The 442226-nt window shown below is 68.4% G+C and carries 472 protein-coding genes, 5 tRNA genes and 2 pseudogenes (2 of these 479 running past the window's edge); 240 read left to right on the top strand and 239 right to left on the bottom strand.

Going from position 1 to position 442226, the window contains the following annotated elements:
* Window positions 1-317 carry the start of a S9 family peptidase gene (locus BN1959_RS06225; protein WP_053947832.1) on the bottom strand. 1510 nt of this gene lie to the left of the window's left edge, so the window shows 317 of its 1827 coding nt (coding positions 1-317); it begins with the start codon at window positions 315-317; the stop codon falls past the left edge of the window.
* Window positions 314-1234, bottom strand: coding sequence for an alpha/beta fold hydrolase (locus BN1959_RS06220; RefSeq protein ID WP_053947831.1), 921 nt, complete (start codon window positions 1232-1234; stop codon window positions 314-316). The genes BN1959_RS06225 and BN1959_RS06220 overlap by 4 nt, the downstream gene beginning before the upstream one ends.
* Before the next feature lie 110 nt (window positions 1235-1344).
* Here BN1959_RS06220 and BN1959_RS06215 point away from each other — a divergent pair, with 110 nt between their 5' ends.
* A complete protein-coding gene (locus BN1959_RS06215; RefSeq protein WP_053947830.1) occupies window positions 1345-2817 on the top strand; it encodes an amidase in 1473 nt (490 codons plus the stop codon).
* A 93-nt stretch (window positions 2818-2910) separates the two neighbouring features.
* Window positions 2911-4083: a dipeptidase gene (locus tag BN1959_RS06210; RefSeq protein ID WP_053947829.1), complete on the top strand. Its 1173-nt coding sequence runs from the start codon at window positions 2911-2913 to the stop codon at window positions 4081-4083.
* A 198-nt stretch (window positions 4084-4281) separates the two neighbouring features.
* Here BN1959_RS06210 and rdfA (BN1959_RS06205) read toward each other — a convergent pair whose 3' ends face one another.
* The 4 genes from rdfA (BN1959_RS06205) to rdfA (BN1959_RS06190) all read right to left on the bottom strand — a co-directional run bounded on the left by rdfA (BN1959_RS06205) (window position 4282) and on the right by rdfA (BN1959_RS06190) (window position 8126).
* A complete protein-coding gene (gene rdfA / locus BN1959_RS06205) occupies window positions 4282-4884 on the bottom strand; it encodes a rod-determining factor RdfA (protein WP_053947828.1) in 603 nt (200 codons plus the stop codon).
* A gap of 40 nt (window positions 4885-4924) precedes the next feature.
* Window positions 4925-5422: an Lrp/AsnC family transcriptional regulator gene (locus BN1959_RS06200; RefSeq protein ID WP_053947827.1), complete on the bottom strand. Its 498-nt coding sequence runs from the start codon at window positions 5420-5422 to the stop codon at window positions 4925-4927.
* Between the two features lie 79 nt (window positions 5423-5501).
* Entirely contained in the window at window positions 5502-7442 is a 1941-nt protein-coding gene (locus tag BN1959_RS06195; RefSeq protein WP_053947826.1) for an archaea-specific SMC-related protein, read from the bottom strand.
* A 60-nt stretch (window positions 7443-7502) separates the two neighbouring features.
* Window positions 7503-8126, bottom strand: coding sequence for a rod-determining factor RdfA (rdfA, locus tag BN1959_RS06190; RefSeq protein WP_053947825.1), 624 nt, complete (start codon window positions 8124-8126; stop codon window positions 7503-7505).
* Window positions 8127-8496: 370 nt separating this feature from the next.
* Between rdfA (BN1959_RS06190) and BN1959_RS06185 the strand changes: the two genes are divergently transcribed.
* The 5 genes from BN1959_RS06185 (at window position 8497) to BN1959_RS06170 (ending at window position 13822) form a co-directional block, all read left to right on the top strand.
* Window positions 8497-10761, top strand: a complete 2265-nt coding sequence (locus tag BN1959_RS06185) for an AAA family ATPase (protein WP_053947824.1) — start codon at window positions 8497-8499, stop codon at window positions 10759-10761.
* Window positions 10762-10867: 106 nt separating this feature from the next.
* Complete coding sequence (locus tag BN1959_RS06180; protein WP_053947823.1) at window positions 10868-11077, top strand: hypothetical protein; 210 nt, start codon at window positions 10868-10870, stop codon at window positions 11075-11077.
* Between the two features lie 48 nt (window positions 11078-11125).
* Window positions 11126-11278, top strand: coding sequence for a DUF7550 family protein (locus BN1959_RS15020; RefSeq protein ID WP_202594650.1), 153 nt, complete (start codon window positions 11126-11128; stop codon window positions 11276-11278).
* Window positions 11279-11477: 199 nt separating this feature from the next.
* The gene (locus tag BN1959_RS06175; RefSeq protein WP_053947822.1) at window positions 11478-12644 is read left to right on the top strand and encodes a hypothetical protein; all 1167 of its coding nucleotides are present in this window, start codon (window positions 11478-11480) and stop codon (window positions 12642-12644) included.
* 95 nt (window positions 12645-12739) lie between these two features.
* Window positions 12740-13822, top strand: a complete 1083-nt coding sequence (locus tag BN1959_RS06170; protein ID WP_053947821.1) for an enolase — start codon at window positions 12740-12742, stop codon at window positions 13820-13822.
* 15 nt (window positions 13823-13837) lie between these two features.
* Here the strand turns inward: BN1959_RS06170 and BN1959_RS06165 are convergent, their stop codons facing one another.
* The 3 genes from BN1959_RS06165 to BN1959_RS06155 all read right to left on the bottom strand — a co-directional run bounded on the left by BN1959_RS06165 (window position 13838) and on the right by BN1959_RS06155 (window position 18381).
* On the bottom strand, window positions 13838-15079 hold the full coding sequence (locus BN1959_RS06165) for a hypothetical protein (RefSeq protein WP_053947820.1): 1242 nt from the start codon (window positions 15077-15079) through the stop codon (window positions 13838-13840).
* Window positions 15080-15225: 146 nt separating this feature from the next.
* Entirely contained in the window at window positions 15226-17445 is a 2220-nt protein-coding gene (purL, locus tag BN1959_RS06160) for a phosphoribosylformylglycinamidine synthase subunit PurL (RefSeq protein WP_053947819.1), read from the bottom strand.
* Window positions 17446-17511: 66 nt separating this feature from the next.
* Complete coding sequence (locus tag BN1959_RS06155) at window positions 17512-18381, bottom strand: ZIP family metal transporter (RefSeq protein WP_053947818.1); 870 nt, start codon at window positions 18379-18381, stop codon at window positions 17512-17514.
* Window positions 18382-18506: 125 nt separating this feature from the next.
* Between BN1959_RS06155 and BN1959_RS06150 the strand changes: the two genes are divergently transcribed.
* Window positions 18507-19193: a PHP domain-containing protein gene (locus BN1959_RS06150; protein ID WP_053947817.1), complete on the top strand. Its 687-nt coding sequence runs from the start codon at window positions 18507-18509 to the stop codon at window positions 19191-19193.
* Window positions 19190-20299, top strand: coding sequence for an asparagine synthase-related protein (locus BN1959_RS06145; RefSeq protein WP_053947816.1), 1110 nt, complete (start codon window positions 19190-19192; stop codon window positions 20297-20299). The genes BN1959_RS06150 and BN1959_RS06145 overlap by 4 nt, the downstream gene beginning before the upstream one ends.
* Here BN1959_RS06145 and BN1959_RS06140 read toward each other — a convergent pair whose 3' ends face one another.
* Entirely contained in the window at window positions 20300-20767 is a 468-nt protein-coding gene (locus BN1959_RS06140; RefSeq protein ID WP_053947815.1) for an NUDIX hydrolase, read from the bottom strand.
* Between the two features lie 502 nt (window positions 20768-21269).
* Here BN1959_RS06140 and BN1959_RS06135 point away from each other — a divergent pair.
* From BN1959_RS06135 to BN1959_RS06115, 5 genes are all read left to right on the top strand, one after another.
* Window positions 21270-21476: a DUF7525 family protein gene (locus tag BN1959_RS06135; protein WP_053947814.1), complete on the top strand. Its 207-nt coding sequence runs from the start codon at window positions 21270-21272 to the stop codon at window positions 21474-21476.
* Between the two features lie 42 nt (window positions 21477-21518).
* Entirely contained in the window at window positions 21519-21746 is a 228-nt protein-coding gene (locus BN1959_RS06130; RefSeq protein WP_053947813.1) for a DUF7123 family protein, read from the top strand.
* A gap of 83 nt (window positions 21747-21829) precedes the next feature.
* A complete protein-coding gene (locus BN1959_RS06125; RefSeq protein WP_053947812.1) occupies window positions 21830-22264 on the top strand; it encodes a CoxG family protein in 435 nt (144 codons plus the stop codon).
* Window positions 22265-22290: 26 nt separating this feature from the next.
* Complete coding sequence (locus tag BN1959_RS06120; RefSeq protein ID WP_053949329.1) at window positions 22291-23100, top strand: carbon-nitrogen family hydrolase; 810 nt, start codon at window positions 22291-22293, stop codon at window positions 23098-23100.
* A gap of 59 nt (window positions 23101-23159) precedes the next feature.
* On the top strand, window positions 23160-24476 hold the full coding sequence (locus tag BN1959_RS06115) for a phosphoribosylglycinamide synthetase C domain-containing protein (protein WP_053947811.1): 1317 nt from the start codon (window positions 23160-23162) through the stop codon (window positions 24474-24476).
* A 40-nt stretch (window positions 24477-24516) separates the two neighbouring features.
* On the opposite strand, the gene BN1959_RS06110 is transcribed toward BN1959_RS06115, so the two are convergent.
* Window positions 24517-24816, bottom strand: a complete 300-nt coding sequence (locus BN1959_RS06110) for a DUF7562 family protein (protein ID WP_237560306.1) — start codon at window positions 24814-24816, stop codon at window positions 24517-24519.
* A gap of 365 nt (window positions 24817-25181) precedes the next feature.
* Between BN1959_RS06110 and dctP the strand changes: the two genes are divergently transcribed.
* From dctP to BN1959_RS06095, 3 genes are read left to right on the top strand one after another with little or no spacing between them, the layout of a single operon-like run.
* Complete coding sequence (dctP, locus tag BN1959_RS06105; protein WP_053947810.1) at window positions 25182-26246, top strand: TRAP transporter substrate-binding protein DctP; 1065 nt, start codon at window positions 25182-25184, stop codon at window positions 26244-26246.
* Window positions 26247-26723, top strand: a complete 477-nt coding sequence (locus BN1959_RS06100; protein WP_053947809.1) for a TRAP transporter small permease — start codon at window positions 26247-26249, stop codon at window positions 26721-26723. It abuts the gene before it with no gap.
* Window positions 26723-28003 (top strand): TRAP transporter large permease, encoded by a 1281-nt coding sequence (locus tag BN1959_RS06095; RefSeq protein WP_053947808.1) that lies wholly within the window; start codon window positions 26723-26725, stop codon window positions 28001-28003. The genes BN1959_RS06100 and BN1959_RS06095 overlap by 1 nt, the downstream gene beginning before the upstream one ends.
* On the opposite strand, the gene BN1959_RS06090 is transcribed toward BN1959_RS06095, so the two are convergent.
* On the bottom strand, window positions 27975-28427 hold the full coding sequence (locus BN1959_RS06090) for a VOC family protein (protein WP_053947807.1): 453 nt from the start codon (window positions 28425-28427) through the stop codon (window positions 27975-27977). The genes BN1959_RS06095 and BN1959_RS06090 overlap by 29 nt on opposite strands.
* A 25-nt stretch (window positions 28428-28452) precedes the next feature.
* The gene (locus tag BN1959_RS15015) at window positions 28453-29256 is read right to left on the bottom strand and encodes a hypothetical protein (protein ID WP_053947806.1); all 804 of its coding nucleotides are present in this window, start codon (window positions 29254-29256) and stop codon (window positions 28453-28455) included.
* Window positions 29257-29352: 96 nt separating this feature from the next.
* On the opposite strand from BN1959_RS15015, the gene BN1959_RS06080 reads away from it, so the two are divergent.
* The 4 genes from BN1959_RS06080 to BN1959_RS06065 all read left to right on the top strand — a co-directional run bounded on the left by BN1959_RS06080 (window position 29353) and on the right by BN1959_RS06065 (window position 33514).
* Window positions 29353-30567, top strand: a complete 1215-nt coding sequence (locus BN1959_RS06080; RefSeq protein ID WP_053947805.1) for a dihydrolipoamide acetyltransferase family protein — start codon at window positions 29353-29355, stop codon at window positions 30565-30567.
* 69 nt (window positions 30568-30636) lie between these two features.
* Entirely contained in the window at window positions 30637-31425 is a 789-nt protein-coding gene (locus tag BN1959_RS06075; protein WP_053947804.1) for an SDR family oxidoreductase, read from the top strand.
* Between the two features lie 80 nt (window positions 31426-31505).
* Complete coding sequence (locus BN1959_RS06070) at window positions 31506-32540, top strand: thiamine pyrophosphate-dependent dehydrogenase E1 component subunit alpha (RefSeq protein WP_053947803.1); 1035 nt, start codon at window positions 31506-31508, stop codon at window positions 32538-32540.
* Window positions 32537-33514 (top strand): alpha-ketoacid dehydrogenase subunit beta, encoded by a 978-nt coding sequence (locus tag BN1959_RS06065; RefSeq protein WP_053947802.1) that lies wholly within the window; start codon window positions 32537-32539, stop codon window positions 33512-33514. The genes BN1959_RS06070 and BN1959_RS06065 overlap by 4 nt, the downstream gene beginning before the upstream one ends.
* A 6-nt stretch (window positions 33515-33520) precedes the next feature.
* Here BN1959_RS06065 and lpdA read toward each other — a convergent pair whose 3' ends face one another.
* The 6 genes from lpdA to BN1959_RS06035 form a co-directional block, all read right to left on the bottom strand.
* Window positions 33521-34924: a dihydrolipoyl dehydrogenase gene (gene lpdA, locus BN1959_RS06060; protein WP_053947801.1), complete on the bottom strand. Its 1404-nt coding sequence runs from the start codon at window positions 34922-34924 to the stop codon at window positions 33521-33523.
* Window positions 34925-35025: 101 nt separating this feature from the next.
* Window positions 35026-35406: a PaaI family thioesterase gene (locus tag BN1959_RS06055; RefSeq protein ID WP_053947800.1), complete on the bottom strand. Its 381-nt coding sequence runs from the start codon at window positions 35404-35406 to the stop codon at window positions 35026-35028.
* Between the two features lie 45 nt (window positions 35407-35451).
* Window positions 35452-36258: an enoyl-CoA hydratase/isomerase family protein gene (locus BN1959_RS06050; protein ID WP_053947799.1), complete on the bottom strand. Its 807-nt coding sequence runs from the start codon at window positions 36256-36258 to the stop codon at window positions 35452-35454.
* Window positions 36255-37142 carry a 3-hydroxyacyl-CoA dehydrogenase family protein gene (locus BN1959_RS06045; protein WP_053947798.1) on the bottom strand — a complete coding sequence of 296 codons (888 nt, stop codon included), beginning with the start codon at window positions 37140-37142 and terminating at the stop codon, window positions 36255-36257. The genes BN1959_RS06050 and BN1959_RS06045 overlap by 4 nt, the downstream gene beginning before the upstream one ends.
* 76 nt (window positions 37143-37218) lie before the next feature.
* On the bottom strand, window positions 37219-38685 hold the full coding sequence (locus BN1959_RS06040; RefSeq protein WP_053947797.1) for an OB-fold domain-containing protein: 1467 nt from the start codon (window positions 38683-38685) through the stop codon (window positions 37219-37221).
* Window positions 38682-39854: a thiolase domain-containing protein gene (locus BN1959_RS06035; RefSeq protein ID WP_053947796.1), complete on the bottom strand. Its 1173-nt coding sequence runs from the start codon at window positions 39852-39854 to the stop codon at window positions 38682-38684. The genes BN1959_RS06040 and BN1959_RS06035 overlap by 4 nt, the downstream gene beginning before the upstream one ends.
* Window positions 39855-39990: 136 nt before the next feature.
* Here BN1959_RS06035 and paaK point away from each other — a divergent pair, with 136 nt between their 5' ends.
* Together paaK and BN1959_RS06025 are read left to right on the top strand one after the other, a co-directional pair.
* Window positions 39991-41277 (top strand): phenylacetate--CoA ligase PaaK, encoded by a 1287-nt coding sequence (paaK, locus tag BN1959_RS06030; RefSeq protein WP_053947795.1) that lies wholly within the window; start codon window positions 39991-39993, stop codon window positions 41275-41277.
* 55 nt (window positions 41278-41332) lie between these two features.
* The gene (locus BN1959_RS06025; RefSeq protein ID WP_053947794.1) at window positions 41333-41812 is read left to right on the top strand and encodes a MaoC family dehydratase; all 480 of its coding nucleotides are present in this window, start codon (window positions 41333-41335) and stop codon (window positions 41810-41812) included.
* Window positions 41813-41821: 9 nt separating this feature from the next.
* Here the strand turns inward: BN1959_RS06025 and paaE are convergent, their stop codons facing one another.
* Genes paaE through BN1959_RS06000 form a run of 5 tightly spaced genes read right to left on the bottom strand, consistent with a single transcriptional unit; the run spans window position 41822 to window position 44789 of the window.
* Window positions 41822-42025, bottom strand: coding sequence for a 1,2-phenylacetyl-CoA epoxidase subunit PaaE (paaE, locus tag BN1959_RS06020; RefSeq protein ID WP_053947793.1), 204 nt, complete (start codon window positions 42023-42025; stop codon window positions 41822-41824).
* Window positions 42022-42474, bottom strand: a complete 453-nt coding sequence (gene paaD, locus BN1959_RS06015; RefSeq protein WP_053947792.1) for a 1,2-phenylacetyl-CoA epoxidase subunit PaaD — start codon at window positions 42472-42474, stop codon at window positions 42022-42024. The genes paaE and paaD overlap by 4 nt, the downstream gene beginning before the upstream one ends.
* Window positions 42467-43327, bottom strand: a complete 861-nt coding sequence (gene paaC / locus BN1959_RS06010; RefSeq protein ID WP_053947791.1) for a 1,2-phenylacetyl-CoA epoxidase subunit PaaC — start codon at window positions 43325-43327, stop codon at window positions 42467-42469. Before paaC ends, paaD begins: the two co-directional genes overlap by 8 nt.
* Complete coding sequence (locus tag BN1959_RS15475) at window positions 43327-43845, bottom strand: PacF protein (RefSeq protein ID WP_053947790.1); 519 nt, start codon at window positions 43843-43845, stop codon at window positions 43327-43329. The genes paaC and BN1959_RS15475 overlap by 1 nt, the downstream gene beginning before the upstream one ends.
* A 2-nt stretch (window positions 43846-43847) precedes the next feature.
* Window positions 43848-44789, bottom strand: a complete 942-nt coding sequence (locus BN1959_RS06000) for a Phenylacetic acid catabolic protein (protein ID WP_053947789.1) — start codon at window positions 44787-44789, stop codon at window positions 43848-43850.
* 83 nt (window positions 44790-44872) lie between these two features.
* Here BN1959_RS06000 and BN1959_RS05995 point away from each other — a divergent pair, with 83 nt between their 5' ends.
* Window positions 44873-45544, top strand: a complete 672-nt coding sequence (locus BN1959_RS05995; protein WP_053947788.1) for a helix-turn-helix domain-containing protein — start codon at window positions 44873-44875, stop codon at window positions 45542-45544.
* A 25-nt stretch (window positions 45545-45569) separates the two neighbouring features.
* Window positions 45570-46334: an enoyl-CoA hydratase/isomerase family protein gene (locus BN1959_RS05990; RefSeq protein WP_053947787.1), complete on the top strand. Its 765-nt coding sequence runs from the start codon at window positions 45570-45572 to the stop codon at window positions 46332-46334.
* Between the two features lie 18 nt (window positions 46335-46352).
* Here BN1959_RS05990 and BN1959_RS05985 read toward each other — a convergent pair whose 3' ends face one another.
* A complete protein-coding gene (locus tag BN1959_RS05985; RefSeq protein ID WP_053947786.1) occupies window positions 46353-46862 on the bottom strand; it encodes a TspO/MBR family protein in 510 nt (169 codons plus the stop codon).
* Window positions 46863-46980: 118 nt separating this feature from the next.
* On the opposite strand from BN1959_RS05985, the gene BN1959_RS05980 reads away from it, so the two are divergent.
* Complete coding sequence (locus tag BN1959_RS05980; protein ID WP_053947785.1) at window positions 46981-47961, top strand: AAA family ATPase; 981 nt, start codon at window positions 46981-46983, stop codon at window positions 47959-47961.
* Here BN1959_RS05980 and BN1959_RS05975 read toward each other — a convergent pair.
* Window positions 47958-48215, bottom strand: a complete 258-nt coding sequence (locus BN1959_RS05975) for a hypothetical protein (protein ID WP_053947784.1) — start codon at window positions 48213-48215, stop codon at window positions 47958-47960. The two genes, BN1959_RS05980 and BN1959_RS05975, sit on opposite strands and share 4 nt — an antisense overlap.
* A 43-nt stretch (window positions 48216-48258) precedes the next feature.
* Window positions 48259-49251, bottom strand: a complete 993-nt coding sequence (locus BN1959_RS05970) for an asparaginase (protein ID WP_053947783.1) — start codon at window positions 49249-49251, stop codon at window positions 48259-48261.
* Between the two features lie 119 nt (window positions 49252-49370).
* Between BN1959_RS05970 and BN1959_RS05965 the strand changes: the two genes are divergently transcribed.
* Together BN1959_RS05965 and BN1959_RS05960 are read left to right on the top strand one after the other, a co-directional pair.
* Complete coding sequence (locus BN1959_RS05965) at window positions 49371-51407, top strand: hypothetical protein (protein WP_053947782.1); 2037 nt, start codon at window positions 49371-49373, stop codon at window positions 51405-51407.
* Window positions 51404-54916, top strand: coding sequence for a UvrD-helicase domain-containing protein (locus BN1959_RS05960; RefSeq protein WP_053947781.1), 3513 nt, complete (start codon window positions 51404-51406; stop codon window positions 54914-54916). Before BN1959_RS05965 ends, BN1959_RS05960 begins: the two co-directional genes overlap by 4 nt.
* Window positions 54917-55030: 114 nt before the next feature.
* On the opposite strand, the gene BN1959_RS05955 is transcribed toward BN1959_RS05960, so the two are convergent.
* Complete coding sequence (locus tag BN1959_RS05955) at window positions 55031-55210, bottom strand: hypothetical protein (RefSeq protein WP_053947780.1); 180 nt, start codon at window positions 55208-55210, stop codon at window positions 55031-55033.
* Between the two features lie 96 nt (window positions 55211-55306).
* Here BN1959_RS05955 and BN1959_RS05950 point away from each other — a divergent pair, with 96 nt between their 5' ends.
* The gene (locus tag BN1959_RS05950) at window positions 55307-55705 is read left to right on the top strand and encodes a hypothetical protein (protein ID WP_053947779.1); all 399 of its coding nucleotides are present in this window, start codon (window positions 55307-55309) and stop codon (window positions 55703-55705) included.
* An 80-nt stretch (window positions 55706-55785) separates the two neighbouring features.
* On the opposite strand, the gene BN1959_RS05945 is transcribed toward BN1959_RS05950, so the two are convergent.
* From BN1959_RS05945 to BN1959_RS05930, 4 genes are read right to left on the bottom strand one after another with little or no spacing between them, the layout of a single operon-like run.
* A complete protein-coding gene (locus BN1959_RS05945; RefSeq protein WP_053947778.1) occupies window positions 55786-56775 on the bottom strand; it encodes a cytochrome b/b6 domain-containing protein in 990 nt (329 codons plus the stop codon).
* Window positions 56772-57176 carry a hypothetical protein gene (locus BN1959_RS05940; RefSeq protein WP_053947777.1) on the bottom strand — a complete coding sequence of 135 codons (405 nt, stop codon included), beginning with the start codon at window positions 57174-57176 and terminating at the stop codon, window positions 56772-56774. Before BN1959_RS05940 ends, BN1959_RS05945 begins: the two co-directional genes overlap by 4 nt.
* Entirely contained in the window at window positions 57173-57877 is a 705-nt protein-coding gene (locus BN1959_RS05935) for a 4Fe-4S dicluster domain-containing protein (RefSeq protein ID WP_053947776.1), read from the bottom strand. The genes BN1959_RS05940 and BN1959_RS05935 overlap by 4 nt, the downstream gene beginning before the upstream one ends.
* A 1-nt stretch (window position 57878) precedes the next feature.
* The gene (locus BN1959_RS05930) at window positions 57879-61091 is read right to left on the bottom strand and encodes a formate dehydrogenase subunit alpha (protein ID WP_053947775.1); all 3213 of its coding nucleotides are present in this window, start codon (window positions 61089-61091) and stop codon (window positions 57879-57881) included.
* A 272-nt stretch (window positions 61092-61363) separates the two neighbouring features.
* Between BN1959_RS05930 and BN1959_RS05925 the strand changes: the two genes are divergently transcribed.
* Entirely contained in the window at window positions 61364-63481 is a 2118-nt protein-coding gene (locus BN1959_RS05925) for a 4Fe-4S dicluster domain-containing protein (RefSeq protein ID WP_053947774.1), read from the top strand.
* A gap of 3 nt (window positions 63482-63484) precedes the next feature.
* Window positions 63485-64111 carry a TorD/DmsD family molecular chaperone gene (locus BN1959_RS05920; protein ID WP_053947773.1) on the top strand — a complete coding sequence of 209 codons (627 nt, stop codon included), beginning with the start codon at window positions 63485-63487 and terminating at the stop codon, window positions 64109-64111.
* A 569-nt stretch (window positions 64112-64680) separates the two neighbouring features.
* Here the strand turns inward: BN1959_RS05920 and BN1959_RS05915 are convergent.
* The 6 genes from BN1959_RS05915 to BN1959_RS05895 are packed head-to-tail and all read right to left on the bottom strand — an operon-like array spanning window position 64681 to window position 68526.
* Window positions 64681-64872, bottom strand: coding sequence for a hypothetical protein (locus BN1959_RS05915; protein WP_053947772.1), 192 nt, complete (start codon window positions 64870-64872; stop codon window positions 64681-64683).
* 39 nt (window positions 64873-64911) lie between these two features.
* Window positions 64912-65271, bottom strand: coding sequence for a hypothetical protein (locus BN1959_RS05910; protein ID WP_053947771.1), 360 nt, complete (start codon window positions 65269-65271; stop codon window positions 64912-64914).
* On the bottom strand, window positions 65271-65414 hold the full coding sequence (locus tag BN1959_RS14675; RefSeq protein WP_154018225.1) for a hypothetical protein: 144 nt from the start codon (window positions 65412-65414) through the stop codon (window positions 65271-65273). The genes BN1959_RS05910 and BN1959_RS14675 overlap by 1 nt, the downstream gene beginning before the upstream one ends.
* Entirely contained in the window at window positions 65414-65674 is a 261-nt protein-coding gene (locus tag BN1959_RS05905; RefSeq protein ID WP_053947770.1) for a hypothetical protein, read from the bottom strand. The genes BN1959_RS14675 and BN1959_RS05905 overlap by 1 nt, the downstream gene beginning before the upstream one ends.
* A 48-nt stretch (window positions 65675-65722) precedes the next feature.
* On the bottom strand, window positions 65723-66679 hold the full coding sequence (locus BN1959_RS05900) for a DUF7124 domain-containing protein (RefSeq protein WP_053947769.1): 957 nt from the start codon (window positions 66677-66679) through the stop codon (window positions 65723-65725).
* Complete coding sequence (locus BN1959_RS05895; protein ID WP_053947768.1) at window positions 66676-68526, bottom strand: aldehyde ferredoxin oxidoreductase family protein; 1851 nt, start codon at window positions 68524-68526, stop codon at window positions 66676-66678. Before BN1959_RS05895 ends, BN1959_RS05900 begins: the two co-directional genes overlap by 4 nt.
* Window positions 68527-68637: 111 nt before the next feature.
* Here BN1959_RS05895 and BN1959_RS05890 point away from each other — a divergent pair, with 111 nt between their 5' ends.
* The gene (locus BN1959_RS05890) at window positions 68638-69144 is read left to right on the top strand and encodes a DUF3592 domain-containing protein (RefSeq protein ID WP_053947767.1); all 507 of its coding nucleotides are present in this window, start codon (window positions 68638-68640) and stop codon (window positions 69142-69144) included.
* Window positions 69145-69239: 95 nt separating this feature from the next.
* Here the strand turns inward: BN1959_RS05890 and BN1959_RS05885 are convergent, their stop codons facing one another.
* Complete coding sequence (locus BN1959_RS05885) at window positions 69240-70730, bottom strand: aldehyde dehydrogenase family protein (protein WP_053947766.1); 1491 nt, start codon at window positions 70728-70730, stop codon at window positions 69240-69242.
* 128 nt (window positions 70731-70858) lie between these two features.
* Between BN1959_RS05885 and BN1959_RS05880 the strand changes: the two genes are divergently transcribed.
* Window positions 70859-71275, top strand: coding sequence for a Rieske (2Fe-2S) protein (locus tag BN1959_RS05880; RefSeq protein WP_053947765.1), 417 nt, complete (start codon window positions 70859-70861; stop codon window positions 71273-71275).
* Window positions 71276-71415: 140 nt separating this feature from the next.
* Here the strand turns inward: BN1959_RS05880 and sod (BN1959_RS05875) are convergent, their stop codons facing one another.
* Entirely contained in the window at window positions 71416-72018 is a 603-nt protein-coding gene (sod, locus tag BN1959_RS05875) for a superoxide dismutase (protein WP_053947764.1), read from the bottom strand.
* Between the two features lie 198 nt (window positions 72019-72216).
* On the opposite strand from sod (BN1959_RS05875), the gene BN1959_RS05870 reads away from it, so the two are divergent.
* Complete coding sequence (locus BN1959_RS05870) at window positions 72217-72951, top strand: pirin family protein (RefSeq protein WP_053947763.1); 735 nt, start codon at window positions 72217-72219, stop codon at window positions 72949-72951.
* A 232-nt stretch (window positions 72952-73183) separates the two neighbouring features.
* Window positions 73184-73501, top strand: coding sequence for a hypothetical protein (locus BN1959_RS05865; RefSeq protein ID WP_053947762.1), 318 nt, complete (start codon window positions 73184-73186; stop codon window positions 73499-73501).
* A 45-nt stretch (window positions 73502-73546) separates the two neighbouring features.
* Here the strand turns inward: BN1959_RS05865 and ilvA are convergent, their stop codons facing one another.
* The gene (ilvA, locus tag BN1959_RS05860; RefSeq protein WP_053947761.1) at window positions 73547-74767 is read right to left on the bottom strand and encodes a threonine ammonia-lyase; all 1221 of its coding nucleotides are present in this window, start codon (window positions 74765-74767) and stop codon (window positions 73547-73549) included.
* Between the two features lie 188 nt (window positions 74768-74955).
* On the opposite strand from ilvA, the gene BN1959_RS05855 reads away from it, so the two are divergent.
* The 5 genes from BN1959_RS05855 to BN1959_RS05835 all read left to right on the top strand — a co-directional run bounded on the left by BN1959_RS05855 (window position 74956) and on the right by BN1959_RS05835 (window position 79073).
* Window positions 74956-75909, top strand: coding sequence for a carbohydrate kinase family protein (locus BN1959_RS05855; protein WP_053947760.1), 954 nt, complete (start codon window positions 74956-74958; stop codon window positions 75907-75909).
* Between the two features lie 58 nt (window positions 75910-75967).
* Complete coding sequence (locus BN1959_RS05850) at window positions 75968-76567, top strand: DUF5789 family protein (RefSeq protein ID WP_053947759.1); 600 nt, start codon at window positions 75968-75970, stop codon at window positions 76565-76567.
* Between the two features lie 100 nt (window positions 76568-76667).
* Entirely contained in the window at window positions 76668-77306 is a 639-nt protein-coding gene (locus tag BN1959_RS05845; RefSeq protein WP_053947758.1) for a VOC family protein, read from the top strand.
* The gene (locus BN1959_RS05840; protein ID WP_321164387.1) at window positions 77303-78412 is read left to right on the top strand and encodes a VOC family protein; all 1110 of its coding nucleotides are present in this window, start codon (window positions 77303-77305) and stop codon (window positions 78410-78412) included. The genes BN1959_RS05845 and BN1959_RS05840 overlap by 4 nt, the downstream gene beginning before the upstream one ends.
* Window positions 78405-79073, top strand: a complete 669-nt coding sequence (locus BN1959_RS05835; RefSeq protein ID WP_079978731.1) for an alpha/beta hydrolase — start codon at window positions 78405-78407, stop codon at window positions 79071-79073. The genes BN1959_RS05840 and BN1959_RS05835 overlap by 8 nt, the downstream gene beginning before the upstream one ends.
* A gap of 139 nt (window positions 79074-79212) precedes the next feature.
* Here the strand turns inward: BN1959_RS05835 and BN1959_RS05830 are convergent, their stop codons facing one another.
* Entirely contained in the window at window positions 79213-80031 is an 819-nt protein-coding gene (locus BN1959_RS05830) for a BtpA/SgcQ family protein (RefSeq protein ID WP_053947756.1), read from the bottom strand.
* A gap of 49 nt (window positions 80032-80080) precedes the next feature.
* Window positions 80081-80989, bottom strand: coding sequence for a hypothetical protein (locus BN1959_RS05825; protein ID WP_053947755.1), 909 nt, complete (start codon window positions 80987-80989; stop codon window positions 80081-80083).
* A gap of 96 nt (window positions 80990-81085) precedes the next feature.
* Between BN1959_RS05825 and BN1959_RS14670 the strand changes: the two genes are divergently transcribed.
* On the top strand, window positions 81086-81259 hold the full coding sequence (locus BN1959_RS14670) for a hypothetical protein (RefSeq protein WP_154018224.1): 174 nt from the start codon (window positions 81086-81088) through the stop codon (window positions 81257-81259).
* A 31-nt stretch (window positions 81260-81290) separates the two neighbouring features.
* On the opposite strand, the gene BN1959_RS05820 is transcribed toward BN1959_RS14670, so the two are convergent.
* Both BN1959_RS05820 and BN1959_RS05815 read right to left on the bottom strand, forming a co-directional pair.
* Window positions 81291-82052: a GTP cyclohydrolase III gene (locus BN1959_RS05820; RefSeq protein ID WP_053947754.1), complete on the bottom strand. Its 762-nt coding sequence runs from the start codon at window positions 82050-82052 to the stop codon at window positions 81291-81293.
* A 58-nt stretch (window positions 82053-82110) separates the two neighbouring features.
* A complete protein-coding gene (locus tag BN1959_RS05815; protein WP_053947753.1) occupies window positions 82111-82770 on the bottom strand; it encodes a hypothetical protein in 660 nt (219 codons plus the stop codon).
* Between the two features lie 86 nt (window positions 82771-82856).
* On the opposite strand from BN1959_RS05815, the gene BN1959_RS05810 reads away from it, so the two are divergent.
* Genes BN1959_RS05810 through surE form a run of 3 tightly spaced genes read left to right on the top strand, consistent with a single transcriptional unit; the run spans window position 82857 to window position 85008 of the window.
* Window positions 82857-83306, top strand: coding sequence for a DUF4112 domain-containing protein (locus BN1959_RS05810; RefSeq protein ID WP_053947752.1), 450 nt, complete (start codon window positions 82857-82859; stop codon window positions 83304-83306).
* A gap of 43 nt (window positions 83307-83349) precedes the next feature.
* Window positions 83350-84171, top strand: coding sequence for an HAD-IIA family hydrolase (locus BN1959_RS05805; RefSeq protein ID WP_053947751.1), 822 nt, complete (start codon window positions 83350-83352; stop codon window positions 84169-84171).
* Window positions 84172-84216: 45 nt separating this feature from the next.
* The gene (surE, locus tag BN1959_RS05800) at window positions 84217-85008 is read left to right on the top strand and encodes a 5'/3'-nucleotidase SurE (RefSeq protein ID WP_053947750.1); all 792 of its coding nucleotides are present in this window, start codon (window positions 84217-84219) and stop codon (window positions 85006-85008) included.
* A 7-nt stretch (window positions 85009-85015) separates the two neighbouring features.
* Here the strand turns inward: surE and BN1959_RS05795 are convergent, their stop codons facing one another.
* Both BN1959_RS05795 and BN1959_RS05790 read right to left on the bottom strand, forming a co-directional pair.
* A complete protein-coding gene (locus tag BN1959_RS05795; RefSeq protein ID WP_053947749.1) occupies window positions 85016-86734 on the bottom strand; it encodes a rhomboid family intramembrane serine protease in 1719 nt (572 codons plus the stop codon).
* Window positions 86735-86787: 53 nt separating this feature from the next.
* On the bottom strand, window positions 86788-87945 hold the full coding sequence (locus tag BN1959_RS05790; protein ID WP_053947748.1) for a M24 family metallopeptidase: 1158 nt from the start codon (window positions 87943-87945) through the stop codon (window positions 86788-86790).
* Between the two features lie 116 nt (window positions 87946-88061).
* Here BN1959_RS05790 and BN1959_RS05785 point away from each other — a divergent pair, with 116 nt between their 5' ends.
* Window positions 88062-88607 (top strand): GNAT family N-acetyltransferase, encoded by a 546-nt coding sequence (locus BN1959_RS05785; protein ID WP_154018223.1) that lies wholly within the window; start codon window positions 88062-88064, stop codon window positions 88605-88607.
* Window positions 88608-88627: 20 nt separating this feature from the next.
* On the opposite strand, the gene BN1959_RS05780 is transcribed toward BN1959_RS05785, so the two are convergent.
* The 4 genes from BN1959_RS05780 to BN1959_RS05765 form a co-directional block, all read right to left on the bottom strand.
* Complete coding sequence (locus tag BN1959_RS05780; protein ID WP_053947746.1) at window positions 88628-89038, bottom strand: hypothetical protein; 411 nt, start codon at window positions 89036-89038, stop codon at window positions 88628-88630.
* 62 nt (window positions 89039-89100) lie between these two features.
* A complete protein-coding gene (locus BN1959_RS05775; RefSeq protein ID WP_053947745.1) occupies window positions 89101-89436 on the bottom strand; it encodes a DUF4112 domain-containing protein in 336 nt (111 codons plus the stop codon).
* Window positions 89437-89715 carry a UPF0058 family protein gene (locus BN1959_RS05770; RefSeq protein WP_053947744.1) on the bottom strand — a complete coding sequence of 93 codons (279 nt, stop codon included), beginning with the start codon at window positions 89713-89715 and terminating at the stop codon, window positions 89437-89439.
* Window positions 89716-89822: 107 nt separating this feature from the next.
* Window positions 89823-90035: a DUF7120 family protein gene (locus BN1959_RS05765; protein WP_053947743.1), complete on the bottom strand. Its 213-nt coding sequence runs from the start codon at window positions 90033-90035 to the stop codon at window positions 89823-89825.
* A gap of 166 nt (window positions 90036-90201) precedes the next feature.
* On the opposite strand from BN1959_RS05765, the gene BN1959_RS05760 reads away from it, so the two are divergent.
* Both BN1959_RS05760 and BN1959_RS05755 read left to right on the top strand, forming a co-directional pair.
* Window positions 90202-90792, top strand: a complete 591-nt coding sequence (locus BN1959_RS05760; protein ID WP_053947742.1) for a sulfite oxidase-like oxidoreductase — start codon at window positions 90202-90204, stop codon at window positions 90790-90792.
* A gap of 26 nt (window positions 90793-90818) precedes the next feature.
* Window positions 90819-92144, top strand: coding sequence for an isochorismate synthase (locus BN1959_RS05755; protein ID WP_053947741.1), 1326 nt, complete (start codon window positions 90819-90821; stop codon window positions 92142-92144).
* 22 nt (window positions 92145-92166) lie between these two features.
* On the opposite strand, the gene BN1959_RS05750 is transcribed toward BN1959_RS05755, so the two are convergent.
* Window positions 92167-92478: a hypothetical protein gene (locus BN1959_RS05750; RefSeq protein WP_053947740.1), complete on the bottom strand. Its 312-nt coding sequence runs from the start codon at window positions 92476-92478 to the stop codon at window positions 92167-92169.
* Between the two features lie 98 nt (window positions 92479-92576).
* On the opposite strand from BN1959_RS05750, the gene BN1959_RS05745 reads away from it, so the two are divergent.
* The 18 genes from BN1959_RS05745 to BN1959_RS05660 all read left to right on the top strand — a co-directional run bounded on the left by BN1959_RS05745 (window position 92577) and on the right by BN1959_RS05660 (window position 110282).
* Window positions 92577-93356, top strand: coding sequence for a DICT sensory domain-containing protein (locus tag BN1959_RS05745; protein WP_053947739.1), 780 nt, complete (start codon window positions 92577-92579; stop codon window positions 93354-93356).
* A gap of 270 nt (window positions 93357-93626) precedes the next feature.
* Complete coding sequence (locus tag BN1959_RS05740) at window positions 93627-94475, top strand: hypothetical protein (RefSeq protein WP_053947738.1); 849 nt, start codon at window positions 93627-93629, stop codon at window positions 94473-94475.
* Window positions 94476-94595: 120 nt separating this feature from the next.
* Window positions 94596-95042 (top strand): hypothetical protein, encoded by a 447-nt coding sequence (locus tag BN1959_RS05735; RefSeq protein ID WP_053947737.1) that lies wholly within the window; start codon window positions 94596-94598, stop codon window positions 95040-95042.
* Window positions 95043-95153: 111 nt separating this feature from the next.
* Window positions 95154-96011: a universal stress protein gene (locus BN1959_RS05730; protein ID WP_053947736.1), complete on the top strand. Its 858-nt coding sequence runs from the start codon at window positions 95154-95156 to the stop codon at window positions 96009-96011.
* Window positions 96012-96129: 118 nt separating this feature from the next.
* Entirely contained in the window at window positions 96130-97938 is a 1809-nt protein-coding gene (locus BN1959_RS05725) for a flippase activity-associated protein Agl23 (RefSeq protein ID WP_053947735.1), read from the top strand.
* Between the two features lie 67 nt (window positions 97939-98005).
* Window positions 98006-99157 (top strand): 5-(carboxyamino)imidazole ribonucleotide synthase, encoded by a 1152-nt coding sequence (locus BN1959_RS05720; protein ID WP_053947734.1) that lies wholly within the window; start codon window positions 98006-98008, stop codon window positions 99155-99157.
* 2 nt (window positions 99158-99159) lie between these two features.
* Window positions 99160-99774 (top strand): 5-(carboxyamino)imidazole ribonucleotide mutase, encoded by a 615-nt coding sequence (purE, locus tag BN1959_RS05715; protein ID WP_053947733.1) that lies wholly within the window; start codon window positions 99160-99162, stop codon window positions 99772-99774.
* Between the two features lie 164 nt (window positions 99775-99938).
* Window positions 99939-100352 carry an NADH-quinone oxidoreductase subunit A gene (locus tag BN1959_RS05710; RefSeq protein ID WP_053947732.1) on the top strand — a complete coding sequence of 138 codons (414 nt, stop codon included), beginning with the start codon at window positions 99939-99941 and terminating at the stop codon, window positions 100350-100352.
* On the top strand, window positions 100349-101050 hold the full coding sequence (locus BN1959_RS05705) for an NADH-quinone oxidoreductase subunit B (RefSeq protein WP_053947731.1): 702 nt from the start codon (window positions 100349-100351) through the stop codon (window positions 101048-101050). Before BN1959_RS05710 ends, BN1959_RS05705 begins: the two co-directional genes overlap by 4 nt.
* Window positions 101047-102708 (top strand): NADH-quinone oxidoreductase subunit D, encoded by a 1662-nt coding sequence (locus tag BN1959_RS05700; RefSeq protein ID WP_053947730.1) that lies wholly within the window; start codon window positions 101047-101049, stop codon window positions 102706-102708. The genes BN1959_RS05705 and BN1959_RS05700 overlap by 4 nt, the downstream gene beginning before the upstream one ends.
* Window positions 102708-103772: a complex I subunit 1/NuoH family protein gene (locus tag BN1959_RS05695; RefSeq protein WP_053947729.1), complete on the top strand. Its 1065-nt coding sequence runs from the start codon at window positions 102708-102710 to the stop codon at window positions 103770-103772. The genes BN1959_RS05700 and BN1959_RS05695 overlap by 1 nt, the downstream gene beginning before the upstream one ends.
* Window positions 103769-104230: a NuoI/complex I 23 kDa subunit family protein gene (locus BN1959_RS05690; protein ID WP_053947728.1), complete on the top strand. Its 462-nt coding sequence runs from the start codon at window positions 103769-103771 to the stop codon at window positions 104228-104230. Before BN1959_RS05695 ends, BN1959_RS05690 begins: the two co-directional genes overlap by 4 nt.
* Window positions 104231-104235: 5 nt before the next feature.
* The gene (locus BN1959_RS05685; RefSeq protein ID WP_053947727.1) at window positions 104236-104502 is read left to right on the top strand and encodes an NADH-quinone oxidoreductase subunit J; all 267 of its coding nucleotides are present in this window, start codon (window positions 104236-104238) and stop codon (window positions 104500-104502) included.
* Window positions 104503-104883 (top strand): hypothetical protein, encoded by a 381-nt coding sequence (locus BN1959_RS05680; protein WP_053947726.1) that lies wholly within the window; start codon window positions 104503-104505, stop codon window positions 104881-104883.
* Window positions 104883-105185: an NADH-quinone oxidoreductase subunit NuoK gene (nuoK, locus tag BN1959_RS05675; protein ID WP_053947725.1), complete on the top strand. Its 303-nt coding sequence runs from the start codon at window positions 104883-104885 to the stop codon at window positions 105183-105185. Before BN1959_RS05680 ends, nuoK begins: the two co-directional genes overlap by 1 nt.
* Before the next feature lies 1 nt (window position 105186).
* Window positions 105187-107271 carry an NADH-quinone oxidoreductase subunit L gene (gene nuoL, locus BN1959_RS05670; protein WP_053947724.1) on the top strand — a complete coding sequence of 695 codons (2085 nt, stop codon included), beginning with the start codon at window positions 105187-105189 and terminating at the stop codon, window positions 107269-107271.
* Entirely contained in the window at window positions 107272-108801 is a 1530-nt protein-coding gene (locus BN1959_RS05665) for a complex I subunit 4 family protein (RefSeq protein WP_053947723.1), read from the top strand.
* Window positions 108801-110282, top strand: a complete 1482-nt coding sequence (locus BN1959_RS05660) for an NADH-quinone oxidoreductase subunit N (RefSeq protein WP_053947722.1) — start codon at window positions 108801-108803, stop codon at window positions 110280-110282. Before BN1959_RS05665 ends, BN1959_RS05660 begins: the two co-directional genes overlap by 1 nt.
* 16 nt (window positions 110283-110298) lie before the next feature.
* Here BN1959_RS05660 and BN1959_RS05655 read toward each other — a convergent pair whose 3' ends face one another.
* Complete coding sequence (locus BN1959_RS05655; RefSeq protein ID WP_053947721.1) at window positions 110299-110691, bottom strand: DUF7522 family protein; 393 nt, start codon at window positions 110689-110691, stop codon at window positions 110299-110301.
* Window positions 110692-110779: 88 nt separating this feature from the next.
* On the opposite strand from BN1959_RS05655, the gene BN1959_RS05650 reads away from it, so the two are divergent.
* From BN1959_RS05650 to BN1959_RS05635, 4 genes are all read left to right on the top strand, one after another.
* Window positions 110780-111259, top strand: coding sequence for a YbaK/EbsC family protein (locus BN1959_RS05650; RefSeq protein WP_053947720.1), 480 nt, complete (start codon window positions 110780-110782; stop codon window positions 111257-111259).
* Window positions 111260-111339: 80 nt separating this feature from the next.
* Window positions 111340-112485, top strand: coding sequence for a FecCD family ABC transporter permease (locus tag BN1959_RS05645; RefSeq protein WP_053947719.1), 1146 nt, complete (start codon window positions 111340-111342; stop codon window positions 112483-112485).
* Window positions 112482-113354 carry an ABC transporter ATP-binding protein gene (locus BN1959_RS05640; protein ID WP_053947718.1) on the top strand — a complete coding sequence of 291 codons (873 nt, stop codon included), beginning with the start codon at window positions 112482-112484 and terminating at the stop codon, window positions 113352-113354. The genes BN1959_RS05645 and BN1959_RS05640 overlap by 4 nt, the downstream gene beginning before the upstream one ends.
* 78 nt (window positions 113355-113432) lie before the next feature.
* Entirely contained in the window at window positions 113433-113717 is a 285-nt protein-coding gene (locus tag BN1959_RS05635; protein WP_053947717.1) for a hypothetical protein, read from the top strand.
* Here BN1959_RS05635 and BN1959_RS05630 read toward each other — a convergent pair whose 3' ends face one another.
* The 4 genes from BN1959_RS05630 to BN1959_RS05615 are packed head-to-tail and all read right to left on the bottom strand — an operon-like array spanning window position 113718 to window position 117563.
* On the bottom strand, window positions 113718-114830 hold the full coding sequence (locus BN1959_RS05630) for a M24 family metallopeptidase (protein WP_053947716.1): 1113 nt from the start codon (window positions 114828-114830) through the stop codon (window positions 113718-113720).
* Between the two features lie 37 nt (window positions 114831-114867).
* On the bottom strand, window positions 114868-115665 hold the full coding sequence (locus BN1959_RS05625) for a CBS pair associated ParBc domain-containing protein (protein ID WP_053947715.1): 798 nt from the start codon (window positions 115663-115665) through the stop codon (window positions 114868-114870).
* A gap of 39 nt (window positions 115666-115704) precedes the next feature.
* Window positions 115705-117219, bottom strand: coding sequence for a DHH family phosphoesterase (locus BN1959_RS05620; RefSeq protein ID WP_053947714.1), 1515 nt, complete (start codon window positions 117217-117219; stop codon window positions 115705-115707).
* A gap of 53 nt (window positions 117220-117272) precedes the next feature.
* Window positions 117273-117563, bottom strand: a complete 291-nt coding sequence (locus BN1959_RS05615) for a transcriptional regulator (protein ID WP_053947713.1) — start codon at window positions 117561-117563, stop codon at window positions 117273-117275.
* A gap of 92 nt (window positions 117564-117655) precedes the next feature.
* On the opposite strand from BN1959_RS05615, the gene BN1959_RS05610 reads away from it, so the two are divergent.
* From BN1959_RS05610 to BN1959_RS05590, 6 genes are all read left to right on the top strand, one after another.
* Window positions 117656-118624 (top strand): nucleotidyltransferase family protein, encoded by a 969-nt coding sequence (locus BN1959_RS05610; RefSeq protein WP_053947712.1) that lies wholly within the window; start codon window positions 117656-117658, stop codon window positions 118622-118624.
* Between the two features lie 120 nt (window positions 118625-118744).
* Complete coding sequence (locus BN1959_RS15010) at window positions 118745-118888, top strand: hypothetical protein (RefSeq protein ID WP_202594648.1); 144 nt, start codon at window positions 118745-118747, stop codon at window positions 118886-118888.
* Window positions 118889-118894: 6 nt separating this feature from the next.
* Window positions 118895-119875, top strand: a complete 981-nt coding sequence (locus BN1959_RS15225) for a halocyanin domain-containing protein (protein ID WP_237560304.1) — start codon at window positions 118895-118897, stop codon at window positions 119873-119875.
* A complete protein-coding gene (locus tag BN1959_RS05600; protein ID WP_053947711.1) occupies window positions 119876-121603 on the top strand; it encodes a cytochrome c oxidase subunit I in 1728 nt (575 codons plus the stop codon).
* Window positions 121604-121606: 3 nt separating this feature from the next.
* On the top strand, window positions 121607-122662 hold the full coding sequence (locus tag BN1959_RS05595; protein WP_053947710.1) for a protoheme IX farnesyltransferase: 1056 nt from the start codon (window positions 121607-121609) through the stop codon (window positions 122660-122662).
* Window positions 122663-122664: 2 nt separating this feature from the next.
* Window positions 122665-123396: a hypothetical protein gene (locus BN1959_RS05590; protein ID WP_053947709.1), complete on the top strand. Its 732-nt coding sequence runs from the start codon at window positions 122665-122667 to the stop codon at window positions 123394-123396.
* On the opposite strand, the gene BN1959_RS05585 is transcribed toward BN1959_RS05590, so the two are convergent.
* Window positions 123397-123765, bottom strand: a complete 369-nt coding sequence (locus BN1959_RS05585) for a cupin domain-containing protein (RefSeq protein ID WP_053947708.1) — start codon at window positions 123763-123765, stop codon at window positions 123397-123399.
* A gap of 113 nt (window positions 123766-123878) precedes the next feature.
* Here BN1959_RS05585 and BN1959_RS05580 point away from each other — a divergent pair, with 113 nt between their 5' ends.
* Window positions 123879-124112 (top strand): DUF7542 family protein, encoded by a 234-nt coding sequence (locus BN1959_RS05580; protein ID WP_053947707.1) that lies wholly within the window; start codon window positions 123879-123881, stop codon window positions 124110-124112.
* A 163-nt stretch (window positions 124113-124275) separates the two neighbouring features.
* Complete coding sequence (locus tag BN1959_RS05575; RefSeq protein ID WP_053947706.1) at window positions 124276-126159, top strand: ABC transporter substrate-binding protein; 1884 nt, start codon at window positions 124276-124278, stop codon at window positions 126157-126159.
* 24 nt (window positions 126160-126183) lie between these two features.
* Here BN1959_RS05575 and BN1959_RS05570 read toward each other — a convergent pair whose 3' ends face one another.
* The gene (locus BN1959_RS05570) at window positions 126184-127818 is read right to left on the bottom strand and encodes a Na+/H+ antiporter NhaC family protein (RefSeq protein WP_053947705.1); all 1635 of its coding nucleotides are present in this window, start codon (window positions 127816-127818) and stop codon (window positions 126184-126186) included.
* A gap of 187 nt (window positions 127819-128005) precedes the next feature.
* The gene (locus BN1959_RS05565) at window positions 128006-128710 is read right to left on the bottom strand and encodes a diphthine--ammonia ligase (protein WP_053947704.1); all 705 of its coding nucleotides are present in this window, start codon (window positions 128708-128710) and stop codon (window positions 128006-128008) included.
* A 101-nt stretch (window positions 128711-128811) separates the two neighbouring features.
* On the opposite strand from BN1959_RS05565, the gene BN1959_RS05560 reads away from it, so the two are divergent.
* Both BN1959_RS05560 and BN1959_RS05555 read left to right on the top strand, forming a co-directional pair.
* The gene (locus BN1959_RS05560) at window positions 128812-129480 is read left to right on the top strand and encodes a DUF7504 family protein (RefSeq protein ID WP_053947703.1); all 669 of its coding nucleotides are present in this window, start codon (window positions 128812-128814) and stop codon (window positions 129478-129480) included.
* Window positions 129477-131549, top strand: a complete 2073-nt coding sequence (locus tag BN1959_RS05555) for a hypothetical protein (protein ID WP_053947702.1) — start codon at window positions 129477-129479, stop codon at window positions 131547-131549. Before BN1959_RS05560 ends, BN1959_RS05555 begins: the two co-directional genes overlap by 4 nt.
* On the opposite strand, the gene BN1959_RS15000 is transcribed toward BN1959_RS05555, so the two are convergent.
* The 5 genes from BN1959_RS15000 to BN1959_RS05535 form a co-directional block, all read right to left on the bottom strand.
* Window positions 131533-131673, bottom strand: a complete 141-nt coding sequence (locus BN1959_RS15000; RefSeq protein ID WP_202594647.1) for a DUF7503 family protein — start codon at window positions 131671-131673, stop codon at window positions 131533-131535. The genes BN1959_RS05555 and BN1959_RS15000 overlap by 17 nt on opposite strands.
* A 125-nt stretch (window positions 131674-131798) precedes the next feature.
* Window positions 131799-132287 carry a hypothetical protein gene (locus BN1959_RS05550; protein WP_053947701.1) on the bottom strand — a complete coding sequence of 163 codons (489 nt, stop codon included), beginning with the start codon at window positions 132285-132287 and terminating at the stop codon, window positions 131799-131801.
* Window positions 132288-132368: 81 nt separating this feature from the next.
* Window positions 132369-133337 (bottom strand): phosphoadenosine phosphosulfate reductase family protein, encoded by a 969-nt coding sequence (locus BN1959_RS05545; protein WP_053947700.1) that lies wholly within the window; start codon window positions 133335-133337, stop codon window positions 132369-132371.
* 124 nt (window positions 133338-133461) lie between these two features.
* Window positions 133462-134025, bottom strand: coding sequence for a DUF7110 family protein (locus BN1959_RS05540; RefSeq protein WP_053947699.1), 564 nt, complete (start codon window positions 134023-134025; stop codon window positions 133462-133464).
* 110 nt (window positions 134026-134135) lie between these two features.
* Window positions 134136-134471, bottom strand: coding sequence for a glutaredoxin family protein (locus BN1959_RS05535; RefSeq protein WP_053947698.1), 336 nt, complete (start codon window positions 134469-134471; stop codon window positions 134136-134138).
* A gap of 88 nt (window positions 134472-134559) precedes the next feature.
* Between BN1959_RS05535 and BN1959_RS05530 the strand changes: the two genes are divergently transcribed.
* Window positions 134560-134907, top strand: a complete 348-nt coding sequence (locus BN1959_RS05530) for a helix-turn-helix transcriptional regulator (protein WP_053947697.1) — start codon at window positions 134560-134562, stop codon at window positions 134905-134907.
* Between the two features lie 52 nt (window positions 134908-134959).
* On the opposite strand, the gene BN1959_RS05525 is transcribed toward BN1959_RS05530, so the two are convergent.
* Genes BN1959_RS05525 through purH form a run of 7 tightly spaced genes read right to left on the bottom strand, consistent with a single transcriptional unit; the run spans window position 134960 to window position 142157 of the window.
* Window positions 134960-135370: a GNAT family N-acetyltransferase gene (locus BN1959_RS05525; RefSeq protein WP_053947696.1), complete on the bottom strand. Its 411-nt coding sequence runs from the start codon at window positions 135368-135370 to the stop codon at window positions 134960-134962.
* Between the two features lie 8 nt (window positions 135371-135378).
* Window positions 135379-136131, bottom strand: coding sequence for an archaeal proteasome endopeptidase complex subunit alpha (psmA, locus tag BN1959_RS05520; RefSeq protein ID WP_053947695.1), 753 nt, complete (start codon window positions 136129-136131; stop codon window positions 135379-135381).
* Window positions 136132-136133: 2 nt separating this feature from the next.
* Complete coding sequence (locus BN1959_RS05515; protein WP_053947694.1) at window positions 136134-136613, bottom strand: Rpp14/Pop5 family protein; 480 nt, start codon at window positions 136611-136613, stop codon at window positions 136134-136136.
* A complete protein-coding gene (locus tag BN1959_RS05510) occupies window positions 136610-137212 on the bottom strand; it encodes a class I SAM-dependent methyltransferase (protein ID WP_053947693.1) in 603 nt (200 codons plus the stop codon). The genes BN1959_RS05515 and BN1959_RS05510 overlap by 4 nt, the downstream gene beginning before the upstream one ends.
* Window positions 137209-137949, bottom strand: coding sequence for an RNase P subunit p30 family protein (locus BN1959_RS05505; protein WP_053947692.1), 741 nt, complete (start codon window positions 137947-137949; stop codon window positions 137209-137211). Before BN1959_RS05505 ends, BN1959_RS05510 begins: the two co-directional genes overlap by 4 nt.
* Window positions 137946-140492 carry a dihydropteroate synthase gene (gene folP, locus BN1959_RS05500; RefSeq protein ID WP_053947691.1) on the bottom strand — a complete coding sequence of 849 codons (2547 nt, stop codon included), beginning with the start codon at window positions 140490-140492 and terminating at the stop codon, window positions 137946-137948. Before folP ends, BN1959_RS05505 begins: the two co-directional genes overlap by 4 nt.
* A gap of 48 nt (window positions 140493-140540) precedes the next feature.
* Complete coding sequence (gene purH, locus BN1959_RS05495) at window positions 140541-142157, bottom strand: bifunctional phosphoribosylaminoimidazolecarboxamide formyltransferase/IMP cyclohydrolase (protein WP_053947690.1); 1617 nt, start codon at window positions 142155-142157, stop codon at window positions 140541-140543.
* Window positions 142158-142334: 177 nt separating this feature from the next.
* On the opposite strand from purH, the gene purB reads away from it, so the two are divergent.
* A complete protein-coding gene (gene purB / locus BN1959_RS05490; protein ID WP_053947689.1) occupies window positions 142335-143726 on the top strand; it encodes an adenylosuccinate lyase in 1392 nt (463 codons plus the stop codon).
* 7 nt (window positions 143727-143733) lie between these two features.
* Here the strand turns inward: purB and BN1959_RS05485 are convergent, their stop codons facing one another.
* Complete coding sequence (locus tag BN1959_RS05485) at window positions 143734-143961, bottom strand: hypothetical protein (protein ID WP_053947688.1); 228 nt, start codon at window positions 143959-143961, stop codon at window positions 143734-143736.
* An 83-nt stretch (window positions 143962-144044) separates the two neighbouring features.
* Between BN1959_RS05485 and BN1959_RS05480 the strand changes: the two genes are divergently transcribed.
* Window positions 144045-144272, top strand: coding sequence for a zinc ribbon domain-containing protein (locus BN1959_RS05480; protein WP_053947687.1), 228 nt, complete (start codon window positions 144045-144047; stop codon window positions 144270-144272).
* On the opposite strand, the gene BN1959_RS05475 is transcribed toward BN1959_RS05480, so the two are convergent.
* The 7 genes from BN1959_RS05475 to dapA form a co-directional block, all read right to left on the bottom strand.
* Entirely contained in the window at window positions 144273-145070 is a 798-nt protein-coding gene (locus BN1959_RS05475) for a universal stress protein (protein WP_053947686.1), read from the bottom strand.
* 141 nt (window positions 145071-145211) lie between these two features.
* The gene (locus tag BN1959_RS05470; RefSeq protein WP_053947685.1) at window positions 145212-146393 is read right to left on the bottom strand and encodes a M20 family metallopeptidase; all 1182 of its coding nucleotides are present in this window, start codon (window positions 146391-146393) and stop codon (window positions 145212-145214) included.
* Window positions 146390-147382: a diaminopimelate epimerase gene (gene dapF, locus BN1959_RS05465; protein WP_079978609.1), complete on the bottom strand. Its 993-nt coding sequence runs from the start codon at window positions 147380-147382 to the stop codon at window positions 146390-146392. The genes BN1959_RS05470 and dapF overlap by 4 nt, the downstream gene beginning before the upstream one ends.
* Complete coding sequence (lysA, locus tag BN1959_RS05460) at window positions 147379-148656, bottom strand: diaminopimelate decarboxylase (RefSeq protein ID WP_053947684.1); 1278 nt, start codon at window positions 148654-148656, stop codon at window positions 147379-147381. Before lysA ends, dapF begins: the two co-directional genes overlap by 4 nt.
* On the bottom strand, window positions 148653-149486 hold the full coding sequence (locus tag BN1959_RS05455) for a 2,3,4,5-tetrahydropyridine-2,6-dicarboxylate N-succinyltransferase (protein WP_053947683.1): 834 nt from the start codon (window positions 149484-149486) through the stop codon (window positions 148653-148655). The genes lysA and BN1959_RS05455 overlap by 4 nt, the downstream gene beginning before the upstream one ends.
* Before the next feature lie 30 nt (window positions 149487-149516).
* The gene (gene dapB / locus BN1959_RS05450; protein ID WP_053947682.1) at window positions 149517-150299 is read right to left on the bottom strand and encodes a 4-hydroxy-tetrahydrodipicolinate reductase; all 783 of its coding nucleotides are present in this window, start codon (window positions 150297-150299) and stop codon (window positions 149517-149519) included.
* Window positions 150299-151258, bottom strand: a complete 960-nt coding sequence (gene dapA, locus BN1959_RS05445) for a 4-hydroxy-tetrahydrodipicolinate synthase (protein WP_053947681.1) — start codon at window positions 151256-151258, stop codon at window positions 150299-150301. The genes dapB and dapA overlap by 1 nt, the downstream gene beginning before the upstream one ends.
* A 267-nt stretch (window positions 151259-151525) precedes the next feature.
* Here dapA and BN1959_RS05440 point away from each other — a divergent pair, with 267 nt between their 5' ends.
* Window positions 151526-152023, top strand: a complete 498-nt coding sequence (locus BN1959_RS05440; RefSeq protein WP_053947680.1) for a LabA-like NYN domain-containing protein — start codon at window positions 151526-151528, stop codon at window positions 152021-152023.
* A gap of 39 nt (window positions 152024-152062) precedes the next feature.
* Here BN1959_RS05440 and BN1959_RS05435 read toward each other — a convergent pair whose 3' ends face one another.
* Entirely contained in the window at window positions 152063-152626 is a 564-nt protein-coding gene (locus BN1959_RS05435; RefSeq protein WP_202594646.1) for a pyridoxamine 5'-phosphate oxidase family protein, read from the bottom strand.
* Here BN1959_RS05435 and BN1959_RS05430 point away from each other — a divergent pair.
* A complete protein-coding gene (locus BN1959_RS05430; RefSeq protein WP_053947678.1) occupies window positions 152619-153104 on the top strand; it encodes a PUA domain-containing protein in 486 nt (161 codons plus the stop codon). The two genes, BN1959_RS05435 and BN1959_RS05430, sit on opposite strands and share 8 nt — an antisense overlap.
* Window positions 153105-153303: 199 nt before the next feature.
* On the opposite strand, the gene BN1959_RS05425 is transcribed toward BN1959_RS05430, so the two are convergent.
* Genes BN1959_RS05425 through BN1959_RS05410 form a run of 4 tightly spaced genes read right to left on the bottom strand, consistent with a single transcriptional unit; the run spans window position 153304 to window position 156049 of the window.
* Window positions 153304-154290 (bottom strand): presenilin family intramembrane aspartyl protease PSH, encoded by a 987-nt coding sequence (locus tag BN1959_RS05425; RefSeq protein ID WP_053947677.1) that lies wholly within the window; start codon window positions 154288-154290, stop codon window positions 153304-153306.
* Window positions 154291-154338: 48 nt separating this feature from the next.
* Window positions 154339-154566, bottom strand: a complete 228-nt coding sequence (locus BN1959_RS05420) for an H/ACA ribonucleoprotein complex subunit GAR1 (protein ID WP_053947676.1) — start codon at window positions 154564-154566, stop codon at window positions 154339-154341.
* The gene (gene srp19 / locus BN1959_RS05415; RefSeq protein WP_053947675.1) at window positions 154566-154844 is read right to left on the bottom strand and encodes a signal recognition particle subunit SRP19; all 279 of its coding nucleotides are present in this window, start codon (window positions 154842-154844) and stop codon (window positions 154566-154568) included. The genes BN1959_RS05420 and srp19 overlap by 1 nt, the downstream gene beginning before the upstream one ends.
* A 44-nt stretch (window positions 154845-154888) precedes the next feature.
* Entirely contained in the window at window positions 154889-156049 is a 1161-nt protein-coding gene (locus BN1959_RS05410) for a PGF-CTERM-anchored ABC transporter substrate-binding protein (RefSeq protein WP_053947674.1), read from the bottom strand.
* Window positions 156050-156109: 60 nt separating this feature from the next.
* On the opposite strand from BN1959_RS05410, the gene btuC reads away from it, so the two are divergent.
* The 4 genes from btuC (at window position 156110) to BN1959_RS05390 (ending at window position 159662) form a co-directional block, all read left to right on the top strand.
* A complete protein-coding gene (btuC, locus tag BN1959_RS05405) occupies window positions 156110-157183 on the top strand; it encodes a vitamin B12 ABC transporter permease BtuC (RefSeq protein ID WP_053947673.1) in 1074 nt (357 codons plus the stop codon).
* Window positions 157180-158484, top strand: coding sequence for an ATP-binding cassette domain-containing protein (locus BN1959_RS05400; RefSeq protein WP_154018222.1), 1305 nt, complete (start codon window positions 157180-157182; stop codon window positions 158482-158484). Before btuC ends, BN1959_RS05400 begins: the two co-directional genes overlap by 4 nt.
* 47 nt (window positions 158485-158531) lie before the next feature.
* On the top strand, window positions 158532-159533 hold the full coding sequence (locus BN1959_RS05395; protein ID WP_053947672.1) for a class I SAM-dependent methyltransferase: 1002 nt from the start codon (window positions 158532-158534) through the stop codon (window positions 159531-159533).
* A 56-nt stretch (window positions 159534-159589) separates the two neighbouring features.
* Window positions 159590-159662: transfer RNA gene (locus tag BN1959_RS05390), tRNA-Thr, on the top strand.
* Between the two features lie 239 nt (window positions 159663-159901).
* Here BN1959_RS05390 and BN1959_RS05385 read toward each other — a convergent pair.
* From BN1959_RS05385 to BN1959_RS05370, 4 genes are all read right to left on the bottom strand, one after another.
* Entirely contained in the window at window positions 159902-160495 is a 594-nt protein-coding gene (locus tag BN1959_RS05385) for a hypothetical protein (protein WP_053947671.1), read from the bottom strand.
* A gap of 30 nt (window positions 160496-160525) precedes the next feature.
* Window positions 160526-162202 carry a cbb3-type cytochrome c oxidase subunit I gene (locus BN1959_RS05380; protein ID WP_053949325.1) on the bottom strand — a complete coding sequence of 559 codons (1677 nt, stop codon included), beginning with the start codon at window positions 162200-162202 and terminating at the stop codon, window positions 160526-160528.
* A gap of 80 nt (window positions 162203-162282) precedes the next feature.
* Window positions 162283-162804 (bottom strand): cytochrome c oxidase subunit II, encoded by a 522-nt coding sequence (locus tag BN1959_RS05375; protein WP_053947670.1) that lies wholly within the window; start codon window positions 162802-162804, stop codon window positions 162283-162285.
* 3 nt (window positions 162805-162807) lie between these two features.
* Window positions 162808-164013 carry a halocyanin domain-containing protein gene (locus tag BN1959_RS05370; RefSeq protein ID WP_053947669.1) on the bottom strand — a complete coding sequence of 402 codons (1206 nt, stop codon included), beginning with the start codon at window positions 164011-164013 and terminating at the stop codon, window positions 162808-162810.
* Between the two features lie 99 nt (window positions 164014-164112).
* Here BN1959_RS05370 and BN1959_RS05365 point away from each other — a divergent pair, with 99 nt between their 5' ends.
* The 4 genes from BN1959_RS05365 to BN1959_RS05350 are packed head-to-tail and all read left to right on the top strand — an operon-like array spanning window position 164113 to window position 168208.
* Entirely contained in the window at window positions 164113-164307 is a 195-nt protein-coding gene (locus tag BN1959_RS05365) for a hypothetical protein (RefSeq protein ID WP_053947668.1), read from the top strand.
* Between the two features lie 3 nt (window positions 164308-164310).
* Window positions 164311-165081, top strand: a complete 771-nt coding sequence (locus BN1959_RS05360; RefSeq protein WP_053947667.1) for a sulfite exporter TauE/SafE family protein — start codon at window positions 164311-164313, stop codon at window positions 165079-165081.
* On the top strand, window positions 165078-167528 hold the full coding sequence (locus tag BN1959_RS05355) for a heavy metal translocating P-type ATPase (RefSeq protein ID WP_053947666.1): 2451 nt from the start codon (window positions 165078-165080) through the stop codon (window positions 167526-167528). The genes BN1959_RS05360 and BN1959_RS05355 overlap by 4 nt, the downstream gene beginning before the upstream one ends.
* Window positions 167525-168208: a DUF7546 family protein gene (locus BN1959_RS05350; RefSeq protein ID WP_053947665.1), complete on the top strand. Its 684-nt coding sequence runs from the start codon at window positions 167525-167527 to the stop codon at window positions 168206-168208. The genes BN1959_RS05355 and BN1959_RS05350 overlap by 4 nt, the downstream gene beginning before the upstream one ends.
* Here BN1959_RS05350 and BN1959_RS05345 read toward each other — a convergent pair.
* Both BN1959_RS05345 and BN1959_RS05340 read right to left on the bottom strand, forming a co-directional pair.
* Window positions 168193-168474 (bottom strand): DUF7526 family protein, encoded by a 282-nt coding sequence (locus BN1959_RS05345; RefSeq protein ID WP_053947664.1) that lies wholly within the window; start codon window positions 168472-168474, stop codon window positions 168193-168195. The two genes, BN1959_RS05350 and BN1959_RS05345, sit on opposite strands and share 16 nt — an antisense overlap.
* Before the next feature lie 48 nt (window positions 168475-168522).
* Window positions 168523-169704: an ABC transporter permease gene (locus BN1959_RS05340; RefSeq protein WP_053947663.1), complete on the bottom strand. Its 1182-nt coding sequence runs from the start codon at window positions 169702-169704 to the stop codon at window positions 168523-168525.
* 134 nt (window positions 169705-169838) lie between these two features.
* Between BN1959_RS05340 and BN1959_RS05335 the strand changes: the two genes are divergently transcribed.
* On the top strand, window positions 169839-170819 hold the full coding sequence (locus BN1959_RS05335) for an ABC transporter permease subunit (RefSeq protein ID WP_053947662.1): 981 nt from the start codon (window positions 169839-169841) through the stop codon (window positions 170817-170819).
* A gap of 197 nt (window positions 170820-171016) precedes the next feature.
* On the opposite strand, the gene BN1959_RS05330 is transcribed toward BN1959_RS05335, so the two are convergent.
* Entirely contained in the window at window positions 171017-172084 is a 1068-nt protein-coding gene (locus BN1959_RS05330; protein ID WP_053947661.1) for a PrsW family intramembrane metalloprotease, read from the bottom strand.
* Between the two features lie 96 nt (window positions 172085-172180).
* Between BN1959_RS05330 and dph5 the strand changes: the two genes are divergently transcribed.
* A complete protein-coding gene (gene dph5, locus BN1959_RS05325; protein ID WP_053947660.1) occupies window positions 172181-172984 on the top strand; it encodes a diphthine synthase in 804 nt (267 codons plus the stop codon).
* A gap of 3 nt (window positions 172985-172987) precedes the next feature.
* Here dph5 and artA read toward each other — a convergent pair whose 3' ends face one another.
* The 7 genes from artA to BN1959_RS05295 all read right to left on the bottom strand — a co-directional run bounded on the left by artA (window position 172988) and on the right by BN1959_RS05295 (window position 178076).
* Window positions 172988-174016, bottom strand: coding sequence for an archaeosortase A (artA, locus tag BN1959_RS05320; RefSeq protein WP_053947659.1), 1029 nt, complete (start codon window positions 174014-174016; stop codon window positions 172988-172990).
* A 151-nt stretch (window positions 174017-174167) separates the two neighbouring features.
* Entirely contained in the window at window positions 174168-174449 is a 282-nt protein-coding gene (locus BN1959_RS05315; protein WP_053947658.1) for a PGF-CTERM sorting domain-containing protein, read from the bottom strand.
* Window positions 174450-174470: 21 nt separating this feature from the next.
* Window positions 174471-174578, bottom strand: a complete 108-nt coding sequence (locus BN1959_RS15395; RefSeq protein ID WP_321164386.1) for a hypothetical protein — start codon at window positions 174576-174578, stop codon at window positions 174471-174473.
* The gene (locus BN1959_RS05310; protein ID WP_053947657.1) at window positions 174575-174871 is read right to left on the bottom strand and encodes a hypothetical protein; all 297 of its coding nucleotides are present in this window, start codon (window positions 174869-174871) and stop codon (window positions 174575-174577) included. The genes BN1959_RS15395 and BN1959_RS05310 overlap by 4 nt, the downstream gene beginning before the upstream one ends.
* A 184-nt stretch (window positions 174872-175055) precedes the next feature.
* The gene (locus BN1959_RS05305; protein WP_202594644.1) at window positions 175056-175496 is read right to left on the bottom strand and encodes a DUF7342 family protein; all 441 of its coding nucleotides are present in this window, start codon (window positions 175494-175496) and stop codon (window positions 175056-175058) included.
* A 55-nt stretch (window positions 175497-175551) separates the two neighbouring features.
* Window positions 175552-176304, bottom strand: coding sequence for a VOC family protein (locus BN1959_RS05300; protein ID WP_053947656.1), 753 nt, complete (start codon window positions 176302-176304; stop codon window positions 175552-175554).
* 659 nt (window positions 176305-176963) lie between these two features.
* Complete coding sequence (locus BN1959_RS05295) at window positions 176964-178076, bottom strand: OBG GTPase family GTP-binding protein (RefSeq protein ID WP_053947655.1); 1113 nt, start codon at window positions 178074-178076, stop codon at window positions 176964-176966.
* 511 nt (window positions 178077-178587) lie between these two features.
* On the opposite strand from BN1959_RS05295, the gene BN1959_RS05290 reads away from it, so the two are divergent.
* The 5 genes and pseudogenes from BN1959_RS05290 to BN1959_RS05270 all read left to right on the top strand — a co-directional run bounded on the left by BN1959_RS05290 (window position 178588) and on the right by BN1959_RS05270 (window position 184544).
* The gene (locus BN1959_RS05290) at window positions 178588-180258 is read left to right on the top strand and encodes a sensor histidine kinase (protein WP_053947654.1); all 1671 of its coding nucleotides are present in this window, start codon (window positions 178588-178590) and stop codon (window positions 180256-180258) included.
* A 51-nt stretch (window positions 180259-180309) separates the two neighbouring features.
* A complete protein-coding gene (locus BN1959_RS05285; RefSeq protein ID WP_053947653.1) occupies window positions 180310-181089 on the top strand; it encodes a GNAT family N-acetyltransferase in 780 nt (259 codons plus the stop codon).
* Between the two features lie 183 nt (window positions 181090-181272).
* Window positions 181273-182268: a YeiH family protein gene (locus BN1959_RS05280; RefSeq protein ID WP_053947652.1), complete on the top strand. Its 996-nt coding sequence runs from the start codon at window positions 181273-181275 to the stop codon at window positions 182266-182268.
* Window positions 182269-182310: 42 nt separating this feature from the next.
* Window positions 182311-182735, top strand: a pseudogene (locus BN1959_RS05275) (MFS transporter); the annotation flags it as partial.
* Between the two features lie 147 nt (window positions 182736-182882).
* On the top strand, window positions 182883-184544 hold the full coding sequence (locus BN1959_RS05270) for a long-chain fatty acid--CoA ligase (RefSeq protein WP_053947650.1): 1662 nt from the start codon (window positions 182883-182885) through the stop codon (window positions 184542-184544).
* A gap of 4 nt (window positions 184545-184548) precedes the next feature.
* On the opposite strand, the gene BN1959_RS05265 is transcribed toward BN1959_RS05270, so the two are convergent.
* The 7 genes from BN1959_RS05265 to BN1959_RS05235 all read right to left on the bottom strand — a co-directional run bounded on the left by BN1959_RS05265 (window position 184549) and on the right by BN1959_RS05235 (window position 191864).
* Window positions 184549-185784 (bottom strand): ABC transporter substrate-binding protein, encoded by a 1236-nt coding sequence (locus tag BN1959_RS05265; protein WP_053947649.1) that lies wholly within the window; start codon window positions 185782-185784, stop codon window positions 184549-184551.
* 15 nt (window positions 185785-185799) lie between these two features.
* Entirely contained in the window at window positions 185800-186708 is a 909-nt protein-coding gene (locus tag BN1959_RS05260) for an FAD-dependent oxidoreductase (RefSeq protein ID WP_053947648.1), read from the bottom strand.
* 163 nt (window positions 186709-186871) lie between these two features.
* A complete protein-coding gene (locus BN1959_RS05255; RefSeq protein ID WP_053947647.1) occupies window positions 186872-187084 on the bottom strand; it encodes a hypothetical protein in 213 nt (70 codons plus the stop codon).
* 154 nt (window positions 187085-187238) lie between these two features.
* Window positions 187239-187514, bottom strand: coding sequence for a hypothetical protein (locus BN1959_RS05250; RefSeq protein ID WP_053947646.1), 276 nt, complete (start codon window positions 187512-187514; stop codon window positions 187239-187241).
* A gap of 96 nt (window positions 187515-187610) precedes the next feature.
* Window positions 187611-189599 carry an acetate--CoA ligase gene (gene acs / locus BN1959_RS05245; protein ID WP_053947645.1) on the bottom strand — a complete coding sequence of 663 codons (1989 nt, stop codon included), beginning with the start codon at window positions 189597-189599 and terminating at the stop codon, window positions 187611-187613.
* A 73-nt stretch (window positions 189600-189672) separates the two neighbouring features.
* Window positions 189673-191373 (bottom strand): acyl-CoA mutase large subunit family protein, encoded by a 1701-nt coding sequence (locus BN1959_RS05240; RefSeq protein WP_053947644.1) that lies wholly within the window; start codon window positions 191371-191373, stop codon window positions 189673-189675.
* Window positions 191374-191498: 125 nt separating this feature from the next.
* Entirely contained in the window at window positions 191499-191864 is a 366-nt protein-coding gene (locus tag BN1959_RS05235) for a winged helix-turn-helix domain-containing protein (RefSeq protein ID WP_079978608.1), read from the bottom strand.
* Between the two features lie 138 nt (window positions 191865-192002).
* Here BN1959_RS05235 and BN1959_RS05230 point away from each other — a divergent pair, with 138 nt between their 5' ends.
* Window positions 192003-192638 carry a helix-turn-helix domain-containing protein gene (locus BN1959_RS05230; protein WP_053947643.1) on the top strand — a complete coding sequence of 212 codons (636 nt, stop codon included), beginning with the start codon at window positions 192003-192005 and terminating at the stop codon, window positions 192636-192638.
* 78 nt (window positions 192639-192716) lie between these two features.
* On the top strand, window positions 192717-193181 hold the full coding sequence (locus BN1959_RS05225) for a pyridoxamine 5'-phosphate oxidase family protein (protein WP_053947642.1): 465 nt from the start codon (window positions 192717-192719) through the stop codon (window positions 193179-193181).
* Here the strand turns inward: BN1959_RS05225 and BN1959_RS05220 are convergent, their stop codons facing one another.
* Both BN1959_RS05220 and BN1959_RS05215 read right to left on the bottom strand, forming a co-directional pair.
* Window positions 193182-193319 (bottom strand): DUF7560 family zinc ribbon protein, encoded by a 138-nt coding sequence (locus BN1959_RS05220; protein WP_053947641.1) that lies wholly within the window; start codon window positions 193317-193319, stop codon window positions 193182-193184.
* Window positions 193320-193819: 500 nt separating this feature from the next.
* Window positions 193820-194866 carry a M42 family metallopeptidase gene (locus BN1959_RS05215; RefSeq protein ID WP_053947640.1) on the bottom strand — a complete coding sequence of 349 codons (1047 nt, stop codon included), beginning with the start codon at window positions 194864-194866 and terminating at the stop codon, window positions 193820-193822.
* A gap of 138 nt (window positions 194867-195004) precedes the next feature.
* On the opposite strand from BN1959_RS05215, the gene BN1959_RS05210 reads away from it, so the two are divergent.
* On the top strand, window positions 195005-195268 hold the full coding sequence (locus BN1959_RS05210; RefSeq protein WP_053947639.1) for an MTH865 family protein: 264 nt from the start codon (window positions 195005-195007) through the stop codon (window positions 195266-195268).
* Window positions 195269-195688: 420 nt separating this feature from the next.
* The gene (locus BN1959_RS05205) at window positions 195689-196747 is read left to right on the top strand and encodes a glycosyltransferase (protein ID WP_053947638.1); all 1059 of its coding nucleotides are present in this window, start codon (window positions 195689-195691) and stop codon (window positions 196745-196747) included.
* A gap of 1 nt (window position 196748) precedes the next feature.
* Here BN1959_RS05205 and BN1959_RS05200 read toward each other — a convergent pair whose 3' ends face one another.
* Entirely contained in the window at window positions 196749-197456 is a 708-nt protein-coding gene (locus BN1959_RS05200) for a plastocyanin/azurin family copper-binding protein (protein WP_053947637.1), read from the bottom strand.
* Window positions 197457-197604: 148 nt separating this feature from the next.
* Window positions 197605-198252: an FAD-dependent oxidoreductase gene (locus BN1959_RS05195; protein ID WP_053947636.1), complete on the bottom strand. Its 648-nt coding sequence runs from the start codon at window positions 198250-198252 to the stop codon at window positions 197605-197607.
* Between the two features lie 159 nt (window positions 198253-198411).
* On the opposite strand from BN1959_RS05195, the gene BN1959_RS05190 reads away from it, so the two are divergent.
* Window positions 198412-200163, top strand: coding sequence for a 2-oxoacid:acceptor oxidoreductase subunit alpha (locus BN1959_RS05190; RefSeq protein WP_053947635.1), 1752 nt, complete (start codon window positions 198412-198414; stop codon window positions 200161-200163).
* Window positions 200160-201023: a 2-oxoacid:ferredoxin oxidoreductase subunit beta gene (locus BN1959_RS05185; RefSeq protein WP_053947634.1), complete on the top strand. Its 864-nt coding sequence runs from the start codon at window positions 200160-200162 to the stop codon at window positions 201021-201023. The genes BN1959_RS05190 and BN1959_RS05185 overlap by 4 nt, the downstream gene beginning before the upstream one ends.
* A gap of 12 nt (window positions 201024-201035) precedes the next feature.
* Here BN1959_RS05185 and BN1959_RS05180 read toward each other — a convergent pair whose 3' ends face one another.
* Complete coding sequence (locus BN1959_RS05180) at window positions 201036-202421, bottom strand: MATE family efflux transporter (RefSeq protein WP_053947633.1); 1386 nt, start codon at window positions 202419-202421, stop codon at window positions 201036-201038.
* A gap of 238 nt (window positions 202422-202659) precedes the next feature.
* On the opposite strand from BN1959_RS05180, the gene BN1959_RS05175 reads away from it, so the two are divergent.
* From BN1959_RS05175 to BN1959_RS05165, 3 genes are all read left to right on the top strand, one after another.
* Window positions 202660-203892, top strand: coding sequence for a digeranylgeranylglycerophospholipid reductase (locus BN1959_RS05175; RefSeq protein ID WP_053947632.1), 1233 nt, complete (start codon window positions 202660-202662; stop codon window positions 203890-203892).
* Window positions 203893-204052: 160 nt separating this feature from the next.
* Complete coding sequence (locus tag BN1959_RS05170) at window positions 204053-204904, top strand: aldo/keto reductase (protein ID WP_053947631.1); 852 nt, start codon at window positions 204053-204055, stop codon at window positions 204902-204904.
* A gap of 101 nt (window positions 204905-205005) precedes the next feature.
* On the top strand, window positions 205006-205749 hold the full coding sequence (locus BN1959_RS05165) for a hypothetical protein (RefSeq protein ID WP_053949323.1): 744 nt from the start codon (window positions 205006-205008) through the stop codon (window positions 205747-205749).
* On the opposite strand, the gene BN1959_RS05160 is transcribed toward BN1959_RS05165, so the two are convergent.
* The 3 genes from BN1959_RS05160 to BN1959_RS05150 all read right to left on the bottom strand — a co-directional run bounded on the left by BN1959_RS05160 (window position 205746) and on the right by BN1959_RS05150 (window position 209069).
* On the bottom strand, window positions 205746-206885 hold the full coding sequence (locus BN1959_RS05160; protein WP_053947630.1) for a DUF373 family protein: 1140 nt from the start codon (window positions 206883-206885) through the stop codon (window positions 205746-205748). The two genes, BN1959_RS05165 and BN1959_RS05160, sit on opposite strands and share 4 nt — an antisense overlap.
* An 82-nt stretch (window positions 206886-206967) precedes the next feature.
* Window positions 206968-207978: a signal peptide peptidase SppA gene (sppA, locus tag BN1959_RS05155; RefSeq protein ID WP_053947629.1), complete on the bottom strand. Its 1011-nt coding sequence runs from the start codon at window positions 207976-207978 to the stop codon at window positions 206968-206970.
* A 167-nt stretch (window positions 207979-208145) separates the two neighbouring features.
* Entirely contained in the window at window positions 208146-209069 is a 924-nt protein-coding gene (locus BN1959_RS05150) for a coiled-coil protein (protein ID WP_053947628.1), read from the bottom strand.
* A 281-nt stretch (window positions 209070-209350) separates the two neighbouring features.
* Between BN1959_RS05150 and BN1959_RS05145 the strand changes: the two genes are divergently transcribed.
* Complete coding sequence (locus BN1959_RS05145; RefSeq protein ID WP_053947627.1) at window positions 209351-209824, top strand: DUF371 domain-containing protein; 474 nt, start codon at window positions 209351-209353, stop codon at window positions 209822-209824.
* A 46-nt stretch (window positions 209825-209870) separates the two neighbouring features.
* On the top strand, window positions 209871-210734 hold the full coding sequence (locus tag BN1959_RS05140) for an endonuclease III domain-containing protein (RefSeq protein ID WP_053947626.1): 864 nt from the start codon (window positions 209871-209873) through the stop codon (window positions 210732-210734).
* Between the two features lie 24 nt (window positions 210735-210758).
* On the opposite strand, the gene BN1959_RS05135 is transcribed toward BN1959_RS05140, so the two are convergent.
* Window positions 210759-212690, bottom strand: coding sequence for a beta-CASP ribonuclease aCPSF1 (locus tag BN1959_RS05135; protein WP_053947625.1), 1932 nt, complete (start codon window positions 212688-212690; stop codon window positions 210759-210761).
* 186 nt (window positions 212691-212876) lie between these two features.
* Here BN1959_RS05135 and BN1959_RS05130 point away from each other — a divergent pair, with 186 nt between their 5' ends.
* Together BN1959_RS05130 and proS are read left to right on the top strand one after the other, a co-directional pair.
* Window positions 212877-213404, top strand: a complete 528-nt coding sequence (locus tag BN1959_RS05130) for an 8-oxo-dGTP diphosphatase (RefSeq protein WP_202594643.1) — start codon at window positions 212877-212879, stop codon at window positions 213402-213404.
* A 46-nt stretch (window positions 213405-213450) separates the two neighbouring features.
* A complete protein-coding gene (gene proS, locus BN1959_RS05125; protein WP_053947624.1) occupies window positions 213451-214935 on the top strand; it encodes a proline--tRNA ligase in 1485 nt (494 codons plus the stop codon).
* 28 nt (window positions 214936-214963) lie between these two features.
* Here the strand turns inward: proS and BN1959_RS05120 are convergent, their stop codons facing one another.
* Window positions 214964-215281 carry a DMT family transporter gene (locus BN1959_RS05120; protein WP_053947623.1) on the bottom strand — a complete coding sequence of 106 codons (318 nt, stop codon included), beginning with the start codon at window positions 215279-215281 and terminating at the stop codon, window positions 214964-214966.
* Between the two features lie 89 nt (window positions 215282-215370).
* Between BN1959_RS05120 and BN1959_RS05115 the strand changes: the two genes are divergently transcribed.
* Together BN1959_RS05115 and BN1959_RS05110 are read left to right on the top strand one after the other, a co-directional pair.
* Complete coding sequence (locus tag BN1959_RS05115; protein ID WP_053947622.1) at window positions 215371-216099, top strand: competence/damage-inducible protein A; 729 nt, start codon at window positions 215371-215373, stop codon at window positions 216097-216099.
* A 54-nt stretch (window positions 216100-216153) separates the two neighbouring features.
* Window positions 216154-217146, top strand: coding sequence for an NAD-dependent epimerase/dehydratase family protein (locus tag BN1959_RS05110; RefSeq protein WP_053947621.1), 993 nt, complete (start codon window positions 216154-216156; stop codon window positions 217144-217146).
* Between the two features lie 425 nt (window positions 217147-217571).
* On the opposite strand, the gene meaB is transcribed toward BN1959_RS05110, so the two are convergent.
* Window positions 217572-218642, bottom strand: a complete 1071-nt coding sequence (meaB, locus tag BN1959_RS05105; RefSeq protein WP_053947620.1) for a methylmalonyl Co-A mutase-associated GTPase MeaB — start codon at window positions 218640-218642, stop codon at window positions 217572-217574.
* A complete protein-coding gene (locus BN1959_RS05100; protein WP_053947619.1) occupies window positions 218639-219055 on the bottom strand; it encodes a cobalamin B12-binding domain-containing protein in 417 nt (138 codons plus the stop codon). The genes meaB and BN1959_RS05100 overlap by 4 nt, the downstream gene beginning before the upstream one ends.
* 150 nt (window positions 219056-219205) lie before the next feature.
* Here BN1959_RS05100 and BN1959_RS15415 point away from each other — a divergent pair, with 150 nt between their 5' ends.
* Window positions 219206-219355, top strand: coding sequence for a rubrerythrin-like domain-containing protein (locus BN1959_RS15415; RefSeq protein ID WP_348533012.1), 150 nt, complete (start codon window positions 219206-219208; stop codon window positions 219353-219355).
* A 22-nt stretch (window positions 219356-219377) separates the two neighbouring features.
* On the opposite strand, the gene BN1959_RS05095 is transcribed toward BN1959_RS15415, so the two are convergent.
* A complete protein-coding gene (locus BN1959_RS05095; protein WP_053947618.1) occupies window positions 219378-219983 on the bottom strand; it encodes a hypothetical protein in 606 nt (201 codons plus the stop codon).
* A gap of 6 nt (window positions 219984-219989) precedes the next feature.
* Complete coding sequence (locus BN1959_RS05090) at window positions 219990-220364, bottom strand: SHOCT domain-containing protein (RefSeq protein WP_053947617.1); 375 nt, start codon at window positions 220362-220364, stop codon at window positions 219990-219992.
* A 228-nt stretch (window positions 220365-220592) separates the two neighbouring features.
* Here BN1959_RS05090 and BN1959_RS05085 point away from each other — a divergent pair, with 228 nt between their 5' ends.
* Together BN1959_RS05085 and BN1959_RS05080 are read left to right on the top strand one after the other, a co-directional pair.
* Window positions 220593-221987, top strand: a complete 1395-nt coding sequence (locus tag BN1959_RS05085; protein WP_053947616.1) for a permease — start codon at window positions 220593-220595, stop codon at window positions 221985-221987.
* 62 nt (window positions 221988-222049) lie between these two features.
* Complete coding sequence (locus tag BN1959_RS05080) at window positions 222050-222514, top strand: RDD family protein (RefSeq protein WP_053947615.1); 465 nt, start codon at window positions 222050-222052, stop codon at window positions 222512-222514.
* A 17-nt stretch (window positions 222515-222531) separates the two neighbouring features.
* Here the strand turns inward: BN1959_RS05080 and BN1959_RS05075 are convergent, their stop codons facing one another.
* Both BN1959_RS05075 and BN1959_RS05070 read right to left on the bottom strand, forming a co-directional pair.
* The gene (locus BN1959_RS05075) at window positions 222532-223224 is read right to left on the bottom strand and encodes a DUF4013 domain-containing protein (protein WP_053947614.1); all 693 of its coding nucleotides are present in this window, start codon (window positions 223222-223224) and stop codon (window positions 222532-222534) included.
* A gap of 416 nt (window positions 223225-223640) precedes the next feature.
* On the bottom strand, window positions 223641-225443 hold the full coding sequence (locus BN1959_RS05070) for a S9 family peptidase (protein WP_053947613.1): 1803 nt from the start codon (window positions 225441-225443) through the stop codon (window positions 223641-223643).
* A gap of 129 nt (window positions 225444-225572) precedes the next feature.
* Here BN1959_RS05070 and BN1959_RS05065 point away from each other — a divergent pair, with 129 nt between their 5' ends.
* The gene (locus BN1959_RS05065; RefSeq protein WP_053947612.1) at window positions 225573-226235 is read left to right on the top strand and encodes a J domain-containing protein; all 663 of its coding nucleotides are present in this window, start codon (window positions 225573-225575) and stop codon (window positions 226233-226235) included.
* A 42-nt stretch (window positions 226236-226277) separates the two neighbouring features.
* Entirely contained in the window at window positions 226278-226559 is a 282-nt protein-coding gene (locus BN1959_RS05060; RefSeq protein WP_053947611.1) for an amphi-Trp domain-containing protein, read from the top strand.
* Here the strand turns inward: BN1959_RS05060 and BN1959_RS05055 are convergent, their stop codons facing one another.
* A complete protein-coding gene (locus BN1959_RS05055) occupies window positions 226560-227339 on the bottom strand; it encodes a DUF7839 domain-containing protein (RefSeq protein WP_053947610.1) in 780 nt (259 codons plus the stop codon).
* Window positions 227340-227389: 50 nt separating this feature from the next.
* Window positions 227390-228661 (bottom strand): NAD(P)/FAD-dependent oxidoreductase, encoded by a 1272-nt coding sequence (locus tag BN1959_RS05050; protein ID WP_053947609.1) that lies wholly within the window; start codon window positions 228659-228661, stop codon window positions 227390-227392.
* 102 nt (window positions 228662-228763) lie between these two features.
* Here BN1959_RS05050 and BN1959_RS05045 point away from each other — a divergent pair, with 102 nt between their 5' ends.
* From BN1959_RS05045 to BN1959_RS05035, 3 genes are all read left to right on the top strand, one after another.
* Window positions 228764-230080, top strand: coding sequence for a M28 family peptidase (locus BN1959_RS05045; protein WP_053947608.1), 1317 nt, complete (start codon window positions 228764-228766; stop codon window positions 230078-230080).
* Between the two features lie 606 nt (window positions 230081-230686).
* Window positions 230687-231400, top strand: a complete 714-nt coding sequence (locus tag BN1959_RS05040) for an NAD(+)/NADH kinase (protein WP_053947607.1) — start codon at window positions 230687-230689, stop codon at window positions 231398-231400.
* Between the two features lie 24 nt (window positions 231401-231424).
* Entirely contained in the window at window positions 231425-231865 is a 441-nt protein-coding gene (locus tag BN1959_RS05035; RefSeq protein WP_053947606.1) for a DUF7313 family protein, read from the top strand.
* Window positions 231866-232122: 257 nt separating this feature from the next.
* Here BN1959_RS05035 and BN1959_RS05030 read toward each other — a convergent pair whose 3' ends face one another.
* The 7 genes from BN1959_RS05030 to BN1959_RS05000 form a co-directional block, all read right to left on the bottom strand.
* Window positions 232123-232392, bottom strand: a complete 270-nt coding sequence (locus tag BN1959_RS05030) for a DUF7314 family protein (RefSeq protein ID WP_053947605.1) — start codon at window positions 232390-232392, stop codon at window positions 232123-232125.
* A gap of 52 nt (window positions 232393-232444) precedes the next feature.
* Window positions 232445-232720, bottom strand: coding sequence for a DUF7315 family membrane protein (locus BN1959_RS05025; RefSeq protein WP_394325250.1), 276 nt, complete (start codon window positions 232718-232720; stop codon window positions 232445-232447).
* Window positions 232721-232780: 60 nt separating this feature from the next.
* A complete protein-coding gene (locus tag BN1959_RS05020; protein WP_053947603.1) occupies window positions 232781-233542 on the bottom strand; it encodes a cytochrome b in 762 nt (253 codons plus the stop codon).
* Window positions 233543-233546: 4 nt separating this feature from the next.
* Window positions 233547-234347 carry a cytochrome b gene (locus tag BN1959_RS05015; protein ID WP_053947602.1) on the bottom strand — a complete coding sequence of 267 codons (801 nt, stop codon included), beginning with the start codon at window positions 234345-234347 and terminating at the stop codon, window positions 233547-233549.
* A gap of 3 nt (window positions 234348-234350) precedes the next feature.
* A complete protein-coding gene (locus BN1959_RS05010) occupies window positions 234351-234740 on the bottom strand; it encodes a DUF7318 family protein (RefSeq protein WP_053947601.1) in 390 nt (129 codons plus the stop codon).
* Window positions 234740-235333, bottom strand: a complete 594-nt coding sequence (locus tag BN1959_RS05005) for a plastocyanin/azurin family copper-binding protein (protein ID WP_079978607.1) — start codon at window positions 235331-235333, stop codon at window positions 234740-234742. Before BN1959_RS05005 ends, BN1959_RS05010 begins: the two co-directional genes overlap by 1 nt.
* A gap of 96 nt (window positions 235334-235429) precedes the next feature.
* Window positions 235430-236245, bottom strand: a complete 816-nt coding sequence (locus tag BN1959_RS05000) for a DUF7319 domain-containing protein (protein WP_053947600.1) — start codon at window positions 236243-236245, stop codon at window positions 235430-235432.
* A gap of 103 nt (window positions 236246-236348) precedes the next feature.
* Here BN1959_RS05000 and BN1959_RS04995 point away from each other — a divergent pair, with 103 nt between their 5' ends.
* The gene (locus BN1959_RS04995; protein WP_053947599.1) at window positions 236349-236828 is read left to right on the top strand and encodes a DUF7321 family protein; all 480 of its coding nucleotides are present in this window, start codon (window positions 236349-236351) and stop codon (window positions 236826-236828) included.
* Between the two features lie 7 nt (window positions 236829-236835).
* Here BN1959_RS04995 and nth read toward each other — a convergent pair whose 3' ends face one another.
* Window positions 236836-237519, bottom strand: a complete 684-nt coding sequence (gene nth / locus BN1959_RS04990) for an endonuclease III (RefSeq protein WP_053947598.1) — start codon at window positions 237517-237519, stop codon at window positions 236836-236838.
* Window positions 237520-237591: 72 nt separating this feature from the next.
* Window positions 237592-238191 (bottom strand): DUF420 domain-containing protein, encoded by a 600-nt coding sequence (locus BN1959_RS04985; RefSeq protein WP_053947597.1) that lies wholly within the window; start codon window positions 238189-238191, stop codon window positions 237592-237594.
* A gap of 82 nt (window positions 238192-238273) precedes the next feature.
* Between BN1959_RS04985 and BN1959_RS04980 the strand changes: the two genes are divergently transcribed.
* Window positions 238274-238681 (top strand): HIT family protein, encoded by a 408-nt coding sequence (locus BN1959_RS04980; RefSeq protein WP_053947596.1) that lies wholly within the window; start codon window positions 238274-238276, stop codon window positions 238679-238681.
* Between the two features lie 585 nt (window positions 238682-239266).
* Here BN1959_RS04980 and BN1959_RS04975 read toward each other — a convergent pair.
* From BN1959_RS04975 to BN1959_RS04960, 4 genes are all read right to left on the bottom strand, one after another.
* Window positions 239267-240313 (bottom strand): NAD(P)-dependent glycerol-1-phosphate dehydrogenase, encoded by a 1047-nt coding sequence (locus tag BN1959_RS04975; RefSeq protein WP_053947595.1) that lies wholly within the window; start codon window positions 240311-240313, stop codon window positions 239267-239269.
* 50 nt (window positions 240314-240363) lie between these two features.
* Window positions 240364-241020 carry a LysE family translocator gene (locus tag BN1959_RS04970; protein ID WP_053949320.1) on the bottom strand — a complete coding sequence of 219 codons (657 nt, stop codon included), beginning with the start codon at window positions 241018-241020 and terminating at the stop codon, window positions 240364-240366.
* Between the two features lie 111 nt (window positions 241021-241131).
* Window positions 241132-241905: a TMEM165/GDT1 family protein gene (locus BN1959_RS04965; RefSeq protein WP_079978605.1), complete on the bottom strand. Its 774-nt coding sequence runs from the start codon at window positions 241903-241905 to the stop codon at window positions 241132-241134.
* Window positions 241906-241907: 2 nt separating this feature from the next.
* Window positions 241908-242582: a metal-dependent transcriptional regulator gene (locus BN1959_RS04960; protein WP_053947594.1), complete on the bottom strand. Its 675-nt coding sequence runs from the start codon at window positions 242580-242582 to the stop codon at window positions 241908-241910.
* A gap of 103 nt (window positions 242583-242685) precedes the next feature.
* Here BN1959_RS04960 and BN1959_RS04955 point away from each other — a divergent pair, with 103 nt between their 5' ends.
* Window positions 242686-243747, top strand: coding sequence for an alpha/beta fold hydrolase (locus tag BN1959_RS04955; RefSeq protein ID WP_053947593.1), 1062 nt, complete (start codon window positions 242686-242688; stop codon window positions 243745-243747).
* 637 nt (window positions 243748-244384) lie between these two features.
* Here BN1959_RS04955 and BN1959_RS04950 read toward each other — a convergent pair.
* A complete protein-coding gene (locus BN1959_RS04950; protein WP_053947592.1) occupies window positions 244385-244759 on the bottom strand; it encodes a Zn-ribbon domain-containing OB-fold protein in 375 nt (124 codons plus the stop codon).
* The gene (locus BN1959_RS04945; RefSeq protein ID WP_053947591.1) at window positions 244756-245934 is read right to left on the bottom strand and encodes a thiolase C-terminal domain-containing protein; all 1179 of its coding nucleotides are present in this window, start codon (window positions 245932-245934) and stop codon (window positions 244756-244758) included. The genes BN1959_RS04950 and BN1959_RS04945 overlap by 4 nt, the downstream gene beginning before the upstream one ends.
* A 109-nt stretch (window positions 245935-246043) precedes the next feature.
* Here BN1959_RS04945 and BN1959_RS04940 point away from each other — a divergent pair, with 109 nt between their 5' ends.
* Window positions 246044-247237: a pyridoxal-phosphate dependent enzyme gene (locus BN1959_RS04940; protein WP_053947590.1), complete on the top strand. Its 1194-nt coding sequence runs from the start codon at window positions 246044-246046 to the stop codon at window positions 247235-247237.
* 7 nt (window positions 247238-247244) lie between these two features.
* Here the strand turns inward: BN1959_RS04940 and BN1959_RS04935 are convergent, their stop codons facing one another.
* On the bottom strand, window positions 247245-247553 hold the full coding sequence (locus BN1959_RS04935) for a hypothetical protein (RefSeq protein WP_053947589.1): 309 nt from the start codon (window positions 247551-247553) through the stop codon (window positions 247245-247247).
* Between the two features lie 125 nt (window positions 247554-247678).
* Here BN1959_RS04935 and BN1959_RS04930 point away from each other — a divergent pair, with 125 nt between their 5' ends.
* Window positions 247679-248671 (top strand): NAD-dependent epimerase/dehydratase family protein, encoded by a 993-nt coding sequence (locus tag BN1959_RS04930; protein ID WP_053947588.1) that lies wholly within the window; start codon window positions 247679-247681, stop codon window positions 248669-248671.
* A 13-nt stretch (window positions 248672-248684) separates the two neighbouring features.
* On the opposite strand, the gene BN1959_RS04925 is transcribed toward BN1959_RS04930, so the two are convergent.
* Both BN1959_RS04925 and BN1959_RS04920 read right to left on the bottom strand, forming a co-directional pair.
* The gene (locus BN1959_RS04925; protein WP_053947587.1) at window positions 248685-249914 is read right to left on the bottom strand and encodes an outer membrane protein assembly factor BamB family protein; all 1230 of its coding nucleotides are present in this window, start codon (window positions 249912-249914) and stop codon (window positions 248685-248687) included.
* A 57-nt stretch (window positions 249915-249971) separates the two neighbouring features.
* Window positions 249972-250667 (bottom strand): HD domain-containing protein, encoded by a 696-nt coding sequence (locus BN1959_RS04920; RefSeq protein ID WP_053947586.1) that lies wholly within the window; start codon window positions 250665-250667, stop codon window positions 249972-249974.
* Window positions 250668-250866: 199 nt separating this feature from the next.
* On the opposite strand from BN1959_RS04920, the gene BN1959_RS04915 reads away from it, so the two are divergent.
* Window positions 250867-251616 carry an alanyl-tRNA editing protein gene (locus BN1959_RS04915; RefSeq protein WP_053947585.1) on the top strand — a complete coding sequence of 250 codons (750 nt, stop codon included), beginning with the start codon at window positions 250867-250869 and terminating at the stop codon, window positions 251614-251616.
* On the opposite strand, the gene BN1959_RS04910 is transcribed toward BN1959_RS04915, so the two are convergent.
* Entirely contained in the window at window positions 251597-251815 is a 219-nt protein-coding gene (locus BN1959_RS04910) for a hypothetical protein (RefSeq protein ID WP_053947584.1), read from the bottom strand. The genes BN1959_RS04915 and BN1959_RS04910 overlap by 20 nt on opposite strands.
* 59 nt (window positions 251816-251874) lie before the next feature.
* On the opposite strand from BN1959_RS04910, the gene BN1959_RS04905 reads away from it, so the two are divergent.
* Both BN1959_RS04905 and BN1959_RS04900 read left to right on the top strand, forming a co-directional pair.
* Window positions 251875-252615 (top strand): zinc ribbon domain-containing protein, encoded by a 741-nt coding sequence (locus BN1959_RS04905; protein WP_053947583.1) that lies wholly within the window; start codon window positions 251875-251877, stop codon window positions 252613-252615.
* A gap of 80 nt (window positions 252616-252695) precedes the next feature.
* On the top strand, window positions 252696-253073 hold the full coding sequence (locus tag BN1959_RS04900; protein WP_053947582.1) for a DoxX family protein: 378 nt from the start codon (window positions 252696-252698) through the stop codon (window positions 253071-253073).
* Between the two features lie 9 nt (window positions 253074-253082).
* Here BN1959_RS04900 and BN1959_RS04895 read toward each other — a convergent pair whose 3' ends face one another.
* The 6 genes from BN1959_RS04895 to BN1959_RS04870 all read right to left on the bottom strand — a co-directional run bounded on the left by BN1959_RS04895 (window position 253083) and on the right by BN1959_RS04870 (window position 257279).
* Window positions 253083-254600 carry a sodium:solute symporter family protein gene (locus BN1959_RS04895; RefSeq protein WP_053949319.1) on the bottom strand — a complete coding sequence of 506 codons (1518 nt, stop codon included), beginning with the start codon at window positions 254598-254600 and terminating at the stop codon, window positions 253083-253085.
* Window positions 254600-254815: a DUF3311 domain-containing protein gene (locus tag BN1959_RS04890; protein ID WP_053947581.1), complete on the bottom strand. Its 216-nt coding sequence runs from the start codon at window positions 254813-254815 to the stop codon at window positions 254600-254602. The genes BN1959_RS04895 and BN1959_RS04890 overlap by 1 nt, the downstream gene beginning before the upstream one ends.
* Window positions 254816-254981: 166 nt before the next feature.
* Complete coding sequence (locus BN1959_RS04885) at window positions 254982-255971, bottom strand: ring-cleaving dioxygenase (protein WP_053947580.1); 990 nt, start codon at window positions 255969-255971, stop codon at window positions 254982-254984.
* Between the two features lie 230 nt (window positions 255972-256201).
* Window positions 256202-256304, bottom strand: a tRNA-Gln gene (locus tag BN1959_RS04880).
* Window positions 256305-256350: 46 nt separating this feature from the next.
* A complete protein-coding gene (locus BN1959_RS04875; protein WP_053947579.1) occupies window positions 256351-256785 on the bottom strand; it encodes a metal-dependent transcriptional regulator in 435 nt (144 codons plus the stop codon).
* Window positions 256782-257279 (bottom strand): ferritin family protein, encoded by a 498-nt coding sequence (locus BN1959_RS04870; RefSeq protein ID WP_053949318.1) that lies wholly within the window; start codon window positions 257277-257279, stop codon window positions 256782-256784. Before BN1959_RS04870 ends, BN1959_RS04875 begins: the two co-directional genes overlap by 4 nt.
* A gap of 145 nt (window positions 257280-257424) precedes the next feature.
* Here BN1959_RS04870 and BN1959_RS04865 point away from each other — a divergent pair, with 145 nt between their 5' ends.
* Window positions 257425-258636: an MFS transporter gene (locus BN1959_RS04865; RefSeq protein ID WP_237560302.1), complete on the top strand. Its 1212-nt coding sequence runs from the start codon at window positions 257425-257427 to the stop codon at window positions 258634-258636.
* Between the two features lie 89 nt (window positions 258637-258725).
* Here BN1959_RS04865 and sufD read toward each other — a convergent pair whose 3' ends face one another.
* Genes sufD through BN1959_RS04850 form a run of 3 tightly spaced genes read right to left on the bottom strand, consistent with a single transcriptional unit; the run spans window position 258726 to window position 262285 of the window.
* Window positions 258726-259940: a Fe-S cluster assembly protein SufD gene (sufD, locus tag BN1959_RS04860; RefSeq protein WP_053947578.1), complete on the bottom strand. Its 1215-nt coding sequence runs from the start codon at window positions 259938-259940 to the stop codon at window positions 258726-258728.
* A complete protein-coding gene (gene sufB, locus BN1959_RS04855; RefSeq protein ID WP_053947577.1) occupies window positions 259940-261370 on the bottom strand; it encodes a Fe-S cluster assembly protein SufB in 1431 nt (476 codons plus the stop codon). Before sufB ends, sufD begins: the two co-directional genes overlap by 1 nt.
* A 3-nt stretch (window positions 261371-261373) precedes the next feature.
* Complete coding sequence (locus BN1959_RS04850; protein ID WP_053947576.1) at window positions 261374-262285, bottom strand: ABC transporter ATP-binding protein; 912 nt, start codon at window positions 262283-262285, stop codon at window positions 261374-261376.
* A gap of 227 nt (window positions 262286-262512) precedes the next feature.
* On the opposite strand from BN1959_RS04850, the gene BN1959_RS04845 reads away from it, so the two are divergent.
* On the top strand, window positions 262513-264855 hold the full coding sequence (locus BN1959_RS04845; protein ID WP_079978604.1) for a DUF2298 domain-containing protein: 2343 nt from the start codon (window positions 262513-262515) through the stop codon (window positions 264853-264855).
* A 24-nt stretch (window positions 264856-264879) separates the two neighbouring features.
* Here the strand turns inward: BN1959_RS04845 and BN1959_RS04840 are convergent, their stop codons facing one another.
* A complete protein-coding gene (locus BN1959_RS04840; protein WP_053947575.1) occupies window positions 264880-265146 on the bottom strand; it encodes an HAH_0734 family protein in 267 nt (88 codons plus the stop codon).
* A gap of 108 nt (window positions 265147-265254) precedes the next feature.
* Between BN1959_RS04840 and BN1959_RS04835 the strand changes: the two genes are divergently transcribed.
* From BN1959_RS04835 to BN1959_RS15350, 6 genes are read left to right on the top strand one after another with little or no spacing between them, the layout of a single operon-like run.
* Complete coding sequence (locus BN1959_RS04835) at window positions 265255-265536, top strand: 50S ribosomal protein L44e (RefSeq protein WP_049980957.1); 282 nt, start codon at window positions 265255-265257, stop codon at window positions 265534-265536.
* On the top strand, window positions 265533-265706 hold the full coding sequence (locus BN1959_RS04830; RefSeq protein ID WP_053947574.1) for a 30S ribosomal protein S27e: 174 nt from the start codon (window positions 265533-265535) through the stop codon (window positions 265704-265706). Before BN1959_RS04835 ends, BN1959_RS04830 begins: the two co-directional genes overlap by 4 nt.
* A gap of 6 nt (window positions 265707-265712) precedes the next feature.
* Window positions 265713-266507 carry a translation initiation factor IF-2 subunit alpha gene (locus BN1959_RS04825; protein ID WP_053947573.1) on the top strand — a complete coding sequence of 265 codons (795 nt, stop codon included), beginning with the start codon at window positions 265713-265715 and terminating at the stop codon, window positions 266505-266507.
* Window positions 266504-266695: an RNA-protein complex protein Nop10 gene (locus BN1959_RS04820; protein ID WP_053947572.1), complete on the top strand. Its 192-nt coding sequence runs from the start codon at window positions 266504-266506 to the stop codon at window positions 266693-266695. The genes BN1959_RS04825 and BN1959_RS04820 overlap by 4 nt, the downstream gene beginning before the upstream one ends.
* 43 nt (window positions 266696-266738) lie before the next feature.
* Window positions 266739-267671, top strand: coding sequence for a PAC2 family protein (locus BN1959_RS04815; protein ID WP_053947571.1), 933 nt, complete (start codon window positions 266739-266741; stop codon window positions 267669-267671).
* Between the two features lie 44 nt (window positions 267672-267715).
* Entirely contained in the window at window positions 267716-267838 is a 123-nt protein-coding gene (locus tag BN1959_RS15350) for a hypothetical protein (protein ID WP_272913563.1), read from the top strand.
* Here the strand turns inward: BN1959_RS15350 and BN1959_RS04810 are convergent.
* Together BN1959_RS04810 and pan1 are read right to left on the bottom strand one after the other, a co-directional pair.
* Window positions 267835-268140: a MazG-like family protein gene (locus tag BN1959_RS04810; protein WP_202594703.1), complete on the bottom strand. Its 306-nt coding sequence runs from the start codon at window positions 268138-268140 to the stop codon at window positions 267835-267837. The genes BN1959_RS15350 and BN1959_RS04810 overlap by 4 nt on opposite strands.
* Before the next feature lie 101 nt (window positions 268141-268241).
* Window positions 268242-269456, bottom strand: a complete 1215-nt coding sequence (gene pan1 / locus BN1959_RS04805) for a proteasome-activating nucleotidase Pan1 (protein WP_053947569.1) — start codon at window positions 269454-269456, stop codon at window positions 268242-268244.
* A gap of 150 nt (window positions 269457-269606) precedes the next feature.
* Between pan1 and BN1959_RS04800 the strand changes: the two genes are divergently transcribed.
* Genes BN1959_RS04800 through rad50 form a run of 3 tightly spaced genes read left to right on the top strand, consistent with a single transcriptional unit; the run spans window position 269607 to window position 273893 of the window.
* Window positions 269607-269963: a hypothetical protein gene (locus BN1959_RS04800; protein WP_053947568.1), complete on the top strand. Its 357-nt coding sequence runs from the start codon at window positions 269607-269609 to the stop codon at window positions 269961-269963.
* 10 nt (window positions 269964-269973) lie between these two features.
* Complete coding sequence (gene mre11 / locus BN1959_RS04795) at window positions 269974-271200, top strand: DNA double-strand break repair protein Mre11 (RefSeq protein ID WP_053947567.1); 1227 nt, start codon at window positions 269974-269976, stop codon at window positions 271198-271200.
* Entirely contained in the window at window positions 271197-273893 is a 2697-nt protein-coding gene (gene rad50, locus BN1959_RS04790) for a DNA double-strand break repair ATPase Rad50 (RefSeq protein WP_053947566.1), read from the top strand. The genes mre11 and rad50 overlap by 4 nt, the downstream gene beginning before the upstream one ends.
* Here the strand turns inward: rad50 and BN1959_RS04785 are convergent.
* From BN1959_RS04785 to BN1959_RS14995, 3 genes are read right to left on the bottom strand one after another with little or no spacing between them, the layout of a single operon-like run.
* Window positions 273890-274315: a DUF7346 family protein gene (locus BN1959_RS04785; protein WP_053947565.1), complete on the bottom strand. Its 426-nt coding sequence runs from the start codon at window positions 274313-274315 to the stop codon at window positions 273890-273892. The genes rad50 and BN1959_RS04785 overlap by 4 nt on opposite strands.
* 42 nt (window positions 274316-274357) lie before the next feature.
* Window positions 274358-274777: a DUF7322 domain-containing protein gene (locus BN1959_RS04780; RefSeq protein WP_053947564.1), complete on the bottom strand. Its 420-nt coding sequence runs from the start codon at window positions 274775-274777 to the stop codon at window positions 274358-274360.
* A gap of 45 nt (window positions 274778-274822) precedes the next feature.
* A complete protein-coding gene (locus BN1959_RS14995) occupies window positions 274823-274999 on the bottom strand; it encodes a DUF7331 family protein (RefSeq protein ID WP_202594641.1) in 177 nt (58 codons plus the stop codon).
* A gap of 108 nt (window positions 275000-275107) precedes the next feature.
* Between BN1959_RS14995 and BN1959_RS04775 the strand changes: the two genes are divergently transcribed.
* The 6 genes from BN1959_RS04775 to BN1959_RS14660 all read left to right on the top strand — a co-directional run bounded on the left by BN1959_RS04775 (window position 275108) and on the right by BN1959_RS14660 (window position 282483).
* Window positions 275108-280282, top strand: coding sequence for a DNA polymerase domain-containing protein (locus tag BN1959_RS04775; RefSeq protein ID WP_053947563.1), 5175 nt, complete (start codon window positions 275108-275110; stop codon window positions 280280-280282).
* Between the two features lie 68 nt (window positions 280283-280350).
* Window positions 280351-281118, top strand: coding sequence for a glycosyltransferase (locus tag BN1959_RS04770; RefSeq protein ID WP_053947562.1), 768 nt, complete (start codon window positions 280351-280353; stop codon window positions 281116-281118).
* Window positions 281115-281561, top strand: a complete 447-nt coding sequence (locus BN1959_RS04765; protein WP_394325236.1) for a GtrA family protein — start codon at window positions 281115-281117, stop codon at window positions 281559-281561. The genes BN1959_RS04770 and BN1959_RS04765 overlap by 4 nt, the downstream gene beginning before the upstream one ends.
* A gap of 70 nt (window positions 281562-281631) precedes the next feature.
* Window positions 281632-281706 (top strand) — tRNA-Met (locus BN1959_RS04760).
* Between the two features lie 158 nt (window positions 281707-281864).
* Window positions 281865-282287: a Rieske (2Fe-2S) protein gene (locus BN1959_RS04755; RefSeq protein ID WP_053947561.1), complete on the top strand. Its 423-nt coding sequence runs from the start codon at window positions 281865-281867 to the stop codon at window positions 282285-282287.
* 46 nt (window positions 282288-282333) lie between these two features.
* Window positions 282334-282483, top strand: a complete 150-nt coding sequence (locus tag BN1959_RS14660; protein WP_154018221.1) for a hypothetical protein — start codon at window positions 282334-282336, stop codon at window positions 282481-282483.
* On the opposite strand, the gene BN1959_RS04750 is transcribed toward BN1959_RS14660, so the two are convergent.
* The 5 genes from BN1959_RS04750 to BN1959_RS04730 form a co-directional block, all read right to left on the bottom strand.
* Entirely contained in the window at window positions 282480-283370 is an 891-nt protein-coding gene (locus tag BN1959_RS04750) for an aminotransferase class IV (protein WP_053947560.1), read from the bottom strand. The two genes, BN1959_RS14660 and BN1959_RS04750, sit on opposite strands and share 4 nt — an antisense overlap.
* Window positions 283367-283966, bottom strand: coding sequence for an anthranilate synthase component II (locus tag BN1959_RS04745; protein WP_053947559.1), 600 nt, complete (start codon window positions 283964-283966; stop codon window positions 283367-283369). The genes BN1959_RS04750 and BN1959_RS04745 overlap by 4 nt, the downstream gene beginning before the upstream one ends.
* Window positions 283963-285543, bottom strand: a complete 1581-nt coding sequence (pabB, locus tag BN1959_RS04740; protein ID WP_053947558.1) for an aminodeoxychorismate synthase, component I — start codon at window positions 285541-285543, stop codon at window positions 283963-283965. The genes BN1959_RS04745 and pabB overlap by 4 nt, the downstream gene beginning before the upstream one ends.
* A 44-nt stretch (window positions 285544-285587) precedes the next feature.
* The gene (locus BN1959_RS04735) at window positions 285588-286172 is read right to left on the bottom strand and encodes a helix-hairpin-helix domain-containing protein (RefSeq protein WP_053947557.1); all 585 of its coding nucleotides are present in this window, start codon (window positions 286170-286172) and stop codon (window positions 285588-285590) included.
* Between the two features lie 92 nt (window positions 286173-286264).
* Window positions 286265-287077: a shikimate dehydrogenase gene (locus BN1959_RS04730; RefSeq protein ID WP_053947556.1), complete on the bottom strand. Its 813-nt coding sequence runs from the start codon at window positions 287075-287077 to the stop codon at window positions 286265-286267.
* A 93-nt stretch (window positions 287078-287170) separates the two neighbouring features.
* Here BN1959_RS04730 and BN1959_RS04725 point away from each other — a divergent pair, with 93 nt between their 5' ends.
* From BN1959_RS04725 to BN1959_RS04705, 5 genes are all read left to right on the top strand, one after another.
* On the top strand, window positions 287171-288508 hold the full coding sequence (locus BN1959_RS04725) for a D-aminoacyl-tRNA deacylase (RefSeq protein WP_053947555.1): 1338 nt from the start codon (window positions 287171-287173) through the stop codon (window positions 288506-288508).
* A gap of 73 nt (window positions 288509-288581) precedes the next feature.
* A complete protein-coding gene (ftsZ, locus tag BN1959_RS04720; RefSeq protein WP_053947554.1) occupies window positions 288582-289730 on the top strand; it encodes a cell division protein FtsZ in 1149 nt (382 codons plus the stop codon).
* Between the two features lie 107 nt (window positions 289731-289837).
* A complete protein-coding gene (locus tag BN1959_RS04715; protein WP_053947553.1) occupies window positions 289838-290023 on the top strand; it encodes a protein translocase SEC61 complex subunit gamma in 186 nt (61 codons plus the stop codon).
* Window positions 290024-290461, top strand: a complete 438-nt coding sequence (locus tag BN1959_RS04710; RefSeq protein ID WP_049980982.1) for a transcription elongation factor Spt5 — start codon at window positions 290024-290026, stop codon at window positions 290459-290461.
* Window positions 290462-290651: 190 nt separating this feature from the next.
* Complete coding sequence (locus BN1959_RS04705; RefSeq protein WP_053947552.1) at window positions 290652-291194, top strand: HD domain-containing protein; 543 nt, start codon at window positions 290652-290654, stop codon at window positions 291192-291194.
* A 46-nt stretch (window positions 291195-291240) separates the two neighbouring features.
* Here BN1959_RS04705 and BN1959_RS04700 read toward each other — a convergent pair whose 3' ends face one another.
* Window positions 291241-291540: a DUF7565 family protein gene (locus tag BN1959_RS04700; RefSeq protein WP_053947551.1), complete on the bottom strand. Its 300-nt coding sequence runs from the start codon at window positions 291538-291540 to the stop codon at window positions 291241-291243.
* Between the two features lie 123 nt (window positions 291541-291663).
* Here BN1959_RS04700 and BN1959_RS04695 point away from each other — a divergent pair, with 123 nt between their 5' ends.
* Window positions 291664-292398, top strand: coding sequence for a PHP-associated domain-containing protein (locus BN1959_RS04695; RefSeq protein ID WP_053949315.1), 735 nt, complete (start codon window positions 291664-291666; stop codon window positions 292396-292398).
* Here the strand turns inward: BN1959_RS04695 and BN1959_RS04690 are convergent.
* The 4 genes from BN1959_RS04690 to BN1959_RS04675 form a co-directional block, all read right to left on the bottom strand.
* Complete coding sequence (locus BN1959_RS04690; protein ID WP_053947550.1) at window positions 292392-292892, bottom strand: metal-dependent hydrolase; 501 nt, start codon at window positions 292890-292892, stop codon at window positions 292392-292394. The genes BN1959_RS04695 and BN1959_RS04690 overlap by 7 nt on opposite strands.
* A gap of 73 nt (window positions 292893-292965) precedes the next feature.
* Window positions 292966-293898: an HNH endonuclease gene (locus tag BN1959_RS14990; RefSeq protein WP_053947549.1), complete on the bottom strand. Its 933-nt coding sequence runs from the start codon at window positions 293896-293898 to the stop codon at window positions 292966-292968.
* Between the two features lie 27 nt (window positions 293899-293925).
* A complete protein-coding gene (locus BN1959_RS04680) occupies window positions 293926-294450 on the bottom strand; it encodes a CinA family protein (protein WP_053947548.1) in 525 nt (174 codons plus the stop codon).
* A gap of 66 nt (window positions 294451-294516) precedes the next feature.
* Complete coding sequence (locus tag BN1959_RS04675; protein ID WP_053947547.1) at window positions 294517-295650, bottom strand: tubulin/FtsZ family protein; 1134 nt, start codon at window positions 295648-295650, stop codon at window positions 294517-294519.
* A gap of 84 nt (window positions 295651-295734) precedes the next feature.
* Here BN1959_RS04675 and BN1959_RS04670 point away from each other — a divergent pair, with 84 nt between their 5' ends.
* The 10 genes from BN1959_RS04670 (at window position 295735) to BN1959_RS04625 (ending at window position 306481) form a co-directional block, all read left to right on the top strand.
* On the top strand, window positions 295735-296184 hold the full coding sequence (locus BN1959_RS04670; RefSeq protein WP_053947546.1) for a DUF7310 family coiled-coil domain-containing protein: 450 nt from the start codon (window positions 295735-295737) through the stop codon (window positions 296182-296184).
* Window positions 296181-296600: a DUF7311 family protein gene (locus BN1959_RS04665; RefSeq protein ID WP_053947545.1), complete on the top strand. Its 420-nt coding sequence runs from the start codon at window positions 296181-296183 to the stop codon at window positions 296598-296600. Before BN1959_RS04670 ends, BN1959_RS04665 begins: the two co-directional genes overlap by 4 nt.
* A 65-nt stretch (window positions 296601-296665) precedes the next feature.
* Window positions 296666-298603 carry an ATPase, T2SS/T4P/T4SS family gene (locus BN1959_RS04660; RefSeq protein WP_079978603.1) on the top strand — a complete coding sequence of 646 codons (1938 nt, stop codon included), beginning with the start codon at window positions 296666-296668 and terminating at the stop codon, window positions 298601-298603.
* Entirely contained in the window at window positions 298597-300345 is a 1749-nt protein-coding gene (locus tag BN1959_RS04655; RefSeq protein WP_053947544.1) for a type II secretion system F family protein, read from the top strand. The genes BN1959_RS04660 and BN1959_RS04655 overlap by 7 nt, the downstream gene beginning before the upstream one ends.
* A gap of 39 nt (window positions 300346-300384) precedes the next feature.
* Entirely contained in the window at window positions 300385-300849 is a 465-nt protein-coding gene (locus tag BN1959_RS04650; protein ID WP_053947543.1) for a DUF7283 family protein, read from the top strand.
* Window positions 300818-301225, top strand: coding sequence for a DUF7285 family protein (locus tag BN1959_RS04645; protein ID WP_053947542.1), 408 nt, complete (start codon window positions 300818-300820; stop codon window positions 301223-301225). Before BN1959_RS04650 ends, BN1959_RS04645 begins: the two co-directional genes overlap by 32 nt.
* The gene (locus BN1959_RS04640) at window positions 301222-302076 is read left to right on the top strand and encodes a DUF7284 family protein (RefSeq protein ID WP_053947541.1); all 855 of its coding nucleotides are present in this window, start codon (window positions 301222-301224) and stop codon (window positions 302074-302076) included. Before BN1959_RS04645 ends, BN1959_RS04640 begins: the two co-directional genes overlap by 4 nt.
* A complete protein-coding gene (locus BN1959_RS04635) occupies window positions 302073-305141 on the top strand; it encodes a DUF7286 family protein (protein WP_154018220.1) in 3069 nt (1022 codons plus the stop codon). Before BN1959_RS04640 ends, BN1959_RS04635 begins: the two co-directional genes overlap by 4 nt.
* A 36-nt stretch (window positions 305142-305177) precedes the next feature.
* Window positions 305178-305603, top strand: coding sequence for a DUF5791 family protein (locus tag BN1959_RS04630; RefSeq protein ID WP_053947539.1), 426 nt, complete (start codon window positions 305178-305180; stop codon window positions 305601-305603).
* Window positions 305603-306481: an SDR family oxidoreductase gene (locus tag BN1959_RS04625; protein ID WP_053947538.1), complete on the top strand. Its 879-nt coding sequence runs from the start codon at window positions 305603-305605 to the stop codon at window positions 306479-306481. Before BN1959_RS04630 ends, BN1959_RS04625 begins: the two co-directional genes overlap by 1 nt.
* Here BN1959_RS04625 and BN1959_RS04620 read toward each other — a convergent pair.
* The gene (locus tag BN1959_RS04620) at window positions 306478-307488 is read right to left on the bottom strand and encodes a DUF7115 domain-containing protein (RefSeq protein ID WP_053947537.1); all 1011 of its coding nucleotides are present in this window, start codon (window positions 307486-307488) and stop codon (window positions 306478-306480) included. The genes BN1959_RS04625 and BN1959_RS04620 overlap by 4 nt on opposite strands.
* 97 nt (window positions 307489-307585) lie before the next feature.
* Here BN1959_RS04620 and BN1959_RS04615 point away from each other — a divergent pair.
* Together BN1959_RS04615 and BN1959_RS04610 are read left to right on the top strand one after the other, a co-directional pair.
* Window positions 307586-307735: transfer RNA gene (locus BN1959_RS04615), tRNA-Met, on the top strand.
* A gap of 82 nt (window positions 307736-307817) precedes the next feature.
* On the top strand, window positions 307818-308609 hold the full coding sequence (locus BN1959_RS04610; protein WP_079978602.1) for an HpcH/HpaI aldolase family protein: 792 nt from the start codon (window positions 307818-307820) through the stop codon (window positions 308607-308609).
* Window positions 308610-308697: 88 nt separating this feature from the next.
* Here the strand turns inward: BN1959_RS04610 and BN1959_RS04605 are convergent, their stop codons facing one another.
* Both BN1959_RS04605 and sod (BN1959_RS04600) read right to left on the bottom strand, forming a co-directional pair.
* Window positions 308698-308997 (bottom strand): DUF5827 family protein, encoded by a 300-nt coding sequence (locus BN1959_RS04605; protein WP_053947536.1) that lies wholly within the window; start codon window positions 308995-308997, stop codon window positions 308698-308700.
* Window positions 308998-309191: 194 nt separating this feature from the next.
* The gene (gene sod / locus BN1959_RS04600; protein ID WP_053947535.1) at window positions 309192-309794 is read right to left on the bottom strand and encodes a superoxide dismutase; all 603 of its coding nucleotides are present in this window, start codon (window positions 309792-309794) and stop codon (window positions 309192-309194) included.
* Between the two features lie 142 nt (window positions 309795-309936).
* On the opposite strand from sod (BN1959_RS04600), the gene BN1959_RS15220 reads away from it, so the two are divergent.
* Both BN1959_RS15220 and BN1959_RS04595 read left to right on the top strand, forming a co-directional pair.
* Complete coding sequence (locus BN1959_RS15220; protein WP_237560301.1) at window positions 309937-310143, top strand: hypothetical protein; 207 nt, start codon at window positions 309937-309939, stop codon at window positions 310141-310143.
* Window positions 310104-310940 (top strand): MFS transporter, encoded by an 837-nt coding sequence (locus tag BN1959_RS04595; protein ID WP_237560300.1) that lies wholly within the window; start codon window positions 310104-310106, stop codon window positions 310938-310940. The genes BN1959_RS15220 and BN1959_RS04595 overlap by 40 nt, the downstream gene beginning before the upstream one ends.
* Here the strand turns inward: BN1959_RS04595 and BN1959_RS04590 are convergent.
* A complete protein-coding gene (locus tag BN1959_RS04590; protein WP_053947534.1) occupies window positions 310937-311554 on the bottom strand; it encodes a DJ-1/PfpI family protein in 618 nt (205 codons plus the stop codon). The two genes, BN1959_RS04595 and BN1959_RS04590, sit on opposite strands and share 4 nt — an antisense overlap.
* An 85-nt stretch (window positions 311555-311639) precedes the next feature.
* On the opposite strand from BN1959_RS04590, the gene BN1959_RS14650 reads away from it, so the two are divergent.
* From BN1959_RS14650 to BN1959_RS04575, 4 genes are all read left to right on the top strand, one after another.
* The gene (locus BN1959_RS14650) at window positions 311640-311783 is read left to right on the top strand and encodes a hypothetical protein (RefSeq protein ID WP_154018219.1); all 144 of its coding nucleotides are present in this window, start codon (window positions 311640-311642) and stop codon (window positions 311781-311783) included.
* A 129-nt stretch (window positions 311784-311912) separates the two neighbouring features.
* A complete protein-coding gene (locus BN1959_RS04585; RefSeq protein ID WP_053947533.1) occupies window positions 311913-312410 on the top strand; it encodes a hypothetical protein in 498 nt (165 codons plus the stop codon).
* Between the two features lie 43 nt (window positions 312411-312453).
* Window positions 312454-313383, top strand: coding sequence for an RsmB/NOP family class I SAM-dependent RNA methyltransferase (locus BN1959_RS04580; RefSeq protein WP_053947532.1), 930 nt, complete (start codon window positions 312454-312456; stop codon window positions 313381-313383).
* A complete protein-coding gene (locus BN1959_RS04575) occupies window positions 313383-313901 on the top strand; it encodes a DUF7122 family protein (RefSeq protein ID WP_053947531.1) in 519 nt (172 codons plus the stop codon). The genes BN1959_RS04580 and BN1959_RS04575 overlap by 1 nt, the downstream gene beginning before the upstream one ends.
* A gap of 3 nt (window positions 313902-313904) precedes the next feature.
* Here BN1959_RS04575 and BN1959_RS04570 read toward each other — a convergent pair whose 3' ends face one another.
* A complete protein-coding gene (locus tag BN1959_RS04570; protein ID WP_053947530.1) occupies window positions 313905-315449 on the bottom strand; it encodes a DUF790 family protein in 1545 nt (514 codons plus the stop codon).
* Window positions 315450-315709: 260 nt separating this feature from the next.
* On the opposite strand from BN1959_RS04570, the gene BN1959_RS04565 reads away from it, so the two are divergent.
* A complete protein-coding gene (locus BN1959_RS04565; RefSeq protein WP_053947529.1) occupies window positions 315710-316114 on the top strand; it encodes a hypothetical protein in 405 nt (134 codons plus the stop codon).
* 8 nt (window positions 316115-316122) lie between these two features.
* Here the strand turns inward: BN1959_RS04565 and BN1959_RS04560 are convergent, their stop codons facing one another.
* Window positions 316123-317484: a DEAD/DEAH box helicase family protein gene (locus BN1959_RS04560; RefSeq protein WP_053947528.1), complete on the bottom strand. Its 1362-nt coding sequence runs from the start codon at window positions 317482-317484 to the stop codon at window positions 316123-316125.
* An 82-nt stretch (window positions 317485-317566) separates the two neighbouring features.
* Between BN1959_RS04560 and BN1959_RS14985 the strand changes: the two genes are divergently transcribed.
* The 3 genes from BN1959_RS14985 to BN1959_RS04550 are packed head-to-tail and all read left to right on the top strand — an operon-like array spanning window position 317567 to window position 319401.
* Window positions 317567-317719, top strand: a complete 153-nt coding sequence (locus BN1959_RS14985) for a hypothetical protein (RefSeq protein WP_202594640.1) — start codon at window positions 317567-317569, stop codon at window positions 317717-317719.
* A gap of 35 nt (window positions 317720-317754) precedes the next feature.
* Entirely contained in the window at window positions 317755-318231 is a 477-nt protein-coding gene (locus BN1959_RS04555) for an RDD family protein (protein ID WP_053947527.1), read from the top strand.
* Window positions 318232-318282: 51 nt separating this feature from the next.
* A complete protein-coding gene (locus tag BN1959_RS04550) occupies window positions 318283-319401 on the top strand; it encodes a pyridoxal phosphate-dependent aminotransferase (protein WP_053947526.1) in 1119 nt (372 codons plus the stop codon).
* Between the two features lie 4 nt (window positions 319402-319405).
* Here the strand turns inward: BN1959_RS04550 and BN1959_RS04545 are convergent, their stop codons facing one another.
* The gene (locus BN1959_RS04545; protein WP_053947525.1) at window positions 319406-319693 is read right to left on the bottom strand and encodes a hypothetical protein; all 288 of its coding nucleotides are present in this window, start codon (window positions 319691-319693) and stop codon (window positions 319406-319408) included.
* Between the two features lie 43 nt (window positions 319694-319736).
* The gene (locus BN1959_RS04540; RefSeq protein ID WP_053947524.1) at window positions 319737-320483 is read right to left on the bottom strand and encodes a proteasome assembly chaperone family protein; all 747 of its coding nucleotides are present in this window, start codon (window positions 320481-320483) and stop codon (window positions 319737-319739) included.
* A gap of 107 nt (window positions 320484-320590) precedes the next feature.
* On the opposite strand from BN1959_RS04540, the gene BN1959_RS04535 reads away from it, so the two are divergent.
* The gene (locus BN1959_RS04535; RefSeq protein ID WP_053947523.1) at window positions 320591-320866 is read left to right on the top strand and encodes a hypothetical protein; all 276 of its coding nucleotides are present in this window, start codon (window positions 320591-320593) and stop codon (window positions 320864-320866) included.
* Window positions 320867-320915: 49 nt separating this feature from the next.
* Complete coding sequence (locus tag BN1959_RS04530) at window positions 320916-321206, top strand: PRC-barrel domain-containing protein (RefSeq protein WP_053947522.1); 291 nt, start codon at window positions 320916-320918, stop codon at window positions 321204-321206.
* Window positions 321207-321277: 71 nt separating this feature from the next.
* Here the strand turns inward: BN1959_RS04530 and BN1959_RS04525 are convergent, their stop codons facing one another.
* Window positions 321278-322729, bottom strand: coding sequence for a DHH family phosphoesterase (locus tag BN1959_RS04525; RefSeq protein WP_053947521.1), 1452 nt, complete (start codon window positions 322727-322729; stop codon window positions 321278-321280).
* 99 nt (window positions 322730-322828) lie between these two features.
* Here BN1959_RS04525 and BN1959_RS04520 point away from each other — a divergent pair.
* The 3 genes from BN1959_RS04520 (at window position 322829) to BN1959_RS04515 (ending at window position 326811) form a co-directional block, all read left to right on the top strand.
* Window positions 322829-322902 (top strand) — tRNA-Lys (locus BN1959_RS04520).
* A gap of 552 nt (window positions 322903-323454) precedes the next feature.
* A complete protein-coding gene (locus BN1959_RS14320) occupies window positions 323455-325380 on the top strand; it encodes a hypothetical protein (RefSeq protein ID WP_079978599.1) in 1926 nt (641 codons plus the stop codon).
* A gap of 999 nt (window positions 325381-326379) precedes the next feature.
* Window positions 326380-326811, top strand: coding sequence for a hypothetical protein (locus tag BN1959_RS04515; protein WP_154018218.1), 432 nt, complete (start codon window positions 326380-326382; stop codon window positions 326809-326811).
* Window positions 326812-327025: 214 nt separating this feature from the next.
* Here BN1959_RS04515 and BN1959_RS04510 read toward each other — a convergent pair whose 3' ends face one another.
* Together BN1959_RS04510 and BN1959_RS04505 are read right to left on the bottom strand one after the other, a co-directional pair.
* Window positions 327026-327220, bottom strand: coding sequence for a hypothetical protein (locus BN1959_RS04510; protein WP_053949313.1), 195 nt, complete (start codon window positions 327218-327220; stop codon window positions 327026-327028).
* 520 nt (window positions 327221-327740) lie between these two features.
* Complete coding sequence (locus tag BN1959_RS04505; protein WP_053947519.1) at window positions 327741-328763, bottom strand: tyrosine-type recombinase/integrase; 1023 nt, start codon at window positions 328761-328763, stop codon at window positions 327741-327743.
* Between the two features lie 445 nt (window positions 328764-329208).
* Here BN1959_RS04505 and BN1959_RS04500 point away from each other — a divergent pair, with 445 nt between their 5' ends.
* Together BN1959_RS04500 and BN1959_RS04495 are read left to right on the top strand one after the other, a co-directional pair.
* On the top strand, window positions 329209-330165 hold the full coding sequence (locus tag BN1959_RS04500) for an ABC transporter ATP-binding protein (RefSeq protein ID WP_079978598.1): 957 nt from the start codon (window positions 329209-329211) through the stop codon (window positions 330163-330165).
* Window positions 330162-331742 carry an ABC transporter permease gene (locus BN1959_RS04495; RefSeq protein WP_053947518.1) on the top strand — a complete coding sequence of 527 codons (1581 nt, stop codon included), beginning with the start codon at window positions 330162-330164 and terminating at the stop codon, window positions 331740-331742. Before BN1959_RS04500 ends, BN1959_RS04495 begins: the two co-directional genes overlap by 4 nt.
* Before the next feature lie 78 nt (window positions 331743-331820).
* Here BN1959_RS04495 and BN1959_RS04490 read toward each other — a convergent pair whose 3' ends face one another.
* Window positions 331821-332153: a DMT family transporter gene (locus tag BN1959_RS04490; protein ID WP_053947517.1), complete on the bottom strand. Its 333-nt coding sequence runs from the start codon at window positions 332151-332153 to the stop codon at window positions 331821-331823.
* A gap of 200 nt (window positions 332154-332353) precedes the next feature.
* Between BN1959_RS04490 and BN1959_RS04485 the strand changes: the two genes are divergently transcribed.
* The 4 genes from BN1959_RS04485 (at window position 332354) to BN1959_RS04470 (ending at window position 337185) form a co-directional block, all read left to right on the top strand.
* Window positions 332354-333139, top strand: a complete 786-nt coding sequence (locus BN1959_RS04485; protein WP_053947516.1) for a TrmB family transcriptional regulator — start codon at window positions 332354-332356, stop codon at window positions 333137-333139.
* Between the two features lie 218 nt (window positions 333140-333357).
* Window positions 333358-334110 (top strand): CPBP family intramembrane glutamic endopeptidase, encoded by a 753-nt coding sequence (locus BN1959_RS04480; protein WP_053947515.1) that lies wholly within the window; start codon window positions 333358-333360, stop codon window positions 334108-334110.
* Window positions 334111-334148: 38 nt separating this feature from the next.
* The gene (locus BN1959_RS04475) at window positions 334149-334883 is read left to right on the top strand and encodes a hypothetical protein (protein ID WP_053947514.1); all 735 of its coding nucleotides are present in this window, start codon (window positions 334149-334151) and stop codon (window positions 334881-334883) included.
* Window positions 334884-335010: 127 nt separating this feature from the next.
* Window positions 335011-337185: a hybrid sensor histidine kinase/response regulator gene (locus BN1959_RS04470; RefSeq protein WP_053947513.1), complete on the top strand. Its 2175-nt coding sequence runs from the start codon at window positions 335011-335013 to the stop codon at window positions 337183-337185.
* 67 nt (window positions 337186-337252) lie between these two features.
* Here BN1959_RS04470 and BN1959_RS04465 read toward each other — a convergent pair whose 3' ends face one another.
* Window positions 337253-337693, bottom strand: coding sequence for an acyl-CoA thioesterase (locus BN1959_RS04465; RefSeq protein ID WP_053947512.1), 441 nt, complete (start codon window positions 337691-337693; stop codon window positions 337253-337255).
* 91 nt (window positions 337694-337784) lie between these two features.
* On the opposite strand from BN1959_RS04465, the gene BN1959_RS04460 reads away from it, so the two are divergent.
* Together BN1959_RS04460 and BN1959_RS04455 are read left to right on the top strand one after the other, a co-directional pair.
* Window positions 337785-338363: a hypothetical protein gene (locus tag BN1959_RS04460; protein ID WP_053947511.1), complete on the top strand. Its 579-nt coding sequence runs from the start codon at window positions 337785-337787 to the stop codon at window positions 338361-338363.
* Complete coding sequence (locus BN1959_RS04455; protein WP_053947510.1) at window positions 338360-339190, top strand: RNA methyltransferase; 831 nt, start codon at window positions 338360-338362, stop codon at window positions 339188-339190. The genes BN1959_RS04460 and BN1959_RS04455 overlap by 4 nt, the downstream gene beginning before the upstream one ends.
* 15 nt (window positions 339191-339205) lie before the next feature.
* Here BN1959_RS04455 and BN1959_RS04450 read toward each other — a convergent pair whose 3' ends face one another.
* Together BN1959_RS04450 and BN1959_RS04445 are read right to left on the bottom strand one after the other, a co-directional pair.
* Window positions 339206-339640: a MaoC family dehydratase gene (locus tag BN1959_RS04450; RefSeq protein ID WP_053947509.1), complete on the bottom strand. Its 435-nt coding sequence runs from the start codon at window positions 339638-339640 to the stop codon at window positions 339206-339208.
* A gap of 43 nt (window positions 339641-339683) precedes the next feature.
* Window positions 339684-340613, bottom strand: coding sequence for a DMT family transporter (locus tag BN1959_RS04445; protein WP_053947508.1), 930 nt, complete (start codon window positions 340611-340613; stop codon window positions 339684-339686).
* A 195-nt stretch (window positions 340614-340808) separates the two neighbouring features.
* Here BN1959_RS04445 and BN1959_RS04440 point away from each other — a divergent pair, with 195 nt between their 5' ends.
* Window positions 340809-341294 (top strand): Lrp/AsnC family transcriptional regulator, encoded by a 486-nt coding sequence (locus BN1959_RS04440; RefSeq protein ID WP_053947507.1) that lies wholly within the window; start codon window positions 340809-340811, stop codon window positions 341292-341294.
* A 6-nt stretch (window positions 341295-341300) separates the two neighbouring features.
* On the opposite strand, the gene gatE is transcribed toward BN1959_RS04440, so the two are convergent.
* The 8 genes from gatE to BN1959_RS04400 form a co-directional block, all read right to left on the bottom strand.
* A complete protein-coding gene (gene gatE / locus BN1959_RS04435) occupies window positions 341301-343175 on the bottom strand; it encodes a Glu-tRNA(Gln) amidotransferase subunit GatE (RefSeq protein ID WP_053947506.1) in 1875 nt (624 codons plus the stop codon).
* Between the two features lie 75 nt (window positions 343176-343250).
* Window positions 343251-344663, bottom strand: a complete 1413-nt coding sequence (locus BN1959_RS04430; protein ID WP_053947505.1) for a class II fumarate hydratase — start codon at window positions 344661-344663, stop codon at window positions 343251-343253.
* A gap of 49 nt (window positions 344664-344712) precedes the next feature.
* Window positions 344713-344985, bottom strand: a complete 273-nt coding sequence (locus tag BN1959_RS04425; RefSeq protein WP_053947504.1) for a BolA family protein — start codon at window positions 344983-344985, stop codon at window positions 344713-344715.
* A gap of 101 nt (window positions 344986-345086) precedes the next feature.
* Window positions 345087-345674, bottom strand: a complete 588-nt coding sequence (locus BN1959_RS04420) for a DUF7504 family protein (RefSeq protein WP_053947503.1) — start codon at window positions 345672-345674, stop codon at window positions 345087-345089.
* The gene (locus BN1959_RS04415) at window positions 345671-346018 is read right to left on the bottom strand and encodes a hypothetical protein (RefSeq protein WP_053947502.1); all 348 of its coding nucleotides are present in this window, start codon (window positions 346016-346018) and stop codon (window positions 345671-345673) included. Before BN1959_RS04415 ends, BN1959_RS04420 begins: the two co-directional genes overlap by 4 nt.
* Window positions 346015-346299: a hypothetical protein gene (locus BN1959_RS04410; RefSeq protein WP_053947501.1), complete on the bottom strand. Its 285-nt coding sequence runs from the start codon at window positions 346297-346299 to the stop codon at window positions 346015-346017. The genes BN1959_RS04415 and BN1959_RS04410 overlap by 4 nt, the downstream gene beginning before the upstream one ends.
* Window positions 346300-346423: 124 nt before the next feature.
* Window positions 346424-347404, bottom strand: coding sequence for a flap endonuclease-1 (gene fen / locus BN1959_RS04405; RefSeq protein ID WP_053947500.1), 981 nt, complete (start codon window positions 347402-347404; stop codon window positions 346424-346426).
* A 48-nt stretch (window positions 347405-347452) separates the two neighbouring features.
* A complete protein-coding gene (locus BN1959_RS04400) occupies window positions 347453-348088 on the bottom strand; it encodes a GNAT family N-acetyltransferase (RefSeq protein ID WP_053947499.1) in 636 nt (211 codons plus the stop codon).
* Window positions 348089-348165: 77 nt separating this feature from the next.
* Between BN1959_RS04400 and BN1959_RS04395 the strand changes: the two genes are divergently transcribed.
* The 6 genes from BN1959_RS04395 (at window position 348166) to dnaG (ending at window position 352605) form a co-directional block, all read left to right on the top strand.
* Window positions 348166-348756, top strand: coding sequence for a class I SAM-dependent methyltransferase (locus BN1959_RS04395; protein ID WP_053947498.1), 591 nt, complete (start codon window positions 348166-348168; stop codon window positions 348754-348756).
* A 45-nt stretch (window positions 348757-348801) separates the two neighbouring features.
* Window positions 348802-349206 carry a DUF3054 domain-containing protein gene (locus tag BN1959_RS04390; RefSeq protein ID WP_053947497.1) on the top strand — a complete coding sequence of 135 codons (405 nt, stop codon included), beginning with the start codon at window positions 348802-348804 and terminating at the stop codon, window positions 349204-349206.
* A 201-nt stretch (window positions 349207-349407) separates the two neighbouring features.
* A complete protein-coding gene (locus tag BN1959_RS04385) occupies window positions 349408-349638 on the top strand; it encodes a hypothetical protein (protein WP_053947496.1) in 231 nt (76 codons plus the stop codon).
* 50 nt (window positions 349639-349688) lie between these two features.
* Complete coding sequence (locus BN1959_RS04380; protein ID WP_053947495.1) at window positions 349689-350687, top strand: ornithine cyclodeaminase family protein; 999 nt, start codon at window positions 349689-349691, stop codon at window positions 350685-350687.
* Between the two features lie 4 nt (window positions 350688-350691).
* The gene (locus tag BN1959_RS04375; protein ID WP_053947494.1) at window positions 350692-351069 is read left to right on the top strand and encodes a hypothetical protein; all 378 of its coding nucleotides are present in this window, start codon (window positions 350692-350694) and stop codon (window positions 351067-351069) included.
* Window positions 351070-351219: 150 nt separating this feature from the next.
* Window positions 351220-352605 carry a DNA primase DnaG gene (gene dnaG, locus BN1959_RS04370; protein ID WP_053947493.1) on the top strand — a complete coding sequence of 462 codons (1386 nt, stop codon included), beginning with the start codon at window positions 351220-351222 and terminating at the stop codon, window positions 352603-352605.
* Window positions 352606-352609: 4 nt separating this feature from the next.
* On the opposite strand, the gene BN1959_RS04365 is transcribed toward dnaG, so the two are convergent.
* Genes BN1959_RS04365 through BN1959_RS04355 form a run of 3 tightly spaced genes read right to left on the bottom strand, consistent with a single transcriptional unit; the run spans window position 352610 to window position 354897 of the window.
* Window positions 352610-353083, bottom strand: a complete 474-nt coding sequence (locus BN1959_RS04365) for a hypothetical protein (protein ID WP_053947492.1) — start codon at window positions 353081-353083, stop codon at window positions 352610-352612.
* 57 nt (window positions 353084-353140) lie between these two features.
* Window positions 353141-353545: a GNAT family N-acetyltransferase gene (locus tag BN1959_RS04360; protein ID WP_053947491.1), complete on the bottom strand. Its 405-nt coding sequence runs from the start codon at window positions 353543-353545 to the stop codon at window positions 353141-353143.
* Window positions 353542-354897: a DUF92 domain-containing protein gene (locus tag BN1959_RS04355; RefSeq protein WP_053947490.1), complete on the bottom strand. Its 1356-nt coding sequence runs from the start codon at window positions 354895-354897 to the stop codon at window positions 353542-353544. Before BN1959_RS04355 ends, BN1959_RS04360 begins: the two co-directional genes overlap by 4 nt.
* 132 nt (window positions 354898-355029) lie before the next feature.
* On the opposite strand from BN1959_RS04355, the gene BN1959_RS04350 reads away from it, so the two are divergent.
* The gene (locus BN1959_RS04350; protein ID WP_053947489.1) at window positions 355030-355638 is read left to right on the top strand and encodes an undecaprenyl diphosphate synthase family protein; all 609 of its coding nucleotides are present in this window, start codon (window positions 355030-355032) and stop codon (window positions 355636-355638) included.
* A 33-nt stretch (window positions 355639-355671) separates the two neighbouring features.
* Here BN1959_RS04350 and uppS read toward each other — a convergent pair whose 3' ends face one another.
* Window positions 355672-356601: a polyprenyl diphosphate synthase gene (gene uppS, locus BN1959_RS04345; RefSeq protein WP_053947488.1), complete on the bottom strand. Its 930-nt coding sequence runs from the start codon at window positions 356599-356601 to the stop codon at window positions 355672-355674.
* A 291-nt stretch (window positions 356602-356892) separates the two neighbouring features.
* Here uppS and BN1959_RS04340 point away from each other — a divergent pair, with 291 nt between their 5' ends.
* The gene (locus BN1959_RS04340) at window positions 356893-357228 is read left to right on the top strand and encodes an FUN14 domain-containing protein (RefSeq protein ID WP_053947487.1); all 336 of its coding nucleotides are present in this window, start codon (window positions 356893-356895) and stop codon (window positions 357226-357228) included.
* A gap of 28 nt (window positions 357229-357256) precedes the next feature.
* Here BN1959_RS04340 and BN1959_RS04335 read toward each other — a convergent pair whose 3' ends face one another.
* The 4 genes from BN1959_RS04335 to BN1959_RS04320 form a co-directional block, all read right to left on the bottom strand.
* Entirely contained in the window at window positions 357257-357982 is a 726-nt protein-coding gene (locus BN1959_RS04335; protein WP_053947486.1) for a ribosome assembly factor SBDS, read from the bottom strand.
* A 44-nt stretch (window positions 357983-358026) separates the two neighbouring features.
* Window positions 358027-358773, bottom strand: coding sequence for a DUF2797 domain-containing protein (locus BN1959_RS04330; protein WP_053947485.1), 747 nt, complete (start codon window positions 358771-358773; stop codon window positions 358027-358029).
* A gap of 127 nt (window positions 358774-358900) precedes the next feature.
* Window positions 358901-359086, bottom strand: coding sequence for a hypothetical protein (locus tag BN1959_RS04325; RefSeq protein ID WP_053947484.1), 186 nt, complete (start codon window positions 359084-359086; stop codon window positions 358901-358903).
* 62 nt (window positions 359087-359148) lie between these two features.
* Complete coding sequence (locus BN1959_RS04320) at window positions 359149-359781, bottom strand: hypothetical protein (RefSeq protein ID WP_053947483.1); 633 nt, start codon at window positions 359779-359781, stop codon at window positions 359149-359151.
* A gap of 80 nt (window positions 359782-359861) precedes the next feature.
* On the opposite strand from BN1959_RS04320, the gene BN1959_RS14980 reads away from it, so the two are divergent.
* Window positions 359862-360137, top strand: coding sequence for a rhodanese-like domain-containing protein (locus BN1959_RS14980; protein ID WP_053947482.1), 276 nt, complete (start codon window positions 359862-359864; stop codon window positions 360135-360137).
* Here the strand turns inward: BN1959_RS14980 and BN1959_RS04310 are convergent.
* The 3 genes from BN1959_RS04310 to BN1959_RS04300 form a co-directional block, all read right to left on the bottom strand.
* Window positions 360074-360409 (bottom strand): 2Fe-2S iron-sulfur cluster-binding protein, encoded by a 336-nt coding sequence (locus BN1959_RS04310; RefSeq protein WP_053947481.1) that lies wholly within the window; start codon window positions 360407-360409, stop codon window positions 360074-360076. The genes BN1959_RS14980 and BN1959_RS04310 overlap by 64 nt on opposite strands.
* A gap of 47 nt (window positions 360410-360456) precedes the next feature.
* Entirely contained in the window at window positions 360457-360897 is a 441-nt protein-coding gene (locus BN1959_RS04305) for a universal stress protein (RefSeq protein ID WP_053947480.1), read from the bottom strand.
* Between the two features lie 77 nt (window positions 360898-360974).
* Window positions 360975-361262 (bottom strand): hypothetical protein, encoded by a 288-nt coding sequence (locus tag BN1959_RS04300; RefSeq protein ID WP_053947479.1) that lies wholly within the window; start codon window positions 361260-361262, stop codon window positions 360975-360977.
* A gap of 128 nt (window positions 361263-361390) precedes the next feature.
* On the opposite strand from BN1959_RS04300, the gene BN1959_RS04295 reads away from it, so the two are divergent.
* The gene (locus BN1959_RS04295; protein ID WP_053947478.1) at window positions 361391-363043 is read left to right on the top strand and encodes a flippase activity-associated protein Agl23; all 1653 of its coding nucleotides are present in this window, start codon (window positions 361391-361393) and stop codon (window positions 363041-363043) included.
* Window positions 363044-363078: 35 nt separating this feature from the next.
* On the opposite strand, the gene BN1959_RS04290 is transcribed toward BN1959_RS04295, so the two are convergent.
* Window positions 363079-364035 (bottom strand): transcription initiation factor IIB, encoded by a 957-nt coding sequence (locus BN1959_RS04290; protein ID WP_053947477.1) that lies wholly within the window; start codon window positions 364033-364035, stop codon window positions 363079-363081.
* Window positions 364036-364233: 198 nt separating this feature from the next.
* Between BN1959_RS04290 and BN1959_RS04285 the strand changes: the two genes are divergently transcribed.
* Together BN1959_RS04285 and BN1959_RS04280 are read left to right on the top strand one after the other, a co-directional pair.
* Window positions 364234-364629 carry a hypothetical protein gene (locus BN1959_RS04285; protein ID WP_053947476.1) on the top strand — a complete coding sequence of 132 codons (396 nt, stop codon included), beginning with the start codon at window positions 364234-364236 and terminating at the stop codon, window positions 364627-364629.
* Window positions 364630-365250, top strand: coding sequence for an METTL5 family protein (locus BN1959_RS04280; RefSeq protein ID WP_053947475.1), 621 nt, complete (start codon window positions 364630-364632; stop codon window positions 365248-365250).
* Here the strand turns inward: BN1959_RS04280 and BN1959_RS04275 are convergent.
* A complete protein-coding gene (locus BN1959_RS04275) occupies window positions 365247-365717 on the bottom strand; it encodes a hypothetical protein (RefSeq protein WP_053947474.1) in 471 nt (156 codons plus the stop codon). The two genes, BN1959_RS04280 and BN1959_RS04275, sit on opposite strands and share 4 nt — an antisense overlap.
* Window positions 365718-365804: 87 nt before the next feature.
* On the opposite strand from BN1959_RS04275, the gene BN1959_RS04270 reads away from it, so the two are divergent.
* Window positions 365805-366485, top strand: coding sequence for a carbonic anhydrase (locus BN1959_RS04270; RefSeq protein WP_053947473.1), 681 nt, complete (start codon window positions 365805-365807; stop codon window positions 366483-366485).
* A gap of 12 nt (window positions 366486-366497) precedes the next feature.
* Here BN1959_RS04270 and BN1959_RS04265 read toward each other — a convergent pair whose 3' ends face one another.
* Window positions 366498-367331 carry an MBL fold metallo-hydrolase gene (locus BN1959_RS04265; RefSeq protein ID WP_053947472.1) on the bottom strand — a complete coding sequence of 278 codons (834 nt, stop codon included), beginning with the start codon at window positions 367329-367331 and terminating at the stop codon, window positions 366498-366500.
* Between the two features lie 393 nt (window positions 367332-367724).
* Here BN1959_RS04265 and BN1959_RS04260 point away from each other — a divergent pair, with 393 nt between their 5' ends.
* Window positions 367725-368747, top strand: coding sequence for a DNA-3-methyladenine glycosylase family protein (locus BN1959_RS04260; protein ID WP_053947471.1), 1023 nt, complete (start codon window positions 367725-367727; stop codon window positions 368745-368747).
* 159 nt (window positions 368748-368906) lie between these two features.
* On the top strand, window positions 368907-370883 hold the full coding sequence (locus BN1959_RS04255; protein WP_053947470.1) for a S9 family peptidase: 1977 nt from the start codon (window positions 368907-368909) through the stop codon (window positions 370881-370883).
* 31 nt (window positions 370884-370914) lie between these two features.
* Here BN1959_RS04255 and BN1959_RS04250 read toward each other — a convergent pair whose 3' ends face one another.
* From BN1959_RS04250 to BN1959_RS04235, 4 genes are all read right to left on the bottom strand, one after another.
* A complete protein-coding gene (locus tag BN1959_RS04250) occupies window positions 370915-371985 on the bottom strand; it encodes a DUF7350 domain-containing protein (protein ID WP_053947469.1) in 1071 nt (356 codons plus the stop codon).
* A complete protein-coding gene (locus tag BN1959_RS04245) occupies window positions 371978-373282 on the bottom strand; it encodes a DUF7405 family protein (protein WP_053947468.1) in 1305 nt (434 codons plus the stop codon). Before BN1959_RS04245 ends, BN1959_RS04250 begins: the two co-directional genes overlap by 8 nt.
* A gap of 68 nt (window positions 373283-373350) precedes the next feature.
* Entirely contained in the window at window positions 373351-373860 is a 510-nt protein-coding gene (locus BN1959_RS04240; RefSeq protein WP_053947467.1) for a winged helix-turn-helix transcriptional regulator, read from the bottom strand.
* Window positions 373857-374231 carry a DUF7471 family protein gene (locus tag BN1959_RS04235; protein WP_202594639.1) on the bottom strand — a complete coding sequence of 125 codons (375 nt, stop codon included), beginning with the start codon at window positions 374229-374231 and terminating at the stop codon, window positions 373857-373859. The genes BN1959_RS04240 and BN1959_RS04235 overlap by 4 nt, the downstream gene beginning before the upstream one ends.
* A 123-nt stretch (window positions 374232-374354) precedes the next feature.
* Here BN1959_RS04235 and BN1959_RS04230 point away from each other — a divergent pair, with 123 nt between their 5' ends.
* Genes BN1959_RS04230 through BN1959_RS04220 form a run of 3 tightly spaced genes read left to right on the top strand, consistent with a single transcriptional unit; the run spans window position 374355 to window position 378180 of the window.
* Entirely contained in the window at window positions 374355-374948 is a 594-nt protein-coding gene (locus BN1959_RS04230) for a (2Fe-2S)-binding protein (protein ID WP_053947466.1), read from the top strand.
* The gene (locus BN1959_RS04225) at window positions 374948-375853 is read left to right on the top strand and encodes an FAD binding domain-containing protein (RefSeq protein ID WP_053947465.1); all 906 of its coding nucleotides are present in this window, start codon (window positions 374948-374950) and stop codon (window positions 375851-375853) included. Before BN1959_RS04230 ends, BN1959_RS04225 begins: the two co-directional genes overlap by 1 nt.
* Complete coding sequence (locus tag BN1959_RS04220) at window positions 375850-378180, top strand: xanthine dehydrogenase family protein molybdopterin-binding subunit (protein ID WP_053947464.1); 2331 nt, start codon at window positions 375850-375852, stop codon at window positions 378178-378180. Before BN1959_RS04225 ends, BN1959_RS04220 begins: the two co-directional genes overlap by 4 nt.
* 9 nt (window positions 378181-378189) lie before the next feature.
* Here the strand turns inward: BN1959_RS04220 and BN1959_RS04215 are convergent, their stop codons facing one another.
* The 5 genes from BN1959_RS04215 to BN1959_RS04195 all read right to left on the bottom strand — a co-directional run bounded on the left by BN1959_RS04215 (window position 378190) and on the right by BN1959_RS04195 (window position 384838).
* A complete protein-coding gene (locus tag BN1959_RS04215; protein ID WP_053947463.1) occupies window positions 378190-379533 on the bottom strand; it encodes an ABC transporter ATP-binding protein in 1344 nt (447 codons plus the stop codon).
* Window positions 379526-380569, bottom strand: coding sequence for an ABC transporter ATP-binding protein (locus BN1959_RS04210; RefSeq protein WP_053947462.1), 1044 nt, complete (start codon window positions 380567-380569; stop codon window positions 379526-379528). The genes BN1959_RS04215 and BN1959_RS04210 overlap by 8 nt, the downstream gene beginning before the upstream one ends.
* Window positions 380566-381789, bottom strand: a complete 1224-nt coding sequence (locus tag BN1959_RS04205; RefSeq protein WP_053947461.1) for an ABC transporter permease — start codon at window positions 381787-381789, stop codon at window positions 380566-380568. Before BN1959_RS04205 ends, BN1959_RS04210 begins: the two co-directional genes overlap by 4 nt.
* A complete protein-coding gene (locus tag BN1959_RS04200; RefSeq protein WP_053947460.1) occupies window positions 381789-382763 on the bottom strand; it encodes an ABC transporter permease in 975 nt (324 codons plus the stop codon). Before BN1959_RS04200 ends, BN1959_RS04205 begins: the two co-directional genes overlap by 1 nt.
* Before the next feature lie 179 nt (window positions 382764-382942).
* Window positions 382943-384838 (bottom strand): ABC transporter substrate-binding protein, encoded by a 1896-nt coding sequence (locus tag BN1959_RS04195; RefSeq protein ID WP_053947459.1) that lies wholly within the window; start codon window positions 384836-384838, stop codon window positions 382943-382945.
* A gap of 151 nt (window positions 384839-384989) precedes the next feature.
* Between BN1959_RS04195 and BN1959_RS04190 the strand changes: the two genes are divergently transcribed.
* Window positions 384990-385628, top strand: a complete 639-nt coding sequence (locus BN1959_RS04190; protein ID WP_053947458.1) for a nucleotidyltransferase family protein — start codon at window positions 384990-384992, stop codon at window positions 385626-385628.
* Window positions 385629-385646: 18 nt separating this feature from the next.
* Here the strand turns inward: BN1959_RS04190 and BN1959_RS04185 are convergent, their stop codons facing one another.
* A complete protein-coding gene (locus tag BN1959_RS04185; protein ID WP_053947457.1) occupies window positions 385647-386420 on the bottom strand; it encodes an XdhC family protein in 774 nt (257 codons plus the stop codon).
* A 219-nt stretch (window positions 386421-386639) separates the two neighbouring features.
* Between BN1959_RS04185 and nirK the strand changes: the two are divergent.
* The 4 genes and pseudogenes from nirK to BN1959_RS04170 form a co-directional block, all read left to right on the top strand.
* Window positions 386640-387719: pseudogene (nirK, locus tag BN1959_RS04180) on the top strand (copper-containing nitrite reductase); the annotation flags it as partial.
* Window positions 387702-388094 carry a halocyanin domain-containing protein gene (locus tag BN1959_RS15215; RefSeq protein ID WP_237560357.1) on the top strand — a complete coding sequence of 131 codons (393 nt, stop codon included), beginning with the start codon at window positions 387702-387704 and terminating at the stop codon, window positions 388092-388094. The pseudogene nirK and the gene BN1959_RS15215, both read left to right, overlap by 18 nt.
* Window positions 388095-388213: 119 nt before the next feature.
* Window positions 388214-388936, top strand: coding sequence for a metal-dependent hydrolase (locus BN1959_RS04175; protein WP_053949311.1), 723 nt, complete (start codon window positions 388214-388216; stop codon window positions 388934-388936).
* A gap of 83 nt (window positions 388937-389019) precedes the next feature.
* Window positions 389020-389415 (top strand): OsmC family protein, encoded by a 396-nt coding sequence (locus tag BN1959_RS04170; RefSeq protein WP_053947456.1) that lies wholly within the window; start codon window positions 389020-389022, stop codon window positions 389413-389415.
* Window positions 389416-389424: 9 nt separating this feature from the next.
* Here the strand turns inward: BN1959_RS04170 and BN1959_RS04165 are convergent, their stop codons facing one another.
* Window positions 389425-389628 carry a hypothetical protein gene (locus tag BN1959_RS04165; protein WP_053947455.1) on the bottom strand — a complete coding sequence of 68 codons (204 nt, stop codon included), beginning with the start codon at window positions 389626-389628 and terminating at the stop codon, window positions 389425-389427.
* 126 nt (window positions 389629-389754) lie between these two features.
* On the opposite strand from BN1959_RS04165, the gene BN1959_RS04160 reads away from it, so the two are divergent.
* The 3 genes from BN1959_RS04160 (at window position 389755) to cysS (ending at window position 392693) form a co-directional block, all read left to right on the top strand.
* Window positions 389755-390300 carry a DUF7524 family protein gene (locus BN1959_RS04160; RefSeq protein WP_053947454.1) on the top strand — a complete coding sequence of 182 codons (546 nt, stop codon included), beginning with the start codon at window positions 389755-389757 and terminating at the stop codon, window positions 390298-390300.
* 344 nt (window positions 390301-390644) lie between these two features.
* On the top strand, window positions 390645-391148 hold the full coding sequence (locus BN1959_RS04155) for a DUF7523 family protein (protein WP_053947453.1): 504 nt from the start codon (window positions 390645-390647) through the stop codon (window positions 391146-391148).
* Between the two features lie 66 nt (window positions 391149-391214).
* On the top strand, window positions 391215-392693 hold the full coding sequence (cysS, locus tag BN1959_RS04150) for a cysteine--tRNA ligase (RefSeq protein ID WP_053947452.1): 1479 nt from the start codon (window positions 391215-391217) through the stop codon (window positions 392691-392693).
* Between the two features lie 20 nt (window positions 392694-392713).
* On the opposite strand, the gene BN1959_RS04145 is transcribed toward cysS, so the two are convergent.
* Window positions 392714-393013 carry a DUF357 domain-containing protein gene (locus tag BN1959_RS04145; RefSeq protein ID WP_053947451.1) on the bottom strand — a complete coding sequence of 100 codons (300 nt, stop codon included), beginning with the start codon at window positions 393011-393013 and terminating at the stop codon, window positions 392714-392716.
* A gap of 120 nt (window positions 393014-393133) precedes the next feature.
* On the opposite strand from BN1959_RS04145, the gene BN1959_RS04140 reads away from it, so the two are divergent.
* Together BN1959_RS04140 and BN1959_RS04135 are read left to right on the top strand one after the other, a co-directional pair.
* A complete protein-coding gene (locus tag BN1959_RS04140) occupies window positions 393134-394228 on the top strand; it encodes an NAD(P)/FAD-dependent oxidoreductase (RefSeq protein WP_053947450.1) in 1095 nt (364 codons plus the stop codon).
* Window positions 394229-394304: 76 nt separating this feature from the next.
* Entirely contained in the window at window positions 394305-394589 is a 285-nt protein-coding gene (locus tag BN1959_RS04135; RefSeq protein ID WP_053947449.1) for a DUF7545 family protein, read from the top strand.
* Window positions 394590-394641: 52 nt separating this feature from the next.
* Here BN1959_RS04135 and BN1959_RS04130 read toward each other — a convergent pair whose 3' ends face one another.
* On the bottom strand, window positions 394642-396159 hold the full coding sequence (locus BN1959_RS04130) for a cryptochrome/photolyase family protein (protein WP_053947448.1): 1518 nt from the start codon (window positions 396157-396159) through the stop codon (window positions 394642-394644).
* A gap of 127 nt (window positions 396160-396286) precedes the next feature.
* On the opposite strand from BN1959_RS04130, the gene BN1959_RS04125 reads away from it, so the two are divergent.
* Window positions 396287-396493, top strand: coding sequence for a hypothetical protein (locus BN1959_RS04125; RefSeq protein ID WP_053947447.1), 207 nt, complete (start codon window positions 396287-396289; stop codon window positions 396491-396493).
* 50 nt (window positions 396494-396543) lie between these two features.
* Window positions 396544-397521 (top strand): aldo/keto reductase, encoded by a 978-nt coding sequence (locus tag BN1959_RS04120; RefSeq protein ID WP_053947446.1) that lies wholly within the window; start codon window positions 396544-396546, stop codon window positions 397519-397521.
* Between the two features lie 49 nt (window positions 397522-397570).
* On the opposite strand, the gene BN1959_RS04115 is transcribed toward BN1959_RS04120, so the two are convergent.
* The 4 genes from BN1959_RS04115 to BN1959_RS04100 form a co-directional block, all read right to left on the bottom strand.
* Window positions 397571-398737 carry a pyridoxal phosphate-dependent aminotransferase gene (locus tag BN1959_RS04115; protein ID WP_053947445.1) on the bottom strand — a complete coding sequence of 389 codons (1167 nt, stop codon included), beginning with the start codon at window positions 398735-398737 and terminating at the stop codon, window positions 397571-397573.
* Entirely contained in the window at window positions 398734-399138 is a 405-nt protein-coding gene (gene ribH, locus BN1959_RS04110; protein ID WP_053947444.1) for a 6,7-dimethyl-8-ribityllumazine synthase, read from the bottom strand. The genes BN1959_RS04115 and ribH overlap by 4 nt, the downstream gene beginning before the upstream one ends.
* Before the next feature lie 124 nt (window positions 399139-399262).
* Window positions 399263-400516, bottom strand: coding sequence for a Glu/Leu/Phe/Val family dehydrogenase (locus BN1959_RS04105; RefSeq protein ID WP_053947443.1), 1254 nt, complete (start codon window positions 400514-400516; stop codon window positions 399263-399265).
* A 67-nt stretch (window positions 400517-400583) separates the two neighbouring features.
* The gene (locus BN1959_RS04100; RefSeq protein WP_053947442.1) at window positions 400584-401435 is read right to left on the bottom strand and encodes an HpcH/HpaI aldolase/citrate lyase family protein; all 852 of its coding nucleotides are present in this window, start codon (window positions 401433-401435) and stop codon (window positions 400584-400586) included.
* Window positions 401436-401532: 97 nt separating this feature from the next.
* On the opposite strand from BN1959_RS04100, the gene BN1959_RS04095 reads away from it, so the two are divergent.
* Window positions 401533-402000, top strand: a complete 468-nt coding sequence (locus BN1959_RS04095; protein WP_053947441.1) for a MaoC family dehydratase — start codon at window positions 401533-401535, stop codon at window positions 401998-402000.
* Window positions 402001-402007: 7 nt separating this feature from the next.
* Window positions 402008-402430: a DoxX family membrane protein gene (locus tag BN1959_RS04090; RefSeq protein ID WP_053947440.1), complete on the top strand. Its 423-nt coding sequence runs from the start codon at window positions 402008-402010 to the stop codon at window positions 402428-402430.
* A 120-nt stretch (window positions 402431-402550) separates the two neighbouring features.
* On the opposite strand, the gene BN1959_RS04085 is transcribed toward BN1959_RS04090, so the two are convergent.
* Window positions 402551-404344 carry an acyl-CoA carboxylase subunit beta gene (locus tag BN1959_RS04085; RefSeq protein WP_053947439.1) on the bottom strand — a complete coding sequence of 598 codons (1794 nt, stop codon included), beginning with the start codon at window positions 404342-404344 and terminating at the stop codon, window positions 402551-402553.
* Window positions 404345-404429: 85 nt separating this feature from the next.
* The gene (locus BN1959_RS04080; protein ID WP_053947438.1) at window positions 404430-405296 is read right to left on the bottom strand and encodes a 3-hydroxyacyl-CoA dehydrogenase family protein; all 867 of its coding nucleotides are present in this window, start codon (window positions 405294-405296) and stop codon (window positions 404430-404432) included.
* Window positions 405297-405460: 164 nt separating this feature from the next.
* On the opposite strand from BN1959_RS04080, the gene BN1959_RS04075 reads away from it, so the two are divergent.
* Window positions 405461-406219 (top strand): helix-hairpin-helix domain-containing protein, encoded by a 759-nt coding sequence (locus BN1959_RS04075; protein ID WP_237560299.1) that lies wholly within the window; start codon window positions 405461-405463, stop codon window positions 406217-406219.
* Window positions 406220-406338: 119 nt separating this feature from the next.
* On the top strand, window positions 406339-408435 hold the full coding sequence (locus BN1959_RS04070; protein WP_053947436.1) for a hypothetical protein: 2097 nt from the start codon (window positions 406339-406341) through the stop codon (window positions 408433-408435).
* Between the two features lie 24 nt (window positions 408436-408459).
* Here the strand turns inward: BN1959_RS04070 and BN1959_RS15345 are convergent, their stop codons facing one another.
* From BN1959_RS15345 to aglJ, 3 genes are all read right to left on the bottom strand, one after another.
* Complete coding sequence (locus BN1959_RS15345; protein ID WP_272913562.1) at window positions 408460-408588, bottom strand: DUF7503 family protein; 129 nt, start codon at window positions 408586-408588, stop codon at window positions 408460-408462.
* 133 nt (window positions 408589-408721) lie between these two features.
* A complete protein-coding gene (locus BN1959_RS04065; protein WP_053947435.1) occupies window positions 408722-408931 on the bottom strand; it encodes a ribbon-helix-helix domain-containing protein in 210 nt (69 codons plus the stop codon).
* A 107-nt stretch (window positions 408932-409038) separates the two neighbouring features.
* Entirely contained in the window at window positions 409039-409959 is a 921-nt protein-coding gene (aglJ, locus tag BN1959_RS04060) for an S-layer glycoprotein N-glycosyltransferase AglJ (protein WP_053947434.1), read from the bottom strand.
* A gap of 261 nt (window positions 409960-410220) precedes the next feature.
* On the opposite strand from aglJ, the gene BN1959_RS04055 reads away from it, so the two are divergent.
* From BN1959_RS04055 to BN1959_RS04045, 3 genes are all read left to right on the top strand, one after another.
* Entirely contained in the window at window positions 410221-410514 is a 294-nt protein-coding gene (locus BN1959_RS04055) for a toxin-antitoxin system TumE family protein (RefSeq protein WP_053947433.1), read from the top strand.
* 90 nt (window positions 410515-410604) lie between these two features.
* Window positions 410605-410970 carry an HVO_A0114 family putative DNA-binding protein gene (locus tag BN1959_RS04050; protein WP_237560298.1) on the top strand — a complete coding sequence of 122 codons (366 nt, stop codon included), beginning with the start codon at window positions 410605-410607 and terminating at the stop codon, window positions 410968-410970.
* A 46-nt stretch (window positions 410971-411016) separates the two neighbouring features.
* Complete coding sequence (locus BN1959_RS04045) at window positions 411017-411442, top strand: HVO_A0114 family putative DNA-binding protein (protein ID WP_053947431.1); 426 nt, start codon at window positions 411017-411019, stop codon at window positions 411440-411442.
* A gap of 806 nt (window positions 411443-412248) precedes the next feature.
* Here the strand turns inward: BN1959_RS04045 and aglM are convergent.
* Window positions 412249-413559: a UDP-glucose 6-dehydrogenase AglM gene (gene aglM / locus BN1959_RS04040; RefSeq protein ID WP_053947430.1), complete on the bottom strand. Its 1311-nt coding sequence runs from the start codon at window positions 413557-413559 to the stop codon at window positions 412249-412251.
* A gap of 96 nt (window positions 413560-413655) precedes the next feature.
* Between aglM and aglF the strand changes: the two genes are divergently transcribed.
* Window positions 413656-414381, top strand: a complete 726-nt coding sequence (aglF, locus tag BN1959_RS04035) for a UTP--glucose-1-phosphate uridylyltransferase AglF (RefSeq protein WP_053947429.1) — start codon at window positions 413656-413658, stop codon at window positions 414379-414381.
* A gap of 14 nt (window positions 414382-414395) precedes the next feature.
* On the opposite strand, the gene BN1959_RS04030 is transcribed toward aglF, so the two are convergent.
* The 3 genes from BN1959_RS04030 to BN1959_RS14315 form a co-directional block, all read right to left on the bottom strand.
* On the bottom strand, window positions 414396-415847 hold the full coding sequence (locus BN1959_RS04030; protein ID WP_053947428.1) for an oligosaccharide flippase family protein: 1452 nt from the start codon (window positions 415845-415847) through the stop codon (window positions 414396-414398).
* 67 nt (window positions 415848-415914) lie between these two features.
* A complete protein-coding gene (locus BN1959_RS04025) occupies window positions 415915-417360 on the bottom strand; it encodes a sulfatase-like hydrolase/transferase (RefSeq protein ID WP_053947427.1) in 1446 nt (481 codons plus the stop codon).
* A 132-nt stretch (window positions 417361-417492) separates the two neighbouring features.
* Entirely contained in the window at window positions 417493-418674 is a 1182-nt protein-coding gene (locus BN1959_RS14315; protein WP_079978593.1) for a glycosyltransferase family 61 protein, read from the bottom strand.
* 115 nt (window positions 418675-418789) lie between these two features.
* On the opposite strand from BN1959_RS14315, the gene BN1959_RS15340 reads away from it, so the two are divergent.
* Complete coding sequence (locus tag BN1959_RS15340; RefSeq protein ID WP_079978592.1) at window positions 418790-419896, top strand: glycosyltransferase; 1107 nt, start codon at window positions 418790-418792, stop codon at window positions 419894-419896.
* Here BN1959_RS15340 and BN1959_RS04010 read toward each other — a convergent pair.
* Complete coding sequence (locus BN1959_RS04010; protein ID WP_053947424.1) at window positions 419887-420801, bottom strand: sulfatase-like hydrolase/transferase; 915 nt, start codon at window positions 420799-420801, stop codon at window positions 419887-419889. The genes BN1959_RS15340 and BN1959_RS04010 overlap by 10 nt on opposite strands.
* A gap of 143 nt (window positions 420802-420944) precedes the next feature.
* Here BN1959_RS04010 and BN1959_RS04005 point away from each other — a divergent pair, with 143 nt between their 5' ends.
* Window positions 420945-421847 carry a glycosyltransferase gene (locus BN1959_RS04005; RefSeq protein WP_053947423.1) on the top strand — a complete coding sequence of 301 codons (903 nt, stop codon included), beginning with the start codon at window positions 420945-420947 and terminating at the stop codon, window positions 421845-421847.
* Here BN1959_RS04005 and aglG read toward each other — a convergent pair.
* Complete coding sequence (gene aglG, locus BN1959_RS04000; protein ID WP_053947422.1) at window positions 421837-422775, bottom strand: glucosyl-dolichyl phosphate glucuronosyltransferase; 939 nt, start codon at window positions 422773-422775, stop codon at window positions 421837-421839. The two genes, BN1959_RS04005 and aglG, sit on opposite strands and share 11 nt — an antisense overlap.
* Before the next feature lie 158 nt (window positions 422776-422933).
* Between aglG and BN1959_RS03995 the strand changes: the two genes are divergently transcribed.
* The 3 genes from BN1959_RS03995 (at window position 422934) to thrS (ending at window position 429252) form a co-directional block, all read left to right on the top strand.
* On the top strand, window positions 422934-426317 hold the full coding sequence (locus tag BN1959_RS03995) for an oligosaccharyl transferase, archaeosortase A system-associated (RefSeq protein WP_053947421.1): 3384 nt from the start codon (window positions 422934-422936) through the stop codon (window positions 426315-426317).
* The gene (locus tag BN1959_RS03990; RefSeq protein ID WP_053947420.1) at window positions 426317-427255 is read left to right on the top strand and encodes a DUF368 domain-containing protein; all 939 of its coding nucleotides are present in this window, start codon (window positions 426317-426319) and stop codon (window positions 427253-427255) included. The genes BN1959_RS03995 and BN1959_RS03990 overlap by 1 nt, the downstream gene beginning before the upstream one ends.
* 71 nt (window positions 427256-427326) lie before the next feature.
* Window positions 427327-429252, top strand: coding sequence for a threonine--tRNA ligase (gene thrS, locus BN1959_RS03985; RefSeq protein WP_053947419.1), 1926 nt, complete (start codon window positions 427327-427329; stop codon window positions 429250-429252).
* Here thrS and BN1959_RS14645 read toward each other — a convergent pair whose 3' ends face one another.
* Entirely contained in the window at window positions 429253-429408 is a 156-nt protein-coding gene (locus BN1959_RS14645; protein WP_154018216.1) for a hypothetical protein, read from the bottom strand.
* 157 nt (window positions 429409-429565) lie between these two features.
* Here BN1959_RS14645 and BN1959_RS03980 point away from each other — a divergent pair, with 157 nt between their 5' ends.
* From BN1959_RS03980 to BN1959_RS03965, 4 genes are read left to right on the top strand one after another with little or no spacing between them, the layout of a single operon-like run.
* Entirely contained in the window at window positions 429566-430849 is a 1284-nt protein-coding gene (locus BN1959_RS03980; RefSeq protein ID WP_053947418.1) for an ABC transporter substrate-binding protein, read from the top strand.
* Between the two features lie 21 nt (window positions 430850-430870).
* Window positions 430871-431917 carry a carbohydrate ABC transporter permease gene (locus tag BN1959_RS03975; RefSeq protein WP_053947417.1) on the top strand — a complete coding sequence of 349 codons (1047 nt, stop codon included), beginning with the start codon at window positions 430871-430873 and terminating at the stop codon, window positions 431915-431917.
* The gene (locus BN1959_RS03970; RefSeq protein WP_053947416.1) at window positions 431914-432813 is read left to right on the top strand and encodes a carbohydrate ABC transporter permease; all 900 of its coding nucleotides are present in this window, start codon (window positions 431914-431916) and stop codon (window positions 432811-432813) included. The genes BN1959_RS03975 and BN1959_RS03970 overlap by 4 nt, the downstream gene beginning before the upstream one ends.
* A gap of 19 nt (window positions 432814-432832) precedes the next feature.
* On the top strand, window positions 432833-433981 hold the full coding sequence (locus BN1959_RS03965) for an ABC transporter ATP-binding protein (RefSeq protein ID WP_053947415.1): 1149 nt from the start codon (window positions 432833-432835) through the stop codon (window positions 433979-433981).
* Window positions 433982-433991: 10 nt separating this feature from the next.
* On the opposite strand, the gene BN1959_RS03960 is transcribed toward BN1959_RS03965, so the two are convergent.
* Both BN1959_RS03960 and BN1959_RS03955 read right to left on the bottom strand, forming a co-directional pair.
* A complete protein-coding gene (locus BN1959_RS03960; protein WP_053947414.1) occupies window positions 433992-434438 on the bottom strand; it encodes a universal stress protein in 447 nt (148 codons plus the stop codon).
* Window positions 434435-435517 carry a Gfo/Idh/MocA family protein gene (locus BN1959_RS03955; protein WP_053949310.1) on the bottom strand — a complete coding sequence of 361 codons (1083 nt, stop codon included), beginning with the start codon at window positions 435515-435517 and terminating at the stop codon, window positions 434435-434437. The genes BN1959_RS03960 and BN1959_RS03955 overlap by 4 nt, the downstream gene beginning before the upstream one ends.
* A 230-nt stretch (window positions 435518-435747) precedes the next feature.
* Here BN1959_RS03955 and BN1959_RS03950 point away from each other — a divergent pair, with 230 nt between their 5' ends.
* The gene (locus tag BN1959_RS03950) at window positions 435748-436707 is read left to right on the top strand and encodes an ROK family protein (protein WP_053947413.1); all 960 of its coding nucleotides are present in this window, start codon (window positions 435748-435750) and stop codon (window positions 436705-436707) included.
* On the opposite strand, the gene trmB is transcribed toward BN1959_RS03950, so the two are convergent.
* Window positions 436704-437738 (bottom strand): HTH-type sugar sensing transcriptional regulator TrmB, encoded by a 1035-nt coding sequence (trmB, locus tag BN1959_RS03945; RefSeq protein WP_053947412.1) that lies wholly within the window; start codon window positions 437736-437738, stop codon window positions 436704-436706. The two genes, BN1959_RS03950 and trmB, sit on opposite strands and share 4 nt — an antisense overlap.
* 106 nt (window positions 437739-437844) lie before the next feature.
* Here trmB and BN1959_RS03940 point away from each other — a divergent pair, with 106 nt between their 5' ends.
* The 3 genes from BN1959_RS03940 to kdgK1 are packed head-to-tail and all read left to right on the top strand — an operon-like array spanning window position 437845 to window position 441000.
* Window positions 437845-438756, top strand: a complete 912-nt coding sequence (locus BN1959_RS03940) for a dihydrodipicolinate synthase family protein (RefSeq protein WP_053947411.1) — start codon at window positions 437845-437847, stop codon at window positions 438754-438756.
* Between the two features lie 31 nt (window positions 438757-438787).
* Entirely contained in the window at window positions 438788-440023 is a 1236-nt protein-coding gene (locus tag BN1959_RS03935; protein WP_053947410.1) for a mandelate racemase/muconate lactonizing enzyme family protein, read from the top strand.
* Window positions 440020-441000: a bifunctional 2-dehydro-3-deoxygluconokinase/2-dehydro-3-deoxygalactonokinase gene (kdgK1, locus tag BN1959_RS03930; protein WP_053947409.1), complete on the top strand. Its 981-nt coding sequence runs from the start codon at window positions 440020-440022 to the stop codon at window positions 440998-441000. The genes BN1959_RS03935 and kdgK1 overlap by 4 nt, the downstream gene beginning before the upstream one ends.
* Before the next feature lie 2 nt (window positions 441001-441002).
* Here kdgK1 and gfcR read toward each other — a convergent pair whose 3' ends face one another.
* Both gfcR and BN1959_RS03920 read right to left on the bottom strand, forming a co-directional pair.
* A complete protein-coding gene (gene gfcR / locus BN1959_RS03925; protein WP_053947408.1) occupies window positions 441003-441623 on the bottom strand; it encodes a transcriptional regulator GfcR in 621 nt (206 codons plus the stop codon).
* On the bottom strand, window positions 441620-442226 hold the 3' portion of the coding sequence (locus tag BN1959_RS03920; RefSeq protein ID WP_053947407.1) for an alcohol dehydrogenase catalytic domain-containing protein. Its footprint extends 434 nt past the window's final position; the window shows 607 of its 1041 coding nt (coding positions 435-1041); its start codon lies off the right edge, out of view — the gene reads right to left on this strand; it ends in the stop codon at window positions 441620-441622. Before BN1959_RS03920 ends, gfcR begins: the two co-directional genes overlap by 4 nt.

Genomic DNA, 442226 nt, shown 5'->3' with positions numbered 1-442226 from the left:
GCGTTGTCGAACGCGTCGCTCGGTGCGGGCGTCGACTGCTCGCCGGTCTCGGTGTCGTACACCCGGACGTCGCCGCCGCGGGTGTACAGCAGATACCGGCCGTCGGGGCCCCAGTCGACCTGCCCCCAGCGCCCCGAGATGCGCTCGTCGAACGCGACCACGCGCTCGGAGGCGTCGATGTCGAAGCGGTAGTCGTAGACGGTGTCGGCGCCGCGCTCGCGTTCGACGTAGGTGAGCCGTCGGGGCTCGCCGGGGCGCCACGACACCGAGAGCGCGTCGGCGAGGTTCATCACGTCGGGATCGCTCGTCTCCGTCATCGTCGCTCACCCCCGTCGGCCGCGGCGGCGTACGGCTCGCCGTAGCCGATCTCGTCGAAGAACTCCCGGACACGAGCGATGAACTGGTCGTGCTGATCGAGGTTCGGCGAGTGGCCGCTGGACTCGAAGATCACTAGCCGCGAGTCCGGCAGCAGGTCGGCGATCTCGACGCTGGCCTCCGGCGGCGTGATCCAGTCGTGGCGGCCCACGGTCACGAGCGCCGGCACGTCCACGTCGGGCAGGTCGTCGGTGTAGTCCATGTTGGGGTAGGCGTTGGTGAACATCTCGTTGTGGGTCTCGTGGTGGAGATCGCGCTCGGCGGTGGACTCCTTTGCTGCCTCCACGTCGAACGCGTCGAGGTTGGGGGCGTACAGCGGCAGCATCCCCAGCCAGATGCGTTCGAACTCCTCGTCGGACTCGACGTTGCCGTCCATCACCGTCATGAACTCCTCCCAGGTGATGTCGGGCAGGTCGAAGTTCCGAGCCTTCATCTCGTCCCACGACTCCCGGGCGTTCTCGACGGAGTTGTCCTCGTAGGCGTGCGAGGCCGCGGTGTCACGGAGCACGAACCCCTCGAAGTGGTCGCGGTCGCCGAACCGGGTCGCGTACTCCTGGGTGATGAAGCCGCCGTAGGAGCCGCCGACGAGCACCACTTCGTCGAGGTCGAGGTGTTGAATCAGCCCCTCGCAGTCCCTCGCATACTGCTCGTTCGAGTAGGGTTCGGTCAGGCTCGACTGCCCGCAGCCTCGATGGTCGTACACCACCAGTCGGTAGGCGTCGGTGAGCGCGTCGAACGCCTCCTTCCCCTTCTGGTGGTCGCTGATGCCGGGCCCGCCGTGCAGCGAGACGATGGCGGGCGCGTCGTCCGGGCCGTGGACCTCGTAGTAGAGGTCGGCCCCGTTGATCTCTGCGTACATCTCCTCGGGTTACCCACTCGGCCGGGGTAGCAAATAGCTTGTGTACAGGTCACGTTTACCGCGACCCGTCGGCGTCAGCTTGAAGCCCCGCGCCCCGAACTGGCACGCGTATGTCCGAGGCCCCCAGCCCCGAGGACGTGGCGGCGTACGCCGACCGACTCTCGCTGTCGGTCGCCGACGCCGACGCGCTGGCCGAACAGTTCGCCGAGCAGGACGCGGTGCTCGACGCGCTCGACGCGGTCGCCGCTCCGGAGCCGCCCGAGCGGGAGCACTGGGCGCCCGACCCGGACGCCGACGAACTCGGCGCGTGGCTCACGCGCTGTGACGTAGCCCGCGGGGGCGTTTCCGGCCCGCTCGACGGGCTGACTGTCGGCGTGAAGGACAACGTCGCGGTGGCGGGCGTGCCGATGACCTGTGGCTCGCCGCTGCTGACCGACCCGGCCTACGTCCCCGCCCGGGACGCGACCGTCGTCGCCCGACTGCTCGACGCTGGCGCCCGGATCGTCGGCAAGACCAACATGGACGAGTTCGCCTTCGGCGGCAGCCGCGAGAGCATGCGACTCCGCCTCGCCCGGAACCCCCACGACCCGGCGCGCCAGCCCGGCAGCTCCTCGGCTGGCAGCGGCGTCGCCGCCGCCACCGGCGAGGTCGACCTCGCGGTCGGCTCCGACACGGGCGGGTCGATCCGCTTCCCCGCGGCGTGGGCCGGCGTCCCGGGGCTCAAACCCAGCCGGGGGCTGGTGAGCCACGCGGGGTTCGTCCAGTACGCCAAGACGCTCGACAACGTCGGCTTCCTCGCCCCGACCGTCGAGAACCTCGCGCTCGGCCTCGACGCCGTCTCTGGCCCCGACCCGCGCGACGAGCGGACCCACGACGGCGAACCCACGGCCGCGGCAGACGCCGTCGTCGACCCGGCGCCCGAAGCGCTCACGATCGGCCTCCCCGAGGAGCTGTTCGGCGCGGCACCCCGGATCGACGGCGTCGTCCGTGACGCGGTCGACGAGCTCGCGGCCGCCGGCGCGACCGTCCGGTCGGTGTCGATCGAGAACTACGACCGCTGGCTCCCGGCCTGGCTGGCTATCGGGATGACCGAGGTGGGGAACTACCTCGCGGCCGACACCACGAACTACTGGTCGCTCTCGCCCGGCGAGCGGGCGTTGATCGAGCGCCTCCACGAGGCCCGCGGCGGCGAGAGCGAGCTCGGCGCGCCGCTGAAAGCCGCGATGCTGTACGCCGAACACCGGAGGCAGGCCGACGGCGACGCCGCCTACGTCGCCGCCCACGAGGCTCGACGCCACCTCGCCGCGGGCGTGGACGACGCGCTCGCGGACGTGGATGTACTCGCTTCGCCGACTGTGCCGATGCTTGCACCGACGTGGGACGAGGCGGTCGACGACCTGTTCGGCGCGCTCGCGAACACCGGGCCGTTCAACGTCAGCGGCCACCCCGCGGTCAGCGTCCCGTGTGGCAGCCTCGACGGGCTCCCGGTCGGTCTCCAGTTCGTCGCCGAACGCGGCGCCGACGCGACGGCGCTGCGGGCAGGTGCCTGCTGGACCACCGTAGATGGGTCGGACAGCGACTGACCGCGGGCGATCCGGAGTGGCTGATCGGGGTGAATCCGTGTACTGTTCCCGCGACCCAAACGGCTAAGTAACGCTCCGGTCCGTGTGAGACGTATGGGTGCAGACAAGCAGTTCGACGGGTACCAGCCGTACGACTACCTCGACGCCGACGAGGACTACCGCGCGTTCGAACTCACGGAGAAGACCGCGGGGTTCGAGCCCCGGACGATCGAGCTCTCCGACGAACAGGAGGCGCGCGTCGACGAGCTCACCGACGACGTGGTGCTCTCGCTGCACGACCACGCGTTCCAGTTCCCCGCGGAGATCGACGAGGACCTGTTCGACTACATCCGCGAGGGGCGGATCCACACCGCCTACGAGTTCCTCGCGGAGACTAACCTCGATGCCGTCTTCGACATGCAGTTCGACGGGCTCTCCAGCGTCCACTCGCTGCACGGCTGGAAGTGGGACGACATCACCCACGAGGTCAGCATGCGGGCCTGTGATCTCGCCCACTCCGATTACGCGTTCCAGTGTCGGAGCGTCGACGACATCCACCGAGCCCGCGAGGAGGGGAAGCTCGCGGTCGTCCAGTCGATCGAGTCGGCGGCGATGATCGAGAACGAGCTCGACCGGATCGAACAGCTGTACGGCATGGGTGTTCGCTCGATGGGGATCACCTACAACAGCTCGAACGCGCTCGGTACCGGCGGCGGCGACATCCACGAGCGCGACGGCGGGCTCACCGGGTTCGGCGCCAGCGCCGTCGAGCGGATGAACGACGTGGGGATGGCGATCTCGGTCAGCCACGCCAGCCCGCAGACCTCGCTCGACGCCTGTGCAGTGAGCGAGAAGCCCGTGTTCGACACTCACGCACTCGCAAAGGGCGCGGGGATGGGTGCCCGCGGCACGTCCGACGAGGTGTTCGAGGCGATTGCCGACACCGGCGGCGTCGTCGGCCTCCTCTCCTCGACTCACCTGCCCGACATCGAGACGTACATGGAGCACTTCGAGTACGTCGTCGATCTGATCGGGATCGACCACGTCGCGTTCGGGCCGGACGTGCTGTACGGCGACCACACCGAACTGCTGCGCGTGCTCTCGGAGTACCACGGGATGGAACTGCCCGAGTCCACCCTCCAGAGCGAGTACGTCGAGGGGCTCGAGAACCCCACGGAGGCCTGGCAGAACATCCCGCGCTGGCTGGTCGCGAACGGCTACGACGACGAGGAGATCGAGAAGGTGCTCGGCGGGAACGTGCTCCGCGCGCTCGAACAGGTCTGGTAGGACTGCCCCGCCCTTTCTCCAGTTTTTGCCCGTCCACGAGCGGCGGCGCTGCCGACGCCCCCTGCTGAGAAGGTTTCGCTAACCGTGGTTTTGAACTGAATAATATTCTAGTATGTTTAGTAAAGATAAAAACACCAATGTCCGTTTTCGAACGTCCCCGTTACTCGCAAAATGCCAATTACCGCCGCGGAAAACGTGTTACTCTGCCCCACAGTCGCACTCGGCACAGGCACAGAACGCTCCCGCCGCGAGCGCCTCCTCGACGGGGACGGCCGTCCCACAGGCCGAGCAGCGAACGCGGATCGTGACTGTCGGCTCCACCTCGCCGCCGGCGGCGAGACTCTCCTTGTTCACCAGCGACCGGACCGCCTCGGCGGCCTGCGCCGTCGTGTACTCCGCGAGGTCGTCGAGTCGGTCGGCCTCCCAGTCCGATGGGGGTTCGGGGTCGCGCTCCGCCCCCAAACAGTCCCGCAGGTGGGTTCTGACGACGCTGTAGGAGAGGAAGTCGTCGCGAAGGTCGTCGACGGCGACACCGGCCCGGCGGAGCAGCGCCGCGACCGCGTCGGCGGTGTCGTCGTCGGTCAGCCGGTCGTACCGGGAGCGCGCCTCGCCGCCGCCGGTAGGGAGGCCGACGTGCTCCATCTCCCGGCGCAGCAGCGCGGCGTTGAGCCAGTCGGCGAGCCGCCGGTACCCCATCCGTTCGCCCGACTCCCCTCGCCAGCGCGCGACGAGCTCGTCGTCGAGCCGGTCGAGCCCCCGTTCGTCAAGCACGCGACACACCTTACAGCCGTGGTCGGTCATCGCGCCCCGCTACCGGCCGGAGGAAGAAATACCCCCGGCCTCACTCCTCGTCGCCCTCACGGAGCCCCTGCCGGTAGTAGTCCTCCAGATCGCTCCGGCGGTCGGTAACGACGATGAAGTCGATCTCGGCCACGCAGTCGTAGCCGCGGATCTCGGTGACCATCGCGTCGATGTCGGCCATCGTCGGCGCCATCCCGACGCCGTAGATGTCGTACGTCCCGATTCCCTTGGTGACGTGCCAGAACGGCATCTCGGCGATGCGGTCGAACGCCTCGTCCTTGTCGCCCGGGCCGTCGGTCGCCCGGACCGAGATCCGGACGATCTCCCACGCCAACTGCTCGGGGTCGAGCAGGAAAAACGGCGTCGTCGCCGCCATCAGATCGGTCACGCGTCGGCGGACCCCCTCGGCGCTCATCTGGTACCCCTCCTCCTCCAACCGACGGGAGAGCTGTTGGTAGGACATCCGCGGGTCCTCCGAGAGGATCACGAGGATCTGTGTGTCGATCGCGTCGAACGCGTCGAACGGGGATTCGCTCATACCCACCCTGTCGGTGGGGGCGTGTTAACAGTATCGTCGACAGCACGACGAGGCCCCCGCGAGCGGGCGCCGAGCCGACTCAGATGTCGGTGATCCGCTCGTACTCGTCGTCGAGCGCGGCGGCGTCTTCCGGCAGAAGTGCGACCAGGAGGTAGTCAGCGTAGTCGGCGAAGTAGTCGACCAGCGCCGCGATGCGGGCCGAGTCGATCGCCTCCAGCGAGTCCAGCAGCACGAACGGAACCGTCTCGGCGACGTCGTGAACCAGATATCCGGCCAGCGCGAACACCAGCCCGATCACTTCCCGCTCGCTCTCCGAGAGGTGCTCGACGGTGTCCTCGTAGGCCGCGCCCGACTCCGTCGTGCGGACGACGTGGAGCTCGAACGTCTGCTCGGTCACTTTCCGGCGTCCCTTTCGGGTCTCCTGTTCGATGCGTTCGATCCAGATCCGGTCGAGGTTGTCGTAGTCGAGCAGCCCGAGCACGGACGCCATGTGGTCGTTGAACGCCTCGACGGCCTCCCGCTCGATGCGGTCGATCCGGGTCCGGAGCCGCTCGATGCGATCCGTCACCGACTCCAGCTCCTCGCGAACGTCGCCCTCCTCGCCGATCCGCTCTTCGGCCGCGGCGATCTCGCTTTCGACCTCCTCGAGGTCGCCCTCCAGCCGATCGAGTTCGTACTCCAGCTCGTTCGCGCTCTTGTGGAGATCCAGAATCTCGCCGTACTCCGCCGCTTCCAGCTCTTCGACTTCGGCCTCGATCCGTTCGATCTCCTCGGTCAGCGAGTCACGTTGGCCCCGGAGCTCCTCGACGGTCGCTTCGGCCTCCTCGATCTCGTCGTCCAGCTCGCGCAGCCGGCGTTCGTGCCGCTCACGCTCGCGACGGCTCTGCTCGATCTCGCGTTTCTCCGTTTTGAGCTCCTCGATCTCGCGTTCCAGCCGGTCGACTTCGCCGACTTTCGACTGGCTGTGTTCGCGGAGCTGCTCGACGGTCGCCTCGATCTGGCCGGGTTCGACGTCGGTGCCGCAGGTCCAGCAGGTGACGCTGTCGTCGACTAGCTGCTCCGTGACGCTGTCCTCACCCGCGGCCGTTAGCTCCGGCGGGGTCGCGGTCCCATCGTCGTCGAGCATCCCCTCGTTGAACTGGATCACGCTCTGGAGCTCGTTCACCTGCGACTCGACCTCCCCCTTCCGCTCGCGGAGCTCTCGGAGCCGACTGTCGATATCCTCGGGATCGGTGTCAGGTGGGTCAGACAGCTCCTCCAGCTCCGCCTCGTGCTCTCGGCGTTCGGTTTCCAGCGCCGTGAGGCTCTCCTGCTCGGTGTCGATCTCGTACCGGACGTCTTCGAGGTCGGCACGCTTCTCGCGGAGCTTGGCCAGCCGGTTCTCGAGTTCGGACTGCTCCTCGCGGCGCGCCTCGATATCGGCGTCAGCAGCGTCGAGCTCGGCCTCGGTCTCCGCGAGTTCGGTTGTCGTCTCCTCGATCCGCGCTTCCAGCTCATCGCGGCGGCTTTCGAGCTCGCGGAGCTCGCCCTTCCGGTCGTCGATCGCCTCGATTTCGGCGTCGAGGGAGTCCCGGCGGTCCTGGAGCCGGTCGATCTCGGCCTCGATCTCCGCGGTGTCGATCGGTCGCATGATCAGCTCCCGGAGGTCTGTGTTCGTCGCGACCGCGCGCCGGGCCTCGTTTGACTCCAGCAGGAACGCGAACAGATCCGCCACCGTCGGATCCTCGCAGTACGGCTCCCCGCTACGATCGATACTGCCGCCCGCTCGATCGAACGTCCGACTGTACGTCTCCTCGCCCAGTTCGAGCGTGACTTCTGCCTCGTCGGCGTCGCCTTTCATCGCGACGTTCTCGCTTCCCAATACCGCCATGATCGACTGCAGGAACGACGTTCGATTGGTCGCGTTGCGGCCAACGAGGACCGTCACCCCGGGGTCGAACGTGACTGTCGTCTCTTGAATGCCCCCGATGTTTCGGGCGTGTACCGTCGCCGCGGATGCCGACGCCTGTGGTCGCTGCATAGAGGTGCTGTCAGCGGCACTCGTATAAAACATGTTGGCCGAAAGGGGAGTCCCGAACTGTTAGGTGGCTTCGCAGTCACAGCCACCACGGTCAAGCAACGTCTCGACGTCGTACTGTGCGTCGCAGTCCTCACACAGCACGTTCACCTCGACAAGTGTCCGGAACGACCCCAAGTCGATCTCGTCGTTCCCTTCGAGCTGCTCCAGTTTGCTGTCGGTGACCGTCCGAGCCCGCCCTCGGAGTCGTTGGATGTGTTTCTTCTCGGATTCGACGCGATCGACCGCATCCACGTCGTACGATGCGCCGCGGTGTCCCTTGAGATACGTACGGATCGCTTGGTACGTGACGAACTCCTCGCGGAGCTGGTCGACGTCGATGCCTTCCCGCCGCAGCCGGCGCTCGGTTCGAGTCTGGTCGGCACCGCTGACGTCTTCGCCAGTGAGGAGTCGGTACGTGTTGTCGACCTCGCCGTCGAGGGGTTGCATCCCCGCCTCCGCCATCGTACTCCGCAGGAGTTCGCGGTTGAACTCCTCGGCGAGGTCGCGCAAGCTCAGCCGCTCGTCGCCGCTAGCGGTCCAGCGTCGCTCCAGCCGGTCGCCGACGCCGTCCAGCTCGTGTGCGTCGATCAACTGTACTACTTTCCCCCGCCTGCCCGCGCCGTTCGACGTTCCGGAATCGCTCACTACCCGCACGCACACCTCCGACGAGTAATAGACTTATGGGCCATACGTAACAGTAGTACTTTTGTTATAGTATTTCCCGAGAACTCGTGAGGTTCCCGACTTCGATCCCGAACTAGTTTCATAAATCTCATACGGCAATATCAAATTCGGCAGCGGACCTGTTCCGACAGTCCCGGGGATGTCTGCTACCGTCAGCCGAGTCGGTTGGCGCCGCTATCCAGCGGCCACTCGCAGTCGGAGGACACTGCCCGTCGTCGTGCCGTGCTCGCTGCCTGCCGCGCGTGTCGCTCGGACGATCGCTCGTAACCGTTCGGCGGGCGTCGAGGCCGTCTCCGGCAACGCTTTGAGGCACCCGGACCCACCCGCGGCCATGAGCGACTCCCTCCGCCTGACGGTCCGCGCCGCCGAGAAACGCGACGCGGGCCGCGGCATCGCGCGGCTCCCCGAGGCCGCCAGACAGCAGTTGGGGCTGCTCTCGGGCGACACCGTCCTGATCGAGGGCGAGCGCGAAACCGTCGCGAAGCTCTGGCCCGCCCGTGGCGACGTCCCGGACGGCGTGATCCGCATCGACGCCGACAGCCGCGCTAACGCCGGCGTGAAAGTCGGCGACACCGTCAGCGTCGCCGCCGCCGACCTGCCCGAAGCCGAGTCGGTCACGCTCCGTGCGCCCGCGGCGCTGGGCGAGGTCGATGTCGATCGGGAGTCGATCGAGCGCCTCGTGAGCGAGGACGTGCGGAACCGCCCAGTCGCGCCGGGGGATCGACTCCGGCTCGAACGGCTCTCGGAGATCGCGTTCACCGTCGACGAGGCCGACCCCGACGGGCGGGTTCGCGTCACCGACGACACGGCGGTCCGGCTGGTGATCGAGGGTGAAGCCGTCGAGTCGGGCCACTCCGGCGAAGTCGGGCAGTCCAAGGGAGTCGGGGGAGTGTCGACGACCGGGGTCGACCAGACGTCCGACAGCACGAGCGAGGACGCCGCCGGCGGCGCCGTCGACGTGACCGGAAGCGGCGGCACCAGCACCGGGGTCAGCTACGAGGACATCGGCGGGCTCGACGAGGAGCTCGACCTCGTCCGGGAGACGGTCGAACTCCCGCTCTCGAACCCCGAGCTGTTCGCCCGGCTTGGGATCGACCCGCCGAAAGGGGTGCTGCTGCACGGCCCGCCCGGGACGGGGAAGACGCTGATCGCGAAAGCCGTCGCCAACGAGGTCGACGCGACGTTCATTAGCATCTCCGGGCCGGAGATCATGAGCAAGTACAAAGGCGAGAGCGAGGAGCGCGTCCGGGAGGTGTTCGAGGCCGCACAGGCGGACGCGCCGGCGATCGTTTTCTTCGACGAGATCGACTCCGTCGCGCCCAAGCGCGAGGACGGCGGCGACGTGGAGAGCCGGGTCGTCGGCCAACTGCTCTCGCTGATGGACGGGCTGAACGCCCGCGGCGAAGTGGTCGTCATCGGCGCGACCAACCGCGTCGACGAGATCGACCCCGCGCTGCGCCGCGGCGGTCGGTTCGACCGGGAAATCGAGATCGGCGTCCCCGGAGAGGCCGGGCGCCGCGAGGTGCTCGAGGTCCACACGCGGAACATGCCGCTGGCCGACGACGTCCGGGTCGACCGACTGGCCGAGCGCACCCACGGGTTCACCGGCGCGGACCTCGCGTCGGTCGCGAAGGAGGCGGCGATGTCGTCGCTCCGGCGCGCGCGACGGGAGGGGACCGAAACCGCCGACAGCGAGCCCGAAACCGCCGTCGCGGCCGCCGACCTCACCGTCACGCGGTCGGACTTCGAGTCCGCGCTGGCGGCGGTCGAACCCAGCGCGATGCGGGAGTACGTCGCGGAGTCGCCGGAAGTCGGCTTCGACGACGTGGGCGGACAGGACGATGCGAAGGAGACGCTCGAACGTGCCGTTGCGTGGCCGCTCTCCTACGGCCCGCTGTTCGACGCCGTCGAGGCGTCGCCGCCGACGGGGGTGCTGCTGCACGGGCCCCCCGGGACGGGGAAGACGCTGCTCGCGAGAGCGATCGCCGGCGAGAGCGGCGTGAACTTCCTGCAGGTCGCCGGCCCGGAGCTGCTCGACCGCTACGTCGGCGAGAGCGAGAAGGCAGTCCGGGAGCTGTTCGAGCGCGCGAGACAGGCCGCCCCGGCGGTCGTCTTCTTCGACGAGATCGACGCCATCGCGACCGCCCGCGGCGGCGGAAGCGACTCCGAGGTCGGCGAGCGCGTGGTCTCCCAGCTGTTGACGGAACTCGACCGCGCCGCGGAGAACCCGAACCTCGTCGTGCTGGCGGCGACGAACCGCAAGGACGCGCTCGATCCTGCGCTCCTGCGGCCGGGGCGATTCGAGTCCCACGTCCACGTGCCCGCGCCGGGAGAGGACGCGCGGCGGGCGATCCTCGACGTGCACGTCGAGGGGAAGCCGCTCGACGACGACGTGGATCTCGACGCCATCGCGGCGTCGATGGCGGGGTACACGGGCGCGGACGTGGCCGCGGTCGTCCGCGAGGCGACGCTGCTGGCCGTCGAGGACGTGACGGACCGCTACGCGGGCGAGGAAGCCAACGACCACGCCGACGAGATCCGACTCACGGGGAGCCACTTCGAGCGGGCGCTCGACACGGTGGCGCCGTCGATATAGCCGGGGCTCGGGCCACGAGCGACCGCCGTGTCATTCGTCCGAATCGGGTGACGGCGTCTCACCGTCTCCGGGTCGTTTATCCCCCGTGGGGTCGTAGGGCCGGGCAATGGCGTTCGGCCTCAGCAGGCGTGGGACGGCCGCCGCGGCCGCAGTCGCACTGACGGTGATCGGGATGACCGTCGGGACGGTACTGTTGCTGGTGACCGGCCGGACGAACGTCGGCTGGTTCATGTTCCTGCTCTCCTTCGGCGGGTGGATGTTCGCCGCCGTGGCGGGGATGCTGCTCGTGTGGGACTCCGGCTACTTGGACAGGTGAGCGCGCCGTTCCGATAGGCCAAAGTACGCGCCGGCCACAGTCGCCCGCATGGACGACCACGATCACGACGACGGCGACGAGGGACGCGTGACTGCGCCGATGCAGGAGTTCACGACCGGGGAGGCCGGGATCGGCACCGCGGTGCTCGTCGTCGGCCTCGTGCTGACGTTCGGGCTGGCGCTGGGGCTGGTCGGGTTCTGAACCACGAAGAAAGGGGCAGAGCTTAACAGTCGAGCAATCCGCCGCCGGCCGACTCGGTCTGGGGATTACAGCCGCCGCCAGCGAGCCCGCCACCGCCGCTGCCGGGGGTAGCGATGGATTTTACTGCCATGTCGAACATATTACTGGTAGACCGACGAACGAGGTACGTCGGTGGCCGACAGTCTCCAAGAGGAGTGACATGGGCGATTTCGAGGAGCACTACACGGCGGGGCGACAGCGCTTCCCGGTCGCGAGCCTCTGGCTCGTCGTTCCCGTCTACATGGGGACGGACGACCCGACGCTCGTCGTCGTGACGCTGGTGCTCGGGAGCCTGATCACCCGTGCCGGCGCAGTGGTCCCGGATATCGACAGCCACGACTCGATCCCGCGCCGAAAGCTCGGCCGACTGCTCACCGTCTGGGTGTTGGTCGTCTTCTTCCTCACGTCGGTCGATCTCGTCGTCCCCGGGCCGCTGCTCGCGAGCGTGCTGTCGGCGCTTCCGGTCGGGTTCACCCCGTCGGCGCTGCTCGTTCTCCTACTGCTGTGGACCGGGCTGGCGTCGCGCCACCGGAGCATGACCCACTCGATCGTCTGGGGCGCGGCGCTGTCGGTCGCGTTCGGGGCGACAGGGTTCTTCACGATCTACCGCGGCAGCGTCGCCGCGGCGGTAACCGTCGGCGCCGCGCTGGCGGCGTACTGCTTCGTCGGGTTCTACAGCCACCTCGACATCGACGACGAGGAGGATCAGATGATCCCGTCGCCCGACGAGCGGGAGTTCGACGGGTACGAGCAGTACGTCCGGCGCTGGACCGCACAGTACCGGTGGCTGACCGTCCCGGCGCTCGTCGCCGGGCTCGTCGTCACGGAGTCGGGGTTGGGCCTGCTCGCCGGGCTGGCACTCGTGTACTGCGGGCTGATCGCCGGGCTCACGCTCCCGAGCATCGACCGGAAACGGTCGGAGCCACGTCGGGTGTTCGACCTCCTCGGGGTCGGCGTGGTGACCGGGCTGTTGCTCCAACAGCTGTTGGCGACCGGGACCCGGCTCCTCGTCGAGGGCGCCGGCCGGACGCTGGCGCTCCCGTCGGGGACCGTCCCCGCGTTCTACCTGTTCCTGTTGGTGCTGTGGCTCGGCCGCGAGGGGAACCTCCTGCAGCGGCTGGGTCTAGGTCGAGTGACCCACACGCTCCACTGGCCCGGCGCGGTCTGTGCGTCGTTCGTCCTCCTGCTCGTCACCGGCACGGCGGGGCTGCCCCGCGACACGACCGTCTTCCTCGCGGTGGTCGGCGCCGGCTCGATGCTCTACGGCTTCTACCACCACTTCAGGGTGGACGACGTCATCGCGAATCCCGATCAGAGCGTCGACTAAGCGTCCGAGATCCTCCACCGTGAAGGCCGAGGAGTCGGAATAGACCGATCCCGCCGCCCACCGGAGTTAACCCCCGCGGGCTGCTTGCTCCGACCATGACCGACAGTCACGTTCCAGCCGAGTACCGCGCGATCGGGGAGCTCCCGCTGACGGTCGAAAGCGTCGGCTACGAGCAGTTCGAGCAGGACACCTCCTCCGGGTTCACCCGTGTCACGACCGTGTTCGAACTCCGCGGCGACGGCGCGACTGGCCGCGGCGAAGACGTGACGTACGACACGGAAGACCACGAGCGCCTCGCGAGCGCGCTCGACGCCAGCGATTTCCCGCTCCCGACTGGCTCGTTCACGTTCGAGGAGTTCTCGACGGCGCTCGGGGCGACCGACCTGTTCCCCGGCAACGGGCCCGAGCGCGAGGACTCGCTCGACTATCGGCGCTGGGCGGTCGAATCCGCAACGCTGGATCTCGCGCTCCGACAGAACGATACGAGCCTCCCCGACCTACTCGACCGCGAGCACCACCCAGTTCGGTTCGTCGCGAGCACGCGCTTGGGCGAACCGCCGAGCGCCGACCGCGTCGACGAGGTGCGGTCGCGCAACCCCCGAATCGGGTTCAAACTCGATCCCACCCCCGAGTGGAGCGACGAACTGATCGACGATCTGCGGGCTCGCGACGCCGTCCGCGTCGTCGACCTGAAGGGCCACTACGCGGGGACAGACGTGGACACCGAGGCCGACCCCGAGTTCTACCGCCGGATCGTCGAGGGGTTCCCCGACGCTGTCGTCGAAGATCCCCTCGTAACCGAGGCCACGCGGCCGGTGTTCGAGGGCGAGGAGGGGCGGGTCTCGTGGGACAGCCCGATCCACGGGATGGACGACGTGCGCGCGCTCCCCTGGGAGCCGTCGTGGCTCAACGTCAAACCCTCCCGCTTCGGCACCGTCGAGTCGCTGCTCCGAACCGTGCGCTGGGCGCTCGACAACGGCGTGACGCTGTACGGCGGCGGGCAGTTCGAGCTCTCGGTCGGCCGCGGGCAGGCACAGGAGATCGCGTCGCTGTTCTACCCCGACGGACCGAACGATCTCGCGCCCAGCGTCTACAACGAGGCGTCGCTCCCGCCCGAACTCCCGCGGAGCCCGATCGCCGTGCCCGCTCGCGGGAGCCACGAAGGGTTCGGGTTCTGACTGGCGGCGGAGCCGCTACGCCGCCGAGGCGTTCCCGACCGTGACGCGTGGCCCGTCCGCCGCCGTCACGTTCGCCGCCCGAACGAACGACTCGTTGCCGAGGGAGACCACGACGGTCCGGTCGTTCGCACGCTGCAGGCGGTAGGTCACGTTCCCGTCGGGCCGTGTCCAGAGCTCTCCGGCCGGCGTCGCTTTCTCGTCGAGGTAGCGCTCGAACGCGCGCTCGAACTCGGTGGCGTTCGCGGCGTCGTCCCACCGTAGCACCCACGCCGTCGCGGTCGACTCGCCGCGCCGGTACGTCACTCGTCGGTCGTTCCCCCAGCCGTCCGCGGCGTCGACGGCGGCGGACTTGTTCAGTTCCGTCCGGAGCGCGATGCGGAGGAACAGTTCGCCCTGCGTGGCGCCGGCAGTCCGCTCCCACTCGCCGACCTCGCCGGCGGTGACGTTCAGCGACGTGATCGGATCGTCGCTGCCGTGGAGCACCTGTTCGGTCGAGTTCGGCGGGTCGGTGTGGATCGCCGCGAGGCTCGTCCCCGAATCGAGTCGCGACTCGACGTAGGGGGCGCCGTACCGATAGGGAGCCAGCACGAGGCGCTTCCACGCCGAGGCGTTCCGGTAGCGGTCCGTGTACGTCACGGGCTCCGTCGACGGCATGTAGGTTCGTTGGTACTGGTTCTCGAAGTGGGTCGCCGTGCCCTCCATCACGAGGCGGCTGGTCTTGCGGACGTCGTAGGTCCACCGTCGATCCGCCGAGAGCGTGGAGAGGAGGTCGCTCTTCCACCCCATCTGGAACTGAACAGTGTGGACGAACTCGTGGGCCAGCGTTCGCTCGGCGACTGCCTCGTCGCGCAGCGCCGGGTCGAACAGGTAGACCGTCGAGGGGTCCGTCACGGCGCCGGCCGCACCGACTCGCTCCTCGGGCGGCGTGATCCCCAGCGACGCGTAGAACGGCGAGGCGCCCTGTGGCGGGAGCTCACCGCTCTCGGCGGTGTACACCGTCGGCGGCTCCACGTCCTGCCCGGTGAGGTTCAAGACGCGCTCGAACACCGGGTCCGGATCGACCGGCAGTCCGTCGTCGGGGATCGAGACGCCGTCCCCGTCCGGCGTCACCCCGGTCGTGGGTGTGGGCGTGGACGCCGTGTCGGGTGTCGGTGACGCTGTCGCGTCCGGGGCGGCCGTCGGCGACTGACCCCCGGGGGCGGCACCACAGCCGGCAAGCACGAGCAGGAGGGCGCAGGCGATCGGGAGGAGGCGCATACGGCTTCCGGTGGGACGCGGAACTGAAAATACTGTCGACAGTTCGTTACTCCCTTTAAATATTTGATAGACAGTTAGCTGTTCTGCTAGGGTCTAACCGCATAATTCGACAAAATTTTGCGTGAGTGTCGCGAACCGTTCCGGCCCTACGCCAGCTCCCGGGCCAACACGTCGCGCAGGTCGCGGATCTCCTCGCTCCCGTACTCGACCGACGCATCGCCGAGCGAGAGCGACAGCGATCCGTTCTCAGTCGCGGTGCCCAGTTCCGTCACCGCGGCGTCGTCGCCGAGCGCTTCGCGGAGCGCGTCGGCGTCAGTCGTCTCGACCACGACGCGGCCCGGCGTCTCGCTGAACAGCGCCGCCGCGTCGTCGAGTTCGGCCGCGACGCCCGCGTCGTCGGTGACCATCTCCGCGAGCGTCACTGCGAGCCCGCCGTCGCTGGCGTCGTGGGTCGCGAGCGTGGAGTCGAGATCCGCGACGCGAACGAGCGCGTCCACGAGTGCGCCTGGGTCCGCAGGGAGCGCGGGGAAGCGGTCCGAGCCCCCGAACTGCGAGAGGAGGAGCGAGCCGCCAAGCGCGTGAGGGTCGTCGCTACCGATCCCGGAGCCCGCGGCGTACTCGGCGGGCTCGACGAGCAGAAGCTTCCCCTCGCCGGCGACGGTCGTCGGCGGCGCGTCGTACCCCGATTTCGTTCCGAGAACAGCCAGCGTCGGCGTCGGCGCGATGGGACCGCTCTCGGAGTCGTTGTACAGCGAGACGTTGCCGCCGACGACCGGCACCGAGAGGTCGGCGCAGGCGTCGGCCAGCCCCGCGACCGCCGACGCGAACCTCTCGTACGTCTCGGGGTCCTCGGGGTTGCCGCCGTTGAGGCAGTCGACCGCGGCGAGGGGCGTCGCTCCCGTCGCCGCGAGGTTGGTCACGTTCTCAACCGCGACCGCGCGGGCGCCGGCCTCGGGGTCGCAGTCGGTCCAGTGGGGGTTCGCGCCCGACGAGAGCGCGATGGCGTGTTCCTCGTCTTCCTCGCCGGCGTCGTGGAGCGCGAGCACGGCGGCGTCGTCGCCCGGTTCGACTGCGGTTCGCAGGCCGACCTCGTGGTCGTACTGGCGGTACACCCACTCCTTGCTCGCGGCGGTGGGGTCCGCGACGACCGCCTCGACCGCTTCGGCGAGGTCGAACTCGGGTAAGTCGCGATCCGGGGCGGTGGGTGGCTCGCGTTCGAGGTCGTTCAGCGGCGCGCCCTCCGCGAGGTAGTCGGCGTCGGCGTCGACGACCGTCTCGCCGCCTCGCGGGTCGCTGTGCTCCCCGCTCGGGTCCTCCGAGGCGCGTTGCGCCTCGCTGTCGAACCGGCAGACGTAGTTCCCCTCGGTGATCTCGCCGATGTCCGAGCAGCCGAGGTCGAAACGCTCGGCAATCTCCCGGACGCGCTCGACGTTCTCCGGTTTCACCTCGTAGCACATTCGCTCCTGGGATTCCGCGAGCAGGATCTCCGTCGCGTTCATGCCCGGCTCGCGGGTGTGAACCGCATTCAGGTCGATCTCCGCGCCGAATCCACCTTTTGCGACGAGTTCGGAGGAGGCACCACCGAGCCCCGCGGCGCCGAGGTCCCGCGCGGCCTCGATCAGGCCCTCGTCGACGAGCGCCTCGTTGCACTCGATCAGGAGCTTCTCCGAGTAGGGGTCGCCGACCTGCACGGCGGGGCGGTCCTCGGTCTCGGCGTCCTCGTCTAAGTCCTCGCTCGCGAAGGAGGCGCCGCCGAGCCCGTCCCGTCCCGTGGCGTTTCCGAGGAGGACGAGACGATTACCGGCCTCCTGGGCCTCGGCGGTCACGAGTCGCTCGGGTGTCGTCTTCCCGACACAGGCGACGTTGACGAGGGGGTTCCCGACGTGACCCGCCTCGAACGCGACGCTGCCCGCGACGGTCGGGACGCCGATCGCGTTGCCGTAGTCGGCGATCCCCTCGACGACGCCGTCGAGCAGGTAGCGGGAGTGTTCGCGGTCGAACGGGCCGAAGTACAGCGAGTCCGCGAGCGCGATGGGGTAGGCGCCCATCGAGAGCGTATCCCGGACGATGCCGCCGATCCCGGTCGCCGCGCCGTCGTACGGGTCGACGTAGCTGGGGTGGTTGTGGCTCTCGATACCGAACGTGAGCAGCGTGTCGGTGTCGGGGACCTGGACGACCGCGGCGTCGTCGCCGGGGCCGATCTCGACGTACTCGCCCTCGCTATCGAACGCCGAGAGCAGCATGCGCGAGGATCGGTACGCGCAGTGTTCGCTCCAGAGGTTCTCGAACAGGTGCTCTTCGGCCCGCGTGGGCTCGCGGCCGAGTTCGTCGACGACGAGGTCGTGGTCCGCATCCGCGAGAGGCATTCACCCGTGTGGTCAGTGCCGGGGTGCAAAGGGGTTTCGTTGTGCGTGTTCGTGGATACCGACGGGTCAGACGAACAGCAGCGGCAGCATCACCGCCACGCCGGCAGCGAACCCCACGACCAGTACTCGACGGCCGCCGCCGGGGAGCTCCGCGCCGGTTTCCAGTGCCTCGGGGACGAACTCCGTCGCGACGAGGTACACCATCGCGCCCGCGGCGAACCCGAAGCCGAACGGGAGGAACGACTGCGCCCAGCGCACGAACACGAACGCGATCACCGCGCCGACCGGCTGGGGGAAGCTCGAGAACACCGCCGCCCCCACCATCCGCCAGTTCGAGAGCCCCATCGCCCGCATCGGGATCGCGATCGCCGTCCCCTCGGGGACGTTGTGGATGGAGATAGCGACGGTCATGAACACCGCGAGCACGGGGACCGAGAAGCCGAAAACCGGGACGCCCCCCTCCAGCCCCAACTCCGCGAAGGAGACGCCGACGGCGACGCCCTCCGGGAAGCTGTGGATCGTGAGGATGCCGAGGATGAGCGTGAGCTTCTTGAGATCGCGGGTCGCGAACGCCTCGGCACTGAGCACGCGCTCGTCGTGGCCGTCGTCGCCGCCGTCGGTCCCGACGGGCTCGCCGTCGTGCCCGCCAACGTCGATCCTGTCGAGGGCACGATCCGAGATCTCCACCAACACCGCGCCCGCGACGATGCCGCCGACGAGCAGGAGCGGCAGCCCCGTAGAGTAGGCCAACCCCTCGTTGAACAGGCCGAACAGCGACGCCGACACCATGATCCCCGACGCGAGCCCCCACAGCGCGACGTTCCAGCGATCGCTGATCTCGTCGGTGTAGAAGAACGGCAACGCGCCGAGCCCGGTCGCCAGATCCGTGACGAGGCCGGCGAGGAACACGAACGCGAGGTTCCCTCCCAGTTGCATGTCTCACCCTTCGTCTCGACCGCAATAACTCTTTTCAGATATCCGATAGATTTTGGCCGTCCTAAAGCCGCCGTCTACCCGCCCGGACCGGACGCCTTTTTACGGCCGGCCGCCAACCCGGGCTCGTGCTTTCGGCCGAGCTGCACTGTCACTCCGAGCTCTCCCACGACGGTCGGGATCCGGTGGATCTGTTGGTCGAACAGGCCGCGGCCGTCGGGCTCGACGTCATCGCTGTCACCGACCACGACGAGATCGACGCCAGCCACGAGGCTGCCGCGCTGGCCGAGGAGTACGGACTCGTCGGCATCGTCGGGATGGAGGTCACCTCCGCGGCCGGCCACGTGCTCGCGCTGGGGATCGAGGAGTCGATCCCCTCGGGGCTCGACTACGACGAGACGCTCGATCGCATCCACGAGCAGGGCGGCATCGCCATCGTCCCCCACCCCTTCCAGAGCTCGCGACACGGCGTCGCCGCCCACATCAGCGACGACCAGCTCGCGAGCGCCGACGCGATCGAGGTGTACAACTCCCGGCTGCTCACGGGCCGATCGAACCGACAGGCCGAGCGGTTCGCAACCGCCCACGACGTGCCCAAGACCGCCGGGAGCGACGCCCACATCTCGGAGATGGTCGGGCAAGCGATCACGGAGATCGGCGTCGACGAGCGGAACGTCGACGCGATCCTGCAGGCGATCCAGCAGGGCCGGACCAGCGTCGTCGGCCAGAAGACGCCGTGGCGGATCTCGTTCCGGCAGGCGGCCGGCGGCGTGAAACGCCGGGTCCAGCGCGGCGTGCGCGAACTGTTCCGATGACTGAACCGCCCCACGGCGCCGACGCCTCGACCGCCCGTGATGCGATCGAGTCCGGCGATCCCCTCCCCGGAACGGGCGGCTTCGCCGGCGAGGTCGACGGTCGGCTCGTCCGGGACGTGCTCGGCCGCGAACCGCTCTACCTCGACGCCGCGAGCGACGGCCGGGACTGGCGCTTCGAGCCGACCGACCTCGCCGAGCCCGAACTCCTCGACGCCGGCACGGTCGTCGAACCGGACGGCGCCCGACGGGAGGTGTGGTCGCTGCCGAACCCGGCGCCCGAGACGGACCACGAGGCCGCCGTCGACGCCGTCCGCGATGCCGTGCTCACGAGCGTCCGCGAACCGAATTCCGACGGGCTCGCGGTCGCGTTCTCCGGCGGTGTGGACTCAGCGGTCGTCGCCGCGGGGGCACCCGAGGCGCCCTGCTACGTCGCCGGCTTCGCGGATGCCGAGTCCCACGACGTTGACGCGGCGCGCGAGGCCGCCGCCGCGATGGATCGCGACCTCCACGTGGTCGCGTTCGATCACGACGATATCGAGCGTGCAGTCCCGGAGATCGTCCGCGCGACTGGGCGCTCGAACGCGATGGACGTGGGGATCGCCCTGCCGCTGTACTTCGTCGCCGAGCGGGCCGCCGCGGACGGGTTCGACCGGCTCGCGGTCGGACAGGGCGCCGACGAGCTGTTCGGCGGCTACCGGAAGGTGGTCGATCCCGCCGAGGACCACCGCGTCGACGCCAACACGGTTCGTGGTGCGACGCGGGAAGTGATCCGGAGCCTCCCCGACCAGCTCCCGCGGGACGTGCTGACGCTGCGGGCCGCCGGCGTCGAGCCGGTCGCGCCGCTGCTCCACGATCGCGTCGTCGACGCCGCGCTGGGACTCCCCGCGGAGCTGCTCGCGACCGACGAGGAGCGGAAGATCGCACTCCGTCGGGCGGTCGATGGCGTGGTCCCGGACGACGTTCGCGGGGCCGAGAAGAAGGCGGTCCAGTACGGAACCTACGCCGCACGGGAGTTGGACCGGCTGGCTCGACAGGCGGGGTTCAAAAAACGGATGGACGATCACGTCGGGCAGTACATCGACGCGCTGGTCGCTGGCGAGGTGTAGCTACGTCTCCTCGGCGGCCTCGATCGCCCGCAGCGCGAGTGCCTGCGTGTCGGCGTCGACGTGGCTCTCTTCGAGGTCGTCGCGGTCGTACCACGCCCACGCGTCGGCGCCGGCCTCGCCGGGCGCGGGGTCGATCTCCCGGCTCGGGACCGTCGCGAAGTAGACGTGATCGACGTGCTGGTGGAACACGTCGTCGCCGTCGGTGTCGATGTCGTACAGCAGCTGCTCCCGCGGGGTGGGGAGGGTCCGCCCCGCGGGCGCGCCCACGGGCTCGGTTTCGTCGAGCAGCGTCGGTTCGAGGCCGGTCTCCTCGCGCGTCTCGCGCAGGCCGGCCTCGTGGGGCAGTTCGTCGCGGTCGACGTGCCCGCCCGGGGGGATGTGGATCTCCAGTTTCGGGTGGTAATGCAGGACCGCGGCGCCGTCGTTGACTATGTAGACGGTGGCCGTGAAGTGGCGCGTCGTCTCCATGGCTCTCGATTACCACCGTGGGGTTTCGGGGTTGCGGTTCGATTATTGGTTGGTCGTGGTTGGGGGCGCTACGGTCGGGACGGTGTCACCGGTTCTACTCCTGTGAAGCTTGATTACGACAACACCGTGAAAGCCCCTGCCCGCTCGGCCCGGGGGCCTCGCTGCGCTCCTCGTCGGTCACTTCGTTCCCTCCTGTGGTGCTTGCGTCGGCCGCCGTCGCCGAGCGGACAGCCCCTTTCAGCCCCGCCCGACCGCACAGCCCACACGCCTCCCCAGCCGACTCACTCGCTCACTCCGTTCGCTCGTTCGTCCTCCGAGAGAGCAAGCTCTCTCGTGCCCTCGCTCGGTTCACTCGCGAGGACCTCGCGCTCGGGTCGCGCACGGAGGCGCGACCGCTTCGCGCCACCGCATCTGCGACGGGTGTGTGGGTAGCGTTCCACAGGTACCGCGCAGCAAGAGGTCGGTCGCAAGAACTACCTTTCGCCCCCCCGGAGGCGGGAGTATGGCACACGACACTTCGTCCGATCTGGGTCTCGGGATCGGCGTCACCCTCTCCGTGGTCGCACTGCTGGCCGCGGCGTGGTTGGCGTTGGTCGACCCGAGCGCGACGTTCGACAGCGGGATGCACGCCGCGGCGGTCCCGTTCGCGATCGCGATGACCGTCGGCGTCGCCGCCGTCGCCGCGATCCACCTCTTCTGGGGAGAGTAGCCGGGAAACCGTTAAGACCGCGAACCCCTTACGCCACGACGAATGACCGACTACACCGAGGAGGAGGCACGCATCGTCGCGTACCTACGTCACAGCGTCTCCTCTGGGGATCGGTACTTCCGGGCCAAGAACATCGCCGAGTCGATCGGGCTCTCGGCCAAGCAGGTCGGCAGCCGCCTGCCGACGCTGGCGGAGAAGTCAGACGACGTGGAGATCGAGAAGTGGGGACGCTCGAAGTCCACGACGTGGCGAGTCGAGCCCCAGGGGTAGCACCAGCTCGCGCCGCAAGCGCCGGGACGTTTTCTCCGCCGCAGTCCCTACCCGTTATCACCCCCCGACCCGTAGCCCGGGGTATGACCGTCCGTGTCGAACGGACCTTCACGTTCGACGCCCCGGCCGAGCAGGTGTGGGAGTTCATCGCGGACCCCGCCAAGCGCGCCGAGGCGATCAGCGTCGTCGAATCGTACGAAGTCGCCGACGATGCGGGCCGGGAGGCGACGTGGCACGTCAGCCTCCCGATCCCGGGCGTGGGGGCGACCGTCGCGATCGAGACCGAGGACGTCGAGCGCGACCCGCCGAACCGCGTCAAGTTCGTCGGCAAGTCCACGGCGCTGCGGGTGACCGGCACCCACACCATCGAGTCCGACGGCGGGACGACGACGCTGCACAACGAGTTCGTCGTCGATGGCCGGCTCCCCGGCGTCGAGCGCTTCTTCAAGAAGAACTTCGAGTCGGAACTTGACAACCTCGAGGCCGCGCTGCGGGAGGAGCTCGGGCTCAAACCATGACCGAGGGAATCGGCGACGACGACGCGATCACGATCGCGCTGGCTCAGCACCGCGTCGAGGCGGGCCAGGTCGAGGCAAACGTCGACCGCGCGGTCGCGGCCATCGAGCGCGCGGCCGCAAACGGCGCCGACCTCGTCTGCCTGCCCGAGCTGTTCAACGTCGGCTACTTCGCGTTCGACTCCTACGCCCGGGAGGCGGAAGCGCTCGACGGCCCGACGCTCGACCGGATCGCCGGCGTTGCCGCCGACCACGGCGTCGCGGTCCAAGCCGGCAGCATCGTCGAGGATCTCGAAGCCAGCACCGCGGCGGGGTTCTCGACACCCGAGTCAGTGGGGCTGGCCAACGCCTCGGTGTTCCTCGACCGCGCGGGCGAACTACAGGCGGTGTACCGCAAGCAGCACCTGTTCGGCTACGACTCCGCGGAGAACCAACTGCTCACGCCGGGGGAGTCGCTGCCGACCGTCGAGTTCGAGGGGTTCACCGTCGGGATGACCACTTGCTACGACCTGCGGTTCCCCGAACTGTACCGCGAGCTCGCCGACGAGGGCGTCTCGCTGGTGCTGGTGCCGAGCGCGTGGCCCTACCCGCGCGTAGAGCACTGGCGGACGCTCCCGCGTTCGCGGGCCATCGAGAACCTCGCGTACGTCGCCGCGGTCAACGGCGCCGGCGAAATGGGCGACGACCGGCTCGTCGGCCGGTCGACGGTGTACGATCCTTGGGGCACCCCGGTCTCGACCTGCGACGACGGCCCCGAGCTGGTGACCGCCGAGCTGTCGCCGTCCCGCGTCGACTCGGTCCGCGAGGAGTTCCCGGCGCTGCGGGACCGCCGGCTGTAAGCGGCATTTTGCCCTGTTTTTGCCGAAAGAACCTCTATCCCGGCGGCTGAACGGGCGGTATGGACACCAAGAAGTTCCTGTTCGTCTCGGCCGACGCCGCGCTGATCACCGACCTCGCGTGGCAGGTCCACCGGGAGGGCCACGACGTGAAGTACCACATCGAAGCCGAGGGCGACCGGGAGATCGGCGACGGGTTCGTCCCGAAAACCGACGACTGGGAGGCCGAAGTCGACTGGGCCGACGTGGTCATTTTCGACGACATCTGGGTGGGGGACACCGTCGGGACGGGCGAACTCGCCCAAGAGCTCCGTGAGCGAGGGAAAGCCGTCGTCGGCGGCACGCCGAACACCGACCGGCTCGAAGAAGATCGGGGCTACGCGATGGAGATCCTCGAGGAACACGGCGTCAACACCGTCGAACACCACGTGTTCGAGGAGTTCGACGCCGGCATCAGGCACGTCCAAGAGAACCCCGCGCCGTACGTGATCAAGCCGCTCGGGGAGGTGCAGAACGTCAAGCGTCTGCTGTACGTCGGCGACGAGGACGACGGCAGCGACGTCGTGGACGTGCTGAAGGCGTACGAGAAGGCGTGGGGCCACCGGATGAAGGGGTTCCAGCTCCAGCGGAAGGTCGAGGGCGTCGAGATCGCGGTCTGCGGGTTCTTCGACGGGAACGAGTTCGTCGACCGGATCAACTTCAACTTCGAGCACAAGAAGCTGTTCCCGGGCAACATCGGCCCCTCGACCGGCGAGATGGGCACGTCGATGTTCTGGGCCGGGCGGAACAAGCTGTTCGAGGAGACGTTCGGTAGGCTCGAAGGCTGGCTCGCCGAGGAAGGGTACGTCGGCAGTATCGACATCAACTGCATCGTCAACGAGACCGGAATCTACCCACTCGAGTTCACGCCGCGGTTTGGCTACCCGACCATCGCGCTGCAGGAGGAGTCCATCGAGTCCTCGACGGGGCAGTTCTTCTACGACCTCGCTCACGGGAACGACCCCGAAGTCGAGGTGCACAGCGGCTATCAGATCGCGGTCCGGGTCGTCCTGCCGCCGTTCCCGTTCGACGACGAGGAAACGTACGACGAGAACTCCCGGAACGCCGCGGTCGTGTTCGAGACCGAGAGCCGCGAGGGGGTTCACTTGGAGGACACCAAGAAGGTGGACGGGCAGTGGCGCGTCGCCGGGGACAACGGGATGCCCATCGTCGTGACTGGGACGGGTGAGACGATGCAGGCGGCGCGCGAGCAGGCGTACGACCGCATCGACGACATCGTGATGCCCAACATGTACTACCGGGACGACATCGGTGAGCGCTGGATCGACGGGGACGGCGACCGACTGCAGGCGTGGGGCTACCTCGGGCCGCAGTCGTAAGGGACCGGCGTCGACGGTACCGTACGCGTCGACGGCCCCGCTACGGTTTCTCCCCGTCCGGCGCCGCATCGTCGGCCAGCAGCGCACAGAACTGCTGCAGGAACGTCTCCCGGTCCGTTCGCCCGGCGCCGGCCGCGACGAGCAGCTCCTCGAGCCCGTCGCGGTTCTGGTGACAGTACTCCCGGTAGCACGGCTTACAGAAGTACTCGAACTCCTTCCCCTCGCGGCGCCAGATGTCGCCGTGCTTGTCGTACTCGAACGCGTCCTCCTCCGCGATGGACTCGCCGCAGCCGATACACGTCACCTGCGCGGTGCGGGTCCCGAACAGCCTCGAAGCCATCGTGTCTCGAACGACGCGACGGATCGCGGTGGGTCGACTGCCTCACCAGTCGTGTCCATTAAGTGGTGAGTGCTGGCAGTGCTCCCTTCGCCGGACGGTGACGCAGCGACCCCTGTCGTGGACCGAGACGGCTCACGGGCAGGGCTACCGTCATCCCGAGACGATCCCGAACTATCAGATCGAGAGAACGACGTTCGATCGAACGTCGTTCCCGACGTCGAACGGGATACCTTCGTCCGACGGCGGACTCGCCACGACGGAATTGATTGAATTCGGATAATACCGGTGAACATCTATCAGTTACCGAGACGTACATTGACTGACGCTTGCCTAAGCTATTTATCCCAATAGCCCAGCCATAGCCCATGGTAGATGGTGACAATCAGCCAACGACCACACGACGAACGTATCTGAAAGCAGGCGCAGCGGTCGGCAGCTTCGCCGGACTGAGCGGATGTGTCTCCTCGCTGACTGGAGGCACGACGACGCTGCGGGTGAACTCTCCGGCAGCGGAGGGGTCGGTGCACGGCGATGTCGGAGCGTGGATCAAGGAGTACGTCGAGGCCGAGACCGACGGCGACATCGAGGTCGAGGTGTTCCGCAACAGCGAGCTGGGGGGACAGATCGAGTCGATCGAGAACGTCTCCTCGGGGTCGCTGGAGATGTACGTCATCCCCTACGCGTTGACGGGGACCCAGTACCAGCCGGCACAGGTGTTCGACGCGCCGTACCTGTACGACCCGGACAACCCCTACGAGGACATCTACGAGAAGACTGACCCGCAGGACAGCGAGATCGCACAGGACGTGATCGAGAACCTCGCATCCGAGACCAACATCCGGTCGCTCGGCGCGGTGGTGCAGGGGACCCGTCGGTGTACGCTGAACGTCGAGGGCGAGCCGCCGACGAACCCCGAAGAGCTCGGCGAGTACCGGATGCGTGCGGTGCCGATCGGCATGTACGAGCAGGCGCTCGTCGGCCTCGGCGCCGAGACGACGAACATCGACTTCTCGGAGGTGCCACAGGCGCTGGCCTCGGGCTCGATTCAGGGACAGGAGAACCCTTACAACATCATCCGGAGTTCGGGGATCTGGGAGAACCAGAGCCACATCATCGAGACCGACCACATGCACGTGCCGCTGGCGATCATCATCAACGAGGGGATCTTCCAAGACGACCTCACCGACGGCCAACAGCAGATCATGTACGACGCGGTGCGCGAGAACCAGTCCCGCGCGACCGAGACGCTACAGGAGAACCTCGAAGGCCACCGGGAGTTCATGCGCGAAAACGACCTCACGATCGTGCCGCCGGAGGACCTCGATATGGACGCGTTCCGGACCGCGACCCGCCAGCGCATCCGGGACCAGTTCCCGGATCTGATCGACACGATCGAACAGCTGCACGGTAACGGCTACCCCGCGGAATAGATGTCGCGGGTCGAGCGAGCGTTCGACCGGGCGACGAGTGCGCTGTATCGCGGCTCCGCAGTAGCGCTGCTGCTCATCCTCGTTTTGATGCTGGTCCGCGTCGTCTCGCGGAACCTGAGTCTCGGGATTAGCGGGCTCCAGATCGTCGCACAGGCCGCCGCTGTCTGGCTCACGTTCATGATCGTCGGCGCGCTGGAGTGGGAACAGCGCCACATCGAGATCGACTACTTCACCGACCGCATCCCCGAACGCTGGCAGCCGCTGCACGAGATCTTCGTGACGCTGGTGGGCACGTACGCCGCCTACGTCATCTTCGTCGGCTCGGTGATCGCAATGGTGACGTTCGCCGACTCCACGTCGCCGGCCGTCGATATCCCGATCCCGGTCTACTACGCGGCGTCGACGCTCGGGGCGGGGTTCCTGCTATCGATCTACGGCTACCGCATCTACACGGCGGTCCAGGAGGTGCGTCGCTGATGGCGGTGCTGGGTCTGATCGCGGTGCTGCTGTTCGTGGCGCTGGCCTCGGTACGGGTGCCGGTGTGGATCGCGCTGTTGGTGCCGGCCGCGCTGTACAGCGCCCTCAGCGGGCAGCCGTTGCTGTTCCCCGCGGTGAACATGGTCCGGGAGCTGGACTCCTTTACGCTGCTGGCGATCCCGCTGTTCATCTACGTCGGCTCGCTGATGAACCACGGCGAGATCACCGAGAAGATATTCGAGTTCGCCGACGACGTGGTCGGCCACTACGACGGCGGGCTGGCGCAGGTGAACATCCTCACCAGCCTGATCTTCTCGGGGATCAGCGGCTCGGCGCTCGCCGACATCGGCGGCGTCGGGCGCGTTCTGATCGACTCGATGAAAGACGCCGGCTACGACGGCGACTTCTCGGCGGCGATCACCAGCGCGTCGGCGACCGCCGGCCCCATCTTCCCGCCGAGCATCCCGCTGATCCTCTACGGAATCATTGCGGAGGTGTCCGTCGTCTCGCTGCTGCTTGCGGGCGCACTCCCGGCGCTGCTCACCGTCGCGTTCCTGATGCTCGGCACCGCGGTGATCGCGAAGACCCGTGGGCTGCCGAGTAACTCCGAACGGGCCTCACTGCGCAAGATCGGCTCCTCGTTCGCGAAAGCGTTCCCGGCGCTCCTGACGCCGGTGATCCTCATCGCGGGGATGCTGGGCGGGCTGTTCAGCCCGACCGAGGCGGCCGCGGTGACGGTGTTCTACATCCTGCTGATCAACACCGTCGTCTATCGGTTCCTGAACCTTCGGTACATCTGGAACGCCGCCACGGAGACCGTCGAGACCACTGGAACGATCGTGATCATCCTCGGCGCCGCGAGCGTGTTCAGCTACATGCTCTCCGTCGAGGGCGTCGACAGGCTGTTCGAGACGACCGTGCTGTCGCTCTCGACCAACCCGATCATCGTGTTGATCCTGGTGAACCTCGTCCTCCTGTTCATCGGGCTGTTCCTCGACCCGATCGCGGCGCTGGTGATGATGACGCCGATCGTCCTCCCCACGCTGACCGAGGTCGGGGTCGACCCGATCCACGCGGGAGTCATCATGGTGTTCAACCTGATGCTCGGGCTGCTCACCCCGCCGCTGGGACTCTCGGTGTACCTCTCGGCGGACATCGCGGACGTGCCCGTGTGGGACGTGTTCCGGGAGACCCGGGACTACTACGTGATCCTCGCGATCGCGTTGCTGGTGATCACGTACTACCCGCCGCTCAGTCTCGGGATTCTCGAGTACCTGTAGCCTGCCGCCGACGCTTTTCCGGCGGCGTCTCGTCCTCCACCAGCTGCATGGGCGCGAGCGTGTCTTCGTCGGCCATCGTCGCGACCAGCCAGTCGTACCCCTGCTGGGGCTCCTCGCTCGCGAACCCCACCCCGGCCGCCCGGAGCTCGGCCATCCGCTCCCGGATGTCGTCGACGGCGAAGGCGATGTGGAAGAAGCCGTCGCCGTGCTGGCGCCAGTGCTCGTACACCCAGCCGCGCTCGGTCGTCGGCGTGATGAGTTCGACCAGGGCGTCGCCGACCGGATAGAGCGCCACTTCGAGCTCGAACTCCCCGGTCATCTCCTCGCGAGCCAAACGATCGACGCCGAACTGTGCTTCGAACGCCGCCGTCGCCGCGTCCAGATCGCCGACCACGAACGCCACGTGGTGGATGCGCGTGAACATACCGCATACGTCGGCGCTCGCTGCATCAATCTATCGCCTCCCGCAAGGCGGCGACGAACGCTCGGCAGTCCATTCCGGGCGAGGCGTCGCAGGCGGCCGCGGCGTCGTTGACGGCGCTCACCACGCCCTCTGCCCACGTCGAACGCGCGTCGCCGATGCGGGCACTGTCGTGGGCGACCGTCGCCGCGGGGACTCCCCGTTCGTCGAGGAACGGGAGCCGGCTCCGGCCGGCGTCGTCCTTCCCGCCGCCGGCGTCGTTGAACACTGCTCCGGCCACGTCGCCCGCAATGTAGGAGTCCCGTTCCCCGGCGAGCCGGGCACCGTGGCTCGCGGTGATCGCGATCCGGCCGTCGTCCTCGGGGCGGATCAGCGACAGCGAGTCCATCCCCCAGACCGCGGGGTCGCCGTCGTCGAGTTCGAACCGCCCGGGCGAACGCGGCGCCGGGGACGGCGCGGGCTCGGCGTCGCCCATCCGCTCGGCGGCGTCGACGACCGCGTCGCCGACGGCGCAGCCGAGCGCGGCGGCCGCGTCGTTGACCCGGCTGATCCGCCCCGACCGGACGGCGTCGAGGCCGTCGCCGATGCGGGCGCTGTCGTGGGCGACCGTCGCGGCCGGGGTGCCGTGCTCGTCGAACACCGGGAGGGTCGCGACGCCGGCCGCTTCTTTCCCGATGCCGGCATCGTTGAGGATCACCCCGCGGACGCCAGCCCGCGCCGCGAGATAGCCCGCGTAGGCGCCGCCGTGGCTCCCGGCGACGACGACGCCCGGCTCGTCGTCGGCCGAGAGCTGTGTCACGCTGTCGAACACGCGAACGTCAGTGAGTACCATGGAAGGACTGACGGCCGCAGCCGCATAACTCTCGGCCTCCCCTCAGTCGCCGGGACGAACAGCTTTTTGTCGGTATTCCCCTCTTCTTGAGAGTATATGTCATACGTCGTCCGGATGCCCAAGCTCGGCGTCGAGATGGAGACGGGGATCGTGATCGAGTGGTACCTCGACGTAGGAGAGACGGCCGAGGAGGGGGACGTGATCGCCGAGATCGAGTCCGAGAAGTCGACCGCCGAGGTCGCAGCGCGGGAGGACGGCGCGCTCCGGGAGCGCTATCTCGACGCCGGGGAGGAGGGGCCGCCGGGGGCCGCCATGGGGATCTTCGCGCCGCCGGACGCCGACATCTCGTCGCTCCGGGCGGAGATCGACGTAGAGCCGGGCGAGGCCGCGGCGGACGCTGACGAGGACGCCGAGTCGGCGACAGGAGAGGCGACGACCGACGACGGGGGAGCCCCTGAATCGGTCGAGGAGCCCGCACAGCCGGCCGTCGACGACGGAACCGTCCGCGCGAGCCCGCGGGCCAAGCGCCGCGCCGAAGAGCTCGGTGTGACGCTCTCCAGGGTCGAAGGCACCGGACCGGAGGGCGGGATCGTCGCCGACGACGTGGCGGCCGCGGCGGGCGACGCCGGCGGGCGGACGATCCGCGAGGAACGGACGTTCTCGGGGATGCGCTCGACGATCGCCGACCGGCTGAGCACGAGCTACCGGGAGGCAGCCCACGTCACCGTCGATCGGGAGGTCGAGGTCGAAGCGGCGTTCGCGGCGGCCGAGGCTGCCGGCGAAGATGCCTCGCTGACCGACGTGTTGCTGCTCGCGGTGTCGGCGACGCTGGACGAACATCCCGAGTTCAACGCTACCTTCGACGCCGAGACCGAGACGCACACGCTGTACGAGGAGCACAACATCGGTGTCGCGGTCGACCTCGACGGCGGCCTCGTCACGCCGGTCATCCCCGACGTGGGCGGGAAGTCGATCGGCGAACTCGCCCGACAGCGCAGCCGGCTGACCGACCGCGTGCTCGACGGCGAGTACGACGCCGACGACCTCAGCGGCGGGACGTTCACGGTGTCGAACCTCGGCGTCGTGGGCAGCGACTCGTTTACGCCGATCATCAACCCCCCCGAGATCGCGATCCTCGGCGTCAACCGCGTTCGTGAACGGCCAGTCAACACCGACTCGGGGATCGAGTTCCCCCGTCACATCACGTTCAGCCTCTCTTTCGACCACCGCGTCGTCGACGGCGCCGACGCGGCCCGGTTCCTCGTCACGCTCGACGAGACGCTCGCGGCGGCCGAGGAGCTGCTCGACTGACCGTCCCGACTTCTGTGGTGTGGTACCGCGCAACGTAGATTTATGCGGCGTCAGTCACACGACCGGACGATGACGGAACTCCTGACAGGGCAGACGGCAGTCGTGACGGGCGCGGCGAGCGGAATCGGGCGGGCGATCGCGCTCGCGTTCGCCGACGAGGGCGCAGACGTGGTCGTCGCCGACGTCGACGCGGAGCCACGCGAGGGCGGGCAGCCGACCGCCGAACGGATCCGGGAGGACACCGACGCCGACGCGACGTTCGTCGAGTGTGACGTCTCCGACCCGGACGCGGTCGAGGGGGCGATGGACGCCGCAGAGGCGTTCGGCGGCGTCGACGTATTGGTGAACAACGCCGGCGTCGTGCGGGTCGAGTCGCTGCTGTCGGTCACCGAGGACGAGTACGACCAGGTAATGGACGTGAACGTCAAGGGCACGTTCTTCGGCGCCCAGCGGGCCGCCCGGCGGATGGCCGACGGCGACGGGGGCTGCATCATCAACATCTCCAGCATCGCGGGGCTTGAGGGTGCCGGCGACTACGTGACGTACTCGACTTCGAAGGGCGCGGTCCGGCTGATGACGTACGCGCTTGCCGACGCGCTCGGCGACGAGAACGTCCGGGTTAACGCGATCCATCCGGGACCCGTCGACACCGGGCTGATGCGGGAGGATCTCGGCACTGATCCGGACGGCGAGAACCCGTTCCTGGCTGGGGTGCCCCGGGGGCGGATGGGCGAGCCCGAGGACGTGGCCGACGCCGCGGTGTTCCTCGCGAGCGACCGCGCCGATTTCGTCAACGGCTCGTCGCTGGTCGTCGACGGCGGAATGGTCAACACCCGGGGGCAGCTCCTCTCGGAGTGAACGGCGAGAATCGGCCGGAATCGCCCCGCTACCAAGCTTTTTATGCTGTCTCCGCTCATTCGTACGCGTTAATCATTATCATGCCACAGTTCGACTTGGATTCAGCCGACGACAGGCGGAACGCCCTCCGAAAGATGCTGCTGATACGGGAGTTCGAGAACCGCGTCAGCGAGCGGTTCGCCGACAACGAGATCCCGGGGTTCGTCCACCTCTCGCAGGGGCAGGAAGCCGTCGCCGTCGGCGCCTGCGGCGCGCTCGACGGCGACGACTACGTCACGAGTACCCACCGCGCCCACGGCCACAGCCTCGCGAAGGGGCTCGAATCGGACCGGCTCATGGCCGAACTGTACGGCAAGGAGGCGGGCTACTGCAGCGGGCGCGGGGGGTCGATGCACGTCGCCGACCTCGATACCGGCATGCTCGGCGCTCAGCCCATCGTCGGCGCCAGTGTCCCGCTCGGCACCGGGGCGGCGCTCACGGCCGACCTCCGCGACGAGGACTGGATGGCGATCGCGTTCTGTGGCGACGGCTCCACGGCCGCCGGCCAGGTACACGAGGCGATCAACCTTGCGGCGACGTGGGGGCTGCCGATCGCGTTCGTCATCGAGAACAACCAGTACTCCGAGGGGATGGTGTTCGACGAGCAGCACAACATCGAGGACCTCGCGGACATGGCGGCATCCTACGGCATTCCCGGGGAGATCGTCGACGGGCAGGACGTGGAGGCGGTCAACGACGTAGTGACCGAGGCCCGCGAGCGGGCACTCGCCGGCGACGGCCCGACGCTGATCGAAGCCAAGACGTACCGCTACCGCGGCCACTTCGAGGGCGACGAGGAGCCCTATCGCTCCGAGGACGAGGTCGAGAAGTGGCAACGGGAACACGACCCCATCGACAACTACCGAAATCGCCTGCTGGACGAGGGCGTGATCGACGAGGCGACGTTCGAGGAGCTCCGGGAGTCGGTCGTCGAGGAGATCGACGCCGCCGTCCAGTTCGCCCGCGACGCCGACGAGCCCGACCCCGAGGACGCCTACGACGACGTGTTCGCCGAGCCCGTCGACGACGTCGAGCGGTTCCGTGATCGTCTCCGCGCCGACGGGGGTGGAGAATGAGCGGCGAGACCGAGCGGCTGAGCATCCGCGAGGCGATCCGGTCGGCGCTCCGTGAGGAGTTGCTCCGGGACGACGACGTGTTCATCATGGGGCAGGACGAGGAGGACGGCGGCTCCTTCGAGGTGACCGCCGGACTCCACGACGAGTTCGGCTTCGATCGCGTACGGAACACGCCGATTAGCGAGGCCGCACAGATCGGCTCGGGCGTCGGCGCCGCCGCGACCGGACTCCGGCCGGTCGTGAACCTCAGCTTCTCGGACTTCATCGGCGTCTGCTACGATCAGGTGATGAATCAGGCCGGGAAGACCCGCTACATGTTCGGCGGCGCGAGTTCTGTCCCCATGACGATCCGGGCGATCGAGGGCGCCGGGCTCAACGCCGCAGCTCAGCACTCCGGGACGGTCCACTCGATGGTCTCCCACCTCCCGGGGATCAAGGCGGTCGCGCCGGGCACCCCCGAGGCCGCGAAGGGACTGATGAAGTCCGCCATCCGGTCGGACGACCCGGTGGTGTTCTTCGAGAACAAGACGACGTACGAGCGCCGCGGCGAGGTGCCCGCCGACGAGGAGTTCACGGTGCCGCTGGGCGAGGCGAGCGTCGAACAGGAGGGCGACGACGTGACCGTCGTCGCGACCCAGCGACTGCTCGGCGAGGCGCTCGCGGCGAGCCGGGAGTTCGACGACCTCGGGATCGAGGTGATCGACCCGCGGTCGCTCTACCCGCTGGACACCGACACGATCGCCGACAGCATCGAGAAGACGGGACGGCTGGTCGTCGCCGACGAGAGTCCGCTCTCCTACGGGTTCCACGCCGAAGTGTTCGCGCGGTCGGCCGAGGACGCGTTCTGGCACCTCGACGCGCCGTTGCAGCGCGTCGGCGTCCCTGACACGCCGATCCCCTTCTCGCCGGCACAGGAAGACGAGGTCGTCCCCGACGCCGACGACGTGCGCCGCGCGATCGAACGCACGCTCTGAGCCGCCTCAGCGGTTCACGGTGTGTATCGCTTCGCCGTCGACGTTCGCGGCGGCCTCCATCAACGCCTCACCCAGCGTCGGGTGGGCGTGGACGGTGTGGGCCACGTCGGCCGCGGTGAGCCTGTTCCGAACCGCGAGCGTCAGCTCCCCGATCAGCTCTGAGGCCTCCGGGCCGACGATCTGGGCACCCACCAGCGTCCCGTCGTCGGCGTCGGCGACGACCTGCACGAACCCTTCCTCCTCGCCCGCGGTGAGCGCGCGGCCGTTCCCGCGGAACGCCATCCGGCCGACGGTGACATCCCGCTCCGCAGCATCCGGAGCGACCCCGACGGTTGCGATCTCGGGCTCGGTGAACACGACGCTCGGGACGGGCCCGACCGGGCCGGGATCCCCGCCCGCGATATCTTCGACGGCGTGCAGTGCCGCGTGGCTGGCCTCGTGGGCCAGCATCGGCTCGCCCGCCACGTCGCCGACGGCGTAGATGTGCTCCTGACTGGTCTCCCCGTTCTTCCCCGTGACGACGAACCCGTCGTCGTCGACCGTCACACCCGCAGCGTCCGGATCGACCGTGTCGGCGACCGGGCGGCGACCGACGGCGACGAGCACGGCATCGGCTTCGTACTCCTGCTGGTCCCCCTCCTCGGTCTCGGTGACGACGACCGGTGCGCCCGTGATGTCCTCGTACCACTCCTGTGCGGCCTCGGCGAAGGAGAAGGAGATCCCCAGCTCGCGGGCGCGCTCGGCGACCGGCTCGACGAGCTCGTCGCCGTAGGCCGGCAACGGGTCGTCGAGCGCTTCGAGGACGGTCACGTCGGTGCCCAACTCGGCGAACGCCGTCGAGAGCTCCATCCCGATGTAGCCCGCGCCGACGACGACCAGCCGGTCGGGTCGCTCGGAGAGATCGAGCACGTCGCGGGAGCTCAACACCGGCTCGTCGTCGAACGAGAACCCCGGGAGCTCGATCGGCCGACTCCCGGTCGCGATCACCGCGTGCTCGAAGGAGAGCGTCGTCGAGTCGGCGGTCAGCGACGGCGGGTCGATCTCGACGGTGTGCTCGTCACGGAAGCGGGCAGTCCCCTCCCGGTAGGTCACGCCGTTTGCGCCGAGGAGCTGTTCGACGCCACCGGTGAGCCGGTCGACGACCGAATCCTGCCACTCGCTCAGCTCGTCGAACGCGACCGTCGGCTGCGCGTGGACGCCGCGATCCGTCATCCGGCCGACCCCGCCCGCGGCGCGTGCCACGTCGATCAGCGCCTTCGAGGGGATGCAGCCGTGGTTGAGGCAGACGCCGCCCGGCTCGCCGCGCTCGACGATGGTGGTTTCGAGGCCCCGCTGTGCGGCACGGATCGCGGCGACGTAGCCGCCCGGCCCGGCACCGATCACGACTACGTCGGTCTCTTCAGTTGACATGGCTCTATCTTGGGTCAGTGTGGCATAAAGCCAGTCCCGCCGGCAACACTGGAGCCGGGATTGCCGAATTTCGATATCGCTATTAACGATTTATTGGCGCCTCACCCCGTCTTGTACACCCCGCGAGCGTCGGGGACGTGAGTCCCCTCGCTGCACACGGTCACTTCGACGACAGCGATATCGTCGCCGAGCCGGACCACCTCCGCTGCGGCCGAGAAATCCCCGGTCCCCGCTTCCAGGTAGTCGATGCGCATGTCGATAGTCGGGACCGGCTGCTCCACCTGCGAGAGGAGTGCGGCGCCGCCGACGGTGTCCGCGAGCGTGAACGTGACGCCGCCGTGGGCCGTCGTCCCCTCGGCATCCCACGCCAGCTCCTCTCGCATCTCGACGCGGCCCTCGGCGTGGCCGTCGCCGACTTCCGTCACCTCGATGCCCAGCAGGTCCGTGAACGGCATGCGCTCTAAGAACGCCTCGACGTCCATGGCTGAGGATTTCCGGACCGGCGCAAAAACCTTCCTCCGCGGCCGCTACTCGCCCTGCCACTCGGGGTCGCGGTCCTCGAGGAACGCGTCGATTCCCTCGTCCTTGTCGTGGGTCGCGAACAGCTGGGCGAACAGTTCGGCCTCGTACTCGATGCCGTCTTCCAGCCCCAGTTGCGAGGCTGCTTTCACCGACTGCTTGGCGAACTCCAGCGCGACCGGGCTGTTCGCGGCCATCGACGCCGCGAGCTCGTTCACTGCATCGTCGAAGCCGTCGTCGCCGTGTACCCCGTCGACGAGTCCGATCTCCGCGGCCTCCGCGGCGTCGATCAGTTCGCCGGAGAGGATCAGGCGCATGGCCTGCCCCTCGCCGACCAGCCGGGGGAGCCGCTGGGTGCCGCCGCCGCCGGGCATGATGCCGAGCGTGATCTCGGGCTGGCCGATCTTGGCGTCCTCGTGGGCGATCCGGACGTCACAGGCCTGGATCAGCTCGCAGCCGCCGCCGAGGGCGTGGCCGTTGATCCGGGCGATCACCGGCATCGGGCAGTCCGCGACGTGTTCGTACACCCGCGGGCGCTTGCTGGCCTCGCGCTGTTCGAGCGCGTCGCGCTCCCGGAGTTCGGTCACGTCCGCGCCGGCGGCGAAGGCGCCGGCCTCCTCGGCGCCGGTGAGCACGACCGCCCGGACCTCCTCCCCCTCCACCGCGTCGATCACGTCGGCAAGCTCCTCACGGAGTTGAGCGTTCAGCGCGTTCCGGGCGTCCGGCCGGCGGAGCGTGACCGTGGCCACGCGGTCGCCCCGAGCCCCGACCTCGGCGTCGACGGTCTCGCAGTCGGCCGCGACCTCCTCGATCACTGTTTCTCACCCCAGTCGCCGCTAGTGCCGACGATCTCACCGTCCTCCCAGACGTAGAACCCCTCGCCGCTCTTCTTGCCGAGCTTGCCGGCCCGGACCTTTCGTTTCAGGATCTGGGGCGGCCGGAATCGCTCGCCGAGCTCCTCCCGGAGGTGCTCGAGGATATCCAGCCGCACGTCGAGCCCGACCACGTCCCCCAGCGCGATCGGCCCCTGCGGGTGGTTGTAGCCGAGCTCCATCGCGGCGTCGATATCCTCGGGCGAGGCGACACCCTCCTGCACCATCCGCATGGCTTCGACGCCGAGTGCGACACCGAGCCGAGACGAGGCGAATCCCGGCGAGTCGGTCACTTCGACCGGGGTCCGGTCGATCCCCTCGACGAACTCGTGGGCGCGCTCCAGCGCCCGATCGCTCGTTTGCTCGGCGACGACAATTTCCACCAATTCCATAATGTGCACGGGGTTGAAGAAGTGCAGACCCACCGCGCGGTCCGGACGATCCAGCGTGCTCGCGATCTCCGTCAGCGACAGCGAGGAGGTGTTGGAAGCGATAATCGCGTCCTCGTCGACGTGGGACTCCACGTCCGCGAACGTCTCCTGTTTGATCTCCATCTGCTCGGGCACCGCCTCGATCACGATCTCAGCGTCGCCGACCGCGTCTTCGAGCGAGGTCGTGCCGGCGATGCGATCGAGCGTGGCGTCCTTCTCCTCCTCGGTGACTTTGTCGCGCTCGACGCCGCCTTGGAGGTTCGCCTCGATGGCGTCGAGCCCGTCGTCGACGAGTTCCCGCTCGATGTCCCGGAGCCACACGTCGTGGCCCGCCATGGCCGATACCTGGGCGATCCCGTGTCCCATCGTGCCGGCGCCGAGTACGGCTACGTGCATGCGCCTGAGAGGGGCCGGTGCCGAGAAAAAACCGCGTGACACGGAGTCGCTGAAAATCGTCGAAGCGCCCAGCCGACTACCGCTGCCGCTCGATCGCTCGCAGCTTGAACCCGTAGCGGGTCACGCCCTCCTGCGTGTAGATCCGGCGGATCGTCGCGGCGACGCGCGTCCCGATCTCGACGCTCTCGCCGTCCGCGAGCACCTGCGAGGGGACGCTCACGCTGTCGCCGTCGGGACCGTCGAGAGCGACGATCGCGCTCACGAACGGGCCGCTTCGGGACTGCTGCTCGACGAACTCCGGCGGCGCCCCGCCCTGTGCGATCGTGGTGGTCGCCTCGATGGTGCCTTCCCCAGTGAGTTCGACCCGTTCGTACTCCTCGACCCGGGCGTGGCAGTCACCACAGGCGCCGCCGGGCGGGAAGTTCAGCGCGCCGCAGTTCGGACATCGTCCGGCGGCCAGTCGGTGACGCTGGGGCGTCGTGCGCTGCCACGAGGGGACGCTGACGTACGCGCCGCCGCCCTCGGGCTCGCCGGTCGTGATCTCGCCGCGCCGGCGGAGGTACTCGGCGTAGGAGAGATCGGTCGCCCCCGACAGCGCGGCGTCGACGGGAATCGAGCCGTCGACTACGAGCGCGTTCGCGCCCGCGCCGCTACCGTAGGCCGCGAGCAGCACGCGCTCCGTGCCATCGTCGAACGCCGACGCGACGCCGAGGAACGCGCTCGCCGCGCCCGTATCGCCGAGGTGGCTGACCGTCTCCGCGGCCGCGATCGTCTCGGTGTCGACGCCCAGCGCGCCTGCGGCGCGGTAGGGGAGCTTGCCGTCCGGCGACTGCACCGCCGCGGCGTCGGCGCTAGCTAGGTCGACGTCGAGTGCGTCGACAGCGCCGCCGAGCGCGGTCGTGAACGCCTCGCGGTCGTACTGGGTGACGCCGAGCCCCGTCGTCTCCTCGCTCCCAGCTTCCCGGAACCGCGTTCCGGGGTAGGATTGGACGTACGAACCGCGGTCGACGACGGTGCCGGGCGCGCCGGCGGCGAGCACGAGCGCGGCCGCGCCGGCGCCCGCGGCGTGTTCGATCTCGCTGTCCGGCTCGCCGCGCGGGCAGTCGGCGACGACGACGAGGCCGATCCCGTTGCCCGCCGATCCGCTCCACGGGCCCGCATCGAGCGCCCCGGCGAGCGCCTGTGCGCCGGCGCGGGTGCTGGCCGTGAGCGTGCGCGTGTCCGCGTCCCCGGGCGCGTCGAGCACGCTCGCGAGCCGCGGCGTGAGATCCTCTTCGGCCATCGGCGGCGTCGTGGTCGCGAACGCGAGGTGGGCGATCTCGTCGCCGTCGCGGTCGGCGGCGTCGAGCGCGCGTCGGGCCGCCTCGATCCCCATCGTGAGCGCGTCCTCGTCGGCCTCGGGGACTGCCTTCCGCTCGACGCCCGCCGCGTCGAACCGTCCCCACGCGTCTTCGAACTCCGCTGCGTCGATCCTGAGCCGGGGCGTGTACGCGCCGATCGCGGCGATCCCGGGTTCATCAGTCGTGCCGTCGCCGTCGCTCATCGGCCCACCTCCCGTTCGAGGACGTGCACGACCGCTGCGCCGCCGCTGCCGCCGACGTTGTGGGTCAAGCCGAGTTCGGCATCCTGGACTTGGCGTTCGCCGGCTTCGCCGCGGAGCTGTTTGTACGCCTCCGCGATCTGCCCGGCGCCGGTCGCGCCGATCGGGTGACCCTTCGACTTCAGCCCGCCGGAGGCGTTGACCGGGAGTTCGCCCCCGAGCTCGGTCGCGCCAGCGTCGATCAGTTCGCCCGCCTCGCCGCGGCCACAGAAGCCGAGGTCCTCGTAGGCCAGCAGTTCCGCGATCGCGAAGCAGTCGTGGACCTCCGCGAAGTCGAGCTCGTCGGGCTCGATCCCCGCCCGGTCGTACGCCTCGGCGGCAGCCTCCATCGACGCGTCGATCCCGGTGTAGGTGTCGCGCTGAAACAGCCCTACTCGCTCGCTTGCCGCGCCGACCCCCGCGACGCGGATCGGCTCGTCGGTGTACGCCCCGACGGCGTCCTCGCTCGCGACGAGCACCGCGGCGGCGCCGTCGGAGGTCGGACAGCAGTGATAGAGGTTCAGCGGATCGGCGACGACCGGCGCGTCCCGCGCGTCCTCGAGCGAGCACTCGAAGCCGAGGTGGGCCTTGTCGTTCTTCGCGCCGTTTTTGTGGTTCTTGACGGCGACCTGCGAGAGATGCTCCGGCGTCGCGTCGTAGCGGTCGAAGTACGCGCTAGCCATCTGGGCGTAGACGCCGGCGAACGTGGTGCCGGTCAGGCGCTCCCACTCGGTCTCGCCGGAGACGCCGAGCCAGTACTTCGCCGCGTCGCCGCTCAGGTCGGACATCACTTCGACGCCGCCCGCAAGCGCCACGTCGGCCATCCCGCTTCGGACGGCCTGTACGGCCTGTCTGACCGCGTAGCCCGAAGCCGCACACGCGTTCTCGACGCGCGTGCTCGGGACGCCGTGGAGGCCGGCGTGTTCGGTGACTGCCGGGGCGGAGAGTCCGATCTGTCGCCCGCCGACGCCGAGCGTGCCGACGACCGCCTCGTCGATCTCGCCGGTGTCGATACCGTCGGGGACGCTGTCGAACGCCGCGTCGACGGCGTCGGCGAACAGCGACCGATAGCTCTCGCCAGGCATCGCGCCGAAGGGGGTCTGCCCCGCGCCGATGATGTACGCCTCGCGCATGGGACGACGATTCCGGCGGTCCGACGAAAAGCCTTCCCGTGGGAGCACGCGATCGTCGCCGATCCGCGTTCTGTCGGTGGGTTTCGACGCGTCGGGATCATCATGATTTTTACTCTCGTCGGCCGAGCGCCCGACTATGGTACACAAGCCCATAGAGGACGCCGACCGCGCGGCGATCCGCGACCTCCAAGCGGAGCGACTCCGGGAGACGGTCGAGAACGCCTACGAGAACGTCCCGTTCTACCGCGAGAAGCTGGACGAAGCGGGCGTCGACCCCGCCGAGATCGACGGTGTCGACGACGTCCGGAAGCTCCCGACGACGACCAAGGAGGACTTCCGCGACGAGTACCCCGACGGGCTGTTCGCCGTCGACGACGACGAGGTGAGCCGGATTCACGCCTCTTCCGGGACGACGGGGAAACCCAAGATCGTCGCCTACACCGACGGCGACGTGGACGTCTGGAGCGAGGTGGTCGCGCGCTCGCTCGCGGCGGCGGGCGTCGAGTCCGGCGACACCGTCCAGAACGCCTACGGCTACGGGCTGTTCACTGGCGGGCTCGGGCTCCACTACGGCGTCGAGGAATTGGGTGCGACCGTAATCCCCATCGGCGGCGGGCAGACCCAACGCCAGATCGAGCTGATGCGGGACTTAGAGAGCGACGTGTTCACCTGCACGCCCTCCTACGCGCTCTATCTCGCCGAGACCGCCGAGGAGATGGGCCTCGACCCGCGAGAGCTGCCCATCTCGACGGTGATCTTCGGCGCCGAGCCCTGCACCGACCCGATGCGTGAGGAGATCGAGCAGCGGCTGAACGTGACGGGGATCGACATCTACGGGCTCTCCGAGATCGTCGGCCCGGGCGTCTCGAACGAGTGCCACGAGGCACAGGACGGCCTCCACATCTGGGAGGACCGCTTCCTGCCCGAAGTCGTCGATCCGCAGACGGGCGACCCCGTCGAGGAAGGCGAGGAGGGCGAACTCGTGCTCACGACGCTGTCGAAGGAGGCACTGCCCGTCCTGCGCTACCGGACCGGCGACCTGACGACGCTCACCTACGAGGAGTGTGAGTGCGGGCGGACGATGGTCCGGATGGACAACGTCACCGGCCGCGCGGACGACCTGCTGATCGTCCGTGGCGTGAACCTCTACCCCAGCGAGATCGAGGACGTGGTGCTCGACATCGACGGCGTCGCGCCCCACTACCGCATCGACCTCGACCGCGAGGAGAACCTCGACGTGATGGAGCTCACCGTCGAGCGCGCCGAGGGGACGGATCGGGGCCACGTCGAACTGGAGGAGGAGATCCTCGAACGGCTGGAGAACGTGCTCGCGTTCACGCCCGACGAGCTCACGCTGGTCGAGTCCGGCGGCATCGCCCGCAGCGAGGTCGGGAAGGTCCAGCGCGTCTACGACCACCGGTAGCGGACCACTCGGCGCCTCCGGGAGCTATTTATCCCGACTGGGCGAACCCGGGGGTATGGCCTACAGCTACGAACCGCACTACTTCGAGGACTTCGAGGTCGGTGAAGAGTTCATCAGCGTCGGGCGGACAGTCACCGAGTCGGACTTCGTGATGCACTCCGCGCTCAGCGGCGACTGGACCGAACTGCACACCAACAAGGAGTACGCCGAGGAGCAGGAGTTCGGCGAGCGCATCGCCCACGGCCCGATGACGTTCGTCCAAGCCACCGGCTTCGTCTACCGGACGGGCATCGTCGAGCGCACCGCGGTCGCGTTCCTGGGGATGAACTACATGGACCTCCCGAACCCCGTCACGATCGGCGACACGCTGCAGTTGGAGATGGAGGTCACCGAGAAGAAAGAGCTCAGCCGCGACGACGCCGGGCTGGTCGTGCTCGACTGCGTGATGGAGAACCAGGAGGAGACAGTGGTGCTGGAGGGCGACATGAAGTTCCTGATCAAGCGGAAGGACGCCGCCGACGAAGACGCGGAGTAGTCCGCGCCCCTACTCGAACTTCTTGAACTGCTGGAGGCAGTCGTTGCAGTAGTGAATCGACTGGCAGCGCGACGGTCCGCGAGGGTGTTCGCGCTCGGTGTTCTCCGAGCCGCAGTACGGACACTCCGCACCCGTCGTTTCTCCACTCGTCGTGACGCTTGGGTCCGGTTCCGGCGAGTTCGTGCTCGGCCCCGCGGTGGGTTCGTCGCTCATCGCTCCACGCTGATGCCGAACTCCCGAAGCGCTTCCTTCCCCTGTTCGGTGACGAGATCGAGCGACCAGTCCGGCGCCCAGACGAGTCGGACCTCGGCCTCGTCGACGCCGTCGACGCTCTCGGCCGCCTCCGCCACGTCGTCGAGGATCAGTTCGCGGGCGGGGCAGCCGCTGTAGGTCAGCGTCATGTCGATCGTCGCCTCCCCGTCGTCGAGTTCGAGCCCGTAGATCAGCCCGAGGTCGACGACGCTGACGGGCATCTCCGGGTCCTCGACCTCGTACAGCGCCGCCCAGACCTCGCGTTCGAGCCCCTCGGCGCCCTCGCCGGTGGCGGGCACCTCCTCGGTGGTTCGCTCCTTGGTCTCGTACTCGGTGTAGCCACACGGGCCGGCGTCGGGGTCGGCCCGCGGGCGGTCGAACTCCTCGGGGCCGTCGGGCTCGCTACTCATCGTCCATCAGTGTGGTCGCTTCGTGGCGACCGAGGTTGCGGTAGGACGACACCATCTCCTCGTGAAGGTCGTGCCAGTGCTCGGTGTGCTCGTTGTCCCGCCCCGTCGGCGTCACCGGCTCGGCGTCCTCCGGCACTTCGAAGCCGAGATCGGTGAGGAACGCGGTCGTGCGCTCCGCCCACTCCGCGCGCATCTCGTCGAGCGTCGCGTCGCGGATACCGAGGTCGACGATGTCGTCCTCCACGCCGGCGACGGCATCGTCGCCGTCGCCGTGGACCTCCCCGACCGGCTCGAACAGCGTCAGTGCGTACGGGTAGAGTCGGTCGAGCGCGGCCTGCACGCGGCGACTGGCCTCCTCGTCGTCAGCCATCCGCCGGAGCCAGTTCTGCGCGTGCTCGACGTGGTAGTCCTCCTCGCCCTGGATACGGCTGGTGCGGTTGCGGATCGCCTCGTAGCTGGACTCCTCCAGCGCGGCGAGGCGGATCTCCTCGGCCACGTCGTACAGGTAGCCACGGAGGATCGCGTCGCCCCAGTCGCCCTCCGAGAACGGAAGTTCGACGAGCGTGCTGTGCTGGAAGTCGTCGGGCTCGCTCTCCCACAGCAGCGACTCCTCGGAGTAGCCCAGTTGCTGGATCGCGTCGTACCACAGCCGCGCGTGGCCGAGCTCGTCCTGTGCGTTGTTCGCGACCGCGAGATCCGACTCCAGCGTCGGCGCGCGGACCTGCCAGAACGTGTAGCGCTCGGCCTGGACGTACTCGTCGTCGGCGAGCCGGAACAGCTGGGCCTCGACGGCCTCGCGCTCCCGCTCGCTCAGTTCGTCGGGGGCGCCGAGGTCGGCGTCGGTCGCCGCCATCAGCTGTCACCCCGCTGTCGCTCGGCCTCGATCTGCTCGCTCTCGGAGGCTTTGACCTCCTCGGCGGCCGGGTCGACGTTGTACGTCTGGGCGAAGCGGTACGCCTTGTTCGTCGTGCCGCCGAACTCGACGTCCTCGTCGGTGATCTCGCCGACGTAGCGCGACTGAACTACCCAGAGGCTGTTGGGGTCGTCATCGCCGAAGGCGTCGTGGGCTGCCGCTTTCGCGTCGTCGACGCTCCCGGCGGTCACCTGCCCGCAGTGCTCGTGGTAGTCGCCTGCCTTCCCTTGCCGGAACACCGTCCAGTCCGTCTCGCCGTCGACGGTACCGGCGTCTTCGTCGCCGTAGACGCCGCTGACCCGCTCCTGTGGAGCGACCCACAGCGAGTGGGTCGGCTTGCGCCGACCGTGCTGGATGGCCGAGAACTGCTTGGCCATCTCCCGATCGGGGGCGTGGACGTTGCCGCAGTGCTCGTGGGCGCCCTCGGGCGTCCCCTGCCGGAACACTTCCCAAATCATGGTCAGTCAGCCGCCTGCGGCGTGGGGCCGCTCCCGGTGGTCGACTGCCCGTCCAGCATGTCGCGCACCCACTGGACGGCCTCCTGTGCCCGTGCTCGGCTCTCGATCTGCTGCTTGCTGCCCTCGTACTCGTTCTTGGAGACGGTGAAGAACTCCTCCCAGTCGAGGTCGTCCTCCACGACCTCGTAGGTGCCGTCGCCGTTGTCCCGGATGCGCGGCTCGTCGGGGATTTCCAGCCCGTAGTTCTCGGCTTTGGGCATGTACGTGTTGAGGAACGCGTTCCGGAGCTCGTCGTTGGACTTCGTCTTCAGCCCCACCTGCTCGGCGAAGTCGTGGTGGGTGCTCTGATCGTCGGTCGGCCCGAAGAACTGCAGGATGCGGGGCCACCACTGCTCGAACGCCTCCTGGGTCATCTCCTGTTCCTTCTTCGAGCCGCTCATCAGCTCCCGCAGGATCGACTCGCCGTGTTTGACGTGCATCCCCTCCTCGAAGCAGATCTTGTCCATCGCGTGGGCGTACGGCTCCCAACTGGAGGACTTCAGCGTCGCCTGCCGGCGCATCGCGGCGCCGTCGACGAAGAAGGCGATCATCGGCGTCTCGACGTAGCGCTCCATCGGGTAGTGGAAGCAGTTGAGGAACTTCCCGTCGCCGTTGGCGAGGTCCTCGAGCATCTCGTCGCGGGTCTTGATGCCCAGCGACTCCGCGGCGCGGTAGAGCATCTGCCCGTGGCCGATCTCGTCCTGCGTCTTGGCGCTGAACGCCATCTTCCGCTCAAGGCTGGGCGCCTTGCGGATGAACGGGCGCTCTAAGTACGCGCCCATGATCTCACTGTTGGCGTGGAACTCGAGCATCCGCGTCGCCGCCTCGCGGTACTCCCGGGGTAGGTCGTCCCGCGGGCTGAACGCGCGCGGTCCGGCCTGTGCTTTGACCTCCTCGATGTTCATGGTCGTTGGTTGTCGACGATCGACCTTACCGGTTCGGCAGTCTATAGCCGGGTTTTAAATACTTCCGGCGCCTCTCTCGGCCGATGATCGACGAGTGCCTGATGGCGGAGTTCCGCATCAGGGGCGATGACTGTCCGCTCGCCGAGGCCTCCCGGGCGGCCGACGCGGTCGTCGACGTGGCGCCGCCGCTGCTCCGGGACGACGGCAACGTCCTCCTACGGTTCAGCGCGGCGCCGAACGAGGCGTTCACCGCCGCGCTCGACGCCGACGACCGTATTCGATATCTCTATCGGGCGACCGTCGACGGCCGCCACAGCTACCGCTGTCTCTCCCTCCAGCGCAGCGTCGTCCACGAACTCGTGAGCGCGGGGTTCGTCGTCGAGTCGCTGCGCTACGAGCGCGGGGACGCGCTGCTGACCGGCGCCGTCGTCGGCCAAGAGATCCTGCAGGCCGTGATGGCGACCGCCGGTGAGACCGTCGGCGTCGAACTGGAACGAGTGTACGCACTCGGCCCGGAGGAGGACAGCACCGTGGCCGAGCGGTGGGACCTCACTCCCGCCCAGACCGAGGCGATCAGGGCCGCCGTCGAGATGGGGTACTTCACGGTCCCGCGCCGGACCACAGCCGGCGAGGTCGCCGACGCGATCGGGATCAGCAAGTCGGCCTTTCTCGAACGGCTCAGGCGCGGACAGAACGCGCTGTTCTCGCAGGTGTTCGACGTCGAGCCTCGCTCCGCCCACAGCGACGGGAACTAAGGCGCCGCCGGCCCCGGGCCTACCCATGCAGATCGACGACGGCGCAGTCAAGCGCATCACCTTCGACCGGCCCGACGTGTACAACGCGATGACCACCGACGTCGCCGCCGAACTGGCGGACGCGTTCGGGGACCTCGACCCCGAGAGCCACGACGCCGCCGTGATCACCGGCGAGGGCGACGCGTTCAGCGCCGGGGGCGATATCGATTCGATGGCCGAGCGCGACTGGACGACCGCGGAGGCGTACGAGCGCGTACAGGCGACGTTCGGCCGCGTCGCCGAGAACGCGCTCTCGGCGCCGGTGCCGATCGTCGCGAAGGTGAACGGCGACGCGGTCGGCGCGGGGCTGTCGCTGGTCGCCGTCGCCGACTTCGCGTACGCCGCCGAGTCCGCCCGCTTTGGCGCCTCGTTCGTCAACGTCGGGCTGATCCCCGACATGGGCGCAACGGCGATCCTGCCGCACCTGATCGGCCTCCGGAAGACGAAGGAGCTCGCGTTCACCGGCGAGCTCGTCGGCGCCGACGAGGCGGCGGCGATGGATCTCGTCAACGAGGCGGTGCCGGGCGACGAACTCGACGCTCGCGTCGACGAGCTGCTCGAAACACTGCAGAGCAAACCGACCGCGAACGTCGGGCTCGCGAAGGAGGCGATCCACGACAGCCTCGGCCAGCAGTGGCGCGACGGGCTCCAGCGAGAGGCGGCCCTCCAGTCGCTTGCGTACGACACGCCCGCCCACGAGGAGGGCGTCGCGGCGTTCCGGGAGAGTCGTACCCCGGAGTTCGACCGGTAGCGCGCTGGCTCCCGCGAGTCAGTTCAGTACCCAGAACCGGTAGTTCAGGTACGCCGCGAACGTCACCCACAGGAGGTAGGGGACGAGCAGTACCGCGGCCCGGCGGTCGACGCGGTCGAACGCCCGGATCGTCGCGACGATCAGCGCCCAGAGTACGCCGATCACCGCCAGCCCGGCGGCGATCTCCCGCATCCCGAAGAACACCGCCGACCACGCGAGGTTGAACACGAACTGGGCCGCGAACACGCCGAGCGCGAGGCGGGCGGGCCCCGTCGCCGACTCGATGCGGCGCCAGACGAGCCAGACGGCGCCGCCCATCGACGCGAACAGCGCCGTCCACACCGGCCCGAACACCCAGTTCGGCGGCGCGACCGCCGGGCGTTCGAGGGAGGCGTACCACGCGCCCAGCCCCTGTGCCGTGAACACCGCGCCCGACGCGCCGACGATCTCGACGACCAGGACCGCCAGCGCGAGCGCGAGCCACGGACGTCGCCGGGGGAGCCGTGCCAGCCACGTTCGGAGCGACATGCCCGCACGTTCACCTCGGGGATCGAAATAGCTACCGCGGATTGCTCGGCCCCGCGTCCGGATCGGGGACGCCGTGAGGGGCAGGAACTTTGGGCCCCCGGCGCGACCTACCGGGTGAATGACGACTGACACGCCCTCCGCCTCGGAGGCTGGCGAGCGCTGTGAGGCAGTGCTCGACGCCATCGAGGGAGCCGTGATCGTTCGCCGTGAGTTCCTCGAAACCGTCCTCGTCGGCGTGCTCGCCCGCGGGCACGTCCTGCTTGAAGACGTCCCCGGCACGGGGAAGACGTTGACCGCCCAGAGCGTCTCGACCGCACTGGGGCTCTCCTTCTCCCGGATCCAGTTCACGCCGGACCTGCTGCCGGCGGACATCACCGGGACGAACGTGTTCCACGAGAACGAGGGCGACTTCGAGTTCCAGCCCGGCCCGATCTTCGCGAACGTCGTGCTGGCCGACGAGATCAACCGCGCGCCGCCGAAAACCCAGGCCGCGCTGCTGGAAGCGATGGCCGAAGGGCAGGTCACCGTCGAGGGAGAGACCCGCGAGCTGCCCGACCCCTTCATCGTGATCGCGACCCAGAACCCCGTCGAGAGCGAGGGGACGTTCCCGCTGCCCGAGGCGCAGGTCGACCGCTTCGCGGTGAAGGACTCGATGGGCTACCCCGAGCGCGACGGCGAGATCGAACTGCTCCGCCGCCGCGCCGGCCGGACCGAGCAGGTGCCCTCCGTCGAGCGCGTGCTGGACGACGGAATGGTCGAGACGCTCCAGCACGTCCCCGAGGACGTCCACGCCGACCCGGACCTGCTCGACTACGTCGCCGACGTGACCCGGGCGACCCGCGAGGACCGCCGCGTCGAGGTCGGCGTCTCCCCGCGCGGGACCCAGCGGCTGTTCGAGATCAGCCGCGCCCACGCCACGCTGCGCTCGCGGGAGTTCCTCACTCCGGACGACGTGAAAGCCGTCGCCGAGCCCGCCCTCGCCCACCGCCTCGTGCTCACGCCGGAGGCACAGGTCGACGGCGTCGACAAGGCGGTCGTGATCTCGGACGTACTCGACTCCGTCGAGGTGCCGACCGTCGAGACCGCACCCGAGGCTTAGTCGCGCCGGAACGCGAACGCGGTCTCCGCCCCGATCTCTTCGCCGCCCTCGACCGCCGCCACGCGCAGCGTCACGTCCCGCGTCGACCCACAGCCCCGGCCCACGAACTCCGCCCACTCGTCGCCGACAGCGACGGGACCGGCGTGTGCACGTCGGAGGAATGCCCGGTAGCGGTCCGCGTCGACCGTCGCCGCGGTGGCGTCGTCGGCGGGCTCGACGGAGAGCACGACTCGGTCCGCAGTCGTCTCGCTCACGGTCCGTGTTGGCGCCCCACGGGGAAACCGCCGTCGCCGATGCTCACCGCCCGGGCTCGCGGAGCCCGCGCTCGAAGAACGCCTCGTCGACGCCCTCGCCACCGACCGCCAGCGCGACCGCGAGCTTGATGCGTGCCTTCCACGGCGGGAGGTCGCCCGCCCAGAGCACGCCCAGTTCGTCGAGGGTCGTGCCACCGCCAGCCCCGCCGTACAGCGGTGCAGTCGCGCCTTCGTGGCATCGTGAGGCGATCACGACCGGGACGCCGGCCGCCCGGAGTTCCTCGATCGCGTCACAGAGCGCACCGGTCGTGTTCCCCAGTCCCGTTCCGGCGACGACGACGCCATCGACCGCGGGATCGGCCGGATCCCCGACGGCCCGACGGAGCGCGTCGCCGCCCACGCCGAGCCCCGAGGTGAGGATCGGGATCGCCGCGTCGACCTCCCCGACTTCCGGCGCGCCGTCCGCGTCGCTCCGCGGCTCCCGGAACAGTCGAAGCCCGGCGGGCGTGAACTCCCCGACCGGACCGCGCTCGGGCGAGCGGAACGTCGACAGCGCGCTGGTGTGGGATTTCACCACGTCGCGGGCGGCGTGAACCTCGTCGTCGAACACGAGATACGTGCCCGACCCCACGCGATCGTGTGTGACCGTCCGGACGGCCCCGAGCAGGTTCGGCGGGCCGTCGGTTCCCACCTCGTCAAACGGTCGCTGGGCGCCCGTAAACGCCACCGGGACGGGCAGGTCCGTCGTCAGATCGAGCAGGTACGCCGACTCCGCCATCGTGTCGGTGCCGTGGGTGACGACGATCCCGTCCGACTGTTCGGCCGCCCGTTCGGCCGCGTTCCGGAGCGCGGCCGCCCGCTCCCACGTCACGTCGAACCCGGAGACGCTCGCGACCCGCTCGACGGTGATCGAGGCCCGCTCGCCGAGTCCCGGAACCGTCTCGATCAGCGCCTCGCCCGCCTTCGACGGGGTCTTCCCGCCGTCGCCGTCCGTGCTGGCGATCGTTCCCCCCGTGCTCAGTAGCGTGACCTCCATGGCGGAGCGGGACGCCGACGGGCGATACGCCGCGGGATTCCGGCGACTATTGCTGCCACCTGCTCCCCGTTCCACGGATACTTACCGGTCGGGGGCCACGTCGGGGATATCCTCCCCGCATGACCGAGACCACCGACCGGGGTTCGCTCCGAGCGGTTCTGGGCCGCCCCGAGGAACTGCTCGATCGGGCGAGCCGTGCCGCCGAGCCGGCGGAGTTCGTCGTCACGCCCGAGCGACTCCACCGACGGAACCTGAAGCGACGGCTCGCCGAACGGGCAACACCGCGGAGCAGCCTCCGACTCACCGACGCGACGGCGATCGCGAGTCGGCTGCTCGACGCCGCGAACGAGCCGAGCGAGACGATCGACCGCATCGACCGTCTCAAACACCTCGAATCGTTGCTAGTGCGGGACACCGAGGCGAACGAACGGCTGCGCGCGGCGATCGGCAGCGACCTCCCCGCTCACGTCGAGACGATCGCCGCGGCACAGAGCCGCGTCGCCGAGATGACCGGCTGGGACGACGAGCGCCTGAACGCGCTGTCGACAGTGGCTGAGGGGCTCCCGTCGGTCGCCGCGCAGGACACTGCCGACCTCCTCGCCGGGGTGCGTGCGCTGGAGCGGGGGCTCACGGAGCGTGTCGGCGCCGTCCACTCCCGTGAGACTTTGCTGCCGGCCGCCGCCGAGACGCTTCGGGACGACCCCGCGCTCTGGTCGGCGACGTTCCCGACGGCCGAGCGAATCTCCGTCGCCGGCGTGAGCGCGGTGGACGCCCCGCTGCTCTCGCTACTGGACGCGGCCACGGCTGCCGGCGTCGACGTGACGCTCTCGCTCCGGCCCGGGACGGGGCCGTCGATCGTCGACAGAGTTCCGGACCGGACCCCGGATGGCGTCGATCTTGCGACCGAGAGTCGAGACGCGTCCGTCGCCCCCGGCCTCGCCGCTGCCGAGTTGGTGGCGGACACGCCCGAGGCGGAGGCCCGACTCGCGGCCGGCGTTGTCGCCGCCCGCCTCCGGAACGGCGCGTCGCCGAGCGACGTACTGGTAGTCGCCCGGGACGCCGGCGAGTACGAGCGCCCGCTCCGACGAGCGATGGGCCGACAGGGGGTGAACCTCGCCGTCTGGGCACAGCTGCCGGTCGAGCGGACGATCCCCTACCGCCAGTTCGCGGCGACCTGTACTGTCCTCGCGGCCGACGAACTCGGCGCTGAACAGTTGCTCGAACCGCTGGAGTTCCACTGGGTCCCGCCGGCGACCGCGTGCGAGGACACCGACACGACGGCGTGGCCACTCCCCACCGCCGAGATCGGTGGACTCCGAACGGCGCTCGACGAGGATTCGGGGGCGGAGCGTTCGCTCGATGGGTGGAGTGATCGACTCGCAGCAGCCGTCGATGACGGCGAGATCGACCGAACGCGGGCGCGCCCGCTCCGAACGTTCCTCGGCTGGGCTCGCGAACAGCCGCGGACGCCCGAGCCCGTCGCGATTCACGACACGTTCGAGCCCCTGGTCGAGGCCGGTCGGGAGTTCGCGCTGCCCGCCGTGTTCGCCGAGGACAGTGCTGATATCGGCCGAACCTCGCGGTACGCCCGCGCGCTCAGCCGGATCGCGGAACTCCTCACCGACACGCGGGCGAAGTACCGCGAGTGGCTCGACGCCGGCGACGTGCCGCGCTCGTGGCTGGCCGTCGCCGACCTCGCCGAGCGCGTGGTGGCCACCCGCCCCGGTCGGCGCGAGCACGCCAACGCCGCCGCAGTCGACGTGATCGACGCGACGGACGCGTGGCTCCGGGCGGCACCCCACGTCGTCGCCGTGGGGCTCGTCGACGGGGTCTGGCCCCGCCGGGTCGAGAGCGTGTTCCCCGAAGCGTTCCGGCAGGTCGTCGTCGCGGGCGACAGCGCGGCCGCTCGTCGGCTGGCGGTCCCCGGCCGGTGGACCGCCGCCCGCGAGGCCGATCACCTCGCCAGCGGGCTCGGCGCCGCCACCGAGACGCTCTGTTGCACACGGTACCGCCGGGACCGCGAGGGCACCGCGCGGGAACGCTCGCCCCTGCTCGGGGGCGTATCGACTCGGCAGGTCGACGAGGCGGCGCAGTCGCTGTTGGCGACCGGGACGCTCCCCGACGCCCTCGCCGCCGACGGGGGTGGTGCGCGATGAGTGATAAGGAATCGGCCGGCCGGGAGGCGGACGACGACACGGACGGCTACCGGCGGCTCGAAGGGGCGCAGGCCGAGATCCGCGACGCCTTCTTTGCCGCTGACTCGGGGCTGTTCGTGCTCGACTGCGGGCCGGGATCGGGGAAGTCCATCACCGCCGACAGCATCGCGGCCGAGGACCTCACACGAAAGGCCCGTGCGGGTGTCGACAGCCCCACGGAGACGCTCTGTGTCACGTCGTTCTCCCGTGACGACGCCGCGAGCATCCTCCCCGGCGTCGAGCGCGCGCTCCGGGAGTTCGCCGACGACCCCGACGCCCCGATCGGCCTCGACGAGGAAACCGCCTCCGAGTTGGGGACCGCACTCCGGGGGAGCGACCGCGTGGGGACGATCGACAGCGTCCTCGGCACGGTGTTCGAGGCGATCTCCGGGGAGGTCGGCTTCGAGGAGGTGCCGGAAGTCGGCGATAGCGCCGCGCTCGCGGCGGTCCACGGCGACGCACTCGAGGCGGTTCGGAACGACGAGTCGCTCGACGCCGCGTTCGCGACGCTGGACGACGCCTACCCGGGCGGGCGGTACGACGCCGACGCCGCCGACCTGCTCGGGGCTGCCCGGAGCGCCTGCCGGGAACGCCGCCTGTCAGTTCCGGACCTTCGCGATCGACTGAGCACGGTCGTCGCCGGCACGTACCCCGACGGCCCGCCCGACTCGCTGGCCGACGTGCTGCGGGACGCGGAGCAGTTCTTCGTCCCCGGTGAGCGCGAGGCGGTCGAACGGGGGCTGGAAACGGGTTCCGACGGCGACTTCGACGCCGTCGTCGATGCCGACGCGGACTGTCACGAGCGGTGGGGCGAGGCCGTCGACGCACTCTGTGCCGTGCTGCCCGCCTACCTCGACGCCTACGACGAGGCATGCCGGGCGACGGGCGTGCTCGCCCACGTCGACGTGGCCCACTGGATCGCCGAGTTCTTCCAGGATGCGGTCTACGAGAGCGCGTTCCGGGAGCGGCTCCGTCAGCGCTGGATCGACCGGCTCTCGACGGTGATCGTCGACGAGGCGCAGGACGTCTCCCGGGCGCAGCACGACGCGCTCGCGCCGCTGGTCGACGCCGACACGCGGGTTCTGCTGGTCGGCGACCGCGACCAGTGCATCTACGCGTGGCGCAACGCCCAACCGAGCCTGTTCGATCGGGCTGCGACCGAGGGAGAGTACTTCGGCGTCGACTGGACGCCCCACGAACGCCGGAGTGCGACCAGATCGTACCGCTTCCGGCCGTCGATCGCGGCCGCGATCGACACCGTGTTCGAGCCGGCGTTCTCGGACCCGACCCGCGGCGGCGCCGAGGAGGCTGCCGACGGCCGCGGGACCGACGCGTACGACCGCCTCTCGGCCGTCCGCGGGTCGACGCCCGAACCGGGCGTCCACGTCGCCGCGTTCCCGGAGCACGGCCGTCCGGGCTCGCCGACGTGGGTCGACCCGGCGGAGGGCCTGGGGGAGGCCGAGGCGTTGGCCGACTGTATCGCGTCGGGGCTGGCGTCGGGCCGGTTCAAGCGGGAGGACGGCGAGGCGCCGGGCGTGACGGTGCTGTTCCACCGTCGGACGCACATGGACAGCTACGTCGACGCGTTCGCCGACGCCGGGCTCTCGGTGCGGGACACCAGCCGGGCGCTGTTCGACCACCCCCTCGTCGGCGCGGTCTGTGCGGTCGTCGAGTGGCTCCGTGCGCCCACCACGCAGTCGGCGACGCTGGATCTCGTCAACGACGACGACCTGCCGATCGACGGACTCGTCGACCGCCTCATGCGCTCTGACTGGTCGATCGCGGCCGTGGCCGAGTCCGGGTCGATGCGGGGCGAGAAGGCGGCGGTGGTCGACGGACTCGCTGAACTCGCGGGTCGGCGCGCCGACCACCTCGCGATGGCCGGCGCGGACGTGGTGAGCGACGTGATCGAGACGCTCTCGCTGGCCGAGGACCCGCTGGACCAGAGCCCCACCGCGGTCGACGACGCGGCCGTGCTCGACCGACTGGTCGGCGTCGTCGCCGACTGGGAGGGCGAGCAGCCGTACTCGCTGGCAGAGCTCACCGCGGCGCTGGGGCACGCCCGGCGGAACCCGAGAGGCGGCCCCAGCCTCCCGACCGCCGCCGAGGCCGACGTGACGTTCCGGACGATCCACGGCGCGAAGGGCGACGAGGACGACGTGATCGCGATCGCGGATCTCGGGACGGGGATCGGCCGGTACGGCGCCTACCTCGATCGGTTCGTCGCCCACGGCCGCCACGTCGCGCTGGCCCCGCCGGAGCCCGAGGTGGGGGACGCGTACCCCGACCTCGGCGGGACGGTGCTCGCCGGTGGCCCCTACGATCCCGACGCGTCGCCGGGTGACGGGAGTGCTGGACTGCGGTGGGCGAGCGAGCAGTGGGTCGAGAGTGACCCGCCGCGGCTCGCCGGCCCGCCACCGCTCCGGGCGCCGGTCGCAGCCGCACGCGCCGAGCGCTGGCGCCTGCTGTACGTCGCCCTCTCACGGGCGCGTGACCACCTCGTCCTCCCCCTTCCGGGGCGACGCTCGGAACCGACGCCGCGGGACCGCTGGGTCGACACGCTCCGCGAGGCGCTCTCGTTCGACGCCGACCGCGCCGGCGAGTACACGGTCGAGGCGCCCGGCGACCACGACCCGTTCACGGTCGCAGTCCACCGTGCCGACGGCGAGACGCCGACCGCGCCCGAGAGTCGGGAGGGGACGGAGGCAGCGGCCCGGCCGGGCCCCCTCCCCGAGCGCGGATGGACGCCGCGGTTCGTCAACCCGAGCACGGTGTACGAACTCGCTGCGGCGCCGGAAGACGGCGTACTCGCCCACCTGAGCGGGCAGCCGCTCCACGCCGAGCAGGACGGCGTCACGGTCCCGCTGTCGTTCGAGACGATGGGGCCGGAGGTCGTCGGCGACGTCGCGCACGACGTGTTCGCGACCGCGCTGTCTGCGGGGCTCGACACCGACACTCTCCGGGACTGTTCGGGGCCGGTGCCGGCGGCGCTTGATCGCGCGATCGACGACCACGCTCGCGGCGTCGCGCCCGCCGAGCGCGAGCAGCTCCGGCGCTACGTCGAAGAGACGATCTGCCCGCAGTTGGCGGCGACGGAGAGCTACGAGCGGTTGGCGGCGAGCCGGCGGCGGTACGTGGAGGAGCCGCTGGACGCCGTCGTACGCGTGTCGGGGCTTGCCGTCGAGCTCGGCGGCCGTGCGGACGTGGTCTCGGTCGACTCCGAGGGGCAGTGGCACGTCGACGAGTTCAAGATCGGGCTCCGGCCGCCGGAGCCCGAGCTCCGGGAGCGCTACGAGCTGCAGGCGGCGACGTACGCGTGGCTCCTCGAACGGCAGGAATCGTCGGCGGTGACGGCGACCGTGACGACCGTCGGCACCCGGCAGGAGAGCACGACCGTCACCGCCGGGGAGGAAGACGTTCGTTCGCTGCTGGACCGGCTGGCCGACCGCCGCTGGAACTGCCAGCGGTAGATCCGGCCCCGGGCAGCCGTTGTGACGTGTCTGTGCGGGGAAGGAACGTGAAAACGGTGTCTCGATCACCACGGGGCAGTCGCTGCCCGCCCTCGGCGGGGTTCTCGCGCCGCCTTACAGCGTCATCGATGCCACGAGCGCGACGACGAACAGCGCGACCGCGATCGCGGTGACGCCGGAGGCGGTCCCGCCGTTGTCGGGGCCGTCAGTGAACAGCATCGTTCCCACTACGCCGACTACGGCGAGGACGACCGCCGCCCACGCGTAGGCCATGTTGAGTAGCTCGCCAGCCATGCCTGGGCGTTACGGCGCGTCCGTAATAACTCCCCGGTCGCCGAGCGATCGGCCGCGGTGGACAGCTATATCCGACCTCATCCCCCACAGCGGGGTATGCGGATGGAACTGCGGGTCTGTAAACACTGCTACGAAGGAGAACACGGGAACCCCGAGAAGACGGCAGTTACCCGCGACATGGTCAGCTGTGCCGAGCGGATCCGGGAGTACAAGGACCTGATCGGAATGGACAGCCTCTACATCACGAAAGTGGTCGAGGGCGAGCCCGGCGGTTCCGAGGCGCTGTCGTCGATCGTCGCCTCGATCGAGGACGGGCAGATCCAGCTCTCGGACACCCAGCTGGTGATGGAGGACGACGACGGCAACATGCTCGTCTACCCCGAGCCCGAGGACGTGCTCGAGGTGCTCACGCGCAACATCGACCAGATCCAGCAACACGCTACCGAGGACGTGACGGTCGAACTGTCGACGGAGAGCGCGGAACTGATCTCTTAACTCCACCTCAGCCGCCGTTTACTCACACCCGACAGCCACGGCTGTTCGATCGGAAAGAAAGGAAAGCCGCGAGTGTGGCGTCAGTCGGCCGCTTCGGCGTCGACGCTGTCGGCCTCCTCCTCGGCCATACGCTGTTCCCAGCGGATGCGGACGAGGTTGCCGTACACCGACAGCACCATGCCGAGGAACAGCACGAGCACGCCGATGTTGACGCCGACGGTCAGCAGCAGGTTCGTCGGACCGCCGCCGACCAGCAGTTCGAGCGACACCGGGTAGCCGGTGTCGTAGATGCTGGCCACCAGCACGCTGACGATCCCGATCACCGTCGCCGCGCCGCCGAGGTTGGACGCGCTCGCCCAGTTGGGCGAGAGCTCGAGGTGCTCGATGCCCGTCCCCTCGTGGTCGTCGTCGTGTTCCTCGGGGATCATCGAGCGGGGGATGAACGCCTTGGTCTCCACCGGGAAGAACGCCGGGTGGAACCCGTGCTCGAAGATGTGGAACATCACACCCATCAGCATCACGACCCCCAGCAGGCCGTGGAACACGACGAACGCGATCGCCGCGGTCTGGGTCGCGAAGTACTGCATCAGTCCGGTCTTGCTCCAAATGAGCAGCCCGGAGATCGACAGCAGCGTCAGCTCCGCGGCGAAGATGAACACCACGCCCTTGCCGACGTAGCTCAGCAGCGGCACCTCGTCGGCCGTGCCGCCCGCGAACTGTCGGGCGTTGGGGTGGCGCTCCTCGGCGTTGCCCAGCACGAACTGGATGTCCTGCACGAACGCCTTCGCGTCGCCGGGCGTCGGCATGATCTCACGGAAGTTCGAGCGCCCGGTGTCCGTGGTCACCATCATCAGCATCCAGAACACGACCAGCGCCAGCAGGCCGACGCCGAACGCTCGGTGGAGCGCAGCGACCGCGCCGGAGCCACCCATCAGGGTGAGCATCCACCAGAGCTCGTCGTTGAACATGATGGCGTACCCCGTGAAGAACAGGAAGAACACGTCCATGGCGAGCAGCGAGTGGAACACTGTCGTCATCCGCGTGAACTTCCCGTGGTCGAGATTCGTCATTCGTTCTCACCTCCGTCCTCGCCGGCTCCCTGTGCCGGCGAGCCGCCGTCGGTCGCGACGCGGGACTCGCCGGGCTGGCGCATCCGTGCCGCGATGCGTCGGAACGCCCCCCAGTGGACGAACACCAGCACCAGGATGAACAGCCCCATCAGCACGTCGACCGCGTGCATCGCCTCCACGAGGAAGACGAGCCACTCGATCTCGTTGCCCTGGGCGAACGCAGTGCCGATCCCGCCGCCGTCGACGGTGGGCGAGACGCGGTCCAGCCGCTCGTAGAACACGTTGAACCCGTTGACGACCCAGATCAGCCCGAGTGCGACCGCCACCGAGATCACGGCGTTGACCGCGACGACCGTCCCCGAGTAGCTGCTGGCGCCGTTCTCTGCGGTCGAGTTACTCATACGCCGAACGCCTCCGAAGCTTCGTCCTCCCCGAAGACGACCTTCATCGCGTCGTCGTTGAAGAACGTCCCCGAGTCACGTTTGTCCAGCTCGTCGGCGATCTGCTCGGTCGTGCCCACGAGGATGGCGTCGGTCGCACACTCCTCGGCACACGCCGGGCCCTTGCCGACGTCCTGTCGATCCTGACACATCGTACACTTGTCCATCGTGCCGCCGGTGCCGAAGATCTCCGCGGCGCCGTCGTTCGAGCCGGGGAACTGCGGGGCGCCGAACGGACAGGCCGAGAGACAGTACTGGCAGCCGATACAGACGTCGTCGCGCACGTCGACGAACCCGTCGTCCTTCTTGACGAGCGCGTCGACCGGACAGACCGAGACACAGGGCGCGTTCTCGCAGTGGTAACACTGCATCGGAACGCTGGTCTCGCCGGGCTTTTGCCCGTTGTCCATCGCTGCCGAGGGGTCGTTGATCCGGCGCTGCCCGCCGACGTCGGCGGACTCGGTCGCACCCTGCTTGCCCTCGAGCATCGTGGAGATGCTGATACGCTGTTCGTCGCGGGGCATATCCCACGTTCGGTTACAGGCGACTACACAGCCGCCACAGTCGATACACGCGGCCACGTCGGGGAAGATGCGCGTATCTTCGCCGGTGCTCATCACCCCTTGGCCGATGACTTCGGTGTTTGATTCGTTGGTGGACATTTTACTGAACCGTCGTGTTGTCGCGGGTGTCGAAGTCCTTCTGCATCCCGAAGCCGGCCTCGTCCTGCGGGAACGAGAACGTCTCCAGGTCGACGTCCATGTTGAGCTCGTCGACGAGCTCCTGGGTCGCCGGTCGGACCTTCGCCAGCGCCGCCTTCGTCTCCTGCATCTGTGTCTCAACGTCGTACCCGCGCGAGGTGATGAAGTTCACCGAGTCGCCGATGGCGAACGGCTCGTTGCCGTCGGGGTACTTCTCGAGCAAGCTCTCACCTTTCGCGATGCCGCCCCAGTGGTAGGGGAGGAAGATCTCCTCCTCCTCCGGCCCGTGGCCGGGTCGCGGCGTCACCCGGGACTTGACCAAGACGGACCCACGGTCCGTCGTGGAGACGACGACGAGGTCACCGCCGTCGATCCCCATCTCCTCGGCCATGTTCGGGTGGATCTCCACGTACATGTGCGGCTGGAGGTCGGCCAAGTACTCGTTGGAACGGGATTCGGCCCCACCACCCTGGTGTTCGACCTGCCGCCCGGTCGTCATGACCGTACTGAACGCCGACTCGTCGCCCGGATCGTTCGCGGCCGCGGTCGCACGCTCCTGTACGGACGCGTTGTTCTGGTCGAGCCGGTAGAAGTTGGTCTGCTGCCCGTTCGCGGGCCAGTCCTCGACGAGATCGGGACGCGGGCTCTCGACCGGCTCCCGGTGGACCGGGACCGTGTCGAGGAAGCCCCAGACGACCGCGCGTGCACGGCCACGCCCGGTCGGCGCGTCCGGCTGGGCGTAGTCGTACTGCTCGTACCAGTCCTCGTCGAAGTCCGTCCCGTAGCGCTGGTTCATCGCGACCGCCGTGTCGTAGACGGACTGATCGGGATCGAGCGCGTACGCGTACGGCAACGAGAGCTGATCGGGGTTGGAGTAGTCCTCGGGCAGCGTCGTCGCAAACCCGGGGTACTGCGGGACGCCCTGCACTTCGTCGTCGAAGTCGGACTCCCACTCGGGCTCGTAGGGGTCACGCAGGAGGTTCAGACCCTCTTCGCCGTCCTGATCGTACGTCTCCTGCATCGGGTACTCCTTGTCCCCGACGTCCATCCCCTCCCACTCCTCGGGTGTCGGGGCCTGCACGCCCCACCGAGCGCGGAAGTCCTGCCCGCCGTTGCGCGGGTCGAGATCGTCGTTCCAGATGATCGGGGTTCCGGGGTGTCCCTCGCCCCAGCAGGGCCACGGGAGCTGCCAGAACTCCCCGGAGACGGGGAGTCCTTCCTCCTCACAGCGGAGGTTGTCCGTGGAGAACGCGTAGTCGTACTCCTGCTGCTCCTGCAGGCGTTCGGGATCCTGCTGGTAGCCGATCGTCCGGACGCCGAGGTTGACCTCGCGCAAGGTCTCCTCGTAGGTGCTCTTCCCGTTGTACAGGCCGGGGCCGGAGCCCCAGTCGAAGTGGTCGCCGAAGCCGAATCGGGCCGCGAGCTCCTGCATGATCTCGAGGTCCGGCTTCGTGTTGTGCGACGGCGGTCGCACGGGCTCGGACCACTGGACCGAACGGTGGGAGTTGGTGAGCGAGCGGTGGTGCTCGTACTGCGAGGCCGCCGAGAGGATCACGACGTTGTCCTGATCGGAGAGCACCGACGCCACCGAGGGGAACACGTCGACGACGACGACCAGATCCATCCGGTCCATCGCGTCTTTCATCTTCTGCATCTCCGAGATGGAGTTCAGCGAGTGGCCCCAGATGACGACGGCTTTCAGCTCGTCGGGCTGGTACAGCGGCGTCTCGTTGAGCCGCTCCTCCTGGGGGAGCCCGCCGTCGAACCACCGCGCGACGGTCATCCCCTTCTGGAACATCATCGAGCGGTCGTTCGGGAACGTCTCGTCGACCTCACCCTCACCGGACTGCGCGGCGTACTTCTCCTCCGGCATCAGGTCGTACTCCTCGTACAGTTCCTCGAAGCCGATCTCCCCGCTCGTGTACGGGCTTTTGCTCCAGACGTCCGTCCAGTAGCGCCACGAGCCGGGCGAGCCGACCGAGTAGTAGCCCGGCAGGATGTGGCTCGCGACCGCGAGGTCGGTCGCCCCCTGCACGTTCGCGTGGCCACGCATGACCTGCAGGCCGCCGCCGGATCGGGCGGCGCTCCCGGACGCCAGCGAGGTGAGCGCGTACGATCGGATGTTCTGGGTCCCGTTGTTGTGCTGGGTCCCGCCCATCGCCCACTCGATCTGGACGTTGGGGGCGTTCTCGGCGATCAGGTCGCCGAGCTGCTGGATCTGCTCCTGACTGACCCAGGTGATGTCCTCGACGGTCTCGAGGTCGTACTGGTCGAGCTCCGTCTCGACGTCGGGCCAGCCCATGACCCGCTCCTCCAGCATCTCCTGGTCGAGGTTCTGCTCGTCCCGGAGATACTTCATCAGCCCCATCATCAGGGCCACGTCGGTCCCGGGCCGCATCCGGTAGTAGTAGTCCCCGTGGGCCGCAGTCTTGGTGAACCGCGGGTCGACGACCGCGATCTCGCCCCCACGTTTCTGGCCCTCGAGGATGTGCTGCATCGCGATCGGGTGGGCCTCGGCCGGGTTCTGGCCGATGATGATGTTGAGGTCGAAGTTGCGGTAGTCGTTGATCGTGTTGGTCATCGCCCCGTACCCCCACGTGTTCGCGAGGCCGGCGACGGTGGTGGAGTGACAGATCCGAGCCTGGTGGTCCACGTTGTTCGTCCCGAACAGGCTGCTCAGCTTTCGGAACGCGTAGGACTCCTCGTTGGAGAAGTGGGCCGACCCCATCCACATCACCGAGTCCGGGCCGTGCTCCTCTCGGATCTGGTTGATCTCGTCGCCGACCTTGTCGAGCGCCTCGCTCCAGCCGGCCTTGCGCCAGCTGTCGCCGTCCTTGATCAGCGGATGTTTGAGACGCCGCTCGGAGTGTTCACTCCCGTAGATCGCGGCGCCCTTCGAACAGAGCGAGCCGTTGTTTATCGGGTTCTCGTGCCAGGGCTCCTGCCCGACGAAGGCGTTGCCCTTGCGTTCGCCCCGGAACCCACAGCCGACGGCACAGAAGTTACAGACCGTCTTCGTGAGTTCGCCCTCTTCGTCGGTTCCGTCTACCTCCCCGTCGCTTTGTGCGAGTGCCTGTCCCGCGCCGCCGCCCCCGAGGGCTACTGCGCCGGCCAGCGCACTCGCCTTCAGGAACGACCTGCGGTCCAGGTCGAGGGAGACTGGTTGTGAACTCATTGTTGTATCATCCCGCACCAACGACCATGTTGGTACGAATTAACGGAAACATGGACGGGTACTCCTTGAATCCATCGCACGGCAGTACTGTGGTTTCGGGGGTGATCGACCCGAATCTCGCTCGAAATGAAACTGATTACCGCAACATCGTACGCCGATTGCACGGTCGCGAAACGGGTATTGAGAACTACCGAGAGATATTTTCGGCTAACCAAAAGCAAAACTGCCCGTGTCGCAAGCCCTATTGGGGGCGGTGGGTAAGCGCTCGGACGATGAAGGTAGGCGCGTTCGTCTGCGACTGCGGCGCCCCGGACGCCATCGACGCCGAAGGCGTCAGGGAGGGCGTCGGCGACGAGGACGTGGAGGTGGTCGCGAGCGCGAGTCACCTCTGTGGCGACGGGCTCGGGAAGGCCGCCGCCGTCGTCGAGGAGTACGACCTCGACCACGTGGTCGCGACCGCTCCCGACGCCGGCTGCCAGCGACGGATTCAGGAGATGGCCGAGGCCCAGGGGCTCCACCCCGACGCCACCGCGTTCGTCGACCACCGCGAGGGCTCCGGCTGGGTCCACGAAACCCCCGAGGCGACCGAGAAGACCGCCCGAACCATCGACGCGACGGTCGCGGGCCTGCGCGAGGAGTCACCCTCGCGGACGGTGTCGAAAGAGGCCGGCGACCACGTCGTCGTCGTCGGCGACGCCGCCGCCGCGGGGTCGCTGTCGGGACGCGCCGACGTGACGCTGCTCGCGAACGGGCTGGACTTCGGCGAGCCGGAACACGATCTCGACGACGTGAACGTCGAGCGCGGCCGCGTGCGCGACCTCTCGGGCTCGTTCGGCGAGTTCGAACTGGCCGTCGAGGCCCGCGTCACCGAGGACTGCATCGGCTGCATGGAGTGTGTCAAGCAGGGCCCCGACGAGGCGGTCAGCTCCTACCCGGTCGACATCGCGCCGGACGCCCCCGACGGGGAGTATCTGGACTGCTGCCCGGTCGACGCCATCGAGCCCGAGGGCGTCGCGCGCACGATCGAGGCCGATCAGGTGGTGTACCCCGGCGGGCCGACGCGAGGGCGGGGCGGGCAGCTCGGCTACTTCTCGCACTTCGACGGCGGCGTCGCCGCGGCCGTCGAGAGCCAGCTCGGCGGGATCTCCAAGCCCCAACACCTCGACATCGACATGGACATCTGTGCCTCGGGCGACTCCGGCGTCGAGGGCTGTACGCGCTGTACCGACGCCTGTCCCCACGAGGCCGTCTCCCGGCCCGCGGTGGACGAGGTCGAGTTCGACGAGACCGCCTGCATGGACTGTGGCGCGTGTACGTCCTCCTGTCCCACGGGCGCGGTCGAACTCCGTGAGCCGACGAACGAACGCCTCGCACGCGAGGTGGAGTCCCTGCTCGACATGGAGGAGGGCGGCCGCCTCTCGAGCTTCTTCGGCGGCGACAGCGGCATCGACTCACCGGTCATCGGGTTCGTCTGTTCGGAGCAGGCCGCCGACGCGCTGAAGAGCTACGGCCGGCGCGCGGGCCGCGGCGAGGACGTGTCCTACCAGCCGATTCTCCCGGTCCGCGTGAACTGCACGGACACCGTGGGCGAAGCGCAGGTGCTCCACGCGCTGGCGGCCGGCGCCGACGGCGTCGCGATCGTCGGCTGCGGCGACAACTGTCTCCACTCCGGCCCCGACCCGAAGGCCGAACTGGTCGACCGGCTGAACGTCGCGACCGGCGACCTCGAACTCGGTGCACGGACCGCGTTCTTCGCGCCCGACGGGGACGATCCCGCGAGCTTCGCGGACGAACTGGACGCGTTCGTCGAGGGACTCGACCCGTCGCCGCTCCCGACCGGCGAGCACGAGGCCACCGGCACCGGCCGGCCGGAGTCACCCCGAGAGCCGTTCACGACCCACGACTGGGCGCTGGAGTCGCTGCGCCGAATTCTGGAGGAAACCGACCCGGACCGGGACGTGATCCGCGGGCTGGACACGTTCGGCCGGATGGAGGTCTCCGACGACTGCAACCTCACGCCAACCTGTTCGACGCTCTGTCCGACCGACGCCATCCAGCGAAGCGGCGAGGGCGAACTGCAGTTCAACCACGCCGACTGCGTGAACTGCGGGCTCTGTGAGAGCGGCTGTCCGGAGGGCGCCATCACGATCGAGGCCGGGCTCGAACGCTCCCGACTGCCGGAGAACCGCGACGGCGAGGAGTGGGAGCCCGTCTTCGAGGGCGAGATGATCGAGTGTGTCCGCTGTGGGACTCCCTTCACCAGCCGCGGGTCGATGGAGAAGGTGCAGGACGAGGTGGGCGACCTCGTCGAGGGCGTCGCCGGCGACACCGAGCACAGCATCTTCGAGTACTGCGACGAGTGCCGCGCGCAGATCGTGTTTCAGGGGTAACTAATGGACGAAACCGCCGTTTACGACGCACGCATCGAACTGGTCGACTTCGTGATCGAAGTGTTCCACGACACGCCCGACGAGGCGTTCGTCGAACGCTTGCTCGCGGGCGAGATCGAGACGCCCGGCGACGAGGTTAACGAGTACCTCGACGCCGGCTTCGCCGCGCTGGAAGAGTTCGTCGAAGAGAACGAGGGGCGCGACCCCGCGGAAGTGACCAACGAACTCGCCAAGGAGTACACCGCGCTGATGGTCGGTCCGCGGCCGAACGTGCTCCCCCACGAGACGTACTACCGGGACGACACCGAGTTCATCGGCGAGGGGCTGGCCGACGTGGAGGCCAGCTACGGCGCCGCGGGCTGGAACCCACCCGAGGAGTACGGCGAGGAGAACGACCACATCGCCGTGGAGTTCGCGTTCCTGCGGAACCTGATCGAGCGCCAGCGCGCCGGGCAGGACGAGACCGTCGGCTTCGAGCGCGTGTTCCTCGACGAGCACCTGCTGACGTGGCTGGAGCAGTTCACCGACCACATCGCGGCGGAGACCGACGAGCCGCTGTTCGTCGCCGGTGCGCGGATCGCCACCGGGACCGCGGCGTTCGAAGACGAGATCGTCGCGCAGTTGCTGTAGTTCTCGGTTTTCGTTTCGCTGTTCCTGCTCGCGTGACCCGAGAGTGGCACAGTACTAGCTCCTCGAACGACGGACAGAACTACGGAGTTCGCTGTCTTCGACGTTTCCAGCTCTACGTCGAACACGACCGCGGAGTTCGCTATGTCGACGGCAAACACGACCGCGGAGTGAGCTAGACCACTTGTGACCGCAACCGCCCCGCACAGCCCTCACGCCTCCCCAGCCGACTCGGTCGCTTCGCTCCCTCGTCCCTCGCGCGCTCGTTCGCCCACGGAGGGGCTCACGTCGCGCGCCACCGCCGCCGCGGTGCGGTGGCGGTGGACGCCTCGCCGGCGCCACGTTGGCGCCGGCGGGGGGAGGGGTGGGGACTCGGAACTGCGCCGGACCTTGTGTCCGGCGCACTGCAGTTACAAGTGGTCTACGAACGAGATGCTGTCGCGGTCGCTGTCTCAACAGTCAACGATCGAGTAGCCGTCGAAGGAAGAGACTACCACTGACAGAGAGAAGTCGCGATAACCGACTCCGAAGCTACCGGAACCGAAAACGACCGAACAGAAAAATCGACTACGTTACTCGTCGTCGTCTTCGAGGTCGTCGACCGAGGTCGCGAAGTCGCCGTCCTCGTACTTCTCGAAGTCGATCTCGCCGTCGACCTCGCCAGTGTTGATCTCGTGGGGGCCGCGCTCGTACTCCCAGACCTCGTAGTCGCCGAACGCGTCCATCGCTCCCTCCGGACGCCAGCCACTATCCTTGAAAGCCATACACGTGGGCAAGAGGCGACGGGGCTTAGTCGTTTTCCCTCACCAATCGTCGGCGTCGACCGGGGCGCCCGGGCCGGCCCCCGGCTGGATCGAGTCCTCGGGGAGGAACGTCCGGGCGAACAGTTCGAGGTGGAGCCCGAGCACCGCGCCCGGCTCGGCGTCGACGCGCTCTGCCTGCTCTTCCAGCAGTTCCTCGAGCTCGTCGCTGGGCGCGTAGTGGAGCGTCCGGTCGTCGAGCTCGAACTCGATCTCGGTCGTGCCGGAGGCGAGATGCTCGACCTCCAGCAGCGCCTGTTCGAGCTTCTGCTCCAGCGCGTCGTCGTCGTCGAGCATCCGCTGGTCGGCCCACTCCGACGCCGCGTCGGCGAGCCGATCGCCGATCGAGACTTGCAGCGCCATCAGAACGACACCCCTTGGGCCTCGCCCTCGAAGGCGGGCTTCCAGCGCGTGACTGCCTCACAGACCGGACACTCGGTGTCCACGGGGCCGGTCTCGCCGCCGAACCGCGCCATCGAGTCGCACTCGGTACAGACGTACTGCATTATGCGTCTTCGGGCGGCCACGACTGCGGCGCCGGCTCGTCGTGCTCGAACGCGCCCAGCAGCGCGACCGCGAGCACGACGCCGATACCCATCACGAGCACGCCGACGATCCCCGCGCCGGGGGTCATGCCGAACGGCTCGGGGTTCCAGTAGTCGAACTGTCCCAGCACGCGGGCGGCGGAGAACACCGTCCACACGATGGCGGCCAGAATGGCCACCGTCAGGAAGCTTGACTGCTCGAACGCCTCTTTCAAACTCATACCGGTTTCATTGAGCCGTCGAGGCAAAAACCCACGGGTCGCGGACGGTCAGTTCTCCCCCAGCTCCCAGCCGGCCTCCTCGGCGGCGGTCTCCAGCGGGACGAACTCCCAGTCGGCTTCCTGGGCCCACGCCTGCTCGCGCTCGTCGACGCCGACGAGCACCATCCGCTCGGCGTAGAACATGGAGTTCGGGCCCACGGCCCCGAGCCGCTCGGCCGGTCCCGTGCCGGAGCCGTTGAAGAAGTCCAGATCCAGGACGTTGTCGCGCTGGTACTTGTTGATCGTTGACGCGTCCACGTCGCCGACGATGCCGAGGTAGTCGGTCCAGTTTTCGGCGTCGGCCAGCGCGGCGTGAACGTTCCCGAGCCGCCGGATCGCGCGGTAGGAGAACGCCATCGTCATCTCCGCGGTCCGGGTCGTCGCCGAGCCGTGGGAGGCCGCGCCGGGCGTGGACTCGGACTGCTGGACCGGTTGGGCGTTCTCCCACTCCTCGCCGCGGGAGTGGCCGCCGGCGCTCGTCCGACTCGCACTCGGCGTCGCGCCGTCGCCGCCGGCGGGCGTCCCGGGTTTGGAGGCATCAGCGTCGGCCTCGGTCGCGTCAGAGGCGCCGTGCTCCCGGGCCGCCTCCCCCCACGCACGACTGGGCGCGTCGCCGGTGTTCGCGGGATCGTCGTTTCTTTCGGTTTCGTCACGCTCGGACTCGTCGTCGTTCGACGGGACGCCGCCGGTCGGCGCGTCGCCCGAACTCGCCGCGCCGCCGCCCGCGCCGCCGCTGTCGACGGGGACGCCGACGGGCTTGTCGTCGTTCTCTCGCGGGATGCGGGGGGTCGCCGTCCCGGTGTCCGCGAAGTCGTCGGCGCCGATGTCGACACTCCGTTCGGGAGGTGCTGGTTCCTCGTCCGGCGAGCCCTCGCCGCGCCAGAGCCAGTCGCCGGGGTTGGGTCGGTCCTCGTCGCGCTCCTCTTCGGGCTGTTCGACGTCGTCGAGATCGATCCTGTCGGTCATTCTGTCTGGGTATCGTCGGGTACTGTCGCGTCGCCGGCGGGCGCCGGGGCGTCGGTCGAGAGCGGCGTCTCGGCGTCGATCACGTCGTCGAGGTCGAGTGTCGTGACGAACTCACGAGTGGGGAGGCCGTCGCGGCCCCAGCCGCGGAACTCGTAGTAGGCGTCGAGCGTGCGCTCGAACGCCGCGGGGTCGATCGCGGCGCCGTCCTCGCGTGCCTGCCGCAGGCGGGCGGGCAGTTCGTCGTCCGCGCGGTCGAACCCCTCGCGGGCGTTGAACAGCCGGACCAGCGTCCAGATCCGTTCGCCGGCCCGGGCCAGCGACGCGGCGTCGTGGTCGATGCCGACCGCGCGGAGCCACTCCGCACCCAGATCTTCCCGGAGCACGTCGCCGAGGAAGTCGTCGGCGACGAGGCTCCAGAGCACCGAGCGGGCGGTCTGTGCCTCCGCGACCTCGCGGACGGTCTCCGCACGGCTCCGGTCGTGGAACACCTCCTCCTCGACGGGCCGGGCGCGCCGGTGACAACCGCCGCGGTCGCTGGTGGCGTAGGCCAGCGCCATCCCCTCGGCGCCTCGCGGGTCGTACCCCGGGAGCGCCATGGCCTTCACCGTCGGCACCAGTTCTTCGCCGGAGAGGTCGGTATCCCCGGCGTCCGCGCCGTCGCCGCCTCGCTCGTTCCGAGCCGCGAACGCGGCGGCCTCGGCGACCCCCTGTCCGAGTGCGTCCGCCAGCGGGTCCTCGCGGCGGGCGATCCGCTCGACGAGTTCGCGTGCGGCCTCGTCGTCGCCGAACTCGACCGTCTCGTCGACGACGCCAGCCTCCGCGGCGAGGACGGTCCAGGAGACGGCGCTGCCCGATTCGATCACGTCGACGCCGAGGCGGTCACACGCCGCGCCCAGCGCCGCGACCGCGTCGAAGTCGTCGATCCCGAGGCCAGCACCGAGGCTGATCGGCGTCGCCCCTCGGGGGACGCTCTCGCCCTCCTCGGTGTCGACTCGGAAGCCGCCGGGGACGCGGTCGTCCCCGCGTTCGCGCTCGATCGCGGCGTCCCGGGCGGCGCTGATCCCGACGCCCTCGCTCCCCTCGAACCGGCCGGCCTGCCACCCCTCGGTCGCGAGCGCGCCCACCTCGTCGGCGAACTCGACCGACTCGAGGGTGCCGCTGGCGGCCTGCCAGCGGCCGGTGGCGTGGTCGGCGTACTCGGCGTCGGTCCGCTCCCGGAGCTCCTCGATCGCGGGCGGGATCTCGGGCCGGTCGCCGCGGGCGACGACCGCCTTCAACCGCTTCGCGCCCATCACGGCGCCGACGCCACCGCGGCCCGCGTGGTGGTCGCCGGCGTCGGACGCGACGGTCGCGTAGGCGACCTCGTTCTCACCGGCCGGGCCGATACACGCGACGCTCGCGTCGGGGTAGGCCTCGGCCGTCTCGACGGTGTCGGCGCCCCAGTTCTCGGCCGGGACGAGGTCGGCGGCGCCGTCCTCGACGACCAGCGTCGTCGGCTCGTCGGCGGCGCCCTGCACGATCACGGCGAGACAGTTCGGCAGCGCGCCGGCGAGCGCGAGCGGGAACTGCCCGCCGGCGTAGGAGTCGAGGAACCCGCCCGTCAGCGGCGACTTCGTCACCGCGGCGTAGCGGGTCTCACCGGGGAGGTAGCCCGACAGCGGGCCGAGCGCGAAACAGAGCCGGTTCTCCGGCCCCAGCGGGTCGGCGTCGGCCGACAGCTCCTCGTAGAGGTAGCGTGCGCCGAGCCCCTTCCCGCCGAGGTAGCGTCGACGCCACTGCTCGGGCACGGGCTCCTCGGTGACCGCCCCGCGGGTGAGGTCGACGCGAAGTACCGACTCCCGTTGCATCTGTGGTTTCCAAGGCGGGGACGGCTAAAAGGGTTGCTCGACTGTGTGGTACTCGCGCTGCCCCCGAGGGAGCTTCGAGGGATTTAGGGGTCGATCGGTGGGACAGCCGACATGAGCGACGACGGGATCAGCGTCCGCGTGGGCGGGCGGGAGATCGACCCGATCCGTGGCGGCCTGCTGGCACTCCTCTTGGGGCTCGCGGTCACGGGGTACGGTGCCTACGACTATCAGCAGCAACAGCAGGCGCTCGAAGACGCCGTCACGGTCGACGCAACGGTCGTGGAGACTGGGGTCGAGACGAGAAGCGAGAGCAGCAGCCCCGGCGCGGAGTACGAGCCGACGGTGACGTTCGAGTACCGCTACGACGGGGAGAACTACACGAGTCACAGCGTGTTCCCCTCCGCCACCACCCCGAACTACGACACACGCTCGGCGGCCGTGTCGGTGCTCGACGGCTACGAGGCCGGCGACACTGCCACCGCCTACGTCGATCCCGACACCCCGGGAGAGGCGTTCCTCCTCGACAAGCGCTCACGGGGACCGGTGATCGCGGTGGCGATCGGCGGCGTGGTGGCGCTTCTGGGGGTCAGTTCCCTGTTCACCGGGCTCCGGTCGTAGCGGCGGGTTCGCCGCCTCCGGAGCCCGCCGGTTCGGTATCTATCGCGGACAAACGTCGGCAATCACGGTGGGTGGACCCCGTCGGGACGGGTCGTTCAGAACGGGTAGTCGCGGGGCTCCGTCTGGACCGAGATCCACTTCGTCTCGGTCACCTCGTCGAGGAACGCGTCGCTGTTGTAGCCGCCGACGCCGGAGGCGCCGATCCCGCTGAAGGGAACGTGTGCTTCGTCGTTGATCGGCTGGTCGTTGATGTGGACGTTGCCGGTCTCCATCCCGTGGGCGATCTCCTCGGCGACCCCGAGGTCGCCGGCGTGGACCGAGCCCGAGAGGCCGTACTCGGTGTCGTTCGCGAGGTCGATCGCCTCCTCGACGGTCGAGAACGGGATCACGGGCGCGATCGGACCGAAGTGCTCGTTACACGCGGCGGCCATCTCCATGGTCACGTCAGAGAGCACCGTCGGCGCGACGACGAGCGAGTCGTCGACACCGTCCAGTTCGACCGTCTCGCCGCCGGTCTCGAGCGTCGCGCCGGCGTCGACGGTCCGCTCGACGTAGTCGAGCATCTCGTCGCGCTGGGACTCGTCGATGATCGGGCCGACCACGGTGTCGGGCTCGTGTGCACTCCCCACCGGCAGCGCCTCGGCGCGCTCGGTCAGGCGCTCGACGTACTCGTCGTAGACGCTCTCGTGGACGATGTGGCGGTTGATCGAGATACATACCTGCCCCTGGTGCACGAAGCTGCCGAACACCGCGCCGTCGATCGCACGGTCGAGGTCGGCGTCGCCCGTGACGACGTGGGCGTTGTTGCCGCCCAACTCCATCGCCGGCACCGCGAGGTTCTCGCCCGCGAGGCCGGCGACGTGGCGGCCGATCTCCGTCGAGCCAGTGAACGCGACCACGTCGCTCTCGGGGTGACTGGCGACGCGGTCGCCGATCTCGCTGCCCTTGCCGACGACGACGTTCAGCACGCCCTCGGGGAGGCCGGCTTCCTCCAACAACTTCGCGAACAGCAGGCCGCCCGTGATCGGGGAGTTGGTCGAGGGCTTGAGGACGACGCTGTTGCCGGCGGCGATCGCGGGCGCGACCGCCCGCATCGAGAGGTTCAGCGGGAAGTTCCACGGCGAGATCACCGTCACCACGCCCTTGGGCTCGCGGTAGAGGCGGTTCTCCTTGCCCGGGATGTTCGACTCGGCGGTTTCGCCCTTCATCCGCCGGGGGAGCGTCGCCGCCTCGCCGGCGTGGTCGCTGGCGATCTGGATCGAGGTCTGCCCCATCGCGGGCGAGCCGCCGACCTCGTGGGTCAGCAGCGACGTGATCTCCTCCTCGTACTCCTCCAGCAGTCCGAGGAGGTTCTGGATCACTTCCGCGCGCCGTGCGGGCGGCTGGTCGGCCCAGGACTCCTGCGCCTCTGCAGCGGCCTCGTAGGCGGCGTCCACGTCGGCCTCGACGCCTGCGGGGACTTCGGTGACGACCTGCCGAGTCGAGGGGTCCTCGACGTCGATGGTCTCGCCGCTCTCGCTCGGGACGAACTCGCCGTCGATGTACTGGCTGGCCCAGTCGGCGTCGATAGTGAACTCTGTGCTCATCGGTGCTTTACCATACGGTCAAGAACGGGATAAGGGACACGGCGGCGGCGGCCGGCACCGCTACCCTCGCAAGCGACACGGGCGCCGGCGACGCTACCCTTTTGGCTCGCGGCGACGAGGTGCCGGCGATGTCCGAGCGAACACGGATCGCGGCGGTCGACGCCGTGCCGGCGCGTGGCTCCTACCTGTTCAGCGTCGAGGACGCCTTCACCAACGAGCGGGAGGCGATCCTCGTCCCCTGCGAGGACGAGTCCGGCGTCGAGGCGTGGCTCAACAACTGCCCCCACGAGGACCAGCGGTTCGACCGCGGCGACGGCGCGGCGATACGCGACGGCGAGATCATCTGCCCGAAACACGGCTCGCTGTTCGACGCCTGCGAGGGCGACTGCGGCAACGGTCCGGCAGCGGGCTCGTCGCTCCGCCCGATCGAGATCGCCGTCGAGGACGGCGACGTGTTCCTCGTCGACGACGGCTACACCTACCTCAAGGACGGCGGGCTCGACGACGACGAGGGACCGAGTTCGACCTCGCATCTCTCCTTTTGAGTCGAGCGGTCGCTGTCGGAGCTGAAAGCGGGGGAAACGCGTCCGCGGCGGCGGGGTGCCAACCGTCGTTCGTGTCGCCGCCGCCGGAGCGCCGGGTCGCGGGGTCGGCCGCGACCGCGAGAGGGCCGAAGTCGTAGTCGTTACTCGAACAGTTCGACGGCCTGCTCGTAGCGGGCCGACGGCTCTTCCCAGTCGACGACCTCGAAGAACGCGTCCACGAAGTCGCCGCGGGCGGGACCGTAGTCGTAGTAGTAGGAGTGCTCCCAAACGTCCAGCGCCAGAATCGGGTGCGATCCCCAGAGGGCGCCCTGGTCGTGCTTGTCCACCACGACGTTGCGCAGCTGGTTGCTGTAGGAGTCGTAGACGAGCAGGGCCCAGCCGCCGGCGGCGCCGGCTGCGGCCTCGAACTCGCCCTTCCAGGCGTCGTAGGAGCCGAAGTCCTCCGCGATGCGGTCGGCGAGCGCCCCAGACGGCGCGTCGCCGCCCTCGGGGCTCATCGACTGCCAGAACAGGTCGTGGAGAATGTGGCCCGACCCGTTGTGCGTCACGTCGCCGATAGCGCCGGGGGAAGAACCGAACTCGCCGTTCTCGCGGTTCTCTTCGAGGGTCTCCTCGGCGCTGTTCCAGCCGTTGACGTACCCCTGATGGTGCGTGTCGTGATGCCACGTCAGCACCTGCTCGGAGATCGACGGTTCCAGTGCATCGTACTCGTACGGCAGCGGCGGCAGTTCGTAATCCGTCATGCACCCCAACGTACGGGTCGGGACGGTAAGAGCGTTCCCTGAAACGGATTCAAGTTTGATTACCGAGAAATTGTACTATTCAGATAACTGCACTTTCGAGGCCTCTACCAAACTTCTCTTAGAAATGTGTCGAAGAGTAGGTAGATATCCGCCTCCGCCGCCGTGACGGTTAAGCGTCCGCACCGACTCGGTCGAACCATGTCTTTCGACCAAACGGTAAACGCCCCGATACCGGGCGAGACGGTCCGGCACGGAACGGGCGTGAACTCCAATCGCGCGTTCCCCACCGACGGCTACCCCCACAACCTCGACCCATTCGTGCTGTTCGAGCGGTTCTACATCGAGCCCGACGACGGGTTCCCGACCCACCCCCACAGGGGGTTCGAGATCGTCTCCTACATGCTCGACGGCGGGATGGAGCACGGCGACTCGCTGGGCGTGACCCACACCGCCTACCCGGGCGACGCGATGCGGATCACCACCGGCGGCGGGATCGAACACTCCGAGATGCCCGCCGACGGCGCGGGCTGTAACGGCCTCCAGCTCTGGGTGAACCTCCCCCGGGAGAAGAAGGAGATCGAGGCCGACTACGCGGACGCGGATGCGGAAGAACTCCCGACCGAGGAGGTCGACGGCGCGACGATCACGACCGTCGTCGGCGAGGGCTCGCCGCTCTCGCTGCACACGCCGATGGAGTACTACGACGTGCGCGTCGACGGCACGTGGGAGTGGAGCACGCCCGACGGCTGGTCGGGGTTCCTCTACGGCGTCGCCGGCGAAGGGACCGTCGACGGCGAGGCGTTCGGGACGGGCGACGTGCTGCCCGCGACAGAGGCCGGCGGTGTCACCGTCGAAGGTGAGTTCCGCCTCGTCGCCGTCGCGGGCGAGCCCCACGACGAGCCGATCAATCAGCGCGGCCCGTTCGTGCTCTGAGCCGGTCACGGCTCGTGACCTGTCGCGGACTCCGTTCCGCGACCGCGGAGCGTGTTGCCGTGACCGTGCTGTAGCCGATTCGGGCTCGCGACCTGTCGCGCGCTCCGTCGCGCGACTGCGGAACGTGTTGCCGTGACCGTGCGATGCCGATTTCGGCTCGCGACCTGTCGCGCGCTCCGTCGCACGACCGCGAAGGGATCAATTTTTGGCAGTGCGTCACTTGTGGCGTGGTATGGCGACGCATGTACAGAACGCCGGCCCGAGTCCGGCGTCGCTCCCCGACGCCGTCCCGTTCGACCTGCGCAACCTCACGCGACAGAGCTGGAAGCTCGGTAGCCGGATCGTCGACGACGCCGAGCGTGTCGGCGAGTGGCAGCACAGCGAAGGACGCTGGACGCTAACGGCGTTCGACGCGACCGAGGAGACGCTCGTCCTTCGACTCCGGACCCCGGTCGGACGGACTCGGTTCTACGGCGCGATCGAGGCGGAGTTCCGCGACGCGCGGCCGGCGATCACGTCGGCGGCGGCGTGGGAGCGCGTCGACGAGTGACGGCTCAGGCCCGCGCGACCCGGCGGGAGCTCGGGATCAACCGCCCTACGAGGGGACGAGATCCCGGACGCGGTAGCCCGCGTCCTCGATGTCCCGGATAATTCCCTGAATGGCCGCCTCGCTGGGCGTCGTCAGCCGCATGACGAGGTCCGCCTCGCCAACCGGGAGCCCCTCCTCGGACCGGTCGTGGCGCACGCTACGGATGTTGGTGTCGTGCTCGCCGATCAGCGACGCGAGCTCGCCGAGCACGCCCGGCTGGTCGTCGATCCGGACCCGGAGCGTGACGAACTGCCGGCGGTCGACCAGCGCGCGGGTCAGCACGTCCTGCAGCGTCGCGATGTCGATGTTGCCACCGCAGAGCAGCGGGGCGACGGTGCCGTCGACCTCGATCGTCTCCGAGAGCAGCGGCGCGACCGAGGCCGCGGCCGCCCCCTCGGTGAGCTGCTTGGTCCGTTCGAGCAGCCACAGCGTCGCGGAGGCGATCTCGGTGTCCGAGACCGTCACCACCTCGTCGACGCGCTTCTGGATGATCTCGAAGGTTCGCTGAGAGAGGCTGCCCGTCGCGATCCCGTCGGCGATCGTGTCGGGGTTCTCGTTCTCGACGGGCTCGCCTTTCCGCAGGCTCTCCGGCGCCGTCGCGGCGTCCTCGGCCTGCACGCCGACGACGCGAACGTCGCGGTCGGCGGCCTGCATTGCCGTCGCGACGCCGGAGATCAGCCCGCCGCCGCCGATCGGGACGACGACGGTGTCGAGGTCGGGCACCTGCTCCAGCAGTTCGAGGCCGAGCGTCCCCTGCCCGGCGATCACCGCGGGGTCGTCGTAGGCGTGCACGAACGCGGTCCCCGGCTCGTCCGCGCGATCCTGAGCCGCGGCCATCGCCTCCGCGAACGTCTCCCCGCGGAGTTCGACCGTCGCGCCGTATCCTTCGGTGGCGTCGATCTTGGCCTGCGGCGCCGTCTCGGGCATGAACACCAGCGAGTCGAGCCCCCGCGCGGTCGCGGCGTACGCGACCCCCTGTGCGTGGTTGCCCGCGCTCGCGGCGACGACTCGATCGGCCTCGCCGCGCTCGGCAACCTCGCTGATCCGGTTGTACGCCCCGCGGGGTTTGAACGAGCCCGTCTTCTGGAACTGCTCCAGCTTGAGCCACGCGTCGGCGCCGACGCGCTCGCTGAGCGTCTGGTTGTGCATCACCGGCGTCTCGCGGATCCCCTCGGCGTCGGCGAGGCGCTCGCGGGCCGCGCGCACGTCGTCGAGCGAGACCGTCACTGCCCCACCTCCGCGGCGGGGCGGCTCCCCTGTCGGGTCACGTGGTCGTTCACGCCGTCGAAGTGGGGTCGACACCGCCTTAGTCCTTCGTTCGTCCATCGCCGGAGCCAGCGAACACCGCGACGCTGTCGGGCCGATTCGGCACCGACGCGCCGTGGACTTATCTCCCGGGACGACCCAGCCCGGGTATGGCCGACTCAGCCGACCCCTCGCCCGAGGTCGTGGCCGTCGGGGCCGCGACCGTCGATCGGTTCTACGACGTGACGAACCTCCCCGACCCGGACGGCGGCGCGTTCGCCCGCGAGGCCACCGAGCGCTTCGGCGGCGTCGGCGCCAACGTCGCGACCGGCCTCGCGCGGCTCGGCCGCGACACCGCCCTGATCGGACGGCTCGGGACCGACGACCTCGGCGACCGCGTGCTCGTGGACCTGGAGGCCGGGCCGGTCTCGACCGCGCTGATCCGGCGCGGCGCCGGCACGACGACCCACTGCGTGATCCTCCGCGACGACGCCGGCGAACGCATGATCGTGACCGCGGGCGACTCGACGGTTCGACTCCGACTGGACGACGACGATCGCGCCGCGATCCGGGCCGCCGACACGGTGTTCGTCACCGCGTACGCGCCCGACCCCGTCACCGCAGAGATCGTCGAGATCGCTCGCGAGGACGGCGGGCCTGCGCTCGCGTTCGACCTTTCCGGGCCCCTCGAAGAGCTCCGGGGGCGCGGCACCGAGCCCTCGACGATCGACCGCGTGGTCGAGACCGCAGAGCTGTTCGTTACGGCAGAAGTGGCCGCTGAGTCGTACCTCGACTGCCCCGCGGAGGCGGCCGTCGGCGCGCTCCGCGATCGGGGCTGTTCGCGCGGCGCGGTTACGTTCGGCACCGAGGGCGCGACGCTGTTCTACGGCGAGGCGACGACCGAGATCCCGGCGTTCGACGTCGACGCGACGGACACGACCGGTGCCGGCGACGCGTTCACGGCGGCGCTGACCGAGCGCTGGCTGCTCGGCGACGCCGACCCCGAGCGGGCGGGACGGTTCGCGGCGGCTGCGGCGGCGACGAACTGCCGCGCCGCGGGGGCTCGCGGCGGGCTGCCCGACCGTGACGCGATTCTGGCGTTCCTGAGCGATCGGGGCATCTGAGCGGCGAAAACTGACCCTTGGCCATAGGGTTATACCCGTCGGTGCGCTAATAGACACAATGGCAGACGACAAGCAAGGCCGAGACAAGCAGGCCGCCGACGAGGAGCGACGACAGCGCGAGCGCGCACTTCGAACCGAACTGGAGCGATACGACGAGGCGGAGCCGCCCGTCGACGACGCCGAGCTCGACGAGATCGAGGCCGAGCTCGACACGCTCTCCTTCCCCGCGACCGCCGCCGAGATTGTCGACACTGTCGGCGAGCGTCGAGTCACTGCGGGGCAGGAGACGTACGCGGTACAGGAGCTGCTCCCGGAGGCGGAGGTCGAGACGTTCGAGGCGCCCGCGGTCGTCCGGAGCAGGATCCAGCGGCCGACGCTCGCGGCGGCGATGAAGCGCATCGTCGAAGCCAGCGAGACGATCCCGAACGTGGAGTACTCGGCGAGCCAGCGCGACGCCTACGAGAAGACGATCCGCGCGCTGCAGGCGGTCGACACGCTCGACGAGGACGAGGGCGTCCGTACGATCACCGACTGGATCGTCGACCGGATCGAGGAGAAGGGGAAGCTCCCCGGCTCGCGGGACGTACGCCGGCAGGGCGCGAAGATCACCCGGGAGAGCGGGTACGAGGTTCGGAACGACGAGTGGCTGGGGATCTGATTCCCACCGAATCGACCGCTAACACTCACGTCACCGGGTGGTGAGAGTGTCCGGGAACGGCTATAGGCGAGGCCCGCCAAGCCAGTAACACGAGACAACTATGTCCGACGCACCCACCCAAGCCGACGAGAGCGACATCCCCGTCACCGCCGAGAAACCCGACAGCCCCGTCGGGGTCACCGGCGTCGACCACATCACGCTGATCGGGAGCAACGAGGAAGACACCGTCGCGTACTACCGGGACATCCTCGGCATGCCCCTAGTGCTGCGCCAGCCGAACCTCGACAACCCCGAGGCGACCCACCTATTCTTCGACGCCGGCGACGGCCGGATCATCACGTTCTTCGTGAGCGATCGGGACTCCGACAACCGCCCGCAGCGCGTCGGCCAGGGCGGGGTCCACCACCTCGCGTTCAGCGTCGACGGCGAGCGCCTCGCGGAGATCGCCGAGGGGCTGGAGGACGCGGGCTACGGCTACAACGAGTTCGACCGCGGCGCGTTCCACTCGCTGTACACCCGTGACCACAACGGGCTCACGATCGAGCTCGCCGCCGACAAGTTCAAGATCCCCGACGACCGCCGAGGGGAAGTGCTGGCCCACGCGCAGGCCCACCGCGTCGACGACGGCGACGAGTACGTGAAAGACGAGCACATGCGCGCCGCGCTGGAGGAGCTCGACATCCCGATCGAGGAGATCGAGATCCCCACGACGGCGTCCTCCGGGACGGGGGGACTGTGAGCGAGCGGGAACCCGAACTCGACACGCTGGCGCCCGACGGCAACGCCGAGACGACCGCCCCGGACACGCCCGGCATCCACCACGTCTCCGTCGTCAGCGGCGATCCGCACGGGACGCTGACGTTCTACCGCGACGTGCTCGGACTGCGCCTCGTCAAGCGCACCGTCAACCACGACGAGCCCGCGGTCCACCACCTCTACTTCGGCGACGGAGCAGGGACGACGGGAACGACGTTCACGGCGTTCCCCTACCCCCTCGACGCCGGGGGGCGCCGCGGTGCCGGGCAGCCGAGCGAGACGGCGTTTGCGGTCCCCGAGGGGAGCCTCGACGGCTGGCAGGACCGGCTCGCCGACCGCGGCGTCGCCGTCGACGGCCCCAGCGAACGCTTCGACGAACCGGTCCTCACCTTCACCGACCCGGACGGCCTCGACCTCGCGTTGGTCGAGAGCGAGTCCGCCGGCGTCCTCGGAACCGACGAACGCGCCGTCGATCCGTGGGACGAGACGGTTCCGACTGATCACGCCATCCGGGGCGTTCACTCGGTCACGCTACGCTCGAACAGCCCCTACGTCACCGGGCGCGTGCTGGAGCTGTTCGGGTTCGGCCTCGTCGGGCAGGCGGGCGACCGCGTTCGCTACGTCGCCGGGGCCGACGGCGTCGAGTCGGAAGGGCTGGACGCCGACACGACCGACCTCGCCCGAGATCCGACACCCGGCACCGTGATCGACCTCTACGCCCGCGAGGAGTCGTGGGGGAAGGAGGGCGCCGGGACGGGCCACCACGTCGCGCTCCGCGTGCCCGACCGCACCGCGCTCGAGGCGTGGCGCGACCGACTGATCGACGCTGGGCTTTCCCCGTCGCCGTCCCGGGACCGCTACTACTTCGACTCGGTGTACGTCCGCGACCTCGGCGGCGTGTTGTTCGAACTCGCGACCGACGGCCCCGGGCTCACGCGCGACGAGCCGACCGACGAACTCGGGACCGACCTCCGCCTGCCGCCGTGGCTGCAGGAGGACGAGGCGATGCTCCGCGAGCAGCTCCCGCCGCTCGACGAGCCGGTACAGTTCGACGCCGATCCGGAGCGCCGGGATGCGACGGATGACTGATCTCCCGACCGTCGGCGGCGACGGCCCCCACGCGGGCCAGCCGATCCTGACCGCCGGCGCGCCGAAGGCCGCGGCCGAGGCGGCGCTGGTCCTGCTCCACGGTCGCGGCGCCCGTCCGGGCACCGTGCTCGATCTCGCCGACGAGCTCGGCCGCTCTGGTGTGGCCCACATCGCGCCGGAAGCGTACCACAACACCTGGTACCCCCACGCCGCCACGGACGAGCGCGAACTGAATCAGCCACACCTCGACTCGGCACTTCGCGCGGTCCACGACGCGATCGACCTGGCGCACGACGCCGGCGTCCCGGGGGGGAAGGTGGTCGTGCTCGGGTTCTCTCAAGGCGCCTGCCTCGCCGCCGAGTACGTCTACCGGAACCCACGGCGCTACGGCGGACTGGCAGCACTCAGTGGCTGCCTGATGGGCCCCGAAAACACGACGGTGCCCGACGATGAGGAGAGAGGCCTCGACGGAACGCCCGCCCTCTTCGGCTGCGACGAGGACGATCCGCACATTCCCGCGTCACGGGTCCGGGAGTCCGCCGACGCCTACCGGGAGTGCGGTTCCGACGTGACGACACGGCTCTACGAGGGGCTGGGTCACCAAGTGAACGAGGACGAGATGGACTGGATCCGGGACACCCTCGACGACCTGCTCGGCTGATCGGGCGAACCCTTTTGACCGAGAGCGCGGGCAGGCCCGTCGATGCGCTGAGAACCGACCCGGGGCGTCCGCGGCTGTGCGGCCACACGCCTCGGGCACGCGGCGGCCGCCTGTTCGCTCCCTTCGTCGGCAGCGACGGCTACTCCCGGACCTCGTCGGCGGCGGCGACGAGCTCCCGGGTTCGTTCCTCGCTCACGGGGTCGCCGGAGGCAGACCCCGACTTGAGCGCGGTGCCGACGATGACGCCGTCGGCGATCGAGAGGATGTCCCCGACCGTGTCGGGCGTGACGCCGCTGCCCACGAACAGCGGCACGTCCAGCCCGAACTCCTCGCGACGGTCGGACGCCTGCTGGAGAGTCTCGTGGTCGACGGCGTGGCCGGTGCCCATCCCCGAGACGACCGTGGCGTCGGCAAGCCCGCGCTCGACGTTGTCGGCGAAGGACTCGGCGGTGAAGTCCTCGGCAGCGACGGGTGCGGAGTGTTTGACGTCGTGGTCGGCGAACACTGCCACGTCGGCACCGAGGCGGTCGCGCTCCCGCATCGTCTCGTAGGCCTTCCCCTCGATGATCCCCTGATCAGCGACACGTGCGCCGGTGTGGATGTTCACTCGCATGAACTCCGCACCGACGGCCTGTGCGACTGCGAGATCGGCGGCGGCGTCGTTCCGGAGTACGTTCACGCCCACCGGTAGGTCGATCTCGTCGGCGACCGCGCCCGCGGCGCGAGTCATCGAGGCGACGACGTGTTTGGGCACGTCGTCGGGGTAGAACGGCGCGTCGCCGAAGTTCTCGACCATCACGGCGTCGACGCCGCCCGCTTCGAGCGCCCGGGCGTCGGCACGGGCTCGCTCGATCACAGCCGCGCGGTCGCCGTCGAACTTCGGCGCGCCCGGCAGCGGGTCGAGGTGGACCATCCCGACGATCGGCCGGCTCCGTCCGAACGTGGCTTCGATATCCATAGCCGAGCGTCGAACCGGCCCGGGTAAGCTCTGACGACTCCGGTTCGAGCTACGCCCAGAGTTCCGTCTCCTCGCGGAGCCCGCCGGTGATGATCGAGCGTACGGCCTCGATCTCGCTGTCAACTTCGGCGGTGTTTTCGAGTAACACGGTCTCGCTGGGGAACAGCTGTTCACCCAGCACGAGCCCGTGGTCGCGGGCAGTGTTCCCGGTGACGGTGAGGTAGACGCCGACGCCGGCCGCGGCGATGGCGGCTTCCTCCTCCTGCCCGTTCTCGGGGTAGACGAACTCGATTCCGTCGAGGGCGTCCATTCCCAGCACCGCCTCTACCAGCCGCTCGTAGCGCGGCGAGATACAGAGCGGCCCCTCGTAGTCGGCGAGGAACGCCCGGTCGAGATCGGTGCCGGAGGGGACTGTCTCGGGCGTCCCGAGCAGCGTGTGGTACACCGTGTCGCCGAGCCCGGTGACGACGCGTACGTCGGACTCCGTCGGGTCGATCCGTTCGTTGACGGCGGCGAGGTTGTCGACGCCCTCCGGGCCGAGGGAGACGACCTCCTCCAGCACCAGATCGGCGGCGTCGAAGCCGAGCGCGAACTCGTGGGTCCGCAGCGCGCGGAACGGCTCCTCCCGACCGACCAGGTGGACCGGCGTCCCGTCGAGCTCGACGGTGAGACTGTCGAAGACGATCCGCCGGGGCTTTCCCTCGCGGTCGTCCCGGAGCAGCGTGAACTCCGGCCCCGACGGGTCGGCGGGCGCGGAGTACTCGAGCAGTCGCTCGTAGCTCCCCTTCTCCGGGGTCTGTTCGCCCTTCGTGATCGCCTTCTCGTAGCGGAGCACGGAGGTCACCTGATCGACCGTCGCGTCGGCGTCGAGGGTGTCGGCGACGGTGGCGACCCGCTCCAGCACCGCCTCCAGCGGCCGCCCCTTCCGGGGAACCGCGACGGGTACCGGCTCAGTCATTACCCGTGCGAGGGGGCCGACGGAAAAAGCGGTTGCGGAAGGGGCGTGCCACAACGGCTAAGCGGCGTCGGCTCGCGCTCAGGGACGTGATCCACGGTGGCGGCCGCTGAGACGGTCCTCCTCGTCGGCATCGTCCTCGCGGTGTGGGGCGCGGCGAGCGTGCTGTTCGACGCCGCCCTCGGTGGCGGGAACCGCCGGTTCGTCGCCTACCTCGTCGGACTGCTGCTCGGACTCGCGCTCGTCGGCTACCTGCTGGTGACGCGCCTCTGAGATCGGTGAGCGGCGCCCTCGCGCTCCGCGCTCAGTGGTCTTCGCCTGCGAACTCTACCCGCGTCCCGTCGTACCGACAGTCCTCCAGCGCGTGCTTGGCGTCGATCCCGGCGTCGTGAGGGGTGGGGCCGAACCCGACGCCGACTTTGAGCTCCACGTCCGCGTCGTCGCTGACGTGGTCGATAGCCTCCTGGTACTCGGATTCGGTCATCTCGGGGACGATCGCGATCACGTTGTCGCCGCCGACGAAAAAGGAGAGCGCGCCGTGGGCCTCGCGCATGTACCGCATCAGGCTGGCGTACGCCTGCTCGATCCGGATGAACGAGTCGAACTCGTTCAGCCGGTCGGTGTACTTCCCGGTCGCGTCGTTCACGTCGAAGTGGGCGATCGACACGTCGCCGGCCTCGGGCGGTCGGTACTCGCCGCCGAGCACCTCGCGCCGCGCGCGGTCCTGTGCGCTGCCGGCCGCCTGCACGCGCTGGGTCGCACCCTCCAACGCCTCGATCGGAACGGGGTCGACCGCGGTTCCGAGGCTGACCGAAATCGGGTAGCGGTTGCCGACCGACTCCTGCAGGAGCTCGTGGTCCGCCTGATCGAGCCCGTTGGTGACGGCGACCATGTTGTCGAACCGGGTGAAGAAGGCGTAGCCGTCCCGGGAGCCGACGAACTGGGCGATATCCGCAAACAGCCGGGACTGCAAGGTCTGGAGATCCATCTCCCGGCGTGGTTCGGGCTCGACGGTCCACGGGCCGTAGTTGTCGATCTGGATGTGGGTGAGCTGGGGACGGGTCACGTTACTTGCGGTAGGTTGGCTGTCGCAGTTGTAGTTTGGTATTCCCGAATGCGTGACGCTACTTCAGCGGCGTCAGCAGGAGCCCGGCGTAGTACTTCGGCGCGCTCTTGCGGGAGCGAGCCAGCGCCACCCGCAGCGCGTTCGCGGCGTCGTCGAACACGCCCGGCCCGTGGCCGACGTGTACGTTGTCCGGCGAGAGACCGCCGAGCGCCCTCCGCGGCGGGAACAGCCGCAGCGCGGGGTGGACGCCCAGCCGCTCCGCACCGGTTCTGAAGAACTCGGCCGTACCGACGGCCTCGGCGACGATCAGGGTCCCGCGATCGCGGTCGTACAGCGCCACTTCGTGCCAGAACCGGTTGTCGACGACCGTGATCGCCCGGAACCCGGTGTCGGGAAGCGCCCGACTGTACAGCTCGGTCTCGGCGTCGAGCTCGTCGGCGACGCCGGCGAGCGGTTCGGGCAGCGAGACCGGCACGTCGTGCCGCCGAGCCACCGCGGCGGTGTCGCGCTTGTGGCGGTCGAGCAACAGCGTCACTCCCGCAACCTCGCCCAGCTCCGCGAGTTCGTCGTCGAGCCCGGGGGCGTCGACGGGGTCGATCACCCAGAGGCCCTCGTCGGTCTCGATCGCGTGGCTGGTGCGGTGCATCCCGCCGACCTCTTCTGCGAGCGTCCAACTGATACCGCCGTCCCAGCGGTCGACGACGTCGAGCGTGCTCATACCTTTAGTTCGGGCCGACGGGGCTTAACTGTCGGCGGCACCGGACCGCCCCAGCGCTTACCCGGCTCACGCCCCTAGTGCGAACCATGAGTGACGAGGTCGCGGCGGCGTTCGACGGTATCGACCCAGCCGACGTGCCCGAATCGGTCGACCGTGGGGCGCTGGAGCGGATGCGCACCGTCGCGATGGTGCTCGACGAGTCGATCGAGATCCCGGTGATCGAGTACCGGATCGGCGTCGACCCGCTGCTCTCGATGATCCCCGGGGTCGGCGACGCGCTCAGCGCCGGCATCTCGCTGTACATCGTGATCGAGTCGGCCCGGCTGGGCGTCTCCTTCACCACGCTGCTGGGCATGCTCGCCCGGATCACCGTCGACGTCGCCGGCGGTTCGATCCCGTTCGTCGGGCCCGTCTTCGACGCGGTGTTCAAAGCGAACACGTGGAACGTCGAGGCTGCGATGGACGACCTGTTCGGCGAGAACCGCGACGAGGAGGAGGACGACGCGGTGACGATCCCGGTCACGACGCCGGAGTAGCCCGAGCGGCGCCTTTTCGACCCCGCCGGCCGTAGGGGTTCCCATGAGCTACGACGGCGTCATCCTCGACGTAGACGGGACAGTGGTCCGGGGCGAGCAGCTGCTCCCGGGCGCCGAGGCCGGCCTCGACGCGCTCGCCGAGCGGGGAATCCCGCGGCTGTTCGTCTCCAACAACCCTACGCGGCCGCCGACCGCGTACGCCGAGAAGCTCCGGCGCGCCGGCGTCGACGCCGACAGCGGGGAGATCCTCACCGCCGGCGCGAGCACGGTCGCGTACCTCGGCCGCCACCACGCCGGCGAGACGGTGTACCTCGTCGGGGAGCGCGGCCTCCGTGAACAGTTGGAGAACGCCGGGTTCGACACCGTCGTCGCCGGCAGACACGGCAACCCCGAGCGCGGCGTCGACGTGGCGGTGGTGTCGATCGACCGGGAGTTCGACTACGACACGCTCACGACCGCCGCCCGGACGATCCGGAGCGAGGAGCTCCCGATCGTCGGCAGCGACCCGGACGCGGTGATCCCCGCGGCCGACGGCGACGTGCCGGGGTCGGGCGCGATGATCGCGGCCGTCACGGGCACCGCCGAGCGGGAGGCCGACGCAGTGCTCGGCAAACCCCACGCGATCACCCGGGAGCTGGCGCTCGACCGGCTCGGCTGCGACGCGGGAGACTGTCTGGTGGTCGGCGACCGGCTCGACACGGACATCGCGCTAGCCGCCGAGACGGGGATGACGACCGTGCTCGTGCGCTCGGGCGTGACCGACGACGCGCGGATCGAGCGCTCGCCAGTGACGCCCGAATACGTCGTCGACGATCTCTCGGGGGTCGCGGCGGTGCTCGACGGCACCGCGCCGCGGTACGGCTGAGGCGGAGTCGAACCGCTTAACCACGGTTCCGTCGCAACGACGGGCATGAGCGAGCCACGCATTCTGGTGACCAACGACGACGGGATCGAGAGCCCGGGGTTCCGGGCGCTCTACGAGGCGCTCGAGACGGTGGGCGACCCGGTCGCGGTCGCGCCGTACTCGAACCAGAGCGCCGTCGGCCGCGCCCGGTCGTTCGAGGCGACGGTCCACGAGTACGATCTCGGCTACGCCGTCGAGGGGACGCCCGTGGACTGCGTGATAGCGGGTGTCGAGGCGCTCTGCCCCGACGTGGACGTTGTCGTCGCCGGCTGCAACAAGGGGGCGAACCTCGGCTCGTACGTGATGGGCCGCTCCGGCACCGTCTCGGCGGCCGTCGAGGCGACGTTCTTCGACGTGCCGGCGATCGCCGTCTCCCAGTACGTCCCGACGACCGACGACGAGGAGTTCGAGAACCTCACCCCGCCGAAGGAGGCGTACGCCGACGCCTGCGACGCCGCGGCGTACCTGGTCGAGGAGTCGCTCGACTCGGGCGTGTTCGCGGAGGCCGACTATCTCAACGTCAACGCCCCCGCGCCCGACGAGCACGACGGTCGGCCGCCGATGACCGTCACCGAGCCGTCGCCGCTGTACGCGATGAGCGCCGAGTTCGACGGCGAGGCGATCCGGCTGGAGGACAACATCTGGCAGCGGATGCAGAACGGCGATATCCCCGACGAGGACGGCACCGACCGCCGCGCAGTCGTCGACGGCGAAATCAGTGTCTCGCCGCTGGCGGCGCCCCACTCCGTCGAGCGCCACGACCACCTCGACGAGCTGGCGGCCCTGTACGCCGAGTAGTCAGCGGTCAGTTGTACGTCTCGACGCGCAACACCGTCACTCGCGTCCCGTCGTGGACGGCGACGACACGGCCGTTCCCGCCGTGAAACGTCACGTTCCGGACCGTGACCGACTCGTTGGCTCTCGGGAGCGGCCGACGGATCGTGTCGTTGCCCTCGCTCACGAGGAGCTGGAACGACTCGTTCTCGGCGACGACGGAGACGTTCTGGTCGGCGATCCGTGGCTCCGCCCGGGCGGGGTCGGAGGTGAACACCGTCCGGCGCTCGTCGCCGTCCTCGAGCGCGACGGCGTAGGCAGTACCCCCGCCGACCGCGGTCCAGCCGCGCCGGACGGCTGTCACCGTCTCCCGCCAGCCGACCCCACCGACGACGACCCTCGCGCGGCCGTTGGAGCCGAGCCGTCCCCGCGGGACGACGGACTGCCAGATCCCCCTGTCGGGGTTCGAGACGATCACCCCCGAGGTGGTGACCTGGGTAGTCTCACCGAACAGGGTGACGGGGATCGCCGACACGAGTTCGTTCTCGACGCCCTCGGCGTAGGTGACCTCGTACCCCCGAACGGTGACTGGCTCACCCGGCAGGTCGCCCTGTGTCGAGACGAGGTTGACTGCGACCGCGGGCCCCGACAGCACCGCCGCCACGACCACGATCGCCGCGAGCCCGATCTGTCGGACGGAGAGATCCACGAGTCGCGTGTCGCCGGGGTCGTTGGGCGCTCCACCCCCCAAACTGGCGAACGGGCGACGGTCCGAGCCGGCGACGGCGACGACGATCAGCGCCGCCGCCAGCGCGACCAGTCCGAGGCCGATCGCGCGATACAGCACGTACTCGGTGCCGCCGCGGTACCAGTAGACCGCCCAGAGCGACTGCGCGCTGGCGAGCAGGAGCGCGCCGGTGAACAGCCGGGCCGGCGATGGCGTGTCGGCGGGGCGCCGCCGGAGCAGCAGCGCGCCAAGCACCACCCCCGTGAGCAGGCCGATCGCGTGGCCCTGGATCGCGATGTCGGCAAACCACGGCGTGACGAACCGTGAGCGGCCCGAGGCAGTGATCGTGGGGTTCTGGAGCGCGTTGTAGAGGAGGTTCAGCAGGTCCGACCCCACCAGCCCCAGCACCGTCCCCAGCGGGTAGCGCACCAGCGCGAAGCCGGCGAAGGCGAACACGACCCCCGAGAAGCCGATCACGGCGCCGACCGTGAACAGCGTGATGAGGACGCCGATAGCGGCGACTGCGAGCGGGAACAGGAGGAACGCGCGGGCGATCGGATCGTCCCGGAGCGCGGCGAGGCGCTCGCGGCGCGTCGACGGGTCGGGGCGGGCGGGTTGCCCCGTCGCAGGGTAGTGACCGATCGCGTACTCCACGATCGGCGCGAGGGTGAGCGTGCCGAAGAGGTTCCCGAGCAGATGACCCGGGCCGGCGTGGGCGAAGCCGGCGACGAGCATCCCCAGTGGCTCGGCGTACGACCACGCGCGGAACGGGAGCACGACCGGGCGGTACCAGTGCCAGTAGCCGCCCTGCAGGAACAGGTACACCGCGAGCACCCCCGAGACGGTGACGACGGTCCCCCAGGGGACGCCGAGGACGAACCGCTCGCGGAGCCGGGCGGGGAGGCGGCTATCGTCGAAGTGGAGCGCGAGGACGGCGCCGGCAAGCAGCGCGAGGACGACAAAGACACGCTGGAGCAGCCCCCACGGGACCGCGCCGAACTGGAGGGCGAGCGACACGGACATGGCGGTAGTACTGCCGTCGTCGGACTTGAAAGCTCGCCCGCTGGCGGTCCTGCCTACTCCCCCAGCCGCCAGAGCTCGGTCTGAGGTTCGACGACGTACTCGACGCCGTCGTCAGTCACGCGGACCATCTCCTCCTGGCCGACGTACCCCCACTCGGTATCGAGGCCGAGCTCTATCGTGTACAGTTCGTCCGTACGGACCTCGTACTCGACGGACTCGCCGTAGCGGTCCCACTCCGGGCCGAGCAGCGTGCCGCCGTCGTGGGCGCTTCGGCCCACCTGGTGGCCGAGAGCGTGATCGAACAGCTCGCGGTCCCGCGCGACCAGCTCCGCGCGGGCGCGAGCGTCGACGCGGTGGCCAATAGCGCCGGGCTGGAGCTCCTCGTACCCGGCCTCGATCGCGGCGCGAACGTCCTCGAACGCCGCGACCAGCCCCTCGGGTGGCTCCCCGCGGACCCAGAGCCGCTGGAGGTCGGCGGCGTAGCCGTCGCGCACGACGCCGAAGTCGACGTGGAGCAGTTCGCCCTCGGGAACCGTCCGATCGCCGGGGAGCGTGTGGCCCACGTCGGCGTCGCCGCCGGCGTGGACGGTCGGGCAGTACTCCCACGACCACGCGCTGTCGTAGCCCGCCTCGCGCATTCGGCCGTGGAGGTACTCGGCCACCTCGGCCTCGGTCGTCTCGGGTGTCCACTCGTCGGCGGCGTCGTGGAGCAGGTCCAGCGTGGTCTCGGCGGCAGTCTCGACGCGCTCGTGCTCGGTATCGGATTTGATTCCCCGCACGTCCGCGACGATCCCGCCCGCGCCGACGAACTCCCGGTCGGGTAGCAGGTCGTTAAGCCGTAGATACATTCCGTGGGTCAGCCCGTCGGCGACGTTGTCGTCGCGGTCGAAGTTGATCGCGACCGTCTCCGCGTCCAGCCCCGCGAGCGCCTCCCGGAGGGGCTGCTCGATCGACTCGTCGTACGGCCGGACCTCGTGAACCCCGAGTTCTTCGGCGGTCGGCGCGTCGTGCTGTCCGAGCACGACCGTCGACTCCTCGGGCCCGATCACGACCGCGGTCGGCCAGACCACGTCGAACCCCAGCACGTACGGTAGCGTCGGCTCGTGGATCTCGTCGGTCTCCCGGCAGAAGATCAGCCACGCGTCGGCGTCGCTGTCGGCGACGGCGTCGCGGGCCTGTTCGACTTTCTCCGCAACGAGGCTCGCGTCCATACCCTCCCCTGCGTCGGCCGCGGCTTAGTTTCCGGGGGCCGTTCCCCCCCGGCTCGGCACGAGCGTTTATACGGACTGGCTCGTGATGTGTGCACGAGTACCACGGATGGAGAGTCGTGATAGGGAAGCTACGCCGGGGCGTCGACAGGCTCATCGACCGGATCAGGCCGTCGCGGATCCGCCCGGCTGAACCGCCGGAGACGTTCGTCGACGCCGAGGGGCGGGAGGTACGGGTCCGGCCGTACCGCGAGGAGGACTTCGAGGGGCTCGTCGAGATGTACGACGAGTTCGACCCCGAACTACGGGCGCAGGGGGCACCACCGATTGGTACCGGGAACGTCGAGGCGTGGATCGACGATCTCCTCGACGGCGTGAACGTGGTCGCGATCCACGACGGGCAGCCGGTGGGCCACGTGAGCTTCGTCCCCGACCGCACCGACCGTCACGAGCTCGCGATCTTCGTCCATCAGGAGTATCAGCACGCCGGGATCGGCAGCCGCCTCGTGGCGAACGGGCTGGGGTACGCGCGGGAGCAGGGCGTCAGATACGTCTGGCTCACCGTCGAGTCCTGGAAGCGGGGGATCCAGCGGTTCTACAGTCGTGCCGGCTTCTCGACGGTGAACCCGATGGGCGCCGCCCACCGGATGTCCCGGACGCTGTGAGCCGCCGGGCGACGACGCCCTTACCGCCCGACGAAGAACGAGCCAGCGAGGTAGACGCCGACGGCGACGGCCAGCCCGGCCGGGAGCCCCAGCAACAGGTCCGGGCCGCGAACGAACCCGAGTGCAAGCATGGCGATCGCGCCGAGTTCGAGCCCCAGCCCGAGCAGGCCCGGGCCGGCGGCGCGGTCGACACGCTCGGCCGCCGCGCCGAGCCCGTCGTCGTCCTCCTCGGTCGCAGCCGAGAGGCCGAGGAACCACGGGAGGAAGAGGAACGTCCCGATCCCGGAGAGCCCGCCGATAGCGACGCCGTAGGGGACGCTTTCGAGCGTCATCACGCCGACGGCGCTGAAGACGACGATCTGCATCAGACCCGACCCGACGCCGATAGCCGTGAGGAACCGGTCGCTGGGTCCCTCGGTAGTGGAGGACATGGTCGGCGGTTTACCGTATCGCGAAATAAATCGGTCGACTCACGCCACGAAGGTCCGCCGCATCAGCGGGCGTCGACGTGACGCTCGATCCGCGCGACGTTCCGCCGGTTGGCTTTCCACGCGATGTCGAGGGCGTCGCCGACGATCGGAACGCTGCCGAGAGTCGCTTCGACCAGAACGAGCAGCAGCATCCAGAGACAGGCGCGTTTGGGCAGCCCCAGTCGGTACCCCTGGTAGACGATGTACGTCGACGGAAGAACAGTCAGCCAGTCGCCGGCCACGGGGAGCAGGCCCACGATGCCGTCGATACCGACGTCTCCGACCAGCGGGAGCGTGAACGCCGCGTCCAGCAGCTCCGCGACCGTGCGGGCCCGGGTGAGCCGAGCCGGTTCGCTCATTTACAGCCGGCTCTCGGCGTCCTCGGCGAGCTCCTGCATCCGCTTGCCGATCCGGCCGGCCGAGGAGAACTCGTCGTCGCTCATCGCGTTCGCGAGGGCGTTGCCCAGCACGAACACGGCGTGTTTGTGCTCGCTTTTCGATTTGTGGACGTGAGAGGGGTCCACGTCGAGCTCGTCGTACTCGTCGAACGTCCCGTCCTCGACGTCCTCGCGGTCCCGGAAGTTCTCCATGATGATGACCATCTGTTCGTGGAGTTCGAGCAGTTCGTCCTTGTGCATACCCAAACCACGCGGTTCCGGGGGTTAAACGTTATTGGGGTGAACTCTCACACGGACGACGGACGGCCGAGGCTCTCGACGGCGAGCGATACTCCTAGAAGGCGGCGTCAGAAGACGTACTCGTCTTCGTGGCCCATCATGCCCTCCTCCTCGTACTCGGGCTCCTCGTCGTCCATCGGGCCGCTGGTCTTGTAGGCTTTCAGTCCCGTCGAGAGGAGCTCCTCGACGGCCTCGTTTCGGTCCACGAACTCGCCCTGCTCGACGAGCTGTGCGATCTGCATTTCGAGGTGCTCGGGGACGGTAAGATCGACCTTGGGCATCTGTCAGGGGGGTTTGGCACAGCGGGTATTTAAGTTCGTTGCCGCGGCCTCCGGAGCCGAGAACGCGCCTTAGAGGCGCTATCGGCCCGGTTCGCGGTATCGGCGGCGCTGTTTCCGGCCCACCGGTTCCGATAACCATAGGTGAACGGGCCTACTGAGTTCGAGTATGAGTACGGACGTTACGGCGCTCCACGAGGAGTTCGACGGCCAGCGCCTCCCGCCGGGCCAGCGGCAGACCGAGAGCTTCCCGGTGCTCTCGAAGGGGGACACGCCGGCCGTCGACGACGACTGGACGTTCACCGTCTCCGGCGCGGTCGAGGACGAGCGGGAGTTCACCGCCGAGGAGTTCCGCGAGCTCGCGCCCGAGACGCAGGTGCAGGACTTCCACTGCGTCACCGGCTGGTCGAAGTTCGACTGCGAGTTCACCGGGCTGCCGTTGCCCGAACTCGCCGACGCGGTCGGCGTGCGCGACGGCGCCGAGCACGTGATGTTCCACGCCCATGACGGCTACACGACCGACCTCCCGCTCGCGGAGTGTGACCGCCGGGAAGTCATGTTCGTCTGGGCGTTCGACGGCGAGCCACTCCCAGCCGAACACGGCGGCCCGCTCCGGGTGGTCACTCCCCACAAGTACGCCTACAAGGGCGCGAAGTGGGTGAAAGGTGTCGAGTTCCTCACCCAGCCCGAGCTCGGCTACTGGGAGAAGCGGGGGTACTCCGACTCCGCGAACCCGTGGAACGAGGAGCGGTACAGTTAGGGCCGACCACCCAAAAGGGAGAGCAGATGGAGTCACCGCGGCAGGCCGGCATCGATCCGGCCGAGACGACGCTCGTCGCCGAGAGCCGGGAGGTGCCGGACGTGTCGTTCCGCGCGTTCCTCGCCGGTCGGAGAGCTCCGCGTGTCCACTGGGCCGCCCCGGACGGGCTGGAAGTGGTCGGCGCGGGCGAGGCCGCCCGGCTCACCGGCGAGGGAACCGATCGGTTCGGGACGGTCCGGGACGCCGCCGAGACGATGTTCGCTGGGTCGGAGACGTCAGACGGCGCCGCGAGGCCGCGATTCTTCGGCGGCGCCGCGTTCCACGACGACCACGAGCCGGCACCGCCGTGGGAGGGGTTCCCGCCCGCGACGTTCGTACTCCCGCGGATTCAGTTGGTCCGCACCGACGACGCGACCCACCTCACGGTCGTCCGCGCCGACGGCGACGGCGACGCCCTCGAACGCGACATCGAGCGTATCACCGACGAGATCAGCGAACTGCCGGCGATGCGCCCCGTGGGCGATCCGCCGGGCGTCGTCGCGAGCCGCCGCACGACGACCGAGGCCGAGTGGGCCGCGGGCATCGAGGCGGCGATCGAGCGCATCGAGGCCGGCGACCTGCGGAAGGTAGTGCTCGCGGTCGCGCTAGCGGTCACGCTAGAGGAGGAGCTCACGATCCCGGACACGCTCGAACGGCTGCGGCGCTCCTACCCCGACTGTTTCCGCTTCCTGATCCAGCCGACCGACGAGGCGGGCTTCTTCGGCGTCCCGCCCGAGCGGCTGGTCCGTCTCGACGGGCGCCACGCCCGCACGGAGGCGCTCGCGGGCACGGTCGCACGCGGGGAGACGCCCGAAGAGGACGCCACGCTCGCCGACTCGCTGCTCGAAAGCGAGAAGCTCCAGCACGAGCAGGCGCTGGTCGCCGAAGCGATCGAGGGACATCTCTCGCCGATGGGGGAGGTGACCGTCGCCGAGCAGGGCGTCCGGAAGCTGGCGACCGTCCAACACCTTCACACGCCGATCGAGGCCGACCTCGACGGCGATCGGCACGTGCTCGACCTCGTCGAGGCGCTGCACCCCACGCCCGCGGTCGGCGGCTTGCCGCCCGAGACGGCCGAGCGCGTGATCCGGGAGACGGAGACGTTCGAGCGCGGCTGGTACGCCGCCCCGGTCGGCTGGTTCGACGCCGACGGCGACGGCGAGTTCGCGGTCGGGATCCGTTCGGCGGTCGCGGGCGGCCGGCGCGCGACGCTGTTCGCGGGCAACGGGATCGTCGCCGACAGCGACCCCGAAGCAGAGTGGGAGGAGGTCGGGCTGAAGCTGGAGCCGATCCTCGCAGCGCTGGGGGAGTGATGAGCCGCGTCGACCGCCGGGCTCAGCCGTCGATCGGTTGGGACCAGTACGCTCGGAGCCCGCTGGCGATCGCGCCCACGACGACCGCCTGTACGTAGAGGAACGCGTAGATCTCCACCCAGAGCCACGGGGGGCCGCCGGTGAGCAGGAACTCGTTGTAGAGGAACGTATCGAGCAGCAGCGCGGCGACGATCGCCGGCGCGCCGACGAGGAGCGCTTCCCGGGGGAGGATACCCCACTCCGAGAGCGCGACGAGCGAGCCGGTCACCGCGAACACGCCGAGCGTGACGGGAGCGACGAGGACGCTCACGGACTGATCCGGATGGAGGGCCATACCCATCGGTTGTGGACCGGTGGAGGAAGGTGTTTCCCCGCCGTTGGACGCTATCCGCCGAAGGGCATATACTGTCGACTGTCCAACTGGGAAACGGAATGTCGCTACGGCGGCTGCTTGCGGAGTACGACGGCGCCGAGCGATCGCTCCTTCTCGCAAACCGGAGCCAGCCAGAGCAGCTCCGGTCGATGTTGGCGGGGATGTTCAGCGAACAGTCGGTGTCCGTCGACGAGGCCGCCGTCGAGGGCGTTCCCGAGAACACCGTGTTGCTGCTCGACGGCGACGGGGAGGTGCTCGCCCAGTCGCCACTCTCGGCGGTGGCGGAGTCGCTACTGTTCACGAACTCCGACGCGTTCGTTACCGGGTCGACGAGCCTCGCGGAGGCGAACCTCCCGGCGGTGATCACCGGAATGGAGGGGGTACAGTTCCGACTCCGAGGGTACCCGCAGTCACACAAGGAGAAGCTCCTGCTGATCGCCGTCTCCAGACATATCGAACGGGCCGCCTGGGAGCACGACGCCGGCACCCACCGCGCGTCGTTCCAGCGGCTCTCCCGCATCGTCGACGAGCAGGGCACCCAGCGCGTGTACCGCCAGCTGGGGGAGAGCAATGTCGACACGCACGTCTACGGCGTCGACGACGACGGCGGCGCCGAGCGGGCGGCCGAACTCGGCGTCACCGTCCACGCCGGCGACTCGGCCGACTACCGCGACTCCTGGTTCGTGGTCCACCGACCGCCCGGCGCCGAGCAGCCCGGGGAGCCGAACCCGCTGGCGCTGTTGGCGGTTCAGGACGAGGACGGCGTCTGGGACGGCTTCTTCACCACCGAATCCGACGAGGCGCTGGCCGTCGACGACTACGTCCGCCGCGAGCTCTGAGTCGTGGTCGGCGGCTTTATGTCCCGGACGCTCCAATGGCCGCGTATGTCCACGAAAGCCAAACTGCTGCTGGTGCTCTCGTTCGTAACGCTCGTCTACTTCCTGGTCGGCGGCAACGCCGAGCCGGTGGAAGTCGAAGTCGAGTCTGAAGACTAACCCAACTGCAGCGCGCGGCCTGCCGCGCACTCCGTCGTGCGATTTTCTTCACTGAGCAGCGCCGCGGCCGCCGGGAGCGAACCACTTACCCGACGCCGCGCCCAGTTCACCACCATGTACGGGGTCGTCACGCGCAACGAGGAGGAGGTAGAGTGGTCGGCGTTCGACCGGGGGTTCTACGAGGTGAAGGACGTGACCGGCCGGGCCGCGGAGCCGCTGCCGAACGCGGTGAACATGGTCTCCTGTTTCGGCGACACCGCCGCCGGCGAGTCCAGCCCCGAACTCCTCCCCGTCGACGACGAGGGGAACGAGGCGACCCGCGAGCAGCCCTACTTCGACTGGGGGTACGTCTGCCCGACACACGAGGGGTACCGCGAGGGGCTGCTGGAGACGATCGCGGACTGCGCCGCGGCCAACGAAGACGTCCGCCTCGACGACGTGGGGTTCCCACGCGCGGAGTACTGTCGGTGCGACCGCTGTGAACGCCTGTTCGCTGAGAGCGAGTACGAGGACCGCTTCGACTGGCGCGGGAGCGTCATCACCGAGTTCGTGAAGGAAGCCAGCGAGCGCATCCCCGGGCGAACGTACCTCACGCTCTACCCCGACCCCTACCCGGGCCACCTGTTCGAGCGGGCCGGGCTGGACCTCTCGGTGCTGTCGGCGTACGTCGACGAGTACGTCGTCCCACTGTACGACACCCACTACAGCACGACGTACTGGCTGGAGACGATCGCCTCGGGCTTTCAGGATCTGCTCGGCTGGTCGCCGGAGACGCCCGAGGCCGGCACGCCGTTCTCGGTCGAACTGTACGCCGTCGACGTGGACGTGGACAACCTGATCCACGCGACGGAGGTCGCCGAACGCTACGGGAAGGACACCTTCTTCGGCTACGACGCCAGCAACGCCCAGGCGGCGATCCGGCGGAAGACCGCCGACGAGCGCGAGGGCGTGAGTCACGGGTAACGTTCGGCGACAGAGTCACCCAAGGGATCGACAGCTCCCTCTCGATACGGCTGCGCCGTCGAAACCGTCCGGCTGCAGCCAGTCCGTACGATTAAATATCCGAGCTCGAACAAGTCACGTATGTTCGACTGGCTCCGTGACCGAGTCGGTTCGACCGGTGATGAGGAGTACGACGTGGATCGTGACGCGGCAGTAGGCGCGTTCGAGTCACTGCTCGACGACGAGGACGTCACCGTCGACGGCGATCACACCGCCGTCGTCGAACAGTTCGACCGGATCGTCGCCCGGTACGACGAGATCAGCGACGAGGTGGACGAGGCGATGGGTGAACTGACCGAAGAGGGTGAGATGCCGGGGATCTACTTCGCCAAGGACAACACCCGACTCGACCGGTGGCAACGAGAAAACCCGGCGCTCGTCGGCGAGATCGAATCGTTGCACGACAGCCTCAGCGAGCTAACCGGGCGGCTCGAGATCGACGAGTCGTCGGTCGACGAGGACAGGCCGATGCCGGTCCTCGACGAGTTCTATCAGGAGCTCCAGAGCGCGTACTGGCTGACTCAGTGAGCGGTGAGCCAGTATCGGCCACGTATAGTCCGGTCCCGCCTGCTCGATGCTGCGACTCGAGGCGGCCTCGAAGCCCGAAGCTCTTAGCCATCCCCACCCCAACAGCGGCCCATGTACGACAGCATTCTCCTTCCCGTCGACGAGGCCGCCGTCGAGAGCAGCCTGCTCTATCACGCCGCCGAGCTCGCGAACTGGGACGACGCGAGGGTCGAACTGCTGTACGTCGCCGACACGGGCCGGGACAGCGTGACCGTCGCTGGCGACGGCGACGTGGTCGATGCGCTGGTCCGGGAAGGGAAAGACGTGGTCGACGAGGCCAGCGGCGTGCTGGACTCGCTGGGCGTCGAGTACACTACCAGCGTCGAGCAGGGGACGCCTGCGAAGACCATCGTCGACTACGCCGAACACGAGGCCCACGACCTGATCGCGATGCCGACCCACGGCCGCGAAGGGCTCTCGCGGTATCTGCTGGGTAGCGTGACCGGGAAGGTCGTCCGGCTCGCGCCGATGCCCGTGCTCACCGCGCCGATCGACGAGGAGGGGTTCGAGTTCCCCTACGGCGGGCTGTTGCTCCCCACAGACGGCAGCGATCAGGCGCTCCGAGCGGCCCGGCACGGGCTCGACTTCGCGGCCGAACTCGGCGCCGACGTCCACGTGCTCACGGTGAGCGACGACTCGTTGCTGGCCAGCGCCGGCGACGTGGTCGGCGAGGGGGAGGGGACCGCACAGGCGGCCGTCGACAAGGTGGTCGAGGCCGCCGACGTCCGCGGGATCGACGCCGTGACCACCCACGTCGAGACGGGCGATCCGGACGAGGAGATCCTCGCGACGGTCGAGGCAGAAGAGCTGGACGCAGTCGTGATGGGCGCGACGGGCCGGGACGGGTTCGACCGCGTGCTGCTTGGCAGCGTCGCCGAGAAGACGGTCCGGCAGGCCGACGTCCCCGTGATCACGATCGGCGAGGACTGAGCCGGCGTCGGCGCGTCTTCCCGGGGAGAGCCTCGATCGCCGCGGCGCGAACTGCCGACGAGGAGTCGCCGCGGACGGAACCCACAGAGCTTCATGGCTCGACTCGGAACGCCCGTCCATGTCACGGGGGGCCCACCCGTCGAGCCGGTCTGACCGCGCGGGCCGTCGCGCGCTTCGGGCGCTGCTCGGGCTGTCGGTCCTCTCGCTCGCGGTCCGGCTGTTCGGCCTCGGCGGCCGGGTGTTCCACTGGGACGAGGGACGGGTCGGCTACTGGATCCTGCGCTACCACGAGACCGGCCAGTTCCACTACCGGCCGATCATCCACGGCCCGTTCGTCCAGCACGCCGACGCGCTCCTGTTCCACGTCGTTCCGGCGACCGACTTCTGGGCACGGTTCCCGGTCGCGGTCGTCACCGCGGCGCTCCCGCTCTCGGCGTGGCTGCTGCGGCGCCACCTCGACGGTCGGGAACTGGTCGCGCTGGGGCTGCTGCTGACGGTCCAGCCGCTGCTGCTCTACTACTCGCGATTCATGCGCTCGGACATGCTCGTGGGCGCGTTCGCGTTCGCGGCGTTCGCGCTGCTCGTGCGGGCGTTCGACACTCGCCGGCTCGGGCCCGCGGTCGCGGCGAGCGCGGCGCTCGCGCTCGGCTTCGCGAGCAAGGAGAACGCGATCCTCTACGTCGCCTGCTTCGGCGGCGCCGCGGCCGTCTGCTACGACCACCGGCTGATCCGGGCCGCGACCGCCAGCGACGGATCGGGCGCCACGGCCCGGGTTCGAGGCGACGTCGACGCGATCGGGGAGTGGCTCGACCGCCGCTCGGTCCCCGTCGTGCTCTGGCTCGGGGGCGCACTCGCCGCGCTGGCGGGGGCGTTTCTCGCGGTCACGGCCGTCATGTACGCCCCCCGACCGGAGATCTGGGGCGCGTTCTCCTCCGTAGGGAGCCTGCTCGACGTGCTCGACGCCGCGCTGGTGGAGACGGGCGAGGAGCTGGTGAGCACGTGGATCGAACGCGACGGCGGCGACCGCTCCTACCTCGCGTTCGTCCACGACACCTTGGAGACGCTCGCGTTCGGCGCGCCCGTCGTCCTCGGGCTGGCACTCGTCGGCTTCCTCGCTGACGGCTACGGGGTCGCCGACGCTCGCGGGGGCGAGCCGCGCCGCCGCCTGCTCGTCGCGTTCTGCCTCTACTGGGCAGCCGCCAGCGTCGCCGGCTACCCGATCGCGACCGACATTCAGGCGCCGTGGGCGGGGACCCACGCAGTGCTCCCGCTGACGGTGCCCGCCGCAGTCGGCGCCGCCGCGCTCGTCGGCGTCGTCGATCGGGAGTTGACGACGGGGAACGAGTCGGCCGTCGACGCGCTCCGGGGCGTTATTGGGGGTGAACGACCCCAACTCGGAACGACGGCCCTGATCGCGGTGCTCCTGCTCACTGCCGGCACCGTCGGCGTCGTCGGCCTGAACGTCGACTACTGGAACAGCGCGAGCGGGGAGGACCGACAGGTGCTCCAGTGGGCCCAACCCGAGAACGACCTTCAGCGGACGATGGACGACGTGGCGGCCATCGCCGACGGGAACGACGGGACGGACGTGCTGTTCTACGGCACCAGTGCCGGCGGCGGGACGCAGTTCTACGTCGCGAACGAGTCGAGCCTCGACCAGCCGCCGCCGGGCGGGCCGTCGTGGCACTCCCGGCTGCCGCTCCCGTGGTATCTCGAACGCGCCGGCGCGAACGTGCGCTCCAGCGCGCCCGACACGCCGCCCGAGCGGGCGCTCGCGGACGCGCCGCCGGTCGTGATCGCCCACGACGACGCCCGCGAGGAGGTCGCCGCCGAACTCGACGGGTACGCGGTTCGCGAGCACCGGTTCAAGCTCTGGAGCGAGGAGATCGTCGTGTTCCTCGACCGCGACGCGCTGGCGAGCGTATGACCACGAACGTGCCTATATCTATCCCGATCCAGCAATCCTTATACACACTCGTCCGGAAGCGTCGCGCATGAGCGTCACGCTGCCCGGACCCACGCTCGGCGTCGTCGGCGGTGGCCAGCTCGGCCGGATGCTCGCCGAGGCCGCCTCGCCGCTGGGCGTCGACGTGGTCGTGCTCGACCCGACACCCGACTGCCCGGCCGCGCGGGTCGCCGACCAGATCGAGGGTGATCTGGACGACCCCGAGGCGGTCCGCGAACTGGCCGAGCGCGCCGATGTGCTCACCTTCGAGATCGAGACCGCCGACCCCGAGCTACTCGCCGACGTTCGGGCCGAGACCGGGACGCCGGTCCACCCGGACCCCGAGACGCTGGCGGTCACGGGCGACAAGCTCCGAGAGAAGGAGACCCTCGCGGGCGCGGAGATCCCCGTCCCGGAGTTCGTCCCCGCAGGCTCGCCGGCCGCCGCGGAGACCGCCGTCGAACGCTTCGGCGGGACGATGCTGAAAGCCCGGACGGGCGGCTACGACGGTCGGGGGAACGAGCCCGTGACCGACACCGCCAACGCCGAGCAGACGCTGGAGACGGTCGGCGGCGACGCGGTCGCCGAGGAGCTGCTCGACTTCGACCGCGAGCTCGCCGCGATCGGCGTCCGCGGGGCCGACGACGAGACCCGCGTGTTCCCCGTGACCGAGACGATTCACCACGAAGAGATCCTGCGCGGGACCGTCTCGCCGGCGCGGGTCGACGACGCGACCCGAGAGCGGGCGCGTGCGGTGGTCGAGCAGGTACTCGCCGAACTCGACGGCCGCGGCGTGTTCGGCGTCGAGCTGTTCGACGTTGATGGGGAGATCCTCGTCAACGAGATCGCTCCCCGGCCCCACAACTCCGGCCACTGGACGATCGAGGGCGCCGCGACGTCGCAGTTCGAGCAGCACGTCCGCGCCGTGCTCGGCTGGCCGCTCGGCCCGGTCGACCGCATCGCCCCCACTGCCTCAGCGAACGTGCTCGGCGACGTGGCCGAGCCGGGGCCGGCGACGCTTTCAGGCGTCGACGCCGTGCTCTCGGCCCCGGACGCGAGCCTCCACTGGTACGGGAAGCGGGAGGCCCGGCCGCTGCGGAAGATGGGCCACCTCACCGTCACCGATCCGGGTGCCGAGGACGCGACCGACGCCCTGACGACCGCCGAATCGCTGCGCGAGCGCCTCACCTTCACCGAGTAACTATGCCTTCAGTCACCGACCTGATCGACCGACTCGAATCGGACGCCGCCGCCGACCGCCCGGGCGACGCCACCCCCGACGTGGGGATAATCATGGGGTCGGACTCCGACCTCGACACGATGCAGGGCGCCTTCGACGCGCTCGACGCGCTGGACTTCTCGGAGCAGACCGACCACGCCGACCCGCCCGCGGGGCGGTTCAGCTACGAGTCCTACGTGGTCTCGGCCCACCGCACGCCCGACCTGCTGTACGCCTACGCCGAGACCGCCGAAGACCGCGGGCTGGACGTGGTGATCGCTGGCGCGGGCGGGAAATCCGCGGACCTGCCGAACATGACCGCCTCGATCGCGTTCCCGCTGCCCGTTATCGGCGTTCCCGTCCAGGAGAAGTCCGTCGACTCCGTGATCGGGATGCCCACGGGTGCGCCGATCACCGCCGTCGACGCCGGGAAGTCGTACAACGCCGCGCTGTCGGCCGCGCAGATCCTCGCACGTGAGTACTCGGAGGTCCGAGACCGACTCGAGACGCTCCACGACGAGCGCCGCGAGGGCGTCGGCGACGTGTCGGCCGCGCTGCACGACCTCGGCGTCCGTGGGTTCCGCGAGCGCGAGGAGTGACCCGGGCCGGTCGAGGGAGCCGCCACGTTCCTCCACAGATCCCCGTCCACCACGGTCCCAGATCCCGCTCCTCCACGGTACTGGTCCGCACGCTCGCCCGCGCGGGGAAATGAACGCTTAAGAGCCGTGGGGTCGAACCCCGGAAACGTTACGGAGAACCCGATATGAATCCATGGATAGCTATCGGCGCGCTGGCGCTTGTTGCGGTCGGCATCCCCGTCGCGATGATGGGGGTATCGGCCCTGCTTCGTCCCAGCGTGCCCGAACAGGGGAAAAGCGCCGTCTACGAGAGCGGCGAGATCCCGACGGGGACGACGCGCATCCGGTTCAACATCCAGTACTACATGGTTGCGCTGCTGTTCGTCGTCTTCGACATCGAGACCGTCCTCATCTTCCCGTGGACGGTCATCTACCGACCGGCCCTCGAAGGGGGCGCCTCCATGATGGAGGTGCTCGCGCCGATGCTCGTGTTCATCGGCGTGCTGGTCGTCGGGCTCGTCTGGGCGTGGCGGCAGGGCGCCGTGCAGTGGGTGTCCAGTCCGCGCGCACTCGAAGAGAAGACGGAGGCAAACCAATGAGTAGCGAACGAGAACTCTTCCGCACCGACGACGCACAAGTACAGACCGAGACCCGCGACGCCCGTATGAGCGGCCAGGGCGACCGGTTCAACTCCAAGCTTCGCGAGGCCTTTGGCTCCTCGCCGTTCATCCTCACGAAGTTCGATAAGTTCATGAACTGGGTCCGGGGCTCGTCGATGTTCATGCTGCAGTTCGGGATCGCCTGCTGCAGCATCGAGATGATGCACACGTACGCGGTCAAGCACGACCTCGACCGCTTCCACGCCGGCGTCCCCCGGGCCTCGCCCCGGCAGGCCGACGTGATGATCGTCCCGGGGACGATCGTCTCGAAGTTCGCCCCGCGGATGAAGCGCGTCTACGACCAGATGCCCGAGCCGAAGTTCGTCGTCGGCATGGGCTCCTGTACCATCTCCGGCGGCCCGTTCCAGGAGGGGTACAACGTGATCAAGGGCGCCGAGGAAGTCATCCCGGTCGACATCCACGTCCCGGGCTGCCCCCCCCGCCCCGAGGCGCTGGTGTACGGCGTCGCGAAGCTCCAGGAGCGGATCGCCAACGGCGAGGCGTCGCCGGTGACGGTCAAGCCCTACGAGCTCGAACAGTTCGGCGACCTCGAACGCGACGAGATCGTCGACGAACTCGCGTCCGAGATCGACGAGGAAGACCTCGTGATGCGCTACAACTGGGCTGATTCACCATGAGCCTACAGGAAGAGTCGGAGACCCCGGAGATCGAGTCCGGCGAGACCGAACTCGAGGCGCTGCTCGGCGACCTCGTGGTCGACCGCGACGACCACGAGAACGCGCCGGCGTTCGTGATCCGGCCCGACACGGTCCAGGAGACCCTCGATCGGCTCAAGAACGAGGCGGGCTACGACCATCTCTCGCTGGTCACCGCCGAGGAGTACCCCGACCGCTACGAGTCGATCTACCACCTGAAGAAGTTCGACGACCCGACCGACGAGGTCAGCGTCGTCGTGCCGACCGACTCGGAGAACCCCGTCAGCGAGTCGGCGGAGCCCGTGTTCCGGACCGCCGACTGGCACGAGCGCGAGGCGTACGACCTGGTGGGCGTCGAGTACGACGACCACCCCGACCTGCGGCGGATCCTGCTGCCCGAGACGTGGCAGGGCCACCCGATGGGGCTGGACTACGACCAGGATCGGCCCCAGATGGTCCCGCTGCGGGAGAACGCGAACCCGCTGCAGGAGGACCAGCGTGCCGACTCCGACTCGGACACGATGTTCGTCAACATCGGGCCCCACCACCCGGCGACCCACGGGGTGCTCCACCTCGAGACCACACTCGACGGCGAGCAGGTGATCGACGTGGAGCCGGACATCGGCTACCTCCACCGCAACGAGGAGCAGATGGCCCAGAAGAGCACGTACCGCCACCAGATCATGCCGTACCCGGACCGCTGGGACTACATCTCGGCGGGGCTGCTCAACGAGTGGGCGTATGCCCGCGCGGCCGAGGACCTCGCGGACATCGAGGTGCCCGAGTACGCACAGATCATCCGCACCATGGGCGCGGAGCTCTGCCGGATCGCGGCCCACATGCTCGCCGTCGGGACGTTCGCGCTCGACATCTACGGCGACTTCACCGCGATCTTCATGTACGCGATCCGTGACCGCGAGGAGGTCCAGAACATCCTCGAGGACCTCACGGGGCAGCGGCTGATGTTCAACTACTTCCGACTCGGCGGCGTCGTCTGGGACCTGCCCGAACCCCGCGAGGAGTTCTTCGAGTCGATCCGCGAGTTCGTGAACGGGCTCCCCGAGCGGCTGGAGGAGTACCACGACCTGATCACGGGCAACGAGATCCTCCAGATGCGGACCGTCGACACCGGGATCCTGCCGAAGGAGGTCGCGAAGAACTACGGCGCCACCGGCCCGGTCGCGCGTGGCTCCGGCATCGACTACGACATCCGGCGTGACGACCCGTACGGCTACTACGACGAGCTCGACTGGGAGGTGCCCGTCGAGGACGGCTGTGACAACTTCAGCCGACTGCTCGTCCGCCTCCGGGAAGTCGAGGAGTCCGCGAAGATCATCGACCAGTGTGTCGATCTGCTCGAGGACTGGCCCGAAGAGGAGCGCAACATCCAGGCCAACGTCCCGCGGACGCTGCGACCGGACGACGATACGGAGATCTACCGCACCGTCGAGGGCGCGAAGGGCGAACTCGGCGTGTACATCCGGGCCGACGGCACCGAGAAGCCCGCCCGGTTCAAGATCCGGAGCCCGTGCTTCTCGAACCTCCAGACGCTGCCGGAGATGAGCAACGGGGAGTACATCCCCGACATGATCGCCGCGCTGGGTAGCCTCGACATCGTACTCGGGGAGGTGGACCGTTGATGCTGCAGGCCGAGACCCCGCTGCCGGACCTGCTCGTGAACCTGCTCGGGCTCGGTGGCTCCGGCGCAGTCGGCGAGTTCGTCGCCGCGCTGCTGGCGGCCTTCATCGTCGGCAACGTGATGCTCGCGATGACCGGCGTCGCCGGCCCGTGGGCAAAGCGGAAGATCACCGCGGCGTTCACCGACCGCATCGCCGCCGACCGAATCGGTCCGAAGGGGATCGGGACGATCCCGGCCGACGCGCTCCGGCTCCTCTCGAAGGAGCTGATCGTCCCCGAGGGCGCCGACCGCCCGGCGTGGGACGTGGCGCCGCTGATCGTCGCCGGTTCGGCGATGCTCGGCTTCGCGGTGATCCCGATGGGCAGCGGCATCCAGCTCGCCGACCCCGAGGTCGGGCTCGCGTACGTGTTCGCGGTCGCGTCGATCGCCAGCCTCGGCATGGTGATGGCGGGCTACGCGTCGAACAACAAGTACTCGATGCTGGGCGCGCTGCGCGCGGTCGCCCAGAACCTCGCCTACGAGATCCCGCTGGTCGTGACGGGGATCTCGGTGGTGCTGTTTACGGGCTCGCTCCGGATGAGCGAGATCGTCGCCGTCCAGCAGGAGACGCTGGTCTCCATCGGCGGCATCGCGATCCCGTCGTGGTTCGCGATCGTCAACCCGTTCGCGTTCGTCCTGTTCCTCGTGGCCAACGTCGCCGAGGTGGGGCGGAACCCGTTCGACATCCCCGAGGCGCCGACGGAGATCGTCGCCGGGTTCCAGACCGAGTACTCCTCGGTGTACTTTGTGCTGCTGTACCTGGGTGAGTTCCTGCACATCTTCCTCGGCGGTGCCATCACCGCGGTGCTGTTCCTCGGTGGCGCGGCCGGCCCCGGCCCGGAGAGCATCGGCTTCCTCTGGTTCGTGGTGAAGATCTGGGCCTTCTTCCTGTTCACTCAGTGGCTGCGCTCGGCGGCGCCGCGGCTGCGTATCGACCAGCTGATCGAAGTCGGCTGGAAGGGGATGCTCGAACTCTCCTTCCTCAATCTGGTGCTCACGGCCCTAATCGTGGGGGTGGTTGTATGATCGGAATCCTGAAAGGCATGGCAACGACGATGAAGCACGCGTTGGACGGCAACACCTTCACGGTCGAGTACCCGGAGGTCGCGCCCGAAGTGAGCCCGCGATTCCGCGGGGTCCACAAGTTCAGCCAGGAGCGCTGTATCTGGTGTCGGCAGTGTGAGAACGTCTGCCCGAACGACACGATCCAGATCGTGATGGACGAGCAGCGCAACGGCGAGCAGTACAACCTCCACATCGGGCAGTGTATCTACTGCCGGCTGTGCGAGGAGGTCTGTCCCGTCGACGCGATCCTGCTGACCCAGAACTTCGAGTTCACGGCGGACACGAAAGACGAGTTCGCCTACAACAAGGAACAGCTGAAGAACGTGCCGTGGTACAAGGGGAGCGACCCCCTCGAAGCCCGCAACCCCGACCGATCCGCGTGGGTCGGCGAGGGTGCCGGCGAGGTCGACTACCAGTAAACACAATGGTCACAGAGACAATCACGTTCGCGCTGTTCGCCGCCGTGACGGTCGGGTGTGCGCTGGGGGTCGTCCTCGTGAAGGACCCCTGGCACTCGGCACTCCTGCTCGGCGGTGCGCTGACGAGTCTGGCGGTCCACTACGTGATGCTGCAGGCCACGTTCCCGGCGACGATGCAGATTCTCGTCTACATCGGGGGCGTGCTCGTGCTCATCACGTTCGCCGTCATGCTCACGCGAACCGAACAGCCGAAACCGGAGGTGTACAGCTAGATGGTCACGCGACCCGAACTCAAGGAGGACACCAACTACGCCAACGGGCTGGCGGCGTCGGTGTTGTTCGTCGTGCTCGCGGCAGTGTTCCTCACGAGCGGCTTTGGCGAGGTCGCGGGCTTCGCCGAGGACGCGTCGCTGGTCGCGGGGATCGGCTACGCGCTGATGGACTTACAGAGCATGTCGGCGATCGCCGTCGAGGGCTTTCTCGCGGCGTTCGAGATCATCGGCCTCGTGCTGGTGGTCGCGACCGTCGCCGCCGTGACGCTGGCGCGCCGACAGACCGACGGCTCGTACGTGACCGCCCTCACCGACGGCGGTCGCGAAGAGCAACGCTCCTCGGAAAGTAGCGAGGAGCCTGACGAGGAGGTGGCGGACTGATGGTCCCCATCGAGTACTACCTCGTACTGTCGGCAGCGGTGTTCTCCATCGGCCTCTACGGCCTGCTGACCCGAGAGAACGCGCTGCTGTTCCTGATGTCGGTCGAACTGATGCTCAACGCCGCGAACATCAACTTCGTGGCGTTCAGCCTCCAGTGGGGAAACCTCACCGGGCAGGTGATGAGCCTGTTCGTGATGGGGCTGGCTGCGGCCGAAGTGGCTGTCGGCATCGGCATCATCCTCGTGCTGTACCGCAACTTCAACGACGTCGACGTGACCCTTCCGCAGTCGATGAGGTGGTAAGATGGTAGGAGCATTCGACTACGCACCGGCGATCGTACTGCTACCGTTCCTCTCGTTCTGTCTCGCGGTCGGGGTCGCCCTCTCCGGGCGGGACCTACTACCGAAAGGTGGCGCACTCCCCGGAATCGCGGCGACCGCCGGCTCGCTGCTGCTCTCCGCGTGGGTGTTCCTCACCGTCAGCGGCGGCGAGACGTACAACGAGACGATCTACACGTGGGCCGCCGGCACCGAAGCGACCGGTAGCCTGAGCCAGCCGCTCGAACTCACGTTCGGGCTGCTGCTCGACCCGCTGTCGGCGATGATGCTGCTCATCGTCTCGCTGGTCGCGCTGCTGGTCCACGTGTTCTCGCTCGGTTACATGAACGACGAGAACGAGACGGGGCTGCCCCGGTACTACGCCGGGCTGGGCCTGTTCACCGCCTCGATGCTGGGGTTCGTCGTCGCCGACAACCTCCTGATGGCGTTCATGTTCTTCGAGCTGGTCGGGCTCTGCTCGTACCTGCTGATCGGCTTCTGGTTCCGCCAGGCCGGCCCGCCCAGCGCCGCGAAGAAGGCCTTCTTGGTCACCCGCTTCGGTGACTACTTCTTCCTGATCGGCGTCGTCGCCGTGTTCGCGACGTTCGGCACCGCGCAGTTCGCGGGCGAGCACTCGTTCCCGCATCTCGCCGAGCAGGCGATCAACGGCGAGGTGACGGTGAACACGTTCCTCGGACTCGGTCCCGAGGCGTGGTTCACCGCGATCGGGCTGCTGGTGCTGGGCGGCGTGATCGGCAAGTCCGCCCAGTTCCCGCTGCATACGTGGCTACCCGACGCGATGGAGGGTCCGACCCCCGTCTCGGCGCTGATCCACGCGGCGACGATGGTCGCGGCCGGCGTCTACCTCGTCGCCCGGATGTACGGGTTCTACGCGCTCTCGCCGACCGCGCTTGCGGTGATCGCGCTCGTCGGCGCGTTCACCGCGCTGTTCGCGGCGTCGATGGGGCTCGTCAAAAACGAGATCAAGCAGGTGCTCGCGTACTCCACCATCTCCCAGTACGGCTACATCATGCTGGGGCTTGGCGCCGGCGGCTACGTCGCCGGCACGTTCCACCTGCTCACCCACGCGTTCTTCAAGGCGCTGCTGTTCCTCGGCGCCGGCTCGGTGATCATCGCGATGCACCACAACGAGGACATGTGGGAGATGGGCGGGCTCAAAGACAAGATGCCCGTCACCTACTACACGTTCCTCGCGGGCTCGCTCGCGCTCGCGGGCATCGTCCCCTTCGCCGGCTTCTGGTCGAAGGACGAGGTGCTGTACGAGGCGCTCGTCCACGGGCTGGGCACCACGAGCGGCCTCGGCACCGCGCTGCTGGTCGCCTACGGGATGGGCCTGATCGCGGTGCTGTTCACCGGCTTCTACACGTTCCGGATGGTGATGCTCACCTTCCACGGCGAGCCCCGCTCCGAGACGGCCGAGGAGGCCAACGAGGGCGGCTGGAACGTGAAGCTCCCGCTGGTCGTGCTGGGGATCCTGGCGACGACCGTCGGGTTCGTCAACATGGTCCCGGTCAAGGACCTCACGGGTGCGGAGATCGACTTCCTGCATCAGTGGCTCTACGGGACCGAGGGCGCCGGCTGGGCCGAAGCGCTCGGCACCAGCGGCTACCACTACCACCACCTGCTGTTCGCCGACTACGGCGCCGGCATGGCGGCGGCGGACCTGCCGTCGTACCTGGTGGGGCTGCTCTCGCTTGCGCTCGCGCTGTTCGGCGCGGGCTCGGCGTACGTCCTCTACGGCGGCGCCGACCCCGAGCCCCACACCGAGAAGCTGGGCAGCCTGCGGGAGGTGCTGTACAACAACTACTACCAGGACGAGTACCAGGTTTGGATCGCCGAGCGCGTCGTGCTCCCGCTGTCGAAGGTCGCCGACACGTTCGATCAGGCGGTCGTCGACGGCATCGTCAACGGCGTCTCCAGCGTGAGCCTGTTCGGCGGCTCCCGGATCAAGCGGATCCAGGACGGGCTGGTGACACACTACGCCGCGATGCTCACGGTCGGGCTGACCGTGTTACTCGTCGGGTTTGCGATCTACGGAGGGTGGTTCTGAATGATCATCGAGACGCTCATCGGCTTCACGTTCGTCGCCGCGCTGGTCACGTTCCTCGTCCCGGACGAGGTCGCCAACCGCGTGGGTGCGGCGCTGAGCCTCGTCCCGCTCGTCGGGACGCTCTGGATGTGGACACAGTTCGACGGGAGCGGCAACGCCCTGACGGGCGGGACGCTCGCGTTCGAGACACAGTTCGACCTGCTGACGCTGTCGGGCTATCAGGTGCAGTGGTTCACCGGGCTCGACGGGATCAGCCTGCCGCTGGTCGTGCTGACGGCGTTCCTGACGACGCTCGCGATCGTGAGCGCGTGGACGCCGATCGACACGCGCCAGTCGCAGTTCTACGGACTGATGCTGTTCATGGAGGCGAACCTGCTGGGGATGTTCACCGCGCTGGACTTCTTCGTCTGGTTCGTCTTCTGGGAGGCCACCCTGCTGCCGATGTACTTCCTGATCGGCGTCTGGGGCGGCCCGCGCCGCAAGTACGCGGCGATCAAGTTCTTCGTCTACACGAACGTGGCGAGCCTGCTGATGTTCGTGGGCTTCGTCGCGCTCACCTTCGGCGGTCTCGGCGACAGCATCGACACGCTGGCGCTGCCGGAGGTTGCGATGGCACTCAACGCGGGCGGCAACGTGAGCTCGTTCATGGGGCTGGCCCCGGACACGCTGAAGCTCGCGGCGTTCCTCGCGATGTTCGTCGGGTTCGCAGTGAAGGTGCCCGTCGCGCCGCTGCACACGTGGCTGCCGGACGCCCACGTCGAGGCACCCACGCCGGCGTCGGTGATGCTGGCGGGGGTGCTGCTGAAGATGGGGACGTACGCGATGCTGCGGTTCAACTTCACGATGCTGCCCGACGTGGCGAGCTCGCTCGCGATCCTGATCGCCGCGCTCGGCGCGTTCTCGGTGATCTACGGGGCGATCCTCGCGCTGGCACAGGAGGACCTCAAGCGCATCGTCGCGTACTCCTCCGTGTCGTCGATGGGGTACGTGCTGCTGGGTCTGATCGCCTTCACCGAGTTCGGCGTCGCCGGCGCAACGTTCCAGATGATCGCCCACGGCCTGATCTCGGGGCTGATGTTCATGGCCGTCGGCGTCATCTACAACACCACCCACACCCGGATGGTCGGTGACATGTCCGGACTGGCCGACCGGATGCCCGTCACGGTGGGCATCCTGATCGCCGGCGCGTTCGGCTACATGGGGCTGCCCCTGATGGCCGGCTTCGCCGGGGAGTACTTCATCTTCGTCGGCTCGTTCCACTCCACGGTGATCCCGAGCGCGCCGCTTTTCACCGCGGCGGCGATGTTCGGGATCGTGATCGTGGCGGGCTATCTGCTGCTCGCGATGCAGCGCACCCTGTTCGGGCCGTTCAGCCTCGATGCCGACTACGAGGTCGGTCCGGCCCCGTTCCACGACGTGGCGCCGCTTGCGGTGCTGCTGCTCGCAGTCATCGCGCTCGGCGTCGCCCCTGACTTGTTCCTCGACATGATTCAGAACGCGATCGCCCCGCTCGTCGGAGGTGGTGCCTGATGGTGACGGCACCGCCGCTGACGCCGACCTTCCTGCTGGGGCTCACGGCGCTTGCGGTGTTGCTCTACGACAGCGTGTGGCCCGATTCGACCGACGCGAGCGTGCTCACGGGTATCTCCGTGGTCGGCTCGCTGGCGTCGCTCGCGACCGCGGGCTGGTTCCTATCCGCCGACACCGGGCTGGCGACCGAAGGCATCTCGCTGTACGCCGACGCGATCGTCGTCGACGGGATGTCGCTGTTCTTCACCGCGCTGTTTGCCGCGGTGACGATCCTGGTGTCGCTGGCGGCGTACGACTACTTCGGCGGCGGGAACCGCGGCGAGCTGTACGGGCTGATGCTGCTCGCGACGACGGGGATGTCGCTGATGGCGAGTGCGAACTCGCTGGCGACCGCGTTCGTCGCGCTGGAGCTGGTCAGTCTGCCGTCGTACGCGATGGTCGCGTTCCTGAAAGAGGACCGCGGGAGCAGCGAGGCCGGCCTGAAGTACTTCTTGATCGGCGCACTCTCCTCGGCGATCTTCGTGTTCGGCGTCTCGCTGATCTACGGCGCCACGGGCTCGCTGCTGCTGCCCGACGTGGCAGCGGCGTTCGAGTCCGGGCTCGGCGACCGAACCGGGATCGCCGGCGTCGGCGTGCTGATGGTCGCCGGGGGGTTCCTGTTCAAGACCGCCGCGGTGCCGTTCCACTTCTGGGCGCCCGAGGCGTACGAGGGTGCGCCCGCGCCGGTCTCGGCGTACCTCTCCTCTGCCTCGAAGGCCGCGGGCTTCGCGCTGGCGTTCCGCGTGTTCGTCGTCGGCTTCCCGATCGGGGCCGCGACGGGCGCGGGGATCGACTGGGCGTTGCTGTTCCAGATCCTCGCGGTGGCGACGATGGTGCTCGGTAACTTCGCCGCCGCCACCCAGGAGAAAGTCAAGCGAATGCTGGCGTACTCCTCGATCGGGCACGCCGGCTACGTGCTGATCGGTCTCGCCGCGATCTCCGCTGAGGCCACGACGAACGGCGACGTGATGGGCGCCGCGATGGCCCACCTGTTCGTCTACGGCTTCATGAACACGGGTGCGTTCCTGTTCGTCGCGCTGGCCGAGAACTGGGGCGTCGGGCGCCGGTTCGAGGACTACAACGGGCTGGGCGCCGAGAAGCCGTTCGCCGCGGTGGCGATGACGGCGTTCCTGTTCTCGCTGGCGGGCGTCCCGCCGCTGGGCGGCTTCTTCTCGAAGCTGTTCCTGTTCGCGGGCGCCGTCGAGGCCGGCCTCTGGTGGCTGGTCGTGGTCGCCGTGATCAACAGCTCGCTCTCGCTGTACTACTACTCCCGCGTCGTGCGGGCGATGTGGTTCGAGGAGGGCGAGCACGACCTCGCCGGCGCGCCGACGGCGCTGTACGCCGCGCTGGCGATCGCGCTGATCGGTACGGTGCTACTGCTGCCCGGGTTCGGGCCGGTGATCGAGACCGCACAGGAAGCCGCGACGGCGCTGTTCGCCTGACCGGCACCGCGTCCTTTTACTCGAAGACGCCACGCACCGCCGCCGAGAGCTCCGACTCACGGTCCATCTTCAGCCCGTCCGTCGTCGCGACGACGCTGGTTTCGCCGATCTGCATACGGGCGACGTAGCCACGGTCGAACTCACACACCGTTTGCCCACCATCGGGATCGGCGGACGGCGGTGACGATCGACCACCGTCGGTGAGCACCTCACACGAGGCTCCCTCCGCCATCGCCTCGTGGACCGGCCCGTCGGTGCCCGGCGCGAGATCGCTGCGGCGGTAGAGCGTCCCGCTGTACTCCGGGCCGTCGACGCTGACGCTGCGGAGCCGGTCGCCGACGACGCCCCGGCAGGCGTGTTCGAGAGCGCTCAGCCGCTGGTCGGTCGCGTTGTCCGCCGATCGAACCATGTTACCCAGTAACAATGCACACGATTATCAATCTATCGCCGGGCACGCCCCCGATAAGCACATACTCCCCGAGAGCGAGTCACGGTGTATGCACGCACGCGTCACGGAGTTCACCGAGGTGGCGAAGGAGCGCTACGGGCTGTCGATCGAGCCGGTCGAGTTCCCCGAGGCGGGGACGCCGACCGCCGAGGACGCCGCCGACGCGGTCGGCTGCGAGGTCGGACAGATCGTGAAGAGCCTCGTGTTCTCCGTGGACAACGATCCCGTTCTCTGCCTGACCTCTGGTGCGGAACACGTCGACGAGAGCGCCATCGCCGAGTGGGCGGGCGTCGCCGCGAGCGAGGTCTCGATGGCGTCGCCCGACCTCGTCCGGGAGGCGACGGGGTGGGCGATCGGCGGCGTTCCGCCGATCTGTCACGAGCGGGAGCTGCCGACGCTGTTCGACCCCGCGCTGCTCGAGTACGGGACGGTCTGGGCCGCCGCCGGCACGCCGACGTCGGTGTGGGAGATCGAGCCCGAACGCCTCCGCGAAACGGCCGACGGCGAGGCCGTCACCTTCACCGAGTGACGCGATCGGGTGGCGCCGGATCGCTACCCTTATACATGTTTAGGTCTGCCTAAATCATATGCAACGCGGGGGAGGTCGTCGTGGCGAGTGAGACGGGCGAGATCGTCCCCGAGCTCCGCGCCGCGGTCTCGTGGATCGACTCCCGGGTGGCGGCGCTGATCCTCGGGAGCTGTCTGATCGTCGGCTTCGGCGGGCTGGTGCAGGTGAGCTTCGGGACGTACACGATGTCGATACTCGACGCGTGGCGCGCCGTGTTCGACCCGGCCGTCTGGACCAACCCTCAGTACCCGCTCCGCCTGCTGCTCGGCGACGGGCTGGGGACGCGCGTCGCGGAGCTACTTGGCTTCTCGACCGCAGAGGTCGAGCTCGGCCGCGAGACGCTGATCGTCTGGGGGATCCGTCTGCCGCGGGTGCTCGTCGCGATGATGGTCGGGACGAACCTCGCGATCTCGGGCGCGGTGTTTCAGGCGGTGACGCGCAACGAGCTCGCTTCCCCGTTCATCCTCGGTGTCTCCGCGGGCGCGGGGCTGGCGATCCTGCTCACGCTCGTCGTGTTCGCCGGGCTGGCGCCGTTTCTCCCGCTGATCGCCGCCGGCGGCGGCGCCGTCGCGTTCGGTCTCGTCTACGCGATCGCGTGGAAGGGCGGTACCAACCCCGTCCGGCTGGTGCTCGCGGGCGTGATCGTCTCGACGGTGTTCAACTCACTCCAGACGGGACTGTTCTTCTTCACCGACGATCTGGGCGTCGTCCAGTCGGCGATCTCGTGGACGACCGGCTCGCTGACCGGGGTCGACTGGGAGCAGGTCCGGATCGCGCTGCCGTGGACGATCGCGACCGTACCGATCACGCTCGCGGGCGCCCGCCAGCTCAACGTCCTGCTGCTGGGCGAGCGCACCGCGCGCTCGCTGGGGATGTCCGTCGAGCGCGTGCGATTCTTACTCTCCGGCGTGGCGGTGCTCGCGGCCGGCACCGCGATCGCGGTCGCGGGGATCGTCAGCTTCGTCGGACTGATCGTCCCGCACATGGTGCGCCAGCTCGTCGGCTCGGACTACAAGCGCGTGGTGCTCGGCAGCGCCTTCGCCGGCCCGGCGCTGGTCGTCGTCGCCGACGTCGGCGCGCGGCTGGCGATCCCCGGCACCCAGCTCCCGGTCGGGATCCTCACCGGGCTGGTCGGCGGCCCGTACTTCCTCTACCTGATGCGCCGCACGGAGGTCGGTCAACTGTGAGCAAACGGGACACCCACGACGGCGACAGCACTGCCGGACCAAACGACGACACGACGGTCGACGCCGACGGCGAGGAGGCGCCGCCCGGGATCGAGGCGAGCGACCTCAGCCTCGCCTACGAGCCGGGCGAGCCGGTCGTCGAACTCGACCGGCTGACCGTGCCCGCCGGCGAAGTGACCGCGCTGGTCGGCCCGAACGGCAGCGGGAAGTCGACGCTGCTGAAGTCGATGAACGCCGAGCTCTCGCCGGAGAACGGGACGGTGTACTTCGACGGCCGGGACGTCGAACAGTACGAGACGACCGAGTTCGCCCGGAAGCTGGGGCTGCTCTCCCAGCAGAACGACGCCCCGGCGTCGACGACGGTGCGGGAGCTCGCCGCCCACGGGCGCTACCCCCATCGCGGCTTCTTCGAGTCGCTGAGCGAGGAAGACCACGAGGCGATCGACCGCGCACTCGAACGCGTCGGCGTCTCCCACCTCGCCGATCGGGCGGTCGGCGGGCTCTCCGGCGGGCAGCAACAGCTCGCGTGGCTCGCGATGACGTTCGCACAGGAGACCGACGCGCTGCTGCTGGACGAGCCGACGACGTTTCTCGACCTGCACCACCAGCTCCGCGTGCTGCGGGCCGCCCGCGAACTCAACGAGGAGCGCGGCGTCACGGTCTGTGTCGTCCTCCACGACATCGGGCAGGCCGCCCGCTTCGCGGACAACCTCATCGCGCTCCGTGACGGCGAGCCCTACGAGTGGGGGCCGCCCGATGAGGTGGTGACGCCGGATCTGCTGGCGGACGTGTTCGGCGTCGAGGCCGAGGTCGGGTTCGGCCCGGAGGGGCCGACGATCGTCCCTCGCAAGCCCGTCGACGAGGAGTGAGGTCGCCGGCCCCATCCGCGTTCTCACACGCCGGGGCTGGCCTGAAGGGTTTTCACGCCGCCCGCCGTCAGTACCGACATGGCCGACGACAGCGACGCCGACACCGTCCGCGTCTGGCTCGTCGAACGCACCTACTCCGACGACGAGCAGAACATCGTCATCCTCGTCTACGCCACCCCCGACGGCGAGCGCTACCTCCGGAAGGAGCGGGCGCTCACCTCCTTCGGCGACCGGCGGGACACCACCGCGGGGATCGACGCAGACCCCGGCAACCTCGGCGAGACCGGCGACGACAAGCGCGAACAGTACGCCGCCGAGGCCGAGCGCATGGCCGCCCAGCACGACCCCGACGACCTAATCTAGTCAGCAGCGCCAGCCACGGTCGGTGTCGTTCAGTCGCTCGCAGCCGTCCTCGGTGACGACGACGAGATCCTCGATCCGGACGCCGAACTCCCCGGGCAGGTAGATCCCCGGCTCGACACTGAACACCATCCCCGGCCGGAGTTCGCGGTCGTTCCCCTCGACGACGTACGGCTCCTCGTGCACGTCGAGACCGACGCCGTGGCCGGTGCGGTGGATGAACTCCTCGCCGTAGCCCGCGTCCTCGATCACCGCCCGGGTGGCGGCGTCGACGGACTCCGCGGTGACGCCCGGTTCGACTGCATCCACGCCCGCCTGCTGGGCCTCGCGGACGATCTCGTGCACCTCGCGGTACCGCTCGCTGGGCTCGCCGCCGAACACGAGCGTTCGCGTCTGGTCGGCGGGGTAGCCGTCGACACGGGTGCCGAAGTCGAGCACCACCGGCTCGCCGGGCGCGATCTCTCGGTCGGAGTGGTGGTGGTGTGGCTTCGCACCGTTCGGGCCGACACCGACGATCGTCTCGAAGGCGACGCCCGTGCCGCCGTTCGCGTCGAGCAGTTCTTCGATCTCGGCGGCGAGCTCGGCCTCGGTCAGCCCGAGCGCGTCCGCGCCCATCGCCCGGAGCTCCCGCACCGTCTCGTCGGCGACGGCGCCGGCCCGGCGCATCGCGTCGAGTTCGGCGTCGTCCTTCCGGACCCGAAGCTCGCCCAGCACCTCGCTCGCGAGGCCGAACGTCGCGCCGGGGAGCGCCTCGCGGAGGTCCTGCGTGAACAGCGCCCACATCGTGTCGTCGACGAGCAGGCGGCCCTCGCTCATCCCGAGTTCGGCGGCGATCTGGGCGATCGTCGGGACGGGGTCCTCGGCGTCGCTCCACGTCCGCACCTCGCCGACCCACGACGCCTCGCGGACCTGCTCGCCGGAGAGCTCCGGGACGAAGAAGACGGGCTCACCCTCGGCCGGGACGAAGAGGAGGAAGTGGCGTTCGCCGGGGTCCTCCGAGTAGCCCGCGAGGTAGCGGAGGTTCCGGCTGGGGAACAGGACGAGCCCGTCGTCGCTGCGGTCGCGGAGTCGTTGCTGGGCATCCCGTGTTCGCCGTCGGAAGCTGTCGTCGTGCACAAGGAGAGGTACGCCGCGGGGGAGGAATAGCTGCCGCCTACTGCAGTCGCTTGGTCGTCTCGATCAGCGGGTGGCGGGCGTAGTCGACCACCGCCACGTCGTCGATGGAGTCGAGTCCCTCCTGCTCGGCGGTGCGCTCCATCCCCAGCGTGATCGGCTCGGCGGCCTCGACGACGATGACGTAGGCGTCCATCTCCTCGATATTCGACCGGTCGGCGGCCAGCGCGCGGTGGTGGCCGTCGGTCAACAGCAGGAGCTCCTTCTCCCCGGTCGCGTTGGCGATGACGACGAGCGGCTCGGCGAGCCCGTGTTCGAGCTCGTAGCGTCGCCCTTCGAGTTCGTCGGCGTACACCCGGTCCTGCGTGGGGACGAGGTCGTCGAGGCGGACCTGCCGGCGCTCCTCGCTGACCGTCACGTCGTGGATGTGCTGGAGCGTCTCCATCAGCTCGCCCACCTTCTCGGGGGTGGCGCGCTCGATCTGGCTACGCACCACGTCGGTGTTGGAGATGATGCCCGTGAGGTTGCCCGCGTCGTCGACGACGGGCAGCTTCTGGATCCCCGAGCGGAGGATCACTCGCGCGGCGTCGGTCACGTCCATCTCGGGGTGGGCGACGACGATGTCCTCCACCATCACGGTGAAGATCGGTGCCGCCTCGTCGGCCAACAGCAGGTCCCGCGCGGAGACGAACCCCTCGACTTTCCGGCCGTCGGTCACGGGGAACCCGTTGTGGTCGCTCTCGGCGATCTGTCGCGCCACGTCGCCGACCGTGTCCTCGGCGTCGACCGTCGCGACCTCCCGGGTCATGTACTCCTTGACCCGCGTTTTGGCACTCATCACTCGCCGTTCGGGCCCGGCGACGAAAAAGGGACAGGCTCAGCCCTCGGTGTCGTCGTCCGCAGTGTCAGTGCGTCCCGACTCGTCGGGCAGCGCGACCGACGCCGCCCCCTCGGGGGCGTAGTCGTACTCCAGCGAGTCGTCGGCCGTGGGAGCGTCCGGCGCGTCCGACAGCGCGTCGAAGAAGCGCCCCTCGATTACCTCCGTGACGATCTCCGTCAGCGAGCCGGTGCGGTCGGAGCCAGTCTCGGCGAGGATCCCCAGCGGGATCTGGGCGCCGGCCATGTCGGCGTGGCCGCCGGCGTCGCCGATGGCGCCGAACGCGTCCCGCAGCGTCTCGCCGAGGTCGAGCTCCGAGCCACGTGCCCGGCCGGAGACGTAGATCGTCTCGTCCATGAACCCGTAGACGAGCGTGATCTGGACAGCCTCCATGTCGAGCAGGCGCTCGGCGGCCTGTGCCAGCGCGTCGCGGTCGCGGACCTCGCCGACACAGGTCGAGAGCGCGCCGTCGTCGACCGTGCGGTTCTCGATCGCCGCGGCCAGCACGGACACCGTCTCGATCGAGAGGCTGGGCGACTCCACCCGCGAGAGCGTGTCGGCGTCCACGTCGGGAATCAGCGACGCCGCCGCCGCGAAGTCGGCCTTCGACACCTCGCGGGTGAACTCCTTGGTGTCGACCTGGATGCCGTACAGCAGCGCACTCGCGGTCGTCGTGTCTATGGGCACGTCGAACCGGTCGAGGTACTCCGTCAGCAGCGTGCTCGTCGCGCCGACGCCGCTGCGGAGGTCGACGAACTCGCCATCGACTGCCCCCCGCGGCGGGTGGTGGTCGATCACGATGTCGATCTCCGTGTCTTCGGGGAGGCTGTCGTTGACGCCGGCCCGGGAGTGATCGACGAGTGCGACGCCACCGTACGCCTCGATATCGCCGGCTTCGAGCCGGACGATCGGGAGGTCGAGCAGGTTCACCAGCGCGCGGTTCTCCTGGTGGCTGATCTCGCCGTGGTAGCAGGGATCGGCGTCGACGCCGATCCGGTCGGCCAGCCGACAGAGCGCGACCGCGCTCGCGATGGCGTCGGGGTCGGGGTTGTCGTGGGCGACGACGGCGACTGGCTCCTCGGCGTCGAGCAGCGCCCCGCGCAGGCCGCGGGCGCGCTCGCTCTCGAAGCCGACCGTCCGGTCGAGCACGCGCCCGGCCAGCGCCTCGGTCGGGTCGATCAGGCGGTCGACCGTGTCGCGGATCGCGTCGACGGTGTCGGGCCGTGCCCCCTCGCCGGCGTAGGCGATCAGCATCGCGTCGGGGAACGTCTCGCGGGCGGCCGCGGCGACGGTCCGGTTGCGCTCGGGCTCGTCGCTCGCGACGAGCACGATGTCGGCGTCGGGCGCGTGAGCCGCCGGATCCGTGGGGTCGCCCTCGACGGCGGCGATGCTGGCCTCACGGAGGCTCTCCGCGCGGGGTTCGTCGTCGGTGACGACGGTCGTCTCCCCGTGGGGCAGTCGCTGGATGAGATCGAAGCCGACCGCACCGCAGCCCAGCACCAGCCGGGTGACCATACCCGTGGCAGTAGGTGGGTGCGGGAAAGCCTTACCGTCCCGCGGAGAGAGCGCTACCGCGACTCCACCACCAACTGCGGCTCGGCGAGTCGCTCGCAGTTGCACTCCGGACACCGGCTCGGCGCCGACAGCGGGTCGTCGAACCCCGCAAACCCACAGTCCTTGCACTCCGGCGGCGCGACCAGCAGCTGCTCGTCGTCGTTCGCGAGGCTCTTGGCGACGTGGCGGGCGTGGTCGTAGACGACGCTCGTGGGCACGCCGACGCGCTTTGACAGCTCTCGCGGCGTTGCCGGCTCGCCCCGGAGCGCGTCGACGATCCGCTGGCGGGTGGTCGACTCCTCCATGGGCGCCGTTGGGGCGGCGCGAACAAACGCCTTTCCGCTGGCCGGAGGAGAATTGAAAAAGCGTTTACCGTCTCCCCCCCGAGCAGGGTGCCATGAAGGCTATCGTTCTCGCGGGCGGCTACGCCACGCGTCTCTGGCCGATCACCCGCAACCGCCCGAAGATGTTCCTCCCCGTCGGCGAGGGGACCGTCATCGACGACGTGTTCGCCGATCTGGAGGCCGACGAGCGCGTCGACGAGGTGTACGTCTCGACCAACGAGCGCTTCGCCGACGACTTCCGCGAGTACCTCGCCGACAGCGAGTTCGAGAAACCGATCGTCTCCGTCGAGGAGACCGTCGACGAGGACGAGAAGTTCGGCGTCGTCGGCGCCTTGGCCCAGCTCATCGACCGCGAGGGGATCGAGGACGACCTGCTCGTCGTCGCCGGCGACAACCTCATCTCGTTCGATCTCGCGGAGTTCGGCGACTTCTTCCAAGAGAAGGGGACGCCCTGTCTCGCCGCGTACGACGTCGGCTCGAAGGAGCGAGCCAGCTCGTACGGCCTCGTCGATCTGGAGGGCGACCGCATCGTCGACTTCCAAGAGAAGCCCGACCAGCCCAAGAGTACGCTGGTCTCCATCGCCTGCTACGCGTTCCCCGCGGAGACGCTGCCGCAGTTCGACGAGTACCTCGCCGGCGAGAACAACCCCGACGAGCCCGGCTGGTTCGTCCAGTGGCTCCAGTCCCGTGAGGCCGTCCACGCCTTTACCTTCGACGGCGCGTGGTTCGACATCGGCACGCCCGAGAGCTACCTCGACGCCGTCGCGTGGAAGCTCGACGGGGAAAACATGATCGCCGAGGACGCGACCGTCGACGCCGAACTGGGCGAGAACGTCCACGTCATGTCCGGCGCGACCGTCGAGGGGGGCACACTCGACCGGAGCGTCGTGTTCGACGACGCCACGGTCGTCGACTCCTCGCTGCGGAACTCGATCGTCGACACGGCGAGCTACGTCGAGGGGCTGGACCTCTCGGGGGCGCTCGTCGGCGCTCACTCCGAGATCGCGGACCGCGAGGAGTAGGACGTCCGCGGCCGCCGTTCTCACACCCGTTCCGAACCGCGAGTCGCATCACCCGCCGTGGCCGCCACGGCGAATACGTTCGGGAGTAGGTTCAGGGGGTTGTTGCGTCGTGTTCCGGGTATGTCGACGGAGAGTGAGACGCCACCGTGGCCACAGCAGTTGCTGGACAGCATCTGGCTGCTCGCGCTCGCCGCCATCATCTACTGGATGTTGGCGTACGTCGTCTGGGGGGTCGTGGACGTGCTGACGGTCCCGATGGGGTGATCGCCGATGGACTCCCCGATCACCGCACCCGACGGCGACTGGTGGAGCGAGAAGATCAACCGACGCGAGTCGATCTGGCTGGGCATCAGCGGCGTCTGGGCCCTGACGCTGTTCGGCTGGATGCTCGGCTGGACCGAGTTCGGCGCGCAGAACCAGACCGGCGAGACGTACGAGGTCTCGACCGAGGCGCTCCGGCAGAAGGTCCAGACGTACAAGCAGTCGGCGGGCACGCTCACCGTCGACGGCGAGGAGCTGCTCGTCCCCGCGGAGAACGACGTGTACGTCGGCGCGCTCCAGTGGGGGTGGGACGGGCTGCCGGCGGTGCTCAGACCCGGCGAGACGTACCGGTTCCACCTCGGCTCCTACGACGTCCAGCACGGCTTCTCCGTGCGCAACGCGGACAACCTGAGCCAGCAGATCTCGCTGCAGGTGCTCCCCGGCTACGAGTGGGTGCTGGAGATGACGTTCGACGACCCGGGCACGTACCACGTCGTCTGCAACGAGTTCTGCGGCGAGGGGCACCGCTCGATGCACGGGAAGTTCGTCGTGCAGGACTACGACGAGTCCGCCGTCACTGCCCCCGAGGAGAGCGAGAACGGGTCTGGGGGCGACGCCGACTACGGCGGCTGGTTCACCGGCGACGCCGCCGGCGGCGCGACGGAGAACTACGACGGGACGACCGTCGACGAGACCGGCGCCGATCAGGTCACCGTCACCGTCGGCAGCGACGGCGAGGGTGGGACCGCCGCGTTCGACCCGCCCGCGGTCTCCGTCTCGGAGGGGACGACGGTGACGTTCGAGTGGGCGTCGAACAACCACAATCTCCTGGTCGACTCCCAGCCCGACGGTGCAAACTGGGGTGGACACGAGCCCCTCGAGAACGAGGGGTTCAGCGTCGAACATACGTTCGAGACGGGTGGCGTGTACGCGTACTACTGCGAGCCCCATCTCGGCATCGGGATGAAGGGCGTCGTGGAGGTGGTCTAGATGTTCGGTTTCAGCACCTACGAGTACGACAGCGACGGTTTCCGAGAGTGTAACGTCACCGGGCTCAGCATCCACAAGTCCGCGGAGGACATGGTGAAGCTGTACGGCCTGACCGCGATCCTCGCGCTCGCGATCGGGGGCGCGTTCGCGGTGGCCGTGGCGCTGACCCGCTGGGAGGCGATCGGCCTGCTCTCGGCGGGCGACTTCTACACGTACCTCAGCGTTCACGCCTGGAACCTGCTCATCTTCTGGATGGTGTTCATGGAGATCGCGATCCTCTACGTCGGCGGCCCGTTCGTGCTCGGCCGCCGGCTCTCGCTACCGCGGGTCGCGAAAGTCGGCTGGGTGGTGATGGCCGCGGGCGCCGTGCTCGTCAACGCCGCCATCCTGCTCACCGAGTACCCCAACCAGGCGCCGCTGCTCACCTCCTACGTCCCGCTGCCGTCGAGCTGGCAGTTCTACCTCGGCGCGAGCGTGTTCGTCCTCGGCGCCATCGTCGCGGCGGTGCCGTTCCTCGCGACTCTCTGGAACCACCAGCAGGAGAACCCGAGCAAGACGCTCCCGCTGGTGACGTTCGGCGCGTTCATCACGAGCATCGTCGCGCTGGAGGCGCTGCTGGGCGGGCTGATCACCTACGTGCCGACGCTGCTGTGGCGCGTCGGCTACTTCGAGAGTATCGACCCCGCGTTCTACCGGCAGATGTACTGGATCATCGGCCACGGGAGCCAGCAGATCAACCTGCTGGCGATGATCACCGTCTGGTACTTCCTGACCCACGTCGTCGGCGGCGCCGTCGTCGCGAGCCAGAAAGTCTCCCGGGCGGCGTTCGTGCTGTACCTGTTCTTCATCAACCTCGGCGCGGCCCACCACCTGATGTCCGACCCGGTGGTCTCCGCCGGCTGGCGGATGTGGAACACCTCCTACGCCGCCTACGGCGCGGTGCTGGCGAGTATGATACACGCCTTTGCGATCCCGGCCGGCCTCGAAGTCGGCCGCCGGGCGAAGGGGAAAGCCGGCGGCCTGTTCGGCTGGCTCTGGTCCAGCCCCTGGGACGATCCGGGGTTCTCGGCGACGATTCTGAGCATCATCCTCTTCGGCTTCCTCGGCGGGATCACCGGCGTCATGATGGGCCAGATGCAGCTCAACATGACCTGGCACAACACGCTCGCGACGGTCGGCCACTTCCACGCCACCGTCGCGACCGGGACGACGCTGGCGTTCATGGGGCTGGGCTACTACGTCCTCCGGCTGGTGTTCGGGCGTGACTGGTCGCTGGGCCTTCTCGCGAAGATCCAGCCGTATCTCTACGGCGGCGCGATGGGGCTGACCGTCCTGATGATGATGTACACCGGCATCCTGTTCGGCGTGCCCCGGCGCCACCCCTCGGTGATGGATATCCCCGGGACAGCGTTCAGCTTCTCGGCGGCCAAGCCGTTCTTCGCGGTGTTCGGCGTCGCCGCGATACTGGCCATCCTCGGCGGCGCGCTGTTCGTCGTCGTCGCCCTGGCGTCGCTGCTGTTCGGGGAGCCGTTCGACGGCGGCCCCGTCGGCGACGTGCAGCGCGCGGCGGCCGACGGCGGTGAGCGAACCGACGGCGACGGGAAGGCCGCCCACGCCTACAGCATGCGCGGGACGTTCGTGCTCTGTCTCGTGTTCCTCGGCGCCTTCGTCACGCTCTGGGCGCTGAACTGGTACCTGCTCTCGACGATCTGGCAGATCGGCCCCTAACTCATGGACACCGAACTCCCCACACACCTCTGGTCGTTGGTCAAGCCCCGCATCGTGACGCTGCTCTGTGTCACCGGCGCGTTCTCGCTGCTCGCCGCCGGCGGCGCGTCGGCGGTGACGCTCGCGGGCTTTGTCGTCGCCGGCGCCTGCGTCGCCGCGAGCGCGGCGGCGTGGAACTGCTGGTACGACCGCAACCTCGACCAACACATGGCGCGGACCGCCGACAGGCCGCTCCCCAGCGGCCGCCTCGACCACCGCGTCGCCGCCGCGTTCGCGACGGCGCTGCTGCTCGCCGGGACGGCGCTAGGGCTCGCGCTGCTCCCGCTTCGCTCCGTGGTGTACATGCTGCTCGGGTTCGCCGCGTACGTCGGCCTCTACACGGTGGCGCTCAAGCGACACCACTGGCTCGGCGTGGTGCTGGGCGGCTCCGCGGGCTCGTTCCCCGTCCTCGCCGGCTGGAGCGCCGTCCGGCCGCTCACGGTCGAGCCAGTGCTGATGGCGCTAGTCGTGTTCGCGTGGACGCCCGCCCACGCGTGGGCGCTTGCGTACGTCTACCGCGACGAGTTCGCGTCGGTGGACGTGCCGACGCTCCCGGTCGTCGTCTCGACGGCGACGGTCCAGCGCGGGATCCGGTACGCGGTCTGGTCGACAGTCGCGACCGTCGCCGCCGTCGGCATCTTTGCCGGCCCGCCGTACGCCGCCACCGCCGTCGTCGGGAGCGCGCTGTTCGTGCTCGGGTTCCGCCCGTTCCTCAGGGTCGGCACCGAGCGCGCCGCGGTCCGGGCCTTTTTCACGTCGAACCTGTTCCTCGCCGTCCTGTTCGCCGCGTGGGGCGCCGGCGGGGTCGCCCCGGGGCTGGCGCCGTGGAGCGGTCTGCTGGCGCTGGCCACGGTGCCGGCGCTGTTCGTCGGGATGTGGACCGCACAGCCGTCGCTCCGGGGCGTGCCGGCGTCGGTCGGCGGGGAGTGGCGGCCTGTTACCGACCGGCTGAGCGCCGGGGTGGCGGCGTTCCGACTCCGGCTCTCCGGAGAGCACGACCGGCCGGGAAAAGGTGAGTGACGATGTCCGGCGACTCTACCGACGGCGGGGCGAACGCCGAGGAGCCGTCGGTTAGCGTCGGCGACCTCCTCGGCAACGCCTGGGGAGCGCTCAAGACGGTGTACTACGCCAACTCGGTCAGCTGGCGGGTGCTGAAAGCCGGCGGGCTGGTCTTTTTCGGCTTCTTCCTCTGGGCCGGATCGAACCTCGTCTACTCGTACAACCCCGGGCTCGGCGTGCTGCGTTACCCGATGGCGTACGGGTTCCTGCTGATCGTCTACGGGCCGATCCACCACCTCGTGGTGCTCCCGCTCGCGTTCCGGTGGCGGCGGCGCCCGGGGCTCAGACAGCGCGTCGGGAAGCGACTGCCCAACGGGATGCTGGCGGCGTTTCTCGCCGTCGTCGTCGTGCTCGGGACGTTCCCGGCCGGGCCGATGGTCGTCGACTTCCAGAGCGCACTGGAGTCAAGCGGCGCCGACGTGAGCCCGGACCTGCTCTGTACGAAGTCGACGACGGCGAACGGGACGACAGTTCACTGCCACCTGAGCGAAACCGACGGCGTCGACCGGATCGAGGTGCGAAGCGGCGACAGCCGGCTGCTCACGGACGAGGATCCCCCCTACGAGTTCACGATCCACGACCGGGAGATCGAGACCGTCGCCGGGGAGAAGCGGTTCACCGTCCTGCTGCAGGACGACGACGGCACGATGGTCAGACGCTACACCCGCCGGCTAGCGATGGTCGACGAGGGGTAGCTACGGTTCGAACTCGTCGTTCTTTATCCCCCGTCGGACGGGCTCGTGCTCGGCGTCGCTCGGCGGCGGCGCAGTCACGAGCACGGCCGCCAGCCGCTCGTCGCCGGCTTTGACGCCGCGCTTCTCGCCGGCGGGGACTGTCACGACCGACCCGGGTTCGACCTCGTGAGTTCGCTTGCCGTCCCGGACGACGCCGTGGCCCGACTGAACGACGACGGTCACGTCGCTGTCGGGTGCGTGGACGGGGATGAACTGGCCGGGCTCGAAGTAGCCACAGACAGTCTTGCTGTGTGTCGTTTTGGACACCTCGCGGGCGGTGAACCGACCGTCGCTGTACGTGCGTTCGGCGTCGAGGCTCGTCGCGGGCATGCGTTGAGGTCCGTCCGGCGCCCGGCTCCCAGTTGTGCCGAACACGTTCACGGGTTCGGCGCGACGGTGTCGGGGACGCGGGTGCTAAGTGTACGGCCCCGGTAGGACCGGTAATGAGCGACGACCGAGTCACGGTCACCTGTGACGACTGTGCCCTCGCCGAGACGTTCGACTCGCTGGGTGCGGCCCGGGCGTTCGTCGAGGAGCACCGGACCGAGACGGGCCACGACCCGACGTGGGAGCTCCCCTCGCTCGCGTCAGGGGTCGAGCGCGCGGGCGAGGAAGCCGGCGTCTGCGGCCGCCCGGGCTGTACCGACACCGAGTCGCCGCTGTACCGGGACGAGTAGCCGTCCGTTCCAGTCCGGCGTCGATGGGGAGTGACGACGCCAAATTTTGCGTGGGTTGCATTCACAAATCACTATTGTGCCCATTGAGGACCCCGCTAACGGCTGTATTACTTCTAAGCATTTAGAAAGTCCTTTCAATACCCAAGAGAAATAACGCGGTACAGTGCGACGTTCGACTGCGGATCGACGGCACGACGACGGAACGAGTACTCGACGGCGCTGGCTGCAGGCGCTGGGTGTCGCGGGGACGGCTGGACTCGCCGGCTGTACCGGCGGTGACGGCACCGAGAGCTCAGACACGCCGACGACGGAGGGGGACGCGTTCGGCACCGAGGAGCCGACGGCGACCGACGGGGAGCTGCCGGACGTACGCGGAACCTACCGGACGGTGACTGCGGGCCGGGTGAACACGCTCAACCCCCTGTACAACCGCGCGGGGGGCGCGGGAACGATCATCGGCTTCGCCCTCGACGGCGGTTACACCTACCGGCCGGGCAACGACCGGTTCGACCAGCTCTACGAGCTGTCGTCCGACCGCGGCGAGGTGTGGACCGCATCGGTCCGGGACGGGCTCGAGTTCAGCGACCCGTACGGGCAGGTGACCGCCGAGGACTTCGTCTATCAGGTCCGGGAGCTCCACCAGTCCGACTGGGCGGCGACCGCCGCCGCGAGCAGCTGGCCCGACTCCGTGACGATCGAGCAGACCGGGGAGCTCGAGTTCCAGATCGAGCTCGAAACCGCGAACCTCCTCTACCCCGAGACCCAGGACCCGCTGCTGTACCCCGTTCCGAAGGCGCTGCTCGAACCGTACGTCGCCGAGACTGACGAACAGGGGCTCCAGCAGGACCAAGAGCTGCTGACGCTTTCGTTCACCGGCAACCTCGGCGCCTACACGCTGGAGGAGTGGAACCGGGGGAGCAGCCGCGTGTTCAGCCGCAACGACGACTACTACCTGCGGGACGTCGGGGACGCGCCCCGAGCGTTCGAGAAAGCGCCGTACTTCGAGCGGCTCGTCTCCGAGGTCGTGGCCGAGCAGTCCTCGCGCGTTGGCGCGCTCGAGACGGGCGAGACCGACAGCGCCGGCGTCCCGCCGAACCAGGTCTCCCGGCTGGACGACCTCGACGCCGTCAACGTGGAGATCGTTCCCCAGCCGTACAACGACGTGCTCACGTACAACATGCGGGACAACGGCTGGAACGCCGGTCCCGGGAACCTCTTCCGGAAGAAAGCGTTCCGGCAGGGGCTGGCCTGCGCCGTCGACAAGCAGCGGATGGTCACGGGAATCCAGCGCGGGTACGCGAACGTCGAGCACACGTGGCAGCCCCGCTGGTCGCGGTGGTACCCCGACGAGGCGGAGATCACGGAGTACGGCGTCGGCGAGCTGTACGGGCCCGAACCAACCCGGAGCCGGATCCGCGAGGCGATCGCTGACACCGACTACGAGTACGGCGGCGAGTATCTGCTGAACCCCAGCGGGACGCGGTGTCAGATCGACCTCTACTACAGCGCCGGCAGCAATATCGAACGGAGCAAGGCGCAGTTCATCGCCAGCGAGATCGAGGCCAACGCCGGCATCGTCGTCGAGCCCGAGGCGATCGACACGACGACGTTCAACACGGGGTACTGGCAGCAGGAGATCCCCGAGAACCCCGACGCCTACGAGTGGTCGAACGGCTCGTTCAACGCCGGACCTCGGGAGGTCACCAGCGCCAACGCGTGGGACATGGAGATCGTCTGGGGGCTGAACACCTACCCGCTGAACCCCACGACTGCGAGCAGCTTCTTCGTCAAGGACGACGACTACAACCCCTACGGCTACTACCCCGACTGGGACGCCCGAGGGCTGTTCGAGGAGGCCCGGGCCGCCCAGAGCGAGGCGGAGCTCCAGGAGACGCTCACGGAGATCTTCCGGCACATCACCGAGGATCAGCCGATGGGAATGCTTTCCTTCCCCGCGAACACGATCGGCTACGCCAGCGACATCGAGGGGCCCAGCCGGACGTACTTCAACGGCTGGGACTTCCCGGCGTGGCACCGCACCGAGTGAGCCGCCCGGCGCGGGAGCCGGGGGTCAGTCGTCCGACGGCGCGACCGTCTGCTCGGTCGTCGACGCCTTGGGGTCGACCCCCTTCCGGGCGGCGTCCCACTCCGAGAGCCCGTACACGACGCCGTACAGCACGCCGATCCCGACTGGGAGCAGGACCAGCGGCGTGATCCGGGTGACGCCCCAGACGAGCAGCATCGTGATCGCGACCGAGATCACCGTCAGCGCGTAGTAGATCTGGGTCCGGACGTGGTCGATGTGGTCCGCCCCCGTGAACGTCGAGGAGAGGATCGTCGTGTCGGAGATCGGCGAGCAGTGGTCGCCGAAGATGGCGCCGCTGAACACCGTCCCGACCGCGACCGGCAGCAGTTCCGGGGTAGTACCGCCGATCTGCCACGCCAGCGGGATCGCGATCGGCGTCACGATCGCCATCGTCCCCCAGGACGTGCCGGTCGAGAACGCGATCACCGCCGAGGCCAGCAGGATCACCACGGGCAACAGCGTCGGCGTGATGAACGGCTCCGCCGTGTTGGTGACGTACGTCCCCGTTCCCAGCGACGTGGTGACGCCGCCGATCGTCCACGCCATGATCAGGATCGACGCCGCAGTCAGCATCATACTGAACCCGTCGATCACCGTCTCCATCGCCTCCTCCAGATCCATCAGGCCCGCGATGGTGCCGGAGATGATCCCTACCGACACCATCGTGAACGAACCCCACAGCAGCGCGTCGACGAACGCCGCGTTGTCGACGATCTCGATGAACGAGGCGCCCGCGCCCGCGCCGGTGACGCCGGTGAAGGCGGCGCCGACGAACACGACCGTGATCAGCGAGCCGACCGGGATGAGGAAGAACCGAAGGCTGGGCGTGTCAGTCACCACGTCGCCGAGGCTGTCCTCGGCGCTCTGCATCGGCGTCGCGTCGTCACGCAGCACCTTCCCCTCCTTCCAAGAGCGGTGTTCGGCGTCGAGCATCTCGCCGAAGTCGCGCTGGGTCAGGACGATGATCCCGACCATCACGACCGCGAAGATGCAGTACATGTTGAACGGGATGCTCTGGAGGAACACCGTAAACGAGCCGGGCGCCTGCTCGGCGATCCCCGCGGACTCGTACCCCTGGTCGATCATGCTCAGCTGGTACACCACCCAGCTAGAGATGCCGAACGTCGCGACCGGCGCGGCCGTGGAGTCGACGATGTAGGAGAGCTTCTCCCGGGACATCCGCATCTCGTCGGCCATGTCCCGCATCGTCGTCCCGACGATCGCGGTGTTGGAGTAGTCGCCGAAGAACCACAGCATCCCGAAGATCCACGTCGCTAGGCCGACCCTGCGCTGGGAGTCGAGCCGGGAGGTGGCGTAGTTAGCGATGGCCAGCGCACCACCGAGCCGCCAGATCATGGCGACCCCCGCGCCGAGGAACATCACGATCATCAGGATCTTGGCGTTGAACAGGCTCGCACCGATCGACTCGGCGGTCCACTCGAGTGTCGTGACGAACCCGTGCCCGCCCGTGTAGATGACCGCGCCGGACCAGACCCCCAGGAACAGCGAGAGGATCGCCCGACGGGTGATCATCGCGAGGAAGATTGCCAACAGCGGCGGCAAAAGCGAGAGCGCGCCGAACTCCGACGTCTGGAGGGCGAGCGCCCCCAGTTCAGACATCGGGGCCACCCCCCGAACGACGCGTCGTCTGATCCCGACCAGTGCCCGTATCGTCTGGGAGTAACGTTTGTGACATATGTTACCTCTTACCGTGACGGCTAGTCTCTCACGGGGAAGTCTACATAAAACCACCGGCAGTGAAGCTGGTCAACGGCGGCGAGAAACAGGTCGGGGTTCGATCGGACGACTACTCGAGCCAGGCGTCCTCGACGACGACGTGTCCGCGCGTCCGCTCCCACTCGGTCGCAAGGTCCAGCCCGATCCGGCGGTCCATGTGCGGGCCGTCGACGACGAACGTCTCGAACTCCCCGCCCTCGCCGAGCACGTGGACGCCGTACTCGTCGTTGAGCGCCTGCAGCTCCGCCAGCGCGTCGGCGTCGAGCGTCCGGCCGAGCCAGGACTCGTCCAGGCCCGCGGCCGCGACTTGGACGATCACGATCTCGAAGCCGGCGTCGAGCATCTCGGTCGCGAGCGTCTCGGGGTCGCGCTGCCACAGCGGCGCGAACAGGTCGATCCCGAGGCGGTCACAGAGCCCCTCGATCCGGGAGGTCTGGTACTCACTCTCGACGGCGCCGGCGGTGACACCCGTCAGGTCGGTGTCGGCGGCGATCTCTCGGAGCGCGGCCTCCAAGGGTTCGAGCTCGGCGTCGCCCTGTGCGCCCGCGTCGGGCACGTCGTCGGCGCCGAAGTCGTCCGGTTCGACCTCCACGAGCGGCAGGCCGATGCTCTCTGCGGCCAGCCTCGCGAGATGTGTCGCCGGCGTGTGGTACATGTACGAGTCGCCCGCCGGGTGGACCGTCAGGAGGCGTTCCACGTCCAGCCCCTCCTGCTGGGCCCGGTAGAGCGCCCACGAGGAGTCCTTCCCGCCCGAGAACAGGCTCACCCAACTCATGGGCGTCACCAGCCGGGCCGGGAACATACGGGCACCGGTTCGCCGGCGGTTTCAGCCCGGACCGGGGCGAACTTTTTCACCTCGGGGGCCGATCGACGCGTATGAGCAGTCCGGTCAGATCGGCCCGGGGGGAGGGTGGTGGGCTCCGGGAGACGTTCCGCGAACTCAAACAGCGCGGGCCGCAGGTGCTCGTCACCGGCGACGTGCCGGAGGCGGTCTCCCGGCAGGCGACCAGACGGCTGTTGGGCCATCCCGAGGAAAAGCGCCACCGCGTGTTCGCGCTCACCGACGGCGACGCCGCGGCCGAGCGGTGGTTCCCCGGGGACCGCTCGCCCGCCGACGAGCGTTCGACGCTGATCAGCGGGGGCGAGCTCCGGGGCAACGTCGTCGTGGACGGGTCAGCCGACGGCGGCGGCGAGGATACGCTCGTCCGTCGGATCGACGGCGAGATCCGGAGCCGGTGCCCCGACGACGACACGCTCCCGCCGGCGATGCTCCGTGTGGGGCTCTACTCCCTCGAGACGTTGCTGGAGACTCACGGGATCGAGACGGTGCGGCGGCTGGCCTACCGCCTGACCGGCGAGGTGCGTCGGGCCCGCGGGATGGGTCACTACCACCTCCCGCGTGCGGCCGACGCCGACGCCGTGGCTGACCTCCAGTTCGTGTTCGACGCCCGGTTGGAGCTCCGGACCGGCGCCGGCGGCCCCGAACAGCGGTGGCATCTCCCGGGGCGGGGCACCACGAACTGGGTCGCGCTCGACGAGCCGTGATCGGATTCGACGCCGTCGACCGTGGGCTCCGCGTGGTCGACACGGTCGAGGAGGTCGAGTACGTCGTCGAAGCCGGCCCCGTCGAGCCACAGCCGGGGCCGACGGACCCCTTCCCCGTTCCGGTCGACGACGCCGCCCGGATCCGGACCGGGCGATTCTACCTCCCGACGGTGGTCGACTATCACCTCCGGGAGGAGGACGGGGCACGACAACTCGTCGTCGACGGCGAGCAGTCGGTGACCGGAACCACGTTCATCGAAGCGACGAACACGCCGATGAAGCTCTACCTCCGCGTCGACGGGCCCGCGACGATCGGGGAGGGTGAACACGGAATCCGAGTCAGCTTCGAGGAGGAGTCGACGGTGGTCGTCGGCGCGCGCTCGCTCCACCAGCAGCCCGCCGGCACGGTCACCGTCCCGCGAACGCCGTCGGGTGTCGCACGGGGCGTCTCGCTGTTCGCCTCGGCGCTCAAGACCACCTCGCCCGAGCGCTCGTTTCCGACGCTCAGGGGCCACCCGCCCCTGCTGGAGTTCGGCGACGCGTTCGATCCCGACGGGCTCGAACGGCCGGAGACGGGGATCGAGATTCACGTCCCCGACGAGTACAGCAGCGTGTTCACCGTCGCGCCGCTGTCGTACTACCTCGGCGCGGCGGTCCACACCGGCGCCGAGACGCCACGGATCGTCGCCGACGGCGAGTCGTTCCCGCTGACCGGCGAGCTGCCGGCCGCCGCGGCCGACACGCTCCGGCACTGCTTCCTGCTCGACTGCATCACCCGAACCGAGGGGCTCTACCCGGTCGACCTCCACGAACGTGAGGTGCTGGCCGAGCGAACCTCGATCGCGCCCGAACGCTGGTACGAGATGCCCGTCGACCGGCGGACCGCGGCGTACCTCTCGGTGCCGCGATCCGCCACTGATGATCTGCTTGAGTGGCACCTGACTGCCGACGTCGAGCCGGCCGTGCGGAACGCGGAGATCCTCCCGTTCGTCGTCGACGACCTCGCGATCGTGCGGTCGCCGACCCCGCTGTCGGATCGGGGGAGTGCGCCGGGCGAGCCCGACGAGCTCGAGGAGTTCTTCCGAACCGACGACGCCCGCGGGCTGTTGCGGTCGGCCCGGACGACGCAGAACGCCGACGCCGTCGGGGAGGCGGTCCGCTCGCCGATCGACACCGAGACGTACGGCCACGTCTGGGTCGGCGAGGGGTTCCCGATGGGCGCCTCGAAGCCGACGATCGACGCCTACCAGCGCCGGCTCGACCGCCAGCCCGCCGACGACAGCACGACGACAGTGACGCTGGTCTGTAACGACGAGGAGATGCTCGAGGAGGTCGACGAGGAGCTGTACGGCTTCCTCGACATGCTCCGGTTCGAGATCCGGAGCCACCACGACCTGACGACGGCCGAACTCCGCGAGGTACTCCGGGAGGAGACGAGTTTCCTCCACTACGTCGGCCACGTCGAGGACGAGGGGGTACAGTGCGCCGACGGCCACCTCGACCTTGGGACCCTCTCCGGAACCGGGGTGGAGGCGTTCCTGCTCAACGGCTGTACCTCCTACCAGCAGGGCCAAGCGCTGGTCGACGCCGGCGCCTTCGGCGGCGTGGTGACGCTGACAAGCGTGAGCAACGCGAAAGCCACCGAGACCGGGCGTCACTTGGCACGCCTGCTCGACATCGGCTTCGACTTCCACGGCGCCCTCGACGTGATCCGGCGGATGCGGATCTCGCGGCAGAACTACGTCGTCGTCGGCGACGGCCGGGTGACGATCTCGCAGTCGGAGACGGGGACGCCGCTACTGCTCGAAGTCGAGGAGGTCGTCGGGGAGCAGGCCCGCGTCACCTACCGGACGTACCCCACCTCGCGGTACCAAGTTGGTGCGATGACCCACCCGTACGTCGAAGAGACCGGGACACAGTACGTCTCCGTGGGCGACATCGCGGAGTACCTGCTCTCGGCTGAGAGCTACGAGGCAGAGCTCGCCGAGCAGCGCACGCCGATCATCGTCGACGGAGAGCTACGCTGGACGAACTCGCTGTGCTTCGAGTCGATTACGGACCGATCGTAGTACCCGTCCCGCTTGCTGCGACGCTGCCGGCCTGTGAGAGCAGCAGCATCGCCGTGAACAGGACGCCGACCATCTTCGGGTGCTCCGCGAGGTACGCCGCCGTGCTGGAACTGTCTGCTTCCATGTTCCACTCGTGAGGCTGTTCAATTAATAATTTATCTTAAGAGTTCAGATAGGTAACCGTGTTCGAAAAGATCGTGCGGGGCGGCTCGACAACGATCGGTGATTCCCTGCACGCGCCGTCCGGAGTCACTCCTCGGGGGCGCTGCTCCCGTCCAAGCGGTCACAGATCGCCGTGGCGATCGCGTTGGCGGCGTCGCGCCACCCGTCCGGCCGGTCGCCGCCGCGCTTGGGCGGCGCCACGTCGAAGTCGAGGGGGTAGTACGTCACGTGATCGGACACGTCGGCGACGGTCCGGCCGACGAACTCGGCGTTTTTCCGCTTCGAGGAGACGCCGCCGCTGGCGAGGTCGTAGTACCGAGTGAACAGTTGGAACACGACGACTGTGTCGGCCTCGATGCTGCCCTCCGCGACGTGTCTGCAGAGCTTCGCGGTGTTGTCCGCGGGGTCGGCCCGGCGCCACTCCAGTTCGACGAGGACGAGGCGCTCGCCCGTGCGGCCGCCGAGATCGACGGGGGTACCGCCGATCCGGTACTCCGTCTCCCACGGGACCGTGGGGCGACGCGCCGAGAGCTCCCGGCGGAGGTACGCGCCCACGTCGTCCGCGAACGAGCCCATGTGCCCCAGCTCGCGCTCGGGGGACTTCGGGTTTCGGGCGCGACGATCAAAGAAAGGTGTACCGGGCCGAATCGCCGCCGTCTACATGTAGCCCAGGTCGCGGAGGCGCTCCATGAGGTCCTCCTTGTCCTGGGCGCGGCCGGCGCGCTCGGTCGTGTTCTCGAGGTCCTGGTGCCACGCGGGCTCCTCCTCGCTCTTTTCGGTGGAGACCTCCGAGCCCAGCGAGCGGAAGCCGGCGAAGTACTTCGGCGACACCGGGATGTCGTCCTGGGTCAGCCCGTTGGGCAGGTCGTCGGCGTCGTCGGGAACGTAGCCCTCCTCGGGATACCCCTCGACGGTGTCCGGCACGACGTAGTGCCAGAAGCAGTCCCAGACCGCGCGCTCGTCGAACTGCAGGATCGGCTGGATGCGGTCGTGGGGCGGGTAGATGTCGGGGTCGTGGCGCGGGCTGAAGAACGTCTCGTCGGCCCGGGCCTCCTGCTCGTCCCAGCGGACGCCGGAGACGATGCCGTCGATGTTCAGCTCCTCGATAGCGTTGTTCAGCGGGACCGTCTTCAGCAGGTGGTTGCCGACGTACGTGTCGAGCAGGAACGGGAACGTCTCCTCCTCGTACTCGAGGATGTTCCGGATGTGGTGCTGGTTTTGGTCGTTGAGCGCCGAAATCTCGATGTCGTCACCGGGCGTGAGGTCGTGCTCGTCGACGTAGGCGCCGACGTCGTCGTTGCGCGCGAAGTGCACGTCGAGATCCCACTCGTCGGCCCAGTGCTCGACGAAGTCGATGAGCTCGTCGAAGTGCTGGTAGTGATCGAGGAACACCGCCGGCGGCACCTCCAGGTCGTGGCGCTCGGCGACCTCCTTCACGAAGTACAGCGTGAGCGTGGAGTCCTTCCCGCCGGTCCACATGATCGCCGGGTTCTCGTACTGCTCCAGCCCCTGTCGAGTGACCTCGATGGCCTTCTCGATCTTGTGTTCGAGGCTCGGGTAGTCCTCGGGGGTCTCGCCCTCGCCGTCGGTGTAGTCGACGTCTAAGTAGTCGGGGAACTCGGTCATACGTAATTAGATATAATTAGTCGGCCTCAAATCTCTTTTGTTCGATCGCGGGGGACGGCCGCTCGGCTGGCGGGGGTTCACAGCCGACGCCGACCGCACATCACGTCCACAGAACGGGGACCGATTAGCTGATGAACTCGTTGTCGCGCCAGTTGACGCCGCCGTCCTCGCCGTCGCCCTGTCGTGGGTTCTCGACGACTTCGACGCTGGCGGGACGCTCCTCGCCCTCGACGATGCGGACGGCCTGGAGGTCGCCGTCCTTCTCCAGCACCGCGGTGAGGGTACCTTTCTCGGAGATGAGCGCAAGCTCCCGGAGGACGAGGAACATCGGGAACCGCAGCGCGCTGTTCTGGAGCACCGTCTCGCGGTCCCCCTTGAAGCAGGCGAACTCGACGAGTTCGGAGGGGATCTCCTCCTCTTCCTCCTCCTGGCCCCACGTCGGGGCGGTCTTGGGGGGCTCCTCCTCGTACACCCGCGTCTCGGAGACGCTGGCTTTGAGCTGAGCGGTCGGGGTGTACTTCCCGATGTCGGCGTCCTCCGCGACCGCTTTCAGGATCAGGGTGTTGTTCCGGCGGGTGAGCTCGACGTCGTCGAGCTCGGGGGGGAGATCCGGGTCCTCGAGGAACGCTTCGAGGTCTTCGAGTGGCAGTTCGAGGGTCGAGTGGAGTCGGAATACGCGACCAGTCATTTGTAGGTGTGGGATGGGGTTGTGTGGGAGTTCGGTGGCGGCAGGCGGCGAAACCGCGATAGTACGTCGGATGGTAGGCTGTCGAGCCTTTTAGCTGTTGTTACCGGTGTTCAGGCGTTGACGGTCTCGGCGAGCTCGTCGCGCTCGTCGAGCTCGGCGAGGATGTCGCTGCCGCCGACGAACTCGCCGTCGACGAACGTCTGCGGGATCGTCTCCCAGCCGGACTCCTGCTCGAGCACGGCCCGATACTGCGGCAGCGCGGGGAGCACGTCGACGGTCTCGAACTCCGCACGGTGCTGCGAGAGCAGTTGCACCGCACGCTGGGAGTAGCCACACTGGGGCATCAGCCGGTTCCCCTTCATGAACAGGACGACCTCGTTCTCCTCGAGAACCTCCTCGACCTGCTCGCGGACTTCCTCTTCGGTGAGTTCGCTCTGAGTGCTCATTTCGGTACAAGATAGGAGGGTTGCTCGGATAACGGTTGCGCCGTGGGGACGGTAGCCTTTAACCTCCGGCCCCTAAACCCGGACACACATGAGCGCGGCCGAGTACGACCTCAGCGACGACGAGCGCCGGGCCCTGGAGCTGATCCGTGACTCCGGCGGCATCTACCAGAGCGACTTCTGGAAGGAACTGGACATCACCTCCCGGAAGGGGAGCCGTATCGCGGAGGGCCTCGCCGAAGAGGGGTTGATCCAGCGTGAGGAGGCGGTGTACGACGGACACAACACGTACCTGCTGAAGCCCCGCACGCGCGATCTGGAGTTCTCGCTGCTGATGGCCGGGGACCAGCTCACTCCCTTCATCGGCGAGGAAGAGATCGATCCGCAGTCCGACACGTTCTCGCAGTGGCTGATGAACCTCGCGTACGAAGAGTACTGAGCGATCGCCGCGAGTGGGCGACGCTGTTGTCGCCTCGCGGCTTGTACCGGCGCTACGCCTCGGGGACGCGGTAGTACATCCCCTTCGAGGCGGGCGCCGTCCGTTCGAACCCCCACCGTTCGTAGAAGCCGTCGACGTCTGCCATCAGGTTCACGTACGCCTTCAGCGGAGCGGTCTCGTCGATCCAGTCCATCAGCGCGTCCATCATTTGGCTCCCTAGCCCCTGCCGCTGGTGGTCCGGGTGGACCGCCATGTCGCAGACGTGGTACACCGCTCCCCCATCACCGACGATCCGGGCCATCCCGACAGTCTCGCCCGTCCCGTCGACGACCGTGACCGCGTAGCGGCTGTTCGGAAGCCCCCGTTCGACTGCCTCGCGGGAGCGTTCGGCCATCCCCGCGGCGTCGCGGAGTTCGAGAAACCGGTCGACCGTCGGCCGCGACTCACGGAGTTCGTACCCCATCGGAGCAGTTACTCGGTGGCGTCGTCCTCGCCGTCCGCCAGCAGGTTTCGCTTCTCGAGGTGCGTCTCGACCTCCGCGGGCGGGAGGTGGACGTACTCCTCGGTGTCGACGTCGATCGTGGCGATGTCGACGCCGTCAGGGGTCATCTCCTCGTCGTCGTGGACCGAAAGCGCCGAGAGCGCGAGGCCGACGCCGTCTTCGAGACTCATGTCGTCCTCGTACTCGGCTTCGAGGTGGTCACGGATGTCCGATCGGTTCGCGCCGACGGAGAGCGCCTGCCACTCGTAGGGGGTGCCGCTTGGGTCACACTCGAACAGGCGCGGCCGGCCGTTCGTGACGCCGCCGACGATCAGCGAGACGCCGAACGGGCGGGCGCCGCCGTACTGGGTGTACTGCTGGATGAAGTCCGTCACCGTCTTCGAGAGCGTCTCGACGGTGGTCGGCTCGCCGTAGCGCAGACGGTTGGTCTGTGCCTCCCGGCGGGCGACGTCGATCAGCTTGCGCGCGTCGGCGACGTGGCCGGCGCTGGCGATCCCGATGTGATCGTCGACCTTGTGGAGCTTCTCGACGGAGTCCGGCTCGATCATCTTCGAGCGCCGGCGCTTGTCCGCCGCGAGCACGACGCCTTCGGGCGTGCGGACGCCGACGCTTGGCGTGCCGCGTTTGACCGCCTCGCGGGCGTACTCGACTTGGTACAGTCGCCCGTCGGGCGAGAAGATAGTGATGCCGCGGTCGTAGGCCTGCTGTTGTTGTCCTTGCATGGTCACTCGATATCTCGAACGGTCGCGCCGATCCACCCCGCCGGCGCCGCCACGTCGACGGCGCCGTCATGGGATCGGGCCGGGTGTTCGCCACCCGCGAACGCGACCTCTTCCTGTGTCGAACTGCCGGCTGGATCGCCTAAATAGCTTTCCGAAGCGGCGTCGACGCTGCCGGAGACGCCGGAAACGCGGAGGCCGACTGGCTCGCCGTCCACCTCGTCGACGCAGGCGATCGCCGCGCGGGCGGCGTCGACCTCGCCCCGCCGGGCGCGGACGATCGCACCGCCGCTTCCCGCTTCGAGGGCGAAGCGCATCACGCGCAGGTCGGCGTCGGTGCTGCCCGAGTCGCCCAAGAGGTTCTGCCCGGCGTACCAGAGTTCGCGCTGGAACGCCCGCCGCCCGACGTCCGCGTCGGGCCAGCTCTCGATCGCGACCGCGAGGTAGCGCCAGCGCGGCTGGAGGTGCTTGGGAAGGTGTTTCATCGGTCGGCGACGAGCACCCCGTACTGCTCGCTCACGAGCGTCGCATCGGCGACGGTGAAGCCGGCGTCGGTCAGCGCCTCCACCAGCACGCCGACGGTCGCGGGGTCGTCGACTTCCGGAGAGTACTGCTCCTCGCCCTCGGGGATCGCCGCCGACAGCATCACGTCGCCGAGCACGAACCGCCGCGGCTCGAGGGCGGCGATGACCCGGATCGCCTCACGCTTCTCCTCGTCTCCGAGGTGGTGCATCGCGAAGTTCGAGACGATCACGTCGACCGGTTCCTCGACGTTCGGTTCACGGAACCGCCCCTCGTCGAACGTGACGTTCTCGTCGCCCGCCGCCTCGGCTTTCCGCCGGGCCTCGGCGAGCATCCCCTCGCTGATGTCCCGACCGATCACGCGGTCGGCCTCGGGGGCGAGTGCGAGTGCGATCGCACCCGTGCCCGTCCCGAGATCGAGCACCGTCTCGGCGGGCCCGGGGTCGGCGGCCTCGATTACCAGCGAAGCACAGGCACCGTACTCCTCGCTGTCCTGCTGTTCGTCGTACTCCGCCGCGACGGCGGAGAACCGCTCGGCGTGGTCCTCGATCGAGCGTTTCATTCGTCGTATCGCCCCCGTTGGACCCCCGGAGAGATGAAGGAATCGGACAGGCGCTCGCGGTTCCGGGCAGCGAGGCGGCCCCACTCGGCCAGCCCCTCGCGGACAGCCTCGGCGCCGAAGCCGATTTCCTCGCCGACGGCCGCGAGCTCCCGCGGCGCGCGCAGTCGGAGGTGGCTCTCGGGCGTCGCGCTCACGACGTACGGCGCGTCGAAGTCGGCGACCAACTCCCGAAGCTTCCGGAGCTTCCGGAGCCGTCGGACTCGCGTCCCGCCGTCGTCGCGTAACACCGGGCCGAGGTCGAACTCGATGCGCACGCCGTGGTCGATCGCCTCCTTCACGAGCACGTGGTTCACGTCGCCCCCGTCGCCGAACGGGCGTGTCAGCACGTCGACGCGGTCCTGCTCGACCGCGAAGCGGTTGACTGCGTCCGTACCGCCACGAACCAACAGGAGGGTACAGTCGCTCCGGAAGTTCCCGACGGCGCCGCTGGCTTCCTGTGGGTCCGCGGCGTCGATCTCGACCCCGCGAACTACGTCGACCCCGTGGCGCTCGGTCAGCGCCCGGGAGTCGTACTCGGCTTCGCGCGTGCGGACGACGACACCCTCGAAGCCGTACTCCGCGGCGGTTTTGACCTGCCTCGCAGCCGTGGCGTCGCCCTCGGGGTGGGCGTAGACGGCGTCGTACGGGCCGAAATCGGCGTCAGCGTCGCCCGCTTCTCTCTCCTCCCCGTCGCTCACGGCTCGAACCCCTCCGGATCGTCGGTCGCGTCGGCGACGTTCACGGCGGCGACGTTCTCGGCAACGTCGTGGACGCGGACGACGTCCGCGCCGTTTCGGGCCGCCAGTGCGGAGGCCGCGACCGTCGAGTGCGGCGCGTCGCCCGCCTCCTCGCCGGTCAGTTCGAACATGGATTTGTGAGAGTGACCGAACAGCAGCGGACAGCCCAGCGCCTCGAACTCCCCGAGCCGGTCGAGCAGTTCGAACGACTCGCGAGCGGTCTTCCCGAAGCCGATCCCGGGGTCGACGATCACCTGCTCGCGATCGATGCCGGCCTTCTCCGCGGCGAGCAGCCGGTTGCCGAGCGCTCGGATCGTCTCCTCGACCACGTCGTCGTACTCGACCGCCGTGTTCGGGTCGACGGGCGCCTCGATCGAGTGCATCAGCACTACCGGGACGCCGGTCTCGGCGACGACGCGGCGCATCGCCGGGTCCTGTAGCCCCTCCACGTCGTTGAGCACGTCGGCGCCGGCGTCGACGACCGCGCGCGCCACCTCGGGCCGGCGCGTGTCGACCGAGGTCGGCACGTCCAGTTCGCTCAGTTCCTCCACGACCGGGAGCACGCGGTCCAGTTCCTCCTCGACCTCGACGGGGTCGGCGCCCGGGCGGGTGCTCTCCCCGCCAACGTCGATCACGTCCGCGCCGGCTTCGACCATCGCCTCGGCCCGGGAGACCGCGTCCTCGACGCGCTCGTACTCGCCGCCGTCGTGAAACGAGTCCGGCGTCACGTTCAGGACGCCCATCACCGCCGTCCGATCCTGCGGCCACGGGAGGTCGCGCTCGGGCGGGCTGTGTTGAATCCCCAACCGCTCGCGGATCTCCTCGCCCAGTTCGGAGAGCCCCCACGGCTGGCCCTGTAGCTTCTCGGCGAGCCGCTTGAACTGTGCCATCGTGCCCGACAGCACTACGTCGTGGAGTTCGCCGCCGGAGCGCAGCGCCGACGCCGAGCACTCGCCGTCGAGCGAGAGCATCTCCTGTTTGAGATACTCGGCCTGCCGCTGCTGGACCCGGGTGTGCAACACGCGGTGGTCGGCTTTCCCGCGCATTCGCCAGATCCCCGGCTTCGAGACCTGCGCGGTCCGGAGGACGGTCTCGGCCTCGTCGATAGACTGGACGCGCTTGGGGATCTGGAGTCTGGTCCACGTCGCCCTCGCTTCGGCGACGGCGTACAGCGAGCCGGTGACGAGCAGCGCGTCGTCCGCCTCGGCGTCCTCGCGGGCCAGCGAGAGCGCGTTCGCGACCGAGCCGGTCGAGCGCACCTCGTCGTAGCCCGCGTCCTCGAACGTGCGGGCCAGCACCTCGGGGTCCTCCGCGCGGTCTGTCGCGGGCGCGCAGGTGGTCACCGAGCCGTCGGGCAACGCCGCCGCCATCGCGGCGGTATCCTTGTCGTGCATCGCGGCGACGACGAGGTGGCAGTCGTCGTGCTCGAACGTCGAGAGCGTCTCCGCGACGGTCTCGCAGGCCTCGGGGTTGTGCGCGCCGTCGAGCACGGTCAGCGGCGACTGGCCCATCACTTCGAACCGGCCGGGCCAGTCGGCGCGGGCGAGGCCACGCTTCAGCGCGGTCCGATCCACGTCGACGCCGAGTTCGTCGCCGACCTGCCGGGCGAGGACGCACGCGACCCCGGCGTTCTCGGCCTGGTGCTTCCCCAGAAGCGGGATTTCCGCGTCGACCGACCAGTCGTCGGCCGCCACGCTGACGGCGGCCTGTTGGTGGGTGACCCGACCGTCGTAGCTCACCGCCACGTGCGGGTGCGCGCCGCTGACGGCAGCTTCGCTGCCAGCGTGAGCCTCGTCGTCCGCGGTCGCGCCCTCGCCCATCCACTCGTCGTCGCCCACGGTGATCACGCCGCTGGCGCCGACCTGCCCGGCCACGTCGCGGACCGTCGAGAGCGCCGCGCCCTCCGTCCCGGTGACGAGTCGCCGACCCTTGGGGGCGACGTGGGCTTTCGTCTCGGCGATTTCCTCGACGGTCTCGCCGAGAACGCCGGTATGTTCGAGCGAGACGTTCGTGACCGCGCTGGCGATCGGCTCGACCGCGGAAGTGGCGTCGAGTTCGCCGCCGAGGCCGACTTCGAGGACCGCCACGTCCACGTCGGCGCGCTCGAACTGCCAGATCCCCATCGCGGTGACGACCTCGAAGAAGGTGAGCGGGGCGCCGTCGGCCGCGCGGTCGACCAGCCACGGCTTGGCCTCGGTGACGAACTCAGCGACCGCCGATCGGGGCATCTCCCGGCCGTCGATCCGGACTCGTTCGGTCAGGTGCTCGAGATGCGGGGAGCTGTACAGGCCGACCGAGAGCCCGGCCTCCCGCAGGATCGACTCGACCATGCGGGCGGTGCTCCCCTTCCCGTTGGTGCCCGCGACCTGCACGTAGGCGGGCCCTGAACCCTCGGTGGGGGAGACGTCCATCGCCGCGAGGAGGTCCTGCACCGCCTCGACCCCGGGGTCGACGCCGAACCGCCGGAGGTCGAACAGGAAGTTCGCGGCCTCGTGGTACTGCATGGTCGATGGTGTGACCGGTGGGCGTTTGGCCGTTTCGGACGCGGCCGGTCAGTCGTGCCGGAACGCGCGCTGACCCGTCATCACCATCGCCAGCCCCAACTCGTTCGCGGCCTCGATCACGTCGTCGTCGTTGACCGAGCCACCGGGCTGGATCACCGCCTCGACGCCCGCCTCGGCGGCCGCCTCGACCGCGTCGGGGAACGGGAAGAACGCGTCCGAGGCGACGACCGCGCCCTCGGCGGACTTCCCCTCGGCGTCGTTCTCGGCTTTCATCGCCGCCAGCGTCACCGCGTCGACCCGTGAGACCTGCCCCATCCCGACGCCGACGGTCTCGGTGCCGTCGGCGAACAGGATCCCGTTGGACTTGACGTGTTTGAGCGTCTTCCAAGCGAACAGCATCGTCTCGATCTGCTCGTCGGTCGGCTCGCGCTCGGTGACGACCTCCAGCTCCTCGCGGGTGAGCGTCGAACGGTCCCGCTCCTGCACCAGTCGCCCGCCGACGAGTGCCTTCTCGGTGAAGCGCTCGGTGCGGTCCGCGGGGCCCAGCGCGTTGTCCTCGGTGCGGCCGCCAACGTCGAGCACGCGGAGGTTCTCTTTCTCGGTCAGCGTGTCGAGCGCGTCGTCGGTGTACCCCGGGGCGACGACGACCTCCTTGAACGAGTCGACGATCTCAGCGGCGGTCTCGGCGTCGCACTCGCGGTTGAGCGCGACGATGCCGCCGAAGGCCGACTTCGCGTCGGTCGCGAGCGCGTCGCGGTAGGCGTCGGCGAGCGTGTCGGCGGTCGCACAGCCCGCGGGGTTGGTGTGTTTGATCACCGCCGCGGCGGGTTCCTCGAACTCCTTGACGAGGTTCAGCGCGCCGTCGGCGTCGTTGTAGTTGTTGTAGGAGAGGTCCTTCGCGCCCTCGTTCAGTTGGGGGGCGTGGACGACGCTCGGCTCCTCGCTCGCGTCGCTCGCATACACTGCGGCGTCCTGATGGGGGTTCTCGCCGTAGCGGAGCGTGTCCTCGCGACGGGTCGCGACCGTGCGCCGCGCCGGGAGGTCGCCCTTCGTGTCGGTCGCGATGTCGACGCCGACGGGCCGGCCCTCGCCGTCGCGTTCGATCTCGACTTTCCCCTCGGCGAACCACCGGATCGCCCGCGGGTACGCCTCGAACTCTGCCTCGTACAGCACGCGCTCCTTCAGCGACTGCTCGTCGTCGTCCTCGAACACCGGGGCCGACTCCTGGGCGACGATGGGCCCCTCGTCGACCCCTTCGGTGACGACGTGGACCGTCGCCCCCGTCGTCCGGACGTTCGATTCGAGCACCTGTCCGTGGGCGTCGGCGCCGGGGAACGCCGGCAGCAGCGACGGGTGGACGTTGAGTACCGTGTCCACGCTGTCCAGAAATTCCGGCGTCAGGATCCGCATGAACCCGTCCAGACAGAGCACGTCGAACTCGTGCGCCGCCAGCGCGTCGAGGATGCGCTGTTCGTGGGACTCCCGGGACTCGTCGTCACCACGCTCGACGGCGACGTTCGGGATCCCTCGCTCGTCGGCGCCGTCGAGGGCGGGCGCGTCCTCGCCGTTCGCGACGACGACCGAGAGCTCGGCGCCGCCGGGCGCGATGTCCGCAATGTGCAGAAGGTTTCGACCGCGGTTACCCGCGATGCCGGCGATCTTCATGTGCGATCCCGGGGCCGAACGCGCAAAGAGCGTTGCGATCGTGTGAGCGGTGATACCCACGTTCGAGTATAGATTCTTGCCCGATTTGCCGATCGTCGGGCACACGTATGCACGGTAGTGCGATACGCGCGGCAACGCTCCGGCAGGGTTTTGTGACTGCCCCGCCGAGCGTTCGGCATGAAGGAGCTGTCCCGGGAGTCGCCGCTTTCGGCCGTCTCGCCACTCGACGGGCGGTACGCCGGCAGGACCGCGGATCTGGTGCCGTACGCCAGCGAGGCCGCGTTGATCGAGGCACGACTGCGCGTCGAGGTGGCGTACCTGCTCGCGCTCGCCGACCACGAGACCGTCGACTGCGAACTCACCGCCGAGGAGCGCGCCCACCTCAGGGAAGTCGTCGAGGAGTTCGACGCCGACGACGCCGCGCTCGTCAAGCAGATCGAGACCGAGGGCGCCGAGGGGTTCGCGGCGACCAACCACGACGTGAAAGCCGTCGAGTACTTCCTCCGGACCGAGACGCCGGAGCGACTCCACCCGTGGATCCACTTCGGCCTCACCAGTGAGGACGTGAACAACCTCGCCCACCGGCTGAACGCCAAAGGCGCCGTCGAGGACGTGCTGCTGCCCGCGATCGAGGGCGTACGGGAGTCGCTGACCGCGATGGCCCGCGAGCACCGCGACGTGCCGATGCTCGCGCGCACCCACGGGCAGCCGGCGACACCGACGACGTTCGGCAAGGAGATGGCCGTCTTCGCGGCACGGCTCGGGCGCGCGGAAGCCCGCGTCCGCGAGGCAACGGAGGCACTCTCAGGGAAGCTCGCCGGCGCCTCCGGTACGTACGCCGCCCACGTCGCCGCCTACCCCGAGATCGACTGGCGCGCGTTCTCGACGGCGTTCGTCGACGACCTCGGCCTCGAACACACGCCGCTGTCGACCCAGATCAACCCCTGTGACGATCTCGCGGCGCTGTTCGACGCGCTCTCGGGCGTCAACAACGTCCTGCTCGACCTCAACCGGGACGTCTGGCGCTACGTCTCGGATCGCTACCTCGGCCAGGAGAGCGAGGACTCGGAGACGGGCTCGTCGACGATGCCTCACAAGGTCAATCCCATCGACTTCGAGAACAGCGAGGGGAACCTCTCGAAAGCGAACGCGGACCTCACGTTCCTGCGGGACTACGTCACCTCCTCACGGCTGCAGCGCGACCTCTCGGACTCGACGGTCAAGCGCAACGTCGGCGCCGCGTTCGCCCACTGCCTGATCGGCTACCGGAAGACGGCGGCGGGGCTGGAGAAGGTCGTCCCCAACGAGCAGGTGATGCGCGAGGAGCTGGAGGCCACGCCCGAGATCATCGGCGAAGCGGTCCAGACGATCCTCCGCCGCGAGGGCGATACGGAGGCGTACGAGCGCGTGAAGGAGCTCACTCGCGGTCGCCGGGTAACGCTCGCGGACTTCCGCGAGCTGTTCGACGAGCTCGACGTGGACGAGTCGGTCCGCGAGGAGCTCCGGGCGCTCACGCCCGCTGGCTACACGGGCGTCGCCGAGGAGCTGGTCGACGAGCTCGATCAGTAAGCCGCGATTACTGCCGGTCGTCGACGCCCCACTCCGTCTCCGTCCCCCAGTCGTTGCCCTCGTCCGAAGACCGGTCCTCGCTCTCGTCGGCGTCCTGCCGGGCCGCGCGCTCGGCCTCAGCCCGATCCATCCGCGGCGGGTCGTCGGTTTCGCGGTCGATCGCGTACCAGAGTCCGATCGTGCCGGCGATCGTTGCGACGAACAGGAGGGCGAACAGCGCTCCGACGGCGGGCATGGCCGAGTGATTGGCCGCACAGCCGTTAGAGGTTTCGCCGCCCGCGGTAGTTTTTTGCTGGCGTCGGTCGAACGCCCGGCCGCATGTGCCCTCCGACCGACGATTTCGGCGACGGTGACGAGAGCGGCTGTCCCAAGTGTGGTCACGGCGAGACGGAGATCGACGAGATCGCCACCAGCGGTACCGGCCTCTCGAAGATGTTCGACGTCCAGAACCGCAGCTTCAAGGTCGTGACCTGTTCGAACTGCGGCTACTCGGAGCTGTACAAGGGAACGAGTTCGGGGAACATGGTCGACCTGTTCCTCGGCTAGCTACTTCGAGGTCGCCATAACCACGGGGATGTCGACGCGCTCGTCGACGCTGTCGGGCATCGAGCCGAACAGCACGCGTTCGAGGCGGCCCTTCGTCGGCGCGCCGATCACGACCGCGTCGTAGTACACCGACTGCTCGGCGATCGCCGCGGTCGGGTCGTCGGCCTCGTACAGCCACGTGTCGAACTCCTCGAACTCGCCGAGGAAACGCCGCGCCTCCGCGAGATGCTCCGCGCCCTCCGAACGCTGCTCGGCGTCGGCGTCCGACGGGACGACGGTGAACAGCTCGATCCACGCGTTCTCGTGCTCTGCCAGTGCCCGGGCCACCCGAACGGTGAGTTCGGTGTTGGGCCCGCCGGTGACCGGCACGAGGATCGACGCGAGATCGTCCAGCTCCCCGGTGCCGTTCGCGAGTACCGTGTCAGTCGGACTGTTCGCGACGATGCGGTCGGTCGTCCCCCGTCGGATCCCGACACCCGAGGACTCCGACGCCGGCCGTTCGAGGACGACTACGTCGGCGTTCACGTCCGAGGCCTCCTCGGCGACCGTCTCGGCCGACGATCGCCCGGCGCCGGCCGCGCTCTCGGCACACGTGAACTGGACCGGCGGACCGTCGGCCGACATCGCCGGCACCGACGCGGCTTGCGCGTCGGGCGCGCGCTGTGGGGCGAGCAGGCGGACCGGCGCGCCGGCTTCCCGAGCCAGCGCGAACGAGAGGTCGCGTGCCTGTGTGTCCCCCGCGGGGTCGAGCAGCGTCCCCAGAACCGGCCGACCGTTGGGGGTCCCATCCTCACCCATACTGCAATCGTCATCTCCCATCCACATAAGCGGCCCGCAGTAATTCCTCCACGACCGGCGCAGGCCACAATTTCTGCCAATTTTCGGGGTTTTGAGGCTTCGACACGTCGACAGGCGAACTCTCACCGGACACCGCGGCTCTCAGCCCCGCAACTGGGCGTCGTCGGCCAGCAGCCGCTCGGTCGCATCACGAACCGCCGTCGCCGCCGCCCGAACCGTCTCGACGTCGACGTACTCTCCTTCGGCGTGGGCGACCGCGCCCTCGTCGTCCGCGAGGTGGCCCGGACCGAACACGACCGTCGGCGCCGGCGCGAAGTACGACGCCTCCGTCGCCGCGCCGAACGGCCTGACCGCCCCGCGCTCGCCCAGCCCCGACGCCTCGGTCGCGCTCCTCGCCACGTCCGCGAGCGCGCCGACCACCGGCGCGTCGGTGTCGGTCGCGAACGCTTCGAGAAACGGCGTCTCCCGCTCGGTCAGCGAGACCGAGACCGAAGCGGGGTCGCCGCCGAGGGCCGACCGGAGATGCGTTTCGAGCGCCGCCCGGAACCCCGCGGCCGTCTCGGGCGGCACGCTCCGGCGGTCGATCGTCACCGCACAGCGGGCGGGCACCTGGTTCGTCGACTCCCCGCCCGCGACCCCCGTCGGCACCAGCGTCGCGGCGCCCAACTGCGGGTGGTCCTCGACGTTGTCGAACGACGCCAGCGCCCCCAGCAGTCTCCCCGCGGCCGAGACGGCGTTGACGCCCGACTCGGGGCTGGCGGCGTGGGCGGCGACCCCCTCGACGGTGATCGTTCCCTCGAACCGCCCGCGGGCAGCGGTACAGACGTCGAGGCCGGTCGGCTCGCCGACGACGTAGGCGTCGGGTTCGGGATCGGACGCGGAGAGCGGGGCCACGCTCGCCCCCGTCTCGCCCGGGCCGCCCGGCGCCACCTCGCCAGTCATCAGCGCGTGGGCGCCGGTGGAAAGCGTCTCCTCGTCGGGCGTGACCGCGAGCGTGAGCGTCCCCCGGTCGATCTCGGCGTCGAGAAACGCCGACAGCAGCGCGGCCAGCGGCCCCTTCGCGTCGCAGGCGCCGCGGCCGCGGATCGTTCTCCCGTCCCGCTCGAAGGGAACGTGCGGCGCCACGGTGTCGATGTGGGTGTTGAACACGAGGTGGGGCGAGCCGGAACCGCGGCTGGCGCGGACGTTCCCGGCAGCGTCGACATGCGGCTCGTGACCACGCTCCCGGAGCGCGTCGAGCAGTAAATCCCGGGTGCCGCGCACGTCCTCGGTAGAATCGTCCCGGACAGCGTCTTCGAGGAAGGCGACGGGCTCGAAACTCATCGCTCGTGCCCGTCGTCGATACGGTCCGCGCCAAGCGCCGCCTCGCCGCTTACGCCCGCGACGCGGTCGCCCTCGGGGATAGGGAGCTCCCCCTCGAAGCGCTTTCTCGCGGGGCCACGCAGCCGTGCGGGGCCGTCCTCGGGCACCGCAACGGCGAGATCGCCGCCCGGCGGGGAAACCGTGATCCAGCCGGCGCCCCCCTGAATCCGGCCGAGCCGCTTCGCCGCCGCGGCGACCGCGACCGCGCCGGTGCCGCAGGCTCGCGTCTCCCCCTCGACGCCGCGCTCGTAGGTGCGCTGTCGGAACCCCTCGTCCGCCGCCGACGCGAACGTGACGTTCGCGCCGTCCGGGAACGCGTCGGCGTGACGGATCGGTGACGCGACGGCGTCGATCTCGACCGCGTCCACGTCGCCGACGAAGACGACTGCGTGGGGGACGCCGGTGTTCACGGCTGTGACGGCTAGCCCCGCGGCGGGCGTGCCGTCGAGTTCGTCGAGCGCCGCGTCGACGAGCGGTTCGTCGGCTGCGAGTGGGACGTCTTCGGGGTCGAACGTCGGCACGCCCATCTCCACGGCCACCTCGTCATCGACGACCGCGCGGCGAGTGCCGGCGGGCGTGTCGATGTCGAACGTCGACGCATCCGTGCGGTCGGCGGCCCACGCCGCCACGCAGCGTGCGCCGTTGCCGCACATCTCCGCGATGGAGCCGTCGGGCTGGACCAGCGTCATCGTCACCCTCGCCGGGGCGGCGGCCGCGTCCAACGAGAGGAACAGCACGCCGTCGGCGCCGTGGCGGGCGCTGGCTTCGTTCTCGACGCCGACCTCGCGGTCGCAGTGGACGCGGACGAATGCGGCGCGGTCCTCGACGGGGTGCCCGTCCGCCTCGCCGGAACGCTGCGCGTTCCGGCTGCCAGACGAGTTCCACTCGTCTACGTCGACGACCACGAAGTCGTTGCCCGCGCCGTCGTACTTCTCGAACGCGACCGTCATACGTCCCCCTCGTCGTTCCGACGGTTTGAGTCCCCCGCCGCGTCGAGCCGGCGCACGTCCGCGAGCGTCTCGCGCCGCCGCAGGACCGCGCCGTCGACGGTCACCTCCGCGGGTCGGGGTCGGGAGTTGTACGTCGACGCCATCTCGTAGCCGTACGCGCCCGCGTTGCCGACCGCGAGCAGATCGCCGCACTCGGGGCGGGAGAGCGGGCGGTTCTCACAGAGCAGGTCCGCGGTCTCACAGACCGGGCCGGCGACGGTGACGCCGACCTGCTCGCGCGGCGAGGGATCGTCCTCGGAACTGAGGTTCCGAATCGCGTGGTAGGCGTCGTACATCGCCGGCCGCAGCAGCGTCGTCATCCCGGCGTCGACGCCCGCGACCACGGTCGACGGCGCCGCCTTCACAGTGTTCACCCGCGTCAGCAGCACGCCAGCGTCGGCGACGACGTAGCGCCCGGGCTCGATTGCGAGCCGGCCGTCGATCTCACCCAGCGCCTCGCGGGTCGCGTCCGCGACAGTGTCGAGGTCGAGCGCCGGGGCGTCCTCGCGGTACGGGACGCCGAAGCCGCCGCCCACGTCGACCGTCTCGACCGAGATCCCGTCCCGTTGGAGCTCCCGAGCCAGATCGCCCAGCCGCCGGACCAGCTCGCGGTGGTCGTCGAGATCGTCGCCCGAGATCCCCGAGCCGGCGTGGGCGTGGATGCCCGCGAACGCGAACTCGCGGTCGATCCGCGCGGCGAGGCCGGGCACGCGGTCGAGCCCGACGCCGAACTTGGGGTGGCCGCCCGTGACCACCTTCTCGTGGTGGCCGGCGCCGACGCCGGGGTTCACTCGCAGCCGCAGACGGCCGTCGAACCCGCGTTCGGCGAGGCGGTCGACCGTGTCCGCGGCGCCGGCGGTGATCGTGAGTTCGGGATGCTCCCCCCACGCTTCGACGACGCTGTCGAGGTCGCGGGCAGGGGGATTGACCGCGGTGTAGGTCACGTCGCTGCCCGGGACTCCGGCCCGGAGAGCGCGGCGGACCTCGCCGGCGGAGGCGCACTCCACCGCCAGCCCCTCGTCGTGGACGGTCCGGAGCGTTTCCTCGGCCGTGTGGGCCTTCGCGGCGTACTGGATCTCGGCGTCGGGGAACGCCGCCCGGAGCCGCCGGCAGTTCTCGCGGACCCGCGCGGGGTCGAACACGTACAGCGGCGTGCCGTGCGCCGCGGCGAGCGCGTCCAGCGTGTCGCGGTTCCAGTCAGTGAGTCGCCGGACTGCGGAGGGATCGACCATCATTCGCGGAGCGCGCCTTCGCGCTGGGTCGCTTCGAGCGTCTCCTGCTCCAGCCCCGTCGCGACGACCGCGGGCTTGTACGCCTTCCCGGGGATCAGCTCCTCCTCGGAGACGGCGGACTCGACGTACCGCTGGAACGCGCGGCGCTCCGGCGGGAGCCGGCCGTAGTGGACCTCTTCGTCCACGAGGTCGTAGACGGGGATCCGCGGGGTGAGCAGCGTGTTCTCGGCGACGACGCTGTTCTCGCCGACGACGAACCCCGAGGTCACGCGGCAGCCCGCGCCCAGCGAGACGCCGTCCTCGACGACGACCGGGGCGTCCTCGACGGGTTCGAGCACCCCGCCGATCAGCGTGTTGGCGCCGATCTTGACGCCATCGCCGATCTGGGCGCAGGAACCCACCACGTCGTTCGAGTCGACGAGGCTGTCGTCGCCGACGCGGGCACCGATGTTGACGAAGCTGGGCGACATCATGATCACGTCCTCGCCGAGGTAGGAGCCGGGACGGAGGACGGTGCCGTCGGGCGTGTTCCGCGTGCCGCGCTCCGCGAGGTCGTCGGTCGAACGCAGCGGGAGCACGTCGTAGTAGTCGACGCCCCCGTAGCTGCGGGGTTGGGTCTCGCGCAGGCCGAAGTTGAGCAGGACGCCCCGCTTGACCCACGGGACGGCCACCCACTCTGCGGGGCCGACCTGCTCGGCGGCGCGGCACTCGCCAGCCTCCAGCGCGGCGAGGAACGCGTCGAGCGTCTCCAGTTCGCTGCTGCCCGCCGCCGCGGCGGTGAGTCCGTCTTCGTAGCGGTTCCACAGGTCCGAAATCTCGGTTTCGAGGCTCATTGGTAGATGTTGGATGAGGTGTGTCGTTGGTCAATCCTGTAGTAGTTCGGCGAGCTCGTAACGGCCGGGGTCGCAGTCCGCGAGGGCGACGGCGGCGTCGAGCGCCCCCTCGGCGAACACGCCGCGGTCGCCCGCCGAGTGCGACAGCGAGACGGTCTCGCAGTTGCCCGCGAACAGCACCTCGTGCTCGCCGGTCACGTCGCCGGCCCGGCGGGCGTGGACGCCGATCTCGTCGGTTTCGCGGGGCTGCTCGCCCTCTCGGCCGTGCTGGCGGTCGGTCAGATCGGGACGCTCGGCTTCCACGTCCTCGACGAGCGTGAGCGCGGTGCCGCTGGGGGCATCGCGCTTGCCGTTGTGGTGGGTCTCGCTGATCTCCACGTCGTAGCCCGGCAGCGCGCTTGCGGCCTCCCGGACTGCACCGCGGAGCGCGGCGATCCCGCGGGAGAAGTTGCTGGCGTGGAGCACTGGAATCGACTCGCTGGCGGCGTCGAGCGCGCCCAGCGGGTCGGCGTCGTGGTCCTCCAGTCCGGTCGTCCCCGTCACGAACGCGACGCCGTGGTCGGCGGCGATCTCGGCGTACTCCGCGGTCGCTTCCGGCGCGGTGAAGTCGACGACGGCGTCGATGTCGTCCTCGTCGGCGAGCGTCGCGTCGAGGTGGGTGCCGACCGCTGCTTCGGCGGTCACGGAGCCCGGCGTTCGCGAGACGGCGGCGACGACCAACACGTCGTTTCGGTCGCCGGCGCCGGCGATGAGTTCCTCGCCCATCCGGCCCGTCGCGCCCGTGATGACGATCCGGGTCGGGTCGGCCGACATCAGGTGGTCACCTCTGGCTCGCCGCCCGCGAGGTCGGCGAGCGTCTCGCGGAGCGCCTCACGGTGTTCCTCGGAGAGCCGAGTCAGCGGCGAGCGCACGTACGGCGGGTGGTCCTCGCGGATCGCCATCGCCTCCGTCACCGGAATGGGGTTGGTCTCGACGAACAGGTCGCGAATCAGGGGTTCGAGCTCGTAGTGGAGCTCGCGGGCGCGGGCCATGTCGCTGGCAGCGGCGTCACCAGAAATCTTCGATTTCTGGTTGGCAGCCGAGAACCTTTGGTTCTCGGCGACGGCGCCGACCATCGCGCCCGTGCGCTCGGGCTCGACGTTGGCGACGACGCTGATCGCTCCCGTTCCGCCCAGCGAGCAGATCGGAAGCGTGAGCCCGTCGTCGCCGGAGAGCACCGAGAACGTCTCGTCGCGCGTCCGTTCGATCACCTCGGAGACGCGGCCGAGGTCGCCGCTGGCGGCCTTGTACCCCTGGACGTTCGGGTGTTCGGCGAGTTCGGCCACCACGTCGACGGGGACGTTCCGCCCCGTCCGGGAGGGGACGTTGTAGACGATCCCCGGCAGGTCGACGCTGTCGGCGATGGTGCGGTAGTGGTCGAGGTAGCCCGCGGCCTCGGGCTTGTTGTAGTACGGCGAGATAAGCAGGACGGCGTCGGCCCCGGCTTCTTCGGCGTCTTCGGCGAGGGAAACGGCCTCGTGGGTCGCGTTCGAGCCCGCGCCGGCGATCACCGGGACATCGTCGACGGCGTCGACGACGGTCTCGACGACCCGCGCGTGCTCGTCGTGGGTCAGCGTCGCGGACTCGCCGGTGGAGCCGACGGGGACGAGCCCGTCGACGCCCGCGGCTTCGAGGCGCCGCGCGTCGGCGGCGAGTCGGTCGTGGTCGATGCGTCGGTCCTCCCGGAAGGGAGTGGTCATGGCGGGGTAGACCCCGCTGAACGGTGTCGTCATCTGGTGTGTCGCGTGGAGCGGTCGCTGCGCGATGCGGGTCGGGAGTCCGCCAGCGACCGGACGCTACCCGGCCGAGAGCGGGAGAATCAGCGTTTACCGCGTTTGCCGCGGCGGGGTGCGACAGCCGGGGCTCGGCGGGCAGCGGCGGCGTCGAACCCGGACAGTCGCGTCACAGGGGAGAGAGGGAAGCCGACACGCATAACGGTTCTGGCTCCGGGTGGGTGAGGAGACGGCATTTTTTAACGAACGCCGGGCAACGAACGGCTAATGACGGAGATTCACGAGGGCCAACGCGTCGCGGTACTCGCCGACGCGCAGAACCTCTATCACACGGCCCAGAGCCTCTACTCGCGGAACATCGACTACTCGGGACTGCTGGAGAAGGCAGTGATGGACCGCGAGCTCGTGCGGGCGCTAGCGTACGTGATCCGCGCGGACTCGCCCGAGGAGGAGTCCTTCTTCGAGGCGCTTTCGGAGATCGGCTTCGAACGCAAGATCAAGGAGATCAAGACGTTCGGCGACGGCTCACAGAAGGCCGACTGGGACGTGGGAATCGTGCTCGACGCGGTGACGCTGGCTGAGAAGGTGGACACGCTGGTGCTGGCCTCCGGCGACGGCGACTTCGCGCGGCTCTGTACCCACCTCCGTCACGAGGGTGTGCGGGTAGAGGTGTTCTGCTTCGAGAGCTCGACCGCCGAGGAGTTGATCGATGCCGCCGACGCGTTCCACGATATGGCCGAGCGGGAGGAGGAGTTCCTGCTGTGAGTGTGCTCCGCGGTGGCCGGGAGAGAACGCGACCGAGAATCAGGTAGGTGAGCCGTCGAAGGCCCGGCCCGACATCTCTTCGGGAACGAGCCGGTGGTGTTCGGCGGTGAGCGCGCTTATCCGCGTCTCCGGCATCACGTTCAGCGTCGGGATGTCGGCGTTCTCCGCGATCGCCTCCGCCGCGAGGAGCTCCTCGTCGGCCGAAACGGGTTCCAGCCTGCCGCGGACGACGACGCTTCGAGCCGGGTCCTCGGAGAACACGGTGAACGTCACGAGCTCCGTCTTATCGAGGTACTGGTACTTCTCACTATCGTCGTCGTACACGAGTTGGAAGTAGAGGTGGTCCCCGTCGTAGCCGAACGATTCGGGAACCGCGTAGCTGTCCGCATCGGCCGCCAGAGAGAGCACGCCGACACCTTGCTGCTTCAGAAGGGTATCTATCTCCGCCTCGTTCATCCGGATCGCAGTCATCCTCTCGGCGGAGAGCCTTCCGACACTTATGATCCACGTTGATGGTTTCCCGACAGGAGCGGCCATCGCGTGGCTGCCCCAGCCCTTCGAGACGCTTTTCCGCCGAGCGCCCGCCCCCTCGACTATGGCCAAGACCTCGCGTGCGGACCTGCGGACCACGGCCGACTATCAGTTCGGCCGTGGCGCCGGGGAGGCGCTGTTCCCCGCGGCGGCCCACCTCGAAATCGACTACTCCACCGGCGGCCGGCCCAGCCAGATCCACGCCCCGGACGGCCGGCTGGCGTCGATGGGCACCGACGGCCGCTTCACCCTCGGCTTCGCGGGCGGGCGGCGGCTCCACGACCAGCTCGACGCGGCGGCGTACCGCGTCTATGTCGGCGACGAGTCCGAACCGTTCGTCCGCGACGGCGAGAACACGTTCGCGAAGTTCATCGATCGGTGTGGGGAGGAGATCCGGGCGGGCGACGAGGTGCTGGTGCTCCACGAGAGCGGGGAGCTACTCGGTGTCGGCCGGGCGGAGCTGGCGGCGTCGGAGATTCTGGATTTCGAGACGGGGATGGCGGTGATGGTCCGGGAGGGCGTCGATGAGTACGTAGATTCCTCTTCGTAGACTTCTGTGTTTGACTCCGTTACGTCTGTGAGATTGTGAGTAGCTACTGGGTTTGCAACACCGTGAAAGCCCCTGCCCGCTCGGCGGCTGTGCCTCGCTGCGCTCCTCAGTCGCTTCGCTCGGTCAGTCGTCCCTCGCGCTCGGGCGCGGCACAGGGCCGCGCCCGCTTCGCGCCAAGTTCACAATTTTCAGAAAGTCTCTATAGACCGAGTGCCGTCAGGATCGGCACGCCGGCGGCGACCGAGCCCACGAGATACCCGCCGATGGCGCCGCCGTTGAGCAGCGGCAGGCCGGCGTGGGCGCGCCCGGCGAACACCATCCGCAGGAGCACGAACAGGCCCAGGAACGTCCCGATCATCGCCGTCAGCGCGGGGAGGTTCAGCGCGAGGTCGATCCCGATATCGAGCGGGGCGGCGGGCGAGAAGTGGGCGGCGCTGGCGACGAGCACCGTCGGCATCACCGCGTCGCCCAGTCCGATGAAGAACGCGTCGCGGTCGGCCACGTCCGGCCCTTCGCCCTCGACGGCGGCCTCGTCGGAGACCGACGGGTCGCTCTCGGTGTCGTCGTCCGTGTCGGTGCCCTCGTCGGCCTCCGCGTCAGCTTCCTCGTCCTCGGACAAGATCGAGAACCCCAACGTGAGCGGGATCACCAGCACCACCGGCACCCGGAGATCCATCACGCCCTCCGCGAGTTCGAGCATGTGCTCGGTGCCGTACACCGAGATGGCGTCGTACACCGCCAGCACCGCGAGCAGCACGATCGCCGGCAGAATGCCGAAGCTGATGCCGAACAGCCCCGCGGCGCCGGCGCCCATCACCACCCCCGCGGCGTCGATGACGTACCACTCGGGGTACACCCACAGCGCGACCGCGATCAGCGCGGAGAGGGGGATCGCGGCGATCGCGGGGAGGAACACACCCAGTACGTACCACGCCAGCAGGCCGCTGGTGAACACGACGAACGCCCGGACGACCCAGTCGAAGTCGTACTTGAACGCCGCGAGCATCAGCACCGTCATCACCAGGATCAGCAGGATGTAGATCAGACTGTTCGTCGGATCCTGCGGGTTCTCGAACTGCTGGTAGCCGCTGGCCTCGAAGGAGGGGACCAACGCCAGCGCACCCAGCTGGACGAGCAGGAAGACGACGGCGGCGAAGGCCGTCCCGCGGAACGCACGAGAACTCATTGTCCGAGGTTCAGCGGGGAGCGGTTTGGCCGTTGTGGTCCCGGGGCGTCAGCGCGCGTAGAGCTTCTGGCCGACCAGCGCGGCGAGCCCCGAGCGATCGTTCGGCGTGACCGCGACGTAGGGCTTGTCCACGGGGCCGAACACGTCGACGACGCGCCCGACCGTGTCGAGGCTCTCGTCGACGACCGTGCGGCCGATTGGGGGGTGGTCGGCGTCCGGACAGCGCGCGATCGCGAGCCCCTGTGCGGTCCGGGCGACCGTGCCGACTCGCTCCATCAGTCCCGCAGGATCGCGACGTACGCCGCGATCGCCTGCACGAGGTCGTTCTTCGTGGCGTCCTCGGCGCCCTGAACGAGCACGCGGCCGCGCTGCTCGTACTCCCGGGGGTAGCTCTTGTCCCGCTCGATGACGGCGTCGTAGCCGACCTGCTGGACCGCCTTCGCGATCTCGTCGACCGACGGGTCTTCGACCGCCTCGTCCTCGGGGACGCGCCGCCCCTCCGACCGGCTGTAGTCCGCGTCGAGGTACGCGGGGTAGACGACGTTCTCGATCATGCGAGAGAAGAGACCGTCGGCGGGGAAAGCGGTTTTGGTGGCGCTCAGTCGCGGCGGCCGAGCAGCGCCGCACCCGCGCCGAGGGCGGCCACGGCGGCACCCGCGCCGAAGCCGGGGCCGGAGGTCTCCGTCGTGTCAGCCGACATCGTCGTCTCGGTCGCCGTCGCGGTCTCGGACATCGCGACCGTCTCGGTCGGCGTCGGAGTCGCCGTCGCGACGTTCACGTCGCCCCGTGCGGTCCACTCAGCGCTCGCAACCGCGTCGGGGTGGAACCCCTCGGTGAGGTTCCGGGTGGCGTACACCACCGAGCGCGGGGCGGGCTGGTTGAGGTAGTTCGCGTTCACGACCACGCTGGCGTTGTTCTGGCCCGCGGTCGTCAGCGAGAACGGCTCCTGTCCGATGTAGCTGGCCATCCACGGCTGGAACACGATGATCTCGGGATCGAGTTCGACGATCACCTCGTCGGACGCCTCGGAGTAGCCGCTGCCGTACCGCTCGGCGGCGACGTTCTCGCCGCCCGCGGCGGTCACCATCGCGTCGATGAACGTCTCGTTGCCGACGACGAAGCCGCCGCCGAGCGGGACGAGTACGCGCGGTCGGTCACTGTCGGCGGTGACCTCCCTCGCGGTGTCGACGTTCGCGTTCATCCAGGCGTTGGTCTCGGCGGCCCCCTGACAGTTGCCGGTGAGCCGGCCGATGAGCGCGGTCTTGTCCGCCACGTCCTCGATGGAGGTGGCCGACTCGAACTTGTACACCGTCATCCCCGCGTCACGCAGCGCGGCCACGGTGTCGTTGCTCACGACGTTGGCCGCGAGCACCAGGTCAGCCTCGGTCCCGACGACCGCCTCGGTGCTGTAGCCGAACCCGGCCGCGGAGACGTTCGTCCGGCTGTCGGCGCCCGCGAGGTACTGGGCGTTCTGGCCGAGTCCGACGACCTGCTCCTTGCCGCCGATCTCCCACATCGTCTGAGCGGCGCTCGGCCCCAGCGTGGTGACGGTCTCGGGCGCCTCCTCGATCGTCACTTCGGTCCCCGTCGCGTCGGTCGATGAGAGCGGGTAGGAGCAGTCGGGGACCGACTGCTGGACCGCGGCGTTGTCGACGCTCGCGTGGGCCGTCGGCGCGTCCACTGCTCCGACGGCGCCCGCCGGGGCGACACCAGCGAGAAGCGTACACAGTACGATCAACAGCGTTGTTCGCGTTCGCATCGCCTCCCACTCGCGCCTAGTGCAACAAGTATTTGTCTAACGCAACTCAGCTTTGAGTACATGGGCGTCGCGAGGCGCGCGATCGGCTGGTCGGCCGCGTTAGCCGCCGCACTCGGCGCAACCGTCGTTCTCAGCGCGGGGATCGGCCCGGTCGCGGTCCCCGCCGAGGCGGTCGTCAAAGCTGTGCTCGAGGCGGTCGCGGTGCCGAGCCTCGTGGGGGGTGAGCTCGGCTGGCGGCGCCCCTTCGAGTTCTCGCTGCGGGAGTCCAACCGGGCAATCGTGATGCGGATCCGCCTACCACGAATCCTGCTGGGTGCGCTGGTCGGCTTCGCGCTCTCGGCGGCCGGGACGGTGATGCAGGGGTTCTTCCGAAACCCGATGGCCGACCCCTCGATCATCGGCGTCTCCTCGGGCGCGGCGGTCGGCGCCGTCGCCTCTATCGTCGTCCCGGCACTGATCCCGTTCGGGTTGGGGCTGGAGCCGGCGGCCTTCGCCGGCGCGCTGATCACCGCCTTCGGCGTGTACGCCATCGCGACCGAGAACGGGCAGACCCCGGTCGCGACGCTCCTTTTGGCCGGGGTGGCGATCCAGACGTTCCTCGGCGCAGTCACCTCCTTCCTCCTGCTGCACTCCGGGGAGAGCATGGAGCAGGTGGTGTACTGGCTGATGGGCCACCTCGACAACGCCGGCTGGGGGGATTTCGTCCCCGTGGCGGGCGTGCCGGTGTTGCCGGTGTTCGTCTGCTGCTGTTTCCTCCTCCTGCTGGCCTACGCGCGTGACCTGAACGTCATGCTGCTGGGCGAGGAGGAGGCCGCCGGCCTCGGGGTCGAGGTCGAGCGAACCAAGCGCCTCCTCCTCGCGGTGTCGGCGGTGATGACCGGCGCCGGCGTCGCCGTCTCCGGGGTGATCGGCTTCGTCGGCCTGATCGTCCCCCACGTGATGCGGCTCGTCGTCGGCCCGGACCACCGCATCCTCCTGCCGACGGCCGCGCTCGCGGGGTCGGCGTTCCTCGTGGCGGCCGACACGGTCGCCCGGAGCGGCGCTCAGGAGCTCCCGGTGGGGATCGTGACGGCCGCGGTCGGCGCCCCCTTCTTCCTGTTCCTGCTGCGCAAACGGAGGGTTCACGAGCTATGAGTCGAGCACACCCGACCGACGACGAGGCACCGATCGACGGCGACGTCGCGACCGACGGACCAGTGCTGTCGATCGCCGATCTCTCGGTCACGCTCGGGGAGACGGACGTGCTCGCGGGTGTGAGCCTCGACGTGGAACGGGGAGAGCTCGTGGGGCTCGTGGGGCCCAACGGCGCAGGGAAGACGACGCTCCTTCGGGCGGCCCGCGGGTCGCTCTCCCCTGATTCGGGCCGCGTCCGGGTCGCGGGCGAGGCCGTCGACGGACTCTCGGCGAAAGCCGTCGGCCGCCGGGTCGCGACCGTCCCGCAGGACACCTCCATCTCCTTCTCGTTCGACGTCAGGGAGATCGTCGAGATGGGGCGAACGCCCCATGTCCCGCGGTTCGGCTCGATGGACGAGGCCGACCACGCGGCCGTCGAGCGCGCGATGGAGCGGACCGAGATCGCCGAGTTCGCGGACCGCCCGGTGACCGATGTCTCCGGCGGCGAGCGCTCGCGCGTGCTGCTGGCCCGCGCACTCGCCCAGGACACCCCGCTGCTCCTGCTCGACGAGCCGACAGCCAGCCTCGACCCGAACCACCGTCTCCGGACGTTCGAGACCGTCTCGGCGCTGGTCGACGAGGGGAAAGCTGCGATCGCGGCGATCCACGATCTCGACACCGCGGCGCGGTACTGCGACCGGATCGTCGTGGTCGCCGACGGCGGGATCGTCGCCGACGGGGCGCCGGAATCGGTGCTGACCGGATCGACGATCGGCGACGCGTTCGACGTGGACGCGGTCGTGACGACCGACCCCGTGACCCAGCGCCCCCGCGTGACGGCGCTGCCCGACGATCTCGAGGCCGGCGACGGCCCGGACATCCCGCCGGTCGAGCGCGTCCACGTGATCGCCGGCGGGGGCCGTGCCGGCCCCCTGCTGACGCGGCTCGACCGCGCCGGCGTGGAAACGACCGTCGGTCCGGTGCCCGCGGGCGACAGGGACGCGGACGTGGCGGACGCGCTGGGGATCGAGACCGTCGAGTTCGACTCCTTCGGCGAGATCGACGCGAGGACGCTCGATCGGACCGCGGAGTACGCGACGGTCGCCGACGCCGTGATCGTCGCGGACGTCGACCTCACCGACGGGCTCGTCCCCGTGCTCGATCGGATCGGCGAGCTGTCGACGCCGGTGTACGCCGTCGAGGAGCGCTCGCTGGCCGAGCGAACGGTCTCGCAGGCTGCCGCCGAAAGCTACCGGCGCCTCCGCGGCGGCGAGGCCGGCGTGGCGGGATCGGCGCCGGAGCTGCTGGAGAGCCTGACCTGAGCGGGGTTGATCGCTACCCTTACTCGGGTCCGGCGCCGAACCCCGGTATGGAGCGGCCCTGCGTCGCCGTCGCCCGCGAGGACGGCGAGGCGACACGACAGCGTCTCGCCGAGGCGGATCTCGTCGATCAGGAGTACGGTATCGAACACTCCGACGGCGACCTGTTCATCCCCGTCACGGACCCCGATTCGGTCCCCGCGGATCTGCCCGTCGTAAGCCACGACGTGCCCGCGCGCACCCCCCAGCGCACGCCCGCGGACCTGCTTGGGTTCGAGCCGACGTACGAGCGGCTGGGCGACGTGGTGCTCGTCGACGAGGACGACCCCGAGCGCGCCGAGGAGATCACGGAGGCGATCGTCGAGTCGGACATCCCGGTCCGGAGCGTGCTCAACCGCGACTCGAAAGTCAAGGGCGAGACCCGCGTCCGGGACTGGGTGGTGCTGGCCGACGAGGGCGAACAGCGCCCGCCGACGGAGACAGTCCACCGCGAGTACGGCCACGAGTTCGCCGTCGACGTGGCCGAAGTGTACTTCTCTCCCCGGCTCGCGACCGAGCGCCACCGGGTCGTCGAGCAGGTCGAGCCCGGCGAGCACGCGCTGGACATGTTCGCCGGCGTGGGCCCGTACGCGATCCCGATGGCCGACGCGGGCGCGGAGGTCGTGGCCTGCGACCTCAACCCCGACGCGATCGCGTACCTCGAGGAGAACGCCGAGCGCAACGGCGTCGCCGACCGGATCACGACCCACGTCGGCGACGTGCGGGAACTGACCGAAGAGTACGAGAACTGGGCCGACCGGCTGGTGATGAACCTCCCGCACACCGCCGCGGAGTTCGCCGACACGGCGGTCGCGTTCGCCGGCGAGTCGTGCGTGGTCCACCTCTACGACATCCAGCACGAGGACGCCCCCTTCGAGCGCGGGCGGTCGGCGCTGGAGGAAGCGGCCGGCGACGAGTACGAGGTGACGACGCTGGAAGAGCGCGTCGTGCGGTCGTACGCGCCCCACGAACTGAACGTCTGCCTCGACACGCGGCTCGACCGGATCGACTGACTGCGCCGGGTTTCGGAACCCTTATGTCTGCGTTGCCGGTACGTGGGGATGGACGCGCCGGGGTAGCTCAGCTGGCAGAGCGATTCCTTCGTAAGGAATAGGTCGAGGGTTCAAATCCCTCCTCCGGCTCTTCTGACGGAGCGAAGCGGAGTCGAAGAGCCCCGAGAGGGATTTGAACTAGACCGGACGAGCGAAGCGAGTCCGGGCGTAGTTCACAATCCCTCCTCCGGCTTTTCTGCTGCGAACAACGTGAGCAGCGAAAGCCGTACGTGGGATTTGAATCAGGGAGTGAAGCGAACGAAGTGAGCGGAACGATCGTGGTTGAAATCCCTCTTCCGCCGGGCAGATAGTCGACCCGAAACGATTCCTCAACCAACGACGACGGGCTGCTCCACCAGCACGAACCCCTCGAACACCGTCTCGCCGCCCCGAACTGCCGTCACCTCGACGGCGCCGGGCATCGCGCTGTCGGGGATCGACCACGCGGCGGTGACCACCCCCGACTCGCCGGGGTCGATGCTGCCCGTGCTCGACACGCCGTCGACGCGCTCCCCGTCGCGGAGCCGGAGGCGTTGGGTCCGGAGTTCGACCGGCTCCTCGGTCGTGTTCTCCACCTCGGCGCCGAAGACGTACGTCCGACCGCCCTCGGTCTGCCGGACCTCGGAGGTCGTGATCGTCTCCGTCGCCGCCGTCTCCGGGAGCAGTTCGTCGTCGACGCCGACCGCGTCCGGGCGGTCCGTCTCCGTCGCCGCGGCCGTCGGCGTGGGGTCGTCCCCGCCGCCGAGCAGCTCGTCGTTGATGATGTTACCGAACGTGAGCACCTCGACGACGACCGGGACGCCGAACGCGAGCACGGCGATCCAGCGGATCAGTCGACGGCGATCGATCTCGTCGTCCTCCGGCGGGGCGTCGTCCGCCGGCGTATCGGCTTTTGGGTCAGTGGGTGTGTCGGCGTCAGTCATGAGTCAGTCGAAGAGTGGGAGGGCGCTGCGCTACGCCGGGATCGGAAGGCTACCGGGCCAGAGGAGCCCGTCGGCGACCATGTCGTACAGCGGGATGCCGTAGGCCAGCAACACCAGCGCGACCGCGATGGCCGTCCAGAGCTTGAGGTTGTCGAGCACCTGCGGCGACTCCTCGGGGCCCGAGAGCGGTTCGGGGATCGAGCCGCTGACCCGCAGTTGGCTGTTGGGCTTGCCCAGCGCCCACGTCCCGAACATCACCGCGAGGAACATCACCGCCCCGAGGAACAGGAGCGTGCCGCCAATCGCGATCTGGACCCGCATCTCGCCGACCGTCCCGACGACGGCGTCGAAGCTCACCTGCTCGTACTGCGGTTCGGCGGTGCGCCGGGGGATGCCCGCGAGCCCGCCGCGGTGCATGGCGTTCGACATCAGCACCATGCCGACGAACCAGACGAACGGCTGGATCGACGCCAGCCCGCGGAACTGGAGCCGCTTGCCGGTGAGCTGGGGGACCAGCCAGTAGGAGATCGCCATCAGCGTCAGCGCGTAGGCGGTCCCCACGGTGAGGTGGAAGTGACCCGGCACCCAGATCGTGTTGTGGATGAGGTAGTTGATGTTCATCCCGGCGTTGATCATCCCGGAGAAGCCGCCGGCGGCGAACATGATCCCCGCGAGCGCGATGCCGGAGAACTCCGGCCGTTCCCACGGGAGATCCTTGAGCCACGCGAGGCGGCCGCCCGCGCCCTGCTGGCGCGCGCCGTGTTCCATGCTCGCGACGACGGTGAACAGCGTCAGTAACGATGGCAACAGCAGGAAGAACGTGTTCGTCATCGCCACCAACTTGTAGCCGGATGCGATCCCGGGGTCGGTGTACTGGTGGTGGAACCCGACCGGCGTCGACAGCAGCAGGAACAGGATGAACGTTACCCGTGCGAGCGGGTCACTGAACAGCCGGCCGCCCGCGAGCTTCGGCAGGACGGTGTACCAGACCACGTACGCCGGCAGCAGCCAGAAGTACACCACCGGGTGGCCGAAGTACCAGAACAGCGTCCGGGTCAGCAGCGGGTCGACCTGGCTGATCAGCCCCAGCGACCACGGGATCAGGAAGACGACGACCTCGATCGCCACTCCCAGCGAGGAGAGGTACCACATCAGCATCGTCGTCATCACCATAAAGGACTGCAGCGGGATCCGGCTGTCCGGGTTCGACTCGCGCCACTCGCGGTACTGCAGGAACCAGTCCAGCCCCGCGCCCCACGAGCCGACGATCAGCAGCGCCGCGCCGATGTAGAACAGCGGATGCGCCTCGAGCGGCGCGTAGAACGTGTACAGCACGTCCGCGCTGGCGGGGATCCAGTCGAACAGCCCCGCGAGGATCGTCGCGGCGGCGAGCACGGTGCCGATCGTCATCGTCCACAGCCAGCCCTGCGTCAGCCGCTTGTTCGTGGGGGAGACACCCAAACTCCGGGTGTTCGCCCAGTGGAACAGCCCGGCGATCCCGAACGTGGTGAACACCAGCGCCAGCAGCACGCCGTGACCGGTCAGGATCGTGTAGTAGTCCGACGACGGGATGATCCGCAGCGTGTTCGTGCGGTGCAGCGCCTGGATCAGCCCGAACAGCGCGCCGACGCCGAACGACGCGAACGCGATCCACAGGCAGATCCGTGCGGTCCGGGCGGCCTCGGGGAACCGGTCGACGAACGCCAGCTTGCGCCGCGTGCCGTCGTCGGTCTCCACGTACTCCTGCTCGGTCTCGAACCCCGTCTCGCTGCCGTGTTCAGTAGCCATTAGCTGTCACCTCCGTCGAACTCCGACTGCTCCACGACGACCACTTGGCCCTCCATCGTGTGGTGGCCGCTGCCACAGTACTCGTGACAGACGATGCCGTGCTCCCCGGGCTCGTCGAACGTGACGGTGAACTCCGCGATCTGCCCGGGGATCACCATCGAGTTCACGTTCGTCCCGGCGAGGTTGAACCCGTGTGTCACGTCGGGCGTGGTGACGTGGAACGTCACGGGCTCGCCCGCGGGCACGCGGATCGGCTCCGAGCTGCCGGGCTGGAACAGGTACTGCCGGGCGACGACGTACACGTTCACGCCGTCGTCGCTGTCGTACACGCCCGGCTCCCGGAAGTTATCCACCTGCTCGTAGTTCCCGTCGGCGATGACCGACGGTTCGACCGTCCCGCCGCTGTCGTCGACCATCGCGACGCCGGGGCCGACCGCGCCGTAGATGATGGTCCCGATGAACGCGACGATCAGGACGAGCGATGCGCCGAACCAGAGTTTCTCGAATCGATGTACGTGCATGAATCACCCAGTGATCGTCGGTCCGCCAATGAACTCGACGAAGTACATGAACACCCACAACAGCGCGATCAGGACGAAGTAGCCCGCGACCAGCGCCGCCGTCCCGACCGGATCGTACTCCTCGCCGATCTCCTCGACGGGCTCGGTGTCGGCGGCCTCGGTCGACTGCTCGCCGACGTACGCCTGCTCGGACTTGGAGTGCTCGCGGTAGGCCGCGTACGACTCCGCGCCGAGCACCATTGTCACCGCGAGCCCGCCGCCGGCGCCGAACAGCAGCGCCAGCCAGCCAACGAAGTCCGAGGGCATCGGGATCGAGAAGCCGCCGCCCGCGGCCTCGCCGTCGCCCTCGCCGCCGTCACCGCCGTCGCCGCCGCCACCGCTGACGTTGCCGACGACGATCGCCGCCTTCATCCCGAGGGACTCGTGGGGGACACAGACGTACTCGTAGACGCCCTCCTCCTCGAAGGTGTGGCTGAACGTGTACCCCGCCTCCGAGGAGAGCTCCGACTCGAAGGAGCCGTCCTCGGCGACGACGTTGTGCGACCCGCCACGGCCGGTCCACTCCCAGACGACCGTCGTCCCGGGGTCGATACGAACCGCCGGCGGGCCGAACCCGTACGGTTGGCCGCCGTTGTCGACGCCCACCTCGACAGTCACCTCCGAGTTACCGCGCTCGTCGACGGTCTCGTCGTAGTTGGGGACGTCGCTGAACCAGTCGCCGTAGTCCGGCTCGGAGACGCCGCCACCGCCGGCGCCGACGACGACCGCTCCCTTCATCCCGAGGGACTCGTGGGGGACACAGACGTACTTGAACGTCCCCTCGCTCTCGAAGGTGTGGCTGAACGTGTATCCCTCCTCCGAGGAGAGCTCCGACTCGAAGGAGCCGTCCTCGGCGACGACGTTGTGCGAGCCGCCCCGGCCGGTCCACTCCCAGACGACCGTCGTCCCGGGATCGACTCGGACTGCCGGCGGGCCGAACCCGTACGGCTGTCCCCCGTTATCGACGCCCACTTCGACGGTTACCTCCGACTGGCCGGTCCGGTCGACGACGCCGTCGTAGTTGCTCACGCCGTCGAACCAGCCGTCGAACGACGACTGGGCCGCCGCGGGGCCGGCCGCGCCGAGCAGCGCGCCGGTCGCGACCGCCCCTCCGGCGGCGAGGAGCCGTCGCCGTGTCGGCCGTGGCTGTCTATCCGCGTTCGGTGCCATGGGAGCGCCTTGTTCCCCGATTGATTAACCCACCCCGCCAGTTCCCAGACGGTAGGAATCGGCGGAGGTGCCTACGTAAATGAGACCGAACGAGGGTGTATGTCCGTATCCGCACGAGGGTTGGCCGCCATCGGGCTCGCAGCGCTCGTCCCGGTGTGGCTGTACGCCTTACAGATCAACGGTGGGGTCACTGTCGCACTGGCGTCGACCACCTGCGTGTTGCTGATCGTCGGCGGCCTCTACCTGATGTTCGGTCCGCACGAGGAGGGGGAGTCCGCCGTCGGCAGCGTCTGAGCCATGTTCGGACTCGGCGCCGGCGTCGAGCTCGGAGCGTTCCTGCTCGTCGGGCTGCTCGGCGGCGCCCACTGTCTGGGCATGTGTGGGCCGCTCGTGACCGCGTACGCCGGGGACGCCGGCAGCCCACAGGGCCGAGTGACGCTCCGTGACGTACGCCAGCAGGGGCTCCTGACGGCCGGCCGCGTGGGCACGTACGCGCTGGTGGGCGCGGCCCTCGGCGCGCTCGGGGGCGCGACCGTCGCCGGCGGCAGCCTGTTCGCCGGCGTCGACGTGGTCCGCGGGCTGTTCGGCGTCGTCGCCGGGACGCTCGTTCTCGTCGTCGGCGCAGGCTACCTCCGCGGCCGGCCGATCGATCCCGGCCGAGTGCCGATCCCCGGCGTCTCGGGGCTGTTCGAGCGGCTCTCCACGGTTGCTGTCGAGCGAGCGCGGACGTGGGCCGAGGGGCCGCGGATCGCGCTGCTAGGTTCGATCCACGCGCTGCTGCCGTGTCCGCTGCTGTATCCGGCGTACCTCTACGCGTTCGCCCGCGGCTCGCCGGTCGCCGGCGCGCTCGCACTGGGCACGCTGGGCGTCGGCACCGCGCCGGCGATGATCGGCTCGGCCACGGTGCTCGGCGCGGTGTCGCCGTCGGCCCGGTCGCAGCTCCACCGCGCGCTCGGCGGCGCGTTCCTGCTACTCGGCCTGCTCCCGCTGCTGCACGGGCTCGGCCTCCTCGGCGTCCCGGTGCCACAGATCCACCTGCCCCACTACGCGGAGGTGCCGACGCCGTGAGCGCGACCAACGACTGTACGCTCTGTGGGCTCGATACGCCCGACCCGCCGTTGACCGGCGACGACGTGGACGGGACGTTCTGCTGCCGTGGCTGTCTGGAAGTCGCGCGGAGCCTCGACGACCCGGCGGCGGCAGACGCCGCCGACGCCCGCGAGGCGGTTCGTGGGTCCGAAACGTCAGCCCCCGACGACGCCGAGACCGCGTACCTGCAGGTGGACGGGATGCACTGCGCCAGCTGTGAGGCGTTCCTCGAACGTCGCGCGACCGCCGACGACGGCGTCGCCGCGGCGGACGCGAACTTCCCGGCCGAGGCGATGCGGGTCCACTACGACCCAGACGCGACCGACCCCGAGTCAGTCGCGGAGACGGTCTCCGGCGTCGGCTACGCGGCCGCGCCGTCGACAGCGGAGCGCCGCGACGACGACGGAACGGTCGGCCGCCTGCTCGTCGGCGGCTTCTTCGGCATGATGGCGATGCTGTGGTACGTCCTGTTCCTCTACCCCGTCTACTTCGGGCTGCCGCCGGATGCGCTGCTGTTCGACCTGAGCGACGGCGCCGGCCGGTTCCTGCTCGGCAACGTCTGGCTCTCGGCGACGGTCGTGCTCGCGTACACCGGCGCGCCGCTGCTCCGCGGGGCGTACGTCGCCATCCGAACCCGGCAGCCCAACATGGACCTGCTCGTCTCGCTAGCGGCGGCGACCGCCTACCTCTACAGCGGACTCGCGGTGCTCACTGGGCGGATCGAGGTGTACTTCGATGTGACGATCGTCGTCGTGCTCGCGGTCACGGTCGGGAGCTACTACGAGGAGCGGATCAAGCAGCGCGCGGTCGGCGAGCTCGCAGACCTCACCCGCGATCGCGTCTCGGAGGCCCGGCTGCGGACCGGCGACGGAAGCGAGACGGTCCCGGTCGAAGCCGTCGAGGGCGGCGACGAGTTGGTCGTCCGCTCCGGCGAGCGCGTCCCCGTCGACGGCGAGGTGATCGAGGGGACCGCCGCGGTCGATGAGTCGCTCGTGACCGGCGAGTCGCTCCCGGTGCGGCGCGGTCGCGGCGACGAGGTCCGCGGCGGGACGGTCGTCTCCGACGGCCGGCTCGTCGTTCGGGCCGCCGACGGCGCGGAACGCACGCTCGACCGCGTGGTCTCGCTGCTCTGGGACGTCCGCGGCGAGGGCACGCCCCAGCGACTGGCCGACGCGCTCGCGACGATCTTCGTTCCCGCGGTGCTCGTGCTGGGCGCGCTCGCGTTCGTGGTCCACCTGCTGCTCGGCGCCAGCGTGACCGCGGCGCTCCTGACCGGGCTGACGGTGCTCGTGGTCTCCTGTCCCTGTGCGCTGGGGCTCGCGACGCCGCTGGCGATCGCGGCCGGCACGCGCTCGCTGCTGGAGGACGGCGTCGTCCTGACCGACGGGAGCGCCGTCGAGACGGCCACCGACGTCGACACCGTCGCGCTCGACAAGACCGGCACGCTCACGACCGGCGAGATGGCGCTGCTGGATCTCGAAAGCGCCGACGGAACCGACCGGGAGACGCTGCTCGGCCGCGCGGCCGCCGTCGAGGCGCGCTCGGACCACCCCGTCGCCGAGGCGGTCGTCGCCGCCGCGGACGAGGCCAACACCGAGACGGGGCCGGACTCGACCGTCGCGGCGTACGAGACCCACCCCGGTCACGGCGTCTCGGGCCGTGTCGGGGCCGGGCCGCAGGTGACCGTCGGCGACGAATCGCTGTTCGCGGACGCGACGATCCCCGACGAGCTCCGCGATCGCTACGCCGAGGGCGAGGAGTCGGGCCATCTCGCGGCGTACGTCGGCTGGGCGGGCGCGGTTCGCGGCGTGCTCGTCGCCGGCGACGACCCCCGGCCCGGCTGGCGCGAGGCGGTCGAAGAGTTGAGCGAGGACCGCCGGGTGGTCGTCCTCACTGGCGACGAGGGGGCCGCGGCCGACCGCTTCCGCGAAGTGCCGGGAATCGACGAGGTGTACGCCGGGCTCCCGCCCGCCGGGAAGACCGAGACGGTCCGGCGGCTCGGGAACGAAGGAACCGTCGCGATGGTCGGCGACGGCAGTAACGACGCGCCGGCGCTCGCGGCGGCCGACCTCGGAATCGCGGTCGCTTCCGGCACCGAACTCGCCGCCGACGCCGCCGATGCGGTGCTGGTGGGTCGGGATCTCGGCGCCGTCGATCGCGCGCTCGACACCCTCACGGCGACACGCCGGCGGGTTCGGGAGAACCTCGCGTGGGCGTTCTGTTACAACGCGGTCGCGGTGCCCGCCGCGGCGCTGGGAGTCATCACGCCGCTGATCGCCGCGGTCGCGATGGCGGCGTCGAGTCTACTCGTCGTCGCGAACACGACGCGCTCGCTCGGGCCGAACGGAGAGGACGACCCGGAGCCGGCGACGGCGGGCGGCGATCGTCGGCGGGCTGCAGTCGCCGATGGGGGTGAGCGCGAGTGAGCCGCGTCGCGACCGCACGCTCGTGGTCGATCCCCGCGCCGGCCCGGACCGCGGTGCTCGCACTCGGCGTCCAGTCCGCGCTCGCGCTGGCGTACCTCCTCGCGACCGACGCGGGGCTGGCGGCGCCGACGATGCTCGCGATACCGTTCGTCTGGCTCACTGTCGCCGTGGTCGCAGTCCGACACGCGGACCGCCCGACGGTTGGTCGGCCGGGGCGGTGGATCGCCGCCGCCGTCGGTGCCGCCTACGTGCTCGGGCTCGCGTGGCTGATCGGCGCCGTCGGGCCCGCGATGGGGCCGGCGACGGGCGTCGATCTCGTGTTGCTTCCGCCCGGGTGGGGGCCCGTACTGCGCTTCAGCGGCGTCGGGGTCGCGTTCACGCTCGTCCCCTACCGCGCGGCCGGCGTGCTCGCGCTCGGCTACCTGGTGTCGCTGTCGGTCCGGAACGTCGTCGAGGAGGGGCTCTCCGCGGGGGTCGGCGGGCTGGTCGCAGTCGGCTCCTGTGCGGGCTGTGCGCTGCCGCTAGTCACGAGCCTCGCGGGGGCGCTGACCGGCGCGGGGCTGAGCGTCGGCGCAGCGCCGACCGTCGGCGGCGGGACGTACGTTCTCGGGACGGCGGCGTACGTGCTCGCGGCGTGGCTGCTCGCCGCCCGGCCGCTCCGTCGCTACACGACGCGGTAGACGCCGTCGATCGACGTCTCCTCGACGGTCACGTCGACGGTCTCGCCCTCTCGGATACGTTCCTCGACGAGCAGCGTCACCGGCTCGATCGGTTTCCGGCGGAGCATCGCCCACGCGAGCTCGAAGATCGACGGGTGGCCGCCGCGCCGGCAGACGACGACGTGGCGATCCCCCGCCAGCGACTCGAGTTCGGGGTCGAGATCGTGCTCGCCGAACTCCTCGGGCGCGACGGCGTGGATGGCTTCGGCCTCGATCCGTTCGGTCATGGGTGAACGACGGGCCGGAGCGGAAAGGCCGTGTCGGAGGGGCGGCGCCTACCCACCGCGGGGCTCCAACGCCTCGACCATCGCGTCGCCGAGGACGTTGAACGCGAACACTGTCAGCGACAGCAGCAGTAGCGGGAGCCCCGCGAGCCACCACGCCGAGGGGAGCCCGACCGTGAACAGGGAGTTGTAGATCTGCTGTCCCCACGAGAAGTTGCTGGGGTCGCCGAGCGTCGAGGCGCCTTGCATCACCGGGATCTGGATGAACGACACCGTCGCCTCGATCAGGACGAACAGCGGGATCTGCAGCGCCACGTTCGAGAGCACGGCCGGCAGCAGGTTCGGCAGTAGATGCCGGCTCAGCAGCCGTCGCTCCCCGACGCCGCCGATGCGGGCAGCTTGTGCGTACTGCTCGTTCTCACGGACTCTGAGCTCGTCGCGCACTAGACGGGCCAGCCCGCCCCAGCTGACCAGCCCGAGCACGCCGATCAGGAGTCGGAGCCGCCCCTCGACGATCCAGTAGAACAGCACGAGGTAGATCAGGATCGCGGGGACCGACTGGAGGGACTCGGCCAGCCACATCAGCGCCGCCTCGACACGACCGCCGATCGTGGCCGCCGCGACGCCGACCCCGACGCCCGCGGGGACGATCAGCGCCGCGGCGCCGAAGGCGACGCTCAGGCTCGTCCGCGTCCCCAGCACCAGCAACACGAGCAGGTCCTTCCCGCCGATGGCGGTCGTGCCGAGGGGGAACCGCCAGGAGCCCTGACAGCGGCCGTCGACGACGGGCCCGTAACAGTTCGGGACGAACACGGTGTCGATGCTGCCCCAGACGGGCGGCTGAGCGGAGTAGAGGATCCGTACCTCGGGCTCACTCACCAGGAACGGGCCGAACACCCCGACAGCGACGAACGCAGTCAAAAAGCCCAGACACGCGACTGCGAGAGGCTCGGTCCGGAACTGCCCCCAGTAGTGTGCGACCTGCTCCGGCGCCCCGACCAGCGCCGCCAGCCCGATCGAACCGAACATGTAGAGGCCCAACACGAGCAGCCAGTCGAGGCCCGTCATCACGACCGGGAGGTCGGCGACGTAGTCGTAACAGAACAGCGCGAGCAGGGCGACGGCGCTGGCCGGGAGCCAGCGCGGGACCGCCGGCGTCGCGTGCTCGGCGTCGAACTCGTTCCAGTCGACCGTGGCGAAACGCCCGGCGTCAGGGGGGGAGGGCTCACTCATAGCGGGGGGGACAGCCCCAACAGTGGTGAGCAAGAACTAATAGTTTGTGACAACGTGGCACTACTCGTCCATGCGACGGTCCACCCTCCACCCGACTGTGACGCCCTCCAACCGACGACGGCCGCCCGGCGCCGATGCGTAGCCCTCTAGCCGCGCTTGCCCGCCGGCTCGGCCGGCTCGGGCTGACGCTGTGGCTCGTGTTCAGCGGCGTGTTCGTCGCGCTCGCGTACGTGCCGAACCCGCACAAGCTCAGGGCGGCCTACGCGCCGCGGCTGTTCGCCGGGCTCTATCGACAGCCCCGGTTCGCGGCCCAGAACGAGCCGCTGCTGGCCCAGTACGGCGACTGGCTCCTCCGAGTCCTCACGCTCGATCTCGGGCAGCTCGGGTTCGGCGGGCGGACCGTGGTCGTCCGGGAGCTCGTCGTCGAGGCGGTTACGGTCACGCTGATCTACCTCGTCCCGGCGTTGGCGGTCGCGATCGTCCTCGGAACGCTGATCCAGCTGTTGGCCGTCGCCGTCGAGCGCGGCGACGCGAGCGCGAAGACCAAGCTGCTCGGCGCGGCCGCGATCTCGGTGCCGGTGTTCCTGGTCGCGTACGTGCTGCAGGTGTATCTCCCGGTGCTCGTGATCGACGCCTCCGGCGAGATCGTCGACATGGGGTACGACGAGGCGGTGAGCCCGTTCTCGCCGGTGAACCTCCGGGCGGCGATCTGGCCGGGCGTGACGATGGGGCTGTACCTGTTCGCGATCCAACTCCGGGTCGCCGGCACGGATCTGGAGCAGTACGCGAACGAGCCGTTCGTCAAGACCGCCCGCGCGAAAGGCGTCGGGCTGCTCGGGATCTGCCGGCACGTGTTCCCCCACTCCGCCGCGCGCCTGCTGACGCTGCTGTCCTCCGAGATGCTCGGTGTCGTGCTCGTGGGGCTGTACGCGGTCGAGTGGGTCACCGAGACGCCCGGGTTCGGCACGCTGACGATCGACGCCGCGGGGAGCCGGGCACCCGGACTGATCTTCGCCGTGGTGTTGCTTCCGGTGCTGGCAGTCACAGTCGTCAACGCCCTACAGGACGTGTACTACTCGGTGATCGACCCGCGTGTGGAGGGGGACGGAAGTTAGCGCCCCGCAGCTCCGGCGCACCGACCATCGCGTCGCCGTCGACGTTGACCGCGGACACGATGAGGAACAGGACGACTGCCGAGGCGGGCCACCGCCACGCCGGGACGCCGACCGTGAACGGGGAGGTCGGTCCGCTCGGCCCACGAACGTCGTCGGATCGCCGATCGTCAGCTACTGCACGCGGGATCCGTGGGTAGTCAGCGTTCGCTGTCGTTCGTCGTCTCCGGCTCGGTGTCGTCCCCGGTTTCGGGGGCGTCCCAGACGGGGCCGTCGTCGGAGCCGTCCGCTTCGATCGTCGCGTCGTCGCGCCGTTCGGACTCGCCGTCGACCGTGCTCGCGTAGCTGTCCCGGTAGCGTGCCAGCTTCCGGTAGAGCAGGTAGAAGAAGATCCCGTCGTAGACGATCACGAAGCCGAGGTAGCCCAGCAGGGAGAGCCCACCCAGCGGCGCGACGGTGACGATACTGTTGTACAGCGCGTGGATGAGGGCGGCGATCAGCAGCCCCTTGACGACGATCGGCCCGCGGTTCTCGGGGTTGAACTTCGCGAGTCCGAGGTAGTAGCCCGCCCACGCCGAGTAGATCACGTGCCCCGGCCCGGCCAGCGCCCGCGAGGTGGCGGTGCCGAGGGCGGCGCCGATCGCCTGCGTGGCGCCGGACTGCTGGGCTCTGACGAACCCCTGCACGACGTACAGCGTGTTCTCGATCGTCGCGAACCCGAGACCGGCGACGGCGCCGTACACCGCGCCGTCGATGACGGCGTCGAACTCAGAGCGCTCGTAGGCGTACAGCCGGACTGCGAGCCACTTCACGAGCTCCTCGCCGGGGCCGACGATCAGGAAGAAGTACAGCACCAGCCCCCAGACGCCGACCGAGCGGAACAGTCCGCCGAGGGCGGTGTTGATCGTCGCCGCGAAGCTGGCGAACAGTACCGAGAGCACGAACGTCGCCGCGAGCGTCCCCAGGGGCTCCTTCTGGGCCACGTCCTGTCGCCAAACGAACGCCACCAGCGCGAACGCCGGTACCGCCGACAGCAGCGCGACGATCCCCAGCGCGGGGTTCCGACTCGCGAGCCAGACGACCCCACCCACCTGTCCGAGGAAGACCAGCGCCGCGAACAGGACGAGTAGTGCGCGTGCGTTGCCCGCGAGCACGCCGTGGACCGCCACCGCGGCCCGATCGACGGCGCTCCGTGGCTCCCACGTCGCCACGTCGTACAGGTCGCGGTCGTCGGCAGCGGACTCCTCGACCGGATCCGTTTCGGACATGACTGCCCCTGTGAGCCGAACCAAGGTAGTCCTTGCCGCCGTCTCACTCCCGACCCCGATGGACACCGATTTGGGCCGGGGCCGCCGACTCCCCCCATGCTCACGTTCATCGGGCTGGGGCTCTACGACGAGCGCTCGATCACGGTCGAGGGGCGGGAGGCGCTTGCCGCCGCCGACCGCGCGTTCGCGGAGTTCTACACCAGCCGCCTCGTCGGCACGACGGTCGAAGAACTGGCGGCGTACCACGACACCGAGATCGAGCTCCGGGACCGCGCCGGCGTCGAGCGCGACCCCGAGCCCATCCTCGACGCCGCCGAAGCGGAGGACGTCGCTTTCCTCACCGCGGGGGACACGATGATCTCGACCACGCACGTGGACCTCCGGCTGCGCGCCCACGAGCGCGGGATCGAGACGCGCGTGATCCACGGCGTCTCCGCCCAGTCGGCCGCGGCGGGGCTGACGGGACTGCAGAACTACCGCTTCGGGAAGGCCACGACGCTGCCGTTCCCGAGCGCCCACGGCGGCGGCGACGTGCCCGACAGCGTGATCGAGACGATCGAGGCCAACCGGGAACGGGACCTCCACACGCTCGTCTATCTGGACATCAAGGTCGACGACCCCACGGCCGACGCAGCAGGGTTGAGCGAGGACGAGCGGTTCATGACCGGCGACCGCGCCGCCGAACTGCTCGCCGAAAACTGGGCCGACGAGCTCGCGGTCGTCGTCGCCCGGGCTGGCAGCCCCGAGCCGGTCGTGGCGGCCGACCGACTGTCGGCGCTGGCCGACCGGGAGTTCGGCGGCCCGCTCCACCTGCTCGTGGTGCCAGCGGAACCGCATCATCTGGAGGCGGAGGCGCTGGCGTCGCTGGCGGGTGCGCCGGAAGACCTCGTCGGGGAGTAGCCGTCAGTCGCCGCTTTCGGGTATCTGGGTCCGGGCCCGACTCCGCGGGAGGTCGAGCGTCTCGGCGAGGTCATACTCGTCGCCGGTCACCATGAACAGCACGTCCTCGATGATCGTCAGGATCTCGGGGAGCTCCCGGACCACGAGGTAGGTGACGCCCACCAGCGCGACCACCGCGAGCAGCTGGCTGATGATGCGGTCGGAGACGTACCACGAGACGCGGTAGGGGTCCGAGCCGCCGAACATCGTCAACACGAGGTTCGGGAAGATCTGGAGCAGCTGCTCGCCGAACGCGATGCCGATGAACGTCGTCCGGACGAGGTTCAGCCCGTAGATGATCGGGACGGCGACGCTCAGCGCGCGGAGCTTGCGGCGCAGCGGCGCGCGAACGGCAGTGATCAGCCCCGCGAAGATCGCGATGCTCCCCAGCCCCGTACACGCGAGCACGACGGAGAACTGGAGGAGCTGCCCGTCGCTCGCGACGAACTCGTAGGTGTTCTGGTACCCCTGCGGCCCCGGAATGAGTTCGGGGTTCGAGCCGAAGAGGCTCATCATGAACCCTGTCTGGGCGGCGACGATCTCGATCAGCACCTGCCGCGGCGCGGGGATGCGCAGCCCGCCGACGGTCATGGCGGGGATCGTCTCGAAGGGGAGATAGATCAGCCCCATGATCGCCGTCGAGCGCGAGAGCAGGAACAGCGTGTCCCGGCCCGCCCAGAGCAGGTAGCCCGCGTAGAGGCAGGCGGGCACGGCGACGAGCGCGAGCACGCCCTCGACGTAGCTCTTGTGGACGAACGCGAAGTGGGGGAACAGCAGCAGCCAGAACAGCGCGAACAGCCCCCACGCCGACGCCGAGACGGTTCGGGCGGTGTCGAGCTGGTCGCCGACGGCGTCCAGCGTCCCGCCGTCGTTCTCTCGTCGTGTGAGGATCTCGAGCGCCGCGCCGAGGGCGAACGCGCCAATGACGATCCACGCCAGCACGTCGGTGACGTCGAGGAGCCACGGCGGAACGGCGCCCGCGATACCGGCCATATCGGGAGAAGACGACGCGCGGGTAAATCCCTTACCGTTGTGCATCTGCCGCGCGACAGCGCTGTCGCTAGCGGGTGTAGCGTTCGAAAGAAGTGAAAACGGAAGGACCGGCGTGAGCCGGTAGTCAGTTACTGGGAGTCGCGAGAGTCAGTTACTCTCGGCGACCGGCCAGCAGCGCGGCGGCGAGCAGGGCGACCAGCGCGACAGCGACGCCGAAGCCGGGCGTCGTGGTCGTGGTGGTCTCCGTGTCAGGCTCCTCGGTCTCCGTGTCCGGAGCTTCCGTGTCCGTGTCCGGAGCCTCGGTGGCCGTAGCCGTCGCGGTTGCCGTCTCAGTTTCCGGCTGCTCGGTTGCCGTCGCAGTCGCGGTCGGCGTCTCCTCGGAGACGCTCTCGACGACCTCACCGTCGGCCGAGTCGAAGTAGTCCGAAGTCACGGTGAACGTGTCACCGGCGGACTACTCGGAGAGGTCGACCGGGACGTTCCAGGTACCGTCGTCCTGGACGGTCGCAGTCGGGTTGTTGTAGAACCGCGGCGAGGTGTCGCCCGTGCTCTGGACGGTCACGGTGAACTCCGTGCCCGGCCGAGCTTGGACGTGCCCGTGATCGTCTGGTCCGAAGAGGCCGTGACGTTCACCGGCGTCTCATCAAGGGATGTCGTGCCTGTGATAATCTCGGACGTGGAGTTCACGGACTGGTGGTCCTCAGCGTCCGGACCAACGGGTTTGGTGTCATCGAACCTGAAAGTTGCGGTGTACTCATCGCCTGGTGCGGCGGACACCTGGCTTCCGCTGCGGTCGAACACGGCGTCTCCCGTATTGACTGCGATGTAGTAGATCTCCTTCTCGGCGTCAGCCACGAGCTGGATCGCGCTACTCGGCGTAGCGGTGAGGTTCAGCGTCTTGGGCTGACGGTTCGAGAGCGTGGACTCCTCGGTCTGCGTGACAGAGAGGTTTGGGCCGTCACCGAGCGCGGCGTTGAAGCCACCCTCGACAGCGACCAGACTGCCAAGACCGCTGGCGGAGGCTTCGTGAACGACCCAGTCACCTGCCCCGATGGTGGTGCTGAGTCAGCGTCGCACTGTCGAGGACTATGTCGGCGTCGGCAGCGCGCTCCCGGAGCACCGCCGGGGAGTCCGCCTCGTACTCCCCACGCCACTCGGCCACTCGCTCCTGCAACTCCGCCTTCAGCTGTACGAGCCCGTCGTGGTCGTGCTCGTCGAGCAGTTCACGGACCGGTCCTGCGCGCGCGTGGAGCAGGTCGGGCGCGTACGTCGTGGTTCCGTCGCGCTCCCCACGCAGTAGCACGTTCATCTCCACGAGTCGATCGAGGTGGTCGCGCGCCGTGTTCTCCGCGACGGCAGCGTCGTCGGCGATCTCCGCGGCAGTCTTCGGCCCGGACGCGGACGCTGCGACGGACCGAACTCGGTCGAAGGCGGTGGTGTGTTCTTTCCACGCCTCGACCCCTGGGGCGCTCTCGCTCATGGCTCGCAATCCGAGCCGTAGATCAATAAAGATTCCTCGAAAGCGAATAGTTGCGCTATTCGGTCACCAGTTCCACTTCGTGGCCGTCGAACGTCTTCGTGAAGGCGTAGTTGTAGTCACACGACTCCGGATCGCGGTAGTCCTCCGCCTCGCGAGTCCGGAGCGTCTCCCAGAACCCTTCCAGATCGTCACACGCGACCGCGAGGTGGCCCCACGCGTCGCCGAGGTCGTAGGAGCGCCCGTCGTAGTTGTACGTGAGCTCCACGGTCATGGCCTCCTCGGCGGCGTCCTCGGGTGCGAGGAAGTAGTTCGCGAACGTGTCGGCCTCCCAGCGCCCCGCCGGCTCGTACCCCATCTTCCGGGTCCACCAGCCGATCGAGGCGTCGGCGTCCTCGACGCGGATCATCGTGTGGTCGAGGCTCCACCGGGCGCCGTGATCGCGCTCGACGATCTCGATCTCGTGGCCGTCGGGATCTTTGACGAACGCGTAGCCGGGGTTCTCCGCCGGCGGGCGGTAGTCCTCGACGCCCTCGTCCATCAGCTCGTCGTACGCCGCCTCGACGTCCTCGACGCGGACGGCGATGTGGCCCCACGCGTCGCCCATCTCGTAGGAGCGCCCGTCGTGGTTGTACGTGAGCTCCAGCAGCGCGCCGTCGTCGTGGACGTCCTCGGGGCCGAGGAAGACGTTCGTGAACGTGTCCGCCTCCCACCGGCCCTTCTCCTCGTAGTCGAGGTGGGTCGTGTACCAGTCGAGCGACTCGTCGAGGTCCTCGACCCGCATCATGACGTGGTCCAGTTCGTGACTCATGTGGACGGGAGTGAGTTCGTGGGAGCGAAAAGCGTACCGAAGGCGGTGATGGATTGCGGCGTCGTGATTAGTCTTCCACGCGTGAGCGTGCGCGATGACGGCAAGAGACGCGCGTTGAAGTCGAGACAGACAGCCCGACCGCGAACGGCACAAGAGACTGTGTTGAAGTCGAGACAGACAGCCCGACCGCGAACGGCACAAGAGACGCGCGTTGAAGTCGAGACAGACAGCCCGACCGCGAACGGCACCGCGGAGTGAGCTAGACCACTTGTGACCGCACCGCCCCGTACAGCCCACAAGCCTCCCCAACCGATTCGCTCGGCCTGCCGGCCTCGCTCATCCCTCGCGCTGAACTCGCACACGGAGGTGCGAGCGTCTCGCGCCACTGCCGGCTGCGGGGCGGTGGATGCCTCGCCGGCGCCGCCGGTCGGCGCCGGCGGGGGGAGGGATGGGGATTCGGGGCTATGCCGAGCCTCGTGCTCGGCACGCTGCGGTCGCAAGTTGCCAACGATCGAGCTGCTGTCGCTGTCGGAGGTGCTGTTTCAGTTGCCAACGAGACGCCGTCGCTGTCGCGGATACTGATGTGTCGAGACGCAATTACGGTCGTGGTGGTCGATGCACGGATTCGTAATTCACCTCAGTCCTCGTGCGCTAACCCACTACTTCCGCGTAATGATCCGGAGTTCGTCCTCGTCCGCCAGCTCGTGATCCTTCCCCACCTGCTGGTCGTCGTGTTTCGCCGACGGCCCGCTCACCCGCCCGAAGCGGAACCGATCCAAAAACTCGTCGCCGCCGATGTCGAGACAGGCGTCCTCGACGGTCGAGCCCGGCGGCAGCACCAGCGGCTCCTCGTAGTCGACGCCGCGGCCGGGCTTGTCCATGTAGATCCGGATCAGGCCCAGCTCCTCCCAGATGCGCTCTTTGAGCCCGTCGAGCCCCTTCTCCTCCTCGGCGGAGATGAAGATCGCCGCCTCGGGATCGATCTCGTGCTCCCGGAGGTTCTCCTTCACCGTCGGCAGGTACTCCTGGTCGATCAGGTCGGCCTTGTTGACCGAGACGATCGACGGCAGGTAGACGCGGTTGTCCATGATCGCGTCGATCAGTTCGTCGATCGACGGGTCGCCCCGCACCGTCACCTCGGCGTTGACGTAGCCGTGCTCCCGGAGCACGTCCTTGATCGTCTCTTTCTCCATCGACACCGAGTCGCTGACGGTGACCTGCAGCCCGCCAGTGTGGCCCTTGGTGATCGAGACGCTCGCGGGCTCGGTATCGAGCCGGATCTTGTTCTGGTAGAGCTCGTGCCGGAGGCGTTCGTACTGGTCGATCTCGAACACCGAGAGCATGAACACCACGAGATCGGCGGTCCGGACCACGGAGAGCACCTCCTGCCCGCCGCCGCGGCCGCTGGCGGCGCCCTCGATCAGCCCCGGCACGTCGAGGATCTGGATGTTCGCGCCGCGGTGTTTGAGCATCCCGGGGTTGACGTCGAGCGTGGTGAACTCGTACTCGCCGGTCTCGCTCTCGGCGTTGGTGAGTGCGTTGATCAGCGTCGACTTGCCGACGCTGGGGAAGCCGACGAGGGCGACGGTCGCGTCGCCGGTCTTCTCGACGGCGTAGCCGTGGCCGCCGCCGGAGGAGGACTGGTTCTCCAGCTTCTCCTTTTTCTCCGCGAGCTTCGCCTTCAGCCGCCCGATGTGGCCCTCGGTGGACTTGTTGTAGGGCGTCTCGGCGATCTCCTCGCGGAGTTCTTCGATCTCCTCCTCGAGTCCCATCGGCCGAAAATCCGCCGTGGCCGTCGTTAAAGCTGTTCCTTCAAACCAGTCACGGCGAGCGAACTGTGCCGACCTCCGTGTCGGCACCACTGAGACTGATGCCGTGACTGTGTTCAAACCAGTCACGGCGCGTGACCTGCCGCGCGCTCCGTCGCGCGGCCACGGAGCTCGATGCCGTGACTGTGTTCAAACCAGTCACGGGGCGCGAGCCGCGACGGCCTCCGTACCGTCGCCCCGAAGCGGATCCCGTGACTGTGTTCAAACCCCCTCCCCCGCGGCGCGTGACCGCTTGCCGGCTCCGTCCGGCGAGCAAGGAGCTAGACGCCGTGGCTGTGTTCAAACCAGCCGCGTCGACGAGCGCCGTCGGCTCTCGTCTGCCAGTCGGACGTAGTCCGACGACGGCGAGCGAACTGTGCCGACTCCCGTGTCGGCACCACTGAGCCTGATGCCGCGGCTGTGTCCAAAGCCAAAGAGGTTATAGATACGAAAGAGTGATTCACACCCACACACAATGGACCTACTCTTCCTGGGACACGTCGGCGTGTTCGTCGTCTCCGCGCTAGCCTGTCTCCTCTCGATCCCGCGGGCACGGCGGATCGAACACCCGGGCACCAGGAAGGGACTGGTCGCGCTGCTGCTCTCGGTTACCGTCTGGTCGCTGGGGTACGTCGGCTACCTGCTCGCGCCCACCGATCCGGTGCGGATCGCGTCGTACACGATCGGGTTCATCTTCGCGTTCGGTGCCGTCGCGGCGTGGGTGTACTTCTGTGCCGCCTACACCGGCCGCCCCCCGCGGCAGACGCCCTATCTCCGGCTCATGATCGGTGTGTTCCTCCTGTTCGTGGTCCTCAAACTCACCAACCCCGTCCACAACCTCTTTTTCACGACCGAGTGGACGACCGATCCGTTCCCCCACCTGGCGATCCAGCACGGGGTCCTCTACTGGTTCACACTGGGGCTGTCCTACGTCGTCATCGGGGTCGGCTTCTTCATGCTGATCGAGCGGTTCGACCACACCGGAACCGACAGCCGGCCGCTGGTCGTGTTGGCCGCGATAACGGCCGTTCCGGCCGGGGCAACCGTGTTCGGCGAACAGATCCCGTGGCTCCTGCCGCTGATGTACGAGCCCATGGGCGTCGCGGTGTTCGCCGTCGGCACGCTGTTCGTCTACATCAACCGCTTCGAGACGGTTCAACTGACCGGGGACAGCGACGAACCGGCCGTGTTCCTCGACCCGGATGATCGCGTGCGAGACTACAACCAAGCCGCGGCCGCGCTGTTCCCCGCACTCGAGGACTCGATCGGCAACCGAGTGGAAGAGATCGTCCCCGTCATCGCGAGCCGTCTCGACGACCCGGGCGTGCTGGAGATCGACGCCAGCGAGGGGAGCCGGTACTACCAGATCTCGACGACGCCGTTCACGACCGGCGGCGTAACCACGGGTCAGCTGGTGACGATCAACGACGTGACCGAGCGGGAGGCGTACCGGCAGCAGCTAGAGGAGAAAACCGAACAGCTCGAAGCGCTGAACCGCGTGGTCCGCCACGACATCCGGAACGACATGGCCGTCATCCGGGGATGGGCAGAGACCCTCACGCCCCACGTCGATTCCGAGGGACAGGACGCGCTGGATCGGGTGCTCCGGAAGTCCGACCACGTGATCGAGGTCACGGAGACCGTCCGGGAGTTCGTCGAGTCGCTCTCCGGCGACTCTGCGATCGAGCCGCGACCGACCAGCCTCCGGCGGCACCTCGAGACAGAACTGGAGGCCGTCCGGGAGTCGTTCGCCGAGGCGGAGTTCCGCGTCGACGGCGAGATCCCGGCGGTCGACGTGCTGGCCAACGAGATGCTCCCCTCGGTGTTCCGGAACCTCCTCGAGAACGCCGTCCGGCACAACGACAGCGAGACGCCCGAGATCACGGTCGACGCCGTCGAGACCGACGACGTCGTCCGGATTCGGATCGCCGACAACGGCCCCGGGATCCCCGACGAGCAGAAGGGACGGGTCTTCGGCAAGGGCGAGAAGGGGCTCGATAGCCCGGGGTCGGGGATCGGCCTCTACTTGGTGTACACGCTCACCGACCAGTTCGGCGGCGACGTGTGGGTCGAGGACAACGACCAGCGCGGGGCGGTATTCGTCGTCGAACTCCTGAAAGCCGACGCCGAGGGAGACCGTTCGTAGCGCACGCGGGCCGCCCGTAGATTGAACACCCGTCGCGACCAACAAACGGGTATGAACCTTCGAGCCGCCAGAGAGACCGATATCCCCGGGATCAGGGACGTTGCCAACCGCTCGCTCGCGGCGTCGTACGGCGACGTGCTCGACGCCGAGACGCGCCAGCGGGCAGTCGAGTCGTGGTACGGCGCCGAAGGCGACGCCGCGGGCACGTTGGCCGAGGAGATCGTGGACGGCCAAACGGTCGTGATCGTCGCCGAGGACGGCGACGAGATCATCGGCTTCGCACAGGCGTTCCTCGCGGGCGACTCCCCCCGAGTCGGCCGGATCGAGTGGCTCCACGTCCGCCCGGGTCGGCGGGGAGAAGGGCTCGCGAGCCGGCTGCTCGACCGGATCGAGTCCGGGCTGGCCGACCGCGGCGCCGACCGGATCGAGGCCAGCGTGATCGAGGCCAACGAGGCCGGCCGCGCGTTCTACGAGGAACACGGCTACGACCACGACCACACCCGGCAGGTCCGTATCGCCGGCGACCGCATCGCCGAACTGACTCTCGTCGGCGACGAGGAGATCCCGGACGACGGGGCCGGATCCGGGACCGAACGCCGCGAAACCGAGGACGGGAAGACGATCGTGATCGCCTACGACGAGAACGAACGGGGGTCGAACGGCCCGTTCCATCCGACCTACCTCGACGACGACCGCGACGAGCAGTACGGCTGGCACTGCGGGAACTGTGACAGCCTCGACGTGAGCGTCGGCTCGATGGACGAGTTCGTCTGTAACGACTGTGATAACCGCCGACGGGCGATGCGCTGGGACGCCGTCTACGGGGGCTGACCCCGTACCGGTCCGGCTGGCCGACAGCGGAACCCGTATATCGCTCACTCCCGGACGGTCGGCCGTGATCGACGGCGACGACGCGGCGCGCCGCTGGATGGAACTCGGCGAGGGGTGGCAAGCGGTCCTGCTGGGACTGCTGCTCGTCGCCGCGGTTCGACTCGGGCTCACGGTCCCGTGGTGATGTCCCGGTCGCTGCTTCCGGGGCTCGCGCTGCTCGTCGGACTGGGACTCGGTGCCCGGCTCCTTGCCGCCACCGTCCCGATGAACCACCTGATTCTCGCGATCCTACTCGGGCTGGCGGTCGGGAACCTCGTCGGCGTTCCCGACGCCGCCCGCGCCGGCGTCGGGACGCACAAGCTCTGGCTCAAGACGGGCATCGTCCTCACGGGCGCAAGCGTCGCGCTCGACCGCGTTGTCGCCGGAGGCCCGAAACTGCTGGTGCTGGTGGCGGGGGCGCTGACCGTGACGGTCCTGCTCGTCGAGGCGCTCTCCCGGCTGGCGTTCCGGATCGACGGCGAGACGGGCTCGCTGCTCGCGGCCGGATCCGGCGTCTGTGGCGTCTCGGCGGTCGTCGCCGTCGCCGAGAGCATCGACGCCGACGAGACGACGGTGGCCTACGCCGCCACGACGATCCTCCTGTTCGACGCCGTCACGCTTGTCGCCTACCCCGCGGTGGGAACCGCACTCGCGCTGCCGGATCGAACGTTCGGTATCTGGGCCGGCCTCACGATGTTCAGCACCGGCCCCGTAGCTGCCGCGGGGTTTGCGGTCTCCGAGACGGCGGGCGAGTGGGCGGTGCTGGTGAAACTGATCCGGAACGCCGCGATCGGCCTCGTCGCGGTCGCGTACGCCGGCGTGTACGCGAGCACGCGCTCGAACGAGAGCGCGGGCGACGATCGTGGGACTGTCGCTCGGCTCTGGGCCCCGTTCCCGAAGTTCGTCGTCGGCTTCGTCGCCGTCGTCGCGATCGCCAACCTCGGGCTGCTCTCGGGCCCGGAGGTGGACTCCCTCGCGAATGCCGCCGACTGGCTGTTCCTGCTGGCCTTCGTGGGGCTGGGGCTGGAGATCCGACTCGACGACCTGCGGGAGACGGGCTACCGGCCGGTGCTTGTCGTGCTGCTCGCGCTGCTCACAGTGTCCTCGGTCGGGCTGGCGGTCGTCCGAACGGTGTTCTGAGCGACCAGTAGTATTCGACGGGACCGATCCAAGCGGCGGCCGATGGCCGAGGAGGAGCCCACAGTCGGCGACCAGTTCTGGCGGTTCCTCGCGATCGAACGTGACGTGCTGGTGCTCTCGCTCGCGATGTTCGCGTTCAGCCCGGGGGTCCAGATGACCAGCAGCTACCTCCCAGTACAGGAGCGCCCTCGGCACCTCGGGGTTCGTGATCGGGCTGTACGGGACGGCCGGCAACGTGATCTCGGCGGTGTACTCCTCCCCCGGCGGCGCCGTCTCGGACCGACTGGGCTCGCGGTACGCGCTCACGGCGTTCGGCCTGCTCTCGACTGGGGTTCGCGGTCGTGAAGCAGGCGACCGACCCCTCGCGGCTGGCTGCGGGGTTTGCCGGCACCGAGACGTTCGGCCGAACCGCCTTCTTCGCCGGCCCCGTGCTCGCGGTGGCGGTCGTCTTCGGCGCCGTCGGCACGACTACTTCCTCGCGTTCGGGATGGAGTTCGAGGCCTACCGGTAGCTGCGTCGGAGTGAACTGTCGGACGAGCCCTGCCGGGACGTCCGAGCGAACCACTCAGGAAACCCAGCAAAAAGCTATTACATACGTTACCACAACTCGATGTGTGACTGGATACCAACAGACACTGAAACCGTTCCTCTGGCGTGCAGAAAACATCACTCCGGAGCGGGAAGTCGTCGCACGGACACACGAGGGGACGAAGCGGTACACCTACGACGAGTACGGCGACCGCGTTCGGCAGTTAGCGAACGCTCTCGAGGAAGCTGGCGTCGAAACCGGGGATCGTGTCGGGACGGTTTGCTGGAACACCGATCGACACTTCGAGACGTACTTCTCGGTCCCGAACACTGGGGCACAACTCCACACGATCAATCCGCTGCTGCCTGACGGCCACATTCAGCATATCGTCGCCGATGCCGAAGACAAGGTGATCTTCGTCGACCCGTCGCTGGCCGAGAAGCTGGCCTCGGCGTACGAGCCCGACGCCTTCGAGAGCGTCGAGCAGTTCGTGATCATGGGCTCGGAGGTTCCCGACCTGCCGCTCGAGCCCGTCACGGACTACGAGTCGTTCGTCGGCGACCAGCCGACGACGTACGAGTTCCCGGAACTCGACGAGGAACGACCCGCGGGGATGTGTTACACGTCGGGGACGACGGGCATGCCGAAGGGCGTCGAGTACACTCACAAGATGCTTCACGCCCACACGATGGCGTCGATGGTCCCGCAGGCGCTGGGTATCGACGACTCGGACGTGGTGATGCCGGTCGTGCCGATGTTCCACGTCAACGCGTGGGGGATGCCGTTCTCGGCGGCGGCTGCCGGAGCCAAACAGGTGTTCCCCGGACCGTCGCCGGAGCCGGAAGACATCGCCCGACTCATCGAAGAGGAGGGCGTGACGCTGACTGCGGGCGTCCCGACGGTCTGGCTCGGCCTCCTCGACTACGTGGAGCACAACGACGTCGATCTCTCCTCGCTCGAACGGATCGTCATCGGTGGGGCGGCGGCCCCGGAAGCGCTCATCGAGCAGTTCGACGAACTCGGCGTGGAGGTCCTCCACGCGTGGGGGATGACCGAGATGTCCCCGATCGGGACGGTCTCGAACCTGAAACACGACCTCGTGGACGCCCCGAGAGACCAGCAGTTCAACGTGAAATCGAAACAGGGGCTGATCGTCCCCGGCCTCGAGTTCAAAGTCGTCGGCGACGACGGCGAGGAGGTCGACTGGAACGGCGAGGCGTTCGGCGAGTTACTCGTCCGCGGTCCGTGGGTGACGATGGAGTACTTCAACCGGCCGGACGCCAACGAGGCGGACTTCGACGGATCGTGGCTCCGGACCGGCGACATCGTCACCGTCGACACGGACGGCTACATCGAGATCGTCGACCGGGCCGACGACGTGATCAAGTCCGGCGGCGAGTGGATCTCCTCACAGGAACTCGAGAATGCGATCATGGCCCACGACGACGTCAGCGAGGCGGCAGTCATCGGCGTGCCACACGAGCGCTGGCAGGAACGACCCGTGGCGATGGTCGTCGCCCCCGAAGGGACCGACCGAGACCAGTTGACCGACGAACTCCGCGAGATGCTCCTCGAGGCGTATCCGAAGTGGTGGGTTCCGGACGGGTTCGAGTTCATCGACGAGATTCCGAAGACCGCCACCGGGAAGTTCTCCAAGAAGGATCTGCGGGAGCTGTACGAGGGCGAGGAAAGCGAGCTACTCGACGAAGCCGCACCCGAAGAAGCGGCACCAGATACCGAAGACTGACCATCTACTCGCCGCCGACGATCTCGGCGACGCGCTCACGGTCGAACAGTCGCTCGCCCTCGGGGATCTCGGGGTAGGGGTCGCCCTGCTCGTACCCCGGCCACTCGCCGAACTGCTCGGGGTAGAGCTGCTTCGCGGTCATCTCCAACTGGAAGAGGTTCATCAGCGGCCCCTGCACGGGGTGGCCGCCGGGGTAGAACCGATCGTTCTCGATCGCGGTCAGCTCCCCGCCGACGGGGTCCTCGGCGATGGTCTCCCGGATCGACCCCACGTCGTAGTAGGCGTTGATCCCGTAGCGGTGGAGGATCACGTCGGGGTCGATCTCCAGCAGCTGCTCGTAGTCGTAGGACGTCTGGTAGTTCACGTCGTCGCCGGCGAACGCGTCGTCGGCGTCGAGCGGCCGGACGTGGGCGTTACTGAACCCCGCGGTGCTGATGCGGGATGGGTAGAACGTCCCCTGCATGAACAGCACCGAGGCGACCGAGGGGCGCTCGCTCTCCGGCGGGAGGTCGGCCTCGATCGTCGACAGGAGGTCGTCGTGGACCGTGGCGAGCTCCTCGTACGTCGAGCCGGCGCGGAACACGTCGGCGGTGCGGTCGGCGATCTCCCAGAGCGTGTAGTACTCGTACTCGTCGGCGCAGGACTCGGGTGGCTCGCTGTTGCGTCGGCTGAGCGTGTTGCCGAACCACGGGGCGACGTTCTCCCGGATCTCCTCGATGTCGCCCTCCTCCCAGCCGTCGAAGCTTGTCACGAGACACGGGTCGACGAGGTGGAGGTCGGAGTTCAGCTCGTAGAACAGTTCTTTGTCGATGGTGACACCGCTCTCGCCGGAGTTGAGCTGCTCGATGTCCTCGTGATCGAAGGAGACGCCGGGCAGCCGCTCGTAGTAGGCGTCGAGCGTGTTGCCGCCGGCCTCGGCGCTGAACCCCAGCGAGTTCACCGCGTCGCCGTGGCCGTAGGCGACTGCCATGTCGGCGTACAGCAGGCTGTACACCATCACGTTCGTCGGGACGCTGTCGAACTCGACTTCGCCGACGGGCGCCATCGACGCGGTGTCGCTGCTCGGCGTCGACGTACCATCAGTCGAATCGTCCGTCTCGGTCGCGTCGATAGTTCCATCGGCGTCGGTCGAGCTCGCGGTGCCGTCGCCGCCGGTACAGCCGGCGAGCAGGCCGCTCGCGCCGACCGAACTGCCGTACGTGAGATACTCCCGTCGTGTCAGGCCGTGGTCGTCGTTCATGGGTGGTGGAGTGAGTCAGTCGTCCGTCTCGCGCTCGGCCTCGATCTCGCGGGCCGCCTCGAGCACGAGTTCGTCGTCGACGTGGTCGAGCAGGCGGCGCTGTCCGTCCTTCCTGCGGCGCTCGGCCTCGTCGTCGGTGATGTACATCCCGAACCGTCGGTCGATCTCCGCCTCCCGGATCTCCGCGGCCCGCTCCGGGGTGAGGTCGTGATCGTCGGGGAACTGTTCCTCGAAGAACTCCCGCCAGCGGTCGCGGTCGCTCCACTCGCCGGTCCGCTCGCTCTCCGGGCGGACCCAGTCGTAGTAGCTGGCGAGCCCCTCGGGGTACCCCTGTCCACGGCGGGCGGCCTCGACGATGGCGACGCCGACGCGGGCGCCGTGGCCCGCGGCCGTGATTGCCTGCGGGCTCGTCGGCTGGTACGGGGAGGCGACGTACAGTCCGTCGACCGGCGTCGACCCGTCGGCGTCGGGGTACTCCCGGTCGAACTGCTGCTGGGTCTCGCCGTCGTACTCGTGGCGCTCGAACATCGCGTCCTCGTCATCAAGGCCGCGCAGGTACTCGCCGGCGTCGTACCGGGTGGCAGCGATCACCCGCCGGGCAGTGACCGGTTCGCCCGACTGCGGCCGAACGACGAACCCCTCGTCGCCGTGCTCGACCGACTCGACGAGGTCGGGAACGATCGCACAGCCCGCCTCCTCGGCGTGGTCGTGCAGCAGGTCGTAGAACGTCTCGATGTCGATGCCGGCGGGGAATCCGAGGTAGTTCTCGAGGTGGGCACACCGCTGGATCGACGAGCGCCCGCGGTCGAAGATCACCGTGTCGAGCCCGTTTCGGGCGGTGAAAACGCCCGCCGAACAGCCGGCGGGGCCGCCGCCGACGATAGCCACGTCGTGGTCGGCGTCGTGTCGGCTCGACTCGCTCATCGGCGATCGCCCGTGATGACGTCGACGACCCCGGCGCCGTCCTTCACGTACTCTCGTCGGGTCGGTGCCACGTCTCGGGGCTCCTCGTCGGCCATATGGTTTCGGTCGGCCTAATCCAATAAGGAGCTTTCGAAAGTTAGGCCCACCTAAATACGAGCCGAAGCTAGCGCGGCGCCCCACAACCGGGGCAGGTCGGGGGCCCTGAACCCGCCAGTGAGAGCCCGCAGTGTGGGCAGGCGTTCGACTCGTCGGGCGCGTCGACGGCGTCCACCACCTCCCTCGCCGTTTCCCGGACGGCGTCGACGGTCCCAACGTCGTCAGGTAGCGACGCCTCGCCCGCGAGCGCGTCGCCGGCGAACGTCAGCCGGTCGGCCACGAACGGCTCCGGGTCGTCGACGGTCGGAACGTCGGCGGCGACGGCCTCGCTCTCAGTGGAGTCAGCTTGCCCCAGCAGGCCGAGCGCCTCGGCGGCACGCGCCCGGACGGAGTGGTTCTGGTCGGCGACCCGGTCCGCGAGCGCGCCGACACAGTCAGTGGCTGCCGACGAGTCGGCTTCTGTGGCCGCGACGAACAGCTTCTGGCGCCGTCAACCGGACCGACCGCTCGCCATCGGTGAGAAACGGCGTGATTTCGGGGACGAGTGGCGCTGTCCGCTCCGCGTCCTCCCGGAGCGCCCGCAACGCCGCCTGCCGACTCTCGGCCGGCACCGTCTCGAACGCTCGTAGGCACGCGATCGCGTCGCCGTCGTCGCCCGCCCCGACCGATCGCGACAGCCGTTCGACCGGCGGATCCGCCGGCTCGTCCATCCTGTCGGAAGTGCCGCTGTATCCGCAAAACGTATCGGGGGAACGACTGACGGCTCGGTGACCCCCCGTATGTCGTTGTATATCGTCCCTTGTCGTTTACTCCTCAACCTGTTCCTGAATCGACGCCACGACGTCGGGGTTTCGTAGCGTCGACGTGTCACCGAGTTCGGCGCCGTTTGCGATGTCTTCCAGGAGTCGGCGCATGATCTTGCCCGAGCGCGTCTTGGGGAGTTCGGGCGTGAAGACGACCTGTTCGGGGCGGGCGATCGGGCCGATCGCGTCCTCGACGCCCTGAACGATCGCGTCGCGGAGCTCCTCGTTCCCGTCGTACCCGTCCTCCGTGATGACGTAGGTGTAGACGGCTTCGCCCTTCATCTCGTGGTCGCCGCCGACGACGGCCGCTTCGGCGACGCCCTCGACGCCGACGATCGCGCTCTCGATCTCCATCGTCCCCAGTCGGTGCCCGGAGACGTTGAGCACGTCGTCGACGCGACCGAGCACGGTGATGTAGCCGTCCTCGTCGACCTTCGCCCCGTCCTCCGGGAAGTACGTCCAGTCCCGCCAGTCGTCGCTGTCGATGTCGGAGTACTCCCGCCAGTACTCGTTGACGAAGCGCTCGTCGTTGTCGTACAGCGTCCGGAGCATCCCGGGCCAGGGCTTCTGGATCGTCAGGTAGCCCGCGCGTCCGGGCTCGACCTGTTCGCCGCTCGTGTCGACGATTTCGGCGTCGATACCCGGGAGCGCGGGGCCGGCGGAACCGGGTTTCATCTCCTTGACGCCGGGCAGGGTGGTGACCATCATCCCGCCCGTCTCGGTCTGCCACCACGTGTCCACGACGGGACACTCCTCGTTTCCGATGTGCTTGTAGTACCACTTCCAGGCGCGGGGGTTGATGGGTTCGCCGACCGTCCCGAGGAGGCGGAGGCTGGAGAGGTCGTGGCTGTCGGGGAACTCCGAGCCCCACTTCATGAACGCGCGGATAGCGGTGGGGGCCGTGTAGAGTTGGGTGGCCTCGTACTCCTCGACGATCTCCCAGAGGCGATCGCGCTCTGGGTAGTCGGGTGTGCCCTCGTACATCATCGTGGTCGTGCCCAGCGCGAGCGGCCCGTAGACGATGTAGGAGTGGCCGGTGATCCAGCCGATGTCGGCCGAACAGAAGTACGTGTCTTCGGGCTTGATATCCAGTACGGCGTGGGAGGTCCACGCCGCCCACGAGAGGTAGCCACCCGTCGTGTGTTTCACACCCTTCGGCTCGCCCGTGGTCCCCGACGTGTACATGAGGAACAGCATGTCCTCGGCGTCACGATCGACCGGTTCGACCGCCGCGCCCTCGTGAGCGTGGACGGTGTCGACCCAGCGCCGCTGGTCCTCGCGGAGATCGTGGCCGAACGCGTCGTCCTCGGGCAGGCGCTCGACGACGACCGTCTCGGTGTCGTGTTCGACGCCGTCGAGCCCCTCGTTGGCTTTCGCGAGGTGGTCGAGGGGATCGCCGCGGCGGTAGTAGCCGTCGGCGGTGACGAGATACTCGGAGTCGGCGGCGTTCATGCGGGTCGCGAGGGCGTCGGCGGAGAAGCCGGCGAAGACGACCGAGTGGGGCGCGCCGATGCGGGCGCAGGCGAGCATCGCGATCGGGAGTTCGGGGATCATCGGCATGTACATCGTCACCACGTCGTCCTCGCCGACGCCCATCTCCCGCAGCGCGGCCGCGAACTCGTTCACCTCGCGGTGGAGTTCCTCGTACGTGTACGTGCGGTTGGCCTCCTCCGTTGGCTCACCGACCCACTCGATCGCGGCCTCGTCGCCCCGTGCGTCGAGATGTCGGTCGAGACAGTTCGCCGAGGCGTTCAGCTCGCCGCCCGTGAACCACTCGAAGAAGGGGGGGTTCGACCCGTCGAACGTCTGGTCGTACTCGGCCTCCCAGTCGAGCATGTCGGCCGCGTCCTCCCAGCACTCCGGCCAGCTCTGCTCGAACTCCTCGTAGATATTCGGGTCCGAGACGTTCGCCTGCTCGACGAACGATTCGGGCGGCTCGAAGCTGTCCTGTTCCTCGAGCCGCGCTTCTAGCTCCGTGTCAGCATCCGACATAGTCACCACGATGGTGGGTCGGTGCAGACATAAACCCACCTACAACGGGACGGAAAGGGGAGTCGCGAACCGATCAGGCCAGCCCGATCTTCTCGCGGTAGCCGCCGTGTTCGGCCTCGAACACGTCCATGATTTCGCCCATCGTCGCGTACGCCTTGACCGCGGTGACGATGTACGGCATCACGTTCTCGTCGTTCTCGACGGCCTCGCGCAGGTCGTCGAGCGCGGCCTCGACGGCCGCGTCGTCGCGTTCCTGCTTGACCGACTCCAGGCGCTCGCGCTGGTGTCCGGCGACCTCCTCGTCGACTTTGAGCACCTCGGGGGAGGTGTCCTCCTCGGAGACGTACTTGTTGACGCCGACGACGGTCTCCTCCTCGTCCTCGACGCGCTCCTGGTACTCGTAGGACGCCTCCTGGATCTCGCGGTGGAAGAAGCCCTCCTCGATCCCCGTGAGCACGCCGTCGCGGACAGAGCCGTCGCCCATCTCCTTGATCGACTCGATGTACTCCATGGCCTCCTCCTCGACCTCGTCGGTGAGGCTCTCCACCATGAACGAGCCCGCAAGCGGGTCGACGCTGTCGGCGGCGCCGGACTCCTCGGCGATGATCTGCTGGGTGCGCAGCGCGACCCGGACCGCCTCCTCGCTGGGCAGCGCCAGCGCCTCGTCGTAGGAGTTGGTGTGGAGGCTCTGGGTGCCGCCGAAGACGCCCGCCAGCGCCTGAATCGTCACGCGGACGATGTTGTTGAGCGGCTGTTGGGCGGTCAGCGACTGCCCGGCGGTCTGGGTGTGGAACTTGAGCTTCTTCGAGGCGTCCTTCTCGGCGTCGTACCACTCGTCCATCACGCGGGCGTAGATGCGCCGCGCGGCGCGGAACTTCGCGACCTCCTCGAAGATGGAGTTGTGGGAGTTGAAGAAGAAGCTCAGTTGGGGCGCGAACTCGTCGACGTCCATCCCGCGGTCGAGGCAGTCCTCGACGTACGCGAACCCGTCGGCGAGGGTGAACGCGAGCTCCTGGACCGCCGTCGAGCCCGCCTCACGGATGTGGTAGCCCGAGATGGAGACGGGGTTGAACTTCGGCGTCTCTTGGGTCGCGAACTCGATCGTGTCGGTGACGATGTCGAGCGACGGCTCCGGGGGGATCACCCACTCCTTCTGCGCGATGAACTCTTTGAGCATGTCGTTCTGGAGGGTGCCACGGACCTCCTCGCGGGGGACGCCCTGCTCGTCGGCCAGCGCGAGGTACATCGCGTAGATCACCGGCGCGGAGGGGTTGATCGTGAACGAGGTCGACACCTCGCCGATGTCGATCCCGTCGAACAGGATCTCCATATCCCGCAGCGTGTCGACGGCGACGCCCTCCTTCCCGACCTCACCGAGCGCCATCGGGTCGTCGGAGTCGATCCCCATCAGCGACGGCATGTCGAACGCCGTCGACAGTCCCGTCTGCCCCTCCTCGATCAGATAATGGAAGCGCTCGTTCGTGTCCTCGGCGGAGCCGAAGCCGGCGAACTGGCGCATCGTCCACGTCCGACCGCGGTACATCGTCGGATACGGCCCGCGGGTGAACGGGAACTCGCCGGGGTTGCCCAGATCCTCCTCGTAGTCGAGATCGGAGACATCCGAGGGGTCGTACAGTCGATCGATCCCGAGGTTCGAGACCGTCGCGAAGCGATCCTTTCGCTCGCCGTAGGCGTCGATGGTCGGGTCCAACGTCTCCGCCTCCCACTCTTCGCGGGACTCGCGGATCTCCGCGAGATCCTCGTCGTCGTACATGGCTCTCCCTTTCGCCGGAACGATTATGAAGGGTTCGGCTCCCTGGACGGCGCGAGCCCGCGTCGTAAATCAGTTACTGCAATAGAGAACTCGATCGTCTGTCGACGAGATCCGCTCTCGGCTCGCTACTCGTCGCGCTCGACGACGCGAACTTCCGTCCCGCCGTCGCCGATGGACAGTTCGACGTGGTCGACGCTGCGGCGGTACTCGCTGGCGTGCTTGCCGGAGCTCCGGATGCGGACGCCCTCCCGGAGCAAGCCGGCGTCGACCAACCGCTCGATCTTCCGGTACGCGGTCGAAGAGGGGATGTCACAGCGCTCGACGATTTCGGTGGCCGAGAGGGGCTGCTCGCCGGTGACTTCGAGGACCGCACGGCAGTCGGGATCGTCGAGAACCGCGAGCAGATCGGTGATCTCGCTCTCCGCCTGGAGCAGTTCTTCGCCGGCAGTTTCCGGAGGACGGTTCTGTGTGGGCGGGACGGCGTAGCTCATACCCAACTGTGTGGGCCCTACTCCAACAAGCGTGAACCACGGATATCGTGGGGGGTTTATTAGGCCCTATCGCCCCGGCACGGTTCGGACGGCCCCCGGACCACCGCACTCAAGACCCACCGAACAGTAGGTGAGGGCATGAGTTCCGGTATCCGGGCGACGGTGACGTTCGACAGCCCGGCGGGCTGTCCTGTTGCCGGGTTCTCGCGAACGACGGGCGCCGTCGTCGAGAGTATCTCGACGAGCGTCTCTCCCGCGGGGGAGACGGTGACGGAGTTCCTCGTCGACGCGGACGAGGTGGCCGGCGACGCCGATCTGGAGCCGATCTTCTCGTACGGCACCGCGGACGTGTACCGGACCGAACACGTCGGCGACTGCCCGTGTGCGTGTCTGGGCGGGTTCGACTGCCCGATCCACCGCTACCTCGCCGACGGCGAGGAGCTCACGCTGGTGTTCCACGCCGCGGAGTTCGAGACGCTCCAAGACGCGATGGCGGCGCTGCGCGAGGAGTTCCCCTCCGCGGACGTCCAACAGCTCCTCCAGCCGCCGCTGTCGGGGAGCAACGATGACCGGCGGTTCGTCAACCGCGGGAAGCTCACCGATCGGCAGTTCGAGGTACTGCAGACGGCGTACCGGCAGGGGTACTTCGAGCGGCCCAAGGGGGCGAACGCGACCGAGCTCGCCGAGGAGCTGGGGATCTCTCAGTCGACGTTCACCGAACACCTCGTCGCGGCCCAACGGAAGCTGCTCGGCGACGTGTTCGCCGACGGGTAATCCGAGCAACCGTCGTCTCCGCTCGTCTGGCCCGATCGAAATCACTTAACCCCAAGCTCCGTTTGAGTCGAGATACAGATGCCACTCGCCCGAGAGACCGAGATGACACCCGAGGAGACCGACGCGTTCCTCGGCGAGAACGAGACGGGAGTGCTCTCCCTGGCGGAGGACGACGACCCGTACGCGGCACCGGTCTCGTACGGCTACGACCCCGAGAAGCGGGCGTTCTACCTTCGGCTGGTCTCGACACCCGAGAGCGAGAAGCGTCGGTTCCTGGAGGCCAGCACCAACGCGCGGTTCGTCGTCTACGGCGACGACGCGGCGGGTGCCGAGGAGGTGTACCGCAGCGTCGTCGCCGCGGGGACGCTGTCGGAGATCGACCCCGCGGAGCTCTCGATCGACCAGATCGAACAGTACGGCGACGCGAAGCGGCCGCTGTTCGAAATCTGGGGCGAGCCGAAGGAGGATCTCGACATTCGACTCTACGAGTTCGAGACGACGAACGTGACTGGCCGGCGCACCGAGGTCGACCGCGACGCCTGATCAGATCTGCGAAAAGTGGTCGGTGTCGGCGGGCGCAGAGCAGACCGGGCAACCGTTCTTCATGATCGCCTCACGCATCGGTCCGTTGACCTCGATCTGCTGCCCACATTCCTGACAGACGTACTCGTACTCCTTCATCTGTTGGTCACTCGGGGACGGGTGTACTCGTGATTCGACCCTATCCGAGAAAGGGGTTTCCTCTTAGGAGTGGGTGTCGGCAAATCCCACCGCGTAGGAACGGGCCCCGGTTCGCGGCGTGTGCGGGGTCGAAAGCCGGCAGGAGCGGCCCCTCCACGCTCACACACGATCACGGCGTCGGCTCCGTACTGCGGCCCGGAGGCCGCAATCGGTCGTGCGCCGTCGTCGGTCACACACAATCACGGCGTCGGCTCCGTACTGCGGCCCGGAGGCCGCAGTCGGTCGCGCGCCGTCGTCGGTCACACACGATCACGGCATGGGTTCAGTGACCGCGCGACGGAGCGCGCAGTGGCTCGTGCGCCGTCGTCGGACTACGTGCGACTGGCAGTCAGAAGCTCCGCTTCTGACAACGTCACCGGAAGCCGACGGCTTCCGGTCGCCCGAGGGACGGAGTCCCTCGATGGCAGACGAGAGTCTCCGACTCTCGTCGACGTGGTCGGTTACAGCGAGTAGTCGTGCTCGCCGTCCTCGCTCTCGAGGAACGCTGTCAGCAGGTCGATCGTGGCGCGGATGTCGTCGCCGTTGGCGGTCTCGGTGACCGTGTGGAGGTAGCGTGTCGGGATCGAGATCGCGCCGACGGGTTTGGCGCCGTTGGTGTTCTGGAACCCCGCCGTGTCGGTGCCGCCGGAGGGGAGCACCTCGATCTGGTGGTCGATCTCCTCGTCCTCGGCAACCGAGCGGAGGCGCTTGTGGACTTTCGGCGTCGTGATGACGGAGCTGTCCTTCAGCTTGATCGCGGCACCGTCGCCGAGCGTCGTGACGTGCTTGTCCGCGCTGACGCCGGGGATGTCGCTCGCGATCGTCACGTCGAGCGCGATCGCGAGGTCCGGATCGACGTCGACGCCGAGGGCGGTCGCGCCGCGGAGCCCGACCTCCTCCTGCACCGTGGCACAGAAGTGGATCGTCGCGTCGGGGTTCTCGATCTCCCGGGCGGCTTCGAGCATCGCGAACAGGCAGACGCGGTCGTCGAGCGCCTTCCCCGTGACCGAGTCGCCCATCTGCACCGTCGTCTGATCCATCGTGACGAGGTCGCCGACGCTCACGAGCTCTTTCACTTCCTCGGCGTCGCGGCCGAGGTCGACGACGCGGTCGCCGACTTCCTCCTCGCCGTCGGGCTCCTCGTCGAGCGTGTGCGGTGGGACGGAGCCGAACACGCCGGTCACGTCCTCCTCGCCGTGGACGGTCACGCGCTGGGCGCGCAGCACACGCGCGTCCCAGCCGCCGAGCGCGTCGATCTTGAGGAAGCCGTCGTCGGTGACGTGCTTGACCATGAAACCGATCTCGTCCATGTGGGCGGCGACGGCGACGGAGTAGTCGGCGTCGCCCTCAATCGTGCCCACGACGTTGCCCATCGCGTCGGTGCGGACGTCGTCGGTGCTCGTTTCGAGTTCCTCGCGCACCAGATCGCGCACGCGGTCCTCGTAGCCGGGGACGCCCCGTTCCTCGGTTAGCTCCTTCAGCAGGTCGAAGTCGAAGTCGAACGCCATACCCCGTAGCACCGGCCGAACCGTCTAAAGCGGGGCGGTTCCGGCCAATCGTCGGGGGTTCTCCCCGCCGAGGGAACCCACGGGAGGTTCTCCCGCGTTTCGGAAACGCTTATCCGGCGTTCGGCGGCATTGGGGAGTATGGTCGACGAGGAAACCGAACGCGAACTCCGCGCACAGCTCACCGACGCCTTCGAGGGCGCCGACTTCCCGGTCGACAGTCAGATGGACCTCGTGCCCGCGCTCCCCGAGGGACCGAGCACGCGGTTCGAGGCCGGCGACGTGTCGTTCACCGCGATGGAGCTGGCCGCCAAGCTCGGCGGGCAGCAGGAGTTCCCCTACAGCGACGTCGACTCTCTCGTCGAGGACGTGCTGGAGGGGCTGGAAGCCGAAGGGATGCTCTGACCGACACGGCGAAGTTCCTGCCGGAGCCTCCGTGCTCCAGTACAGACACTCCGCGGTAATCGTGCTGTAAACCGATACGGCGACGTTTCTGCCGAGACCGCCGTCTCTCGGCGACAAACTCCTCGACCAACCGTAGCGCTGGGACCGTTCGCCCGTCGCGCCGGGAGAGTTCACCCGTCGCGCCGTGCCGTGCCCGCGCTCAGAGGAAGAAGATCATCAGCACACCTGCACCAATCACCAGTACCAGCCACGCTACGATGAGGATGAACAGTTGCTTCGCGTACCGTTGATCGTCCTCGGTGGATAGGTTTGCCATTGACGACAATAGCCGTTCGCCCCTTACTTAGGTATCGGTGCCGAACGCCGCCGGGCCAAAACGAGTCGGGGCTGTTTTTACCCCCCGGGAAGCAACCTCACGCCGTGCACGTCGCGTTCGTCTCCATGGAGACCGCCCACAGCGTCGAGCGTCGGGGGCTGGAGCGAGCGCGCCGGACCGCCCGCCTGCTCGCCGATCGCGGACACGAGGTAACGTACCTCTGTGCGCAGTGGTGGGGCGGCGACGCCGTGCCGACGTTCGAACACGAGGGGATCGAGTACCGGCGAGTGACCAGAGAGCCCGCGACTGGGGCGTTCGCGGCGAAACTCCCGACCGCGCTGTGGCGCGCGGGCGCCGATGCCATCCACGCGGTCCACGGGCCGCCGCGACACGTCGCCGTCGCCGAGAAAATCGGGACGATGCTCCGGACGCCCGTGCTCGTCGACTGGTTCGGCGACGGCGCGACCGAACCGGGGAGCCAGACGCGGGCCGCGAGCGCGGGCGACCTCGTCACCGTCCCCTCGGAGCTGATCCGCACGCGGGTCAGGGAGCACGGCGCCGAGGACGGCTCGGTTCGGGTCGTGCCGGAGAGCATCGACCTCGAGATGATCCGTGAAACGCCAGCCGACGACCGCTTCGACGTGGTGTACGCCCGCCGGCTGGACGAACACGCCAACGTCGGGACGCTCCTGCTCGCGCTCGCGGAGCGCCGGCGGCGGGACTGGTCGGCGGCGATCGTCGGCGACGGCCCCGAGCGCGAGGCCGTCGAGACCGCCGCGCGGGAGCTCCGCATCGACGACCGGGTCACCTTCACTGGCGCGCTGCCCGAGCGCGAGCGCGTGAGCATCTACAAGGGCGCCCACGTGTTCGCCCAGACTGCGGGCGTGGAGCCGTTCGCGACCGAACTCCTCCGCGCGCTCGCGTGTGGCTGTCTTGGCGTTGTCGAGTACCAGGCCGACTCCAGCGCCCACGAACTGGTCGAGGGCGTCGACCGCGGCCGCCGGGTCACCAGCCCCGAGGAGATGGCCGAGGTGATCACCGCGGCCGGGAACGTCCCACGCCGGGAGTACAACGAACTGTTCGAGCGGTTCGGTCACGACGCTGTGGTCGAGACGTACGTGGACTGCTACGAAGCGATCCGGGAGAGAAGCGGACTGTTCTAGCCTACTCCTCGTCCTCGTGTCCGGGGCTGTCGCCGCCGAACTGGAGGAAGAAGTACGCGATCAGCAGCGTCGCGACCATCGCGAAGGCGGCGCCGACACCCAGCGTCTTCGCGCTGTCGGGCACCGCGGGTCCGGTCGGCGCCGGCGTCTCGATACTCTCGACGACTTCGACTGACCCGACCATGCCGACCCCCTCGTGGGGGATACAGAAGTACTCGTGCGTACCAAGCGTCTCGAAGGTGTACTGGTAGCTCTCGCCGCCGGGGATGTCTCCCTGTTCGGGGTAGGCGTCCCGCGCGGGCTGCTCGGCGTCGAACCCGCCCGAGGCCCAGTAGTCGGCTCCGTCCGGAATGTTGTCCTCGTAAGCCGTCACGCTGTGGCCGACCGTCCCGACGTTCTCCCAGACGACGGTGTCTCCGACCTCGATCTTGATATCTGCCGGGTCGAACACCAACTGGTCGGTCATGTCGACGGTGTGGGTGGTACCGCCGCCGCCCCCACCACCGCCACCGCCGCCCTCGGTGCCGGTCGCGGTGCCGCCGTCGGTACCCGTTGAGGTACCGGTGTCAGTCCCGGTCGCGGTCCCGTTCGGCGTCGCGGTCTCGGTTCCCTCCTGTGCCGCCGCGGTCCCGGCCGCCATCGACGCGGCGGCGCCGGCGGTGCCCGCGCGAATGAACGAGCGGCGAGAAAGGGCGTCGTCGTTCTCCATACACCCGGCTTGTAGACGCCCGATAGTGAATACTTTGGTTCGGTCCGGGCGAGACACGTCTCCGACGGGAGTGTGCGCCCCACCACGGCGGCGGTGCGGTCGCGGTGGCGGTGGACGCCTCGCGCCGGCAGTCGTCGCCGTGACCGGCCTACCCGAAGTTCTCGACTTTCGCCCCCTCCGCGTCGCCGCCCGCAGCTTCGATCGCGTCGGTCGCCGACTCGACGAACTCGGCGAACCCGTAGACGAACACGCCCTCCTCGTCCGCGCCGGTCACGACCGAACCCACCGCACGCTCGAAGGCGGCGGCGTCGGCGTCCTCGCCCAGCAGCGTCACGTCCGCGCCGGCGTCGACGAGCGCGTCGAGGCGCTCCTCGTGGGCCGGCTCGCCGTCGTAGCGGTACACGACCGCGGCCTCGGCGTCGTTCTCGACTGCGGCCTCGGCGATCGCGACTGCGGCGCCGATCCCCGGCCCGCCCGCGAGAACGACCGCTCGCCGTTCGCCCTCGTAGTAGTCGTCGCCGAACGGGCCGGTGACTTCGACCTCGTTGCCCGACTCGAGCGCCGCGAGATAGTCGCTGAACGGGCCGCTCTCCGGGGCAACCTCGACAGTGATCTCGAACGTCTCGCCGATGCCCGGCGAGGAGAGCGTGTAGAAGCGGGCGTACTCCTCGTCGTCGATCTCACCGGAGAGTCGAACGAACTGGCCGGCGAGCCCCTCGAACCCCTCGGGCGTGTCGAACGTGAGCGTGAACGTGTTCGGGCCGACCGACTCGCGGCCGACGACAGTCGCGTTCATACCGCGACTTTCGCCGCCGCGCTAAAGCCGCTTTCCTTCGCGGGCGCCGGAGTTGGGGAACGAACGGTCGGTTTCGCCGTGTCTTACACGGTCGAAACTGACCGAGTGACCGGACGCTTCAGAAGGTTTTTGCGCGGGCCGTTGGTAGTTCGTGCCAGCATGCCTGCGGACTTCAACTGGGCCATCGGCGGGGAGGCCGGCGATGGCATCGACTCCACCGGGAAGATCTTCGCGAGAGCGCTCTCCCGGGCCGGGCGACACGTGTTCACCTCGAAAGACTTCGCTTCACGTATCCGGGGTGGGTACACGGCGTACAAGGTTCGAACCGCCATCGACCCGGTGGAGAGTACGGTCGACCGCCTCGACGTGCTGATCGCGCTGACCCAGCGCACCGTCGACGAGAACATCGACGAACTCCACGAGGGGTCGGTGATCATCTACGACGGCGAGCGCACGTCGATGCAGGACCTCGAGATCCCCGACGAGATGGTGGGGATGGACGTCCCCCTCAAGTCGCTGGCGGAGGAGGCCGGCGGCGCCATCATGCGCAACATCGTCGCGCTGGGGGCCGCCTGCGAGGTCACGGACTTCCCGATCGAGCATCTGGCCTCCTCGCTGGAGAAGCGCTTCAGCGACAAGGGCCAGTCGATCGTCGAGAACAACAAGACCGCCGCCGAGCTCGGCGCGGAGTACGTCGGCGACAACTACGCGACCGAGAGCGCCGAGTTCGAGTACGAACTGGAAACCACCGACGAGGACTACGTCCTGATCAACGGCGACGAGGCGATCGGGATGGGGGCCATCGCGGCCGGCTGCCGGTTCTACTCGGGCTACCCGATCACGCCGGCGACCGACGTGATGGAGTACCTGACCGGGCGCCTCGAGCACTACGGCGGCCACGTCGTGCAGGCCGAGGACGAGCTCTCGGCGATCAACATGGCGCTGGGCGCGGCCCGCGCGGGCGCACGGTCGATGACCGCCACCTCCGGCCCCGGGATCGACCTGATGTCCGAGACGTTCGGGCTGGTGGCCCAGAGCGAGACGCCGCTGGTGATCTGTGACGTGATGCGCTCGGGCCCCTCGACGGGGATGCCGACCAAGCAGGAGCAGGGCGACCTCGACATGACGCTGTTCGGCGGCCACGGCGAGATCCCGCGGTTCGTGATCGCGCCGACCACCATCTCGGAGTGTTTCTGGAAGACCGTCGAGGCGTTCAACTACGCCGAGAAGTACCAGACGCCCGTCTACCTGGTGTCTGACCTCGAGATGGCGGTCACCGAGCAGACGTTCCCGCCCGAGGCGTTCGACATGGACGAGGTCGAGATCGACCGCGGGAAGCTCGTCGACGAGGACGAGATCGACGAGTGGCTCGACGACGAGGGGCGCTTCCGGGCCCACGCCGCCACCGAGGACGGCATCAGCCCGCGCGCGAAGCCGGGCACGACCGACGGCGCCCACATGTCCACCGGGCTCGAACACAACGAGCTCGGCCGGCGGACCGAGGACACGGAGATCCGCGTCGAGCAGGTCGACAAACGCCAGCGGAAAGTCGAGACCGCCCGAGAGCGCGAGGACTGGACTCCGCGGGAGTTCGGCAACGCCGACGCCGACAACCTCGTCGTCTCGTGGGGGTCGAACGAGGGGACCATCGTCGAGGCGATGGACCTGATGGGCGAGGACGACCCCGAGTTCCGGTTCCTCTCGGTGCCGTACCTGTTCCCGCGGCCGGACCTCTCCGAGGCGTTCGAGGCCGCCGAGCAGGTCGTCGTCGTCGAGTGTAACGCGACCGGGCAGTTCGCGGACGTGCTGGAGCACGACACGCTCCAGCGCGTGGATCGAGTGAACAAGTACAACGGGGTCGGGTTCAGAGCGGACGAGCTCGCCGACGAGATCACGGAGGTGCTCCAATGAGCAGCGACGTTCGATTCATCGACTTCAAATCTGACAAGCAGCCCACCTGGTGTCCCGGCTGCGGCGACTTCGGGACGATGAACGGCATGATGAAGGCGCTGGCGAACACGGGGAACGACCCCGACAACACGTTCGTCGTCGCCGGTATCGGCTGTTCGGGCAAGATCGGCACGTACATGCACAGCTACGCGCTTCACGGCGTCCACGGCCGCGCGCTACCCGTCGGGACGGGCGTGAAGATGGCCAACCCCGACCTCGAAGTGATGGTCGCGGGCGGCGACGGCGACGGCTACTCGATCGGCGCCGGTCACTTCGTTCACGCGGTGCGCCGGAACGTCGACATGAGCTACGTCGTGATGGACAACCGCATCTACGGTCTCACCAAGGGGCAGGCCTCGCCGACCTCGCGTGAGGACTTCGAGACGGCGACGACGCCCGAAGGGCCGAAGCAGCCGCCGGTCAACCCCCTCGCGCTCGCGCTCTCGGCTGGCGGGACGTTCATCGCCCAGTCGTTCGCCTCGGACGCCCAGCGCCACGCCGAACTGGTGCAGGAGGCCATCGAGCACGATGGGTTCGGGTTCGTCAACGTGTTCTCGCCGTGTGTCACGTTCAACGACACGGACACGTACGACTACTTCCGCGACAACCTCACGGACCTCGCGGAGACCGACCACGACCCCAGCGACTTCGACGAGGCCAAGGATCGCATCATGGACCCCGACGGCGAGTACCAAGGGATCCTCTACCAGGACGAGGAGTCCGTCCCCTACCACGAGGCCCACGGCGTCACCGAGGACATGACCGAGATCCCCGACGGCGCACCCGAGAACGCGACGGATCTCGTCCGCGAGTTCTACTGAGGTCGTCCCCGGCTACTCGGTCTCCGTTCCGCCCGCTTCTTCTCGCTCGGCGATCATCGACGCCGCAGTGTCGGCCCAGCCGCCCCAGTAGAAGCCGGCGCTAACGATACCTGCCCAGCAGACGTACGTCAGCACCATCCCGACGTAGACGCCGACCAAGCCGTAGCCGAGCGGGATGGCGAGCAGGTACGAGGCACCGAGCAGGAAGACGAACGTGCCGACGAGTCGGGCGTAGAACGGCGTCCGGGTGTCGCCGGCGCCCCGGAGCGCCCCTGCGAGCGGGAAGAACACCCCGAAGAACGGCATCGACACGGCGAAGACGCGTGTGAACGCCACCGCGTACCCCCTCGTGGCGGGGTCGTTCGTGAACACGGCGACGATGCGCTCGGCGCCGGCGAACATCGCGATCCCCGCCGCCGTCAGTAGCGCGAAACTGAGGACGAGCAGCGAGACGGCGTTCCGTCGGGCCTCGACCGCCTCCCCCTCGCCGAGCGCTTGGCCGACGACGATGCTGGTGACGGTGCTGGCCGACCGGTAGAGCGGGCCGGTGAGTTGCTGGTACACCCGTCGGCCGATGTGGTAGGCGGCGTTGGCCTCCGTCCCGAACAGCAACAGCAGGGAGTTGAACGGGAAGTTCGCGAGCGAGCTGCTCATCCCCTCCGCGAACGACGGCAGGCTGACTCTAACCACCTGCCGCGCGACGGTCGTGTCCCACGTCGGCTCCAACGAGAGCGCGGTCCGGGGCGTCGCGATCGCCGCCGCGACGAGGCCCGCCTCGATCGTCCGGCTGATGGCCGTGGCCAGACCGACGCCGACGATACCCATCCGCGGGAACTGCCAGAGGCCGAGACCGAGAGCGACCGTCAACACGGCGTTGACGAGGTTGACGCCGCCGTTGAGCACCATCGGCGTTCGTGTGTCGCCGGCGCCCTGGAGCGCTCGCGCGCCGACGAGGCCGACGATTCGCATGGGGGCGACGCCGAAGACGAGCGTGAGATAGAGGCCGCCGAGTCGGGCGACTTCCCGTTCCGCACCCAAGAGCGCGATGAGCGGTCGGGCGTAGAACAGCCCCACCGCGACGAGTGGGAGCCCGCAGAGCCCGCCGATGACAAGCGCCAGCGTGATGGCGCGGTCCCGGCTCACTTCGGCGTCGCGCCCGGTGTCCTGACTCGACAGCGTGATCGCGCCCGCACCCAGGCCCAGGCCAACCCGAAGCGGGAGTTGGGCGTAGAGGTCGGCCAACCCCACGGCAGCGACGGCCGCAGGGGAGAACAGGCCGGTGACGATGATGTCGACGGTCCGCATCAGCGTCGTGAACGTGTGCTGGACGGCGACGGGCCAGCCGAGACTGGCCGCGCGTCGCCAGATCCCCCCGACCTGTCGGCCGAACAGTTGCATCCAGCTCCCCAGACGGGACAGTGGGGTAACAAAACACGGATGGGAGCAAGCCTGCGGGTGTTTCGGTAGCGAAGCCGTGACTCAGTCGGGACCGAGCCCGTACGGGAGATCACGGCGGGCCGATTCCGGTCGTTCCGCTCCATCCGAGCCGGTGGGAACTGCCGGCGTACGCCACGGATTCGCAGCGTTGGCTGCGGAGTTAGCAACACTCATTACGGACACGGCGTTTCGTGTGTTCATGTCCGACCGTTTTGACGTGGTCATCGCCGGGGCCGGACCCGCGGGCGCACAGTGTGCCCGCGACCTCGCCCAGCGAGGCTACGACGTCGTCCTCCTCGAACTGGAGTCGGAGGACGAGTTCCCGCGTCAGAGCAACAAGTCGACCGCCGGCACGTTCCCGTCGATGATGGCTGCCTTCGGCGTCCCCGACGACGTGGTGATGAACTACACCGACGACGTGGTACTGGAGTCGCCGAACCGTCACTACGTCCAGAATCAGCCCGGCGCTGTACTGGAGTTCGCCGAGTTCAAGCAGTGGATGGTCGAGGACGCCCGCGAGAAGGGTGCGGAGGTGTGGTTCGACGCCCGCGTCTCTCGACCCATCAAAGAGGACGGCAAGCCCGTGGGCGTTCGCTACAACGGCGACGAGGAGGTGTACGCCGACATCCTCGTCGACGCCACCGGCCCCGCCGCGCCGCTGGCGAAGGATCTGGGCGTCAGCGACCTCAAACGCGGGAAGCAGGCCATCGGCGTCGAGTACGAGCTCGAAGGCGTCGAGATCGACCACCCCGACTACGCCGACCTGACCGACTCGATGATGCTCCGACTCGACCACGATCTCGCACCCGGCGGCTACTCGTGGATCTTCCACACCGGCGGCGACGAGGCCAAGGTCGGGATCTGCTACATCCAGAACGACAGCCACCAGCGTCACGGCAAGGAGGGGATGGGGATCGACGACTACCTCCAGTACTGGCTCGACACCGACCCCCGTTTCGAGGACGCCAAGCGCATCGAAGGGAAGGTCCACCGCGGCTCGGCCCACATCCAGACCCCGGGCGAGCTCAGCACTGACAGCTTCATGGCGATCGGCGACACCGTCCCCACCATCGACCCGCTTTGGGGCGAAGGGATCCACAAGGGGATGCAGTCCGGCCGCGCGGCGGCGACGACCGCCGACCGCTGTCTCACGCCCGAGGACCCCGACACGTCGGCGTCGGCGATGGCGGTGTACAACAAGCTCTGGCACAGCGAGGTCGCCCCGCGGGCCCGCGAGCGCCTGCTCATGACCGAACTGCTGTATCTCGCGCCGAACTCCCGGTACGACACGCTGATGGCCGACCTGAACGAGACCGAGGAGGAGACGCTGGCGAAGGTCAACGCCGGCGACGTCGGGGCGATGCGGAAGCTACTCCACCTGAGCGACGTGCCGCTGCTCGCGAAGTTCGCACGCGAACGGCTCTCCGAGTAGGCGGAATAGACGACGGCGCGCGACCGACTGTGGCCGTCGTACCGCAGTTTCAGAGCCCATGGCGTCGTCGTGTGTACCGATCTCGGCGCGCGACCTGCCGCGACCGCTCGACTGCCCCGGCCGCAACGGCTTTTCCTCGCAGGAGCCACTATCTGCGTACATGAGCGAGACACCGACCGGCGACGAGATCGCGACGGCCGAGGACTGCCCGCGCGCAAGCGGCATGCCGATGCTCGGCATGGGGACGTGGGAGCTGACCGACGAGCAGACCTGTCCCGAGGCGGTCGCGACCGCGCTGGAGATGGGGTACCGCCACGTCGACACCGCACAGGCGTACGGCAACGAACATCTGGTGGGTGACGGGATCGCCCGCAGCGACGTCTACCGGGAGGACGTCTTCCTCGCGACGAAGATCTGGAACTCGGATCTGGGGTACGACGACGCGATCGACGCTGCCTACGACGCCGTCGACAACCTCGGCGTCGACGCCGTCGACCTGTTGTACGTCCACTGGCCGGCGGAGGCGTACGACCCCGCGGAGACGTTCCGCGCGTTCGACGAGCTGGTCGAGGAGGGGGTCACCGACCGCATCGGCATCTCCAACTTCGAGCCCGACCAGATCGAGGCGGCACAGGCGGCGGCCGACCACGAGATATTCGCCCACCAGTTCGAGTGCCATCCGCTACTCCAGCAGGAGGCGGTCCGCGAGACCACGAAGGAGCACGACATCGAGCCCGTCGCGTACTCCCCGCTGGCCCGTGGCGAGGTGTTCGGCAACGAGGTCATCAGCGACATCGCGGGTTCCCACGGCGTCAGCGAGGCGCGAGTGAGCCTCGCGTGGCTCCGCGAGCAGGGAGTCACCGCGATCCCGAAGGCATCCAGCGAGGCCCACCTCCACGACAACTGGGCGTCGCTCTCGCTCCAGCTCAACGACGGCGAGCTCGAAGCGATCGACGAGCTGGCGGAGAGCCGGCGGATGGTCGACCCGGATTTCGGCCCGTGGCACCGCTGAACTGTCGGAGAACTGTCGTCTGACGCCCGTCGGCCGCACCGCAACTTTCACCTCGGCGGGACTGCTCTTCTCGCTCAATGCAAGGGCAGCGAACCGGACTGATCGACGCCATCCGCATCGACGTCGCCCGCCTCCACGCGACGTGGATGGAGCTGGTGTTCCCCCGACAGCTCGACCCCAGTAGCGTGCTCGGCCGCTGGGAGCCCGAAACCGGCGGCCAGAAGGCCGCCTACTACGCCTGGGCCGCGCTGGGGATCCCGCTCGTGATGATCGGCTACCCCCTCCTCCTGCTCGGCTTCGCGACGCGGTACTACGCCGGCAAGCTCGACTCCGCGACCACCCGACTGGGGATCGTCGGCGTCGTCCTCGTCGCCGCGGTGGCGTGGGGGCTGTTGACCGTGGGCGCGTGGGTCCGGCAGTTCTCGACGAGCGGGCTGATCGCCGTCGCCGCCGCGGGCGGGGTCGCGACCGTCTCCGCGGGGCTCGCGGTCGTGTTCTCCCGCCGTGGCGGACGCCTGACGAGCGTCCTGTTCGCCTACCCCGCCGCGACGACCGCGCTGTTTCTCCCGCCGGTCGTCGCCGCGCTGTACTCGCCGGCGCTGGCGGGCGTGCTCACGGGCAGCACCAACCTCGCGATCTGGATCCTCGACAACGTGCTCACCGTGGGCGGGCTGAACGAGATCATCCGGAGCCGCTTCGCGCTGGAGGGACCGGCGTACGTCGCGATGTGGTTCGGGATCGCCGTGCCGCTGGGCTGGCTGCTCGGCGCCGTCGTCGCGCTGGCGGACGTGATCCGACCGAAGCAGGAGGGGTCGAACGCCTCCGGTAGCGCGGGCCAGTTCTAGGACTGCTCGACGGTCTCGTCCTCGGTAACGCTCTCCTCCTCGACTTCGTCGGTGACCCGTGACGCCACCCGGACGCCGATCAGCGAGACGACGATGCCGGCGACGATGAACCCCAGCAGGCGCTGGCCCGGCTGGAACGTGATCTCGACGGTCCACACTGACAGCGTCAGGTGGGGGATGTCCGCCTGCTGTTCGAGGAAGTAGCCCGCGAAGCCACGGATCACCAGCCCGACCGCGACGACGCCAAAGGGGAGGTTCAACACCGGGGAGGAGAGCCCGTCGTCGCGGATGCGTTCGTCGATCAGCCGGCCCGCGGAGGCCGTCAGTGCCGCCAGTGCCAGCCACGGCACCGCGTCGTAGACGAACAGCACGGACTGGATCAGGACGGGTTCGGTGCCGGCCTCGGTCGCTGAGAGCCCGCCGAAGAACGCCCCGACCAGCGCCAGCCCGGCGCCGACGGCGTACGTGACGACGGAGACCTGCCCGGAGTACAGCGCCTCGCGCACCTGTTCGGGCGTGTTCTCCAGCCGATCGTCGATCGCGAGCCCCTTGTACAGCAGCACCGCGCCGAGCAGCGAGGCCAGCCCGGCCATCGCGATCTGGGGCGAGAACTGGATCGCGAGCGCGGGCAGTACGAGAAGGGCAACGCCCAGCGGCACCAGCACAGTCTGGCGCATCTCCTCGTCACCGAGGAACTGCTTGAGCAGGTAGTACGTCGACTCGATGTCGCGGGCCTGCCGGACGACGACGCGGTCGACGCTGTCGACGCCCACACGGGACTCGACGATGGGGACCACGCGCTCGTCCTCGGCGCTGTCGACGACGACGATCGATGAGTCGGGGTCGTAGCGCTCGATCAACTCGTCGATCTGTCGGGCGATCGCGCGGTCGGCGTTCACCCGCGAGTCGGCGCCGCCGGAGACCACCGCGACGGTCGCGTCGTCGCCGCTGTCGGTCAGATCGCGCGTGACACGGAGGGCTTCGAGCAGGCAGTTGACGCTCGCGTCCTCGGGGTCGGCGAGCCCCACGTCGGTCACGAGCGAGCGCACCGCCTCCCAGCCGGCGACGGGCATCGCCGCGCCCGTCTTGGCGCCGACGTCGTTCGAGCGGTCCACACAGAGGACCAGCGTGCTCACGGGCGGAGCGAGGGGCGCCGCGACGTTAAGCTTCGGGTCGGCCCCACAAGATCACACGAACGCTCGATCGGGGCGGGCACGCTCACGCCCGGAACCGGAAGTCGAGCCCCCCGTCCTCGCCGGTGACGCGGCTGGCGAGCCCGGCGCCGAAGGCGTACGCGACCGAACGTGCACCCATTCCCACGCGGGCGAGCGGGCCGCGCTGGGGTTCGAACTCCCGGACGGCGACCTCCTGACCGAGTTCCGTTTCGAGGCTGTCGGTGACGTCCTCGCGGGTGCCGATCTCGTCGATCAGCCCCATCTCGGCTGCCTCGGTCCCCAGGTAGATCCGGGCCTCGGTGTCCCGGATCTCCCCTTCGCTCAGCTCCCGGCCCTCGGCGACGCGGTCGACGAAGCGGTCGTACAGCCCGTCGATCAGGCTCTGAAGATACTTCCGTTCCTCGTCGTCGATCTCCTTCAGCGGCGTGCCGGCGTCCTTGTACTCGCCGGCGGTGAACTGCTCGTAGCTGACCCCCAGTCGGTCGGCGAGGTCGGCGACGTTCGGGCGGGAGCCGATCACGCCGATCGAGCCGACGATCGACGGCTCGCGTGCCCAGATCTCGTCACAGCCCGACGCGATCCAGTAGCCGCCGCTCGCACACACGTCGGTCGCGTAGGCGACGGTGGGGCCGTCGAACCGTTCGGCGGCGTTGCGGATGTCCTCGCTCGGGACCACCTCGCCGCCGGGGGTGTTGAGCTTGACGAGCAGCGCGTCGACCGCAGGATCGTCGTCGGCCCGATCGATCTGGTCGGCGATCTCGTCTGCGGTCGCGCCCACCGGGCCGCTCGGGATGGGGGCGTTGCCGCCGCCGTCGCGGGTGATCGGCCCCTCGACGCCGACCTCCGCGACGTTGTACGCCGGGAACTGGCTCCCGGCGACGTTGGCCAGCATCCGGACGGCGCCGGCCGCGAACGCAAACACGAGCAGGATCCCGAGCAGATCCGCGAGGTCCGCCGCGAACTCGACGAACAGCAGCCAGGCCGCCACCAGCGTGACGAGCGTGCCGCCGGCGACGAGGAGGAACCGTCCCAGTCGGTCGTTCGTGTCGGTCATGAGCGCTACTGCGGCGCGGTACTACAAAAAGGATGGCCGAAACGGCGGCGACGGCGTCACCAGAACGCGAAGCGTTCTGGTTGGCGAACGAGAGCCAGTGGCTCTCGTTAACGCCGCCGCTGGCGGCTCGTTGCGGCGTCGAAAAACGGAAGCGATTCTCCGAAACGTTACAGCAGGCCGGTCTTCTGCAGCTTCATCAGGTCCTCGGTGTCGAGGGTCTCGCCTTCCTTGAACTTCTGGTAGATCTCCTCGGCCTCTTCTTTCTCCTCTTCCATCTTCTGCTCGCGCTCGTCCTTGCGCTCTTCCTCTTCCTCCTTGTCGAGCTCGCGCAGGCGCTTCTGGACGCGGACGAAGTCCTCGTGGTGGCGGTCGGCCGCCTCCTGAGCCTCGACGAACAGCTCGTGCATCTCGTCGGCCTCGTCACGGATCTCGTCGGCCTCGCGGTAGGCCTCGATCATCTCGTTGTGGTGCTCCTGGGCCTTGTCCGCCAGCTCCGTCACCTTCTGGTGGTGCTGGCTGGCCTCCGAGCGAACCTCCTCGGCCTTCTCGATCTTCTCCTCGAGCTCGTCGCTCTGATCGACCTTCTCCTCGCGCTCGGCGAGCTGCTCGCGCTTGTCCTCGATCTTCTCGATGAGTTCGCGCTCCTCCTCAGCCGAGAGCACTTCGGTCTGCTGTTTGAACTCGAGGTCCTCGATCTCCTCGCGGAGCTCCTCGGCGTCCTTGCCGTCGTCGAGCTCGAGGTCCTCCTTCATCTCCTCGACCTCGTCGAACAGCTCGTTCGCGTCGGCGTTGAGCTCGTTCCGGCTCTCCTTGTGCTCCTGAACCTGCTCGTTGAGCTCGTCGCGCTGCTCGCGATGCTCCTGTGCCTCGTCGACCTTCTCGCGGGTCTTGGCGTTCAGATCGTCGCGCTTGGAGGCGCGCTCGGAGGCGATCTGGTTCAGGTCGTTCCGTCGATCCCGGAGCTGGCCGGCGAGCTTGATCAGCTCGCCCTTGGAGCCGTTCTCCAGCTTCTCCTCGGGGAGATCGACGTTGTCTTCTTCACTCAGTGCTTCGATGTCGTACTTCTCGAGTACGTCCTGTTTCGTTACCATGCTAATCGAACCTCTGTACCATCCGCCCTCCGGACACAGCGGACGCTCGTGGGGCCGCAGCAAATCGTGGATAAGAGTTCCCGATCATTCTGCGTGCGGTGCCACCAGCGCCGGAGGCGTTCTGGTACCTCAGCGTAAGGTAGTAGCGTAGTTAAATTCTTCGGTGGTTCACGGGTGTAATTGCGTCACACGGCCTCTACCGCCCGACACGGACTCACACACTCGTCGGGAGGTCGACCCGGTCCGGCAGACACTTCCCGGGGCGTCGCCGACCCGCAGGCATGAACGACGCGGACGCGACGAGCACCGAAACGGGCCACGTCGAGCGAATTCGCGCGCGTGGCCACGAGAACGTCTCCGGCGAGCACGGGAGCACCGTCGAGGTGACCACGGACGACTGGCTCACCCCCGCCGGCGACTGTATCGTCGGCGTCGAAGCCGACACGACCCCAGCCGACTTCGACGACACATTCGTCGACGCCTGCCAGTCGAGCGAAGCGACGATCACTGCCGAGTTCGCGGTCGACTCCGGCGGGGAGACGCTGACGGACACGATCACCGGCCGAGGCGACCCGGAAATCACCTTCGAGGGCGACCGGAGCCTCGTCGGCCGGACCAGCGAGTACGTCGACGGTCGAACTGTCTTCGTCGGCGCCGACGGCGCCGCCGCGGATCTGGACCGGGAGCTGATCGACGCGCTGGCCGACGGCGCGGCGCTGACGCTGACGCTGACCGTCGAACCCGGCGAGAGCTGACGGCGTTCGCCACGCAGTTTTTGGTCCCCCGACCGGACCGTTCGGTATGAACGACGACGCCGAGGAGCGTGCGGACGAGCCATCGAGGAACATCAGTGGCGGCCCGGACGGCGGCGGGGAAGCGGTCACGGCCGTCGACGACGGCGAACCAGCCAGTCGGGCCGAGGCAGTCGTCGACGAACTCGGCGAGATGTACTGGCAGAAGGCCTACGGCGGCCGGGAGGGGTTCGAGTGTCTGGTCCGGACGATCCTGAGTCAGAACACCAGCGACAAGGCCAGCCAGCCGGCCCACAACAGTCTCATGAGCCGGTACGGCTCGCCGGCGAGTGGAGCCGGCGAGGAGGGAGGTGACGAGACCGACCTCGCCGAGTCCCTCGCCGCCGCCGCACAGGACGAACTCGCCGAAACGATCTCCTCCGCAGGGCTGTACAATCAGAAATCGGAGACGATCATCCGCCTCGCCGGCCGCGTCGTCGAGGGGTACGGTGGCGCCGACGGCTTCGACGAGTTCGTGAAGTCCGGCGACCCCGGCGACGTCCGGGAGACACTCTTGGAGATGAAGGGCGTCGGCCCGAAGACGGCCGACTGCGTGCTACTGTTCTCCGGGGGTCGCAACGGCGTCTTCCCCGTCGACACGCACGTCCACCGGATCGCCCGCCGGATGGGGCTCGCGCCCGCCGACGCCGACCACGAGCAGGTCCGACGGGCCATCGATGCCGCCGTCCCCGGCGAGAAGTGCGGGTTCGGCCACACCGCGATGATCCAGTTCGGCCGGGAGTACTGCACCGCTCGCGAGCCGGCGTGTCTCGACGGCCCGGAGGCGTGCCCGCTGGTGGAGTACTGCGATCAGGTCGGCGTCGACGAACTGTCGGGCGAGGTCGTCGATCCGGCCGAGGTCGTCGACAGTTGAGACGCGTCGAAGGGGCCGTTACGGCTATTTGAACCGGAACGTCTCCAAGTTCTTCGGCGCGAACGTGCGCATGTTGAACTCGTGGTACAGCGCCGAGGAGAAGTCCTGCACGGAACTCTCGTCGCCGTGGACACAGAGCACCTTCTCCGGGCGCGGACTCATGTTCCGGACGAAGTTCATCAGCCCCTCGCGGTCGGCGTGGCCGGAGAAGCCGTCGACGGTCTCGACGTCCATCTTCAGCGTGAGCTTCGAACTGCGACCGTCGCGGCCGGATCCGAAGTCCGAGACGGGGATCTCGTCCCAGCCGTTCTGGATACGCCGGCCGAGGGTCCCCTGGGCCTGGTAGCCGACGAAGGTGAGCGTGGAGTCCTGATCGCTGCCGAGGTGGCGCAGCCACGACATGATCGGCCCGCCGGTGACCATCCCGGAGGTGGAGAGGATGATCGACGGTCCCTCGTCGACGACCTCCTGGCGCTCGTCCTCGCCGCCGTCGATGTGGTTGAACTGTTCGGCGAGGAACGGGTTCTCGTCCTCGTGGAAGATGCGGTCCTGCAGGTCGTCACGCAGGTACTCGGGATAGGTGGTGTGGATCGCCGTCGCCTCCCAGATCATCCCGTCGAGGTGGACCGGCATCTCCGGGATCTTCCCGGTCCGCATCGCCTCCTCGATGACGAGCATGATCTCCTGTGACCGCCCGACCGCGAACGCCGGGATCAACACCTTCCCGCCCTTCTCGTGGGCTTCGTTGATCACCTCGATCAGCCGGCGTTCGGAGTCCTCCTGATCGGTTTGGTAGTCGTTCCGGCCGCCGTAGGTGGACTCCATCACCAGCGCCTCGACCCTGGGGAAGTCGTTGACCGCGCCGTTGAACAGCCGCGTGTCGTCGTAGTGGATGTCGCCCGAGAACGCGACGTTGTACAGCCCGTCGCCGACGTGGAAGTGCGAGACGGCCGAGCCGAGGATGTGGCCCGCGTTGTGGAACGTGAGCTTCAGGTCGGGCGCGATGTCGGTCACGTCGCCGTACTCCAGCGGGATGCAGTGCTTGATGGCCTCGCGCACCTGCGCGGAGTCGTACGGGGGCGTGCGACCCTCCTTCGCGGCCACGTCGAGGTAGTCGAGCGTGAGCAGCCCCATCAGGTCCCGCGTCGGCTCCGTGCAGTAGATCGGGCCGTCGTAGCCGTACTTGAAGAGGAGAGGGATCAGCGCGGAGTGGTCGAGGTGGGCGTGGGTCAGCACGACCGCGTCGAGGTTCTGGGCGCCGGCGCCCAGCGCCTCGGGGATCTGGAGGTACGGCACCTCGCCCTCGGCACCAGGCTTGTCGCCGCAGTCGACCAGCACGCGCGTCTCCGCGGTGTTGAGGATGAACGCGGCGCGACCGACCTCGCGACAGCAGCCTAGCGTGGTGATCCGGACCCACTGCTCGTCGGCCATCTCCTCGCGGTGAATCTGCCGGCCGACGCGTTCGAGGATCTCGCGGCGCTCCTGCCGTTCCTGCTTCAGGAAGTTCCGGACGTTCGAGACGGTGGAGGACTCGATCGGCGGCGTGCGGACGACCTCGGGGGTCCAGCCCACTTCGCGGGTGATCTCCCGGAGCGTGGAGCCGTGTCGGCCGATCACCATACCGGGCTTCTCGGCCTCGATGACGACCTCGCCGGTGTCCTCGTGGAAGTCCAGGTCCTCGACCCCGGCTTCCTCCGGGATCACGTCCATGACCTTCTCGCGGGCCTCGGCGGGCCGCGAGAGCACGTCGGGATCCGGGCGGACCGTGATGCGCTTGCGAAGCTTGGAGGCGAGCTGGCGGACCAGGTTGCCGTCGCCGGCGAACTCCTTGGGGTCGCGGGTGTAGACCACCAGCTCCGGCCCCTCGTACTTCACGTCGGTAATGGAGATCGTGGACGGGATCTCTGCCTCGATCTCACTTTTCAACTCCTCGAGTTGCGTATCTACTTGACTCATATGTCGAAGACGCTCGCGTCGACAGCGTACCCGACGCGAGAGTGGCGGTGATTCTCTCCGGTGTAGCCGCGCGGGAAAGTACGGCGAGAACCCGCTTACCCGGAGGTATTTCCGCGCGGCAGTAAAAGCCTTCCCAAACCGGTAGCGGGGCGACATCCTTTTTCCCGTGCCGGCCAACCCCCGGGCGTGTTCGAGGACGACCCCGTCGGCGAACTGCCCGCGGCGACGCTGTGTCACCTCGTCGTCGGTGCGGCCGGCGACGAACAGTCGGCCGGCGACGAGGACACTGAAACGCTCCTCATCCACAAGAAACGCGGCGTCGGCAGCGGGCAGTGGGTCGGCCCCGGCGGGAAAGTCGAGGAGGCCGAGACGCCCAAGGAGTGCGTGGTCCGTGAAGTCCGCGAAGAGGTCGGTATCGACGTGCTCGACCCGGAGAAGGCCGGGGAGTTCGTCTACCGCTCGGACGACTGGGACGCCGTCGTCCACGTGTTCCGCGTGACCGAGTACGCGGGCACGCCCGAGGAGACCGACGAGGCCGACCCCGAGTGGTTTTCCGTCGACGACCTCCCGTTCGACGAGATGTGGCCGACCGACCGCGAGTGGCTGCCCGTCGTACTCGACGGCGGGACGTTCCGTGGGCGGTTCGTCTACGAAAACAGCGAGCCGCGGGACGTGACCGTCGAGACCGGCGTGCCGTTCCCGGGCGAGCGCTGACGGGTGCTTCGGACGTTTTAAGCCGTGACCACCACTTCGTCGGCGTATGAGCGACGACGACCAGACGCTCGGGATCACCGAGTCCAAGGAGTACGCGACCGGCGACTGGTACGCCGAAGTCTGTCGGAAGGCGGGGCTGACCAACTACGGCCCGGAGGGGATGTCCGGGTTCATCGTCGCCCGCCCGCGGGCGTACGGCCTCTGGGAGCGAGTACAGGGCGAACTCGACGCCCGGTTCAAGGACACCGGCGTCCAGAACGCCTACTTTCCGCTGTTCATTCCCGAATCCTACCTCGAACGCGAGAAGGACATCGTCGAGGGGTTCGACCCCGAAGTCGCGTGGGTCACCCACGGCGGCCACGAGGAACTGGAGGAGCGGCTCGCGGTCCGACCCACCTCCGAGTCCATCATCGCGCCGTACATGTCTCAGTGGATCCGCAGCCACCGTGACCTCCCCCTCCGAGTCAATCAGTGGGCCTCGGTGGTTCGCTGGGAGGCGACAGAGACGAAGCCGTTCTTCCGCACCAAGGAGTTCCTCTGGCAGGAGGGCCACACCGCCCACGAGACCGACGAGGAGGCGTGGGAGGAGACGCTCACCCGCCTCGACCAGTACGAGGAGGTGTACGAGGACGTGCTCGCGATCCCCGTGATGCGCGGGCAGAAGCCCGACCACGACAAGTTCCCCGGGGCCGACACGACGACGACCGTCGAGGCGCTGATGCCCGACGGGAAGTCGGTGCAGGGCGCGACCTCCCACCACCTCGGCCAGTCGTTCGCGGAGGCGTTCGACATCACCTACAGCGACGAGGACGAGGAAGAGCGCGTCGCCCACACGACCTCGTGGGGGTTCTCCTGGCGTTCGCTGGGCGCGCTGATCATGACTCACTCCGACGAGCAGGGGCTCGTACTCCCCCCGACGCTCGCGCCCGAGCAGGTCGTGATCGTCCCCATCTACCAGTCCGACACCAAGGAGGAAGTGCTCGACTACGCCGAGGGCGTCGCCGACGACCTCGAGGACGCCGGCGTCCGCGTCGAACTCGACGACCGCGACGAGCGCAACCCCGGGTTCAAGTTCAACGAGTGGGAGCTCAAGGGCGTCCCCGTCCGCTTCGAGATCGGGCCCCACGAGGTCGAGGACGGCGAGATCACGGCGGTCCACCGCCCCGACGGCGAGGAGGTCACGCTCGAGCGCGACGGCGTCACCGAGTCGGTCCGTGACGAACTCGACACCGTCTACGCCAAGCTGTTCGCAGAAGCGGAGGAGAACATCGAGGAGAACGTCCGCGACGCCGACGATCGTGCGGGCATCCTCGGCACGCTCGGCCAGCACGGCGGCTACGTGAAGGCGCCGTGGTGCGGCGACGAGGCCTGCGAGGAGGAGATCGCCGACCAGATGGCCGCCGAGATCGTGATGGTTCCGTTCCCCGACGACGAGGAGAAACACCACGACGACGTGCTCGACGACGACGCGGCGTGTGCGGTCTGTGGCGACGACGCCGACGAGACGGCGTACTTCGCGAAGTCCTACTGAGCGCTCGCAGCCTCTCTCGAACTCGTTTTCAGGTCGAGACCGAGTGGAGTCCGACGATACCCACGACGATCACGCCGATGAACGCCAGCCGCGAGGCCGTCGCCGGCTCGTCGAACAGCGCGATCCCCAGCAGGGCGGTTCCGACCGCACCGATCCCGGTCCAGACCGCGTAGGCGGTTCCGACGGGAAGCTGTTCAACGGCTTTCGCGAGCAGGATCATCGACGCCACGAGTGCGAGCACGGTACCCGCGGTCGGAATCGGCTTCGTCAGCCCGTCGGAGTATTCCAGTCCGATCGCCCACGCCACCTCGAACAGCCCCGCCGCGAGCAGGAGGTACCACGCCATACCCGCGACTGGACGGTCGCCGGCCATAGCTCCCGTGATCCCGCACCGGTGTCGAACCACTCAGGGGGCTGGCTGCCCTCAGTTCGCGCATGGAGGTGGCTATCGTCACGGTCGGTGACGAGATCCTCGCCGGCGACACGCGGAACACCAACGCCGAGCGGGTCGCTCGCCGGCTGCACGAACGCGGTGCGACCGTCGCCCGGATGCTCACGATCCCCGACGACCGCGAGTTGATCGCGGAGATCGTCGACGACTGGCGCCGCGAGTTCGACGCCGTCGTCGTCGGCGGCGGCCTCGGCGGCACCCACGACGACGTGACGATGGGCGCCGTGACCGACGCGTTCGGCCGCGAACTCGTGCTCGAAGCGGAGGTCCGGGAGGACCTGCTCCAACAGATGGCCGACTACGAGGGCGTGGACCGCGCCGACCTCGATCCCGACGAGATCGACCTCGATCTCGAAGCGTGGGGAGCGACGCCCGCCGGTGGACGACCCCTCCTCAACCCCGTGGGGCTCTGTCCGGGTGCGGCCGTCGAGAACGTCTACGTGTTCCCGGGCCCGCCCGCGGAGTTCGAGGCGATGTTCGACCTCGTCAGCGGGGAGTTCGGCGGCGACGCAGTGAGCGAGACGCTCGCGACGACCGCGCCGGAGGGCTCGCTAACCGACACGCTCGCGGAGTTCCGCGAGCGGTTCGACCTCGTGGTGGGGAGCTACCCCTCCACCGAGGGGACCAACCGCCTGAAAGTCACCGGGCGCGACCCCGACACCGTCGCCGAGGGGATCGAGTGGCTCCGGGAGCGCGTGTCGACTCCGGAGTAGCCCCTCGACTGCCGCGGAGCGCGTGTTTTTGCCGGCGGCGTCACAGTTCTACCCATGTCCGACACCGCACTCGTCGTCGGTGGTACCCGCTTCGTCGGCCGCCACACCGTCGAGGAACTGCTCGATCACGACTACAGCGTCACGCTGTTCAACCGTGGGGAGTCCGACGACCCGTTTACGGACCGCACGGGCGTCGAGGCGGTCCACGGCGACCGAGCCGACCGGGAGGCGCTCGAAGGCGCTCGCGACACCGCCGAGCCGGATATCGTGATCGACACCTGCGCGTACCACCCCGGCGAGGTGGAGACCGCAACCGAGGTGTTCGCCGACGCCGACGCGTACGTCTACGTCTCTTCCGGCTCGGCCTACGACGCGCCGGACGTGCCGCTGCGCGAGGGCGAAACGGCGCTCCACGACTGCACGCCCGAGCAGGCGACCGACGATTCGCCCGAGAGCTACGGTCCGCGGAAGGCCGAGGGCGACCGCGTCGTCGCCCGCGCAGCCGAGCGGGGGGTGAACGCGATGGCGGTCCGGCCGATGCTCGTCTACGGCCCCCACGACTACACCGAGCGCTTCGCCTACTGGACCGACCGCGTGGCGGAGTACGACGAGGTGGTCGTCCCGTTCGACGGCGACAGCCTGCTCCACCGTTCCTACGTCGGAGACGTCGCGAGCGCGCTCCGGATCGTCGCCGAGGACGGCGAGCCCGGCGAGGCGTACAACGTTGCCGACCGGAACACGTTCTCGCTCTCGCAGTCGCTCGAACTGGCCGCCGACGCGCTGGATACGGAAGTCGAGATCGTCCAGACGGGGCCGAGTGATCTCGCGGCTGCGGGGGTCGACGCGACGGACTTCCCGCTGTACTCCCCGGAGCCTGCGCTGGCGGCGACTGAGAAGCTGGCTGCATTGGGGTGGGAGTCGACTGATCCGTTTGAGGCGGTGGCGGGGACGGCTCGCGCGCACCGCGAGCACGGGCGCGGCGGCGTCGAGAACGGTCCGGATCGGGAGACGGAGGAGGAGATTATCGAGGCAGTTCGGGAGGAGTGAGTGGGGGTTTCCACAATTCGACCGCGAACAGCCTCTCGACGCTAGACCACTTGTGACTGCACCGCCCCGCACAGCCCTCTGGCCTCCCCAGCCGACTCACTCGCTCACGTCGTTCGCTCGTTCGTCCCTCGCGCTCGACTCGCGCACAGAGGCGCTCGCGCTTCGCGCCGACCGCGACCGCGCTGCGGTAGCGGGGCGGTGGACGCCTCGCGGCCGGCGACTGTCGCCGGCCGCGGGGGGAGGGGTGGGGATTCCGTGCTGTGCCGGGCCTCGTGCCCGGCACCCTGCGGTCGCAAGAGGTCTACGATCGAGCTGCTGTTGCGGTTGCTGTTCCAGTGGCCAACAATCGAGATACTACTACAGTTGCAGTCGCACCGACCCTACAACGACACCATCACGAAACCCAACAGAAACACGAAAACGACCTACTCCCGCTGCTCCTCGACACAGTCCTCGATCGGACCGAGCACGTCGTCCGCGACCGTGTAGGGATCGGTCTCACGATCGACCACGCGTTCGGCCATCGCCTCGACACCGCCCCGTCGGGCGAGTTCGTCGTCGATCAGGTCCGCCACGTCGGCCCGGAGCAGTTGGCGGATCTCGGCGGCGTAGCGCTGCTTGGCCTTCGCTTCCCGCCGGCCGGTCTCGTCGAGCCACGCCGAGTGGTCGTCGAGCGTCTCGAGCAGTTCGTCGACGCCCTCGCCGGATTTCGCGATGGTTTCGAGCACCATCGGCTCCCAGATATCGTCGTCGTCGTCCGCGTCGGCGCCGTCGACGGGCAGGTCGTCCTCGTCGGGATGGTCTGGCTTCTCGAAGCCCCCCGTATCGAGCTTCGCCGTCGGGTCGCGCTCCATGTGGAGCATCTCCTCTAAGTCCGCGACGGTCCGGCTCGCGCCGTCCATGTCAGCCTTGTTGACGACGAAGATGTCGCCGATCTCGAGGATGCCGGCCTTGAGCATCTGGACGTCGTCGCCCGAGCCGGGCTGAACCAACACGACCACGGTGTCGGCGGTGCGGACGATGTCGACCTCGTTCTGCCCGGCCCCGACGGTCTCGACGATGATTCGGTCCTTGCCGAACGCGTCGAGCGCCTTGATCGCGTCCGAGGTGGCCATCGAGAGCCCGCCAAGTGTGCCGCGGGCGGACATCGAGCGGAAGAACACGTCCATGTCGCCGACGTTGCTGGCCATCCGGATGCGGTCGCCGAGTACCGCACCGCCGGTGTACGGCGAGGAGGGGTCGACCGCGATCACGCCGACGGTCTCCCCGCGGTCGCGGTACTGTTTGGCGAGCTTGTCCACCAGCGTCGACTTCCCCGCACCGGGCGAGCCCGTGACGCCGATCACGTCGGCGTGGCCGGTGTGCTCGTGGAGCTGGGAGACGATGTCGCGGTAGCCCGGCGCGCGGTTCTCGACCTTCGATATCACGCGGGCCAGCGCCCGGTGCTTGCCGTCGAGCAGCTCCTCGACCAGCTCGGTCTCTGCGGCCGCGTTCATCGCTCGGGTGCGTGCTCCTCGACGAACTCGACGGTCTCCTCCATCGGCGTGCCGGGGCCGAACACCTCCGCGACGCCCAACTCCAGCAGTTTCTCCTTGTCCTCGTCGGGGATGATCCCGCCGACGAGCACGAGCGTGTCGTCGAACGCGTCGTACTCCTTCAGCCCCTCGATCACTTTGGGAACCAGCGTGTTGTGTGCGCCCGAGAGGATCGAGATCCCGAGCACGTCGACGTCCTCCTGGACCGCCGCCTGGACGATCTCCTCGGGCGCGCGATGGAGCCCGGAGTAGATGACCTCGAAGCCGGCGTCGCGGAACGCCCGCGCGATCACGTGGGCGCCACGGTCGTGACCGTCGAGCCCGACTTTGGCGACGAGACAGCGGATGGTTCGTTGCTCCTGATCTGCGCTCATAGCGGGTAGCTTCGCCCGGCGGCGGTTTCACTCTAACGGGTCGGGGGAGCCGATCGGTCGCTCGGGAAAACTGGCGTCGTCGCTGATCGGACAGCATCCCATACTACCGAAGGATTGAAGACTAATAGTGGTTATTGGCGACATATACCAATGAAAGACCCGTGGTCTGAGCATATCAGCGGAGAAAAAGTGTACGAATGTACAGATTGCCTCGATCACCACACCAGTTCGGACAGGCTGACTCGCTGTCCGGAGTGTGGCGGCCCGGTCGAGAACATCTCGAAAGCCCGCGCGGAGTGAGTACGGAAGAACAGGCGGCGGTTCAGCGCGTCGCTCGTCGGCGGGACGCCGCGAACAGCGACGGGAGCCCCAAGGGGAACGCCAGCACGCCGAACGTCGCGAGCGCGAGCACGTCCGCGCGCCAGCGACGGACCGCGATGGCGGTCGCGACGATGCCGATCCCCGCGACCGCGTACGCCGCGTTGCTCCAGACCGGCTCGTAGGTGGAGCAGTAGAGCCAGCAGACCAGCGTGTAGGAGGGGGCGTTCCAGGTCGACGGATAGAGCTTCGGCCAGAAGAACCGGCAGTACGTCGTCAACCCCAGCATCGTCGCCGTCGGGAGCCCGACGAGCCACCACGTCGGGGCGATCGTGTCGGAAAAACGCCGATAGCCGGCGAGAAACAGCGCCGGGACGCAGAATACCCACAGCCAGATCCCCAGCGTGTAGCTCACGGGCCAGTGCTCGATGCGGGGCTGTCGCACTGGCAGCCGGAGCGAGGCCGGCAGCGTCGCCCACGAGAACGACGGGTCGGGGACGGGATTAGTGAACAGTGCGAGCAGACAGAGGACCGTGCCAGCCACGAGCCCGTACAGGCCGAGAGTCGCGTACTGATCGAGCCACGACGGGAGCGGACGGCGACGGCCCACGGCGGGTCACCCCTCTCCGTTGCGCTCCAGCGCCTCGCGCCGCCGTTCGTACTCCTCCTCGTTCAGATCGCCGCGGGCGTACGCCGAGCGCAGCTCCTCGATCGCGGGGTCGGTTCCATCGTCACCCGCGACCGCACGGAAGAGCAGGTAGGCGCCGCCGACCACGACGAGCAGGAACAGCAGTTGCATCACGAGCCCGACGAGCGGGAACCAGCCCGTCGCGCCGCCGCCGTCCCACATGTGGCCGCCCCACGCCCCGCCCATCATCCCGCCGGCGCCCATCATTCCGAACCCCATGAACAGGGCGGGGAACAGGACGAGGACGCCGAGGCCGGCGAGCAGTAGCAGCCCGAGCCGTTCGCCGTCGGTGTTCGAGGACATACGTGAACGTACGGGATCCTGGTTTACCACGCTTGCTCTTTGGAAACCGTCGTTCGATTCCCGCATTTTTCTTGTAAGTCGGTTATCCCACGCCAGTCAATTTCACTCTCGAAACTGATCAGACTGCGAACGGTCGGCGACACGAGCGACGACGGTTCTGGGCGTACTGTAGCGGCGTGTCACTCACTAAGGGAAACCGCATTAGACCAGGCGGCCGATCGTTCATCCATGCCACCGACCATCGTCGACGGTGTGCTCGAGTCGCTCCGGATCGGCGTCGGCTTCCTCTGGACGGCGGCGTGGGCGATCATCATGGGGCTGACCGTCACCAGCCTCGTCCAGACGTTCGTCTCGAAGGAACGGATGGCCGACGTGTTGGGCGAGGGCGACCTGAACGGGCTGACGAAGGCGACGGTGTTCGGCGCGATCAGCAGCGGCTGTAGCTTCGGCGCCGTCGCGATCGCGAAGGGGCTGTTCAAGAAGGGCGCGGCGGTCGTGAACGTGCTCGCGTTCATGTTCGCGTCGACGAACCTGATCGTCGAGTTGGGCCTGATGATCCTGCTCCTGCTCGGCTGGGAGTTCCTCGTCGCCGAACTGCTCGGTGGGATCGTGCTGATCGCGGTGATGGCGCTACTGGTCCACGTCACGCTACCCGAGACCAAGTTCGACGAGGTCCGCGAGCGCCTGAACGAGCGCGACCGCGCGGCGGGCGTCGACGAGGACCCCACCTGCGGCATGGAGGGCAGTCCGGAGCACACCCTCACCACCGACGGCGGCGAGACGCTCCAGTTCTGCTCCGAGGGGTGTCTGGAGACGTACAGGCAGCGGACCGCCGGCGCCGGGGGGTGGCGCGAGGAGCTCCGCTCGTGGGGGGGCTGGTACAAGGTGGCCAACCAGTTCCGCAAGGAGTGGTCCATGATCTGGACCGACGTGATCGCCGGCTTCCTGATCTCGGGGTTCGTGATCGTGTTCGTCCCGCAGTCGGTCTGGAACGCGCTGTTCCTCCAAGGCGACGGGCTGTTCGCCACCGCCGAGAACGCGGTGATGGGCGTCGCGATCGCCGTGCTCAGCTTCGTCGGGAGCATGGGGAACGTTCCCTTCGCGGTCGCGCTGTGGGGCGGCGGGATCAGCTTCGCGGGCGTGATCGCGTTCGTCTACGCCGACCTGATCACGGTGCCCGTGCTGAACGTCTACCGGAAGTACTACGGCTGGACGGTGATGCTGTACGTCCTCGCGGTGTTCTTCGTCACGATGGCCTTTACGGGGTTCCTGATGGAGCTGCTGTTCGACGCGCTCGGGATCGTCCCGAACCTCGCGAGCGGGACGACCGCAACCGAGAAGTCCTACTTCGAGGTTGACTACACGCTCGGACTGAACCTGATCGCGTTCGGCCTCGTCGGCTTCCTCGCGGTCCTCTACCGCCGCGGTCTCGGGGCGCCCGGCGAGTACCGCGACCCCGTTTGCGGGATGCGCGTCGACGACGACGGCCCGAGCGCGACCTACGACGGCGACAGTTACTACTTCTGCTCGAAGACGTGTCAGCGAGCGTTCGAGGAAGAGCCCGAAGAGTACGCCCACCACGGACCGGAGGTCGGCGCCGGCGGTCACGAGCACGACCACTGACCCCGGCGGCGACCCGTCTGCCCGGACACAACGGTGAAGGTGCCGCCAACCGACCGGGCTCCATGGACCGCCCCGCCCCGCGACTCGGCACCGAGTCCAAGACGTTCGGCCAGCGCGTCGGCGCCTTTCTCCTCGACGCGCTGCTGATCGGCGCCGTGTTCGGGATACTCTCCGGACTCGTCGTCGCGCTCGCGTTCGTGGTGGTCGCCGACCCGACCAGCACGCTCGCGGTCGGAACCGTCGTAGCCGTCCTGCAGTCGTTCACCGTCGTCGCCGGGCTGGCGTACTTCGTCTACACGGAGGGGGCGTACGGGCAGACGCTCGGGAAGCGTGCGGTGGGGCTCGTGGTCGTGGATGAGGACGGTGAGCCGATCGGCCACGCCGACGCGCTCGTCCGGAACGTGCTTCGGATCGTCGACGCGCTGCCGGCGTTTTTCCTGCTCGGGTCGGCGCTGATTGTCCTCACCGAGCGCGGGCAGCGGGTCGGCGATCTGGCGGCGGGGACGGTGGTTGTGGAGGCGAAGTGAGGAAGGCGGCTACCCGATCAGAGCGTCGCGGCGTCGCCCTCGCTCACCGAGCCGGAAACGTCGACGACTTTCCCGAACGCCGCGCCGAACATGTAGAACGCCGCCACCTGCACGTAGAACTGCAGGAACGGCACCACGACCAAGCCGACGATCGTGATCGCGAGCACGAACACGACGACGTTCATCAGGGCCGCGAGCACGAACGGGATCAGCCACGCGACGAGGTAGTCGGCCGAGAGGATCGCCTGCTTGATCGTGCCGAAGTCGAACGCGGCGCCGAACTCCCCTTCCAGCGCCATGTTGGTGAGCGCCGCGGGGATCAGGTAGTAGAGCAGGAACATCGCGACCAGGCTGACGAGGAGGCCGAGAACGCCGATCCCGCCGAGAACCCCCATCGCGGTATCGTTGCCGGTGGCGCTCCCGCTGCCGGCGACGAAGATGCTCGCGAACAGCAGGACGAACGGGACGATCCCGTAGACGATCGACACCGCGGTCGCCTTCAGACCGTCGACGATCATCTCCCCCCAGTCCTCGAACGCGGGGGGCTCCTCCTCCCCGCGGGCGGCACCGCCGAGCACCCAGACCAGATACCCCATGAGCGCGAACGCAGGAATGATCAGGATGCTACCGAACCCCAACAGTCCGCCGATGACGATTCGACCGAGCGCGCTGTCGCCGTTGAACGGGTACGAAAGTCCTTCTTCGAGCATGTACGCGTGGACGCCTCACGACTGTGACTTAACAGTTTCCACGACTGGTCAAAAACCGAAACGCCGACCGGATCAGGCTCCGGCAAAAGCCCAGTTGTCGCGGCAGTTCTCTCGTTTTTTATCTGGGGTCTCGGACAGCTCTACCAAGGTCGAACGAAGATCGGCGCGATCTGGCTCGTCGTTTTCGTAGTCAGCTTCGCGCTCACCATCCTCACCGGGTTCCTGTTCGGGCCCATCTCGTTCGTGCTCTGGGTCGTCTGCATCTACGACGCCTACGTGGAGAAGTTCTAACCCCCAGATAGCTACGGATCTGGGTATCTTTTGTACCGACGAGCCAGTCCATCGGTGATCCACCGGAACGACTCGTGATCGGTGAGTCGCTGCCTCCGACTGGAGCAGGGAGTTGACTACGCGGTTCAGACGTGCTCGTCGAGGAACGCCACCACCGCCGAGTACGCCTCGATGCGGTTCTCCAGCTTCGAGAACCCGTGGCCCTCGTCGGGGAAGAGCAACTTCCGGACCGGGACGCCCTGCTCGCGGGCGTCCTCGACGATCTGTTCGGCCTCGCTGACTGGCACGCGCGGGTCGTTCTCGCCGTGGAGCACGAACAGTGGCGCCGCGATGTTCTCGATGTTGTTGGTCGGCGAGATCTCCTGCAGGAACTCCCGATCGTCGTCGAGGCTACCGTACTCCGCCTCACGCAGCGAGCGCCGCCAGTCGCTGGTGTTCTCGAGGAACGTGACGAAGTTCGCGATCCCGACCACGTCGACGCCGGCGGCCCAGAGATCCGGGTACTCCGTCAGCGCCGAGAGCACCATGAAGCCGCCGTAGGAGCCGCCGTAGGCGACGATTCGGTCGGCGTCGGCGTCGGGGTGGTCCTGCAGCCACTCCACGCCGGCTTTCAGGTCCTTCACCGAGTCCATGCGGTTGCGCACGTCGTCGAGGCTCGCGTACGCCTTCCCGTAGCCCGAGGAGCCCCGGACGTTCGGCTCGAACACCGCGTAGCCGTTGTTGAGGAAGTACTGCTTCACCGCGCGGAACGACGGCCGGCGCTGGCTCTCCGGGCCGCCGTGGATATCGACGATGACCGGCAGTTCGCCCTCGGCGTCCTCCGGTACCGAGAAGAAACCGGGGATCTCCCGGCCGTCGAAACTCGGGACGTGGACGAGCTGCGGTTCGACGAACGTCTCCCGGGGGATTCCCGCGGTGGCGGCGTTCGTCCAGCGCTCGCGCTCGCCGGTGCGTGCGTCGGCGACGTGGACGTTCGTGTTGTCGGTGCTGGCGGTGACGGTGACCGCGTACTTCTCGCCCTCGGGCCCCCAGTCGAGGCCCGCGACGACGCCCTCCGGGAACGAGGCGGCCTCCGCGGGGTCGATCCGGTCCGCGTCGACCAGTTCCCCGACCGAGAGGTCCGTGTAGCCGTCGACGTTCCGGGTGTAGGCCACGCGACGGCTCTCCTCGTGGATCGAGACGCCGTCGACGTTCCACTCGCCCCCGTCCTCGACGACGGACAACTCGCCTTCCGAGAGGTCCAGCCGTTCCAGCCGGAGCGTGTCGGAGTCGTGGTCGGTGACCATGTACAGCGACTCGCCGTCGGGGCCCCACTCGACGCTGCTGAACCGCGCGCGGCCCTCGTGGGGCGTGACGTGGCTGATGCCGCCGTCGCTCACGTCGAGGACGTGGACGTCGTGGTCGAAGCTGGAGTGGGCCTCGTGGACGAGCAGTCGATCGCCATCGGGCGACCAGCCCGAGAGGCTGAGCCAGCCGTCGCCCTCGTGGACCAGTTCGGCGTCATCACCCATGCCGTCACGATCCTGTACGTAGATGTCGAACACCGTGTGGTCGCGGCGGTTCGACGCGAACGCGAACCGCTCGCCGTCGCTGTCCCAGCCGCCCCAGCGGTGTTTCGCGCCGGGGCGCTGGGTTCGGTTAGTGATCTCGCCGGTCGTGGTGTCGAGCGTGTACAGCTGGGCGCGCTCGTTTCCGCCCTGATCCTTCCCGAACGCGAGCTCCTCGCGCTCGGGGGAGTAGTCGACGAAAGTGATGCGGTCGTCGTAGAACGTGCGCTGGACGGGCCACTCGCCGGGGCCGTCGACGGTCCAGACCTGCGCGGTACCCGTGGTGTCCATCAGGAACGCTAACGACTCGCCGTCGGGGCCGAACGAGCCGCCGTAGGCGCTCCGGACGTTGAGGTACCGCTCGATGTCGTACGTTGTCACGGGTCGTGGGTTCGCGGCCGGGGACAAAGGGAGTTCGGGTCCCGGTCGGCCCGTGGGGTTCGTCCGACGGAGCGGCGACGAGCAACCGCCAACGAGTCGTTGAAGGGGCTGCCGGCCCAACGCGTTGGCGTGTTCCCCGCCGTCTCCACCGGGCTGCCGTCGTGGCTCGTCTCCGGCCTGCTGCTCGGCGTCGCCGCCTCCGTCGTCGTCGCGCTCGTGTTCGCGCTGGGCGAGCGGTACATCCCCGACCCCGACCGGAGTGGGCAACGCGTCGGCGGGCCGGGGCGCCAGCGCGCCGAGATCCGCGCCGTGTTCGACGCCGCCGACGAACCGTTCCTCGAGGACTACGAAATCGGAACCACCACGGTCGCGTTCTACCTCCCGGACCGAAACGTCGCGATCACGTTCGACCCGCGGGCGTACCTCCGGCTCGTCGACGGCCCGACACACGTCGTCCTCTGTGAACACGAGGTGCCCGGAGCCACGATCGGCCGCCGACTCCCGTTCGACCTCGGCGTCGACGCAAGCGAGCGGGCGACCGGTGCCGGTCCGCGTGGTGGCAGCCGTGCCCGTGCGGGGGGGCGAGGTGGCCCTCGTGCCGCGGCCACCCGCGGCGATCCCGTCGGCGACGCGTTCGAGTTCCTCGATCTGGAGCGGGACGCCGACGCCGACGAGGTGCAGACGGCCTACCGCGAACAGGTGAAGGAGCTCCACCCGGACCAGGGCGGCAGCGAGGAGGAGTTCAAGCGGTTACAGGAGGCGTACTCGACTGCGAAGGAGTACGCGAGCTGATCGCACGGACGACTTATGGTCGTGGGCGACCTCCGTCGAGGTATGCCCGAGGAAGTTCTCTTCAAGAGCGAGAGCAGCCGAAGCCGGAGCGAGATCGCCGACTACCTGCGACAGATCGCGGACTCCCTCGACGCCGGCGGGGAGCTCAGCCTGCAGGCCGGCCAAGATTCGGTGACGATCGACCCCGCAGAGCGATCGACGTTCGAGGTGAAAGTCGAACGCGAGGGACCGGCCGATCGGCCCGAGAAGAGCGTCGAGTTCGAGATCGAGTGGAGCGAGGGCGACGCCGGCAGCGAGAGCGGCGGCGACCTGCAGATCGAGTAGTCAGTCGCCCTCGACGACGTACTCCGTCTCGCCGTCCCGGAGCGTGTCGGTCACCCGACCCACCTCGTCACGGGTGACCGCGACGACGACTTCCTGCCCGCGAGCCGCGGCCTCGGCAGCCACCTCGCCCGCGCCCGCGGCGACCGCGGGCGGCTGGTCGACGCGACGGAGCGCGACGACCGCCTCGACGCCGCTTGCGAGCACGAGATCCGCCGACTCGCAGGCGTCGGCGAGCGCGTCGGCGTCGACGCCGCGGCTCCCGCCGGCCCGGACCGGTGGCACCTGGTAGACGGTCACCGTCCCGGGCGCCATGTCGATGACGCCCTCGAACCCCGTGACGCCGACGTCGGTACCCGCCTCGGCGTCGGTCGTCGCGACGCCGGTCGCTGCGCCCTCCTCGCCGGGCGTCGCGTGCAGCAGGCCGTCTCGGATCGAGAGCGTGACGGTGTCGCCGGCCTCGACCGTCTCGGCCGCGATGGCGGCGTCCTCCTGTAAGCTCTCCAGCACGTCGTCGGTGACGTGGTCGACGTAGCGCCGCAGCGACTTGGCCTCACGGAACAGCCAGTCGACGCCCTCCTTGGTGACGCGGTAGCGCGAGCGCCCCTCCTTCTCGACGAGTCCGTCGTCGACCAGTTCGCGGATGTACTCGCTGACCGCCTGACTGGTGACGCCGACGGCCTCGGCGATCTCACCCTGACTCACCGCCGGCTGGCGGTCGGCGATCTCCGCGAGGATGCGAAAGCGGCTCGCAGTGCGTTTGTCCGCCAGCGCGTCGCTCATGGCCGGGATGTGGGCTGGGCGCCACATAAACCGCCCGACCTGCCGGGTGCTCAGGCGTCGAACGCGCCGTCGACGGCGTCGGCCGCACGCGCCCCGCTCTCCAGCGCCCCCTGGATCGACGACCACCGCGTGTAGTCGCCGGCGAGGAACACCGGCCCTGCCGGCTCGTCGACGTCCGGGAGCCGCGCGTGTGCGCCGGGCGGCTGGGCGAACTGCGCGAACGGGATCCGGTCGGTGGCGAGCGGTTCGAGTCCGGAGACGTCACGCGCGGGGTACCACGACGAAAGCGCCTCTCGGGTCTGCGCCGCGAGTTCGTCCGCAGGCCGGTCCTGTGCGCCGTCGTCGACGAACGACGCCGCGAGCAGCGCGTCGTCGCTCCCGTCGCCGTACTCGGGGGCCACCGACGAGAGCTGTGCGACGGTGTTGGGCGCCTCCCCCCCGGCGTTGAGCATGATGCGCGTCCCAGCGTCGAGTTCGGGGCCGGGCAGTCGGTACTGCTGGGTGACGACGCCCGAACCCTCCGTCGGAACCGACTCGACGCCCGTGAGTTCGCGCGCGGTCGGCGGATCCGTCGCGACGACAGCCGCGTCGAACTCGTGGCTGCCGGACTCGGTGTCGAGGGCGATGCGGTTCCCGCCCGTATCGAGGTCGTCGACTGCGACGCCGGTCCGGATATCGGCGCCGGCGTCCCGGGCGCGTTCGGCCAACTGCGCCGGGATCGCGGCCATTCCCTCGGCCGGGACGGCGATGCTCCCCAGCGACATCGCGCGGAACGTATACTCGAACACGTTCGCGGAGGTCGACAGCGAGCGGTCGAGCGTGATCCCGCCGTACAGCGGCGCAGCGAAGTTCTCGACGAACGCCTCGGAGAAGCCGCGATCCCGGAGGTACGCCCGGATCGACTGGTCGGGCGTCCCGAATTCGGGCCAATCACCGCCGGTCAGTCGGCGCCGCAGCCGGAGCGTGCGGAGTTTGTCGGCGAACGTGACTTCGCGGGAGAGCGCGGAGGGGAGGAGCGCGCCCGGATCACGGAGCGGGTCCGACAGCGTGGATCGCTTGCCCGGCCGGCAGATGACGCCGCCGGGCGCGAACGACCGGAGCGAGAGCGCGTCGAGGTCGAGTTCGCGCCGGACCGCGGGGTAGGCCTCGAACAGCACCTGGAACCCGCGGTCGCAGGTGAACCCGTCGACGTTCCGGGTACGGACCCGGCCGCCGACGTCCTCGCGCTCCTCGAACAGCGTCACGTCGTGGCCCGACTCGGCGAGCCGGCGGGCGGCGACCAGCCCCGCGAGCCCCGCGCCGGCGACGGCGATATCGCTCATACCGGACCTTCGAGCGGCGGACCCATAGCTCCGCCGCCCGCGGAAGCGGCGAACCCGGCCGGAGCCGATAGGTGATAGCCGCCGCCGCGTGAGTGTGGTAGTATGGCAGACTGGATCGCGGAGACGTTCCGAAGCGACGCCGGCTGGGACCACCTCGAGACGCTGGTCGACATCGGCAACCGCATGGCGGGCCAACCCGGCGAGACCGAGGGGCTTGCGGCCACACGCGACGCGTTCGCGGCAGCAGGCGCCCGCGACGCCCGCGTGGAGACGTTCGACCTCGCGGGCTGGGTGCGGGGCGATAGCTCGATCTCGACCCCCGAGACCGTCGAGGACTGCATCGCGCTCCCGCGCGGGCCGGCCGGTGACGTGACCGCGGAACTGGTCGACCTCGGTGCGGGGCTCCCCGAGGACTTCGGGGAGGCCGACGTGGAGGGGAAGATCGTGCTCGCCACCTCGGACGTGCCGGCGTACTTCGACCGCTACATCCACCGGACCGAGAAGTACCAGTACGCCGTCGAGGGCGGCGCGGCGGCCTTCGTCTACGCCAACCACGTCCCCGGCGAGCTCCCGCCGACGGGCAGCGTCGGCGGCAGCGACGGCGGCCCGTACGGCGACATCCCGGCGGTCGGCGTCTCGGCGGAGACCGGCGCACGGCTCGCCCGACGCTTCGACGGTGACGAGGTGTCGGTGGCCGTCGAGTGTGAGACGCCCGAAAGCGAGTCCGGCAACGCGGTCGCGGAACTCGGCCCCGAGACGGAGGAGTACGTCATCCTCTCCAGCCACGTCGACGCCCACGACATCGCGGAGGGCGCGCGGGACAACGGCGCCGGGACGGCGACGATCGTCGAGGTCGCGAACGCGCTCGCGGCCCGGGAAGACGAACTGGAGACGCGGGTGAAGTGCATCGCCTACGGCGCCGAGGAGGTGGGACTCGTCGGGTCGACGCTAGAGTCGGAGAACGCCGACCTCGACGCGATCAAGTCGATCGTCAACGTCGACTCCAACATGGGGAACCGGACGCTCGAACTCACGACCCACCGGTTCGACGAGCTCGCCGAGGCCGCCGAGCGGGTGAGCGACCGCTTCGACCACCCGATCGCGACGGTGCCGCGGATGGTCCCCCACTCGGACCACTGGCCGTTCGTGCGCTGGGGCGTCCCGGGGTATATGGTGTCGAGCAAGTCCGACTCCACGGGTCGGGGCTGGGGTCATACGGAGGCCGACACGCTCGACAAGCTGGAGAGCCGGACCCTGCGCGAGCAGGCGATCCTGCTGACGGAGCTGGTGGTCGAGGTGGCGGAGGAGTCCGTCGAGATCGAGCACGCCGACGCAGAGACGATGGCGGGCTACCTGAAGGAGGAGGATCAGGCGATCGGGATGAAGAAGACCAACGGCTGGCCGTACGAGTTCGAGTAACGGCCGTTATTTCTCGTTTTTCGGGTTTGGGATCGGTGGGCCTGCGAGTGCGGCGGTGACTTCGACAACGACAGCAACCGCGACAGCAGTTCGATCGTTGGCACCTTGTGACCGCACCGCCCGGCACAGCCCACACACCTCCCCAGCCGACTCCCTCCCTCACTTCGTTCGGTCAGTCGTCCCTCGCGCGCTCGTTCGCGTACGGAGGCGTCGTGCGGGCGACCCACGCGTCGCCCGCACTGCCAGCGAGACCGCCGGTCTCGCCCTGCTCACGTCACGCGCCGACAGCGACAGCGGTGCGGTAGCGGTGGACGCCGCGGGCCGGCATCGGTCGCCGGCCCGCGGGGGAGGGTGGGGACTCCGTGCTGCGCCGGGCTTCATGCCCGGCGCCCTGCAGTCGCAAGTGGTCTAGCGTCGAGATGCTGTTGCGGTCGCTGTCTCAGTGGCTACTGATCGAGAAACAGCCTCTATCACTATCCTCGGTAACGAAGCGCGATACTGTCACGGAGACATCGAACGACGCGAGCCCAGTACCCCACGACACACCTACCCCACGAACCACCACAGACCACCGTCGTTTTACCCGCGCCGCCCGACGACGCGAGCATGACCCAGTCGTCGCCGATGGGTCGGGTCAGCCTCCGCGGCGCGGAGATCGACGCCGACCTCTCCCCACTGACGGTCACCGACGACGACGCCGACGCGATCGTCGCCGTCGGTCCGGAGGCAGTCGAACGCGCCGCGCTCGCCGACGCCGACACGCCGATCCTGGCGGTCGACGCCGACGACGGCCGCCACGGCGTGACACGCGACCGGCTCGCCGACGCCGCCGCGGCGCTCGCCGACGGTGCCTACCGCAGCGTCACCCACACCGTCATTAGCGTGGCGGTGGGCGGCGAGCGCGTAGATCGTGCCGTCTTCGACGCCACGCTGATGACGAGCGAACCCGCCCGGATATCCGAGTACGCCGTCTCGGCGGCGGAAGAGCGACTGTTCGACGTGCGCGCCGACGGCGTCGTCGTCTCGACGCCGCTGGGCTCTGCGGGCTACGGCCGCGCGGCCGGCGGCCCGGTCGTCACCCCCGGCGGCGGGCTCTCGATCGTCCCCGTCTCGCCGTTCTCGACCCGCGCGAACCCGTGGGTCGTCCCCGGCCCGCTCTCGCTGAGCGTCGAGCGCGACGAGGGAGCGGTGTCGCTGTTCGTCGACGGCGAGGAGTGCCGACGGGTCACCCCGAACGAGTCGGTCGAAATCGCTGCCGTCGGCGAGTTCACCTGCGTCCGACCGCTGGCCGAGGGGCCGCCGGAATTGGAAAAGCACTAAACCGTCCTGTGCCGATATGCGGGTATGACCCCACTGCAGTTCGCCGTCCCGATCGGGGCGCTCGAATCGGTCGCTGGGGCGTTCCCCTACGTGATCCTGGCGCTCGTGCTGGCCAACTTCGTCACACGTCACCGCGCGTTCAGTCACTACAAGCGCGCGGCACAGAACGGCGCCGACACGCTGGACCGCCACGTGCCCCACGTCGCCGTCTCGGCGACGCTCGTGCTCGTCAGTCTGCTGTACCTGGTGATCGAACCGCACTCGGGGATGGTGATCTCCGTGCTCGTGATCGGCACGGCGATCGCCGACATGTTCGAGTTCGAAGCCCGGAACGTCGAGGCCCGCAACAACCTCGACATCGAGAAGCCCAAGGGGGCGATCACGGTATCGGTCCTCGCGCTGCTGTACGCCGCGTTCCTCGCCCTGTTCTGGGTGATCGAGGAGCAGTGGGCTGCGATCATCTGACTCTCGCCGCCGTTCCCGAGCGCCGCCGTCTTCTCGCTGTCGTGCGCTTCCGTCTCCGAGCGCCGCCCACGCGACCGTCTCGACGCGGACGCCGTCGATGGGTCCCTAACGGAGCTACCGTCGCGCGATAGCGACAGCGTGCTCTGACGACGAGAGTGACGACGACACCGAACGATTAGTGAACGACACCGAAGGGGAGACCGGACCGGCGTCGCCGCGGCTAGCGGGTCGGGAGCGACCGGGAAAGGAAAGAGGGACTACTCGTCGACGACCAGCGCCTCGCGGGCCTGTCTGCCCGCGGGGATGATGACCCAGAACGTGAACGCGCCGAGCAGCGCGGTCCAGAACATCAGGTCGCCGAGGAAGATCCCGAGCGTGTCGAACACGGTTCCGGGCTCCTCCGGCGGCGCCGCCACTAGCTGGCGGGTGCTCTCGAAACTGGGTGTCCGGTACCAGCTCGCGGAGATCATCCACACGAGGGCGGCCACGCTGAACAGCCCGAACCCTTTCATGAACTCGTCAGCCATTACCTGAAACTGGGCCGCGAGCCCTCTTCAGCGTTTCCCATCCCGGCGGCGACTACGCCGACTCCTCGCCCATCTCCTCGGCCGTGAACCGCGTGCCGAGCACGTAGACGGCCGCGCCGGTCGCGATCGACAGCAGCCCTGCGACGGCAAAGGCCGCAGAGAGCAGCGAGTCCGTCGGGGAAAGCGAGAGCGCCGAGAGGATCGAGCGCACCAGTTGGCGGAGCAGCCCGGTCCCGAGCGCAGCGGCGTCGAGCAGGAGGAACCCGAACACGACGGCGAACACCGCGATCAGCGTCGAGAAGACGGTGACGGTCTTGTAGAGCCGCATGGGCACCTCCACGTCGCGCCCGTCGCGGCCCTCGGTACTGCGATTGTCGTCAGCCACGGCCTACTTCGGGGGCCGCAGCCGGTAGTAGCGACGGTTGAGGTCGTACATGTACCCCTCGCGCATCGTCTTCAGCACCGCGTAGGTGATCCCGGCCATCATGATCGGCACGAGGAACGTCAGGTCGAACAGCAGGCTGACGTTCATCGGCATGATGTTCTGGATCGACAGCAGCGAGATGGTGAACGCGAACGTCAGGCCGCCCATCCCGACGGCAGCCCAGAACGGCTGCTCGACCGGCCGGCGGGCGCTGCCCTTGTTGAGGAACGGCACCATCGAGATCGCGCCGACGATCACCACGTTCGCGAGCACGCCGTACGTTCGGTCGGCCATCAGCTTCTGGCCGTCGAGCAGCGAGATCGCGGGGTTGAGGTCACCCAGCTTCAGGAGGCCGAACGACCAGTAGAGGTACCAGTCCGGCAGGATGATCGACGGCGTCGAACTGGGGTTCGCGGGGTTGCCGATGTGGGGCGGCAGCGTCGCCGCCAGCAGGAGCAGCATGCCCACGAAGAAGCTCGTCAGCGCGAGGTTCCGGATCAGCTCGTGGGGCCACGTCGGGAACGCGAGTACGTCGCGCTCCACGTAGGTGGACTCCTCACGCAGATCCTGATCCTCGCGGCGGGCCCGCTCGAAGTACTCGTAGGTGAGACGGGGGAGCCCCGTCTGCCGACTCTTGCGTTCGCTCCAAGTCGGCGTGTCGTCGTCCGGCGGGACGATCCCCGTACCGCCGTCGGTTCGTGCGTCGGGTTGGTTGTCGTCGCTCATTGTATTAGTGGGGTTCCGCGATGCCCTGCATCCAGACGATGCCGATGTGGATCGCGATCAGCGAGGTCACCACGAACGGCAGCAGGAACACGTGCAGGATGTACATCCGCTGCAGCGTCGGTGCGCCGAGCGAGAAGCCGCCGAACACCAGCTGGGCGACCCACTCGCCGATCACGGGGATCGACAGCGCCATCTCGACGCCGATCTGCCCCGCCCAGTAGGCGAGCTGGTCCCACGGCAGCAGGTAGCCCGTGTAGCCAAAGCCCATCGTGAGGCTGATCAGGACGATCCCGAGCAGCCAGTTCAGCTCGCGGGGCTCCTTGTACGCGCCGGTGAAGTAGACCCGGAGCATGTGCAGGAACACCGCCGCGGTCATCACCTGCGCCGACCAGCGGTGGATCGAGCGCAGCATGAAGCCGAACTGGAGATCCTGCATGATCATCGCGATCTGGGAGTAGGCGACGGTGCCAGTTTCGGCGGCGGCCGCGGATGGGGTGTAGTAGAACCCCAGCAACGCGCCCGATAACGCCGCGACGACGTACGCGAGCGTCGAGAACGACCCCAGCGCGTACAGCGGGTACCAGTACCAGAACTTGTTGTCGAGGTTGTACTGCTCGGTGTGACTCTTCGGCATCTGGAGGTTGACGCGGTAGTACATCGTCTCCAGCAGCTCCAAGTAGTCGACGATGCGGAACCGCTTGTCGAGCCAGATGAGGGTGAACAGGTACCCTTTCTCGATGGGGGAGAGCTGCTTCTCCTCCATCCAGCCGAGGTGGTCGTGTTCGTCTTTCTCTTTGAGACTCATTGGTTATCGTTTGTAGTACGGGTACACCGCGCGCTTGATCTGGTCCCAGACGCCGGCGCCCTCGAGCTGCTCGCCGTCGGCCTGATCGCCGCGGATGTAGAGGTCCTCCCACTTGCGACGGCGCTTCTTGACGACCATCACGTCCGGGAGGAACTCCTTGCGGTAGATCGCGAGGATGAACGCGAGGTCGATGAACACGATGGCGAGGAGTCCGCCGAGGAACATGTTCCCGTCGGCGGTCAGCCCCCAACCGGAGACTAGCCCCCAGGTGAACATGAACACGAAGACGATCTCCAGCAGCGTCAGCAGCACGATCGCGATCGCCGCGGCCGTGCTCTCACGCGCCGGCTCGTAGCGGTGGATGTCGCCGTAGGTGGATCCCGACGTGGACATCACTCACCACCCCCGGTGTTGCCGGTGTTGGGTGACTCGCCGTACTTGAGCACGTAGAACGTGAACACGAGGCTGACGAACATCATCAGGATCGTCGCCGCGCCCACCCAGTGGGGGTGGATCGGGGCGCCGATCTCGTGGAGCTCGCGTTCGCCGCCGCCCCCGGACTGAAGCTCCTCGACGACCTCGATGGAGCCGACCATCCCCGCGCTCTCGTGGGGTGTACAGACGTACTCGTAGGTCCCAGTAGTGTCGAACGTGTGGGAGTACTCGTGGCCGGAGTCGAACGTAACGCCCTGTTCGCCTTCACCCTCCCAGTTGGCGCCGTCGGGCTGGCTCTGCGGAACCACGTTGTGCATGTTACTGTCCCAGACGAAGTTTACCGTCGTGCCCGTCGCGATCGTGAGTTCGGCCGGTTCGAACACGAGGCTCCCGCCGGGGCCGACGGTCACCGTCTCCGTCGGTCCCCCGCCTCCGCCGCCCTCAGTGCCGGTGGTCGTGCCGGTCTCTTCCTGCCCGGCCGCGACCCCCGAGCCGAGGGCGACAGCTCCGCCGGAGCCGCCGGTCGCTCGGAGAAAATCCCGCCTCTTCATACGGCCAAAACGTGGGACGGCCAGCGCTTAAAGCCTCCGTTTCACACCACCCTCACCGGCGCCGACGGCGGTACGACACCGCCGCCGACCGGCGTCTCAGTCGCCGCCGTCCTCGTCGGGCTCGTCGCTCAGCTGCGGGACGAACTCCGGTCGCTCGCCCGCCTCGTCGACGGCGCGGAGGCGGTCGCGGTACTCCGCGGCGCGGAACCGGTCCGAGAGCCGCGCGTTCGCGACCACAGTGAACAGGAACACGCCGATCAGGGCGAACAAGATGCCGACGGCCGGGCCGATCACGCCACCCTGTGGCACGTCGGGCTGGAGGTCGAACAGCAGCGAGCCGGCGACCAGCCCGAGCCCAGCGAGTATCTGGGCGGCGGCGATCAACTGGAGCATCGTGTTGCCGAGCTCACCCGAGCCGGACTCCACGTCGTCGGGGTCGGGGAGGCTCGGGTCCTCCGGTGGCGTCGGCACGTCGTACTCCGCCATCGAACACAGTGCGACCGTCGGCTCGACGTCCCGCAACACCGTTCCCTCGCCCTCGACGCTCCCATCGGGGTTGATGATCGCGTACCCCTCGTCGGAGTACGCGAGCAGTCGATCCCCCTCGGGGCCGGGGTGGCGTTCGAGCCGCGCGAACACCTCGCGGGTCGCGATCCGATTCTCCAAGTCCTGTTCGACCCGGTCGATCAGTTCGGCGCCGGTGATCCACGTATCGGGGTCGAACGCCGCCTGCCACTCCTCGCGCTCCATCTCGGCCATATCCGCGGGGCCGAAGTTCTCGAAGTCGTACTTCTGCTCGACCTCCTCGCGGAGCGCTTCGAGGTCGGTCGACTCGGCGGCGTCGCCGCTCCCGGCATTGGCGTCGTCCGCGCGTGCCCGCTCCGCAGTCTCGTCTTCGGAGGGGTCGGCCATAGCGACCGTTGGACTGGCGCGCCGTTAAGCGCTTCGCGAGCGGCCCGCCGGCGGCGCGCCGGAGTCGCTCCTTTTAGGCGGGCGCGCCGCCTACCTCGACCGAATGGTCTCCGAGTCGACCGCGGCGACGCTGGCGGCGCTGTCGGTGACGATCAGCCTCCCTTTCTTCCTCTACGGCGCGTGGTACGCCATCGAGACGGAAGTGATGACCTGGGAGCGGCTGGTCCACCACCTCAAGTTCGTGGTCACGGGACTGGTACTGACGACGGCGCCGATGGTGCTGTGGATGATCCCGCGGCTAGCCGAGCAGTTCGGCGGGCTCGCGGCGCTACACGCCTTCTTGGGGCTGCAGGCGTACGCGCTGCTGGTGCTCGCGCTCACCGGGATCGTCCGCATCTTCCAGGCCAAGCGGCAGGCCGACCTCTACCGCAACCCCGACCCCGAGGCCGACATCGGCGAACTCCACGAGAACATGGGTGCGTGGCGCCGACGGCTCCGGATCGGTGTGTTCGGCTACCTGATCCTCTGGATACTCGCGTACCTCCTCGGGCTCTACCGGTACCTGCTGCTCCACGTGGTCTGAGAACCGCTCACCACGCCTCGCCGCTGGCAAGGTCGATCTCGCTGTCGCCCTTCGCGGAGGGACAGATATCCGCGAGTACACACTCCCCGCAGTCGGGGTTGCGGGCGGTGCAGACGGCGCGCCCGTGGTCGATCAGCAGGTGGGTGAACTGCTGCCAGTGTTCCTCGGGCACCACGTCGAGTAGGTCTGCCTCGATCGCTTCGGGGCGTTCCGCCTCGGTCAGCCCGAGCCGGCGGCTGATCCGCTGGACGTGCGTGTCGACGACGATCCCCTCAACCACGTCGTGGGCGTGCTGCAGCACGACGTTTGCGGTCTTGCGGCCGACCCCGGAGAGCTCGGTGAGCTCGTCCATCGTGTCCGGCACCTCGCCGTCGTGGTCCGCGACGAGGGTCTCCCCGATGCTCTTGAGGTAGCCCGCCTTGCTGTTGTGGAACGTGATCCCGTAGATGTCCTCGGCCAACTGCTCCTCGTCGGCTTCGGCGAACTCTTCGGCGGACTCGTACTTCTCGAACAGCTCCGCAGTCACCTCGTTGACGCGCTCGTCGGTACACTGTGCGGAGAGCACGACCGCGATCAGAAGTTCGAGTCGCGTGTCGAAGTTCAGCGAGATCGTTGAGTCGGGGTACTCGGCTTCGAGACGGTCGATCAGTTCGACCGCCTGTTCGCGGCGTGGTTCGAGTGGCTCGCCCATACCCGCCGTTCCGCTCCCCGGGGGTTGAACGGTTCGGTCGCGGCCGTGGGTACGTGCCGTCGACGCCCGAACCTACATCCCGGTGCCGGCGGTGAACTCGTAGCTGTACACCCAGTTGAGGAGCACGTACGTCAGCACGCCCATCGACAGCGAGAGGATCCACGAGCCGGCAGCGAGACGACCCACACGCTTGTGGGGCGTCTCCTCGCGGAGTTCCCGCGGCGAGTGGGTGAGCCCGAGCACCAGCGCGTACAGCACGACCGGCACCGCGACCACCGAGAGGATGATGTGGATCGCGAGCATCAGCAGGTAGGCGTAGTACACGAGATCGGGCGCGCCGATCATCTCCTTCGTCCCGCCGCCGCCGATCTTCCAGAGGTAGAGGACGAGGAACACCATGATGAGCCCGAACGCGCTCCCCATCGCTTTCCGGTGTTTCTCGACCTCGCCGTCGCGGATCCACTTCCAGCCGAGAATCAGCAGCACCGTCGCCGTGGTGTTGATCCCAGCGATCGCGTGGGAGAACAGGTTCACCTGCGCGTTCGTCAGATCGGGGTAGATGGGAAGTGCCCCCGCGAACGTCCCCATCACCAGCCCGTAGCCCAGCACCGAGAGCAGCGCGACCGTCGCCCGCGGGCGATCGCGGGCCCGCGACCGGAGGGTTTCCAGCATGGCCGGAGGGTGGGTCCGGAGCGACAAGGTGGTTCGGGTTCCGGCCCGAGAAGCTTTGCCACCGGCCGCCCTCGGTGGTGGTATGGCCGACTGTGCCTTCTGTGCCGTCGTCGCGGGCGAGCACGACGTTTACGTCCTGCGCGAGGACGACGCCACGCTCGCGTTCCTCGACGAGAACCCCGCCCGCAAGGGACACACGGTCGTGATCCCGAAAACCCACCGTGAGGAGCTACTCGGGGGGAACGCCGGGGGCGCCGCGGTGTTCGACGCGGTCGATGCGGTCGCAGCGGATCTGCGGCGCGCGCTCGACCCGGACGGGTTCAGCGTGTTCTACACTTCGGGCTCGATGGTCGGGTCGATCCGGCACGGCCACGTCCACGTCGTGCCCCGCGAGGCGGGCGACGACGTCTCGCTCGCGCTCGAACGGTCGGCACTGGACCACGACGCGGCCGCCGACCTCGCCGCACGGATCCGCGACGCCGAGCACTGACCCGCGGTCGCCCGCAGGAAATCTCCGGGCCGATGTCCCGGGGTTTATGTCCGATGACGCGGAATGAGCGAGTACGGGTGATGGCGACGCACCCGTCCTCGGTCGGACGGGCCGACTCCCGCCGCGACGGGGTGGCCCCCACGACGCGGCGGACTTGGCGCGCCACCGGCCTCTCCGACCACTCTCGCCGCGCGGTCCATGACAGATCGCGCGGCATTCCTTCGTCCCCGAGCGCTCGCTCCCCGCCCGGGGACATCCTCACGTCGACGAGCGACGCAGCTCTCAGCCACATCCCGACGGCTGGCGCCGACTGCGATACCGAACTCTTCGCGGAGATCGCGACCCAGTTTGGCCGAGGATCGAGTTGTCCGAAGGATCTGGAATCGGGCGAGAGCTTTCGTACTCGCGGAGTCACGCTCGTCGGTTCCTTTCGCCGGTGCCGAGGCCAAGGAGGGTGCGGAGCACCCGACGCAGGCTTTTGTCGCCAGAAATCTTCGATTTCTGGCTGCTAACCAGAAGCCTTCGGCTTCTGGTAATGGGCGAGCTTTTGCAAGGGCCCTGCGGGGCCCACAACAAAAGGTCGGTCTAGATAACCCCGGTCGTCTCCGCCACGTCCCGTGCCGCCTTCTCGGTGATCCCGTCGCCCAGCACCGTGTACCGGTCGCGGATCTCGTGGGCGGTGGTGAGCGCCTCCAACAGTTCGTCCTCGCTCAGCCCCAAGTCCTCGGCCGTCGTCGGCGCGTCGAGGCTCTCCAGTGCCGCCCGGATATCCTCCCAGAGCCCATCGGGGCCGTCGTGGAGGTAGGCGGTCATGATCGAGCCGACGCCGACCTGGTGGCCGTGGAGTGCCCGTCCCGGCGCGATCCGGTCGAGCTGGTGGGAGAACAGATGCTCCGCCCCCGAGGCGGGCCGGGAGGAGCCCGCGATCGACATCGCCACGCCCGAAGAGACCAGCGCCTTCACGACGATCCACGCCGACTCCTCCAGCCCCGGCCGGATCAGGTCGGCGTTGTCGACGAGCATCTCCGCGGTCATCCGGGCGAGCGCGCCGCCGTACTCCGAGTACTCCACGCCCTTGAGCCGCCGGGCGAGCTGCCAGTCCGCGACGGCGGTGTAGTTCGAGATGATGTCCGCACAGCCCGCGGTCGTGAGCTCCCACGGCGCGTCGGCGATCACGTCGGTGTCGGCGACGACCGCCAGCGGCGGTTCGGCGGCGACGGAGTGGCGCGTGTCGCCCTCCGGGATCGACCCCCGACCCGAGACGATACCGTCGTGGCTCGCCGCCGTGGGGACGGAGACGAACCCGACGTCGAGTTCGTCGCTGGCCATCTTCGCGGTGTCGATGGGTTTGCCGCCGCCGAGGCCGACGAGGTAGCCGGCGTCGACTTTGCGGGCGGCGTCGATCACGTTCTGGACCTGCTCGAACCCCGCCTCCGCGACGATCACCGTCTCCGCGCCCGCGAGCTGCTCGCGGACGCGATCGCCGACGATATCGTTGGGCGAGGGGCTGGTGACGATCAGCGGCGTCCCGGAGAGGTAGAGCTCCCCGACGGCGTCGCCGAGATCGTCGAGGACCCCGTGGCCGACGACGACGTTCCGGGGGAGCCGGATCCACGTCGATTTGTCGAACATGCTCCGGTGGTCGGGTGCGGCGGTGAAAAGCGGTTCGTCAGTCGACGCCGTCAGCCGAGGATGCGCCACGCCTCGAACAGGAAGCTGACACCGAAGCCGGCGAGCACGAGCGCGCTCACCGCGGCGACCGCGGGGGCAAACGAGTCGACCCGGCGGCCTGCTTGGACCAGCGCCGCCGGGAAACTGACCAGCCAGAGCGCGACGCCACCGAACAGGCCGACGATCAGCGCCGGGCTGCCCGTCTCGACGACGAACACGCCGGTGAGCGCCTCGCCGACGTAGGGGAGCACCGCGAGCACGTCGAGCATCCCCGGGTCGAGCAGCCCGACGCCGGCGGTCAGCCAGAACAGGATCTGGTAGGGGTTCGTGAGTGCGAGCACGAACGCGCGACGGAACCCCGTCGACTCGTCGTCGGCGAGGGGCGGCTCAGTCGACCCGCTCTCGCTACTGTCACCGTCCCTCTCTACCGACGACGGCGCGAAGGACTCCTTGACCCCCGTTGCGGCGCCGTAGGCGAAGTAACACATCAACAGTCCGCCGACGCCGAACATGACTCCCTGTGCCGTCGGGTACTGTTGGACGATACCGACGACGCCCCCCAGCGCGAGCAGGAAGAACACGAAGTCCGCGAGTCCCGCGCCGAGCCCGGCTTTCGCTCCCGCAGTCCAGCCGCGGAGCACGCTCTCCTCGGCGATCACGGCGTTCATCGGCCCCGGCGGCGCCGCGAGCGCGAGCCCGAACGCGGCGCCGGCGACGAGCGACGGGACGAGATCGAACACGGCGAGACAAAGGACCGAAAATGCGAAAAATCGCCCGGTTCAGCGGCGCCGGAGCACGCCGACGACCGCGGCCACGGCCAGCGCGGCGATCGCGGCGTACAGCACGACCGTCGGCGCGCCGAGCACGACGGCGCCGAAGGCGAGGAAGACGACGGCGGCACCGGCCTCGATGTACGCGGTCGGCAGCACCGCCTCGACTTTCTCACCGATCACCGCGTCGACTCCGGTCCGGAGTGCGAGCGCGCCGATCACGCCGACGAACACCGAGACAGGCGCGTCGGGGAACGTCGCCGCAAGGTTGATCGTCAGCAGCTGGGTCTTGTCGCCGAACTCCGCGAACAGCACGAACAGGAACCCCGTCAGCAGCCCGCCGTAGCTCCCGACGCGGACGAGCAGCGCGTCCGGGATCAGCCGTCCCGAGATCCCGACGTCGAGCCCGGTGCCCGACGTGATCGACCGCGAGGCGTCGCCGTCGCGAAGCCCCTTGGCCGCCGAGCGGGCGGTCCAGACGCCGAAGACGACGAACAGCCCCCCCGTTATCATGGTGACGACGGTCGCGGGCAGCACCGAGACGACGTACTGGCCGAACGCGACCTCCAGCGCCGACCAGAGGGTGAAGGCGCCCATGGCGCCGAAAAACACCGCCTTGGCGTCGTACCGCGTCGCGAGCGTGATCACCACCAGCTGCCCCTTGTCGCCGAACGTTGCGAGCAGGTTCGCGAGGAACGCGGCCGCCAGCGGCCCGTGGTCGGCGTAGCGGGCGACGACGCTGTCCAGTCCCGATTGCAGCGGGAGCGCGAGCGCGCCGGACATGCTCAGGCGACCTCACCCTTCATACTCCGCACGCGGATGGCGTCGGCGACCTCCTGGGGGAGGCTCTGTTCGGTACCGTCGTCGAGCCGGACCGTCACCATCCCGAACGGCGCCACGTCGACGATATCGATCTCGGTCTCGGGCGTGAGCCCCGCCTCGGCGAGGTAGTCTAGCTCCTCACGGTTGCGGTGGGGAACGCGCGAGACGACGACGCAGTCGCCCTCTCCGAAGCTGGTGAGGCGCTCGCCGGCCTCCTCGTCGACGGGGTCGAGCGTCTCCGTCGGGATCGGGTCGCCGTGGGGGTCGACTGCCGGATCGTCCAGCGCCTCGGCCATCCGCCGTTCGAGGTTCTCGCTGATGTGGTGTTCGAGCGTGTCGGCCTCGTCGTGGACCTCCGACCAGTCGAAGTCGAGATGTTCGGCGAGGTACGCTTCGAGCAGGCGGTGGTGGCGGATCACTTCGAGCGCGACCGTCCGGCCCTCGTCGGTGAGCTCGACGCCGCTGTACTTCTCGCGCTCGATCAGTCCGCGGTCGGCCAGCTTCTCCATCATGCTGGTCACCGTCGGCGGGGTCTTGTCGAGGTACTCCGCGACCGCGGAGGTGGAGACGGGCGCGCCCTCCTCGCGCTGGATAACGTAGATAGCTTTCAAGTAGTCCTCCATCGCGTCGCTCAGCATGTCGAACGATACGTTTCGACGCGGCAAAAGATCCCCGGTGACGGCGACGAGGCGGGGGCGAGAACTGTGGAGTTAAGCCCCCGGGACCCCTAGCCGAGAGTGAATGAAACTCCGACGCGCCCTGAGCTACGTCACCCTCGGTATCGGCGCCGCCGCGGCCGGTAACGCCCTCCTCCGACGCGACGCCGGCGACCTCCCGCCCGCACTGGACGGGATGCAACGCACCTACCGCTGGCGCGGGATGAACGTCAGCTACACCGAGGCCGGCGACCCGGACGACCCGGACCTCGTCCTCCTGCACGGGCTCAACGCCGCCGGCTCCTCGGGCGAGTGGCGCGGCGTGTTCGACGCGCTCAGCGAAGAGTACCACGTGATCGCGCCGGACCTGCCGGGGTACGGCCGCTCGGATCGGCCGCCGATCCGCTACTCCGCGACGCTGTACGAGGCGTTCGTCAAGGCGTTCCTCGGGGAGTTCGGCGATGACGACGGCCCCGCGGTGATCGCCTCCTCGCTCTCGGCGGCGTACGCCGCGTCAGCGGCGCAGACGGCCCCGGTCTCGCGGTTCGTGCTCGTCTGTCCGACCACCACGACCGGTCCCGGCGGAGGAACGTGGGTGCGCGAACTGGTCCGGGCGCCGCTGGTGGGGGAGGCGCTGTTCAACGCGGTGACCTCGAAGCCGGCGATCGAGTACTTCAACGCCGATCACGGCTACGCCGATCCCGACGGCCCCGAGGAGGAGTGGGCCGAGTACGAGTGGCAGACTGCCCACCAGGAGAACGCCCGGTTCGCCCCGGCGGCGTTCCTCGCGGGCGATCTCGACAGCGAACTCGACCTCGGCGGGACGCTCGCGGCTCTCGACGTGCCCACGACGATCGTCTGGGGCCGGGAGACGGAGCTGACGCCGGTGTCCCAGGGCGAGGAGCTCGCACGCGCCGCGGGCGCGGAACTGCTCGTGTTCGACCGCGCGAAGCTGCTGCCCCACGTCGAGCGCGCCGACGCGTTCTTGGAGTACGTGTTGGCGGGGACGCTTCCGGACGACTACTCGGTGATCCGTGAGTACGATCCGAGTGGGGGTGATGAAGGGACGGGCGAGGACGCCGAGGAGACTGAAGAGACGGACGAGGAGTCGGAGACGGAAGCGGACGACGAATCGGACGAGGAGTAGTCGCGTCGTCGTTCCCGTACGTCAGCAGTGTGGTTTCGTTTTTCGCTCGGTGGTTCGGTGACTGCAACAGCGACCGCGACAGCAACAGCAGCTCGAAGCTAGACCACTTGTGACCGCAGGGCGCCGGGCACGAGGCCCGGCGCAGTTCCGAGTCCCCACCCCTCCCCCCGCGCTCGCCGACCGCTGGCGAGCGCGAGGCGTCCACCGCTCCCGCACCGCGGTCGCTGTCGGCGCGTGACGTGAGCAGAGCGAGACCGGCGGTCTCGCTGGCAGTGCGGGCGACGCGTGGGTCGCCCGCACGACGCCTCCGTGCGCGAACGAGCGCGCAAGGTCCTCGCGAGTGAACCGAGCGAGGGCACGAGAGAGCTTGCTCTCTCGGAGGACGAGCGACCGTCGGGAGCGAGTCGGCTGGGGAGGTCTGTGGGCTGTGCCGGGCGGTGCGGCCACAAGTGGTCTAGTCTCGAACTGCTGTCGCCGTTGTAGTTGCTGTCTCTGTAGCCAACGATCGAACCGTTGTACTGGCCTCGCCCACCAGCAATCGAACCGCTGCTACTACCCCCAAACACCAACGATCGAGAAAACGTATCCATCGCGACCCAACACGGAAACCGAAACGTCACACCACCCCCAAAACCGATCAGACCGGCCGGAGCACCAGCACGTCCGCGCCGGTCGTCTCGCTCGCCCCAACGTCGACCGCAACCTCGTCGCCGACGCCGACGGTCCCCGGCTCGGCGTCGACGACGATGCCCGTCACCCGCGCGGGCCCGAAGTCGACGACCGCCGTGTCGTACGGCGCGTCGGCCTCGAACGCCGGCGCCGCGACGTGGACGGTCGTGACCGTCGCGACCGTCCCCGTCTCGGGAAGCGGTTCCTCGGTGAACTCGGTCGACCCGCAGTCCGGGCAGACCCGCCGGGGCGGGAGCAGCCCGTGGCCGTTCTCGCACTCGAGGTAGTAGCCGTCGTCGGCGACGAACGCGTGCAGCCACTCGTCGAAGCCCGCGTCGCTCATTCTGCCACCTCCAGCACGTGCACGACTGCGGACGCGACCGTCCCACCCGCGTTGTGCGTGACGCCGACCTCGGCGTCCTCGACCGCGTCGCTGTTGGGATGATCGCCCCGGAGCAGTCTGGTCATCTCCGCGATCTGTGAGCCGCCAGTCGCGCCGACGGGGTGACCCTTCGCTTTCAGCCCGCCGGAGAGGTTCACGGGGACCTCGCCGTCCGCACGGGTCTCGCCGCGACGGGCGGCGCCGAGCCCCTCGCCGGGCTCGTACAGCCCCAGCGACTCGATCGCGAGCACCTCCGCGATCGTGAAGCAGTCGTGGACTTCCGCCACGTCCACGTCGGCGGCGTCGATCCCGGCCTCGCCGTAGGCCATCGCGGCCGCGTCGTCCGCCGCGGGTGTGCGGGCGAGGTGGTCGCGGTCCTGCAGCGCCATGCGGTCGGTCCCCTGCCCGGTGCCGACCACGGCCACGTCGGCCGACACGTCGTGTTCGGCGGCGTACGCCTCGCTCACGAGCACGATCGCCGAGGCGCCGTCGGTGATCGGACAGCAGTCGAACAGTCCCAGCGGCTCCGCGACCGGCGGGGCGTCCAGCGCCTCCTGCACCGAGAGTTCGCGCTGGTACTGGGCGTACTCGTTGGGGATCGCGTTGTCGTGGTTCTTCGAGGCGACGTTCGCGAGGTCGGTCTTGAGCTCGTCCTTCTCAACGTCGAACGCCTCGCCGTAGGCGGTCGCCATCAGCGCGTACGCCGCGGGGAATGTGACGCCAGCGCGGACCTCGAACAGCTCGTCGGCGGCGATCGCCAGCGCCTCCGTCGCCTCTGCGGTGTCTTGGTTGGTCATGCGCTCGACGCCGCCGGCGAGCACCACGTCGGCCTCGCCGGAGCGGACGGTCCGGACCGCCTCGCGGACGGCGACGCCCGCGGAGGCACACGCCTCCTCGTAGCGCGTCGCCGGGCAGTCGAGGCCGGCGGCCTCCGCCAGCAGCGGTGCCATGTGGCCCTGCCCCTCCGAGAGCGAGCCGGCGAAGTTGCCGACGTTCAGCTGTTCCACGTCGTCCAGCGGGACGCCGGCGTCCGCCCGCGCGTTCAGCGCGGCCTCGGCGAACAGGTCGCGGCCGGTCCGTTCGGGGTGCGAGCCGAAGTGGGTGAGCCCCACGCCAGCCACGCGCACACCAGTCATACCCCGGCGTTAGAGTGGTTCAGCTAAAGGCCTGCCGGAGTCGGTGAGCGGCGGTACGTCCCGGCGACGTTCCGGCAGGTCCTTCCCGACGCCGTTCCTTCCACCGGCCATGTTTAGCGACGCGTTCGTCGGACTCGCCTGCACCGACTGCGACGCCAGTCTCACCGTCGAGGACGCCGAGCCCGAAGCCATCGCCGGCGCCGGCCCGTGTCCCGACTGTGGCGCGCCCCGGGTGCCGGAGTACGATCTCGGCCGCGTGGATTCCGACGCGGTCCGTGCGGGCCCGCGAGCCTGGGACCGCGACGCCGTGCTCCCGTTCACGGCGGAGACGGCGCTCTCCGCCGCGGAGGGCGCCACCCCGAGTGTCGACGCGCCCCGAATCGCCGACGAACTCGGCCTCGGGAGCGTCGAGATCAAAGACGAGGCGCGCAACCCCACCGGCTCGGTGCTCGACCGCGGGCTCTCCGCAGCCGTGACCGCCGCCGACGCCGCCGGCGCGGAGCTCGTTGCCTGCGCGTCGCCGGGCAACGCCGGCCAGTCGATGGCGGCCTACGCCGGCCGGGTGGACCTGCGCTCGTACGCGTTCGTCCCGACGCGGTCGCCGTTCTCGAACAAGGCGATGGTGAACGTCCACGGCGGCGAGATGAAGGTCGTCCCCGGCCGGCTCGGCGACGCGGTCGACGCGCTCGCCGAGGAGCTCCAGTCCGACTACGTCGATCTGGGGGCGTTCGCCTCGCCGTTCCGCCACGACGGGCTGAAGACAGTCGCTTACGAACTGCTCGCGGATCGGGGCTGGAAGACGCCGGACGCCGTCGTGCTCCCCGCGGGGACGGGCGAGCTGGTCGTCGGCGTCGTCGACGGCCTGCAGGAGTGCCGGGAGCTCGGGCTGATCGACGACCTGCCGACGGTGTACGCCGTGCAGGCGGCCGGCTGCGCGCCGATCGCGGCGGCGTGGGAGGCGGGGACGATCGCGACCGAGCCCTGGGAGACGCCGGACACGATCGTCGGCGAACTCGAGGTCGCGGATCCGCCGGGCGGCGATCTCGCGCTCGCCGCGCTGGAGGAGGTCGACGGCGAGGCGCTGACCGTCGAGGACGCCGACGCACTGGAGAGCGCGGTTGCGGTGGCCTCGACGGAGACCGTCGAGGTGGGGCTGGCCGGCGGCGTCGCCGCGGCGGGGCTGTGGGCGCTCGCCGAGGACGGCACGCTCGCCGAGGACGACGAGGCGGTCGTGCTGAACACCGAGGCGGCGACGAAGGCGCCGGACGTGCTCCGGAGCCACCTGATGGGACAGGGCGTCTGAGCGCTGCTCACCCCCGGAGGTCCCAGTCGGCGTCGGCCACCTCGACGCGTGCGGCCTCCTCGTCGTCGACGATCGCCCGGAACGCGAACGTGTGGCCGTCCCGATCGAGTCGGATGTCGACGCTGGTGGCGTCGACCGTGAACTCCTCCTCGATGCGCTCCGGTCGACCGTCCTCCCGCTCGGCGCGGACGCCGTAGTCGCCGTAGCTGAACTGTTTGGCCGTCTCGACGAACCCGTCCTCGTCGAGGACGTCGGCGTCGACGGCGTCGTGGCTGCTGGCCTCCCGGACGACCAGCGTGTACGTGTTCGCCCCCATGGTTCTGTTGTTCGGTAGCATTCACCAAGAAAACGGCGGCGGTCGCGGGTCCGCGATCGGCCGCACCGAGCGAACGGATAGCCGGCATCCGGGACGCTTTCCTTTCCCCCCACCAACCCCGACCCATGTCCGACACCGCGCTCGTGATCGGCGGCACCCGCTTCGTCGGCCGCCACACCGTCGAGGAACTGCTGGATCACGGCTACCACGTCACGATCTTCAACCGCGGCAACCACGACAACCCCTTCACCGACCGCGAGGGCGTCGACCACGTCGAGGGCGACCGCCGGGACGACACCGACCTGAAGGCTGCCAAGCTGTCGGTCCAGCCCGACATCGTGATCGACTGCGTCGCGCACTACCCCGCGGACGTGGCGATCGCGACCGACGTGTTCGCGGACGTGGACGGCTACGTGTACATCTCCTCGGGCGACGCCTACGGCGCGGAGGAGATCCCCAAACGCGAGGAGTCGACGCCGATGCGCCCCTGCACCGACGAGCAGGCAGTGGACGACTCCGGCGAGACCTACGGCAACCGCAAGGCCGAGGGCGACCGGGAGATCGTCGCGGCCGCCGAGGAGGGCGTGAACGCGATGTCGGTCCGACCCTGCATCATCTACGGCCCGTACGACTACACCGAGCGCATGGACTACTGGCTCGACCGCGTCGACAGCCACGACCGCGTGGTCGTCCCCGGCGACGGGCAGAACCTCTGGCACCGCGCGTACGTCGAGGACGTCGCGAGCGCGCTCCGGATCGTCGCCGAGGACGGCGAGCCCGGGGAGTTCTACAACGTCGGCGACCGCACGGCCGTCACCGTAGAGGAGATGCTCGAGCTGATCGCGGACGCGATGGACACCGATATTGAGGTCGTCCACGCGGGCGAGCGGGAACTCGCGGCTGCGGGGTTGGCGCCGGCGGAGTTCGTGCTGTACCGCGACTACCCGCACCTCCTCGCGACCGGGAAGCTCGCCGACCTCGGCTGGGAGTCGACGCCGATCGAGGAGGCGATGGCTCGAACCGTCGAGGAACACCGCGACTCCGACCGCGACGGGAGCGAGCACGACCCCGGCCGGGAGAACGAGGAGGCGGTGCTGGACGTGTTGGATACGCTCTGAGCGGCCCCTTCCGTCACCGCGGGCGGAACGCCCGCAGCGTCTCCCCATCGGCCGCGAACAGCAGATCGTCGGCGACGGCCATCGTCGTGCCGATCCCGTCGTTCGGCCGCGACCAGCGTTCGGTGCCGTCAGTCGGGTCGAAGCAGTGGAGGGCGTCCTCGCCGTGGAGCAGCACGGACTCGCTGGCGACGACCGGGCGCGCGGTCGGCGTCACGGACACGTCCCACGCCTCGCTGCCGTCGGTGGTCGAGAGCGCGTACAGGCCCGGCTCGTCGCCGCTGGAGACGCCGACGTAGAGGCGGTCCGGGCCGGCGCTCACGTGGTGCATTCCGGGCGGAACCCCGGTGTCCCAGCTGTGCCCGTCCTCGCCGACGGCCGCCGCCGAGGCGCCGCCGAAGAACGGTTCGGTCGAGAACACCGTCCCGTCGCGATAGAGCCGTTCCGCCGGGAAGTCGTACCCCGGGTCCGGCTCGGTCAGTCGCTTCCCGTCCGCAGCGGAGAGGCGCCACGCGCGCTGTCCCTCGGTGCCGCTGGGGACGAACACGGTGTCGTGGCTGGCGAACAGGCGGCGCGTCCACGGCTCCGCGACCTCGGTCCGCCAGCGTTCGCTCCCGTCGTCGAGCGCGTCGGCGACGACAGTCGGGGTCTCGCCCGCGTCGTCCAGTTGGATCCAGTAGAGGCTGTCGCCGGTCGCGAGGACGCTCACTCGGGGCGGGAGCGCGCTGTCGTCCGTCGAGTCGTCCCGTCCCGGCGTGTCGATCCGCCGCTGCTCGGTTCCCTCGGCGCCGAGCGCGACGATACCCGCGTCCGTCGGCACGTAGAGCGTCTCGGAGACGATCCGAGGGGTGAAGGCCGACTCACCGATCGACCGACGCCACCGCTCCTCGCTGGATCGGGCGTCGAGCGCGACCACGTCGCCGTCGGCCGTCCCGACGTACACCGACCCGAACGCGACGGTCGGTGCCGAGAGCGCGGCGTCGTCGGCGAACCGCCAGAGCTCGCCGACCGCCGTCGTGGGGCCGGCGGCGTCGGTGGCGTTGCTGAACCCGGGGTCACAGCCGGGCATCCGCCACGTCGAGTCGACGCTGTCGGGTGGTTCCGGGGTGGGCGAATCGGTGGTAGTTCCGGTGGCAGTTCCGTCCGGTGGGGTCGACGCTGTCGGCGTTTCGCCGCCGTCGAGGCAGCCGGCGACGGCGGCTGTGCCGAGGCTCGCGAGGAGGGCGCGCCGCGAGTGCGGGGGCATCGACGGCGCGTTCGCTCGCCGCGGGTAAGTGCTTTCTCCGTCCGACGGCGCGTGCCCTCAGAACTCCATCTCCCGGCTCTCCTCGCTGATGCCGGCGACCTCCCCCTCCAGCCACTCGCGGAACCACTTCACGCGTTTGAGGCGCTGGTGGCCGATCGACTCGGCGGTGTCGCTCTCGACGCGGTCGCAGTGTTCCTGCCCGCGTTCGAGCACGCGGTCGACCATCTCCGCGGCGTCCATGTGCGTGCGGGCCTCGTACCCCATCCGGAGGAGCATCAGGACGGTGCCGTTGGCGCCGACCTTGTCCAGCACGTCGCCCTCGATCAGGCACTGCGTCTCCAACGACACGTCCGAGAGCGGCCCCTGGTAGGAGTGGTCCGCGACGACGTTACAGACCTCGTCGACGAAGGAGTCGGGGAAATCCCCCCGGCTCTGGAGGTACTCGCGGGCCACGCGGGCGCCGGCGTCGGCGTGCCGGTCCTGCTCGGCTTCGAGCTTGGACACGTCGTGGAACACGGCGGCCACGCGGACGACGTGGACGTTCGCCCCCTCCGCCGCCGCGATCTCGCTCGCGATCTCGACGACGTTGCGGATGTGGTTGAAGCGGTACTCCGCGGAGTGCCACGGGTACCAGCGCATCCGGCCGCCGTCGTCCTCGCTCTCGACGCTCGCGGCGAGGTAGTCGTGGACGAACTCCTCCATCGCGGCGAACTCCTCGGCGGAGACGGGCGCGTCCCTTATTTCGACGCCCATACTGGTCCTCCGGGTTCGGTCGTACAGCGTTCGTGTTTCATTACTGGAGAGGACGGTCGTTTCGCTCTTAGTCGTTGCGGGACGGGCAAACACGCCGTCTCGTGGATTCCCACCGCAGTCTACCACCGAGAGCGACTCGTCGTCGCAGCCTCCCCTCGTGGTCCGAACCGTTAGGTAGCCCGAGGTGCTGCCCAGCCACATGACCGAGCAACTGTATCTGGAAGCCGCCACCGTCGACAGCTTCGACGCGACCGTCGAGCGGACGGTGAGCGACGACCGCATCGTGCTCGACCGGACCCACTTCTACCCCGAGGGGGGCGGCCAGCCTGCCGACCACGGCACGATCAGGACCGAGGACGGCCGCGAGTGGCGGGTCGTCGACGTACAGAAACACGACGGGATCCACCACTACCTCGAACCGGGGGAGGGAGTCGACGACGAACTCCCCGAGGCCGGCGCGACGGTGACGGGCGAACTCGACTGGGGGCGACGGTCCAGTCACATGCGCTACCACACGGCCCAGCACCTGCTGTCGGCGCTGCTGCTCGACGAGTACGACGCCGAGACGACGGGGAATCAGGTGCGAGCCCACAAGGCGACGCTCGACTGCGCCTACGAGCGCTTCGGCGACGACGAACTCCGACAGGTCGAGGATCGGATGAACGAACTCGTCGAGCAGGCTCGCCCGGTGGAGTGGTACGTGCTCGATCGCGAGACCGCGGAGGCGGAGCTCGATCCCGAACGGACGCGGCTCTCGTTGCTGCCTGACTCGATCCAGGAGATTCGGATCGTCGAGATCGGCGGTGTAGACGACGGCTCGGAGCCGTTCGACCGCACTGCCTGCGCAGGCACCCACGTCGAGAACACCGAGGAGATCGGCGAGGTGACCGTGACGGGCCGGGAGACGAAAGGGAGCGACGAGGAGCGGATCACGTTCGAACTCGCATGAACGTCCGGCAGGTCATCCCGAAGGCGTCGACGATCCCGGAACGCTGGAGTTCGGCGTGAGCGGCAAGCTGGCCGACGACGACCACGCGGAAACGGTTCAGCGACCACCCCGACGCCGTCGTGGTGGCCGAACCCGGCGGCGACGCGTTCTGGTCGGAGTGAGCCGGGAGAAACGTCCGCGCGATCGTGACGGAAAACATCGTGTTCGGCGGAGAATACAACGCGTAGATTTATCGCCGAAGTATCACAACTCTCCCGCATGGACGACATCGAGATGCCCGACCCGCAGTACCTCCGAATCGGCCCCGAAGAGTTCGAGACCGTCCTCGGCGGGTTCGAGAGCGTCGGCAGCGGGATCGGCAACGTCCCGGAGCTCACCGAGCCCGTGACGTTCGACCTCCGGTACCTGCTCGATGAGAACTACGAGTTCGAGGCGACCGACCACCGAGGCTACGTCGATCTCGTAGAGATGTTCCGCGACGCCGAGTGGGTCGACCTCGACGACGCGACGCTGTACGACGGTGCGAACCTCGAGTTCAGCACGTTCCTCGCCGGCTCCGGGTTCGGGTCGACGCCGACGAACGTCACCGACGAACTCACGCCCGGAGGGGACAGCGACCTGCTGGCGTACGTTCCGATGTCGTGGGACTGGGAACGCGACAGCGAGCCGCCGGCGGTGTTTATCGCACCCGGCGGTGTCGCGGCGACGTTCGACGCACAAACCGCTGACGACGTCGACGCCGCGCTGACGGTGACGATGGAGCACGCACTCGAAAGCGCCGCCGACGCCGGAAAGGAGCCGGACACGAGCGTCGTCTCGGCCGATCGGATCGAAGAGTTCGGCGACGAATGTCCCGACTGTGGCGCGGTGCTCGGCGGCGACGAGAACTTCTGTCCCACCTGCGGCCACGAGCTCCGGACGACGGAGTGTCCCGACTGCGGGACGGGCCTCGACGGCGGCGAGAACTTCTGTCCGAACTGTGGCTTCGAAGTGGCCTGACGGTCACTGACCTGCTACGCTATCGGGACGAGTCCGTCCAGAGGTACGCTTTTACTGCTCCCACCGAAAAGTAGTCAACCATGACCGACGACGACCGATCGCTCTCGCGGCTCGGACGAGTCGCGCTCGGACTCGGCCTCGCACTGCAGGCCAGCGAGGACTTCCGGGATATGGAGGACAGTGTCGAGTACGCCGACTCGGCGGGCGTGCCGATGCCCGAGACGATGGCGCCGCTGGGTTCCGGGACGATGCTTCTTGGCGGGCTCGGGATCGCGTTCTGGCGGCTCCCGCGGCTCGCGACGGGCGCGGCCGCGACGTTCCTCGCGGTGGTGACGCCGACGATGCACGACTTCTGGACCGAGGAGGACGGCAGCGGCGAGCGGCTCGCCTTTTTCGGCAACCTCGCAATGCTCGGCGGCGTACTCGTGTTCCTGCGGGAGGCGTGGCGGCGGGACTGAGCCCGGCGCTCAGTCGTCCGTCGGCCCTGCCAGCACCGACGGCCGTTCGGCGACCGAGGCGTCGGTGACGAGGGAGACGCCGACGACGAGGACGAGACCGACGACCATCCCGACCACCGACGACGACCAGCCGCCGAACGTCTCCATCACGCCCGGGACGACGACCCCAAGCACCGTCGTCGTCTCGCCGGCCGGCGGCGTAAACGTCGTGACCGTGTAGAACAGCTGGCTGCCGAGGATCCCCGCGAGCATCCCCCACAGCGTCGTTCGGGACCAGTAGAGCGCGACGATCACCGGCGGGGCGAGCTGGGCGAACCCGCCGAACGCGGTGTCGCCGATCACGAACAGCGACGGCGGGTTGTAGAGGCTGGCGAGGAACGCCAGCGTCGCGAAGACGGCGACGCCGATCCGGGCGATCAGGTCCTCGCGGCGCTCGCTGGCGTCGGCGTTGACGAACGGCCGGTAGAGGTCGCGGGTGAAGTACGACGAGCCCGACAGCAGCATCGAGTCCGAGGAGGACATCATCGCCGCCATCGCGCCCGCGACGACCAACGCTGCGAACCACGTCGGCGTGTACTCCGCGAGCAGCCCCGGGAGGATGTTGCCGCTCTCGGGCATCGGGACGCCCAGCCCGGCCGCCCACGCGCCGAGCATGAACGCCGGGACGAAGAGGAGGAGGACGACGATCGGCCACAGCGCCATCGTGCGCTTCAGCACTTTCTCGGAGTCGGCGACGAAGAAGCGCTGATTGACTTGCGGGAACATCGCGACGCCGAAGGCGATGCCGATAGCCTGTGAGAGCATCCACTGCGGCGAGTAGACGCCGCCACCCAGCGAGAGGAACTCCGGGTTCGACGACGCGATCGCGTCGGTCGCGGCACCGACCCCGCCGACGGCAGAGAGCACCCAGACGAACGCCGCCCACACCATCGTGAGCATGAACAGCCCTTGGAGCGTGTCCGTCCACGCAACGCCGCGCATCCCCGAGAGGACGACGTAGACGATCATGAACGCGGTGATCAGCCCCGCGCCGGCCCAGTAGGGGACCGCGCCCTCGGTGAGCGCCGACAGCGCGCCGCCAGCCCCGACCTGCTGGAGCATCACGTACGGGAACAGCCAGAATAGCGAGACGCCGGCGACGAGCCCGCGGAGCAGCGGCGAGCCGAAGCGATCTCCCAGCATCTCGCCCAGCGTGACGTAGCCGTGTGCCTTCCCGACGAGCCACTGCTTGTAGCCGACGACGTACCAGAGCACGCCGAAGATCACCCCGTCCATCAGCCCCATCACGAGGATCCACTCCGGCCCGTTGCCGTAGGCGATGTTCGGGCCGGCGAAGAAGGTGAACGCCGACAGGAGGGTGGCGAACGTGGTGAACAGCAGCACCACGGTTCCGAGCGTCCGGGAGGCGAGGTAGTAGTCTTCGGCGGTGCGGTCGGTGAGGCGGTAGGCGACCAGCCCCACCCCCAGCGCGAGCAGGAGGTAGGCGACGACGATCCCGATCTGGATCGACACCGCGGACTGGAGGATCACGCCGACCACCTCCCCATCCAGACACCCCAGCCGCGCCGTGTGAACACGGCGAAAACGACCGACGCGAGCACCATCCAGCCGATATGCCACCAGAGCCAGACCGGGAGGCCGGCGACGACGGCCGAGCGGTCCCAGAGGAACCACGGGATCGCCAGCGCCATCAGCACGAACAGGATCGCTCCCCACGCGAACGAGCTGGTTCGGTTCGGCATCGTGGAGCCGAATTCCCCCCGATACGTGAAAACAGTAACGAACTATCGCACAAACTCAGCTCTTGAAGAAAAATATCTTTCAACACGGCGTCGTCGGTCGACAGCCGCAGCTGGCGGGCCGAAAGTGGCAGAAAACGTCCTCGGGGGAGGTCGGCGAGGGAGCGGCTCAGTCGTCGGCGTCGACAGGGTCGGGGCTGGGGACCGTCACGTCGGGAAGGCCGGTCTCGATCTCCTCGCGGCGGCCCTCGAACTTCCCGGGGAGGACGAGTCGGCCGCCGAGGTCGTCGAGCGGTTCGTCGCTGTCGTAGCCGGGGCCGTTGGTCGCGAGCTCGAACAGCACGCCGGCGTGTTCACGGAAGTACACCGAGCGGAACCAGTGGCGATCGATCTGTGCGGTTGGATTGAGACCGCGCGAGCGGACGGCCGACCGCATCCCTTCCTGATCCTCGTCGGTCGGGGTCTGGAACGCGACGTGGTGGACGGTGCCGTGGCCGTTGCGCCCGCCCTGAATCGTCGGCAGCACGTCGACGTACTTGCCCACGGGCCCCTCGGCGGCGAAGCGAGTCCGCTCGTCGCCGGGCGTGTCGCCCTCGGCCTGCTCGGTACCGACGCGGTCGAACCCCATCGTCTCCAGCAGTTCCTCTGTCGGGTCGGGATCGGCGAGCCACAGCGTCACCGAGTGGAAGCCCCGGATCGCGGCGTCAGCGGGGACGAACTCCGTCCACGCGGTCGTCGGGTCGTCGTCACCGATCTCGGTCTCGACCAGTTCGAGGGGGAGGCCGTCGGGGTCGCGGAACGGCAGGCCGGTCTCGCTGAACCGCTCGACGCGCTCGTCGTAGTCGACGCCGTGCTCGTCGAAGCGCTCCTCCCAGTAGTCGAGGCTCCCCTCGGGGACCCGGAACGCCACCCGGGAGACCTGCCCGGAGCCGACCTTCCCCTGTGGGAGATCCTCCCACGGGAAGAACGTCATGCTCGTCCCGGGCGTCCCCTCGGCGTCGCCGAAGAAGAAGTGGTACGTGCTCGGGTCGTCCTGATTGATCGAGCGCTTGACGAGCCGGAGGCCGAGGGTCTCGGCCCAGAAATCCATGTTCCGCTGTGGGTCGCCGGCGACGCAGGTGACGTGGTGGATCCCCGGCGTCGGTGTTGGGTCAGCCATACGCCACGTAGGCGTTGGAGGGACTTGAGTGCGCGCTGACGTGGGTGTTACCGGGAAGTGACGGTACTGGAAGCAGTGTACAGTTCCGGGCGGATTCGAACCGCGAGGACTTCGCTTCGTCGCCGGCGGCATCGCCGCCGGCTGCCAGCGGGACCTCTGGTCCCGCCTCGCTCGTCCTCTAGGCGTCGAATTCGCTACGAGCTATTCGTCCTCACTTCGTTCGGACAGAATAGTTCCGGGCGGATTCGAACCGCCGTCATGGGCTTTCTCTCGTGCCAGATCGAACTGAACACGTCCAAAGGCCCATATGATTGGCCACTACACCACGGAACTGTATCGGAAAGAAGCGGCCCGCCGTACAAGAGTATTACCGTTCCACTCAGTCCGACGCCTCCTCGCACGTCCCCGCGAGGTAACAGCACGCGTCGGCCTCGGCGTCGAAGCAGTCCGGACACTGGTCCTCGCGGTCGATGATCGTGTCGAGTCGCTCGGCGACCGTCTCGTCGATGACGGGTTCGAGCTGCTGGGCCTCGTCGCGGAACTCCTCGACGCCGAGGACGTTCGCGAGGAAGCGCTCGATGATACAGTACGTCTGGAGCGCGCTCTCGGCGCGGGCGATCCCCTCGTCAGTGAGCGTGACGCCCTTGTACTTCTCGTGTTCGGCGAGCCCGCGCTCCTCCAGCTTGCCGATCATCTCGTTGGCGCTGGCGGGGCTCACGTCGAGCGAGTCGGCGACTCGACCCGTCGCCGCGGGGCCGTCGTCCATGCGCTGGACCAGGTAGATGGCTTTCAGATACTGATTGGCCGTGTTCATTCGCGAGCCTCCATGATCCGGGTGACCTCCTCGACGCCCTCGGCCTCGTCGTCGCGGATCGCCGTCAGCACGGAGAGCACGCGATCGCGGTCGAGCGTGAACGCGGCGTCGCTGGCCTCGATGGCGTCGATCAGGTCGTCGTAGAACTTGTAGGCCGTCTCCTCGTTGCAGAGTTGGTCGTACAGTACGCCGTCGAAGTCCTCGGGCTTGGTGCGGCCGTAACGAGCCTCGACCAGCGTCTCGACGTCCTCGAACGGGATCGAGTCGGCGTCGAGCGCGTCCACCAGCTCCTCCAGCTGCTCGCGGTGGCGGGCGGACTCCTCGGCAGCGTCCTCGAGTAGCGCCTCCACGTCGGCTTCGAGGTCGCGGTCCTCCTCCGCGAGGCTCTGGTAGTGTCGATACGCGCGCGCTTCGACGACTTCCTCCAGCACCACGCCGATCTGGAGGAGGCGGGCGAGCTGGTGGTCGGAGTCGACCTGCTGGTCGACGCTCACGGCGACCACCGCCGGTTGGCGACCGATACCGTCCTCATCGCCTCCGACTCCGTGAGGGAGGGACTTAAGCCCGGCCTTTCGACGGGTCCCCCGACCGCCGACCCAACCCGGAACGCCGAAGCCGACGGAGTTCCAACGGGGCCCCGTGTCCTCCCGCGACCGGACAGCGCTCGCCCTCGTCGTCTGGGCGGTGATGCTCTCCCAGACGCTGCTGTACCCGGGAGTGGACCGGCTCGTCGCCGCGATGGGGCTGGGCAGCGGGAACTACCTCGACGCGGGCACGTGGTTCCTCGCCGCGGAGTTCGCCGCGTTCGCGCTCGCCGCCGGCGTCTGGGGGGCCGCGAGCGACACCGTGGGACGACGGATCCCCTTCGTCGCCACCGGCGCGGTGCTGGGTGCAGTGGGATACGGCGTGCTCGGGCTGCTCGGACCCACGGAGCCGGCGATGTGGCTCGTGCTCGTCGTGCGGTTCCTGCAGGGCGCCGCCACCGTCGGCGCGTTCTCGCTGGCGATGTCGATGCTCGCCGATCTCGGCGAGGGGAACGGCCGGAACATGGGTGCCGCCGGAATCGCGATCGGCCTCGGGACCGCGCTCGGCGCGCCGTTGGGCGGGCAGCTCTACTCGATCGGCCCGTTCGTCCCGCTCTGGGCGGGTGCCGGGCTGTTGACACTCGTCGGCGCGGCGACGCTGGTGGTCTCCGACCACGCACCCGAGGGCGACGACGAGGGGATCCGCGAGGCGCTGGGTGCGCTCCGTCGCACGCCGTCGCTCGTCGTGCCGTTCGCGTTCGGCTTCGCCGACCGCATGACGGCTGGCTTTTTCGCGCTGGTCGGCACCGTCTACTTCCGGACGGCGTTCGAGCTCTCGCCCGCCGAGACCGGGATCACGCTCGCACTGTTTTTCGCCCCGTTCGGCCTGCTCCAGTACCCCTTCGGCCGGCTCTCGGACCGCTTCGGCCGCACCGCCCCGATCGTCGCCGGCTCGGCGTTCTACGGGATCGTCGTGCTGGGTATCGGCGCCGCGGAGGGGGCGTTCCCGGCGCGCAGTGACGCGCTGCTGGCGGTCCAGTTCGGGATGGTCGCGGTCGGCGTGCTCGGCGCGCTGATGGCGCCGGCGACGATGGCGCTGGTCGTCGACCTCGCGCCCACGGGCGAGCGTGGCGTCGCGCTCGGGGGGTTCAACATCGCCGGGAGCCTCGGCTTCCTCGCGGGCGTCGTCGGCGGCGGGCTGATCGCCGATGACGTCGGCTACCCCGCCGCGTTCGCGTTCGCCGGCGGCGCGGAGATCCTGCTCGCGCTGGTCGCGATCCCGGCGTTTCTCAAACTGCAGATCAGCCGGGAGAAGATGTTCAGTTAGCCGGCCAGGACGGCACGTACACGACCACGTAATCGTCCGAGCGTCGCTAAGCGGGCCGGAAAATAGAAAGAGAAGACAGCGAGAACCGCTTACGCGAGGCGTTCCTGGACAAGCTCCTGCACGTCGTCGCGGAACTCCTCGACGGCGATCTCCTCGAGGACGGGCACGAAGAAGCCCTCGACGAGCATGTTCCGGGCCTGCTCCGGGCTGATCCCGCGGGAGGTCATGTAGAACATGTCCTGCTGGTCGACCTGTCCGACCGTCGCGGAGTGGCTCGCTTCGGTGTCGTGGTTCTTAATGATCAGCTTCGGCGAGGCGTCGGCCTCGCTGTCGTCTGAGAGCATCAGGGTGTTCTCACGCTGGTAGGAGGAGGTGTCCCAGGCGTCGCGGCCGACGTCCTGCACGCCCTCGTACACCGAGCGCGCCGTGTCGTCGAGCACGCCCCGCGTCACGAGGTCGGCGGTGGTGTGCTCGGCGTTGTGCCAGACACGCGCGTTGACGTCGAAGTGCTGGTCCTCGTGGCCGAAGAACGAGCCCACGATCTGGGACTCGCTGCCTTCGCCGTTGAGTTCCGTCTCGACGTCGGATCGCGTGATCTGGGTGCCGAAGTTGCCCTCGATCCAGTTGACCGTGGCGTCGTCGCCGGCGATTCCGTGTTTGAGCGTATAGCAGTAGGCGTCCTCCGAGAGGTTCTGCAGCGAGCCGAACTGGACGTTCGAGTTCGGGCCCGCGGCGATCTCGACGAGGTTGCTGAAGTAGCGACCCTCGTCGTCGGCCGTCGGCCCCTCGTCACCGATGGCTTCGAGGATGGTCACGGACGCGCTCTCCTCGGTCACCACGAGCGTGTGGCTGAACAGGGAGTCCGAGCGCATCTCGGTTCGGATCTTCACGTCCTCGGCGTCGACGCCCTCGGGGACGTAGATCAGCGTACCCGTCGTGAACAGGGCGGCCGACAGCGCGGTGAGGTAGTTGCTCTGGGGGTCGAGCGTCGCGCCGAACTCCTCGCGGATGAGGTCCTCGTGCTCGTCGAGGGCGGTCTCGAAGTCGAGCACTTCGACGCCCTCGGCGGTGACACGCTCGGTCTCGTCGGCCTGGTTCAGCGGATCGACCAGACTGTCGAACTGGAGGTCGGTGAGGTTCGTCCACCGACGGCCGGGCGTCTGGATCACGTCCGGCAGGTCGAGGTCGTCGAGCGCGTCGAGCGCGTCGAGGCGGCGTTCGAGCAGCCACTCGGGTTCGTCGCGGGCCTCGGAGAGTTCGCGGACGGTGTCCGCGGTGAGACCCTGTTTGAGCGTCGCGCTCATTATCCGAGGCTCCCCTCCATCTCGAGTTCGACCAGTCGGTTCAGCTCCACGGCGTACTCGATGGGGAGCTCCTCCGTGATCGGCTCGATGAAGCCGCTGACGATCATCTGCTTGGCGTCGTCGTCGTCGAGCCCACGGGTCTGGAGGTAGAAGATGTCCTCGTCGCCGATCTTCCCCACCGTCGCCTCGTGGGCCACGTCGACCTTCGACTCGTTGATCTCCATGTACGGCATCGTGTCGGAGGTCGACTCGTTGTCGAACATCAGCGCGTCACACTCGACGGCGGTCGAGGAGTTCTCGGCACCGTCGGCGATGTGGACGAGGCCGCGGTAGTTCGTGCGGCCGCCGTCCTTGCTGATGGACTTCGACTCGATGGTGGACTTCGTCTCCGGCGCGTTGTGGTACACCTTCGCGCCGGTGTCGATGTCCTGGCCCTCGCCCGCGAAGGCGATGGTGATGTGGTTGTCGCTGGCGCCGCGGCCCTTGAGGACCGTCGACGGGTAGAGCATCGTGGCCTTCGAGCCCATCGAGCCCGAGATCCACTCCATGCGCCCGTCCTGTTCGACGAGGGCGCGCTTGGTGTTGAGGTTGTACGTGTTCTTCGACCAGTTCTGGACGGTCGAGTACTGGACGTGGGCGTTCTCGCCGACGTACACCTCGACGCCGCCGGAGTGAAGGTTGAACGCGGAGTACTTCGGGGCGGAACAGCCCTCGATGTAGTGGACTTCCGAGTTCTCCTCGGCGATGATGAGCGTGTGCTCGAACTGGCCCATCCCTTCGGAGTTCATCCGGAAGTACGCTTGGACGGGCATGTCGACGGTCACGTCCTCGGGGACGTAGACGAACGAGCCGCCCGACCAGATGGCGCCGTGCAGCGCCGCGAACTTGTTGTCGCTCGGGGGGACACAGTCCGTCATGAAGTGCTCCTTGACGAGCTCCTCGTGCTCGCGCACGGCCTCGTCCATGTTGCAGAAGATGACGCCCTTGTCCTCCCAGCGCTCGAGCATGTTCTGGTAGACGACCTCCGACTCGTACTGGGCGCCGACGCCCGAGAGCGCGTTCTTCTCGGCCTCGGGGATGCCCAGCTTGTCGAACGTGTCCTTGATCTCGTCGGGGAGGTCGGTCCAGTCGTCGACGCCGCCCCGGGTCTCGATGTCCGGGCGGATGTACGGGACGATCTCGTTGATGTCCATCTCCGAAAGGTCGGGCTGGCCCGGCCAGTCGGTCGGCATCGGCATCGCCTGGAACTGCTTGAGCGCGCGCAGCCGGCGCTCGCGCATCCAGTCGGGCTCGTCCTTGTCGTCGGAGATCGCGTGGATCGTCTCCTCGGTCAGCCCTTTCTCCGCCGCGTAGGCGGCCTTGGAGTCCTTCTTGAAGTCGAAGCGCTCCTCGGTGTCGGTCTGTTGTAGGTGGTCCTGGTCTGAACTCATGATTTAAGCCGTCTCGTAGACCTGCTCGCGCACCCAGTCGTACCCCTCCTCCTCGAGATCCTCGGCGAGCTCGGCGTCGCCCTCCATGACGACTTCGCCGTCGAGCATCACGTGAACCCGGTCGGGCTCCACGTAGTCGAGGATGCGCTGGTAGTGGGTGATCTGCAGGACGCCGGTGCCCTGTTCGTCACGCAGTCGTTCGATGCCCTGTGCCACGTCGCTGAGCCGGTCGATGTCGAGCCCGGAGTCGATCTCGTCGAGCACCGCGATCGACGGTTCGAGGATCGCCGCCTGCAGCACCTCGTTCTGCTTCTTCTCGCCGCCGGAGAAGCCGGCGTTGAGGTAGCGCTGTGCGAACGACTCGTCCATGTCCAGCAGCTCCATCTTCTCGCTCAGGATCTGCTGGAACTCGGCGACGCCGATCTCGCCCTCGTCGGCGGGGCCCTCCATCGGCGAGGTCTCGTACCCCTCGTCCTCGTCGGCGGCCTCCGCCTCCTCTTCCTCCTCGTCCTCGAAAAGCTCCTCGCGCTCTTCGAGCTTGGCGTTGAGCGCCTGTCGGAGGAAGTTCGTCATCGTGACCCCCTCGATCTCGGCGGGGTACTGGAACGCGAGGAAGATCCCGAGCGCGGCCCGCTCGTTGGGTTCGAGGTCGAGCAGGTCCCACGACATGTCCTCCTCGTCGGCGTCGACGTCCTCGACGTCCTCCGCGTCGAGGTGGAGGTTGATCTCACCCTCGGTCACTTCGTAGGCCGGGTGGCCCGCGATGACCTTGGCGGTCGTGGACTTGCCGGACCCGTTCGGGCCCATCAGTGCGTGGATCTCCCCGGACTCGACCTCGAGGTCGACCCCGCGGAGGATTCGCTCACCGTTCTCGGCGACTTCGGCGTGTAGGTTGTTGATTTCGAGTGTAGCCATTCGTAGCCTCGTGCGTATACATCGGTGTGTCCACCCATGAACGTTACGCATCACCCCCCGAGTATTTCGGAATATGAAAACAATAGTTCCCAAAAAGAGAAACATCGCCGGACGGGCCGTCGCTCGCGATCCCAAGGGTACGTCCGGTGACGCCAATGATACGCGTCTCGGGAGGGGGTCGCCGCCACCCGAAAGGGGTTTCCGGGTCGGGACCGCGGCTTCCGGCAATGCAGTATCTCGCCGTGCTCGTGTGGCTGGCCGTCTTCGCGGGGTTGGCCGTGCTCGGCTACCCGGCCGCGGCCCGGCTGTTTTCTCGGTTCCGGAGCAGCGGAGCCGGGTTCGCGCTCCCGATCGCGCTGGTGACGGTCTGGCTCCCGGTGTACTGGCTCGGGAAGCTCTCCTTCGGCCCGCTCACGGTTGCTGCGGGGCTGGCGGTGCTGGTCGGCGTCGCGGCCGCCCTCAGTCTCGACCGCGAGGCACTTCGGGACAGGGAGCTCCGCCTCGGCGAGGAAATCGGAATCGATCGCCGCGCCGCCGCCGAGACCGCGGTCGTCTTCCTCGCGGCGTTCCTGTTCCTGATCGCGGTCCGCAGCGTCGACCCCGCGGTCCACGCCGCCGGCGGCGAGAAGTACCTCGACTACGGGATGCTCCGCACGCTGCTCCGTTCGGGGACGCTGCCGCCGGAGGACTTCTGGTTCGCGGGCGAGCCGGTGCAGTACTACTACGGCGGTCACCTGGTCGCCGCGATCCTGACGGTCCTGACGGGCAGCGCGCCCGAACTCGCGTACAACCTCGCGCTCGCGGGGTTCTACGCGATGCTCGTGACCGCGGCGTACGACCTCGCCGCGAACGTCGCGGCCGAACGGGAGTTCGACGCACGAACCGGCGGCGCCGTCGCCGCCTTCTTCGTGGGGTTCGCGAGCAACTTCGCGACGATCGGCCGGATTCTGCTTGGCTTCCTTCCCCCCGGGCTGCGGGAATCGCTCGCGCCGGGGATCGAGGCGCTCCCGCTGTCGGGTGAGGGGTTCAGCTACTGGAACGCCAGCCGCGTGATCACCGACACCGTCGGCGGCAACACGTTCCCGACGATCAACGAGTTCCCGCTGTTCGCGTGGCTCAACGGCGACATGCACGCCCACATGATGGGCACCCCGTTCCTCCTGCTCGCGGCGGCGCTGGGGTTCGCGCTCTACCTGACGCCGGCCGAAGAGCGTCGTCGACGGCTCGGCCTGCTCGCAGTCGTCCCCCTGCTCGGCTTCTTCCAGATCGTTACGAGCACCTGGAGCTTCCCCTCGGTGTTCGGCGTCACCTACCTCGCGCTCGCACTCGCCCCGGCCGACCCGACCGGGCTCCTCCCCAACGATGTGGCCGAGCGCGTTCGCGCGGGACGACAGCAAGTGGCCGACTTAATCGGCGGCGACGGCGCGGACCGCGCGCTCGCCGAACTCGAACGGCTGCTCGTCCCCCTCGGCGTCGTTGGCGGCCTCGTCGCGGTCGCGGGCGTGCTTGGGCTTCCGTTCCTCACGCGGACGATGACCGGCGGGAGCGAGCGGACGATCGCGCTTCTCCCCGCGGCAGCCCGCAGCGGCGTCCTCGAACTGTTCGCCGTCCACGGCGCGTTCCTGTGCGTGTTCGGACTGTTCCTGTTCTCGCGACTGCGTGGCGACGAGCGACTGCCGCTGCTGACCGCCGTGCTCGGCGTCGGCGCCGTCGCCGTCACGCTCCCGCTCGACGTGCTGGCGTTCACGCTCCCGCTGCTGGTCGTCGGCTGGGCGGTGCTGCGGTTCCGCGACGCGGGCTACGAGACGGTGCTGATCGTCGCCGGCGCGGGGCTGGTGACGATCGTGGAGTTCGTCTACGTCAGCGAGCAGGCCGGCCCGCTCCGGATGAACACCGTGTTCAAGACGTACATGCAGGTCTGGGTGCTATGGAGCGTCGGCGCGGGTACCGCAGTCGCCGGGCTCCTGGCCGGCGCGAAACGAGCGGTCCAGCGCGCGGAGCGTCCCGGGGTGGGACGGGGCGTCGTGGTTCCCGCGTTCGTCGCATTGCTCGTGGTGTCGACCTCGCTGTACGGCGGGTTCGCACTCTCGGGGCACTTCGCTGACGCGAGCGATCCGACGCTCGACGCGACCGAGATGCCGTCGTGGTACGAGGAGGGCGAGCTCGCGGCGGTCGACTGGCTCGACTGGAACGCCGACGGGGAGACGGTGATCGTCTCGGCGCCGGCACAGGGCGGCACACCCGGGATGTACAACTGGAACTCCGCGATCGCGTCCAGCCTGACCGGCGTGCCCACGGTCGTCGGCTGGGCCCACGAGGTCGGCTACCGCGGGAGCGAGGCGTACGACGCCCGCGTCGGCGCCGTCGACGCACTCTACACCGGATCGCCCGCCGACGCCGCGTCGGTGATCCGTGAGCACGACGTGAACTACGTCTGGGTGGGGAGCGCCGAACGGAACCGCTACGGCGACGAGCTGGTGAACTTCTCGGACCGCGCGGGGTACGAGCCCGTGTTCACCCACGGCGACGTGGTGGTGTACGAGGTGACGGCGGCGGAGCTTCCGACGTGATGCGGCGAGCGAAAAAGAAGCGGTCTATACGTTCAGCGGGTTCTTCTCGCTCACGATCTCGACGTCCTCGGCGTCGACGCTCTCGGTTTCGAGCCAGTTGGGGACGTACTGTCGCTTGTCGTACTCCTCGCGTTCGTCCTCCGTGCCGACCGTACACCACAGCTGGGGCTCGTCCGGCCCGTGCCAGTCGCCCTGCTTGTTCATGCCGAAACAGATCAGCTCCTCCCCGTCGACCTCGATGACGTCGTCGCGTCGGAACCCGGCGTCGCCGTGGACGATGAGCTGCTTCATGCGCGGGAGTTCGGCCACTCGCTCCTTAACCGCTTCGCTCCCCCGTCGATCGAGACCAAACGGGTTTTAACCGCGCCTCCCGAACTCGCCGCCAAGAGGCGAATATCCATGGAGATGCCACGCCGCATGAACACGTACTGTCCGCACTGTGACGCCCACCACGAACACGAGGTCGAGAAGGTTCGATCCGGCCGTCAGACCGGGATGAAGTGGGCCGCCCGCCAGCAGAAGCGCGGCAAGAAGGTCATCGGGAACTCCGGGAAGTTCTCGAAGGTGCCGGCCGGCAACAAGCCGACCAAGAAGACCCACCTGAAGTACATCTGCTCGGACTGCAACAAGGCGCACATGCGAGAAGGGTGGCGGACCGGCCGCCTGGAGTTCCAGGAATGACGGGGAGTTTCCTCACCGTCGTCTGTCCGGACTGTGAGAACGAGCAGGTGCTGTTCCAGAAGGCCGCCACGACTGTCAACTGTGCCGTCTGTGGCACCACGCTGGCGACGCCCACCGGCGGGAAGGCGGAGATCAACGGCGACGTCGCCGACACCGTCGAGGCGCGATAGCACCTGATGGCGGGGAACGAGTGGCCCGAGCCGGGTGAGCTCGTCGTCGGCACCGTCGACGAGATCGCCGACTTCGGCGTGTTCGTCGACATGGAGGGGTACGAGCACCGCGGACTGGTCCACGTCTCGGAGGTCGCCTCCGGCTGGATCAAGAACGTCCGCGACCACGTCAGCGTCGGCCGGACGGTCGTCGCGAAGGTGCTCGAAGTCGACGAGTCGGCCCAACAGGTCGACCTCTCGCTCAAGGACGTCAACGAGCACCAGCGCAAGCAGACGATCCAAGAGTGGAAGAACCAACAGAAGGCCGACAAGTGGATGGAGCTCGCCTTCGGCGAGGACCACGACCGCGACGACGTGGTCGAGGCGCTGACCGCCGAGTACGACTCGCTGTACACGGCGTTCGAGGAGGCCGCCGTCCACGGGATGGAGGCGCTCGACGACGTTGGGCTCGACGACGAGGCCGCACAGGCGGTCGTCCAGACCGCCCGGGAGAACGTCTCGGTGCCGTACGTCAACGTCACCGGCTACGTCGACATCCGCTCGCCCGGCCCCGGGGGCGTCGACGACGTGAAGGCCGCGCTGCGGGCCGCCGAGGGTGATGGGGACCACGAAGTCCCCGAAGAGGTCGAACTCGAAGTGTCCTACGTCGGCGCGCCGGAGTACCGCATCGAGGTGCAGGCGCCCGACTACAAGACAGCCGAAGCGGAGCTCGAAGCCGCGGCGGCGCGCGCCGAGACGGCGATCGAGGAGCGCGGCGGTACCGCCGAGTACCACCGCGAGCGCAACGAACCCGAAGAATGACGAAGTCGGACATCCGCGTCTGCTCGGCGTGGGCGTCCACTCACGATCGGCCCGTCTACACGCTTTCTGCAGAGTGTCCGGAGTGTGGCGCCGAGGCGATCAACTCCGCCCCGGCGCCGTTCGACCCTGCGGACCCCTACGGCGAGTACCGCCGGCGGGCGCGCGACGCCGGCCCCGACACGAACTGAGGGTTTCGACGTACCTTTACCCGGCGAGAGACCATTCGCGGGTATGGATCCCATCGATATCGAGACGGTCGCAGACCCGGAGCTCCGCGACCCCGTGCTCGTCGAGGGGCTGCCCGGCGTCGGCCACGTCGGGAAGCTCGCCGCCGAGCACCTGCTCGAGGAGTTCGAGAGCACGCTCGTCCGGCGGGTGTACGCCGACGAGTTCCCGCCGCAGGTCGACGTCGACGACGACGGCGTCGCCTCGCTGACCCACGCCTCCTTCCACGCGGTCGATCTCTCTTCGCCGACTCCGACCGACGTGGAGGAGGAGCAGGAGAGCGAGGACGACGGGGACGAGGCCGACGACGAGAACCCCGAGGGCGACGCGCTCGCCGACGGCGGTGAAGTCGACGAGGACGACGATGGGGAGAGCGAAGACGCCGAAGAAGACGACCCCGGCACCGTCCCGACCGACCGCGACCTGCTCGTCCTCACGGGGAACCACCAGGCCGGGAGCAACAAGGGCCACTACCAGCTCACGGAGGCGTTCCTCGACGTGGCCGAGGGGTTCGGCGTCGAGGAGGCGTACGCGCTGGGCGGCGTCCCGACGGGCGAGCTCATCGAGGAGCACAACGTCCTCGGCGCCGTCAGCGACGGCGAACTCACCGACTCCCTTTCCGAGGCGGGCGTGGAGTTCCGCGGCGACGAACCCGCCGGCGGCATCGTCGGCGTCTCGGGGCTACTGCTCGGCCTCGGCGGCCGGCGCGGCCTCGACGTGGCCTGCCTGATGGGCGAAACTAGCGGCTACCTCGTCGACCCCAAAAGCGCACAGACGGTGCTTGAGACGCTGGAGCAGCAGCTCGACTTCCGCGTGAACTTCGCCGCGCTGGAGAAGCGCGCCGAGGAGATGGAGGAGGTCGTCAGCAAGATCCAGCAGATGCAGGAGGGCGGCAGTGGCGGGATGGGCGGCGACGAGGAGCTGCGCTACATCGGCTGAACGCGGGTCGGGGGAACTAAGTTCCGCCGCGCCCGGGATCGAGTATGGACTTCGAGCACCCCTCCTGGCGCGCACTTGCGGGCGCCCTCGGCGGCTACGGGCTGATTCTGGTCGGTATGACGGTGCTGCTGTTCGGGGTGCCGACCGCCGTGTTCTTCCTGCTCTAAGCGCCCGAGCCGGCGTCGCCGTTGGCGTCGATGCGCGCCTCGTACTTCGAGAGCGACGTTGCCAGCGCCTCGCCGGCATCAGTTTCCAGCTCCTCGGCGAGCGCTAACAGTGCGAACAGCGCGTCGCCGAGTTCGTCCTCGGGGACCGAAAGCGAGTCGGGCTCGTCGCCGTACTCGCTCGACTTCGCAGCGTCGGCCGCGACCTCGCCCACTTCGGCGGCGAGATCGAGCAGGCGATACGCCGGCGGCGCGGTCATCCCGTTCTCCTCGAGGAACTGAGCGACCTCGCGCTGTTCGGGCATGGAGGGGTCGTCGACCATAGCGACGCGAGCGGCAGCGGACCGGAAAAAGCGGACGGTTCGGATCGAAAACAGATGGTCAGCGCGAGAAGCGGCCGGCTCGATCAGGCGAACGCGGGGGAGTCGCCGGTCTCCATCGTCTCGCTACCCTGGAGCTTCTCCCAGGCCTCGACGAAGTCGCGCTTCTCGATCTCGGTGCGGTCGTCGCGGATCGCGAACATCCCGGCCTCCGTACAGATCGCCTTCACGTCGGCGCCGGAGGCGTCGTCGGCCAGCTCCGCGAGTTCGGCGAAGTTCACGTCGTCGGAGACGTTCATGTCGCGGGTGTGGATCTGGAAGATGAGCTCGCGACCCTCGGGGTCGGGCTTGGGCACCTCGATCAGGCGGTCGAAGCGGCCGGGCCGCAGGATCGCCTCGTCGAGCATGTCGAAGCGGTTGGTCGCGGCGATGATGCGGATGTCACCGCGCTCGTCGAACCCGTCCATCTCCGAGAGCAGCTGCATCATCGTGCGCTGGACCTCGGCGTCGCCGGATGTCTTCGAGTCCGTCCGCTTGGAGGCGATGGCGTCGATCTCGTCGATGAAGATCACCGCGGGCTCGTTCTCGCGAGCGACCTCGAACAGGTCGCGGACGAGCTTTGCGCCCTCGCCGATGAACTTGTGGACCAGCTCGGAGCCGGCCATCTTGATGAAGCTCGCGTCGGTCTCGTTCGCGACCGCCTTCGCGAGCATCGTCTTCCCCGTGCCCGGCGGGCCGTGGAGCAGGATGCCGCTGGGCGGCTGGATGCCGACCTTGTCGAACGTTCCGGGCTGCTGGAGGGGGAGTTCGACCGTCTCGCGGACCTCGCGCATCTGGTCTTCGAGGCCGCCGATGTCGCCGTAGGTCACGTCCGGCGAGTGGTCGATCTGCATCACGCGGGCCCGCACGTCCGTCTCGCGGGTGAGCTTCTGGACGACCGACAGCGAGTTGTTGACCGCGACGCGGTCATCGGGTTCGATGTCCTCGCGCATCTCGTCGGTGATCTCGGTCAGGGCCTCCTGGTTGTTGCCGTGCTGCTTGATCACGACGCCGTCGTCGTTGACCTCCTGGACCGTCGCGACGAACAGCGGTGACTGCTTGAGCTTCTCGTTCTCGTGGGAGAGCCGTTCGAGTTTCTGCTGGTACTTGTTGTTCTCGGCGTTGGCGTCCAGCAGGCTGTCCCGCATCTGCTCGTTCTGGTCCTCCAGATCCTCGAGGCGGTCACGTAGGGACTCGATCTTCTCCTGTTGCGACGCCGTCTCCTCGTAGGGGAGTTCGACGTCGTCAACCGTATCGCTCATTGGCGGATCGTAGGCGGCTGACTCTTATGAGGCTTCGGGTCGCGTCGGAACGCGCCGCCGACGGAACCAGCGACACAGCGCCGCTGTCATCCGATCCCCCGAGCCTCGAACACCCCGACCCTCAAGTGCGATGACGCGGCCACCCACACCATGCCCGATCCGGACGCCGTCGCACGAGCGTTAGCTCGGCTCGCCGACGGCAGCCACCGACGGCACGGGACCGACGACACGGAGCCGGAACGAACCGTCGCCGAGGCCGAGACTGCGATCGAGAGCGTCGACAGCGCGGCGGCGTTCGTCGACGACGACGGAGAGGCCGCGCTCCGCCGCGCCGTCGACGTCGCCGAGAACGCGGGCGACGACGGCCTCGCAGCCCGTGGCCGGGCAGTGTTGACGACGCTCGATGCGTTCCGCGACGCCGCCACAGGCGGTGACGAACGACCGGCCGACGACGGGCGGACCACTTCCACCCCGCTCGCACAACCCTCTTCCCGGGAGGGGGCGTAGCCGAGGGCAGATGACTCGGGTGATACACACGGGCGACACCCACGTCGGCTACCAGCAGTACCACTCCCCCGAGCGCCGGGCGGACTTCCGCCGGGCGTTCGACGCCGTCGTCGACGACGCGATCGAGGAGGGCGTCGACGCGGTGGTCCACGCCGGCGACCTGTTCCACGACCGCCGGCCCGAACTGCCGGACCTGATGGCCGTCCTCTCCGCGCTGCGGCGGCTGGACGACGCCGACATCCCGTTCCTCGCGATCGTCGGCAACCACGAGGCCACCCGGACCGGCGAGTGGCTGGACCTGTTCGAGGGGACGGGGCTCGCGACCCGGCTGGGCGACAGCCCCGTCGTCGTCGGGGACACCGCGTTCTACGGGCTCGACTGGGTGCCCGAATCGCGCCGGGACGACCTCGAGTACGAGTTCGAGAGCCACGGCGCCACCCACGCGGCGCTGGTCTCCCACGGGCTGTTCACCCCCTTCGAGTTCGGCGAATGGGACACCGAGACCGTGCTCGCGGAATCGACCGTCGAGTTCGACGCGATGCTGCTCGGCGACAACCACAAGCCCGACACCGCGGAGGTCGCGGGGACGTGGGTGAGCTACTGCGGCTCGACCGAGCGCGCGAGCGCAAGCGAGGAGGACGCTCGCGGCTACAACCTCGTCACGTTCGACGACGGGGTGGACATCCGCCGGCGCAGCCTCGACACCCGGCCGTTCGCGTTCGTCTCCGTCGACCTCGCCGAGGGCGAGGGCGTCGAGCGCGTGCGCGAGCAGGTGCGCCAGCACGACCTCGAGGACGCGGTCTGTATCGTCGAGATCACCGGCGAGGGCGAGCCCGTGACGCCCGCGGCGGTCGAGGAGGCCGGCGAGGCCGGGGGCGCGCTGCTCGTCCGCGTCACTGACCGCCGCGAGATCGAGGAGGAAGCCGATATCGGCGTCAGCTTCGCCGACCCCGACGAGGCGGTCAGCGAGCGAGTCTCGGAGATGGGACTCTCGACGGCCGCCCGCGACGTGGACGAGACCGTCCGGGAGAGCAAGGTGGCCGACTCGAACGTCCGCGAGGAGATCAAGAACCGCGTGACCGACCTGCTCGACGACGACCCGGCCGCGTTCGAGCCGGCCGGTGAGGAGGAGGAAGTGACCGACGGTGACGACGGCAGTGAGCCGGACGCCGGGGCCGACGAACCGATCCCACAAACTGACGGCGACGAGCAGGGCACCATGGAGGAGTACCTGTGAAGTTCGACCGCCTGCGGCTCCGGAACTTCAAGCCGTACGCCGACACCGACCTGCAGTTCACCGACGGCGTCACCGTGATCCACGGGCTGAACGGCTCCGGGAAGTCGTCGCTACTGGAGGCCTGCTTCTTCGCGCTGTACGGCTCGAAGGCGCTGGACGGCACGCTCGACGACGCCGTCACCACCGGTGCCGACGAGACCGACGTGGAGCTGTGGTTCACCCACGCCGGCGAGGAGTACAAGATCACCCGGGAGCTCCGGCGCTCCGGCGGGTCGATCTCGACCCGGACCTGCGTACTGGAGGGGCCGGATACGACCGTCGAGGGCGCACGCGACGTGCGGGAGTTCGTCGGCAACGAACTGCTCCGGATGGACAGCGACGCGTTCCGTAACTGCGCGTACATCCGGCAGGGCGAGGTGAACCGACTGATCAACGCCTCCCCCCGAGAGCGACAGGAGATGATCGACGACCTGCTCCAGCTCGGGAAGCTGGAGGAGTACCGCGAGCGGGCCCGCGACGCCCGCCTCGGCGTCGAGGACGTGCTCGCGGACAAGCGCGGGGGACTGAACAAGCTCGAAGAACAGATCGAGCGGAAGGAAGCGAAGGGGCTCCACGACCGGCTCAACGACCTGGAGAGCGAGCTCTCCGAACTGGATTCGGAGATCGAGCGCTTCGAAGGGAACCGGGAGGACGCCCGGGAGACCAGAGACGAGGCCGAGTCCGTCATCGAGCAGGCCGAGGAGCGCGAGAGCGAACTCGAAGAGCTGAACGATGAGATCGAAGAGCTGGAGGCGTCGATCCGGGAGACCGAGAGCGAACGCGAGGCGCTCCTCGAAGAGATCACCGAGATCCGCGAGCGGATCGACGAGCGCGAGGCCGAACTCGACGATCTCGCCGACGCCGCCGGGATCGACGCCGCGACCGAGACAGCCGTCGCCGCAGCCCGCGAGGAACTCGACGAACGCGAAGCGGACCTCCGCGAGCAGCGACAGGAGCAGCGCGATCGAGTCACCAGCCTCGACAGCGAGGCCGAGAGCCTCGAGAACGAGGCCGAGCGACTACGTGAGCAGGCCGCCGAGAAGCGGGAGCGTGCCGACGAACTCGAGCAGGAAGCCGACGACGCCGAGACCGACCGCGAGGACCTGCGGGACGACCTCGACGAGGTGGCCCGAGAGCGCGAGGAGATCGAGGAGCAGTTCGCCGACGCGCCCGTCGAGATGGGCGAGGTCGAGGCCCACCGCGAGTCGCTCCGCGAGGCGCTCGACGAGGTACAGGGCGAGATCGAGGAGACAGTCGGAGCGCTCGCGTCCGCCCGCGACCGCGTCGAGGAGGCCGAAGAACTGCTCGAAGAAGGGAACTGTCCCGAATGTGGGCAGCCGGTCGAGGACTCCCCACACGTCGACACGCTGGAAGCGGACCGCGAGCGCGTCGAGGAGCTCTCCGCCCGGCTCGGGGAACTCAACGGCCGGAAGGAAGAGTTGAAAGCCGACATCGGGGACGCCGAGTCCCTCGTCGAAGCCGAGAGCCGCGCGGAGGTGCTCGCCGAGCGCCACGAGAGCAAGACCGAGCGCGTCGAGGAACTCGAAGCCGAAATCGAGAGCGACCGTGCGGAGGCTCGGGAACTCCGCGAGGAGACGGAAGAGCTCGAAGCCGAGGCCGAGGAGACCGACGCCGAGGCCGAGGCGAAAGCCGCCGAGGCAGAGCAGGCCCGCGAACAGATCGCCGAGTTCGACGAGGAACTCGACGCGATCGAGGATCGACGGGAGCGACTCGACGCCGTCGAGGAGACGCTCGACACCATCGAGAACGACGAGGACGAGATCGACCGCCTGCGGGAGCGGCGGGAGAGCAAGGCCGAGATCGCCGACGAGCGCCGGGACCGGCTGGACGACCTGCGGGCGCGCCGCGACGACCTCCGCGAGGCGTTCGACCGCGAGCGCGTCGAGCAGGCCCGCGAACAGCGCGAGAGCGCCGAGAACTACCTCGAGAAAGTCGAAGCCAAACTCGACTCGCTGGCCGAGCAGCGCGACGAGCTCACCGGCGAGATCGGGAGCGTCGAGAACGAGATCCGGGAGCTGGAGGAGCTCCGCGAGGACCGCGAGGCGCTCGCCGAGACCGTTGCGGATCTGGAGTCACTCCACGAGGAGACCGAGGAACTGGAGCGAACGTACGGCGACCTGCGGGCCGAACTCCGCCAGCGGAACGTCGAGAGCCTCGAACGGATGCTGAACGAGACGTTCGACCTCGCGTACGGCAACGACGCCTACTCCCACATCGAGCTCGACGGCGAGTACGAACTCACCGTCTACCAGAAAGACGGCACGCCGCTGTCGCCGGACCAGCTCTCCGGCGGCGAGCGTGCGCTGTTCAACCTCTCGCTGCGGTGTGCGATCTACCGGCTACTCTCGGAAGGGATCGAAGGCGCGGCACCCACCCCGCCGCTGATCCTCGACGAGCCGACGGTGTTCCTCGACGCCGGACACGTCTCCCGGCTCGTCCATCTGGTCGAGGAGATGCGCGGGTTCGGCGTGCGCCAGATCCTGATCGTGAGCCACGACGAGGAGCTGGTCGACGCCGCCGACGAGCTGGTCACCGTCGAGAAGGACACGACGACGAACCGCTCGACCGCGCGCCGGGAGGACGCCGCGACGCTCTCCGGTGCGGCGGCGCTGCTGGAGAGCGGGGACGACTAGGCGTCGTCGCGTAGCAGCGCGACCGCCTCTTCGGCGGTTTCGGTCGCCTCGTAGCCCCGCTCCCCGGCGACCTGACACGGCGTGACCAGCCCCGCCGCGCGGAGCTCGCCGAACAGGCCGTTGAAGTCACTCTCACACAGTCCCGAGTACGAAAGGAGGTCGACGACTGCGGTCGGGCCGGCGTCGACGAGGGTCACCAGCACGCCAAGCGCGCGCTCGTCGTGAACCGCCGTCATGACCCGCCGGACCGGTTCGGGGACGCCGGCGGCGGCGACGGTCAACGCCCCGTCCCCGAGCGGTTCCAGCGCGTCCGCGTCGACCGTTCGCTCCTCGCCGGTCGCGGGGTCACGAACCCGTGCCGTCCCCTCTGAGCGTGAGAGCAACAGGTGGCGCTGCCCGTCGGGTGTCTCGACCGTTCGCATCGCTCGTCGGAAGGCGGGCTGGGCGCAAAACGCTTCCGGGCCTCACGTGTCGCCGTCGTCGACGACTTCGCCGTCCTCGTCGTGATCCGCAGCGTCGCCGTCCTCGTCGGACTCCGCCCCGTCGTCGGCAGCGAACTGCCGGTACACCCAGTACGCACGTACCAGCGCCAGCATCCCGCCGGCGACCAGCCCCGCCGAGACGAGGGGGTAGCCACGGAGCGCGTACACCGTCGGGCCGAGCGCGATCAGCAACACGCCGGCGTTGACGTAGATCACCGCGCCCCAGAAGGCGGTCGCCGTCTCGGAGTCGACCTCTGTCAGGTCCTCTTCACCGCCGGCGTTCGTTCCGGCCCGTTGGTGGAGTTCGTCCTCCATGTCCCGCGTCTCCGGGACGGAAACCCCGTCGTCCTCGCCGTCGAACGTCTCCTCGACGAACGTCTCGACGGGGTCGTCGTCGCTCACGTCACTCACTCCCCGACCGACCGGCAAAAGGGTTCGCAGTCTGTCTCAGCGTCGATCCGCGAGCGACACCGCCGCGTCGCTCCGGAGCCACGCAAGCGGCGCCTCGGCGTCGTAGAGGACGACGCCGCCGTCGACCTCGTAGGACTCCACCGTCTCGAAACCGTCGTCGGCGGGTTCGACCGGCTCCGATGCCACCTCCGGCAGGCCGCTCTCGTCGGGCATGTGACTACCTACCAAACGGTGGAGTATATGCCTTTCGGGAGTGTGCGAACTTCCGGCCGCGGCGGTCGGACCACCGTCGTTTTAACGGATCACGGCAAACCACCGCCAATGAGCGAGAGCGAGCAGCGGGGCCTCGGCGAGTTCGAGGCCCCCGACGAGGGCCGACCGGACGAGGAGGCGGCCGTCGTCGCCGGGGACGCCGGACAGACAGTCAGCGAGGTAGTCGACGCCGCGGACCTGAAGTTCCCCGACAGCGAGGGCGTCGTCGAACTGAAAGTCTCGCAGGTGGACTACACCATCGAGGGCTCGGGGCCAGAGGAGTATCCCGTCGTCCACGTGTTCGGCCGGACCGCCGATAACGAGCCCGAACACGTCCGCGTGCTCGGAGTGGAGCCGTACTTCTACGTCCCGACGGAGAACGTCGAAGATCGGGCGCTGACCGAAGAGTACGATCCGATCCTCGACACCCGCGAGGAGGACCCCAGCGGCGAGCGCTTCGAGTCGATCCGTGGGCGCCCGCTGACGAAGGTGATCGGCCGCACGCCCCGGGATGTGGGGCAGATGCGCGACGACTTCGAGGAGCACTACGAGGCCGACATCCTGTTCCCCAACCGCTTTTTGATCGACAAGGACGTGAGCGCCGGGCTGCAGGTGCCCGAGCGACGGCTGGACGACGGCCGGATTCAGGTGCGCTACGACGACGAAGAGCTAGTCGCCGTCGACGCGCCGACCGACGCGGACCTCCGGGTGAACACGTTCGACATCGAGGTCGACGACCGCTCCGGCTTCCCCGAGGACGGCGAAGAGCCGATCGTCTGTCTCACCTCTCACGACTCCTACGACGACGAGTACGTCGTCTGGCTGTTCGACGCGCCAGACGCCGAGGTGGACGCCCCCGAAGTGCTCGACGAGTACGAGCAGATCGCCGATTCCGGCAGCGTCGACGTGCGCGTGTTCGACGAGGAGCCCGCGATGCTCGACGCGTTCGTCGAGTACATCGAGGAGACGAACCCGGACGTGCTCACCGGCTGGAACTTCGAGGACTTCGACATGCCCTACGTGCTGGATCGGCTGGAGATGGTCGACCCCAGCACCGAGTACGATCTGGACATCGATCGGCTCTCCCGGGTGGACGAGGTGTGGCGCTCGGACTGGGGCGGTCCGGACGTGAAGGGCCGAGTCGTGTTCGACCTGCTGTACGGCTACAAGCAGATCGTCATCAAGGAACTGGAGTCGTTCCGCCTCGACGCCATCGGCGAGCGCGAACTCGACGTTGGCAAGGAGCACTACTCCGGCGATATCGGCGACCTCTGGGAGCAGGACCCCGAACAGCTGCTGGAGTACAACCTCCGGGACGTGGAACTCTGCGTCGAGATCGACCGCAAGCAGTCCGTGATCGCGTTCTGGGACGAGGTGCGATCGTTCGTCGGCTGTAAGCTGGAGGACGCGCCGACCGCGGGCGACGCCGTCGACATGTACGTGCTGCACAAGGCCTACGGCGAGTTCGGGCTGCCGTCGAAGGGCCAGCAGGAGGCCGCCGAGGAGTTCGAAGGTGGGGCGGTGTTCGAGCCGATTTCGGGCGTGAAGGAGAACGTCACGGTGCTCGACCTGAAGTGTTTCAGCGGCGACACCGACGTACTGACGCCTGAAGGACCGCGAAACATTCAGGAACTGAGCGTCGACGACGAGATTTACACGCTGAACCCCGACACGTTCGAGTGCGAGGTGAAGCCGGTCGCGGAGACGCACAGCTACGAGAACTCTTTCGGGGAGTTGCACCACCTGAGCGGCAACACGCATGACTTCAAGATAACCGAGAACCACCGGTTCCTCGCCTCGAAGAAGCGCGGCTGGGACCAACAGGACCCGGACGACTTCGAGTTCGCCGAGTACCGTAAGTTCACCAACACCGAGCGGTTCGCCTTCCCGAACCACCAGCCGATGGACGGTCGCACACCGTCGACGTTCGACCTCATCGACGAGGTTGACGGGGGGAACGTCGTCGTCTACTCCGACGACGACCTCAGTATCTTCCGAGCAGCGATGCCCGACGCAGTCCAGACGGAGCTAGATCTCGCGTACGGAAGTTCCGAGGCGATGGGCCTACAACAGAAAGTCGGGAAGTACCTGCTCCCGCTCGAGCGCTATCGAGAGCATCAGGAGGTCGTCAACGAGCACGCCGCCGACATCTTCCTCAAGTTCGATCGAGGACACCGAGAGACGCCCGTCTCCTTCGAGATGTCGAACTGGCTGGAACTACTTGGCTGGTACGTAACCGAGGGCAGTCTCGACCGAGCAGCCGGTCGGTTCACCCTCCATCAGAACGACGACAACGGTCGGGAACGAATTCAGGCGCTCCTCGACGAGATGGAGATCAACTACAACGTCGACGAACGGGGAGTCAACGTCTCCAACGTCTACCTCCTCGAGTGGTTGAGCGAACACTGTGGGGAGGGGTACGCCGACAAGCAGCTACCAGAATGGGTGTTCGATCTCGACGGCGAGCTCCTCCGAAGGCTGCTCGATACGCTCGTCGCCGGCGACGGCAGTACCACCGACTCCGGACTCCAAAAGTTCTGGACAAAGAGTGATCACCTGAAGGAGGCCGTCGTCGACATCGCGGTTCGGTGTGGTGAGAAGCCGACGGTCACGAAGCAGAACGACGGAACGTGGTACGTCTCCATCGGCAAGCAGGGGTCCTTCCAGAAGTCCACGAACGCGGCGGTCGAGTCCCACGATGGGGACGTGTACTGCGTCACCGCCGAGGACAACCACGTCGTGCTCGCGGGACGGAACGGTCACTACCAGTGGGTCGGGCAGTCACTCTACCCGATGTCGATGGCGACGATCAACTCCTCGCCGGAGACGAAGGTCGACCCCGACGAGTTCGACGGCGAGACCTACCGCGCACCGGATGGCACCCACTTCCGGAAGGAGCCCGACGGCATCATGCGCGAGATGATCGACGAGCTCCTCACCGAGCGCGAGGAGAAGAAGACACTGCGCGACCAGCACGAGCCCGATTCCGAGGCGTACGAGCGCTACGACCGGCAGCAGGGTGGGGTGAAGGTGATCATGAACTGCTTCACGCCCGACACCGACGTGCTGACGCCCGAGGGCGTCCGGAACATCCGCGACCTCGAAGTCGGCGACGAGGTGTACTCGCTGGACCCCGACACCGAGGAAATGGAGATCAAGCCGGTCGAGGATACCCACTCCTACCCCGACTACGAGGGCGAGTTGGTCGACATCGAGACGAGCAAGATCGACTTCAGCGTCACGCCGAACCACCGGATGCTCGTCCGGAAGAACGAGACAAACGGTATCACCGAGGACGGCTTCAGCTTCGTCGAGGCGGGGGATCTCGACCGGGCAACGAACTACGAACTCCCCCACGGCTGGTCGACCGAGCACGGCGACGACCTCGACACCGTCGATCTCGTGGACTACCTCGAAGGGAAGTACGAGGTCTGGGTCCGACCGGAGGTCCACGGCCACACGTTCGCCGCGGAGCTTGGCTACTACCCGGAGACGGTGCTGAAGAACGACGCCGGCGAGGAGGGGTACGTGTTCGACGCCGAGGAGTACGAGGAACACCGCGAGTACATCGAGTCCGTCTGCGAGCGAACCTTCGTCCACCGCGAGTCCGGCCGGAAGTGGATCCCGCGAACGTTCGACGGCGACGACTTCCTCGACCTGTTGGCGTGGTACATCACCGAGGGCAACGTCTACACGTCCGAGGAGAAGGAGTTCGACGGAAAGCTCCGTGGCTCGGCGACGACGGTCAAGATCGCCCAGCAGCCGGCAGTCACCGACGGCGGGGACGGCGACCACGCCGTCATCGGCGACCTGCTCGACCGGATGGGGTTCGACTACTACGCCGACGAGAACGGCTACCAGTTCACATCCCGCCTGCTGGGCGAGACGCTCGAACGGCTCTGTGGCGGCGACAGCTTCGAAAAACGGATCCCGGAGTTCGTGTTCGACCTCAGCGAGCGCCAGAAGCGGCGGTTCCTCGACACGCTGGTCGATGGCGACGGTGACCGGCAGCCGAACTCCTGGCGCTACACCACGTCCAGCGAACGGCTCCGCGACGACGTGCTCCGCCTCTGTACCCACCTCGGGCTGACCGCGAACTACGGGAAAAACGGCGGGTCGTGGCGGATCTACGTCGACGAGGGCGCGAAGAACACGCTCCGGATGCACCGGAGTGGGTCGACGAGTACGGCCGACGACGGCGTCTACTGCGTGACCGTCGCGGACAATCACAGCCTGTTGGCCGGGCGGAACGGGACGTTCCAGTTCGTCGGGCAGTCGCTGTACGGCGTGTCGGGGTGGGATCGCTTCCGGCTCTACGACACCGAGGGGGCCGCCGCCGTGACGGCGACGGGGCGGGAGGTGATCGAGTTCACCGAGACCGCCGCCGAGGAGATCGGACACGAAGTGGCATATGGCGACACCGACTCGGTTATGTTGTCCCTTGGAGAACAGATTTCCAAAGACGACGCCATCGACCAGTCCTTCGCCATCGAGGAGCACATCAACGAGCGCTACGACGACTTCGCCCGCGAGGAGCTCGACGCCGACTCCCACCGCTTCGAGATCGAGTTCGAGAAGCTCTACCGGCGGTTCTTCCAGGCCGGCAAGAAGAAGCGCTACGCCGGCCACATCGTCTGGAAGGAGGGGAAGGACGTCGACGACATCGACATCACGGGGTTCGAGTACAAGCGCTCGGACATCGCCCCCGTCACCAAGCGCGTCCAGAAGGAGGTGATCGACATGATCGTCCGCGGCGGCGAACTCGACGACGTGAAGGAGTATCTCCACGACGAGATCACCACCTTCGAGGAGGGTGAGGCCGACTTAGACGAGGTCGGAATCCCCGGCGGAATCGGGAAGCGGTTGGACGCTTACGACACCGACACCGCCCAAGTTCGCGGGGCGAAGTACGCGAACCTCCTGCTCGGGACCAACTTCCAGCGCGGCTCCAAGCCCAAGCGGCTCTACCTGAAGAAGGTCCACCCCGAGTTCTGGCGGCGCATGGAGAACGAGCAGGGGTTCGACCCCCAGACCGACCCGCTCTACCGCGAGTTCAAGCGCGACCCCGACGTGATCTGTTACGAGTACGCCGAGGAGGTGCCCGAGGAGTTCGAGGTCGACTGGCCGAAGATGCTGGACAAGACGCTGAAGGGGCCGATCGAGCGCGTGATCGAGGCGCTGGGGCTCTCCTGGGACGAGGTCAAATCCGGACAGGAACAGACCGGGCTCGGGCAGTGGGGCTGAGCCTGCAATCGAGTTGACCGCTGGGGAAGTTCGGACGCTTTTTCCCCGATGGCGCGGAACGCCGCCACATGTCTCGCTCCGTCGGCGTGGTGGTCCCCGCCTACCGGCCGGACGTGGACCGCCTCGCGCGCTACGTGCGCGACCTCGACGAGCGGCTCGACCCCACCGCGCTGCGTATCGAACTCGACGACCCTGCACCGGGCGACCCGGAGTCGCTGGCCGACCTCCCGGCGACGGTGCACGTCGCCGACCGCCGGCGCGGGAAGGGCGCCGCGATCACCGAGGGGTTCGACGCGCTCGACACCGACGTACTGGCGTTTGCCGACGCCGACGGCTCGACGCCCGCCGACTCCGTTGCAGCCGTCATCGATCCCGTCGCCTCGGGGGAGTTCGACCTCGCGGCGGGCTCGCGGCGCCACCCCGACGCGACGGTGCAGTCCCACCAGAAGACCTTGCGGCGCTTCCTCGGCGACGCGTTCGCGTGGCTGGCCCGCCAGCTGCTCGATCCGAACCTCTACGACTACCAGTGTGGCGCGAAGGCCGTGTCGGCGAACTTCTGGTCGCGGCTGCGGCGCCACCTCACCGAGTCCGGGTTCGCGTGGGACATCGAACTGCTCGCGATCGCGGGCGCGCTCGGGGGGCGGATCGCCGAGGTGCCGGTGGTGTGGGAGGATCAGCCCGAGTCGACGGTCGACCCCGTCAGCGACACGCTCTCGATGTTCACCGGGCTGTTGACCGCGCGCCACCGCGCGAAGGCAGTTCGGGGGGATCGACTCCACGAGCTGCTGGCGGCACGGATCGACCGACCTCTGTTGATCGAGCGGGGTGGGCAGTGAGAGGGATCCCGGACGAGCTGCTGGTGCCGGGGCGGTTCGGCCAGTTCGTCTCGGTCGGCGCCGTCGGCGCCGTATTCGACCTCACGACCAGTTCGGTGCTGACCGCCGGGCTGGGCGTCCCGCCGGAGATCGCGAAGCTGGTCGGCGCCGAAGTGGCGATCCTCGTGATGTTCGTCGTCAACGAGCGCTGGACGTTCGCCGGCCACGGCGACGAGGGCGTCGGCGCGACCCTCCGCCGGCTGTTGAAGTCGAACCTCGTGCGTAGCGGCGGCGTCGCCGTGCAGGTCGGCATCGTCGCGGGGCTGACGCGCCTACCCATCGCGCTCTCGGCGTTCGGCGTCGATCTCTGGGAGCTGGCGACGTTTCCGATCGCGATCGGCTGTTCGCTGCTGTTGAACTACGTACTCGAGAGCCTGTTCACCTGGCGCGTCACCGCCGACTGAGTGTGGGAGGAAACCGCGTGACGACGACCGAATCAGAACCCTTAACCGTCGAAGCCGATTTGTGATAGGTAGCGGGATGGGATAGCCAGGAGATTCCGCCGGGCTCATAACCCGGAGATCGGTAGTTCAAATCTACCTCCCGCTATATTCTCCTGCCGGCCAACGACAAACGGCGAGCTACGAGTCTGGTCGGTGGGGATATAGCGCCTGTCGGTACTTGCGAAACTGGGGATCACGAACGGTGAGTCCATCGCCGACCCCGGACCCAAACACCCTTCGTCGCCGACCGAGTACGCCGGGGAAATGAGTGGGGAACGCATCGCCGACACCGACGCTGTTCCGGCGGAGAGTAGCCTCCTGTTCACCGTCGAGGATCGTGAGAGCGGCGAGGAGCGCGAGGCCGTGCTCGTCGACACCGACGACGGGATCAGGGCGTGGTTCAACTACTGCCAGCACTGGCGGGACGTGAACCTCGACACCGGCGACGGCGCGGTGATCCGCGACGGCGAACTGGTCTGTAAGCGCCACGGCGCCACGTTCGAGTGCGACAGCGGCGAGTGCACGTTCGGTCCCTGTGAGGGCGCGGTTCTCGACGAACTCGCGGTCCGGCGCGCCGACGGCGGCGTGTTCGTGGACGACGACAGCTACGCGTTCGTCCGACTCGGCGAGGCCGAAAGCGACGAGGACGACGGGCCCCAGTCGACGGAGTCACGGATCGGCTTCTGAGTCAGCGAAGGACGGATTCATACCGCCGGGGGCCCTCGTCTGGACAATGAGCGAAGAGGACGGCGACCTGTACGACGACGGGCTCCCCGAGGGCGAGACGCCAGACGAGGACGGGCTGGTACTCAAGTTCATCGTCGGCGCGGTGCTGCTGATCCTGCTGTACGCGGTCGCGACGATCCTGCTGGCCGCGGCCTAGTAGAACGCCTCCTCGACGCGCTCGCGGTAGCGCCGGGCGAGCAGTTCCGTCACCGGCCCGCCGCCGACGCTCGCGCCGTCGACGCTCTCGACGGGACGGATCTCCCACGTCGAGTTGGTGCAGAACAGTTCCTCCGCGCTGCGGAGCGCGTCCGGGCCGATGGTCACCTCCCTGACGGGGATCCCTTCCTCCTCGGCGATATCCATCACCGTCGCCCGGGTGATGCCGGGCAGCACCGGCCCCGAGAGCGCCGGCGTGAGCAGGCCGTCGCCGTCAACCGCGAACACGTTGCTCGTCGCGCCCTCGGCGACGTGGCCCGCCGCGTCGAGCATCACCGCCTCGTCGGCGTCGGTGCCGCGGAGTTCGAGGCGGGCGAGAATCCCGTTCAGGTAGTTGTGGGTCTTCGCCCGCGCGGGCACGGCGGCGTCCGGGATTCGCTGGGTGGAGACGGTCCGAAGCGTCGCCGAGCCGTCCCAGACGGACTCGCCGTCGAGCCCGCCACGTGGGAGCGGCTTGACGACGATCACGACCGTCGGATCGGCCTCGAGGTCGGGGTCGAGCTTCCCCGGTTGGACGCCCCGCGAGATCGAGAGCCGGACGTACGCGTCGTCGAGGTCGTTGGCGTCGAGGGCCGCCCGGATACGGCCGTAAAGCTCGTCGCGAGATAGCCCGTGGTCGATCGCGAGCAGGTCGCAGGTCTCCGCGAGCCGGTCGGCGTGGGCGTTCCAGCCGAACACGTCGCCCCCGTAGGCCCGCAGCGTCTCGAAGGCGGCGTCGCCGTACTGGAACCCGCGATCCTCGACGGAGACGGTCGCTGCGTCGGCCGGGCGGAGGTCGCCGTCGACGTGGTACAGCAAGTTCGCGTCACCGTCGCTGTCGTCGGTCATCGGTACCACTCTCGGGAGAGCCGCAGGAAGTTTCGGATCATGGTTTTGCCGTGGTCGGTCAGGATGCTCTCGGGGTGGAACTGCACGCCGACGTGGGGTTTCTCGCGGTGGCGCACCGCCATCACCACGTCCTCGTCGTCGGTGGTCGCCGTCTCCGCCAGCCCGTCGGGGATCGCGTCGCGGTCGACCGCCAGCGAGTGGTAGCGGCCGACCCGGATCCCCTGCGGGAGCCCGTCGAACACGCCCTCGCCGTCGTGGCTGATCTGGGAGGGCTTGCCGTGGACGACCGCGTCGGCGTGGCCCACGGGCGCGCCGTTGTGCGCACAGAGCGCCTGGTGGCCGAGACAGACGCCCAGCGTCGGGTAGTCGAGGTCGAACACGTCCATCGAGACGCCCGCCGCCGCGGGCGTGCCGGGACCCGGCGAGACGACGATCCCGTCGGGGTCGAGCTCGCGGATTCCCCGGCGGTCGATCGCGTCGTTGCGCCGGACCGTCACCTCGCCGTCGCGCTGTTGAACCGCCTCGCCGAGGTACTGCACGAGGTTGTAGACGAACGAGTCGTAGTTGTCGATCACGAGGATCTCGGGGGCGCTCATCGCTCGGCCTCCCCGCCGTCGGCAGTGGTTTCCTCCCGCTCGGAACCCTCCGCCACGTCGAGGTGGCCCCGATCGAGCGCGTCGTCGATCGCGTCGAGCAGCCCGCGGGCTTTTGCGAGCGTCTCGTCGTACTCGGCGTCGGGATCGGAATCGTGGACGATACCCGCGCCGACGCTGAGGTGGTACTCGTCGGCGTGACGGACCAGCGTCCGGATCACGATGTTGAGCGTCGCACGACCGTCGAAGCCGAAGATCCCGACGCTGCCGGTGTAGGGGCCCCGACGGCGGTCTTCGAGCTCGTCGATGATCTCCATCGTCCGGGGTTTGGGCGCGCCGGTGATGGTGCCGCCGGGGAACGTCGCCGCGACGGCGTCGGTCAGCGTGCCGTCCTCGCGGAGCCGCCCCTCGATCAGCGAGACGAGGTGCATCACCGCCGAGTAGCGGTCGACGCGGCGGTACTCCGTCACCTCGACGCTGCCATACTCGCTGACCTTCCCGAGGTCGTTGCGTTCGAGGTCGACCAGCATCGCGTGCTCGGCGCGCTCCTTCTCGTCGGTTCGGAGGTCGTCCGCGAGTGCGGCGTCTTCCTCGTCAGTGTCGCCACGAGGGCGCGTGCCGGCGATGGGTTCGGTCAGCAGACGGTCGCCGTCGCGCTCGAGCAGGAGTTCGGGGCTCGCGCTGACGAGGTCGACGCCACGGAACTCCAACAGCCCGGAGTAGGGCGCAGGGTTGACCGCCCGCAGCGCGTTGTACGCCTCGACGGGGTGGACGGCTGCGGGCGCTTCGAGGCGCTGGGAGACGTTCGCCTGGAACGTGTCCCCCTCGCGGATGTACGCCTTCGCGCGGCGGACGCGCTCGCAGAACTGCTCGCGCCCGCAGGTGCTCTCGAACGCCGCCGCCTCGGCGTCGGCGGGCGGGGGGCCGACCGCGGAGTCGCCGATGTGTGCCCGGCGACCCAGCGACGCAGCTTTCGTCAGTGCGCGGTCGTAGCAGGCGTCGAGCGTCGCGTCGTCGGCCTCGGCGGGCACGCGAGGGCAGGCGGTGATCCGCAGCGTCACCTCGTCGCCGCGTGGCTCCTCCCACGCCGCGAGACAGTCGTACACGCCGATCTGGAGCGTCGGCAGCTCGCGGTCGTCGGGGTCGCCGTCGCCGAAGGACTCCAGTTCCCGAGCGATGTCGTAGGAGAGCCAGCCGATCGCGCCACACGGGTAGGGCACGTCGCAGTCGCCGCGAACGAGCGCCTCGCCGTCGAGCAGTCCCGATAGCGCCGCGAGCGTTTCGGACTGCTTCTGCCCGAACCGGCGGTCGCCCGCCTCTCCACCTAAGCCCTCGGCCAGCACCGACCCCTCGGAGACAGTGAGAAACTCCGCGGGCTCGACGCCGAAGTAGCCCCAGCCTTCCTGCCCGCCCGACGTTTCGAGGAACACCCCGCCGCGCTCCTTCCGGGCGCGGCGGTAGGCGTCGAACGGGTCGTCGACGACGGTCCGGATTTCGACGGGCACCCGAGCGCCCGCCGGGGCCTCGCCGGCCACGGCGTGGAACTGCTCGGGCTCGGTGATCACCGTCGTCTCGGTCATGCGTCGGGAAACGGCGCCGATCCGCTAAAAACGGGGGGGTTCGGTCACTCGTACTCGTTCGCGCGGTCGATCCACTTCTGGACCGTCCCCTCCGGCGCCGTCGTCCGCTCGGCGACTTCCTCGGCGTCGGCGCCCCGGAGGTCGGCGACCGTCACGATGTCGATTTCGGCCAGTCGCTCGGAGTACGCCGGGCCGATCCCCTTGATCTCGTCGACCGAGGGGGCGTCGTCGGCTGCCTCGGCTTCCTCCTCGACGTCCGCGCCCGTCTCGTCGACGTCGGTGGTCTCGTCCTCGGCACCCGGGCCGGCCGCCTCCGCCGGTTCGGCGCGTCCGGCGGGCTCGTCCTGTGCGATCTCCTCGTCGACCAACGACTCCGTCGACGCGTCCGCGTCGGTGTCGGCGGCGACGGGCTCGTCGTCCGGTTCGGCCTCGTCGATCGCCTCGTCGACGCTCTCGACCTCGTCGCCGTCGTCGGCAGTCGTGTCGCTCGATTCGTCGGTGCCCTTCGCCGCCGCCTCGGTCTCGGCGTCGGCGTCGGAGCGATCCTGCACCGTCACGTCGCGCTCGGACCGACCGTCGCCCTCGTCGGCACCCAGCCCGAGGAGCCGTTTGATCTTCCGGAGTACCATGCTGTGGGCGAAAATGACCCGCGGTGGTAAAAAGCCAGCGTCGCCCTCGGCCGGTTCACCCCGGCAAACGCCCCGTCGAGCCGAAACGAGCCTCAGAGGCGATCCCGGAGCGCCTCGTTCATCGCCGCCACCGGCGCGTCGACCCCGGTCCACCGCTCGAACGCGGCGACGCCTTGGTACAGCAGCATCCACGCACCGTCGACGGTCCCGGCGCCCGCAGCGGCGGCGTCCCGCAGGAGCTTGGTCCGGAGCGGAGAGTACACCGCGTCGAGGACCGCCAGATCCTCGTGAAGGACGTGCGCGGGCACGGGCGACGAGTCGAGGTCGTCCATTCCGACACTGGTCGCGTTGACGAGGATATCGGCCTCGGGGACGCGTTCGTCGAGTGCCGCAAGCCCGCCGGCGTCGACGCCGAGTTCCGCGAAGTCGGCCGCGAGCGCCTCGGCACGCTCGACCGTTCGGTTGGCGACGAACGTGTCGGCGCCAGCGTCGGCCAGCGCGTAGGTAGCTGCCCGCCCCGCGCCGCCCGCCCCGACGACGACCGCTGACTGCCCCTCGATTTCGACGTCGTGGTGCGCGAACGCGCGGACGACGCCCTCGACGTCGGTGTTGTGCCCCTCGGGAGCGCCCTCGCCCCCGAACGTGATCGTGTTCACGGCGCCGACCGCCTCGGCGGTCGGGGTCGGCTCGACGTGGGGGAGTACGTCCCGCTTGAACGGGACCGTGACGTTGAGCCCGGCGATACCGATCGCGTCGGCGCCGGTGACGGCCTCGTCGATCCGATCGGGGTCCGGTTCGAGCGTGACGTACCGCGCGTCCAGCGAGCGCGCCTCGTAGCCGGCCTCGTGCATCGGCGGCGAGAGCGAGTGTTCGACCGGCCGCCCGATCAGCCCGTAGACGTCCATGGTCGCCGTGGGCGAGCCCGGGAGAAAAAGCCCGCGCCCGCGGCGGGCCCGGAGCCGACGGCTACTTTGCCGGCGCGGTCGGACGCCGAGTCGATGACTATCGGGATCGTGGTGTCACGGGCCGACACCGCCTCGCTCCACATCGGGGAGCAGCTGCTCGCGCAGGGGGACTGGACCAAACACGAGGACGATGAGCGACCGGACGCCGAGGGCGGCGGGACGTACTACCGGGACGGGCCGTTCGAACTCCGGGAGTTCGACGAGCTCCACATCGAACTCGACGACCCCGCGCCGGCGTTCAGCGAGGAGCCCCGCCTGCTGGTGTTCGTCTCCCGGCACTCCGGCGAGACGGGCGCGCTGCTGACGGGGCACTTCACGGGGAACTTCGGCGAGGCGGAGTACGGCGGGGAAGACGGCGACCTTGCTGCAGCCGCACCGAGCGCACTCTCGGCGTACGTCGAGGCGCTCGCCGCTCACGCGCCGGAGGGGTACGACGTGGCGATCGAGGGGACCCACCACGGGCCGACCGCGATCGACACACCGTCGATGTTCGCGGAGCTCGGGAGCGACGAGGAGCAGTGGGACGACCCCGAGGGCGCCCGCGCGGTCGCGCAGGCGGTGCTCTCGCTGCGCGGGGTGGCGGCCCACCGCGACCGCCAGATCGTCGGGATCGGCGGCGGCCACTACGCCCCGCGGTTCGGCCGCGTGCTTCGCGAGACGCCGTGGGCGGTCGGCCACATCGCCAGCGACTGGCAACTGGAGGAACTGGGCCACCCGCGGGACGAGGACGCCCGGGCGGTGCTCGAGGCGGCGTTCGAGCGCAGCGGCGCCACCCACGCACTGTTCGACGGCGACCAGCCCGAGGTCGCCGACGCGATCGAGGATCTCGGCTACCGGATCGTGAGCGAGACGTGGGTCCGGACCGTCGACGACCGCCCGCTGGCGCTGGCCCGGGCGCTGGAGTCCTCGGTCGCGACCGTCGACGAGGGGCTCCGGTTCGGCGCCCACGTCCCCGACGATCCGGAGGACTGGGAGAAGGTGAGCCTCCCCGACGAGCTGCTCGCGACGGCCCAGAACGTCGACGGCGAGGCGACGCGTGACGCGGTCCGGGAGTCGACCGTCGCGTTCGACACGATCGAGAGCGGGACCCGGGCAAACGGCGAGGCAGCGGTGCCCAACGCCGACGCGTACGACGAACTGATCGACGACCTCGCGGCGATCCTGCGGGCGGAGTACGAGGAGGTAGCCGTCGACGACGACGCCGTCGTCGCGCGGGAGGAGGCGTTCGACCCCGAGAAAGCGCAGAAACTGGGCGTGCCGGAAGGCCCGAAGATGGGGATGCTGTCGAGCGGCGAGTCCGTCGAGGTCAGCGACGAGGTGATCCCCCCGTCGGCGGTGCTGAGTCAGCGTGAGAAGGAGTTCCCGATCTGAACGGTGTCGGTGGTGGCGAGAATCGCCGGAGAGGGAGAAAGGTCAATAGGCTCCGCCCAATACTCAGGGTCAAATGGACTCTATCGTAGAGGAGGCAATCGACGAGGCCGAAGGCGAGGGCGGCGAGGGGCCCGACGCCGCGGCCGAGGAGGAGACCAGCCCGGAGACCGACGAGACGCCGTCGTCCGGGAAGATGACCGACGAGCAGCTCCAGGACGTTCTGCAGGACCTCAAGACCAACATCACCGTGGTCGGCTGTGGCGGCGCCGGCGGCAACACCGTCAACCGCATGCACGAGGAGGGGATCCACGGCGCGAAGCTGGTCGCCGCGAACACTGACGTCCAGCATCTCGTCTCTATCGAGGCCGACACGAAGATCCTGATGGGCAAGGAGAAAACGCAGGGTCGCGGCGCGGGCTCGCTCCCGCAGGTCGGCGAGGAGGCCGCCATCGAGTCCCAGGAGGAGATCAAGGAGTCGATCGCCGGCTCGGACATGGTGTTCGTCACCGCCGGGCTCGGCGGCGGCACCGGGACGGGTTCGGCGCCCGTCGTCGCCAAGGCCGCACAGGCCGCCGGCGCGCTGACGATCTCGATCGTCACCACCCCCTTCACCGCGGAGGGTGAGGTCCGGCGCACCAACGCCGAGGCCGGCCTCGAACGGCTGCGCGACGTCTCCGACACCGTGATCGTCGTGCCGAACGACCGCCTCCTCGACGCGGTGGGCAAACTGCCCGTCAAGCAGGCGTTCAAGGTGTCCGACGAGGTGCTGATGCGCTCGGTCAAGGGGATCACCGAGCTCATCACCAAGCCCGGGCTGGTGAACCTCGACTTCGCCGACGTTCGCACCGTGATGGAGAAAGGCGGCGTCGCGATGATCGGGCTCGGCGAGTCCGATACCGACGACAAGGCCGAGGACTCGGTGCAGTCCGCCTTGCGGTCGCCGCTGTTGGACGTGGACATCTCCGGCGCCAACTCGGCGCTGGTCAACGTCACCGGTGGGTCGGACATGTCCATCGGCGAGGCCGAGGGCGTCGTCGAGGAGATCTACGACCGCATCGACCCCGACGCCCGCATCATCTGGGGCACCTCCGTCGACGAGGAGATCGAGGGCCGGATGCGCACGATGATCGTCGTGACCGGGGTGGAGTCCCCCCAGATCTACGGCGGCGGCGAGGCCGCCCAGCGCGGCCCCTCCCCCGACCAGATTCAGGACGTGAACTGACGGCGTCGCCTCGTTTTTCGGTCGCCGTCGCCGGCCGTACCGGCGTTTCCCCCGGCGAAGGCGTATTCAATAGATAGAAAAGGCGCCGGGCTGAACCACACGACAAGATGGACGTCAAATACGACCTCTCGGAGTACGTGCGCGTGCTCAAGCTCGCGAGCACTCCCGAGTGGGAGGAGTTCTCGATGGTCGCCAAGATCTCCGGCGCCGGCATCTTCCTGATCGGCTTCCTCGGGTTCCTGATGTTCGCGATCATGAGCTTCGTGCCGGGCGCGGTCCCGGGTGGTGCGTAGATGCCGATCTACGCCGTCAAGACCACCGCGAGCCAGGAGGAGACCGTCGCGGACATGATCGCCTCGAAGGAGATGCCCGAGATCCACGCCGTGCTGGCGCCGGACTCGCTGACCTCCTACGTGATGGTCGAGGCCGAGGACGACTCGATCATCGAGCGCGTGCTCGACGAGATCCCCCACGCCAACGGGATCGTGCCGGGCACGTCGTCGATGACCGAGGTCGAGCATTTCCTCTCGCCGACCCCCGACGTGGAGGGAATCGCCGAGGGCGACATCGTCGAACTGATCGCCGGCCCGTTCAAGGGCGAGAAGGCGCAGGTCCAGCGCATCGACGAGGGGAAGGATCAGGTGACGGTCGAGCTGTACGAGGCGACGGTCCCGATCCCGGTCACGGTCCGCGGGGATCAGATCCGCGTGCTGGACTCCGAGGAACGGTAGTTCCTCGTGCAGACACACGGCGCGCGGCGCCGTGTGTCGGACTCCGAGATCTACTAACTCCGACTCTCCTGTGTGAAGCCGTTAGCTGCGTCTCGGTCCTTCGAGAGGTGGAACGCGAGATCGCTCGGGTCGGTCGGCCCAACTCGTGTCAGAAGGACTTTGCTACCGCCCCGTCTCTCCAGTCACAGGAATGAGGAGCAAAGCGGAGGACGAGGAGATCGAACGGGCTATGCAGTATCTGGTGCACGCCTTCGAGTCATCGGGTGACAACCCGAAGCCAGTGATACTCCACAGCACGAGGGTGGGGATGGATCTCTACGACAGGGGGTACGAGGAGCACGTCGTCGTCGCGGGCTTCCTCCACGACCTGCTCGAAGATACGGACGTAACCGCCGACGAGATCCGTTCGACGTTCGGCGAGACCGTCGCGGAGATCGTGGAGGCCGCCAGCTTCGACGAGAGCATCGACGACTATCTGGAGCGGTGCTACGATATCTACGAGCGGTGTTTCGAGTCGGGGAGGGGCGCGGTGGCAGTCAAAGCCGCGGACCTCCTCGACAACAGTGATTACTACCACTTGGGCGAGTCCGAGGAGCTGCGAGCGGACCAGATCGAGAAGATGCGATACTTCATAGATCGGTCCGAGCCGTACATCGGCGAGGACGGGATACATCGGGAGCTCGAGGAGAAGCTCCCGGTCGTGAAGGAACGGATCGAGAGCCGCGAACGCTGATCTCCGATCGCAGGATCACGGAACTGCTCTCCCCTGCCCGCGCCCGCTACCCCGAGTTGCCGTTGAGCTCGTCGACGACGCGCTGGAGGTCTGCGTTCTCCTCGATGGTCTCCTTGATTCCCTCGCGGACGCGTACGTCGCTCCCGTCGGCGTCGTAGGCGCGGACGTACTCCGCGCGGGTGTGTTCGTCGAACGCGTGGCGGATCGCGAAGTACCCCTCGGGGACGATGGTGCCACACACCTTACACTCGTGACGCTGGTGTTCGGTCGTCTGGTGGACGATCACGGCCTCGGGACCGTCGAACTCGCGGCCACAGCCGGCGATCCCGCAGTTCCAGCGGCTCATACGCGCTCCATCGGAGTGGGTGCATCAAAAGGGTTCTCCCCGACGCCCGGCATCGAACACGGAGGCTATTTGGGGAACGACCGACTGCGGTGGAACGTGACTACGGCGCCGACGCGGGTCGACATGCACGTCAAGATGCTCGACGGGCGGGTCGTCGAGCGGGCGAAAGCCCGGGGGATCGACGTGCTCGTGTACGCACCCCACTTCACGCGACTGCCGGAGATCCGCGAGCAGGCCGAGCGACACAGCGACGACGAGCTGCTGGTCGTGCCGGGGCGGGAGATTTTCACGGGCAACTGGCAGAACCGCCGCCACCTGCTCGCGGTGGGGCTCTCCGATCCGGTGCCGGACTTCATCTCTTTCGAGGGCGCGCTCTCGGAGCTCGCCGACCAGGGCGCCGCGCTCTGTGTCCCCCACCCGACGCTGCTGAACGTCAGCCTCGGCCGGCCGGAGATCCGTGCCTACGCCGACCACATCGACGCCGTCGAGAGCTACAACGCCAAATCGCTCCCTCACGTCAACGAACGGGCCAAACGCGTCGCCGAGGAGACCGGACTGTCCACGTTCGGCTCGTCGTACGCCCACCTCCGGGGCACCGTCGGCGAGGCGTGGACCGAGTTCGACACTGCCATCGAGAGTGAGGCTGACCTCGTCGAAGCGTTGGTCTCCAGCGTCGACCGACAGGTCGTCCACCGCTCGGGGCCGCGGCATCGCTTCTGGAACCTCGCAGAGTTCGCCCACCTGGGCTACGAGAACTCGTGGGGGAAGATCGACCGCCTGTTCCTCTCCGGCACCGAGCCCACTCACCCCGACCACATCGCGTACGACGGGCGGTTCGACGACGTCTCGGTCTACTGACCGCCGATCATCCCGAGCCCGCTGAGCTCCAGTCCGGGCGGGAGATACTGGGGCAGCAGGTGGACGAACGCCGCGAACACGGCGACCTCGAGCAGCGTGACGACGATCGTGACCACGTCGGCGTACTTGCTGGTCGTCGTCACGCCCGTCGGCGAGCCGAACTCCTCGCTCCAGAACGGGTAGAACAGCGCGATCCCCCGCCTGCTCCCCAGCATGTCGAGCACGTAGTGACTCAGGATCCCCGCCCAGACGAAGTTGAGGTTACCGAAGAAGTAGGGATACGCCAGCGCGATCCCGAGGATCGGGAGGTTGTGCAGCGTCTTGCGGTGTTTGCCGAACGCGGTGTCGACGTCCGGGAACAGCGCACCCAACACCAGCGGGAGCGACACCTCCGCGATCGCGACGAACGTCGACACGTCGCCCGACGGTTCGAGGACGTACCCGACGCCGATCGCCAGCAGGACGGCGTTGAGCACGTGACCCTTCTTGTCCATACTCGTGTGCGTGGTCGGCACCCCGCAAAGCGTTTCGGTCGGCCCACAGCCCCCGTTGGCGGGCGGCGATGGATCAGAAGTCGGCGATCCGTTCGCTGTGGTACGCGAGGTGCTCGGGATCGAGGTCGTGGTCGGCGTCGACGGTCAGGACGGTTCCGTCGACCTCGTCGTCGAAGGCGTGCTCGACGACGAGCGACTCGGGGTCGACCCGGACACGGCCGTAGTCGAAGTCCGCGTGGTGGTTCGGGCAGAGCACGAGGAGGTTCGCCGCGCTGTCGGGGCCGCGGTGGGGCGCCCCCAGCGGTTTGACGTGGTGGGCCTCCGCGTACGCGCTCCCGTCGCGGCTCTCGCGACGGTCGCCACAGAGCTGACACCGGTGGTCGTACAGCTCCTTCGTCATCTCGGAGAGCTTCGTATCGCGGATCGTCCGCGTCGTGGCGTACTCGGTCCGCTCGGGCGGCTCGGCGTCGGCCGACCGAACGCTCCCCGTCGCCGACAGCTCCAGCGCGTCACGGAGCCGCTGTTCGGCGGCCTCGGAGACCCCGTGGTCGAGCAGCGCGTTCACGTACGCCGCGCGGTCGTCGCCCCGCATCGCGATCGCCGTTCCGGTCAGTTTCGAGTGGTGGAACGGGAACGAGCCGCCGAAATCCTCGCGCATCGGCGGTTCGACGGTCAGTTCGGGCGCCCCTCGACAGTGGAGAAACCACTCGTACTCCCGCATCTCGCCGTCGTGATCGCGCCACACGTCCGGAACCGCGGCCTGATTCTCGACGCGGCGTGCCTCCTCGAACGTCCAGATGCCCGAGACGCCGACGCCGCCGGTCTGCCGGACGACGAACAGGTCCTCGCCCGGCGTGAGGTCGCGCGGATCCGGGGCGCGACCGCCCGACGGGATGCCATGCCACGGGTGGCCGAGGTGTCGCTCGGGGTGGTGTGTGGGGTCCTGTGGCCCGTCGCGACAGCGCGCCCAGTGGGCGGGGAGCGTGTTGAGCACCCAGAGTCGCATGTGGTTGGGACAGACCCGACGAGGTAATCAGCGTTCCGACAGGTCCCGAGCGTCCTCCAGCAACAGCGCCAGCGCCTTTCGGGCGATCTGCTCTTTGATCTCGGTCCGGCCGCCGTCGAACACGTGCCGGGAGACCTCGGTGTCGGAGCCGCCGGTGCCCCAGTCGGCGGCGTACGAGCGACCGATGAACACCGTCCCGACGGGCTTCTCCTTGCTCCCGCCCTCGGGGCCGGCGATCCCGGTGGTCGAGAGCCCGAACGTCGTTCCCGCGGTGTCGCGCACGCCCGCGGCCATCTGCTCGGCGACGGGCGCCGAGACGGCGCCGTGGTCGTCGAGGCTCTCCCGGGAAACGGCCAACTCCTGGAGTTTGGCGTCGTAGGAGTAGGTCACGACCGAGCGATCGAAGTAGTCCGAGGAGCCCGGTACGTCGGTCAGCAGCGAGCCGATCAGTCCCCCCGTACAGGACTCGGCGACGGCGACTGTGGCGTCTATCTCCCGCAGCGCGTCGCCGATGCGTTCCTCGACCGGCGGGTCGACAGCGTACTCACGCATGCCCGACGCTGGGGCCGCCGGGAGGAAATAGGCGGCGGGGGTCCCGATTCCATCGACGGCGCGGGATCAGAGCAGATCGTCGAGTTCGTCGTTCTGGAACGTCTCGGCGGCGTCGCGCTTGCGCTGGCCCTCGGTTCGGTCGTGGGAGTCGGCCTGCGCGTCGGCGGCGCGATCCATGAACTCCTGGACGCGGTCGGAGCGCTCGACGCCGCTCATCAGGACGAGCGACGAGATCCGGCCGGTGTCGAGCGGGAAGTCGCCACCGCGGACCTCCATGCTGCCGGTCTCCTCCTCCACCCACGAGCGGGCACGTTCGACGCCCTTTCGTGAGAGCGAATCGGGCTGACCGGCGACGACCAGCAGTGCGGCGTCGGCCTCGCTCGCCCCCGGCAGGCTCGTGCCGCTGAGCAGCGCCTTCCGGGTCGTGCTCGTGACGACGTTGACGTTCTCGTCGGGGTCCTCGCTGGCCTCGGACTCGGCGTATCCCACTGCCGCGAGCCCGCCCGAGCGGAGGGTGTTGATCACCTCGCTGGTGTCGACGACGCTCTGGGCCACGTCGCGGTCGAGCCCGCCGCCGCCCAGTCCGAGCGAGCGGTCCTCGACGGGCTCGCCCGCGGCGAGTAGGAGGCCGATCCGGCGGGCGATGTTCTCGTTGATCGCCGCCATCCCCTCGGCGACGCTGTCGCCCGTCTCGCGCCAGGCGTCGTTGTCTATCAGGATCGTCGCGTCGGCCTCGCGGGCGAGCGTCTTGAGCGATCGGCCCGCGTTGGCCTGATAGAGCGACCCCTCGTCGCGGCCGGGGAGGATACCGATCGCGTAGACGGGCGTGTCGTACACCCGGCTCAGCTCCTTCGCGAGCACTGGCGCGCCGCCGGAGCCAGTGCCGCCGCCGAGCCCCGCGATCACGAAGATCGCCTCGGTCTCGGAGCCGATCTTCCCGCTCAGCTCGCTCATCACCTCCTCGGCGTCGTTCGCCATCACCTCCGCACCGAGTTCGTTGTCGCCGCCGACGCCGTGGCCCTTCACCACGTCCTGCCCGACCAACACCGTGTCCAGCGGGATGTCACGGAGGTCCGTTTTCGCGCTGTTGACGGCGATGGCGTCCCGCACCGCGTGGAACCCCATCTCGTCGTCGAACTCGGCCAGCGCTGTCGCCACCTTCCCGCCCGCCTGACCGACGCCAACGAGGACCGTCTTCATAGGTTCCCGTTTGCTCCGATCCGCCTTAAGATTCCCCCGCGATCCGCCCCGACACTTATCACCGATTGGGCGACCACCTCGCCCATGCCCGACAGCGACGAGACGCTGGAACGACGGCTCGCGGCCGTCGAACGCGCACTCGACGGGGAACAGCGTGATCCGGCGCGGAGCAACAGCGAGGACGACGCGATCGAGTCCCGTATCGAGACGCTCGAATCCAGAGTCGACGAGCTCGAGGCCGCGGTACAGTCGGTCAGGGGGTTCCTCGGCGGCGTCTCCGCGGTGAACGAGTCGGTCGAGCAGCGTGCCGACGCCGCCGTCGCGGCGGTCGAACGCCTGGAACGACGCCTCGACGGAAGCGAGGACGCGGACGACGCTCTCGACGCCCGAGGAGGTAGTGAGGACTCAGGCGGGATACCGCCGACAGTCGGCGACGGGAGTAACGCCGAGGCTCACAGCAATACCGAGAACGGGAGTAGCAGCGACGAATCTACCGAGTCGGGGCTGCGCGAGCGCCTCCGGGAGCTCCGGTGATCCGGGCGCTGCTCGCGGTCTCGCTCGCGGCCGCGCTGCTCGCCGTATCGCTGCCAGCAGTCGAGGCGGCGGCGGCGGACCGAACGGCCGCGGCGCTCGACCGCGACGTGAACCGACTTGAACGGGCGGGGGAGTCGCTGCTCGCCGCCGACGATCCCGGTGCACGACGGGTACTCACGGTCACGCTCCCCGCGAACTCGTTGGTGGCGGTCGGCGTGGAGCGGTTCGTCGTCGACTGCGACCCCGCGTGTGGAGTCCGGTACAGCCTCCGGAACGGCGCGACCCGAACGCGACGGCTTTCACTCCCGCTCGTAACCCCGGACGGCCCCGTTCGGTTCGGGACGCCCGGGGATCACCGACTGCGGCTCGGCCTCGCTCGCGGCGACGGCGGCCGGGTCGTCACGGTTCGGGGCTGACCAACGCCGGGACCGCAGCGACACGCGGCCCAGAGTTCAAGTACGAAAGCCGGACCAGCCGCGCTATGTCACTGCTGCCGTGGCGGGCCGAGGACGACGACGGGGCGTGTGCCTGCCGGCCGGCGTTCGTCGAGCCCGCCGGGACGGGGATCGAAAACCGCGTCGAACTCCATATCGACGCCGACGACTGCCCCGGCGACGGCGACCTCGCGACCGAGCCGGCCTGTCGAGCGACCGCCGTCGACGCACTCGCCGACCGGGACGCCGAATCCGTTCGCGTCCGATCGGCGGGGTACGAACGCTGGTACACCGACGGCGCCGTCGGACTACTCCACGCTGCCGGCCGGTTCGCGGCACTGGCCGAGCACCACGACGCCGAGATCGCCGCGACCGCGCGCACGGCCCCGCTACGGGCTGCCCGCGACGCAACTGGCCGCGCCGCCACGATCGGCCGCCTTGCCGCGGAGACCGGGCTCGCAGCGGGCGCTGAGCGGGCCGCCGACCACGAGGAGGCACTGCGTGCCCACGGCGGGCCGGCGATCGCCCGATCCCGGATCGACCACCGGCCGCCGACCGACGCCCGACTGCGCGAGACGGTGGCGCTCTCGACCGGCGGGACAGTCCGGCAATACGCGCTTGACTCGGCGGCCGAATCGGACGCGATCTACCACCTCACGCCCGCGTCGGCGTCGTTCGACGCGGCCGCGTTCGAACTGCTCGACGCCGCGGCGGAGCGACTGGCGGAGCGCGACGGGGGTGGTGATCTTGCTCCGGCCCGTGCGGTTCGGGAGGTGGCGAATCCCGACGCCCCGATCGCCGAGCTGTCGGCGACGCTCCGGAAGCACACGCGCGGCAACGGCGTGTTCGCGGACCTGTTCGCGGACGACCGCGTCTCGGACGTCTACGTCACCGCACCCGCGGCGGAGACGCCCATCCGGGTCGTCGTCGACGACGAGACGATGCCGACGAACGTCCGGCTCACCCCCGAGGGAGTCGGGACGCTCGCGTCACGGGTCCGCCGGAGCAGCGGGCGCGCGTTCTCGCGAGCGACCCCACAGGTGGACGCGACGCTGCCCGTCGGCCCGCCCGACGACCGCGAGGAGGTGCGGATCGCCGGCGTCACCCGACCGCTCTCGCCCGGGCCAGCGTTCGCCGTGCGGCGCCACGACGCCGAGCCATGGACGCTCCCCCGGCTCGTCGCCGTCGGCTCCCTGACGCCGCGGGCGGCGGCGCTGCTCTCCCTGGCGGTCGAACGCGGCGGGACCGGGTTGGTCGCCGGCGCACGCGGCGCGGGGAAGACGACGACGCTCGGCGCGCTGCTGTGGGCGCTCCCTCGATCCACGCGGACGGTACTGATCGAGGACACTCCCGAACTTCCGGCCGCGGCGCTCCGTGCTGCGGGCCGTGACGTGCAGTCGCTCCGGGTCGCCCGCGACGACGACGACTCCGCCCAGACGAGCCCCGCATCCGCGCTCCGGACCGCACTCAGACTCGGCGAGGGCGCGCTGATCGTCGGCGAAGTCAGGGGCGAGGAAGCGAGCACGCTGTACGAGGCGATGCGCGTCGGCGCGGCCTCGGGGACGGTGCTCGGCACGGTCCACGGCGACGGCGCCGACGCAGTCCGGACCAGAATGATCGAGGATCTAGGCGTGAGCGAGTCCGCGTTCGCCGCGACGGGGTTCGTGCTCACCGTCGCCGACACGGAACGCGGCCGGCGCGCAGTCGCGATCGAGGAGGTCGAATCAGTCGACGACGGGACCGAGCTCCATCCGTTGTTCGCGCTCGACGACGGCGAGCTCGAACCGACCGACCGGCTCGACCGCGGCGAGAGCAGCCTGCTAGCGGATCTCGCGGCGCCGGGCGAGGGGTACGGCGAGACGCTGACGGCGTTGAACGCGCGGGCCGATCACCTGCGGTCACTCGCCGCCGACGGCGTGACGCGCCCGGCAGCCATCCGGGCGGAGGACGACGGTCGCACCGACGGGAGTGGGGAGCCGTGGTAGCTCGCTCGTCGGACGGACGGGAGCAGTTCGCCCGGCTCGTCGAGCGAGTCGGGGCGTCGTGGCCACGGACACCCGCCGTCGACGGAGCGCTGCGTGACGCCTGCGAGGAACTCGACTGGCCGGCGGCACCGCAGTTGGTCGCTGCGAGCGAGGCGATCGGGAGCCTGATCGTGGTCGCCGGTACCCTCACCGCCGTCGCGATCGGCGCAGTCACGTTGCTCTCGCTCGCGGTCGTCCTCGGCACGGGACTGCTGCTCGCCGCCCGAAACGCCCCGATCGCCGCCGCGGCGCTGTCACGTACCCGTGCCGTCGGCGACGCGCCGGGGCTGTTCGGTCGGCTGACGCTCCGGCTCCGGGTGGAGCCGAGCCTGGAACGGGCAGTCGCGTTCGCCGGGCGGTCCGGCGACGACGATCTCGCCAACTCGCTGCGCGAGCACGCTCGCGACGCCCGTGGAACGCCCGGCTCGGGGTTGGCGTCGTTCGCCGCGGCCTGGGGCGAGACGGCGCCGGAGATCGAACGCGCCGCGGCGCTGGTCGCCGACGCCGCCGACGCCCCCGCGGACGCACGCGAACGCGGCTGTGAGCGCGCGCTCTCGGCCGTGCGCTCGGGCGTCGAGGAGCGTGCCGCGTCGTTCGCGGGGGAGATCCGGGCGCCGCTGACGGGGCTGTACGCCTTCGGCGTGTTGCTCCCGCTCGCGCTCGTCGGCGTGCTCCCCGCGGCACGGCTCACGGGTGTGAACGTCGGGCTCGGCACGCTAACGGTGCTCTACGATCTGCTTCTCCCGACAGGGCTGCTCGTCGCGAGCGGTTGGCTGCTCGCCCGGCGGCCGGTCTCGTTCCCGCCACCCGAAGTCGATAGCGACCACCCCGCGGTTCCCGACCGCCGGCGGAGCGCTGCCGCGCTCGGCGTGTTCGTGGCTGTCGCCACGGGCGCGGGCTGTCTGTTCGTGCTGCCGTGGGCAGCCTCGATCGTCGCCGTCGGCGCCGGGTCGGGTGCCGCGCTGCTGTGGCTGTTCGCACCCGCACGGGAGCTTCGGCGGGAAGTTCGGGAGATCGAGTCGGGGCTGCCGGACGCGCTGGCGCTGGTCGGTCGGCGAGTCGCCGGCGGAACGGCCGTCGAACGGGCACTCGCGGAGACCGCAGCGGAGCTGCCCGGCGACGCCGGCGACCTGCTGGCCGACGCTGCGGAACGGGGAGAGCGGTTGGGGGTTCCGGTCGAGAAGGCGTTCTTCGGCCGGTTCGGAGCGCTCCGGGACGTGCCGAGCCCGCGAGCCCGGGACGCCGGCCGGCTGTTCGCCCTCGCGGCGACGGAAGGCGCGCCGGCGGGGGAGGCGCTCGTCGCCGTGGGCGATCATCTCCGTGAACTCGCCCGCGTCGAGCGCGAGGCGCGTCGGGAGCTGGCGACGATCACCGGCACACTCTCGAACACGGCGGCGCTGTTCGGCCCGCTGGTCGGGGGTGTCTCCGTCGCGATGGTAGGGCGTATCCCCGCGGACGCTGGCGGTACCGGCGGGGCGCTCGGAGGCAGCGGTGCGTCCGCATCGGCCGCGCTCGCTCCGGCCTCGATCGGGCCGATCGTCGGCGTCTACGTGCTCCTGCTCGCGGCGACCTTGACCGGGCTCGCGACCGCGCTGGAGCGCGGGATCGATCGATCGCTGCTCGGTTACCGGGTCGGGCTCGCACTCCCCACCGCGACGGCAGCCTACGTCGCGGCGGTCGTCGCCGGTGGCACGCTACTCTGAGCCGAGAGTTCAAGTACGAAACCGGAACCAGTCCGTCCCATGATCGGACCTCCAGTCGACTCGACGGCGTTGCACGCCGGTCTCGTGGTGGCCGCGGCGGCGTTTCTCGCCGTCGCCGGAACGCTCCCCGCTCGCCCCGCGCCCGACGCGGCGGGCGTCGCAGACACCGTCGACTCGGTCGCGGCCGGCGACGCGCCATCAAGCGCGACACACGAACACGGCGCCGACGCCGTCCGGCTCCGTCCCCACGGAATCTCGATGCGGAACAGCCGCGGGACCACGCGGGCGACGTTCGCGTTCGGCCCCGTCGTGACGGTCGACGACGGGAAGCTCCGTCGAGTTCTCGACGGGGAACCGCCGCGAACGGTGTTCGCGGATCGCGACGCGTTCCGCGACACGGTCGAAGCTGCACGGGAGCGCGAGCCTGAGTGGATCGCGTCGGACGAGATCGCCGTCAGGGAGGTGAGCTGGGATGGCTACCGCGCCACGCTCGTCGGTGCTTGACCGCGGGCAGGCGTCGCCGACGGCGACGCTCGTCGCCGTGGCGGCGATCGGGCTCGGGCTGTCGCTGTACGCGACGGTGTTCGCCGGCGTTCTCCCGACCACGGATCGCGAGGTCGCCGAGCCGACGCTCTCTCGAGTCAACGACGCCGTCGCGCCGGCCGGCGTCGCGTCGGCCGGCCGGCTCGGCGCAGCCGTCGACGAGGGACCGACGGGCTGGACACTCCGAGTCGAGCTCCGTGCCGGGTCGCAGCACTGGGCGGCCGGCGACACTCCTGCTCCGAACGAGGAGAGCCAGTCGGCGGGCCGGCGAGTCCCGGTACGGATCGCACCCGGCCGAGTGGTGTCCGGCTGGCTCCGGGTGGTTGTGTCCCGATGAGTGCCACCGCACTCGACGCCTGTCTCTGCCTGCTGTTGATCAGCGCGGCCGCGGTCACGGTGACCAGTACGCCGGCACCCACGACCGACGAGCCCGACCGGGCCGACCCAGTCGCGGAGACACTGACTGCGGCGACCGCGGACGTACCGTACACGCTGCGGCCGGCGCCGGACGGGGAGGGGGACCGGGACGCCGACACGAACCCGGAGTACGAGCGTGTCGCCCACGGGACGCTCATCTCGTTGCTGGCCGATGCCGCGGTCCGGACCGTCCGTGTCGACGGTGAGGCACTCACTGGCACCAGCGAGGGGTTCGCGGCCGCGGTTCGGGCGACGGTCGTCGAACGCCTGCCGGCCCGAACCCGGGTCGTCGTCCGCTGGCGGCCGTACCCCGACGCCCACATGGGTCGAGCGTTCGCCGTCGGTCCGGAGCCGCCGGCGGACGCCAACATAAACGCGGCGACGGTTCACGCACCGAGCGGCGTCGATCCGCCCGCGAACGCGTCGGTCGCGGCGACCGAAGGTGGGTTCGCACGCCTCGGCCGCGTCGTCGCAGCGTCACTGGTCGCGGGACTGCTCCCACCCGAGAAGGGCCGACTGGCGCTCGCCGACGATCCGCCGCTCGACGCGCTCGTTCAGCACCGCTACCGACGGGTGAGCGCCCGGTACGGCGTCGAGACGGCGGGAGCGATCGAGCGAGGAGACACCACCGCCGCGAACAGCCGGATCGCGGCCGCGATGGCCGACCGCGTCGCGAGCGACCTCCGCCGAGGCAGTGGGAGCCCGACCGACGCTGTGGCGTCGCTCGAACTGGACACCGTCGAGATCTCCGTCCGGACGTGGTCACCGTGAGTTTCGCCGACGACGACCGTGGCCGGATTCCGTTTGCGCTCGTCGGCGTCCTGCTGCTGCTCGGCGCCTCCGTGTACGCGACGGGAGTCGCGGATCGCACACATCCCTCGATCGAGCGACCCGCGGCCGCCGCGATGGACGGCGTAACCCGGGACGCGCGGCCCGCGCTCCGAATGGCGGTCCGGGACGCCGCACGCGAGTCGGCCGGAACGCCGGTCACGGCTCCGGCCGACACCGCGGCAGGGAGGGCGCTGAACGACTCCCGGCCGTTCGTCGACGCGCTCAGGCTGCGGATCGCCGTCGCGGCCCGCGAGTCCGTGTCGGAGCTGGCTCGTGAGCGCGGCGGCGTCAGGGCGACCGTCGACCTCCCCCCGATCGACGGCTCGACTGCCTCGCTCCGACGCGCGAAGTCGGACATCGGGATCACGGCAGTCGACGGCGGGGCGGCGATGCGTGTGACGATCCGAAACCTCACCGTCCGAGCCCGGGACGGGGATCGGACGATCGCCCAGCGGCGGCGGAACGTCACGTTCACCGTCGAGACGCCGGTGCTGGCGCTCCACCGACGGGCCAGCACGTACGAGCGGCGGCTGAACCGCGGTGCGCTCGCCGGGCCGGGGCTCGCCCGAGGGCTGACGACTCGCCTGACCGCGGTGGCCATGGCGCGGGGCTACGGTCGCTACGCCGGCACGCCGATTCGGAACGTGCTCGGGAACCGCCACGTCGAACTCTCGACCAACGCTGCAGTGCTCGCCCAGCAGCGCGCCGCGTTCGGGCGCCACGATCCAGCCGGCGCACGCGCGATGGACGTAGCGACGGTGAAGGTCGGCGTCCTCGACGTGCTCGGCGGTCGCCACGGCGACGCCGCGGCCGTGACGAAGGCGTTCGTGAACCCCAACGCCGTCGGCGGCGCCACGAGCGAGCCGGCGCCGGGCGAGTTCGCCCCACGCCGACCGGACGATCCACCGATCAACGCCTCCCCGGACGCCGCTGCCGATCGGGCGTTCCTCGGTTCGATCGACGACGTGTCGACCGCCGGGAGCTACCGCGTTCGAGGCCAACTCCGGGTCACGGTTCGCAGTCGAGCGATCGAATCGAGGCCAGAGCCACGGCTACGCGACTGGACGCTGGTAGACGAGGAGACGAGCGAGCGAACGGTCGTCAGAACCGTCGAGGACGCGCCGGCCGGTTCCACCGAGGCCGTCGTCGACAGGGTGCTGGACGTGACGACCCACCACACGGTCGAGCGGCACTGGCGCCGGAACGGGACGGTTCGAACGACAAGCGCCGAGTGGACCGAGACCGCCCGCGTCGCGGTACGCGCGACCGCGGCGTACGACCCAGACGACGCCGCGCCCGACCGGCTGACTGAACCGCTGTTCGAACCCGGCGGTGCGCTCGACGGCCCGAACCTCGACGGCGCACGCGAACGGGCAGCCGAGGCGGTTCTCGACGCCAACGGCGGCGCCGACACCGTGGCCGAACGGGTCGCGGCGGGCGGCGGAGATACGCTCGTTCGGAGCCGGACCATCACCGGGAGGCGACCGGGTGGGATCGACACGTGGATCACCGCCGACCTGCGAGAGCTCCGCCGCGAAGTCGCGAACGTCTCGGTGTCGATTCCACGGACGGCGGTCGCCAGCGGCGATGCGAACGCCCGCGCTCAGCTGGCAGCGGCGCTTCGTGAGCGTCGGGACGAACTGCTCGACGCGCCGGCGACGTACGACGGCGCCGCCGACAGGGCGCGAGTCGCCGCCCGCGCGGCGTACCTCGACCGCGTGCTCGCGGAACTGGACGCGCGCGCCGCCGACACCAGAGACCGGAACGTCGACTACCAAGACGAACTCGGGGACCGGGCGACCGCCGGGCTCTCGGAACTGATCGAACTCGGACGCGGCCGTTCGGAGGGACGGCCGAGCGACGCCTACACCGACTCGGGGAGGTCGGACGACGACATCGTGATTACGCCCGACGCCTCCCCGGGGTATCTCACCCTCCAGTCGGTCGATCACGGGCAGGTGCCCAGCGTGCCGGCCGGGGAGTCAGCCCACCCCTTGACCGCGCGGACGACGAACTGGATCGCGCTCCCGTACGGGGACGCCGCCTCCGGGATCGTCGACACGCTGCTGGGTGGCGGCAGCCGGCAGGTCAGCCTCGACGCCGCCGCCGGGACGCTGATCGCGGCGAACCGGACTGTCGTGACGAGCCCAGAGAACCAGTCCGAGGAGTCGGCTGCGCTCGCCGCGAACCGCGACGAACTGGCCGCTGCCGTCGGAAACTCGGTCCAAGAAGCGGAGCGGGCTGTCTGTGCCGCCGCGACGAACGGAACCGGCGTGGAACGATCGACGTGTCGAGCGGCCGTCGTCGACGCTCGCGATCGGTGGCCGACCCTGGGCCACCGGGGGCAGGCGATGGCTAACGGCAGTTACGTTCCGCCGTTCGCCGCCGCGTTGGCGGCCCGCGGTGTCGACCGGGCGACGGCCGACGAGGCGGGCGTCCGAGTTCGGGTACGGCTCCGCGAACTCAGCGCCGAGCGGGCGGTCGGCGTCCCCGCGGCGACGACCAACCGCACCGCATCGATGGTGCAGCAGGTGGCCCGGGACACTGCCCAGACGGAGCTGAGTGGAACGCTGGAAAACGCCAGCGCGAAAGCGACCCGGAGGCTGACCGGCGCCTCCCGGCTGCCGGCTGGGATGCCCGTCGCGCCGCCGCCGTACAGCTGGATCGCGACGGTGAACGCCTGGAGCGTCACTGTCCGCGGGGAGTACCAGCGCTTCGCCCTCCGGGCACGAGGGGTCGCCCCCGACGGCGGCAGTGGGACAGTTCGGTACGTCAGGGACGGGACCGTGGCCCACCTAGACGTTGACAGGGATGGCCGTGCCGAGCGGGTCGGGCGGGGGAAACGTGTCGACTTCGAGGCGTCGACCACCGTCGTCGCGGTCGTGCCGCCGGGGATGCCCGGCGTCGGCGACGTGGACGGGAACCGCGACGAGCAGTCGCCGGGGTGGCCCTGCCCGGGTGTCGACGGGGACGAGTCGTGCAAAGCGACCGACAATCCGGAGTAACAACGGTTTTGCCCCGCGACCGCCGACCTACGGGTAATGCTGTACGACGCAGTCGAGGCCGACGGCGAGGCGTCGCCGGCAGCGTTCCACGCCGCCTACTTCGAGGAGCTCGCGACGGCCGTCGCCGAACTGGGGGTCGACACCGTCGTGGGGGGAACCGGCCTCGACCGGGCGACCGTCGAAGCGATCGGCGAGGGCGAACAACCCGAACTCACCGTCGAGGAGGCGGCGGAGGTGTTGGCACTGACGGAGGGTGCCCCCGACGCCGAGGACATCGCGTGGGAGGCCCGCGACCACGTCCTGATGGGGATGACCACCGCGGTCGTCGACGTGGACACCGTCGCCCGGGAGACCGACATCGAGCTCGACGGGAAGGAGATCCAGCAGGCGATCGAGGGACGACTCCCGACCACGCTCGAACAGTTCGCCGCGATCCAGGCGTACATCGACGGCCGACGCTGATGCACGTTCTCGTCCTCGGCTGTGGCTACGTCGGCCGCGAACTCGGCCGGCGGCTGCTCGACGCCAGCCACGACGTGACCGGTGTCGTTCGATCGAAGTCCAGCGCCGATAGCCTCTCGGCAGAGGGGATCGAGCCCGTTCGAGGGGATTTGACCGACCCGGATGCCATCTCGGCGCTGCCCGACGCCGACGCGCTGGTGTTCGCGGCCTCGGCGGGGCGCGGCAGCGTCGCGGAGGCGCGAGCGCTGTACGTCGACGGGCTCCGCACGATCGTTTCCGAGTTCGAGGGGCGCGAGTCGCCGCCGGATCGACTGTTTCTGACCTCCACGACCGGGGTCTACGGCGACCACGGCGGCGACTGGGTCGACGAGTCCACGGCGATCGACCCGGAGCGGCCGAAGGCGACCGTGATCGCCGAGACGGAAGCGATCGTCCACCGGAGCGACATCGACTGCACCGTCGCCCGGTTCGCCGGGCTCTACGGGCCCGGGCGCTACCGGATCGACGCCTACCTCGACTCGGTGACCGCAGGCTGGCGGAACTCCGTCCATCGTGACGACGCCGCGGGCGCACTGGCGTGGTTCCTGACCGAGGACGTGGCACGGGAGGAGACCATACTCGTCTGCGACGGCACGCCCGTGGACCGCTGGGAGTTCGCCGACTGGCTGGCCGAGCGCTGTGGCGTGCCGGCGCCGGAGAAACTGACCGTCGAGGAGCGGCTAGACGGGCTGGACGGGCCGGCGTCGCTGCGGGTCGCGAGTCAGAAGCGCTGTCGGAACGACCGGCTGCTCGAACTGGGGTACGAGCCACAGTACCCGTCGGTGTACGAGGGGTACGAGCCGGCGATCGACGCCTATCAGCGCGGCGAGGAGCCCTAGCGGCCCTGCCGGAGCTCTTCGATCAACTGTTCGATCAGGTCGTTCTGTCGTTCGAGCTCGGCCTGCTGGCTCTCGACGGCGTCGCGGAGCTCGTCGATCTCGGCCGCGAGGTTGGCGGTATCGGGAGTTTCGTCTCCGGGAGAGCCGACATCGGCGTGGGTGGGTCCCTCCGCGGGCTCGTCGTCGGTGGCTTCCTCGACCTGCCGAATGAGTTGGTCGGTGTCGTCGTCCGAGTCGGACACACCGTCTTCGGACTGGTCGTCGGGGTCGGTCTCCGTCGCGACTGACTCCTCCTCGCCGAACAGTTCTGGACCTTCGCCGAACGGCGAGTCCTCGCCGGCCTCGCTGTCGGCGTCGTCCACCTCCTCGTCGGCGGTCTCCGCCCGGAGTTCGTCGAGGTCACGAACGTCGTGGTAGGAGAGCAGCGCGTCGGTGATCGCCGCCTCGACCGCGCGAGCGTCGTCGTTCGGCGCCTTGAACCGCTCCTGCCGGCCGTCGTGGGTGAGGACGACGCTGGTCGCGACGTTGCCGGGCTCGAACGCGAGATCGGTGACGTTCTCGAAAGGGTACTCCTCGAACTCCTCGTCCCAGAGGGCTTGTCCGATGTGCTTGACGACGCGCTCGTCGGTGACGATCAGGGTGAGCTCCGAAAACCGGAACGTCCGCTTGACGGTCTCGCCGGGGTCGGTGATCCCGTTTGCGTCGAGCACCCCGGCGAGCAGCGGGTGGAGCACCTCGTCGATCTTCGCCTTCGGCACCGAGAGCGTCTCCTCGCCGTCGAGGCCGTAGTCGAGGGTGAGCTTCGCCTTCCGGCGGCTCGTGGTGAGCGTGATGCGCTCGGCGTCGTGGGGGTACGCCTCGACGGTCTCGTCGGAAAGCAGCCCCTCCGCGCGGTAGACGAGCGTTCGGGTCGGCGTGACCAACAGTCGATCCTCGCCGCCGAGGTCGACCTCCGCGACCGGCTCCTCGCCGTCGAGGTGGTCCGTGACGGTCTCCGGCAGGGTCATGGGTAGTCGTTCACGCCCGTGGGCATAAATCCGACCCGGTCGATCCGCCGACGGAGATGGGAGGGCTTAAGTTCGACATGGGACTACGGAGGAGTGCGGCCGGGTGGCTTAGCTGGACATAGCGCCGCACTCATAGGGTATCGAGATTCGGTGCGGTACGCCTAGGAACCATCCGCAGCCCACGGGGCCCGCCGAGCCTCGAACCTGGGTCATGCGGAGATCGCGGGTTCGGAGCCCGCCCCGGCCATTCTCACGTTCCGTTCGGACGGCTAGCGACTGTACTGACCGGAACCCTGCCGACTTTTGCCGCTCGCCGACGCGATGTCCGTATGAGTAACGACGTGCGTACCGACGGGATGGAGCTCCGGGATCGCCTTGCCGCCGACGGTTCGCCGGTCGGGAGCTGGGTGTCGCTCGGCTCGCCGGCCGCCGCGGAGGTCGCCGGCGGCCTCGAGTTCGACTTCGTCGTCGTCGACACCGAACACACGCCGCTGTCGGTCGAGAGCGCCGGCGAACTCGTCCGGGCCGTCGACGCCGCCGGCGACACCGACACGGTGGTCCGGGTGCCCGAGAACGACGCCACGCAGGTCAAGCGCGCGCTGGATCTCGGCGCCGCGGGCGTGATGGCGCCGAAGATCGAGAGCGCCGCCGCGGCCGAGTCGCTGGTCGCCGCCGCCCGCTACCCGCCGGAGGGCGACCGGGGTGTCGCCGGGAGCCGGGCCAACGGCTACGGCGCCCACACCGGGGCGTACTTCGAGTCGGCCAACGACGCCGTCGCGGTGCTGCCCCAGATCGAGACTCCTGCGGGCGTCGAACATGCCGAGGCGATCGCCCGTGTCGACGGCGTGGACACGCTGTTCGTCGGCCCCGCCGACCTCTCGGCGAACCTCAGTTGCTTCGGCGAGTACGACGACCCCGAGTTCCGGGAGGCGTTCGACCGCGTGCTCGCGGCCGGCGAGGCCGCGGGCGTCCCCGTGGGGACGCTCGCGACCGGCCCCGACCAGATCGACACGTGGCACGACCGCGGCGTCGACTACCTCATCGCCGGCACCGACATCGGCTACCTCCGACGGGGCGCACGCTCAGTGCGAGAGCAGTACGAGTCGCTGTTCGGCGAGTAGGCGAACGGGGAGGAGTGGACGTCGTCGGGCTGTTCCTACCGACGCCAAAGACCCGTTTCACCCCCAACGCGGCAGGGGGAGGAAACTGTTACGCCGAGTCCGTGCTCTCGTCCACGTCCTCGGACCGTCGGAGGCCGTAGTAGCCGGGCGCGTCCTCCGCGGGTGGGTCGGCGACGACGAGGTCGTCGGCGTTGTTCATCACCCACGGTATCGCCCAGTCGAGCAGTACCGACTCGGTCTCCTCGTCGATCTCCGCGCCGGGGTCGAGCCCCTGCAGCAGCCGGGCGATCTCGTAGACGGTGTACATCTGGTCCTCGACGAGGAGCTCCTCGGGCGTGTAGAAGTCACACGGATGGAGCGCGTCGAAGCTCTCCTTGGCGCGTGGCATACGCTCGCGTTCGGACGGAGCCGCGTAAACGCTACCGATCCGGGCCGCCAGGGACCGAGCGGTCGCTCCCGAACGAGCGTCGAAAGAAAGCGGAACGGCGACGCGTTCTCGCTCCGTTCACTTCGACACGATCACGGCATGGCGTTCCGGGCGATCGGCCGTCGCCGATCGTCGGTCACGCGCCGTGATCGTCGTTACTCGAAGAGCTCGACTGCCTGCTCGTAGCGGGCAGACGGCTCCTCCCAGTCGACGACCTCGAAGAACGCGTCGATGAAGTCACCACGCGCGGGACCGTAGTCGTAGTAGTAGGAGTGCTCCCACACGTCCAGCGCGAGGATGGGGTGGCTCCCCCAGAGCGCGCCCTGGTCGTGCTTATCCACCACGACGTTGCGCAGCTGGTTGCTGTAGGAGTCGTAGACGAGCAGCGCCCAGCCGCCGGCCGCGCCGGCAGCGGCCTCGAACTCGCCCTTCCAAGCGTCGTAGGAGCCGAAGTCCTCCGCGATGCGGTCCGCCAGCGAACCGGACGGCTCGTCACCGCCCTCGGGGCTCATCGACTGCCAGAACAGGTCGTGGAGAATGTGGCCCGACCCGTTGTGGGTCACGTTCCCGATTGCGCCCGGCGAGGAACCGAACTCGCCGTTCTCACGGTTCTCCGCCAGCGTCTCCTCGGCGCTGTTCCAGCCGTTGACGTACCCCTGATGGTGCGTGTCGTGGTGCCACGTCAGCACCTGCTCGGAAATGTGCGGTTCCAGCGCGTCGTACTCGTACGGCAGCGGCGGCAGTTCGTAATCAGTCATCGTGAGTCACCCATCCGTTCATTGGGTTGCGGTTCGTGTTAAATCTTGAGGAGACGTATGGTAGCGGCCCACACACGGCGGTTTGGGCTCCGGGAGTCTCCGGAACGGGTACACACTTCCGTGGCTGCCCCACAGTGGGCGTATGAGCTGGCGCGGGGTGTCGCTGGTCTCGGCGTGGCAGTTCACCGCCAGCCTCTGTTTCTACACCGTGTTCGCCGCCACCGCGTTCGTCCGCGAGGGGTTCGGCGTCTCCCTCGGCGTCACCGGACTGACCGTGACCGCGGTAATGCTCGGGTACACCGCGCAGCGATGCACGTGGCGCCGCCGGGGCGGGAGGCGCTCGCGATGAACGTCAAGCAAGTGGGCGTCACCGCCGGCAGCGCGGTCTCGGCGATCCTCCTCACGCGGCTCGCGACCAGTAATGCCGCCGCCGTGTTGGGGGTCATCCGGTTCGACTGGCAGGCCGCGTTCCTCGTGGGCGCCGCGCTGGCCGTCGTCGTCGCGGTCGTAACGGCGCTCCGCTACGACGGTAAGCCTGCGGGCGGGAAGCTCTCGGTTCCCGACGTGCGATCGCTGCTCGACGACCGCGCCTACCGCGGACTGCTCGTCTCCGGCTTCTTCCTCGGCGCCGCGGTGTTCACCACCACCAGCTACGTCGTCCCGCACGTCACCGACACCGTCGCCGCCACCGCCGGCGTCGCGGGCGCGGTGCTCGCGACGGCACAGGTAACTGGGAGCCTGGGTCGACTCGCGGGCGGCGAACTCGCCGATCGGATCCCCGGCCGGCCCACCCGCGGCCCCGGGCTAGTGCTCGCCGGGCAGGCCGCGCTCTCGACGGCGGGCTTTCTCGCGGTCGTCGTCGCCCGCGGGGAGGCGGCGACGTGGGCCGCGTTCGGTTTCCTCGGCGTCTTCATGCTCGGCTTCCCGGGCGTCTACTACGCCGTGATGACCGCGATGGTCGACGACGCGGAGGTCGGCGCCGCCACCGCCGGCGGGCAGACCGCACTCAACGCGGGCGGCCTGCTCGCGCCGCCGCTGTTCGGGACCGTCGCGGAGACGGTCGGCTACGACGTCGGCTGGGCCGCGCTCGCCGTTCTCACGACCGCCGCGGCCGTCGTCGTCTGGGTCGGCGTCGTCAGAAGTTAGTTCGCGACCAGTACGTCGCCGGTCCGCTCGTACTCAAGCGTCGTCGCCACGCTCGCGGCGATCTCGGTGCGGAACTCCCGCTCGGCCAGATGCAACGCGAGGTCGATCCCGCTCGTGACGCCGCCGGCGCTCACGACCTGCCCGGTGTCGACCACACGTGCGTCGGCCACCTCGACGCCGGCGTCGCGGAGATCCTCGACCGCGGACTGGTGGGTGATCGCCGGGCCGTCACCCAACACGCCGGCGCGTTCGAGCAGCATCGCGCCGGTACAGACCGAGGCGATGGTCGTCCCGGCCGCGTGGTGCTCGGCGATCGCTTCGGGGAGGTCGCCAGCGTCGTACTCGCGGCGAACGCCGCCCTCGCCCGCGGCCCATCCGCCGCCGGGGATCACGAGTAGGTCCGGAGCGTCCTCCTTCCCGGGATCGGCGAGTGTACCGTCGGTGCCGACGTCGAGACCGTGGCTGGCGACCACGCGCTCGCGAGGCTCGTGGGTGACCAGCGAGACGGTGCAGTCGGCTCCCTCGCGGGCGGCGTTCTGGAACACCTCGAACGGGCCGACGGCGTCGAGTTCGTCGAACCCGTCGTACAGCAGCACGTCGATACACGTCGTCATGGGGCGGTATGGGCGCCCGGAGCGCAAAAGCGTCCCGGGGTTCCGGGAGGGAAACGATTAATCAGTCCCGGTCGGGAGCCGAACTATGACCAACTGTCCGTCCTGCGATCGGGAAGTGCGCAAGCTCGAACGCGCGTTCATCGACGCCGACTGGGGCGAGCCTGTTGTCTGGCAGTGCCCCCACTGCGAGACCATCTTGGGGACGACGGACACCGCGACGCACGGGTGAAAATCAGCCGCGACTCGCGATCGGCCGCGAGCGCTGGCTCACGGTGACGGCCCACCCCGCTGTGGCCGTGTAGAACCGTCCGCGGTTCGGGACAGAAAGCCTATGCCGGCCAGCCCACATGCTCCGATCGTGTCCCCGAAACAATACTTCGGCCTCGCACGTGCCGCCCTCCTGCTCGTCGGTGCCGGCGTGTTCTGCTACGGCATCTACGTCGGTGCGACGATTCCCGAACCACCGCCGAACAGCGACGGGGTTCCGACGGGGTTCGCGGTCATATTCGTGCTGATCGCCCAGTCCGTCGGCGCCTCACTCGCCCACGTCGGCTACGCCCTGCCCGCGGGGAGCGGCCGGTTCCGGTTCGGTCCGCTCGCGGATCGGGCCGCCGTCGTCCGTGCCGCCGCGGCGGCCGCAGTGTTCGTCGGCGGATTGGCCCTGCTGATGGCGCTCGGCTGGGTGCTGCCGGACTCGCTCCCGCAGGTCGTCTCCGGCACGTACGCATTCGCGTGGTTCGGTGCCGCCGTCGGGAGCCTCACGGGCGTCGTGCTCACCGCCGTGCTCGCGGTCGGGACCGGACTGTGGCGACTGATGCAGGGTGAGCCGGTCCTCGGCCGCGCTCTCGACGGCTAGCCCGCTCCGAAACCGACAAGCGCCGCGGCCGCCGACCGCCGGTATGAACCCACTCGATCGCTACGAGCGCCTCGTCGACGACGCCGAGGCGTTCCGCGCCGCCTGCGACCGACCGCTCCCCTCGGTGGTCCGGGTCAACGGCATCGCTGCCACCCCCGAACGCGCCCGCGAGGCGCTCGAGGCGGAGGGAGTCACGTACGAGACGGTCGACTGGACCGACCGTCTGCTCCGACTGCCCGACGGGTCGCCCGGCACGACGTGGCCGTACGTCCACGGCTGGCTCCACGGGCAGGAGGAGGTTTCCGCGCTGCCCGCGCTCGCGCTCGACCCCGATCCGGGCGACCGTGTCTGGGACGCCTGCGCGGCGCCGGGGAGCAAGACCTGCCACCTCGCGGATCTGATGGACGACTCGGGCGTGCTGATCGGCAACGACAACAACCTCGGCCGGCTCTCGGCGCTCCGGCACAACGCCGAACGGCTCGGCGTCAGTAACCTGATCGTGACGAACGACGACGCCCGGAACCTCTCGTTCGACTCGTTGGGGATCGACGCGCTGGACGGTGCGGTCGCGGACGTACCCTGCTCGTGTGAGGGCACCTGCCGGAAGAACCCCGACGTGCTGGAGAAGTGGTCGCTGGGCCACGTCGAGAGCCTCGTCGGTATCCAGAAGGGGATCCTCCGGCGCGCGATCGACCTCACCCGCCCGGGCGGCGAGGTGGTGTACTCGACCTGTACGTTCGCCCCCGAGGAGAACGAGGCCGTCGTTGACCACGCGATCGAGACCACCGACGCCGAGCTGGTCGAGTGGGACGCGCCGCTGGACACGTCGCCCGGCGTCACCGAGTGGGAGGGCCAGCAGTTCGACGACTCGCTCCGGAAGGCCCACCGCGTCTACCCCCACCAGAACGACACGGGCGGGTTCTTCGTCGCGAAACTCCGGGTCGGCGGTGAGGATGAGGGGGTGAGCGCCTGATGAGCGAGAACGACGGCCAGCGGTTCGACCGACTGCCCGCGACGCCCGACGACCGCGAGGTCGAGGGACGGGCCTCTCGCGAGGAGGTCGTCGACTGGTGGCATGAGCGCTTCGACGTCGGTCCAGAAACGTTCGAGGGCGTGACGTTCTGGGAGAAGGGCTCGGGGAAGATCTGGGCGTTCAGCGCCGACCTCTCCTCCCCCGTCGAAGCGGAGGGGCTAGGGATCACCGTGCTCCGGACCCGGCAGGAGCACTGGAAGCCGACGACGACGGGCGTGAAGCGCTTCGCCCGCGACGCGACGAAGAACGTGATCGAACTCGGCCCCGGCGAGGCGGCGGCGTTCGCCGCCGGCCACGACCAGCAGCTCGACCGCTGGGACGGCGACTGGGGCTACCTGATCGCGGCCCACGAGCTCGCTGGCGAACTCGAGCCGATCGGCGTCGGCCTCTACCTCCACGGCGAGCTGCGCTCCCGGGTGCCGAAAGGGTATCAGGAAGAGCTCGCGACGCTCGACTGAGCGCTACCCCGTCGACTCGCCGTCTTTCTCCCGCACGATTCCGCCGCCGAGTCCCTCCCACTCGACGCGGTAGCCCAGCGCCGAGAGCGCCGCCGAGGCGTCGGTGAGGCCGTGCGCCGCCAGCACCGCCTCCGCCGCGGAGAGATCCATCCCGGCTTCGACCGATTCGCCCGCCGAACCGAGCACCGAGGGCCGGACGAGCGTCCGCCCGACGAGGCGGTGTTCGGGGAACGATTTGTCTTCGACCGCGTCGACGCTCACCCCGTACTCGGCGGCCAGTTCTTCGAGCCCGATCGTGTCAGGGTCGGGACCCAGTTCGTCGGGCAGGCTATCCGCAGCGTCGGCCACCAGATCCGCCTCGAACTCCCGGAGCGCGTCGAGAACGTCCTTCACGCGGACCGACCCCGAGTAGGGGATCGCGCGGTGGTCGCGGGCCTCGATCGCCTCGCTCGCGGCCAGGGACTCGTCGACGGCGACGAGCAGTTCCACGTCCTCGACGGTTTCGAGCTGTGAGAGCTTCTTCTCGACGTACTCGGGGGTCCAGAACCCCATGATCTCGAAGTAGACGCGGAACCGCTCCGCGACCGGTTTCGACTCGGCGCCGGCTGGCGCGTAGTCGAACGCGAAGTCCGGAATCATCACGCGGTTCCCCGTCTCCAGCGGTTCGGGCTCGCGGACGAGCTCCCAGTCGGTGTCGAGGCTCCGGAAGGCGGCCGCGAACTCCGCCTCGACCGAGGAGTCGTACGTCGGCTCCGCGATCGGTTCGACGCCCGGCACCGACACGTCCTCGTCGGTCAGCGTCATCGTGCGCTCGCGACCGCGGTCGTCGATCGTGGCCGAGAGCCGCCAGTCGTCGGTCGCCGCGACCGAGCGCAGCAGTCGGGCGAACGCGGTGCCGTAGCGCCGCGTCGATCGGAACAGCGAGTCCGGCCCCGTCACGACGAGCTCCCGTCCCTCGTGCGTCCGCCGGACCTCGTACATCAGCCCGAGTCGCTTCACCGCCCGCACCAGATCTGCCGGCTCCGAACTCCGCACGCGGACCTCGGTCGCGTCGAACAGCGCGGTTTGGGCCAGCGAGAGGTCGTACTGCTCCAGCAGCGTCCCGGGGTTCCAGCGTGGGTCGAACGACGTGAGAATCTGGTTCTCCTCACGGTCGGCGTACAGCGACTGCTCGACGGCGTCGGCCGTGACACCCAACCGCTCGGCCGCAGCCGCGAGCGCCTCACCGCGTTCGGCGTCGCTTGCGACCCCGACGGACTCCGCACTCTCGAACGTCACTCGGCGAGTCCGGCGCGGCGGGACCGGCGCGCGTGTCTCGAACGTCGCTTCACGCTCCAGCAGCGCCGCCAGCCCCCGGACCAGCTTGAACGAGTCGGCCTCGCGCTCGGCCGCGTCGAGCGCGTCCCGGAGCCGAGCACGACGCTCGCCGACGTGGCCCTGAAACGTCCCCAGCAGACTCGCCGCCAGCGTGCGGTCGTCCTCGTCGGTGAACTGGGGGTGGTAGCCGCCGCCGGCCCGCGACACCCGGAGGTGTTCCTTCCGCAGCACAGGCGGCGTTGGCGGCCGAACGGTAAAACGCCGCCGGAGCAGCCACCCCGGCGTTCAAGTACGGTGACGGGACCAACCCCGTCGTCGTCTGAGCACGACCACGGAGCGGCCGAGGCGGGAGCGCGGCGCACCCTCCGTGGAGCGATCGCGCCGCCTGTTCGCCCTATCGCGGCGGTGAGCTACTGGGCTGGCATTCAACTCGTCGCCGCGACGGCGCGTCACAGGGGAACGCTGATTGTCTCCCCCCGACAGTGACGACCGTGCAGCGACGCCAGTTCCTCCCACTGGTCACGGTCCCCCTCGCGGGCTGTGTGAGCGCCAGCGACGGCTCCGGGCCGCGAAACGCGCCGACCGAGGCCGAGGGCGGAGAGTCTGACGCGCGGACACGGGGGCTTCGGATCGTCAACGGGACGCCGCACGAGGGCGAGGATGGGGCGCTCGTGCTCGGGGTCGGCGTCGAGAACACCGCCGACGGCACGCGAAGCGACACGCTCGTCGGACGAGCGACGGTCGAGACCGACGAGGGGAGCACCGAGTACGAGACCAGCCGGGAGGTCTCGCTCGACGGTGGCACCGCGGCCGAGATCGAGCTCGTCTTCGACGTGAGCTACGGGACGTGGGCGAGCGGCGGCGGGCTCTCCTACGGCTGGGCCGGGCAGTTCTGAGCCCGGCGTCAGCGCCGACGCTCGGCGACGCGCTCCTCGGCGGTCTCCTCGCTGACGACCTCGTACAGAAGCGCCTGCGAATCGTCCTCGGTGGGCCGGAGAATCCGGCCGAGGCGTTGGGTGAACTCCCGCTCGCTCCCCGAGCCGGCGAGCAGCACGCCCACGTTCGCGTCCGGCACGTCGACACCCTCGTCGAGCACGTTCGCCGTCACGACCCGGGAGTACTCTCCGGACCGGAAGCGGTCCAGGATCTCCCGGCGCTCGGCGGCGCCGGTCTCGTTCGTGATCGCCGGCAGGAGGTACCGTTCGGAGAGTCGGTACACGAGATCGGTGCTCGCGGTGAACACGATGACGCGGTCGTTCCGGTGGCGGTCCAACAGCCGGCCGAGCTCGTCGACTTTCCGGTCGGCCTCGCGGACGATCTGGCGGGCGCGCTGTTTGGCAAGCAGCGCCTCTCGTGCCTCGGGGTCGCGGCCGGAGCGCTTCACGAGCTCCTGGTAGTCGCTCCCGCGCTGCATCGAGATGTTCGATCGCTTGAGGTAGTCGACGAACGTCCCCTGAGCCGCCTCGTAGGCCTCGCGCTCCTCGGGAGTGAGATCAACCTCGATCCGCCGGATCTCGTACTCGGCGAGGTGTTCGCCGGCGAGATCGTCGGCGTCGAGCGTGTACACCCGCGGCCCGACGAGGTCGGCGATGGCCTCGTGGGCGCCGTCGGGGCGCTCGAACGTCGCGGTCAGGCCGAGCCGTGCGGGCGCCGCCAGCAGCCGCGCGATCTCGCGGTACCCCTCGCCACCGAGGTGGTGGACTTCGTCGAAGACGACGAGCCCGAACTGCCCGCCCACGTCGTCGGCCTTGAGGTACGCCGAGTCGTACGTGGAGACGGTGATCGGCGCGGCGCGCTGTTCGCCGCCGCCGAACTGGCCGATCGCGGTGTCGAACTCCGCTTCGAGTTCGCGACGCCACTGATCGAGCAGGTCGATCGTCGGGACGACGACCAGTGTCGGGACGCCGAGTTCGGCCATCGCGGCGATCGCGAGCACCGTCTTCCCCGCGCCGGTCGGGAGCTCCACGATCCCGCGATCGCCGGCGTCGTGCCACGCGTCGAGCGCCGCTTGCTGGTACTCCCGCAGTTGGTAGCGGGTCGAGAGCGAGAGCGGCTCCGCATCGAGCACGCAGTCCCGATAGGCCACGCCCCGTTCGTCGAGCGCGTCCCGAAGGTCGGCGTAGCGGTACGCCGGCGCGCGGTAGCCGCCGGTCCGGTCGTCGGCGTCGAGGAAGGCGTGTTCGTCGGCGATCTCGGCGAGCGGCGAACGAGCGTCGTCGCTCACGGCCCGAACCGTCCCGTCCTCGAAGCGGAGCGTGAGCGTCACAGTCAGGGTTAGCCACCGTGGCGCTTGTGGATTTCGGGGGCGCTCCGAACCGCTTACCACCCCGGAGCCGATAGCGACGGCTATGACCGACAACGCCGACGAGGCAGTCGCGGAGTTCCTCGACGCCGCGGACACCGTATACGAGGAGTACGACCAGGGGTACATGAACGCCGACGTGGCGCTCTCACAGCTGGAAAGCCGGATCGAGACGCTACAGGAGGCGACCGAGGAGTAGGAAGTTTTTGGTGAGGCGCCGTTTCAGACGGTGCTATGTCGCGCCAGCCCTCCAGAAGTCCCGGTAACGTCGACGTCGTCGGCGCCCGCATCGCCGCACAGTTGCTCGACTACGCCGTGATGTTCCTGCTGCTGATCGTGGTCGTGTTCGTCGGCGCCGGGGCGACCGGCAGCCGCGGCGGGGCCGAATCGACCGCCTTCTTCGGGCTGCTCGTGGTCGGCCTCGGCTACGGCACCGTGCTCGAAGGCGCCTACGGGAAGACGGTCGGGAAGATGGTAACGGGAATCCGCGTCGTCGGGCGGCACGGCCGCGATATCGGCTACGGGCAGGCGTTGGTCCGCAACATCCCGGCGCTGTTCGGCGGGTGGCTCACGTGGCTGGTCGGGATGGCGGTGATCGCGATGGACGGCCAGAACCAGCGACTGTTCGACCGAGCGGCGGGGACGTACGTCGTCAGTGACGTCGGGGTCGGGGCAGGCTCCGCGCAGCGCCGCGAGGAGTTCACCCGCTGATCGGCCACGCGGAGAGCAACCATTAACGCACTCCCCGCCAACCTCGGAGGTATGCCCCAGTTCTCCGACCGCGTGGAGCGCATCTCCATCTCCGGCATCCGGGAAGTGTTCGAGGCTGCCGGCGAGGACGCGATCAACCTCGGGCTCGGTCAGCCCGACTTCCCGACGCCCGATCACGCCCGGCAGGGCGCCATCGACGCGATCCAGGCCGGGAAGACCGACGCCTACACCGGCAACAAGGGGATCCCCGAGCTCCGTGAGGGGATCGTCGCGAAGCACGAACGTGATCTCGGCCTCGACTACGATCCCGAACAGGTCATCGCGACCGCCGGGGGGAGCGAGGCGCTCCACATCGCGCTGGAAGCGCACGTCGGCCCGGGCGACGAGGTGATCATTCCGGACCCCGGCTTCGTCGCGTACGACGCGCTGACGAAGCTGACCGGCGCCGAGCCGATCCCGGTGCCGGTCCGCGACGACCTCACCATCGACCCGGCCGCCATCGAGGACGCGATCACCGAGGACACCGCGGCGTTCGTCGTCAACAGCCCGGGCAACCCGACCGGCGCGGTCTCGCCGCTCGCGGACGTGAAGGAGTTCGCCCGCATCGCCGAGGAACACGACCTGCTCTGTGTCTCCGACGAGGTGTACGGCCGGATCGTCTTCGACGGCGAGCACCGCTCGCCCGCGGAGTTCGCGCCCGAGCACACCGTCCTCGTCGACGCCTGCTCGAAGACGTACTCGATGACCGGCTGGCGGCTGGGCTGGGTCGCGGCCGCGCCCGAGCGCATCGAGCGCATGCTGCGTGTCCACCAGTACGTACAGGCCTGTGCGTCCGCGCCGGCCCAGTACGCCGCCGAGGCCGCACTCTCCGGCCCCCAAGGCGTGGTGGACGGGATGGTGGACAGCTTCGAGGAGCGCCGGGACCTGATCGTCGACGGGCTGACCGATATCGGCCTCGACGTCCCCGCCCCGGAGGGGGCGTTCTACGTGATGCCGGAAGTGCCCGAGGGGTTCGTCGACGAGTGTATCGACCGTGGAGTCGTCGTCGTTCCGGGAGAGGCGTTCGGCGCGGCCGGCGAGGGGTACGCCCGGGTCTCCTACGCGACGAGCACCGAGGAACTGGAGGAGGCGCTGACGATCATGGCGGAAGCGTACGACGCCGTGGTGTAGCCGCCTACCCGGCGTCGCCGTTGCGCTCCCGCGACCACCGGTAGAGCGCGTACAGTCCGGCGATCAACAGTAGTACCGCCGCCCCGTCCACGACGTAGTTGAGGCCGGTCCCCGTCGAGATGGGACCGTCCTGAGTCAACTGGAGGACGCCGTAGGAGAGCCACGTGAGAGAGGCGCCGACGAGCACGAGCAGTCGGTCGCGGGGGAGCGCGCCGCGGCGGTACTGGACGGCGATACCGACGAGGATCAGGAGGTAGGCGACGACAATTGCGTAGTCAAGCGGGGACGCCATAGGGGCGAGTCAGCCCGGGACCGCCTCAGTGTTACGGATAGCGCTACTGGAACATCCCGGTCCGGGAGACCTGTGAGGCCTCGTGCCGGTCGGCCTGCTGCATCTTCTGGGCGAGTTCCTTGCGCTGTTCCATGATCTCCTCGGCCTGATCGACCAGCCGCTCGGTGTCGGCATCGACGCCAGCGATGGGGTTGATCCCCTGTTCGATCAGCGCGTGGGAGCCCTGCGGGTCCGGGAACCGCGGGTTGGTATCGACCATTAGCCCAACGGCCTCTACGTCGGCGTCGGCGGCCTCGAACAGCAGCGCGCCGCAGGGGCCCGAGATCATCCCGCCGTCGTCCGGCGGCGCGACCCCAGCATCGGCGAGGTGGGCTTGCCCGTCGCCGACGCCGATCCCCTCGACGGACGGCAGTTCGTCGGCGTCGCGCTCGGCGGCGAGCCCGCCGAGGTAGATGGGGAGCACGTCGTGCTCGTCGATCCAGTCGGTGAGTCGCTCCGCGAACAGCGGCGCGTCCATGACGTGGACCGGCACGTCGCTCCGGAGCGCGACGAGCTCTGCCTCCTCGTCGATGTACAGCCGGACCGGTGAGTTCACGCTCCGGGCAGAGCCGTCGAACACCGTCACCGGGGGGATCCCATCGCCGCGAACGCTCGCGAACTCCTGCATCTCACGCTCGTCGATCAGATGGTCGGTGGCGATCTTGCCGACCAGCCCGACGCCCGGCATCCCTTCGATCAGCGTCGCACCCGTCGGGTCGACCGAGTCGTCGGTTACGCGGATCTCGACCATGGGCATGGTTGGGCCGTTCGGCGCAAGTGTGTTGTGGCGGCCGCGAAGCGGCACGGCGCTCCGCCATCCGAAACTTTTGCAGGGCTGGTGCCGTTCGTGACGGACGCATGACTGGTCCACCCGAGGATCCGCCGGAGGCACAGCGACTGGAGGGTTTCTACGAGGTCGCGGTCGACGGGCGGACGATCTTCCGGATGGAGGAGATCTCCGAGTTCAAACAGTCGACCGTCGACGACGCCGTGATCGCACACGTCCTCTCGGAAGGTGCGGGGGCGCTCGCGGAGGACATCGAGGAGGAACACGACAAGACGCCCGAGGAGATCATCGAGGCGGCCGAGCCGGAGATCGCGGAGTTCGATTCGGACGTCGGCGAGTGGGAGTAGCTTCCCACGACAGCGAAGAATTATTGTTCATCGGTTCGTCGACCCCGGTATGAACGTCGATTCCCAAGAGATCACGGCGCTCGTGGGTCGGGAGGTCTACTCCAACAACGGGGTCTTCGTCGGCGAGGTCGAGGACGTCCGCCTCGATCTCGGCGCCGAACAGGTGACCGGGCTGGCGCTGTCGGGGCTGAACGAGGAGCTGTTCAAGGGCAACGTCGAGGGCGGCAAGGGTGTGATGGTCCCCTACCGCTGGGTGCGTGCGGTCGGCGACGTGATCCTCATCAACGACATCATCGAACGCCTCCGCGGGCCCGAAGAAGCCGAGGAGACGCTGGCGTAAGCACAGTTCTGGCGGCAGTTATCGACGATCGAGTTTGGCCGGACAACGACGGGGAGCAGCGGCCGGGCAGTTCAGGAGCCGTTCGACGCCTCGCCTTCGACGCCCATCGCTTCGAACAGCTTCCGGCGAACCGCCTCCTCGGCGAGGCTGAGCAGCGTGTCGCGGTTCTCCTCGGTAGTCTCGATTCCGCCGAACACGCCCAGCGGGATCTCGACGCTGGCCTGGGTGGAGTGGCCCGCGGCCTCGCCGATCTCGCCGAAGGCGTCCTGCAGCACCTTCCCGATGTTGAGCCGGATGTCCTTCGAGCGCGCCGAGAGGTAGATCGTGTCCTCGGCGATGCCGAACACCGCGGTCGTGGTGATCCCCTCCAGATTGAGGAGGTGTGAGGCGGCCTGTGTGAGCGCGTCACGGTCGCGAATGAACCCCGCGTTGGAGATGAGGTGGCTCCCCTGGACCTCCCGGTTCTGGATCGCCTCGGCGAGCACGTCCAGCGTCTCCGGCGACATCGACGGCGACTCGACCTGTTCGAGCGTCTCGTGGTCCGCGAAGGGGTAGAGGTACGCGGCAGCGGTGAGATCGGCGGGCGTCGTGTCCCGTTTGAAGTCGAGCGTCTCCGCCCGAATCCCGTACAGAAGCGCGGTTGCGACCGCCTCGCTCGGGGAGATGTCGAACTCCTGCATGTACTTCGTCAGGATCGTCGACGTCGAGGAGACGTTCGGGCGCACGTCCACGAAGCTGGCGTCGATCGCTTCTTCAGGCTCGTAGTGGTCGATGAACACGTCGATCGGCGCCTCGATCTCCAGCTCGCCGCTTTTCATGTGGTCGACCAGCGCGAGCGCGCCGTAGGACTCGAGCGCGGGCGCGTCGTCGCGGTCGGTGAGCTCGATCCCGAGGAGGTTTACGAACGCGCGGTTCTCCTGGTGGCCGATGTCGCCGTCGTAGAGGATGTCGGCGTCGACGTCGTAGCTCTCGGCGATGGCTCGCAGCGCGACCGCGCTCGCGATCGAGTCGGGATCCGGGCTGTGGTGGGTCAGGATCGCGAGGTCGCCGTCGGCGTTGCGGAGGATCTCCGCGAGCTGGCGCGCCTTGTACTCCATCTCGCCGGACTCCAGCGTTCGCAGCGCGGAGTCGGCGATCACCTCGGAGGGGTTGATCACCACGTCGGCGCCGAGTTCGCGGAGCTCGTCGCCGCTGACGGGGTCGGACGCGCGGACGACGAGGAACTGGTCGTCGTTGCGCTCCCGGATCGCCTCCACCGCGGCCTTGTTGGCCTCCACGTCTGAGGCGAGGATCAGCACCACGTTCCGGTCCGCGACGGCGTCGACGACGCCGGGGGTCGCGATGTCTTGGACGACCGCGTTGAGGTCCTGATCCCGCAGCGCCTCGACGCGGTCTTCGTCCTTGTCGAGGATGAGGACGTCCTTCCCCTCGGCGTCGAGCGACTCGGCGACGGCGTGCCCGACGCTCCCGCAGCCGAGGATGGCGTACGACGACATCGAGGAGATGCTGACCCCGGTGCTCATGTCTACCCGGGATTTCCGCGGGACGACACTTAAGGTCCACCGTTCGGTTCGGGGCGAAAAGGAAACCCTCTTTATCGGGCCGCCGTGAGGTGGTTGTGAGGGCCGGTAGCTCAGTTAGGGAGAGCGACGGACTCTTAATCCGTCGGTCGAGGGTTCAAATCCCTTCCGGCCCGTTTTCCGAAGGACTGAACCGGAGTCAGACTGTTAGCGGCTAAGCTGTTACTTTCTACGGGTTAGTCCCACTATAAGGTTCGGAAACACACCCAAAATCGGCGTCAGTTCGTTTCGTATGTGGCGAGGCTCGACGCTATACCGGGATTGTTCCTTAGCCGTCGCCGGCTGACACCGACACCATCGAGTTCACCGCATTGAGCGCGCGCGGAATCTGTTGCAGGATTCAAGAGCATCTCGGCACGCAATCGGTCGTTGGTAGCAGTAGGTTCGCCACAAGAAGTTCGGAATGGAGTAGCACCACGTTCTTGGACTCATCTCCGGGAGCAACTCCGGGGGTTAGACCACCCAAGACCTCTTTCAAAAAATCCCACAAAATCCAACGCTGTCTTGCGGATTTCGGTAGCACTATATCGATGGACGTTGTTTGTAGAGTAGAGGCAGATTCTCGCGGGACTCTCCAACCGACCAGTCGTAACTATCGGGTTACACTTAGCGGATTCACCGCATGGAGGAGGAGAGTACATCGAGAGACTTCTGCGGCCAATTCAACAATGACGACAGAATCCATTTCGAAGAGCGTCAGCTCCGACGAACCGAAAGAACAAACCAGAGTAACTACCGGTGAAGCCCGTGATCGGCTCGAAGATGCCCTATTCTCGGCGCTCGAAGCAGGCAAAAACACGCTCATCGACGCCCCCACCTCTCTCGGGAAAACCTACCAAATCGCAACTACTCGGTGGCGAGACTATCCCGAGGTTACTGGTGGCAACCCCGTCATCCACATTCATCAGACGAAGGAAGCGCGAGACGATGCGATTCGACAGAGCGAGAACGAACCCGGCGTAGAATGTTGCGTACTGCATGGCCGGACTGATACTTGTCCTGTCGCCGCTGGTGACTACGACGACGAGTTGACTGCACCGGATGGTCTTTGCCCCTCAGATTGGTTCGACTGGATGTGCAACGTACGGAACAATACGTTCCAGAAGGCACACAGAACGTTGGGTCAACAATGTGACCTCCCTTGTGAGCCGTATTGCGACGCCGTCACTCAATGGTGGGGTATAGCAAACGACGACGATGAGGAGCCGGAGTATGACGTACTGCACACAACCGCGAATTTCGCTCATGTGGACGACCTCATTGAGGGGGCGAACATCATCTACGATGAACGCCCGGAGTACGGACTCACCTTTTCAGATCCTGAGCGTATGCAATTCCAGCGGTCGATAACCAATTTGCTCGAACACCGTTCAGACGATGAACTCGCGATGCTTGACCTCAGATACGCCGTCGTTCGTGGCGATACAAAGAAGCAATCGCTACTCGCTCCGTACTTCGAGGAGGAGATCACATCGGAACTGCTGTTCACGAGAAAGGAGACCCATCGACTGGCTCCATCAATTGGACGTGCCCTTCTCGACGCCGAGGAGAGATGTGCAGACCGGTACTACGGACAGGATGGCCAAGTTGAGGTGGTGATGGCGTCGGATGGTGAAATCCGGCACGTTCAGCATACACCAGACCTCTCGGAAGCTCGTTGTGTCGTCGGTCTTGACGCATTTCCCTCCGAGATGCGGTGGCGTGTCAACACCGTAGATGACCTTTCACTCGTAAAGCCTCTGTACCGTGGCGAACGAAAATGGTGGCGACGGAATGAGCGTGGATTGGTTGTCAAGCAGATTGGGGATGATACTCGTTCCTACACCAATGGATGGGGAAGGGGAGCTGGCGAATCGCGTGGCAAAGCAGTCATCCAGAAGATTCGTACGTTGCACGGAGAGGAGTTTCAGTCATGTATCGCGCCGGACAGCGTCGAAGATGACGTTACCCGGATGATGGCCGGGGCAAGTATCGAGGAGCCAATGACGATGCACTACGGCGAGCAGAAAAGCCGCAACGACTTCTCAGACGAATCTGTTGGTACAATTCTCGGATGTATCGACCCCGGTGACGAGAGTATCTTGGACTTCCTTGCGCTCTGTGGGAAGATTGCTCAGCCGAAACATATAGTGACGGAGTCCGGGGAAACAAAGCGGGAAACAAATCGGGGATTCGTTGGCCCGGATGCAGATGTTGCGATGGAATTTCTGGCGTCAGTTCGGGAGAACAACCTTGCGCAAGCCGTAGGGAGATACGCACGGAATCCTGACGACCCCAACTCCGGTGCGACCGTGTACGTTTGGTCTGACGCGATTCCACAGCAGCTTGTTGACGAGAAGATTGAGACAAACTACCGGAGAGCCACCAAGAAGCGAAAAGAGTTCGTGCGAGTGTTGAAGCGGAATCCGTCAGGGTGTACGCCAAAGATAATCTCCGACGAAACAGGGAGCGACAAGTCATACATCATCGATTGGCTCGATGAAATGGAACGCCAAAACAATGTCACCAAGTCTGCGGGGACAGGGTATCAGGGAGCAACTGAGTGGGAATGGTGTGGAGGTGAGTTCGGGATGTTTGTGGTGTTCGGTTTGTGAGGTCGTTGGGTGTCCCACATTAGAGTCCTTATGTGGATTACCCAATGACCTGTGGGAGTTGTACTCGGAGCGTTCCAATGCATTGAGCGGGAGAGAACCTTGGCGGGGAGCGAAGCAACCCGCCCGTTCTTTAGCTGGACGAAACTCTTCATTGAGGGAGTTGGACTCCTCTCCCACTCAATGCATTGTTCCCCTGAGGGAGTAGCGAGCCTCTCACGTAGTTCATTCGTCCCGTGATGAATCCCCGGTCAATCCTCGAGAAGATGAACAGCAAGCAAATTGATGGGTTGAGTGGTCATCCATACCCCCTGCTTCCCGATTCCCGTACCTCCTGAATTTTGGCCGCTTAGGCGAGTGGGAACACCCCGAAAATTCACTTCATTGAGGCGGCGACGACTACGTTGTTCTCTCGGTCTTCGGTAAGTACAGCTATATCATTTATGGACTTAGTAATCTGTTGCCCGCTACTCTTTTATCGTTATAAAGCGACGAGCAGGACATAGCTCGCTGAGTTAGAAGTGATTGTTAAGGTATATCACCATCAACGCTTAGTGTAAAATCGGAACAGTATGCCACCAGTCAATACCTTACCGTTTTGGATAGGTATCGTAGTCATGTATTTTATTTTAACAAGTAGTGTATTCATGACTTGGTTGAAGTTACATAGATTTCACAATGAGTCGGAGAGTTATACCTATATTACACCAGACGGGCTAATATCTGGAGGTATAGCAATGGGTGATGGCAAAGGACCTCGTATTTGCGTTGAAAACCTGTTTTTGAAATTAGTGAAAGCGAATTTTATAGCGTTAGTTATCTCTCTTTTTGGTGCTGTTCTAACATCTATCCAAGCATTTTGAGATTGCTTTATGCAGAGGATGCACTCAGTACTGTGTGAAAACTATGAGGGACGGTGTGACACCCCGAAGGTGGATACAAGTGACCGGCCACGCCGATACCGGCATCAACTTCATATCTCTCCGCTAACTGTTTTCAAACATGGATCGACGTGAATTCTTTATTGGACTATCAGCTGTAACGACAGCAGGGTTAGCTGGCTGTTCCGGTGGCGGGGGAGGAGAGGAATTAGAACCGGAGGAGGTGAAAGCTAACGCGGAGGAGATCCCGTACGACGATTTAATGCGAAATGAGGATCAATACGAGGGTGAGGAAATTCACATTCCCCGAGGGCAGATCGTCCAAGTGTTGGGGGACGAAGACGAAGGTTTCGCGTTCCGTGTGTATCTAAAACCCGAACAATACGAGGATGACGTCCTGATTCGGTGGGATGGTGATAGATTCTTACAAGACGACATTATCGAAGCATGGGGTATCTATGACGGTATTTACACGTATGAAGGTGGGCTCAACACCGAACAAACCATTCCTGATATAACAGCTGTCGATATTGAGCTACTGGAGGAGGGGTAGCCTGCACCCGATACTTGAGGCAACCATCCTCACAAATAATCCTCCGGGTTCGGTGCTGAATACGCAACTCAACTTATCGGATGTTCCACTCCAAACCAATTGGTGAAAACCCTGACTCTCAGTCAAAAATTCCGTAGCGGGGTCACTTATTACGCGCTCACGTGCGGTCGGTCAATGTTCTAACCGGTGGGGAGTACTGCATTGAGTCGGTTGTTCACTCTCCTTCGCTCGATGTGTTGATTCCCTCCGGGTCGCACACTACCTGCCTTAGCTCCTCGTACAGTTCGGGATGATTCTCCCGTAGTACCTCCACGTCGGTCGTGAGTTCGTCGTCGATCTTCCGCCGGACTCGGGAGATGGCTTGGTAGCGGAGGTCTTCATCGACGTTCTCTCCGCCGTCAATGACCACTCGTACATCGTCGGCGTCGAAGACCGCGACGGCGTCGTCGTTCCCGCTGAGTGCGGCTGTAAGGCCGACCGCTTCCGGGAGGACTACGACTGCAAACACAAGGTTGCTCTCGCGTCAGTCGGCGGCCCTGTCGTTCTACAAGCCGCAGTTGACTACGAAACCCCACGGTTGACGCCGAGGAAACCACCGTGCAAACGTTGGAAGACAAACTTCGAGCTGACGGCGGTGCAGTTACAGAGCATTCACCCACCCTCAATGAAGCGAAACCTGAGGAGTGTGACTGCGACGACCTCCGCGACGACTTCCCCTGCTGGTCTTGTGTGGAAGACGGACGGAGGGAACTACCCGAGTAGGTTCACATAGGGGAATACTGCATCGAGGGTGGGTTTTGGTTCCCACTCGCTCGATGTGTTGTTCCACTTCTTTCGGAAGGTTGGCTATACTACCCAATAGGGGAGTTCCGAAAAGGATTCACAGCATCGAGGAGGTGGACTCCCGCTCTATGCGTTTGTCCTCGGCGTTAGATGTTGTCGAAGTGTCCTCGGCGATTCTTCATTTCCTGTTCCTTCGTCCGTTTGTCGTAGTGCTTCTTCAGCACATCTGCACTCACGTCCATCCGTTCAGAGACAGCCTCAATCGGGACTTCACTACGGCGGGCGTAGGTAATCGCACCTTTTCGCAGGGAGTGCGAGGCGTGAGAGGATGGACACTTCGACGCCGCGTGGTAGGAATTTGCGGCATCACATTCCTCGGTGTCGCGGTCATGTGGACAGTCAAGGCCGTAATCACACGGGCGGGTAGTGCGGTAGCAGTTACTTCGAATAGAGGTCTTCGAGATACGCCCCTGACGGGTTGTTAGGAGTGGTTCACGACCGAATTCGTCAGCCTTGGCAAACCGATGATGGTCGATATAGTCCTGCACGATTTGGTTGACCTTCGGCTTGAGAGAGACGACACGCTCGCCTTCTTTCCCGTTCTTCAACGGAGTGTCTTCGTCCGGTCGGTGATGGACTTCAAGCGTGCGTTCGTTGTTGTCGTAGTCATCGAGGTCGATAGCGCGGAGTGCGCCGTTTCGCATCCCCGTGTGCCACAGTAGCTCGAAGATGACGTGTTCCCGCTGAGAGTAGTTGAAGTTCCGTTGATACTCGATGATTGCCTGTGCAGTTTCGGAGTCAACGTAGTCGTCGTTCACGTCCTCCTTGTTCTTCATCGTCGGCGGGTCGATGTAGTCCGACAGATTAGGTCGAACCGCGTCGATTCCCTCGCAGAAGTCGATGAAGACCTTGAGCGTACTCAGTTGTGTCGCCATCGTGACCTTGTTACAGTCGCCTTTCTCCCGACGCCACTTCTTGTACCGGTGGAAGTGCCGACCGCTGAGGTCGTTCATATTCGTCACGTCTCCCTCGGTATTGCACCACTCAACGAAGGGAGAGAGCCGATACTTGTGGGCTTTGTAGGTGGCGTCAGCCAATTCGCCGCGACGGTTTTCGAGATACCATTCCTTCGCTTCCTGCGGTTCGATGGGTTGGAGTTCGGTCGTCATTAGTGGGCCTCGCGCTCAGCACACCAACAGCGATACCCCGGTAATCCTCCTGCCCGTAGGCGCTGAAAGCGCCGGAGGGCGTCGAGGGTTCAAATCCCTTCCGGCCCGCTTCTCGTGTTTCGAACGAACGTGAGAAACCGAGAGCGTCGCGGAAGGGATTTGAACAAGGCAAGACGAGCGAAGCGAGTCTCGGCGTAGTTCACAATCCCTTCCGGCCCGTGACATTTTCGGCGACGCAACACCGACGATCGCCAGCGAGTCGACCGCGTCGCGTGTGGAACGATCACCGGAAGGATTTGAACTAGGGAGTGGAGCGTAGCGGAACGACTGTAGTTCAAATCCCTTCCGGCTTCTACGTTTTCCCAACGCAGACCATGCTTCGGCGGTGGGCTGACACGAGGGGAGTTGTTAACAGCTAATAACGAGGAGTCACGCGGCTTGGACGATGGACCCCGCAGACTCCCCCTCCACAGGCGTCGGGACGGATCGACCCCCCGGAGAACGCGACGGTGACACGCGACTCAGACTCGACGGCGTCGGGAAGCAGTACGGCGACGTGTGGGGCGTTCGAGACGTCTCCCTCGACCTCGGCCCGGGCGTGATCGGCCTCCTCGGGCCGAACGGCGCCGGGAAGTCGACGCTGATGCGTATCCTCACGACGTACCTCCAACCGACCGAGGGAGCCGTCACCTTCGACGGGACGGACGTGGTCGAATCGCCGAACGCCGTCCGCGAGCGGGTCGGCTACCTCCCCCAAGAGTTCGGCGTCTACCCGGACCTCACTGCCGAGGAGTTCCTCTCGTACCTCGCGGCCATCCGGGGCCTCGACGGCTCCCGATCCCGCGAGCGGATCGACGAGCTCCTCGAACTCACGAACCTGACCGACGCCCGTGACCGGCGGCTCGGTGGGTTCTCCGGCGGGATGCGCCAGCGCGTCGGGATCGCACAGGCGCTGCTGACCGACCCGGAGCTCCTCGTCGTCGACGAACCGACGGTAGGCCTCGACCCCGCCGAGCGCGTGCGCTTCCGGAACGTGCTCTCCTCGCTCGGCGACGACCGCGTCGTCGTCCTCTCGACGCATATCGCCTCCGACGTGGAGTCGACGGCCAGCGAGGTCGCCGTCCTCGACGAGGGCCGCCTGCGGGCGCATACGACGCCCGAGCGGCTGCTCGCCGACGTCTCGGGCCGGGTCTGGGAGGTCGTCGTCAGCCGCGACGACCTCCAGTCGCTCAAGACGGAGTACCTCGTCAGTACGACGATGCGGCGTAGCGACGGCGTCCACGCGCGTGTGGTGACTGCGGACCCGCCCGCGAACGCGGCGGCCGTCGAGCCCACCCTCGAAGAGGCGTATCTCGACCTGCTCGGGGGAGACGACGCGGCGACGACCGGTGATCTGTCGTGAGCGTCGGCCGTGCAGTGATCCACGTCGCGCTCGCGGACCTGCGCCAGCGGCTCCGTTCGCCGAAGTACCTCGTCGTCCCATTGCTGGTCGCGTGGTTGGCCCAGACGCTCACCTCCGAGCAGACGTACCTGGTCGTCGCCACCGAGTACACCGGTGTCCAGAACGCCGCGTGGTTCGGCGGGATGGTCGCGGTGATGGGGACGTTCCTCCTGTTCGTGTTCGGCTTCTCGCTGATCCGGGGAGCGATAACCCGGGACCGCGAGACGGCCGTCGGCGAACTCGTCGCGACCTCACCGATCCGGGACGCGACGTATCTCGCCGGCCGGTGGCTGGGCTACGTGTCGCTTCTCGCGGTCGTGACGGCGCTGCTCGTGCTGGCGACGATCGCCGGCTACGCGCTCCACGGCACCGGCGCGTTCGACCTCTGGGCGATCGTCTCGCCGTTCGTCGTGCTGACGCTGCCGGCGATGGCGTTCGTCGCCGCCGCCGCCGTGCTCGCCGAGACGGTCCACCCGCTCCGCGGGACGGCGGGCTCCGTGCTCTACTTCTTCGGGTCGATGACGCTGTTCACCGTCATGTCGCTCTCCACGAGCGCCCCCTACGGGCCGACCGGGCTCGCCGTCGTGCGAAACAGCATGGTCAGGGCGGCGGGCGGTGACTCCACGGGGCTGGAGAGCCGCTCGTTCGCGTTCACCGGCGACCCGGGGAGCGTGACGACGTTCACGTGGAACGGCGTCGAGTGGGGGGCCGCCGAACTCCTCAGCCGGGCGCCGACGCTTGCGGCCGCCGCGCTCGCGTTCGGCCTCGCGGTCGTCGCGTTCGACCGCTTCGAGCGGTCGCCCAGCCTGTTCGATCGCACGTTCGGGACGCTCACCAGCGACGACGAGTCGGCGGACGACGGCGCCGAGACGAGCCGAACGGAGACGGCCGTCACGCCGGACACCGCCCTCACGGCCGTCGAACCGACGCCGAGGCCGCTGCCGCAGCTGCGTCTCCTCGGCGCGGAGCTTCGGATGGCGCTGCGCGGCCAGCGCTGGTGGTGGTACCTCGGAATCGCGGGCTGTGTCGTCGCCGGGGCGCTGGCACCGATCGGCCCGGCTCGGGGCTTCGTCCTGCCGGTCGCGTGGCTGCTCGGGCTCCCCGTCTGGGCGGGGCTGGGCGTTCGCGAGCGACGGCACCGGACCGCCGAACTCGTGTTTACCGCGCCGTACCCGTTGGGGCAGTTCGGCGCGGTCTACCTCGCCGGCGTCGTCGTCGCGCTCGTGCCCGCAGCGGGGGTCCTCGGCTCGCTGGCGGCGTCGGGGATGCTCGCGGACGCCGGAGCAGTGCTCGTCGGCGCGCTGTTCGTTCCCGCCCTCGCCCTCGCCGGCGGGATCTGGCTCGACACGCCTCGGGCGTTCGAAGTGCTGTTCCTAACGCTGTGGTACTTCGGCCCGATGAACGGCGTGTACGCGCTGGATTTCGTCGCCGCACACCCCGAGTCGGTGGCGCAAGGGACGCCGCTGCGGGTGGCTGTCGCGACGGCGCTCCTCCTGCTCGCCGCAGTCGTCGGACGCCGCCGGCAGATCCGGGGGTGACCGCTCCCCGTCGTCGAGGTGAGTCACACCGGACGAGCAGAAGCAGGATCGCGACGGGACGGGCGGCGCGCACGGGAGCTAGTGGGCCGCCATCTCGGAGACGACGTTCACGCAGTAGACGCCGGCGACGATGAGGAGGAGGCCGACGACGCCGGCGAGATCGACCGGCTCCTCGAACACGATAGCGCCGATCGCCGCGACGCCGACAACGCCGAGGGCGGCCCACGTCCCGTACACGACCCCGATCGGGAGCTCTTCGAGCGCCAGCGACACGAGGTAGAACGCGAGGCCGTAGCCGACGACGACGCCCAGACTCGGCACGGGCTCGGTGAACCCCTCGGAGAGTTTGAGCGCCGTTGTCCCGACCAGTTCGGAGAGGATCGCACCGGCGAGCGCGACGTACGGGTGCATGGGCGGGGCTGGCTCGTCGCCGGCGATGGGCGTTCTGAAACGGGGTGTCACTTGCAGCGGATTCCCGGGGATATATTCGCGCTCGCGTCCACCTCCGTCCCGATCGACGCCGATGGACGCGCCGCCGACGGCGCTCGACGTGGCCACCGAGTCGGCCGCGTCGCACCGTCGGTGCGGCGTCTCGCCCCCGCTTCCCCAACATGACGGAACTCACCGAACTCGGCCTCTCCAGCTACGAGGAGCAGGCGTACCGGACGCTGCTCGTCACCGGCGCGACGACCGCAGCCGACCTCTCGGACGCCAGCGGCGTCCCCAGAGGTCGGATCTACGACGTGCTGGCCGCCCTCGAAACACGCCGGCTCGTCCGGTCCCAATCGACGGAGCCAGCGCGGTACGCCGCGGTCGATCCGGAGACGGCCGTGTCGACGCTTCTGGCCGAGCGGGCAGTCGAACTCCGGGAGGAGTGGGCGCGGTACCGCGAGGTCGCCGCGAGCGTCCGGTCGAACCTCCTCCCGAGTCGGCCGGCCGAGGGGCACGTCTGGCTCGGCTCGCTCGGGAGCGAGGAGATGCAGACGGCGCTTCGGGAGCACATGGGGACGGCCACGTCGTCGGTGAAGGCGGTCGTCGGGCCGCCGTACGAGCAAGCGTCGTGGGAGACGCTCGAACGGGAGGTGGACGCGTTCTTCGCCGGCGCCGAGTCGGACGTTCGACTCTCGCTCCTCCTCAGCGAACGGGCGCTCGACGCAGTTCCGGCTTCCACGTTCGAGCGCTTCGGCGCGGACGACGCCGTCCGCGTGCTGCCGGAGCTCAACCTCTCCTTCGACGTGCTCGACGACGCGACCGCGACAGTCGACGTGCCGCATCCGCTGGCGGACGGTGACCGACTCGGCGTCGTCGCTGTCCGGGACGGTGCTGTCGTCGATACGTTCGCGCGCCACTTCGAAGAGCTCTGGAAGAGGGCAGTCCCGCTCTCTGAGGAGCGGTAGCGCCACGCCGCGACCGCGGTATCGAGATACCACGCCCCTAGCCCCCGTTCCGGCCGTCCCGACGATACGCCGCATTTGCGGCCTAAAACGTCCATTATTCCCCGCTATCGGCGTACCAGCCGTAAACTGTCTCCCCCCTTTTTCGTCACGCCGCGACGAGCCGGAGTCGGAATGAAGCGACACGATCTGATCAGTCTGCGCCGTCTCGTCTGCAACCCATGACCGGTATCGATCGTCTCGGCCTGTCGGCCAGTGACGGTCGACCGCGGGCCGCGGTCGGAGCGCTGGGGGTCTGTCTCGGCGGGCTCGCGGCGGGGGTGGTCGGGCTCATCCTCTTCCCGCTCGACGCCGTGCTCGCCGGCCTCGGCCTCGCCGGCACCGTCGCGGGCGACCAGTTCGGCGGTCACAAGATCCAGTTGGGGTTCGCCGCGTTCGCAGTGCTGTACCTGTGGACGCGCGACGACCTCGGTCGGTACGTTCGGGTGCGCTGGCCGACGCTGCCGGACGTCGCGTGGGTGGTCGCCGTGATCGTCGCCGTGCCGCTGCTCTCGACGCTCGCGGGGGCGGCGCTCGCGGCGGTCGGGATGGGCCCGACGGGGAGCCACGGCGAGGCGTTCGCGCTGTACGAACACCCCGCCGCCGTGCCGGCGCTGTTCGTCGGACTGTACCTGTTCGCCGCGCCCGCGGAGGAGCTGGTGTACCGCGGCCTGATCCACGGCCGGCTTCGCGAAGCGTTCTCGACGCGGGAGCGCGTGCTCCTCGCCGGTGCCCTGTTCGGGCTGATGCACCTGCTCGTCGGCTTCCTCACCCCCGGAACGGGGATCGTCGGGGCGGTTCGGTGGGGCGTGAGGGCGTGTGTCCCGGGCGTCGTGTGGGGATTCGCGTACGAACGAACCGACAACCTCGCGGTCACCGTCGCCGCACACGCGATCTCGTGGACGATCCCGGTCGGGGCGCTGCTCGGGCTGTGAGCAACGAAGATAAGGTGACACGTCTGCAGGGGGTGGGTATGCCTGCGGACTCCGCGTCCCTCCTCACGAAGACCCAGCGACGGCGAATCGAAAACGAGTTCGACGACCTCGACGACGACAGCCGAAGCCGGGACGAGCGTCGCATCCGCGAGCGACTCGCCGCGGGCGTCTGCGACCTGAGTCGGCTCAACGACTACCCCGACGAGCAGTTCGCCCGCGCAGTCGAGGGCATCGACGACGAGACGTTGGTGACGGCGCTCGCCGACGGCCGTGTGCTGCTCGACCGACTCGCCGAAGTACGCGGACTGGACCGGGACCGCATCGTCGACCGGGCCGACACGCGGGCGACGGTCGCCGCCGGGAGCCCGACTGACACCGCCTCGCTCGCACGGCTCGACTTCGAGACCGAGGCCGAGCGCCGCGAGCGCTTCGAGCGCGAACACGACGACACGAGCCGGTGGAGCCGACGCGCGAACCGACTGCTGCGACTCGCCGCGTGGCTGTTCCTTCCGGCCGCCCTACTGTGGGTCCCAGACACGTTTCTCGGGGTCGAGGCGCTGTCGCGGCTCACGCTGCTGTGGGCGCTGCCGGCGATCGTTGGAGTTGTGCCCGCGTTCGGCGGGCTCTCAATCAAACTCCTGGAGAGCCTCAAACACGGCGTCCTGCCCGCCACACGCCGGGTCGTCGCCGACCCGGAAGGGGTCGCCGCCAACGTCCGCCAAGCGCTTGTCAGGCCTGCCGACACTGTCCGACGGTTCTGGACCGAACTATAGCTCCGATCGCCGCCGCGTCGGTCACCCTCCGCGGAAATTACATTCGGCAAACATAAACGTGTCACGCGGCGCCGAGATGCGGGATTACTCCCCCACGGTTATGCCGCTCGTTCTCCAACAGTTGTTCATGCATCCGTCGACAGAGGCGCAGCGCTACAGCGGCCGGGAGGAGCCAGCGCAGCGCGCGATCACGGTGCTCCACGTCGACGACGATCCCGATTTCTCCGAACTGGTGTCGATCTACCTGGAACGGGAGAGCCGGGCACTCGAGGTCCTCACGGAGACGAACGTCGACGACGCGCTCGAACGGCTCGACGACGCCGCCGTCGACTGTATCGTCAGTGACTACGAGATGCCGGGTCGCGACGGGCTCGAGTTCCTCGAGACGGTCCGGGAGCGAGAGCTCGACGTGCCGTTCATCCTGTTCACCGGGAAGGGGAGCGAGGAGATCGCCAGCGACGCCATCTCCGCCGGCGTCACCGACTACCTCCAGAAGGAGCGCGGCACCGACCAGTACACCGTGCTCGCCCACCGCGTCGAGAACGCCGTCGAGCAGCACTACGCGACCCGAGAGGTCGAGCGGGGGTTCTCGGCGATCGAGACCGCCCGCGAGGGGATCGCGTTCCTCGACGAGGAGGGGACGTTCCAGTACGTCAACGCCGCCTACGCGGAGGTGTACGGCTACGACCGCGCGGAGATGGTCGGCGAGCACTGGGAGATCCTCTACCCCGAGGACCACGTCGAGCAGATCCACGAGGATATCCTGCCGTCGGTGCCGGAGAACGACCGCTGGAGCGGCGAGAGCGTCCAGCAGCGAAAGAACGGCGAGCGACTGGTCGTCGACCACGCGCTCACCTACACCGACGACGGAACCCTGCTCTGTCTGGTACAGGACATCACCGAGGAGAAGGAGGTCGAGCGGTCGCTCGAACGGGAGCGCCGACGCTTCGAACAGTTCATCGACGCCGTCGAGGTGTACGCCATCTTCTCGCTCGACACCGAGGGGTTCGTCACGAGCTGGAACCGCGGCGCCGAGCGGCTCAGTGGGTACGAGAGCGAGGAGATTCTCGGCCGCCACTTCTCGGTGTTCTACCCCGAGGCGAAAGCCGAGATCGGCTACCCAGACGAGCTCTTGGAGACGGCGCTGGCCGAGGGGTCGGTACAGGACGAGGGGTGGCGGGTCCGGAAGGACGGGTCGCGGTTCTGGGCGAAAGCGCTCATCACCGCCGTGTTCGACGACGACGGGACCCACCAGGGGTTCCTCAAGGTGATCCGGGACACGACCGAGCGCCACGAGCGCGCCCGTTCGCCCGACGTGCCGAAGGACCTGCTCGACTACGCGCTCGACGTGCTCGACGACGTGTTCTACCTGTTCGACCCCGAGGGCAACATCGTGCGGGTCGGCGAGCAGGCGACCGTGACCGGGTACAGCCGCGAGGAGTTGCTCTCGATGTCGCCGCTGGAACTGTTTTCGCCGGAGGTACGCCCGCGCGTGGAGTCGGATATCGAACGCGCCCTCGAGACCGGGTCGGCGACGACGGAGGCGCCGATCCTGACCAAAGACGGCGACACTGTCCCCTTCGAGTTCCGGAAACGGCGGATCGTCGACGACGACGGGAACGTCTACGTCGCCGGGATCGGGCGGGACATCCGGGACCGCCAGCGGCGCGAGCGCCGGCTGAGACGACAGCTAGCGCAGTTCGACGAGTTCGCCAGCGTGCTCTCACACGACCTCCGGACGCCGCTGAACGTCGTCCGCGGGCGGCTCGAACTCGCCCGCGACAGCGGCGAGACCGACCATCTCGAACAGGCCGAGGCGGCGCTGGACCGCCTCGACGAGCTCATCGGCAACCTCGCGGGCGTGATGCGGGAGGGCGAACTCGTGACCGACGTGACCGCGGTCGACCTCGGGGCGGCGAGTCGCTCGGCGTGGGACGCCCTCGAGACTGCGGGGGCGACGCTCGCCGTCGAGACCGACCGGACGATCCACGCCGACGAGGGCGCGCTGACACGCCTGCTCGAGAACCTCCTCAAGAACGCCATCGAACACGGCGAGGGAACGGTGACTGTCACCGTCGGCGACCTCCCGAAGGGGTTCTACGTCGCCGACAACGGGCCCGGCATCCCCGAGGCGGAGCGCGACGACGTGTTCGAGATCGGTACCACGGTGAAGGAGGGCGAACACGGGGTCGGGCTGGCGAGCGTCAAGCAGCTAGCCGTCGCGCACGGCTGGGAGATCTCGGTAACGGAGAGCGACGCCGGCGGCGCGCGCTTCGAGATCAGTGACGTGGAGTCGGTCTGACGGCCGTTCTCCTCCCGGTCCACGTGTCTATCCGCCCGCCATCGGCGAGCCGTGACCGGGTTTCTGGTCAGTCGTTGCGGCCGTCCAGTGCCCGTTTTCGGAGCCGCTCACCGCGTTCGCTCCCGGTCGTGAGCTCCGGCACGGGCTGAGGCGTCCCCTCGTCGTCGACGGCGACGAACACGAAGTAGGACTCGGTGGTCTGCTCGCGCTCGCCGGTTCGGGGCGCCTCCCGGTCGGCTTCGAGCTTGACGTGGACGCTCGTTCGCCCCGCATCGTAGACGTACGCCCGGATCACGGCGGTGTCGCCGACGGGAATCGGGCGTTCGAAGGACATCTGGTCGATCGAGGCGGTGACGCAGCTCTCGCCCGCGAAGCGCATCGCCGAGAGCGCGCCCACCTCGTCCATCCACTTGGTGACGAACCCCCCGTGGGCCGTCCCGTAGTTGTTGGCGTCGGTCGGCTGGACGCGCTCGCGGTTCTCGATGTACGTGTCGAGCAGGTCGGGCACGGGCGTGTTTCGGCGGGCAGGGTAAAGAGAGTGTGCGCCGCCCCGGACCGGGAGCGCGCCCTTTTTGCCCGCGTAGCGGGAACGCACGGTAATGGCGAAAGTGAGCGTCGGCCTTCGCGGCTGGCGGTTCGACGAGGAAGAGGTGTTCACCGACGACGGGGAGTGGGCGCCGCTTGACGACATGCCCGACGACGCCCGGAACCGGCTCCTGCGTCTCGGCCTGTTGATGGATCAGCCCTGCGACGCCTGCTACCTCGAACACGGCGAGGAAGCGAAGCGGCGCGCCAACCCCGCGGCGATCGTCTACGGCGAACCCGGGGACGAGGTGCTGCTGTGTAACGAACACGAGGCGGACTTCCTCTACTGGTTCCGCGAGGAAGGCGGCAGCGAGCTCGCGGGCGAGGAGCGGTTCCGCGACGAGTTCCACGAGTGGTTCGTCGCCGACAACCGCGCCCCCGAGGGGTACGGCCCCGACGAGCACGTCGAGGAGTCGCCGGGCGAGCTGCCGAACCTCCCGACCCCCGAGGAGGCCCAGCGCCGGCTGGAGCAGTCCGTCGAGTTCGAGGAGAAGCGCTACGACCTGCGGGCGCCAGAGAGCGACGAGGAGGAGAGCGAGGAGCTCGACGTGTCTGATCTGGATCTGGACACCGACTACCCCGGGAGCGGATGAGCGAGGGAGAGCGGTCCGACGACGCCGAGACGGGGAGCGGGGCGGCCGGCAGCGAGGGCGGGCCCGACATCTCGGTCTGTATCGTCGACGCCCAGACCCCCGGGAACGTCGGCACCATCGCCCGGGCGATGAAGAACTTCGGTGTCGAGGACCTGCTGTTGATCGATCCGCCCGAGATCGAGCCCGACGGCGAGGCGTACGGATTTGCGGGCCACGCCCGGCAGGACGTGCTCCCCGGCGCCGAGGAGCTCACGTTCGACGAGCTGTGTGCGAACTACCACACGGTCGGCTTCACCGCGATCACGGGCGAGGACAGCCGCAAGCACGTCCGGTTTCCCTACAGCACGCCCGTCGATCTCGTCGACGAACTCCGCGACGTCGACGCCCCCGTCGCGCTCGTGTTCGGCCGCGAAGACAAGGGGCTCGCGAACGACGAGCTCGAACGGCTGGATCAGGTCGCCTCGATCCCCGCGAGCGAGGCGTACCCCGTGATGAACCTCGGGCAGTCGGCGACCGTCACCCTGTACGAGCTCCGAAAGCTCACGCTTGACGGCACCCAACTGCCCGACACCGAGCCACACCGCGCGGGGCCCGACGAGGTCGAGCGGCTGCACGACTACTGGGACGAGTTCCTGACCGCGATGGGCCACCGCGAGCACAAACACGAGAAGACCGAGCGGATGTTCCGCCGGCTGCTGGGCCGGGTAAAGCCGACCGACCGCGAGGTCACCACGCTGCTTGGCGTGCTCCGGCGCGCGACCGACCAGCTCGAGGAACGGAAGGAGCTGCTCGACGAACTCGACGAGGAAGACGAACTGCGGCGCTGAGGCGCGGTTCGAACGTCACCGTCGGGCGTACATCACCTCGCTGGTCATCGAGAGCACCAACTCGTCGTTTTCCGTTACCGTCTCCGAGTGAACCCGGACGGTTCCGCGGTCCTGGCCATCGACCGTCTTCTCCAGCACTTCTGTCCGGACCGAGAGCGAGTCCCCCGGCCGGACCGGCCGCGGGAAACGCAGTTCCTCGACGCCTTTCGCGCCCATCGCCGCGCTGTCGTCGAAGTGGCCGTCGACGAGCAGCCGCATCGTCATCGCGCAGGTGTGCCAGCCCGAGGCGATGAGGCCGCCGTAGATCGTCTCGGCCGCAGCGGCCGGATCTGTGTGGAACGGCTGCGGGTCGTACTGTCCGGCGAACTCCAGAATCTCCTCTTCGGTCACGTCGTACGTGCCGAACTCGTCGGTGTCGCCGACGGTCAGGTCGTCGAAGTAGGTGGTCACAGCGGCCGTTCAGCCGGCGTGGTGTTGGGTGTTCCGGCGCTCGTCAGTCCGCGTAGTGGACTTCGACGCTGCCGTTGTCCGAGAGGTCACTTTGGACGATCTCCTCGGAGCGAAGCCCGAGTCGGTCGAGCGGATCGTCGGTGGTCGCGAGCGCGAAACCGGCCGCGACGAGCAGGAACCCCGCCGCGGTCGTCGCCGTCGGCGCGCGCCCGAGCACCGCCCACGCGGCCATCGCCGCGGTCACGGGTTCGAGGTAGGCGACGTAGTTCACCCGGACCGGCCCGATCCGAGAGAGCAGGTCGAAGTAGATCAGGTAGCCGACGACGGCGGCGCCGAACACCAGGTAGAGGAACGGCAGCGCCGACTCGCCGCTGGCGACGCCGGTCGGGAACGACTCGCCGCGGAGGACGGCGCCGCCGACAAGCATCGTCGAGCCGAGCAGCATCGCCCAGCCCTGCAGCGACGCTGCCGGGAGCCCCGAATCCAGCGCGCGCAGCCCGACCGAGCCCGTCGCGAACAGCGCGACGCCGACGAACACCAGCGCGACCCCAGAGAGCGGCACCGAGCTCCCGCCGGGGTTCGCGATCACGACGACACCGGCGAGGCCGACCAGGAGGCCGAGGCCGTCGACGACGCCGGGCGACTCGTCGGCCAGCATCGCGCCGGCGGCGACGGTCGTGAGCACCGGCGAGAGGCTGACGATCACCGAGGAGATCGACCCGGAGATCACCGCCGTCCCGAGGTAGAGTAGGCCGTGGTAGCCGGCGACGACGAAGCTGCCGACGAGCGCGATCGAGAGCCACTCCGACCGATCCTTCGGTCGGAACCGGCCGGTGGCGGCGGCGACGCCAGAGATCACCGCGCCGGCGAGGAGATACCGCAGCCCCGCGAACCACAGCGGCGGCACCGAACCGAGCCCCATCTCGATGGCGACGAACGAGCCGCCCCAGATCGACGCGAGGGAAACGAACAACAGAGCGGCCAGAAGTTGGCCACGACTCCAGCGAATTGCATTCATATTCGTATATGGGACGAATTGACTGTTGTACTTATGCCTGTCTCTACCGGATTCGGCGTTTTTGGAATGCTATTCAGAAATATGGGATTCGGTTGTTTATCCCACTCACTTTTCCGCAATCTCTTTGCGTATCGCTTTCGAACGAGATCTATGGACGAGCGCGACGTGCGCCTGCTGAAGGCGATCTCGGATCTCGGTACCAGTAGCCCGGAACGACTCCACGAGGAGACGGGGATCCCCGTCTCGACGATCCACTACCGGCTGAACAATCTCCGGGAGGACGGCGTGATCGAGAACGACCTCTACGACCTGAACCTCGACGAGCTGGGGTTGGGGGTCACGGTCGTCGTCGAGGTGCTGGCGGACTACAGCGGCTCCCACGAACAGCTGAGCGAACGACTGCTCGGGGTCGAGGGCGTGACGGAGGCGTACTTCACGATGGGCGAGACCGACTTCGTCGTCGTCGCGCGGCTGCCCGACAGCGACGACGTGGAGCGACTAATCCGGGCGTTCGAGGACATCGAGGAGGTCGACCGCACCGATTCGACGTTCGTGATCAAGTCGCTCCGGGACGGGCAGCGACCGTTGGAGAGCTACTCGCTCGATACCCTGGTGGAGATGCTCGCCGACGAATAGCGGGCCTCAGGCGCGCTTCTGGATCTCCTCACGCAGCAGCTCGCTCACGAGGTCGCCGCCGGCCTGCCCGCGCAGCGCGCCCATACACTCGCCCATGAGCCCGGAGAACGCCTCCATCCCCTCTTCTTCGACCTGTCCGGCGTTGCGCTCGACGACCTCCTGCACCGCCTCGCGCACTTCCGCCTCGCTGACGCCGCCGACGCCCTCCTCCTCCATCGCTTCTTCGGGGGTGAGGTCGGGCTCGGCGGCCAGCGCGGTCAACACGGGGTTGACACCTTCCTTCGGGAGTTCGCCCTCGTCGACGAGCAGCAGCGTCCCGAGCAGCGCGTCGTCGCGGATGTTCTCCACCTCGACGCCGTCGCGGCTGAGTTCCGTCAGCGTCGACTCCAGCGTGGAGGCGGCGAAGGTGGGGTCGACGCCCGCCTCGACGGCCTCCTCGAACAGCACCATCCGGCGGCCGAACGCGACCTGCTCGGCGAGCCCCTCGTCCAGCCCGAGTTCCTCGGCGTAGCGCTCGACGCGCTCGGTCAAGAGTTCGGGCGTCTCGATCTCGCTGGGGTCGGGCTCGACGGGCGGCACGTCGGTCTCGGGGTACATCCGCGCCGCGCCGGGGAGCGGCCGGAGGTAGCGCGTCGTCCCGTCGTCGTTCGCGCCGCGGGTCTCCTCGGGCACGCCCTCGATCGCGGTCCGGGCGCGGTCGGCCGCGGCCTCGATCGCCTGCCCGGCCACCTCGCTGTCGGCGGCGACCAGCGCCACGGCGTCGTCCTCGCCCGCATCGACAGCAGTCTTCAGTTCGTCGACCTCGTCCTCGGTCACGCCGTAGGCCGGCAGTTCGTCGGTGTGGAAGATCCCGCCCGCCCCGGCGCGCTTGGCGTGGTCGGAGAACTCGGTGCCGAGGCGGCGGTCGGGCTGGATCTCTCGACCGACGAGGCCGTCGAAGCCATAGAGGGGGACTGCGAGCACCTCGCCGCCCGAATCCAGTGCGCCGCGGATCACGCCCGAGTCGGTGTCGGCGAAGGCCCCGGCCACGTCGCTGACCTCGCCCACCGCGGCACCGCGGGACTCCAGTTCGTCGCGGATCGCGAGCAGTTCGACCTGTCGGTCCACCTCGTTGGCGACGATCTCGCGGATGTCGCCCAGCGCCTGCACGCCCTTGATCTCGACGCGGGCGCCGTCGGCGATGGAGACGTTCACGTCCTGCCGGATCGTCCCGAGCCCGCGCTTGACCGAGCCCGTCGAGCGCAGGAGCATCCCGATGTGCTCGGCGGCCTCGTACGCCTGCTCGGGCGAACTGATGTCCGGCGCGGTGCCGATCTCCACGAGGGGGATGCCGAGGCGGTCCAGCGAGTAGCGTACGCCCTCGTCGGTCTCCTCGACGCGCTGGGCGGACTCCTCCTCCAGCATCACGTCGGTGATCCCCACACTGCCCTCGCTGGTCTCGATCTCGCCGTGCTGGGCCAGCAGCATCGAGCGCTGGAAGCCGGAGGTGTTCGAGCCGTCGATCACCAGCTTGCGCATCACGTGGCCCTGATCGACCACGTCGGCGTCGAGCAGGTCCGCGATGCTCATCGCGACCGAGAGCGCCTCCTCGTCGATGCGGGCGGGCGGCTCGTCGTCCTCCTCGACCAGACAGGTGGTGTCGTAGGCGAGGTACTCGAACGTGCGGTCGACGCGGCTCTCCTCCATCGCCGCCTCGTCGAGCTCGCCGAGCTCGCTCCGGGTCGGGTGGAGCTCGCGGGTGATCGTGTGGGTCGCCTCCTCGGGCTCGCGGAGTTCGGTCGGCGAGTCACAGAACAGCTTGGTCTCGGTGTCGAGCTGTTGGTGGATCTCGAGGCCGGCCACGAGGCCGAGTTCCTCGTAGTCGCGGGCGTCGTCGCTCATGGGTAGTGTGGGGAGCGGTGGGGGTAAAAATGGTCGCAGTCGCGGGCGGTCGGGGGTGTTCGTCAGGACGCTTCGTCAGTCCTCGTCGCCGAGGATCCCGCGGTGGGTCATCTTCTCGGGATCGAGCACCTCTTCAGCCTCCGCTTCGGTCAGGTAGCCCTCGGACACGGCCACTTCCTTCACCGACTTCCCCTCAGCGAGGGCCTGCTTCGCGACCTTCGACGCCTTGTCGTAGCCGATCGCGGGGTTGAGCGCCGTCGCGAGCGCCATCGAGCGCTCGACCTGGGCTTCGCAGTGCTCCTCGTTCGCTTCCAGCTTCGCGACGAACTTCTCGGCGAACGTCGACGCGCTGTTCGAGAGCAGTTCGGCGGACTCGAGGAAGTTGTGCGCGATGACGGGCTTGTAGAGGTTCAGGTCGATCTGGCCCTCCGCGGCGCCCGCCGACACTGCGGCGTCGTTGCCCACGACCTGCTTGTGGACCTGATTCACCGCCTCGGCGACGACGGGGTTGATCTTGCCGGGCATGATCGAGCTCCCGGGCTGATTCTCGGGCTGTTCGATCTCGCCCAGCCCGTTCCGCGGGCCGGAGGCGAGCAGCCGGAGGTCGTTGGCGATCTTGTTCAGGCTGCCCGCGACCACCCGCAGCGCGCCGTGGGCCTCGCTCATGGCGTCGTGGGCCGCCTGTGCCTCGAAGTGGTCGTCGGCCTCGCGGAAGCCGAGGCCGGTCTCCTCGCTGATGTACTCCGCGGCGAGTTCGGGGAACTCGGGGTCGGTGTTGAGCCCGGTGCCGACGGCGGTGCCGCCCAGCGCCAGTTCCGCGAGCCGCAGGCGGGCGCTCTCCAGCCGGTCGATCCCCTTCTCGACCTGCGTGCGGTAGCCGCCGAACTCCTGTCCCAGCCGGACGGGCGTGGCGTCCTGCAGGTGGGTGCGGCCGGTCTTGACCACGCCGTCGAACTCCTTTTCCTTCGCTCCGAGTTCGTCGGCGAGGGTCTCCAGCGCGGGCGTGAGGTCCTTCTCGACGGCTTCCAGCGCGGCGACGTGCATCGCCGTCGGGATCACGTCGTTGGATGACTGCCCGAAGTTCACGTCGTCGTTGGGGTGGACGACGCGATCGCCGACCTCGGCGCCGAGGATCTCCGCGGCGCGGTTGGCGATCACTTCGTTGGCGTTCATGTTCGAGGAGGTACCGGAGCCGGTCTGGAACACGTCGACCGGGAACTGGTCGTCGTACTCGCCGGCGATCACTTCGTCGGCGGCGGCGACGATCGCGTCGGCGGTCTCCTCGTCGAGGTGGCCCAGATCGTGGTTGGCCTGCGCGGCCGCCTTCTTCACGACGCCGAGTGCGCGGACGAACCGCCGGCCGAACGCGCTGTCGGAGATGGGGAAGTTCTGGATCGCGCGCTGGGTCTGGGCGCCCCAGTAGGCGTCCGCCGGCACCTGCACTTCGCCGAGGCTGTCCGCTTCGGTTCGGTAGTCCTCTTCGCTCATGCCCGGCCGATCGGCCGGTGCGGCGTAAAACCCTCCGATGTCGGCGTGACTACTCGTCGTGCTCGCGCTCGGCGTACTCCTCGGGCGTGTACGTCTCGATCTCCAGCGCGTGGACGCTGTCAGTCATCTCGTCGCCGACGGCGTCGTACACCATCTGGTGCTGTTCGACCAGCGTCTCTCCCTCGAACGCGGGGGAGACGACGACCGCCGCGAAGTGGGCGTCCTGGTGGTTCCGGTCGTGGTGAGCACGCGGGAGGCTCACGGTGGCCTCCGCGTCGCGAATCTCGGCCTCGATCGTCGCTTCGAGTTCGTCCGTCTCCATACGCTACCCCCGGTCGTGCGCGCTGAAAAGGGAGTCGGTGGTGACCGTCGAGAATGCGGGAGCCATCGACGCTGTCGGGGCCGACTGTCCCCGCTTCGCCGTCAGCGCTCGACGACCGTGCCGACGAGTTGGCCGAGCGTCGCGATCGTCCGCGTTTCGACGGCGCTGCGGTCGACCGAGACCACGCCCGTCACGTCGCGCTCGTGTGCCTGCCGGGTGAGGCGGCGCAACAACCGGACCGCCCGGTCGGCGTCGACGTACATCAGCAACACCTGAACGTTGTCGATCAGCACCCAGCCCTCGCCGGGCTCGACGTGTCGCATCGCTTCGCAGTACCGCATCGACAGGCCGGTCAGGTCCGCGGGCGAGACCGCCTCGGTCGTCCAGAGCGGCCCGTCGTAGCGCACCGGCGAGCCGTTGACCGGGATCAGGCCGCAGTTGCCCACCGGCACGCCGCGATCCCGAAGCGCGGACTCGATCCGATCGGGCGCCCACGGCGAGACGACGAGGAGGTTCTCACAGCCCCGCTCGGGTAGCGCCGTCAGCCCGGTGCTCATCGACGGGATCGTCACCAGCGACTGCCGCCCGGGCTCCTCGGGCAGCGTCGCCGTGTCCCCCGGAACCTCGTTCGCCGGGCGCTCCTGGCCGACTTCGGGCGAGGACAGCATCGACCGGCTGCCGAAGCTCACTGTCCACCACCCCCCTCGAACCGGCCTTCGAACGCCGCCGGCTCCGGTTCGTCGTCCGCCGTCGGCACGGCCAGGAACGGCCGGGCGAACGACACGGTACCGACGAGGGCGGCGAGCGACGCCAACAGCACGAGCGCCGACACGCGGAGGCTCCCGCCGAACAGGAGCACGTCGACCGCGGCCGCCGTCAGCAGGAAGAACGCCGTCGCGAGCGCGAGGAACCCCGCCGTGTGGGCGACGTGGCTGGAGTAACGAACGATCGGGTAGACGAGCAACGCGCTCGTGACCGACAGCGTCAGCGCGTCGAGCAGCGCCAGCAGCCCGACGGGCGTGACAGCAGTCATACGCGGCGCCACCCCGTGAGCAGGACCACACCCTGGGTGGCGGCGACAAACGCGGCGAGGACGGCGGCGCTTGCGACGACTGCACGGTAGCGGAGCGGGACTGCGACTCCGAGCGCACCGGGGACTGCGGCAGCGAGGAAGCCACCGAAGGCGACCGGTAGCGGGCGGAGCACGTCGCCGAACGGGGCGTTCCAGTACCCCCGAACGGCGACCAGCGAGAACGCGAACGACCCGAGCAGCGCGAGCGTGGTGCCGACCGTGAGTGCGCGCTCGATTGGCACACCAGTTTCTACTACTCTTTCCTGATAAGTCTATCGTCAGCAACGCGACGATCACACGACTGAGCCGGGGTTCTTCTCGAATTGGGAACTGTCAGGAAGAAATGACTCCCTGCGAGAGGCCCGGCTACGTCCAGTCGTCGAGCCCGGTCTGGACCAGCGACTCCTCGATGCGTTCGAAGCCGCGCTCGACCTCGTCGGCGTCAACCCCCCACGTCTCGGTGACGTAGCGTTTCGCGGCGTCGATCTCCGGATCCACGTCGAGGTCGAGTTCGTACTCGTCGGTGACCGGCGGGTCGAAAAACAGCTCCCGGACGCGGTCGGCGTTCTCGACGTACACGTCGTCGGCATCCATCACGCCCCAGACGTCGCCGTGTTCCTTCACGGCTTTGACGGCCGTCTTGGGGCCGTAGCCGCTGACGCCCTCGTTGAAGTCCGTCCCCATCAGCAGCGCCACGTCGACGAGCTGCTCGTAGGTGATGTCGTGTTTCTCGAGGGTCTTCTGCAGGTCCATCAGCTCGGGGTCGCCCTTCGAGGTGAGCTGTCTGAGCGTCAGGGGCGAGCCGAACGTCATCGTGTCGTAGTCCTCGCTGCCGGCGTAGTCCACGTCGCCGACCGCGGCCATGTGCGCGCACTGAGCCTCCCCCTCGGCGGGCGCCTCCATGTACGGCACGTCGAGGCGATCGAACAGCCCGCGGGTGGTCTCGTGGATAGTGTCCGTGAGACGCTGGGTCCGGGCGTCCAACCGCGCCGCCTCGACGGCCTCGCCGGCCTCCTCGGCTTCCTGTCGGCGCTGCTCGGCGTTCTCGCGCTGCGCCCGTCGGCGCTCGACCTCGTCGCTCTTGAGGTCGGTGACGCCGCCGTCGAACACGAACACGGGGGTCACGTCGGCCTCGAAGAACTTCGGCAGCCCCTGCACGACGCCGACGAGGTTGGCCACCTCCTCGCCGTCGTCGGTCGTGTACACCGAGTCGGCGGTGAACTTCACCGTCGTCGTGAGGTAGCGGTAGAGCCAGTTGTGCGCGTCGACGGCGACGACGCTCCCCGACAGCGAGTCGAAGGGGACGTCCTCGATGGCCGCCACGTCGCGGAGATCCGCGTTGCCCATGGGCCGGGTAGCCGACGCGCGGGCTTGAAGGTGGAGGATCGCGGCCGGTCAGGGCTCCGGCGCCGGCTCCTCCGGAGCCGAGACGAGCGGCGGCGCGTCGTCGCCCTCGTGGCGGTCGAGGAACGCGCGCTCGTCGTCGCTCAGGTCGCGCTCCTCGTCGGTCCGGAACGTGTCCAGCCCGCACTGGTAGGTCGCGGCGTCGCGCTGGCCCGGGCATTCGAGCACCAGCTCCGCCAGCCCGGTCTCCCGGCCGGTGAACACGAAGCCGGCCTTGTACAGCGCGTGGTACGCGAAGGGGTTGTTGACCGCGATCCGGCAGCGGCGGTACCCTCGTTCCTCGGCGCGGTCGGCGACGAACGCAGCGAGTCGGGCGCCGATCCCCTCGCCGCGCCGGTCGTGGCGGGTGGTGATGTACCGGATCCACAGCACGCCCGGGTCGGTGCGGTCCTCGTTGAACGCGGCGGCGGCGACGACGTCGCGCTCGAAGGGGTCGCTCTCGCTTCCCGGCTCGTGGCGCTCGACGTCGGCGTCGACACTCCGGGGCTCGGCGCGCGGGCCGCCCGGGTCGCGGGCGACGGCCTTACCCGTGTTGCTCATCACGAACTTCCCCGCGTAGCTGAACTCCCGGAAGTCCAGGCGGAGCGTCGGCCCCGCGACCGGCCAGCCCAGCAGCGCGAACTCCATACCGGATCGAAACGGCTGGATCCTTATGAGCGTTCGCCGTCGCCGGGTTGATCCCTACGGCCGTCCACTCTCCGCCCATGACCGGCTGGCTCGGCCGTGGCGACGTGCGCTTTTTCGATCGCGTCGCGCGGCTCTACGACGTGGCGATGCCTCCCTCGCGGACCGACTGGGCGACCGAGGCGTTCGCGTTCGCGGAGCGCCCGGTCGAGACCGTGCTGGACCTCGCCGGCGGGACTGGCCGGGTCGCGGCCGCACTCGCCTCCGAGTACGACCCCGTCGTCGCCGACGTGTCGGCGAGGATGCTCGACCGCGCACGAGAGCGCGGGCTCTCGGCCGTTCGTGCGGACGCCGGGGGGCTGCCGCTCCGGGACGGCGCGGTCGACGCCGCGGTCGTCGTCGACGCCTACCACCATCTGCCCGATCGCGAGGCCGCGGTTCGGGAGGCGGCGCGCGTCGTCGCGCCCGGCGGCGTCGTGGTGATCCGGGACTTCGACCCGACGACGCTGCCGGGGCGGGGGATCATGATGGGCGAGTCGCTGCTCGGGATGGACTCCCAGTTCGTCGCCGTCGACGCGGCGGCGCAGGACCTGACACGTGCCGGCCTGCAGTCCCGAGTGCTCGACCGCGGAACGGTGTACACGGTCGCCGGGCGTGTCCCCGCCGAGTGAGTCGGGAGCGAAGGAGTCAGTAGGGGGGAGGGGGAACCCGAAGCTATGAGCGAGTCGTTCCTCTCGAAACGGGTCGACGGGTCGGCCGCGCCGCTGGCGGTCGGCGACGTGATCACGATCGTCGCAGTGATCGCGATAGGCATGCGCTACGGACACAGCACGCTGACCGGGCCGGTCGCGCTGCTGGAGACCGCCGCACCGTTCCTGGTCGGCTGGGCGGTCGCGAGCGTCCTCGTCGGCGCCTACTCCGCCGGCGCCGCCGAGTCGGCGAAGGCCGCGGTGCCGCTGGCGGTCCGCTCGTGGGTGCCGGCGGCGGTGATCGGCGTGTTCCTCCGCGGCCTGCTGCAGACCAACCTCGATCAGGGGCTGTTGATCTTTCTCGCCGTGATGCTGGTCACCGGCGGCGTCGCGCTGGCGGGCTGGCGCTGGATCGCGTTCAAGCTCCGCTGACGGCGCTGTTTCTCCCGTTTTCTGCCGACGACCCGTCGCGATTGCCCGACTGATCCGACGCTATAGGGGTTGATAAGTTATAGAGATTCACCGGGATGGTTCCACAAAATTTCAAAAAAGAGTATCAGTGACCATCGTTCGGATTACGCCTGGGCTACGGGAAACAGTTAATACGGATACTATGTAACGTCCGGATGGAGTATGACTGGCTACTACGACTACGTACTCGCCCTGATTCCGGGTGTGTTGGTCGGAGTGACGGCAGCGCTCTCGCTCCTCGGGGTCCCCTTGCGCGGGGCACTGTTCCTCGGGGCCGGGGCGTCGATGGTCGTAGTCTGCCACGCCCTGTTCGTCCGCACACCGGCGGTCGACGAGCGGTCCCGGTCGGAGCCCCCTGCCCGCTCTGAGCCGCCGGGGACGAACGCGGACTGAGTCGGCGTCCGGCAAGTACTGTTTAGGCGCTCGCCCCCGACTGTCGGGGTATGACCGACACGCTGTTCCTGCGGAGCGACGACGTCGACGACCTCGCCGACCCCGCGGAGTACGTCGACGCCGTCCGCGAGGGGTACCGCCAGCGCGGCGAGGGCGCCGCCGCCGAACCGCGCACCAAACTCGGCAGCGGCGACCCGCCGGGGATGCTCACCAGCTACGGCGCGATCCTGCCCGACACCGGCGCGATGGGCGGCTACATGTACAGCGCGGGCTTCGGCGCCGAGGACGCGTGGTTCACCACGCCGCTGTTCGACGCCGACTCCGGCGAGCCGCTGGCGATGCTCGACGGCGCGTCGATGAACCCGTTCAAAACCGGCGCGACGGGCGCGGTGGGCGTCGACGCGCTCGCCCGCGAAGACGCCGACAGCGTCGCCCTCATCGGCGCCGGTGCGCAGGCGCGCGGACAGCTCCGCTGTACCGCCGAAGTCCGCGACCTCGAAACCGTCTGGGTGTTCTCCCCGACGAAGGAGTCCCGCGAGGGCTTCGCCGGTGAGATGAACGAGCGCCTCGACGCGGCCGTCGCCGCGGTCGCTTCGCCGGCGGCGGCCGTCGAGGACGCCGACGTGGTGATCACCGCGACCACCGCCGCCGAGCCGGTGTTCGACGGCGACGATCTCGAACCCGGCACCCACGTCACCGCGATGGGGCAGTACGACCCCGAGAAGCGCGAGCTCGACACGACGACGATCGAGCGGGCGAAATACGTGCCGGACCTCCGCGACCGGGCGACGACGGACGCCGGCTCCTTCCTCCACGCGCTCGAAGAGGGCGTCGTCGACGAGGACCACATCCACGCCGAACTCGGCGGGGTCGTCGCCGGCGAGGCCGAGGGGCGGACCGACGACGAGGAGATAACCGTGTTCGACTCCGGCGGCACCGGGATCGAGACGGTCGCCGGCGCGTACCTGCTGTACGAGAAGGCCGTCGAGCGGGGGCTCGGGGAGACGATCGAGTTCTCGCCGGCGAGTCAGGCACTCACCGGGGAGTGAGGCCGTGTTCGACTGGCTGTTTCCGGGCTGGACCGCCCCGGGGGTGCTGACCGCGCTGGTCGTCACCCGGACGCTCTGCAACCTCGGGCTGACGGCGGCGATCCGTGAGGCGTCGGAATCGGTGCTCGGGGTCGTGGCCGGCGGCGCGCTGACCGTCGCGTCGACGGTCCTCACGGTCGGCATCCTGCGCGGGACGTTCGGTATCACCGTCAGCCACGTCGAGAGCATCCTCCAGCTGGCGCTACTGATGCTGGCGGGTGTCGTCGTGCTACGGGAGGGGAGTACGCGCGGCCGGAGCTGGGCGATCCTCGCCGGCGCGGGGGCGGTACTGCTGTACCTGTTCTCGATTCCGCTGTTCGGCGAGGCCACGGTCGCGCCGTAGTCGGCAGTCGGCGGCGAAGCGCAGTCGTCCGTTTGGTGAGATCGCAGCGGGAGCCCGCCCGACGACAGGTATAACCTATCGTGTCGCTTCGTTTCGAACGAGCGGAGCGACCGCCTCACATCACCATTCAGCCCGGATCGGGCACTCACTATGCAAGACACAGCGAAATATCTCATCCACGCGAAACTGTCGGCGGACGGTGTCATCGAGAGAAGCGACGTCGTCGGCGCGGTGTTCGGGCAGACCGAAGGCCTGCTCGGCGACGAGATGGACCTGCGTGACCTGCAGGACTCCTCGAAGGTCGGCCGGATCGACGTGAGCGTCGAGACCGAGGGCGGGCAGTCCTTCGGCGACGTGACCATCGCCTCCTCGCTCGACAAAGTCGAGACCGCGATCCTCGCGGCGTCGCTCGAAACGATCTCTCGGGTCGGCCCCTGTCAGGCCCGGATCGAGGTCACCGACATCGAGGACATCCGCGCCGCCAAGCGCCGGATCGTCGTCCAGCGCGCCAAGGAACTGCTCGCGAACTCCTTCGAGGAGAGCGTCCTGACGAGCGACGAGCTCCACGAGGAGGTCCGCGAGTCGGTCCGCGCCGGCGAGATGGCCGAGTACGAGGGCTACCCGGCCGGCCCGAACGTCGCCGACGGCGACGCCGTCGTCGTCGTCGAGGGGCGGGCCGACGTCTCCCGCCTACTGGAGTTCGGCGTGAAAAACGCCGTCGCGGTCGAAGGGACCAACGTCCCCGAGGAAGTCGCGGCGCTCACCCGGGAGCGGACCACGACCGCGTTCCTCGACGGCGATCGGGGCGGCCAGCTGATCCTCCGGGAACTCGGACAGGTCGGCGACGTCGACTTCGTCGCGTTCGCCCCCGACGGCGAGTCCGTCGAGGAGCTCCCCCGCGGCGAACTGCTCGCCGCACTGCGGGAGAAAACCCCCTACGAGGTGTACGAGCGGGCCCGGGAGGCCGGCGACGCCGAGTCGGCCCGCGAGGTCGCGACCGGCAGCACGGTCCGCGACGCCGGAAACACGGAAGAGTCCCCGATCGTCGGCAGCGACGGGGTGTCGATCCACGACGAGGTGGCAGGAGAGCCCGATCGGGCAGACGGCTCGACCGATACCGAGGAGTCGTCGAAGACGGCCGTGACCGACGGCGCAGCGATCACCGAGCAGTCACTCGTCGAGCAGGTCGACCGCACGACGGAGGCAGCAGAAGGGACGGCGGAGGAGTCCGACGAGCCGACGACGCCGACGCTTGGCGAGCACGTCCGCGAAGTGGTCGGGGAGAACGCCGGCACTGTCAGGCTGCTCGACGAGGAACTCTCGACGCTGACGGAGGCACCCGCGAGCGACGCCTACGAGACCGTCGACGACGCCGAGGGCGCCCACGCGCTGGTGCTCGACGGCGAACTCGACCAGCGTGTCCTCGACGCCGCTGCCGACCGGGACCTCCAGCACGCGGTCGCCCGCACGACCGGCGAGTTCGTCAAACAGCCCGCGACTCCGCACGTCCGGCCGGTCGAAGGGTTCCTCTCCTGATCGGCTACCGTTCCGGACAGCTCTGCAGGTGGGAGGCGATGTCGGGCACCGACGAGCCACAGAGGCTACACTCGAAGGGGTCGGTCTGTCGCCCGCCGCGGTCAGCGTAGTCCACCTCGTAGCCGGCCGCCGAGAGCACGTCGCTGACCACGTCGCGCTTGTCGTGGGACACCGATGCGCGGAGCCGTCGCCGGATCGAGTCCGGGGGGAGCTGCTCGATCTGTTCCTCGTTCACCGCGAGCCACGCCTCGACGACGGTCGACAGGTCGTGCTCCTCGCGGAGGTACGCGATCCCCGTCAGGCCGCCGGCGACGCCCGCCGTCGACCCGCCGCCGCCGGGGCCGCCCGAGATGTTGAGCGTCCCGATCAGCGTCCGCACGTTCGTCGTGAGATGCTGTACCGGCAGTTCCTCCCGCGGCGACGGTCCGTGTTCGGCAAGATACCTGACTGCTCGCGAGTCGGACGGCTCCTTCGCCATGGGTTCACACACCACTCGTAGCTCCTCCCCTGTATACGTACGCTTCGTGGCAGATATTCAGTCGACGACGGCACGCAGCAGGTAGCCAGTCCCGTCGTCGTATGCATCTGGGTCGACGGCGACGCGTTCGAACCCCAGTTCCGCGTACAGCGCCCGTGCCCCTTCGTTCGCGGCGGCGACCCGCAGCGTCACCGCGGTCCCGTCGTCGAGCCGGTCGAACAGGGAACGGAACAGGGCGCGACCCCGGCCCGCCCGCCGGTAGTCGGGGTGGACGACGAGTTCGGCGACATACACCGGCTCGCCCGGCAACCACAGCAGGTAGCCGACCACGCTCTCGCCGTCGGTCGCGACGAGCAGTTCGCCGCCGGCGACCGGGTCGAGCAGCTCCGGGACCGGTTCGGGGAGGTACTGCTGGAGGCGGCGAACGGCCGCCCGGTCCTCGGAACGCCCCTCGCGAATCACAGCACGAACGCGAGCAGGACGCTCGCCAGCGCCCCCGACAGCGTCGCGAGGAGGTTCACCGTCTCGTTCTCGAGGCGGTCGCCCTCGACGGTGGCACCGAGCAGGCTGTCGGCCGTCATCCCGGCGACCCCCCCGGCGGTCACGAGAGCGACCACGACCGGCGGCGAGCGGGTGACGCCGAGCAGCGCCACCGCCAGCACGCCGACTAGCGCCGCGCCGACGACGCCCGCGAGCTCGCCCTGCCAAGTGACCGCGCCGTCGGTGCCCGGCGGGACGCGCTCGCCGGTCGTGACCAGCCGCGGCATGTCGAACAAGCCGCCGATCTCACTGGAGAGCGTGTCCCCCGTCGCCGTCGCGAGCGAGCCAGCGAACGCCAGCCGGAACAGCTCGGCATCCACCGGGAGATCGCCCGCAGCCGCGAAGCCGACGACGGCAACGAGGGCGATGCCGGCGTTACCGAGCACGTTGCCTAGCCCCCGGGCGCCGTCGTTCCCCTCGGCGACGCCGCGGTCGGCTTTCTCCTCGTAGCGGAACTTCGTCGAGAGCGAGCCCACGCCGAAGAAGGTGAGTAGGATGACGAACCAGCCCGGCCCGCCGAGCCCGATGGCGGCCAGACAGAGCAGCACGCCCGAGAGCATCCCCTCGACGGAGGCGGTGCCGGTGGCGTACGTGACGCCGCCGAGGAACAGCGCGACCCCCAGCGCGAGCCCCACATCGAGGACGTGGACCGCGGGCGCGAGCGCGCCGACGACGAGCATCGCCGCGCCGACGGCGAACGTCACCGCGCCGGCGTCGCCGGGCGAGAGCATCGAGCGGGTGATCGCGGCTACCAGCGCCGCGGTCGCGGCGTGGAACGTGAACGTCGGCGCGGCCGCCACGAGGCCGGCGTCGACGCTCCCGGAGGCGAACGGCATCGCCGCCAGCGCGACGACGGCCAGTTGGGCGAACAGCGCCGCGGCGAACGCGACGACGGCGAACGTCGAGACGACGAGGAACTGCTCGTCGAAGCGGTCGCGGACAGCCGTGGCGCCGAGGTTGCCGACGCCGACGGTGACGACGCTGGCGGCAAAGGCCGGTAACGGCATCGTGTAGGTGGCGGCGACCGGCGGCGCCGCGAGGACGGCGAGGACGGCCGCCGACAGCGAGAACGCCGCGAGGCCGTAGAGGCGGCCGGCCTGTCGGTCCCGCGGGCGGGCGAACAGTTCGAACAACGGGCCGTCCTCGATCAGCAGCGCCGCGGCGCCGGCGACGGCGAGGAACGGTAGCGCCGTCGCCCGACCGAGCAGCGGCGCTGCGAGCGCGAGCAGGGAGACCGCGGCGAAGGCCGCGTCACGCCTGAGCCTCCGGTTCACGTCGTCGGCTACCCCCGACGCCCACTTAACGGTCCCGACACCACGCCGGTGCCGACCGCGCCACTGTGGTGTGGTTCCGGGGGTGGAGCGCCCAGCGAAGGCTTTTCGAGCACGCCCCACCCAGAGGAAGCCGTGGGAGCGTACGACGCCTACCTCGCCCTCCGCCACCGCCTCGCCGACGCCGACGGCCCCGCCCACGTCGCGCTCGTGCTGACGGAACGGGACCTGCTGGAACAGGGCGCCTACGAGACGCTCGAACGGACGCTCGGCTGGGCGTTCGACTACGGCGCCGAACGGGTGACCGTCTCGGTGTCGGTGCTCGACGAGGCGGTCGTGCCGACGCTCGTCCGGGAGCTCCGCGGGATCGACGCCCCCAGAGCGGTCGCGGTCCGCGGCCCGGACAGCGCCGAACGCGCCGACGCCCCGATCCGGATCAACGTCGGCCTCGGCGGCCGCGGGGAGTTCGCCCGCGCGGTCCGGGAGATGGCCGAGGACGTGGCGGCCGGCGAGCTCGACCCCGAGGCGGTCGACGAGGAGACGGTGACGGATCATCTCGTGTTCCCGGCGGAGCCGGACCTGCTGATCAAAACCGGCGCCGAGCGGCTCTCCGATTTCCTGATCTGGCAGTCGACGTACTCGGAGCTGTACTTCACCGACGTGAACTGGCGGGACTTCCGGAAGCGTGACTACCTCCGGGCAGTGCGGGAGTTCGAGGACCGCCAGCGGCGGTTCGGGGAGTGATCAGTCCGCCGACTCGGCTGCCCGCGTGCCGAGTCAGTCTGCCGACTCCGCAGTCGAGCCGTCGAGTTCGGCGTCGAGTTCGGGCGCCGCCCCGCCGGGCAGCTTCTCGCGGAGGCGGCCCGCGACGGTTCGGGCCTCCGCGAGTTCGGTCTCGGCGACCGCGCGCACGATCGCGGCCGCCCGCTCCCGGCGGGTGCGCTGCCACGAGCGTTCGCGGGACTGGTAGGTACGGATGCCGCGCAGGAAGTCGGTTTTCGAGAACTCCGGCCAGTACGGCGCACAGAAGTACGCCGCAGCCTCGTTGCCGTTGGCGTGCCACGGGAGGAAGTTCGAGGTGCGCTCGTCGCCGCCGGTGCGGATGATCAGGTCCACGTCCCGGACCTCCCGGCCGTAGAGGCGGTCGTCGACGAGGTCGATGTCGATCGCCGTGGGGTCGAGCTCGCCGGCCTCGACGTCCGCCAGCACGTCCCGGGCGGCCCGGAGGAGTTCGTTCCGACCGCCGTACGCGAGCGCGACGTTGAGCCGGAACGAGTCGTAGTCCGCGGTGTGGTCCTCGGCGTAGCGGATCGCCTCCCGGACGCGGTCGGGCAGGCGGTCGGTCTCGCCGATCGCGCGGATCGAAACCCCGTTCTCGTGGATGCGGTCGTTGTCCGCGATGGAGGTGAGCTTCTCCTCGAGCAGGTCGTAGAGGTGTTCCCGCTCCTCGGGCGGGCGCTTGAAGTTCTCCGTGGAGAACGCGTACAGCGTGAGCTCCTTCACGCCGAGGTCCTGACACCACTCCAGCACCTGTTCGGTGGTCTCAGCGCCGGCGCGGTGGCCCTCGGTGGCGTCGTCGCCCTGTTCCCGGGCGTAGCGGCGGTTCCCGTCCTGAATGATCGCGACGTGGGACGGGCCGCCGTCGCCCTCGCGGCGGAGCAGGCGCTGGTAGGCGCGTGCGACCTGCTCCCGGAGCCACTGCTTCATGGGTGGCAGTGTGCCGGCGTCGGCCATGAGTCTTGTGACGTATCGAGACCGCGGCGCGCGACCGACCGTGACCCCTGTGTCACGGTCGAGGAGCGGATGCCGCGGTCGTGGGCGACGCAACAGGACGCGACCGTCGACGACCGCCGTGTCGTCGACCCGGAGCGACCGCCGCGATCGGGTGTGACGTACCGAGACCGCTGCGCGCGACCGATCGTGACCGCCGTGTCACGGCCAAGATGGTCAGCCTGTCGTCCCACAAACGACTTAACCCAGAGCGACGCAGTAGCGTCTATGGATCCCGTCGCGTTACAGTTCAACATCGACTTCCAGCAGCTCGGGGTGGAGGCCGGCTCCGGTGGCCTGATCGGCGCCTTGGTCGGCTTCGCCGCCAAGAAGGTCGCCAAGATCATCGCCGTGCTGGTCGGCATCGAGCTGGCGCTGTTCAAGTTCCTCGAGTCCCGCGAGATCATCTCCGTCGACTGGGACAAGCTCACCTCCGGGTTGATGGGCGCGGGTCAGAACGCCGCCAGCGGGACGCCGCCGTCGTGGCTCGACACGATCCTCTCGACGCTGTCGGTCTCCGCGGGCTTCACCGCCGGCTTCTACGTCGGCTGGCGGCGGGCCTAACGGTCGAGAAAGAACGCGTCGACTGCAGTCAGCGCGTCTTCAGGTCGTCTTTCTCCTTGACGATGCTCGTCTCCGCCTCGCCGCTTGTCTCCTCGTTGACGAGGTCGTAGAAATCGTTCTGCATCCCGGCGGGGAACGTGACCACGCCGATCCAGGAGCCGTCGGCCTGCCACTCCTCGCGTTCGAGATCGCCGTACTGCCGGATCTTGGCTTGTGCGCTGCCCGCGTAGTCCGCGGGGACGTTCACCGCGACGGTGATCTCGTCGAAGCGGATGGGGATCACCGGCCGGAGCGCGTCGAGCGCGTCGTCGACCTGTGACTCGATGGGCTCCATCGGATCGACGGAGAAGCCTGCCTCCTCAAGCGCCCGCTCGATCCGTTCGGGCGGGTGGGGCGCGTTGTCCATCTGGGGGTTGACCGCGTTCCGCGCGATCTTGTTGATCAGCGCGTTGTGCTTCTGCTCCTCCATTTCCTTGCGCTGCTCGGCAGTGATCTGGATCTCCCCGCGTTCGACGACCTCGGGGATGATCTCCAGCGGGTCGGTCGTGCCGAACACCTCCTCCAGGTCGGCCTCGGCGGGGCGGTCCCCCCGCGAAGCGTTCTCGAACACGTCCTCCGCGGCGATCACGTCCTCGAGGTCGCCCTCGAACTCGCCGCGCTTGATCTCGAGGGCGGCGTCGGGGTCGATGAGTACTTCGAAGCGCTCGCCGTGTGACTCGAGCCGGGCGGTGACGGCGTCGTCGAGCGGAATCATGCTTCAGGGTTCCACGGCCGGGCCTATAAACCGTCGCCCTCTGATCAGCCGAACGCGCCCAGGCTCGACTGCATCTCGCGCTCGCTCGCCCCCTCGCTGACCTCGTACCCGACCAGTTCGCGCAGGTCGACGGCGTACGTGCTCCCGCCGCGATCGAGCAGCAGGATCCGTCCCTTCACGCCGCGAACCGTCCCGGTGGCCATCGTCTCGGCGACCGGGCGGTCCGCGAGATCGAAGCCGTAGTCGAAGTCGAACGTCTCGATGGGGTCGAACTCGTCGAGCAGGTCCTGCCACGCGTCACTGTCGACCGAGCGAGCGAGCCCGTCGATCTTCGTGGGCACGCGGACGCGGTCCGGAATGCGGTCGGCGATGCCGGCCTCGATCCGCCGGGCGGCGCGGCCGTCGTCGACGGTCCGGACGTGGGCCGCGCGGTCGGCGCCCTGCTCCAGCAGCCGCGTCTCAAGGCGCCACTCGCGGGTGACGCCGACCTTGAACGTATTCGGGGCGAACGCCGCGAGGTACACCGCGTGGTCCTCGAAGCAGTCCATCTCGTCTTTCAGACACTCGCCGGTACAGCGCGCACACACCCAGACGTGGCTGTGCTGCTCGCAGTACGGCGCGGCGTCGGCGTCGCAGGCGACGTGCTCGCCGTCGTCGACGACGCCCGCACAGTGGCGGTCGCCGAGCGTGTACGCGAGTTCGGTTCCGGGCGTCAGGTCGACGTACTGCACCCCGCCCTCGTCGGCCAGTAGCAGCCCTCCATCGCCCGAATCGTAGCCCACGAACTGCACACGCCGGCTTGGGTGTGGGTCCGCATATGGCTGTCCATCGCAGGGCACGGGCCCAGCGCGTCGGCGTCGCGCCGCGTTCGCGAAAACTGGGAGAACAGCCGGCCGGCGCCCGCCCGACCAGCCGGCCTCAGCTCTCGGAAGCGTCCCGGACGTCCATCGAGCGACAGTCCGGACAGCGGACGCCGATCATCCGCGTCTTCGGCAGGTCGAACTCGGCGTCACACGACGCACACCGGTAGGTGAACACGTCGTCGCCGCCGTCGGACCCGCCGGAGATCGCGTCCGAGATGGAACTCAGCAGCCCCACGCTCATTGCCCTCTTTCCTCGTTCCGCGAGCCGTTTCAAAGTTGGGCCGGTCACCGTGAGCCGTCGACTCAGCACACGGGCTTTGGGTCGACGCCCATCCCCTGCAGTGCGTCGGCGTAGTCGTCGTACGCGACTTGAACCGTGTATTCGGCGACGTCGCGGGCGTCGGTCCAGTCCGTCTCGGACTCACACAGCGTCTCCAGTAGCGCCAGCCCACGTTGGGTCCCCGACCCGGTTTCCTCGCGAAGCTCGCGGAACAGGTCCGCTCGGGCGTTGTCCGCCTCGTTGACGAAGAAGGAGACCACCTGCTGGTGGGTCCGATCGGCGACCAGTCCGCGCCCGACCATCCCCGCAGCCACGCGCAGCACCGCGCCGTCACGCCCGCGGAGGTACTCGTGGAGCGTGCCGCCGTCGTTGGGTTCGTACTCGTCGTCCATCGCGTCGAACACGCGCTGGCGGTGGTCGGCCTCCCGGTCTGCCACGTCGACGAACGCCTCGTGGGCTCGGTCGTTCGGTTCGTCCTCTGCCCACGCCGCGAAGGTGTTGTGGGCGGCGTGCTCGGAGTCCGCGGCCGCTTCGAGCACGCGCCGGGCCGTGAGGTCGGCGTCCGTGAGCGCGACCAGGAGCTTGTTCGAGCCGAGCCGGTTCAGTTGAGTCGCCTTCGCCTCGGTCACCTGCTCGCGGAACGTCGCGCCGTCCATGATCGATCGTTCGACCGGTGCGAGGAAAGGTCTCCCGGCCCGGGCGCCGACGTTTTGCCCGCGCCTACCCCAGACGGGCCATGACCGAGAGCCAAGCCGACGCGCCGGCGGTCGACGCCGCCGAACTCGCGGCGTGGCAGCGCGACGGTCGGTCGTTCACCGTGCTCGACGTGCGAAACCGCGACGAGTTCGAGGCGTGGCACGTCGACGCCGAGGCGATCCAGATCCCCCACCAGCAGTTCATCGCCGCGCGGGCGAGAGGGACGACCGACGAGCGCGTCCCGGCCGCGCCTCAGTCGTCGTCCGCTGCGGCGTCGACAGCGTCGGCCTCGGCGTCCTCGATGCTCGGCGGGTAGCTCCCGCGGTCGAGTTTGAGGTCAGACTTGGGGCGGGCCATACACGTCAGCGCGTAGTTCTCGGCCTCCTCCTCGGTGAGCGCGCGCTGTTCGACGACGGTCTGCTCGACCTCGCCCTCGATAATCTCCGCAGAACAGGCCAGACACATCCCCACGCGACAGGAGTACTCCTGAGCGATCCCCTCCTCCATGCAGACCTGCAGGATCGGCCGGGTCTCGGGAACCTCGATGGTCTCGCCGGTACCGACGAACTCCACGGTGTGCTCGGTCATCCTCCGAGGCTGGGTGGGGAGCCGAGAAAAGCGTTTCCCGATCCGCCCTAGGCCTCCTCCTCGGCCTTGTGTCGGATCGTGAGCACGGGCACGTCCGACGTGCGGACGACGCGCTCGGTGACGCTGCCGAGCAGGAACCGCTCGACGCCGCTGCGGCCGTGGGTGCCCATCACGACTAGATCGACGCCCTCGCTGTCGACGTAGTCGAGGATGCGGCGGTAGGCGGTGCCGGAGACGACGTGGGTCTTCACTTCGACGCCCGCGGCCTCGGCGGCGTCGACGACCTCGTTGACCGCGCGCTGGCCCTCCTCCTCCAGCGCGTCGATCACGAGTTCGGAGCCGGACTCGATCGAGGAGAACGCGCTGGCGTCGACGACGTACAGCGCGTGGATAGTGGCGTCGTACGTCTCCGCCAGCGAGACGGCGTGGTCGATCGCGTCGGTCGCGGCGGGGCTTCCGTCGGTGGGAACGAGGATGTCGTCGTACATCTCGTTCGTGCTGTGGGCCGGCAAAGAATAAAGTACCACGGGTCAGGTGATCCGGAGATTACGGGCGGGGACCGGGGTCAGTCCAGCGCCGTCCGAACCGCCGACTCACACGTCTGCATCCCCTCGTAGCGCGCGTTCTCGTCGTCGCCCAGCGTGACCGTCTCCGCGACGCGCCAGCCGTCGCGTTCGTATACCAGCCCCTTCACCCAGCCCTCGGTGGCGAGGAGCAGCCCCACGATCGCCCCCTCGCCAGCGCCCTCGCGGTCGGCCACGTCGACGGCGATCTCGAGCGCGTCCGAGCGGTTCAACGAGGCGAGCTCGGCGTCGGTCAGCGGGCGATCCGGGAGGGAGTCCAGCACGCTCATGGTCGACAGTACGGGCTCGTCCAGAAGGCGCTTCCGAACGTTCCCTCGCGGCGAGGCCGCTTCCGAACGTTCCCTCGCGGCGAGGCCGCTTCCGAAACTTCTTGCCACAGCGCGCGGCAGGGACGCCCATGCGCCGACTCGATCGGGTCGAGCGGGCCGTCGTCGCGCTGACGGCGCTGGCCGTCCTCGCCCGGCTGGTCGGCATCGGGGCGCGCCCGTTCCACTGGGACGAGGCCCGGGTCGGCTACTGGACGCTCCGCTCGCTCGAAACGGGCGTCTACGAGTACCGTCCCGTCGCCGGCGGGCCGTTCCTCTACGTCGTCGGCCGACAGCTGTTCGCGCTCGGGCTCACGAGCGACGCCGCCGCCCGACTCCCCGTCGCGCTGATCGGCGGCCTGCTCCCGCTCGCCGCGTTACTGTTCCGGCGGGCGACGGATCGGGAGTCCCACGGCGGCCTCTCCGGGACCGAGAGCGTCGCGCTCGCGGGGCTGCTCGCGTTCGCGCCGCCGCTGCTGTACTACTCTCGCGTCCTCCGGGGCGACCTGCCGCTAGCGGCGTTCTCGCTGGCCGCCGTCGGCTTCGCGTGGCGCGCGTGGGACCGGGACAGCCACCGTTCGCTGTACGCCGCGGCCGCGGCGGTCGGGCTCGCACTCACCACCTCGGGGTTCGTGGTCGCGGTGCTCGGCTGCTGGCTGCTCGCTGCCGTTCTCACGCTCGACGAGGCACGCGTCCGGGGCGAGGGTTCGGGCGCACTCCGCGAGCGCGTCCGCTCGGTCGCCGACAGGATCGCGTCGGGGTCCGTCGCGCTGCTCCGCGCCGCCGCGATCACGGTCGTCGTCACGATCGCGTTCTACCTCCCGCGAGGGCGGATCGACCTCGGCGATCCGGCGACGCTGCTGACGGCGCTCGAAGCCGGCACCGTCGGCGCGGGAAAGCGGTTCCTCTCGGTCCGCGTCCTCGGCCGGCACGCGCCGCCGACGTACACCAACGACCACGCGCTGCTCCCGTTCGTCGCCGGGACTGCCGAGGTGCTGCTGGCGGCGGCGCTACCGGTCGTCGCCCTCGCCGTCTGGGGGTTCTTCCGGGAGCGCTACGCCGGGCGGTCGCGGCCGCTGGTGAACTTCGCCGCCTACTGGGCCGGCGCGGGGCTGCTACTGTTCCCCGTCGCGTCGGAGGTGAACGAACCGTGGCTCGCGGTTCACGTCCTCGCGCCGGCGACGATCCCCGCCGCCGTCGGGCTGGCGGCGCTGTGGCGGACGGCAGCCGAGAGCGTCACCGTCGGCGACGCCGCCCGGGTCGCGGCTGCGCTACTGCTCCTCTCGGCCGTCGGCGTCCACTCCGGCGCCGTGATCGCGGGCGAGGTGTACGACGACCCCGCGGCCGGCGACGCGCTCCCGGGGGGCGCCCAGCCGGGGGCCGAGTACCGGACGGGCCTGAGCGCGATAGAGGGGGCTGTCGCCGGAAGCGACGGGACGAACGTGCTCTACGTCGGTGAGTCGCTCACCGTCGACGACGAGACGGTGCTCGATCAGCCGCCGGTGCCTGAGCGGGCACGCGACGCGTTCAGCACCCGGCTCCCGCTGTCGTGGTACGTCGAACGCGCCGGCGCGGGGACCGAGAGCGTCGCTTCGCCGTCGGCGATGTCCGCCTCGGCGCCGCCGGTGGTCGTCACGACGTCCGAACACCGGCTCGCGGTCGACGACCGGCTGTCGGGCTACGAGTCGTACACGATCGAACAGGGGCTCACGAACCGACGGCTGATCGTGTTCGTTGCGGCCTGAAACGGGGGGAGAACGTCCGAGCGGGTCGTGATAGGCTACCGGAAGCCCATCGCTTCGATCTGTTCTTGATAGCGGTTCCGGATGGTGACCTCCGTAACCTGCGCTACGTCGGCAACTTCGCGTTGGGTCTTCTTCTCGTTACAGAGCAGCGAGGCGGCGTAGATGGCCGCGGCAGCGAACCCGGTCGGGGATTTGCCCGAGAGCAGCCCCTGTTCGGCGGAGACGTCGATGATCTCGGTGGCCTTCGACTGGACCTCCTCGCTCAGGCCGAGTTCGGAGGCGAACCGCGGGACGAACTGCTTGGGGTCGACGGGCTTGAGTTCGAGACCGAGCTCCTGGGAGATGTAGCGGTAGGTGCGGCCGATCTCCTTCTGTGGGACGCGAGAGACCTCCGCGACCTCGTCGAGGCTGCGCGGGATCCCCTCCTGCCGACAGGCGGCGTACAGTGCCGCGGTCGCGACGCCCTCGATCGACCGGCCGCGGATCAGGTCCTCGTTGAGCGCGCGGCGATAGATCACCGACGCGACCTCGCGGACGGAGCGGGGGACGCCCAGCGCGGAGGCCATCCGGTCGACCTCCGAGAGCGCGAACTGGAGGTTCCGCTCGCCGGCGTCCTTCGTCCGGATGCGCTCCTGCCACTTCCGCAGGCGGTGCATCTGGCTGCGCTTCTCGGAGGAGAGCGACCGACCGTAGGCGTCCTTGTCCTTCCAGTCGATCGTCGTCGTCAGCCCGCGATCGTGCATCGTCTCCGTGATCGGCGCGCCCACTCGGGACTTGCTCTGGCGCTCGGAGTGGTTGAACGCCCGCCACTCCGGGCCGCGGTCGATCTGGCGCTCGTCGAGCACCAGCCCGCAATCGTCGCAGACAAGTTCGCCCTGGTCGTCGTCGGTGACGACCTCGTCGGACCCACACTCCGGGCAGGTGAGAACCTCGTCGGCCGACTCGTCCTCCTCCTCGGACTCCCGCTGTCGCTCCCGGCTGGGACGTTCCATTAAAAGGTTTCTGGTGACCCCGACAGATAAGACTTTTTCCGTCCTCGTTCTGGGCACAGAACTAATCGATAGACGGAGCGCCGTCCGGAGATTCTCGCCGCATCTCACCCCTCGGCCGGAAGGGGCGGTAGTCGACGGTTTGTGATTACTACTGCGTATTGAGAAAGATTTTTGCATAACCAGTAGCTATTGAGACGTATGAGCACGAGCCCCACGCGCGTCGAATCGGCAGTCGACTCCTGTCGCCCGTCGAACGTCGAGCCCGTCGAACTCGCGGCGTCGTCGCTGTCGACGACTGCCCCGGAGTACCTACGGGAGCTGAAGGCCGAACTCGCCGCCGAAGGCTACCAGCCCGCTGAGCTCACCGTCTCGGCCTGCTTCGCGGAGGACTGCTCGCTGGCGACACAGCAGGAGGCCGACCGGCTCCGCGACGTGATTCGAGCGGGCGCGTTCCTCGGCGTCGGCGTCGTCCGCGTCGAGATCGAGGACGTGAGCGACCCCGGGAAAGTCCGCCCGGCGCTGGAGGCACTCGAAGAGCGCGCCCGCCGGGAAGGCGTCAGCCTTTCGGTCGACGGCCTCGACGTGGCGGCCTGAATGGGCAAACGGGCGCTGGCCGAACGACTCCACGGGCTCGCGGGCTTTCGCGACCCCGACGTGACCCTCGAACAGTACCCGACGCCGCCGGATCTCGCAGCACACCTTCTCCACCTCGCGGGTCTCCAGGGCGACATCGCCGGCCGGACAGTACTCGACCTCGGCGCCGGCACGGGACTGCTCGCACTCGCGGCCGCCTGTCGCGATCCCACCCGCGTGGTGGGGCTCGAACGCGACGCCGACGCGCTCGCGGTCGCCCGCGAGAACGAGCGCGCAGTCGCCGCCGGAACGCCCGTCGACTGGCTCCGCGCCGACGCGACCCACCCGCCACTCCCCGCGGACTCTGTCTCGACGGTCGTGACGAACCCGCCGTTCGGCGCCCAGTCGGGCAACGAGGGCGCCGACCGGGCGTTTCTCCGGACCGCGGCGTCGGTCGCGGGCGTCTCCTACTCGATCCACAACGCCGGGAGCCAGGCGTTCGTCGAGTCCTTCGCCGCCGACGAGGGCGGCGACGTGACCCACGCCTTCGCCGCGGAGTTCGAGATCCCCCGGCTGTACGACCACCACGAGCGCGAGCGGGCGGAGATCGAGGTCGAGGTATTCCGGATCGAGTGGGCCTAGTCGGGACGGCCCGGGATCCAGAACCGGCCGACGCATAGTTCGTCCGCTGCGAGCCAGAGTCCGGCCGACAGCAGCGCGTACCCCAGCACCAGCAACGCGCCGTTGGAGAACGTCACACAGTCGCCGACGGTGACGCCGATGCGGACGCCGCTCCGGAACACGCCCACACCCCGGTCGGCCAGCCCGCAGCCCCCGCCGAACGCCGTGACCGGCGCCGCGACGACCAGCACGACCCCCGAGACCGCGAGCGACGCCTTCTCACCGGCGCGGCGACGAACCGCGAGCACCAGCCCGACCGCCGCGAGGCTGACGGCCGCGACCGGGAGCGGTGACGCGGAGTCCGGGCCGACCGCCGCAGCGGAGAGCCCGACCGAGAGCGCGATCGCGGCGAGTTCGGCAGCCACGACCGCAGTCGCTCCCACGAACGCGAGCGTGACCCGCGTGGGGAGCCCCGTGGACCGAGACACGTCACTGAATCGTTCAGTCAGTACCCTAACTGTTTCGGGCCGGTGTGGATCGTCGGAGCTATTTGACGACGGGCCGGGGGGCCGAACATGGACGAGACGTTCCTCGACATGCTGGACCGCAACGCCGACCACGCCGCGGCGTTCGACGACCGATTCGACGAGCTCCAGCACGGACAGCAGCCGGACGCGGTGACGGTCTGCTGTTCGGACTCCCGGGTGCTACAGGACCACATCTGGGGGAACGACGAGCCGGGCCACCTGTTCAGCTGTGGCAACATCGGGAACCGCGTCGTCCAGCGGACCGACGCCGGCCCGCGCGTCTCCGGCGACGTGCTCTACCCGCTGGCACACACCGACACTGACCTCGCCGTCGTGCTCGGCCACACTGGCTGCGGGGCGGTGACGGCGACGTACGACCACCTCACCGACGGCGTCTCGGAGCCGGCAGGGATCGAACACTGCATCGACCTGCTCGCGCCGGGGCTGGAGCCGGGCGTCGAGACGCTCCCGGACGGGCTGGAGAACGACGAGGCTGTGAACCGGCTCGTCGAGTACAACGTCGATCGGCAGGTCGAGTTCCTGCTCGACAGCGACGACGTCGACGGGAGCGTGCAGGTCGTCGGCGCGGTGTACGACTTCCAAGACGTGTACGACGGCCGACGGGGCGAGGTCCACGTGATCAACGTCGACGGCGAGACCGACCCCGAATGCCTCCGCGATCGCCACCCGGCGATCGACTCGCGGGTGGACCGGCTCTGGACGTACTGAGTCCGAAAACGATCAGAGATCGACGCGGTCGCCGATCTCGACCAGCTCCAGCGCTCGCGGGTGCTCGAAGGAGTCGACGTGCTCGTGGAGCGCGGTCGGGTCGGCGGTGAGCCCCTTCCACATGTCCCAGTGGGTCGGCAGTAGTCGGTCGACCCGGAGCGCGCTCGCGGCCTCGACGGCCTCCCCCTCGTCGTTGTACCACTTGGTGTACTTGGGCTCCCGCGTCTCCTTGTCCGGGATCATCCCCGCGCTCCCGAACGCGACGATCCCGAGGTCGATGTCGAACTCCCGACCCAACCGCTCGAAGGAGTCCGCCGGCCGGGAGTCGCCGGGGTGGATCACCGTCCCGGCGTCGTGTTCGAACACGTACCCCACCGGGTGCTCGGCGTCGGGATCGTTCACTTCGACGACGTGGACCGTGAACTCGCCCACCTCCAGTACGTCGCCCTCGGCGACCTCTTGGAACTGATCGCCGTCGAGCGCCCAGCGATCCTCCCAAGTTTGGTTCTCGCGTGCGGCCGCGAGCGACGCGTCGGGGGCGACGAAGGGCGCGCCCGTGGCTTCGAGGATCGGCGCCTGCGACTCGCCGTGGACGTGGTCGCTGTGCTCGTGGGTCGCGAACACCGCGTCGGCGTCGGTCACGTCCGCGGGATCGAACGGGACGGGAATCATCCGAACCGTCCGCGGTGGGTCGCCGGTGCCGAGGTACGGGTCGACGAACAGTGTCGTCCCCTCGCTCCCCTTCAACACGAACCCGTTACAGCCGAGATACCAGACTGCGACGGAGTTCGGGTCGGCCGACTCGATCGCGCGAGGGAGCCAGTCGCCCCAGTCGCTCGTAGTCATGGGCGGGAATGGGGCCGGGCGTCCCATAGCCGTTGTGCCACACCCCCCGAAGATACTCAAGGGCGGACCGTGTGATTTCGTATCATGCGACCCTCCACACGCGACACCGCCGCGTTCGCCGAGATGTGCCACGCCATGGAGCACGCCGCGGGCGCCGTCGCCGACGGCGCCGGCCGGGAGCTGTTCGACGGGTAGCCCCCACTCGACTTTGCCGCTCGGGACACGCCGAGAGCGACTCCAGGGAGCCTCGGTTTCGACTCACCGGGACGCTGAGCCCCGCGGTCGACGCTGCGGAGCCACAGCAGCCGTTCGGGGCTGTGCGACCGAACGCATGGTCGCCCCCTCACTGACGGGACCGAAACCCCGAAACCCGCCGCCGGCCTCCGCCCGATAATGGAGTCGGGCCGGATCGACGTTTCGACACTCGACGGACCGTTCGACCTGCAGTCGACCCTGGAGAGCGGGCAGAGCTACCTCTGGGAGCGCGCCGACGGCGACGGCTACACCGAGTCCGCCGCCCACGGCGGCGACGCGTGGTACGAAACCGTCCTCCCGTCGACGCCCGGGCTGGTCGACCAGCCCACGGTCGTCCGCGCCCGGCAGCGCGGCAGTGTCGACGCCGGGACGATCGAGTGGGAGGCCGGCGGCGTTCCGGCGGACGCAGGCGGTGACGGGCCCGCGGCGCCGACCGAGTCGGTCGACGGCGAGTCGATCCTCACGCACCTGCTCCGGCTCGACGACGACCTCACGGCGATCTACGACGCGACCGACGACGGCGCGTTGCTCTCGCGGGCGTACGACCGCTACCGCGGGCTGCGGCTCGTCCGGGACCCTGCCTTCCCCTGCCTGATCTCGTTCATCTGTTCGGCGCAGATGCGCGTGAGCCGGATCTTCGGGATGCAGCGGTCGCTCCGGGAGAGCTACGGCACGCCGGTCGAGCTGGGCGACCGAACGCTGTACGCCTACCCGACGCCCGAGGCGCTGGCCGCGCGGACCGAGGACGAACTGCGGGAGCTGAGTCTGGGCTACCGCGCGCCGTACGTCCAGCGCACCGCCGAGATGGTGGCGTCGGGCGAGGCCCACCCCGACGACGCGCGCGGCCTGCCGTACGAGGAGGCCCGGGAGGCGCTCACCCAGTTCGTCGGCGTCGGCGACAAGGTGGCCGACTGCGTGCTGCTGTTCTCTCTGGGCTACCTGCAGGCGATCCCGCTGGACACGTGGATCCAGACGGCGATCGGCGACTACTTCCCCGACTGCGAGGGCGGCAACTACGCCGAGACCTCGCGGGCGATCCGGGACCGCCTCGGCGCCGGGCTGGCCGAGCGCGAAGAGCCGTTCGGCGAGAGCGGCCCCGACGCGTACGCGGGCTACGCCCAGACGTACGTGTTCCACCACCTCCGGACCGACGGCGACTGATCCCGTCGTTTACGAGAGCGGAGCTCTCGTTCGCCAACCAGAACGCGGAGCGTTCTGGTGACGGCACGCAGCCAGCCGGCGTGGGTGACTGATTTCGCCGAATCGGCGACACCCTCGCCCACCCGAACTGTCAAGCCGTCGTCCGCCGAAGCGACGCGCATGTCCGACACACCGTACGGCGAGTGGAACTCTCCCGTCGCCGCGGCCGACGTGGCCGCCGACACGCTCCGTTTCGGCCCCGTCGCAGTGGACGACGGCAGCGTCTACTGGCTGGAACGACGACCCGACGAGGAAGGAAGAGGTGTCGTCGTCCGGGCGGACGGCGACGGCAGCGATCCCGTCGAAGTGACCCCGGACGACGCCGACGTGCGCACGCTGGTCCACGAGTACGGCGGCGGCGACTTCGCGGTGCAGGACGGCACCGTGTTCTACGCCGCGTTCGACGATCAGCGACTCTACCGGCTCGATCCCGACGGCGAGCCCGAACCGATCACCCCAGAGCCGGAGACCGAACGCGGTCAGCGCTACGCCGACGTGGAGGTATCCCCCGACGGCGAGCGCCTCTACGCGGTCCGGGAGCGCCACGAAGGTGACGACGCCGAGGACGTGGTCAACGAGCTCGTCACGCTGCCCGCGGACGGCAGCGAGGCGCCCGCGGTCGTCGCGTCGGGCCACGACTTCTACTCGTTCCCGCGGCTCGACCCCGACGGCGAGCGCCTCGCGTGGACGACGTGGGACCACCCGCGGATGCCGTGGGACGGCACCGAACTCCACGTCGCCGACGTGGGCGACGACAGCTCCCTCTCCGGGGAGCGCGTGGTCATGGGTGGCCCCGAGGAGTCGGTGTTCCAGCCCGGCTGGAGCCCGGACGGTCGGCTCCACGCCGTCTCGGACCGGACGGGCTGGTGGAACCTCTACGAACTCGACGCCGCGGGCGACGACGAGCCCCGGAACCGAACGCCCGAGGACGCGGAGTTCGGCGTCCCGCAGTGGTCGTTCGGCTCGGCGACGTACGCGTTCCTCGAAGACGGCCGCGTCGCGGTGCTCCGCAACAGCGACGGCGAGTGGTCGCTCTGCCTGCTCGACGAGGACGACGAACTGCGAGCGGCCGATCTCCCGTTCTCGGCGTACCCCCACGCCCGGATCGCGACCGACGGCGGGGCGCTGGCGTTCGTCGCCGGCGGACCGACGACGCCCGGGACGGTCGCCCGCTGGACGCCCGGCGACGGCGAGCCAACCGCCCTCCAGCAGTCGTTCTCGCTCGACCTCGACGCGGGAATGGTCGCCGAGCCCGAACACGTCGACGTGCCCACGCGGGACGGCGAGACGACCCACGCCTACTACTATCCGCCGACGAACGCCGACGAACGCGCGCCCGAGAGCGAAGATCCGCCGCTGGTGACGATGGTCCACGGCGGTCCGACGAGCCAGACCCTGCCCGTCGCGAACCTCGCGATCCAGTACTACACCACCCGGGGCTTCGCAGTCGCGGACGTGAACTACCGCGGCTCGACGGGGTACGGCCGCGACTACCGCGACGCGCTGCAGGGCGAGTGGGGCGTGCTCGACACCGCCGACGTGGTCGACACCGCGGAGTACCTCGCAGAGACCGGCCGTGCGGACCCGGACCGCCTCGCGATCACCGGCGGCAGCGCCGGCGGCTACGCGGTGCTCTGTGCGCTTTCGTTCCACGACACGTTCGACGCCGGCGCGAGCCACTACGGCGTCGCCGACCTCGAAGCGCTCGCGACGGGCACCCACAAGTTCGAGTCGCGCTACCTCGACGGGCTGGTCGGCCCGCTGCCCGAGGCGCGGGAAATCTACGAGGACCGCTCGCCGGCGTTCCACGCCACGGAGATCGACGCGCCGCTGCTGCTGCTGCAGGGCGGCGAGGACCGCGTGGTCCCCCAAGAGCAGGCCGAGGACATGGTGGACGCGCTGGTGGAGACCGAGACACCCTACGCCTACGCGCTGTTCCCCGAGGAGCGTCACGGCTTCCGGACCGCGGAAGCGAGTCGGCGGGCGCTCGAACTCGAACTCGCGTTCTACGGGGAGACGTTCGGCTTCGAGCCAGCCGACGAGATCCCCGAGATCAAGCTCCACGAGGGGCAGCGCTCGGTTCGGCGGGTGGAGTAGCGCGGATCCGAGAAGGTAACTTTGCGGCCGTTCAGAGCGTCAGCGTCGCGTCGGGCATGTTCCGGAACGCGGTCTCGTACCCCTCGTGCCGGGAGACCGCCGGCGGCGTGCCGACGCTGATCGTGAGTTCGTCGCCGGACGCGACGCCGTCGACGACCGCGCCGTAGTGGACGCCGAAATCTGGGTCGAGCCACTTGTAGAGGTAGTCGTCGAACACCGTCTCGCCGTCGCGGGACAGCGTCGCCGACAGCGACATCAGCGGCAGCGGAAAGCGGTTGTACGGCGTGCGTGGCGAGACGGCGAGATACTGCTGATCCTCGTCGGCCTCGAAGCGCGCTGCGTCGTCGAGGCGCTGGACCGCCATTACGGCGTCGCCGCTCTCGGTCCTCCCGTGGCTCGTCCCGGGCAGATCCTCGACGGCCGGCGCCTGCCTGATGGGCACCATCTCCATCTCCATCGGCTTGACGGCGCCGAGGCTCCCCTGTTTGGCCTCGGGGATGTCGGTGAACGGCACCTCCTGCAGTTCGGAGCGCTGGTAGTCGATCGTGAACTCGAACTCGGCCGAGCCGGCCTCCGCCAGCGAGCCGGTACGGCGGCTGCTCCCCTCGCCGACCGTGACGGTCACGTCGTACTCGCCCTGCTCGGGGAGTTCGACGTTGTCGCCGAAGTGAAAGCCCATGTTCTGGGAGAGCATCGCCCAGGGGTTGAGCCCGCTGACGACCGACTCGCCGTCGCGGGTCACCTCCACCGAGGGGTTCACGTCTGAGGGGACGACCCCCGTCTCGCTGTGCCAGACGAACGGCATGAGGTGGAGCGCGTCGTCCGAGCCCACCTCGACCTGCGTGGTGTCGCTGCCGGTGATCGTCCAGAAGCGGTGGGGGTAGCTGTACGTGAGCGCACAGCTGTAGCCACCGTCGCTGGCCATCCCACCCATCAGCATCCCCTCGGTGTGGGTGGGATAGTAGACGCCGTCGGGGCGGTTCTCCACCAGCGGCGGCTCGCGGTTGCCCGACTGGAGTTCGAACCCGAGACAGCCGGCGGTACCGACGGCGCCGGCGGCGCCGATACCCGCGAGGAACGACCGGCGGGACGGCCTACGCATGCGCCACCTCCGCGTCCTCGGCGGGCTCGGGGTTCGCGGGCGGGAGCGCGCGCAGCGAGCGCGGCGGCACGAGGTAGTTCCCCCGGCGAACCGTGTTGATGTACTGGAGGATCCCGTTGTTCGTGCGCTGGCCGACCGCGGAGTTGCGGTCGACCTCCTCGCCGTTCATCGCTTCGCGGGTCGTGACGAAGTCGGCGATCTCGCGCTGCAGCGAGAGGAAGTGGACCCCGGCGCGGCCCTGATCGGTCGAGTCGAAGTCCCGGCGCAGGATGATCGGCGCGTCGTCCTCGCGGACGTCGACCATCTTCTGCCCGTGGCCGACGACGCCGTCGCTCCGGGCGCTGTCCATCGGGTCGGCGCAGTCGTCCATCCGCGGATCGGTGCCGAGGTTCTCGCCGGCGTCCTCGACCACGTCGTTGTTCGCGTGGTGCGGGCAGAACATCTTCGCGACGCGCTGCTTCCGGGTGTCCTGCTCGTACCACTGGTTCAGGTTCAGCGTCAGCGTCGAGAGCTGCTGGGTCGTGCCGCCGGCGAAGGGGCCCTCCTGGATCGTCACGCGATCCTCGGTGGGCTGGTTCCCCTCGTAGGCGGACTCGAACCCCATGTACAGCGGGGCGTCTTCGGGCACCGGTCCGTCGTCGGGCACGCCGTCGACGTCCTGATTCTCGGCGGGCAGCCCGTCACCGATGAAGCCGGTGCGGCGCTCCCGGATCGAGAACGCGTCGGTCAGCGCGGCGTCGGGTTGGGAGACGCCGTTGAGCTCGTCGATCTCGCCCTTCAGCGCCTCCTCGGCGCCCATCACGACCTCGCCGTAATCGCTCGCGAGGTGCACGATCGCGTCGGGGTCGTCGGGGTTCGGGTTCTCGAAGGAGGCGAGCGCCCGCGGCTCGGGTAAGTCGACGCTCTCTGGTAGGTCGGCGTCGAAGCGGTCGAAGTAGTACGGCGAGTAGCTGACCGTCAGCAGCAGCCCTGCAGCCGAGCGCTCGTAGGCGCGCTCGACGCCGGCAAGCGCCGTTTCGACGGCCTCGCGCTCGGCGTCGGTCGGCGTCCCCTCACCGTAGTCCAGCGGGAGCAGCACGCGGTGGCGCGGGTGGTGGTTGTTCCCCTCGTCGGTGGTCGGGAGGAACTCGTTCCAAGCGTGCTGGCGCGCCGGGAACGCGGCGTCGGGCTCCTCGGGTCCTCGCGGCACGTCGATCTCCGGCCCCCGGTTCAGGCAGGCCGACAGCGCCGCCGCGCCGCCGATCGCGACGGCGGACTTGACGAACTCGCGGCGGTCGATCCCGTGGGAGTCGCTCATACTCACGGTAAGGGATCGACGGGAAAGTGGGTTCTGGTGCGGCTCTCGAAACGGCGCGGAGACCGGCGCTATCCGTCGAGTAGCTCGTCGACCAGTCGCGTGAAGCGGTCGACGAGTCGGTCGCTCGCGTCGGGGTCGACCGTCGCGAGCAGCGACCGCGTGCGCTCGGGATCGACGAGCGAGAGGTGGACCCGGCCGCGATCGTCGCGGCGTTGTTCGACCAGCCCGGCGTCGCGGAGGCGATCGACGTGGTAGGAGAGCGTGCTCCGGGCGACGTCGAGCCGGTCCGCCAGCGCCGCAGCGGGCGTCTCTCCCGTGAGCAGCGCCGCGAGGATCGCTCGGGCGGTCTCCCGCCGGGCCAGCGCGATCCGCTCGCGTTCGCGTTCGTCGTACCCCGGGGGGAAGTAGTGGGTGCGGCCGTACCACTCGTCGGCGACGACGCTGCCCGAACGACGGAGCCGACGCAGGTGGTACTGGAGCTGGCCGGTCGCGAGATCGAGCTCCCGGCCCAGCGCGCTGGCGTGCCGGCCCGGGTGGTTCCGGACGTGCTCGAGCAGTCGCTCACGGACCTCGCTCATCGCTCGTCCCCTCCGTTCCGGTCCCCGTCGCGCTCGCCCCCGTCGGCACGGATCGCGTCCGAGTACGCCGGCTTGCCGACGAGGTAGACGGCCGCGATCACCAGTGCCGCCATCGACACGTCGAGTGCGTGTTCCAGCGTGTGGTGGAGCCCCGGGCCGACGGCGCCGAGGTAGGCGCCCACGCCGATCGCACTGCGGGCGAGCAGCGTCGACAGCGCCAGCGCGACCAGCAGGTAGCGCCGCGAGCGCCGCCGGACGAACGCCGCGATCGCGAGGCCGGCGACGACGGCAGTCAGCGCGGCGGCCACTGAGAGCAGGACGAACATCGTGGGGTCCTGCCCGTGGACGCCGGCCGCCAGCGGAGGAAGCATCAGGCGCCGTTAGCGCCTCGACGGGCATACGCCTCACGGTGGCGGTGGGGAAGCGACGGCGACTCACCGGCAACCGTGCCGGTCCGTACCAACCAATATGGTCCTCCGACCCAACCGACGGGTATGTCCGAACACGAGGTGACGGCGACCGTCGACGGGACGACCGAGACGGCGACCGTCGAGGCCAGACGGCTGCTGGTCCACGCGCTCCGGGAGGACTGGGGGTACACCCAGCCCACCGTCGGCTGCGAGTCCGGGAAGTGCGGCGCCTGCACCGTCGAGCTGGACGGCGAGATCGCCAAGTCCTGCTGCGTGCTCGCGGTGCAGGCCGACGGCGCCGAGATCACCACTGTCGGCGGGATCGAGGGGGCACCCGAGGGGCTCAGCGAGACCGACGAGACCGCTCCCGAACCCGGCGCCGACGCCGACTTGGGCCCGGTCCAGCGCAGCTTCCACGAGGAGCACGGGCTCCAGTGTGGCTACTGCACGCCGGGGATGGTGCTCCGGAGCCGCGACCTGCTCGCGGACAACCCCGACCCCGACCGCGAGGAGATCCGCGAGGGGCTGAAGGGGAACGTCTGTCGCTGCACGGGCTACGAGAACGTCGTCGACGCCGTCGAGGCCGCCGCGGCGAAGCTCGAACCGATCGAAACCGACGGCGCCAGGTGCGAGTCGGCGGGAGACGGTGACGACCCGGCATCTGGGGGTGGGGACTGATGTTCCCGCCGCGGTTCGACTACGAGCGCCCCGACTCGCTCGACGACGCCCTCGACGCGCTCGCGGCCCCCGACGCGGTCCCGCTCGCGGGCGGACACGACCTGGTTCCGCTGCTCAAGGCCCGCGAACGCGACCCCGAAACGGTCGTCGATCTCGGGGGGCTCGGGGAACTTCGCGGCGTCGGGCGTGTCGCCGTGGACGACGCCGACGGCGCGACCGAACGAATCTCGATCGGCGCGCTCACGACCGACGCCGAGCTGCTCGACGCCGAGCCGGCGGGCATCGACGTGCTGCTCGACGCCACGGCGGCGGTCGGCGACGCCCAGATCCGCAACCGCGGCACCGTCGGCGGGAACCTCGCCGCGGCCCACCCCGCGAGCGACATCCCGGCGGCGACCGTCGCCGCGGACGCCACGCTCCACCTCGTCGGCCCTGACGGCGACCGAACAGTCCCAGCCGAGGGGTTCGCGACCGGCGACCACGAGACCGTCCGGGAGGACGACGAACTGCTGACTCGGATCTCGATCCCGCTCGCTTCCGACGCTAGTGGCGGCTACGCGCGGGAGACCCACCCCTCGACGGGGTACGCGTCGGTCGGCGTCGCCGCGCGGCTCCGGGTCGTCGACGGCAGCGTAGCCGACCCACGGGTCGCGGCCGTGGGCCTGTGTGACGCGCCGGTCCGGCTCAGGGCGGTCGAGCGCGAACTCGACGGTGCCGATGCGGGTTCGCCGGTCGACAGCGTTACCGACGCCGCGGCGAAGGCGGGCGATCGCGTGGACGGTCCCGTTCGCGAGGATCACGTCGTCTCGGCCGAGCAGCGCCGGACACTGCTGTCAGCGTGTGCCGAGGATGCCGTTACCGAGGCGGTCGCTCGCGCCGTCGGCCGGGAGGGGGTGGCACCATGAGCGGCGAGGAGAGCGTCATCGAGGCCGAGGGGTCGGTGCCGACGACCGCCGACGCCGGCACAGCAGAAGGCGGGGAGGGGATCGGCCACAGCCCGCTGCGTCGCGAGGACGCCCGCGCGCTCCGCGGGGAGACGACGTACACCGACGACTTCGGGCAGGAGGCCGCCGCGCTCGCGTTCGTCCGGAGCCCGCACGCTCACGCACGCGTGGAGGAAATCGACACCGACGCGGCTGAGGCGGTCGACGGCGTGGTTGCTGTCTACACGTGGACGGATCTGGCCGACAGCGACGCGCCGATGCGACTTCCGGTCCGGACGGAGCCGCTGGACTGCGAGGTGCCGGGTCATCCCGTCCTCGCCGCCGACCGCGTTCGCTACGACGGGCAGCCCGTCGCCGCGGTGGTCGCGCGGGACCGCTACGCCGCCGCCGACGGCGTCGAGGCAGTCGACGTGGCGTACGATCCCCTCGGCGTGGAGACCGACCCGCGCGCCGCCGCCGACGAGGACGCCCCGACGCTGTTCGACGAGGCGCCGGACAACGTCGCCGCGGTCGGCGAACTCGGCGACCGGGAAGCGACCGACCGCGCGTTCGCCGAGGCCGCGGAGATCGTCAGCGTCGATCTGGAAAACAACCGCCTGATCCCCAGCGCGCTCGAACCGCGCGCGGCGATGGCCGAGTACGATCGCACCGAGGGGTTCACGGTGACGATGAGCAGCCAGTCGCCCCACGGCCACCGGCGGAAGCTCTCGCACACGCTCGGGGAGCCGGAACGCCAGATACGGGTGATCTCGCCCGACGTCGGCGGCGGGTTCGGGCACAAGGGCCACCACCACCCCGGCGAAGCGATGGCCGCCTGGGCCGCCCGCGAACTCGGCGAGGCGGTGAAGTGGACCGCCACGCGCTCGGCGAACTACCGCGAGGGGGCCCACGGTCGCGACCATCGGACGACCGCCGAACTCGCGCTCGATTCGGACGGTCGCTTTCTCGGCCTGCGGGCGGACACGTACGCCGGGATCGGCGGCTACGCACTCGGCGGCGGCGGCGCGATGCCGGGCTGGTACGGCCGGCTGCTCGCGAGCCAGTACGAGGTTCCCGCGATCTACTGCCGGTCGCGCTGCGTGTTCACGACGACGGCGCCGGTCCACTCCTACCGCGGCGCGGGCCGGCCCGAGGCGGTGTACGTCACCGAGCGCCTCGTGGACGTGGCCGCCGACGAATTGGGCGTCGACCCCATCGAGCTCCGGCGGCGGAACCTGATCGACGCCGACGACTTCCCCCACGAGACCGCGGTCGGCGCGACGTACGACAGCGGGAACTACGAGCCCGCGCTCAACGAGGCGGCCGAGGCGGTCTCGGAACACCCGAGCGGCGGCGAGCGCGACGACGACGGACGCTTGCGGGGTGTGGGCGTCGCGGGCTACGTCGAGAGCACCGGCGGCGGCTTCGAGAGCGGCGTCGTGCGCGTCCACCCAGACGGCGGCGTGACGGTTTCGGCGGGCACCCACGACCACGGACAGGGTCACGGCACGATCTACGCCCAGATCGTCGCCGAGGAGCTCCCGGTCGGACCGGGAGAGATCGAGGTCGTCGAGGGTGACACCGACAAAGTTCCTACCGGGACGGGGACGTTCGGCTCCCGGAGCACGGTCGTCGGCGGCAACGCGGTGGCCGAGAGCGCCGCCGACGTGCTGCAGAAGGCCGAACGGATCGCCGCCCACGAGCTCGACGCCGCGCCCGACGAAATCGAGCAGACCGAGTCGGGGTTCCGTGCCGACGGCGACCGCTGCTCGTTCGCCGACGTGGCCGACGCCGCCTACGGCCGAGGGCTCCCCGCGGGGCTCTCGCCGGGGCTGGAGGCCACGACGTTCTACGAACTCGACGACACTGCCTACACGTTCGGTAGCCACGCGGTCGCGGTAGCGGTCGATCCCGAGACCGGCGAGTTCGAGATCGAACGCTACGTCGCAGTCGACGACTGCGGGGTCCGAGTGAACCCCCGGATCGTCGAGGGACAGGTCCACGGCGGCGTCGCACAGGGGCTCGGGCAGGCCCAGTCCGAGCGGGCGACGTACGGCGCGGACGGCACGCTGGCGGCGGCGACGATGCTCGACTACGCGCTCCCGCGGGCTGGTGACCTGCCCGACATCGAGACGCGGGCGAGGGAGACGCCGAGCCCGGAGAACGAGCTGGGCGTGAAAGGCATCGGCGAGGCCGGCACGATCGCGGCGCCGCCGGCGCTGGTGAACGCGGTCGCCGACGCGGTCGGCGTCGACCACCTCGACATGCCGCTCACGCCGGAGCGGGTCCGGGCGGCAGAAGAGGGCTGAGCGCGCCGCTCAGTCGTCGGCGAGCGGGGCGCCGTGTTCGGTTTCGGGCTTGTTTCGCAGACACGCCGAGAGGTGGCCGTTCCCGTGGTCGGTCTCCTCGGGCTCGTCCTTCTCGCAGGGCGTGGTGAACGTCGACAGCTCGTTTTCGGCGGTCTCGACGTCGCCGCTCGTGAGCGCGTCGAGCGCGCGGTCGACGATCGCCTCGGCTTCGTCGTCCGCGAGCGTCTCGGGCAGGTCGAACTCGATCCGGATCTGTGACTCGACGGTCTCGTCGTCGACGACCGAGGGCTCCTCGTCCGGCGGCGCGAGCGCCTGTCGGATCCCCTCGGGGTCGATCTCGCCGGCCTGAACCTTGTCCCGGAACGTCAGCAACGCGCGCCAGTCCTCCTGCTCGACGTCGTACTCGTCGGACTGGATCACCATGTGACAGCGCGTGTGGAACTTACAGCCCGACGGCGGGGAGATGGGGCTGGGGACGGTCCCCTTCAGTTCGATGTTCTCGCGCTGGTCGGAGGGGTCCGGCCGCGGGATCGCCGACAGCAACGCCTCGGTGTAGGGGTGCTGGGGGTTGGTGAACACCTCGTCGGTGTCGCCGATCTCGACGATCTCGCCGAGGTACATCACCGCGACGCGGTCACAGACCTCCCGGACGACGCTCATGTCGTGGCTGATGAACAGCATCGAGAGGCCGAACTCCTCCTGAATGTCGTTCAGCAGCGAGAGGATCTCCGCACGGATCGACACGTCGAGCGCGGAGACGGGCTCGTCGGCCACGATGAACTCGGGGTTGAGCACGAGCGCGCGGGCCAGCGCGATGCGCTGTTTCTGCCCGCCGGAGAACTCGTGGGGGTAGCGGTCGTAGTAGTCCGCTTCGAGCCCGACGCGTTCGAGCAGATCCTCGACGATCTCCCGGCGGCGCTGTTTGTCGGTCATCCCGTGGACCATCAGCAGCTCCGCGACCGAGCGCCCGACGGTCATCCGCGGGTCGAGACTCGAGGACGGGTCCTGGAAGATCATCTGGGCGTCCCGGCGGAACGACTTGAGCTCCTCGTCGTCGAACTTCGTCACGTCGTTGGGGTGGGTGCCGTCGGCGTTCCGTTCGCGGCCGGCGCGACCGCCGCCGTTGAAGATGACCTCGCCGTCGGTGGCTTCCTCCAGCCGGATGATCGAGGACGCCGCGGTCGACTTCCCACAGCCGGACTCACCGACGAGCCCCAGCGTCTCCCCCTCGGCGATGTCGAAGCTGATCCCGTCGACGGCCTTGGCGGCGCCGACCTGCCGGGAGAGGATCCCCTGGGTGATCGGGTAGTGCTTCTGCAGGTTCCGGACGGAGACCAGGGGTTCGTCAGTCACTGGTGACACCTCCGGTGGTCGCGCCGTCGTCCTGGACGACTTCCTCTTTCACCGTCGAGGCGTCGTACCCCTGCTGGTAGTGGACACACGAGACGGCGTGGGTGTCCGACAGCGGCTCCTCGGGGGGCTGCTCGCCGGCGGTGCACTCCTCGACCGCGTAGTCACACCGCGGCGCGAACCGGCAGCCGTCTGGTGGGTTGATCGGCGAGGGGAGCGTCCCCGGGATCCCCTCCGCGGCGCGGGCCTGCCCGGGCAGACACTCGAGCAGCGCACGCGTGTAGGGGTGAGAGGGGTCCTCGAAGATCTCAGAGACGGTGCCCCGCTCCATCACCTTCCCGGCGTACATCACGACGACGTGGTCGGCGATGCCGGCGACGACCCCCAGGTCGTGGGTGACGAAGAGGATCGACATGTCGTACTCGTCCTGGAGATCTTCGAGCAGGTTCAGGATCTGGGCCTGCACCGTCACGTCGAGCGCGGTCGTCGGCTCGTCGGCGATCAGCAGGTCGGGGTTGGTGACCAGCGCCATCGCGATCATCACGCGCTGTTTCTGCCCGCCCGAGAACTCGTGGGGGTAGTCGTCCAACCGCGCGGCGGCGTTTGCGACGCCAACGTCGTTGAGCAGTTCGACCGCGCGCTCGCGGGCCTCCTGTTTGGAGACGTCGGGCTCGTGGGTCTGGACTGCCTCGACGATCTGCCAGCCGACCGTGTAGCAGTGGTTGAGCGCGTCCTGTGGGTTCTGGAAGATGTGGGCGATCCGCCCGCCGCGGATCTCCTCCAACTCGGACTCGCTCATCGTCGTGACCTCCCGTCCGTCGAACGTCACGCTCCCGGAGACCTCTCCCGGGGGCGTGGGGACGATGCGGGTGATCGACTCGCTGGCGACGGTCTTCCCCGACCCCGACTCCCCCACGAGACAGACCGTCTCGCCGCGGGGGATCTCGAAGTCGATACCGTCGACGGCGATCAGCGTTCCTTTGTCCGTGGTAAACTCCGTCGTGAGTCCTTCGACCGTGAGTAGTGGCTCGTCTGTCATTGTTCTGACTCCGCGTCAGCTTCGGGGTTCAGTGCGTCGAGGAGGGCGTCCCCGAGGAAGTTGAACGCCAAGATGGTGAAGAAGAGGAATATCCCGGGCGCCAGCGTGATCCAGGGGGCGAACCCGAGATCCGAGCGGCCCGCGGAGATCAGCTGTCCCCAGGAGGGGATCGCCGAGTCACCGAGACCGAGGAACGCGAGTTGAGCCTCCGCGAGGATGAACGCCGGGATCAGCAGCGTGATGTTTGTGATGATGCTGCTCGCGCTGTTGGGCACGATGTGGGCCCGGATGATCCGGTACGTGCTCGCGCCGCTGAGCTGTGTCGCCTTGATGTACTCCTCTTCGGTCTTCGCGAGCGCGTTGCTCCGCACGTAGCGTGCGGTCCCCTCCCAAGAGAACAGCCCGAACAGGACGATGAACAGGAACAGCCCGCCGCCCCAGATGTAGAGGATCAGCAGGTAGAGGATGAACGTCGGGAACGACTGCTGGATGTCGACCCAGCGCATCAGCACCTCGTCGACGAGGCCGCCCGCGTACGCCGACACCGTCCCGACCCCGGTGCCGATGGTGATGACGATCAGCGTCGCGATGAAGCCGATCTTCATGCTGATCTGCATCCCGTAGATGATGATCTTGAAGATGTCCCGCCCGTTCTGGGTCGTCCCCAGCGGGTACTGCATCGTGCCCTGGCAGGCGCCGTCGACGATGGGACCGACACAGTTGATCGGGTAGTTCTGGGAGATCTCCAGGAACATCGGCGGCTGGTACTTCAGGAACAGCTCCGAGGTCGGCGCGGGGATCACGACCGGCCCCAGCACGCCGACGACGAAGATGAAGATCAGCCAGCCCAGGCTCACCATCGCCGGGCGGTTGCGCTTCATCTCCCGCCAGTAGTACTTCGTCATCCGCGAGTTCTGGTACAGCGGCAGCACGACGTAGAACCCGAACAAAAGCAGCGAGACGGCGAACAGCCAGTCGAGCTGGGTCACGTCGTACTCCCAGCCGATCGGCGCGAACGTCGGCGTGTACTGCCCGCCCAGGTCGAGCCCGAGCATCTGGTCGTAGGTCCGAGTCACCAGGAAGTAGTCGTACAGGATCAGCAGCGTGAGCACCGCCATCCCGGCAGCCATGCCGATGAAGTTCGGCGACAGCTCACGGTTCGACTCCTCGGTGATCTGCTCCCAGTCGACTCGGTCGAAGGTGGATCTGTCCGTCGCCATTATCGGTCCTCGAAGCTGATCCGCGGGTCAAGCACTGTGTACACCAGGTCCTGGAGCAGGTTCCCGATGGTCGCGACGAAGGTGAAAAACAGGGTCGAGCCGAGCACGAGGCTCGTGTCCTGTGAGGTGATCGCCCGGAACAGCGTCGTCCCGAGCCCGGGGATGCTGAACACCACCTCGACCAGCAGCGAGGCGCCGGTGAACAGCGCCAGCAGCTGGCTTACCATCGTCGTCGACAGCGGTACCATCGTCGGCCGGAGGATGTGCTGGAAGTAGATCTTGTACGTCGAGACCCCCTTCGCCCGCGCGGTCTTGACGAAGTCGGCGTTGACGAACTCCGCGGACTCGTTCCGCGAGACGCGCATGATCCCGCCGATCGAGCCCGTGACCAGCACGAACACCGGTATCACCAGTTGGTTCACGTTCGCGAGGCTGAACACCGGCACGTCGGTGTTGTATATCACGGGGATCCACTCCAACGTCACCCCGAATATCAGTAACAGGATTATCCCGAAGAAGAAGTTCGGGATTGCATAGCCGAAGAAGGCGAAGCCTGTCGCGACGTGGTCCTTCCAGCTGTACTGGTTGGCAGCCGAGTACAGCCCCACGATCGGCCCGATCAGGATCGTCAGGATCGTCCAGGGGACCGAGTACTGGGCGGTGTAGTAGAGCGACTCGATCAGTGCCGCCGTTACTGGTTGGTTACGACTGTCTGACCACCCCCAGTTGAGCGTGTAGATACCGACGACGTAGTCCATGTAGCGCTCGGCGGGCGAACGGTCGAGGCCCAACCGTTCGCGTGCTGCCTCCCTCGCCTCCTCGGGGTCGTCGCCGCCGATCGCTGCCTGTGTGACGGCCTGCTGAACGTTGGGGTTCGGGGCCGCCATGAGCAGCCCCCACGTGATCGAGACGATGATGAACGTCACGATGGCCGCCCAGGCGACCCGTCGGACGATGTACCATTCCATTCCCATAGCTTATATCCTCATGTGCATCTGTCTCCGAAGTTTCTGTCTCCGCTGGTGCCAACCGCCACCGCCGCCCGGACACTGGTGTCGGTTGTCACACTGGGTGTGTCTGTGTATCGCATCTCGAACAATGTGTGTTTCGGTAGTCGGTCCGTGACTCCCGAAAAATTCACCGCGTTGGGTGTCTAGTTGTCTCGGTACCAGGCCGGGAAGTCCCAGCCGCTGAAGAAGTCCTCGATGGGACCTTCGATGTCGGCCGCGTACCCGACCGTGTCGGCGCTGAACGTCAGCATCCCGATCGGCTGGGCCTGGTTGAGATTGACGAAGATCTCTTTCATCGCGTCGGCGAGCTCGTCCCGGCTCGTCGCGTTGTTCGCCTGCTGGTACAGGCCCTCCGCGTCCCACTGCGGGTAGTACCCCTGCGGGTTCGTGCTCCCGTCCTGCAGGAAGAACACGTCGCTGACGGTCGGGTTGAGCGGGTAGGTGTTGTAGCCGTAGATGACGCTCATGTCCCACGACTCCGCGCTCGTCACGTCACGCGGGCCACGGTTGAACGGACCGGCGTTCCACTCGGTCTCGCCCTCCGGCGCCTCCTGCTGGAAGTAGTTGGTCAGGAACTGCGAGGACTGGGTCGCGGTCGTCTCGACGACGATCCCCGCGTTCTCCTCGTACTCCTGAGCGATGAACTCCGCGAGGGACTGGTTGGTGTTCGACGACGCCGAGTGGTGCAGCGTGATCGTACACTGGTCCCCGTCGGGGTTGAGCAGGCGACCCTGCCCGTCGTAGCTGTAGTCGGTGTCCTCGATCGCGTCGCGGATGCGGCTCCGCGCGGGCTCGCCGCCGTAGAGGTCGCCGGTTCCGAACTGCTCGATCGCGGAGTCGTCCTCCGGGTAGAACGTGGACCACTCGGGCTGGAACGTGTACGCCGGGTCGGCGAAGCCACGGTAGATACCCTCGACGATCTGGTCCTTGCTGACGGCGCAGGCGAGCCCCTGGCGGAACGACTGCTCGCGGAAGAGGTTGCCCGGACCGGTGTTCCAGCCGTTGTCACGCATGTTCCAGGTGATGAGGCTCTGGAACGGCGTCGGCGTGATGTTCACGTCGACGCTCTCCATCTGCTGGAACTCCGAGACGCGGTTCGGCGGGAGGCCGGCCACGTCGGACTCGCCCGTCTCGAGCGCGCCGAGGCGGGAGGCCTCCTCCTGAACGACTTCGGACTCGATCCCCTCGAAGTACGGCGCTTCCTCGAACAGCGGATCCACGTCGGTCGCATCGCGCAGGTAGTACTCGTCGTTGCGCGAGAAGATCTGTGCGCTGCCACGGTCCCACTCGTCGAGCTCGTAGGCGCCGAGGTTCCCGGTGAACGTGAGCTCGAGCAGGTCGTCGTCCTGCTGGAGCCCTTCGGCGTCCTCCTCGGCGACGTACGGCTCCATGATCTCCTTCGGGATCGCGTAGAGGAGTGGCTCGTACGACTCGGGGTAGAGCACGTTCGCGTCGGGGAGCTCGATCTGGAACTCCAGCTCGCCGGTCTGTTCGATGTTGTACTCGGAGGGCCAGTTGGGCGCGTCGGGCGTCCCGGCCCAGCCGCCCTGGTGGATCTCCTGCACCTGGTAGACGAAGTCCTCGGCGGTCACCTGGCGCTCGTACTCGCCGCCGAACATGAGGTTGTCACGGACCTCCGCGACCCAGACCTCACCGTTGTCGGAGCTGAGGTCGTAGAGCTGCGGGAGGAACTCCGTGCCGGGCATGAACGTATAGCCCATGTCCATCGTGTAGCCGATCAGGGTGCCGACCCCGTCCACGTTGTTGTAGAGGGGGTTGAGCGTCGACGCCGCGTTGGCGATCGTCCGCTGGTACGGCCCCGTGCGCTCGGGCAGTTCCTGGCGCTCGGTCGCCGTCGGGGTGTCCGGCTCCGTGGCGTTCGGGTCCGGCTCGGTCGAGGTCGCCGTCGGCGTATCAGTGTCCTGCCCGCCCGTACAGCCGGCGAGGCCGGCTGCTCCCGCGATTCCGAGTCCCTGGAGCCACCGTCGTCGGTTCATCTTCGGGTGGCCGTTGTCGCCTTGCTTGGTAAGGTCAGACATGTGCTCTGCGTATTGCCGGAAACCCAATATAAAACTGTCGTTCAGTACCATGGTTGCTTTACTCATGGGTACCGCCTCCATATCGCCGCCAAACACCCAGACGGGACGACAGCCGAGCGTTTAACGCCCTCCCGGCTCGTCTGTCGTCGTGATGACCGTTCACCCCGACGAGCGCGGCGCCGAGGCGCTTCACCTGCTCGGAGTGATCACCGCCGCGGGGGCGTCGACACGGATGGGGGGGTTCCCGAAGCCGCTACTGACGGTCGACGGCCAGCGGTTCGTCGAGCGGCTGATCGAGCAGTACGAGCGAGTCGGCGTCGAGCCGGTGGTCGTGGTGGGGTACGAGGCTGCGGAAGTCCGAGCCCGGGCAGATCTCTCGGGTGCGACGGTGATCGAGAACGATCGGTACGAGGCGGGGATGCTCACGTCGGTCCGAGCCGGCGTCCGCGAGGCGCGGGCACGCGACGCCGACGGCCTGCTGCTCTCGCCGGTCGACTATCCCCTGATCCCGGCAGCGGCCGTCCGCTCCGTCGCCGAGGCGTTCGCCGCCGACCCCGAGGCGGACGTAATCCAGCCGGCCACCGACGGCGAGCGCGGGCACCCGCCGCTGTTCGCCGCCTCGACGTTCGACGCGCTGCTGAACGATCCGGCGACCGAGGAACGGGGAGCACGAGCGGTCGTCTACGCCGACGGCACCGACACGCGGACGGTCGACGTGGACGACGAGCGCGTATTCGTGGATATCGACACGCCCGCAGAGTACTGGGAGGCAGTCAAGACGTACACGTAGCCCGCCTCGGGCGCCCCATCAGAGTTCGGCGGGGAGCCCGTGCCGGACGCGGTTGAGCTGTGCGAGGATCGACAGCGCCACGTCCTCGGGGGCGCCACCGCCGACCTCGATCCCCACGGGGGCGTGGAGGCGTTCCATCGCGTCGTCGTCGATCCCGTCCTCACGGAGCCCCTCCCGGACGTGTTCGGCCTTCTCCTCGGAGGCCACGAGCCCGACGTAGTACGCACCGCGTTCGAGCGCTTCGGCCGCGGCGATCCGGTCGAACGTGCCGCTCCGGCTGGCGATCGCGACCGCGGTATTCGAGCCGACGCCGAACGCCGCGATCCCCTCGTCGTAGTCGCCAGTGAACGTCTCGGCCGCGGGGAAGCGCTCGGGGTCGGCGTACCCCTCCCGGTCGTCGACGACGAACGTGTCGTACCCCATCTCGTCGGCCAGCCGCGAGAGGGGAACGGCGATGTGGCCCGCTCCCGCGATCACGAGTTCCGGCGCACCGACGAGCACGTTGATGAACACGGCCATCTCGCCCCCGCAGACCATCCCCGTGTTGCCGTCGCGGGTGAGCTCCCAGCGTTCGGTCCGCGGTTCCCGTTCGGCGATCGCTTCGAGGGCGGCCTCCTTCGTGAGCGCCTCGACGGTGCCGCCGCCGATGGTGCCCTCGATCTCGCCGTTCTCCCGGACGAGCATCGTCGCGCCGGGCCCGCGGGGGGCGCTGCCCTCGACCTCGGTCACCGTGGCGATCGCCACCGTCTCCCCCTCGTCGGTGAGGTCGGCCGCCCGTCGGTGGACTCCCATTGGGCGTACTCGCGACGCTCGGGACTTAGGCGTGTCGTACGCGGCGATAGCTGATCGTCTCGTGAGGCTGTCGACACCCCCATTTCCGGGCCGCATATACCGTGGGTGGTTTATCCCTATTTGCCCAATAGGGCGCCTCTATCTCCCGGTTTTTAAGAAATTGAGAATCGGCACACCCCCCTATATCCCTCCGGTGCCATCTTCCAGATGTGATCGACGATGGCCTCTATTCCAACCGCGACCCGACGGCGCGTGTTGCAAAGCCTCGGCGTGGCCGGCGCGACGGCCGCGGCCGGCTGTATCTCGGCCCCCGCGGCTGAGGAAGAAACGACGGAGACGACCCCCCAATCCCCGAAGATGAACGGACAGAACTCTCTCGACACCGAACGCGTCGCAGCGAACCCGACTGCGATCCCGGGTCCGATCGAACGCGACAGCCCGAAGGCTGTGAGCGTGGAGATGACCACGCTCGAACAGGTGGCGGAGGTCGAACCCGGCGTCACCTACACGTACATGACCTTCGACGGCCGGATTCCCGGGCCGATGATCCGGGCCCGAGTCGGCGACCAGGTGGAGATGACGATCACCAACGACGAGGGGAACTCCATGCCCCACAACATCGACCTCCACGCAGTTCGCGGTCCTGGCGGCGGCGCGGAGGCGTCGATGGTCGCCCCCGGCGAGACGGAGACGTTCACGTTCAAGGCGACCTACCCCGGCCTGTTCATCTACCACTGTGCGGTCCCCAACCTGGACTACCACATCTCCAGCGGCATGTTCGGGGCGATCCTCGTCGAGCCCGAGGAGGGGTTGCCCGAGGTGGACAAGGAGTTCTACTTCGGCCAGCACGAGCTCTACACTACCGGCGACGCCGGCGAGGAGGGCCACCACGACTTCGACTTCGAGGCCATGAAGGCCGAGGACCCGACGTACGTCCTGATGAACGGCGAGAAGTACGCCATCACGCCGGACCGCTACGGCGCCCCGAGCCTCGAAGTCGGCGAGACCGCACGGGTGTTCTTCGTCACCGGCGGCCCGAACCTCGACAGTAGTTTCCACCCGATCGGGAACGTCTGGGATGAGGTCTGGCAGCAGGGCGCTATCGCGGGCCCGCCGAACAAGTACGTCCAGACGACGCCGGTCAAGCCCGGCTCCTGTGCGATCGCGACACTGCACGCGGAGGTACCCGGGCCGATCAAGCTGGTCGACCACGCCCTCTCCCGGGTCGCGCGCAAGGGGATGCTCGCCGTGATCAACCGCACGGGCGATCCCAACCCCGACGTGTTCGACCCCGGCGCCGAAAGCGGGAGCAGCGGCTCTTCCGGCACCGCCGACTTCGGCGGCTGGTTCGACGGCGTCGGGAACTACGACGGCGTCGTCGACCGGACGGGCGAGGACGAAGTGACCGTCCAGGTCGGCTCGCAGGCCAACGACGGCGCGTTCGGCTTCGGCCCGGCCGCCATCTCGGTCTCCTCCGGAACGACCGTCACTTGGGAGTGGACCGGCGACGGCGGCAGCCACGACGTGCAGGCCGACGACGGCAGCTTCGCCAGTGAGCTGACCGACGAGGCCGGCCACACGTTCAGCCACACGTTCGACAACACCGGGACGACGAAGTACTACTGCATGCCCCACAAGACGATGGGGATGAAGGGCGCTGTGGTCGTCGAGTAAGCAGCACCGGCCCCTTCCCGGCGGCGGTTCGTGCGTGGCGGGAACATTCGTCTCAGGAAGCCTGACTTTCCGGCACGGCAGTAACATTCAGGATGGACGAGGCCGTACGTACTGTCGTAATGACCTTCGAACTCGCTTGGCACGGCCACTCGACCTGGGCAGTGACCGTCGACGACACCGAACTCCTGATCGACCCGTTCTTCGACAACCCCAAGACCGACACCGATCCGGAGGAGCTGGACCCGGATCACGTCCTCATCACGCACGGCCACGCCGATCACATCGGCGACGCCGACCGCTTCGGGGGGAGCCACTTCGTCTCGACGCCGGAGATCACGGGCTATCTCGCGGACAACTACGGCATCGAGGACTCGACGGGAATGAACCTCGGCGGCACGGTCGAGCTCGGCGACGCGTTCGTCACGATGGTGCGTGCCGACCACACTAACGGGCTCGACACTGGGTACGGCGCCTCCGGGGGCATGCCCGCCGGCTTCGTGATCAGCGACAAGAAGCCGACACAGGAGGCCGACGCCGACAGCACGGCGTTCTACCACGCCGGCGACACGTCGCTCCACTCCGAGATGAAAGACGTGATCGCGCCGTTCCTCGAACCCGACGCCGCCGCGGTTCCCGCCGGCGACCACTTCACGATGGGGCCGGCACAGGCCGCGATCGCGGTCGACTGGATCAACCCCGACGTGGCGTTCCCGATGCACTACGACACGTTCCCGCCGATCGAGATCGACACCGACGAGTTCGTTCGCGAAGTGAAAGCGACGGGCAGCGACACCGAAGTAGTCGTCCTCGGCGGCGACGAGCGCTACACGCTAGCCGAGTAGCGGTACCGGAACGAGGGGCGGCGGGGTCCGGGCCGGCCGGGGCAGTAAGGTTTAGGCCCCGAACGGTCCAACCGTCGGCCGCGATGAGCAAACAAGTCACCACTGTCTCCGAGGACGGGTACGCGTCGACAACCGAGATCCGCGACTTCTCCGTCGACATCGACCCCGGCGGCGAGTCCGCGCCCGACACGCTCGAGTCGCTGCTCGCCTCCTACGGCGCCTGCTACGTGCCGGCGCTGCGCGTCGGCGCCAAGCAGCGCGACGTGGGCGAACTCGGCGAGATCGAGCTCTCGATCACGGGCGAACTCAACGACGACGACAAGCTCGAAAGCGTCCAGTTCGACATCGCCGTCGGCGCCGACGTGACCGAAGAGGAGGGCGCGGAGGCGATCGACCGCGCGTTCGACCTCTGTAAGGTCCACGACGCGCTCAAGAGCGACCTCCACGCCGAGACGACGTTCGAAGGCGACGCGTTCTGAGACGACGATTCAGCGGTCGAGCGTGAGCGCCGTCTTGCGGCGGTCGACCTCGATCGCCGGGTCGCGATCGTCCGCCTCCCGTCGCCGGTACTCGGCGTAGGTCATCACCTCGCCGTCGACGATGACGAGGTCGGTGCCGACCGGCGACAGGTCCGGCCCGTGGTCGCGCGACGCCTCGTCGCGAACGACGGGCGGTGTGCTACTCGTACCCATGCGTAGATGGTTCGAGGCAATCGAGATAAGTCTTTCCCGAACCCCCGGTAGCGGTCGTGTGAGTCGAGTTCTTTGCCCCCCGGAGTAGGGTGAAGGCTTTTGCTTCCCGGCGTCTCACCCACGAACGTGTCGGCACTCGAGATCCACCTCAACCGGGAGCGCCCCCGGGTCATCGACGCGCCGGGGTCGTTCGTGGCCGACGGCCCGTTCGACGTGGCGCTCGTGAACCACGGCGGCGGGGCCCACGTCCACCTCGCGCTCGACGAGCCGCTGGCGCGAGCGGCTCGGCTCCGGACGGAGACGGAGTACGTCGACCGGGAGACGACGGCCAGCGTCGGGGTGGAAGTCGCCGACCTCGACGAGCCAGTCACGGGGACGCTCACGGTGTCGACGGGCTACGGGAACGAGAGCGAGCATATCGAGCTCCGGGTGGAACCGTCCCGTGCCGAGGGGTACGGGATCGACGTCGACGAGGATCTCGGGCAGCCGCAGTCCGAGCCGTCGATCCGGGAGGCGCTCGACGCCGAGTCGGTCGGCCTGCTGGTGCTCGCCGGCGGCGCGCTGCTCGCGGCGGTCGGCGTCGCGGTGCTGATCGAGAGTTCGATCGTCGTCGCCGCCGCGGCGTTGGTGGCGCTCGTCACCGTCGTCGGGGTCGTCGTGGCGTTGATGTGATCGGTTATCGAGAGTCAGGGCTTTTCCTCGATCGTTGGGTACTGGGACAGCAACCGCGACAGCAACTCTATCGTTGGCGACTGAGACAGCTCTCGCAACAACAGCTCTATCGTTGACAACTTGCGACCGCAAGGTGCCGGACACAGGGTCCGGCACAGTACCGAGTCCCCACCCCTCCCCCGCGGCCTCGCGACCGGTGCGAGGCCGCGGCGTCCACCGCCACCGCACCGCAACCGCCACCGCATCGCGATGCCGGCCGACGCGCGCGACGACACTGCCAGCCACCCCACTCCGGGTGGCTCCGGGTGGATGGACTTTTGCCGTCGCCGTCGCCAGTTCCGGCCATGTCCACCGCAGCCGCCACCCGCGACGCGGTCCGCGAGCAGCCGTTCCTCCTGCTCTCGCTCCGTGCCGGCGTGCTCAACTACACCGCCGCCGCCGAGTTCCTCGACGTGGAGGGCGCCGACGACACCGACGCCGTCGCGACTGCGCTCCGACGGTTCGCCGACGAGCTCCCCGACTTCGAAACGGCCGACAACGACGCCCGCGTCCGGATGGAGAGCGGCGTCGGCGTCGTCGACTCGGGCAACGAGGAGGCCACAGATCCGTTGCTCTCGCTCGGCGGCGTCGCCGTCAGCCCGGACGCGGGGTCGATGACGGCCGTCGTCGCGACGGGTGAGGTCGGCACGACCGTGCTCGGGGCAGTCTGTGCTCGTCTCGACGCCGAGGCGATCGACGCCGCGGCGGCGGCAGTCGCCGAGGGGACGCTGCTGGTCGTCGTCGATCGACGGGAGGGGGTGGCGGCGCTCCGAGCGGTCGAGGACGCGCTCGCCCGGGTGCCCGCCTGAACCGGCGCCGCCGGCGGGAGTCCCGGTTCCGACGGCTTCAAACCGCCGGCTGGAGAACGCTCCTCCATGACCCTGTCGTTGACCGACACCCTGTCGGGCGATCGCGAGGAGTTCGAGCCGAGCGGCGACGCGGTTCTGCTGTACGTCTGCGGGCTGACGGTCTCCGACGACCCCCACCTCGGCCACGCCCGTCTCTGGGTGCAGGCGGACATCCTCCACCGCTGGCTCGCCCACGAGGGGTACGACGTGCGCCACGTCGAGAACGTCACCGACGTGAACGAGAAGATCACGGCCCGCGTCGGCGAGCGCGAAGAGTGGGAGAGCGAGGCCGACGTGGCCCGCCACTACACCGACGAGGTGCTCTCCCGGATGCGGGACCTGAACCTCCTGCGCGCGGAGGTGTACCCCCGCGTCTCCGAGCACGTTCCGGAGATCGTCGAGCTCGTGGAGACGCTGATCGGGCAGGGGTACGCCTACGAGTCCAACGGCTCGGTGTACTTCGACGTGAGCGAGTTCGAGGGGTACGGGAAGCTCTCGAACCAGACCGTCGGCGAGCTCGAGGAGCAGGGCGACCCCGACGAGCGCAGCGAGAAGCGCAACCCCGCGGATTTCGCACTGTGGAAGGCCGGCGGCGTCGGCACCGACGCGGTCGAGGAACACCGCAAGCACGAGCACGACGGCGAACTCCCCGATGGCCAGACGTGGGAGTCGCCGTGGGGCGAGGGGCGTCCCGGCTGGCACATCGAGTGCTCCGCGATGTCGATGACCCACCTCGGCGACACGCTCGACATCCACATGGGCGGGCAGGACCTCGTCTTCCCCCACCACGAGAACGAGATCGCCCAGAGCGAGGCCGCGACCGGGGAGCGCTTCGCGAACTACTGGCTCCACGTCGGCTTCATGCAGGCCGGCAGTGAGAAGATGTCCTCCTCGCTGGGCAACTACTTCACCGTCGGCGACGCCGTCCGCGAGTTCGGTACCAACGTCCTCCGGACGTTCTACGCCTCCGCGGAGTACCGTTCCCAGCAGGCGTACACCGAGGAGACGATCGAGGAGGCCCGCCGGCGCTGGGAGCGACTGGCGCGGGCCTACGAGACCGCCGTCGCCCACGCCGACAGCGCCGACGCAGTCACCAAGACGGCGGACGAGGAGTTCCGCGACGACCTCGCCGCGGCCCGCGCGGGCTTCGAGGCGGCGATGAACGACGACCTCAACGCCCGGGAGGCGATGGCGGAACTGCTCGAAGTCGCGACGGCGGTGAACCGCCACGTCGAGGCAGGCGCTCCCTACGACTACCGTGCGCTCCGTGACGCGATCGAGTTCTTCGAGGAGTACGGCGAGGGCGTGTTCGGTCTCCAGTTCGGCGACGTGACCGAGGGAGAGGCCGAGATCGCCGAGGACCTCGTGGAACTAGTGCTTGACGTGCGCGAGGCGGAGCGCGATGCCGGGAACTACGAACGCGCCGACGACCTCCGCGACCGACTGGCGGCGCTGGGCGTCGAAGTCGAGGACGGCGACGACGGGGCAGCGTACCGCTTCGAGTAGCGGCGTCTCGCTCCGAGTAGCTATTCACCGCCCGCGTCGGTCGTGAACAACTCCGTGTCTTCCGGAATCTCGAACAGACCGAACCTGACGCCGGCGTCGAGCCAGCCGTAGCCGTAGGAGAACGACGCCAGCGCGTTCACGGGGTCGTCGGCCTCGCGGAAGTGCCGGCCGTCGTCGAGGTAGGAGTCGGCCATCTCGTACGTCTCGGCGGCGGCTTCCCCCAGCGGCGTGCCCGGCGGCGCCGCGGGCTCGGCGGCGTCGAGGGCATCCGCGAGCATCTCGCCGTAGCGGTCGGTCTTCTCCGCGAGGTCGGCGGGCATAGTCGGGGGTCCGGCGCGCCGGCGGTAAGGCTATCGGAGCGCGGGCACTCCCGATTGGTATTGCACGGACGACACAACAACAGCATAACGTACATACCCCCGAACTTCGTAGGTTCCCACATGAGCGACACCGTCGAGGAAGCGGCCGAACACCGTCGCCTGATCATCGCCGGTACGGGGATCGCGGGGCTGACCGCGGCGATCTACGCCGGCCGATCGAACAACGAACCGCTGGTGTTCGAGGGGGACGAGCCGGGCGGCCAGCTCACTCTCACCACCGAGGTCGATAACTACCCCGGATTCCCCGAGGGGATCTCCGGGCCCGACCTCGTGAACAACATGAAGGAGCAGGCCGAGCGCTTCGGCGCCGAACTCGATCACGGGATCGTCGTCGACGTGACGCCGCTGGGCGAGGCGGACGGCACCGACGGCTCGCCGTTCCGTGTGGAGATGCGCGACGGCGACGTGTACACCTGCGACGCGTTCATCGCCGCCTCGGGCGCCTCCGCGCGGACGCTTGGCGTCCCCGGCGAGGACGAACTGATGGGGTACGGGCTCTCGACGTGTGCCACCTGCGACGGCGCGTTCTTCCGCGACGAGGACATGCTCGTGATCGGCGGCGGCGACGCCGCGATGGAGGAGGCGAACTTCCTCACCAAGTTCGCCGACACCGTCTACATCGCCCACCGCCGCGAGGAGTTCCGCGCCGAGGATTACTGGATCGACCGCATCATGGACAAGGTCGACGACGGCGACGTGGAGATCCTCTGGAACACCGAACTGACGGAGCTCCACGGCACCCCCGACGACGGGATCGACCACGCCAGCCTCGTCCGCCACCCGGACGGCCACCCAAAGGAGAAGTTCGAAGCCGGCGACGACAGCGTCGAGGCGTTCGAGATGGACGTGGGCGCGGTGTTCTACGCCATCGGCCACACGCCGAACACGGACTACCTCGACGACACGGGCGTCGAACTCGACGACGAGGGGTACATCGTCACCGAGGGCGGGCGTGACGGTGGACAGACCGCGACCGGCGTGGCGGGGCTGTTCGGCGCCGGCGACGTGGTCGACCACCACTACCAGCAGGCGGTCACCGCCGCCGGGATGGGGAGCGAGGCCGCACTCGACGCCGACGACTGGCTGGAACAGCGGGAACGCGCCGGCGAACTCGGCGTCGACGCAACGCCCGAGGCCGCCACGGGCGACGACTAACGATCACCGGCGAGGAGAGCTCTCACCGACGAGCCGAGACCCACAGAGCCTTACGTCCGACCCTCGACTCTTCAGTATGACCGATACGAAGACGTTCACGGTCGAAGGCCCCGACGGCGAAACCGACAGTGTCGACGTGCCGCCCGTGATGCTCGAGCTGATGCGCGACGGCGACGAGCCCGACGCCGAGATCCTCGCGGACATCGTGCTGCAGGCGTTCGCCCAGCAGGCTCACGCCCGCGTCCACCACGCCGAGGGCGGCGTCGCGAACGAGATCGAGGACGCAAACGAGACGCTCGAAGAGTTGTTCGAGGACCGCTTCGGTATCTCGCTGGCCGACGCGATGGGCCACCAGCACTAACGTCGCTCCCGTTCTCACCGCATTTCACCGTCTCCCAGCGGCGGCGCCGGGGTCAGAGTGTGCCGTTCCGGGCCATCTGCCGGACCGTCTCGGCCCGCTCCTCCAGCGCTGCCCACTCGTCCTCGTTTTTGTCGTCGACGTGGGAGTACATCAGCCCCATTCGCCCCGTCCCCCGGAGCGTCTCTTCGTGCTCCCGGAGGAACGTCCAGTAGAGGCTGTTGAACGGACACGCCCCTTCGCCGGTGTCCCGCGAGACCGCGTAGGGACACGACGAGCAGTAGTCGCTCATGCGGTTCACGTAGCTCCCCGACGAGGCGTAGGGTTTCGAGGAGAGTGCGTCGGTTGCGAACGAGCCCATCCCGACGACGTTGGGCGTGGTGACCCAGTGGAACGCGTCGACGAACCCCTGGTGGAACCACTCGTTGAGTTCGTCGGGGTCGGCGCCGTAGACGAGCGCGAAGTTCGAGAGCACCATCAGGCGCTCGATGTGGTGGGCGTAGCCTCGCTTCCGGACGTGCCCGACGGCCTCGGAAAGACAGGTCATCTCCGTCTCGCCGGTCCAGTACGCCGGCGGCAGCGCCTCCGTCTGCCCGAGTTGGTTCGCGTCGGCCATCGCGGGCATCGAGCGCCGGTAGACGTGCCGCATGAACTCCCGCCACCCCAGCACCTGCCGGACGAACCCCTCGACGCTGTTGATCGACGCGTCCCCGGCCTCGTACGCGCGCTCGGCCCGTTCGATCACCTCCGTCGGGCGGAGCAGCCCGAGGTTGATCGACGCCGACAGCAGCGAGTGAGACATCGCCCACTCGCCCTCGAGCATCGCGTCCTGATAGGGGCCGAACTCGGCGAACCGCGCGTCGACGAACCGCTCCAGCGCCTCGAGCGACTGCTCCCGGGTGACCGGCCACCGGAACGGCGCCGCCTCGTCAACGCCGACGAACGTCTCGAACGCCGAGTCGACCCACGACGCCACCTCCCGGGTGGTCTCGTCGGGCTCGAACAGCGGCGGCGCCGGCGGCTCCCAGTCGTCGGGGGGCGTCTCGCGGTTCTGTTCGTCGTAGTTCCAGTCGCCGGCCTCGGGTGAGTCACCGTCCATCAGCACGCCCGACCGACGACGCATCCATCGGTAGAAGTCTTCCAAGCGGTAGGTGGCCGAATCGCTCGTTTCCCGACGCTCTGCCCACCCGTCGAACTCGTCGGGAGTGAGGAGGAAAGTCGGGTTCGGGACGAACGAGAGGCGCCCGCCACGGCCGTCGACGAGCTCCCGGAGTCGGTCCGCGGCCCCGTGTGCGGCCGGCCGTGGCATCGTCAGGTCGTCCTCGGGGTGCGCCTCGAAGTGATCGTCGAGGGCGTCGCCGAACGTCTCGGCCCGTCGGTAGTCGACCGTGACGCCGCGGTGTCGCAGGTCCTCACGGAACCGACGCATCGCGGCGAAGACGAGCGTCAGCTTGTGGGGGTGGTACGGGCGGCGCTCCGCGAACGCCGTCGACTCGATCAGGAGGACGCGGTCGTGCTCGTCGAGGTAGTCGGCGGTGCGATCGAGGTGAGTGCCGAGCAGCCACAGCGTCATCGTGGGACTGGATGGTGGGCTGGGACGCGGGGCGGTTCCATGGGCGCGGTGTCGGCGGGATGGCGTAAAGTTCGACCGGCCAGTCGTCGGCCGGTGGAGTTTCCCTGCTGGGGCGGGACCGTCCCGTATGGAGTACGAAAACGTCCTTCGAGACTGGCTGCTGGGGCTGATCGCCGCGCTGCTGGCGGCGATCGCGCTGTCGACGACGCCCGCGGGCGAATCGTACCTCGGGATTCTGGAGCCACTGGTGGTCGTGCTCGCGCTCGTGACGTTCCTCGCGTTCGTCCTGATCACCGGCGCGTTCCTCGTCTACACTGCGAGCTTCCGGGACTGAGGCGTTCGCGGCGCACGTGGGTTTTTGTCACACCAGCACAACGATTCTCCATGGAGTACACCACGCTCGGCGACACCGGGATGCAGGTGTCACGTATCGCGCTCGGCTGCATGAGCTTCGGCGACCCCTCGTGGCGCGACTGGGTGCTCGAAGAGGAGGAGAGCCGGGAGTTGATCGACCGCGCGGTCGAGCTCGGGGTCAACTTCTTCGACACCGCGAACATGTACTCGAAGGGCGAGTCCGAGCGTATCCTCGGGAACGCGCTGGCGGAGTACGACCGCAACGAGATGGTTGTCGCGACGAAGGGGTACTTCCAGATGCGCGAGGGCGACCCGAACTCGGGCGGGCTCTCCCGGAAGGCAATCGAGCAGGAGCTCGACGACTCGCTCGACCGGCTCGGGATGGACACCGTCGACCTCTACCAGACCCACCGCTGGGACGACGACACGCCGATCGAGACGACGATGCGCGCACTCGACGACGCCGTCCGGCGCGGGAAAGCTCGACACGTCGGCACGTCGTCGATGTGGGCCCACCAGTTCGCCGACGCGCTGCACACCAGCGACCGCGAGGGGCTGGAGCGCTACGTCACGATGCAGAACCACTACAACCTCCTCTACCGCGAGGAGGAGCGGGAGATGTTGCCGCTGTGTGGGCGGGAGAACGTCGGCGTGCTCCCGTGGTCGCCGCTGGCTCGCGGCTTCCTCGCGCGCCCGCACGAGGAGCTGGAAACGACGACCCGCGGGCGGAGCGAGGCCGAGGCCGACCGCCATCCGTATCTGGCGAACGGGGGGCGCGAGGTGAACGAACGCGTCGAGGAGCTCGCCGCGGAGAAGGACCTGAAGATGGCCCAGATCGCGCTGGCGTGGCTGCTGCAGAAGGACGCCGTCGACGCCCCCATCGTCGGCACCACCAGCGTCGAACACCTCGAGGACGCCGTCGAGGCGCTCTCGGTGTCACTGAGCGCCTCGGAGATCGAGTATCTGGAGGAGCCGTACCAGCCGGTCGAAGTCTCAGGCCACGAGTAAGCGAGCCGTCCCGGTCGCTCGGGAGCCAAAAGTCAGATCGCGCGACGAGTCAGATGAGCCCTTCCGCAGCCAGCCGTTCGAACCCTTCTTTCAGTCGCTCCTCGCTGGCGGCGTAGGAGACCCGGGCGTACCCCGGAGCGTTGAACGCGCTCCCGGGGACCGTGGCGACGTGGGCGTCCTCGATGGCCGCGTCGGCCCACGCCACGTCGTCGCTCGGTCCCGAATCAGTCGGGATCATCGCGTAGAACGCCCCCTCGGGCTTCGGGATCTCCGTCCCGTGATCCGCGAGCAGGTCGACCACGAGGTCGCGCCGGCGCTCGAACGCCTTCACCATCGTCGCGACCTCACTCTCCACACTGCGCAGCGCCTCGACGCCGGCGTGCTGGACGAAGTTGGGGGCACACGTCACCGAGTGGCCGTGGATCTTCGACACCTGATCGACCAGGGGCTCGGGCGCGGCGAGGTAGCCCAGCCGCCAGCCGGTCATCGAGTACGCCTTCGAGAACCCGTTGACCGTCACCGTCCGCTCGGCCATCCCGTCGAACGACGCGAGGGAGGTAGGGTCGGCGTCGTAGGTGATCCGGTCGTAGATCTCGTCGGCGACGACGGTCACGTCGTGCTCGACCGCCAGATCGCGGACGCCTTCGAGTGCGGCGTCGGAGAACACCGCACCCGTGGGGTTGGAGGGGGAGTTCACGAGCAGCAGCTGCGTCTCGTCGGAGATCGCGGCCGCCAGATCGTCCAGCGCGGGTTCGAGATCGAAGTCGTGCTGACCCAGATCGACCCGCGTGAGGTCACCCCCGGCGAGTTTCACCATCGCCTCGTAGGAGACCCACGCCGGGTCGAGCAGGATCACCTCGTCGCCCTCGTCGACCAGCGCCTGCACCGTCTCGAACAGCGCCTGCTTCGCGCCGGGCGTGACGACGACGTTGCCGGGCTCGCAGGCGACGCCTTTCCCCTTCAGATCGGTCGAGATCGCCTTTCGGAGCTCCGGGATACCACTGGAGGAGGTGTACCCCGTGTGGCCGTCGTCGATCGCCTGCCGACCGGCTTCTCGGATGCGTTCGGGCGTCGGGAAGTCCGGCTCGCCCACGGAGAGGTCGACCACGTCGACGCCCTGTTCTTGGAGTTCGCTGGCCTTGTTGCCGACCGCGACCGTCGCCGACGGCTCGACGCGACCGACGCGCTCGGCGAACTCCCACTCGCGCTCGCTCATGGCAGCACCTCCACCATGTCGACCGCAGCGTCGACGGCGGCTGCACCCTTTTCGACACGTTCCCGGGCCTCAGCGCCGCTCTGTCCCGGCCCGGTGACGCCGAACGTGACCGGCGTGTCCCGATCGATCCCGACCGACTGGAGCGACTCCGCGGTCGCGTCGCTGATCACCTGATCGTGGTCCGTATCGCCCGTGACGACCGCGCCGACGACCGCGACGGCGTCGATCTCCTCCCGTCGGGCGAGCCGGTCTGCGGCCAGCGGGCTGTCGTACACGCCCGGTACGCGCACGGTCTCGCCGATCTCGACGCCCCGATCCACGGCGGCGTCTGCCGCCGCCTCCGCCATCCGCTCGGTGACGGAGGCGTTGAACTCCGCTACCACGAGTCCGAGATTCACCATACGCGATCCTCGGCACCGGCGAAGAAAGAACTACCGAAGCGGGCAGTCACGATAGCCGGGGCTCGCGGGTGGGGGACGCGGAGAAACACACAGCGGGCGGCGCAGTCCGGAACGACGAAGGCCTCTACGGCCAGTTGCCGTTGTCGGTGAACGCGTCGACGACGCGCTGGATCGCGACGACGTACGCCGCGGTGCGGAAGTTCGGCAGGTCGAAGCTCGCGTACGCGTCGGTGAGGTCGTCGAACGCCTCCGTGATGACCGCCTCCAGCTCCTCGTTGACGCGCTCCTCGTCCCAGTAGAAGCGCTGGCGGTTCTGGACCCACTCGAAGTAACTCACGGTCACCCCGCCGGCGTTGGCAAGGATGTCCGGGAACACGTGGACGTCCTTCTCGGTCAGCACGTCGTCGGCGTCGGGCGTGAGGGGGCCGTTGGCGGCCTCGACGATCACGTCGGCGCTGACGTCCTCGGCGAGGTCGCCGTCGATGGCGTTCTCCAGGGCCGCAGGCACCAGCAGGTCGACGTCCATCGTGAGCAGTTCCTCGTTGGTCAGCGCCTCGGTGTCCTCGTAGCCGGAGACGGAGCCGGTGTCACGCTTGAACTCCTTGACGTCGACGGGATCGAGCCCGCTCGGGTCGTGGACGGCGCCGGAGGAGTCGGAGACGGCGACGATGTTGGCGCCGAGCTCGTCGATGAGCTTCGTGGCGATCCAGCCCGCGTTGCCGTACCCCTGGACGGCCACGTCGGCGCCGACGATGTCCTTGCCGAGGTAGTCGAACGCCTCGCGAGCGGTGATCGCAGTCGATCGGCCCGTCGCCTCGACGCGCCCCTCGCTCCCGCCGGCTTCGAGGGACTTGCCGGTCACGACGCCGGGCTCGGTCGTGTTCTCCAGCGTCTCGTAGGTGTCCTTGATCCAGTTCATCTCCCGCTGGCCCGTGTTCACGTCGGGCGCGGGCACGTCCTTGTCCTCGCCGATGAACGGGCGCAGCTCTTCGGCGAACGACCGGGTGATGTTCTCGATCTCGTTCGCGGAGTGTTCCGAGGGGTCGATCACGATCCCCCCTTTCCCGCCGCCGTAGGGGATGTCGACGACGGCGCACTTGTACACCATCCACCCGGACAGCGCCTTGACCTCGTCACGGGTGACGCCGGGGTGGTAGCGAATGCCGCCCTTGTAGGGGCCGCGGTCGCCGTTGAACTCCGATCGGAACGCCTTGAAGCGCTGGATCGACCCGTCGTCCATGTCCACAGAGAGGTTCGTTTCGAGCACGCGCTCGGGGTACTTGAGCCGGTGGATGACGTCGTCGTCGACGTCGAGATAGGCGGCCGCGTCGTCGATCTGCTCCTGCAGACTCTCGAACGGGTTTACTTCGTCTGACATTCCGACACGAAATTCGCCCGTAGCTCGAATAAGCCTGCCGAAGTCCCGGCGGAACGTTTGTGAAGAACTACGGCTCGTCGTCCGCGGCTGCCCGCTCCAGCACGCGCTCGGCCTGCGCGATCAGCGGCGCGTCGATCATCTCGCCGTCGACGCTGAACACCGCACGACCCTCGCGTTCGGCCTCGTCACGCGCGTCCAGCACGCGCTCGGCCCACTCGACGCGTCCGGGCGCCGGCCTGAAGGCGTCGTTGATCACGGGCACCTGTGCGGGGTGGATCGCCATCTTCCCGTCGTACCCCAACTGGAGCGCGAACTCGGTGGCCTCCCGCAGCCCCGCCTCGTCCTCGAAGTCGGTGAACACGGTGTCGATGGCGTCGATCCCCGCGGCGCTCGCGGCCAGCACTACCTGCTGGCGGGCGTGCAGCACCTCGGTCCCCTCGTCGGTCCGGGTCGCACCCACGTCAGCGGCGAGATCTTCGGCGCCGAACACCAGCGCGTCAGTCGCCCGCGCGTCGGCGATGTCCTCGGCGCGAAGCACGCCGCGGGCGGTCTCCACCAGCGCGAGCAGCGCGGGCTCGGCGTCGTGCTCGTCGAGCAGGTCGGCCACCCACTGCACGTCCTCGGGCTCGGCAACTTTCGGCACCATCACGCTGTCGAGGCGCAGCGAGTCGGGCGCGTCGTCCAGCAGCCCGTCGAGGTCGGCGGCGGCGTCGACGCTCACCCGGACGGCTACCTCACAGTCGGGATCGAACGCCGGATCGGACAGCACCTCGCGGACCGACTCCCTCGCGGCGCCGCGCTGGCTCGGCGCGACGGCGTCTTCGAGGTCGAAACAGACGGTGTCGGCGCCCGACTCCGGCGCTTTCCGCATCAGTTCCGGGCGGTCGCCCGGCGAGAACAGGAGGCTTCTACGTGCCATACCCGTGGTTGGGTCGGCGCGGAGTATAACTGGTCGGGGAGTCTTCCCGCACGGAGGAGTCGGCAGCGTTTTGCGCTGACCGGCCGACCCCGCGGGTATGACGGGACGCTACTACGAGGAGTTCGAAGTCGGCGAGACGATCGACCACGAGAAGCGCCGCACCGTCTCGGAGTCGGACAACCAGGCGTTCTGTGACATGACGATGAACCAGCAGCCGCTCCACCTCGACGCCGACTTCGCCGGGGAGACGCAGTTCGGCGAACGGCTGGTCAACGGGCTGTACACGATGTCGCTGGCGGTCGGCCTCTCCATCCCCGACACCACCGACGGCACCATCGTCGCGAACCTCTCCTACGACAACGTCGAACATCCCAACCCCGTGTTCCACGGCGACACGATCTACGCGCGGACGACCGTGACCGACAAAAACGAGACTAGCGACGGCGAGCGCGGGATCGTGGAGATGCACGTCGAGGCGTTCAAAGTCGAGTCTGACGGGGAGGATACGCTCGTCTGTGAGTTCGACCGGACGGCGCTGAGCCTGAAGCGCGAACACGCCGAGTAGGGCGCGGATGGACCCAGTCACCGAGCGGCTCCGGGCGTGGCTCTCCCCCATGATCGCGGCCGCGGACACCGCGACGGTCGCACGACTCGGACTCGGCGTGATGCTGGTGCTCGCCGGGGTACACAAGCTGCTGGCCCCGGCGGCGTGGGCCGTCTACGTCACCGACTGGCTGGCGCCGTGGCTTGTCGTGAGCCCGCGGCTGTTCATGCTCGCGAACGGGCCGCCGGAGGTGCTCGTCGGCGCCCTGCTGCTCGCGGACCGCTACGTGGCGCCCGCGACGGCCGTCGCCGCCGTGTCGCTTCCAGTGACGATCCTCTACCTCGCGGTCGTCGCCGCCACGGACGGTCGGTTCGTCGACGTGTTGATCCGGGACGTGGGGCTGGCCGCGCTCGCGTGGGTAGTGCTGCTCGACGCGCTTGGGGCGGAGTGACGTGGCGGCGACGCTGGCGAACAGGCGATCGAACGGCGCCGCGGTGGGGGATCGCACTCACGCCCAGCGCCGCCGCGGTCGGAAAGTCAGGGCACGGGAGGCGTGCTCCCGTGATCCTATTTAAAGGACGGTGCCGTGTTTCTTGTCCGGCAGGTCCTTGTCGACGTCCTCGTAGAACGCGAAGCGGTTGACCAACTCCTGCCGGAGCGTCGACGGCGGCACCACGTCGTCGATCACGACCTCGCTGGCCATCCGGTGGGCGTCGATGTCTTGGCGGTACTCCTCGCGGAGCTCCTGCTCGCGCTGCTTGCGCTCCTCGGGGTCGTCGATGGCGTCGAGCTTGTTGGCGTACACCGCGTTGATCGCCGCCTCGGGCCCCATGATCGCGATCTCGCCGGAGGGGAGCCCGAGCACGCTCTCGGGGTCGTAGGCGGGGCCGCCCATCGCGTAGATGCCGGCGCCGTAGGCTTTCCGGACGACGACGGTCTGTTTCGGGACGGTCGCCGAGGAGGTGGCGTAGATGAACTTCTTCCCCTTCTCGAGGATCGCGTCCTTCTCGACCTCCGAGCCCGCCATGAACCCCGGCGTGTCACACAGGTACAGCAGCGGGATCTCGTAGGCGTCGCAGGTCCAGATGAACTCCGCGGCCTTCTCGGCGGCGTCGGGGAAGATCGCGCCCGAGCGGTGGTTGGGCTGGTTCGCGACGACGCCGACCGGCCGGCCGTCGATCCGGGCAAAGGCGGTGACGATCTCCTGTCCGTACTCGGGTTTCATCTCCATGACCGACTCGGCGTCGCAGATCCGGTCGAGCAGGTCGTGGACGTCGTACGCCTTGTTCGGGTTGTCCGGGACGACCTCGTCGATCCCCTCCGGAGAGAACGTGGGGTTCTCGGGCTCGGATCGGGGCGGCTTCTCGCCGGCCTTGTCCGGGAGGTACGTCATCAGCTTCGCGGCCATCGCGCGGGCCTCCCGCTCGTCTTTCGCGACGAGGTCGGCGCTGCCGGAGTGTTTGGCGTGGACGGCGGGGCCGCCGAGGTCCTGCATGTCGATCTCTTCGCCGGTCACCATCTTCACCATCCGCGGGGACGCGATCGCCATCGCGGACATCCCCTCGACCATGATCGTGAAGTCCGCGAACACGGGCGTGTAGGCGGCGCCCGCGATGCAGGGGCCGTACAGCACGCAGATCTGCGGGACGTACCCCGACAGCATCGAGTGGTTGTAGTAGTACTTCCCGATCCCCTCCCGATTGGCGAAGAAGCCGGTCTGCTGGTCGATCCGGCCCCCCGAGGAGTCCATCAGGTAGAGCACGGGGTTGCCGGACTTCAGCGCGCGCTGCTGCATCCGGAGGAACTTCTCGACGCCGCGACCCGCCATCGATCCTGCCTTGACGGTGAAGTCGTTGGCCATCCAGTGGACGTCCCGGTCCTCGAACGTCGCCGCCCCCGTCAGGAGGCCGTCGCCAGGCAGTCGGGTGTTCTCGTCGTACTCCTCGACCTCGGGGGAGTCGGGGTGCCACTCGTCGAACGCGGCGAACTTCCCGTCCTCGAACTGGACCCCGTCGGCGGCGCCCTCGCGGTCGGCGTCACCGGGGCCGCCCTCGCCGCCCTCGCCGAACCAGAGGTCCAGCCGGTCACGGACGAACAGTTTGCCCTGCTCGGGCAGGCGTTCCTTGTACTTCTCGGGACCGCCCCCGAGGATCTCCTCGATCTCCTCGCGGAGTTTCTCCTCGCGCTCGGTCGGTCCGAGGTCGTCGTCGAGGGGGTACTCCGTCTCGGGGGCCGTGGCGGTGGCCGCCGGTTCGTCGGCGTCGCCGACGAGCACCTCGATGTCGGCGCCGAGATGTTCGGCCAGCGCGGCGGCGACCGCCGACGCCTCCTCGTCGGTGGCACCGTCGCCGATGCGGACGTGCATACGGGAGTCGTCGGCCGAACGGGGCAAAAAGGGTCCGAAAATGGAGTCAGTCGGCTGAACCGACTGCTCGTCGCCGTACTGTCGGTTATTCGTCGCCGTACTCGTAGAACCCGCGGCCGGTCTTCTTCCCGAGATCGCCGGCCTCGACCTTCCGCTTCAGCAGGTACGCGGGCGTGTAGCGGTCGCCGAGCTCCTCGTGAAGCGTCTCGCTGGCGTGGAGACAGACGTCGAGGCCGATGTGGTCGGCGAGCTCGAGCGGGCCCATCGGGACGTTGGTGCCGAGCGTCATCCCGCGGTCGATGTCCTCCTTCTCGGCGACGCCCTCGTCGAACGCGCGGATCCCCTCGTTGATCCAGGGCATCAGGATGCGGTTGGTGACGAACCCGGGCTTGTCGTCGGACTCCCACGTCTCCTTCCCGAGATCTTCCGCGAACGCGTGCGCGAGGTCCGTGGATTCGTCGGCAGTGCGCTCGCCGGTGACGACCTCCACGCCGTCCATGATCGGGACGGGGTTCATGAAGTGGAGGCCGACGACGGCGTCCGCGCGCTCGGTCGCGCTCGCGATCGTCGTGATCGACAGCGTCGACGTGTTGGTCGCGAGCAGCGTCCCGTCGTCGAGCGCGTCGTCGAGGTCGGCGAAGATCGACTGTTTGAGCTCCATCTCCTCGGGCGCGGCCTCGACGACGATCTCCGCGCCCGCGAGATCGTCGAGCTCCGTGGTCCCCGTGATGCGCGCCTTCGCGTCCTCGGCCTCCTGCTCGCTCAGCGCGTCGCGGCCGACCAGCCGCGAGAGCGAGTCGTCGATCGTCTCGAAGCCGCGCTCGACGAACGACTGCTCGATATCCCGCATCACCACGTCGTAGCCCGCGGTCGCGGCGACCTGTGCGATCCCGGCGCCCATCGTCCCGGCGCCGACGACTCCGACCGTCTCCACGTCGTCCAGTCCGTACATAGTCGGCGCTGGGCCCGGCAGCACCGTAAGGGTAGCGACAACCGCCGGACTGCATCGCTCCCGCTCTCTACCACGGATCGCAGGGTAGAAGCGCTCTACGTCCTGTCCTCGGCGGTCGGATCACACAAAGCTTCAAGTGCCTTTGGGAACGATTGCGAGCCAACGTGACCCGCCTGCTAGAGCATCTGATGGCCGACGTCGACGAGGAGGAGCGGCGCTCGGTCGACGCGCCGACCGACCTGAAGTTCGTCGGCCCGGCGACCGCCGACGCCGTCGAGTCGGCCGGGTTCTCCGCACAGGACATCCTCGAGAAGGACGTGTCCTACCGGATGCTGCTCGAAGCGGGGGTCAATCCCGGCGTTGCCGCGAAGATCCGCCGCCACCACTCGCTCTCGTGGTCGTTCGACAACGACGGGGATCTGGACCGGCGGTCCGAGCAGGTCCGCGGGCTCGGCGACGAGGAGGCCGCGTGGGTGGCCTCCAGCCACGGCGAAGACGACGGGGAGACGACCGGCGACGCGGGAGAAACGAACGACGGCGAATTCGACGAGGAGGCGGCGTGGATCGACGAGTCGGCCGGGAGGCCCGAGACCCTCGACGAGGTGGAAGCTGACGACGGAGACGATACCGACGACGAGGCGGCGTGGGTCGCGGACGCCACGAGCGGCGGTGACTCGGCGACCGCCGACGGGAGCGGCGACCCGCTGGCGGCCGAGGCGGCCTGGCGCGAGCGGTCGAAGCCGACGCCGCTGACCGACATCTCGGGGATCGGGGAGAGCTACGCCGAGCGGCTGGCGGAGGCGGGCGTCACCTCGGTCCGGTCGCTCGCGACCGCCAGCCCCGAGCTGTTGTCCGACGTGACCGGGATCCCCCGAGATCACCTCCAGCGCTGGCACCGCGAGGCGAGCGAGCGGGCGGACTGAGCCGGCGCGTCGACGGCGCTGCTCCGCCCCGGGCGACGAAGCCTTTATACCTGAAGCATCAACACTGATACGTAGATGGCGAAATCCGGGCAGGCGGTTCCGTCAGGGGTGGCTTCCCGGTGAGCATCGACATCGCCACCCGCGGGACGTCCCTCCACGTCACGGACAGTATCGAGCAGCGCCAGTGCGTGCTGCGGATGCCCGAACCGGCCGCCGCGGAGTCGATCGACGGCGATCGGTTCTACTTCCCGGTCGACGCCGCCGCACGGATCGACACCGAGAGCATCACGCTCGGGAGCTACGTCGCGACGTTCGTCCGGAACGGGGAGGGCGACGTGGTCGCCCAGATGGACCGAACCGACGGCGTCGATCTCCCCCCGGGCGAGTACCTGATCGAACTCGAACAGCCGGTGAAGCTGTACGTGCGGGTCGAAGGCTCGCTGACCGTCGAGACCAACGGGATGACGACGACGGTCGGGACCGACGGCGATCTGTTCGTCGCCGGGCGGTCTCGGCACAACCACCCCGCGGGGACGATCACGACGACCGAAGAGCCCCGCGAGATGATGCGCGCCGTCTCGGCGATGTCCTCGTCGCTGAAGACCACCTCCGTCGAGCGGTCCTACCCGGCGCTGCGCGGGCACCCACCGGAGATCGAACTGGGCGACGAGCTGGAGATCTCGGACTCGATGGTTGCCGCGGATGCGGGCGTCCGTATCGAGGTGCCGCCGCGGCTCCGGTTCGTCTACGCGGTCGCGCCGCTCGCGTTCTACCTCGGCGCCGAGGTGGTGCCCGGGAACGTCCCCCAACTTGTCGGTGAGGACGGGTTCAGCTACCGGCTCGACGGGCCGGGCGGGTTCGAGGAGACCGTCGCGGAGACGCTCCAGCAGACGCTGTTGTTCGACTGCGTCGCCCGGACCGAGGGGTTCTACGAGGTCGAACTCGCCGAACGCGACGACGTCGACGCACTGGTCGACCTCGACTGGGCCGACCTCTACGGCCGGTCGCTCTCGGAACAGTTGGACGCCTACCTTTCGGTCCCCTTCGAGCGGATCGCCGACTGCGTGCCCAAGTGGAAGACAGCGGGCTACGTCGCGCCCGAGCCGGAGAACGCCGAACTGCTGCCGTACCTGCTCGACGATCTCGCGACAATCAAGACGCCCGCGGGGGAGGCGACGACCGCCGAACAGGTCCAGACCGACTCGCTGTTCGACTTCGCGCGTACCGGCTCCAGTCCGGACGCGGCCACCCTCGCCGGGCCGACGCGCAGTTCTGCACGCAGCACGGGAGACGGGGGGGCACAGACGCCCGAGGGACCACTGCCGGACTTGGTCGAACCGGAACCGACCGGCGCGTTCGAGACGGTCTGGGCCGACGACGGCGTCCCCGTCGGCGGTATCAAGGCGTCCGTCGATGGCTACCGCAACCGTCTCGACCAGATCCCCTCCGAGGAGATCGGTGTCACCGTCGTCGTGAACGACGAGGGGATGACCGAGGAGAGCGATGTCGCCGAGGAGGTGTACGGCGACGACACCGAGTTCCCGTTCGACCTCCGGGTGTACCGTAACCTCACGACCGAGCGGCTCAAGGCCGTCTTGGAGACCGAGCGGGAGTTCCTCCACTACGTCGGCCACGTCGAATCCGACGGTTTCCAGTGTACCGACGGTCGACTCGACGCTCGTACCGTCGACTCCGTTGGCGTCGACGCGTTCTTCCTCAACGGCTGTGCCTCCTACGACCAGGGGATGGCGCTGCTCAAGAACGGCGCTGTCGGCGGCGTCGTCACACTCACCGAGGTTGTCAACAGCGGTGCGACGCGGGTCGGAAAAGCGATGGTGAAACTGTTAAACTACGGGTTCCCACTCCACTCGGCGCTTAGCGTTGCGAGTAAGCAGTCGTTCGTCGGTGGACAGTATTCAGTCGTTGGTGACGGCGATGTCGACATCGTGCAAGGGGAGAGTATCGGAGCGCCGATCACGGATATCGAACAGGTCGAGGATGGCTATATCGCGAGGGTCCAACTGTATCCCGACTCCGATCTGAGTACCGGCGGAATGGCGTCGATAGACATCGGCGACGACAGACGTCAACACCTCGCTCCAGGAGTTTTGGGGGAGGTATTCTATTCGGATCTCGAAACTCTCCTCAACGATGCTGAAGACGATCTCGTCCGTTACGATGGGGAGATCAAGTGGCTATCGGACCTTTCGCAGTAAGCGGTTCTTCCTTTAGAAATCGATTCAGGGGCCAGCGGTGGGGCTTGAGTGCCCAGCGACGACACTACCCGCCTGCGAGAGGAACAGCATCATCGTGAACAGGACGCCCATCATCTTCGGGTTGTCGGCCAGGAACGACTTGAGTTCGGACATTACACTCCATGCCAATTCGTCTCTATATAAGTAGACAGATATTACTGCGTTTGATGTTAGGAGTTGATAAATAGACGATTCCGTGGAACTGCGGGACAGAACGTGATTTACACTTCCTTCCGCCCAGAACAAATCACTCCAGATAACCTAAATCTTCGAGCTGCTGAGCGATCTCCTCGAACTCAGCCTCCGTGAGCTCCCCGCGTTCCTGATGTTTGATCACGATGCTGCGCAGCAGGAACCGAACGAGGTCGCTCGTGCTGGAGAAGCTCGTCCCCTCTATCGTCTCGTCGACGCGCTCGGCGAGCTCGGTGGGGATCGAGACGGTCGTGTAGTCGGTCATTACGCGTCGATCGGGCGCGGGCGGGGAAAAGCGCGCCGGCTGCGGGTAGCGGCCGTCGACGGCCGTTTCCGCGTGGATCACGTCCGCCGTCGACGCAGTCGGGCGTATCACTCCTTGCCGGCGATGGAGTCGATCCGGTCGAGCTGTTCGCGGTGGAGGGTGAGGATCAGGTCCGAGAGGACGCCGAACATCAGCAGCTGGACGCCGAGCAGGATGCCGGCGGCGCCGGCCAGCGCCCAGATCTGGTGGGGGACGCCGTAGACGAACCACTCGATCGCGACGAAGGCGGCGATCGCGGTGCCGCCGAGCCCGGAGGCGACGCCGACGCTGCCGAAGTAGAACAGCGGATTGCTCGTCTTCGCGCGGCGGAACAGCTCGAGGAAGATGATCCCGCCGTCCCGGATTGGGTGAAGGTTGGTGTTCGAGCCCGCGGGGCGTTCGAGGTAGGTGATCGGGACGACCGCGGTGGGGATCCCCTGCTTCGCGCACTCGACGGCCATCTCGGTCTCGATACCGAACCCGTCCGCCGAGAGTCGCAGGCGGTCGAAGGAGTCGCGGCTGAACGCCCGGTAGCCGCTGAGGATGTCGTCGAAGCGCTCGCCGTGGATGACGCTGAACAGCCGGTTGGTGAGCTTGTTGCCGACCTGATTCAGGCGGGTCATCGCGCCCGCCTCCATGTCGGCGAAGCGGTCGCCGATGACGTGCTCGTACCCGTCGTCGAGGGGGGCGAGCATGCGGTCAGCTTCCTCGGGGCGGTAGGTGCCGTCGCCGTCGGCCATCAGGACGTACTCGCGGTCGATGTGTTCGCGGACGGCCTCGCGGATGGCCTGTCCCTTGCCCGAGGCGGACTGTATCTCGACCCGGGCGCCGTGCTCGCGGGCGATTTGGCGGGTGTCGTCCTCCGAGTCGCCGTCCATCACGAGCACGTCGTCGAACCCCTGCTCGCGGAAGCCGTCGACGACGTCGCCGACGGTGGCGGCCTCGTCGTAGGTGGGCAGGAGGACGGTGACGCGCTCGAGGTCGGGCATGTCGTTTCTGGTGTGGTAGTGGGTGGAGTGAAAAGGCTTCTACTTGGGGCGGGCGGTGTTCGGATGTTGTTGCACTCGTCGGCCCTTTTTCGTCACCCCACAGACGGGTCACCGACAGTTGTGCTAGTCAACAGCGATGCGTGCATGTGGTTCTGAGCGTGGAAGCAATAGTGCAGCACCAGCGGTCATCCGGGAACTCCACGGTTTCGTTGTGACTAGGCCCAACACATATAGTGCTGGGATGCGTACCATCAGTTGTCGATGGCACCTGCCGACGACGTGATGGAGCTCGTCGATGAGCGTTTCAAGCCGGATGGGAACACCATCGTTCGAATCCGCATCCTCGCGGTTCAGGACTCGGAGAAGTTCCCTGATGGCGTGAAATACCGGCTCCACTACGGCACAGTCGGCGGCGACACTATCGTCCGATACGATAATTCCCACGGCGTCCACGAACGGCACACGGCGGACGGATTGGACGATGACTACGAATTCCCAGGGTACAGCGAGGTACAAGCCCGTTTTCGGTGGGAGACCGATGTACTCGGGCCATAGGGCCGGGCGTTCTGTCGGTGGGTGCCACCTACGGAGCAACCAATGTCACAGAACACACTCGTCGTGACAGTCGGGACACTGGAAGGGATGATGGATCGAACGGAGGATGCGATGGAGGCTGCCCTCGAAGGTAACCTTCCGGACGAAGCGCCGCCGAGTCGGGTCACGTTTGAGGATCCGGACGAACTCATGCGTGTGTTTAGTCCGCGCGCTATCGAGCTCCTTCGCACGATTGCCCAAGAGGAGCCCGCCAGTATGCGTGCGGCGGCGCGACTGGTGGACCGGGACATCAAAGACGTTTCCCGGAACCTGAATCAGCTGGAACAGTTCGGCGTCGTCGAGTTCGAACAGGAGGGCCGCTCGAAGCGGCCAATGGTTCCGTTCGACGACATCGAGGTCCACCTGTCGCTTCGAGACGATCCGGAATCCGGTGATCGGTCCGAAGCACCCGCGTAGCGGCGCTCACGCGTTCCGACGTACGACATCCATCCGGTCCTACGCCATGACTACCGACACGCTACAGATCACGTACGGACAGCGCGACGAACTCCGCGAGGCGGGCCGTGAGCGACTCGAACGAGCGCTCGACGGCGAGACCGGCGACGCCGTCGAGCAGGACGATCGGTTCGTTCTGGACTTCGAGAGCTACGCCGACGTCGCTCGGCTGATGCGGACCTCGAACCTCGAGCTACTGGAGGCGATCGTCGAGGCGGAGCCGGCGAGCATTAGCGAGGCCGCACGAGCCGTCGACCGGGACTACAAAGAGGTGCACCGGAACCTGCAGGAGCTGGAAAACCTCGGCGTCGTCGAGTTCGAACAGGAAGGTGCGAGCAAAAAGCCGATCCTCCGTGGGGGAGCGAAGACCATCGACTTCTCGTTGCAGCTCCCCGGAGACGTGAGTGGGGATCGGACTGGCGCGTCTGCATAGGCTTCGAAGCGACCGGTGGTCCCGTTCGACGACATCGACGTCTATCTGTCGCTTCGAGACGATCCGGAGTCGGACGACCGATCCGAAGCCCCTGTTTAGCGGTACTCACGCGTTCCGGCTCACGACATCCACAACGAGCGATTCCCGACGTGTTTTCGAACCCTCCAGGGAGGCAGTATGCTGAGACTGGCACCTATTTCCCGTTCCTCCCGAACCGCACGGCGAGGATCGATTATGAATCCTCACTGCCGTCAAAACACCCACGACAACCGGTCATAATCGGCCGAGATCCCCGCAAGTAGACTGGGTTCGTGTGTCTAAACGTGAAGTAGTACGAGCGGTGGAAGGGTGGGATCCTGCCGGTAGATGCTCAGGAATGGCGATATTCAGGGAATCGCGTGATCGTGGGATCGAGGAACGGCCACCAAAGACGCCCAATATTTCTTCATAATCGGTTCCCCTCGTGCGGTTAGGGAATTCTCGACAGAGTCGCGTGACTCTCCGAATTGGCGACTGAAGGACTCTCTCGCTCCATTTCCCCGGCTACTGCCTGAGCACCTCGCGAATCGCGACGCGGTTGGCCATACTCACCTCTCGAAACCCACGGGTAGAGCACTTGCGGGGCAGGAATCCGATTATGAATCGGTCGTCCGGGCCCAACAGGAACTGAGACGGGTAAATCGCCCGTGCTCCCGAGTATGGAGACGTTCTCCATTTCGGACTCGTTTCTCGCCCGTTCCGGCCCGAATCGACCGGATCAGTTCACACGGAATCCGGATAAGTCAGCCTGATTCAGGGAGCGGCGGTCACCAACAGAGGCCTTCGTACTCGAGGTCGCGCTCCTCGATGGGGAGGTCGACACGACGGCCATCGACGACGAGCTTTCGATTCATCGACTCGAACTCCTCGTCCAGGGCGGCGAACTCGTCCCACTCTGTGACGATCAGCGCCGCGCTCGCGCCGTCGAGCGCGTCACCGGCCGAATCGGCGTACTCGATCCCCGGGAATCGCTCGCGCATCTCGTCGGCGGCGACGGGGTCGTAGGCGGTGATGGAGGCGTTCCGCTGCTGGAGTTTTTCGATAACGGGGATCGAGCGTGCGTTCCGGATGTCGTCGGTACCGGGCTTGAACGAGAGTCCGAGCACGGCGACGCGCTCACCGTCGACGTCAAGGTGTTCGTCGAGCAGTTCGAGCAAGCGTTCGGGCTGCCCGTCGTTGACCTCGACGGCGGCGTTGAGAATCGCCGGCTCGTAGCCCGATTCCTCGGCGGCGTGGATGATCGCGCGGGTGTCCTTCGGGAAGCAGCTGCCGCCCCATCCGAGACCGCTGCGCAGGAACTGCTCGCCGATCCGATCGTCGAGACCAATCGCGTCGGCGACCTCGTAGGCGTCGATGTCGAACTGCTTGCAGATGTTCCCGATGTCGTTGATCAGCGAGACCTTCGACGCGAGGAAGGCGTTGTTCGCATACTTGGTCATTTCGGCGGTTCGGGTGTCGGTCTCGACGACCGGCGCGTCGTGCTGGTCGAGCAACGGGGCGAACACTGCGTGCATATCCTCGCGCGTGCGCTCGTTATCGGCGCCGAGGACGACTTTGTCGGGATGTAGGAAGTCGTGGACGGCCGTGCCTTCCCGGAGGAACTCGGGGTTCATGCCGGCGCCGACGGTTCCGCTGTCGGCTCGCTCGGAGGGGTTCTGGAGGAGCGGTGCGATCTCTTCCTCGGTGGTGCCGGGGACGACGGTGCTCTTTACGACGACAGTGTGGTGGTCTGCCTTCTCTGCGAGGGTTTCGCCCAGTTGTTCGGCTCCGTTGGCCATTATCGAGAGATCGATGCTCCCGTCCTCGGCCTGCGGCGTGGGGAGACAGAGGAACGTGACGTCGGTGTTGAGGACCGCGTCGTAGTCGGTCGTCGCGCGGAGGCGGTTGGTTGAGTTCTCGCCCGCGTGGGCGTCAACGAGCTCTTGGAGTCCTTCTTCGTGAATCGGAGCCTCCCCGGCGTTGATCGTGTCGACGACGGACTGGTCGACGTCGATGTTGGTGACCTGGTGGCCGAGGTCGGCGAAACAGGCGGCGACGGTTGTGCCGACGTAGCCGCTGCCGACGATGGAGAGGTGCATGAGGGTTTTGAGGGGGTCAGGATTGATAATCTATTCTGTCTCTGCTCTCGTAGGGGTTGCTAAAAGTATTTGAGTACGCCCCAGCAAGTCAGGGTCATGCAGGCAGTAGTTCTCGCGGCTGGTGAGGGGACGCGCCTCCGCCCGCTGACCGAGGATAAACCGAAGGGTATGGTTGAGGTCGCGGGCAAACCGATCCTCACACACTGCTTCGAGCAGCTGGTGGAGCTCGGCGCCGAGAAGCTCGTGGTCATCGTGGGCTACAAGAAACAGAACATCATCAGCCACTTCGGCGACGAGTTCAAGGGCGTTCCGATCACGTATGCCCACCAGCGCGAGCAGGACGGACTGGCTCATGCGTTGTTGAAGGCGGAGGAGCACGTCGATCAGGACTTCATGCTGATGCTCGGCGACAACATCTTCCAGGCGAACCTGGAGGACGTGGTTAGCCGTCAGCAGGAGGACCGCACCGACGCGGCGTTCCTCGTTGAGGAGGTGCCTTACGAGGAGGCGAGCCGGTACGGCGTCTGTGACACGAACGACTACGGCGAGATACAGGAAGTGGTCGAGAAGCCCGACGACCCGCCGAGCAATCTGGTGATGACTGGCTTCTACACGTTTTCGCCCGCAATCTTCCACGCGTGTAAACTGGTGCAGCCTTCCGACCGTAACGAGTACGAGCTTTCGGACGCTATTGATTTGTTGATCAAGAGCGGGCGGACGATCGACGCGATTCCGATGGAAGGCTGGCGGATCGACGTTGGGTATCCGGAGGATCGGGACGAGGCAGAGGAGCGGTTGCAGGCTGGGGAGAACGTCATGTAGTCTCTGTTTGTCGGTTATACGCTGATTCCCGACAACCGTGACGGGAGATTGTCGACGACCGTTTTCCTGAATCGGCTTGAGAGCGCGAGTAGGGAGATGAAGTACACTCCGGCTCCGAGGGTAACGAGCACCGCTACTGCCACGAACTCGTAGCTGAAGTTCACGTACGCGGCTTCGCCCCGTCGACCTAATTCCACGACAATTCCCATCACTGCGGCGGCACCCCATTGTCGTGCGATCTCACCGAGCGGGATGGAGTAATCGACCAGTGATGAAAGCATGTAGTGGGCTGCAACCAGACTGACCGCAACTGCGGTAGCAGTTGCTGCCGCTGCGCCGATAACCTCGAAGTACGGTATTAGACTGACGTTCAGAATCACGTTCGCCGTGATAAACACTGCGTTGATACGAAACGCAATATCTGGCCTGTCCATGGCGTTCAGAGCCGTCGTAAACTGTCGCTGGTAACCCTGGATAAGGGTAGCAACGATAAGCACCGACAGAACCGTCCCTCCACGGGAGAAGTCATCACCGTACACTTGGAGTAGTTGTTCCCCGAGGATCGTTCCGCCGATGAGGCCAGGAATCAGGACAAGTCCGGCGAAAGCGAGGGCAGTTTCGAAGAGGTCAGCGACGGCTTCCGAGTCTTCATCGGCAGAAAGCGAACTCATCTCCGGAAACAGCGTTTGGCTCAACGACCCGCCGAACAGTATCAAGAAAACCGAAATGTTCCACGCTGCTGTGTAGATTCCGATGGCTGAGGCCGAGACGAAGAATCTGAGCACAGTCACGTCAACCCAATTGAACGCTCGGGATCGAAGCGACCCGACCCACGAAAACTTTGCGTACGATACTAGCTCCTGGTAGTGTTCTCGCCGGGGGAGCCTCACGTACTGGAAGTTTTTGATAGCAACCCAGAGACCCAGAAGGGTGACAAGCAGATAGCCAGCGGTGTAACCGACATATAGCGCTGTGAGTCCCAAACTACCCAGTAAACCAATGATCTGAACGACGCTTCTGGAGCCCGTTCGGATTGGTGTAAAGACGCCTGAAATGTGGACCAATTTCTGTCCCCTGAGAACAGAATTAGTGATCGATTGTGCCAAGTTCACCCCTAGGAACAGGACAACGACCACTGCAGCCGGGTGGCCGATGTACTCGTTTACTTGTCCACGGAACAGTAGTACAAGCGCTGAGACTACTACGAAGAGAACAATACTGATTGACGTTCCCGCGACCGCGTATGCGGCGTCATCCGTCCCTTCGCTGATCCGCTTCGTAATCGAACTGGGGACTCCCATCTTCACTGCGATACCCAACCACGCGACGAGCGAGAGGATCAGGTAGTAGGTCCCAAGACCCCCTGAGCCGAGTATCCGACCGATGAACACCGTTGCGGCGAACCCGGATGCGGACGCGAGGAAGCGAGATGCGAAGTGAATAATGGAGGTCTGGCCCAGCCGCATATACCAACACGCGTGAGAAAGCCCAATAAGGTCTCCTTTTCGGTTACCTCAGCTAGGCCTAAAAGTACTACTTATATCCCAGTTCGTGAAGACGTTTTTCGACGTCTTGATCGATCTCTTTCTCTCCTTCCATAATACCGGCGTCAGATAGTTCCTGAATGGTTTTGTCTACAAAATTCCGATCCACCGATGTTACGTCGTTTCGTTCGCTGTCTCGGCCTGGGCGGTACCGTGTTCGGTCGTCGTTTCGAACTGCGTCGACGAAAACTTCTCCCCCTATCTCACGACATACGGCGTGCCACGGACCGAAATACGGCTCTCGGTCTCCCTTCGAGATCGGAAGTTCGTCCCCCGGTTTCTCGATCCTGTACGATGTCGTGAGCGTGTGGCCTTCTTGGGGGACGAATCCTGTTTTCTCCCCCGCTATTGCATCTTCCACGACAGTGGGAAACTGGGTGAGAGAGGCGGGGGTTTTCACCGTTTCGGCGGAGTCGTCGTTGGGGTGTTTTACAACTAACGGGACGTGAGAGACTTCATCGCCGATACCCCAGCTGTGATCAATAAGACGTACCGCGTCGTTCAACGCGCTGTATTCGCCGAAACCCTCCCCATGATCACTAGTCACCACCACCAATGTATCATCGAGTTCGCTAGCTGATTCCAGCCGATCTAACAGTTGTCCAAAGTAAGCGTCTACCTGCTTGATACAGTCGTCGTACAGGCTTTCGGTCGCTTCGAGTTCCCAAAACGGCCTATCTCCGAGATACTGTGTCGTGAGTGGCCCGCCCATGGCCTCCCGATGGAGATCCTCGATTTTTCCGCCCCCACCCCACTCGGCGAACTGCTCTTGCGGGATGTACGGGTAATGTGCATCCATGAGGTTGATGCAAGCCGCCCACGGTTCGTCTCTGGTCTCTCTCCACGAGTCGAATTCGTCGACGTACTTCCCACCGTGCTCCCGTTCCGGATCATGAGCTCCTTTTGAACGCCCGAATTCACGGGATAGGCCGTTCAATGTCGCCTTGAGTGGGAAGTCACTCTGCAAGCTTTCGAGCAGGTACTCGACGTAGCTGGGGTCTCCATTCACACCTTCGGGACCGAGCGCTTCGGGAAATAACAGTTCCTGACGCTTCGGACCGACGACTTCCTGAAAGAACGAGGAGAGGTTGGACGACTCGGCAACGATCGAGTTGGGCGTGAAAAGCCCCGTCTGATAGCCCTCATCCGCGAGGACCTCCCAGATCGTGTGACCTGACGAGATGCTCGCACTATGCGCCGTAGCACGGTGTTCTGCGACGTGATAGCCGGTGAAGATGCTGACATGACTAGAGATGCTGTGAATACCGGGTGATCGGGCGTTCGTGTAAGTCGTCGCCCGTTCGGCGAAATCGTCCAAGTTCGGCGTCGTGCTCCGTGGGTATCCGAGGTGGCCGACGTTTAGGCCGCGTACGCTGTCGAGAACGATGAGAAGGACGTTCGGTCGACCCATGGATACGAATCCGAGGGGTTGCATTTGTATACTTCGGTAAGAACGGCGGGTAACGTCGGCCAGATCTTATACCATATAAAGAATATGATTTAAACTAACTTTATATGAATAAATCAGCTGTAACGGTTTCTAGAGTAGAGTTCAACTATGATGTCACTATTGCAGGAGATCACTTAGTTTCTGGTTAAGCAAATCGGGGTTGACGTGAATATCAACGCCGTCCTGTCCACATTCGAGGTACTGATAGGTATGGTCCATGTTTTCGGCGATACGGTCGAAAGTTGCAACTAATTTATCACCGAACAGTTCTACGACCGTGAGATCATCGCCGTAGAGGATGTTTGTTAGACCTGCTCCGTGAGGTGCTACCACGAGTTCGGCGTTAGAAAACAGTTCGACCTGTTCGCGGACGCTTAGTTCGCCGAGGAGGTAACTATCGATATCGTATTGGTTGAGAACGCGCTCGACTGCATCCCGATTCGAGATGCGGCGGACGGTTGCGTCGTCGCGCGCGACAAATACCCGTTCACGAGACTCAGTGATATCTATACCGGCACCGGTGCGCATACGATCACGGAGCCATCGACACTCAGCGGGAGTCGGATCTGGGTACGTCGGTACGACCAGAGTATCCACCGCTGCGATACCACCGTTGAAGCCTGCGACCGGACCCGCGTAATCGAGCAAACTAAGCGTCTCATCCACCCATGACGAGCGGTCCCTTGGAACAATGAGTGTCGGGTATGTCCCTGTCACCTCTCCGTGTATTTCGAGCAAGCGTACGCGCAATAGACTCTCCATTGTCCAGTGATAGTAATTCGGCCAAGGCGGTACAACGAACGCGGCTGTGTCAAAACTCCGGTCAGGCGTGACCTCCCCAGAGAGAGCGTTTAGTGTACGACGTACCCCGTTCTCGTCTATTGATTGTGCAAGACAAACACCTACGCGTCTCTCTACGAGTGGCGGGGGTGCGACGCTCTCCGAGATTACTTCTCCATCGGAAGTGATTCCGGGCCCGACGGGGCCGAGAAACAATGCGTCACTCTCCTCGTAGATGAACCGATTAACAGCATTGAAGCGTTCTCCGTCGTCCCCAAGCCCATCTCTCCCCTTGTACTTCACGCGTGCGTCCGTTTCTTCGTACTCTACGTAGCCCGGAAGTTCTCGAAGTTCGTCTCGCGTTACTATGTCCAGGTGTTCTAGGAGGATGTTTTGGTACATCCCACGGTAAAGTAAGGCGTCTACATAGAGAGTATCCCAACCCTCAGTAAGTAATTCGCCGAGGCCGTCCATCCGTAGCTTCCGGAGGGCTCGTCTCGGAGTGCTACTCAAATCCATCGTTGAAAGGAACTCATCTCCATCACTAATAGCTTGTAATATTTGACCGACGTTGCAGTTCGGAACCGTGGATATATCTCTTATCCGGTCCTGATTATAGTTAGGTCCACCACAGATGGCTCTAAAAGTCCTTCTCGCTCCATATTTCGATGGGAATCAGTACCTCGACATGCTTGATGCTCATCTCAATCAACAGGATGTGGAAACAACCCACGAGTCGCACAGTCATCCACTCTGGCCGCTCGCCGTTGATGCATTGCGAAACAATATAAACGTCATTCATTTACATTGGACTCACCCATACTTCCTTCTCGGAAATTACAGTGACTTCGAGCGACTCCCTTTCTCTTGGCTCCTATCTGCCTTCTTCGCATTTGCGTTCGTCGCACAAGTGTGGTTGTGCTCGTATCTAGACATTCGTATCGTCTGGACCGTGCATAACCGGTGCAATCACGAGCGCCGACACGAGTCTATCGACCATTGGGTGAGTCGTCGGATCGTCGGTATCGCCGACGCGGTTCAGGTATGGGACGAACGGACCGAGCAAGAATTGGAAGCCTATCTCGGCACACCTTTAGATAACATCATTCGTATCCCACACGGGAACTATGCCCCGCTCTACTCACCTACCGATAGAGACCGTGAAACGTGCCGACGCGAATTGGATCTCGACCCAAAGAAACGGACATTCCTCTACTTTGGACGTATTCGGCCCTACAAGCAGGTTCCTGAGCTCCTCCGGACGTGGTGTGATCTCGAACCTTCGAACGCACAGCTTATGATTGCGGGCAATTCGAAGGATGAGAAGACTACCCAGACTATTGAGTCTCTCGCTGCGGACCGTGACGACGTAGTACTCGATATCCGGTATATCCCTGACAAGGATTTGCCCCGATACTTCGGAGCATGCGATGTGGCTGTGTTCCCGTATCAGGACATCTTCAACTCGGGATCCGTTCTCCTCGCCATGACGTTCGGTCGACCGTTCGTCGCCCCACGACTTGGGGCTATTCCGAGTGTGGACCCGGGAGGGAACATACTCTACGATCCGGACGACGGTTTAGGGAGCGCACTTGAACGAGCGGTGCAGACAGTTCGTTCGGATCTCGACGAGGTCGGGGAACAGAACCGTTCCACTGCTCTCGACCACTACGACTGGAAAGACGTTACAGTGGATTTGATCTCAGTGTATCGAGGCGAAGCTCTGGAGGTTCAGAGGTAACCAAGTGCACGGAGTTTTTCGTCCATGTCACCGGTCTCCTTAGTTGGTTCGAGCGAGGGTTCGTACGTTCCCTGGTCCGTTGCGGTCGTCTCGTACCATGGTACCTCCCGCAGAATGTCCAGAGGCATGTGATCGGGATGTTCGTAGATGTGTTTCTCGCCGAATGCCTCGCCGTGATCGGCCGTGATAGCGACGTGCTCGGCGTCCACGTTCTCTAGGAGAACTGCCACGTCGTCAAGGACGTACCGCAAGTTTGCACGATAGGATTCGACGAGTCGATCCTTGGTCACAGCACCAGCACGGAGTAATTCTGGCGAGGATGTCCAGTCGTCATCGTCTCCTGGTAGGGCCATCCCCTCACCGAGAGGGTCGGGGACCGAGGGCGCGTGGGGTTGCATGTAGTGGAGTATCATACGGTCGGGATCCTCGTTCCGATACACAGCGATGCCACGATCGGTGATCGCCCGTGCGGGCACGGTCCCCCCTTCCCATGCGTACTTCCACACCTCGTCAAGGTAATCGAACTGGTTCGGTTCGGCGTAGTCTTCCGTGAATATGTTCCCGGAGATATACGCAGTCCGTCGTAGTTCTTCCGAGTACGCTTCTGTGAAGTTCTTTTGCATCCATTCTCGAGACATGCTACCCATCGATCGGAATGGTTTATTCTCGGTGAGGAAATCATAGTCGTCCTCAACGGACTCAATGAGATCACGGCGACATGCATCAAGAATCACGAGTATATCCCACTCGCGATCAAAGATGGACTCTTCATCGCTGTGGTCTTGTAAAGCGTACGCACGCCGTAGGAACCCGAGGTATAGTTGGTACGTAACCTCGTTCAATCCATCCATCCCGTTCTCTCGTATCTCCTCGATGGAGTCGCGGGCCCACTTGTCGAATCCCATTTCCATTAAAAGACGTATAGTCGGGGATGAGCGTTGTGGTCCCCTAATCTACTATATGGAACAAGAAACGGTTTTGAAGACTAGGCAGCTACCACAAACGATTGGAACTCTGTACGCGCCTTCCCCAGTGTGCGACGCTACTAATGGATATGCTCGATTCACCTGCTATCTCCGTCATCGTCCCCGTCTACAACGACTTCGGAGGGATCTCTGACACGCTTGGTTCCTTGACTGACAGGATTGATCAAGACCACGAAATCCTCGTCGTCGATAACGGTTCCACCGACGACACCCGCGAAGCGATCCGCGACTACACTCAGGACCACGGGCACATACACCTCCTCGTCGAGGACGAGATCCAGGGCTCCTACGCCGCCCGGAACAAAGGCATCCAGCACGCAGACGGCAACGTGCTCGCGTTCGTCGACGCCGACGAGACTGTCGACGACAACTGGCTCGAAACCGCCCTCCGAGCCATGGACGAACAGCAAGCCGACTACCTCGGCTGTAACGTCGAGCTCACGCTGCCAGAGGACACCCTCGTTGGCCGGTACAACGCTCGAACCGGCTTCCCGGTCGAACAGTACCTCGAAACGGAGCACTACGCGCCCACGTGTGCGCTGCTCGTCCGCCGGGAGGTGTTCGAGGACGTGGGCACCTTCGACAGCCGACTCGTCTCCGGCGGCGACCGCGAGTTCGGAGAGCGCGTCCACGAGGCCGGCTACGAGCAGGGCTACGCCGAGGACGCTACCGTCTACCACCCTGCACGCACCTCCTTCGACACGCTGGCTAGCAAGAACTTCCGCGTCGGCCGGGGGTTCTGTCAGAAGCAGCGTTACTACCCCGAGCGGTTCGGCAAGCCGGGCATCCCGCCGACCCCCAGCGGTTCGGGTAGCAACGGCGACGACGACGAGCCCGAGTCCGCGCTCACGCGCGTCGCGTTCTCGCTTCTCTCGATCACCATGCTCGCCTGCCGCGGCTTCGGCTACTACTACGAGTTCCTGTTTGGCGAGAAGCGCAACGACATCCCGGCGCCTACGAATTAGCCTTCTCCACCACGTTCGGCGTCAGAATCGCGTACAGATACCCCAGCCCTACTGCCCCCGTAAACACGAAGATCGCGAGCAGCTGCTTCACTGCCGCCGCCGACGGCGATCGAACCAGTCCCTTCAGCCGGCCCGGAACACGCTCGGTCAGTAGTTGCTCCAAATACTCGCTCTTGTCGTCCGGCGCGTCCGGATACAGCAGGTCCATCACGCGCTTGGAATACCCCTGCCAGAACGACCGCGACACTAGCCAGTCGAACTCCCCGCGGTAGTCGAACAGCTTGTGGTGCACCACCGCGTCCTCCGTGAACACCATCCCTCGTCCGTACTCCTCCAGAAGTCGAATCCCCACGGGGGCCTCGTGAGCTTGGAGATGTCGATCACCCTTCCGCCCGGTGTTTGGGTCGTACCCTCCGACTTCCAGAAACTCCTCGCGCCGGTAGGAGATGTTCGAGCCGTACGTGTTCCGGACCTCCTCGCCGTCTTCCGCGAACCCGGGTTCGACGACGCCAACCAGCCAGTAGAACTCCGCCGGAAAGAAATCGGGCTTTGTAATCTGCCAGTCGGGCTTCACGTCGCCGCCGACGGCAATGGCGTCCGATTCTGCATACACTTCGACCAGCTGCTCCACCCAGTCCGGTTCGGCGGCGGCGTCGTCGTCGATGAACGCGACGATCTCCCCCGCCGCGAGCTCCGCACCCTTCGTCCGACTGTAGGAGATCCCACGGTTCTCGTCGTTGTTGTGGTGGACGACGTTCTCGACGTCCCCGTACTCCTCACGCACACGCTCGTAGACGGTCTCGTTACCGTCGACCACCAACACGATCTCTACTGGCTCGTACGTCTGTTCGAGGACGCTGTCGACCGCGTCGCAGAACACCTCATACCGATCCATCGAGTACGTACAGATGACGACGGAGATCTTCATTGGCCGCGGCTACTCGTGACGCCCGCAAAAAGCGTTCGACTCTTGCATCGTCCCCGTTACCGTCCGGACTCGATCGACCGCCGAGAAGAGCCCTCGACGGCGAACTCCTCTCAGAGTGATACACAAACCTTATGCCCGTTTTGGTACGATTCAGGCCAATGAGTTCGCGAAGCGAAAGCAACGACTTTCTCCAGTCGCTCCGCGATACGGCGGCCGACTGGTACCACGTCCCCGCACTCCTCCTCGCGATGGCGTGGATGTTCTGGGTCCGGATGCAGAACTACTCCCGGTTCCTCCAGAACAACGAGGTGTACTTCTCCGGGAACGACGCTTGGTACCACCTGCGACAGAGCACCTACAGCACGCTGAACTTCCCGGGTGTCATGCCCTTCGATCCCTGGACTGGGTTCCCGGTAGGCCGGTTCGCAGGGCAGTTCGGGACGCTCTACGACCAACTGGTCGCCCTCTTGGCACTGATCATCGGTCTCGGTTCCCCCAACGAGGCACTCGTCGCCAAAGTCCTCCTCGTTTCGCCAGCCGTTTTCGGTGCCCTCGCTGTGGTTCCCGTCTACTTCATCGGTAAACGGTTCAGTAGCCGTCTTGGCGGCTTGTTCGCTGTATTCCTCCTCGCACTCCTTCCGGGACTCTTCCTCCAGCGAACGCTCGTCGGTGCTGCCGATCACAACGCCGTCGAGCCGTTCTTCATGGGAATGGCGATGGTCGGCCTCTTCGGCGCCGTCGCCGTCGCAAATCGGACGATGCCAGTCTGGGAGGTTGTACGCGAGGAACTGATCGAGTCCCGAGATCTCGATACGACAAAGGAACCACTCCTCTGGTCCGTCGCTGCTGGCGTCCTAATGGGACTGTTCATCTGGGCGTGGCCGCCAGCAGTGTTCCTCGTCGGTATCGTCGGTCTGTTCCTCGTCCTGAACGTTGTCACGGACGTTGTCCACGGTGATACTCCCGAACCGATCGCCTTCGTGGTAGCCGTGTCGATGGGTGTCACCGGCGTGATAAGCGTCCTCCTGATCGACACGATCGGTATCGGAACGACCGCCCACTCCCTTCTCCAGCCGATCGCCGCCTTTGCCGTCGCCACAGCGGCTGTGTTCTTCGCCGTGTTCGCCCGCTACTGGGAACGCGAGGACATCGACCCGACCTACTTCCCCGTCGCCATCCTCGCGGTCGGCACGATTGGAACGATCGTGATCTCCGTCGTCGCTCAGGGGCTCTACAGTCAGATCACCGGCAACCTCCTCCGTATCGTCGGCTTCAGCGCCGGCGCTGCCACCCGAACCATCTCCGAGGCCCAACCGTTCATCAGCCAGAACTCCATCCAGCAGTACGGCCTCAACAGCGGTACCGAACGCATCATCCTCGAGTACGGGGTCACCCTGTTCACCGCGATCCTCGCGGTCGTGCTCATGCACGCCCGCCCGCTGATTCGCAAGGGCACCCAGCGTGCGTACACCTACCTCGGCGGCAGCCTCCTGACCGCCGCACTGATCTTCCTGACGCCGCTGCCGAGCGTGATCGGCGGCGCCGTCGGCATCGACCAGCAAGTGCTCGGCCTCGTGATCGTCGCGGCGCTCCTCGCTGGTGCACCGCTGATCGCGGAGTACGAGGCGACCGACCTGCTGTTCGTGGTCTGGGCAGCCTTTATCACCTCGATGGCGTTCACCCAGGTCCGCTTCAACTACTACCTCGCCGTCGTCGTCGTCGTCGCGAACGCGTACCTGTTCGGCCGCGTGCTCAACTACATCGACATCGACAGCGCGCTGGCCGCGGCCGACCTCGAAGTCCGCACGATCGGCTTCGCGGCGGTTCCGGTCGTGTTCGGCCTGCTGCTGCTCGATCAGACGCTCGCGGCAGTGGCGGTCGCGGCCGCGGCGCTCGTGGGCGCGATCATGTTCGTCGAGGAGCTGGAGGGCCACCAGGTGCTCACCGTCGCCGCCGTCCTCCTGCTCGTCGCCGCGCCCGTGCTCGCGATGCCCGTCACGCTCGGCGGCGGCCCCGGTAGCCCCGGCACGCAGACCGCCACGTCGGTCCAGACCGGCAACAGCACCGGCCCGGGCGCGGTGCTCGCGTGGGAAGGCACGTTCGACTGGATGCAGAACAACACCCCCGAAGAAGGGAACCTCGGCGGCGCCGGCAACGCCGAAGACATGGAGTACTACGGCGCCTACGAGAAGACTGACGACTTCGAGTACCCCGAAGGTGCCTACGGCGTGATGTCGTGGTGGGACTACGGCCACTGGATCACGACCCAGAGCGAACGGATTCCGAACGCGAACCCGTTCCAGCAGGGCGCGACCAACGCCGCGAACTACCTGCTCGCGCCCAACGAGAGCCAGGCCCAGAACGTGCTCGACCGCCGCGCTCAGCCGGGCGAGGAGACCCGCTACGTGATGGTCGACTACCAGATGGCCTCGGTCACCTCGAAGTTCAGCGCGCCCGTGACGTTCTACGACGACCAGAACGTCTCCTACAGCGACTTCGCGGAGGGCATCTACCAGCTCAACGAGACCGAACGCGGCACGTTCGTCAGCCAGTCGGCCCAGATCTACGACCAGCGGTACTACGAGAGCCTGATGATCCGGCTGTACCGCTACCACGGCTCCGCACAGGACGCCGCGCCGTTCGTGGTCGACTGGGAGACCCGCGAACTGACCAGCGCCGACGGCGAGTCCTTCGACGCCCGGACGACGATGGCCAACGACTCGATGCTGCGGCGCTTCCCCAACATGAGCGCCGCCGAGGCGTACGTCGAGGAGGACGGCAGCGCCCAGATCGGCGGCGTCGGGCCGTTCCCGAGCGAGGACGTCCCCGCGCTGGAGCACTACCGACTGGCGAAGGCCAGCGAGGCCCAGAACCGGAACTTCCAGCTGAACGACCGCCGACAGGCCGCGATGGCCGGCGACCGGCTCTACGGGCTGATCTACCAGCAGTCCACCACGACGCCGTCGTGGGTGAAGACGTTCGAGAAGGTGCCGAGCGCGACCGTCGAGGGGTCGAACGCGCCCGCCAACACCGAGGTGACCGCCTCCGTCCAGATGCGGATGCCGTCGTCGAACCAGACGTTCACCTACACGCAGCACGCCGAGACGAACGACGAGGGTGAGTTCACGCTGACGCTGCCGTACTCCACGACCGGCTACGACGAGTTCGGGCCGGAGGACGGCTACACGAACGTGAGCGTCCGCGCCAACGGGAGCTACACCGTCTCGGCGCCGGCGACGACCAACGAGAGCGGCTACTCGATCCAGTACGGCCAGGAGTTCGACGTCTCCGAGGGGAAGGTGCTGGGCGTCGACGAGGAGCCCAAACAGATCACGCTCGAGAAGCGCACACAGCCGCCCGAGGGCGCACAGAACGAGAGCGGCAACGAAACGAACACGACCGAGAACACCAGCAGCCTCGCAGGCACCGAGCTGTCGGCGACCGCCGACGGTGACGACCAGTCATCCGACACAGCCGTCGAGGCGCCGAGCGTGATCGGCGAGCTCGACGCGCTCGGTCCGGCGGCGCGGGCGACGAACTAATGGCTGGACGGGCCTCCCTGGGCGTCTACCTCCGCGGGATCGCGATGGGCGCCGCGGACGCGGTGCCCGGCGTCTCGGGGGGGACCATCGCGCTGCTGACCGGCATCTACCCGCGACTGATCGCCGCGATCACCGCCGTCGAGCCCGACCGACTGCTCGACATCGTCGCCGCACCGCTGCCCGACCGCCGTGCCGACGCAGTCGCGGCGTTCCGTGAGATCGACGGGCTGTTCCTCGCCGCACTCGGGCTGGGGATCGCGACCGCGATCGTGACCGTCTCGCGCGTGCTCGAACACGCGATGGCCGCCTACCCCGCGGCGACGTTCGGCGGCTTCTTCGGGCTGATCGGCGCCTCGGCGTGGCTGCTGCGCCGGGAGATGGCGTTCGACACCCGCGGCCGGCAAGCCGCCGCCGTCTCGGGGTTCGCGGTCGCGTTCCTGCTCTCCGGGCAGGCAGAAGGGGCGCTCGGACACAGCCTGCCCGTCACCTTCCTCGCTGGCTCGATCGCGGTGACCGCGATGATCCTGCCCGGCGTGTCGGGCTCGCTGCTGCTCCTGCTGCTGGGACAGTACGAGTACATGATCGACCACCTGAGCGCGTTCGTCGACGCCGTGTTCGCGATCCTCACGGGCGAGTCAGCGTCGATCCCCGCGGGGACGCCGACGATCCTCACGTTCCTCGCGGGCGGCGTCGGCGGCCTGTTCACCGTCGCCCACGCGGTCAGGTGGGCGCTCGACCGCCGGAAGGCGGCGACGATGACGTTCCTCGTCGCGCTGGTCGTCGGCGCGCTCCGGGCGCCAGTCGTCCAGACCGCGACACGGCTCGACACTGGGTGGACGACGGCCGCGATCGGCCTCTTCTGTGGGGCGGCGGTCGTCGGTGCCGCGGTCGTCGTCGGCCTCGAGCGGGCCGCGGGCGGCGAGGCGATCGAGATCTGAGTGGAAAGCGTTGCGGAGGTCCGCCAACGCATCTCAACAGGTCTTAATCCCCGCGGGGAGTTGCGTGGCGTATGAGCGATATCACGGTCGTGCTGCCGGACGGTTCGGAGCTCTCCGTGCCGGATGACGCCACCGTCGAGGACGCCGCCTACGAGATCGGCCCCGGGCTCGGCGACGACACCGTCGCGGGCGTCGTCGACGGCGAACTCGTCGCGAAGGAGGACGAACTCCACGACGGCGCACAGCTCGAGATCGTCACCGACCAGTCCGAGGAGTACCTCGACGTGCTGCGTCACTCCGCGGCCCACGTGTTCGCACAGGCGCTCCAGCGGCTCCACCCCGAGGCCAAACTCACCATCGGCCCCCCGACGGAGGACGGCTTCTACTACGACGTGACGAACGTCGACCTGGAGGAGGCTGATCTCGACGCGATCGAGGCGGAGATGGTGGAGATCGTCGAAGCGGACTACGACATCGAACGGCTCGAACGCTCCCGGGAGGAGGCGTTCGAGCGGTACGACGACAACCGCTTCAAGCGGGAGATCCTCGAGGAGGAGGCCGCCGACGCGGAGACGGTCAGCTTCTACCGACAGGACGACTGGGAGGACCTCTGTCAGGGCCCCCACGTCGAGTCCACCGGGGAGATCGGCGCGGTCGAACTGCTCAACATCTCCTCGGCGTACTGGCGCGGCGACGAGGACAACGAGACGCTGACCCGCGTCTACGGGACGGCGTTCGAGTCCGAGTCCGAACTCGAAGACTACCTCCAGATGCTCGAGGAGGCCGAGGAGCGCGACCACCGCCGCATCGGCCAGGAGATGGATCTGTTCTCGGTGCCGGACGTGACCGGACCGGGACTGCCGCTGTACCACCCCGCGGGGAAGACGATCCTGCAGGAGTTGGAGGACTACGTCAACGAACTCAACCGCGAGGCGGGCTACGAGCAGGTCGAGACGCCCCACCTGTTCCGGACCGAGCTCTGGAAGCAGTCGGGTCACTACGACAACTACCGCGACGACATGTTCCTCCTCGACGTGAACGACGAGGAGTACGGGCTGAAGCCGATGAACTGTCCGGGCCACGCCACCATCTTCGACCAGTCCTCGTGGTCCTACCGCGACCTGCCCGAGCGCTACTTCGAGAACGGGAAGGTGTACCGCAAGGAGCAGCGCGGCGAGCTCTCCGGACTCTCCCGGACGTGGGCGTTCACCATCGACGACGGCCACCTGTTCGTCAAACCAGAAGACATCGAGGCCGAGGTCCGGGAGATCATGGAGATGATCTTCACGCTGATCGGCCAGTTCGACCTCGAAGTCGACGTCGACCTCGCGACTCGCCCCGAGAAGTCCGTCGGCAGCGACGAGATCTGGGAGAGCGCCGAGGAGCAGCTCCGAGAAGTGCTCGACTCCGAGGGGTACGACTACGGGATCGAACCCGGCGACGGCGCGTTCTACGGCCCGAAGATCGACTTCTCGTTCCGCGACGCGCTCGGGCGCTCTTGGGACGGCCCGACGGTCCAACTCGACTTCAACATGCCCGAGCGGTTCGACCTGACCTACACGGGCGAGGACAACGAGGACCACCGCCCGGTGATGATCCACCGCGCGCTGTACGGCTCCTACGAGCGCATCTTCATGGTGCTGATCGAGCATTTCGACGGCCAGTTCCCGCTCTGGCTCGCGCCCGAGCAGGTGCGCATCCTCCCCGTCTCCGACGACGCGTTGGGGTACGCCCACCGGGTGAAAAACGAGCTCGACGGGTTCCGCGTCGAAGTCGAGGATCGGGACTGGACGGTCGGCCGGAAGATCCGGGAGGCCCACGACGACCGGCTGCCGTACATGATCATCGTCGGTAGCGACGAGGAGGAGGCCGGCACCATCTCGGTCCGGGACCGCTTCGAGCGCGAGGCCGACGGTGTCGACCCCGAGGCGTTCCGCGACCACCTCGAAGCCGAGTACGAGGAGAAACGCGTCGAGCCGGACTTCCTCGACGAGTAGTCAGGCCGGGAGGAAGGCGGTCACGAACCCCACGAGCGAGCCGACGAGCAGGAGTGCCGCGAGGAGGATCGCGACCCACTTCCGGCCGCGCCCCCGGAGCGCCGGCGTCTCCGACGGGAAGAACGGCGACAGCGCACCTCTCGAGTCGTCGTCCATTCGGTACTGTTCGCGACGCGGAGCTATCAATCCTCGGCAGTCCCGACCGAACCGATCCTAGACGAAGTCACCCGGAAGCACCGCGTCTCTCGACTGAAACCGGCCCGTGAGGGAGTACCACAAGATTTACTCGTAAGTGTGTATACGTTCGTCACATATGTCCTCGGACACGAACGAGGCGGGGCGCTCGCGGCGAAGCGTGCTCGCGTCCGCCGCGGCGGTGGGTGCGACAGGACTGGCCGGCTGTAGCAGCCTCACCGGCGGCGGTGGCGGGCCCGAGAACCCGATTCAGTTGCTCCACGCGTGGTCCTCGGGCGACGGTAACGCCGCCATCGCGGCGCTGATCGAGGGGTTCCAGGAGGCCCACCCCGACGTCGAGTTCGCGGAGGAGCCGGTCAACGGCGCCGCACGTGGCAACCTCGACCAGGTGATCGGCAACCGACTGCAGGCCAACGACCCGCCGAGCACGTTCCAGACGTGGCCGGGCGCCACCCTGGAGAAGTTCGGCGAGGCCTACGCCAGCATCGAGGAGGACGTCTGGACCGACGAGGTGGAGGAGAACTACCTCCCGGGACCCAAAGAGCAGGCCAAGCTCGACGGGACGTACGTCACGGTGCCGCTGAACATCCACCGCATCAACAACCTCTTCTACAACACCGCGGTGCTCGAAGCGGCCGGCGTCGACCCCGAGTCGCTCTCCTCGCCGGCGGACGTGGTCGACGCGTGTGCGGCCGTCGCGGAGAACACCGATGCGGTGCCGTTCGCCCAGCAGACCAGCGGTACGTGGTCGACGATCCAGCTCTGGGAGACGGCGCTGCTCGCACAGGCCGGCGTCGACGGCTACACCGCCTTCACCGAGGGTGAGGGCGACGTCGAGCAGGTCCGCGCGGCGCTCGAACACGTCGTCGAGCTCAGCGAGTACTACCCCAGCGACGCCTCCTCGATCGGCTTCACGGAGGCGAACACGATGGTGATGGAGGGCGACGCCGCCTTCATCCACCAGGGCGACTGGGCCGCGGGCGCGTACAGCGGCAACGACGAGTTCAACTACGGCGAGGACTGGGGACAGGTCACCTACCCCGGCTCGGAAGGGAGCTACCTGCTCAACATGGACTCGTTCCCGTACTTCGACAACAACCCCTCGCCGGAGGCGACCAAGACGTTCCTCAGCTACTGTGCCAGCACGGAGGGGCAGGTGCTGTTCAACCGCGAGAAGGGGTCGATCCCGCCCCGGAAGGACGCCGACGTGTCCCAGCTCAACACGTTCCAGCAGGACCAGTACGAGGACTTCACGGGCGCGGACAGCCAGCCGCCGTCGATCCAGCACGGCCTGGCGGTCTCGCCCGGGATCAAGACGAACATCACCAGTGCTTTCAGCGGCTTCCTCGAAGATTACGACGTCGACGCCACCGCGGAGGCGCTCGTCGGCGCGTTCGAGTAACGATTCCCTGGAAGCACAGGTATGCGTGACCCGATAGCCACACTTCGTAACCGCTGGTCCGACAGCGACGCCCGCACCGACGGCGGATCCGCCGCCGAGTCGGAGCGGTCGCTGCTCTCGCGGGACTCGGTCCGGTCGGCCCCGTTCTGGCTGCCGCCGTTCCTGCTCGTCGGACTGTTCGTGTACGGCGCCGTCGTCTGGAACTTCCTGCTCTCGCTGACCGACTTCTCCGGCATCGGCGAGCCCGACTACACGGATCTGGACGTCGAGAACTACCTCGTCGCGTTCTCGGACCCGATCGACGGCATCCTCTCGATGGTCGGGATGGGCGGCGAGGTGAACGGCGCGACGCCGGCGTGGTCCGACCTGACCGTCGAGCCCGTCTGGAACTCGCTGGGCAACACGATCGCCCTGATGGTCGGGTTCGCGGCGGTCTGTCTCGCGCTCGGCCTGCTGCTCGCGATCCTCGTCGACCGCGGGATCCGCTTCGAGAACACGTTCCGGACGATCTACCTGCTGCCGATGAGCCTCTCCTTCGTCGTCACGGCGAAGTTCTGGCTCTACATGTACAACCCCAACACCGGACTGATCAACGTCGCTCTCGGCGTGTTCGGGATCGGCCCGGTACAGATCGTCCAGAACCCCGACCTGAAGCTCGGGGCGGTCGCGTTCGCGCTGATCTGGCAGTTCAGCGGCTACGCGATGATCGTCTACCTCGCCGCACTTCGGGGCATCCCGTCGAGTCACTTCGAGGCCGCCCGCGTCGACGGCGCGAGCACGGTCAAGATGTACTGGCGGGTGATCATCCCCCAACTCCGGACCGCGACCGTGAGCGCGCTGGTCGTGATCACGGTGTTCGCGCTCAAGGCCTTTGACTTCCTGTTCTCGATGTACGGCGGCTACCAGCCCGGCCCGTCGGCGGACATCCTCGCGACGCGGATGGTCAGGGAGGCGTACGCCAACCAGAACTGGGCGTACGGCTCGACGATCGCGGTGATCCTGTTCGTGATGGCGCTGTGTATCGTCGCGCCGTACGTCTACTCGCAGTACCGACGAGGTGACCTATGAGCACGAACGAGGAGGGGGTGCAGCTGAAGCGGACCGCCCTCTACGTCGTGCTGATCGGGATGGCCGGGTTCTACCTGTTGCCGATCCTGACGGGGCTGTTCACGTCGATCACCAGCCCTGAGAGCTACACCGGGCAGGCACCGTTCCTTCCGCCGCTGGAGCCGCTGATCTCCGAAACCGGCTCGTTCTCGCTCCAGTCGTGGGGGAACGCGTTCGACGGACTCGCCCGCGGGCTGGCGAACAGCTTCATCCTCGTGATCCCGGCGACGATCCTCTCCGGACTGTTCGGGAGCATGGCCGCCTACGGGCTGACCAACGTCGACTGGCGCGGGCAGGTCGGGATCTACGCGCTGTTCGTCGCGGGTATCTTCATCCCGTACCAGGCGGTGCTGGTGCCGCTGACGCAGTTCTGGTACAACGTCGTGCCGCTGCAGTCGCTGTTCGCGCCGTTCGCGGCGCTCCCGCTAATTCAGGAGTACCACTGGAAGCTGGTGGCGCTGATCGTCACCCACACGGCCTACGGCATCCCGATCTGTACGCTGCTGTTCCGGGCCCACTACAAGAAGCTCTCCACGGAGATGATCGAGGCGGCCCGGCTCGACGGCGCCTCGGTGTCGACGATCTACCGCCGGATCGTGCTACCGCTGTCGGTTCCGATGTTCGCGGTGGTGTTCATCTACCAGTTCACCCAGATCTGGAACGACCTGCTGTTCGCGCTGACGATCGTCCAGTTCGGCGACGCGTCGGTGGTGACACAGGAGCTCGTCGGGATCGGGGTGTCCCAGTCGGGGACGAACTTCCCGCTGCGGATGGCCGCGGCGCTGCTGGCGGCGCTGCCGACGCTCGTGGTGTACGTCCTGTTCGGCGACAAGTTCGCCGAGGGGGTAGCCACATGAGGTTCAGAGGTGATCTACGATGGCAGAACTAACGCTCGACTCGGTAACGAAGGTGTTCAACGACGGGGGAAGCGACGAGGTCGTCGCTGTCGACGACGTGGCCATGGGGATCGAGGACGGGGAGTTCCTCGTGCTCGTCGGCCCCTCCGGCTGCGGGAAGTCGACGACCCTGCGCATGATTGCCGGCCTCGAAACCGTCACCGACGGCGAGATCCGGCTCGGCGGACGCGCGATCAACGACACGGCGCCCGCGGATCGGGACATCGCGATGGTGTTCCAGTCCTACGCGCTGTACCCCCACATGACCGTCAGGGAGAACATGAGCTTCGGGCTGGAGGAGTCGACCGACATGCCCGACGACGAGATCCGGACCACCGTCGAGGAGACGGCGACGATGATGGGCATCGAGGAGCTGCTCGACCGCAAGCCCTCGGAGCTCTCCGGCGGCCAGCAGCAGCGCGTCGCGCTCGGTCGCGCGATCGTGCGCGACCCCGCGGCGTTTTTGATGGACGAGCCGCTGTCGAACCTCGACGCGAAGCTCCGGGCGACGATGCGCACCGAACTCCAGCGCATTCAGGACGAGTTGGGCGTGACGACGGTGTACGTCACCCACGACCAGACCGAGGCGATGACGATGGGGGACCGCATCGCCGTGCTCGACGACGGCGTGCTCCAGCAGGTGGGGACGCCGCTCGAGTGCTATCACACGCCCGCCAACCGTTTCGTCGCGGGGTTCATCGGCGAGCCGTCGATGAACTTCTTCCCGACGACCCGCGAGGGCGACGCGCTCTCGGCTGAGCGGTTCACCTACCCACTCCCGGAAGCCGTCCGCGAGGCGCTCGGGGACGCGACGAACGTGACGCTCGGCGTGCGCCCGGAGGACGTCGAGTTCGCGGCCGAGACCGACACGCTCGGCCCGCACGACTTCGAGTGCGTCGTCGACGTGGTCGAGCCCGTCGGGGAGTCGAACAACGTCTACCTCCGCTTCGGGGACGCGCCCGACGGGGAGACGTTCATCGCGACGATCAGCGGGATGCGTACCGTCTCCTCGGGTGACCGCGTGGTTGCGACCATCCCGCCGGAGGCGATCCACCTGTTCGACGACCGCACCGGCAAGGCGCTCAAGAACCGCTCGCTCGACGACGTCGAGGGCGTGGACCCGACCTGAGAGCGTGGCCCTACGGCGCCCTGACGTACGTCACCGGACAGGGCGCGTTCGAGAGGATCTTCTGGGCCGTCGAACCGAACACCGCCTTCCCCGCCGCCGAGCGGCCGCGCCCGCCGACGATCAGCATGTCGGCGTCGACTCGCTCCGCGAGTTCGAGCACTTCGTCGCTCGTGTCGCCGACGGCGCCGTGTGACTCGTACTCGATACCCGCCGCAGAGAGCATCGCGCCGACCTCGCGGATCGTCGCGTGCCGCGTGGCGACGGTGTCCGACGTCACCTCGTCGTCGGGCCCGAACTCGAGTTGATCTTTCACCGTTTCGTACCCACCCTCGGAGAAGACGTGGACGAGCCGGACGGTCGCGCCCGCGGGCCCCGCCACGTCGATCGCCGTCTGTGCGACTGACTCCGTCCGCTCGGCCTCGTCACTGACCGCGACGACTATCGTGTCGAGACTCATCCGACCGTCACCTCCTCGCCGGCCGCGGCGCTTCGCTGGACGGCGTCGAAGGCTCGCTGGACCGCCAGCCCGTCGGCGAAGTCGGGCGCGTACGTGCTCTCCCCCTCGATCGCCGAGAGGAACGTGTGGTTCTCGTGGACGAACGTGTGTTCCCAGCCGAGCACGTGGCCGGGCGGCCACCAGTGCTCGAGGTACGGGTCGTCTTCCTCGGTCACGAGCACGGTCTCGAACCCGCGGTTCCCGGGGCGGTACAGTTCGAGCTCGTTCAGGCGTTCGAGCGAGAACCGGATCGCGCCCTCGGTCCCCTCGATCTCGATTGTGTGGTCGTTCTTCCGCCCGACGGCGACTCGGGAGGCTTCGAGCGTCCCGGCGGCGCCGTTTGTGAAGCGGACCTGTGCGCTGTAGGCGTCGTCGACGGTCACGGGGTCGGTCCCCTCGCCGTCGGCCGCGGGGCGCTCGTCGACGAACGTGGTGGTCTGGCCGCTCACGCGCTCGATCTCGCCGACGAGGAAGCGCGCGAGGTCGATCGTGTGCGCGCCGAGATCGCCCAGCGCGCCGCTGCCCGCGCGGTCGGCGTCGGTCCGCCAGCTCGCCGGCGCCTCGGGATCGACAAGCCAGTCCTGCAGGTACCGCCCGCGGAACTGCCGGATCTCCCCAAGTTCGCCCGCGTCGATGAGTCGCTTGGCGTACTGGATCGCCGGCACGTACCGGTAGTTGAAGCCGACCGCCGCGGTGGCGTCCGCCTCGCTCGCGGCCGCCGCCATGCGTTCGGCGGCGGCGAGCGTCGGCGCCATGGGTTTCTCACACAGCACCGGCGTCCCGGCCTCCAGCGCCGCGATCGTTGGCTCGGGATGGACGTGGTTCGGCCCGAGGTTGTAGAACACGTCCACGTCGGCGACCTCCTCGCGCCAGTCTGTCGCCGTTCGGGTGAAGCCGAGCCGGTCGACCGCCTCGGCGAGTGCGGCCTCGTCGCGACCGATCAGCACCTCGCGCTCGACCGCCGGCGCGTCCGGAACGAACATCGGCAGCCGCGCGAGCGCGTTTGCGTGGGCCTTCCCCATGAAGCCGTAGCCAAGCATCCCGACCGAGAGCGGTTCGCTCACGGTCCCACCTCGCCCGTCCCGCGTTCCGTGCCCCCCGACCGCCCACCTGCGGCCGGAAGCCGTCCCGAAGCCATCCCGTCAGTGGTTATGACTGTCACACCACACGGTCACGACCGACGCGTAAGAAATTTACTTACCTTCGAATCAATAGTTCACAACATGCGCTGGCACCGAGTCCGGACGGGCACGCCGCAAGCGGTGGACGGATGACCGCGTGGTTCGCGGCGGTCGATCTCGGTGCGAGCAACATCAAGGCCGTCGTCGGCGACGAGGACGGCACCGTCGTCAGCCGGGCACGCCGGCGGACCCCCCGTGGGCCGGACGGCGACGCGGTCGCCGACGCGATGGTCGCCGCGACTCGGGCAGCGCTCGACGACGCCGGCGTCGCGCCGACGGCGATCGTTCGCTGTGGCGTCGGCTCGATCGGGCCGCTCGATAAGGCCGCCGGCGAGCTCGGTCGCTCGGCCAACCTCGGGCCGAACGTCGATCGCGTCCCTCTCGCCGACCCACTCGGCGAACTCCTCGACGCGGACGTGACCGTGGTCAACGACGCCAACGCCGGCGTGATCGGCGAGCGCTTCTACGCCGACCGGAGTCCCGACGACATGGCCTACCTCACGATCTCCTCGGGGATCGGCGCCGGCGTCGCCGTCGACGGCCGCGTGCTCTCGGGCTGGGACGGCAACGCCGCGGAGGTGGGCCACGACACACTCGAAGTCGGCGGGATCACCTGCGGCTGCGGCGCCGAGGGCCACTGGGAGGCGTACTGCTCGGGGACGAACATCCCCCGGCACGCGCGGTACGTCCACGAGACCGAAGGCGTTCCGACCGAGCTCTCCCTGGACGAGATCGACGCGAAGGACGTGTTCGACGCCGCGGACGAGGACCCGCTCGCCGAGCGAGTGATCGAGCGCATGCAGGCGTTCAACGCCGCCGGGATCGCCGATCTGGTCCACGCCTACGCCCCGCTGGTGGTGTACGTCGGCGGCGCCGTCGCGCGGAACAACCCCGAACGGGTCGTCGATCCGGTCCGCGAACGGCTCCCGGAGCTGGTGATGACGAACGTCCCCGAACTCCGGCTCACGTCGCTGGGCGACGAGGCGGTCGTCCGCGGCGCGCTCGCGGCCGCGATCACCGCGACCGACCGCTCGCAGCTCCGGCCTTAGGCGCGCTCGATCGTGATCTCGTGGGCCTCGACGTCCTCCAGCGCCGCGACCCGGCCGCCGACCCGGACCTCGCCGTCCCCGGTGTCGAGCGTGAGTGACGCGATCGACTCCTCGTCGTTGCGCGTCGTGTCGACGACCTCGCCCGCCACGTCGCGGGGCTCGCCGCCCAGCACGTCCCGCCCCTCGACGGTCGCCCGGAGCGGCCCGTCGAGCGCCTCGACCTCCTCCACACAGCGCCGCAGCGACGCGTACCGGCGGGGGAGGCTCCGGTCGGGCGTCGTCGCTAGCGTCTCGCCGGAGGCCCACAGCACCGTCGAGACGAACCCCGAGACGAGAAACCCCAGCTCCGAGCGGTTGAACACCACGCCGTAGCGCTCCTTCCCGCGGCTGACCGCCTCGCGGGTCGCGTACAGCGAGAACTCCCCGTCGCCGACCGCCGCGACGGGCGTGGTGACGCCGCGGCGCGACCGGGCCGTCGTCGCGACCTCGGTGTAGTCGTACGCCTCGGGGTCGGGCACCGCCGCGGCGGGGGAGACGAGCAGTTCGATCGTGACGCCGGCCTCGCGTTTGGCCCGGAGTTCGTCCTCGAACTCGGCCAATAGGTCCGGTGTGAGAGAGAGCAGCAGTTCGAACTCCGCGGACTCGATCACCTCCCGCAGGTAGCGCTCGATCGTCGCGGGCGACTTGATCAGCGTGACCGCCTCGGCGTCTCGGGCCGGCGCGGTGTAGCGCTGTTCGAGGCCACTGACGAGTTCGTCGAGCGAGGACCGCACGCCGCCGAACGCCTCCTCGGGCTCGATCGCGAGCACCTGCATCGGTCGGGACTCCTGGAGCTCCACGAACCCGTGATCTGCGAGGCTTCGGACCGTGTCGTACACGCGGGGCTGGGGGATGTCCGTCCGGTCGGCGATCTCGGTCGCGGTGAGCCGGCCGTGTTCGAGCACGGCCAGATACGCCTCGATCTCGTACTCGCCGAAGTCGAACGTCTCCCCGACCCGCTCCAGCGCCGTGCGCAGGTCGTCGTCGTGCATACTCAGTGGGAACTGTCCCCCCGACCATAAACACCGGCGTCCCGTTCACTCGGTTCCGAGTACCCGTGTCGGTAGTTCCAAGGGAGCGCCCGCCCTCCCGTCGGCCATGTCCGCACCCACCCCCGGCGCGGCCGACCCGCTCTCGCTGCACGGCGTCGTCCCGCCGACCGTAACCGCGTTCGACGCCGACGGCGAACTGGACGCCGAGACGACCGCCGCCCACGCCCGCTTCGTCGTCGATCGCGGCGTCCACGGCGTGTTCCCGCTCGGGACGAACGGCGAGTTCGCGCTGCTCGGGCCCGCGGAGCGCGACGCGGTCGTCCGCGCGGTCGTCGACGAGGTGGGCGACGAAGTGCCGGTGATCGCCGGCGTCGGCGAACCGGCGACCCGCCGGACCGTCGAGCGCGCGCAGGCTGCGGAGCGGGTAGGCGCCGACGGCGTCGTGGTCGTCACGCCGTACTACTACCCCCTCGACGGCGACGCCGCAGTCGAGCACTACCGAACGGTCTGCGATGCGGTCGACTGCCCGGTGTACGTCTACCACATCCCCTCGAAGACGGGGAACGACTTGAGCCGCGAGACGCTCGAGGAACTCGCGGCCATCGACAACCTCGCCGGGCTGAAGGACTCCTCGAAGGACGTGCCGTGGCTGGGGCAGGCCGTCGCCGCCCACGACGATCTCACCTTCCTCGCGGGCTCGGACTCCCTGCTGAAGCCCGGGCTCGACCTCGGCTGCACCGGGATGGTGTCGGCGGTCGCGAACGCCTTCCCCGAACTGGTGGTCGACCTGTACGAGGCGTACGACGCCGGCGAGCGTGAGCGCGCCGCGGATCTGCAGGAACGGGTGTACGCGGTTCGCACGGCGATCAAGCGCGGCCCGTACATGGCCGGCGTGAAGGAGGCACTTACACACCGCGGGTTCGACGCCGGGCCGCTGCGCTCGCCGCTGCGACGGATGGACGAGGCGGACAGCGCGGCGCTCCGGGCTGATCTCGACGAACTCGGGCTGTTAGAGTAATCTTTTACTACGCGTGTAGTAACTGTTCGCCATGGTCGACTACTCGGAGCTCCACGATCCGAACGCGGAGTACACGATGCGGGAGCTCTCCGCCGAGACGATGGGCGTCACGGGCGAGCGCGGCGGGGGTCGGGACGTCGAGATCACCGACGTACAGACGACGATGGTCGACGGGAACTTCCCGTGGACGCTCGTCCGGATCTACACCGACGCCGGCGTCGCCGGCACGGGGGAGGCGTACTGGGGCGCCGGCGTGCCGGAACTGATCGAACGGATGAAACCGTTCCTGCTCGGCGAGAACCCGCTGGACATCGACCGCCTCTACGAGCACCTGATCCAGAAGATGTCCGGCGAGGGCTCCGTCGAGGGCGTGACCGTCACCGCCATCTCGGGGATCGAGGTGGCGCTGCACGACCTCGCGGGGAAGATCCTCGACATCCCGGCGTACCAGCTGCTGGGCGGGAAGTACCGCGACGAGGTCCGGGTGTACTGCGACTGCCACACCGAGGCGGAGGCAGACCCCGAAGCCTGCGCGGACGAGGCCGAACGCGTCGTCGAGGAGCTCGGCTACGACGCGCTGAAGTTCGACCTCGACGTGCCGAGCGGGCTCGAAAAGGACCGCGCGAACCGCCACCTCCGGCCGGGCGAGATCCGCCACAAGGTCGAGATCGTCGAGGCCGTCACCGAGCGCGTGAAGGACCGCGCGGACGTGGCCTTCGACTGCCACTGGACGTTCTCCGGCGGCAGCGCCAAACGGCTCGCCGAGAAGCTGGAGCCGTACGACGTGTGGTGGCTCGAAGATCCCGTCCCGCCGGAGAACCTCGACGTGCAGGAGGAAGTCACGAAGTCGACGACGACGCCGATCACGGTCGGGGAGAACCGCTACCGCGTGACCGAGCTCCGCCGGCTGATCGAGGACGGGGCCGTCGACATCGTCGCCCCCGACCTGCCCAAGGTCGGCGGGATGCGTGAGACGCGGAAGATCGCCGACGTGGCAAACCAGTACTACGTCCCCGTCGCGATGCACAACGTCGCCTCGCCGATCGCGACGGTCGCGGCGGCCCACGTCGGCGCCGCGGTGCCGAACTCGCTGGCGGTCGAGTACCACTCCTACGAGCTCGGCTGGTGGGAGGATCTGGTCGAGGAGGACGTGATCGTCGACGGCTCGATCGAGGTGCCCGAAAAGCCGGGGCTCGGCGTCACCCTCGACCGCGACGCCGTGGCCAAACACTTAGTCGACGGCGAGGAACTGTTCGACCCGGTATGAGCCTATCCGCCGGCGGCGACGGCCCGAAACCGACGCTCGCCACCTTCGGCGAGAGCATGCTGCGGTACAGCCCCCCGGCCGGCGACCGCCTCGAGACGGCCGACGAGCTCGCGGTCCACGTCGGCGGCGCCGAGAGCAACGTCGCCGTGGCCGCGGCCCAACTCGGCTGTGAGGCGGCGTGGCTGTCGAAGCTGCCCGACTCGCCGCTGGCCCGCCGCGTGGAGCGTGGAGTTCGCGAACACGGCGTCGAGCCCCTCGTCGCGACCGGTGAGGGGCGTGTCGGGACGTACTACCTCGAGCCGGGCGGGAAGCCCCGCGGGACCACCGTCGTCTACGACCGTGAGGACGCCGCGATCCGGACGGCGACGCCAGACGAGTTAGCGGTCGACCGCGTTCGCGCCGCGGACGCGTTCTACACCAGCGGGATCACGCCCGCGCTCTCGGAGACGCTGCGAGAGACGACCGCGGCGCTTCTGAAAGCGGCGGGCGACGCCGGCATCACGCGCGCGTTCGATCTCAACTACCGATCGAAGCTCTGGACGCCCGCCGAAGCAGCCGACAAACTCCGTCCGCTGTTCGAACACGTCGACGTGCTGGTCGTCGCGGAACGCGACGCCGAGGCCGTGCTGGACCGCGACGGCGAGGCCGGGCAGATCGCACACAGCCTCGGCGTCGAACACGACTGCGAGGCGGTAGTCGTGACCCGCGGCGAGGCGGGCGCAGTCGCCGCCCACAGCGGCGAGATCCACGAAGCCGACGCGCTGGAAACCGACACTCTCGACCCGGTCGGGACCGGCGACGCGTTCGTCGGCGGGCTGCTCGCGAGCCTGTTGACCGGCAGTTCGGTTCCGAGCGCGCTCGACGCCGCGACCGCGACCGCGGCGCTGAAGCGGACCGTCGCGGGCGACGCGGCAGTCGTGACGCCGGAAGAAGTGGCGGCGGTGGTCGACGGCGGTGCCGACGAGATCGACCGCTGAACTCAGGCGCCGTCGCCGACCCGGATCACCTGTAGTAGCGAGTACACCGGCACGCCGTCGACTTCGTCGACGCCGCGCTTGTCCGCGAGCACGCCGCAGGCGACGGGCTCGCCCCCGCGGGCACGGACGGCGTCGATCGTCTCCTGCATCGTGGTGCCGGAGGTGATGGTGTCGTCGACGATGTAACACTCCCGCTCGCGGACCTCCGCGAAGTTCCGGGAGAAGCCGCCCTCAAGGTTCTCGATGCTGCCCTCCTCCCACTGGTGTTTTCGGGGCGTGTACGTCGCGAGATCCGTGTCGAGCTCCGTCGCAACGGTCGTCGCGAGCGGACCGCCGGCTTTCTCGACGCCGACGGTCAGGTCCACGTCCTCACCTTTCTTCGAGAGGAGGTCCGCCAGCGCGGCTGCGACGTTGCCCAGCCGCGAGGAGTCCCGGCCGACCGCCGACCAGTCGACGTGGATGTCGCCCGGGCCGCCGCCCTGAGCGGGCGTGGCGCCGGCACGCTCGACCAGCCACGAGGCGGTTTCCCGGGAGACGTTGAGCTCGTCGGCGATCTCCCCCTTCGAGAAGCCGCGGTCGGCGAGCGAGCGTGCCTCCTCGATTAGGTCGTCGACGTTCTTCATGGGTCGAGTTCGACTGCCGCCTTGATAACGTCGCTGTCCAGCGCCGCCTCGAACTCCTCGATTGGGTAGACGTGCTCGACGAACGCCGAGCGGACCGACGCCGGCATCGCGTCGAGCCACTCGATCGCCCGCTCGAAGTCGGTGTAGCCGGCGTTGACCGAGCCGACCGTCGCACGGTTGCCGAGCACCAGTTCGCGGTGGAAGTCGGCGAGATCCACCTCGGCAGTGTGGGGCTCCGGCACCCCGAGCAGCGCCGCGACGCCGTTTGGCGCCAGCGCCGACACCGACTGGACCGCGTGTGGCGCGTAGCCGGTCGCCTCGAACACCAGATCCATCGGCGCGTACGCCTCGGGCACCGACTCGACCGGCGTCTCGCGGGAGTCGACGTACGTCGCGCCGGCCTCGATCGCGAGCTCGACCGCGGGGTCGTCGCGGTCACGGCGGCCGAGACAGTACACCCCCTCGAACCGTTCGGCGAGCACGGGAACCGTCAGCAGCCCCAGCGACCCCGTCCCGAGCACCAGCGCGCGGTCGCGGTCCCACGTGAACGGCTCGCGGGACGCCGCTGCCAGCTCCAGCGCCTTCGCGGAGATCGACAGCGGT

The sequence above is a fragment of the Halolamina sediminis genome (assembly GCF_001282785.1).
Lineage (GTDB): Archaea > Halobacteriota > Halobacteria > Halobacteriales > Haloferacaceae > Halolamina > Halolamina sediminis.
This window is presented reverse-complemented; position numbering and strand designations above follow the sequence as displayed.

Coding starts and splice junctions, on each gene's coding strand:
- BN1959_RS06220 (WP_053947831.1), bottom strand. CDS start 1,234: ATGTACGCAGAGATCAACGGGGCCGACCTCTACTACGAGGTCCACGGC.
- BN1959_RS06215 (WP_053947830.1), top strand. CDS start 1,345: ATGTCCGAGGCCCCCAGCCCCGAGGACGTGGCGGCGTACGCCGACCGA.
- BN1959_RS06210 (WP_053947829.1), top strand. CDS start 2,911: ATGGGTGCAGACAAGCAGTTCGACGGGTACCAGCCGTACGACTACCTC.
- rdfA (WP_053947828.1), bottom strand. CDS start 4,884: ATGACCGACCACGGCTGTAAGGTGTGTCGCGTGCTTGACGAACGGGGG.
- BN1959_RS06200 (WP_053947827.1), bottom strand. CDS start 5,422: ATGAGCGAATCCCCGTTCGACGCGTTCGACGCGATCGACACACAGATC.
- BN1959_RS06195 (WP_053947826.1), bottom strand. CDS start 7,442: ATGCAGCGACCACAGGCGTCGGCATCCGCGGCGACGGTACACGCCCGA.
- BN1959_RS06185 (WP_053947824.1), top strand. CDS start 8,497: ATGAGCGACTCCCTCCGCCTGACGGTCCGCGCCGCCGAGAAACGCGAC.
- BN1959_RS06180 (WP_053947823.1), top strand. CDS start 10,868: ATGGCGTTCGGCCTCAGCAGGCGTGGGACGGCCGCCGCGGCCGCAGTC.
- BN1959_RS15020 (WP_202594650.1), top strand. CDS start 11,126: ATGGACGACCACGATCACGACGACGGCGACGAGGGACGCGTGACTGCG.
- BN1959_RS06175 (WP_053947822.1), top strand. CDS start 11,478: ATGGGCGATTTCGAGGAGCACTACACGGCGGGGCGACAGCGCTTCCCG.
- BN1959_RS06170 (WP_053947821.1), top strand. CDS start 12,740: ATGACCGACAGTCACGTTCCAGCCGAGTACCGCGCGATCGGGGAGCTC.
- BN1959_RS06165 (WP_053947820.1), bottom strand. CDS start 15,079: ATGCGCCTCCTCCCGATCGCCTGCGCCCTCCTGCTCGTGCTTGCCGGC.
- purL (WP_053947819.1), bottom strand. CDS start 17,445: ATGCCTCTCGCGGATGCGGACCACGACCTCGTCGTCGACGAACTCGGC.
- BN1959_RS06155 (WP_053947818.1), bottom strand. CDS start 18,381: ATGCAACTGGGAGGGAACCTCGCGTTCGTGTTCCTCGCCGGCCTCGTC.
- BN1959_RS06145 (WP_053947816.1), top strand. CDS start 19,190: ATGACTGAACCGCCCCACGGCGCCGACGCCTCGACCGCCCGTGATGCG.
- BN1959_RS06140 (WP_053947815.1), bottom strand. CDS start 20,767: ATGGAGACGACGCGCCACTTCACGGCCACCGTCTACATAGTCAACGAC.
- BN1959_RS06135 (WP_053947814.1), top strand. CDS start 21,270: ATGGCACACGACACTTCGTCCGATCTGGGTCTCGGGATCGGCGTCACC.
- BN1959_RS06130 (WP_053947813.1), top strand. CDS start 21,519: ATGACCGACTACACCGAGGAGGAGGCACGCATCGTCGCGTACCTACGT.
- BN1959_RS06125 (WP_053947812.1), top strand. CDS start 21,830: ATGACCGTCCGTGTCGAACGGACCTTCACGTTCGACGCCCCGGCCGAG.
- BN1959_RS06115 (WP_053947811.1), top strand. CDS start 23,160: ATGGACACCAAGAAGTTCCTGTTCGTCTCGGCCGACGCCGCGCTGATC.
- BN1959_RS06110 (WP_237560306.1), bottom strand. CDS start 24,816: ATGGCTTCGAGGCTGTTCGGGACCCGCACCGCGCAGGTGACGTGTATC.
- dctP (WP_053947810.1), top strand. CDS start 25,182: ATGGTAGATGGTGACAATCAGCCAACGACCACACGACGAACGTATCTG.
- BN1959_RS06100 (WP_053947809.1), top strand. CDS start 26,247: ATGTCGCGGGTCGAGCGAGCGTTCGACCGGGCGACGAGTGCGCTGTAT.
- BN1959_RS06095 (WP_053947808.1), top strand. CDS start 26,723: ATGGCGGTGCTGGGTCTGATCGCGGTGCTGCTGTTCGTGGCGCTGGCC.
- BN1959_RS06090 (WP_053947807.1), bottom strand. CDS start 28,427: ATGTTCACGCGCATCCACCACGTGGCGTTCGTGGTCGGCGATCTGGAC.
- BN1959_RS15015 (WP_053947806.1), bottom strand. CDS start 29,256: ATGGTACTCACTGACGTTCGCGTGTTCGACAGCGTGACACAGCTCTCG.
- BN1959_RS06080 (WP_053947805.1), top strand. CDS start 29,353: ATGTCATACGTCGTCCGGATGCCCAAGCTCGGCGTCGAGATGGAGACG.
- BN1959_RS06075 (WP_053947804.1), top strand. CDS start 30,637: ATGACGGAACTCCTGACAGGGCAGACGGCAGTCGTGACGGGCGCGGCG.
- BN1959_RS06070 (WP_053947803.1), top strand. CDS start 31,506: ATGCCACAGTTCGACTTGGATTCAGCCGACGACAGGCGGAACGCCCTC.
- BN1959_RS06065 (WP_053947802.1), top strand. CDS start 32,537: ATGAGCGGCGAGACCGAGCGGCTGAGCATCCGCGAGGCGATCCGGTCG.
- lpdA (WP_053947801.1), bottom strand. CDS start 34,924: ATGTCAACTGAAGAGACCGACGTAGTCGTGATCGGTGCCGGGCCGGGC.
- BN1959_RS06055 (WP_053947800.1), bottom strand. CDS start 35,406: ATGGACGTCGAGGCGTTCTTAGAGCGCATGCCGTTCACGGACCTGCTG.
- BN1959_RS06045 (WP_053947798.1), bottom strand. CDS start 37,142: ATGCACGTAGCCGTACTCGGCGCCGGCACGATGGGACACGGGATCGCC.
- BN1959_RS06040 (WP_053947797.1), bottom strand. CDS start 38,685: ATGAGCGACGGCGACGGCACGACTGATGAACCCGGGATCGCCGCGATC.
- BN1959_RS06035 (WP_053947796.1), bottom strand. CDS start 39,854: ATGCGCGAGGCGTACATCATCGGCGCGGGGCAGACCCCCTTCGGCGCG.
- paaK (WP_053947795.1), top strand. CDS start 39,991: ATGGTACACAAGCCCATAGAGGACGCCGACCGCGCGGCGATCCGCGAC.
- BN1959_RS06025 (WP_053947794.1), top strand. CDS start 41,333: ATGGCCTACAGCTACGAACCGCACTACTTCGAGGACTTCGAGGTCGGT.
- paaE (WP_053947793.1), bottom strand. CDS start 42,025: ATGAGCGACGAACCCACCGCGGGGCCGAGCACGAACTCGCCGGAACCG.
- paaD (WP_053947792.1), bottom strand. CDS start 42,474: ATGAGTAGCGAGCCCGACGGCCCCGAGGAGTTCGACCGCCCGCGGGCC.
- paaC (WP_053947791.1), bottom strand. CDS start 43,327: ATGGCGGCGACCGACGCCGACCTCGGCGCCCCCGACGAACTGAGCGAG.
- BN1959_RS15475 (WP_053947790.1), bottom strand. CDS start 43,845: ATGATTTGGGAAGTGTTCCGGCAGGGGACGCCCGAGGGCGCCCACGAG.
- BN1959_RS06000 (WP_053947789.1), bottom strand. CDS start 44,789: ATGAACATCGAGGAGGTCAAAGCACAGGCCGGACCGCGCGCGTTCAGC.
- BN1959_RS05995 (WP_053947788.1), top strand. CDS start 44,873: ATGATCGACGAGTGCCTGATGGCGGAGTTCCGCATCAGGGGCGATGAC.
- BN1959_RS05990 (WP_053947787.1), top strand. CDS start 45,570: ATGCAGATCGACGACGGCGCAGTCAAGCGCATCACCTTCGACCGGCCC.
- BN1959_RS05985 (WP_053947786.1), bottom strand. CDS start 46,862: ATGTCGCTCCGAACGTGGCTGGCACGGCTCCCCCGGCGACGTCCGTGG.
- BN1959_RS05980 (WP_053947785.1), top strand. CDS start 46,981: ATGACGACTGACACGCCCTCCGCCTCGGAGGCTGGCGAGCGCTGTGAG.
- BN1959_RS05970 (WP_053947783.1), bottom strand. CDS start 49,251: ATGGAGGTCACGCTACTGAGCACGGGGGGAACGATCGCCAGCACGGAC.
- BN1959_RS05965 (WP_053947782.1), top strand. CDS start 49,371: ATGACCGAGACCACCGACCGGGGTTCGCTCCGAGCGGTTCTGGGCCGC.
- BN1959_RS05960 (WP_053947781.1), top strand. CDS start 51,404: ATGAGTGATAAGGAATCGGCCGGCCGGGAGGCGGACGACGACACGGAC.
- BN1959_RS05955 (WP_053947780.1), bottom strand. CDS start 55,210: ATGGCTGGCGAGCTACTCAACATGGCCTACGCGTGGGCGGCGGTCGTC.
- BN1959_RS05950 (WP_053947779.1), top strand. CDS start 55,307: ATGCGGATGGAACTGCGGGTCTGTAAACACTGCTACGAAGGAGAACAC.
- BN1959_RS05945 (WP_053947778.1), bottom strand. CDS start 56,775: ATGACGAATCTCGACCACGGGAAGTTCACGCGGATGACGACAGTGTTC.
- BN1959_RS05940 (WP_053947777.1), bottom strand. CDS start 57,176: ATGAGTAACTCGACCGCAGAGAACGGCGCCAGCAGCTACTCGGGGACG.
- BN1959_RS05935 (WP_053947776.1), bottom strand. CDS start 57,877: ATGTCCACCAACGAATCAAACACCGAAGTCATCGGCCAAGGGGTGATG.
- BN1959_RS05930 (WP_053947775.1), bottom strand. CDS start 61,091: ATGAGTTCACAACCAGTCTCCCTCGACCTGGACCGCAGGTCGTTCCTG.
- BN1959_RS05925 (WP_053947774.1), top strand. CDS start 61,364: ATGAAGGTAGGCGCGTTCGTCTGCGACTGCGGCGCCCCGGACGCCATC.
- BN1959_RS05920 (WP_053947773.1), top strand. CDS start 63,485: ATGGACGAAACCGCCGTTTACGACGCACGCATCGAACTGGTCGACTTC.
- BN1959_RS05915 (WP_053947772.1), bottom strand. CDS start 64,872: ATGGCTTTCAAGGATAGTGGCTGGCGTCCGGAGGGAGCGATGGACGCG.
- BN1959_RS05910 (WP_053947771.1), bottom strand. CDS start 65,271: ATGGCGCTGCAAGTCTCGATCGGCGATCGGCTCGCCGACGCGGCGTCG.
- BN1959_RS14675 (WP_154018225.1), bottom strand. CDS start 65,414: ATGCAGTACGTCTGTACCGAGTGCGACTCGATGGCGCGGTTCGGCGGC.
- BN1959_RS05905 (WP_053947770.1), bottom strand. CDS start 65,674: ATGAGTTTGAAAGAGGCGTTCGAGCAGTCAAGCTTCCTGACGGTGGCC.
- BN1959_RS05900 (WP_053947769.1), bottom strand. CDS start 66,679: ATGACCGACAGGATCGATCTCGACGACGTCGAACAGCCCGAAGAGGAG.
- BN1959_RS05895 (WP_053947768.1), bottom strand. CDS start 68,526: ATGCAACGGGAGTCGGTACTTCGCGTCGACCTCACCCGCGGGGCGGTC.
- BN1959_RS05890 (WP_053947767.1), top strand. CDS start 68,638: ATGAGCGACGACGGGATCAGCGTCCGCGTGGGCGGGCGGGAGATCGAC.
- BN1959_RS05885 (WP_053947766.1), bottom strand. CDS start 70,730: ATGAGCACAGAGTTCACTATCGACGCCGACTGGGCCAGCCAGTACATC.
- BN1959_RS05880 (WP_053947765.1), top strand. CDS start 70,859: ATGTCCGAGCGAACACGGATCGCGGCGGTCGACGCCGTGCCGGCGCGT.
- sod (WP_053947764.1), bottom strand. CDS start 72,018: ATGACGGATTACGAACTGCCGCCGCTGCCGTACGAGTACGATGCACTG.
- BN1959_RS05870 (WP_053947763.1), top strand. CDS start 72,217: ATGTCTTTCGACCAAACGGTAAACGCCCCGATACCGGGCGAGACGGTC.
- BN1959_RS05865 (WP_053947762.1), top strand. CDS start 73,184: ATGGCGACGCATGTACAGAACGCCGGCCCGAGTCCGGCGTCGCTCCCC.
- BN1959_RS05855 (WP_053947760.1), top strand. CDS start 74,956: ATGGCCGACTCAGCCGACCCCTCGCCCGAGGTCGTGGCCGTCGGGGCC.
- BN1959_RS05850 (WP_053947759.1), top strand. CDS start 75,968: ATGGCAGACGACAAGCAAGGCCGAGACAAGCAGGCCGCCGACGAGGAG.
- BN1959_RS05845 (WP_053947758.1), top strand. CDS start 76,668: ATGTCCGACGCACCCACCCAAGCCGACGAGAGCGACATCCCCGTCACC.
- BN1959_RS05835 (WP_079978731.1), top strand. CDS start 78,405: ATGACTGATCTCCCGACCGTCGGCGGCGACGGCCCCCACGCGGGCCAG.
- BN1959_RS05830 (WP_053947756.1), bottom strand. CDS start 80,031: ATGGATATCGAAGCCACGTTCGGACGGAGCCGGCCGATCGTCGGGATG.
- BN1959_RS05825 (WP_053947755.1), bottom strand. CDS start 80,989: ATGACTGAGCCGGTACCCGTCGCGGTTCCCCGGAAGGGGCGGCCGCTG.
- BN1959_RS05815 (WP_053947753.1), bottom strand. CDS start 82,770: ATGAGCACGCTCGACGTCGTCGACCGCTGGGACGGCGGTATCAGTTGG.
- BN1959_RS05810 (WP_053947752.1), top strand. CDS start 82,857: ATGAGTGACGAGGTCGCGGCGGCGTTCGACGGTATCGACCCAGCCGAC.
- BN1959_RS05805 (WP_053947751.1), top strand. CDS start 83,350: ATGAGCTACGACGGCGTCATCCTCGACGTAGACGGGACAGTGGTCCGG.
- surE (WP_053947750.1), top strand. CDS start 84,217: ATGAGCGAGCCACGCATTCTGGTGACCAACGACGACGGGATCGAGAGC.
- BN1959_RS05795 (WP_053947749.1), bottom strand. CDS start 86,734: ATGTCCGTGTCGCTCGCCCTCCAGTTCGGCGCGGTCCCGTGGGGGCTG.
- BN1959_RS05790 (WP_053947748.1), bottom strand. CDS start 87,945: ATGGACGCGAGCCTCGTTGCGGAGAAAGTCGAACAGGCCCGCGACGCC.
- BN1959_RS05780 (WP_053947746.1), bottom strand. CDS start 89,038: ATGTCCTCCACTACCGAGGGACCCAGCGACCGGTTCCTCACGGCTATC.
- BN1959_RS05775 (WP_053947745.1), bottom strand. CDS start 89,436: ATGAGCGAACCGGCTCGGCTCACCCGGGCCCGCACGGTCGCGGAGCTG.
- BN1959_RS05770 (WP_053947744.1), bottom strand. CDS start 89,715: ATGCACAAGGACGAACTGCTCGAACTCCACGAACAGATGGTCATCATC.
- BN1959_RS05765 (WP_053947743.1), bottom strand. CDS start 90,035: ATGCCCAAGGTCGATCTTACCGTCCCCGAGCACCTCGAAATGCAGATC.
- BN1959_RS05760 (WP_053947742.1), top strand. CDS start 90,202: ATGAGTACGGACGTTACGGCGCTCCACGAGGAGTTCGACGGCCAGCGC.
- BN1959_RS05755 (WP_053947741.1), top strand. CDS start 90,819: ATGGAGTCACCGCGGCAGGCCGGCATCGATCCGGCCGAGACGACGCTC.
- BN1959_RS05750 (WP_053947740.1), bottom strand. CDS start 92,478: ATGGCCCTCCATCCGGATCAGTCCGTGAGCGTCCTCGTCGCTCCCGTC.
- BN1959_RS05745 (WP_053947739.1), top strand. CDS start 92,577: ATGTCGCTACGGCGGCTGCTTGCGGAGTACGACGGCGCCGAGCGATCG.
- BN1959_RS05740 (WP_053947738.1), top strand. CDS start 93,627: ATGTACGGGGTCGTCACGCGCAACGAGGAGGAGGTAGAGTGGTCGGCG.
- BN1959_RS05735 (WP_053947737.1), top strand. CDS start 94,596: ATGTTCGACTGGCTCCGTGACCGAGTCGGTTCGACCGGTGATGAGGAG.
- BN1959_RS05730 (WP_053947736.1), top strand. CDS start 95,154: ATGTACGACAGCATTCTCCTTCCCGTCGACGAGGCCGCCGTCGAGAGC.
- BN1959_RS05725 (WP_053947735.1), top strand. CDS start 96,130: ATGTCACGGGGGGCCCACCCGTCGAGCCGGTCTGACCGCGCGGGCCGT.
- BN1959_RS05720 (WP_053947734.1), top strand. CDS start 98,006: ATGAGCGTCACGCTGCCCGGACCCACGCTCGGCGTCGTCGGCGGTGGC.
- purE (WP_053947733.1), top strand. CDS start 99,160: ATGCCTTCAGTCACCGACCTGATCGACCGACTCGAATCGGACGCCGCC.
- BN1959_RS05710 (WP_053947732.1), top strand. CDS start 99,939: ATGAATCCATGGATAGCTATCGGCGCGCTGGCGCTTGTTGCGGTCGGC.
- BN1959_RS05705 (WP_053947731.1), top strand. CDS start 100,349: ATGAGTAGCGAACGAGAACTCTTCCGCACCGACGACGCACAAGTACAG.
- BN1959_RS05700 (WP_053947730.1), top strand. CDS start 101,047: ATGAGCCTACAGGAAGAGTCGGAGACCCCGGAGATCGAGTCCGGCGAG.
- BN1959_RS05695 (WP_053947729.1), top strand. CDS start 102,708: ATGCTGCAGGCCGAGACCCCGCTGCCGGACCTGCTCGTGAACCTGCTC.
- BN1959_RS05690 (WP_053947728.1), top strand. CDS start 103,769: ATGATCGGAATCCTGAAAGGCATGGCAACGACGATGAAGCACGCGTTG.
- BN1959_RS05685 (WP_053947727.1), top strand. CDS start 104,236: ATGGTCACAGAGACAATCACGTTCGCGCTGTTCGCCGCCGTGACGGTC.
- BN1959_RS05680 (WP_053947726.1), top strand. CDS start 104,503: ATGGTCACGCGACCCGAACTCAAGGAGGACACCAACTACGCCAACGGG.
- nuoK (WP_053947725.1), top strand. CDS start 104,883: ATGGTCCCCATCGAGTACTACCTCGTACTGTCGGCAGCGGTGTTCTCC.
- nuoL (WP_053947724.1), top strand. CDS start 105,187: ATGGTAGGAGCATTCGACTACGCACCGGCGATCGTACTGCTACCGTTC.
- BN1959_RS05665 (WP_053947723.1), top strand. CDS start 107,272: ATGATCATCGAGACGCTCATCGGCTTCACGTTCGTCGCCGCGCTGGTC.
- BN1959_RS05660 (WP_053947722.1), top strand. CDS start 108,801: ATGGTGACGGCACCGCCGCTGACGCCGACCTTCCTGCTGGGGCTCACG.
- BN1959_RS05655 (WP_053947721.1), bottom strand. CDS start 110,691: ATGGTTCGATCGGCGGACAACGCGACCGACCAGCGGCTGAGCGCTCTC.
- BN1959_RS05650 (WP_053947720.1), top strand. CDS start 110,780: ATGCACGCACGCGTCACGGAGTTCACCGAGGTGGCGAAGGAGCGCTAC.
- BN1959_RS05635 (WP_053947717.1), top strand. CDS start 113,433: ATGGCCGACGACAGCGACGCCGACACCGTCCGCGTCTGGCTCGTCGAA.
- BN1959_RS05625 (WP_053947715.1), bottom strand. CDS start 115,665: ATGAGTGCCAAAACGCGGGTCAAGGAGTACATGACCCGGGAGGTCGCG.
- BN1959_RS05620 (WP_053947714.1), bottom strand. CDS start 117,219: ATGGTCACCCGGCTGGTGCTGGGCTGCGGTGCGGTCGGCTTCGATCTC.
- BN1959_RS05615 (WP_053947713.1), bottom strand. CDS start 117,563: ATGGAGGAGTCGACCACCCGCCAGCGGATCGTCGACGCGCTCCGGGGC.
- BN1959_RS05610 (WP_053947712.1), top strand. CDS start 117,656: ATGAAGGCTATCGTTCTCGCGGGCGGCTACGCCACGCGTCTCTGGCCG.
- BN1959_RS15010 (WP_202594648.1), top strand. CDS start 118,745: ATGTCGACGGAGAGTGAGACGCCACCGTGGCCACAGCAGTTGCTGGAC.
- BN1959_RS15225 (WP_237560304.1), top strand. CDS start 118,895: ATGGACTCCCCGATCACCGCACCCGACGGCGACTGGTGGAGCGAGAAG.
- BN1959_RS05600 (WP_053947711.1), top strand. CDS start 119,876: ATGTTCGGTTTCAGCACCTACGAGTACGACAGCGACGGTTTCCGAGAG.
- BN1959_RS05595 (WP_053947710.1), top strand. CDS start 121,607: ATGGACACCGAACTCCCCACACACCTCTGGTCGTTGGTCAAGCCCCGC.
- BN1959_RS05590 (WP_053947709.1), top strand. CDS start 122,665: ATGTCCGGCGACTCTACCGACGGCGGGGCGAACGCCGAGGAGCCGTCG.
- BN1959_RS05585 (WP_053947708.1), bottom strand. CDS start 123,765: ATGCCCGCGACGAGCCTCGACGCCGAACGCACGTACAGCGACGGTCGG.
- BN1959_RS05580 (WP_053947707.1), top strand. CDS start 123,879: ATGAGCGACGACCGAGTCACGGTCACCTGTGACGACTGTGCCCTCGCC.
- BN1959_RS05570 (WP_053947705.1), bottom strand. CDS start 127,818: ATGTCTGAACTGGGGGCGCTCGCCCTCCAGACGTCGGAGTTCGGCGCG.
- BN1959_RS05565 (WP_053947704.1), bottom strand. CDS start 128,710: ATGAGTTGGGTGAGCCTGTTCTCGGGCGGGAAGGACTCCTCGTGGGCG.
- BN1959_RS05560 (WP_053947703.1), top strand. CDS start 128,812: ATGAGCAGTCCGGTCAGATCGGCCCGGGGGGAGGGTGGTGGGCTCCGG.
- BN1959_RS15000 (WP_202594647.1), bottom strand. CDS start 131,673: ATGGAAGCAGACAGTTCCAGCACGGCGGCGTACCTCGCGGAGCACCCG.
- BN1959_RS05550 (WP_053947701.1), bottom strand. CDS start 132,287: ATGGGCTCGTTCGCGGACGACGTGGGCGCGTACCTCCGCCGGGAGCTC.
- BN1959_RS05545 (WP_053947700.1), bottom strand. CDS start 133,337: ATGACCGAGTTCCCCGACTACTTAGACGTCGACTACACCGACGGCGAG.
- BN1959_RS05540 (WP_053947699.1), bottom strand. CDS start 134,025: ATGACTGGTCGCGTATTCCGACTCCACTCGACCCTCGAACTGCCACTC.
- BN1959_RS05535 (WP_053947698.1), bottom strand. CDS start 134,471: ATGAGCACTCAGAGCGAACTCACCGAAGAGGAAGTCCGCGAGCAGGTC.
- BN1959_RS05530 (WP_053947697.1), top strand. CDS start 134,560: ATGAGCGCGGCCGAGTACGACCTCAGCGACGACGAGCGCCGGGCCCTG.
- BN1959_RS05525 (WP_053947696.1), bottom strand. CDS start 135,370: ATGGGGTACGAACTCCGTGAGTCGCGGCCGACGGTCGACCGGTTTCTC.
- psmA (WP_053947695.1), bottom strand. CDS start 136,131: ATGCAAGGACAACAACAGCAGGCCTACGACCGCGGCATCACTATCTTC.
- BN1959_RS05515 (WP_053947694.1), bottom strand. CDS start 136,613: ATGAAACACCTTCCCAAGCACCTCCAGCCGCGCTGGCGCTACCTCGCG.
- BN1959_RS05510 (WP_053947693.1), bottom strand. CDS start 137,212: ATGAAACGCTCGATCGAGGACCACGCCGAGCGGTTCTCCGCCGTCGCG.
- folP (WP_053947691.1), bottom strand. CDS start 140,492: ATGCAGTACCACGAGGCCGCGAACTTCCTGTTCGACCTCCGGCGGTTC.
- purH (WP_053947690.1), bottom strand. CDS start 142,157: ATGAAGATCGCCGGCATCGCGGGTAACCGCGGTCGAAACCTTCTGCAC.
- purB (WP_053947689.1), top strand. CDS start 142,335: ATGAAGGAGCTGTCCCGGGAGTCGCCGCTTTCGGCCGTCTCGCCACTC.
- BN1959_RS05485 (WP_053947688.1), bottom strand. CDS start 143,961: ATGCCCGCCGTCGGAGCGCTGTTCGCCCTCCTGTTCGTCGCAACGATC.
- BN1959_RS05480 (WP_053947687.1), top strand. CDS start 144,045: ATGTGCCCTCCGACCGACGATTTCGGCGACGGTGACGAGAGCGGCTGT.
- BN1959_RS05475 (WP_053947686.1), bottom strand. CDS start 145,070: ATGGGTGAGGATGGGACCCCCAACGGTCGGCCGGTTCTGGGGACGCTG.
- BN1959_RS05470 (WP_053947685.1), bottom strand. CDS start 146,393: ATGAGTTTCGAGCCCGTCGCCTTCCTCGAAGACGCTGTCCGGGACGAT.
- dapF (WP_079978609.1), bottom strand. CDS start 147,382: ATGACGGTCGCGTTCGAGAAGTACGACGGCGCGGGCAACGACTTCGTG.
- lysA (WP_053947684.1), bottom strand. CDS start 148,656: ATGATGGTCGATCCCTCCGCAGTCCGGCGACTCACTGACTGGAACCGC.
- BN1959_RS05455 (WP_053947683.1), bottom strand. CDS start 149,486: ATGAGCCTCGAAACCGAGATTTCGGACCTGTGGAACCGCTACGAAGAC.
- dapB (WP_053947682.1), bottom strand. CDS start 150,299: ATGTCGGCCGACCCGACCCGGATCGTCATCACGGGCGCGACGGGCCGG.
- dapA (WP_053947681.1), bottom strand. CDS start 151,258: ATGACGACACCGTTCAGCGGGGTCTACCCCGCCATGACCACTCCCTTC.
- BN1959_RS05440 (WP_053947680.1), top strand. CDS start 151,526: ATGACGGAGATTCACGAGGGCCAACGCGTCGCGGTACTCGCCGACGCG.
- BN1959_RS05430 (WP_053947678.1), top strand. CDS start 152,619: ATGGCCAAGACCTCGCGTGCGGACCTGCGGACCACGGCCGACTATCAG.
- BN1959_RS05425 (WP_053947677.1), bottom strand. CDS start 154,290: ATGAGTTCTCGTGCGTTCCGCGGGACGGCCTTCGCCGCCGTCGTCTTC.
- BN1959_RS05420 (WP_053947676.1), bottom strand. CDS start 154,566: ATGGAGCGAGTCGGCACGGTCGCCCGGACCGCACAGGGGCTCGCGATC.
- srp19 (WP_053947675.1), bottom strand. CDS start 154,844: ATGATCGAGAACGTCGTCTACCCCGCGTACCTCGACGCGGACTACAGC.
- BN1959_RS05410 (WP_053947674.1), bottom strand. CDS start 156,049: ATGCGAACGCGAACAACGCTGTTGATCGTACTGTGTACGCTTCTCGCT.
- btuC (WP_053947673.1), top strand. CDS start 156,110: ATGGGCGTCGCGAGGCGCGCGATCGGCTGGTCGGCCGCGTTAGCCGCC.
- BN1959_RS05400 (WP_154018222.1), top strand. CDS start 157,180: ATGAGTCGAGCACACCCGACCGACGACGAGGCACCGATCGACGGCGAC.
- BN1959_RS05395 (WP_053947672.1), top strand. CDS start 158,532: ATGGAGCGGCCCTGCGTCGCCGTCGCCCGCGAGGACGGCGAGGCGACA.
- BN1959_RS05385 (WP_053947671.1), bottom strand. CDS start 160,495: ATGACTGACGCCGACACACCCACTGACCCAAAAGCCGATACGCCGGCG.
- BN1959_RS05375 (WP_053947670.1), bottom strand. CDS start 162,804: ATGCACGTACATCGATTCGAGAAACTCTGGTTCGGCGCATCGCTCGTC.
- BN1959_RS05370 (WP_053947669.1), bottom strand. CDS start 164,013: ATGGCACCGAACGCGGATAGACAGCCACGGCCGACACGGCGACGGCTC.
- BN1959_RS05365 (WP_053947668.1), top strand. CDS start 164,113: ATGTCCGTATCCGCACGAGGGTTGGCCGCCATCGGGCTCGCAGCGCTC.
- BN1959_RS05360 (WP_053947667.1), top strand. CDS start 164,311: ATGTTCGGACTCGGCGCCGGCGTCGAGCTCGGAGCGTTCCTGCTCGTC.
- BN1959_RS05345 (WP_053947664.1), bottom strand. CDS start 168,474: ATGACCGAACGGATCGAGGCCGAAGCCATCCACGCCGTCGCGCCCGAG.
- BN1959_RS05340 (WP_053947663.1), bottom strand. CDS start 169,704: ATGAGTGAGCCCTCCCCCCCTGACGCCGGGCGTTTCGCCACGGTCGAC.
- BN1959_RS05335 (WP_053947662.1), top strand. CDS start 169,839: ATGCGTAGCCCTCTAGCCGCGCTTGCCCGCCGGCTCGGCCGGCTCGGG.
- BN1959_RS05330 (WP_053947661.1), bottom strand. CDS start 172,084: ATGTCCGAAACGGATCCGGTCGAGGAGTCCGCTGCCGACGACCGCGAC.
- dph5 (WP_053947660.1), top strand. CDS start 172,181: ATGCTCACGTTCATCGGGCTGGGGCTCTACGACGAGCGCTCGATCACG.
- artA (WP_053947659.1), bottom strand. CDS start 174,016: ATGGCCGGTATCGCGGGCGCCGTTCCGCCGTGGCTCCTCGACGTCACC.
- BN1959_RS05305 (WP_202594644.1), bottom strand. CDS start 175,496: ATGAGCGAGAGCGCCCCAGGGGTCGAGGCGTGGAAAGAACACACCACC.
- BN1959_RS05300 (WP_053947656.1), bottom strand. CDS start 176,304: ATGAGTCACGAACTGGACCACGTCATGATGCGGGTCGAGGACCTCGAC.
- BN1959_RS05295 (WP_053947655.1), bottom strand. CDS start 178,076: ATGGGACTCGAGGAGGAGATCGAAGAACTCCGCGAGGAGATCGCCGAG.
- BN1959_RS05290 (WP_053947654.1), top strand. CDS start 178,588: ATGGACCTACTCTTCCTGGGACACGTCGGCGTGTTCGTCGTCTCCGCG.
- BN1959_RS05285 (WP_053947653.1), top strand. CDS start 180,310: ATGAACCTTCGAGCCGCCAGAGAGACCGATATCCCCGGGATCAGGGAC.
- BN1959_RS05280 (WP_053947652.1), top strand. CDS start 181,273: ATGTCCCGGTCGCTGCTTCCGGGGCTCGCGCTGCTCGTCGGACTGGGA.
- BN1959_RS05265 (WP_053947649.1), bottom strand. CDS start 185,784: ATGAACGACGACCACGGCCTGACACGACGGGAGTATCTCACGTACGGC.
- BN1959_RS05260 (WP_053947648.1), bottom strand. CDS start 186,708: ATGAGCGAGTCGAGCCGACACGACGCCGACCACGACGTGGCTATCGTC.
- BN1959_RS05250 (WP_053947646.1), bottom strand. CDS start 187,514: ATGGACGAGCCGGCGGATCCGCCGGTCGAACGGCTGTCGCGATCGGTC.
- acs (WP_053947645.1), bottom strand. CDS start 189,599: ATGTCGGATGCTGACACGGAGCTAGAAGCGCGGCTCGAGGAACAGGAC.
- BN1959_RS05240 (WP_053947644.1), bottom strand. CDS start 191,373: ATGTACGACGACGAGGATCTCGCGGAGATCCGCGAGTCCCGCGAAGAG.
- BN1959_RS05235 (WP_079978608.1), bottom strand. CDS start 191,864: ATGAGCTACGCCGTCCCGCCCACACAGAACCGTCCTCCGGAAACTGCC.
- BN1959_RS05230 (WP_053947643.1), top strand. CDS start 192,003: ATGAGTTCCGGTATCCGGGCGACGGTGACGTTCGACAGCCCGGCGGGC.
- BN1959_RS05225 (WP_053947642.1), top strand. CDS start 192,717: ATGCCACTCGCCCGAGAGACCGAGATGACACCCGAGGAGACCGACGCG.
- BN1959_RS05220 (WP_053947641.1), bottom strand. CDS start 193,319: ATGAAGGAGTACGAGTACGTCTGTCAGGAATGTGGGCAGCAGATCGAG.
- BN1959_RS05215 (WP_053947640.1), bottom strand. CDS start 194,866: ATGGCGTTCGACTTCGACTTCGACCTGCTGAAGGAGCTAACCGAGGAA.
- BN1959_RS05210 (WP_053947639.1), top strand. CDS start 195,005: ATGGTCGACGAGGAAACCGAACGCGAACTCCGCGCACAGCTCACCGAC.
- BN1959_RS05200 (WP_053947637.1), bottom strand. CDS start 197,456: ATGGAGAACGACGACGCCCTTTCTCGCCGCTCGTTCATTCGCGCGGGC.
- BN1959_RS05195 (WP_053947636.1), bottom strand. CDS start 198,252: ATGAACGCGACTGTCGTCGGCCGCGAGTCGGTCGGCCCGAACACGTTC.
- BN1959_RS05190 (WP_053947635.1), top strand. CDS start 198,412: ATGCCTGCGGACTTCAACTGGGCCATCGGCGGGGAGGCCGGCGATGGC.
- BN1959_RS05185 (WP_053947634.1), top strand. CDS start 200,160: ATGAGCAGCGACGTTCGATTCATCGACTTCAAATCTGACAAGCAGCCC.
- BN1959_RS05180 (WP_053947633.1), bottom strand. CDS start 202,421: ATGCAACTGTTCGGCCGACAGGTCGGGGGGATCTGGCGACGCGCGGCC.
- BN1959_RS05175 (WP_053947632.1), top strand. CDS start 202,660: ATGTCCGACCGTTTTGACGTGGTCATCGCCGGGGCCGGACCCGCGGGC.
- BN1959_RS05170 (WP_053947631.1), top strand. CDS start 204,053: ATGAGCGAGACACCGACCGGCGACGAGATCGCGACGGCCGAGGACTGC.
- sppA (WP_053947629.1), bottom strand. CDS start 207,978: ATGACCGACACGAACGACCGACTGGGACGGTTCCTCCTCGTCGCCGGC.
- BN1959_RS05150 (WP_053947628.1), bottom strand. CDS start 209,069: ATGGTAACGAAACAGGACGTACTCGAGAAGTACGACATCGAAGCACTG.
- BN1959_RS05145 (WP_053947627.1), top strand. CDS start 209,351: ATGAACGACGCGGACGCGACGAGCACCGAAACGGGCCACGTCGAGCGA.
- BN1959_RS05140 (WP_053947626.1), top strand. CDS start 209,871: ATGAACGACGACGCCGAGGAGCGTGCGGACGAGCCATCGAGGAACATC.
- BN1959_RS05135 (WP_053947625.1), bottom strand. CDS start 212,690: ATGAGTCAAGTAGATACGCAACTCGAGGAGTTGAAAAGTGAGATCGAG.
- proS (WP_053947624.1), top strand. CDS start 213,451: ATGAGCGACGACGACCAGACGCTCGGGATCACCGAGTCCAAGGAGTAC.
- BN1959_RS05120 (WP_053947623.1), bottom strand. CDS start 215,281: ATGGCGTGGTACCTCCTGCTCGCGGCGGGGCTGTTCGAGGTGGCGTGG.
- BN1959_RS05115 (WP_053947622.1), top strand. CDS start 215,371: ATGGAGGTGGCTATCGTCACGGTCGGTGACGAGATCCTCGCCGGCGAC.
- BN1959_RS05110 (WP_053947621.1), top strand. CDS start 216,154: ATGTCCGACACCGCACTCGTCGTCGGTGGTACCCGCTTCGTCGGCCGC.
- meaB (WP_053947620.1), bottom strand. CDS start 218,642: ATGAACGCGGCCGCAGAGACCGAGCTGGTCGAGGAGCTGCTCGACGGC.
- BN1959_RS05100 (WP_053947619.1), bottom strand. CDS start 219,055: ATGAGCGCAGATCAGGAGCAACGAACCATCCGCTGTCTCGTCGCCAAA.
- BN1959_RS15415 (WP_348533012.1), top strand. CDS start 219,206: ATGAAAGACCCGTGGTCTGAGCATATCAGCGGAGAAAAAGTGTACGAA.
- BN1959_RS05090 (WP_053947617.1), bottom strand. CDS start 220,364: ATGTCCTCGAACACCGACGGCGAACGGCTCGGGCTGCTACTGCTCGCC.
- BN1959_RS05085 (WP_053947616.1), top strand. CDS start 220,593: ATGCCACCGACCATCGTCGACGGTGTGCTCGAGTCGCTCCGGATCGGC.
- BN1959_RS05080 (WP_053947615.1), top strand. CDS start 222,050: ATGGACCGCCCCGCCCCGCGACTCGGCACCGAGTCCAAGACGTTCGGC.
- BN1959_RS05075 (WP_053947614.1), bottom strand. CDS start 223,224: ATGCTCGAAGAAGGACTTTCGTACCCGTTCAACGGCGACAGCGCGCTC.
- BN1959_RS05060 (WP_053947611.1), top strand. CDS start 226,278: ATGCCCGAGGAAGTTCTCTTCAAGAGCGAGAGCAGCCGAAGCCGGAGC.
- BN1959_RS05055 (WP_053947610.1), bottom strand. CDS start 227,339: ATGAGCGACGCGCTGGCGGACAAACGCACTGCGAGCCGCTTTCGCATC.
- BN1959_RS05050 (WP_053947609.1), bottom strand. CDS start 228,661: ATGAGCGATATCGCCGTCGCCGGCGCGGGGCTCGCGGGGCTGGTCGCC.
- BN1959_RS05045 (WP_053947608.1), top strand. CDS start 228,764: ATGGCAGACTGGATCGCGGAGACGTTCCGAAGCGACGCCGGCTGGGAC.
- BN1959_RS05040 (WP_053947607.1), top strand. CDS start 230,687: ATGACCCAGTCGTCGCCGATGGGTCGGGTCAGCCTCCGCGGCGCGGAG.
- BN1959_RS05035 (WP_053947606.1), top strand. CDS start 231,425: ATGACCCCACTGCAGTTCGCCGTCCCGATCGGGGCGCTCGAATCGGTC.
- BN1959_RS05030 (WP_053947605.1), bottom strand. CDS start 232,392: ATGGCTGACGAGTTCATGAAAGGGTTCGGGCTGTTCAGCGTGGCCGCC.
- BN1959_RS05025 (WP_394325250.1), bottom strand. CDS start 232,720: ATGCGGCTCTACAAGACCGTCACCGTCTTCTCGACGCTGATCGCGGTG.
- BN1959_RS05020 (WP_053947603.1), bottom strand. CDS start 233,542: ATGAGCGACGACAACCAACCCGACGCACGAACCGACGGCGGTACGGGG.
- BN1959_RS05015 (WP_053947602.1), bottom strand. CDS start 234,347: ATGAGTCTCAAAGAGAAAGACGAACACGACCACCTCGGCTGGATGGAG.
- BN1959_RS05010 (WP_053947601.1), bottom strand. CDS start 234,740: ATGTCCACGTCGGGATCCACCTACGGCGACATCCACCGCTACGAGCCG.
- BN1959_RS05005 (WP_079978607.1), bottom strand. CDS start 235,333: ATGAAGAGGCGGGATTTTCTCCGAGCGACCGGCGGCTCCGGCGGAGCT.
- BN1959_RS05000 (WP_053947600.1), bottom strand. CDS start 236,245: ATGGCCGACCCCTCCGAAGACGAGACTGCGGAGCGGGCACGCGCGGAC.
- BN1959_RS04995 (WP_053947599.1), top strand. CDS start 236,349: ATGGTCTCCGAGTCGACCGCGGCGACGCTGGCGGCGCTGTCGGTGACG.
- nth (WP_053947598.1), bottom strand. CDS start 237,519: ATGGGCGAGCCACTCGAACCACGCCGCGAACAGGCGGTCGAACTGATC.
- BN1959_RS04985 (WP_053947597.1), bottom strand. CDS start 238,191: ATGCTGGAAACCCTCCGGTCGCGGGCCCGCGATCGCCCGCGGGCGACG.
- BN1959_RS04980 (WP_053947596.1), top strand. CDS start 238,274: ATGGCCGACTGTGCCTTCTGTGCCGTCGTCGCGGGCGAGCACGACGTT.
- BN1959_RS04975 (WP_053947595.1), bottom strand. CDS start 240,313: ATGTTCGACAAATCGACGTGGATCCGGCTCCCCCGGAACGTCGTCGTC.
- BN1959_RS04970 (WP_053949320.1), bottom strand. CDS start 241,020: ATGAACGCCGTGATCGCCGAGGAGAGCGTGCTCCGCGGCTGGACTGCG.
- BN1959_RS04965 (WP_079978605.1), bottom strand. CDS start 241,905: ATGTCCGGCGCGCTCGCGCTCCCGCTGCAATCGGGACTGGACAGCGTC.
- BN1959_RS04960 (WP_053947594.1), bottom strand. CDS start 242,582: ATGCTGAGCGACGCGATGGAGGACTACTTGAAAGCTATCTACGTTATC.
- BN1959_RS04955 (WP_053947593.1), top strand. CDS start 242,686: ATGAAACTCCGACGCGCCCTGAGCTACGTCACCCTCGGTATCGGCGCC.
- BN1959_RS04950 (WP_053947592.1), bottom strand. CDS start 244,759: ATGAGCGACGCGGGCTTCGACGAGTGGCTGCACGCGTTCGTCGCCGAC.
- BN1959_RS04945 (WP_053947591.1), bottom strand. CDS start 245,934: ATGACTGGTGTGCGCGTGGCTGGCGTGGGGCTCACCCACTTCGGCTCG.
- BN1959_RS04940 (WP_053947590.1), top strand. CDS start 246,044: ATGTTTAGCGACGCGTTCGTCGGACTCGCCTGCACCGACTGCGACGCC.
- BN1959_RS04935 (WP_053947589.1), bottom strand. CDS start 247,553: ATGGGGGCGAACACGTACACGCTGGTCGTCCGGGAGGCCAGCAGCCAC.
- BN1959_RS04930 (WP_053947588.1), top strand. CDS start 247,679: ATGTCCGACACCGCGCTCGTGATCGGCGGCACCCGCTTCGTCGGCCGC.
- BN1959_RS04925 (WP_053947587.1), bottom strand. CDS start 249,914: ATGCCCCCGCACTCGCGGCGCGCCCTCCTCGCGAGCCTCGGCACAGCC.
- BN1959_RS04920 (WP_053947586.1), bottom strand. CDS start 250,667: ATGGGCGTCGAAATAAGGGACGCGCCCGTCTCCGCCGAGGAGTTCGCC.
- BN1959_RS04915 (WP_053947585.1), top strand. CDS start 250,867: ATGACCGAGCAACTGTATCTGGAAGCCGCCACCGTCGACAGCTTCGAC.
- BN1959_RS04910 (WP_053947584.1), bottom strand. CDS start 251,815: ATGTTTTCCGTCACGATCGCGCGGACGTTTCTCCCGGCTCACTCCGAC.
- BN1959_RS04905 (WP_053947583.1), top strand. CDS start 251,875: ATGGACGACATCGAGATGCCCGACCCGCAGTACCTCCGAATCGGCCCC.
- BN1959_RS04900 (WP_053947582.1), top strand. CDS start 252,696: ATGACCGACGACGACCGATCGCTCTCGCGGCTCGGACGAGTCGCGCTC.
- BN1959_RS04890 (WP_053947581.1), bottom strand. CDS start 254,815: ATGCCGAACCGAACCAGCTCGTTCGCGTGGGGAGCGATCCTGTTCGTG.
- BN1959_RS04885 (WP_053947580.1), bottom strand. CDS start 255,971: ATGGCTGACCCAACACCGACGCCGGGGATCCACCACGTCACCTGCGTC.
- BN1959_RS04875 (WP_053947579.1), bottom strand. CDS start 256,785: ATGAACACGGCCAATCAGTATCTGAAAGCCATCTACCTGGTCCAGCGC.
- sufD (WP_053947578.1), bottom strand. CDS start 259,940: ATGAGCGCGACGCTCAAACAGGGTCTCACCGCGGACACCGTCCGCGAA.
- sufB (WP_053947577.1), bottom strand. CDS start 261,370: ATGAGTTCAGACCAGGACCACCTACAACAGACCGACACCGAGGAGCGC.
- BN1959_RS04850 (WP_053947576.1), bottom strand. CDS start 262,285: ATGGCTACACTCGAAATCAACAACCTACACGCCGAAGTCGCCGAGAAC.
- BN1959_RS04845 (WP_079978604.1), top strand. CDS start 262,513: ATGCAGTATCTCGCCGTGCTCGTGTGGCTGGCCGTCTTCGCGGGGTTG.
- BN1959_RS04840 (WP_053947575.1), bottom strand. CDS start 265,146: ATGAAGCAGCTCATCGTCCACGGCGACGCCGGGTTCCGACGCGACGAC.
- BN1959_RS04835 (WP_049980957.1), top strand. CDS start 265,255: ATGGAGATGCCACGCCGCATGAACACGTACTGTCCGCACTGTGACGCC.
- BN1959_RS04830 (WP_053947574.1), top strand. CDS start 265,533: ATGACGGGGAGTTTCCTCACCGTCGTCTGTCCGGACTGTGAGAACGAG.
- BN1959_RS04825 (WP_053947573.1), top strand. CDS start 265,713: ATGGCGGGGAACGAGTGGCCCGAGCCGGGTGAGCTCGTCGTCGGCACC.
- BN1959_RS04820 (WP_053947572.1), top strand. CDS start 266,504: ATGACGAAGTCGGACATCCGCGTCTGCTCGGCGTGGGCGTCCACTCAC.
- BN1959_RS04815 (WP_053947571.1), top strand. CDS start 266,739: ATGGATCCCATCGATATCGAGACGGTCGCAGACCCGGAGCTCCGCGAC.
- BN1959_RS15350 (WP_272913563.1), top strand. CDS start 267,716: ATGGACTTCGAGCACCCCTCCTGGCGCGCACTTGCGGGCGCCCTCGGC.
- BN1959_RS04810 (WP_202594703.1), bottom strand. CDS start 268,140: ATGCCCGAACAGCGCGAGGTCGCTCAGTTCCTCGAGGAGAACGGGATG.
- pan1 (WP_053947569.1), bottom strand. CDS start 269,456: ATGAGCGATACGGTTGACGACGTCGAACTCCCCTACGAGGAGACGGCG.
- BN1959_RS04800 (WP_053947568.1), top strand. CDS start 269,607: ATGCCCGATCCGGACGCCGTCGCACGAGCGTTAGCTCGGCTCGCCGAC.
- mre11 (WP_053947567.1), top strand. CDS start 269,974: ATGACTCGGGTGATACACACGGGCGACACCCACGTCGGCTACCAGCAG.
- BN1959_RS04785 (WP_053947565.1), bottom strand. CDS start 274,315: ATGCGAACGGTCGAGACACCCGACGGGCAGCGCCACCTGTTGCTCTCA.
- BN1959_RS14995 (WP_202594641.1), bottom strand. CDS start 274,999: ATGCCCGACGAGAGCGGCCTGCCGGAGGTGGCATCGGAGCCGGTCGAA.
- BN1959_RS04775 (WP_053947563.1), top strand. CDS start 275,108: ATGAGCGAGAGCGAGCAGCGGGGCCTCGGCGAGTTCGAGGCCCCCGAC.
- BN1959_RS04770 (WP_053947562.1), top strand. CDS start 280,351: ATGTCTCGCTCCGTCGGCGTGGTGGTCCCCGCCTACCGGCCGGACGTG.
- BN1959_RS04755 (WP_053947561.1), top strand. CDS start 281,865: ATGAGTGGGGAACGCATCGCCGACACCGACGCTGTTCCGGCGGAGAGT.
- BN1959_RS14660 (WP_154018221.1), top strand. CDS start 282,334: ATGAGCGAAGAGGACGGCGACCTGTACGACGACGGGCTCCCCGAGGGC.
- BN1959_RS04750 (WP_053947560.1), bottom strand. CDS start 283,370: ATGACCGACGACAGCGACGGTGACGCGAACTTGCTGTACCACGTCGAC.
- BN1959_RS04745 (WP_053947559.1), bottom strand. CDS start 283,966: ATGAGCGCCCCCGAGATCCTCGTGATCGACAACTACGACTCGTTCGTC.
- pabB (WP_053947558.1), bottom strand. CDS start 285,543: ATGACCGAGACGACGGTGATCACCGAGCCCGAGCAGTTCCACGCCGTG.
- BN1959_RS04735 (WP_053947557.1), bottom strand. CDS start 286,172: ATGGTACTCCGGAAGATCAAACGGCTCCTCGGGCTGGGTGCCGACGAG.
- BN1959_RS04730 (WP_053947556.1), bottom strand. CDS start 287,077: ATGGACGTCTACGGGCTGATCGGGCGGCCGGTCGAACACTCGCTCTCG.
- BN1959_RS04725 (WP_053947555.1), top strand. CDS start 287,171: ATGACTATCGGGATCGTGGTGTCACGGGCCGACACCGCCTCGCTCCAC.
- ftsZ (WP_053947554.1), top strand. CDS start 288,582: ATGGACTCTATCGTAGAGGAGGCAATCGACGAGGCCGAAGGCGAGGGC.
- BN1959_RS04715 (WP_053947553.1), top strand. CDS start 289,838: ATGGACGTCAAATACGACCTCTCGGAGTACGTGCGCGTGCTCAAGCTC.
- BN1959_RS04710 (WP_049980982.1), top strand. CDS start 290,024: ATGCCGATCTACGCCGTCAAGACCACCGCGAGCCAGGAGGAGACCGTC.
- BN1959_RS04705 (WP_053947552.1), top strand. CDS start 290,652: ATGAGGAGCAAAGCGGAGGACGAGGAGATCGAACGGGCTATGCAGTAT.
- BN1959_RS04700 (WP_053947551.1), bottom strand. CDS start 291,540: ATGAGCCGCTGGAACTGCGGGATCGCCGGCTGTGGCCGCGAGTTCGAC.
- BN1959_RS04695 (WP_053949315.1), top strand. CDS start 291,664: ATGCACGTCAAGATGCTCGACGGGCGGGTCGTCGAGCGGGCGAAAGCC.
- BN1959_RS04690 (WP_053947550.1), bottom strand. CDS start 292,892: ATGGACAAGAAGGGTCACGTGCTCAACGCCGTCCTGCTGGCGATCGGC.
- BN1959_RS14990 (WP_053947549.1), bottom strand. CDS start 293,898: ATGCGACTCTGGGTGCTCAACACGCTCCCCGCCCACTGGGCGCGCTGT.
- BN1959_RS04680 (WP_053947548.1), bottom strand. CDS start 294,450: ATGCGTGAGTACGCTGTCGACCCGCCGGTCGAGGAACGCATCGGCGAC.
- BN1959_RS04675 (WP_053947547.1), bottom strand. CDS start 295,650: ATGAAGACGGTCCTCGTTGGCGTCGGTCAGGCGGGCGGGAAGGTGGCG.
- BN1959_RS04670 (WP_053947546.1), top strand. CDS start 295,735: ATGCCCGACAGCGACGAGACGCTGGAACGACGGCTCGCGGCCGTCGAA.
- BN1959_RS04660 (WP_079978603.1), top strand. CDS start 296,666: ATGTCACTGCTGCCGTGGCGGGCCGAGGACGACGACGGGGCGTGTGCC.
- BN1959_RS04650 (WP_053947543.1), top strand. CDS start 300,385: ATGATCGGACCTCCAGTCGACTCGACGGCGTTGCACGCCGGTCTCGTG.
- BN1959_RS04645 (WP_053947542.1), top strand. CDS start 300,818: ATGGCTACCGCGCCACGCTCGTCGGTGCTTGACCGCGGGCAGGCGTCG.
- BN1959_RS04640 (WP_053947541.1), top strand. CDS start 301,222: ATGAGTGCCACCGCACTCGACGCCTGTCTCTGCCTGCTGTTGATCAGC.
- BN1959_RS04630 (WP_053947539.1), top strand. CDS start 305,178: ATGCTGTACGACGCAGTCGAGGCCGACGGCGAGGCGTCGCCGGCAGCG.
- BN1959_RS04625 (WP_053947538.1), top strand. CDS start 305,603: ATGCACGTTCTCGTCCTCGGCTGTGGCTACGTCGGCCGCGAACTCGGC.
- BN1959_RS04620 (WP_053947537.1), bottom strand. CDS start 307,488: ATGACCCTGCCGGAGACCGTCACGGACCACCTCGACGGCGAGGAGCCG.
- BN1959_RS04610 (WP_079978602.1), top strand. CDS start 307,818: ATGAGTAACGACGTGCGTACCGACGGGATGGAGCTCCGGGATCGCCTT.
- BN1959_RS04605 (WP_053947536.1), bottom strand. CDS start 308,997: ATGCCACGCGCCAAGGAGAGCTTCGACGCGCTCCATCCGTGTGACTTC.
- sod (WP_053947535.1), bottom strand. CDS start 309,794: ATGACTGATTACGAACTGCCGCCGCTGCCGTACGAGTACGACGCGCTG.
- BN1959_RS15220 (WP_237560301.1), top strand. CDS start 309,937: ATGAGCTGGCGCGGGGTGTCGCTGGTCTCGGCGTGGCAGTTCACCGCC.
- BN1959_RS04595 (WP_237560300.1), top strand. CDS start 310,104: ATGCACGTGGCGCCGCCGGGGCGGGAGGCGCTCGCGATGAACGTCAAG.
- BN1959_RS04590 (WP_053947534.1), bottom strand. CDS start 311,554: ATGACGACGTGTATCGACGTGCTGCTGTACGACGGGTTCGACGAACTC.
- BN1959_RS14650 (WP_154018219.1), top strand. CDS start 311,640: ATGACCAACTGTCCGTCCTGCGATCGGGAAGTGCGCAAGCTCGAACGC.
- BN1959_RS04580 (WP_053947532.1), top strand. CDS start 312,454: ATGAACCCACTCGATCGCTACGAGCGCCTCGTCGACGACGCCGAGGCG.
- BN1959_RS04575 (WP_053947531.1), top strand. CDS start 313,383: ATGAGCGAGAACGACGGCCAGCGGTTCGACCGACTGCCCGCGACGCCC.
- BN1959_RS14985 (WP_202594640.1), top strand. CDS start 317,567: ATGACCGACAACGCCGACGAGGCAGTCGCGGAGTTCCTCGACGCCGCG.
- BN1959_RS04555 (WP_053947527.1), top strand. CDS start 317,755: ATGTCGCGCCAGCCCTCCAGAAGTCCCGGTAACGTCGACGTCGTCGGC.
- BN1959_RS04550 (WP_053947526.1), top strand. CDS start 318,283: ATGCCCCAGTTCTCCGACCGCGTGGAGCGCATCTCCATCTCCGGCATC.
- BN1959_RS04545 (WP_053947525.1), bottom strand. CDS start 319,693: ATGGCGTCCCCGCTTGACTACGCAATTGTCGTCGCCTACCTCCTGATC.
- BN1959_RS04540 (WP_053947524.1), bottom strand. CDS start 320,483: ATGGTCGAGATCCGCGTAACCGACGACTCGGTCGACCCGACGGGTGCG.
- BN1959_RS04535 (WP_053947523.1), top strand. CDS start 320,591: ATGACTGGTCCACCCGAGGATCCGCCGGAGGCACAGCGACTGGAGGGT.
- BN1959_RS04530 (WP_053947522.1), top strand. CDS start 320,916: ATGAACGTCGATTCCCAAGAGATCACGGCGCTCGTGGGTCGGGAGGTC.
- BN1959_RS04525 (WP_053947521.1), bottom strand. CDS start 322,729: ATGAGCACCGGGGTCAGCATCTCCTCGATGTCGTCGTACGCCATCCTC.
- BN1959_RS14320 (WP_079978599.1), top strand. CDS start 323,455: ATGACGACAGAATCCATTTCGAAGAGCGTCAGCTCCGACGAACCGAAA.
- BN1959_RS04515 (WP_154018218.1), top strand. CDS start 326,380: ATGGATCGACGTGAATTCTTTATTGGACTATCAGCTGTAACGACAGCA.
- BN1959_RS04505 (WP_053947519.1), bottom strand. CDS start 328,763: ATGACGACCGAACTCCAACCCATCGAACCGCAGGAAGCGAAGGAATGG.
- BN1959_RS04500 (WP_079978598.1), top strand. CDS start 329,209: ATGGACCCCGCAGACTCCCCCTCCACAGGCGTCGGGACGGATCGACCC.
- BN1959_RS04490 (WP_053947517.1), bottom strand. CDS start 332,153: ATGCACCCGTACGTCGCGCTCGCCGGTGCGATCCTCTCCGAACTGGTC.
- BN1959_RS04485 (WP_053947516.1), top strand. CDS start 332,354: ATGACGGAACTCACCGAACTCGGCCTCTCCAGCTACGAGGAGCAGGCG.
- BN1959_RS04480 (WP_053947515.1), top strand. CDS start 333,358: ATGACCGGTATCGATCGTCTCGGCCTGTCGGCCAGTGACGGTCGACCG.
- BN1959_RS04475 (WP_053947514.1), top strand. CDS start 334,149: ATGCCTGCGGACTCCGCGTCCCTCCTCACGAAGACCCAGCGACGGCGA.
- BN1959_RS04470 (WP_053947513.1), top strand. CDS start 335,011: ATGCATCCGTCGACAGAGGCGCAGCGCTACAGCGGCCGGGAGGAGCCA.
- BN1959_RS04460 (WP_053947511.1), top strand. CDS start 337,785: ATGGCGAAAGTGAGCGTCGGCCTTCGCGGCTGGCGGTTCGACGAGGAA.
- BN1959_RS04455 (WP_053947510.1), top strand. CDS start 338,360: ATGAGCGAGGGAGAGCGGTCCGACGACGCCGAGACGGGGAGCGGGGCG.
- BN1959_RS04440 (WP_053947507.1), top strand. CDS start 340,809: ATGGACGAGCGCGACGTGCGCCTGCTGAAGGCGATCTCGGATCTCGGT.
- gatE (WP_053947506.1), bottom strand. CDS start 343,175: ATGAGCGACGACGCCCGCGACTACGAGGAACTCGGCCTCGTGGCCGGC.
- BN1959_RS04430 (WP_053947505.1), bottom strand. CDS start 344,663: ATGAGCGAAGAGGACTACCGAACCGAAGCGGACAGCCTCGGCGAAGTG.
- BN1959_RS04425 (WP_053947504.1), bottom strand. CDS start 344,985: ATGGAGACGGACGAACTCGAAGCGACGATCGAGGCCGAGATTCGCGAC.
- BN1959_RS04415 (WP_053947502.1), bottom strand. CDS start 346,018: ATGACTGCTGTCACGCCCGTCGGGCTGCTGGCGCTGCTCGACGCGCTG.
- fen (WP_053947500.1), bottom strand. CDS start 347,404: ATGGGCAACGCGGATCTCCGCGACGTGGCGGCCATCGAGGACGTCCCC.
- BN1959_RS04400 (WP_053947499.1), bottom strand. CDS start 348,088: ATGGAGTTCGCGCTGCTGGGCTGGCCGGTCGCGGGGCCGACGCTCCGC.
- BN1959_RS04395 (WP_053947498.1), top strand. CDS start 348,166: ATGACCGGCTGGCTCGGCCGTGGCGACGTGCGCTTTTTCGATCGCGTC.
- BN1959_RS04390 (WP_053947497.1), top strand. CDS start 348,802: ATGAGCGAGTCGTTCCTCTCGAAACGGGTCGACGGGTCGGCCGCGCCG.
- BN1959_RS04385 (WP_053947496.1), top strand. CDS start 349,408: ATGACTGGCTACTACGACTACGTACTCGCCCTGATTCCGGGTGTGTTG.
- BN1959_RS04380 (WP_053947495.1), top strand. CDS start 349,689: ATGACCGACACGCTGTTCCTGCGGAGCGACGACGTCGACGACCTCGCC.
- dnaG (WP_053947493.1), top strand. CDS start 351,220: ATGCAAGACACAGCGAAATATCTCATCCACGCGAAACTGTCGGCGGAC.
- BN1959_RS04365 (WP_053947492.1), bottom strand. CDS start 353,083: ATGGCGAAGGAGCCGTCCGACTCGCGAGCAGTCAGGTATCTTGCCGAA.
- uppS (WP_053947488.1), bottom strand. CDS start 356,601: ATGAAGCAGTGGCTCCGGGAGCAGGTCGCACGCGCCTACCAGCGCCTG.
- BN1959_RS04340 (WP_053947487.1), top strand. CDS start 356,893: ATGGATCCCGTCGCGTTACAGTTCAACATCGACTTCCAGCAGCTCGGG.
- BN1959_RS04335 (WP_053947486.1), bottom strand. CDS start 357,982: ATGATTCCGCTCGACGACGCCGTCACCGCCCGGCTCGAGTCACACGGC.
- BN1959_RS04325 (WP_053947484.1), bottom strand. CDS start 359,086: ATGAGCGTGGGGCTGCTGAGTTCCATCTCGGACGCGATCTCCGGCGGG.
- BN1959_RS04320 (WP_053947483.1), bottom strand. CDS start 359,781: ATGGACGGCGCGACGTTCCGCGAGCAGGTGACCGAGGCGAAGGCGACT.
- BN1959_RS14980 (WP_053947482.1), top strand. CDS start 359,862: ATGACCGAGAGCCAAGCCGACGCGCCGGCGGTCGACGCCGCCGAACTC.
- BN1959_RS04310 (WP_053947481.1), bottom strand. CDS start 360,409: ATGACCGAGCACACCGTGGAGTTCGTCGGTACCGGCGAGACCATCGAG.
- BN1959_RS04305 (WP_053947480.1), bottom strand. CDS start 360,897: ATGTACGACGACATCCTCGTTCCCACCGACGGAAGCCCCGCCGCGACC.
- BN1959_RS04300 (WP_053947479.1), bottom strand. CDS start 361,262: ATGAGCGTGCTGGACTCCCTCCCGGATCGCCCGCTGACCGACGCCGAG.
- BN1959_RS04295 (WP_053947478.1), top strand. CDS start 361,391: ATGCGCCGACTCGATCGGGTCGAGCGGGCCGTCGTCGCGCTGACGGCG.
- BN1959_RS04290 (WP_053947477.1), bottom strand. CDS start 364,035: ATGGAACGTCCCAGCCGGGAGCGACAGCGGGAGTCCGAGGAGGAGGAC.
- BN1959_RS04285 (WP_053947476.1), top strand. CDS start 364,234: ATGAGCACGAGCCCCACGCGCGTCGAATCGGCAGTCGACTCCTGTCGC.
- BN1959_RS04280 (WP_053947475.1), top strand. CDS start 364,630: ATGGGCAAACGGGCGCTGGCCGAACGACTCCACGGGCTCGCGGGCTTT.
- BN1959_RS04270 (WP_053947473.1), top strand. CDS start 365,805: ATGGACGAGACGTTCCTCGACATGCTGGACCGCAACGCCGACCACGCC.
- BN1959_RS04265 (WP_053947472.1), bottom strand. CDS start 367,331: ATGACTACGAGCGACTGGGGCGACTGGCTCCCTCGCGCGATCGAGTCG.
- BN1959_RS04260 (WP_053947471.1), top strand. CDS start 367,725: ATGGAGTCGGGCCGGATCGACGTTTCGACACTCGACGGACCGTTCGAC.
- BN1959_RS04255 (WP_053947470.1), top strand. CDS start 368,907: ATGTCCGACACACCGTACGGCGAGTGGAACTCTCCCGTCGCCGCGGCC.
- BN1959_RS04250 (WP_053947469.1), bottom strand. CDS start 371,985: ATGCGTAGGCCGTCCCGCCGGTCGTTCCTCGCGGGTATCGGCGCCGCC.
- BN1959_RS04245 (WP_053947468.1), bottom strand. CDS start 373,282: ATGAGCGACTCCCACGGGATCGACCGCCGCGAGTTCGTCAAGTCCGCC.
- BN1959_RS04240 (WP_053947467.1), bottom strand. CDS start 373,860: ATGAGCGAGGTCCGTGAGCGACTGCTCGAGCACGTCCGGAACCACCCG.
- BN1959_RS04235 (WP_202594639.1), bottom strand. CDS start 374,231: ATGCTTCCTCCGCTGGCGGCCGGCGTCCACGGGCAGGACCCCACGATG.
- BN1959_RS04230 (WP_053947466.1), top strand. CDS start 374,355: ATGTCCGAACACGAGGTGACGGCGACCGTCGACGGGACGACCGAGACG.
- BN1959_RS04225 (WP_053947465.1), top strand. CDS start 374,948: ATGTTCCCGCCGCGGTTCGACTACGAGCGCCCCGACTCGCTCGACGAC.
- BN1959_RS04220 (WP_053947464.1), top strand. CDS start 375,850: ATGAGCGGCGAGGAGAGCGTCATCGAGGCCGAGGGGTCGGTGCCGACG.
- BN1959_RS04210 (WP_053947462.1), bottom strand. CDS start 380,569: ATGACAGACGAGCCACTACTCACGGTCGAAGGACTCACGACGGAGTTT.
- BN1959_RS04205 (WP_053947461.1), bottom strand. CDS start 381,789: ATGGCGACGGACAGATCCACCTTCGACCGAGTCGACTGGGAGCAGATC.
- BN1959_RS04200 (WP_053947460.1), bottom strand. CDS start 382,763: ATGGGAATGGAATGGTACATCGTCCGACGGGTCGCCTGGGCGGCCATC.
- BN1959_RS04195 (WP_053947459.1), bottom strand. CDS start 384,838: ATGTCTGACCTTACCAAGCAAGGCGACAACGGCCACCCGAAGATGAAC.
- BN1959_RS04190 (WP_053947458.1), top strand. CDS start 384,990: ATGACCGTTCACCCCGACGAGCGCGGCGCCGAGGCGCTTCACCTGCTC.
- BN1959_RS04185 (WP_053947457.1), bottom strand. CDS start 386,420: ATGGGAGTCCACCGACGGGCGGCCGACCTCACCGACGAGGGGGAGACG.
- BN1959_RS04175 (WP_053949311.1), top strand. CDS start 388,214: ATGACCTTCGAACTCGCTTGGCACGGCCACTCGACCTGGGCAGTGACC.
- BN1959_RS04170 (WP_053947456.1), top strand. CDS start 389,020: ATGAGCAAACAAGTCACCACTGTCTCCGAGGACGGGTACGCGTCGACA.
- BN1959_RS04165 (WP_053947455.1), bottom strand. CDS start 389,628: ATGGGTACGAGTAGCACACCGCCCGTCGTTCGCGACGAGGCGTCGCGC.
- BN1959_RS04155 (WP_053947453.1), top strand. CDS start 390,645: ATGTCCACCGCAGCCGCCACCCGCGACGCGGTCCGCGAGCAGCCGTTC.
- cysS (WP_053947452.1), top strand. CDS start 391,215: ATGACCCTGTCGTTGACCGACACCCTGTCGGGCGATCGCGAGGAGTTC.
- BN1959_RS04145 (WP_053947451.1), bottom strand. CDS start 393,013: ATGCCCGCCGACCTCGCGGAGAAGACCGACCGCTACGGCGAGATGCTC.
- BN1959_RS04140 (WP_053947450.1), top strand. CDS start 393,134: ATGAGCGACACCGTCGAGGAAGCGGCCGAACACCGTCGCCTGATCATC.
- BN1959_RS04135 (WP_053947449.1), top strand. CDS start 394,305: ATGACCGATACGAAGACGTTCACGGTCGAAGGCCCCGACGGCGAAACC.
- BN1959_RS04130 (WP_053947448.1), bottom strand. CDS start 396,159: ATGACGCTGTGGCTGCTCGGCACTCACCTCGATCGCACCGCCGACTAC.
- BN1959_RS04125 (WP_053947447.1), top strand. CDS start 396,287: ATGGAGTACGAAAACGTCCTTCGAGACTGGCTGCTGGGGCTGATCGCC.
- BN1959_RS04120 (WP_053947446.1), top strand. CDS start 396,544: ATGGAGTACACCACGCTCGGCGACACCGGGATGCAGGTGTCACGTATC.
- BN1959_RS04115 (WP_053947445.1), bottom strand. CDS start 398,737: ATGAGCGAGCGCGAGTGGGAGTTCGCCGAGCGCGTCGGTCGCGTCGAG.
- ribH (WP_053947444.1), bottom strand. CDS start 399,138: ATGGTGAATCTCGGACTCGTGGTAGCGGAGTTCAACGCCTCCGTCACC.
- BN1959_RS04105 (WP_053947443.1), bottom strand. CDS start 400,516: ATGTCAGACGAAGTAAACCCGTTCGAGAGTCTGCAGGAGCAGATCGAC.
- BN1959_RS04100 (WP_053947442.1), bottom strand. CDS start 401,435: ATGGCACGTAGAAGCCTCCTGTTCTCGCCGGGCGACCGCCCGGAACTG.
- BN1959_RS04095 (WP_053947441.1), top strand. CDS start 401,533: ATGACGGGACGCTACTACGAGGAGTTCGAAGTCGGCGAGACGATCGAC.
- BN1959_RS04090 (WP_053947440.1), top strand. CDS start 402,008: ATGGACCCAGTCACCGAGCGGCTCCGGGCGTGGCTCTCCCCCATGATC.
- BN1959_RS04085 (WP_053947439.1), bottom strand. CDS start 404,344: ATGCACGTCCGCATCGGCGACGGTGCCACCGACGAGGAGGCGTCGGCG.
- BN1959_RS04080 (WP_053947438.1), bottom strand. CDS start 405,296: ATGTACGGACTGGACGACGTGGAGACGGTCGGAGTCGTCGGCGCCGGG.
- BN1959_RS15345 (WP_272913562.1), bottom strand. CDS start 408,588: ATGTCCGAACTCAAGTCGTTCCTGGCCGACAACCCGAAGATGATGGGC.
- BN1959_RS04065 (WP_053947435.1), bottom strand. CDS start 408,931: ATGACCGACTACACGACCGTCTCGATCCCCACCGAGCTCGCCGAGCGC.
- aglJ (WP_053947434.1), bottom strand. CDS start 409,959: ATGCCCGACCTCGAGCGCGTCACCGTCCTCCTGCCCACCTACGACGAG.
- BN1959_RS04055 (WP_053947433.1), top strand. CDS start 410,221: ATGGCACCTGCCGACGACGTGATGGAGCTCGTCGATGAGCGTTTCAAG.
- BN1959_RS04050 (WP_237560298.1), top strand. CDS start 410,605: ATGGATCGAACGGAGGATGCGATGGAGGCTGCCCTCGAAGGTAACCTT.
- BN1959_RS04045 (WP_053947431.1), top strand. CDS start 411,017: ATGACTACCGACACGCTACAGATCACGTACGGACAGCGCGACGAACTC.
- aglM (WP_053947430.1), bottom strand. CDS start 413,559: ATGCACCTCTCCATCGTCGGCAGCGGCTACGTCGGCACAACCGTCGCC.
- aglF (WP_053947429.1), top strand. CDS start 413,656: ATGCAGGCAGTAGTTCTCGCGGCTGGTGAGGGGACGCGCCTCCGCCCG.
- BN1959_RS04030 (WP_053947428.1), bottom strand. CDS start 415,847: ATGCGGCTGGGCCAGACCTCCATTATTCACTTCGCATCTCGCTTCCTC.
- BN1959_RS04025 (WP_053947427.1), bottom strand. CDS start 417,360: ATGCAACCCCTCGGATTCGTATCCATGGGTCGACCGAACGTCCTTCTC.
- BN1959_RS14315 (WP_079978593.1), bottom strand. CDS start 418,674: ATGGATTTGAGTAGCACTCCGAGACGAGCCCTCCGGAAGCTACGGATG.
- BN1959_RS15340 (WP_079978592.1), top strand. CDS start 418,790: ATGGCTCTAAAAGTCCTTCTCGCTCCATATTTCGATGGGAATCAGTAC.
- BN1959_RS04010 (WP_053947424.1), bottom strand. CDS start 420,801: ATGGGATTCGACAAGTGGGCCCGCGACTCCATCGAGGAGATACGAGAG.
- BN1959_RS04005 (WP_053947423.1), top strand. CDS start 420,945: ATGGATATGCTCGATTCACCTGCTATCTCCGTCATCGTCCCCGTCTAC.
- aglG (WP_053947422.1), bottom strand. CDS start 422,775: ATGAAGATCTCCGTCGTCATCTGTACGTACTCGATGGATCGGTATGAG.
- BN1959_RS03995 (WP_053947421.1), top strand. CDS start 422,934: ATGAGTTCGCGAAGCGAAAGCAACGACTTTCTCCAGTCGCTCCGCGAT.
- BN1959_RS03990 (WP_053947420.1), top strand. CDS start 426,317: ATGGCTGGACGGGCCTCCCTGGGCGTCTACCTCCGCGGGATCGCGATG.
- thrS (WP_053947419.1), top strand. CDS start 427,327: ATGAGCGATATCACGGTCGTGCTGCCGGACGGTTCGGAGCTCTCCGTG.
- BN1959_RS14645 (WP_154018216.1), bottom strand. CDS start 429,408: ATGGACGACGACTCGAGAGGTGCGCTGTCGCCGTTCTTCCCGTCGGAG.
- BN1959_RS03980 (WP_053947418.1), top strand. CDS start 429,566: ATGTCCTCGGACACGAACGAGGCGGGGCGCTCGCGGCGAAGCGTGCTC.
- BN1959_RS03975 (WP_053947417.1), top strand. CDS start 430,871: ATGCGTGACCCGATAGCCACACTTCGTAACCGCTGGTCCGACAGCGAC.
- BN1959_RS03970 (WP_053947416.1), top strand. CDS start 431,914: ATGAGCACGAACGAGGAGGGGGTGCAGCTGAAGCGGACCGCCCTCTAC.
- BN1959_RS03965 (WP_053947415.1), top strand. CDS start 432,833: ATGGCAGAACTAACGCTCGACTCGGTAACGAAGGTGTTCAACGACGGG.
- BN1959_RS03960 (WP_053947414.1), bottom strand. CDS start 434,438: ATGAGTCTCGACACGATAGTCGTCGCGGTCAGTGACGAGGCCGAGCGG.
- BN1959_RS03955 (WP_053949310.1), bottom strand. CDS start 435,517: ATGCTTGGCTACGGCTTCATGGGGAAGGCCCACGCAAACGCGCTCGCG.
- BN1959_RS03950 (WP_053947413.1), top strand. CDS start 435,748: ATGACCGCGTGGTTCGCGGCGGTCGATCTCGGTGCGAGCAACATCAAG.
- trmB (WP_053947412.1), bottom strand. CDS start 437,738: ATGCACGACGACGACCTGCGCACGGCGCTGGAGCGGGTCGGGGAGACG.
- BN1959_RS03940 (WP_053947411.1), top strand. CDS start 437,845: ATGTCCGCACCCACCCCCGGCGCGGCCGACCCGCTCTCGCTGCACGGC.
- BN1959_RS03935 (WP_053947410.1), top strand. CDS start 438,788: ATGGTCGACTACTCGGAGCTCCACGATCCGAACGCGGAGTACACGATG.
- kdgK1 (WP_053947409.1), top strand. CDS start 440,020: ATGAGCCTATCCGCCGGCGGCGACGGCCCGAAACCGACGCTCGCCACC.
- gfcR (WP_053947408.1), bottom strand. CDS start 441,623: ATGAAGAACGTCGACGACCTAATCGAGGAGGCACGCTCGCTCGCCGAC.